The following is a 461,373-nucleotide window of genomic DNA, read 5'->3' as shown; positions in this document are numbered from 1 at the left end:
GCTGCATAAAAACCTATGTTGCGAATATCCTCAGGTCGCCTGTCGCCGGGAGAGCCAATAATCCCTATTTTTTTGCGGCATTTTACTCGTTCAACAAATTTCTTAAGTTCAAGATACGCAGCCTTGTTATGGGCATAATCGACAAGCACCTTAAATTTATTGAATTCAAATAAATTCATTCGCCCAGGAAGACTAGTAGAAGAAGCAGGAAAATATTGCAGCCAGGACACAATTTCTTCTGGGGTAAACCCACTGATAATACCTGCCAAAATAGCCGCCAAAATATTTTGCACCATACAGGTCGCCGTACCGGCATAAGTTAAGGGGATATCGCTTATTTTGACAAAAGTCGTTTTAATATCTCCCTTAACAAGAATGATGCAATCATTTTCTACAACAGCAGCAAGTCCGCCCTGCTTGCAATGCTCCGCAATCCTGGAGTTATTGGCATGCATGCTGAACAAGGCAGTGTGACAGCGTAATTCTTTTTTGAGCGCATAAACCCAGTCATCATCCGCATTTAAAATGGCATAACCATCTTTCATAGTGCTGTAAGCAACTACGCTTTTTACCCGTGCGAGCTCCTCTAAAGTATCGATGCCTTCCATGCCTAAATGATCTTCTGCAATATTTAAAATAATGCTGATATTGCATTTGTCGAATCCCAATCCTGAACGCAAAATTCCACCGCGAGCACACTCAAAAACGGCAAAGTCGATCATTGGATCGCGAAGAATGGTTTTCGCACTGATTGGCCCGCTGCAGTCGCCTTTATAGAGCAATTCATGGTTGATATAAATTCCTTCCGTGGTCGTGTGCCCTACAATATAACCTGCCTGCCTTGCTAAATGCGCCACCAAACGTACCGTCGTGGTTTTGCCATTAGTGCCGGTTACGGCAACGATTGGTATGCGGGCGCTGGATTGGTGCGGGTAGAGCATATCTACTATATGTGTGGCAACATTTCGTGCCTGACCTGCAGACGGTAATAAATGCATGCGCAGGCCGGGAGCCGCATTGACTTCAATAATAGCCCCATTGGAATTTGCCAAAGGCTCTTCCACGGTTGTAGCGATCACGTCCAAACCACAAACATCAAGGTTTAAAATACGGGCAACGCGTTCGGCAAGAAATTTGTTTTTAGGATGCACTCGATCGGTAACATCTATAGCACTTCCTCCCGAACTAAGATTCGCTGTGTATTTTAGATAAATGATTCTTCCTTGGGGTAAAACCATGTCTGGGGTTAGCTGTTGTTCTTTTAAACAAGCGAGAGCGAGATCATCGAGTTTTATTTTAGTGAGGAAATTTCCATGATCCTCACCCCGCTGCGGATCTTGATTAATTTCCTCAACCAGTTCTGCAATGGTTGAGCATCCATTCCCAATTACCCGTGGCGAAATGCGCCTGGCAACTGCAACCAGTTTAAAGTTAATCACCAGAAACCGGTAATCATCACCTTCTACATAACGTTCGACAACGACTTGCGAAGAAATATTCTGCGCCAGCTGAAACGCATGCAATGCTTTTTCTTGTGTACAGATATTTGTCGTTACCCCGCGGCCATGATTTCCGTCAATAGGTTTTATAACCAGTGGAAAACCCAATTTCTGCATGGCTGCGTTTAATTGCTCAGGATTATTGACTACTTCTCCTACGGGTACAGGCACCATCGCTGCCGCAAGCATTTGTTTGGTTAATGCTTTATCTGCAGCAATATCCACACCAATGCTGCTGGTATGAGCTGATAAAGTGGCACAGAGTAATTTTTGTTTATAGCCTTGCCCTAATAAAACCAAAGAATCGTTATCAAGACGCATGTATGGAATATCACGTTTTTGCGCCTCATTGACGATGGCTTTGGTACTGATGCCAAAGCCATCGTCTCTATGAATTTTCTTTAAAACTTCAATGTCTTCTTGCAATTGTGAATAGGAATTACAGCGGAGGAGATGGTTGACCAAATTTACCGCAGCCGTAGCAGCATAAAGTCCGGCATTTTCAATTTCATAAGAAAAAACGACATGATAAACGCCGCGGCTTCCTGTTTTTTGGCGTGTACGTCCAAAATTACATTCCATGCCGGCCAATGTCTGTAATTCAAGAGCAATGTGTTCCACAACATGCCCAAGCCAGGTTCCTTCCTTTAGCCGCTCTATAAAACCGCCCTCATGTCCATAAGAGCAATGATGCGTATGCAATGAAGGCATTAAACGGATTAAGGCATTGGTAAATCCATCAAGAGTATTAGTAGGCCGGTCTTCGTAAGCTTTTAAATCCAGTTTTATTTCAATCAAATTTTGGCGGGAATTTGACCAATAATTCGGTCCTTTCAATACTTTAACATTCAATATTTCCATATATTAAATCTTATAAAGTAATGCGGTTTAAAAACTATAGAACAATTTATGACAAATTCCAGCTGTTTTTTTGGATTTATTTTTAATTTAACTGTTTGATAAAGAATGAATTATTTTTTATCTTTTCTGAAATTTTTTAAGGCAACTTTTTTACCGGGCAAATGGAAAAATCGTGGATACGCCAGCTTAGTTTATAAATATTTTCGCGGGCTTGCTCAATGTTTTCCAATAAATGTGCAGAAGAACGCGGAACAATGAAAGCTTCACCATAATATACATGCCCGTCTTCACGGACTCTTATTTCAACTTCTCTTACCCAAGCTTCTCTTTGTAAATATTTTTTAATTTTTCTTATCAATGGATCAATACTATCACGCTCAACGTTTGTGGGGGTTTCATCCAATAACCCGAAAACCGCATGCTTGGTGTTGGTAAATCCGTCTTTTATGATATCCAAGGAAATAAGTATGGCAATCAGCGCATCGCACCACCACCATCCTAAACCAATGCCAATGACCCCCAAAATTCCTCCTGATGCAGCTACCCAGTCCGCGCGGTTCGTACGCCCGTCAACATATAAGATTTTGTCATGAAGTTGTTTGGCCAGGCGTATTTTTATAGTGCCCAAGATGTATGGAACAATGACTTTATACAACATGATAAGAATAATGAAGTAACCTAACCAAATTGCATGGCCAAATAACATAATGGTAGGGATAACGGGTTTTTCCAATTTAAGAAGCACATGCAATCCATCGAATAAAAGAAATAAACCAATGCCAGCGAGTGCTACAGAAGAAATTAAAAAAGCAATTTTTACAATGCTATGGAAACCGTATGGAAAATAAACCGAAGGTTTGCGAAAAAAGATTTTCGAAGTCATTAAGAATGAGGCGGGGCCGGTTAAGCTTAACATATCTTCCAACCAAATGGTTTTCATTGTCTGAATATTTCCCATTACCAAGTAAGTCATGATGATGACAGAAATAAGAAAACCAATGCTCAGCCATTCAATGCGTTGTGCCTTTTTATAAACAGGTTCCAAATCTTTGGGAAATTCAAAATCTTTAGATTTGTACATCGCAATTTCCTTAAAAAGATTATGGAATAATTTCTCCGCCATTTGGATGTAAGATTTGCCCAGTAATAAAAGTGCTGTCTTTGCATGCAAGAAAAATATAACAAGGAGCAATATCAGCAGGCTGCGCGGGTTTATTCATCGGTGACTGTGAGCCAAATTCAGCCACTTCTTGCGCCGAAAAGCTCGCGGGAATCAAAGGAGTCCATACAGGACCAGGCGCCACACCATTCACCCGTATCCCCTTTTCCACCAATAAGGTGGCTAACGAACGCGTCAATGACACAATGGCACCTTTGGTTGCAGAATAATCAACCAAATGCTCACTGCCACGAAAGGCTGTAACCGAAGTGGTGTTTATGATTACATCACCCTCTTTCAGGTGCGAAAGGGCTTCCTGGATCATGAAAAAATAGGAAAATACATTCGTGTAAAAAACCTTGCGTAAAGTTTGCGGGGATATTTTTTCAATTTTCTTAGTTGGATACTGCACGGCTATGTTATTAATTAAAACATTGATTTGTCCGAAGCGCTGCAAACATTCCTGTATCACTTCTTTACAAGCCGCTCGCTCCGTTAAATCTTTTTGAATGCCGATCGCTTCACCGCGCATCGTTTGAATTTGGTTTATGGTTTCGTCAGCGTCCGCAGTTTCATTTAAATACACAAATGCAACTTTTGCCCCTTCTGCAATAGCATGATAAGCCACGGCGCGACCAATCCCGCTATCACCCCCTGTGATGAGCACGACTTTGCCCTTGAGTTTATCAGCTGGGTGATAATCTTTATACATTGAAATAGGCAGCGGGCGCATCTCACTTTGCATGCCAGGTTGCACAGCCTGCGTTTGTTCAGGGTTGATGGTCTTATCCTTTTGCACTATATCGCAAATATGTTTAAGCTCTTCAATTTCAGGGTGCTCTTTCTCATCCTTACCTTTATTGTTCATGGCTGACTCCATTATCCATATTCTTTAGGTATAGCAAATCTTGCTGTTTACGGGTTAATTGCTCTTTAAGATAAAGTGCATTCTTAGGCGCACAAGCCTTTTCATCATTATCGAAGTAGCAAAATATATGCCTGTTTTGTTTGCGCCAGCTTATTAATTTTTCTGCATAGTCAGTGAGCATTGTTCTGCTGTAAGAGCCGTGATAGGGTTGCTGCTGTGGACCATGCAGGCGAATGTACACCAGATCGCTGGTGAGAATTTCTGGCGCCTGGTAGTTTTTATAATCATAAAAACATAATGAAATGTGCTGTTTTTCCAAGAGTGCATAGACTGCAGCGCAAAACCAACTTTTATTTCTAAACTCAAAAGTATAGCGGTATTCTCGTGACAAATGCTTCAGAAAATCCTGGAGGCGGGATAAATCCAGGGAAAAACTTGGAGGAAATTGAAATAAAATCGGTCCTAATTTTGCATCAAATGCGGCAAAAATTTCCAGCATCTTATCAAGACTTTCTTTACTATCATTTAAACGCTTCATATGCGTGATGTAGCGGTGAGCCTTTAAGGAAAAAATAAAATCTTGAGGGGTGGATTCACACCATGTCTTCACAGAATTTAGTTTGGGCAATTGGTAGAAACTGTTATTCAATTCAACGCTGGTAAAATATTGTGCGTAAAAAGGCAACCACTCTTTCGCTTTTAAATCTTTGGGATAAAATTGCCCTTTCCAACTGTTGAAACTCCACCCGGAAGTTCCAATTTGGAAATGATCCTCCATCTTTGTATCCTCAAAATTAATGCTGCCTGCCCCGCTCCCACTCCTCGCTATCATCAAGCGGTTGCACAGCATTTGTTTTATCCAAATGAATCATACAATCGAATTGGTACGGTAAACGGGTAAAATAATAATGGCTCGCACGTTCTGTTTCAGGACGATATACAACGCCTATTGCACGCTGCAAGCGGGGAATTTTTAAAAAATGCTCCAATTCTCGATTTGTTAAATCTAAAATAAAATTTTTATATTGCAGGGCATGAAACAAGTCTTCATAGCTGCCCTTGAGAGCTGGGATCACTTTTTTATATTCCGCGGGCGCGTCCCAATTGGAAGCAGCGGTTACAAATCCCTCATAAGTGGAAAACCCAATTAAATAGGTATGCGGATGATATTGCTCACGGACTAATTGGCCGATGTTTACTTCCCCGTCTTCGCCCATTTCAGTAGCTCTAGCATCGCCAATATGCGAATTATGTGCCCAGATAATCATCTTAGCCGGCCTGTTGAACCGGGTTTCTAAATGATCAGTCAATACATTAACCATTTCTGCCATATGCCGATCGCGGATATTCCAGGAAGATGTATGTTCTGCAAACATGGAGCGATAATAAGTTTCTGCGTTTTTTACCAATCGTGCATTCTGGGTGGCAAAAAAATAATTTTCTTCCATATCGGAGTTGTCTTTGCAAAGATAATCAAAAGCCCGGTGCTGTAGCTCCAATAATTGTTCCACGGCTTCTTTGATACAATTTTTTTTAATTCCGGCATAAGCGAGATAACCATAAGCTTGTGGATCAATATGAATGTGGTTAAAACAGGCATATCGCTGCTCGGCACGATGCGCTGCTTTTGCATCTACCTTATATAAATATTGAATAACCGCCTGCATAGATGAATGCAGGCTATATAAATCCAACCCGTAAAACCCTATCTTTGGCATGCGCAAAATTGCTTGCTGTTTGTTAAATGTATGCAACCAATTTAAGAAAGGAGGCATTGCCGTATTTCGCCACATCCAGGTAGGGAAACGTTTAAATCCTGCCAATGCATCATTGATGTCGGAATTATCTTTTTGCTGGATGAAACGGTGGATGCAATAAGCATCCGGCCAGTCGCCTTCTATAGCCACAGCCATAAAACCTTTTTTCTCGAGCAATTGTTTGGTAATTTGACTCCGTATTTGGTAAAACTCATGAGTTCCATGTGTTGCTTCGCCTATAAGCACAAAGCGGGCATCGCCAATTTTATTTAATAAATAATCGCATTTATCTTCAGTTAAGGGATGGGCAGCTTCATCAAGAATGGCAACAAGCTTTTGCTGTATGTGTACACTCACAATAATCCTTTAAGGGAGCATTTATAAAAATTATATTAGTATGGTTTTGGCTAATTTACTGAACCGATGTAATTTGTATCCCGCTGTTTAAAATAACAAAACCAAGCTTTTTTTCATAAAATCAAGGGTATTTTAGAAAAAAGTATTGAGAAATGAGTTAATTTTAGGTTATGTTGGATTAACCCAATTAAAATGGGCTATATTAACAATTGTCATTTAAGGACAAATGCAATTGCCAGCCGGAAGCTTCATGGAGTAACTGGCCGACGATTGATAAGCTTAGCAAAAGGAGGAATTATGGCTACAGGCGAAGTCAAATGGTTCAACAATGCCAAAGGATGGGGCTTTATTGTTCCTGAAGGAGGCGGCGACGATATTTTTGTTCACTTCTCAGCAATTCAAGGCACAGGTTACAAAACCTTAATTGCAGGTCAGGCAGTGAGTTTCGATCTTGAGCGTGGGGAACGCGGTTTACATGCCACCAATGTAGCAGCCCTGCACGAAGCAGTCTTAGAATAATTAGTACAAACAATCTCACTTCGGGTAAACTATGTCTCAATGACACAGCAAGCAATTGCTGTGTCGCCAGTTTTTTAATTCCGGAACATCATTGCCAAATGCAACACGGTTTATTATTACTCAACTTAGGTACGCCTGCCAGCCCGGACGTCCCGGCTGTGAGACGTTACCTGCGTCAATTTTTAGCCGATAAACGGGTGATTGCTTTACCAGCACCCCTGCGCTACCTGCTTTTATACGGGATTATCCTGCCCTTTAGGCCCAAACAAACTGCACGCGCCTATAAAGCCATTTGGACAGAGCATGGTTCGCCATTGCTTTATCATGGCAAAAAATTGGCTGATAAATTACAAGCAGAACTTGGGACAAACTGCAAAGTGGTGCTAGCCATGCGCTATGGAGAACCCTCCATAGCAAAAGCACTGCAGGAATTACATTCTTGTGACCACATTACAGTCTTGCCTTTATATCCCCAATATTCATCTGCTGCGACCGGCTCAACCCTCGAAGAAGTAATGCGCCAACTCAGCATCCGCTCTACGATACCTTTTTTAAATATAATCCGGGACTTCCACCAATTCCCCGGTTTTATCCAGGCACAGGCAGCCAAAATAAAACCTTATCTCAACGATCATGATTATATTTTACTGAGTTATCACGGTCTGCCGGAAAATCACCTTTTAAAAAACGCGTGTAAAACCCACTGCCAAACTGGCTGCAATAAAAAATCACCTGGCCATCCTAGCTGTTACCGCGCGCAATGCATAAAAACTTCGACGCTACTGGCGTTAGAGTTGCAACTCAGGCAGCATCAATTCGGCATGTCATTTCAATCCCGCCTGGGAAAAACCCCGTGGATTAAACCTTATACCGACCATATGCTAACCGAGCTCGCCAGACGCGGCATAAAACGTCTTGCAGTGGCTTGCCCCTCTTTTGTCTCTGACTGTCTGGAAACCCTGGAAGAAATTGGCATGCGCGCGCGCGAAGACTGGCAAAAATTGGGCGGTGAAAAATTTACCTTAATCCCTTGTGTGAACGACGATGATGTTTGGGTGCAAGAACTACTTAATTTGACCAATTTGAAATAAAAATGATCTTTTATCATAAAAATTGCAAAAGTATATTTTTATGCTATATCCATTGAATAACAGAAATTATTACTTTTTAATAATGTTTTTTTTAATGTGAGCGATAGTCTTCATAGGTCGGGACGCCAATTTGACTCTTACCTGGTGGAGGTAGATTATGAGCAATAAACAATTCTCAGAACGCCTGAATAAAGAATTAGATGAAATTGGCGTCCCACAACGTGCGGATGAACGCGTGGAAGTATTTGCCAAACTAATCAATATACCACGCGGCAAGGCGGAAGCGATTCTAAATGGCAATATCCATTCTGGTACCCCACTATTGCAACTCATTGCCGAAGAATTGGAAGTCAATCCGGAATGGCTACTCGGCAAAAGTGATAAACGACATAATTGATGGCCTTGCTGCATCTTATGGTTCATCCGTGAACCGCGCGCTTAACCTTGAAAACGTTTATTCACCCCAATCGGTTTGGCGTGTTTTTCGATATAACTGATGATTTCCCCGGCAATATTAATCTGGGTGGTTTTTTCAATTGCCTCCAGACCAGGTGATGAATTGATTTCGAGAACCAAAGGTCCGTGATTTGAACGTAATATATCCACGCCTGCCACTTTTAAGCCCATGGTTTTAGCGGCTGCAACCGCTATAGTACGTTCTTGCGGAGACAATTTTACTTCATGAGCTTTGCCCCCCTGATGCACATTGGCACGAAATTCTCCCTCTTTGGCCTGCCGCTTTATGGCAGCCACTATTTTATCGCCAATCACCAAACAGCGAATATCGGTTCCTCGCGATTCTTTAATGAATTCCTGCACTAAAATATTGACGTGCATTTCTTTAAACGCATTGATGATGCTGACTGCGGATTGATGCGTATCCGCTAAAATAACGCCCTTACCCTGGGTACCTTCCAGCAACTTAATCACCAATGGCGCTCCGCCCACCATGCGAATTAAATCTTCGGTATCTCCCGGCGATTGGGCAAAACTTGTTAAAGGCATGGGTATGCCCTTGCGTGCTAACAATTGCAATGCCCTGAACTTATCACGAGAACGCGAGATGGCAATGGACTCATTAAGGGTATACATTCCCATGGTTTCCATGTGACGCAAAACGGCGGTTCCATAAAATGTATTTGATGCGCCAATCCGTGGGATCACCGCATCGAAATGTGGTAAAGGCTCTCCACCACGGTAATGAACCTGGGGCTTAGAAGCCGCCACATTCATATAACAATATAAAGGATTAATGATTTTGATTTCATGACCCGCTTCTTCACCGGCCATTTTTAAGCGTTTATGAGAATACAACTCACCATTAGTCGCAAGAATCGCGATTTTCATATATCTATATTTCCTTCTTCATTTTTATTTTAAATCCACAAAGAATTTGGCTTGAGGCCAACACAAATGAAAGAGCTGATAAGAAAAGTTTAGAACACCTTCACTGTACTCGCTTGGTATCTAAATTAAAATAACTATGTAATTATCCTCTAAACTCGCAGGAAAGTGTATTTTTTTTACACTCGTTTTTAAAAAATTTTAAACCAGTTAACTGCCTTCGCCTTTGGAGTTTCGCAAAGGCAGTCGTTGATTTGCTTATGAAACAAGCAACAGATAATCTTGCGCCAACAGTTCGGCTTGGTGAGGGGTGGTGAAAAAAGCTTGCAAATGCCCTTGCCGGTCGAAAAGCATAACCGTTCCCGTATGTTCCATATCATAATCATCAGGATTTTCATCCTTTAAGGCAATCTTGGCATAAGCAACACCTAATTCTTTCGTCATGCGCTTGATGGTATCCTCGTCTCCCCTCGCTCCATAAAAGTGCGGGTTAAACCCTTTCACGTATTGCGCCAATTTTTTCAAGCTGTCGCGTTGTGGATCGATGGTGATCATGACTACTTTAGGCATGATTTTTGCGCCTTTCTCTTCCAAGATACGATACATTTTGCTAAGTTGCGCCATGGTGGTGGGGCAAAGATAACCGCAATTGGTAAAACCAAAGAACACCATAGTCCATTGCCCTTGCAAACTATCCTTGCCAAATGTTTTCTCATCAATACCAGACAAAGAAAAATCGCCGATTTCACGGGGATTTTCTAATAAAGTCCCATGAAACTCACTCATATCCACATGCTTTTTAGCATGCATGTGCTGGGAAACAAACAACCCAGCAATTAATGCGGCTACAGCAATCAAACTAATTACCGTCATTACAATCCGGTTTTTTCGAGCAGACATCTTACTTCCTCACAAATAATGATCAATTAATAAAAACAAAAATAACAACATCAGATAGATGATAGAGAAACGGAAGGTACGCATTGCAATCACTGCTTGCTTGCTGCGATATAAAACGATTCCCCAATATAAAAATCGTGCGCCCAGAGCCAATGCTCCGGCTAAATAAACCAACCCGCTCATTTTTACCGCAAATGGCAATATACTAACTGCCACGAGCAGAATAGTATAAAGCAGCACATTCAATTTGGTGTAGTCAATACCGTGGGTAACTGGCAGCATTGGAATTTCGGCATGACGATAATCTTCAAAACGGTAAATAGCCAACGCCCAGAAATGCGGCGGGGTCCAGGTAAAAATAATGAGAACCAGTAATAATGCTTGCGGGTCGAGCTGATTGGTTACCGCAGTCCAACCTAGTAAAGGCGGCGCTGCGCCAGCTAAACCGCCTATAACAATATTTTGTGGAGTAGCGCGCTTAAGATACCCAGTATAAACCCCGGCATAACCAATCAAAGAAACAAACGTTAATACGGCCGTTAACCTATTGACGAATAAAATTAGAATGACAAGCCCGCCCACACCTAACACGCATGCAAATAAAAATGCCTCTTTTACCGAGATTCTCCCGTGAGCAATAGGCCTTTTTTTGGTGCGTGCCATCATGGCATCAATGCGTTTATCCACCAAATGGTTAATGGCAGCTGCACTGCCTGCGCATAAACCTATACCCAATAGTGCACTAGTTAATGTAGCGACAGGCACCCAGCCTGGTGTGGCTAAGTACATCCCTACCACCACGGTAAGCAACATCAAAGCCACGACACGAGGCTTGCATAACTCCAGGTAATCCCGCCATGTGCTACTTACGAATTGTTCATTAATTAGCTGCATGGATTGCATTCCCTCTCGATAAATAAAGCAAGCTGCACATGGCAGCAAACAGCAATGCTGCCAGGCCATTATGTGCAACAGCCACCTTTAATGGCAATAAATAAATCACATTGAATACACCGAGTAAGAATTGCCCCAGGACTAACAGGAGCGCTGCTAAAGCTACGGCACGCAGGTGGCTGTATTGAGTTTTCTTAAGCAAGCATAATGCTAAAATAATGACATAAGACGCCGTAACGTAAGCTCCGACTCGGTGAATGAATTGGATAGTTACCCGCACATGGTTGTCCAATAAACCACCTTGATAATTAGCGCCTACCGGAGAAAACAAATTAAACCCTTGGGAAAAATATAAATCAGGCACCCACTCCCCGTTACATTGCGGAAAACCCACACAAGCTACGCCGGCATAATTGGAACTCACCCATCCACCCAAAGCAATTTGCATGAATACAAGCAGCGCGCCCAAGGCTATCCAAAAACGCCACCGCGGCAAATATTTAGGCGTAAAATCGCTCAATTGCCAGCGGAAATAACAAAGAGTTGCAAAAATCAGCATACCACCTAAAAGATGCGCCATGACTACAATGGGTAATAATTTCAAGGTGACGGTCCACATTCCCAAAAGCGCTTGGAATAGGAGCAATCCCAGCAAGATAAGTGGCAATTTTTTGGATACTTGTATTGCATTTTGCGAAAAAACTGGATTTTCACTGCGTAAAAACCGGTGGTAACGATGGACTCCTAAAAAAATGCAAAGCGTTAGCAAACCTAATGAGCCGGCAGCATAGCGATGGATCATTTCCGTCCAAGCTTTTTGTGTTTCAATGAAAGTTCCAGGATATTGCGTTTGCATATGCGTTAACTTATTTTGCGCCGTAGGTAATACCAAATGCCCGTAACAACCTGGCCAGTCAGGACAACCTAATCCTGCATCGGTAAGACGTGTAAATGCACCCAACATCACCACAAATAAGGCTAATATTAAAGCCAAAGTGGTGATACGCCTTAAAAATTTAACACTCATCAGCTATCACTCTTTCGTATTCAACAAACGTTTTACATCATGGAAAATATCAGCAGGTTTGGCGGACGTTTCATAAGACATGACCAAATACCCTGCTGGATTTTGTAGATAAATCAAGGAAGCAGGCGGTAAATTGACCTTGTCATCTGCCTTTAACCTACGTTTATAAATTTCTTCATCCTGCAAAATTTGATTTTGTGCCAAACTGATCTCAGGCGCGCTTGCTCCCAGCCATAACCAGGTTTCTACTTCATATAAACGCCGGCCTAATGCCAAGCGACTTCTTGCCAGTTTGTCCAGTTGCTGCATGCATGCTGTTTCACAAGTGCCCGGGCTCCACAAAATTAATCGCCATTTGGCGTTTTTATTTTCATGCGCCAGCAACTGCGGCGGATTTAACAATTTTCCTCTATTGATCTTCTTTCCCCCCAGCCAATCGGGATGAGTATAAAAAAAATAAGCAAATATTCCTGGAGCGAGAAATACAAGCGCTAAAAATAAGAGAATAAAATAATTACTACGAAACTTTTTCATATCGTTTCAACATATCCTGGATGTTTATGCTTACAGATTATGGAAAAACCATTGTTCTGATATTACGCACTACAAATAAGAAAAAAAGGGCTAATGCCAAGCCAAACCACTGCACAGCATAGGCATAATGGCGTTCAGGCGGCATGGAAACGACAATCCATTCACGCACATAACCATGTGCTGCATGTTTATCAAGACGAATAATAAACGGATAGACTGATTTTTGCAAAAATTGACTGATTGCTTGCGCATCGATTGCCTCAATAATGGCCAACCCTTCTTGTTTTTTTTCTATTAATTCACCTAAAACTATTTTTTTCGCAGATGGGTAATAGACTTGCCCGCTTAATTTAATTTCTTCTTTTGGCGTTACAACTTCGGGCAAGTTTTTACGGGTTAGATCGCCGGCCACCCAGCCCCGATCAATTAACACGACATGTTTATTATTCAGCACAAAGGGCGATAACACATGATAGCCAAACCGGTGTTGATGATGTTGGTTATCCAGCAGTAAAACAGCCGGTAAATACTTACCGACAACATTCACCGGCTCATAAGCCAGAGGTAACTCCTGCGCCGGATGCCAGGATCTGGGGACAGACGCGGAAAATTTTTTTTCTTGATTAATAAGCGCTGTTTTTTCATGGGCACGCTTAAGTTGCCAAAACCCCAAGCGGGTACAAAGTGCGACCGCACTGATTGCCAAGGCGACTATTAGCCAATTTGAGATGAAACGCTGCTTAAAACCAGTTAGACTTACCATTTTGATATATACAGCTCGCTGTAAGAAGTCCGGGAGTATAGCAAATGTTGGTGAAGGCGATCATCCTTATTGTCATGTTAATTATTCTAATCGCATTGGGAAGCGGACTTGTCTTTCTTGTGCGTGACGAAGGTAAAACAAAACGCACCGTCAAAGCATTAACCTGGCGCATTGGTTTATCACTTAGTTTATTTATTTTACTGTTTTTGGCTTTTGTTTTTGGCTGGATTACACCTCACTCTTTATAAGGGATTTCATTCAGCAGCGCGATGTAGTAGTTTGATTGTGTTTTACCGATGGCAAATGAGGATATGAAAATGCGGCGAGTGTTTTATATGATGTTATTGATGTCTGCCTCTGTCTGTGCCGATACAATTGATCATTATATGAATATTGCTAACAACATACCGCAAATGGAAATGAAAGCAGATCCACAGGCGCAAGCCTGGGCGAGATCAGCAAGAAACGTTCTTCTTTTAACCAGTGAAAGCATTGCCGAAACCCTGCTTTTAGCTAATGACACCGCCAAAGCGAGCGGTTCGCCTCTATTTTGTCTGCCCGCCGGCATGCAACTTAATCCAACCATGCTAAATGAATTGATTCAGCAAACTTACCGCGAAATTTCAAGCCAGCAAAGCGATAAAGATAGAATGACCGTCTCCCAAGTAGCGCTACTTGGGGTACGCAAGCAATATCCTTGTTCGCCAACCCAAAACCCTACGCCCATTGCCACGCCCAAAGAAATGATGCATGTAAGTGCCTCCGAATAAGGCACTTACATGCTTTACTTGATTTATTGAGAAAATTCTTCAAAAGCTTGTAAGGCTTCTGCGGCATACATCAAAGAAGGGCCACCGCCCATATAAACGGCCATACCCAAAGTTTCCAGCAATTCTTCACGCGTAGCGCCATATTTCACTAAAGCTTGTGAATGAAAACCAATACACCCGGGGCAATGATTGGCAACAGCCAATGCCATGGCAATGAGCTCTTTGGTTTTTTTGCTCAATACTCCATCCTTGGTGGCAGCCTGGGACAGAGCAGAGAAACCTGCCATTACTTCCGGCAATTCCTTGCGCATTTTTGCCAATTGCGTGCTGATATCTTTGGTCACATTGCTGAATTTATCTGACATGATGGCATTTCCTTTAAATGAAAAAGACCATCTTAGCACAAGAATAATTTAAAAAATAAGGAGCTTATGGATTCACGGCAATATCGAATAAGTAGCGCCCGCAATTGGGGCGCTATCATGCTGCCTAGTGGGGTGACTGTGCTCTTTCTTCACACACTTTATTTACCACTTCACCGCATGTCTTTTTATCGTGCGTTACCCGGGCTATATCCCCCAAGGAAAGGATACCTACCATTTTTTTATTTTCGCGATTATCAAGAACAATTAAGCGGCGCACTTGCAACTCACCCATGTTTTTGGCGGCACTTTCAATCGAATCGTCTTCATAGCAATAATAAACTCCTTTATGCATGGCTTCTGAAGCTTTGCTATCCGCATCCCCTCCCTCAGCAAGGCATAAGGCTATGTCTCGATCCGTAATCGTACCTAATAATTTTTCCCCATTACCAATCGGTATAATTCCGGTATCTAATGATTTCATGATTTTGGCAATTTCACTTAACGTAGAATCGGGGCTACAATAGGTAGGACTTTCAGTCATGACCTCTTTAATTTCCATATTTCTTCTCCTTCAATACCTTGTATTGACTAAAACAATACACTTGCTTGACCCATTCGTATTTTTATTGGGTATATTTAATTATAGTAGTTTTAGTTTCTAACCGATTTACTTAAATGGATTCGCATGCGCTTACAGAAAGTCAAACTCATTTTTATTATGGTTGTCACCCTGATTTTTTTGGGTTTATTCGCTTTTATAGGAAGAAACCACATAATTCCGTTATTTTTCCTGCCAACGGCTCCAAAAGCGCAAGCCGGTAAAAATCATATAAATTACGCTGAAGAATTAGTGGCTGTGAATTTAAATGCACCTTGGGAAATGGTTTTTCTACCTAATCATGACTTCTTGGTGACCGAACGCAATGGCAAATTAAGACAGTTAGGCAAGGTTGAAAAAACGCTTGTGGTACCCGACGTTTATCCAGTAGGCGAAGGCGGGCTCCTAGGAATGGCTCTTGATCCGGATTTCCCGCAAAATCACCATTTATATTTATACTTCACCACCAAAAAAAACGGAAAGCCAGTCAATCAAGTCGTGCGTTACGTCTACCCAGAAAAAGGAGAGCTTGTCGATAAGACGATTATTTTGGCGGATATCCCTGCCGCGCGATTTCACAATGGAGGACGCATTAAATTTGGGCCTGATGGTTATTTATATGTGTCCACCGGTGATGCGCAAGATCCTGAATCAGCTCAACAACGTACATCTCTTGCCGGGAAAATTTTGCGGATAACTAAAGATGGCATGCCAGCTCCAAACAATCCTTTTAATACAGCGGTTTATTCTTTTGGTCATCGCAACCCACAGGGATTGGCTTGGGATGAACAGGGGCAGCTATGGGCTACAGAGCATGGACAAAGCCATTATGATGAACTGAATTTAATTTTAGCAGGCAAAAATTACGGATGGCCGCAAAGCCAAGGTTACCAGCAGGCAAAAGGGATAAAACCTCCTGTACTTACCTCAGGCGGAAAAGAAACATGGGCGCCTTCAGGCCTTTGTTACGCTATGGGCAATTTATTTTTTACAGGATTAAGAGGACAAGCTCTGTATCAAGTGCCGCTTGACCCGCAAAAAATAAAAATAGGCAAATTAAACATGCACTTTCACAGGAAATACGGGCGCTTGCGCAATGCGGTATGCGGGAAAGACGGTTTTTTATACTTAATGACTGCCAATACAGACGGAAGAGGCTGGGCAGGTGCGGATGATGACAAAATCATTCGTGTAAAGATAAGGAATCTTTACTAGACAGCTCCGGCTCCCTCGTCCCAGGCAACGCGCTGTCAGGCTGCTAAATTAATTTTCTGCCTTAAAACCTCCATTGTTTGCTCTTTGGCTTGCGGCGGTTTAAAAAGCATACACAAGGAAAGACAAAAAAATTCTATGCTGGTGTATGTTAACGATGTTTGCAGCGACGGAGTAAGAACTTAATGGTGCAACATTTTACTGGCGGAAAATTGCCCATGGATAACCCCTGGATAAGAAGATTACACACTATAATTGCCACCGCTGCACAATCTCATATTTAGACTGGCCTTCTCTTCCAGAAGATTTTACCAAACAAAAATCCCTGACAAACCAAGTCAGAGCAGGAATAAGTGCCGCTTTTTTTATCATAAGTTTTCTGGCAATAGTCACGTGCGGCACAAAAGGCCTACACTCCGGTTTAAACCCAAGGCCAAGCAAGCGATGATTTAAAGTTTCCACCAATTCGCATAATCCCGCAGGCACTTGCTCAACTCCAAGCCATGCTATCTGGGCTCGTTCCCAGCTATCTGCCTTACAAATGTTCATTGCAAATGGTTTAAGATGTATTTTTGCTGGCAAATCCATCGCTTGCCGTAAAAATTCAGGGGGGACTTGTCCTAAATAAACTAAAGTCAAATGCAGATTTTGCAAGGAAGTCGGCTTGCTTTTATCTCTCTCTATAAGCGCTCGGGCTTGCTCATATAAAGCCTGCGCCGTTTTTTCATCAGGCCATAAAGCAAAAAAATAACGTTCTGATGTTTTAGGGTGGCTTAAGACAGCACAACGCTTCAGCAATCCTTGTAAAGCAATGACTATTGCTTGGTTGCGTATTTCGGTGCGATTTCCCTTAAATTGATAACATTGGGAATACGTGTCTTGCCAGTCGCCCGCCCAGGCAATCCAAACTGTACCCACAGGCTTTTGCTCACTGCCGCCACCAGGACCCGCAACTCCAGTAATGGCAACACTTACTTCTGCCCTACTTGCTGCGATCGCCCCCTCTGCCATTGCCCGAGCAGTTTGCTCGCTCACCGCGCCATAAGAGGCAATGAGGCGGTGAGGTACGCGCAGCATATCTTCTTTAGCCTGATTGCTATAGGTGACGAATCCGCGCTCAAACCACTGCGAACTGCCGGGGATTTCGGTGATGACAGAAGATAAGCCGCCACCGGTGCATGATTCAGCCACAGCACAGCGAATCTTTCGACGCAGCAAAAGAGAGCCGAGTTCTGCAGCCAATGCATTATGGTTTGCTTGAGCCATAAGTTTAACGTTTGAATATTTCTTGCAGAAAATTTTGCATTGCCAGCCACGCCCGATGTTCCGTTTGCGGATTATAAATAGTACCTAATTTTTCATCCTGAGCTTGTGGGTTCATAAAAGCATGCTTGGTATGGCCGTACATGTATACTTGCCAGTCAACGTTTGCTGCCGTCATTTCCTGGCAAAACTCATCCACTTGTGCGGGAGGTACCATGGGATCGTCATAGCCGTGCAAGGCTAGAATTTTTGCCTTGATTACGTTAGCAGAGAGATTCTCAGGCTTGTGCAACAACCCGTGAAAACTCACCGCCCCTGCTATATCAGCGCCGCTGCGCGCCAAATCAAGCGCACACAATCCACCAAAACAAAATCCAATCACAGCAATCCGTTGCGTCGCAACTCCCGGCATCTCTTTTACCGCATTAAATGCTGCGAGCAATCTCTCACGCAGCAAGGCACGATCCTCCACAAAAGGCTGCATCAAAGCCATTTTTTCTTCTGTGGTTTTTCCGATACGCGCTTGCCCGAATACATCAACAGCAAACCCTATATACCCTAATTTTGCCAATTCTTCTGCTTTACGGCAGGCAAATTCATTGCGGCCTGACCAATCGTGCACAATCAGCACAGCAGGCACTGTGTCGCCTTCCTGTGCAGCATTGGCCACAAAACCACGAAGCTCTTCATGATCATGACGATAAATGTAATCGGCTGTTTTCATTTATAAATCCTTTATATTTCAGTATGGCGTAAGTCTAAATCGATATGGGCAAAAGTCAAAATTGAACATGCCCATAAACGTGTTTAACAATATTCCTACTAACTCGAATTTTCTACTATTATGATAATAAAAATACCTGTTTTTGTTTACGGGTATCAGAAACTCAAGCCGTACTGGAAAGAAACACGAGCAAAGCTTAACAGGGACGGGCCAGTAGATGATTACAGACTCATTGAAAAGTTTTCGGGATTTTTTATACTCGCACATCTGTTATCAATTATTCATTACCCCAGTCTTATTTCCTTTGGAAAAGGAATATCGGGAATTTGCCAGGCGTGCTTGCGAATATTTGCAAAAAGAGCGCACTGAATCGCTGCACTGCGATCACCCACGCCATCATGTTGTTCATCATTTTGCTGCCCCAAGACCTGGGGCAAGAAAAATTTTGATTACTCATGGTTGGATGTCTCGCGCTGCCTATATGGCGCGTTTAATTCGCGCCCTGCATCAACAAGGCTTTGACGTATATGCGCTTGATTTTCCAGCGCATGGAGAAGCAAAAGGATTGCAATTACTGTGGACTGATGCCATTACCACACTGCAGCGCACCTTGAATGAACTGGGCCCTTTTTACGGGGTTATCGGGCATTCCTTCGGCGGCTCTGTGATCCTTAATACATTAAATTTAGGCCGGCAATATCCTAACTGGAAGATAAATAAAGAACCTGAACGTGTGGTGATGCTGGCCTCGCCCACTAGAATGCGCACTCCTATCATCCGTTTAGCACGGCAATTTAAATTAACAGGAAAAGGATTCTTATTATTACGTAAGGCTTTTCGAGACAAAACAAACCTTGATCCCAAAAGTCTGGATTTTCGCAACTACACAAAACATGCCCATACGCCTTTTCTTTGCATCCATGGGGAAAAAGATGAAGTAATCACACCCCGTGAATCCATTATCTTTTGCAAGCAATACTCTTTTGCATCGTTAGCCTTGTTGCCAAATGTAGATCACATCGGCGTTTTATTGGATGCACGCGTGGAAGACATGGTCAGCAACTTCCTGCACCGTTAATTCTGGCTTTCTTTGCGGCGGGCAAGCAAGGTAGCCGAATATTGATCCGTAGGCATAATAATGACTTCACTGATGTTTACATGCGCCGGACGCGACGCACAATACCAGACTGCATCAGCAACGTCATCACCACATAAAGGAGTCATTCCCTGGTAAACCGCAGCAGCCCGGGCTTTATCACCTTTGAAACGCACGACGCTGAAATTGGTTTCCACAGCCCCTGGGTCGACCGTACTGACACGCACTTTCGTGCCAAAAACATCCATTCTAATGCCTTCCGTCAAGGCTTTGACTGCGTGTTTAGTGGCACAATATACTGCGCCATTTGGATACACATAATGACCGGCAATTGAACCGATGTTGATGATATGTCCTGCATCACGTTTCACCATGCCAGGTAACACTGCTCGCGTTACATATAATAAACCTTTGATGTTGGTATCTATCATGCGCTCCCAATCTTCTATTGTGCCTTCAGAGAAAGATTCCAAGCCCAGCGCAAGACCGGCATTATTCACCAAAATATCAATCTCTTGCCAAGCTTTGGGAAGTTGGGATAGCACTTGCTGTACTTCCTGCTGACGGCAAACATCAAGCTTCACAATGTGCACATCGGCATCATATTCCTGCTGTAAGGTTTCCGCCAATTCCTGTAACTTATTAAGCCGCCGGGCGCCCAATAACAATTTGGCGCCCTCTTCTGCAAATTTTTTAGCACAGGCAGCTCCAATGCCACTGGATGCGCCAGTGATGAACACAATTTTATTAGTTAACATAAGTGTAATTTTTCCGAATAAAATTTCCGCTTACATGCAGCCACTCTAAAGGATAAGAGTTTCATCCAAAAAATAAAAATGATCAACGGGCCCATGCCCTTTCCCGATTTGTTGGTTGCTTCCAGCAACAATAGCATGGAAAAGATATTTTTTAGCCAGTTGCACCGCGGTAAGCAAATCTTTCCCTTGCGCCAGAAACGAAGCAATTGCTGCAGATAAACTGCACCCAGTTCCATGGGTATTTTTCGTATGGATACGCGGCGCGTGAAACCAATGAGACGTATTGTCTGCTGTCACCCACAAAACATCAGAAGCCTCGGGGGCATTAAGATGGCCGCCCTTTAACAGCACATTAACTTGATATTCTTCTGCGATACTGCGTGCAGCATGCATCATGTCAGCAGACGATTCTATGCACATGTCCAAAATTTTTTCGGCTTCGCTTATATTGGGTGTAATCAGGGTTGCTGCAGGAATCAATTGCTCTTTCAGATAAGAAACGGCCTCTTCCTTTAGCAATGCGCAGCCATTTTTTGCGACCATGACCGGATCCAGAATAACATACTCAGGATGATGGGTTTGTAAACTCTGTGCAACTACATGCATAACCTCGTGATCGTGCAGCATACCAATTTTAACGGCTTTGATGTGCAAATCTTGAAATACAGCATCCAATTGTTGAGCGATGAAAGCGGTGGGAACTTCCTGAATAGCCTGCACTCCCTGCGTATTTTGCGCTACCAAAGCCGTAATGACAGAAGCCGCATAACTGCCTGTTGCTGATATCGCCTTGATATCTGCCTGGATGCCTGCGCCTCCGGAAGGATCGGTTCCTGCTACGGTCAATACACAAGGCGGGTGTCTCATGATGCTTCCCCTTGAGCCACTTGATATAAGTGATCTAAAAACTGCATTTTAAAACTGCCTGGCCCTGGTGCCGTTCTTGCGGCGAGCTCACCACAACGGCCATAAAATCGAGCAGCAGCGACAGCAGCGGCAAAATAATCGCTATGCACTGCGCAAAAAGCAGCGACAACAGCAGTAAAAAGGCAGCCGCTGCCGGTGACCAAAGGCATTAAAGCTGAGCCACCTTCTATTAATTGCTGCGCGCCGGGATGAACGATGAGATCGGTTGCACCGCTAGCCACAACCACCAAATTTTTTTGTCGGGCCAACTGTTGTGCTGCTACCAATGCCGTGCGGCTATCTTCAGTACTATCTACCCCTTTTGTCAATCCTTGACGTCCTGCCAGTGCTTTAATTTCACTGGCATTACCTCGAATTACGGCAAAAGGATAAGAATCAAGTAATTGCCAACATGCTGTGGTTCGGGCAGCGGTTGCCCCGGCACCTACCGGATCTAAAACCAGGGGAATGTTTTTTTGAGTTGCAGCCTGGCATATGCTGTCGGCCAACTCCATGAAATCAGCATCTAAGGTACCAATATTAATCACGACTGCCGCAACGAAATGGGCTAGCGCGCTTGCATCCTCCAGGCTATGACTCATGACAGGCGATGCACCCATGCACAATAATCCATTGGCTACAAATTCCATGGAAACATAATTAGTAATATTTAAGATGAGCGGATTTTTATTTTGAACTTGGCTAATCAAACAATTTTCATCACTGGTCATTAATCGTCTCCAATAAATCAGCAGCAGCTTGATAACTGTCTGGCTGGTGAAGTGCACTCACCACGGCAATGCCAGCCACACCTTGTTTTATAACGTCTTGTGCATTACCAAGCCCAATTCCGCCAATGGCAATTACCGGATGTTTGGAGTTGTCTACAATGAAACGAAGTCCTTCTAAGCCCCAAGTCGTTTTACAATCTGGCTTAGTCGCGCTGGGGAATACCGCGCTCGCCGCAACATAATCAATGCAATCAAGCGTATTGGCGTATTCAAGTTGTGCGAATGTTTCAATGGATAGCCCAATTATTTTCTCAACACCCAAGCGCTCGCGGGCTATAACAGGGGAGGCATCTGCTTGTCCTAGATGCACTCCATCTGCCCCTATGGCAATCGCCAAATCAATGGAATCATTTACGATAAGAGGTACGGAAAATGGCTGCAACGCGCGTTTAATGGCCATTCCCCAATGGTAAGTCTCATGCTGACGGCTGGATTTATCGCGAAGCTGAACCATGCTGACTCCGCCTGCTACCGCTTCGCAAATTAATTTTAAATAGGATTCTTCGCTGTAACCATGAAAATTGGTTACTAAACATAACTTAAATGTGGCAATCATCACACTCCCTCCGCAGGCATTATCCAGTGCAGGTTGTGAGGGTTTTTCTCAGCTCTCGAATTGCAAAGAGCACCCCTGGTGAATTTGCTGCTATGGTAAAGAGCCTGCCTTCGCAAGTCAATATTTCTTTAAGCTATACTTGTATTATAAAAACTCACTTGGATTATGATGTCTACACCTGAAGTTGAAGTAAAAGAAGCCATGAGCAGCGAAAAGCTGCATAATAAAAATTGCCATGCTTACTTGCTAAAAATAAAGGAAGCTATTCCTTCTCAGGCAGTGCAAAATTTACCGGAAAATGTAACTTCTTTATTTGCAGAACTTGCAAAAATCGAGCCAGCCTACCATCCAGAAACCGCTTATGCAGACCTTTATTCACGTTTTTTTCGCGTTGTAGAGGATGAATTTCTCCCTTGGATTAAAGATAGCGATAATATCGAAATTGAAAGAGAGTGGGATAATTTTTTCTTTGCCATTTATCACAACGACAATAACATCCTGCCTAACACTTATGAAGCCATCCGCGAAATTCCCGCTAACCACCGCCCTGTAGCCAATGCCATTGAACATAAGGTTTCTCAATCACTGCTGGACAGCAAGAGCCAGCGAATAAATAAAGAAGCGCAAACACCGGCTGAGGCAGGCTCTGCCTACGGCCGTTTTACAGCGATGATTTCTGCAAATTTTAAACCGCAGCACACCACCAGTATTGCTACGGTTCGTACCTATCAATATAACGATGGCGCAATCAATCCTGAAAATAAGAAAGGGGTGACAGAATATCGCTTTGGCACGCAAGCACAACGCCACCATGGCGAAGTGCGGGTAAGTCCTTTATTTGAGCATTGGCTGCAGGTGCAGGAACGTCAAGCCTCGGAAAAATCGATCACGCATATTTATTTTAACAACTTGGGGAAAGATAGACCCAAGAAATTGGATTTTGAAGGGCATAAAGAAAAAGCTTTAACCACTGCCCTGCATGATTTAGAAACTGACCATGAAAACATCGCAGTGATTACTTTGCCCGCTGATAAAGGATTAATGGGAAAATCTGATTTTAAAAAAACCAATGATCACCATTCTTATCAAAAAGTACGTGAGGAATTTTTACACATTGCCCTGGAAGATGGGAAAGCCCAAGAGACGGTGCGGGATTTTCATATCAGCCCTAAAATTAGAACATTATTATTCAGCAATCAGGGAGGTATTTATTCACAACAACTTGAAAAAAATAAATTAAATGAATTACTGGATAAAAGTTTCAGACAAATGGGGATAAATCCTGAAACTGCACAAGAATTATCGAGCGCACAACGACAAGCGGTTTGGTTCCATTTCACTAAATATGAGTTACCAAATTTTATCATTGAAACAATTAATCCTGTAAGCATTAATTTTTCCTGTAAGGACGCGATCGATCGCGGCGGCGTATCTTCTGCCTATTATAACCTGATGAAATCTATAGAGAGCGGGCAGCCACTCAGTCGTAAAGAGTTCGAATGTGCTTTGCACGCCGCCCCAGCTATGGTTAAAGCCCGCGGCATGAATCATCATAGTAAGCTAATCTGGAACACAGTGGATGCTTACATCAATCAAAACTACGAACAAATTCGCGATGATCCTAAAAAAGCATGGTTAATTGAATGGAGAGATTTAAATTGTCCACACAGTCGTGTGGAAGCCCTTCTCAATTTACGCACGGCGCAAGTTCTGCAGGAATTAAGGCAAAGAGAGGCAAGCCTGCAAAATTCTAACCTTATCCCTGCCAAAGAAAACCAACTTGAATTAAAAAGCATTGCGCAAGGAATAAAAATCCTCGAAAACATTGAGCAACAGCACATTGCCGGTGTAAGCGGCAAACGGCTGCTATTGGAGGCTGTAACGCGTACTGCAGAACTCCTCCTACCTTCAGTAATCCATGTTCAAGATGCAAGAATAAATATCCAACAGGAAAAAAATCTGGCGAGCTATCTGACTTTGGCTAAAGATTTGACGGTTAAGTACCCTGCTTTGCAGACTCTGGGCGGCTTTATGAAAGCATTAGTTGGTACCATACTCTTGCTCCCGACTTTTGGGCTTACCAAGGGCTGGGTAGAAAAAGGATGGGCTACTTGCAAAGCTGGATTCGCAGGAAGGGAAAAAGGCTTACTGCATGATGAGGGAAGCAGGAGCACCCAAGTTCATGAAATGCAAGCACTTGTCGAAGAACAGAAAAAATATAAAGAGCAAATGAATGCCGTGAAGGAACAAGACCATGCCAAGGAAAATGAAGACGTCAAACCAGTTGATGGGATTACTTTAGTCTAACGTCTGGCGGTAGCGTTTGATACTGACATACATCACCACGGCTGTAAATACGATGATGGGGATAGTTTCTTTCCAAACCTCCCAGAAACCATTGCCTTTCAATAAAATCCCGCGCACAATGATTAAAAAATGTGTTAATGGCAATGCGTTGCCAACATACTGTGCCCAATCCGGCATACCGCGGAAAGGAAACATGAAGCCGGATAATAAAATCGAGGGCAAAAAGAAAAACATGGCGCTTTGCACTGCTTGCAGTTGGTTGCTGGCGAGCGTGGAAAAAGTAAGCCCCATGGCAAGGTTCGCTGCAATAAATGGCAAGCACAAGATGAGCAACAATAACACACTTCCCTGCATGGGTACGCCAAATAAAAATTTGGCCATGAGTAAAATCAATAAAACTTGTATATAACCTACAATGATATACGGCACAATCTTGCCAATCATCACTTCAATGGGTTTTAGCGGTGTAGCCAGCAAATTTTCCATGGTACCGCGTTCATATTCACGCGTAATAGCCAATGCAGTAATGATTACCATGGTCATGGTAAGAACAACGCCTAATAATCCCGGAACAATATTGAATGCCGTAATGGCCAAAGGATTATAGCGGGCATGCACTATGGGTTGATAAGGTTTTATGGTAGCAATTAACGAGGAAAGCTCGCCTTGCAATTCTTCTTTTAGTGATGAATAAGCCAAATCAGCAAACACGGCAACCGCCCTGCTGGTTGCCGCCGGATCAGTCGCATCGGCTTCCAACAATAATTCAGGTTGTAAACCCTTAATCAAATCATGGGAAAAATCCACTGGAAAATTTAACACAAATTGTATTTTTCCTCTTTTTAATAACTCATCTGCTTCGCCAGCAGAGATGGCGGGCTTGATAAAGCGAAAATACGTAGAATTCTCCATGCTTTTTAAAATCCGCCGGCTGTAAATGCTTTGTTCATCGCCAATAATGGCGGTGGGTAAATGGCGAGGATTCATGTTGATGGCATAACCAAATAAGATTAATTGAATTAACGGGATTCCTACAATCATGGCAAAAGTGGCTTTATCGCGGCGCATTTGAATAAACTCTTTCAGCATGACCGCAAGCAAACGGGAATTAGCCCATGATCTCACTTACTCTCCTTAAAATTGGTATCTGAAAATTCCAGTCATTCATTCTTAAAACACCACTGCTCACTACTTCTTAATTGTTTGCTAATCTCTCTAGGCCATCATGACAATATATAATCATTTTGGCCATTAGATTTTCATGCATCTCAGCCAAGGTCTTGGATTTAAGCACATAATTTTTTATGTAAGCAATCCGCATGCTGCTAGATTCGCATACATTTAAGGAATGACATGCCATCATCATCTCGCAACTCATTATCAAAGCAAATTTCGATATAAAAAATTACGCGGCTAACTTAAAGCTGGCCGAACAATAATGATTAGAACTGATTGCTGAACGTCCAACCATTCGTTCATTTTCTTAAGCGAAAATTAAACCGGATTAAGCAACCGCAATAAGTAAAATTCAAGGCCAGCTCTGAATTATTAGACCCTCACCATCATTTAAACAATATTTACGTCAAAGATCACACCCGTCTTTTAAATTTGCTTCCTGATTTAACGCTATTTATTTAGCCTTAAGGGAATTACGGTTCAATGCGATACGCGAAGAGCAACTATTTAGCAGAAAATATCTAACCGACGTACAATTTCTAGGCCGCGCACCTAATAAAAAATGATTCGAACCCCAGGAGCGCAAAATTATAATTCTACTGCTTATATCGCGGTGAAAACACTCCCTCGCAATTTAAAGAAGGCTTCATGCTTATGCAAGCCAGCATAAACGTCTGTCGCTGCTGTGATATTTACGGCCCTGAGACTACAGAAAGTTGGGAAGATTTAGAACGTTACCTTGATCATCGCTTGCGCCATAAAGCCGAATATTCGTTTTCATAGCCGATAACCCATACTCCTCTGCAAAAGGAAAGAAAAAAATTTGCCGCAGCAATATCGAGGCCGAATATAAAACAAGATTCTTTTTTATAAATTTTGGATTCAGCAAGATGCAGAAAGTGCAAGCTGTACAAGCGCTAAAACAAGCCTTAAATGGAAAAGATGTAGACTTGCTGCCTCATTTGGGTGCTTTCTTAACAGCGAGCTTGGAAGAATTATCCGAAATTTTTCTCAAAACTACGGATACGAGCTCTTTTGAAGAAAAATATTAACACATTATCGGACTTGATCCCCCACCTCGCTACCTCGTCCATGCATAAATTAAACTCCAGATAATTAACAATATTAATTTTGCCTTTGCGCTTGATGCACCAGGCTAATGAATGCATCCTCCAAAGTTGAAGCAATTTCTTCCCAGGAAATATCTTGAGTTTGCGCTAGCTGTTGCAAGCCATGCTCGATAAGTTTTACATCAAAACCACAGACATGAATTTGTCGGCCAAATAAAGCAGCTTGTGTGATACCTTGAATTTTTTTCACTTCCTGCAATAGCTTGGTAGTAATATCTCCTCTTAGCTCCCAGGTGCGCAAGCGGGTGCTTTTGATGACTTCATCCACAGTACCGGTAATGATTAATTTGGAATTGGCGATATAAGCCAACCGCGTACAACGTTCAGCTTCATCCATGTAATGCGTTGACATCAGTGTGGTAATGCCTTGCTCGCTCAAGCTGTGTATTCTGTCCCAAAAATCACGGCGAGCAATAGGATCAATACCTGCCGTCGGCTCATCAAGCAACAATAAGTCAGGTTTATGTAATAAGCATGCCGCCAATGCCATGCGTTGCTTCCACCCTCCCGATAACTCACCGGCCAATTGTTTACGCCTTGTGGTTAAACCAAAATCCTCCATGATTTCGGCGATGCGTCGCTTACGATCCGCAACCAAATACACATTGGCAATAAAATTTAAATTTTCTTCTATGCTAAGATCGGTATAAAAACTAAAGCGCTGGGTCATATAACCAACATGTTCTTTAATTTTGCCTGATTCTTTGACGATATCGTATCCCAAACAAGTACCTTCTCCTGAATCCGGTGTTAACAAACCACAAAGCATGCGGATCGTAGTTGTCTTGCCACTGCCATTAGGACCTAAGAAACCAAATACTTCCCCTTTTTTTACGTGCAGATTAATATCATCTACAACAACCTTGTTGTTAAAGGATTTTCTAAGGTTTGCCACATTGATGATTTCTTCACGCACCATTCGCAATTCCCGTTATTGTTACGGGTTGCCCCGGTTTAAAACGTTGCGGATTTTTGAGGGCGGCTTTGACGCGAAAGACCAAATAGTCACGGTTTTCGTAAGTGTAAACTAATGGAGGTATGTATTCTGCCTCTGGGGAAATATAATTAATCACGGCTTCATTCCTATCTGCACATCCATCACAGGTAAAATTTACCGATTGTCCTATGTGTAACGAACTTAAGGCTCTTGCAGGTACAAAGAATTCAATTCTTATATTATGCGGAGTTAATAATGAGGCGATTGGTTTTTGATTAGCGACGAATTCTCCTTGACGATAATAGGTATCGAAGATAATTCCATCCCCTGGAGCAACAACACTTTTTTGCTGCAGACGCCAGGTGGCTTGTTGTAAATTTGCTGCAAGCGCTTCTATACGTGCTTTTTGCGCGTTGATTTGTTCTTCGCGGCTACCTTGTAAGGCCAATTCAAGATTTGATTCATACTGGGCTTTTAAATTCTGCAATTCTTTATAACGCGTTTCAGCCTCGTCCAAAACATCTTTTGACGCTGCTTGTTTGGCGACTAACTGGCGATAGCGTTGCACGCGTAATTTGGCTAATTCAATTTGCTCGGTGACTTGCGCAATTTGCGCATGTAACGCGGCAAGTTCAGGCAATCGGGAGGGATTTTGCAAATCCTGTAAAATCTTACGTGCTTGCTTAAGGTCGGCCTTGCTTTGCTCAATGGCCAAAATTTCAGGATTAGGATCAAGTTCAAACAACAATTGCCCTTTTTTAACTTGTTGACCTCGTTCCACTGCTTTCTTTTGCAAGATACCGGAGTATGGCGAAGCCAAAAAGATTAATTCGCCTTCAATGTAACCATTGTAAGGTATTGGCGGCGTGTTTCCGCAACTTAATAGAAAAAGGGCAAAGAAAAGAAACAGAATCCTGTTTTTCATGAAATTTATAAATAGCATCCTTTTTAATAGTATACCTTGCCTCATGAAAATATAAGAATTCTCCGAAAAATATAGGCAATGTCCTGAAAAAGTTTCAGAAATATCCTGCTTAACAAGTATTAAGCAAAGATATTCGCTTACGATTGCTGCAAATTTTCATAAACAATTGGCAGCACGATGGGTTATAGACAATAAGGCAAATTTTAGGCGAAAAAAAAGCGGCTATTGAAGCCGCTTTTAGGTAAAAAGCCCTGAAAGACAACTACCGCTCTACTCGCAGAATAAAGGGTATGATGCGGATTACATTATCAACGCTGCCATAGACATGAAAGCTGTTGCGGTCATACCGCCAAAATCTCATCGAAAGGTGCTCAGGGAGTATGACAAAGATATTTATAAAGAACGCAACCTTATCGAACGCATGTTTAATAAACTCAAACATTTTAGAAGAGTGGCAACACGATATGATAAACTTGCTCAATCTTTTTTATCGTTCATTTATATTGCTGCAACCGCCCTTTGGTTAAGATAAATGTCGACAGAACCTAGATTCTTATCAAGAAAAGCTGCCATTTCGTCGAAATATTTTGCCATTTCAGTGCTGGAGAGTATCACCGCTTGCGAGTAAACCTGTTGCAAGCCACCTTTTTTAAGGATGGAATCAGAGGCAGCAATTGGAGAAATTTGTTCTATTTCTCCTTGCACCAAACCTTCTGTAAGCGATGGATAATTAGCAGGTTGATGGTATAGAGCAAGGCTCTCGTAGAAAGCCAGAATATCGAAAATTTCCTGTTCTTCCTGGTTTAAATCTCCTTCAGTGGGCGGTTTCTTTGAAGCTATGATCTTCTTTTTTAACGCAGCAATTTTTTCCGGAAATGCCTCGCCAAGTTGGTAATATTTTCCTACCTTTTCAATGCGTGCTGAAAATTTTTCTTCATCTTTTTCACCAGCTAAGCAAGCTTCCAGCCAGCGTACGGAAAAGCCATGGCAAACCCCGTTGGCTTTTTCTTTGAAGTAGCCAAGCCTTTTTCCAACTTCGAGCACATAAGTACGCATAAACTAAAGCCCAATATGACATTTATTTGCACATTATAGCAAATGGATAATTACTGGACAACTTGACATTAGGGAGAGCTTTTATCCAAAATGATTATGTATATTTTGGAATTATCTAGTACGACGTTCACTGAATCATGTTCTGTGAAAATGAAAGTGTATCGTTCAACCCGCAAGAATTTTGCCTGCGGTCTACTCGTTTGGTATCGGCACTGCACCTATTTCTTTACTTCTTCCTGCCGGATTTAGTTAAACCCAAGGCAGCCATAATGAACCGCGTAAATTCGCGCACAAAAGAGCGAATAATTTGCCTAAACAATGTATTTTTGGATAATGTTTCAAGAGTAGACGTTTCTTTCGCAGGCTTTGTACCAGGAAGCCTTTCATCCTTCTGGAAATTGTATTCACTTTTCCTTTTCTGCAATACTTCCATTGCTGATTCGCGCTCCATTCTGCGGTCATATTTTTTCACCAAATGCGATTTAGCAACAAGTTGTACTAATTCTCCCTCCTGCAAAGGGCCCATGCGTGATTGCGGAGCTCGTATCATGGCAGCTACCAGGGGGGTGGGTTGTCCATGCGCATCCAGGGCTGAAACCAGGGCTTGCCCAATCCCTAGGGAAGTCAGCAAATTCGCAGTATCATAAAAAACGGTGGAAGGAAAATTTTCCGCGACCAGTTTTATTGCTTTACGATCCTTGGCGGTGAAGGCGCGAAGAGCATGCTGAATCTTAAGACCCAGCTGGCTTAAAATGGCTTCAGGTATATCTTCAGGACTTTGTGTACAGAAAATCAATCCAACCCCTTTGGAACGAATTAGCTTCACGATGATTTGTAATTGCTCCAACAAAGCTTTCGATGCATGGCTGAAAATCAAGTGAGCTTCATCAATAAAAAAAACCAGCTTTGGCTTGTCCACATCGCCGATTTCCGGGAAAGCAGCATAAACCCGGTTTAGCAGTCCCAGCATGAAGGTTGAGAATAATTTTGGCTTATCTTGAAGATTCATCAACCGCAGGATGGAAATAACGCCCGCCCCCTGCAGAGTCGTCTGCAGTAGATCGTGTACTTCAAACGAAGGTTCGCCAAACAACTCGTGGCCCCCTTGAGCTTCCAGTTCAATAATTGCGCGCAGAATCGATTTGAGAGAAGCAGGCGCCAAACCGCCATAATTAGACTCAATCTTTTCTTTCCCTTCGCCCTGGGCATAACTCAGTAATTGCTTGATATCAGACAAATCCAGCAACAAGAGCTGATTATCCTCGGCATATTGAAAAAGGATGCTGATGATGCTGGTTTGCGTTTCATTTAAACCCAGCATCTTGGCAAACAATATAGGTCCGAATTCGGTGAGTGTTGCTCTAATCTTGACACCTGGCTGCTCCCCCATTGCCAGTAACTCCACGGGGTAGCCTGTTGGTTTGTAATCAAGCCCCAACAGCTTCTGCCGGTTTAAAATACTTTCACTCCTTTCGCCAGGTACAGCTAAACCACTTAAATCACCTTTGATATCCATTAAAAAAACAGGAATACCTTGAGCGGATAATTGCTCGCTAAGCATTTGGATGGTTTTTGTCTTGCCTGTCCCGGTTGCTCCAGCTATTAAACCGTGGCGGTTAAGGGATCGGAGAGCAATATTTAATTTTGGTGCATTTATCAATACATCATTATGTAAAATGCCGCCAATACAGATGGTATTAGGGGAAGCAGCATAAGATTTTATGGACTTGATAAATGGGTCGGGCATGACTTCTCCATGTCTGTTTAATTAATAATGGAGCTTATATTTAAGCTTAGTCCACTATAATGAGTAATGGATGGGCCATTACTGCATTATTCTTTTAAGCCCATGACATCGTATATAGTAATAGGCGAATCTATGCCTTTGACTTTTACCCGTAAATGACCATGCAAATCGATTTTGCCAGCTACTTCCTGATAAGTTGCTGCAGAAATCAGAATCTGTCCGCCTAGCGTTAAATCTTGAATTCTGGATGCCAGATTGACCGAAGAACCAATGGCACTATATTGCATCCGCTTTTCAGAGCCTATGGTGCCTACAATGGCATATCCAGTATTAACTCCTATTCCCATCTGCAATGCCGGAAGATTGTTTGTTTTATTGATGGAATTTACCCGAGTCATTTCTTCCTGCATGTCTAAAGCGCAAGCGATTGCACGCTTGGCATCATCTTCGCCAGAGAAAGGTGCACCAAAAAGAACCATGATGGCATCACCAATAAACGAGTCAATGGTGCCATTATATTTTTCGATAACATCTACCATATGCGCATAATAATTATTCAACATGCTGACGATTTTATCCGCAGGATAAGTTTCTGCCAGCGGGGTGAAATTGCGAAGGTCGCTGAACAATACGGTGATTTTACGCTCTTCGCCGCCTACTGTTAATTTTTGTGTGGATTCCAGCAACTTGGAAACAATTTCATCCGACATAAAACTGCTAAACGCTTTGCGGATAAAATTATTCCGTAGTGCCAGCTCTTCATTCTTTTCCCGAATCATTTTTTCTAACTTTGAAATATCCAGTAAAGTCAGTTGATCTTCAGCTAAAGTGGCCAAATCCTTGAGCAATTGAATTTGATCTGCATCTAAATCCCGCGGGATCTGGTCAGACACACACAAAGTCCCCACATTAAACCCTTGTATGGTGGCAAGCGGTATTCCTGCATAAAAACGCATATGAGGCGTATCCAGCACCAAAGGACTATTGCAAAAACGGGTGTCTTGGGTTGCGTCGGTTACAATTAAAGGAGTATTTTGCTGGATAGTATGATGGCAAAATGAAATGTTTCTTGGGGTTTGCTTCACCGATAACCCCTGACTTGATTTCAACCATTGGCGCTCCCTATCAATGAAAGCAATGTAGGCAATGGGTGTGGAAAAATATTTTGCGGTCAGTCTGATTATCCGATCAAAGCGTTCTTCCGGGGGCGTGTCGAGGATTTTTAATTCATATAACGCCGCCAGCCGATGTTCTTCGTCTAAATCCAAGGGGTTATCGTTCATGCTTGATCCATTTGGAAATACTATACTTCTTCTTTAACAGTATAGTATTTGCACAAGAACATGACAGTTGGCGCTTTCAACCGAGCTATTTGGTGCCGCCTACAGTTAAAGCATCGATTTTTAAAGTAGGTTGCCCGACACCGACCGGCACTGATTGTCCTTCTTTCCCACAAACCCCTATGCCGCTGTCCAGAGCCAGATCATTTCCAATCATGCTGATTTTTTTCATTACCTCAGGTCCGTTACCGATCAAAGTAGCACCTTTAACCGGTTTGGTAATACGCCCTTTCTCGATAAGATACGCTTCACTGGCCGAGAAAACAAATTGACCCGAGGTGATATCAACCTGCCCGCCACCGAAATTTACCGCATACAAGCCTTTGTCCACCGAGCGGATTATCTCGGCAGGATCATGCGATCCCGCTAACATATAAGTGTTGGTCATGCGCGGCATGGGCACATGCGCATAAGATTCCCGCCGGCAATTTCCTGTAGGCTGCATGTTCATTAATCTTGCATTTAACTTATCCTGCATGTAATTCACCAGCACCCCATTTTCAATTAACGTGGTGCATTGGGTCGGAGTACCTTCATCATCTACCGTTAAAGACCCACGTCTATTAGTTAGTGTGCCATTATCAACCACCGTAACTCCTGGAGCAGCAACCTGCTGGCCCAGACGGCCTGAAAATGCAGACAACCCTTTGCGGTTAAAATCGCCTTCAAGCCCATGCCCCACCGCCTCATGCAATAATACTCCAGGCCAGCCGGGCCCTAATACCACTGGCATAAGACCTGCCGGCGTTTCCTCGGCTTCCAGATTGACCAAAGCCTCACGTACTGCTTCCCTGGCATAATGCAATGCCCGCTCTTCTTCCAGGAAATAGGAATAAGCTACCCGGCCACCACCACCTGAGCGTGCAGATTCACGCCGTCCATTCTGCTCCACGATAACGCTCACATTGATACTGACTAAAGGCCTTATATCCGCGATCAGCTGCCCATAAAGCCCCGCAATCATCACCACTTCATAGCAAGCACTTAATGAAGCATTTACCTGAATCACGCGAGGGTCCAAACGCCGGGCTTCCCGATCAATGGATTCTAATAAAGCAATCTTCTCTTGTTTCGTCATACCGATAATGGGATTTATACTGGGGTAATGCATAAGCGAAGAAGAAGACACTTTTACTGGTTGTGTATTTTTCGTTTTATTAAATGCAATAGACCGGGCCGCATCCGCTGCACGTTCCATGGCAGGAAATAAAATATCATCACAGTACGCATAACCTGTTTTTTCATTGCTTACCGCACGAATTCCAACGCCGCGGTCAATCGAGTAACTGCCGCTTTTAACCTCAGAATCCTCTAAATACCAAGATTCATAACTGCAGCTTTGAAAATAGAGATCGGCATCATCGATGTGCTGATTCAACATCGAGCGCATCAGTTTTTCAATGTTTGATTCATCAATTGCAGCCGGTTTTAACAGTATATCTTTGGCAAGGGCCAATGTCGGTGCTTTCATATTGTTTACCTGTGTAAGTCATTCTGAGTCAATACGTGATGTTCATGACACGGAAACTGCTGACGCAATTGCCGTATCCGTGACAAATCAATGTCAGCCACTACTATCCCTGCTTCGCGCTTTTGCTGGGCTAGAACTTTGCCCCAAGGTTCTACAATCATGCTGTAACCATAAGTTTCCCGCCCGTTTTCATGTTGCCCGCCCTGATTGGCTGCTAATACATAACATAAATTTTCAATGGCGCGAGCGCGCAACAAAATTTCCCAATGGGCTGCTCCTGTTGTTGCTGTAAAGGCAGAAGGAACAGAAAAAATTTCAGCACCGTTTACTCGCAATTGTTGATATAACTCAGGAAAACGTAAATCATAACACACACTAAGGCCAATGCGTCCCACAGGAGTTTCTACAACCACCACGTCATCGCCTGGCTCCACAGTGAGCGACTCTCGATGCGCTTCATTGGCAGAAACCCGTACATCGAATAAATGAATCTTGTCGTAGCGAGCTTTGCATTCCCCTTGCTCATTGTAAACAAGACAACTCGACCGCACGCGCGCTTCTGCAGATTGGATTGGCATGGTACCTGCAATAATCCACATGCCATATTTTCGCGCCAAACGGCTTATGGTTTGCTGGATTTCTCCGTCTCCATAGCGTTCAGCAATGTTGAGTTTGTCAGTTTCATGCTTACCCATGAAAGCAAAATTTTCTGGCAAAATTATCAATTGCACATCTTGCGCATGCGCTTTTGCCAATAATTCAGAAACTTGACTTAAATTAGCACGGACATCAGCGCGGGAAACCATCTGCGCCACAGCTACACGACCCATAAGCAACCTTATTAATAAGCTTATCTTATAAAATATAGTTATTTTATAACCAATAACAGCCCTAAACCGCTGCAACTTTTAATTTTTTTAACAAGAGAGAGGCTTGTCAGTTAATTAGACCACAGCTAGACTTGAAAAGTCGGCAAACAATCCTCATTTATGCTAGAATTGGAATATAAATAATCTGGAGTTACTAATGAACAGAAACGACGTTTCCGTACTAAGCCGCAGAACTGAATCGGTGCTTGCGACTAACAAAGTGTTGCGAAACACTTACTTATTATTGGGTATTACCTTTGTATTTAGTGCTGTAGCTGCCTATGCTTCGTTTGCATTAAATGTAAGACATATGAATCCCTTACTCTTTCTCGTGGGAGCTTATGGTTTAATGTTCTTGACGAATGCGCTTCGCAATAGCGCTTGGGGAATATTAAGCGTATTTGCCTTCACAGGATTTATGGGTTATGCCCTAGGTCCCATCCTTAATTTTTATATAGCGAACTTTTCAAATGGCCCGCAATTGGTTGCAACCGCCTTAGGTGGCACAGGATTGATATTTTTCGGGTTATCTGGTTATGCATTAACTACGCGTAAGGATTTCAGCTATTTAAGCGGCTTTTTGTTTATCGCCGTCATGGTGGCGCTGCTGGCGATGATTGCCAACTTCTTCTTCCAAATCCCTGCCTTGTACTTGGGTATCTCCGCTGCTTTTGTCCTTATTTCTTCCGGAGTGATTTTATTGCAGACCAGTGAAATTATTCATGGCGGTGAAACCAATTACATTTCAGCAACCGTGACTTTATTTGTATCAATATACAATTTGTTCATTAGCTTGCTGAATTTGTTGAGTGCTTTTTCAGGGCGTGATAATTAACCATCTTTCCTACAATAAAGGCGGCCTTTGAGCCGCCTTTATTGTTTTTGCCCCCAACATGCACCGCAACGAAATAATTGCGCTAAATCGTGTACCGATTTGTTAAATTTTCTGTTTAAATTGAATACTTCTCGTTTCTCCTGATAATACACCCCCAATGGGACCGGATAGTCAGGGAAATGCAGACGGGCCAAACGCATCGCTGCTATAAAATCGGAAGAGTCATGAAGGTATGAATTGGGCTCCTGGCTTGGGCAACGTTCAAGGCATTCGCCTTGCAGAGTTAATGCCCACTCCTCTGCAGCGCCAAATACCAGCGGCCTGCCATCCTCGAGAAGCACCGTATTTTGCGCCCGATTGGCTTTCAGAGCAAATTCATCGAATGCCCCATGGTTAAATATATTACAATCTTGGTAAATTTCTACGAAAGAGCAACCGGAATGTGCATAGGCTTTTTTTAAGAGCTCAGCCAAATGATTCGGATCTTTATCAACAGCACGGGCAACAAAAGTAGCGCCCGATGCCAAAGCCAGGGCTAACGGGTTAACCGGTTGACTGGTTACGCCATGGGGAGAAGTTTTTGTAATTTGCCCTTTTTGTGAGGTGGGTGAAAACTGTCCTTTGGTCAAGCCATAAACCTGATTGTTTACTAACAAAATATTAAGGTTAACATTGCGCCGTAGGCAATGAATGAGGTGATTGCCGCCAATACTTAAAGCATCCCCATCGCCCGTGATAACCCAAACACATAAATCATCGCGCAGTGCTTGCAAACCCGTTGCAACCGCTGTGGCACGCCCATGGATGGTGTGTAAACCATAGGTATTCATATAGTATGGCAGTCTGCCTGCACAACCTATTCCCGAGACAAAAACATGTTGCTCCGGCGGCAGATCCAATTCAGGGAGTACGCGCTGTAAAGCAGCCAAGATGGCATAGTCACCACAACCTGGGCACCAACGTACTTCATTATCATTGGTAAAGTCTTTACGGTTGTATTTTGTTTTGTTCATAGTTGCTTCCAGTAGAGATCATTATGAAGTCTCTTTTTCCATCTCTAAAACCTGATTAATGGCTTCCAATAAATAACTCGTCGTAAATGGCTGGCCATTGCATTGACTGATTGCACGGGCGTCAACTAAATATTGTGCACGCAGCACTTCGCATAACTGCCCTGTATTTAATTCTGCAACTAACACATGCTTGAACTCTTTTATAATAACAGCCAATTCTTTAGGCAGTGGATTTAACTGGCGTAAATGAACCAGTGCCATGGGTATGCCTGCGGCTTGATAATGCTCTAGAACGGATTTAAGACTGCCATAAGTACTGCCCCAACCCATGAGCAGCACAGAAGCTTCTTCGTCTCCTTCTATGACCAGATCAGCATATTCTCCAGCAATATTGGCTACTTTTTGTGCTCGTAAAGCCACCATGTGCTGATGGTTGGCTGCATCATAACTAACCTGCCCCTGTTCTCCCTGCTTCTCCAATCCGCCGAGCTGATGAATAAAACCAGGGGTGCCGGGAATATTCCAGCTGCGGCTTAAGCGTTTATCCCGCTGATAAGGTTTTGCAAAGCGATTAAATTCCAACTTCGGTATAGGCAATGTTTCAGCATCTGGAATTTTCCAGGGTTCTGCGGCATTGATAAGATAGGCATCCAGTAATACCACCACGGGCGTCATATACGCCGTGGCTAGCGTAAACGCTTCAATGATGGTAGCGAAGCAATCAGCTGGTGATTTAGCTGCTAAAACGGGCAAAGGCGCCTCCCCATGCCGACCATACAATGCTTGCCGCAAATCGCTTTGTCCCGTTTTTGTTGGCAGCCCAGTCGATACTCCGGCGCGTTGCACATCCACGACCACTAACGGCAATTCAGCAGCCACCGCCAAACCTAAGCTTTCGCTTTTCAGATCAAATCCGGGACCTGAGGTGCATGTTAACGCCAGGCAACCGCCAAAAGCCGCACCAATGCAGGAACAAATGGCTGCGATTTCATCTTCGGCTTGCAGCAGTTGTACCCCAAATTCAGTTAATTTGGCACATTCTTGTAAAATGGCAGAAGCCGGTGTAATGGGATAGCCTGAAACTAATAAAGGAGTTTGGGTATGCGTTGCCAAAGCGGCCAATGCCAAGGAAATGGCTTCAACACCAGTAATTTGTCGGTATTCGCCGGGCAGACGCTCGATTTGACCTAACTCATAATGTTGCCGGCTAAGTTCCAACGTCATGGCGTAATTGTATCCTGCCAACAGGGTTTGGGTATTCGCTTTGGCAATTTGAGGATCTTTAAATTTTTGGGTAATGAACGATAGACAATGGTCAGTAGATAAATCAAAAAGCCAAAGCACCAACCCAAGCACATAAAAATTTTTGGCTTTTTTAGCCTGGGTGTGGCTAATATCCAGTCCTTCGATCGCTTTTAAGGTATTGCTGATGAGAGGAAGCGACAAAATTTGATAGTGCTGGGCTTTATCGTTTAAGAAATCAGGGCTTAAACCAGCTCGTTCCCAATCTTTAGGCTGCAGGCTATCCTCATTTAAAATTAATAATCCGCCATGACTTAAATACTGCAGAGAATTTTTTAACGCGGCAGGGTTTAATGCGACCAACACATCAAGCGTCTCTCCTGCTGTAAAAATAGCTCGGTCAGCCATGGCAAGCTGAAAGCCGGATACTCCGGCGACAGTTCCGGCTGGGGCACGGATTTCGGCAGGGAAATCCGGTAAGGTACGGACATCATGGCCTGCCAAGGCAGCAGTGATCGTTAACTGCTCACCGACCAGCTGCACCCCATCTCCCGAATCCCCGGTCAAGCGGATAATAATTGCATCAGTCATTTACTCATCTCTTGTAAGTTACTGAAAATGTCCTTTTAACTTAACACCTACAACATAAACAATCTTGCTTCCTGCATTAACTGACGCATTTGTTTTACGGCTTCACTTAAACCGCAAAACAGCGCACGTGCAATAATCGCATGGCCAATATTTAATTCGTTCAGTTCTTTAATACTCGCGATAGGTTTGACATTATGATAGTGCAACCCATGTCCGGCATTGACTATTAAATTCAGCTTAGCAGCATATTCCGCTGCTTGTCTAATTCGCTCAAGTTCTTCCAGCTGGGAATGCTCGGTTTTAGCATCTGCATAACAACCGGTATGCAATTCAATGGCTTCAGCACCAGTGGCAGCAGCAGCATCAATTTGTTTAAAATCAGCATCAATGAATAATGATACTTCGCTACCCAACCGTTGCAAGCGCTTCACAGCATGCTCAACTACAGCATAATTTCCGCTAACGTCCAGCCCTCCTTCCGTAGTCAACTCTTCACGCTTTTCCGGGACTAGGCAAGCATGCTCAGGGCTAATTTCTTCTGCGAAGGAAAGCATGGCTTCTGTCACAGCAAGTTCAAGGTTCATTCGAGTTTGCAATACGGCTTTAATTAAGCGTACATCTCTTGCCTGAATATGACGTAAGTCTTCACGCATGTGTAACGTAATGCCATCAGCCCCTGCTTCCTCGGCGGCAATGGCAGCCTGCACCGGTTCAGGATAACGTGTACCTCTTGCTTGCCGAAGCGTAGCAATATGATCGATGTTCACACCCAAGAGTATATCTTTTTTCATGCTTCACCCGTGATTAATTAATGAAGTAACACGCATCCGTGATTAGCTCGGTGAATTTAAGTACAATTTGCGCGTTCTAAGCGGTTTTCCATCCAGAGCGTAATCGACGGCCTGGCGCATAAACCATTTAATGGATTTTAATGTGGCGGCATCATTAAACTTATTTTGTGCAAATGCAAGTATATGTTCGCCTGAAATGCCTTCTTTTTCTGCAAAAAACCCACTTCCAGCTAAAAAGTTGTACCGTTTATCAGCAACAATGGGTCGCATTGCGTTATCATGCTCCAGCGAAACTTGATACCCCGATAGGCTTAGAAACTTCCATTCAAAACAACGCAATATTGCTTCGATTTGCAAACGCTGCGAAGCTTTTGCCAATGCATATAATGTGGATGTGTATAAAGCAAATAACTCTCGGTTTAACTCAGAAGACGGATGGAGGAGCAAACAGAGCAATTCATTCGTGTACAGGGCTGCAAACAAAGCATGTCCTTTAAGCTGCAACGAAGGAGCGGAAGCTTCCAATTGTTGCACGTAAACGTGCTCCCCACGCTTGTTTAAGGATACCCAGAGCGGCATGAATTCTTGGATTAGGGGTTTCTTTTTCAAGCTGCGTCCGCCTCGGTATAGCGCCTGGAGCAAACCCTCTTCCTCGGTAAGGAAAGTAATTTGCACGCTGGTATCGCGAACCCAGCGTTTATGCAAAATCCATGTCGGTAATGCGCTAGTGATCATAACCCAATTGTTTCAATAATCGCTCGTCGTCCGACCATCCAGTTTTTACCTTGCACCAACATTGCAAAAATACTTTTTTACCCAGTAATTTTTCCATATCGATACGCGCACTGCTGGCAATTTCTTTTAACTTACTGCCCTTATCGCCGATGATCATGCGCTTGTGATTATCCTTATCCACCAAAATCAAAGCATGAATGCGAATCAATTTATCTTCCTCTTTAAATGATTCAATATCAACCGTGGTGGAGTATGGCAATTCTTGTCCGCAAAGGCGAAAAATTTTCTCCCGCAACAGCTCGGCACAAAGAAATTTTTCCGAGCGATCGGTAAATTGCTCAGGATCAAATAAAAACGGCCCTTCCGGGAGGTAGGCTTTAAGCTGCTCTTGTAAAGCATCCACTTGTATGCCTGTTTTAGCGGATAAAGGAATGATTGCCGTGAAGGTATGAAGTTGATTTAATTTATCAATCCACGGTAGTAGGGCTGATTTATCAGTAATTTTGTCAACCTTGTTAATGACCAGGAAACAGGGTAAATTTACTTCCTTGATTTGTTTTAAAATGTATTCATCCTCTTCCTTCCACTGCAAGCCATCAATTAAAAAAACAATTATATCAACATCATGCAAAGCGCTTAGTGCAGATTTATTCATCATGCGGTTGATGGTTTTTTTCATTCCCTGATGGATTCCCGGCGTATCAACATAGATGAATTGATAATTATCGTCCGTACGCACCCCTAAAATGCTGTGTCTTGTGGTTTGCGGTTTACGCGAAGTAATACTTAATTTTTGCTGCAAAATTTGATTCAGCAACGTTGATTTCCCGACGTTAGGGCGGCCAATCAAGGCTATGTATCCACAGTAGGTGTTCATCTATCATATTTCCTGTTTGAGGAGCTTATCTAGTCTCGCTTGTCTAAATTGAATAACTTGCGCGAAAAATTCTTTATTTTTGTAATTTTATCAGCCAACTTTCCATTGTACCAGCAACTTGCCTATATTAATCCCATTACCGCCTCTAATAATATTCCCTTCATTGCAAACCTAATCTTAAAGACCTAAGATGTTGTCGTGCGCTTAAAAAGGATTGACATGGTGAAGAAAGGATTTTCACTGATTGAATTACTCGTAGTTCTGCTGATAATCGGCATTATTACTACTATTGCTTATCCCAGCTATCGGGAATACATTACCCGGGCGCGCCGCAGCGATGGCCAGGCGGCCTTATTAAATTTAGCTAGCCGCATGGAACGTCATTATTCCGAACATAATACTTATCAGACCGCAACCATAGGAACAGGCAAAAGTACGGACGTGTTAAGCAGTAATGCATCGCCAGAAGGCTGGTATGTGATTGCAATCACCAGCGCCACTGAGTCGAATTTTACGTTACGAGCCACGCCGGTAAGAGCCCAAGCTACCAGCGATACGCGTTGCCAAGCCTTGACCCTTAACAGCCTGGGAGTGAAAGGAATCACTGCAGGCCCCGGGGGGACGCCTACAGGGACAGCTGCGCAATGCTGGTAATCCCGTCAATGCAAGAACAATATGATGTTTTAATATACAATTTTATCATGTATAATGTATATGATATTGATCTATTTTTTATGAGATAAATTATGATTCCACTATCACCCCCGGCAGACAGCAAACTTAATAACAAAGAAGACATGTTGCGTCTTAAAAGAAAAAATGGGCGGGATATGGAATTTAAGCGCTCCGCTATAATCCAAATGCTGGCCAATGAAGAAAAAGAATTAGCCATTTCCCTAAAACCATTAGGCGATGAGCAAATGTTAAAAACCCCGGAAGAATATGCCCACGCCTATGTAAACCGGTTTGGTTTTAAATTTCCGAATGACATCATTGAATTTTTGGAGTCTCCTGCCGGTGAAACGGTCAAAGGAGAAATGAGCGAAAAAGTTACGGTGGAACACAATTTAGCGTTGGCTGAACAAGAACGCTTGCGCGATGAAGAACTCATGCGTCGCCGCTTACTCGCTATGTTTTTACTATATGCAGCCAGTAAAAAAGAAGCTAAGGCCCATGAATTAAATGCCTTCATCCAAGAGCAAATTGATCATCAACTTCACCGCACACAACAACGCAATGCTCCCCAACCAATAGCCAAAACAGTTGAAGAAGATTCTTTAGTGAAAGCCCATACGATCACCATTAATCACCTTGAATCTTTATTGGCTAAAGAAAATGCCTCATTGCGTGAAATTGATTATTTACAGGATAAAGGACACGAACAAGATCTTCTGCAGCAAGTCCTACAAAGTAGTGAGCAGGAACTATTTGACATGCTGGGTGAATACCATACTCAATTGGATAAACTTCCTACCGAGAAAAAAGAAGGAGTTTTGCAATGGGTTAATAAAAATCTGGCTGATCTTGCAACAGAACAAGAAAAACTAAACCGCGATATTGATGATTACATTCTAGCCAACAAAGAAGATACTCCGCAATTCGCTGAGTTACGCGATAAACTAAAAGAAGTTCAGACAAAGCATGCGAATTTGCATGATTTCAAAGAAATCCTCAGCGGCACCAAAGTGTTATACGATGCCACAGGCGAGGTCACCCAAGATTTAACGCAGGCGCAATACGCATTGAATAAAGATACGGTGCTAAAAGGTATGAAGGGTATGAGGCTTGCAAAGGATGAACATGGCAAGCTGCTCCTGTTAGCTCCTGGGCAAAATCTAGAAAATATAGTTGATCCCAACGAGAAAAAAGAATTGCAAAACAAGGCTCATCAACTTTTCCTAAAAGCGCGACCTGAATTGGAATTTCTTAATACCTTGGTTGAGCGGAATAAGGAAGTGATTCAGGAACAATTAAAACTGCAATTGGCCAAAAAACCGGAGATTGAAGCCAATGTAGCCGCCCTGCAAATGCAAATCAAGCAAGTTGAAGAATCCAAGCAACAACGAATTGACCAACTAAAACCAACAATAACGCCAACCCCTAAACCCACGAATGCAATTGATTCATTACTGAATTCTATCGAGCAGCCGCAACTTAATGCAGGCAATCAGCAAAATACCCTGAAACCTTCCCCGCAAGACGTGCGTAGCCGCTTCGTTAATTTGCTGACGATACTAAAAAACAATCCTTCCGTACGACAGGTGAGTGCATTAAATCAAGCTTTGGAAGCAATTATGCAAAGAAATCCGGAACTTAAAACCGTATTGCAAAATTTACGCGATTTCAAAGAAGGAGATAAAATTAATCAGAATACCAGCGATTTGCTCGTCAAACTGCTTAATAACAAACCGGAAATCATCTCGAAAGTAATTGCAGAGTTTAGACAAAATCTTAGCAAAGACATAGAAAAGGAAGTGACTAACCAGTTCAACCCTTCACCCTTTAACATGAAACCATATTAAATTCAAATCATACCGAACAGAATTGGGTCACTTTGTTGACCCAATTTTTTTATTCATCACAGCTCGCTTCCTAAATGAGAACTTGTTAAAAATATACTTGCTAAGTGCCGGTAACTCTTCTAACATGACAAGAATTGTAGCCCTTTAGCGAATGCAACATGATGATGGAAAAACTGATTGGCAGTCAATCAATCATAATTACTCTTGATGTTGATGCACTGTTATTTGACAAGCTTAAGCAAATTGCTCAAGCAGGTTATTCAGTGGTAGAAATTAATTGTGTCGACCCTGTTTATCTTTCTACAGTTTTAAAGGATTTTCCCATGTTGCGCATTGGGGCTGGCAACATCATCGACGTGCAACAACTGGAAAACTGTTATCAAGCCGGGGTTCACTTCGTAACAAGCCCCGGGTTTCTCCCTGCAATAGCCCAAACCGCCAATATTTATTCCATTAATTATTTACCAGGCGTGGCAACGCTTTCTGAAGCCATGCAGGCTATGGCATTAGGTTGCCATTATGTACGTCCCTACCCAGCGGATCTTACATTTTGTACCCTGCTCAATAAATGTTTGCCTTTATTGAGGTTATTTCCTGCGGAAATTGAAATGGAAGAAGCAGAGCATTTTCTTAATTTGCCTGCCGTCGCAGCCGTGAGCATTTTAAATCCCGAAAGCAAGCATTTGCGGGCTTTAGAACCCGTATAGGCAGTTAATGTTAAGCTTGGTTCGTCAATAACAACCAAGCTTAACTGTATTAACGGCTCTGGCTTTTATACAAGTCAATAAATAGTAAAAATGCACCGATGCAAATCGCACTATCTGCCAGATTGAAAATAGGCCAGTGGTATTCTTTATAAAATACATCAATAAAATCAATAACATATCCCCATGTGGCCCGATCGACGAGATTGCCTAATGCCCCGCCTAAAATTAAACTAAGCGCCAACAATTGCAGATAATCGTGTCTGGAAGAGCGAAGCATCCAAACCACTAATACAATGCTCATCAGGATACCGAATCCTGCAAAAAGCCAATGATGCCAGGCTCCAGCACTGCTCAAGAAACTGAATGCTGCACCTGTATTATATGCCAAGGTAAAATTTAAAACGGGTAATATAGACTCAGGTTGATAAGGGAATAAATTGAGTGTTGCCCAATACTTACTTCCCTGATCGAGCAACACAACCAACATGCTAATTAGAAACCACATCCATTTTTTCATGCGTAATATCTCAATTCGTCATTCTCATTAATATTGCCAATGCATCGATCGCATAATTCAGGGTGTACCGCATTTTGGCCAACATCGGCACGGCGATGCCAGCAGCGATCGCATTTTGCATATGGACTCGCCAGCACTTCGACCGCAACGCCCAAGTGCTCATTGACTGCCGCAGCAGGAGTAAGTGCAGAAAACGGCAACACTTTAGCTGCGGAAGTAATGAGTACAAAGCGCAATTCATCACCTAATCGTGATAAAAGAACTTGGATCTCATCCTGGGCATAAATAGTCACTTCAGCTGCCAGAGGTGAACCAATTACTCCATCTTTGCGTTTGCTTTCCAAAGCTTTATTGACTTCATCACGAATTTCCTGGATTTGCTGCCAGGCATTCATATCAATATCTTTTATAGCTGGCCAATCCTTATACCATTCTTCCAGAAACACTGATTCGCTTTTACTGCCTGGAATAGCTTGCCAAATTTCCTCGGCGGTAAATGATAAAACAGGTGCCAGCCAGCGTGTTAAGGCATGAATAATGTAATACATTGCAGTCTGACAAGAACGGCGGGCTATGCTGTTGACCGGCGTCGTATATTGTCTGTCTTTGATGATGTCCAAATAAAAGCTACCCATATCCACGGCACAGAAGTTATGAATTTTCTGATAAATCACATGGAAATTATATTGTTCGTACGCGGACAAAATTTCTTCCTGCAATTGCTGGGAACGTGCAATGGCCCATCGGTCCAATTCCACCAGCTTTGCAACAGGCACGCATTCCTGCTCAGGGGTGAAATCAAACAAATTCGCTAAAAGAAAACGCGCCGTATTGCGGATGCGCCGATAAGCATCCGCATTGCGTTTAATGATTTCATCAGAAATGCTGACTTCATTACGGTAATCCGTTGAAGCCACCCACAACCGTAAAATATCAGCCCCATGCTGCGCGATCAATTTATCCAAAGCAACATAATTACCCTTCGACTTGGAGAGTTTTTTTCCCTCTGCGTCTACCGTATAACCATGCGTCAACACTGTTTTGTAAGGCGGGACCCCATACATGGCAACCGCCGTGGTTAAGGATGAGTTAAACCAACCTCGATGTTGGTCCGAACCTTCAAAATAGACATCGGCTGGAAATGCAAGGTCTTTTTCTTGTTTGAGTACGCAAAAATGTGAAACGCCTGAATCAAACCATACATCCAACGTATCATTCACTTTTTCATAAAGTAGAGCCTCTTGCCCTAACACTTCTTCTATTTTTAAGTCAAACCACGCATCGATCCCCTTCTGCTCAATACGCTTGGCAATGTCTTCCAGGAGCTCGACAGTATTCGGATGTAATTCGCGCGTTGTTTTATGTACAAATAAAGGGATAGGCGTGCCCCAGGCTCTCTGCCGTGATATACACCAATCAGGTCTATTTTCAACCATCATGCGAATACGCGCTTTGCCCCAATCCGGAATCCAGGATACGTGATTGATTTGTTCTAACAATTGCGTACGCAAATTATTTTTATCCATCGCAATAAACCATTGCGGTGTGGCACGAAAAATCATCGGTGTTTTATGCCGCCAGCAATGAGGATAGCTATGCCGTAACGATTCTTCATGCAGTAAAACGTGCCGCTCACGCAGCAAATCCAAAATAGGGGCATTTGCTTTGAAAACATGAAGCCCTTTCAATAAAGGCACGTTATCCGCATAACACCCGTTCGCCATGACTGGATTAAGCAAAGGCAAATCGTATTGCAACCCTGTTTGATAATCATCCGGACCATGCGCTGGTGCCGTGTGCACGCAGCCTGTGCCTGTTTCCGTGGTCACATGCTCTCCCAAGACGATGGGAACCTGGCGCTCATAAAATGGATGATTCAGTAAACTACTTTCTAAAGCCTTGCCTTTTATTTCACCCTTTAAGCAAAACTCACTCACCCCATACCGTTTCATGACATCTTCTGCAAGATCTGCCGCCACAATAAAATAATGCTCTGCAGTTTCAATTAATGCATAAGTTAGTTCCGGATGTAAGCAAACTGCTTCATTTGCCGGCAAAGTCCATGGAGTAGTCGTCCAAATGGGCACAATGACAGGTTTTTCAGTGAGCGCATTATTTACTTTCTCGAGAAAAGCTTTGGGTTCGGTAACATAGAAAGCCACGTCTATGGAAGGAGAAGTTTTTTCCTCGTAATCCACTTCTGCCTCAGCAAGGGCTGAACCGCATTCAATGCACCAATGCACGGGCTTAAATCCTTGCTGCAAATGTCCGTTGGCAACAATTTTTGCCAAAGCGCGAACAATATTGGCTTCGTAGGAATAATCCATGGTTACGTATGGATTATTCCAGTCCCCAAAAACGCCGAGGCGTTTGAATTCTTCACGCTGGATATCGATTTGGCCGGCAGCATATTCCCGGCATTTATTGCGGAATTCATCTGCGCTTATCTTGACACCCGCCTTCCCCTCGTTTTTTTCTACGTTTAATTCAATCGGCAGCCCATGGCAATCCCAACCTGGCTTAAACGGAGCATCATAACCGCTTAAAGATTTTGATTTGATGATGATGTCTTTAAGGATTTTGTTTAAGGCATGGCCGCAATGCAAATGACCATTGGCATAAGGAGGACCATCATGCAACACAAAGCGCTTTCTGCCTGCCCTTGCTTTACGTAGTTGTGTATAAATTGCCTTTGACTCCCATTCGGCCAACATTTGCGGCTCGCGCTGCGGTAAATTGGCTTTCATTGGGAAAAGGGTATGAGGTAAATTCAACGTGTCTTTATATTCTGCCATTCATTTTTACTCTGCAAAGGTCATACATTTGAATCATAATTCCAAACTCCTGTGCCGTTAACTTTGTTACTGCAAGCTTTTATAAGCTTAGGACTTGGAAACGGAAATCACACGATTAAAATAATTTTTTGTTGCTGCGATATCTTGTTTAATTTGTGCAATTAATGCATCCAATGAAGAAAATTTACTCTCATCCCGCAGTTTGTGCAAGAAAATAACTTGTAAAATTTCTCCATAAATCATTTCATTAAAATCTAATAAATGGATTTCTAATAAATTGCGCACCCCATCTACCGTTGGTCTGCAGCCTAAATTTGCCACAGCAGGGAATAAACGTCCTTTTCTTTGTACGTAGACACAGAAAACTCCCCTAATAGGCAAAGAGCGCCTGTTTAAACATAAATTCGCGGTAGGGATCCCCCACTGCCGCCCAAGCCCATTTCCCGGCACCACTCTCCCGCACATAGCATAACGGCGCCCCAAAAATTCTGCTGCCCGCTCAAGGTGATTCTCGGCAAGCGCTTGCCTAATTTTTGTCGAACTAATGCGTTCGCCTGCCGTTGCAAAATCCGGAAACATCTCTACCGTTGAATTCCATTTTTTTGCTAATTCCTGCAATAATGCCACATCACCACCACGCTCCTTACCAAACCGGAAATCACGACCTATTAGGATATATTTTGCCTGCAATAAAGAAAATATAATTTTCTCTGCAAACTCAGCAGGCGGCATTAAAGCTAAATCTCGATTAAATTTAAGACAATAAACGTAATCAACGCCATATTTTTTTAGCTCGTTGATCTTTTCTCTTAGTGTTGCAAGGCGGGCAGGAGCTGCACTTCCTTGAAAATATTCGCCCGGTTGCGGTTCAAATAAAATCACAGTCAATGGTAGCTGTAAGCGGCGGGCCTCGCTCCTTAATTCGTTTAACAGAGCCTGGTGCCCCCTGTGCACTCCATCAAAATTGCCAATAGTTAACACTGTACCTGCACGGAGGGCAGGCATATCTTGTAAACCGCGTAATAATTTCATGCTCTTCTATAGAAGACAAAAAAGGGATTATACTGATTTTATTCTCAATTACGAACTTGGAGTTTTATAAAATTGCGGGGCAAAAGCGCTTATCAGCTTATTTTAGCCCCTTGCAAAATTAATCCTGATGAGAGCGCACAATCAATACATCGCATTGAGCGCCATGTAAAATGGCATTCGCTGTGGAACCCAACAACAAGGCAAGCCCATGTTTGCCATGGCTTCCCGTCACGATGAGGTCAATATTGTTTTCCTTAGCCACACGCAAAACTTCATTTTTTGTAGAACCAAATTCCAGAAAACGATGTTTTTCATCCACTTTTAGACGCTCAGCCAATGTGTTTAATTCTTTCTCTGCCTGCTCGCGGATAGAAACTTCTACTTCAGCAAAACCTGCAAAACCTGGATAAGCATAAGCTGGTATTGGCTCAACCACATGGACTAAAATTAATTCAGCCTTATTTTCATCGGCAATTTTTTTAGCTTTATGGGCAGCATTAATCCCAACCTCGTCAAAATCGGTGGCAAACAATACCTTTTTATACATGTTCTTCTCCTTAAAATGCATAATGCTGTAAATGACAGCCTATCAGAAAAAACTGTAATTTCCCAGCAACCCCAACTCATGTAAAATACCTGCTGTCCTTAAGTATAGGGAATTATTTTTATACAGTGTTTGACGCAACAAGCCTAATAACAAGCGTCTTATGCTACTGGTAAAGTGCAGGAATTGTTTTTATCCCATTGGCTTCATTGGACATCAGCATATGCTAATTGACTTGTTTGGGGCGATTACCGCTCTGCTTGCAACTTATTTTTTTATCCGTCGTGACATGAAGGCGTGGATGATAGGATTGGTTGCTACTTCCTGCAACGCCTGGCTTTATTGGCAAAAAGGTATTTTCGCCGATATGTGTCTGGAAATATTTTACTTTTTTAATTTTTGCTATGGCTGGTATCTTTGGTCGCAACAAAATGAATTGCGGTCAAAAATGATACCTCTTTCCCTGAAACAAGTGGTGTATGTGGCTGGTGGAGTTCTAATCTTATATTGTATTATTGCCGGCATACTAACAATTTCCACGCATTCAAATGTACCCATGCTAGATGCTGCCACCACGGCGCTTAGCATTACGGCACAATGCGCCATGTGCTACAAAATGATGATTACCTGGATTTTATGGTTTTGCGCCGATTGCATCTATGTAATCTTGTACTATGTCAAAGATTTACCGTTCCACGTCATGCTCGTTTTAATTTATATGGGTATGGCCATTATCGGCTTTAAGACTTGGAGAAAAGATTTTGCCTCTGAGAAAAACGTGGCACCACATGCAGACAAGCAAGGGGTCACGGTTTTTTAATTTGCTTTAACCAAGAAAGACAAACCCGCCCCGGATAGGCTTAATTATCCGGGGCAATGAATAATCTAAAAAACAGCATAACAAATTACTATTACCCAATATCTTGCAAATCACTTAACTGCCGAATCCACGGCTTTAATTTGGCAATTTCTTTAGATAATTGATAGGCAGCCTGGTTTGCCGATTCTTTTTGCTTGTATTCGCCTATGGTCAATACATACCATGCATTGCCTTGCCGTTGAGCGCGTCTTATTTTGGCATCCGCAAGCCGGTGAATTTTTGCAAAATCCTTTAATGCCGATATGCTGTGGCTCGCTAATAATTGTATTGTAAACTGACCAGGAGGCGTTTTATGTTGCATCATGACAGGCTTTTTAGGTTTAACATCGGCGATCTTTAATACTGGTTTCTTAATTTCAAGCTTATTTGCCTTTATTTCGCCACCCATCGGCACCGCCTGCGCTATGGAAGTACTTTCCTGCTCCAATAATTGATGCGCTTTGGCTTGCGCAACTTGCGGTATTACCACCACTTTATCCATAACAACCAAGTTATCATTTACATCTTCTTCCTCACTGTAGAAAGCCAGTTCCGCGCGGCGCAATGGTGCCGGCTGAATATATTGTACAGTGGATGCCATATCGTAGCGGGGAATATTGCTGTCCAATACTGGTTCGGCGATGGCTTTCACATTTGCAATAGTTTCTTGCGCGGGTTGAACTGCATTAAGCGCCAATGCAGTTTCAACAGGAAGCTGGTTTTGCGGTTGTAGGAAAAAAGCAACACCCAATGCAACAATGATTGCACTTCCTACCAAGGTAACGCGCTTTGCAGTCTTGTTAAAAAATACACCCTTGCTTTTAGGCATGCAACCATTATGGAAAAATCCGGCCAATTGTGTATTAATTCCGAGAATATTTCCTTCCGTTAACTGGTAAAATTGCTTTAGATATTCATCTTTCAGGAAACTGGATTGAGAAAGCAAACGATGCAACACATAAACCTTGGTTTCCTGCTCGGTTAAATGCCCGAGTTCCAAGCTATGAATCATATCCTTGCTGTCTTGCCCAAGATTATTCAGCACCTGCACCAACGAGAAATTGGAGATCAAACAAACATGGAAATAAGCTTCTTCACCTTGCGACTTAGCTACAGATAATATTTCACTTATAAAAGCTTCCGACAGATAATGCGCATCGTCAATTATCAGCAAGGTATGCTCTTTTTCAGCCTGGCTTTTGCCAACAATATTAGCCAAAGTCACTTCACCATTATGACGAAGTTGTACTGCCAGTTGCGATAGGAACAATCCTTGATTGAATAAAGGGCTGGCCGTGATAAGACAGGATGTTATTTCTTTATCAAGATTTTCGCTCAATAGTGCAGCAAAAGTCGTTTTGCCGCTCCCCTGTTCGCCTAAAACTGAAATAAGGATATTATTGCAGCCTTTAACCAAGTGATTGATGAACGTAATTTTATTAAGCCAGGATGCTGGTTTGTATAAATTGTCATGATCAATTAATTGATCAGCGTTAAATTGGATGGTTCCATCACTCATTGTCAGTCTCCTTCAACTGCATTCATTAATGCATGGTGCAAGCATTCATCTGTTATAGTGCTATCAAGATAGCAATTTCCCGGTGCCTTCATTAATACGAAACGTAATCGCTGATTTTTTATTTTTTTATCGCTAAACATTAAGCCATGCAGGACATGCAAATCAATCTCTTTCGGAATACGGCGCGGCAATTGCGCCGCAGCTAGTAAAGCATCAACTAGTTTTACACAAGAATAATCAATTATCCCATGCTCATAGGATAATTGTGCAGCGCAAAAAAGCCCTATTGCAACGGCCTCCCCATGATGCCACCGTTCATAGGATGTATATGCTTCAAGCGCATGTGCAAACGTATGGCCTAAGTTTAATAATGCTCTGCTGCCACTTTCACGCTCATCTTCCTGAACAAATTTTGCCTTAATTTGACAACATCCGGAAATAAGCTCGCTCCACTCTTGCCTGGAAGCCCCGTTAAGGCCTTCACCCAAGATATGCTGGATTTTTAATAAAAAATCCCCGCCTGCAAGCAAACCATACTTAATGATTTCAGCAAACCCTGCCCGTAGCTCACGTTCGGGTAAGGTTTTTAGCGTACTCAAATCAATAATGACTGCATGCGGTTGATAAAAAGCACCGATGAGGTTTTTACCCAGTGGATGATTGATTGCAGTTTTTCCTCCTATGGCCGCATCCACCTGCGCGAGAAGAGTAGTGGGCAACTGCACCAAATTAACGCCACGTTGATACGTAGCAGCCGCAAAGCCTGTAAGATCGCCTATAACTCCGCCGCCCAGTGCCAATAAGGTCGTATCGCGATGATGTTTAAATTGAATTAACGCATCATAAATCGCATTAAGGCTTTGTTGATTTTTATAAACTTCCCCATCAGGCAATATCACCGTATCGCACTGCCAGGAGGTAAACGCTTGCCGCACTTTATTAAGATAAAGAGGAGCCACCGTTTCATTCGTTACAATAAGCAGTTGCTTTCCCGTGACGAACTTTTGCAATAATTGCTGCTCCTCCAGGCAATTCCAGCCGATATGTATAGGATATTGGCAACTGCTGAGCTGTACCGACAATTGCTGATAAATTTCAGACCTCGCCATAGATGTATTTTATAATATTATTCGCTACGGCTTTCACTGTTAGTTTGTCTGTCTCAAAACTAATATCAGCCAATTCTTCGTAAAAAGGCTCCCGTTCATCTCGCAATGATTCCAGGCGGCTCTCGAGATCATCCGTTTGCAGCAAAGGTCTTTTAGTATCCCGCTTCGTGCGTTCAAATTGTTGTTGCAAGGAAGTTTTAAGATAAATAACCGTGCCTCTTGCTGCAAGGGCATTACGGTTTTCCGGCGTCATCACCACGCCGCCGCCCGTGGCCAAAACAATATTATTTTTTTGTGTCAATTCTTCAATTACTTTTTGTTCGCGACGGCGAAAACCTTCCTCGCCTTCAACATCGAAAATCCAGGAAATATCTGCACCTGAACGCTCTTCAATGACTTCATCAGAATCATAGAACTCAAGTTTGAGCTCTTTTGCCAAAGTACGGCCTATGGTACTTTTTCCCGCGCCCATAGGCCCTATCAAGAATATATTGCGTACTTTAACTATGCTCATTTTTAATTATTTACCTCTTATAACTAACATAATAATTAAGTAGGAGTGACCTTGCCAACTTCATCAATTTTTTCTTCCTGCATAGACGAAATCCAGCATCTACTTTAACCCAAGAATGCATTTCGTATACCTTCACATACCAACACGTTTTAATCACCTCCAGGTATCTAAACTATTTTAGAACTTAGAGATTACTCTTTCCACGGCCTTACTGGTGGCGCTATGGGTTGAGGGCGTGGAGGCATCATTGGAGCGAACCGCGGCCTCGTCCCTTCGACGGTAGTAATCGATAAATTGTTGGTTATTATCCTTGGAGTGATGAAAATGAGCAACTCCTCATTTCGAACTCGTGCGGATGTACGCCGAAATAAATTACCGACTACAGGTAATTCACCTAAAAATGGCACCCGTGTTATGGTATTATTTTTATCTTGTCTGTAAATACCTCCTAAAACAATAGTCTGACCATTATTTACCAATACATTGGTTTCGATGGATTTGGTAAGAATAATGGGTACACCTTGTACACGGCGACCAGAATCCGAGTCTTGGTTGATTTGTAAATCCATTAATAATTTACCATCCGGTGTAATTTGCGGCGTAACTTTTAAACTTAAAACTGCCTTTTTGAAAGCTACTGCAGTGGCGCCGCTTGAAGTTGACTCCTGGTACGGAATATCTTCGCCCGATTCAATGACTGCGGCTTGTTGATTCGTCGTCATGAGGCGCGGGCTGGCAATGATCTCTGCTTTTCCTTCGCTCTCCAGAGCCGATAACTCCAGATCAAGAAGAACATTATCGCCTAACTTGGCTAAGGCAATGCCGATTGAGGCTGGAGTTGCGTCAATTGGTAATGCCCCAAGGTCAACGTTCAAGCGATCCGGTATGGGCACATCAGCTGGTGGCGTACCTCTTGCCAATTCATTAGCGCCTTCCAAGGTACCACTTAAATGCGTGGGACGCGATACACCAAAACGGACGCCAAGATCCTCGGCACAATCTTTTGTCATATTCACAATGCGTGCTTCAATGACAACCTGCTTGACCGGCACATCCAATTGTTTTACCAACTCCCGGATTTCATCGATCTGCGTCGCGGTATCCTGCAGCCATATCGTATTGGTGCGCGTATCCACGCTTAGTGTACCACGCTCGGAAAGCAAGGAATTATCCTTGTCTTTAAGCATGATGGCGATATCTGCCGCTTTTGCATAGTTAATTTGCAATAGTTCTGAACGGATGGGGGCTAATTTTTTTGCAGCTTGTTGTGCTGTTAATTCAGCTTTTTCGCGCTTGTCAAAACTGTCTATAGTATCAATTAAAATTACATTTCCCACCTGGCGCTTGTCTAAGCCTTGGGTAGTCATTATGATGTCTAGTGCCTGATCCCAGGGCAAATCGTTTAAACGCAGGGTAATATTGCCTTTCACTTCATCGCTGACAACAATGTTGGTGCCGGTAAAATCAGCCAATAATTGCAATACTGCACGAATGGAAATGTCTTGAAAATTTAAAGAAATCCGTTTGCCGGTAAATACTTTTTTCCTTAATTTTTCCTGCTGGATTTCTTCTTCGCTCAATGGAAAAACATCCACGATAAATTGCTTGTTTACCTGATAGGCAAAATGGCCATAATCCCCGGAGTTTATCAGAGTGACTCGCACATTCCTTCCATCTTGCTCCGCGCTTATCATTTGGGTGGGGCTATGGAAATCGGCGACATCAAAGCGTTTCATCAGATTTTGCGGTAAACGGGTACTGATAAAATTGACCACCACATCTTTGCCCGCCTGCGTAACTTCTATAGGGATACCTGTATCAGTCACGTCAACAATCAACCGCCCTCCTTGCTTTTCTATTCCTCTAAAATCAAGATTCGTAATCCCAAAGCGTGCATTAACTGGCCGATTGGTAACAAAAACCTCTTTGCGTTGCGAGATGAGTTGCTGCCCCTTGCCCTTCAACATCAAGGAATAACGATTTCCAGCGATTTGTCCGGAATAGGTAATGGAATCAGACAAATCAAGAATAGCCCTGACCCGATTGCCTACGCCCACTATTTTATAACGGACCAGAGAGCCTATATCAATTTGCTTGTTTTTGTCATTTTCATTTAACTGGCTATTGCTATTCATAAAATCCAAAACCAGACGCGGAGGTTTTTGGGTAATAAAACTGGCTGGTAGCTGCATCAATGGCTTGGTAAAGCAAAAATCGATACGCACGCGGTTATCCGGCATGGGTCTTACTTTTACAGCCGCCAATGTATTTTCCTCTGCAAATACAACACAAGAAATGATCCATAACAAAAAGACGGTGATGATCTTATGCAATCTAGTCTCCATTGGGTATAAGCATTTCAATTCTGCTTTCTCTCATCCTAAGACATTCACTATAATTATTTTTGGTTACTGGGCAGGTTTTTCACCGCCCTCATCTGCTGGCGCAACGTGTAGCTTTAATGCTATTTTCTTTTTCTCCCATTTACCATTTACCTGCACAGTTTCTTCTATTTGCATAGTATCTTGCGAGATACTCAAGATTTGACCAAAATTTTTTCCCATATAATCACCCGGCTTCACCCGAGATATCAATCCTCCCGGCTGACTGATTAGCCCCCATATCGTACCATTTTCTTTTAAAAGTCCCACAAATTTAAGCGCATCCAAAGGAAAAGCTTCCAGGGGCTGTTTGGGACGATTTATATTGGGTGCTAATTGCTCGCTCGTTTGTTCTATTACAATAGGCTTAAATGGACTACGTCTATTCTCATTTTCAGGATAAGCAAATTTTGGCTGAGGTTTGAATTCAGGAATAGGTTCGATGGGGAGAGAAGGACGTGTTTTTATTTCATGCATATAACGCTGCAATTCCTCATCTTCTGAGGAGCTGCAACCGGAAAGAATAGTGGTTGTAAAAAACAAACCAACAATACTCCATAGCAAAAAGGATTTTGTAGCTGCATAAAGACCACAGCGAATAAACAAATGCACCACTTTGGCCATTAAGCCGCCACAGTTCGCATTGCCTGGAGAAAAACTCATTCCCACCGCTTTCAACATGAATATTCCTGCTCTATTGTGTGCGATAGCGATAAATTTTTGCCGTTATCCGCATTATTAACTGCTCCCCCGCAGCGTTTTTTTGCTTTTCGGTGGATGCTCCCTCAATTACAAAATCATGTAGCGTTACAATTCGATTGAGTTGCCCTATCCGGCTTAAAAAAATCGCGAATTGATGATAATTACCTATTACCGCAATTTTAATGGGCAATTCAATATAAAAATCATGCTGTACTTCTTGCATAGGGGCAAATAATTCAAAAGTAAGACCGCTTGCAATCCCTGTTTTCGATATGTCTTCCAACAATCCAGGCATCTCATTTTGCGTAGGCAACTGCTTGAGCATATTGCCAAAGCGTTCTTCCATGATTTGCATTTGATTACGATATTTTTGTAAATTGGAAGCCTGATGCTGCTTCAACTCAAATTTACTGCGCAAGGTATTTTCTTCTGTTTTTAACGAATCGTATTGCTCAAAATTTGGCTTAGCGATCAGCCAGTACCCTATGCCAATAACCAACAAAGCCAGGAAAGCAACCACACTGGCTTTAACCACTGTCGGCCACTGCCCCACATTGTCTAACGTCAGTTCACTCAGATTTATATTCATGTTCCAGCCAAATTGGTTATAAATTGGTTGCAGGCCGTAAAATAAAACTCAACTTGAATTCATTTTCCACATTACTGGATGGTGTCTCTTCTTTTGTCTTTTTAATTTCGGTAAGTTCCGGATTTTGTATCCACTGATTATTTTCAATATTACGCATCAGTTGCGAAATATTCGTATTGGATTCTGCGTATCCCAAAAGGGTAACCTTATCCCCACTGCGTTCCACATGAGTTAAAAAAACACCATCTGGCATGATTTTTATTAATTCATCAAATAACCTTACTGTTAAACTGCGCGTGCCTTGAAGGTTTTGTACAATCCTCATTCTTGCAATCAGTGCCTGACGCAGTTTTTTAATGTCTGCAATTTCCTTAATTTGTTTTTCAAGGCGCGTAATCTCGGTTTGCAGAATTTCATTGCGTCGGCTTTGCTGTTCCACCAATTGCTTGGCATAAAAATTAATTAAAAAAATAATCAAAACTGCACTGGTTAAACCTATAAAAACAAAAATGCCAAATTCCTTTTTTTCGCGCTCGCGTTTTAATTCGCGCCATGGGAGTAAATTGATATCCGCCATATTACGCCCTCAATGCCAAACCACACGCTACCAGCAGGCGCGGGGCATCTTGCTCGATTTTCTCTCGGCTTACATTTTTTGAAAAATTCATACGCGAAAAAGGGTTGGCAATGCTGGTCGGTATATTGATATGTTCTTGTAATAACTGGGCAATATCCGAATATTTGGCAATTCCTCCTGCCAGCAAAATATAATCCACAAAAGTGTGCCTACTGGTAGAAAAAAAGAATTGCAAGCCACGTTTTACTTGCAATAAGATTGATTCCTTAAAAGGTTGTAAAATTTCACTTTTAAATTCGGCAGGCAAAGCATCTTGTTCCATCGCCGCTCTTGCTTCTTCAATCTTCATCCCATAACGCTGGACGATGGCTTCCATTAATTGCTTACCGCCAAATTCTTCTTCCCGAGAAAAAATAATTTTCATCCCGTATAAAATAAAGAAATGAGTGTAAACCTCGCCAATATCGATGATCGCTACAATTTTATTACTACCGCCTGCAGGCAATTCTGGAACAAATAATCTTGCCGTGCGCTCAATGACATAGGATTCCACATCGACAATTTTCGCTTCAAGACCTGCTTTTGTTACTGCAGCCACACGATTATTCACGTTTTCTGCTCGGGAAGCCACAATTAAAACATCCAGCATGGCTGAGTTTTTAGTCGATGGGCCCAATATATTAAAATCCAGATTAATTTCTTCAATGGCATAAGGAATGTATTTGTCAGCTTCTATAGTCACCAACTCCTCAATTTCCTCGTCCCTTAGTCCCTCATTGACTTGAATCATTCGACTAATGGCTGTTGAATCAGGCACAGCCAATGCGGCTTGCTTGCAGTTGAAATGTTCGGTGGTAAGCAGTTTTTTGATGGAGCCTGCAACCACATCCACATTTTTTATATTGACCCCTTCCATGGCTCCTTCCGGTAATGCAATTCGTCCATAAGCTTCAACACAAAACTGATCGCCATTTGCAGAAATTTCCAATATTTTTACGGAACTCGAGCTAATGTCTATGCCGAGGATGCGATGATGTTTAGGCTTAAATAACTTGAGCACGGTCATTCTCCATGTGCTGATTTCCTTTTCTTCTTTATAAAGGGCTATAATCTACTACGCTTGTCACAAAGAAATCATACAAATACTACCTCGTTGCATATTGCTAATACTAACGCAACTATAAAAAAATTGAAATTTTTTACAACTATGCTCCTTGCTAGCTGAGCAGCAATAAAATATATTCGATAATGAAGGACTTATAAGGAGACAGCCATGGCCACTTTAAGTGAAGTATTAACGGCACTCACCCGGGCCGTCGTCAGGTATAATTTTGCCAAAAAAAATATAACGGATCATGAGCGAGTTATAGAAGAGAATAAAGTTCAAACGATTCTTAAAAAACCAATAGTTGCCATACAAATTGATATAAACGAACTCATAGAAGCAGCAGATCACAATCGAAAGCCCTTGTTTGATTACCTTGCTCATATGATTTTTTCTATAAAAAATTATATGGACGCCTGCGAAAAACAAGAAGGATCTTTACCTATTTTAAGTAATAAATTACTGAAATTTTTACTGGATATAAACACCTTATTTTCAACCTTACAATCGAAATATATCCCCATAACTTATGATGAGAAAAATCAGAAAAATTTGCTAGGTTTTAAAAAAAGCTGGGCTTTGTCATCTTATTGTGAATCAGCGCTCATCTTGGAAGATACGTTATTTCTAACTCTGGGATTACGAGCAAATGCCTCGGAACAACAAATAAATACTGCTATCTCAAACTTATTGACGATAGAGAAATCGCTATTGAAAGCGGAATATCTGGAAAGAAAAAATAAAACGTTAACACTTGAACATCAGGATATGGCACAACGCCTGCAAGCAGTGGAACAAAAGCTTCAGGCGTCTCAAGCTTACATTAAAAGGATAACCACTGCGGCTGCTTTAAATGCTGTAAAGACAATAAACTCTGAAAAAAAGCCGTCTTCAATTCTTCCCACCACTCTTCATAGCCCAGGCATACCTACCTGGACAGCAGTTTTTTATCAGCAATTCCAAAAGCTGATGACGCCAGAATCCATGACTCCTGCGAACGCAGAAGATATAAACGCAGAAAATACAAAAGATGGGGAAAAGGAAGAAGAGGAACAAAGCATTTTTAGTTTTTTTAAGTAATTACTAAACTTAAAATCAATTTTGGGGATACAACATGTTATTCTTTAAAAAAAGACAAAAACAGACACGGCAGGAACCAGCCGCCAAAGATGCAGAATTTTCCAATAAGAACGAGGCATTCATTCATCCCCTTAAAAGACAAGCACCCTTAAGTGCAGGGGCTTTAGGATTATTAACCGCAAAAGTATTCACTGAAACTGCGCAAAATAAAAAAGAGCCGGCACCTAAGCAGCGGCTTTAATTTAGGTGTAAAGGATTTGTCATGTGACTTGACATATAGATTTATTTTTGAATAATTCACATTACATCCATAAATCGCGGTATAATCGCGCGTAGTCAATTAACGTGACATCATTTCAATGAAAAAAACCACATATTTTTGGCGTAAGGGGCTTTGGGCTTTACTGAGCTTGTTTTTTTTATTTCTGGTAGGCGCGAGTTTGCTTTATCTATATTTAGAAAGCCAATTACCCAATGTGGATTCTCTCAAAACCGTCCAGCTGCAAGTACCTTTGCGCATTTACACGCAAGATGGATTATTAATTCAGGAATATGGAGAAAAAAAACGTATTCCGGTTAATTATGAAGACATACCGCCTACCTTAATCCACGCCGTCCTGGCAACTGAAGATCAACGTTTTTTTGATCATCCCGGAGTCGATGTATTTGGTTTAGCGCGCGCAACGGTACGCATGATTCAAACAGGTACCAAGTCACAAGGCGGCAGTACAATTACCATGCAAGTTGCCCGTAATTTTTTCTTAAACCGTAAAAAAACGTTTTTACGCAAATTTAATGAAATCCTGCTGGCCATCAAAATCGATCGGGAACTGAGTAAAGAAAAAATTCTTGAATTATATTTAAATAAAATTTATTTGGGAAATCGTGCCTATGGCGTCGGCGCTGCAGCCCAAGTTTATTTTGGCAAGCCTTTGAAAGAACTTAACTTATCCCAACTAGCCATGATAGCCGGTTTGCCGCAAGCCCCATCCACACAAAACCCTATTGCCAACCCAGCCGCCGCGAAGAAAAGACGCGATCACGTTTTGGAGCGCTTGCTTGAAGAAAAATACATCACTGAAGCACAGTATCATGAAGCGATCAATGAGCCTGTTACTGTGGCTTATCATGGGGCTACACTGGAAATCAATGCTCCTTATGTAGCGGAAATGATTCGCCAGTCGCTATATGATCATTTTGGGCCAGATGCCTATACAAAAGGCTATAAAGTGTACACGACCATTAAGGCACCCTTGCAGAAAACAGCAAACACAGTGATTGAAGAAAACCTGCTCGCCTATGATCGCCGCCATGGTTATCGCGGTCCTGTAACCAATGTGGGAAAAATAAATCCATCCGCAGCAACCATGCAAAATGTTTTAGCTCCCTACTCCACGGTAGGCAATTTGCAACCAGCCCTAGTAATCAGTATGGAAGGAAAAGAAGCCACGGTCCTTTTGCGCAATGGCAATCGGGTAATTCTTCCCTGGGAAGGCATGTCTTGGGCCAGACCTGCTCTTAGAAATGGCTGGATGGGTAAGGCGCCAACTCAAGCCAAACAAATCGTAACGTCAGGCGATGTAATTTATGTGCGTTTTCACAATGACAAGTGGCAACTCGCGCAAATTCCCCAAGTTGAAGGAGCCTTGGTGGCATTAAACCCCAAAAGCGGTGCGATCGAAGCTTTAGTTGGAGGCTTTGATTTTCAACGCAGCAAATTCAATCGCGCGACACAATCCACCCGTCAACCTGGCTCCAGTTTTAAGCCTTTTATCTATGCAGCTGCCCTTAATAAGGGTTATACGCTGGCTACATTAGTTAATGACGCGCCCATCGTGGTGGATGACCCAAGTCAAGCCAACTTGTGGCGTCCACATAATGATAATCGTACGTTTAATGGCCCCACGCGTTTAAAAGAAGGTTTGGTACGCTCGCGCAATCTCGTTTCCATTCGCATTCTGGATGATATAGGCATTGATTATGCAGTAACTTTCATCACTCATTTTGGATTTAATAAAAAATCACTTCCCCACGCTTTATCTTTAGCATTGGGTAGCTTGTCCGTAAGCCCGATGGAATTAACGGCAGCCTATGCGGTTTTTGCAAACGGCGGTTACAAAATTGAGCCTTATTTAATTGATCATATTACGGACAATGATGGCAAGATATTATTACAAGCCAAACCCACACTAGTTTGTGAAGCCCAGTGTGAGGATAAAAACGTCGATCCGGATAATCTGGCTCCACGGGTAATTCCAGCTGATATTGCCTTTTTAATGAATTCAGCACTTAAAGGTGTAGTACAACACGGTACAGCCAGCCAGGCACGTGTACTCAACCGGCAAGATATTGCAGGAAAAACGGGTACTACCAATGACCAAGTTGATGCCTGGTTCGCTGGATATAATGCAGATCTTGTGGTCACGACGTGGGTAGGCTATGACACGCCTCACTCTTTGCATGAATATGCAGCGAGCCTAGCATTACCCATGTGGATTGATTTTATGAAAGTTGCCCTGCAAGGCAAACCTGAGCATGAGCTTAAGCAACCGGATAATGTAGTGGCTGTACGGATTGATCCAACTACCGGATTGTTGGCGCCTTCCAACCAAGCCAATGCAATCATTGAATATTTCCGTGAAGAAGAAATCCCAGGCATTGAAGAAGGTTCGTCAACCACCACATCTTCAGAAGAAGAAGTTGCAGAAAATTTATTTTAACCTCGTCCGTTGCCTGCTTTAAACTTCATTGACCTTCCCGCAGTAGAACCGCGGCAGGTCAATGCAGATTTAATTAAATTTTTTCTAAATTCATCAAAACATATTGGTTGAGCCATTTGCTTATGCTTGGTGGCAGAGCATAATGTGATGCTCTAGAGTGCTCTTTTAGCCCATCTATACCTGATTCTTCAAATTGGCTTCACCTCCTGATAGCCGTCTTTCTACTGAGTCCATAAAACACATGGATATGTAAATTAATAAAGCTCTTTTCCATAATAATTAGATATAAACTTATTTTCTCTCACAGATACCCCATATTCCTTTTTGAGGTATGCGTAATTACCAGGTCGACCATTTTAAAGCTAATAGCGCAGAAGAAGCAGCGAAGTGAATAAAACTCTATTCTCAATTCTTGCTTAAGTACTACTTATAAAAATTAAGGACCTTTGCTAGGTTTTGGCAGGTGGATAAGAAATTTAATCGGTTGGAAACTTTGAATTTACATAAACTTAGATCAGAGACTTACTCTCGAACTGCTGCAAATACCACGGCATGCATAAGCAAGGCAAAATTACCGCTATAAATCCTGCATCCTGTGGTTTGCTCACAGAATGCAGGGCTCACAATCTTTAGACACCAAGTCAGATGCCTGAAGCCTTTACCCTAAATAAGGCGACCATGCAGGTTCCTGAACATCACCATCGCGTGATGGCAGCCGCGTGCGTGCGCGCCCATCCACAGACACCATGGCTAGCACGCCTTTATCCTGGTAACGAGTTGCATACAATATTAAACGGCCATTGGGAGCTATGGATGGAGATTCGTCCATGGGTGAAAAAGTAAGTTTGGTGACTTGCCCTGTATCCATATTCTGCACACCAATATTAAAATGTCCATCTTCACGATGCAGCATCACCATTTGCCGTTGATTGGGTGTATAAGACGCCCGGGCGTTGTAGTTACCTGTAAATGTCATTCGGCTTATTTTCCCATCCGCTAAAGAGAGACGGTACACTTGCGGGGAACCACCGCGACCAGAGGTAAATAATAAAGAACGCCCGTCAGGTGAATAGCGAGGTTCGGTGTCGATCGCTTCCCCAAAAGTCAATTGCTTCATCGCCCCCGAAGACAAATCAACTGTATATATCTTGGGCGTGCCCGCTTTCGACAATACAACTGCTAACTCCCGTCCGTCTGGCGACCAAGCTGGGGCACCATTAATACCCGGAAAATCCGTCACTAAACGTCTTTTGCCCGTTTCCACTGAAACCGTAAAAATTTGCGCGCGCTTCTTTTCAAAAGAAACATAAGCAATTTGCCGGCCGTCTGGCGACCAGCTTGGCGACATGATCGGCTCAGAAGAAACCAATAAACTTTGCGGATTGTGTCCATCTACATCAGCAACTTCCAAAAAGTAGCGGGCATTTTTGCCATTCCGTTGCACCAGTACGTAGGCAATGCGGGTTGAGAAAACTCCCCGCTCCCCAGTCAGTTTTTGATAAACTTCATCGCTGATGTGATGAGCCAAAGCACGTAAGTCCTCGCTTCTTACCTGGTAACTTTTGCTAAGAAGCAACCTGCCATGAGCCGCTGCATCTGCCAATTCATAGTTGACATCATAATAATTGGAACCAATTTGATTCATGCGCGCCGATAAGACACTATCGGCTCCTGCCTCGCGCCACATGGCAACTGGGGCCGGATTACTGGTACCTGGCGTCTGGATGATTTTAAATTGTCCTGAAAAACGCAGATCTCCCTCAATAATGTCTTGCAACTGCGCAACCTGCTGCGCGCCTGAGAATGCATTGATCCCTATTGGCAAGGCGGCATTTACACCCTGCGTCAATTCAAGATCAACGGCTGCCAATGCAATTTGCGTGCATAAAAATAAAAATAAGCCACATAGTCGTTTAATCACAATCACCCCCTAACGTTCTCGGGTCTTACCGTTAAACTAATTTCTCGGAATACATTAAATGTATCAGGATCACTAGGCACAGGTAATGGCGAAGCTTTATAGATGGCAGATTGAGCCGATCGGTCCAGAACAGGATCACCACTACTGCGGGTCAAACTGACTTCAAGTACCGCACCGTTTGGAGCCAAACGGATACGAAATTGACTGGATAAACTGCTGTCTACATTTTCCGGTAAAATCCATTGTCGGCTGATTGCATTAATTATTAAAGCCTTATATTTATCAACCTCACCAGCAATCCGCGCATTTCTTTCAGCTTCCATCGCCGCCTGTTGTTGTGCAGCAAGACGTTTCTGTTCAGCTTCGGCACGAGCTTTTTCTTCCTGTTCTTTTTTCATGCGCGCCGCTTCGGCTGCTTTTTGTTTTTGCAATTCTGCTAATTTGGCTGCTTCTTCTTTTTGCTGCTTTTCCAATTGCAGCTGCTTCTTTTTCATCTCAGCCAATCTTTTTTCTTCCTCTTCCTTTTGTTTTGCCAGTTGCTTAAGGCGTTTTTGCTCCTCAGCAAGTTGCTTTTCACGCGCCAAAGCAAGTTTAGCAGCTTCATTTTTTAAGCGCTCTAAACGCTGCTGTTCTTCTATGCGGCGTTTGCGAGCGGCTTCCGCTTGTTGCGCAAGAGCACGCTGTCTGTTTTCTTCCGCCTGTTTTTCACGCAACCGCTCTGCTTTAAGTTGATTCACTGCCTTCGTTACTTCTTGTTGGTCAACACTTACGGCTTTTATAGCCTGCTCTTCCGGCTTGCTTTCTTGTACTGCAGTCTGGGGTAATGCAACTTCATTCTTGGCAGAAAGTTCTAATGTGGGTTGGGTGTTAGAGGGTTCTGCCAACAATAAAACGACAATGAGCAGATGCAATAAAATAGCACCGATAAAAGCGCTTTTGTAGCTTTCAAAATTCATCATGCCAAATCCTCCTGCGCCATGCCGGAAGAATCGGTTATTAACCCAACTTGTTCGGCACCTGCCTGTTTCAGCAAACTCATGGCAAGCACCACTTTACCGTAGGGAACCCCCTGATCACCTTTGACTAAAACATGCAGAGCCTGTTTTGCTTCCTTGGCCAATTCAAGCTGCGCCGCTACTTGCACCATCAAAGCCTGTGGCGCAATCGGAGTATTGGGTGTTGCACTGACATTTAGAAAGTATTCTCCATCACGGTTCACCGAGACAATGATCGGTTCACGATCTGCGGATTTAATGGTGTCACTGGCAGCTTTGGGTAAATCAACGGTTACTCCTTGAGTGAGCATGGGGGCGGTAATCATAAAAATTACCAGCAATACCAACATCACATCGATGTAAGGAACCACATTAATTTCAGCCACAGGGGCTGAGCGACGCATATTTTTTTTCATCTTTTATCCTCTTGCAGGCAACACCGTTTGCTGTGCAATCAGAGCAATCAATTCCTCCTGGAATAAATCATAACGATCAAGCAACGTATTGGCCCGCGTGCTAAAACGGTTATACGCAATAACCGCAGGTATGGCGGTAAAAAGACCCAACGCTGTTGCAACCAATGCTTCCGAAATACCTGGCGCCACCATGGCTATAGTAGCTTGCTGAGCATGCCCTAAAGCCTGGAACGAAGTCATAATCCCCCAAACCGTGCCAAATAACCCCACATAAGGAGCAATGGAGCCAATCGATGCAAAGAGGGAAAGATGCTGTTCCAAACGCTCAGCCTCTTTTGCATGACTGATTTGCATGACGCGCTGAATGGGTTCCAGTAATACACTGCCGTGTTTGCGCAAACGCAGGAATTCTTTAAAACCTGAATAAAAGATTGCCGTTAAACCCTGCCGTTCTTCATTGCGATTATCCAAGTCAGAATAAAGCTTGCTTAAATCAGAAGAATCCCAAAAGCGGTTGCTGAATGCCTCGTACTGTTTTTTTATCCGTTTAAAATACCAGGCGCGCTGCAGTATTAATGTCCAGGAAATGATGGACGCTGCCAGCAAGATAAGCATCACCGTTTTGACTACTAATCCTGCTTGAAAAAAATAACCCAATACATTTGCGTTACCCACGTTTTACTCCTCCAATCCACTCTGCAGGGATGCGTTTCGGCTTTAAGGCTTCATTAACGCAAACCACTTGTACCTTTACTTCGCTTAATAAAATACCCGATTGATTGTGCATAACTTGATTAAATTGTAAAACTGCCGCACTTTTAAGTACGCAGCAAGTTTTAATTTCTAGAGAATCCTCAAGACGAGCTGGAGAAAAATATTGTATATGCACATCATGAATGGCGAAATATGTATCATGTCTTGCCATCGTAGTCAAAGATAATCCATGCTCACGCAGCATTTCCGTGCGTGCTCTGTCAAAAAACTCTAAAAAGCGGGCATGATAAACCACTCGCATGAAATCGATGTCTGCAGCATAAACCCGCAGGTTAAGTGTGTGTTCGCTATTCAAAAGCATGAGTTAACCATTTTCCATGATTAAACCAAAATGCTGGTAAGCCAGCTGCGTTGCAACCCGCCCTCTCGGGGTACGCATTAAAAAGCCTTGTTGAATAAGATAAGGCTCCAAGACATCTTCGATGGTTGTTTTTTCTTCGCCAATGGCTGCGGCAATGCTGTCAATTCCTACCGGACCGCCGCTGAAACGCTCAACGATGGCTAACAATAGCTTTCTATCCATCACGTCAAAACCATTCGCATCGACGTGCAGCATTTCCAAAGCCATCCGGGCAGTTTCCTGACTTATAACCCCATTGCCTTTTACTTCCGCATAATCGCGCACACGGCGCAGCAACCTGTTGGCTATCCGCGGGGTACCGCGTGCACGAATGGCGATTTCGCGCGCACCTGCAGGTTCAGTTTGCACGCCAAGCAGCCTGGCTGAACGAGTAACGATATACGTTAACGCGTCGACCGTATAAAACTCCAAACGTTGCACAATACCAAAACGATCGCGCAAAGGCGAAGTCAACGATCCAGCCCGGGTCGTTGCACCGATTAATGTGAAAGGCGGCAGCTCAAGTTTAATGGAACGCGCTGCCGGTCCTTCCCCGATCATAATATCCAGTTTGTAATCTTCCATGGCCGGATAAAGTATTTCTTCAATGACTGGGCTTAGACGATGGATTTCATCGATAAATAACACGTCATTTTCTTGCAGGTTGGTAAGAATAGCGGCGATATCACCAGCGCGCTCCAGCACAGGGCCTGAGGTTTGTCTAAGATTAACCCCCATCTCATGAGCGATGATATTAGCCAGGGTGGTTTTCCCTAAGCCTGGCGGCCCAAAAATGAGTACGTGATCCAACGCATCGCGCCGCTTTAGCGCGGCGTCAATGAAAATCCGCATTTGGGTACGCACTTCATCCTGACCAATGTACTCGTCAAGATTTAAAGGCCTAATCGCTCTATCGATAGCTTCCTCAGAAGCAGCGGCTTGCATGCTGATTAAACGGTCACTTTCCAGCATAAGAATATGGGATTTGAAGATGATAAGAGATTTTAACATAGCTTTTGTGGAATGGCTGCACAAAAGTAGTGAGGCAAAACGTAAGAGGTAGGCAGTAGACTGTCAGTGCGAGAAACCAGAACTTACTCATCGTTTAATCTTGCTTATAATTTTTAAAGTTTTCGCCTCAGTTTTTTGTAATTGATCGTTAAAAACAAGCACAGTTTTTCTCATGTTGGCCGCAGGCGTTGAGAAAACCAGCAACATAAAGAATTGTCCATCTACCCGCAAACTCACCTGCTCAAATTGATAGGGTTCACCAGAATAATTTTCCAAAAGCCATTGTTTGCCGCGATAAGAAATTTTGTGGATATTCGGCATGGCGGTACCAAGTTTTGCACAACACAAAAAAATCAGCACCAGCATGAGGAACACACAATAAATAAAAGGCAGCATAGACTGCCACAAGGAAATGAGTGCACCCAGATGGATAAGAAAAAAAAGCTTGTAAAAATCCTTAGAGGGGTTAAGGGTTACTGTGAAATCGGATGAGGGAAACAATTTCGCTGAACTCCTCTGCAGGCTGCATTTGTCCCATCAGGCATGCATACAATTCGGGATCAGAATAATTAAGTAATTGCTCAAATAAATCTACTTGCTCTTCAGTTAAGCGATCAAATCCGTTTGCCAGAAAGCGGGTCAATAACAAATCCAATTCCAGCATGCCACGCCGGCAATTCCAACTGATTTTAGCTTTTCTAAACGACGTTTTCATGAAACTCCAAACATCTAACTCATTTGCTCATAATGACTAACTCTCATAAAGCAGGTAATGCTACACTAACTATTTTTGAACAGCAAACGGTGGCTTTCGCTATGGTTTACATCAACAATCGTGCACTGACTGTTTTTTCCCCCCTTGCAGAGGAACTGAAGTTTTCCCCGGGTAAAAACTATCTATTTGATTTGTCTTATTTACACATCATGAAGGTCAATGGCATCCAGGCAGAGACATTCCTGCAGGGACAATTGACGTGCGATGTACGCCAAGTAACTGCCCAACAAATGCAGCCAGGGGCATCATGTGATTTGAAAGGTCGTGTTGTGGCCTTACTGGATGTAGTAAACTGGCATGGATTACATTTAATCCTGCCAGCTGATCTTTTTAAAACAGTGCAGGGGGCATTAGCTAAAGTTGCCTTGTTTTCCAAGGTTAATTTAGAAGATGCCGAGCTTATGCATGCCTTTGGTTTTTATCATCAAAACCCGGCGGATCCCATTCCTTTTAACATACAGTTGCCCGGTGAACGGCTGCATATGACACAAACAGAATCTTATTGCTGTTACTCGCTAGGGAATGGTTTATATATTTTTTTACTAAATCATAATGAAGCTGAGTTAATTTCTTCTTTATTCAAGGCACAGCACCAATGGCGAGGCTCATTAGCATGGCACTTCTTACAATTGCAGCATCGACAATTTGAAATTTATCCCGAATCGAGCGGTCTCTTCCTGCCACAACGCCTGGGCTTACAACATTCAGGACACATCAGTTTTAATAAAGGCTGTTACAAGGGACAGGAAATCATTGCACGCATGCACTACCGCAGTAAACCTAAACATGAAATGAAGCTGTTTCAAATTACTGTGGATCCCTCATTGTTACAGTCCGGAAAAAAACTATGGACAGAAGATGGTAAAAGCGAAATCGGAGAAATTGTCGATTTTTGCCCTACAGCAGATGGTAAATTCTTAGTATTAGGCAGTGTTGTCTTTGAGCACCCGGACATGGTTTTGCTTGCCGAAACACAAATCAGCATGCGCCTGCTTCCCTATGATGAAACTTAAGTTTCTTTAGATACAGATTTTTTCCAGCACCACAGCATCTTCAATGCCTTGTTCATCACAGTAATAGGCTGTTTTTGTTCCAACTTTCTCAAAGCCCATTTTTTGATATAAACTAAGGGCTGCCGTGTTGCTGGGCCTTACCTCCAGCACTACCTTACTGACTTCAATTTCATTCAGTGATTTGATGAGTTGCCCCAATAAGAAGCGCCCATAATGTTTGCCTTGCTGAGCAGGAGTTATGCATAAATTTAATACATGACATACATTGCCATGATAACGGGCGATAATGTACCCAACAATTTCTTTTCGTTCTGTAGCAAGCAACTCAAGTACACGACAATCATACCCTACCAGAACGCAGTCGCTCAGGATATTACGGCTCCAAGGAGCCCGATGTGCCATGAGCTCAATCGCATACACTTCGTCAATATCGTCAGTTTGCATGGGACGCACATGGGGTCGCATATCTTATCCTTTGACAGTGGCGCATCAAAACGCAACCGGCACCTAGTATCCTTGGATAAAGCGGGCGTGTAGCAGGCAGGCGTGATTCGTGCAGCACTAACCACGCTTACCTATTGCCACCGCCATCCAAGGCAGCACATTAATCCTTTTTCTTCTTTTTAGGCATGTACAGATCGGTAATAGAACCTTCAAATATTTCCGCTGCTTGTGCAATGGTTTCTGAAAGAGTCGGATGCGGATGGATGGTTAACGCAATATCTTCTACATCACAACCCATTTCAATAGCCAATGCAGCCTCGGAAATAAGATCGCCCGCATTAATGCCCACGATTCCAGCTCCGAGAATGCGACGGGTTTCAGGACAAAACAACAGTTTGGTTATTCCCTCTTCACGTCCCATACTTAAAGCACGGCCACTGGCCATCCATGGGAAAGATGCTTTCTCAAATGAAATGTTTTGCGCTTTAGCTTCTTTTTCAGTCAAACCTACCCAGGCAATTTCCGGATCAGTATAAGCCACGCTGGCAATGCATTTCGGATCAAAGTAATGTTTTTTGCCCGCGATGACTTCTGCAGCAACTTTTCCTTCTGGGATGGCTTTATGTGCCAGCATGGGTTGACCGACCACATCGCCAATAGCAAAAATATGCGAAACATTGGTGCGCATTTGCTTGTCAACAGGAATAAATCCGCGCTCATCGACCTTCACGCCAGCCTCTTCAGCTGCAATGGTGTGGCCATTGGGTTTACGGCCAACCGCAACTAAAACCTGCTGGAAACATAACGGTTTGCCGGTAGCATGCTCGCCTTCCATAGAAACATAAATACCATCTTGTTTGGCATCAATTTGGGTCACTTTTGTTTTGAGCAGGAATTTAACACCTTTTTTGCTCATGCGTTTTTGCAAGACATGAACGAGATCAGCATCTGCACCTGGAATAAGCTGATCCATAAACTCAACGACAGTGACTTCTACACCCAAGGCCGAGTATACGGTTGCCATTTCCAAACCGATAATACCGCCACCTAAAACGAGCATATTTCCCTTAATATCTGCCAATTCCAAAGCACCTGTTGAACTGAATATGCGCTTATCTTTCGGAATAAATGGCAGATTTACTGATTCGCTTCCCACAGCAATAATAGCGTGTTCAAAAGCGATTTTAACATTACCTTCTTTACCTTCTACGCTTAACTCATGAGTACCTGAGAATTTTGCATTTCCAGTGACTACCTGAACTTTACGTTGTTTAGCCAAAGCGTTTAAACCACCTGTTAACTTGCCAACAACCGAGTTTTTCCAAGCCACCAGCTTTTCACTATCAAACTCAGGTTTGCCCAAATTCACACCTAATTCTGCCATTTCATGCGCTTCATCCACTACTTTCGCAACATGTAATAAAGCTTTGGAGGGTATGCAACCAACATTCAAGCAAACGCCTCCCAACGTATCAAAACGCTCGACCAAAACCACACTTTTTCCCAAATCCGCAGCACGGAAGGCTGCCGTATAGCCTCCTGGACCACTTCCAATTACCACTACATCAGTTTTAATCTGTTCTGTCATGTTAAAGCCTCATAGCACTACTACAATAAAATTTTGCGGATATCGCCCAAACTGTCGCTGATGAAGCGGGTAAACCGCGCAGCCTCAGCCCCGTCAATGACCCGATGATCATAAGATAGGGATAATGGCAGCATCAATCGAGGCTTGAACTCACCATCCAGATACACCGGTTTAATGCTTGCGCGGGATAAGCCAAGAATTGCGACCTCAGGACTGTTTACAATAGGTGTAAATGCCGTGCCCCCAATACCCCCCAGGCTTGAAATCGTAAAACAACCACCACTCATATCCGCTGGCATTAATCCTTTCTCCCTGGCTTTGCTGCTTAACCGCCCCATTTCTTTGGCAATTTCAATCACAGACAAGGTATCCACTTGTTTAATCACAGGAACAACCAAGCCATTCGGCGTTTCAACCGCGACACCGATATTGAAATATTGTTTGTAAATTAAATTTTCACCACTCGCATCCAAAGAGGCATTAAATTGCGGATACATCGTTAATGCTTTGCTTACGACTTTGCATACGAAAGCCAATATCGTCAATTTAACATCAGCATGCTTGCTATTGTTTATTTCGGATTTACGGAAAGCTTCCAACTCAGTGATATCAGCTTCGTCAAATTGCGTCACATGCGGGATGGTGATCCATGAGCGATGCACGTTAGCACCGGTTAAGCGTTTAATTTTATTTAGAGGTTTAACCTCAATGCTACCGAACTTAGCAAAATCAATGCTTGCCGCGGGTGGAAGCGTAAAACCACCGGTAGATTTTTCTTGTAATTTGGTTTTGACAAATTGCTGTACATCTTCTTTAGTAATGCGAGACTTGCGTCCACTGCCTGCAACTTGCTGTAAATCCACCCCTAATTCTCGCGCCAAACGACGCACTGCAGGACCTGCCGCAATGGAGCCGCCATTTTCGGCAGCAGCTTCGCCATCTACGCCTTCACTTTGTTTTTTATCTTCAGTTTGAGGTGCTGCTGGTGAAGCTGCTTCAGTTGGGGCAGTTTCCTGCGCCTGTTCTCTGGCAGGAGCTTTCTTAGGCTCTGCTTCTTGCTCCGCTTCTTCTTTTTCAGTCGGTTCAGCTTCAGCAGAAGTTAGCGTCAAGATAACATCGCCCTCGGACACTTTATCACCCACCTTAATGCGTAATGCTTTAACCACGCCAGCTGCGGGTGAAGGGATTTCCATACTTGCCTTGTCTGACTCCAAGGTAACCAAAGAAGTATCGACGCTGATTTCATCGCCTTCTTTGACCAATACTTCAATTACATCGACATTGGCGGCACCCCCAATGTCCGGGATTTTTATTTCTTTTTCGTTCGCCATACATTTCCTCATCTCATTGCGTACCTGTAGCACGCATCAGCTTCCAGGTCTTAACCGCTGGATGACTAATGAATCATCCAGATTGAAGCCTTGTTATTTAATTTAAGGTAAATAACCCTGCAAGTTAACTGATTGCCGGATCTATTTTCTCTGCATCGATGCCATAACGTTTTTGTGCCTCTGCCACTACAGATTTGGGCAACTCGCCTTGCTCAGCCAAAGCATCCAGTGCAGCCAGGGCAATAAACTTGGCATCTACTTCAAAAAAGTGCCGTAATTTTGCACGGGTATCACTGCGCCCATAACCATCTGTTCCCAATGTAACGTAGTGATTTTGCACAAAAGGTCTGATTTGATCAGCGTATAAACGCATATAATCCGTCGCAGCAATGATTGGACCCTTGCGGCCGTCTAATAATTGATTGACATAGCTTTGCTTTGGAGCTTGTTCAGGATGCATGCGGTTATAGCGCTCAACTGCTAATCCATCACGGCGCAGCTCTGTGAAACTGGTAACGCTCCAGATGTCAGAAGAAATGGAAAAATCCTTTTCCAACATTTCGGCTGCTGCAATCACTTCACGCAAGATCGTACCGCTGCCCAAGAGTTGAATATGCTGTTTTTTAGGTGCTGAAGTTTCTTTCAAGAGGTACATGCCTTTTATGATCCCTTCTTCCACACCTTCCGGCATATCCGGGTGATGGTAATTTTCATTCATAAGGGTAATGTAATAAAATACATTTTCCTGTTTTTCATACATACGGCGTAAGCCATCCTGAATGATTACTGCCACTTCATAGGCATAAGTTGGGTCGTAAGCCACGCAGTTAGGTATCGTTGAAGCCAATAACAGGCTATGCCCGTCCTGGTGTTGCAGACCTTCCCCGGCCAACGTAGTACGGCCGGCAGTACCACCTAATAAAAAGCCGCGCGCACGCATGTCGCCAGCTGCCCAAGCCAAGTCCCCAATGCGCTGGAAACCAAACATGGAATAATAAATGTAAAAAGGGATCATTGGCAGTTTGTTTGTGCTGTAGGAAGTGGCTGCTGCTATCCAAGAACAGAAAGCACCTGCTTCATTAATCCCCTCTTCCAAAATTTGCCCATCGCGTGCTTCGCGGTAATACATCACTTGCTCGCGGTCAACAGGAGTGTATAGTTGTCCCACTGGTGAATAAATACCAATCTGCCGAAATAAACCTTCCATGCCAAAAGTACGGCATTCATCAGGAATAATGGGCACGATGCGTTGGCCAATTTCCTTATCTTTTAATAACGCCGTTAAAAGACGCACAAAAGCCATGGTGGTAGAAATTTCACGCTCCCCTGAGCTTTTGGTTATCACGGAAAAAGCAGACAAATCCGGAATTTGCAGAGATTCGCATTCCGTATTGCGTGCCGGCAAATATCCGCCTAATGCCTCGCGCTGTTTGCGTAAAAATTGCACTTCCGGGCTGTCTTCACTGGGTCGATAAAACGGGATTTGCGTGATTTCCTCATCCGAGATGGGGATGCTAAAACGATCGCGAAAAGCACGCAGTTGTTCAATGCTCATTTTCTTTTGTTGATGGGTAATGTTCATCCCTTCGCCGGCAGCCCCCATCCCATAACCTTTAATGGTTTTAGCTAAAATAACAGTGGGATTGCCTTTATGCTCAACTGCTTGGGCATAGGCAGCATAAACCTTCTGGGCATCATGGCCACCGCGATTCAAGCGCCATATTTCTTCATCAGACAGGTGTTCAACCATTTTTTTCAATTCGGGATATTGGCCAAAGAAATGCTCGCGAACATAAGCTCCATCGTTGGCTTTATAACTTTGATAATCCCCGTCCACGCATTCTTCCATGCGTTTTTGCATGATGCCATTTTTATCGCGTGCAAATAAAGGATCCCAGCGTCCGCCCCAAATAACTTTAATGACATTCCAGCCCGCACCACGGAATAAACCTTCTAATTCCTGAATAATTTTACCATTGCCACGCACAGGTCCATCCAAACGCTGGAGGTTACAGTTCACCACAAAAATAAGGTTATCTAATTTCTCCCGGGCAGCTATGGACAAAGCTCCTACGGATTCTGGCTCATCCATTTCCCCATCGCCTAAGAAAGCCCAAACTTTCCGCCCTTCTGCCTTGATTAGACCACGATTTTCCAAATACTTCAGGAAACGAGCTTGATAAATAGCTTGTAAAGGCCCTAATCCCATGGACACCGTTGGAAACTGCCAGAAATCTTTCATTAGCCAAGGATGCGGGTAAGATGACAAACCATTTACTTCCACTTCCTGCCTAAAATGATCAAGTTGTTGCTCAGATAATCTGCCTTCCAAAAAAGCACGCGCGTAAATACCAGGAGAAGAATGCCCCTGTATGTACACTAAATCGCCGCCATTTTTATGCGGGCCTTTAAAGAAGTAGTTAAAACCGACTTCATAAAGGGTGGACGCGGAAGCATAAGTGGCAATATGCCCGCCTAACTCCGGCTCATATTTGCCAGCACGAAGCACCATGGCTACTGCATTCCAACGGATTAAAGCATTAATACGTTTAACTATGCCTTCATCCGGCGGCATTTGTTTTTCTTCATAAGTTTTAATGGTGTTACGGTAAGGCGTATGGATGGTCGTACTTCCGAGTTGAACTCCCTCTGCCATTGCCTTATTTAATAATTCTTTTAATAAAAAAGTTGCGCGTTCATTGCCATCCTGAGCAAGCACATCCTGCAGGGCATCCAGCCACTCTTTTGTTTGGATAGGATCAATATCGTTTATTTTTTCATTTGCCATTGGACTTTCCCCGCCTCTACAGACTCTAACAGCAAGCCGGTGCAACTTGCAGACGTTTATGAATAACTCCAGAGCATGCTTTTAAGCATACTCGATAATCCGCACCGCATTCACAGGTCGTTTTGCGGCATTGTAGTGGATCGCGGTAGGATTTCAACTCGCGCGTGATAATGCCGCCCCGCAAACATTCTTCTTTTTTGTATTGGTTATAACTCCTTTCGGCAGCCCGATTTGCGCGTGCTGCACATTGTCGGCAACTATTATCGCATACTTGTTGACAGATACTAAGGCGCTCCAGGCAAGCGTTTTTACAAGCAACAGGAACTTGCACATGACGGGATGCATTGCATCCCGTCATGAAAATAAACATAAGACAAACAAGAAAACGGGTAATAGGCATCATAACTCTTCTCAGGGGGTTAATAATGGATTATAGCCAAGCGACCAAAGTAAAAAAGGCCAAAAAAACCAATAGCACGATAACCGCATGCTCCACCAGCATTTCGGCATGTGGCATTGGTGTCTGCTCATTCTTTTCAAAACCCACAGCCTGCAAGCCACAACCGCTTAACATGGTTTGATTTTTCTCAGGAGAAGCAAAAAATAGCTCGGAAAAACAACTAAAACCCGCTTGAAAATTGCCTACTAACAAATAAAGTAAAGAAGTTAACTTGGCTGGTGCCCAATCTAGGATGCCGGTCAGCCAAGCTGCTTGTCTTTGGACCGTTTCATCTCGCTGGCATAAAGAAATCAAGCGGTAAATCACCACACCCACTGGACCTGAAACAATGTACCAAAAAATGACTGCAAACAATTGTCCATTGACTTGCGCTAAGTAATCGCCTACTTCAATAGAAGTAATTTCTTTTTCCTTTTCCAATCGCTTTGCATAAAAAGGGTTATCTGGGCCAAGGCAATAATAAAATACGAAGATATTCAATATTAACCCAACAAAACCAAATACCTTATCCTCAACCAGATAGAATAGCGCAAAGACTGCAAGCGCGATCGGTAATATGAGACTGGCAAGGATACCCCAGGCATTTATCCCTGTTTTGGATAAATTCAGCTTCATTGCATTTGCGTAACGGCTAAACCAATAAAACCGCGAGTGGGCACTTGCGTGCATTAAATAACGCTCACTTAAAAGACAAAGTACAATAACCAAAAGTTTCATCATGAACCCCTACTAATATTTGCAGCTTCCAATCGCAATCTGTAATTTCTGCAAAAGTTTGCTTGGTTAACAATAGAAGAAATCTGTCTTCTTAATCCTTGCGCATGCCTTCGGATAAAGACATGGGCGTAGGATACTTTAATACCACCACATAGGACGAGACAATAAATGTTAAAATTGTAGTGGCTTGGATTAAATTGGATGCCACCTCGGAAATTAATTTGCTGCTCAACGCAAGACTTGCCACGAGCAGGGAGAATTCGCTTGCTTGCCCTAAGCGGATACCAACTTCCTTGGAAACCTGCTTTTTTTCCCCGGCTTTTACCAATAATAAATAAAATCCCAAAGGCTTTAGGATTAAAATAAGCGCGGCCAGGATACAGGCGGGGATGACTACTTGCGCTGCAAAACCAAAATTGAACGTAGAACCTACCGAAAAGAAAAACATCACCAGGAAAAAATCACGCAAAGGCTTCAGGCTTTCTGCAATAAAAAGTGAAATCGGACTTGCTGCCAAGGCAACTCCAGCGACAAATGCACCAATGTCTTCGGATAAACCCATTTTCTGCCCCAAAATGGACACCCCCAAACACCAACCAATGGATAGCAAGAATACATATTCTTGCGTGCGATCAAATCTTGCCAGCAATTTGACTAAGACATAGCGTTCTGCTGCAAACGAAAAAAATATCAACGCTGGAAGCGCAACTCCTACCAAAATTAAATTGTCCCAAGATAAACCATTGCCTTGCTGTGCCCCATTGATCAAAATTAAAACTACGATAGCAATTAAATCTTGCATCAACAACACACTTATCATTACTTCCCCGGTATGTTGATGATGAAGTATTGTAGTGGGCAATAATTTCAGGCCGATGATGGTACTTGAAAACATCATAGCGGCGCCAAGTATCCAGGATTCTGCCTCTGTTAAACCAAACCATCTTCCGATCAAGTAGGAAATAAAAGCAAAAAATATCGAACTTAATACAGCAACCCAAGTGACTTTTTTAAGCATGTGCAGCAAATTTTGCGGCTGCAGGTGCAAGCCTAGCAAAAATAAAAGAAATACGATTCCCATATCGCCCACTTGCTGAACGGCGCTTAAGTCTGTAATTAATTTTAAACCCCATGGACCTAATGCAGCCCCTAGCAAAATATAAGCCACCAACAAGGATTGTTTGGTGTAGAGCACAACGGTGGAGAAAATGGCAGCGCCAGCAAAAATGAGAAAAATAGTGTAAAAAACCGAACCATCATGCATATAGTCAATACCCCACAATAAATATAGCTCCCTCCATCTTAAGGAAGTCAGCTGCCGCTTAAACAATGGCCATGTATTGTAAAATACAAAAGAAGATACTCGATTCGTATTAAGGAAGAAAGGGAAAAGAGTCACACATCTAAAATAAGAATCTTAGCGCGTTCCTCTCGAATAAAAAATAAACTAATGGTATCCCTCATGTCCCGCTTTTCCCCAAAACACACGATAAGCGTACACAGTATACCCTAATAAAACTGGTAACATAATTACCACGCCAATCAAAATAAAAATAAGTGTGGAATCCGGGGCTGCAGCTTCCCAAATCGTCACTTCATGCGGAATTAAATACGGATAAACACTGATCCCTATACCGGCATAGGCACATAAGAATATAATAATACTGTAAACAAAAGGCTTATGCTCATTCCCGTTAGCAAGATTTCTCCAAACCAAAATGATCATCCAAGCCGTTAATAAAGGCAACGGCATTAAAAAAAATATATTCGGTACGCTATACCAGCGCGCGAATATTTCCGGGTTATGCAAAGGGGTCCAAATACTCACAAACAATAAAAATATACTGACAAGAATTAAAAACCCTTTTGCGAAATGCTTCATCTTTCTTTGCAGCTTCCCTTCACTTTTTATGATCATCCAGGAAGCCCCCAGTAATGCATAACCGCAAACTAAAGCAAGCCCTGTCAGCAAGCTAAATGGGGTCAACCAATCGGAAGTCGATATGCTTAGGGCAGCTTCATCAATGACGAAACCCTGTACAAATGCCCCCAGGATTACCCCTTGCAAAAAAGCAGCCGTAATCGAACTGATGGCAAAAGCCCAATTCCATAAAGGTTTGCTTCGTTCGGCCTTGAAGCGAAATTCAAAACACACCCCCCTGAAAATCAAGGCAAGAAGCATATGCATGATGGGCACGTATAAAGTAGGTAAAAGCAAACCATAAACGATTGGAAAAGCAGCATAAAGCATTGCCCCGCCAAACACTAACCAAGTTTCATTTCCATCCCAGACGGGTGCTATGGAATTCATCATTAAATCACGTTCACGCTCACTATGGGTAAATGGAAATAAAATACCGATGCCTAGATCAAAGCCATCCAAAATCACATACATGATGATGATGAATCCAAGCAGACTTGCGAAAATGAAGGGTAGCATTATGGTTTATCTCCGCGTGGCTCTATCGGGTGTTGATCCGTCATATACTGAAATGTGTGATGTTCCACTTCATCAGCATCCATGATAAGCGGGCCTAGGCGGATCGTCTTAAACAAATAATAAAGATAAAAGCCAAAAACAATGCCATAAGCCAATACCAATAATACAAAAGAAGTAAAAACTTCCTCCTCTCCTACGGCTGAAATCGCCTGTTTGGTACGCAATAAATTGTAAACCACCCAGGGTTGGCGGCCTATTTCAGCAGTTAACCAGCCAGAAATTGCAGCAATAAATCCCATGGGTGACATGATAATGCACCATTGATGAAAGCGTTGGCTAAAATATAATCGACCATCTCGACGCAATAGCAAGGCGAGTAGAGCGGTGAATAACATCAGTAAGCCTATGCCCACCATAACCCGAAAGGAAAAAAAGACTGCAGCAACGGGTGGCTGTTCACTTTTCGGTACTGATTTCAATCCGACAAGTTCTCCATTCCAATCGTGTGTGTTAATCAAACTGGCCATTTTCGGAATAGAAATACTGTATTGGTTTTTTTGCAAAGATTGAGATGGCCAAGCCAGGAGTATGAACGGGGCGCCACGCTGTGTTTCCCAAACTCCTTCGATGGCAGCAGTCTTTAATGGTTGATGATGATGGATATCCAAACCGACTTTATCACCTATTAAAATTTGGGTAGGCACTAAAATAAGCGCTCCCCACATCGCAAGAGATAATGTTTTTTTACCCATTTCCACATATTTTATTTTCAAAAGAAAGTAACTGCCAATGCCAGCAAGCACAAAACAAGTTGTAGTGTACGAAGCCATCAACATATGCAGCAAGCGTGGGATAAAGGATGGATTAAAAACAATCTGCCACCAATCCGCCACTAAATATTTTCCATCGGCCAGGGAATAACCTGTTGGCGTTTGCATCCAGGAATTCGCAGACATGATCCAAAAAGCTGAGATGGTCGTGCCAACGGCCACAAAACAAGTGGCCGTAAAATGGATGCTGCCAGGAACGCGTTGCCAACCAAACAACATAACGCCTAAAAATCCGGCCTCCAGAAAAAATGCGGTCAACGTTTCATAAGCAAACAAGGCACCCAATACATTGCCAAATTGTGCAATAAAAGGACCAAAATTAGTGCCTATCTGGTAGGCTAAAACAATCCCTGACACCACTCCCATTCCAAAGGTAAGGGCAAATATTTTCCCAAAAAATTTGCACATACTCAGATATAACGGGTTTCTGCTCGATAACCACAAGGCTTCTGTCAGCACCAAAAAAGCGGCTAAGCCCAGATTTAAAGTCGGGAATAAAATATGGAATCCGATGCTGAAACCAAACTGTGCCCTTGATAGTAATTCAACCAACGTCAGCTCCTGTGCAATGAAACTATAAACGTAGCACAAGTAAAAAAATATGTTGAAATCTTCAATTTATGCCGAAAACACCCACAATTGAAATACGTCTTAAAGCACTTATACTTTATTTAAGAATTGGAAAAGTAAGTCCACTTATCTGTCTTGAGCAGCTAAAGACAAAAGTCGGCAATGGCTAGAAAGGCTTCATTTTTATGATCAAGACATTACAGGATGCGTTAAATAAAATTTTATTGGGTAAAGATGAGGTCATTAAGCTAGCCATAACCTGTTTACTGGCTAACGGGCATCTACTCCTTGAAGACATCCCGGGGATGGGTAAAACCACCTTAAGCCATGCGCTGGCGCATTTTACTGGAATGAAATATAGAAGGATTCAATTCACCAGCGATCTTTTGCCCAGTGATGTGTTAGGGATTTCTGTATTGGATATAACTAAACAAAAATTTCATTTTCATCCTGGCCCAATTTTTTCTCAACTTATATTAGCGGATGAGATTAATCGTGCGACGCCAAAAACACAAAGTGCCTTGCTGGAAGCCATGGAAGAAAGACAAGTGACCAATGACACCGGCACGCATGCTCTCCCTATTCCTTTTTTTGTCATTGCCACGCAAAATCCAGCACACCAAACGGGTACTTATCCCTTACCTGAATCGCAATTGGATCGGTTCTTAATGCGGCTTTCTATAGGATATCCATCACCCGATGCGGAGCGACGGTTGCTTATGGACGAAGAAAAACGCCGCTTGTTGGAGCAATATGAGCCCGTAGCCGATACAACACAATTACTGGAATGGCAAAATAAAAGTCAGCAAGTCATCGTTTCCGCACCCATACTCGATTATATTCAGGCTTTTTTGCAAGCCAGCCGCATTCATGACTGGTTTAATCACGGTTTAAGCCCGCGAGCCGGACGCTCGTTGGTTAAAGCTGCACAAGCGTATGCATTCGTAAATGAACGCGACTTTGTGCGGCCAGACGATGTACAAACCATTTTGCCGGCGGTCGTCAATCATCGCTTGGTAGTCAGGAAAACAGTTGATAAGCTTTCGCCTGCAGATAGGTTATTAAATCAGGTCGAGGTGCCTGTTTAATGAAATATCCAACGCTGCGCCGCCTTTTCTTGCCATGGGCAAAAAAACGCATCTCGGCCAAAAATCCTCAACAATTGACAACCAGGACGCTTTACATACTACCTTCTGCTTTTGGCTGCGGTTATGGTTTGGTTGTATTAACAATTGCCATCGGTGCAATTAATTACCAATTAAACTTGGCTTTTCTGCTGGCTTTCTTGCTCATCGTCCTAGGCATCTTAGGGATGTGGGCAAGCCATCAGAATCTGAAAGGTTTATTAGTCCAGTGCTTGCCTATAAACGATACAGAACAAGGACAACCAGCAACGATCAATCTGCTAGTAAAAGGGGAAAATGCGGTGCATTTTAGCTTAATTTTGCAATTTCCACGGGAAGAAAGCCATTATATTGAGAACATTCCCAAAGAAGGCTTGCAAATAACTTTGCCTTTATCCACTGCAAAGCGGGGTGTTTTTTTCTTACCGCAAATAAAAATCTACAGCTATGCGCCGTTGGGGATCTTTCGCGTCTGGGGATATCTAAATTTTCAAATGGAATATTATGTTTACCCAAAGCCTATCTCTCCAGGATATTGGCCGGAAAAAAATCTCGATTTCCCGCACGGCTCGGCAGAACAGCTGGGCGATGAAGATTTATTTGAATTAAAACCAGCAGCCAATCCTTGGATGCAAGCAGGCCGCATTGCCTGGAAAATTTCAGCGCGAAGCCAGGGTTGGTATCTTAAAACCATGACAAGCACTGTTGGGGAAAACTGGATGTTTCGCATGCAGGAAGCATCCTCAACAAACGTAGAAAAAAGTTTGCAACAATTGAGTTACTGGCTGCAGACAGCTGAGGAACAGGGGCAATCTTACGGGCTGGAAATAAAAGATACCTGCACTGAAATAAGCCAGGGAGCCCACCATCTTCAGTATTGTTTACGACTATTGGCAGCTTATTGATGCATACAAAGTTTAATGAACAAGTCCCATTGCCTATTTTGCGCCACACGCTTTGGGTTATGGGGCTTTGTTTTTTAGCAAATGTAACGGTTGCCCCATGGTGGATCATCATGCTTGCCATTACAGCCATCAGTTATCGCTTGTTAACCGGTTATTTTAGCTATCCGCTGCTGCCGCAATGGGCTTTGGCCCTCCTCGTGTTAATTTTCCTTGCCGTGTTGCGGATTTATTATCAAAGTTTTTTATCTGCTGATTTTTTCATTGGCGCCCTGCTTACTTTTTTTTGGTTAAAAATCGTTGAACTGCATCGCATACGCGATGTACGCATTCTTATTTTATGCAGTTTTTATGTTATTTTGGTGGCATTGATATTGCACCAAACCTTATGGATTTTGTTATATCTGCTCGCTGCCATGCTTGCCAACCTCTCGCTGTTGTTGCGATTATACCTCCCTCAGCTAACTCTTAAAGCTTTATTCATTCGCAGCACAAAATTATTACTCATCGCTATTCCAATAAGTGTTTTGTTATTTTTTCTCTTCCCGCGCACTTCTTCGCCTCTTTGGCGCGTCAATCTCCCTGCTCAGGGTAAAGTAGCTTTTCGGGAAAGCATTAGCCCAGGCGCTTTGTCGTCATTGTTTCCTGATGACAGCACCGTCATGCGCATTACATTTAAGCGTGTGCAATCGATTAAGGATTTTTACTGGCACGGACTGATTTTAAATCATTTTGATGGTGTTAACTGGACATCCAAACCACAACCATACAATTATCTGTCTCCTTTAACCTTATTGCCTACTAAACAGGATGCAGATTATGAAGTTTTATTGGAAGCGCATAACAAAAATTGGCTATTTTATTTGAATAGACCCAAAGCGGGATGGCCCAATTTGCAATTTTCCGAAGCTGTTGGCTTAATGCGTTTGGATCATAGCAAAATTACGCAACGGTTTGCTTATGCATTAACCACACAAAAACCGGCATATAAACCATTAAGCTCGGGGGAGATCCGGCAAAATCTGCAATACCCATCCCATGTGAATCCAAAGCTTAAAACGTGGGCCTTGCAACTTAAACACCAAGTTCATGGCCATACTAAGGCCATGGTGGATCAAATCCTTCTCCACATCCATCAACAACCATTTTGGTACACTTTACATCCGAAACCCATTGGAGACAGCGCTCAGCAATTGGACTATTTTTGGTTTTCCACCCGCGAAGGTTATTGCGAGCATTATGCCAGCGCGGTCGCTTTCATTTTAAGAGCAGCCGGCATCCCGGCCCGCATTGTGGTTGGCTATTATGGAGGCGAATGGAATCCCTATGGCCATTATTTAAATGTAAGGCAAAAAGATGCTCATGCCTGGTTGGAATATTGGCTAGAGGGAGAGGGTTGGAAACGGGTCGACCCTTCTGCCTTTATTGCCAAGCAACGCATAGAAACTGATCTGTTAGGACAAAATAGTCAGGAGCTTGGGTTTTATATTCAAAACAAGCAATATTCGTTAAATCTTGCGCATTGGCAACAATTAAGGCTGACTCTTGAATCAATGCGTTTTTTTTGGGAACGATGGTTAATTTTCTATAATCAGGACCGACAACAGAGTTTGCTGCAATTACTTGGGCTAGGTGCCTGGGACTTTGAGAAATTATTACAACTTTGGCTGCTTGGCTTTTTATTTTTCTTGGCAGGAAGTTGGTGTTGCTATATTTGGTGGCATCCAAAGGATCCTATGCTGCGCGAGTACCATCGTTTGCAGCGCGAATTTAAACGCTTAAAAATCCCAGTCACTCCGTATCAATCCTTAACAAAACAATGGAATGAACTGGGTAAAAAATTTCCCGAACTTACTTCCCTGTTGCAAGATTATCTCGCCCGTTATGAAGCCTTAAGACTACGCCACGCAAACAGCGATGATCCAAAGAACCGCAAAGCTGTGCGACTATTATTGCGTGCACTTAGAAAGCAAGTGCAGAAATTATAATCCTGGTTAGCGGTTATATTCACGCGCCAAAACCACTTGCAATCCAGCCGGCGTTAACGACAGGAAATTATAATGAGGATCTGCGGTTGTTCTTTCCAGCCACTCATTGGCAATACAAATGTCTGCAAGTTTCTCAAGCTTTTCCAAAGTCATACCAACATCGATATTATCTTGCAGATAAGGGATCAACTCTTCGGTTAAGCTTAGGAAAATTTGATTATGGGGTTTTCCTTGTAACCTCATTTCCTGATAGAACAATTCTAATAAATCAATTTCATTCATAATCCGTCCCTGGTATTAATGGCTTGTCTATTGTAACCAAAAGCCCCCTCCCTAATGCAAGTACGAATCAGCCTCTATTCAATAGTGGTATTCCGTCTAAAACGAACAGAGGCATGAGTTGCACGTGCTACAGCCTCATCCAGGGCTGCTTTGGGACTTTTAAGACCTGCAAAAATCCCCTCTAAAGCTTCATCATTAATTCGCCTTATTTGCATTTGAATTCGTAATGGAGGACGCGGCACTGCAGTGAATTCCATTTGTGCCAATGCAAGAGAGGGATGCTGACTGCCTTGCGCCAGGGATTTATAAACACCGTTTACTCCTAAGGGTAAATAGCCGGTGTTATTGTGCCAGGTTTGCTGAACGTCTGGTTTTGCCAAAAACACAAAAAAAGCAGCCACGCCTTGATAAACGGCAGATGAATGCCCCGCAACAGCCCAAAGCGCCGCACCGCCTGTGACATTGTTAAATCGAACGGGACTAATTTTTTGATCAAGCGGTAATGGGGCTATGCCCATAGGAAAAGAAACCATGCTTTTTAAACTATTATAGCCACCCGATGATTGGCTAAACAACGGGCATCTTCCGCTAGTAAATAATATAGTTGGATCATCACCGCGGCCGCCGTACTCAAAATAGTGTGCCTGCTGCCACCTTAATAAGCGCTCTAAATGTTCAATCATGGGCTTTTGATTATAAACCGCCTGGGTATTATCTTCGGTTAACATGGGCAAGCCATGGATGGCTGCAAAGGATTCTATTAATACCCAAGCTGGATGCGCTGAGGTAAACGCACAGGGGTATCCCGCTTTCCGCAGGTCGGCTGCGAGAAGTTCCAATTCTTCCCAGGTTTTGGGGAATGGTTGATTAGAATACCCGGCTTTAGCCAATGCATCAGCATTGTAGAAAATTACAGGTACGGATGAATTAAACGGCATGGCTTTAAGATGACCATTTTCGCTGTAGTACGTGCGGATGGCAGGATAAAAGCTTTCCAAGGGTAAGTTCATTTTTTGCTCAGCCATTAATTCATGCAAAGGCTTAATGATGCCTCTTGGCGATAACATGGTCGGCATACCGACTTCAAAAACCTGCACTAATGCCGGAGGTTGTTTAGCCCGAAAAGCAGCTGCAAAGCTGGTGAGCGTTTCAAGGTAATCGCCTTTGTATACAGGTTTAACCTGATATTCTTCCTGGCTCTTGTTAAATCGGCTGACTAGTTGCTGGACTTCATGACCCAGCTGCCCTGCAAATGAATGCCATAGAATAATTTCTACAGGTTTTTCTTTCGCCCAAGTTACAAGTGCTGAAAAACATAACCAGCTTATAAATAGCAAACGAAAGATCATGACAACAGATCAGGATAGTCACTGAACACGGCGTCTACTCCCCAGGCAAAAAGTTTTAAAGCCTGGCGCTTATGGTTTACAGTATAAGCATAAACTTTATAACCCTGTTGCTTAATTTCAGCGACGCGTGCCTTCGTTAAAATGCATTTATTGAGATTAACGGACATGCACTGCAATTCTTTCGCATGCTGTAGCCAATTATCCTGCCATTCATGCAAAAGCAAAGCCAAAGGAATTTCCGGGGCGATGCTCCGGCATAAATACAATGCGTCGCGATCAAAACTTGATAACAAAGGTAATTCCAGATCGGATGGCCAATATTGATTTAAATGCGACAATACGGCAATGGTTACCGGTTCAAACTGACCGGGATGAGGCTTGATTTCTATATTCGCTTGAATTTTTGCCGCACTGAACCATTGCAATGTTTCTTGCAAGCTTGGAATTTTTTCGTTATGAAAGCGCCTGGAAAACCAGGTGCCGGCATCCAGCGAGCGTACCTGTTCGGAACGCATCCTCCCAAACTCGCCACGCCCATTTGTCGTGCGCTCCAGGTTATCGTCATGAAAAATAAAGGGGTCTCCGTCCTCACTTAGCATGACGTCAAACTCAATGAAACGGCTTCCCAAGGATAATGCCTTGTTAAACGCAGCCATCGTATTTTCTGGTGTATAGGCTGAAGCACCGCGATGAGCGATCACACGAGCAATTTCCAACTTTATTCCCCTTGACGATTAGAAGCAGCCTGGACAACAGCCGTCATGGTTAATTCATTACTGACCGAGACGTCCAAAGCGGCAGGCAATGCCATGGTATTAATAGCTTCGCGCGCTTGCATGGCTTTAGGTTGCAAAGGAACTGCATCACCCTCAACGAAGGTCAAGTTATATAGCGTATAATTTTGCCCGGTATATACGCGATTAATGCGTGCCAACTCGGCATAGGTTTGTTGGTATAATTGCTCACGCAGCTGCGTTTTAATTTGCTGTACTTCCTCAAGACTCGGTTTAAATTCAATCATACTGATTTCATAACTTGTACCCGGTTTACTAACCGATTTTGCGTGTTGATATACCTCGGTCAAACTGGTTTGATCCACGCGTGCCTGCGCCTGTACAGTCAATTTTTCAAGGCCTGAATTATCCTGCGAGCGCTCAAACTGGAGTAAATGCCAATCTCCTTTGGCAATTTGGGAAAGATTACCCATGATTTCTGCCCGGGCCTTAGCCAAGTCTGCATGAGTTAAGGTTGCATTCACATTTACCGTCAGCAAAGCCGTTTTGGTGTTTACCCATTGTCTTGCCGTGACTTGAAATGTAACCTTATCCAGTAATACATCCGGCGATTCATCTGCTGCATAACTGGTAGGGGTCAGGGCGAAGAGCGCAAGCAAGCCAGCTATTTTTTTCATAATCATTCTCCGGAAACAAAGCTTCCTAGTGTACGACAGGTTTATCTTTTGTGTCATCCTTGCTGCAAATAAATTGCATTTTTTATACACAAATTAGTTGCATAATATACGTTTGGGACGGTAAAAACACACAGCATTCGTATACAAAACTTTTTCAGCCAGTTCATCCCCCAGGGCCTCACGAATCAAATGAATATCCCGCTCAGCAAATGGACGCGCGGCGCGGGTGGATGGTAAGTCTGTGCCAAACAATAAGGCAGCCGGGTCTATCGCGGCTATTTCGGTCAATACATGCGGAATATGCATCGCTAAGCGTCCAAAACCTGTTGCCTTTATCTTTACTCCCTGTTTTACCAATTTCAACAAAGCAGGCAATGCTGTATCTGATAATCCTAGATGATCAATACTTAATGCAGGAAATTGTAACAAAGCCGGCATTAAGGCGTTAAGCTGTGCGGCATTAAGATAAAGTTCAATGTGCCATTGCACGAGCTCATAAATTCTGCGTGCGAATTGTGTCAATTCAGGCATATCTATCTTATGGCCACGAAATAAATTAACACGCACGGCTCTTACGCCGCTTGCATCCAATTTGATGAGGGCAGCATCGCTCACCGTAAAAGGTAATTGGGTGACACCCACAAATGCAGTACCCAATGCTTGCAGCGCTGCTAAAAGATACGTTTGATCAAACCCCTGGAAAGATGCAGATACCAGGGCCCCGCCTTTTACAGGCAAATTTTTTGTGCGCAGCATATAATCATTCAGGGTAAATTGTTGTGGCAAGTACCCTTGATTCGCAGTGAGCGGAAATCCATAATCAATAATATGAAAGTGCGCATCGAAGATGTTAAGCATGTTTCGGCTAAATAAATTTTAAACAAGTTCCTAGAAGTGTAGTCGAGCCTGTCGATGGATTTATATTTTACTTGCCTTAATTTGTCATTTACTGAAACATATTGTTTTTAAAAAACCAAAATTACACTTCCGGTTCGCAGGCAATGAGCATTGATTTAGAAATGAAATCCGTCTATAACATTACACATTATTGCATTTAGGAGTTTTACCCATGATTTCCGTCGACTCACTCAAGCCCAGTACCCCCACCCTGGATCAAAATGAAGATTTTTTGGAATATGCTTTATCACGGGGATTTGGTGAGCTCCACTTTAAAGTTGATCGCGAAACAGGAATGAAGGCGATTGTTGCCATCCACAGTACCAAACTTGGCCCCGCTCTGGGAGGATGCCGCTTCATTCACTATCCAGACACTACGGCTGCATTATATGATGCAATGCGTTTAGCGCGCGGGATGAGTTATAAAGCGGCGCTCGTTAACCTGCCATTGGGCGGAGGCAAGGCGGTTATCATTGAGCCCAGCAAGCCTTACGACAGAACCGCTTATTTGCATCGGTTTGGAGAGTTTGTCAATGATTTGGGCGGTCGTTATATCACGGCGCTGGACAGCGGTACTCAGTTAAGCGATATGGATATTATTGCAGAGCATACCCCACATGTAGCCAGTTTATCCAGCCATAACGGTGATCCTTCTCCATATACTGCGAAAGGCATCTTACGTGGAATCCAAGCTGCAGTTTTTTTTAAACTAGGCAGAGAAAATTTAAATGGCTTGCACGTTGCCCTGCAAGGTTTAGGCCATGTCGGCTATTTGTTAGCGCAGCATCTTCATGAATTGGGTGTAAACCTCACGGTAGCAGATATTAATCCCGAACGCGTTGAGCAAGCTGTAAAGGAATTTGGCGCTTCTGCAGTTGCCACTGAGAATATCCATAAAATACCTTGCGATGTCTTTTCTCCCTGTGCGCTCGGTGCTGTAATTAATGATATAACCATCAATCAATTGCAAACTGGCATTGTCGCGGGTGCCGCCAACAATCAGCTGGCCCATGCTTATCACGGTCAAAAATTGCATGACAAAGGCATTCTTTATGCTACCGACTATGTAATCAATGCAGGGGGGCTTATTTTTGCTGCCAGTAAATATCTGCATACCCAAGAGAGTCTGGTGAATCAGCAAATTGATGGAATAGGCACGACACTATTGCAAATTTTTGAGCGTTCAGCCAAAGAAAACAGACCGGTAAGCGTAATTACCGATACCCTTGCTCAAGAAAAATTGGCTTGAGGAAGATTAATGAAACATATCAACATGACGCCGGAATTGTACGAATATCTGCTGCAGACATCAGTGCAAGAACACCCGGTATTGAAGGCATTGCGGGAAGAAACGGCAAAATTACCGCTCGCCAATATGCAAATCGCCCCTGAGCAAGCGCAATTCATGCAATTTCTTTTGCGTATAATCGGTGCTAAAAACGTTCTGGAGCTTGGCACGTTTACGGGCTATAGCTCCTTGGCTATGGCATTAGCATTGCCGGAAGATGGGCATTTGCTAACATGCGATATCAACGAGGAATGGACCGAAAAAGCTTATCCATTCTGGCGCGAAGCACACCAGGATAACAAAATTGAATTACGCCTGGGCAAAGCTTTAGACACGCTGGAAAAACTTGTTGCAACTCATAAGCATGCATTTGATTTTATTTTTATCGATGCCGATAAAACCAACTATGTAAATTATTATGAGTTATCCTTGCAGTTGGTAAAACCGCATGGAATTATCGCGATCGACAATGTATTGTGGAGCGGCAAGGTAGTCGATAAACAAGAAAACAATGGCCAAACTCGGGAAATTCGTAGGTTAAATGAAATCCTCCAGCATGATACACGGGTATTCACAAGTTTATTGCCTATTGCCGACGGTTTATTTTTAATTCAACCCAAATAGCTGCTGCAACCTATTCATTCAAAGTACAAGGAGTCAGTATGAATCAACAGATGAAGGACAATCCCTGCGGTCTGAATGGCTTCGCGTTTCTGGAATTCTCAGGCCCAGATAAAGACGCTTTACACCGTCAGTTTCATGAAATGGGATTTCACCTTGCGGCAACTTTCGGGGAAGTTGCTCTTTTTAAACAGGGTGACATCCAGTTTATAGTAAATGGCGCAAGCAATTGCCAGGCAGCGCAACATGCAAAAACCCATGGCCCTGGAGCTTGCGCTATGGGTTTTCGTGTACATGATACAAACCATGCCTTTCAGTACGCTATTCAACATGGGGCAACCCCCTTTCAAGACTGTGCCCATGCCGATCACGGCTTACCCGCGATCGAAGCGATTGGCGGCAGTGTGATTTACTTTGTAGACGATTCGCATCAGCCGTTTGCAGGCAAATGGACAAACACCAGTCATGATGAAACGCCTTCAGCCGGACTCAAAGGCATTGATCATTTAACTCATAATGTATTTCGCGGCAACATGGATAAATGGGCTAAGTTTTATGAAACCATTTTTAATTTCAGTGAGATTCGTTATTTCAATATTAAAGGTAAAATGACCGGATTGATTAGCCGAGCTCTGGCCAGCCCGTGCGGAAAAATTAAGATCCCGCTAAATGAATCCAAAGATGATCATTCACAAATTGAAGAATTCCTGCATGAATATAGAGGCGAGGGCATTCAACACGTCGCGCTCAGCACTGAAAATATCTACGAAACAGTGCGCTCTTTAAGAAAACACGGTGTACGTTTCCTGGATGTACCGGATACGTATTATGAAATGATTAACAACCGCATACCATGGCACACCGAACCCATTGCAAACTTAAGACAAGAAAAAATTTTAATCGATGGTGAAGCTGAAGCTGCAGGCGGCCTGTTACTACAAATTTTTACCGAAAACTTATTTGGTCCGGTATTTTTTGAAATCATTCAGCGGCACGGCAACCAGGGTTTTGGCGAAGGTAATTTCCAAGCACTATTTGAAGCGATCGAGCGAGACCAAATAAAACGCGGGACCTTACAAGAAACCAATTAAAGATGGCCCTGTGGTTATTCATATAACCGCAGGTAAAATAATTCCGGTAGAAATAATATGAAATTAGCCACGCTAAAATCAAAACAATCACGTGATGGCACGTTATGTGTCGTCAATAAAACATTAACTTATGCTGTTTGTGTGCCGCAAATCGCTGCAACACTACAGCTTGCGATAGAAAATTGGCAACAAGTTGTAAAACCTCTACAGCAAATTTATCAACAACTTAATGAAAACCTTTTGCGTGGAGCTTTTCCTTTTGACCCAGAACAAATGGCTTCCCCTTTACCGCGTGCGTTTCAATGGGCAGACGGCAGTGCTTATGTAAATCATGTAGAGCTGGTAAGAAAAGCCCGCGGTGCAGAAATGCCTGCTGATTTTTGGGTAAATCCTCTCATGTATCAAGGCGGCTCTGATGATTTTTTAGCCCCTACGGATCCTATTTTAGTCGCTGATGAAGCCTATGGAGTTGATTTTGAGGCAGAAGTAGCCGTTATCACCGATGATGTTCCCATGGGAGTGAGCCCCGGCGACGCACAAAAACACATACGTTTGTTGATGCTGGTCAATGATGTATCTTTGCGTAACCTTATCCCTGCTGAACTTGCCAAGGGCTTCGGTTTTTTTCAATCCAAGCCAGCAAGCAGCTTTTCTCCGATTGCGGTTACCCCTGATGAATTGGGAAGCCACTGGGATGGGCAGCGTCTGCATTTGCCTTTATGCAGTTATCTCAATGATGAGCTATTTGGTGAACCCAATGCCGGAATAGACATGACGTTTTCTTTTCCAGAGTTAATTGCGCATGCTGCAAAAACAAGAAACCTCAGTGCCGGCAGCATCATTGGCTCAGGTACTGTCTCCAATATTGATCGCAGTAGAGGTTCTTCGTGTATAGCAGAAAAGCGCATGCTTGAAATTTTACAGGAAGGAAAGGCTAAAACCCCATTTATGCGTTATGGCGATTCAATCCGTATCGAGATGAGAGATACAGCAGGAAACAGCATTTTTGGCGCCATTAACCAGCAGGTACAGCCCGTGGAAACGCATTCGAAAAATTGCCAAATTGAGGGACATCGTGAAACTTTATGATTATTTTCGCTCATCTGCGAGCTACCGCGTACGCATTGCTTTAAATTATAAAAATATCAGCTATGAACGTATACCTGTACACTTGGTGAATCATGGCGGCGAACAAAACCGGCCCGAGTATCTAGCACTTAACCCGCAAGGTCTTGTTCCTACTTTGGATGAAAATGGCCATATTTTAAGCCAGTCCCTTGCCATTATTGAATACTTGGAAGAAATATCCCCAAAACCTGCCCTCCTCCCGCAAACACCATTAGGACGAGGCTTGGTAAGAAGCCTTGCATACCTGATCGCCTGCGATATACACCCTTTAAATAATTTACGGGTACTGCAAGAGTTACGCCAAAACTTTGCTGCCACAGAAGAGCAAATTCAACAATGGTATCATCTCTGGCTAAAGAAAGGATTTACTGCGTTGGAAGCACGGTTGCAAGCCCTGCCGCGTAAAAATCACGTCTGCTATGGGCAGGAAATTACCTTAGCTGATGTTTGTCTGGTGCCGCAGGTATATAATGCAAAACGCTTTCATTTTTCGATGGACGCTTATCCATTGATTACTGAAATAAATGACTATTGCTCCCACTTGCCTGCATTTGCAGAAGCAGCTCCGGAGGCAGACACCTCCAGAGTGTTAATTGAAAATTAATTACCCTTTAAAATCTTCGGGGCCAATGTAATAGTCTGGATCAACGTAAAAATAGAAGCCTTTTATTAAAAGGATGAGCCCAACTATTAAAACAATGGCAGCAATTACATAATATGTTGGCCCGGAATACATTTTTTTGGAAACACTTACCATGCGCTCGGGAAGAGCAAGCCACAATAATGATTTAATAAGAATAATCCAACCAATTATTGTTACCAAAACACGTGGTTCCAAAACCCAAATATTATGGGTTACAACGATAAACAACCCCAGAAGAAAGCCAAACGCAGCCGCTACTATCATCTGTGCGCCATCAGGCCTCATTTCTAGAACCAGTGCCTGGAAATAAGTTTTTCTGGATAGCAGAATAATCGCTATAACCGTGAAATACAATCCTAAAACTTGTGCCAACACTACGGAATGAAACATTGGTCCAAACATAGCATACTCCCTGCAGATGTCTCTTTATTAAGTAAAGACTTAAATGCTTTATTTTGCAAATGCTTAAACCTTAAAGCTGGCTGCTAAAACCATGCTTTTTTTATTTTAGCAGGATGCATCCCACCAGTAGTTTCCTGCAACATTTGCCATTCCGCTGAACAGCGCTGCACATGACCGAATAAGCGAGTTTTATTATCACACACATAACGAACCGGCAGACCATCTATTTGCCCGAACGACTGTACAGCCAGGCATTTTTCCCCACTCAAAAGTTCAAGAGCCCAGGGAAAAGCAGTAGACATATCCAGGACTTCATTTTGGCTACTATCCAAAGGTTTAGCCAAGGTAACCTGCACTCCTTTGCTTTCCCAGGGAGAAGATAGGCATACCGCCAGCGGGTTTTCAGAAGAATCCTTCGCAAAACAGGGATCATAGGTTTTATCAGCCACCGTGCATTTCCACGCATCTTCTCTTCTGATAAGGTAGGATTGCTCTTTACATTCCCCACTGCTGGCAAGCTCAATTGCAATTGGCAATTCCCTAGCAGCAAACGGCCTGTAATATTGTAATTCGGTATCCTTGGCAAAAATTAACGAAGAACACAAGCTCAAAAACAAAAACACTTCGCGCTGCATACTATTCCCACCTTTATTTTATTTGGTGTATTATTCAATTATATTGTCAGCGATAAAAGCAACCGTTATTTTCGCTAAAGTTGAATCCAGGCGTTTCATCACTCAAGCTTTTGTCATACACGATTACTTCCTGCTACTTCCAGCCAGGATAAAGCAAGGATAAAAAACCTTATTCAACGAGCTGCCTCAGCCTAATGTTTAGGCAAGCAAACGAAAGGCATTCAATTGACTGATTACTTGCCAGGCAGTGGAATATTTTGGAGTATATATGAGCAATGTCTTTACAGTAAAACAGAGTTTGAATGGCGAAATCGATGTTGATAAAACCGTTACGGTGCGTGGATGGGTAAAAACCAGACGGGATTCCAAAGCCGGGCTCTCATTCATAAGCCTCCATGACGGGTCTTGCTTTGCGCCGATACAAATTGTTGTTCCCGAAAATCTTCCTAATTATCAAACGGATGTATTAAAAATAACGACTGGATGTTCCTTGGTCGCCACTGGAAAACTTGTCGCCTCGCAAGGCAAAGGCCAATCGTTTGAAATTCAAGCTGAGCAAATTGAAGTAATAGGCTGGGTAGACAATCCGGATACCTATCCAATTCAGGCAAAGCGACACACGCTTGAATTTTTACGTGAAGTAGCGCATCTTCGTCCACGCACCAACACGATTAGCGCGGTCACGCGTGTGCGCAACTCTTTGGCGCAAGCAATACATCGATTCTTCCATGAGCAAGGTTATTTCTGGATCCATACTCCTATCATCACTGCCAGTGATTGTGAGGGTGCAGGTGAACTTTTCCGCGTCAGCACTTTGGATTTATTAAATCTGCCAAAAAATGAGCAAGGCCAGGTGGATTTTTCTAAAGATTTCTTTGGCCGTGAAGCTTTCCTCACCGTGTCTGGTCAGTTAAACGTAGAATCTTATTGTTTGGCCATGTCTAAGGTTTACACGTTTGGCCCAACCTTTAGAGCGGAAAACTCAAATACCAGTCGTCACCTTGCCGAATTTTGGATGGTTGAGCCGGAGGTAGCATTTGCTACGCTTGCGGATATTAGTCTGCTCAGTCAAAAAATGCTGCAATATGTCTGTAAAACCGTACTGGATGAACAAGCGGACGATATGAATTTCTTTAACCAATTTGTCGATCCGGGGTGTATTGCACGCGCAGAGCATATTGTCAATTCTGATTTTGAAATCATGACTTATACAGATGCCATTCATGCTCTGGAAAAAGCGCCTGTCAAATTTGCTTTTCCGGTGAGCTGGGGGCTGGATTTACAATCAGAACATGAACGCTATCTGGCAGAAGAATTGTGTAAAAAACCGGTCATTCTCACGGATTACCCGAAAGATATTAAAGGCTTTTACATGAAGCTTAATGATGACGGGCACACTGTTGCCGCGATGGATGTGTTAGCACCCGGCATCGGGGAAATTATTGGCGGCAGTGAGCGTGAATATCGCCTTGAGATGCTTGACAAACGCATGGATGAATGCGGTTTGGATAAGGAACTTTACCAATGGTATAGAGATTTACGACGCTACGGGACTGTTCCGCACGCCGGATTTGGTTTAGGTTTGGAACGGTTAGTAAGCTACATCACCGGGGTTAGCAACATTCGTGATGTAATTCCATTCCCGCGCACACCGGGCCACGCTGAATATTAATCGCCGTCCACAGGATGCCTGTGGACGCGTCATGAGTTGCCGTAGCAGCACTACTGCTTTACGTCAGAGGGGTCCCTGCATACGCTTTGACGCAAGCAAACATGAGGCAATGTCCCTGAAGTTGCCTCATGTTGCAATTCCTAATCATTTAACTGCAATAACTGGCCTTCTTGTAAGGTTAGGATTTTGTCCATACGCTTTGCCAACTCCATATCATGCGTAACTATCACCAAAGCGGTGTGTAACCGCTGATTTAAATCAAGCATTAAATCAAAAACTTTCAATGCGGTGGCATGATCCAAATTGCCGGTGGGTTCATCAGCAAACACGCACTGAGGCTTATGCACCAATGCACGTGCAATGGCAACGCGCTGTCTTTCCCCACCCGATAACTGAGAGGGTTTATGTTGTTCTCGTGCAGCCAACCCAACTTCGGCAAGAATCATCCGTGCTTGTGCACGTGCTTTTTCAGTGGGCTCTCCCGCCAGCAATAATGGCATGGCAACATTTTCAAGCGCAGTAAACTCAGGCAGCAAATGATGAAACTGGTAAATAAAACCCAAATTTTTATTTCTGGTCTGACAACGTTGCTTTTCCGATAACGATTGCCAGTCCACACCTTCAATGGATACTTGTCCCCCGCTCGGCTTATCAAGCCCTCCCAAAAGATGGAGCAGCGTGCTTTTCCCGGAGCCCGAAGGTCCTACGATTGCAATGCGGGCACCTTTTTCTACAGAAAAATTAACATCCTGCAGCACCGCTACAGACACCTGACCGTCACGATAGGTTTTACCAAGGTTAGAGGAACAAACAATCATTTTATTCATAATGCAAAGCCTCAGCAATTACCGTTCTTGAAGCGCGCCATGCGGGATATATGGTAGCTAAAAAACTCATCAACAAAGCAGCTATACACACTTGCAATAAATCTTTTAATAAAATTTTGGAAGGTAAATAATCGACAAAATAAATATTAGACGATAATAAATGCACCCCAAATAAAGTTTGTAAGAAATTGACGATTTCTGTGGCATTACTGGCTAAAATCAATCCTCCTATTAACCCAAGTACCGTGCCAACGATACCGACCATCATACCTTGCACGATGAAAATCCAGAGGATCATTCCGGGCGTAGCCCCAATGGTACGTAAAATAGCAATTTCGGCTTGCTTGTCATTCACTACCATGACCAAAGATGACACCAAATTAAATGCCGCCACTGCAATGATTAAAAGAAGAATGAGAAACATCATGGTTTTTTCCATTTTAACAGCTTGGAAAAAAGCACCGAACTGGTTTGTCCAATTACCAACCTCATATTCCTCACCCAGTTTAACGGCCAATTGTTCGGAAAGGCTGGGCGCCTGGTATACATCGGCTATTTTCATTTTAATGCCGGTCACTTCATCACTACTCAACTGCAATAGCTTTTGTGCATCCGCTATGTTGATGAAAGCAAGTTTGGTATCAAAATTAAATCCAGAGCCTGCTGAAAATACCCCTTTCACCGTAAAACGCTTGAAACGAGGAACCATACCGGCTGGGGTTACCGTTGCTTGCGGGATCATGATGGTAACCTTATCCCCTATCATGACCCCCAAATTGTCTGCCAGCCCGCGTCCAAGAATGATGCCGAAATCGTGCAAATCCTTCATGCTGCCGGTAATCATTTTTTCTTCCAAATGATTAACGCGCCCTTCATATTCCGGAGAAATGCCGGTTAAAATAATCGCCAATACCTGCCCTTCATGGGTCAATAATCCCTGCTCACCTACATAAGGAGCAATGGCAGTGACCCCGGGATAATGTTCCAATTCTTTTGCCAAGCCCTGCCAATTGCTGATTTTGCCATCCCGGCCCGTCACCGTAATCTCCGGTGCCATGCCAAAAAAACGTTTATGGATTTCCTCATCAAATCCATTCATTACGGAAAGTACGGTAATGAGCACCATGACGCCCATGCCGATACCCAGCATGGAACTTAATGAAATGAATGAAACAAAGTGATTTTTCTTTTTAGCACGCGTGTAACGCATGCCAATATACAACGCCAATGGCTTGAACATAGATGATTTAAGTGGGTTAAAACTTCTATTGTAGTGAAAATAATGCTGACATGATACCTTTAGAAGAGATTATAGGCATGCAACTGTGCTCCATTGGTATAGCAAGCTTCCTAAGCAGCGGCAGCTTTGAGAGCTACTTTCGTAACTATAAAATGGGCGTGTAAACCGGATCCTCTTCTTCATCTTTTACCATCGTCAGCGGCCTTGCAGCGGCAATAAAGCTAAAGGGCAGCAATTGGGGAGTAGGCTTATGATCTCGTTTAAGCACTCTCTTTAATTCTTCATTGTATTCTTTAAGCAATAATTCATGGCTGCCGTTTAATGCTTCATAACGAGAATTGTTTTCTTGCAATTGTTTTTTGGCAACCTCCAATTCCTGCTTAAGTAAATTATATTCCTCCGCTTTTTTAATGGATTCCTGCGTGCTCTCCTCTACAAACTTTTTTAATTGGGTAATAAAAATTTCCTGATGCTCTTTATTCTCCAAGCTTGATTCCGTTAAATTGGCTGCAATTTTAAAAAAAGAATGATTAATTTCCTTCAAATTTCCAATTTGCTTTGCAGCCTCGACTTTTAAACTCTCCAATCTCTCGTTTGTCTGCTCATATTTTACTTTTAATTGTGCGAATTCATTTTTAATTCCAAGTAACTCTTTTGTTTCCTGCGATAATAACTGCACTTGTTGGGAAAGCTCATCGATCGAACGCTGTAATTTTTCATTTTCTCCCTTGAAATGCTGGATTTCCTCGGCTAATTGGATTCTAATTTGTTGCAATTGTTCAATAATAATGCTTAAAGTTTCAACTAACCCCAATACTCCTTGTTTAAGACTCTCCTTGGACATCTCGCTGCTTTCATAATGTTCATCCAAAAGATAACTACTCAATCCATAAATACCTGCAGAAATAACAGTAACTGCTATCAGGGGCAATAAATGCCCGACAATACCCAGGATTAACAATGTTCCAAAAAAACCAATTCCTGTTAAAATTTTTTGCCAAAGCGGCACCTCACCCCAGAAGTTTGCCCATCCGTTCAAAATGCTTGAATTATGATAAATAGAATCAATTACTTCATCGAGGTGCTTTTTTATATCTTGAATCCGCCAACGGACTTCTTCCGTGTCGGTCAATGAAACAGGGGCGATAACTTCAATTTCGGGGCGAACTGTTTGTACCATGTTGCTTCCTAGTGTTCAAAGCAAATTGTCAAAATCACCAATGCGTCATGATTTCCTGGCTTGTAGAGCTTCTTGATGAACTTGTTTTATTTGTTGTTGCAACGTATCTAAAACCTGTTTTATTTGTGCTTGTGTTTTGGTGTTTACTTGCTGAATCTGCTCTTCCAGTTTTTTTTGCATCTGGCTTAATTGTTTTTGTAGCTGGTCATTCAATGCTTTAATTTGATTTTGTTGATTTTCCTGGATTTTTTGTAATTGAGCTTGGATTTGACTATTCAACAATTGAATTTGATCAGAAGTATTAGCTGCTGCAGCAAAGGTTACATTCCCCAAACTTGCTAATATGAAGGATGAAAATAATGCTAGTCCCAATTTGGTCATGATAACTCCCTTTAAGTGATAGCTTGTCCCTGTTCCTACGGTAATTATATGTGTTATCTATGCGATAGGAAAGATAATAGGCAGCATGCAATAATGCAAACCCAGCGGCTTATTCTGATGCCAAAATAGTTGCAGTAAAACTGCTGCGTAAATAAAAACCTCTGGGTAAAGTTAACACCTTATTTCCTGTTGCATCAAATCCATAGCAAAGCGAGCGACCATTGGCGGCTTTGGGCCTAACCTGCAAATAGCGCCCAATACCAGCATGAATTTCTTCCAGACGGCCCATGCCAATCATAGCGGTTAATTCCAGCCAATCTTCCGCCAAGATGCGTTCTTGTTCAACAGTTGGCGACCATAAAATTGCGCTGCCGATGCGGCGTTGCGGTAAAGGGATATCCCGTTCCCCTTCGATGGGCAGCCACAAAACTTTCTTCAATTTGGAGTAGCATTGTGAAGTAAGCCATTTTTCTTTACCCACAGTCAGCAAGGAAATGGACGTGACGAAAGTGGATTCAGCGGGCTTGCCAAGATGGTTAACGGGCAATGTTTTTAATTCAATTCCTAATGTGTGGAAATCAGGGATGGCTTTACTGCCAGCCGTAGCTCCCAAAAAAATTTCAACGGCCTGCCCCAACCAACCTTTTGCCCTGGATGCATGTATGGGAATATTTAAGCTTAATTCGCAAGCCAATTGCCCGAAACTTAAACCTGCCAGCAATTGGCAACGCTGTAACAATTCTTCTTCATTCATCAATTGTTTTTTTAATGTCACTGTCAGCCTTCTTCAATTCCACACTAAAAGGAGGTATAGGGGGTTTAATACCTGCGGCTTTAAACTGCTCCATAATTGCAAACAAGACTTTGGAGCGAATTTCAAACCGCGTATGCAGCTGTACATTGATGAAATAACGCACTTCAAATTCAATTAATGCATCATCAATTTGTTTTAGAAAAACTTGCGGGGCCGGATCATCCAAAATTTCTGGAATGACAGCAAGTACATCCAGAATTAAATGCTGCACTATCGTGGGATCATCACTGCGGCTGACTTTAATGGGTACTACTGTTCTTACTATGCTGTCCTGATGCGTCCAATTGGTGAATGGCTTATTAAAAGTTTCAGCATTGGGAATTAATACTTCCATATTATCCCAGGAAGATACACGCATGGAGCGAATACCGATGTGAGCCACGCGCCCTTCATATTCCCCTAAAGTAATTAAATCTCCTTCCCGTACCGGGCGCTCGATTAACAACATCAACCCGCCAATAATGTTGCTGGCAAAATCCCGCAGTCCAAATCCCATACCAACTGCCAATCCTCCCAAGATCATGGACATGCCACTAAAATCAAGCCCCAAAACGCGTAAGGTGATGAAACCACCAATTAAGATCACAGCATATTGTGTAAATACGGAAAGACTATTGCGTATGCCTGCATCTTTCGCATTGCTGTATAACCAGCGATAACTGAACTCACGCGTCCATTTTGCAGCCCAAATCACTACGCAGAGTAAAATTAAAAATTCAATGATGCTAACAAAGGTAATATGCACGCCGGAGAGGTTAACTAAGGGATAACGCCCCAATTCCTTTAAACTCATGACCACCCAGGAATCTTTGTGCCACCCGAATAAGTTAAAAAGAATAGCTGTACCACCTAAAAGTAAAAGTACCTGTAAAATTTTGTCTACAGGCTTTAATATCACCTCAATCCACAACCAACCATTTTTTAAATTAAAAATCATCCATTCCGACAATAATTCTAACGCATCGAATATCAAACCGCGTGCTAAAACATAACCGCTAATGACCAGTAAAACATAAATTTGATATTGGCTCATGGTCCAGGCCAAATTGATATAACCGAGTAATCCGATTACGGCAATGGTTAACAAGGTCAAGGGCAAAAGCATGACTAAAACGCCAAGCGCATTGCGTATATAACGTTTTCTGGTTTTAAGAAATGGTCTTAACAAGTGAGGGAAAACATCTTTGCTTCGCCAAATTACGACAGACATGGCGACCAAAAACAGCATGAATAAACGATTAAAAATATCTTGCAACAAAGAAGATAGCGGTAGCTGCGTACTAAATACCATTAAGGCAGTCGACCACTCTCCCATTAGAAATATCCATTTCAGGCGATGATATAAACGAACATCCTTTCCGGATGCGTCACTTATCCTTTCCAGTAAAGTCAGGCGAGCAATCAGGATTAAATTTCGAAATGTAAGCCATACCAAAAATAAGTTCACTAACAATTGATAATTGGCATGCGGAACCTGGTTTTTAACAAATGTTAAAATTAATGCAGCCAGAATTGCCAGATGCGGTATATTTCGCTGCAACAATACTAATAAACCATCATATAAATGGGCCGTTAAGCGGGAGCGTTTCTTATTTTGAGTGACTTTTTTTAACAAATGGTTTAAGCCGATGGCTATACAGAAAATAGAGCAAAGCTCCAGGAGAAAAATACTTTTTGGCCAAGTATCTTGCCAACGATAATTATCTTTGACTTTGAGCACCAGCACTTTCCCATAATTATAAAAACGGCTGGGCATATCCAACAATTGTTTAAAGATGGCAGGCCAGCTGCCAAGGTTATATTCTGCCAAACTTTGTCGCAAAGAAATTTGCTGTTTTAAATATTGCTGTTTTTTTTCCAAATCTTGATATAACGTTTTTTGCTGCAGCGTTATTTCCAGCAAACGCGTATGGACTGTTTTTTGTAAATTTAAAAATTGTTGTTTTAACCCATGATCCGCTAATAAAACCTGTTCATTTTTAAGCAAATCCGTCATTTTACGCAGAGAATGTTCCATCGTTGATAATTCATCGATGGCCATCTGGTAGGAATCGATAACAAATTGGATGGTTTTCGTATCGCGGTTTCTTAACAATAAATAATCGGCTTTTATCAGCTTTTTGCGAATTTTAAGTTCAGTAATCCTATGCTGGATAAGAATTATAATTTGGTTATTCAACAATAAGCGGGCTTCATGAGAAATATTGGCATTAAACGTGAGGTCGTGTTTTTTTTCCTGTAATTCTATATTTTTTTGATACAAGTCATCGCGTGTTTTATTAAGAATCAAAATTCTCTGGTTTAATTGTTCCAACCGCTCGCGCTCATCAAATTTAGCCTGCCATATTTCCAGATCATGTTTTTGCGCCTGGAGTGTTTTTTCGTAACTGCGTGACAATTCAATATTGCTTAGGATTAATTCGATTATTTTTTGATTCACCTCATTCAGCGTATTAATTTTACTGATGCGCTCCTGTGCCAACATTTCCTCTGATTTATGCAAAGGAGATTGCTGAACTTTTTTTAAACGTTGCGCCAGCTGTTCTTTTTGAATGGTCTGATTAGCCAAAAATCCTTGTAAATACTCCAATTTGGCCCGCGTTAAGGCAAGCATCGCTTCGTTTTCTTTTTTAATTTGATTTAACTGGGCTTGGCTTTGAGGGGGAGTTAATTGTCTGGCTTCATTAATGGTAATAGTAAGGTTATTTTTCTCCTGCAAGAGATATTCTAACAATTTACTGGAACCTTCATTTTTTATTGAAGTTTCGGCATATCCTGTTACAACAAATAAACTAAGGAAAATACTAAACCAGGCAAGCAAGCAGCTGCGACGCCAATGCATCGAGCTGTTGCCGGTGATGGATTTATCGTGCTTGTAAATTGGGAGCAAGACGGATTCCTAATTCATTAAGCTGCGTTTGCCCTACTGCTGCAGGTGCATTGGTCAGTAGGCAAGAAGCCGATTGTGTCTTTGGAAATGCAATAACGTCACGAATGGAGGTTGAATCAGTTAAAAGCATGGCCAATCGATCAATTCCCAAAGCAATGCCTCCATGCGGAGGACAGCCGAATTGTAATGCATCCAGCAAAAAGCCAAATTTTTCTTTAGCTTCTTCCAAGCCGATTCCAAGCAAATCAAAAACCGCTTGTTGCAACTCCGGTTGATGGATACGAATCGAGCCCCCACCAATCTCGTAACCGTTGATGACGATGTCATATGCTTTTGCCAGCATGCCTAATGGATTTTCTTGCAAACGCTCAACAGACAAATGACATGGCGAAGTAAACGGATGATGCATGGCCTGTAATTTATGCGTTTGGGTATCCAGCTCAAACATGGGCCAATCGACGACCCACAAGAGTTGCCAACCTGGTTGAATCAAATTACGATCCTGACCTAATTTGCTACGCAAAGCTCCCATGGCATCGTTTACAACTTTTTCCTTATCCGCACCGAAGAAAATGACATCCCCGGTTTGTGCCTGCACGCGATCTAAAATGGCGTGTACAGTTGAATCGGACAGGAATTTCAGAATAGGCGATTGTAACCCTGCAATCCCCTGACTTTTATCATTGATCTTGATATAAGCCAAACCCTTGGCTCCGTAATTGCCTACGAATAACCCATAATCATCCAATTCCTTACGGCTTAGCTCACAACCATTAGGTAATTTTAAAGCCGCAACCCGCCCTTCGGGATCAGCCGCAGCACCAGCAAACACCTTAAATTCCGATTCCAGAACCAAATCCGCAATGTCCACGAGTTCCAGCGGATTACGTAAATCAGGCTTGTCGCTACCAAAGCGGCGCATGGCTTCCGCATAACTCATACGCGGCAAAGTGTCTGGCAATTGCACACCCAGCAAGGTGGAAAATACATTTTTCAATAAGCCTTCGATGAGCTTTAGTACGTTTTCTGCATCAATAAACGACATTTCAATATCAAGCTGGGTGAATTCTGGCTGTCGATCTGCTCTTAAGTCCTCATCACGGAAACAGCGCACAATTTGATAATATTTTTCAAATCCGGACATCATTAACAATTGTTTAAACAATTGCGGTGATTGCGGTAAGGCATAAAATTGCCCAGGATGCACCCGTGAAGGCACCAGATAATCACGCGCGCCCTCTGGAGTCGCCTTGGTGAGCATTGGCGTTTCAATATCAAGAAATTCTTGTGCATTTAAATATTCGCGTATGCACCGGATTAAGTTATGACGCATAATCAGATTTTGCTGCATTTCAGGACGCCGTAAATCCAAATAACGATATCGATAACGTAAATCCTCATTGACGTTCTGATGTTCATCCGGCAAGAAAGGCGGGGTTTGTGCCTGATTTAAAATATCGAGCTGCATACCAACGATTTCAATGCGGCCTGTAGGCATTTTTTCATTCACCATCCCGCTGGGGCGTGGCCGCACTTGCCCTGAAATTCGCACTACGTATTCATGGCGCAATTTCTCGGCAATCGCAAACACATCTGCCCTTTCTGGTTCATAAACAGCTTGTACAAGGCCGGAACGATCACGGATATCAAGAAAAATAACCCCGCCATGATCGCGGCGATTATGAACCCAGCCGCAAATCGTAACCTGATTACCTATCATTGTTTCATTAATGGCGGCGCAATTGTGTGATCTCATAAGGAAAACTGCCTATTGTGATAATTGTTCTTTTACTGCAAATGCACCCATAGCTACAGGCTGCATAACACCCAGAGAAATTATAAATTTCAATGCTTCATCGATGCTCATAGTGAGTTCAATGACTTCGGTTTTGGGAACCATCATTAAAAAGCCCGATGTAGGGTTAGGTGTGGTGGGGATAAAAATGGAAACCATTTCTGCACCCGTATGGACCTCAAAATTGGAAACTCCAGTTTGGAAGGCTAAACTCCACATGCCTTTGCGCGGATACTCAACCAAAAGCACCTTTCGAAACGATTGCCCGTTAGCACCGAAGATAGCGTGAATCACTTGTTTGGCAGCATTGTAAATGGAGCGTACCAAAGGGATACGCTCCAGGACAGATTCACTCCACCATACTAATCTTTGCCCTAAAAAATTCGTGGCCACAATCCCGGTAACCATTAACAAAATTAGGGAAAGCAAGACACCCAAACCCGGCAAATGAAAGCCAAACAACTGCTCAGGTTGATATGCCTTAGGTAAAAGAGCCATGGTTTGATCGAGTAAATCTACAATAAAACGCAAAATCACAAAGGTGACCAAAATAGGCAACCAAACAACGAGACCCGCTAGCAAGTAACTGCGAATTGATTTGCTTTTCAATCAGTTTCACCCTTTTTTGTGCTGGAGGAATCGCTGCTGGATTTACTTCCGGCATCCGATTTTTCAGAAGGTGCTGCTGTGCTTTTAGCCGTACCTTTATTTTTAAAATCAGTGACGTACCATCCGGTGCCTTTTAATTGAAAACCGGCGGGCGATACTAACCTTAGCAACTTATCCTCAAAGCACTGAGGACACTTTTTTGCAGGCTCATCTGTAATTTTTTGCATTAAATCAAATTTATGATGACAACCCGCGCATTGATATTCATAAATTGGCATCAATAAATCTCCCTAGACATTACAACTTGTACGAAAATTTCCATTTTGATTATTAACTATATTTTAGCAAAATGGTTAAAGTAAAAACACTAAACTGAGCTGAAATTATAAACGAACAAGCCGGTGATAAACAAGTAACAATCCATGATGCTGCAAGACTTGAGTATGAAAATTATCCCCTAGTCAAGACTGTTTTTTTTATTTTTATTTAGCTAACATGTACACTGCTTTTAGAAAAATCACTTTTCTTCCTGTGGATATCTTTTTTTAATCTCAGCTGAAATCACCACGACTTTCTTGCTGCAAAACCCTATCTTCCAGTAAATACAAAGCCCCTGGCTTTACTATGGATTTTTTTATTCATAAAAGTTATCCCCAAAAACTGTGTATAACTCTGTGCATAGACGCTTAAATACCTTGAAAATGAGTATCTTTTTTTGCTGCACAAGAATTTATCTGAATTCTCGTTACCGGAATTTGCTTCTTGCCTATTTTTAACTAATTATCCCGCCTCATGGGCAAGGCAGTGGCTGCATCGCAAGCTCGAACCATGCCTTGCGTATACACTGTAATTATTCCTTGCTACCAATAGGTGTATAATGGCAGGTAAACGCGAATGGTCGTGGCTCGTTTTGCCTTGTCAGGTGGATATAATATCCATCAGCCTGTAATCGTGTATTCAAATCCAAGCACTGTTCCATCTCGTACAAGTAATCGCGATGCGGGGATTGCCAGGCGGCGATTTGCTGCACTGCTTTCCGTTTTGCCTCGCTTTCATCAGCAGCCACGACAAAAACATTTTGATGCAATTCAGTAAATTGTTTTGCATCGTATCCGCCCAAGTTAACGAAATATAATTTGTTTACATCATCTTCCGGCTTATTTTTTGCGATTTGAATTTGATACCCGTCTGCATAATTTAAAACCCCCCACGCATCTAAATGCAAACTGGCAGGAATACCCCACCAGCTTTTGCGCAAAAAATCATAGGTATCTTCAATGCAATTCGCTACCACAAAACGCATGTCGTGGAGCTCGATTAGTGAATTGGCATGTGTGCCGCCAATATAAATTACAAATAGGTTCATTGTTAATATAAGTTTTACGACTCCCGCCGATTCTTCCATAAAAAAGGGTTGGCGGGAAGTTAAATCCAGAATAAGTTAACCCAAATATATAAAAGGGTCATGCCAATAACGGGAACAATTACAAAGCCCAGAAAGAGATGGATTTGCACCCGGTTTTCTTTAGAAGCTCTGTAAAACTTTTTAAATTTTTTAAAAATCGACAAAGGCGCATCCTCTTGGTTTGTCTTTTGCAATCGATTTGTACAGTTTATTGAAATTCCTGATACCGACCGTTTTAGATACGATATACCTTCCCATTTTAAAAATCCACAAAGGACATTTTGTGGATAACTTTTTGCCTAGTTCACTATCTTTTCTTTTCCCCTACTCACTATATGAAAAATCATTATATTATAAGAACTTAATGTTTTTTCATTTAAGTCTTACCATCTACTTATCCACAAAATCTGTTTATAACTCTGTGAGTAGAATGCTAAGAATATGAAAATATAGTCTTTTTTATAATGCATAATATTCTCCCACCCCAACATCTACTTAATAAATGGCTGGCAAAAGTTGTTCCGCCTTCTATGCTTATAAAAAGCAAACTTTGGTCATCATAAAGCCTTAATGCGGGGATAAATGGAGAATATAGGCATTGTCATTAACAGCCAATCAAAAAATGCAGCCTCACTTTCTGGCTATCTAACTGCATTCACCGAACGTAACATCAGCTATACAATATACAAACCATCTCCTGACGAATTGAATGATTCCATTAAAAAAGCACGCAATCGTCATTCCATATTACTCGTGGGAGGGGGGGATGGCACTATTCGTGCAGCAGCACAAGAATGCATATGCTCGCCGGTAATTTTAGGCGTGTTGCCGCTCGGTACGATGAATCATTTTGCAAAAGAATTAAATTTACCTCAAACCCCAGATGAAATAATCAAGGCGATAGAAAATAAAAAAACCGTGCAAATTGATACGGCAGAAGTTAATGGTTCGGTTTTTGTAAATAATTCTTCTATTGGATTTTATCCAAGTTTTGCAAAAAAATTGGATTATTATAAAAAATTTTATAATAAATGGTTATGCTACATCCCCAGCCTGTGGCATGCTCTAAAAAAACACAAAGCGTTTTCTTTAACCTTGCAAAACCGGAAATTAAGCCGATCAATCGATACGTCTTTTTTAATGATAAGTAACAATTTGTATACCTATGAATTCCCGTTTTCTGTCAAAAGAATAAATTTTAGCAACGCTCAACTCGGTATTTATTATTACAAATATGGCAAGATGCAATTGTTGCAATTCATTCATTATTTTTTTAATAAAAAAGAAAGTTTCGAAATACTGTCCTCCAAGCTGCCGATGGAAATTCATATCCATAACCACTCTCAAATTACCTTGTCTCTGGATGGAGAAACCATGGTGAAAAATACGCCTTTGTTATACAAGTCAATCCCGAATTCTTTGACTTTAATTACCAACAACCCATGAAAATACTGCACATTTCAGATTTGCATTTCGGGATGCATAAACCAGACATCCTTGATTTTTTTCTCAAAGATGTAGATGGCATAAAACCGGATATAATTTTAGTTTCCGGCGATTGCACACAACGGGCGCTAAAAGAACAATATCAGGAGCTCCTCGCTTTCTTAAGAAATATAAAAACTGAAATCTTGATCGTTCCAGGAAATCATGATGTCCCGCTTTATGATGTATTCGAGCGCTTTTTTTCGCCTTTCAAACCCTTTAACACTCATGTTTCATGCCAGTATGGAACAGAATTTAAAAACGATAAAATAAGAATACTCGGGGTAAACAGCGTAAATCCATATCGGGTGAAGAATGGTAAAATTTCCCAGAAGACGCTACAAAAAATTAAATATTATTTTAAGCAACCGTTTTCTGGATTAAGCATCTTGTTTTTCCATCATAATTTTGATCATTTATATGACTTGCACAAGCCGCTTAAAAATTACCAGCAGTTAGTAAACTATCTGCCAGAAAGTCACATTGATCTGATCTGTACCGGCCACTTGCATTATGCAAATTTAAGCCTCATAAAAAAAAACAATAATCGCTCCGCCCTGATTTTACATGCAGGCTCCCTTTCATGCGCACGTAAAAAAGACGCACATAACAGTTATTTCTTGATAGAAACCACAAAAAACGGTTGTCGTATTGAGTTGCGTATTTTTGATGAGAGGGGTTTTTTAACACTTCAAGAGTATGATATTGATTTTTATAAACGTTTCTCCCAGTTAAATCATTTACTTTTACCGCCTGTACCACATTCCTGATAAATAGAAGGTTGGTTAACTGAATCCTTTTTTCAATACATACACCATCTGCCTGCTGCCTAGGCTCCAAATTCTTTTTTCACGGGCTCGACGATTTTTTCCCCTGTTGTGGTGGGCCTTGAGGCTGAGAAGAAGCGGCTGTAGAGGAGGATACCTGGGACGATGCCAAGGACGAGCCCAACGAAGACTAAGAGGCCTTTGCCGATATCTTTGCGGATGCTGCTGTGCGGTTTGACCAGTTTTTCCTGATGAGTTGCTGTAGTATAAAATTGCTCTATCTGTAAACAACAACTTGTGTAAAGCCTATGCAAAATCTAGCCTAATTGCATAGCAGCTGTCAGTGCCTTATAAAGAGAATTTGGTTATACTGCCATGAGGCTCGACTGTTGCAAGATGCGGGGCATGAAGCTTATCAAGCAGCGTTCCTATATTTGCCGCGCGCTCTGCCATGGTTTCATCCAGACAATTGGCAATCCATCCTGCACAGGAAATATGTTGTGCTTCTAAAACTGCTGCAGTTAACAATGCATGGTTTAAACACCCAAGCCGCATGCCCACGACCAAAATGACGGGGATTTTACTGATGCGTAAAAAATCAAGCCAGGTTTCGCTGCTGTTTAATGGGACCATTAACCCTCCCGCCCCTTCTATCAGCAAGTAATCCAAATCATTAACATTTTTTTCCAAACAATAGGCAGCGATTTCTTGCGCAGATAATTTTTTCCCATCATGCAATGCCGCCAAATGCGGTGATAAGGGTAAACTTAAAGGCCAAGGACAAATAGTTTCTGTATCACCATTAAACTGCTGCAGGGAATCAATGTCTTCATTTACCAGACAACCGTTTTTTTCCGTATAGCCGCTCGCCACAGGTTTAATGGCCCGTGCGCGTTTACCGCCCTGTTTTAAATGATGCAACAATTGACAGGTTACGTATGTCTTGCCGCATTCCGTGTCTGTGCCGGTGATAAAAAATCGCTTTAACATATGAATTCTTCCAACGCGCTTATAAAAAGCTTCGGGTGAGACAAGAAAGGAGCATGCGCTGCTTTGGGAAATAAAATATAGGAAAATTGGGGGTAGCGTTCCTGCATGTGATCCATGGTTTTATATGAAGTAATTGCATCAAGACGTCCAAATAAATAGCCAACCGGCATCTTTAATTGCTGGAGCTCGGCGCGCAAATCGCAGTGAATTAATAACTCCAATCCTGCCCGTAAAGCTTTTGCTGCAGGCAGTTTTCCAATCTGCACGGATGGGCAATGTTGCCCTTGCAGCTGTAGCCGGATGAATTGTTTAAGAACTACTTGCGGTGCATTGAGCAAATTCTCGTAAAAAGTTGCAAAAACTTCACGGGTAATACCGGGCCATCCAGCTTCTTTTACAAACCTGGGTGAACTTGCAATATTGAGCAGATGGGTAACACGCTCCGGTTTCTCAACAGCCAAACGTGTAGCATACAAGCCGCCCATGGACCATCCGGCTATGGCAAAAGAAGAAGGCAGTTTTGCCAGCAAATTGGCTTTAAATGCCGGCCACTCCATGTCTGCGCTGCCTCCAAATCCAGGTAAATCAATTAAAAATAATTGATATTGCCTCTCCAGCATGGGTATTAAAGAATGCCATATTGAATTGTCAAAACCCCAGCCGTGAAACAAAACAAGCGGGTATCCTTTACCGTGGATGGACAAACTAAGACTCATGATCGATGTAAACACTCCAATAAAAAATCAATATGTTCAGGCTCATGGGCATAATTAAGAATAACACGCAAGCCGGTTTGTTGTTTACATACTGTGGGTTCACGCATCGGCAAGCAAACGATACCATGCTTGCGCAGCATCTCAGCACACCGTAGAGCCTGATGTGGACATCCCAGGCGCAATTGCTGGATGGGTGAGTACGAGATTTGCCAATTTAATGGCGAATGGTTTATGGCTTGCCTGAAATAGGCAATCAACCCACTTAGCTTTTGCCGACGTGCATCCGCTTTCCGCACAATATCCACAGTTTCCAGCAATCCATAGGCAAATGCGGGGCTCATGCCAGTCGAATAAATGTATGGGCGGGCGTATTGCAGCAGAGCTTCTATCCATAATTTTTGTCCTGCCACAACAGCACCTGCTGCTGCACAAGCTTTCCCGAATGGAATCACCCGCAATGGAACCTGGCCTTGCGACAAATGTTGTTCATGCACGCCGCCTAACCCCTCTTTTCCCAGAATTCCAAACCCGTGTGCTTCATCCACTAACAGCACAGGCGCGCTATTTTGTAGTTCCCGAGCCATCGCGGCAAGCGGTGTAATTTGCCCGCTCATGCTGAAAATGCTTTCGGTAATAACCACCGCACTTTCCGACAATGCACTGGTTTTTGCACGCAAATCACTTAAATTATTATGTAAGTAACGTTGATATGGAGCGCCAGCCAACTTTAAACCATCATAAATGGATGCATGCACACTCTTGTCAATCACAATGGGTATCTTTAGGTTGGCTAATAAAAAAGCCATGCTTAAATTTGCTGCATAGCCCGAAGCGAATAACAGGCAATCATCAACCTCCAATGCCGAGGCAAGCGTTTGCTCAAGCTCCTTGTGGATAGCATGATAACCGCACACGACCATGGAACCAGCACTCCCTGTGGGATAATGCCTGGCTCCTTTTTCATAAGCTTTCTTTATTTTCGGATGCGAACGCAAAGACAAATAGTCATTACTGCTGAAATTTAGTAACGATTCGTCAGAAACTTGCCGCCTGCGCAGCAACCCTTGCCCTTTAAGGGCATTCGTCACTTGCTGTAATTTATCGAGCAACATGGTTTTAACTGCAGTTAGGGCAGCACTGTTGTTCCAAGTGCCGCTTCCAAGCCAAGTTTTGCAAATAATGCGCTATCGCGCTCAAGCTCAGGATTTCCTTCCGTTAAAAGTTTATCGCCGATAAAAACAGAGCTCGCACCAGCAAAAAAACATAAGGCTTGCAAGGTATCACTCATTTCTGAGCGACCTGCCGTTAACCGAATCACGCTTTTAGGCATTAAGATTCGAGCCGTGGCAATGGTGCGGATCAATTCAAAGTCATCAACGCGTGGTTCGCATCCTAATGGAGTACCTGCAACCGGAATTAAACTATTTATAGGCAAACTCTCTGGATGTGCCTCAAGGTTCGCCAATGTAAATAAAAACTCAATTCTATCGGCACGAGTTTCACCCAAGCCCAAAATGCCGCCGCAGCAAACTTTAATTCCGGCGTTGCGGACATGCTGCAGCGTTTGCAAACGCTCGTTAAAATGGCGGGTAGTCACCACTTTATCGTAATAACTGGGCGATGTATCAATATTATGATTGTAATAATCCAAACCCGCTTCCTTTAACGTTTGTGCCTGTTCGGGTGTTAACATGCCAACGCACATGCAGGTTTCCAAGCCTAATTCCTTAATGGCCCGAATCATAGCCGTTAATTCAGGCATGGCCTTGGCAGGTGGCGAACGCCAAGCACCCCCCATACAAAAACGGGTGGCACCTTTTGCCTTGGACTTAAGCGCGCTTTGCACGACTTGCTCTAATGGCATAAGCTTTTCTTTTTCAACGTGAGTCTGGTAATGCCCACTTTGTGAACAATAACCACAATCCTCCGGGCAAGCGCCTGTTTTAACGCTCAAAATTTTTGCCAATTGCATTTTATTAACCGCATGATGTTGGCGATGAACCGTATGCGCAGCAAATAGCAAATCATGAAAAGATTGTGCATATATTCCAGCGACTTCTTCAACACTCCAAACTTTATTTGCTTCGGACATAAACTTATCCTGTGTTTTTATTTGCCCGATATGATAAATTGGCGGCACTTAATGTCAACCTAAAACTTTAAAAATGGTTAACACAACACAAAAGTTAATTGAACGCGATTTAAACCACATTTGGCATCCATGTACGCAAATGAAAGATTTTGAACATTACCCACCGTTCGTCGTGTATGAGGCGAAAGGCTGTTATTTACACACAGACAAAGGTCCGGTCATCGATGCAATTTCAAGCTGGTGGTGTAAATCTTTAGGGCATGGATATCCATCCGTATTGCAAGCCATTCAAGAGCAATTAAACCGCTTTGAGCATGTCATTGGCGCTAATACCACGCATGGGCAAATTGTGGAATTAGCGGAGGAACTCACTGCAATAAGCAATAAGCAACACGTTTTCTTTGCCAGCGATGGCTCTTCTGCGGTTGAAATTGCCATGAAATTGGCTATTCATGCTGCTGCACTGAAAGGGTACACGAAACGCAACCGATTTGCGGCATTAAAAAATGGCTACCACGGGGAAACCTTGGCGACCCTTTGCATTAGTGATTTGGGGATTTACAAGGAACCATTCAAAAATATGCAACTTCCTTGTCATTTCATCCAGTCGATTCCTTATGTGCCCAACGCCGAGGATCCCTTGTGGCAGGATTGTGGCGAAGCTTGGGAAAAAACCTTGCAAGAACTGGAGCCTATGAAAGATTCATTATGTGCCATTGTTGTGGAACCGATTGTGCAGGGAGCGGGTGGAATGCATTGTTACAGTGCTGATTTTTTAAGACGTCTGGCTTCATTTGCAAAAGAACATGATATTTTTTTAATTGCTGATGAAATCATGACTGGTCTTGGGCGAACTGGGGAATGGTTGGCGAGTGATCATGCAAATATTGAACCGGATTTGATTTGCCTCTCCAAAGGATTGACCTCTGGGGCTCTGCCGCTTAGCTGCGTATTAATCGATCATGCAATTTACGAATTATTTTATGCCGATTATTCAACAGGAAAATCCTTTCTACACTCCCATACCTACAGTGGGAATGCATTGGCAGTCAGTGCGGCACTGGCTACCATAAAAGCCATGAAGGATCTTAATATCCCAGAAAAGGCCCGCGCAATTGGTGCGCTGATGACAGAAGAATTTAATAAAATAGCTCAACAAACCGGAAAATTAGCTAACGTACGCTCCCTGGGAGGATGGGTAGCAGGTGATCTGCTCGCACACCAGAAACCACGCATGGGTTTTCAACTCGCTCAGGAAGCTTGTCGCCGCGGAGCCTTATTAAGGCCATTGGGAAATACCGTATACTGGCTACCGCCGCTTAATGCCGATGTGGCCACGATTCGTAAATTGGCTGAGATCACACTAAACTCAATAGAAGCTGTATATAAAAATCGCGACCCTGGATATCCATGAAAATCAGGAATAAAAAAGAAATAAGAACTTACTTATTTTTAAATTTAATCTGGGGCTCGCTAACGGTTTTACTTCTCTTGTTTATTTTTTATTTCTCCTGGCAAAAAGAACAATTGCAAACCCAAGATATTCTCTACCGCAGCGCAGACGATGTCGCAGATCAGTTGGATCATTTTATCAGTGAGATGGTGCAAATAGCAGTAACCCTGCCCCCTTATCCAGATGCTTCCACATGTCCCTCAGGCTTATTAAGCCAATTGCAAACGATTGTCGCAGGCAATCCCAGAATCAGCGGATTGATTGTGGAAAATAAAAAAAAACGATGGGCATGCAGTACGTTTAAGCCTCCCCAAGCTCTCCCCATGGCCAAAGCACAAACATCCATTTTATCAGGCCCTATGAGTTTGCCTAAAAAAAAGAAATCTTTTTTTATTTTGCATCAACCGTTAGGTGACTACTTGATCCATATTTATTTTCCACAAGATTTAATTAAAAATAATTTAAAAATATCATCTCCTTTTGTTCAAGAAATTGCTTTGTATGATGGAATCCGGCATAAAATTATATTTAAACTGCTGCAGCAAAATGGCAATTGGGAGTGGAGCCATACAGCGGAAAAAGAGAAAGAAACAGAATTTTCTTTAGCAAATTATCCCATACAAATTTATTTGAACAACTTGGAAAAATACCGAATTTTATTAACGACTAATCCCGGCAGCGTCCGGCATTTCACCTGGCATCATGAAATCATCCTGGCACTGCTGCTTCTTACCCTTACTGCCTTGATTTGGTATTCCCTTTACAATTTAAAGCAACAACGATTTTCCCTGCACCGGGCATTGCAAAATGCGTTAAAAAGCAATCAATTCTTTCCAGTTTATCAACCTATTTTCAACAACGAATTTTCTATTTGTGCAGGAGCAGAAGTTTTATTACGGTGGTCGAGCACTGACTCAGAAATTATTATGCCGGACTATTTTATTGAAGATGCTGAGCAATCCGGTTTGATCGTGCCCATTACCTTGCAACTTATCGAGAAAGCTTTTCTGGATTGCCAAATTGTTCTCATGGGCAACCCCCAGTTTTATTTAAGTTTCAATGTGTCCGCCGTGCATTTCCGCGATAAATATTTTTTTGCATCTTTTCTTAATTTATGTGAAAAATACCATGTGCCGTCCCGGCAAGTGATGCTGGAAGTAACCGAGCGTAGTTTATTGAACCGGCATGATCTTGCATTAACCAGGCAAATGCTGGATTTACGCCAAAGGGGTTTCTCCCTGGCTGTAGATGATTTTGGTACAGGATATGCTAGCATCTCTTACTTACGGCATCTTCCCTTTAATTACTTGAAAATTGATCAATTGTTTGTAAGAGCAATTGGCACTGGCGCTATCACGGAAACACTCAGCCAATCTATTTTACAGATGGCAAAAAATTTAAATCTGCAAATTATTGCGGAAGGAGTAGAATCTTTGACTCAATTCGAATTCCTAAAAGCACAAGGCGTTGCCTTGATGCAAGGATGGTACTTTGCCAAGGCGATGTCTTGTGAACAATTCATAGCATTTATAAAAGGAGTTCGTTATGCATAACCGGCTGTTGTCTCTTGTTATTACCTTGATTGCGGTTCCAGCATGGGGCGCTACCATCCTTGTGCCGGAAGCGGAAGGCAACTTATGGCAATGTAGTGCTTTCGATCGTGAGGACAAACAATGGGTGGCGAAAGCCCCTTATGAACAAATGGCTTTAAATAAAGCTTTTGAAGCTTGTAAAAAACACAGCCGCGAACCGAGAACTTGTAAAACAGCAAAAGAATATTGTGAGGCAAATATAAAAGGTTTGAACAGCCGCCCCATGTGGCAATGTACGGCTGTGGACAGAATGGCAAAAGCCTGGCTTGGAGACTTTTTTCCGCGAGGCATTGACGCGGCAATGGGAGCAAAAACATTTTGTATACAACACAGTGCAGTCCCTGACACGTGTTACGTGAATTTGGTCACATGTAAAAATACAAACGTTAAATAGCATCATTTAAGGGAAAAAATTGTACTGCATCGGTCTTAGCGGCGGCATCGCCAGCGGCAAATCAACGGTGGCGCGTTATTTTTCAGAACTGGGGGTTCAAGTAATCAGCGCCGATGAAATAGCCAGACAAATTACTGCCCCCAACCAAGCAGCTTACCACAAAATCGTGCAGCATTTCGGCAAGCATATCCTGGATGCCTCTGGCGCATTAAACCGTCGTCAATTGCGCCAGATTATTTTTAATCAAGCATCTCAGCGGCAATGGTTAGAAAATCTTTTGCACCCACTGATTCGGCAGCAAATTGAAAAAGACGTTGCCTCTTGCCGAAGCGCTTATTGCATCATTGAAATTCCATTATTAATCAACAGAGAAGCTTACTCTTATCTTGATCGAATTTTATTAGTCGAAACAGACAGAAGAGTGCAGATTGCAAGAATTACACAGCGCGACTTGTGCACCCAGGAAGAAGCCCTGGCCATACTGGCGGCGCAAAGCACGCCTGCTCAATATCGAAGCCTTGCTGATGACATACTCGTTAACCATGGCTCGCTGGAGGAGCTAAAACAGCAAATAACAAAGCTGCACAAAGACTATGTACAGTATGCCATGAAAAAAAGCGCTCGCTGATATAATTTTAAAAATGGTTATGAATAATATCATGTTTATAAAAGCAGCAAGCACAAAATGTCTTTACGTTACTATAGCGGGATGGTAATCCCCTTTCTAAACGCCTGCATGAACTTAATAGTTATCCCTCATCATTTCGAAATTTGCGGGGGATAACTATTAAAACACCTCAATTCTTGCCATGAAAATCGGATTTACTGCAAACCTTCTTCTTGTAAAGACTTCTGCACAGATGCTCTTTTTGACAAATTTTTAAAATAATCAGACAAATTAGGACAATTGTCCAAATCTATTTTAAAATGCCGCGCCCAAGAGAGCATGACAAACAAATAAGCATCGGGTAAGGTAAACTCATCTCCTAATAAATAAGACTTGTTCTGCAATTGTTTGTCTACGAAAGCAAATTTGTTTTTAATCATTGGAATAAAAATGCTTTCTTGTAAGTCTTTGGAAATATTAGGGTTAAACAAAGCACCAAAGGATTTATGCAATTCAGTAGTAATATAATTTTCCCACTCGAGCACGCGATAACGCTTAAATTCCTCAATAGGGGGTAATAAGTTATAAGCTTTTTTCTTATCAGCCAAATACTGGTGGATCACCGCATTTTCAGTGAGGATTTCACCGTCATTGGTTTCCAGGGTCGGGACCGCACCCTTGGGATTTATGGTTAAAAAATCGCTGCCCTGTTCCGTTTTTTTGGTTTTCAGATCCACTGCTTCATATTCACACGGTAAGCTCAATTCATTGATTAGGATATGTGCAGCTAATGAACAAGCTCCTTTTGTATAGTATAGTTTCATGGTTTTTTATCAAATTAATGGAGGAGTTATCATCTTAGTCAAATAGTAAAATCCCTGCAAATAGCAAATGTCATGTAAGCTGCAAGAATTCATGAATTATCTTATTTATTTACCAAAGCCGTTTTTAACTCTTGCGCAAAATCATGCTCTAAGGCAGAGCGTATTTTATTGCAAAGCGCATCTTTACAACTTTGGAATTTGCAAGGCGAAAGTGCATTTAACTTATGCAAAAGCTCATTCTTCCAGGGACGCAATAAAAATAAGGAACCGCTCTCGTTTTTTGCAATACTTTCCTGAATTAAGGCAAAGCTGTTGCGAATGATTTGAGCTGCTTTTTGTTTTTGCTGGTACTCCACGGTTTTTAACTGTTTTTGCAAAAATGAAGGCTCACATTGTTTTAACAGCTCTTGCTCCAGTTTGCGCATTTTATGCGCCAGAGCATGGGTTTCATCAATCACCTTAAACAGATTTTCCTCTTGGGAAAAGAACAAGTTCGTTGCGTCCATTTGCCGGTTTAAAACTTTCTTATTATGTAAATCAATACATTCCTCTACGGTAGAAATGTAGCGAGCAGCCGGTCTTTCCGCCAATACCTCAACGATGCAATCAGAGCCAAAAGGAGGTTCTACAATCAAATACCCCAGCTTGTGTTTTCTTATCTCCATATGATTAAAATCTTCCGGAATCAGCTGGTATCTTACCGTTTCAGCTAATACTCCTTTCCCTAACTTCGCATGATAAGAATGATGCATGGAAATCAAGGGGTCAACATGTAATACATAGCTTGCCAAAATATATTCATATTGCAAATCAATTGAATTGGCCGTAACGCAATATTCAATCTGTTTCGGCAAAATTTCATTGGGCATCATCTCTGTGTTGATGCGTTCTTCTAAAAAACTTTTACTGTGTTCCAATTCATGATCCAAACAAATATCAATTGCTTGGGTAAAGCAAGCGCCTCCTTTTGTAGTCACTTCAAAAACACTTCCAGTCGTCACCGTATAACCTTCCTTTGTAGTGATGTGGTGCGCATGAAAATCTGGATTGTCTCGTTGTTGGGAAAACAGAGGTTCTCTTTTATTGTAAGTCACATCAATGTCGGAAGGCGTACTTTTGCAAAAGGCGTGAATAATGGAAGGGCATCCTCCTTCAACATACAGGCACATATTTAAAAGATCGCCATGTTTATTGCGTATGGCAAAAGAACTTAATAACACGTGCACATTAGGTTCAAGCTTATCAGCCATATTTCCTATTTTAAGGTATAAATTCTGAAATTCTTCTTCCGTTAGAGGTTGATCAGGAGTATATAAGGAAAATTCAGGTAAAGATAAACGCGTAATATAGTTTTCTTTTTCTTTTTTTATATGAAAATTTCCTTTTACATCTTGCTCGCAATAATTTGCCCGGTGTTCCTCATTCGCCAAATTAAACAAAAAGGAAATATGGACTCCCAGCCTTTCCACGGCAGGCTGTAGATAGGGATTGGTATCATTAACCGCTTCGCCATACCGTGCAGGCGGTGTCCTCACCACTAAATCACGAATATAAATATCTTGATTCATCCGGCTGATGGCTTGCCGATGGCGGGAAGATAAAAAATTTCCTTTTTTAATTTTCTTGCGGTAGCTTAAGTAAGCCGGCAGTAAATCATCGATAAACATACAAGGGTGCGCTGAAAGAACAATATTATGCAGATGGATTTATATGTTCAGTATAGACGATTATGAAAGATAAGCCCGGCATACAAAAACCACGATGAAAGCATTAAGGTATCCAATTTGAAGCGCCATGGATACCTAATGCCATCCAGCTAGCACTACCCTATATTACATTCCTGTATTCACTCGGAAATTTTCCTGCTCCACAGATGCAGGAGCCTCAGGGACGGCTGTGGATTTAAATAAACCAAAATATTGCTGAAAAGATTGTTTATCTCCTTTGCTCACGCATTGTTGATATTTTTTCTTTTCCTCATCGACGGAGATGTGGGTCCTTTGATACCGATGGCGATATTTTAGATAATCCTGATGGATGGTTAGGGCGATGGAAGAAAGCTCCTTGATAGCTGCAGGATGTTTGCCAGTTGCATGCGGTGGCACCTCTTCCTCCATTGCAATCGTTTCTTCCATAGTCTGTTCATGGGATGCCTTGGCTGCAATCTTCTCCTGAGGGTCTTTGCGCACGGTTAACCTCGATTCTCCTTCTTTAACCAACTCTTTAATTTTTCTATTATTTTCAATGAGAATAGGCTCTTCCCCAAAAGCGGCAACTGCCGTACTGATAATCCGTGCAAATAATTTCAAGGGTAAAAATACAGTAGAAACGGCTAAATTTATTCCGAGAATAATGCGAGACACTCCTTCCGCTATACGAGCAAAAAAAGAAAAGATGCTGGTAACAGCATTACTAATGCGCGTTTCATTACCGGCTGGAAAAATAATCCCATATAGGCCATTGAAAATTTCGACGGGCAAAGCCGTAACGATTTGCAAAGCCCCTAACAGCAAATTGTAAATGGCGCGGAAGGGCAACATTACATCGCGTAATGCATAAAACCATGACTTGTAAGGTTTTACGCTTTCCCGTATATTTTTCCCAATTTCGCGTAAAATAATTACACTGTTTTGGGGTCTAAACGTTAACACGCTTTCTAAAGCACGGCCATCATATTCGTAAGCATGCGTCCATTCCGGCAGGGATGGAGTGGTATAAGCCGGGCTTTCCCCATCAAACCATTCATCGCTGTCTGATGAACGTGAAGTCAATTCAAGTGTGGGGAGTAGAGCTATATCTTTAACGTTTCGATCAATTTGCCGGATGACATTCACAAAATGAGGTTTTGCAATGGGTCTTCGTTTAATACCTGCTTCCTGCGCGTCACGAATGGCTTTAAGATGCCCCAGATATAAGTCCACCGTTTTTTCAGCTGTCTCCCCGCGCATTAACAAATCGCTGCGGAAAATAAATTGCAAAGTTTTAAACAAGCCAACCAAAGCGCCAATCCTGTAAACGCTATAATTGTGTACTTCCCTTACTTTTTGTGGTGCATAAACCTCTTGAAACCAGGTTTGATGCTGCTCCAACCCCTCGTGCCTTTGCCCAAACGGTTTGACCAGACTTGGGAATGCTGCTGCCGAAGCTTCAACTCCTGCATTAATGCCTTTAAAGTACGAAAGGCCTAATTTGGCATCACCTGCTAATAAAACATCACAAGGGTGTTCCCCATTCAATTTTTTATAAGTCAAATTTGCAAAAGTCGCTGGGGCTTCATTGACGCTGATGGTTGCTTTATCCAGGCTTACAATGTCATATTCATGAGTAAAGTGACGCAATCTTAAGCCCAAATAACCTTTAAGCTGCTGCATTAAAATTTCGGGAACTTTCTCCATCCGCTCATCATCTTCTCCGGAAAAAGGCATAATGGGATTTCCCGACTTAGCAAATTTTTCCAGGATTTGATAATGTTCTTTGCTAATCATCATTTGGAAAGTAACCGGGGTCTTGCCGTGCGCATCCTTCTTGCCTACGTATTCATCACAAGTAAGACCATAATTTTGCATGAAACGCACTTGGGTGGCTAAAGGCATAGGGGTTACGTCCCCCTCTACCTCAAAACGGAATTGCAAAACAAAATCAAATTCTTTTTTAATGGTATTACCGGCATGATAATTTCGGGCAGCAGCAGTCCTTAATTCCAATTTAAGCTTATGATCAAGATCATCAGGGTGATGGTAAGATTCAGGAGCTTTTATCTCAGTAACTATGTTTCGTACTTCGCTGCCATCTAGGGCTTTCATGGAGTAGGTAAATTTGCGATCTTCGCTGAGGCTTAAATAAATTTTATTTTCCTCAAGACTTGTATTTTCCGCAGCCATTGCAAATTCATACTTATCGATTTCACCCATAATTTGTTGGGAAATCACACTGCGCGTACCATCGGCGCCAAGAATTAAATTGGCATTTTTATATTTATCCAAAATTTCTGACTTCACATCTGTAATACCCCGTCCTGTAATAAGATGTGCTCCCAATTCTACGGCACGGTTTTTCAGCAAATGTTCTACTTCGGAAATTCGTATATAGGGATTTTTTTTGACGCGATCGCGAAATTCCTTTATGGCTGGATCCTCGCCCAGCTGAGGATGGGCGCTAGCCTGCAAAAATTTGTCAATCTGCGTGTAATCCATGTGTAAGGTATGATTCCGCTTATATTCATCAAACTTTTCCAGGATGACAAGCTTCATGCCTTTATGGTGGGATAACAAACCGATGGTATTTAATAAACCTATTGGACCCGCCCCCACAACTACTGTTTCCACTTCCTCATCGGCTGGAGCTTGGCATACCGTTAAAGCCCCGAAAATTCCTTTTGCATTTTTATATTTTTTATAAAGATCCGTTTCGACATTACTGACGTTTAACAAGGGATCAAAATCTGCTCCGTGGTAACGTGCTACATTATGTAAATAGTGAAGCAATTCCTCCCACGTTTTCCCTTGTCGCCGAGTCTTGACTTCCTTGATGACATCCTCGTCTTTACAATCTTTTAAAATATGATCGATGAATGACTCATATTGAAGTAATGCAGTTAAATCTTCTTTGCTCAGGCCTTCTCTGCCTTTTTGCGTTTGATTTTTTTGCTTGAAATTCTTTATGCTGGAAAGTACGAATTCATCTTCATAACCGCTTAATAATTTATCAATAAAAGATAGCGGGAAAATTTCTTCCTTATTCTTTAAATACGTTTCAATAAGAACCGTTTTAGGTTTCAGGGGCAATGCCCCAATGCCGAGATTAATGGCTTGTATGGCTGCAAAAAAGTCATTCCCGACAATGACATAATCTACTTCTGCCGGTTTATAAACGTAAATTCTTTCAGCAGGCATAAACATCTCGAATTACAAAGTGATTCATAATTATAGCAAAAAACAAAAGTTAATGTAGATTTAAAGATCAAAAAGAACATTGTATTACCAAATTAAAAGCAGATAATACAATATATTATAAGATATTGATGCCAAGACAGCCGCAAAGTGGAGATTACTATTCTTGCGGCCGTAGTTGAAATAAATTAATTGCCGACCCGCCACCCAGAAGAGCGCGACGTTGATGTACTGGTGCATTGGCTGCCATTTGCCGTGCAATTTTGGCTGGAAGTGGTTATGGTTTTGCTTTTTCCACGCTCGTGATGCGGTACGGAACTTCCCAATGCGCCAATCAAATTATTCAATGGTGCATTCTGCTCGGCAATTATTGCCCTGTCATTTTCAGCACGCTGCCTTTCTGCCTCCCGCTCATTGTATGAGCGGATTACTTGCGCTTGCTGCCCAGGGGTCAAACTTTGCCACTGTTCTTTGGATAAACCAAAATAAGTAGGTGCGCACGCAGACACGGCGAATGCCAACACCAAACCGATCATGCAACGTTTCATAATTACCTCAGTGGCAGGAAATACTACGGATTATACCAATATTCATGCAAACAGATCATGTTTTTTTTGAACCCTTTGCTTCATTGAAAATCACAAAACTCCTCAAAGAAAATTAAATAAACAGGTTTGCACCTAGGCAGTAGCTTAGAATACAAACAAGCTAATAGCTTAACTCTGTGTTTGTATATATTGTCCTTATTGAGCAAATCCATTACAGTATTAGGTATTTTTACAAAGTATTTGCAGCAGACATCGTCTAGATTTTTATGTTCATTTAATTTTATGTTAGGCTTGTTCAAACAAGCAAAGGACCGCATTTCGTTATGCATGATGAAACCATTACATTTCAACTGGCAACCCATTATCTGCCCAAGGTTGCGCTACGCCTTGAATGCTTGTTTCTTACCGTTGAGCAAGCTTGTGAAGAAATCCACCCAGTCATTCATCATTATGCGCTGAAAAACGTGATTGAAATTATAAAATTGATTGAAAAACCAGAGCTTAAAAGCCGTTTTTTAAAAGAGTTAATGCGCATTGAACATACGATAAACAAGTCACAAATTACCATATCCAACACGCTCTATGCTAATTTGTTCGTCCAAGTCCAGTTTTTAAATCATGTGGCGGGGCGTTTTGGTGAATCCATCCACATCAATCCTTTCTTGCAATCCATTCGTTTTGCCCAAACCGGAGATTACAGCGATTGCGAAATTTATTCGCCGCAATTACTGCTCTGGCTAGAGAGTGAACCGGAAAAGAGGCAAGCTGATTTAAATAAGTGGCTGCAGCAATTAAAATCCTTAAAAGATACGGTTTTTATCTATCTGGCTTTGCTACGCAATACCGCCGAATTTGACAAAATTGATATCTACAATGGGTTTTACCAACGCTCACTACCGCCTAAAACTTCCTGCCACCTGATATTGCTTAGAATGAATAAGAGTTGCGGGATTGTTCCAAAAATGCAGCTTGGACAGCATGGGTTAAGCATCACCTTGTGCGACAATTCAATGAATAAGTTACGCCATACAGAAGCCCCAATCTATCTAGGCATATGTAATTTTAATTAGCTGGCAAGCTTTTATAGTTTTGCATTAACCATTCAGAAACAGGCGTTGTTTTTAAGGTCAAAAATTGTGATCTTAAATTATAAATATTATTTACCTAATCCTTTCCAGGGCTCCCCAGGCAGACGGTGCACTACTTCATCATCGAATAAATATTGTTATATTCATGCAACATCATAGTCATAACTCATATTCTCAGCGCAAGTGCCAATAATAGCCACATTATCTGGCATAATGATAGCGTCATAGCCAATGACATCATTACCAATCACGGTGCTTTCTTACGATCTCTATAAAAGACGCTTCAGGCCAAAAGATTGGAAAACAATGACTGGCACCATACAAAACAAATTTGACGTTGGTGGCTATTTGGCAAAATTTATCAATGATGAGTCATCGCCAATAAAATCGAAATGGTAGAGCACGTTTTTTTCAAAATTATGGGCATCAACCGGATCATCATAATAAATATAATCTCCAACAATGTTTAATGATATTCTTAAAACGGTACGCTCAAATCCTTGCATTGGATACAATTCGTTGGATCAGAGTACATTATTAAATTTCTTAATTAAAAAATATAAAGTTGAATGATGTTCATACCCATCACGTTGAAACTCAACTTCATACCCTAATTTTTGATAAAAACCTAAAGCTTCCCAATCCATGGTGTTAATGGTAGAAAAACGACATTTTTTTTGTTTTCCCAAACACTCACTCGCTTCAATCAATTGCTTTCCAATTCCTTGTTTTCTGTAACGCTCATCCACCCATAATTGATCAATATAGAGACAGCCATAATACATACTGCCATTACAGCCACCAATAATAAGTTCATCTGCATCACGGAAAAAAAAAAGCAAAGGACTCTATAGGCTGTTGCCTTTTCTTTAAATAAGCATACTCAGAAATACCTTGACTTAAAATATCAATATCTTCTTGTCTTGGCTCAGATTCATAGGTTAACTTCATCTTATCCCTTATAAGTCACTTGAGTTAAATCATCATTTATTAACGTTCGGCATAAACCGTGAGCTGACGCGCTTTTTAAAGCATAGTGTCCTCAACATACCAACAAACACATAAAATGGCTCGAATAATACACCAGCTTAAGACTCGTTCACCATTAAATACAGTCAAGTCAATTTCTTAAAACGCACCTATTTCAAACTCCCTTTCATCAACCCATCATGTTCCTGGTAACAGGCGCTCAATGAGCATGCCGCCTTCTTCAGGATTTGCAGCAATTAATCGAGTCGAACCCCTCCCATTAAAATGTCTTAATGCATGAATTCTCTTGAAAATTCATTATGAGGAACGTTGATTTTTAATACCCATTCTTCGCTTTTTGAACCTAAAACTGGAAGCACACAGTTAAAACTTAAATGCTCAAACCGGGTCAATAAAGTAAGTCTATGCGCAAGGTGTTCAAGAATTGAGGTAACACTGCCACCATTGTTTTCCCATATCACCATGCACTAACGATATGGTGTTTTTAAGAGTGTTGAGGTGGTTAGTGGGCATGAGGTACTTCCTTTTTTGCGATTAACCATAGCTCGTTGGTTTCTTCTTTTGTTATGCAAGGAATAAATCCTGCCTTTTGATAACAGGCGATTGCACGGTGGTTCTTAATATCTGGTGTGACTAGTGCTGTATCAAATTGTTGAAAAACAGTGTGCTGAACAAATTGCATCAGTGCCGCACTGCCAATCCCCTGTCCCAAAACTGATTCCTCACCAAGATAGAAATCAACAGCCGCAATTTTTTGGAAATCAAAAGTCTTATTAGCAGGTAGAGTAAGAAAATCGTACATATCATAATACTGAATGTATCCTATGGGTTGTTCAACCAGCAGAATAATAAAAGCAAAAATGGATTTTTTCTTTCCGTTCTCTAACTTATATTGGCTTACATAACTACGGTATTTATGAGTGATTTTATCTAGTGTCCAAATCACCTCATCATTCCACCAGGTTTTGACATGGGGCGTTTCTAACCATTTTAATAGAAGCGGTAAGTCTTGCTCTGATAAGTTGCGAAAAGAAATATATTTATTTTTCATTTTTAGACAAATTTTCCAATAATATTTTTCCCTTATGGGACAAGCGATATTTTTGTAGTCTGCTCTTGGGCTTCTCTGGGATGGTACGCTCCATCAATTCCTCGTTGAGTAGCTCATCAAGATAATTGCGTTGAAAGTCTCACGATGCCTGATCCCAGCAACCTCTTGCAGTTCTATACTTTTCAGCTCGCCTTTTAGTTCGGCATGCTCTGGGTACCCGCTCAATCCATGGATCGACTTGTTCGGTAGCTTGTCCGGTCGCCGCTAATGATTTACGCCAAATAGTTGTCCTGAATCCGTCTGAGATAGAAATTCATGCTCTGGCAGTCCAACCTCACGGCAACGACGAATCACAGCCCTACCTGTAAATGATATGTTGTTTTTTTAAAAGCTTAATTATTTCAAGATTGGCTGCAGGGAAGGCAAACTGCTGCAAGCTATTAGCATCTACCCAACGCAAATCCATTTGCCCTTCCCGTGGATAAGCTTCTCCTGAAAACTTATCCACATGGTAAATTAATAAAGATACACAGTGCTGGCTATAGGTATGATTAACCTCGCCCAGAAAAGTGTAGTGCAGTACTTCAAGCCCTACTTCTTCTTCGATCTCTCGAATTAAAGCAAGAGTCGCTTCCTCGCCGGCTTCAAGCTTGCCTCCAGGAAATTCCCAATAACCGGCGTGCGTGGTTTTCTGCGAACGCTGCGTGATTAAAATACGCTGCCTTGCATCCGTAATAACCGCCACGGCTACTTTCATGCAATGCTTCCATGGCAGCTTTTATATTTTTTACCAGAACCGCAAGGACAAGGGTCGTTGCGACCCACTTTTTTACCGCTGCGCTTGAATGTGGTCACTGCATTTTCTTCAGCTTCTTGCTCTTCCGTTTCGTGAATAAATTGCATTTTATGAATTTGTTCAGCGCGGCGTTGCTCCTCAACTGCTTCCACATCCTCTTCCGTTTGTATCTCTACAGAAGACAGCAGGCGGATAATATCGTATTTCATATTGTCCAGCATGGTAGAAAATAAAGTGAATGCCTCGCGTTTATATTCTTGTTTCGGATCTTTTTGGGCATAACCACGCAAATGAATTCCCTGGCGCAGATAATCCATGGCAGCCAGATGTTCGCGCCAATGATTATCCAAAGTCTGTAAAATGACCGACTTTTCAAACTGGGCAAGCACTTCACGCCCAATTCTATCTTCTTTTTCTTGATATTGTTTTTCGCTCAATTCGATAATTTTTTCTTTTATCTGTTCAGGTTGAATGGAGTGATCCTCATTAATCCATTGACGGATTGGTGCTTTCAGTTTGAAATCATCAGCAAGCACTTGCTCCAAGGTTTTTACTTCCCACTGATCTTCCAAACTTTGCGGGGGAATATAACTATCCACCAAACTGCTTAAAACATCGATGCGGATGGAATGCACAGCTTCTAGTGGGTCAGGCATCGCCATGATTTCCGCGCGCTGCGTATAGATCACTTTACGCTGATCATTAGCGACGTTGTCATAATCCAACAACTGTTTTCTTACATCAAAGTGATATCCTTCCAGCTTGCGTTGTGCATTTTCAATAGCCCGCGTTACCAAATTATGTTCAATGGGTTCGCCTGGTTTCATTCCCAAACGCCGCATCATATTGGCGACACGCTCGGAAGCAAAAATCCGCATGAGATGATCTTCAAGCGACAAATAAAAGCGGCTGCCACCCGGATCGCCTTGCCGGCCGGCTCGACCGCGTAATTGGTTGTCTATACGCCGCGATTCATGGCGTTCAGAGCCGATGATGCGCAAGCCACCGGCAGCAAGTACCATTTCATGGCGTTTCTGCCAGTCTTCACGGACCGCCTCACGGGCTTCCTCATTTGCATCAGCAGATAGTTCAGCAAGCTCCGTGGCCAGACTCCCACCCAAAACAATATCAGTCCCACGGCCTGCCATGTTGGTGGCAATGGTAACAGCGCCCGGCCGCCCGGCTTCAGCAATAATATGAGCTTCTTTTTCATGGAACTTTGCGTTTAAAACCTGATGCTTTAAACCCGCTTTTTTCAACAAGCCGCTCAGCAGCTCAGATGCTTCAATGGATGCAGTGCCCACCAACACGGGTTGTTTACGCTCTACACATTCGCGTATGTCTTGAATGATAGCTTGATATTTATCCTCTTGAGTTAAATAAACCAAATCAGGCTGATCGACGCGGCGCATGGGTTTATTCGTAGGAATAACCACAACTTCCAAATTATAAATTTGCTGAAACTCATAAGCTTCTGTATCAGCCGTACCCGTCATCCCGGATAATTTATTGTATAAACGGAAAAAATTCTGAAAGGTAATAGAAGCCAGCGTCTGATTTTCATTTTGAATGGAAACATGCTCTTTGGCTTCGACTGCTTGATGCAAGCCTTCAGACCAGCGCCTGCCAGGCATGGTTCTTCCTGTGTGCTCATCAACAATAACCACCTGATCGTTTTGTACAATGTAATCCACATCGCGATGAAACAACGCATGTGCTTTTAATGCGGCACTCACATGATGCATCAACATGATATTACTGGCATGATAAAGACTTTCACCAGGGTCCAGTAGATTTGCTTTTACCAAAAGCTCTTCGATGTGCTGATGCCCCGCCTCCGTCAAATGAGCCTGTTTTTGTTTTTCATCAATCGTATAATCCCCGCTATCCCCTTCTTCCTGCTGCATTTTTAAATTGGGGATGAGCTGATTGACTTTAATGTACAATTCTGAACTGCCCTCGGAGGCGCCGGAAATGATTAAAGGAGTTCGTGCTTCGTCGATGAGAATGGAGTCCACTTCATCCACGATGGCAAAATTTAGCTCGCGCTGGACCTTATCTTCAAGGCTAAATGCCATATTATCGCGTAGATAGTCAAAACCAAATTCATTATTTGTACCGTATAAAATATCGGCACGATAAGCAGCTTGCTTTTCTTCATGAGGCATGTCTGGATAAATAACACCTACATTTAAGCCTAAAAACTCATAAACGGGCTTCATCCATTGGCTATCGCGTTTGGCCAGGTAATCGTTCACGGTAACCACATGTACCCCGCGCCCGCTCAGAGCATTCAAATAGGCAGGCAGAGTGGCCACTAATGTTTTACCTTCACCGGTGCGCATCTCGGCAATATTGCCCTCATGCAACACGATGCCGCCAATTAACTGCACATCAAAATGGCGCAAACCCAAAGTACGAACCGCCGCTTCCCGTACCACAGCAAAAGCTTCGGCCAGCAATTCATCCAACGTTTCACCTTCTGCCAGGCGCGATTTAAATTCGGCAGTTTTAGCAGCTAATTGTTCATTCGTTAAAGCTTGCATCTGTTCTTCAAAAGCATTAATGGCCAGCACCGTTTTTTCCATGCGCCGCAACGTCCGCTCATTGCGGCTACCAAACATTTTCTTAATCAACGTATTCAGCATGGCCCTAATAGTCCTCTTTAACAGTTCAAATCTTAAAACTGCTTAATTTACTAGAATTCACGTGTAAAAGCCATGCATGCTCTAACGGCAAGCATGGCTAACTCCAGGCAATTTCCTTTAAATTTTTTATAACGAGATAACAGATGGGATCTTTTCCTTCTATCTCCAGCAACCCATTGGGTGGAATAACGAGGCGACTGCTACCTTTAACTATGGTAAAGCGCTGGCTTCCAGCCTTAATATAGGAATGCTCGCAATAGCCCCCTATATTTTCGATGTGCAGTAAAGCCTGAAGAGCCGCAGGATTTTGAAATTTTATTTTAAGAGAGCGCCCATTTTCTGATTTACCGAAGTAGTTAGGCAAGTGGTTAAAATCAGCTTCCCCGTTTTTAAAGCGGATTCGCAATATCCCTGATTTATTTCTTAAAATTTGTAAATCTTTACCGTGCAGATAAGAAAAAACATCGGGATAGTGTTTAACCCGATTTAAATGATTCTTGGCAATATACCAACTGTTGCTTCCTGCAATTAATGTCCCTTTTCTTTTTAATATGGCTTCCAGGCTTAACGGGGTAAACAAATCATGTTGTACCCAGAAACCTCCCCAGGTTATATCGAAAAAAGCCCAGTGACCATTGACATAAATTTCGGCGGCCGCATGATTGTGATTTTCATGATTGAATGAATAATAAAAATCCACCGGGCGCACGCTTAAGCCTAAATGTTTTAATATTTCTACAAAAAGGTATTGATGGTTGCCGCAAATGCCAAAACTGTTTTGCAAACACACATTCTGCTCATGCATCAAGGGAGATTTAAATTCCCTTTGTGTATGTTTGAGGTAAGCATACCGACCTGCGCTGGCAATATTTTGTATTAAATTCATGGCTTCAATGGCTTGCAGAATCCTGGTTTCATCATCGGTAAGCTTGATGCCTGAAGATTCATAAACCCATTTTATCCCCTGCACCGCATGTTCAGTGAGGCAAGCATATTTTTGGATGCTGTCTGCATAATCATTGCAATATAAGCTTTTTGAGAAATCGCTTTTTGCAGCCGACGCGATGCTTACCAAAAGAATAAGCATCGCAAAGAAAATTTTAAAAACCAGCATGCATCCTTTCCAGTTGATTTTTTAATAGGCTTATTTCCTGCCTGGATGAGATTCTTTCAAAAAAAGAACAGCAACGAGCAAACTGATTAAATAGCAAAGAGGCATGATGAATAAAGCTTTTTGATAGCTGCCAAGAGCATATACATGGATGCCGTTGACAAGCTGCCACCCTTCGCTGCGATGTAGTATCACGCCCACCAAAGGCTGGAATACAGCGCCGCCAATCAGCACGGATAAATTATTAAAGCCCGAAGCAGTCCCCACCAAATGCGCTGGGTTATTGTCTTTCACGACGGCAAAGCTTACGGTTTGCCCACCCGCACCAAGGCCTAAAACAAAAAGCACCGCATACATCCACTGCATCGGCACACCCGGCACATACAGCAAAATCAAGGTGGCAGCCAATCCTAAAACGGAGCTGATTGCCAAGGCCAGGCGTCTATTATAAAACCGATCGCTAACCCAGCCTAACAACGGACTGCCGACACCAATTCCCAGCCAAATCATACTGCACAACCCGGAAGCAACGACTACGTTAACCTGGTATTTTTCTTCAAGATAAGGAACGCCCCACAAGGCTGCAAAGACGGCAATGGGAGTCCAGATGGCAAACGCATATGCCCCGGTTAACCAGGTATATGAATGCTTGCAAACCTCCAGCAAACGGCGCCATTCATCGCGGAAACGTTGCGTAGGCAATGCTTGTGTCGGTTGATGCGGATAATCACGAATTACCGCCCAAAGCAGCATAGCCAACAAAACGCCAACGCCCGCCAGAATAAAACTCGCTTGCCGCCAACCCACATGCTCGATAAGCGATGCAAGCGGCATCTCGCCAAACATTGCACCCACAGAACTCATTAATTGAGCTATACCTGCCAAAATGGCAAAGTGTTGCGGCGGGAACCAGCGGGATAATAAAACCAATACGCCAATAAAGGAAAAAGCAGAACCAATACCGATTAAAAATCGTCCCAATGACGCAGTAACGACACTGTCGGTCGATGCAAAAAAGAATGAACCTGCGGCACAAAGTAACAGGGCACCCGTCATGAGCTTGCGCGGCCCATAGCGATCAAATAACACGCCTGCCGGCAATTGCATCGGCGCATAAGCATAGAAATAAAACGCTGAAATCACACCAAAGCCTTCCGCACTGACCCGGAAAGTTTTCATCATGGGATCAGCCATGACACTGGGAGCTACCTGCAAAATAAATTCATACAAATAAAACGAAGCTGCCAGAAAAAAAATTACATAAGCCTGAACCCGGCTATGCTCTTGTGGGGGTAAATGATACGTGCTCAAGGGTATGTCATAGTTAATGAAATTAGAACACATTACACCGAAGCGGATTTCATTTGTCAATGCCTTGAATTCAAAGCTTAATCAAGCCGCAAGTTTATTGAAATAATTTAAAAAAATTGATACTCCCAAGCGTTTATATTTGATTTTCTAAAGATGCGCAAAATAGCATAAATTCGCTACAACTGGATAATCTTTTATTAAGGGCTGGGGCAACAGCGGCAGGTGTCGGTTTGTTTGCCTACAAGCATTCACAAGCAAAAAATCACCCCATAGAGCCAGGACCAGACTGGGAACTCGCTCTAGGTTCTGCGCACTTTGTTTCATGCATAAAATAAGTATAAAAAAAGAAACCAGCAAAAGAAGATGCTTTTTTAGCAAATCTGGCAAATATTCTTCTAACATGCTTTATTTTGTTAAAGAAACATTCGATTAAATGGCGTTCTTTATATAAAGGCTTATCAAAATCACGCTGATTTTTCCTGCGTGCACGGAGAAATGAATGATCGGAATAGAACGTTGCAATTCTAATGCTCGTTGTAATAGATACCAGCTTAGATACTGGCCAATGAACAAGACTGTCAAACGAAAGCCCCACCTTTGTGCCGGACAAAAACCGATTATAAATGGTATGGGGTCGAAATAACTCGCTGATTTTAAATGTATTTCATATAATCATTTTGTCTTAAAAAAGGATGTAAATATGAAATATATCAGCGAGTTGAGAGGCATTTTAAGTCAGCAATTAAATTGGCACAAGTCTCGAATAGACTGTTTTGCACAAATGTTGTTAGCGCTATTTATGGTGAGAAGTATCAATTTAAGCGAAATAGCTGTTGCAATGGATGTTAATAAAGCAAGCATTGAATCACGCTACAAAAGAATCTATCGTTTTTTTTCAAAGTTTGAATTAGATTTTATCTGGATTGCTCGTTGGATTTATTCGTTATTTTTTACTTCACACCAGAAAGTTTATATAGCTATTGACAGGACAAATTGGTATTGGGGGAAGGCAAAAATCAACGTATTTATGTTGTCGATTTGTTATGAAGGGATTGCCATTCCTATATTTTGGCGCTTGCTTAACAAAGCAGGAAGTACAACAGCTAAAGAACAAATCGAATTGTTATCTCGATTTATTAATACGTTTGGTAAAGAATCGATACAAGGCGTACTCGGTGACCGAGAATTTCCTAACAAAGCACTTATCGCTTGGCTTGTAGCAGAGAATATCCCCTTTTATTTACGGATTAAAGGGAACATAGACATTTGTATTGGTAGAAAGAAATTTAAGACCTCAGCCCAATTATTTAATCATCTGGCCCCCTATCAGCAACAAGTATTTGGTATGAAAGTTCACGTTTTTGGTCAATCTCTTTATTTAGCAGGGAGCAAAAATTCTCGTGAAGACTTGCTAGTTGTACTGACAAATCAGAATCCAAAAAATGCTATCGCTTGCTATTTGCGCCGTTGGGAAATAGAAACGCTTTTTGCCGCGTTAAAAACAAAGGGTTGGCGGTTTGAAGATACACGTGTTATTGAGCCTAAGCGCATCGAAAAACTTTTGGTTTTACTCGCTTTAGGTTTTGTTTGGGCTCATCGAATCGGTGAATGGAAGGCATCTATCAAGCCTATTCCTTTTAAAAAATTACGAAATCAAAAAAGACCTAAACACAGCTTTTTTCGATTTGGATTGGATCATCTTAGGGACTTGCTTACCAATTCCAGGATCAAGACAAAACTGTTTAACAAATTAGCCAATCAGATCCTGGTGGAATCAACAGAGCTTGTCTTGTAAAAAATTGTCCGGCACAAAGAAGCCCCACTCCTGTCATCCTAGATATTAATATTATCTTAATATTAATATGCTAAAATGCTGCCCAGCTTTATTTATGGAGAATCACGTGCCTATTTTATTATTCAATGAAAGCCAGATTACAGCGGAAAACTACCAGGAATTTTGTAAGCAAAACGGTAAAGACCCCAAACAATGTGTTTTTGTTTTCCCGGGCAATCCCAGCCACCATACCCCAGAACACACTTTATTTTCGGTAAAGGAAGGGAAATCTAATCTTAATGCGGTAGCACAGCGATTCGGTGAAGCCGGATTTCCTACCCTTAGCTTGCCTACTGTGCTCAATCAAGATATTAGCCTTCCCGAACGAGCCATGGCAGATTTATGGCGGGCGGCCGGAGCTGGTTATACCATCATTTTACCGGTGCGACCTTTTGGGGAAAAAGGACAATATTTTAATTCTCCTTTGAGTAAAAGTAATAACTATGCCGTTGAACTTAATTTCTGGGGCGGAAATGAAGGAGAGCCCAACCCAGGCTTAGGTCATTTTTACAATACCTATATAGTGAATCTGCATACATTTTTACACATGCGGGAGACGGGAGAACCGAATAGGGCTCAACATTTACAAAACTTTTCACGTCAAATGCAGGGTTTCAATTTACATCAAAATTTAGCTAATAGCTATACTACGGGGGAGCTTTACCCGCAAGATGCCTGGCTGCAACCACCACAACCAAAGCCATCTTCCACCTTTAGTCCTTACCTGCTTTTAGCCATTGGCAGCGGGGTTTTAGGGGCTGCCGGAGCAGCAACGATAGTAGTCGGAGCCTTGGCGCTGGCACAAGTTATTGCTATTTTATGCCCTCCAGTTGCCTTATTGGCTGCAGGGGCTGTGGCAGCAGCGGCAGGCATGGCAGGTGTCGGTTTGTTTGCCTACAAGCATTCGCAGAGCAAAAACCATCCCATAGAGCCAGAGCCACACTTGGGCTTCATCCAGTAGCATTCCAATAAATAAAGAGCAGCCAGCTGGCTGCTCTTTATTTTTAATCCTTATAAACATTCCTTTAGTTGCATCCAATTTAAAACGCTGGCTAATAAGCTTGCTTACTCTGGTTTATGGCGAATAATTTAAAGCTGTTACGCAGCGTTAAGATTAATTTAATGTTATCATGGTAAAATTATCTCCAGCTTTTTTATGGAGATATAAATGCCTGTATTTTTATTCCCCGAAGAAAATATTACCGTAGAAAATTATACAAAATTTTGTTTGGAGAAAAAACAAAACCCTAAACGATGCGTGTTTGTTTTTCTTGACGATAGCAATCAAAATCCTGCAAAACACACATTATTTTCGATAAAAAAAGGAAATGATGACTTGGGTAAGATAGCCCAAACGCTGGGAGAAGCGGGATTTGCCACTTTAGGCCTTCCCGCTTCCCCAGGCGGCGAAGATGAAGACGACTATTCAGAAGTGGCCATGGCTGCTGTATGGCGGGCAGCAGGAGCTGGTTATACCATCATTTTTCCAGCCCGGATTCACTGCTCAAAAGGAGATATTTTTGCGGAACATTTAGGCAGGCTCGACAATACTTCGGGCACGGAGTACGAACTCAATTTCTGGGACAAGAAAGAAAGTTCTAACGAGATACTGGCTGATTATTACCTCTCGTTAGTACCGAAGCTGGTTAGCTTCACCACAATGCGTGATAAGCAAGACAGAAATCTTGAACAGAAATTGGGCGAATTCGCCACAGAAGATAAAGAATTAGATGCGGAATCGGAAGATGAATATTATCAGAACGCAATATTAAAAGATGCCTTCCTGCATGGAAAAAATTCCCCACAAGATAAATGGCTGCAACCACCGGCTGCTTGGTTTAGCCCTTCACTCCTGTTAGCGATTGGCAGCGGGATTTTTGGTGCTGCGGGCGCGGCAACTGTCGTGATAGGAGCTTTAGCCCTGGCTAAAGTTATCACCATTTTGTGCCCACCTTTAATTTTAGTGGCAGCAGGGGCAGCGGCTTTAACCATAGGTATAGCTGGAATTGGCTTTTTTGCTCATAAGCATACGCAAGCGCAAAATCAGCCACTGCAATTCGAACAAGCATCAGCACCCGCCATGTAAATTCAGGTTAGAATTAGGAAGAGCAGCATGTAAGCTGCCCTTATATTTTGTTAAAAGCTTGGAGTATCATGCCCATTTTATTTATTAAGCAATCCACAATCACACTGAAAAGCTATGAAGAATTTTGCAAACACCAAAACCATGAAGAAATTTTCAAACATCGCAAGTATGTTTTCATTTTCCCTGGCAATGAAACTCACCACGGTGGAGCTCATAACTTATATTCAGTAAAAGGGGGAGCGGGATTAGCCGCCCTGGCACGTGTTTTGGGACATGCTGGCTGGCCAGTCTTGAGTTTGCCTACCACCACGATGGAAAACTGGGCAACCAATAGAGGCCAACAAAAAACCGTGACCCAGGCTCTATGTGATCTTTGGCGCGCCGCAGGTGCGGGATATACTCTGGTACTGCCGGTGAGATCTCACCAGAATGTCGATTATTTTCATCAACCGCTTGCCAACAGCCAGGATGAACCAAATTTTTGGGGCGGCGTTCAACTTGCTGCAAATAAACCTTTGGCGAATTATTACACTGAGCAATTGAACTTATTGACTCAATTTTTAAATGAGTGTGAAGAAAACCCCAGCTTAAAAGTACATCGTCTTCAGGAAATTGAAAAACAATATCCTCATTTGGTACAAAGCTATTGGGATGGGCAGGGCAAACATCCTGAAGATCCCTGGTTTGCAAAACCTGGACAACACAAAATGGCTGATAGAGGCTCAAGACAAGCTAATCAATCCCCTTTCGTAAAAAAAGAGGAGCAAGCACAGCAACGGCTTTCATCCCAGGCAGCAACTGCTGGCAAATCCAATGCGTGGCTTTATCTTACTCTGGGTTGTGGCGTCTTGGCTACGGCAAGTGCAACCGCACTAATCACCGGATTCCTGGCCTCCCTGGCAGTCATTTCAATAGCAATGTCTCCGGTTGCCTTAATGATTACAGCGGCAGCCACCTTAGCAGGTAGCCTTGCTGGCGCTGGATTCTTTGCTTACAAGCATTATCAAGCACAAAATAATGTTGCAGAAGCTTCCTTACGCTTTGATAATTGATTATCTAAGTGCCTCTATGATAAAGCGCTCCCAAAACAACAGGTTTTGCGGAGCCGGTAATTTTGCTTAAATCAAGCGGGGTTTGTGTGAGCGTTTTTTCCGCAAGCCAGGCAAACATCATGGCTTCAAGAAAATCAGAACTGACTTCGAATTGCTCTGCACAAACCACTTCCTTGTTGTGCAGACGACCTTGTAAGGCGTGCAGCAACACCAGATTATGCGCCCCCCCACCACAAATGATGATTTGTTCAGATTGCCGCTTTTCTATCGCAGCAGCTACTGAAGCTGCAGTTAGGGCTAATAGTGTGGCTTGTACGTCTTCGGGGGCAAACTCATGCACACCATATTTTTCCAGCCAGGCAAGGGAGAAATATTCTTTGCCTATGCTTTTCGGTGCAGGCAATTTAAAGAAAGCATCTTGCAGCAGCTTTTCCAGCAGGGGGAAAATAATCTGTCCTCTTGCTGCCCATCGGCCTTCTTCATCATAATCTTTACCCAAGTGTTTTTTGATCCAGGCATCCATCAAACAATTTCCAGGCCCCGTATCGAAACCACTGCCTCCCTCATCGTTTAAAAAAGAAACATTGGCAATCCCTCCAATATTGACGACGGCCGCATGCTTTAAATGTCCAAATAACTCATGATGATAAAGGGGAGCAAACGGGGCGCCCTGACCGCCGACCACTAAATCGCGGCTGCGAAAATCGGCAGCTACAGTAATTTTGGTCAATTCGGCTATGGTATGGGCGCAACCCAGCTGCACCGTACAAGGTATGTCGCTAAAAGGCTCATGCAAAATTGTTTGCCCGTGGCTGCCAATGGCGATGACGTCTGCAGAAGTGACTCGCGCTGCCGATAGCAATTCCTGCGCTGCAGCAGCAAAATCCCGGCCTATCAAGGTGTTTAACTGCGCCAGTACAGCAATCATTATTTTTTCAGCAGCAAGAACATCTTCCAAGAGTGTTCTAGTTTTTTTACTGTAGGGGTAAGTGATGCCAGCCAATAACCGGTTTGTGTCTACATCCACCAGTGCAGCATCAATTCCATCCATGCTGGTTCCTGACATCAATCCAATAAAAAGCTTCATGATACAATCCAAATTACAAACTAATTATTATTACCTGGCATTTTCAAATGTAAACGCTCTTCCAATAGGAACATGCGTGGATAGCTTGCTGCAACTTTCTGGTCTTGAGGCTAACAATTTCGCACCGCCAAGCTTATAAGCATTTTTTATTTTAACAATTCATTGCTCAAACTGCCTGTAACTTAAAACAATTATAAAAATTTTGGGTAGTTTGTGCGGCAACGGTTTCATACTCCACCCTCAGTAAATCACTAAGTGCCAAAGCGACGTATTTTACCAAAGCTGGATGATTCTGCTTACCACGAAAAGGTACAGGAGCAAGATAAGGCGAATCGGTTTCAATGAGGATGCGGTCTAGGGGAACTTTTTTAGCTACTTCTTGCAAGCTCGTTGCATTTTTAAACGTTACAATTCCGGAAAAAGAAATATAAAAATTTAAATCCAATGCCTGGCGCGCAACCTCCCAACTCTCTGCAAAACAATGCATAACCCCGCCGATTTCATCGGCTTTTTCCGCGCGTAAAGTCAGAATGGTATCTTCAGCTGCTTCGCGCGTGTGCACAATCAGTGGCTTGCCAGAAATGCGGGCTGCCTGGATGTGTTCACGAAAGCGCTGGCGTTGCGACTCGCGTGCTTCTTCCGTCGCAGTACGGTAGTAATCGAGGCCAGTCTCGCCAATGGCTATACAACGTGGATGGGTAGCCAGGGAAAGAAGCTTTGTGGCAGTAATTTCTTGGTGCATTAATACATTTGGGTGTATACCCGCCGAAATATAAATGTTTGGGTAATGATTGGCCAAATCATACAAAGCAGGTAAATCCTCAAGCTCAATGCACACGCATAAAAACTCTTTTACGCCATTTGCTTCTGCTTGGTTGATAACCAGGCACAAATCATCATTAAATTCCTTTAAATCAAGAGTATGCAAGTGGCAATGAGAATCGATTAGGGAAGAGGTTTTCTGGTTCATAAGATATGCATCATATAGTGTCTGTCATCTGGCTGGATTTTAACATGCCCGCTAAATAGGTTTCTATCTTGTTGGCGAGATAGCGCCCCTGCTCGCCGATGAACTGCACGCCAATACCAACCGGCTTATTCCCTTGCGCACCTTTCGGTGTGAGCCAGACTACCTTCCCTTCTACGGCATCACTTTCCGGCTCATCAAGTAACCTTACAGATAGGTTTACTGCACTGCCTAGCTGGTAATTCTGGGTGGTGCGAATAAAAAGCCCGCCACCTTTTATAAAAGGCATGTATGCATGATAAAGTGCGTCTTCGTCACGGAAAGAGCAAATCAATAATTGCGCATCTTCAGCCATCGATCACTCGCAAATATCCTAATAACAATTGTTCCAATGTTAAAATCGGATTGATGTTTATATTATGGTTGATCTTTCTTAACACTGCATTGATTGCATCCAATTGCATAAATTGATAATAAGGTTCTAAAAGAGAGCAAAAATGCTCGAATTTACTGGTTTCTTTCTGCCCATTACTGTCCTGATTCAGTTGCCGATAAATGGTTTGTGCCGTTAAAAGATGCAAAAACCATAACAAATCCCGCAAAGGATATACAGCCCATTGCGCCGCTACTGTACAGGGAGAAATTTTTTTTTCAATCAAGTCGCACAAAGTGGAGAGTATGACTTCTTTCTGCCGTCCTAATTCTGCACGCACAGAATCCTCAGGATAAAATTCAGTCAATCTTAAATAATTTCTCACTTCTGAAAATTGAAAAACTTCGGGAAACACGAATTTTTGACAACGGCTTAAAATAGTTGGTAATAAATTATTGATGTGTTCTGCTATAAGGATAAATAAGGTATGCTTGGGCGGTTCCTCAAGCACTTTTAACAGCGCATTCGCTGCAGCTGTGTTCATTTTATCAGCTGACTCAATGACAATAAGCCTGTACCTGCCTCGTTGCGGTGTTTGATACACATCTTGCTGCAGGGAGCGGATAGGCTCGATCTTAATTACACTATCTTCGTCTTCCGGCTTGATGATATAAACATCCGCATGGGTTCCCTTTAAAAGAAGTGTGCATTCACTGCAATGGCCACAATATTTACCTTCTTTGCAGAGAAGATGCCCTAGCAGATGCTGAATAAATAGCTTAATTCCTATATGCCTTGGGCCTGTTAATAGAATCGACTGCGGAAAACGCTGTTTTTCAAGCAAAGGTTGAAAGCGCTCCCACAGGGTGGCATGGATTTGTTCCAAACCGGCAGAATGTTGTACTTGCATAAGATTTCAGCATCCTCTTAACTCATTGCATTACATTCGTAAGTTAGAACTTTCTAACATTGCGTATGAGTAACCCAATCGGCTATGTATTTTTCCAATCCCGTGTAAATTAAATGTTGCACGGTCCCAAGAGGTTGAGTAGCGTCAATCATAATGACATGCTGTAGGTTTTTAAGATGGTCATGATAAGCAGCATAGACATCATCAAAGAAAGCAAGCGATTCTTGTTCAATTCGATCTGCTTTGCTGCGTTTGCGGGCACGCTGCAAACCTTTCTGTGGCGATACATCCAAAAAAATAGTTAAATCAGGTTGCAAGCCTGCCAGACAAAAATCAGATAACCGCTTGATCATACTGGAATCCAATTTCCGACCACCGCCTTGATAGGCAAATGTAGATAATTCAAAGCGATCCGATAAAACCCAACCTCCCCTCTGCAACGATGGGCGTATCACTTGTTCGATTAATTGAGTCCTGGCCGCATAAAGTAAAAGCAGCTCGGCACGCGGATCCAATGGCTCATCAGGCGCTATTTCCTTGATTAAATTGCGTATCATTTCCCCAACGCGGGTGCCACCGGGTTCACGCGTAAGAGTTAACTCAATTCGCTGATTGGATAAAAAGCGCTTGATGAAATTAATCACCGTGGATTTGCCCGCCCCCTCCAATCCTTCAACTACAATAAACCGCCCTTTATTCTGCATGTAAAATCCTTCAACCGCCTGCTCAGCGGCGGCTGTACTTGTTAATGGCTGCTTTTTGTTGTTCATAAGTTACTGAAAAATGATGGCTGCCATCGCCTTTGGCAACAAAATATAAATAATTCGTGTGTTCAGGGTGCGCGGCGGCATCAATTGCATCCTTACCTACCATAGCAATTGGTGTAGGTGGCAAGCCTCTATAAAGGTACGTATTATAGGGGGAATCAAAGCTCATGTCTTTATGGGTTAGTTTTCCTTTATACTCATCCCCCAATCCGTAAATCACGGTGGGATCCATTTGTAAGGGCATATTTTTACGCAAACGGTTTATGATTACCCCCGCTATCAATCGCTTCTCATGAGCGAGGGATGTTTCTTTCTCCAGAATGGAGGCAGTAATTAATAACTCATAAGGCGATTTGTAGGGTAAGTTGGGGGAACGTTTTTCCCAGCTCGCGGCTAGATAGTCCTGCAATTGTTGATGTGCATGCGCCAATAATTGTTTGCTCGTACTGCCCGCATCATAATGGTAAGTATCTGCCAACAATAACCCTTCCGCATTAGGGTATTTCCCAGTAATGGCAAGCCAGTCTACAGGATCATAGTTTAGATAAGCAGCGCGTTTAAGATTTATGGCAATTTGCGCCTGCGTTGTGCCTTCAATGATTGCAAACGTTTCCTGCAACACATCGCCTAAAGCAACTCGCCGCAGGAATTGTTGAGCTGATTCTTCCGGCTGAATCTCATAAATACCTGCCTTAAGTTGTTGCGACAAATCCTGCATGCGGATCAGGATTAGAAATAAACGTTTGGATTTGATTAAACCTCGTTCTTTTAAGATACGCGCAAAAGAATAAGCAGACGTGTTCTTATCAAGGCGAACGATTTCATGGCTGCCCATCGGTCGATAAAGCAGTTGATATACATTAAATCCTACGATTGCGGAACCAAAAAACATTACTATTGCACAGGCAATAAGAATAAATCTTATCCAAAAACGCTGCATGAGGACCTCATGGTACGGAATGTGCTGATTGAGTTTACCTCAAACCATAAAAATCTGAATTTTGAAGCTGCGCCCATATGCACAACTGGAAAGTTTGCCTCAAAGCAGCTTGGAGCCACTCTGTCCTATCAATGGGAACGTATGACTATTAAACAGGATGGAATATCCACCCTGTTTAACTGCAGGTTAATCTATTTTTTTGAACAGCAAACTGCCATTCGTACCTCCGAACCCTAAGGAATTACTCAGTACATAATTAATTTGTCTTTCCTGTGGCCTATGGGGAACGTAATTCAAATCGCAGCCTTCATCCGGATTATCCAGGTTAATCGTTGGCGGAGCTATCTGATCGCGAATAGCCAATACACTAAAAATAGCTTCCACAGCGCCAGCCGCGCCTAACAAATGGCCCGTCATGGACTTGGTAGAGCTTACTGCCAAATTATAAGCATGTTCTTTAAATACGCGTTTAATTGCTTTGGTTTCGTTTAAATCGTTTAAGTAGGTGGAAGTGCCATGCGCATTAATATAATCCACCAGGTCAGGAGAAATTCCTGCATCACGTACAGCATTTTCCATAGAACGGGATGCACCATCGGCATCTTCATCAGGAGCGGTGATGTGGAATGCATCACCCGACATGCCGAATCCTACGAGTTCTGCATACATTTTAGCACCACGGGCTTTAGCGCGTTCATACTCTTCCAGTACTAAAATTCCGGCTCCCTCACCCATGACAAAACCATCGCGATCTTTGTCCCATGGGCGTGAAGCTTTTGCAGGCTCCTCATTGCGTTTGGATAGGGAGCGAACTGCAGAAAACCCTGCCAGACACAGTGGGGTTGTTGTCATTTCTGCACCACCGCACACCATGACATCCGCATCGCCATAAGCAATCATTCTTCCGGCAAGTCCAATATTGTGCGTCCCTGTGGTGCAAGCCGTGACTACAGAAATATTGGGGCCTTTCAATTGATGTTTGATGGAAATTTGCCCGGCAACCATGTTAATGATACCTGCCGGGATAAAAAAGGGAGATACTTTTCTAGGGCCGCCAGCAAGCAATTTTTCCTGGTTATTGGTAATCGTTTGGATACCACCGATCCCTGCCCCTACGGCAACGCCTGCACGATAAGACAAAGCTTCATCTATGGATAGATTTGCATCGGCTAACGCTTCGTCTGCAGCAATCATGCCATATTGAGTAAACACGTCCATCTTGCGTGCTTCTTTAAGCGGCATGTAATTTTCAACGTTAAAGTTTTTTACCTTGGCCCAAATTTTGGTCGGGTATTCACTGGTATCAAAATCTTCTACCGGGCCAATACCGCATACACCCGCCAGAATATTACGCCAGGATTCTTCTACATTTAAACCGACTGGAGTTAACATCCCCATGCCGGTTACTACAACACGCCGCTTATTCAATGAATAACTCCTCAATATCAGGATTAGGCTTCTTCTTTGTTCAGATTAGCCTCAATATAATCAATCGCTTCTTGGATGGTGGTAATTTTTTCAGCTTTTTCATCTGGAATTTCTGTTTCAAATTCTTCTTCCAGTGCCATAACCAATTCCACGGTATCTAAAGAATCAGCGCCTAAATCATCGACAAATGAGGCATCATTTTTTAATTCATCTTCTTTAACGCCCAATTGCTCAACAACAATCTTACGAACGCGTTCTTCTACTGTACTCATAAAATGTGTTTCCTCTTCAGTTATAAAAAAATTTTTGCGGGTAGTTTATTCTATTCTTCAGATAACGCAAGTTTCTTCAGAATCTATAGCAAAAATCGAGCTTCAAAATACTCATTTTCGCACATACTAATCAAAACACCTGCATGTATGCGTTATAGCCATTTACTCCATGTACATGCCACCGTTGACATGAATTGTCGCACCGGTAATATAATTTGCATGATCCGAAGCAAGAAAAGCAACGGCTTCGGCAATATCCTCTGCCTTTCCTAACCGTCTTAATGGAATACGTTTTAACATTTCCTCTTTTACCATATCCGGTAAAGCTGCAGTCATATCGGTATCAATAAATCCTGGAGCGACTACATTTACCGTAATACCGCGACTGCCGATTTCTTGTGCCAATGATTTTGAAAAACCAACAACACCGGCTTTAGCAGCCGTATAATTGGTTTGGCCTGAATTGCCGCTGGCTCCCACAACTGAGCCAATGCTGATAATCCGTCCCCAACGTGCTTTAAACATAGGCTTAATACAAGCTTTGCTCAGACGGTATACAGAGTTTAAATTGGTTTCGATAACACGCAACCATTCATCATCTTCCATCCGTAATAATAAATTATCACAAGTGATCCCTGCATTGTTGACCAAAACAGAAGGTAATTTATTTTGATCTGACAAAATGGTCAGCAAATTTTCAATACTGTCTTTGCACGTTACATCCAAAACCATACCGATGCCGGTTAAATTTTCTTGCAAAAACGCATCGCTGATTGCTTTTGCTCCTTCTTCCTTGGTTGCAGTGCCCACCACGTAAGCCCCTTTTTGAGCCAACGTTAAAGCAATTGCACGCCCAATCCCGCGGCTTGCACCGGTTACCAAAGCAATTTTCCCCTGTAAATTACTCATGAAATTGCATCCTCTTTTAATAGCATGTCCAAACTGGACTGATCATTTACGCTAAGTGTTTGCAGTGATTTGTCAATACGCTTCACCAAACCGCTTAACACTCGGCCCGGACCACATTCAATTACCCAGTCGATGCCATTTTCTTTCATTAACTGGATCGTCCGCACCCATTGTACCGGCCGGTAAAGCTGTTCTTTCAATAACATCCGTATTTGCTCGGCAGATTCATAAATACTTAAATCAACGTTGCTGATGACTGGAACCTGCGGGATTTTGAATTCAGCTTGTGCCAAATATTCGGCAAATAAATCAGCTGCTTCTTTTAACAAGGGACAATGGCAGGGAACGCTTACTGGAATAACCCTAGCCATGCGGGCATCTTGTGCTTCCGCTAAAAGAATTGCCTTCTCTACTGCAGCAGCATGTCCCGCTATCACCACTTGCCCTATTGCATTAAAATTTGCCGGAATAACTTGTTCATCCGCCGTGCTGGCTTCAGCGCAAACCAAAGTAACTTGCTCATCGCTTAGCCCCACAATGGCGGCCATAGCACCGCTGCCTAAGGGCACGGTACTTTGCATGAGCTGGCCTCGCTTCGCTACCAGCAATGCAGCGCCTGGCAAACTTATGGCACCGGCGCACACCAATGCAGCATATTCTCCCAAACTATGGCCTGCCATCATGGCGGCAGGGATAGCAGCCGATTGCTGCAAAACACGATAAACAGCTACATCAGCAGTCAACATCGCTACCTGAGTAAATTCTGTTTGATTTAGTTTGCCTTCCGGATCTTGTTGCACCATGCGCCAAACATCATAGCCAAGAGCATCCGAAACTTCTGCAAATAAAGCAGTAACCAAAGGAAAACGGGTGGCCAAATCATTTAACATACCGACCGTTTGCGAACCTTGTCCAGGAAACACAAATGCAAAATTCGTCATAATTTATCCTCTAATTCTGATGGTCATCAGGCGGGAATAGATTTGAATTAATAGCGGATTACCATAGCGCCCCAGGTCATTCCACCACCAAACGATTCCAGCAACAAAAGATCTCCACGATTAATGCGCTGCTCGCGGATGGATACATCTAATGCCAAAGGAATGGATGCTGCAGAAGTATTGCCTTGATGCTCAATGGTCACAATGACTTGCGACATGGGAAGCGATAATTTTTTTGCTATTCCCTGAATAATACGGATATTGGCCTGATGCGGAACCAGCCATTTGATATCTGATTTCTGTAAATTACTGGCAGCAAGGATTTCATCCACAATATCACCCATGATATTGACTGCAATTTTGAATACTTCATTGCCGCGCATGCCAATCAATGGCCTTGGACCCTCGCTAGTATGAGTTGCATACGTTAACAATTTGCTCTCATCATAAGAGGCATGCAAAACGCTGCCCAGAATTCCTGGTTCGTCGCTGGCGCTTAAAACCACTGCCCCGGCACCGTCTCCGAATAAGACGCAAGTGGAACGATCCGTCCAGTCAACAGCCCGTGACATACTTTCACTGCCAACCACCAACACATGCTGGGCAGTTCCGGAACTAATGTATTGCTTGGCAATATCCAGCGCATAGACAAAACCGCTGCACGCAGCACTCACATCAAATGCTGGAATAGGACGGGAAACTTGCAATGCGTGTTGCACATGACATGCCATGCTTGGGAAAAAATGATCCGGTGTACAGGTAGCAACAACAATTAAATCAATTTGTTCAGCGCTCAGTCCTGATGCTTCAACGGCCTTTAGGGCAGCCTGACTGGCCATAAATGATGTGGTTTCATGAGCTGCAGCAATGTGGCGGCTGCTGATTCCGGTGCGGGTAACAATCCATTCATCACTGGTATCAAGCGTTTTTTCCAATTCTTTATTGGTAAGTTGACGCTCAGGCAAATAACTGCCTGTACCGCTAATAACCGCATTTTTCATAACATTAAACCTTGATTAATAAAGTCCGTAATTTGATTGCGAACTAAATCCACCACGTTATTTTTAACTTGCAAAACAGCTTCTTCAATTGCAAATTGAAAAGCCATTTCACTGGCACCGCCGTGGCTTTTAATAACAATACCGTTTAGACCCAACATACTCGCTCCATTATAGCGGGCTGGATCCATGTGTTTTTTAAGGTGAGACAAGGCAGGACGAGCAATTAAGCCAGCCAGTTTAGTCAGCCAATTCCGCGTGAATGATTCCTTGAGTACAGCAAGCATTAACTTGGCTAAACCTTCGCTAGCCTTAAGCGTTGCATTCCCTACAAAACCATCGCAAACCACCAAATCGACTTCGCCCGAGTAAAATTGATCACCCTCAACATACCCGACGTAATTCATCACCTTGCATTCAGCAAGCATATGTGCCGTGCGCTTGACTTGATCGTTGCCTTTAATTTCTTCAACACCGATATTAAGCAAGCCGATTTTAGGTTTGGGAATATTGTCCACTGCCTGAATCAGGGCAGAACCCATTATGGCAAATTGAAATAAATGTTCTGCACAAGAATCGACGTTGGCGCCCAAGTCAATCACGCGTGTCTTGCCCTTTCGCGTAGGCAATTCCGCAATGATTGCAGGCCGGTCAATGCCTGGCAGGGTTTTTAAAACAAAACGTGCAGTAGCCATCAAAGCGCCCGTATTGCCGGCGCTGACGCAAGCTTGCGCCCGTCCTTCCTTCACCAAATTAATGGCAACGCGCATGGACGAATCTTTCTTGTTACGCAATGCATGAGACGGCAATTCATCCATAGCCACGACTTCCGACGCGTGAACAACAGAAAATTGCTTATTGCCGAACATTCCCTGCTTCTTCAAATGCTTATTAACCTGATCTTCGTCACCCACCAGCAATAACTTCAAACCAGGATTATTGCGAACTGCACGCGCACAAGCCGGGATCACTACATCCAAACCATGATCCCCGCCCATCGCATCAATGGCAATGGTTATCGTATTCAAGGACATTACTCTTATTCGTCGTCTTGTTCGTATGCGCTTCCAGTGTCAAGAACTTTACGTCCACGGTAATAGCCGTCGGGGGTAATGTGATGGCGCAAATGTGTTTCGCCAGTGGTTTTATCTACAGATAAAGTGGGCTTGGTTAATGCGTCATGAGAGCGCCGCATATCACGTCGGGAACGTGATTTCCGGTTTTGTTGAACAGCCATTGTATTACTCCTAAACAATTTGTTTTTTCATAAGGTCGGAATATTACCGATTTTTTATTTGCAATCCAAGTATTGTTGCTAGAAATTGTATGCTTCGTGCAGCAACACAGCATGTTTTAAGAAAAAAATGATTAATATTAAAACCAATAGAGCGCATTATATACTTTTAAGTGAATAATTACGAATGCATTTCGTTTTCCTCGTGGATAAAGGAGCGAGTTTCCACATCGCAATCTTCTAGATTTTCATGCTTTTCCGGTGTAAATAAATACAAATCATCAATCAGTATTTCCGTCAAATCAACCTGGCTACCCGGCAATACGATGCATTCATATTGCTCCATTAAGCGCTCGGCAATTTCATCTTGAGAACATATGGCTATTTGCGTTTGATTCTCATAAAGGAAAGGGAAAGCCGTCAAACAACGTTGGCAAATGATGCGCACATCCCCTCGTGCTTGTAAGCTTAACAAATAGTAATCGTTTCTTTGTTCTACCTGGATGTCGCAAACGAGCTGGCAAACCCCATCAACATGAGGTGGTAAACGATGATCCAAACGGATCGCAAAAGATTGGGCATTGGCTTCTTTCGCCAAAGTTTTTAAACAAATTTTCATAGCGTCATGAATGCTTATAATTAGATTAGTATTAAAGTGAAGACCTGCAGGAAATGGGCAGATTACCGCAAATTGTCACTTCATGTAGTATAGCGTAAAATATACAATTTTTACACACACTGAACTTGCTATGGGACTTACAAGAGCCAAGGTTATTGTTGGGATGTCAGGCGGCGTTGATTCTTCCGTCGCGGCATGGTTATTGCGTGAACAAGGCTATCAGGTGGAAGGCTTGTTCATGAAAAACTGGGAACAGGATGATAAGGATGATTATTGCGCAGCGGCGAAAGATTTGGCCGATGCGCGTGCCGTTTGCGAACAATTGGGCATTCCGCTGCACAGCGTCAATTTCGCCGAAGAATATTTGCAACGGGTTTTTAATCATTTTCTGCATGAATATGAAAATGGACGTACCCCAAATCCAGACGTGCTGTGCAATAAAGAAATTAAATTTAAAGCATTCCTTCAGCATGCCCTGACATTAGGCGCAGATTTTATTGCCACGGGGCATTATGCCAAGGTGCATGTGACGGATGGCAAAGGAGTATTATGCAAAGCCAAAGATCGGGAAAAAGATCAAACGTATTTTTTGCATGCAGTCAATCCACAAGCCCTGGCTAAAACCCTGTTTCCAGTTGGCGATTATTTAAAATCGCAAGTTAGGGAATTTGCCCGAGATTTAGGCTTCATCACTCATGATAAAAAAGATTCCACCGGGATTTGTTTTATTGGAGAAAAGCGTTTTAAAGCTTTTCTCAATGAATTTATGCTGGCAAAACCGGGCGATATCAAAACGCCTTTTGGTGACATCATAGGCCGACATGATGGCTTAATGTTTTACACCCTGGGTCAGCGGCAGGGATTAGGCATAGGCGGGACACGGTTGGGAGGCGATGCACCCTGGTACGTGGTCGATAAAGACATGGCCAGCAATACGTTGATTGTGGCCCAGGGCAGCCATCATCCGATGCTCTACGCACAGGGATTGATTTGTGGTCCAATTCATTGGCTATGCGAGGCACCTGAATTCCCGCTGACTTGTCATGCAAAAACGCGCTATCGTCAACCTGAACAAGCATGCGTGATTTCACCACCGGATAAGAACCAACATTATGTCATGTTTTCAGAGCCCCAACGTGCCGTAACCCCTGGACAGTATATTGTGTTTTATGACAAAAACCGCTGTTTGGGCGGTGCTACTATAGAACATATTATCCGCTGACTATAATATAATTATTTATTGTACAAAATTACCTTATCCTGGAGAAATTATGGCTGCAACTCATGCTTTACCCGAAATGGAAGAGACCATTCATTTTACAGTCAGTGCGGCTGACAAGGTGGCTTCTTTGATTGCCGAGGAAGAAAATCCAAACCTTAACCTGAGAGTCTATATAACGGGAGGCGGATGCTCCGGCTTTCAATATGGCTTCACCTTTGATGAAACCATTAATGAGGATGATACGGTTATCGAACAAATTTGCTCAAATGGTGCAAGTTCAGTGAAACTACTGGTTGATTCAATGAGCTATCAATATTTGCAAAAAGCTGAAATTGACTATATACAAAATATTCAAGGTGAGCAATTTGTCATCCGCAATCCAAATGCCAAGACCACCTGCGGGTGCGGCTCATCTTTCAGTATTGAAGAGGAGAACTAGAAGCATAAAGCAGGCGATCAGCGATAGCCCGCCTCAATAGGGTTTTATTACCACTTTTGAGCCAATATGCAGAAAATTTTGATTCAGCCAACGCGCATCATGCGGCTTGACGCGGACACAACCATGGCTTGCATTGTAATTAGGTACATCCGGCGAGCCATGAACTGCATAATATTTGCTGAAAAACATGCAATAAGGCATCGGGGCACCTCCTTTTCCTACAGGGTACCGGGAAGAACGGCAACTGGAACCGCCCTTGCTGATCACGCTGTAAGTACCGCTCGGGGTTTTGCAAGATCGTTTTACATCAGGGCAATATCCCCTTCCTCCCGAACCTTTGCCTGAACGCACCACCTTGCCATTTTTAATAGCCTGCCAGCGCAACGTGCGCGGATTATAGACAAATGTATTAACTGCTAATTGTTGATTTAAAATTGAAAAGGAGGGTTGGACTGCATCATTAAGCACTTCGGCCAATGCCTTGGGAGAAGCTGTGAGGAAACTGAAACCCAACATCCCTAAGAAATACCATTTAAGATTAAATTTTTGTATATCTTCCATGAGAAAGTCCAATATTTATACAATTTATTATAAATATAGTATAATAACTGCCCACATCAAGTAAATAATTATCAAACTTTCTGGCTCGCAACCAGCCTATGAGAAAGTTATCCTTAAGCTCCATGGACAATTGGCACAACCGACTTTGGCGAGCAACACAAATTTATGAACTTTATTTATTCATTGGCATTGCGATCTGCATCGCTGCCAAACATGGAGCGCTTGGACTCACAAAGGCCGCCGCACTAGACCATACGTCTTTTAATGTGCGTATCAATGCAATCTATACCGCGATGATGGATCGCTTCGTTGGCAATTTCGCACAAGGCCGTCAGGCAGTAATCGACAGGAACCCACCGGAAGAATGGGAAAACCGGAAGAAATTGCCGCAACCGTTCTGTGGATTTGTGCGGATGCAGCAGCATTTATGATTGGGCATGCAATAGTTGTCGATGGCGGACAAACGGTTTAACGCATCCTGCTTAGGCAGGATGCTGCATACACACCCTAATGTAAATTATATTTTTTATCATCTGTTTCATAAAATAAGGAATGCGTTTTGAAATCTTCACAATCAGCCAGCAGCAAGGGTTGTTTGGGTGTGTGTTTTTTTGTTAATGCAGCCATGGATACATTTGGGCTTCTTTCTTTTTTATCAAAAAGAATATCAGCTCTTATGCCATCATGGCTTTCCCGCTGTCGCACCCCATATGCTGCTGAGAATTGCACTTCACTCATGATGCCCATTATGGTGAGATAATCCTCATATGCGCTCCATACCGGACCTTCAATTGCGTCTAGGTGAATATTTCGCGCAGGACTGCCTGGTAATTTGCGCACCACATGAAGAAATTCATGACACAATCGCACATGAAACGGCACAAAACATGCGCCTTTCTCGTCAAAAACAAAGCTGCCCTTAAGCAAATCACTCAAAATATGCAGCGGTTTTTCCCGCATGGCTATGTATGCGGGAGCTTGCTGCAGATCCTGATATTCAACAGGTAAGGCAATTGGGATCATGAACAAGGAAGCTGTTTTCTTATTTTTTTGTTGGGCCAAATGTTGTTCAAGTGGCGATGAAGCCTCTATCAATTGCCTCTCGACTTGAAGAAAAGCAGGCAAATTAAGCGAAGCAACCCCTATATCTGCTTTTCTTGGAAAAGAAAATACTGCGCTCAATTGCAAGGGGTAATTTTTAAAACCAGCCTCCAGAGCTTCAATTAGAAATTGCCCATGCCGAGTATGTGCCTCTTTGGCCAGAGTAAACAAAATTAAAGACTGGGCAGTATGGTATAAATGCTTCATGTTCACCAATGCAGCAGGATTTTGCTGGAATGCTGCCGGCGTTTTTGCTATATCGTATTGAATGTGATTGGCTATGGATTGCAAGCGCTGCCAAACTCCATTCGAACTGGATTGAGCCGCCTCCTGAATTGCCCCCGGCACCAAGGGCGCTAGTCGTAAAGTTAAATTAATCATGCTTTCGTTCATGTGCTGCAACACGTCAAGCTTGTTCCCTACTTTTTTCAACGGAGCTTTAACAGATAATCCTTCGAGAACTTGATTCAATAACGAGTAAATTTTTTGCTCTATCTCTGCGGCTGCCCTAAAAAGCCGTGCAGGTTTATCTCCAAAGCGCAGTCTCTCGGTGTATTCAGAAATGATTTTTTTAATTGCCTGATTCCAATTTGCGGGGTTTGCATCTAATGAAGACACTGCAAATTCAATCTTGCGCAATTGCCCCAATTCCCTAAGCAAAATATCACGCAGCAAAGCATGGGTTAGTGCAATTTTAGTAGTAGTCATATCAACAACGGCTTATTTGCTTTTTTGGATTACATAAAGAATTATAGTATCCGTTTAAACAGTTTACTAAGAATACGCCCGCCCTATCTTTTATTGATTAAATCAACGGGGATTGGGCTTTTACCTAATTTTCCATATAATCAATGGCCTTTAAGGGCAGCTAACAGATACAGGGAGGAAACATGAATCCTTATAAAGAATTATTTGAATGTTTATATGAATTAATTAATGTACAAATTGATAAATATGTTGCCCTTGCAACCAGAGGCGTTGGGCCAGATGCTCGTTTAAATAGCAAACTGGTCGCAAATGAGGTAGATGAGTTGCTTACTTTTGCCCATCAATTATGCGTTTTGATGCACAATAAGGCTTGGGATATGCAAGGACACCGTGTATACGAAACCATTTTTAACCAGATTAGATTTTATATTGTACAAGAACAAACTCGCGCGCATGCAGGCTGGCTGCTTGATGAAAATAATTTTCACCTGGGAGTAAAACAAAGAACCGATGCGCAACTGGATAAGCTCAATAAAATTGCAGAAACCACAAAAGTTAACATTTTGGCAGCAAAACCCTTAACAGCCACGCAAAAGCAATGCGAGCATGACAGCATCGAAATTGCTTTCTACATTCTAGACTTGGCAAAGCAAATTAAAGCAAACCCGACTATGCAATTCGATCCGCAATATAAAATACCGAAACATGCCCAAGAAATAATGAGAAAAAATGCTACAACGCGGTACGGGCAATTTGCCAATGAAATTGATCAACTACACGAAAAATATAAGCTTTTCCTGGAGACATCCGACCTCGAAAAAGAAACGGGTAAGCTGCAGGCCAAAGAAGCAAAAACTTATGCAGAAAAACATAAAAAGAATTGTCAGACTTTGTTAGAAAAATATAAGAAAATAGAACCGAATTCCAAATTATTCGCAGAAGATTATCAACTTCCGTCCATAGAAACCGGGGTAAGCTCATCTCACTCACAAAAAATATTATTTTTTAGCGGCATTGCCCTAGTCACGGGTTTGGTAGTATTCATGTTATGCGCTTACTTCAAGAAACTTCAGGAAGAACCTTCGACTAGTCCAAACGTCAAGTTTCAATAAATCACCGCAGCAATTCCGGATAAACTGGCTTTGTCCGGATGCTCTTTCAGTAATTGCTAGCATTATAACAGTGTCTACTATATAATCACATTGATTTTATAATATCCAGATAAAATGCGAACTTATCAGATGCGGCCTAATACGAGCACGCGATTACTTTCCCTCGATGTATTTCGTGGATTAACCATTGCCATCATGATTCTGGTGAACAGCCCCGGCAACCGGGTTGCTTACCACTGCTTGGAACATTCGAGCTGGGATGGCTGTACTTTGGCCGATCTGGTTTTTCCTTTTTTTATTGTTATCGTCGGTATTTCATCCGTACTCGCTTTAACCCATTTAAAAACAAAAGGTTTATCGAACTGGCAATTATTGATAAAGCTAGGCAAACGAAGTTTGTATATCTTTTTTTTAGGAATATTGCTTAATGTGCTGCCTAACCATTTTGATCCCTCCCATCTCCGTGTGATGGGGGTATTGCAGCGAATCGCCCTTTGTTATTTGTCATCCTCAGTATTGTTTTTGACTACCACCATGAAGACTCAAGTTTTCATCATTGGGATTTTGCTGGTTGGATATTGGCTTTTACTCATAAATTTTCCTGCAACCGATCCACTCTCTTTGCAAACCAATATAGTGGGGTATTGGGATAAGCTCTTTTTTTCTTCACAGCATTTGTATACGCCAATGTTTGATCCGGAAGGCCTTCTTAGTACCCTGCCTGCCATCGCATCAGCCTTATTTGGGAATATAGCTGGCTATTGTCTGATTTCTTCGCGCACAAAAGCACAAAAACTGCAGTGGATGGTATGTACCGGTCTTCTCCTCATGGTTCTCGGTTGGTTGTGGGGTATTGTGTTTCCATTCAACAAATCCCTTTGGACAAGCTCTTATGTCTTATGGACAAGCGGTTTGAGTTTTATAGCATTATCGCTTTGTTTTATGCTGATTGAAATTAAACCGCCTGGCAAGTGGGCAAAGCCTTTCTTGCTATTTGGTAAAAATTCACTTTTGGTATATGTCTTGCATGTTATTTTTTTAAAATTGCAAGCGGTTGTCCTCTTGCATAATGCAACGGGTGAAGTTATCAACCTGCGCTTGTATATTACGGAATTTTTATTCAGCCATTTTTCGCCCAAAAATGCTTCATTCAGTTATGCAATTTTGTATACGCTATTTTGGTTAGCGGTGCTAGCATATTTAACCAGGCGCAGAATACGAAAGCAAAATCAATATGCAATTAAGGCATAATAACCAGCAGCTAAAATTCACGCAACGTTCTCAAGTTTTTTTTACGGTATTCTCAAGGGGAATCTGAGCACTTCTAGCTCAGATGACTTCGATTTCTTCAGACCAAAGCTCAATACCTGATTTTTTCTTCAGGAATTGAATGAATTCGTTATGAGCACTTAACTCTTCCGCAGTTGCATAAAGCACCGGCGAACTATTGGTTAACGGATTACTGGTCTGAGTGATTGTTTCTGTTGCCCGTCCCACTGCTGCATGCTCGTCATCAAATAACGTGGTCTGGCCACCGGTCATGGCTAAATAAACCCAAGCCAAAATTTCAGCATCAAGCAAAGCGCCGTGCAACTGACGGTTGGAATTATCTATTTCATAACGTTTACAAAGCGCATCTAAACTGTTGCGCTGGCCAGGATGTTTTTTCCTGGCAAAGTCAAGGGTATCGAAGATACGGCAGTGATGTTCTAAAGAAGTCGGCCAATTGGCCATTTTCAATTCGGCATTTAAGAATCCGACATCAAACGGCGCATTATGGATGATTAATTCAGTATCACCAATAAACTGCAGCAAGTCATGGAGTATATCTTTAAACAAGGGTTTGTCTTGCAGAAATTCAGTACTTATTCCATGAACTTTAAACGCTCCTTCTTCTACTTCGCGTTCTGGGTTTAAATAAATATGAAAGTGCTTACCGGTTAATTTTCTATCAATGAGTTCAATGCACCCTATTTCAATGATGCGATGACCATTTTCATGCCCTATACCCGTAGTTTCAGTATCCAGTACGATTTGCCGCATATTAATTACTAGTAAAAATAAAAGCACAACATTATTTCATGTTCCTAGAAAATATACAAAAGAGTAAGTGACGGCAAAAAATGGATAAAGAAAGGCGGTCAATCCTATGGAATTTCTGCGGGAGCTTGGATTCGCATCAGGAGGTGAAGTCCACTTAGCTTAAAAATCAAGACATTAAGGGCTTTGCCTAGCAAATTTTAAGCAATTGCTCGATAGCTTCATTGGCCAAGCGATCCACTTGTTCATTTTCAGGATGACCGGAGTGTCCTTTGACCCAATGCCATCTAATTTGATGAATCTGCGCCAAATTATCGAGTTGCTGCCAAAGATCCGCATTTTTAACATCTTCTTTTTTTGAATTGCGCCATCCTTTTTCTTTCCAGCCTGAAATCCAGCTGGTCATGCCCTGGCGTAAATATTGCGAATCAGTATATAAATCAACCTGACACGGTCGCTTTAATGCAGCCAATGCCTGGATGGCTGCGGTAAGTTCCATACGGTTGTTGGTGGTATGGCTTTCAGCTCCGCTCAAGGTTTTTTCATTACCGTTATAGCGCAGCAACGCTCCCCAGCCGCCAGGGCCAGGGTTGCCTTTACAAGCGCCATCTGTATAAATTTCAACACTCATTGCAGTCGTATCATTCACTAAAATTAGCCAATGCAAATCCGCCATTTAAGATTTGCTGCTTGATGATAGCAATATCCGGTGCAAAATAGCGATCGTTTTCATATGGGTCAACATGATTCCTGACTTTTTGATATACTTTTTGCAATTTTGGAGACGTGGTTAAAGGAGTGTGAAACTCCAAACCTTGGCAAGCAGCTAACAATTCTATGGCAAGAATGGTGGCGGTGTTATCAACCATGTGTTGCAGACGGAGTGCTGCACTGGTCGCCATCGATACGATGTCTTCCTGATTTGCTGAAGTAGGCAAGCTGTCCACGGAGTGTGGGTGTGCCAATGCTTTATTATCGCTGGCGCATGCCGCCGCGGTCACATGCGCAATCATAAATCCTGAATTTAAACCACTTTCCTTCACTAAAAAAGCTGGTAAGCCGCTGAAATTTTTATCAATGAGCAAAGCGATGCGCCGCTCCGAATTTGCGCCCATTTCTGCAATAGCCAGAGCCAAATTATCAGCAGCCATCGCAATGATTTCACCGTGAAAATTCCCTCCAGACAAGACTTCCCCCTCCTCGGCAAATACCAGAGGATTATCGGAGACAGCATTGACTTCTGCCTGTAATGTCTGCCCAACAAACTGCATTTGGTGCAACACAGCACCCATAATTTGCGGCTGACAACGCAAAGAATAAGGGTCTTGCACGCGTGAACAGTGGCGATGTGATTCGCGGATCTCGCTTTTGCTCAATAATTCGCGATACATTGCCGCCACATCGCATTGTGCCTGATGGCCGCGCACAACCTGGATACGAGCATCAAAAGGGACATCGCTCCCGCTTGCAGCATCAACAGACAAAGATCCGGCCAATACAGCCGCTTCAAATAACCACTCGCTCTTGAAAAAAGCATGCATGCATATAGCTGCCGAAACCTGCAAACCGTTAATCAAAGCCAACCCTTCTTTAGGGGCCAACTCCAATGGCTGCAACCCTGCAATTTGCAAACCCTTCAATGCGCTGATTTGCTCCCCTTGATGCCGCACTTCGCCTTCTCCCAACAAAGGTAACGACAAATGCGCTAAAGGAGCCAGATCGCCCGAAGCGCCAACTGAGCCTTTACTGGGAATACATGGATATACTTCTGCATTGTAGAGCGTACATAAGGCAGCGATCAGCGTCTTGCGAACCCCTGAATAACCTTGCGCAAGGCTATTTATTTTTAGTAATAAAATCAGGGCGACAATTTCGTCTGATAATAATTCACCACTACCGCATGCATGTGAAAGGATTAAATTACGCTGCAGCTTTTGCAATTTATCGGCAGAAATGGCTGTCGTTGCTAACGAGCCAAAACCCGTATTGATACCGTAAACGGTTTTTTTCTCATTAACAATTTCGCGTATGGCCATCTCCGCTGCAGCTATATTCACCCAACAAGCTTCATCTAAAATGCAAAGTTTATGCGCGGCAACTGCTTGTTTTAACTCTTGCAAACTCAAAGCCCCTGGCGTTAATATCCATTCATTTGTCATGATTGGCTCCGCTTAATTCTTCCATGGGAAGCCACAAATGATGTTCGGCTGCACAGTGTTTGGCTAATGCATACCCTGCATCGGCATGGCGCATAACCCCTGTAGCCGGATCATTATGCAATACACGGGCTAATCTTGCCGCCGCTTTTTCTGTACCATCCGCAACTATAACGACGCCTGCATGTTGAGAAAATCCCATTCCTACACCACCACCGTGATGGATACTTACCCAGGTGGCACCGCTGGCACAATTTAACAAGGCATTTAAAAATGGCCAATCCGACACCGCATCACTGCCATCCAACATGCCTTCTGTTTCACGATTGGGGCTAGCCACTGAACCCGAATCCAAATGATCCCTGCCGATTACAAGCGGAGCTTTTACTTGACCCGATTTCACCAGATCGTTAAATGCCAAGGCTAACCTGGCTCTGTCTTGTAAACCTACCCAACAAATTCTTGCCGGTAAACCCTGAAAAGCTATCTTACTTTGCGCCATATCCAACCAACGATGTAGATGCTCATCATCTGGAATTAATTCTTTGACCATCCGGTCGGTAATATGGATATCTTCTGGATCGCCCGATAAGGCAACCCAACGGAACGGGCCTATCCCCTCGCAGAAAAGCGGCCGGATGTACGCTGACACGAAGCCAGGGAAAGAAAAAGCGTCTTTGACACCGGTTTCAAAAGCCATTTGGCGAATATTGTTGCCATAATCAAACACAGGAATGTTGCGTTGCTGAAAACCAAGCATAGCTTGAACTTGCATGGCCATGGATTCCTTCGCCGCACGCACCACTTCTTCGGGATTGCTTTTTCTTAATGCAGCCGCTTTTTCCAGCGTCCACCCACGCGGCAGATAACCATTTAGCGGATCATGCGCACTGGTTTGATCAGTGACCATATCAGGCCATATGCCGCGTCTTAGCAATTCTGGATAAATGTCTGCAGCATTGCCCAATAACCCTACCGACAAGGGCTGCTTGTTTTGGCAAGATTCCTGAATCCAGCTCAATGCTTCTTGCAAATTATCGGTGCTCTTATCCAGATAACGCGTATGCAGACGTTTTTCGAGGCGGGCGGGATCACATTCCACTGCCAGCATACTCGCACCGGCTATCGTGGCGGCCAGCGGTTGCGCACCGCCCATGCCGCCCAAGCCAGCCGTCAAAATCCAACGCCCGCTTAGATCACCCTGGTAATGTGTTTTTCCAGCCGCTACAAAAGTTTCATACGTACCTTGGACAATGCCTTGCGAGCCTATGTAAATCCAGCTGCCTGCAGTCATTTGCCCATACATCATCAAACCTTTTTTATCCAGTTCATTAAAGTGTTCCCAGGTAGCCCAATGGGGAACCAGGTTTGAATTGGCAATCAACACACGGGGCGCATCTTCATGCGTTTGAAAAACCCCCACTGGCTTACCGGATTGTATTAATAAAGTCTCATCCGCTTGCAAAGCTTTAAGCACATCGACAATCTTGTCGAAACATTCCCAGTTGCGCGCCGCGCGGCCTATTCCACCGTAAACGACCAGTGAGGCAGGAGCTTCTGCGACCTCAGGGTCCAAATTGTTACACAACATGCGCAATGGCGCTTCGGTCAGCCAGGTTTTAGCTTGTAATTGAGGACCGCGGTTGGCACGGATATGCCGCTTGGTATCGATGCGTGTGGTCATTCGTTCTCCTTGTACACACGGGCAAAATAAATCCATCTATAACAATCCGGGATATACTAGAGAAAAAAATTATTGCAGGGAAGTGAACCTGTGTTTATTTCTTAAAAAGAACATTGGGCACGATGTCTGTTAGATCATTTTTATCCCCGCAAATTGCTGCAGAACGGCAGCCATCTGTAAAAATAATTCTCATTATGGTATACTGGGCGCATTTCACATTCATGTAGTATTGTTGTGCGAAACGGACAAGTAAGTCATCCTTCTTCCTTAAAAATTTTCTTTGCAACTGAAATGTGGGAACGCTACGGTTTTTATATTGTGCAAACCTTGCTTGCCCTTTATCTCGTTATGTACTTTGGTTGGGAAGATGATCGGGTATATCCACTGGTGGGATCTTTTACTGCCCTGACCTATCTTTCGCCTGTCATAGGCGGCTGGATTGCTGATCACCTTTTGGGACAAAAACGCAGCATCATGCTGGGGGCTGGTATTTTATTTTGCAGCTACCTTTCATTGAGCTTCCTAACCTCCGCTTCCGGGCTGACTTTATCCCTGGCAGGTATTGCCGTGGGTACGGGATTGTTAAAACCCAATATTTCCTCTCTACTCGGAAATGAATATCCGGTGGGCTCACCAAACCGTGAACGAGGTTTTACTATTTTTTACATGGGCATCACCACTGGCATCATTTTAGGCTCAACCCTGCCCAGCTATATTCAATCTTATTTCGGCTGGTCAGCTTCGTTCTTGAGTTCCACCATCGGCATGTTGATTGCCGCTTATACTTTCGCCTATGGCGTCCGCCATTACGGCATAAAAGATTACTCGGATTATCCTTTAACGTTTAAAAATGTGTTGTATGCAAGCCTGTTAATTTTATTCATGTGGCAAGGCGCTTTTTATATTCTCAAAAACCCTAAATTAGCTGACGCCTTATTTACTATTATTGGCTTGCTGTCACTAGGGTATTTAATCCTAACCATCTCGCAAGAATCAAAATTACAAGCCAGACAAACTCTTATCATCGGGCTACTCTGTTTGATTTCAGTTATGTTCTGGGCATTTTATTTTCAAATGTTCTTGTCATTAACACTGTTTTTAAAACGCGTGGTACAACCCACATTGTTTGGCATGCCTTTTCCTCCACCTTATTTTGTAGCAGTGCAAAGTTTGGGAATGATTGTCTTTGGACTCTTTTTGGCCCGTAGTCAAAAACAAACGACACTATCTCAATACAGCATTCGCGTTGGAAATAAATTCCTGCTAGCCATGTTGTTTATGGTGGCAGCTTACCTGCTAATCACAATGGTTTGCCGGTTTAATATTGGCATTGCTCTGCTTTCTCCTTTATTCTTCATTCCTGCCTATTTGTTAATATCCATGGCAGAGTTATTATTATCGCCGGTCGGCTTATCAGCCATCACCATATTGTCTTGCCACAAGAAAGTAAGCACCATGATGGGTATTTTCTTTGTTTCCCTAGGTTTGGGTGGATTTTTATCTGGCAAACTGGCTGCCATCACAGCCATATCCAAAGGTGAGTTGGATCGATTATCCAATCTGGAGTTAAAAGTTCATTACGCGGCAACATTTAGTGAATTGTTATATATTTTATTAGGCGCGACAATAATCTGTTTTGCCTTAAACCGGATTATAAAATTTTTACTGACAGCACCCACCTATTCTTGTGCTACCGGGCAAGAGACGATTATTCCTAGTTAACAAGCTTGTTACTTATTCATAATGGAGCGGGCAGATAGGAGAGGTTTTGTGTCATGAACAAATTACTGTTATTATCCACCCCCTTTATTACATGATTTATAAGATTTATATTTATGTCTGATACACATCCGCTTTTAAATACACTGAAAAACTTATTGGATGATATCCAAGCCAGCGATATTACCGTGATAGACGTCAGAGAACAAACCACAATCACCGACTATATGGTTGTCTGTTCGGGCCGGTCTTCACGGCATGTGAAATCAATAGCTGAACGCATTATGGAAGGCATGAAAGAGGCAGGGTTGCCGGCGTTAAGCAATAATGGCTTGGAGAGTGGTGATTGGGTTTTGGTTGATTTTGGTGATTTTGTGGTGCACGTCATGCAGCCTGAATCCAGGGCCTTTTATAATTTAGAAGGGTTGTGGCAAGAAAACTCTTAATCATGTTCAAAATTACCCTGGTTACTCTTGGCAATAAAATGCCTCTCTGGGTTCAGCAAGGCATGCAGGAATATGCCAAACGTCTGCAAGATGGCATACAATTAAGCCTCATAGAAATTCCGTTAATCCGTCGCGGCAAATCTGCAGATTTATCCCGGATTTTAGAAAAAGAAATGGCATTGATGAGTGCAGCCATCCCTGCCGGCGCCCGGCTCATTGCCCTGGACATGAAAGGCGAAATGTTCAGCAGTGAAGGGTTGGCAGCAAAATTAGCCCGGTTACAACAAGTCAACAGCCATGTATGTGTCTTAATCGGCGGCCCGGAAGGACTTTCGTCGCAGCTAATCAAACGCAGCCACGAACAATGGTCTTTATCCAAACTCACCCTGCCGCATCCATTGGCACGTATTGTCTTCATTGAAGCCATTTATCGAGCCTGGTGCATATTGCACCATCACCCTTATCATAAATAAGATTTTTTAACCCCCAGGCAGCGCACGTTTGCGAAGCCTGGGAGAAAGGCGCTTAAAGCGGCGATCCATATTGCTGCGAATGCTGATATTCATTATCAGATGATGTAGTAAAATTGGCTACTAAATCCACTCCTGTTTTGAAGCCCCTGGTTAAAATGGAGATCGCGCCCAGTAATGGTGAAACTGCGGCGACAAGCAACGAAATAGTGCATAGCAATAAATTCAACGGAATTTCCAGTATTTTGCTGCCAGCTTCCATAACTTCTTGTTTGGCGTCATATAAATCGCCCTCAGAATAAGCCATTGTTGTGCATCTGATACTATCTATTAAGTGGCCTAAAATTTCCGGGATTAATGTTAACGTTTCCAGGAAAAGTTTAACTGCTTCAAGACTTATCCTAATTGGATAATATACGGGGGCGGCCAAGTAAAAAAACGCTTCTCTCGGTCCTTTGTAAGGTGTCCAAAAAAAATTTCTCATATCATTGGAAAAACTCATAATGTATCCTCTCTTGTGTATAATTAAATTACTAAATGTCGCGACTCCTTGTCTTTCCCGGCAGCACGATCCACCATGTGGATTAATCAAAAGATCGATAAATTTGTAGGTATCAAAAGAACCTTGCATACTCAACTTGCTTATATTTCATTCTCTTTAAATTTGCAGCAAACGAGTGTACCAACTGTACAAATTAAAGTCAATCAGTTAAAAGAAGAAAAAGGTAAACCGCAGCCTGGGAAATTCAGCAATTTCAAATGCTCTTATGTTTGCCAATTTCTTTAATCAATCGGCAGATGCTTACCGCACTGTGGGATTAGCGGTCGAATATTCTTCGCATTTAAGCTAAACTATGCCGGCCTTTTTCCCCTGCCCATTTATAGTGTGAAGATGCATTTTAATACATCCATGAAAATTGATCGTTCTGCCGAATTGCAACGTTTCCGACTAAGCTTGCTGGTCGCCTTGCTTATCATTTTCTCCCTGGGGCTCATATTGCGTCTTGCCTATTTACAATTTTCACAGTTCAAACGCTATGCCACATTGTCTTTGAAAAATCAAATGAGCATCATCCCCATTGCTCCTCCTCGCGGCATTATATTGGATAAAAACGGAATTATTCTCGCGGATAATATTCCCGTTTATGCCTTAGAAATTATCCCGGAACACGTAAAAGACCTGGAAAAAACCCTGCATAAATTAAAAAAGCTGCTGCCATCCATAACGGATGAGGAAATTGAAGATTTTCACCGTGCCAGACGTCAAAATCGCTCGTATGTTCCGATTCCTTTTAAAATGCGCTTAACGCAGGAAGAAGTGGCAACTTTCGCCAGCAATCAATACCGTTTTCCCGGAGTGAGCATCAAGGCGCGACTGATGCGCTATTACCCCTTCAAAGAAGCCATGGCGCATGTGCTTGGATATGTCAGCCGTATCAATATTCAGGAACTGCAGCAAGTCGACAGTACCAACTATCGAGCCACCAATTTTATCGGTAAAACCGGAATTGAAAAATATTACGAGGATACGCTGCATGGACGCGTTGGTTACCAGCAAGTCGAAACAGACGTAAGCGGGCGGGTTTTACGGGTGCTTAGCAAACAACCTCCTGTTTCAGGCGAGAAAATTTACCTGACCATTGACTCACGTTTACAACTTGCTGCCTTTAATGCCCTGGAAGGCAAACGCGGGGCGGTGGTAGCCATGAGCGTGAAAAATGGCGATATCCTCGCCATGGTAAGCTCCCCCAGCTATGATCCCAATCTTTTCGTAAAGGGTATTAGCGATAAAGAATACCATCACCTGGTGCATGCGCCGAATAAACCTCTTTATAACCGTGCGGTACGCGGTCTTTATCCACCTGCCTCCACGGTCAAACCTTTTGTAGCCATTGCAGGATTGGAAAAGGGTATCATTACTCCTCATACAAAAATTTATGATCCAGGTTGGTACAGACTCCCTGGGGTCAGCCATAAATATCGCGACTGGAAACGTACGGGACATGGCGTAATCAACTTAAAGCGGGCGATTACTGTATCTTGTGATACTTACTTTTACCAATTAGGCAATAAAATCGGCATAACGGCGATTGAAGATATGCTGGTGCAGTTTGGTTTTGGGCAATCAACCCATGTTGATTTGCATGAAGAAGCTCCGGGAATTGTACCAAGCCCCAGCTGGAAACGCAGCAGTAAAGGCCATGCCTGGTATCCGGGCGATACTTTAATCACCTCAATTGGGCAAGGATTTATGCTGGCCTCTCCCCTGCAAATGGCGAATGCTACCGCAGCACTCAGCCAACATGGCCGCCGCTTCAGACCTCATTTGCTCAGCAAATCCGTGCAGGATCGCGGTACAGTTCATGAGTATAAAGCTCTTGAAGAATACCCGGTGCAATTGAAAGACGATACATATTGGACAATAGTGGCCGAAGCCATGCAAAACGTCATTAAAAGCAATGAAGGCACAGGCTATCGTTTCGGACGTGACACCCCCTATACTGTTGCTGCCAAAACAGGAACAGCGCAAGTTTTTAGTGGCAGCCAGTATGAGAAAAAAGCATACGCTGAGATTCCCGAGACCTTGCGCGATCATTCCCTGTTCATCGCTTTTGCACCGGTGGAAAAACCAGAAATCGCCATCGCCGTGCTGGTGGAAAATGATTTTGTCGCTTCCTTTGTGGCGCGCAAGGTGATCGATACCTATTTTGATTTAAATAAAATGAACTTAACACCATGAAAATCAGTCAAACCAGACCTATTTACCGGTTTACACCCAAATCCTTACACATTGATTTCCCTTTGCTGGGTTTGTTGGGATTATTGATCGTGCTGGGGCTTTTGATCCTTTACAGTGCATCCAATCAAAATATGAGCATGGTTTTGCGCCAAATCCTGCGGCTAGTTTTAGCCTCAGGAGTCATGCTGGTTTTTGCCTTCATACCCCCCCACAAATACAAATTGTGGGCGCCGTGGATTTATGGCATAGGCTTGACATTACTCATCGCGGTCATGGTCATAGGAAAAATCGGCAAGGGCGCACAGCGCTGGCTGGATTTGGGATTTTTCCGCTTTCAACCCTCTGAAATCATGAAACTGGCAGTGCCCATGATGGCAGCCTGGTATTTTGACCGCAAATCTTTTCCTTTGGATTTAAAATCTTTACTGGTAGCGGCACTCATTATTTTCTTCCCGGCCCTGTTGATAGCAAAACAACCAGACTTAGGCACGGCACTCATGGTGGTTGCCGCAGGATTGTGTGTGATATTCCTGGCCGGTATTTCCATGCGTCTTATTTTATTCATCTTGCTAGGATTAACCGCAGTGCTGCCATTGCTATGGCATGTTTTGCACGATTACCAGAAACAACGCATCATTACCTTCCTAAACCCGGAAAATGATCCATTAGGAACTGGCTATCACATCATTCAATCGAAAATCGCTATTGGCTCCGGCGGCGCCTTTGGCAAGGGCTGGCTAGCAGGCAGTCAGTCTCATTTAAATTTTTTACCCGAGCACGCTACGGATTTCATCTTTGCTGTAAGCGGTGAAGAATTTGGCTTCATTGGCAGCGTGGTGCTAATCATTTTCGTGGTATTAATTTCTTTGCGCGGTTTGCATATCGCCAGGGAAGCGCAAACCAACTTTACTCGTCTGCTCGCGGCAAGCCTGGCCATGACTTTTTTTATCTCTGCTTTTGTAAATATGGGTATGGTCATGGGCATTTTACCCGTTGTTGGAATTCCTTTGCCTTTGGTGAGCTATGGCGGGACTGCTATGGTTACCTTTTTAGCTGCCTTCGGTATACTGATGTCGATTAGCTCGCACCGGATTCTCTTCAATAGCATGAAAATTCATTAGCTTAAGGCCAGTGCCGCCGCAACACGAGTGAAATTCTTGCGGTGAATCTGACAAGGGCCAAGCTCTTGCAAGGCTTTATGGTGCAATGCTGTTGCATATCCTTTATGAGCCGCAAAGCCATAACCTGGGTACAGCTCATCCATTTTTTCCATTTCCTCGTCGCGGTAAACTTTAGCCAAAATAGACGCCGCCCCAATATCTGGAACCAGTAAGTCACCTTTCACAATGGCATAACAAGGTATCGCTACCGCCGGTCTGTGCAGACCATCAATTAAAATCTTGTCGGGCGAAATAGATAACGCGTCAATGGCTCTTTTCATGGCCAGCAAAGACGCATAATGAATATTCAGCGCATCGATTTCCTCCACTTCGGCACGCCCATAGGCAAAAGCAATAGCATGCTCTTTGATGAGTGCCGCTAATTTCTTGCGCTTTACAGGAGTTAACAACTTTGAGTCGGTAACACCTTCTATTTTTGACTCCAAAATGACTGCAGCAGCAACCACAGGACCTGCTAAAGGGCCCCTCCCTACTTCATCAACGCCCGCTACATGCATGCTAACTCCAAATAACCCGGTCGATAACGGCCCTCGATCATACGGGTTTTTGCACAATTTTCCAGAGCATGCTTTTTATTTTATGCTCTATCTATATAAGCATTGCCGAAAATGACAACAAACGCACTCAATTTGTCCAATAAATCAGCAATGCCAGATATTTACTGAGCTATTTGCAAAATATTGTCTGAAATAAATATTCAGAAGCGAACTAAACAGCATCAGTTAAGATTTAGAATTATGCTGGTGACACAATTAAGGTGACCGTGTCTGTATAGATGCCTGCAGGAGCCCCAACGATTTGGGCATTAGTAAAACGAATAGAAAAATTAGCATTTGGGGTCCCGCTGCAGGTTAATGAGGAACCATTGCCTCCTGTTTGTTGCGTCGTTTTTACCCCCGAATTAAGGGAAAGCGTTTGCGTTGGCGCCGAAGTTGGGCTCCAAAAAGCATCGTAGCTGATAAAATTAGAACCATTAGCCACGCGGAATACCCCGGAGGCAGCATTGGTACTTATCGCGGTAATATAATAACTGCCCAAGGGATTGATTGTATTGGTATAAATACAAGCAGTCGTCGCGCCAGTAACGGGATTGCTAAAATCAGCAGGAGCCAAGACGATATCGCTAAGGCCGCTGATTTGCACTAAGCCCGGAATGATTACCGACACCGTCGTGGTTGATGGATTCGCTGCATACAGTAAACTTGGCAGAATAAAATATCCATAAGCCGCAATGCAAAAAAGAAAGCGTTGGTTTGCCCTTATCATGTTTATGTTGGAGTAATTAAAAGGGTCACCACATCCGTATAAGTAGCTGCCGGCGCACCTTGCACTTGAGATGAGCTAAAACTGATATTGAAATTGGCATTGGCACTGCCGCCACAAGTTAATGACACGGCACTACCCCCTGTTTGCTGGGCTGTCTTTGTTCCTGAGGTAAGTGCTGTGGTTTGGGAGGCAGCCGAAGAATTATTCCAGTAAGCAGAATAAACAATATAATCCGTACCGCTGTCCTTCACTCTAAAATCAGTTCCAGAAGTATTTTGGCTGGTGGCGGTGACATAATAACTACCCAAAGGCGATGCTACATTACTGTAGATGCAAGCGGTCGTACTGCCTGTTGCCGGGAACGCCGTGGTGGAGCCCAGAGTGATATCACTTAACCCGGTAATTTGTACCAATGCAGGGATGGTTATGGAAACATTGACTGTTCCTGTTGAAGTTGTTCCCAAGGTGCCTTGAGTTGCTGCAAAAATCCATGAGGGAAAAACAAATACGATGACCTTTAAAAGTGGGCGCATAATATTCTCCATGTGAAACACCATCTTAATTTATCAACAATAGCTTATATTATGTAGTAGAGATTATCTTTTTTGCATGTTATTCTTTCCAATTTAGCATAGGATTTTCTGTAACCTATATGATACATAAGCGTTTTTTATTAACATTGCTGTGGTGGCTATCCTTTGGCGTACATGCAGATATCGGTGTGAGCCCTATTGTTGTTGACTTGATGGGCAAGGATGCCGATGCGGAAATAGCTGTAAAAAATTTTGACACAAAACATAATGCCTATGTTGAAATAACTCCATACCACTTACCCAATCCTGCCCATCATTCTGCACCCAAAAAGCGGGCGCACCATCCCGGGCAAGACGGATTACTCGTGTTCCCGGCCAAATTAGTCCTCCTGCCAGGCCAAACTCAATTTGTCCGGGTGGTTAAAACAGCGGACACATTAACATCGGATAAAGTCTATGAAATAGATTTTATCCCCAAGGTTGCCACTCATCTTATCAATAAAACACCCTAACGGTTTTGCCCTTGGGATCCGCGTGATTGTTGGCTACGGGGCTCGTGTAATTTTACGCCCTGACTCCCCTGCCCCATCTATTTCCATAAAACGAATTCATAATGAACTGATTATTAAAAACACAGGCAACACGGCTGTAAATATAACATCCTGCACCCAGCAAATTTCCAATAAAAAGATGGAAATTCCATTACCAGCGTACACTCTTTTTGCAGGACAAACCATAAAAAGGGAATTGCCGCGTTTAACGCAAGTTACTTTACACGCTGCATTGATGGGTAAGCCACTTGGCCCGTTTTATACTGATTAATGAGCTCGTTTTTTAAAATAAAGTTACTTATCTTCTTTTTCTGTTTAGCAAGTTTCTGCTCGGCTGTCCTAGGCAAAACAACGTTTATCGATTCTCCTCCTCCTGGCTTTGAAATGGTTCGCATGAGCCAGCACTTGCGCGTATCGATATTATTTATGCATCAACATATCGGATTTTTTTACATCAACATCCATAATGGGCAGCTGAAATTTCATTCGCCTGAGCAATTGCTGGCGCAACTGACAGGCATCAAAAATAAAAAAGAAGTATTACGGTTATTAAAGCAATCCTTCCCGTTAAATATAGAATGCTATCCAAATGATATGGCCAGTTTGCCCTTTTCTTGTGAGGTTTTAAAAAAAGAACCTGCCTACATTATTTACAATCCAAAAGAGGAAGCGGTCTATTTGTACCTGGCAGCTTCGTATTTTAAAAAACCTAAAAGAAATGACACCATCGAGTTCCTACCTCCCTCGACTGCAAACTGGTCTTATTTGAATAAACTGGGAGCAGCAGGTTCTTTCAGTAATGATAATCCACTTTTTGCCTCACAAATTTATCCGTCAACGCCCAATTATTATAATCTTTACTCGAATAACGTATGGGCTTACAAAAATAGCAGCATCATAGGTAATATTTCCCAGAATAATGGCATTAATAATGGCCAACGTTTTCAAATTCAAAACTTTTATGCCCAACACTTTGCACGCGATAAAATTTATATGGGTGGCTACATCACCAACCCTACTTCCCCTTTTTTTCAAACGCAGATTATTGCAGGCGCTGCCATCAAAACCACTTTGGAAACAGTGAGGAATGCCGAAGACATTATGGTAACACCTTTGGTAATTTTTGTGCCACAAGCTTCACAAGTGGATATTTTCAAAAATGAACAATTAATTTTTTCTCAATATCTTGAGGCGGGGTATCAACACATTAACACAGGAAATTTTCCAGAGGGAGGTTATGAATTAACAATAAAAATAGGTCCAAGCAACATCATACGCCGTTTTTTTAGCAAAGGATCTTCTTTACCCCCTGCTTATGCTCCCCAATTTTATGTCATTGGTGGATATTTAACCAATGGAATGATTTTAAATCATAATGCTTATGATTTCCTGCCCGGAATACTGGATATTCCAGTGCTCCAGGCAGGCATAAATAAAAGAATCGGTGAGCGAGTAGCCTTTCTAAGTGATATTTTATTAAATTCTCATCAAGGTTTAATGGATTTTGGGCCGACTTTTTTTGGGGAGATTCATTCATTAAAACAGCAGGGCTTATTACCACAAAGAACAACTATGGTATGTACACCATGCTAAATACTCAGAAGAATCGCTTTAATATCAATTTGATTGCGACAAAAATTTTCTATCAAAAAAAGAATCCTTATTATTTCTTTCTCAATAATTTAATTGATAATGACTCTATTTCAATCAGTTATAGATTGTCCGAACATGACTTGTTAGGTATACAGGCGAATTATAATAAAAGCCTTGATCAACCTGATACTTACAATTCCGGAGCTTTTTATCAACGCCAAATAGGACATTATAAAGGCATGGGATTTTTCTTTAATGCAGCCTACAATAAAGCTGTTTACATGGGTGATGCCTATAGCCTGAGCTTAAGCATGAATTTTAGTGAAGGACGGTTTGCTGGAACCGAGTCACTGCTATGGCAAGGTCAAAAGAAGGATTCATTATCCAATAACCAACTCGCTTTGCCAGTTGCAGTCCAGGGAAATACCGTGTATTCGCAGCAAAATGAACAGGGACTTGGCTATTCTTTCAATGAAATCCATACCGTTTCACCTACTGTATCTTCGTTAGCAGGTACTTATAATTATACTGCCCGGCAAGGTTTTGCAGCAACGTATGTTAATTATAATCAAATTAAGGGCGAAGGACGCTTTGTAGGATATGGAGGGAATCTGGAGACGGAAATTGCAGCAACGCAGGATAGCCTTCATCTCAATGGTGTGGACAGAGGAAATACAGCAGGGATTATTGTAGAAGTTAAGACGAGCAACGTTTCTGATAAATTGTCTAAATTTGCTTTACTGGATGCCAATAATCGAAAAATTGCCCAGCTTTCTCTAAATGAAAAAGTTTTTGTTTCGCTCCCAGGTTTTACCGATCAAAATTACACCCTAACCAATATCTCACAAACAGCTTACTTTATCGAAGAGCCAACGCGCCATATCACTCTATATCCGGGAAACGTAGATCATTATGTATGGAGAGTCGAAAAACGCGTGATTGTGATTGGACGGATCATTAGCAAAGACGGAGAGTATCCATTGGCGAATACATGGATTTATGAAGGAAAGAATGGCATTTTTAGCGACGATGAAGGTAATTTTCAATTGGAATTGACGCAAGACACCAAAACTCTAATGGCCGGGGAATCATGCCGGATTAATTTACCTGCGCTCGCTGTAGATAAAGCTTACCTATATCTTGGAGAAATACGGTGTTCCTAGCCAAGCTTCGAAATTTATGCGGTTTGTTTTTTTTAATTTTATTTTTTCATCATGCCAAAGCTTATGATTTAACGGGTGTTAACGCGACCTTTAATTTTGGTACAGTAGCTCCTCCCTTTCCAGATTTAACCCTAACGGACAGCAGTATTTGCGTGGGGTATATTCTGCTGCTTGAACCAAGCAATTATTATGTCAGAGCCACGAGCAGCGGCAGTTCATCCACTGCATTCCAACTAACGAATACAAGCAATAGCACTTATAAATTGAATTACACAGTTGCCTGGGCTGGCTCTTCCGGAGGCTCCCCTACGTTTGTTTCCCTCGCTTCGGGGCAGAATTCACCGTCCACCTTCCCTGCTCAACTTCTTGGCTCCCTCACTTGCCTCCTTCTCCCTAACAATGCCACTTTGCAGCTTAAACTTCCTGGAGCAAGCCAAGTTTTGGCGAAACAAGGAACTTATACGGATACCTTGACGATTTTAATTGTTGCATCTTAATTATATGTAGAAACCACATCCCCCGATGCAAATATCCCACTCATTTATTGACCTATAATTAAATAAGATGGAATTACAGGGAGATAGTCATGAGGTATGCAAAGTTAAGTCCGCTGGCCTTTGGTCTGGCTTTGGGTATTTTATGGGGTTTATCCATGCTCATCATGGGACTAATCGCCTATTTTTTTAATTACGGTGATTTATTTGTTACTTCAATGGGCACGTTATACCTTGGATATAACGCGACCATAATGGGCAGCATAATAGGAGGTGTGATTGGTTTTATCGATGCGTTTATTGGTGGCTTGATAGTGGCTTGGCTATATAACTTATTTGTTCGCTAACTGCTCCTGTAACCTGGGTGCTTTTAAGAAAAATGCACCCATTAGGAAAATAAGGTATACGGCTCCGCTGCTTGCACAAAAGAAGCCAAAAATCAGATTGCTATGGCCAAGATAGAAATAATTCGCCACTTCAATCCCCAATCCTTGAATGCACATGGCAATCATGGTCATCAAAGCCGAAGTTGTGCCTTTGGCAATAGGAGTGGAAAAAAGAATCAAGCGATCCAAAGGCGCCGTACTTACGCCTAAGCCAAAAAAGTAAAAGATGAGGCCAGGCATCAGCCAGACAAAATAATCGGAAGTAAGCGTGGGGATGAATAGCACTAATCCTAAGCTTACGCTTGTAATAGCAGAGCCTATCAATAGAATTTTCCGCACAGAGTAACGATGGGTTAAATAGCGCAGAAACCAATTGCCTAAAATGGATGCACTAAATAGGGGGATCTGCCATACTCCGTATTGAATGACCGAAAGCTTGGCATCTACTACCAATATGACAGGAGCTAAGGCAATCCATGCGATGCAAGGTAAGCCTAAGAGGCCTAAGCTTAGCGAACCTAATAAAAAGCTGCGATTTAACAGTAAATTTTTATAATTAGCCATAATAATACGGGGTGATAAAGGCACCCTCTTAATTTCTTGCCCGTCACGTTTTACTTGCCCGACTGGTTCAGGCATGAAGCGATACAATCCCCACAAGGCGATGAGTGCAAATCCTGCAATAGTCACAAAGATAAAGCGCCAATTGAAGTAATGTATGAATACAGCCCCCAAAAGAGGACCTATCAAAGGAGCCAGGATGGATACATTGGCCATGATAGCAATCAGTCTGATTGCATCCATTTCTGCAAAAATTTCCTGCAGGGTGGCATAACCAATAACCCCGATGAAACAAAGCCCCATCCCTTGGAAAAAGCGGGCAGCCAAAAATTGATCCAATGATTGGGAGGAAGCAATAAATATGCTACAGCATAAAAACCACACTGCCCCAAAAATCATAACCGGCCTGCGGCCAAACCGATCGGAAAGAGGGCCTAACAACAATTGCAAACTTGCTCCGCCCAGAACATACGCAGTAAGCGATGTAGCGACTGCCGACTCTGGGCCGTGAAACGATTGCACCACCTTAATCATGCCCGGCATGATCATATCGTTGGCGATGTAGGTGAGGAATTCATAGAGAACTAAAAAGCACGCAAAAACCAAAGCTTGTTTACGTGTGATGTGGATTAAAGGCTTGCTCATAAATTTATAAATAATCAAAAAGTTTTATTTTCATGCACTATTGTATGGATAAACTACTGCAATTGAAAGCCTGGCCAGACCAGTTGACTTGATACATGGATATAAATGTTGAAAAATATTTCGCTTTTGCACGCGGCATTCGTTTATTCCAGCCTGTAAGTCCGCTTAAACTGAGGACTAAGCAGAAGAAAATAGAATTAAGATAAGATTGGTAACTTACTCAGTCTTCATTGGCTGATAAATTTAAGGTGCGCAATTCTACCCGATAAGCAGATTGCTTTCCATAAAACAAATCGCTGACTGCATAGCCAACTACAGCCGCCAGCACATTGTTAATGTAAAGGAGTGGGATTTGCGCCCGTTGCCATGCCGGCACTCGCCATTGTTGCCACAATTTTTTCAGTTGCTTCGTTTGCCCATGCCAGCGGATTTCTTCCCCACCTCTGCGAAAGCGGATCTCAACCAAGCTTCCTGCAGGAACTTGCAAGCCATCAGCAACAGGGATAGCAGCAAGATAACGGGTTTGGTCAGACAAAAAGAGCGTCTCCGGGAAATTATTCCATTCCATTTCTACCAGTTCCGCTAAAACTGCTTTTTGCAAAAAGAGCGTGTGCCGGTATCGTCCTATTTTTATCTCTCCCCAATGAAGACAGGGTTTAGCATCTCCCTTGGCGCGGATCACTTCGTGCAGCAAGCGCTGAAACATATGGGTTGATGGCAAGCGAACCCGGTTATTTTTAAGCCAGACACGCAGCACGTTAATCAGTCGCGCGTCACTCAATGCTTGCAAGGAAGTCAGGGAAAGACTATTGCTATTTTCTTGTAGTTCAGGGCAGTCGAGATAAGCCAAGGCTTGCAAATTTTTTCCAGCTTGTTGGCAGTGGTAAGCACTGCGTGCAAGATTACTTACTGCATTCGGCCATCGCGCTTGAATAAGCGGCATGACTTTATGACGTAAATAATTCCGAGAAAACATTGGATTTTCATTGCTTTCATCTTCAATCCACACCAATTGCTGAGCAGCCGCATAAACTTCCAGTGCTGCACGCGCATCATTTAAAAAAGGGCGCAACAGTACACCTTTGCCAAAAGAAGTTATGGATTGCATGGCGGCCAAACCGTCAACTCCTGCACCGCGCAGCAATTGCAGCAATAATGTTTCAGCTTGATCATTTTGATGATGGCCAAGCAGCAATGCTTCTTCATCATTTATCAGCGTGGAGAAAAATTTATAACGCGCAACCCTGGCCAATTCCTCGACATTGCTCGAGGCTTTTAAATTTACGCGATGCACCGTAAGCGGGATATTAAAAGAATTGCATATTTTCCGGCAATGATTTTCCCAATCATCTGCATAAACACTAAGGCCATGGTGAACATGGACGGCACAGACTTTTTGGTGGAGTAAAGGCTGCGTTGCCACGTGGTGGAGTAAAACGGTGGAATCCAAACCGCCGCTAAAGCCGACAAACAACCGCCGATATTCGGCAAGCCGGGCAAGCCATGCATCCGTCAATAAAGTATTAGTCACAAGCTCCCATCGCCATAAATTTTTTATAGCGCTGCTCCAGCAATTCATCCAGAGACAAATTTTTCAGCATACGCAATTCTTTCGCAAGAACGCCTTTTAAATCGGTCATCATTTTCACTACATCACGGTGTGCACCACCCAAAGGCTCCGCAATTACGCCATCCACTAATTTATTGTCATAAATTTTCTCAGCGGTGATGCCCATTGCCCGCGCCGCTTCACTGGCTTTAGCCGGATCTTTCCACAAAATAGAGGCACAGCCTTCCGGGGAAATAACCGAATAGATGGCATATTGCAACATCAAGACCCGATCGCCAACGCCAATCGCCAACGCACCGCCAGAACCTGCCTCACCGGTCACAACACAAAGAATTTGTGTTCTGAGTTTGGACATTTCTAAAAGATTGCGCGCAATGGCTTCGGATTGATTCCGTTCCTCGGCTCCTATCCCTGGATAAGCACCTGCGGTATCAATAAAAGTAAATACAGGCAATTTGAACTTCTCAGCCATTTTCATTAGCCGCAATGCCTTACGGTATTCTTCAGGCCGGGCCATGCCGAAATTACGATAAACTTTTTCTTTAGTACGCTTTCCCTTTTGATGCCCTAAAACCATGACAGGTTCACCTTGAAAACGCGCTAATCCACCAATAATTGCGGGCGCAGCAGAATAATGGCGATCGCCGTGCAATTCTTGGAAATCTGTAAAAAGGTGTTCGACGTAATCCGTAGTTTGCGGCCGCATGGGGTGGCGCGCCATTTGCGCGACCTGCCAAGGCTCAAGGTGGGCAAATATATGAGCCGTTAATTCCTCACATTTGGCTTCGAGGCGTGCAATTTCTTCAGTCAAATTAAGTTCGGTATCATCGCCAACCATGCGCAATGCCTGAATCTTTTGATTCAACTCTTCAATAGGTTGTTCAAAATCAAGAAATTGTCGACTCATTCGGTACCTATAAAAAAATATATTATCTTGTAATGCATAATCTGATTGCAGATTATGCACTTCCCGCAACTTAATCCGCTTACGAAAAATTTATTTGGGACCGCAATATGTGGGACGCATACTGCCCGCACATCGTTTACCCATTATTTCGCGGCTTTCTAATTGCAGCACGCGACTGGTTTGCGCGCTTTCAGATTTAATGGCTGATTTGCAAACACAGTCTTATACGTTAAAATACTGCCCGCAAAGTATAACCATAACCGTTGCTTGATGCTAGATAATTACTCACCTTCGCGAGACAATCTTGTCCTTATCCTTATTTAAATCATTTAAGCCTTCTACTTCCCATGAGTTGATCCTTGGCGAAAACCGCGTGGATATTTGGCAATACTCCCTGCAAGATGAACTCCCTCATGGCGAAGCACTGCTCAGTGCAAGCGAGCAAGAGCGGGCGCAACGTTTTATTTTTTCCCACCATCGCCGCCGTTTTATTACTGCCCATGCCCTGTTAAGGCTCATTCTGGCGCGCTATTTAGATTTAAGCCCCCAAGAAATCGAATTTTCTTCAGGCTCTTATGGTAAACCGCATTTACCAAATTCTCCTTTGCAATTTAACTTAAGCCATTCGCAAGACATGGCTCTATTGGCGGTTGGAAAAAACTATCCTGTGGGCATTGATTTGGAATTTTTTTCCCCCCGCTCCTATCATGGCATTGGCCAACAACTTTTTTCCGATAGGGAAAATTATGCTTTGCAGCAGCTGCCGACCCTATTAAAACCATTGGGCTTTTTCAATATTTGGGCCCAGAAGGAATCTTTAATCAAAGCCTGCGGGCGCGGCCTTGGGTATCCTACCAAAACCATTGATTTACCTATTCTGCCTGCCGGCAAACAAATCATTCACGACCCTTTATACCAGCAAACCTGGCAGTTGATTGCCTTTATGCCGCACATCATCTGCTGTGCAGCGCTGTGCTGCGATCCCGGCATTGAAGAAATCCGCTATATAAAACTTACTGATGCCAAATTTTAGCTTAAAGTTAAGCTTTGTTATAATCAGCCACTCGTATCGGTTGAACTTGCTGTGAGCAGTACATGAAACAATTGAGTGCCACCCAAATCAAATTATTGGAACTTATGCACGATGGAAGCTGCCACAGCGGTAATAATTTGGGGGCAGAGCTTGGCCTCTCGCGCACAGCTATTTGGAAACAAATCAAAGGATTAATAGAACTTGGCGCCCCCATGCAAACACTCCCCCAGCAAGGATATCGTTTAACGATGCCTGTCCTATTGTTAAACGAAGAGGAAATTCGCCAAGAATTGCTTAATAATCAATGTAGTTTACCATTTAATTTTAATTTATTTGCCACACTCGATTCCACTAACCGTTTCTTGAAAGAATTACCGGGAAGCGCTTGCATAGAAATTTGCTGCGCAGAAAAACAAACTGCGGGGAGAGGCCGCTTCGGACGTTCATGGCATTCTCCCTTTGCACAAAACATTTATTGCTCCCTGCGTTGGCACTTTGACTGCGATATTTCCCAACTCTCCGGTTTGAGTTTGGTAGTCAGCCTGGCTGTACTTGAAACTTTACAAAAACTTGACATTGGCGGGGTGCAAATCAAATGGCCGAATGACTTATTATGGGACGGTAAAAAATTATGCGGATGTTTAATCGAAATCAATGCGGAGAGCAATGGTGGAGCGGAAGTTGTGATTGGCATTGGCTTAAATAGCAACTCAACCGCAGAGGAAGCAATCGACATTCCCTGGTGTTCACTCCATGATATGACAAAACAATACTTTAATCGCAACCAAATCATTGGGCAAATGATTGTAACTCTGACGCGTTATTTGCAGGAATTTACCCGCCAAGGATTTGCAGCTTTCAGGGAAAGCTGGGAGCAAGCGGATTATTTACAAAATAAAATGATTCGCGTTCTGCACCCGCTAGGACCTATGTATGGACAGGCACAAGGAGTGAATGAAAGCGGGCAGTTGATTTTATGGTCTGAAGGGGAAATCCATTATTTATCATCAGGAGATACATCATTGCACGTTGAGTGAGGAGGGAAGCCCCGGACACGGTCCGGAGCTAAATGCACAGAGTGGAATTAAACATTGCCATCAGCATCGCCTGATTCACTGCCCTGTTCACCACCTTGCTTTTCTTGTTGAATTCGTAAATAAATCTCTTCACGATGCACAGAAACATCCTTGGGTGCATTAATGCCTAAACGCACTTGGTTTCCTTTTACTCCCAACACAGTAATATTTACATCATCACCAATAATTAACGTTTCACCAATACGGCGAGTCAAAATCAACATAAAATAAATCTCCCTAACAAGCCGCCACCTTATCTTCCATAGAACTTCCATGGTGCGTTCGGTAGCATCATATTGCACAAATAACAATCAGAAAGTAAATTGCTGACTGATATTTTACAGCAGGATTCTTAACATAATATTAAGAGTTAAAAAATTACCATATTCTTGTGTCAGCTATCACGCCTCACGTGAATATAACCCTTGTATGTAAACTCATACTTACTCGTTCAGGCTATTTATTAAGCTGACTTATTTTTGCCCGAATAGAGCATATTTAGCTAGCTTTGCCAGCATTAAACTTTACAGCTAATACGGTTATTGGTAAGTAAGAAATTATCATTCCAATGAATCCATCGAGATGACCCAGACCTACTAATATCGCAATAGGCAACAACCACAATATATTAATCACCAAAACCGCTAAAGTGACCAATAAATGGCTGTGATATCGACGAGAGGCATGTTGGTAGGCATGACTACGATGTGCTTGATAAAGCTTATCACCTTGCATGAAGCGACGCAATAAAGTTATGGTTGCATCAACAATAAAAATTCCTAATAAAATTAACCAGCTCCAAAAAAAATCAGGTCTTATCATCGCTCCTTGTAAAGACAAAATACCCAAGGTGATGCCTAAAAATCCGCTGCCTGCATCCCCCATGAAGATACGTGCAGGCGGAAAATTCCAACATAAAAATCCAGCCACAGCGGCACTTAACAATAAAGGCAAGATTATGTGGCCAGCTTCACCAGCAAGCCAATATACGAGTGATATGCCTACACAAACCGAACAAACCTCGATGCTGGCCAAGCCATCTATTCCATCCATGAAGTTGTACAAATTAATAAGCCAAACCAGATACAAAAGCGCTACAACATTCAACACAGCTCCCACGGGCACTCCAAATCCTAAAATGTAAATAGGGGGAAACCCGCCAAGATAATACAAAACAAACCCAGCGGCTGCCAAATGACCTAATAAACGCCATGTGGCAGGCAGTGATGCCTTGTCATCCAAGAAACCCAACAGGGCAATCAATAAACCTGCACCCAGTAAAGGGGCGGCTAAAAAAATAGAAGTCAATTTTAAATAGATTAAAACAGGTAAAATCAGAGTGAAGCCAAGAACGAATGCCACCCCTCCTCCCCGCGGTGTCGGATGAGCATGGGAACTGCGATGATTCGGGATATCCATAATATTTTTAGCCAGGGCATAACGGCGTAAAAATCCGGTGAGAGACAGCGACGAGATAAAAACCGCAAGATACAGGAAAATCATTCCTTATTTTCCACTTTCATTCTGGGTAATAAATACGCTAAATACCGCTTGCCGCCTTCGACCAAGGTTTTAACTTTTGCGCTCAATGGGTGTTTGCGATCAAACAGCAATTTTAAAAAATTGCAGCCAACAAATGTCATTTCGGTAAGCAAACAGCGGAAACGGTTTAAGTGTTTGTAGCGCCTCATGGTTTGTGTGATTTGTTCCGAGATGCCATCGATTGAACGAGTTTTTCTTCTGGAATTAATCAAGGACAAAAGCTCAGTGCCGACTAACTGGCTAAATTGATGCTGGGAAAATAAATCAGACTCAATCAAATCGGCGTAAGTGTTATCCGCCAATTGCTGCAAAAAATCAAAGTCTTTTAATTTTTTCAAGACGTCCGCCAAATTGGAAAAATCTTTCTCCAGAACAATATAGTGAATATCCGGTTGGCATACCTGGCTGTATTCCCCAGGAAACATAATCATCGGGGTTTTCGTAGCGGCAGCTTCAAATACCCGCGGCGAAACCGCATTATACATAATTTTGCCATCATAAGGCTGTAAGACTCGCGCATAGACTTCGTGAAAATCCGCTTGTTTATGACGTCTTAGGTAGTGATTCGTCTTGTTACGAATTGCATCGTCGAAATCCCAAATGCTGGCGCCGCTCTCAGTGCCTAACACAGCTTTGGATGACATCAAAAGCTTAAGCCAGTCTTGGCCATACACCCGGGCTGATTCTTTGGTGCTGATATCAAGTTTAAGCTTATGATTTGTATTTTCTACGCGCTTTAAAAATTCTGCGGCAATCATTTCTTTTTCATGCGCCAAAGAACCTAACCAATATTCGCATCGCCTGCCGCGGTAAGATACATCAATAAGCCGCCGGTGAATGGGAGGCGATGTCATGGTTTTCATAGCATCCGAAACATACCCGGTCAAAACCGTCACTTTTTTCAGCGCCGACAAACGGGGATCGGGATACGCCAGCTGCACCATGTCTTGCTTGACTAAAGTAAACAATATATGAAAACCAAGTTTGAACATAAATTCCTGAACTTGATTAACCTTCTGGTATTCATCTTGTAAAAAAAGGAATTTTATGCCGGTATATGCCGCCAGGCATTTTTTTAAGCCCATGGATAAATAATAATGGTTGTAAGGCTTTATCGAATAATGCACCCCAATGGCATCAAAAGAAGACAAGTCTAATTTATCGATGGTCTTGCAAGTTAATGGATTAACAAGGTGCCAATTGATGCGCGCATCGCTGGTAATGGCTTGAATATGATCCCGTACAGCCTGGGTATGATGAGTGATATCAGCCAGAAACAAAATATCAGGTTTTTCCATTATTCGGCACCTTTTCTTGGCAAAGGACGCACCACGCGGTAAAAAGAGCGCACTACATAACGAATAGCTGCTTTAGGCCGTAAAACACCCTTGATCAATAAACGGATCCCCTCGGGCATTTTTTGATAAATACGCAGCCCAGTTTTATAAAATCTGCTTTTTAGTGAAATATAACGCATAGCAGCCTGATATTGCCCCTCCTCGTAAGCTTCCACTATTTTTTTATGGCGAAGCTTAAATTCCTGCCGAATAATTTCATCAACCTTATTAATAAACGTGCGGTAGCTATAAGCTGGATTTAGGGCAATTTCCTGAAAAGCGGTATCGGCCATGGTTTGTAAATAATCGTCGTTACGAATGCAGGCCAAAACAGCTTCGATGTTACTGAAATCTTTTTTAAGTGAAATATAATGCCGGCCCGGCACAAGAATATTAGAATATTCTCCTTCATACAGCACTAAAACGGTTTTCAAGGCGATTGCTTCAAAACACCGCGGCGAAATTTGATTTAATTTATATTGGCCTTCATGCCTGCGTAAAAATTTTTCCTGCACGACGTGAAAAGGCTCATTGGGATGAGTCAATTGGTGAAAATCGATATTTTTTTCCAGCTCACCGGTAAAATCCATGACACTGGCACCACTTTCAACGCCCAGAGTAGTCTTGCATGCAGATAAAAATTTAATCCAATCTTTACCGTAAATCCGCTCGCGTTCATTAAACGAAACATCGGCAGTCAAATCAGCACGATTTGCATGGGTCAGCCATTTTTCGACAATATTCCATTTTTCATATGCCAACTCGCCATACCAAAAAGGTAACTTTCTGCCGCGGTAACCTACGTGAATAGGCCGCTCCTTTATAGGGATTTGCTCTGCTAAAGTCGTTAATCGTTCAGGTATGTATCCGGTTAAATTATTGTATTTCGCTACATTGGGTAATTGCTCCGGGCTGTAGATGCGACCCATTTCTTCCTCAGGAAAGCAAGTAAATAGCACATCTATTTTTAAAAAAGCCAATTCAGCGACCATCTTGTTAATTTGGCGGTATTCATCTTGTACAAAAACGATTTTTAACCCTTGATAATCCCTCAATCTTTTCTTTGCAGACAGGGAAAGATAATAATCGTTAAGAAGGCAAATTGAATAATGAATAATAACCGCATCAAACCGGTTTAAATCCAATTTTGGGGATAACTCACCCAAGTTTGAGCATAACCAAATACGATGCGCTGAGTAATGTTCAATAGCCTCAATGTGATCAACAATAGTGTTGGCATCTTGGCCTACAGGAGGCTTATTACATAATAAAAGAATATTTAACATAATTTCACAACAATAATAAAACGTTTAGTATGTCGGTATTTAAAGCTGAATTTTATTTTTTACCAAACGCAGCAATGGATTGAATAAGCGTATTTTACGGGTTATAAGAAATTTAATAAATTGAAAAAAACGATTGTTATTAATGATCAAAGTATTATAAAGAGTCGTTTTAACTTCCCTCACGAGCTTTGCATTAAACACCAGTATTTCTTCATTAAATTCTTTTTCTGTATAAGCAGCAGCGACTTTCTTTTTATCCTTTACCGCAAATGCAGAAGAAATAATCTCATCGACGCGATGGATAAAGGTTTTATAACTGTATTTTGGATTTTGCGCTATTTCTGCAAATGCAGTATCTGCCATATTTTGTAAATAATCGATGTTTTTGATTTTAGCAATTACTGCAGAAATATTACTGAAATCTTTTTTCAAGGGAATATAGTGGCGCTCGGGAATTAAAATTCCTGAATATTCACCCTCATACAATACAAGAACGGTTTTAAGTGCGATGGCTTCAAAACAACGCGGCGAAATTTGGTTTAATTTGTATTTCCCTTCATGCTCCTTAAGATACATTTGCTGGATTTCCTGGAAAGAATCTTCAGGGTAATTTTGTTGATGAAAATCAATAATTTTTTCAAGCTTACCCGTAAAATCCATCACACTGGCGCCGCTTTCAACGCCTAAGGTGGTTTTGCATGAAGATAAAAAATTAATCCAGTCGATGCCGTATATTCTTTCTTCTTCTTTATAGGAAATATCTACCCTTAAATCAGTATCTGCTGCATATTGCCGCCATTTTTCTACGATAGACCACTTTTCATATGCCAACTCCCCCAACCAATACGGGATCTTTCTGCCGCGATAACCGACATCAATTTCCCTTTCTGCCATGTGCTTATGCTCTGCAAGCTTTGCTAATTTTTCTGGAATGTAACCAGTCAAGTTATTGTATTTTAAGAGATTAGGGAGTACAGCACGACTGTAAATTTTCTCAATTTCTGCCTCGGGGAAACAAGTGAATAACACATCAAATTCAATGAACTCGATTTGTTCCATCAACTTATTGATTTGCCTGTACTCATCCTGCACAAATAAAACTTTTAAACCGCTAAACTCGCGCAATTGTCGCTTCGCTGCAGGCGAAATAAAATGGTCATAGAGCAACGAGAGTGAGTAGTGGACGATGATGGCATCAAATCTATCGAGCTGCAACTTGGGGGAAAAATCCCCCAAGTTGGAATAAGTCCAAATGGTGTGGTTTGAATAAGTTTCAAATGCAGAAATATGATCAAGAATTGTATTGGCGTTCCCTGTGGGTTTATCGCATAAAAAAAGGATATTTAATTTCATCGCTACATCCTGTTGCCATGCACTTTACTTGCTAGCCTGAATATACAAATCCAACCCCAGATTACGCACCCATTTACTTTCCAGGCAATGCAAACGCGGGTCAAACCGATAAATGGTAAATCGGCCTACATTGAAACAAACCCCTTCATCGAAATTCTCACGCGTTACGCAAAGAAAATCATAATCGTTAAAAATACGCTTAATTTCTTTAACAGAAAAAAAATCAGTTGCGGGGGCACCTTCATCGGCAGCGGAAGCATCATAGGCTTTGCGTTGCTGTTCGGTTGAAGAATGGTATTCCTTGCCCATGAATTGTAATAATAAATTTCTTGAAGTTAATTTAGGCCAGTTCATCCATTGCCTTAAAGAAAATTTATTGTATACCATGATGGATGCTTTGCCGCCTTTTTTCAAAATACGATGGGTTTGCCTGATGCAAGCGCGCAGGTCGCCTGTATGATGGAAGCAGCCAATGGAGATGACATAATCGAAATAATTATCAGGGAAAGGGCAATCTAACATGCTGCCCACACGCACATCGCCCGCAAGTTGATGTTGTTTCAGGCGATGCCTTGCCATCGCGGCGGCATTTTCTGCAATGTCCAAACCATGATAATTTGCTCCATGCAAAGCCAACAATTGGCTTACCGTCCCATATCCTAAGCCTACCTCTAAAACATTTTTGCCTTTTATCTCATCCAAAAAGAGATATTTTGCCAAATAAGGATAATAATCCAGATAAAACCGGTCAAACTTTGCCAGACTTTCCTTACTGGAATCAACCACCCCTAATTCCTTTGCCAGTTGTGTACCACAAAGTTCATTCCAGAACGAACTGTTTTTCTCGTCAATTTCTTCCTGGCTCATAGCTGCTGCAGTCATTGTATCTCCCTATCAAACAAATGCTTATCCGCTGTTTAAAATTATGTACTGACAACCCCGATGGTTCTGCTGCTTTTAAGGTTAAAATCATCATAGTGTGCAATTAAAAGATGCAATATCGATAACCCACTTTCCTCATCGCTGATCTGCTCCACAAAATGTTGCGCAGGGTTCGTTTGTTGATATTGAACATCAATTCCTGCTTGCTTAAACAATGCATCCTCCTGATAGCCACTACTGCCATTGCCGCAGAGATAACGATCTGCACCCACTTGCTGCACTAATTCAATTAACAATTCTGTGGAATTTTTTTGATGTTGCAATTCAGATTGCCTGATAAATCGAGTCTTTAAACCCAGCCACTTCGACAAGCTCATGATGGCATGTATGTTATATTCAACCAGGCTGTCGGAAGGATAATTTAACAAAGACTCAATTAATGGCCAGGCATTGCGGTAGCGTGGATATTTTTTATAATTTAATTCCAGTGTCTTATTTAATTTTTTCAGATGATAATCCTTATCGGCAAAACGCACGCTTTTAATAAGCTGTACGCCAGACTGACGTTGGACAGGTAAACCAAACCAAAAAGGTTCCATACCTTGCAGCAATCGAACGCGGTTACACCATGAACCGGAGCCGCTGCCGCTTTTTGGATAAGCCACTTCATCTAAAAAAATAAAGACGTCCGCTTGCCGTATTTTATCGAAATAGCCCGCCCAGGGAAAAAAATTAGGTTGATGAATAGCACAGGTAATCATAAATGCCTTAAATAACAGAAGTAAAATAACCTTTTATTTTTCTGAAACGGTGTAAACCGGTAAAATACAAAACTGCCGCAAGCAATATTACATAAGACAGTCCCAGTAATAAATTAAGCGAAATCTGATGATAAACCAACGGCTGCCTAAATCCTTCTGTCAAAATATAAAACGGATTAGCCACAGATGCCATTTGGATAGGCTTCGGCATGGAATCAATTGTATAGAATATAGGAGAAACGAAAAGTACCATCATCAACAAATTGGGCAGCACGATCGCCAAATCCCTTAAAAAAACGGTAATAGCAGCAAGAAAAAAACCTAAGCCAATCATAAAAAAATACATGATGGCTACAACCGGAAAAATCATCAGCGCATGCCAAGTGGGAATATTACCATCGCAAAACATAATCAAGCTTAAAAAACCTAAACTTACTGCCAAAGGTACAATCGAAACCAAAATGGATGCCACCGGCAAAATTTCGGTTTTAAATGCCATGTTTTTTACCACGCCAGAATTGGAAACTACCGAATTGGCAGAGTTTAACAACCCTTCGCTTATGGCTAACCAGGGGCCATAGCCGCTAATCAACCAAATGACGTAAGACAGCGTCGTTGTCGCGCCAGGTAGCTTGGCCCGATATACAAATCCAAAAATGAAAGTAAAAATACCTAACATGATAATGGGATTTAAGACTGCCCAAATTCCTCCAAGTGCCGATGCCATGTAGCGATCTTTAAGGTTAATCTTAAAAAAATTGTAAATCATTCGGTAATCAGTTCTATCGAATCCGAACATACGGAAACTTCCTCATTTAGTAAGATAATTTGTGCAGGATATTGCAGTAAAGGCATGCCCCCTTTTGGCGGTCGCTCATTTTTCACTTCAAAAAAACGGGTGAAATGATTGCTGACAAGGTTATCTTCATGAATTTCTACCTTAAGCTGATAATATCCCTTATTAAGCACTAAAGCAGGTAAAGAAAGTTCAAGCAGGAATTTGCTGCCCTCGCTGTCTTTGCAATCATAGCGTTCATGAGCCACAACCAGCCCATCAATCCGCTCGATTATAATGTGCGCGTGAGCCATTCCGGCATGAGTTTGGGCCACAGCAATTTCAATGGCGAATGGGTCTTTTGTATAAAAAATACTTTGTTGGTAATCACTACCGGCTAGTTTTAAAGCAATGCTTTGAATTTGATAATGGGCTTTCTCATCAATTTGGGATATCTCGGCCTGCATGTGCTCCAATTCACGGCTTTGATCTTCTTCTCTCACCTTCTTAAGGTATGCCTGCGTTACCACAGCCGGGGTGTCATCCAAAAGCACCTTGCCTTTCTCAAGCCATATGCAACGATCGCACATGGCTTCGATGGTAGCCATGGAATGAGAAACCAGGATGACAATCTTCCCTTTGCGACAAATTTCCTTAATTTTCTTTGAAGCTTTTTCAGCAAAAAAAGCATCCCCTGCCGATAAGGCTTCATCGATAATTAATATTTCAGGCTCAATGCCGACCAGCATGGAAAATGCGAGCCTTGATTTCATGCCAGTGGAATAAATCTTGACAGGTTTATCGATAAAATCACTTAATTCCGCAAACTCAATGATGTCTGCAATCATAACGTCCATTTCGGCGCGGGATTTACCTTGTATTTGCCCATCCAGATAAATATTTTCCCGCCCGGTCAAGTCCTCGCGCAAACCTATGCCTAAAGTCATCACCGCGGTTACTTTTCCCGAAATGATGACCTCACCTTGCGTTTGTTCGGACACCCCTGCAATGATGGATAAAAGCGTGGATTTTCCCGCCCCATTGCGGCCAATAATACCCACTGTCTCACCGGATTCGATGGTAAAATTAATGTCGCTTAATACTACTTTATCTTGCAAAGATAACGGTTTTTTTGCCGAGGTGTCGCTGCGGAAGGCATCCGACACATGGTGGTAAAAAATTTTGGATAAATGCTTTATTTCGATCCTACACTGCATGATTTTTCTCAAGCTTTAAGCGCCAAGATGGCGTGGCGCCAACATGATGTTTGGCATCAGTTATATGCAGGTTGATAAAGTGCCTACAGACCGAATAACACGCAGCCATTTTTTTATCCCTCTTCGCATGCAAATGCCTGACCTTAGGTATCAGTAATCTCCTTTTCACAAGCATCGGAAAATTTCCTCATCCTTGCGCAAATTACGAAAAATACCTGAGGCTAGACTATCATTGCCAAGGTGAAACCCGCTTGGTAATTTTTTGCAGTAACCTGCGTGATCCTGTGCAGTGGTGTTCATTGCCAATTCAATTGAAAAGCAGTTCCATTTATTTGCGGCCGATGTTAGCACAAGATAACCATGGCTACTATTATTTGCCACGAATATTTGCCACGAACAATTTATCTTTGCCGCTAACAATTTACCCAACGATAAGGCTATTTGTTTTAAGTTAGCGACACCTGTAGCCAGATTATACTCATTATTGCTTCATGGTTATCAAGCTGCTGCATGCACTAACTCGATACACTAGACCGTCTAAAAGCGGCGTGTGCCGCTGGTTGTTTATTGCAATTGCGATTGAGCAGCATCCTACTCTAATTGCTAAAATCCAGGCAAATTATTGCAAATTTAAAAAACAAAGTGATAATATATTGAGCTAATTTCGGTATTGAAATGTAAAACATATGGGCTTCTTTTCCCCCTTGCATGGCATTGTCGAGAATTCTCATTCGTCTCCACATTCAGCAACTATTAAAAGCACGTTAACAAGAAAATTTGCCGACGCATTTGGTTTCTGGGCAGGCGGAATTAACAATCGTTATTATTATGATGATTCTGCAGAACGAAAATACTCTGAGACAGGCGTACACGTAGGGATTTTTGATTATTTGACTTTGGGTATCCCACTGCTTGGGATAGGATGTCTTTTAGCCTCCACTGCACTGGCTCTATCACATTGGTTAGGCACAATTCCCCTCGCTGTTTCCCTGGCCCTGAATGCCCCCTTCTTAGTAGCCCGCTTAATTTTTGGTGCAGTTTTAACCATAATTTCCTCTCCGGTTATTCTTGCAGTACATGCCATCGCAACCCATGCCGCCCGTCAAGATGTAGAGAAAATGTTGGCCTTGCAAGGAAGAGAATTGGACTTGGAGAAGTTCCTAACTGCTCGTCACTTCATTTCTCATCCAGAAGAAATTGACGAGAACAACTTACCACCAGGCTATAATCGGGAAACCTTTTTAGCCTTATTACAAGAAGTTGGTAATACTTCGCTGACCTTGGCAGAATTTTTAAAAAATAATAACCTGCAAATGGAGGATTGCGATACTGCTTATACGGAAATTGAAGGTGAATCCTCCCTCCAGCTAGGCATACAACACGGTCTTAAATTCTTCAATGTAACTATTCCTGCTTCTGCTGTAGAACAAAAAGAGAGGCTCACTTCCTTCTTAAAATTTAATTTTTTTGCCACTACCGAAATTTTGGAAAACAGGGCGGCAGCTCACCCCCATATTGCTGAATTTTTACCCAAGTAATAGTTAAGCTTTTGTCTGACTTAGGTAGTGTGCAAAACACATACCAGAGTCAGACTTTCTTGGGTAGTAATTTACATCATATGGCTTTTCTCTATTTTAACTGCCCAGGGCAGTCTAGTCATAGCATGAGCATCATCTTTAGCCCCAGTTACTTGCAGTTTAATGCCATTTCCATACGTCCAACTGCGCGTATCAATTTTTAAATTATCAACCGTTGCATCCAATGACTTTAAAAAAAGATTCAAATAATAATCGCCAGCAATTAATGGCAGCTTTTTAATTTTTATACGACAAGAATTCATCCCCGGCTTAGGATGAATTTTAACAAAATCTTCGTTTAATAAAATTAATTCCCACCCATATCCTGCACGAAAAAGATCCACAGAATAACTTACTGCAAGGGAAACAGGTTTCTTGACTAAAATATCAAATGCAATTTCGCAATCGCGGCCACTTGCAAATAAGTAAGAATCTTGAGGAATTATTTCTGCATATTCTCTTGTTGGTACCGGCAGTTGCAAATATTGCTGCACCATGTTTTCGGAACTACCGTGCGCCACGATTTGTCCTTTTGCAAGAATATAGGATTGTTCGCAAAGCTTAAGAACAGCTGCCCAATCATGCGTTACCAATATACCAGAAGCACCATTTGAAAAACGCTCGCGCAAACGTTTCCAACATTTCGCCTGAAAATGCTCATCGCCGACCGATAGTAACTCATCGACTAAATAAATTTCATGCTGCAATTCGGTGGCCGTGGCAAAGAAAAGGCGTGCTGACATGCCGGAAGAATAAGTATAAACCGGCTTGTTAAAATCTTCACCCAGTTCGGAAAATTCCTGGATATTCGTGATTAATTTCTGACGTTCGGATTTTCCTATGCCGAAAATCTCAAGATAGCGATCGGCATAGGCGCGACCGGTTAACCGGTTGTTGCCCATACCCCCCATTTCGAAAAGACCGCTAATTGCACCATTGGCTTTTACTATCCCGGTCGTCGGTGGATAAACACCCCCGAGGATTCTTAAAAGAGTACTTTTGCCGGCACCATTTCGCCCTAAAATTCCTACGAATTTTCCCTTTGGTACCAACAAATCAATATCAGCCAGTGCATGAAAAGCTTGCAAGTTTTTATGGGGATCGCAAAAAACAATTCGCCAGTTTAAATTATCGTCGATGATGTAGAAATCTTTTGACAATTTTTTGCAATAAAGAGCGTAGTCCTGTGCAGTGTCGTTCATTGCTAACTTCAGCTAAAATAGGTTCCATTTTAATTTTCGGGTGATGGTAACACAAGATAATGTTAGCTACTATGATTTGCCTTGCAGAAAATGATAGTGAAAAAGTTTGCCCCCAATGGCCTGACTTTTATAAAGAAATTTGCCAGTGATCTTATGATGCCGGGGCAAGCACCGGCATCATAGCGACTGGTGATGGTTAACAGACCCTAACAGGACAGCAGAACAAGAGGAATGCACATGCGTGGAGAAAGAGTAACACTAAGACCTTTATTAAAAGAAGATTCGCCCCATTATTTTAAATGGATTAACCATAAGGAATTAGTCCTTTGCAACGCAGCTTTTAAGCCTGTATCCGAGCAAGAACACGAAGCTTGGTTTTCTAAGGTTACATCTGATCCAAACGCCGTACTTTTTTCAATTGTGGCGAACCAAGACAATCGGTTAATCGGTAGCTGCTCGCTTAGGCGCATTAATATGCTGCATAAGAACGCAGAATTGCAAATCCGCATCGGTGAAATCGATTACCATAACCGCGGCTTTGGCAGTGAAGCGGTGCATTTATTAGTGCAATATGGATTTGCAAATTTAAATTTAGAGAGAATCTACCTTCATGTTTTTGCAAATAATAAGAAAGCAATCAAAGCTTATGAAAAATGTAAATTTCAGCAGGAAGGCATTTTGCGAAAAGCCGCATACGTTAATGGCAGCTACATCAATGTCCACATTATGGCAATTTTAAAAGACGAAACTTATTGAATGCTGTTATTCAAGGTAATTCCCGCCCTGTTAGCCCATGTTGTAATTATTAAACCAGAGTGATATGATATTGACCATATTTTTTGCATGGTTTTACTAATGGGCTTTTTTTTTCCTCTCAATAGCATAATTGAAAATTCGCATTCGTCGCCGCACTCTGCAACCATTAAAAGCTCTTTGCAAACTAAATTTAATGATGCATTCAATTTCTGGGCCGGCTCGTTCGTAGAAACTCCTCACTATTATTGTAATAGCTCTTATAACCCTGAAAGCTACCCTCAAGATTCTTTCCGTCCCCGCAAGGCATCACACGTAGGGATTTTTGATTATTTGACGTTAGGCCTTTCATCACTGGGAATATTATTTCTTCACCATGCCTGGGATCTCGCGACCAGGCATTGGCTGGGTACAATTCCACTTGCTATTGTTGCCATGCTGAATACTCCTCGGTTTCTTTTCGGCATGATCATGACTATAATTTCAAGCCCAATCATTCTCGCGGTTCATGCTGTTGCTACCATTTGTGCTTACAAAGATTTTCAAAATATGTTGGCTCTCGAAGGAAAACAAAACGGCTCCACTGGTAAAACGATGGCCGATTTTTTAAAACTTGCAGGCAACCCTTGTGTTGAAGATTTGCACCCTGAAATTAACGTGGAAAATGATACAATTCACCTGTCCATTAAAAGCGGGATGAATTGCTTTTCTGCAGAAGTAAATGCTGCCGATACAGAACAAAAAACAAGAATTACTTCATTCTTAAAATTTAATATTTTTGCTACTACCGAGAAAATAGAGCGTGACGTGCAAGATAATCCTAAGGCTGCACAGTTTTTACCACAATGACTGTTAACCCATTGAACATTGTTTCTATCAGGCTGTGTAGAGCAAACAACGCTGCAAAGACGTAAGCCAGCATTGATTTCTTGCCCTTTTTTGTTCAATATGATACCATATTGTCTTTTATTTGACGGAGTCTTACTGACATGGGTTTTTTTTCTCCTCTTAACAGCATGATTGAGAATTCAGAGTCATCACCGCATGCAGCAACTATTAAAAGTTCTGTGCGAACCAAATTTAATGACACATTCAATTTTTGGGCTGGCTCCATCGTAGAAACACCACACTATTCCTATAATCCAACCCCCAGCTTTTTTGAGCAGCCGGTAACCAGGAAAAATGTAGGGGTCTTTGACTATTTAACCTTTGGCACAGCACTTCTAGGATTACGTTTCTTCGAATATTCTTATGAACTGGCCAGCAAACACTGGTTGGGCAGTATCCCGCTTGCTGCCGCCATCATCATCAATGCCCCTCTCATTTTGGCCCGTTTTATTTTTGGGATTGCCATGACTATCCTTTCAAGCCCGGTTGTCCTAACAGTGCATGCCATTGCTTCCGTCTATGCTTACAAGGATTTCCAGAATATGTTGGCCCTTCAAGGACAGGTAATAGAGAATACAACCAACAGGCAAATTAACCCCAGCATCACTTTAGACGATTTTTTAAAAGGCATAAACAATCCCCATATAGAAGATTTAACAGCTCATTCTTTTGTTAATAACCAAAATAGGTTTTGTCTGAAGATTAGTCAGGAAGGAGCTCCTTATACTTTCTACACAGAAGTTTCCCCTTCTGATGCAGAGCAAGTAGCAAGACTAGAATCATTTCTAAAGTTTAATATTTATGCAAATACCGACAAGCTGGAATACCAGCCTGAGATGGTGGAAAAATTTATTCCAGCTGCCACAAGCATAGCCCCGGGTGGATCGCAGCAATTTTCACTCCGATAATTACCTGCTTCCTGGCTGCCGGCCGACTTTTCTGCACTGGTTTCTAGCACCTCAAGAGAAGTCACACGTCTTTGTAGCCAGCTCGAAAGCAATGCTCACAAAGTAAGATTGTCTTTATTTCTGCAATTGCTTGCCAGTATTTCTTGAGGCGCTGAAGCTTCCACATCGATTTCCGGAATATCGGTTGAGCGCATACTGGCAGGATCAGGAGCCGCAACAGGTTTAAAAAATATATTTTTATTTTTTTGAGTCAGGATTTCAGGGTGCAAAATCTCTTTACTTACATTTTTTTTAGCCTGTTTTTTCCAGAAATTTTCCCAATCCTTACGTAGATCAACAGGATTGCGAGCGCCTGCTCGTCCTGGACCCTCGCTGTGGGGAGTATCTGCATGATAAACAATGTTTACATCATACGTCTCATCTCCAATGATTAAACTTGCAGGAATGTAACTCAAAAGCTCCTCACTGCTTTCTCTATACATATCGGTACGGGAGCCTCTTAAATTAAAATCAATGTTTGTAAGATCATGCCCTAACATTTGCTTTACTCCACTTAATGTTAAAGCAGAGCGGCATTCACCGCTAAATATTTGATTTTCTTCTTGCGGAGAAAACTCAAGGTTTACAAAATTATGAGACCAGCTGGGTTTCTTCCTCGCCAGGTTAAATATTAAGCCAAAACCACCATGACTGCTGCCTTGTTTGGTGAATGCCTTTAAAAAAATGATTTGGGCATCTAAAATTTCCTTAAACCTGCAGGGATAAACTACATACGCATGCGTAAAACCCGCTTCATTGGGTTCAACGGTTGTAGAAGGAAGCAAAGCGGCGGCAGGATCATCATGAGCATTGTGGCCTACTTGCAACAATTTGCCTTGCTGATCAGCAACCAGGTAATTAAATGGAATATCTTTTACTGAAACTATTTCGGGAGTAAACATATTATTTGCCCTAACAAGACTAAGCGATCAATATTGCATAATTCGCTACCACGAACATGCGTACACTTTACCTTGGAAAAAGTGTGCATAACGTTAAAAGGGTGATCAGCTAAATAATTGATCATAAATTCGTTCATAGCGCTCGGCACAAGCATCGGCAGCATGCCATTTGAGTGCGTACTGCCGGCTTTGCGCACCGATGGTTTTTCTAAGTGCCGCATTTACGACTAAATTTTTTAGCTCATCATAAATTGTTTTTTCACTGGCTGAAACCAGTGGGCATTCAGCAAGACATGCCAGTTTGTCTTCTTCTCTAAATTCGTATTTATTTAAATAACAAATGACCGGTTTGCCGAGCATCATCCCTTCACGTGCATTGGCACCATAGCGCCCATAATTCAACTGATCCACGATGATATCGGATTGAGCTTGGTAATAACGCACGACCTGATTGGGCTGATCCGTAATAAAAATTAAACGGACTGGGTACCCTTCCTCCTGCAAACGCTCTACGGCTGCAAAAACAAACGGTGTCCCTTTGATGTTTTTAGTTTGGGTATTGCGAAAATTATAGTTACCCACTGCATGATAGATTAATACTTCACCTGTTTCTTTTTTTACACGGTGTTCATCCGGGATGTGCAAATCAGGCGACCAAAAATCAGGATCAAGGCACATGGTGGTGGGTTCACGGATCACTTTATTACCAGGTTTCATATAATCCAAAGCAGGCAGCGTTTCTGAAAAAATTAAATCACAATACTTATGTACTTTCGCGCCCCAATCCAAATTTTTTTCATTCGCACAGACTTCTGTATGATCTTGCCATACACAGCGATCACAGACATTTAAACCATTGTCGGCAATAGACCATTGGCTCACCATGGTTTGCGACGTGCCACTGTTGCAGCCGCTTATCGAATAAGCTATTTTCTTATGCAATTTTTTCCAGGCAAGAATATCAGGTGGCTCCTCAATAAATGCATATTCCGGATAAAAAGACAGATAACCGTCTCCTGCAAAATGCATCAGTTGAAACCTTGCTTGCGCATATTGAAAAAAGTGGTTGATATTTTGCTGGAAAATAACCGGATTACTGTCGTATAGATTTATATCTTCTCCGTGATAAAAATTGGCATTGGCTCCATCCACCGGCTCCAGATTAACTACCACAGCATCCCAACCGCGCTTGCGCAGCGCTTGCGCTAAATAGTAAAAATGATAATAACTCTGTCTGTAAAATACTACGCTGCGTCGCTTTGGAAATAATTTTTTAAGAAATTTCATAATGTGTTAACTGATATTGACCCGTCCGGCCGCTTTTAAAATTCTGTCGTAATTGACGATGGCGCGCTTACCGCTTTGCTCGGCGTATCGTACTGCTTTTTCTCTAGGCATTAAGGCGTCTTCGGTCCACCATTCCGGGTGGGTCAGCACTTGTAAACGGCTTATTGTTTTATCATTCAATACATCCAGTAATTTTTCATAACGCCAATATCCATTGGAATCAGAACAGTAGGATACGTTGTCTCTAAAAAAACCTGAATAAGTATTTATCATCCCGGCATAATGATCATGGCGAAAGCTTAACGTGAATTCATCCGGATTGTGGAATGAAAATACGTCCAGTTTCTGTTCAAACAAATTTTCCAAAATATGTTTTTCAAAATTCAACCAATAAACCAGTTGTTGCGCACTGCTTATGTGGTAATAAGCTGCATCAAAATGTAAGCCGATACGATGGCCGGCAGCAATGATTTCCCTGATTAACTGTTGTGCGGCAAAATCCAGGGCATTATAAAAATCATTATGCAAGTGAATGAAATAAGTCGCTTGCACTTGCTGCCTGGCTTCAATTCTGGCTAAAGTTACTGCTTGCTGCAACGACATGTCCACGTCATGCCGCCAGACAACAAAGCGGTTGTGCGTGTTCAATTCGGTGTAGGTTTTAAATGGAAAATTCTTCACTGCAAGCTGCAGCAATTTCTCATACTCAACCAGCGTAAACTCATGCGGCAAATAGGAATGCATACTTCTTCCTCAGTACAAGCATGGGCGAATGCTGATAAGCATAGGCCCTCATTAAGATTTTTTTCTGGCAACGACCGTGATCCCCGCAGGTTCAATGACATGGCGCACCACCTCCATGGACATGTCCTGACACCATTCCTGCACTTCTGCAAAAGTGTGACGATGCGCATTGCTTGGCGCATACCAATCGTAATTAATATGGTTCATTTCTTCCAAAGAAAGAGAAGGATGATAATACGCCTTAAAAATATGCCAGTAAAATAAGCGTTGCAAGTTGATTTCACCTGCGGGAATATCAAGAAGTTCAATGCCTTCCGGCACCCGGATGGTTATGTCCAACTCACCCAAAATCTTTCCTAATTTGGTCAAAGGCTTAACGGCTTCCCAAGCTTCTTCTGGCGGCATCTGCTGCAGCTTCGCGCGTATATAATCATCAACAAACTCACGAATCGGGCCTTTTTTGTTGTAAATATAAAACATAAAAAAACCGTTGGGCTTTAATAAGCTGGCCAGTGAAACAAATGTTTTGCGGGTATCATCGGTATGGTGCATGACCCCTTCGGAAAAAATGATATCAACCGAACGCGCTGGCAAAGGCAGTTTGGTGATATCGGCTTGCATAAAAGCAGCATTTGCAAACTGCCTGGCAAGCATCCTTTCCCGACACACATCCACTGCGGTGGAAACATCGATTCCCAAATAATTGACGTGGTTAAAGTGCTCGCCCCACAATTCAATGGCAGACATGCCCGCACCGCAACCAGCATCCAGCAGTACTGGTCTATCCGGGAAGCAAGACAAAATCTCATGGACATCGCCGTAACGGCTAATTAACCAAGCACGCATACGCGCTAGCATGGTATCGGATTCAAAAGTTTCCTTTTTCGACCATTTGAATCCAAACGATTCTTTTGTCTGCTCTTGCTCAACCGAACAATTATCATGGATACGCAAGATCCCATCGCTGAACACACAAGGCGAGCCATTAATCTCCCGGCATGCCAGCAATGGTTCACTCACTCCCAGCAAATTTAAAAACCATTGCGGCACGTCGTCTGCAACGGCGCCGATCATGTGATCGTGCAAAACATTCGCTTCAATTTTCATAATAACAATCCTGTGTTTAATTTGCTCACGCAAGCATTACTGGCATCTGGACATAAAGCAGAGCAATGCTTAACTCAAGGGAGTGATGGTGACTGGAGTACCAAATGCTTTGCTATGGCTAGGTATGTCTTTATTAACCAATGTATTTGCGCCGATCAAAACGCCATCCCCAATCTTGATGCCTTTTTGTATGATGGCATTAGGACCAATGTAACAATTATCACCAATGCTGGTTTCTGCATAACTGTACCTTTCTTTACCACCGCTTAATGCCCAGCGAATACTATCATGAGAATAAATTTGTACTCCAGCCGAAATCGAACAATTGCTGCCAATTTTAAGACCGCCGGATGCGTCAAGAATCACCGCAGGGCCTATCCACGTGTTATTGCCGACCATGGGTTTCCCCAACACGATGGCGCTGTCGTAAATGCTTGTGCCTTCACCAAAACCGAGCAGTTTTGCTTTTTCCCAGCGATCGATAAAATAGTCCCCCATGGAAACTACCCGGTCAAATTGTTGCTGCTTTTCATGAATAAGCTTGGCTAGCAAATGTTTTATGCGCGTATTTAGCCAGGTCAAAGAATTAAACATCATAGACTCTCAAAAAATACTCAAAATTAATTAAAGACCATAATAATAAGCGGCAATTTTTATTGCCGCTTAAATGCTCATTGATGTGCTGTTCAATCAAGCCTTTTTCCAGATATTGCTGCAATTTTGCTTCTTTACCCAACAGGGTACGACGCACGAAATCATTACTGTCTTTTTTAAACCACGTGTTATCGGGCGCTGAAAATCCTTGTTTCACCGCACTGGTATAAGCTTCAGGCATGTATTTACGCAAGGCTTTGCGAAGAATCAATTTGCCATCATTCGTTTTCTGATAATATTCTTTTCGTTTGTTCCCTACAGTGTTTTCATCCATGCGCAGCAATTCATCGAGTTTGTTTAATTTTAAATGCACAGGAATTTTTTGCGCGAAATCCACCAAGTCATTGTCCAAAAAGGGTACGCGGGTTTCCAGAGAATGCGCCATCGATAATTTATCTTCAACGACTAATAAACCATGCAAAAAAGTTTTGGCTTCGAAATAGAGCGAATGGTTAATGTAATCTTGCGGCGTATATAATTGCTCGGAATGATGCTTAAAGACCGATTCAAAAATATCCCGGGTACAAATATGGGAAACCTGGTCCCAGATAGGTGAAAATAATTGTTTGATTTGCGTATCCGGCAATAGCCTTTGCCAAAACTGATAGTATTTATCAATATAATCACTGAAATTATCGTTTTTTATTGCACGGTAATAACGCCATGGGTAGCCACCGAATAATTCATCGCCGCCAGCTCCGGATAAAACTACTTTTACAAATTTGCTGGCTAATTTGGAAGCATAATAATTAGGATAGCTTTGACCGACGCGCGGTTCTTCCAAATGCCGGGTAAAGCGCGGCATGCAACGCTCCATATCCCCGGATTTTAATACCATTTCATACTGCTCAGTTTTGTATAGATAAGACAGTAATTCCGATTTGGCGCGTTCATCATAACCAAGCTCAAGGCCCGAAGCATTATTCAAATCAAAACCAACGGTAAACGTTTTAATATAAGGCAATTGTTTTGCCGCCACCGCTGTAATAGAACCACTGTCCATGCCGCCGCTTAAGTAAGAGCCAATTTCTACATCGCTGATCAATTGCCGATTTACTGCTTGCTCGAATAAATAACTTAATTCGGCAAGATAATCTTCTTCTTTTTTTACCAGTAAAGGTTCTCTGAAATCAAAATCCCAATACTCTTTTTGCACCATCGATTGCGTTTGCAAATCAACTTCCAGATAACTGCCTGCCGGCAAGAGGTTTATGCCTTTAAAAAAAGTCTTATCGGTAAAAAAATTCTGAAATGTGAAATATTCAACCAATCCTTCCTGCTCTAAAGAAGGTTTTTCTTGCTCGTATGCTAAAATTGCCTTGATTTCACTGGCAAAAATAATTTGGCGGGCTGAATTTATTGTGTAGTAAAGCGGTTTGATGCCATACCGGTCGCGAACGAGAAAAACCTTTTGGCGAAGCTTATCCCATAGAGCAAAAGAAAACATGCCATTAAACTGCAATATGGCTTCAATACCCCACTCGCTGTAGGCATTTACCAAAACTTCGGAATCGGTGTCGGAGAAAAACTCATAATCACGGGCAATGAGCTGCTGCCTGATTTCTTTATAATTATAGATTTCACCATTGTATGTAGCCCATACGGTTTGCGCTGCATTACTGATCGGTTGGAAACCTGAGGCGGATAAATCAAGGATCGCCAAGCGTCTGTGCCCGAAAAATAAATCCCAGGATTGTTGTTGTACATGGCGTACCGCCTCAACTTCATCAATGCAAGGAAAATAGTCAAACGCATGGACAAACTTTTTTTCAGTCAACACACGCGTCAATTGGGCTTCTTGATTCACGGCACGGGTTTGCCCAAGCAAATAACCAGCACCATCAGGGCCGCGATGGGCTATGGCATCACACATCAGTTTGATGTTATCCGCGCTTATCCTCTTGGCAGATAGAGAAATAACGCCCGCTATTCCACACACTGCATCGCCTCGTGAATATGATGAAGCACATAGGTAAATTCATCTTGCGTCATTTGCGCGTACAAAGGCAAAGCCATGCTCAGTCTATCCGCTGCATAAGCTTGAATAAAATCCTGCTTGTGCAAATTATAACGGGCTGCATAATAACCCAACGTATGGACAGCATGAGTGCCCTGCCGTGTGGCTATTCCTTGTTCTTCAAGCCGCTGCATCACTTGATTGCGTTTTAAATTAATTTCATCTATTAATTCAATGGTTAAATTGTCAAGGTTATGACCTAAAGTAAATAAACAGACATAAGACTGATAACCATGGATGTATCCGGCAGGGGTTATTGGTGTTTTAAGTGCGGTGATTTCTGCCAACGCTTCATCGTATTGGCGAGCAATATTTCGCCTGCCATCCATAATGTCTCTGCTTTTTTGCATCTGGCAAACCCCTAGGGCACCTTGGAAATCCGTCATGCGATAGTTATAACCGCGCATGGTGAAATCCGGTAATAAAGAGCCGCCTTTTTCCTGGTGTCTTTGCAAATCAGACTTGGATGCACCATGATCACAAAGCTGTGCTACGGTTTTGTAGATTGCTTCATCATCGGTAATGAGCATGCCACCTTCACCCGTAGTGATGGATTTGCGTGGATGAAAGGAAAAGCAACCCACATGTCCGATCGTACCTGAATGATGCCCTCCTACCCAGGCATCGAACCCACAGGCTGAATCTTCTACTACTTTAACGCCATAAGCTGCAGCAAGCCGCATGATTTCCTGCAAGTCAGCGCACAAACCAAATAAATTTACCGGCATGATGGCTTTAATGCTGCAATCTGCTGCCAATAATCCGGCTAACTGCACGGTATCGATGTTAAATGTATGTAAATCAATATCGCAAAAAACGACTTCGGCACCCGTGTATTCTACTGCATTTGCCGAAGCCACGTAGGTGAATGAGGGTACAACCACTTTGTCGCCCTTACCAATTCCTAAAGCTAACAAAGCTAAATGCAATGCCGTAGTGCAATTGCTCACGGCTTTTGCATAGTTACTTTTTGTAAAATCTGCAAACAATTGTTCGAATTGTTTTACATAAGGTCCTTGCACTACCCAGCCACTTTGCAGTGGTTTTATAATTTCGGTGTATTCGCGCTCATCAAAAACTGCTTTGGTAATTGGTATATGCTTCATTCTGTTCCCTATCCAATTTTGGCATGCTTTAAGCAAACTCTGTGGCTTGTTCTTCTTTTTTAAATTCAAATTGTCCGGTTTGGCGCCAATAAATTAATTTTCTCAATCCCTCTTCCAGGGAAAACCGGTATTGGAAATTAAGTTCATTTCTTGCCTTGTCCACCGCCCCAATTCTGTTTTTTACCAATTGACGCGCATCATCAGCACTATAAGGCTTATAAATTACCTGCCAATGTGCATGCTTTAACGATAAAATGAGATTGCATAATTCTCTTATTGAAGTTTGCACGCCGGTGCCTACATTATAAAAACCGTGGGTAACATCAGCGGTCAGCGCATTGAGGTTAGCGCGAGCTACGTCTTCTACGTAAATGAAATCATAAGCCTGGCTGCCATCACCATTTACAACAGGCGCTTCATTGGCATCAATTTTATTGAGCATGACCGGGATAACCCCGGAGTATACAGCGTGCTGATCCTGTCCTGGGCCATATACATTCATATAGCGAAGGCCAATGACTTCAAGACCGTAGCGATCATAAAAGGCCGTACACATTGCCTCGCCTGATATTTTGGTGGCACCATAAAAATTTTTATTATTAAAAGGGTGTGATTCCTGCATGGGAACTTCAACAGCATCCCCATAAACTGATGCACTTGAAGAGTAAATGAGTTTTTTAACTTTATGCTTCACGCAAGCTTCCAGTACATTAAACGTCCCGGCAATATTGACGTCAAATGCAGTGCGCGGAAAATCTTTACAGTGTAAAAGCCACATGGCGGCTAAATGAAAAACATAATCCATTCCTGCCACGGCTTTGTCTAAAACATCAAGTTCACGGATATCACCGCCATAAGGAAAGACGGAACAACGTGGATCATTCAGACAATCTGCTATATTCGATTGCTTGCCACGCGCAAAATTATCATAAATCACCACTTCAGCGGCATTGGTTTTTAAAAGCTCGCGCACTACAAACCCGCCTATAAAACCTGCCCCGCCGATAACCAGGATTCTTTTGCCACTTAAATTCACCTTAACTCCTTACTAGCAAACCAAGTCAGTAACTGGCTTTGTATGCAATGCTTCTTTGACAATAAACCTTGAAAAACTGAACGCGCTTGTAAATGCTGGGGAAACTGCATTTAAAACATGCGTTTCATTTTCAGTGTTCCTAACCATAAAGTCCATGACTAATTCTTTATTTACATGATCAAATAATTGGGCACGTATACCGACTTTCTCGCTTCTGATAAAGTCATGTGCTTGCAACCGTGGTACCAAAGTGCGTGCTGATTTAACAAAAGACGATTTAATAAAACGAAAAATTTCCGCATGCGTGTAAGTGCGAAACCCCTGCCTATTGTGCCAGTATTGCCCTGCCAAAGTACTCAATGTATTTGCCGCTTCCATAAGCTTAATCCCCCGCAAGCCTTGGTAATGCTCTCTGCCCAAGGCAGGAATGGCGGTAGGTCCTACATAAATTTTACCTGTAATGCTCTTGGTAAAATGTATGCCTAAAAAAGGTATATTCATCTCCGGCAAAGGATACAACAAATGATTGATACGGATACTGGAATTGGGCTTTAACTCATAATAAAGCCCTTTAAAGGGAATCATGGAATAGCGCTCATCCACTCCGCATGCTTTAGCTATGATGTCTGCATGCAATCCGGCTGTATTGAATAAATGTCCATAAGAAATAAGCTGCTTACCTGCGCGCAACTGCTTGTCTTTAACATGGATGTCGGAACAACCGGCATTGAAAAGGAAACGCACACCCGCTTGCGACAAATGCTGATGAAGATGCGATAAAATAGCCGTAGGATCCACTACTGCCGTTTGCGGCGAAAATATGGCGGATGCAATATTGCCATCCACTTCTGGCTCCAGCTTTCTAAGCTCACCAGCATCAAGCAAATGCACGCTCGCACCATTAACAACAGCACGCTGATAAAGCGCTTGCAATGCAGGATCATCTGCCTTTTTTCCTGGAAGGATGAGTTTCCCTGTGCGGGCAATGGGGAGATGGTATTCGTCACAATAAGCAGCCAGCAAGCGTGAGCCTTGCAAACAAAACTTAGCTTTTAGACTGTCATTTTTATAATAAATACCCGCATGCAACACACCACTGTTGCGACCGCTTGCATGCAACCCTACTTGTTTTTCTTTTTCAACAATTACAATGTTCGCATGAGGATGAACCTGCACGAGTTCACGCGCCACACTCAAGCCCAAAATCCCGGCACCTATGATAACGTAATCCGCGCAGATGGAATGACTTAACATAAAATTTTAACGATTTGCTCCGCTGCATCGCCATTGCCATATAATTTATCCAATGGTAACGAAGCATTTGTGGATGTTTTTAATAATTCCAATAAAGAAAAGGGTTTATCGGGCGAGCATAAACGATTCCAGCCAGCATCCACCAACTCTACCCATTCCGTCTCGTCACGCAAGGTAATGCAAGGCACACGGTTAAAATAAGCTTCTTTCTGCACGCCCCCAGAATCCGTGACGATCCAATACGCATCCTTTTCCAAAGCCAGCATATCCAAATAACCAACAGGATCAATCAAAGTAAGGTTATCCTGTAAACTCTTTAAAAGCTGCAATTTGTCAAGCGCATTGCGTGTACGCGGATGCAATGGCAGGATGACTTTTATCAGCGTGCTAAGCTCCAATAATGCTTTACAAATATTGCGCAGGCGCTCAGGACAATCAGTATTTTCCGCACGATGGATTGTCACCAGACAATAGGATTTAGGTGTAAGATGAAGCTTTTCCACCATGGTTCTGCGCTGGGAATTGTATTCATTATAATAAAGCGTTGCATCGTACATCACATCGCCCACATTGAATATTTGTTCCGCGGCAATGCCTTCTCTTAACAATTGTTGTACACCATTATCGGTGGGTGCAAATAAAATGCTGCTTAAATGATCGGCCGTGATGCGGTTGATTTCTTCCGGCATTTTGCGGTTAAATGAGCGCAATCCTGCTTCCACATGAGCCACAGGAATATGCAGTTTAACCGCAGCCAAGGCACCGGCCAAGGTGGAATTGGTATCGCCATAGACTAATACCCATTTAGGCTTTTCGTGCTGTAAAACATCTTCAATAGCCGCTAACATTTGCCCAGTCTGTTTCCCATGGGAATTGGAACCTATATTTAAATGATACCCGGGCTTGGGGATACTGAGTTCATCAAAAAATTGCTCCGACATATTGGCATCATAATGCTGGCCTGTATGAATGATAATCTCCTGCATATCTTGCCTTTGCGCAATGACTCTGGATACAGCGGCCGCTTTTATAAATTGTGGACGCGCACCGACGATGGTACATAACTTCATGATTGTCCTTATTCCTATGCTTGCGATACGAGCTCGACTTGGCCGGCCCGGTTTAGATACAGTTCCCCTGTCTTTTCACAACGCGCAGCTAGGCTGCCATCGCTTTGCTCTGCAAATTTAAGCTGCTCACCAAACCGGCTCATCCAGCCGATTTGCCGCGCCGGCACTCCCACCATGAGAGCATAAGCTGGAACATCACGGTTAATCACCGCCCCGGCTCCCACAAATGCATACTCGCCAATCGTAACACCGCAAACGATCGTGCAATTAGCACCCAGCGTAGCGCCCCGCTTTATCAACGTGTTACGGTATTCATCTTTGCGTGGAACGGCTGAGCGCGGGTTATAAACATTGGTAAACACCATGCTTGGTCCGCAAAAAACATCATCCTCAAGCGTCACATTATCGTAAACGGATACGTTATTTTGAATTTTTACGTTATTGCCGATAGCGACATGATTACCTATATAGACATTTTGACCGAGGCTGCAATTCTCTCCAATGCACGCGCCTTTACTGACGTGCACCCAATGCCAAATGCGGGTACCTGTGCCAATTTGCGCACCTTTATCAATAATTGCCGTCTCATGGGCTTGATAAGACATGGCTACAACTCCAAAGGCAAGTGTACAGTTTGGCCATCACGTGCAGAACGATAAGCAGCAATGAGCACTTCCAGCGAAGTTAAACCCTCGCGCCCGTCTACTAAAGGTGTGGCAAGGCCCTGTAATGACTGGATGACATTTTCATAATAAAGTGGATGACCAAAACCATACACCGATGTGGTTTGGTAACTGGCTTGTCTTATTTCTTCGTCATCCGGCGAAGAATCTGCAAACTCCCAGTGTTGGATTTCATTCACTGCAATGCCGCCGATGCGTACACTCCCTTTTTCCCCCAGGATGGTAATAGACCCTTCGTAATTTCTCGGATAAGTGAGCATGGTCACACTGACTGACCCCATGGCACCGCTTCGCCAGCGAATGTTCATTACGCCCGTATCTTCAGCTTCAATTTTTCTTGCCAAAGTAGCTGTCATGGCTTGGACAGACTGCACAGGGCCTAATAACCAGTGAATTAAATCGATGTAATGGCTTGCCTGGTTCATAAAGGCACCGCCATCCATTTCCCACGAACCCCGCCAGCCGCCTTGATCATAGTAATCTTGCGGTCTGGTCCAAAACACATTGATGTTGGCCAAATAAATTTTGCCAAAACGGCCGCCATCGATGGCTTTCTTCAATAACTGTAGCGTCGCATTCAAACGATTTTGCTTGACGACAAAAAGCCTCACACCTGCTTCAGCACAAGCATTTACCATTTGTAATCCATCCTGCCAGCGGGTAGCCATCGGTTTTTCAGTTATTACATGACGTCCAGACTGCGCTATCTTAACAGTCTGTAAAGGGTGCAAACCGCTGGGAGTGCACAAGGTGATGACATCCGCATCAGTGAAGCGTAACAAATCATCCAAATGCCGATAGCCTTCGACCCCATACTGTTTACTGGTTTCCTGCAAGGCGGATTCATCTACATCACAAACTGCAGTGAGGCTTAAAGTATCTTTATGTTGTTCAATAGCTTGCAAGTGATTTTTTGCAATCCGCCCACATCCTACCAATGCAATGTTTATTTTTCTGTCAGAAATAATCCACGGAGCTTTACTCATATTACGCACTCACAATATTATTCTGTTTGAATTGTTTAAATGCACCACGTGTATCTACGATTAATCTTGCATGTCGAGCAATCAATTCATAATCAAAAGCCCGGTGCGCGGTAGCCAGAAGAACACAATCATGATGCGCTAGCATTTCGGCATTGATTTCAACGCTGTGCAAATCAAAATGATGTGCGCGCATGGCAGGGAAAACAGGCACATGCGGATCAGAATAAGAAACTTCCGCTCCTTTGGCCTGCAATAACTCCATAATTTCAATGGATGGAGATTCGCGCATGTCGTCCACATCACGCTTATAAGCGATACCAAGAACCAAAATTTTGCTGTTTTTAATGGCGCGTTCACGTGCATTTAACGCATCCGAAACTTTATTCACTACCCAGTGCGGCATGCTGCTGTTAATTTCACCAGCCAATTCAATGAAGCGGGTATGCAAGCCATATTCCCTTGCTTTCCAGGTGAGATAAAAAGGATCAATGGGGATACAATGCCCGCCGATCCCAGGACCTGGATAATAGGGAACAAAACCGAACGGCTTGGTGGCAGCGGCATCGATTACTTCATAAATATCAATATCCATTTTATCGGCCAGGATTTTCATTTCATTGACCAAACCAATGTTTACTGAGCGATGGATGTTTTCAAGCAGCTTGGTCATTTCAGCCACTTTTGTGGATGAAGCAGGTACGACTTTATCGATTACTGCAGAGTAAAGCGCAACTCCTGCCTGGAGACAATGGGCAGTTTGCCCGCCACAAACTTTAGGGATGCTGGCTGTGGTGTAATGAGCATTGCCCGGGTCTTCCCGCTCAGGGGAATACACGAGAAAAACATCCTGGCCAACAATCAACCCCGTACTTTCAATACGCGGCTTTAATTCTTCTTCTGTCGTGCCAGGGTAAGTGGTACTCTCCAATGAAATCAATTGCCCTGCGCGGATGTGCGGTAACAAAGCGTCTGTCGTTTGCAGCACATAGCTTAAATCAGGCTCCCGGTATTTATCCAGCGGGGTCGGTACGCATAAAATGAGTGCATCGGCTTCTTTGCTTTCCGCAAAATCCGACGTGGCATGGATTCTATTTTTTACCTTAGCTACATCGGCAGATGGGATGTGCTGAATGTAGGACTTACCCTGATTCAGCAATGCATTTTTTTTCTCGTCGATATCAATTCCAATTACGCGATAACCCACTTCCGCAAAACGGAGCATTAGCGGTAATCCGACATATCCTAAACCCACAATACCAATAATTGCTTCTTTGTTGTTAATTTTTTTTACGAAGCTATCTAACATAATGTTACCTCATCCGTTTCTATCAGGCTTCTTCTTACCGCTTTATTGCTTATACCCCAACTTTTTCGCGCAATACTTCCTTTAAAGCACCGCAAATTTTTTGCTGGTCATCTATCGTTAAATAGGGATGCATGGGGATGCTCATCACCCGGCGCGCAGCATTTTCCGTGTGCGGATAGCTTTGTCTGCCCGGAAAAAGTTCTTTAAAGATTGGTTGCTCATGTAAACCCGCCGGATAGTGCACAGCCGTAGGAATACCTAGTTTTTGCAAAGCTTGCTGTACGGCATCCCGATTGGATACTTCGATGGTGTATTGAGCAAACACGCTGGTATTATGAGTTTTAACGACCGGCTTTCGGATTTCTGCGGGCAGCAATTGTTGATAACGATCTGCAACCTCTTGCCGTAACACGACTTCTTCGGGGAAAATAGCTAATTTTTCTAATAAAATCGCCGCCTGAATGGTATCCAAACGTCCATTGATACCTAAGCGGGTATGATGATAGCGCCTGGATTGTCCATGCGTGCGGATTTCATTCATCCGTTGTGCCAGCTCGGCATCATTGGTGAAACAAGCGCCCCCATCCCCATAACATCCCAATGGTTTGGATGGGAAGAAACTGGTGCAGCCGATGGTGGTTAAACCACAGGATTGCTTACCTTGATAAGTAGCACCAAAGCTTTGCGCTGCATCTTCGATAACCGGTAAATTGTATTTTTTTGCTATTGCATTGATTTCGTCATAATCAGCGCACTGGCCATACAAGCTAACTGGAATAATAGCTTTGGTTTTAGCAGTAATCGCTGCTTCGATTAAGCTTGCATCGATGTTGTAGGTATCGGGATGAATATCTACGAACACAGGCTTTGCACCCAGGAGTGCAATGACTTCCGCCGTGGCAAAAAAGCTAAACGGGGTGGTAATCACTTCATCGCCCGCACCCACACCCAAAGCCATCAAGGCAATGAGTAAGGCATCTGTCCCGCTTGCTACAGCTAATGCATGGCTTACGCCCACATAATTTGCCAAAGCTGTTTCAAGCTCAGTGATTTCAGGCCCCATGATGTAAGCGCCGTGATTTAATACGTCTTTAAAACGCGCAATCAGGCGATCTTCAATCCGGTTGGATTGTGTCTTTAAGTCGATGAATTGCATAATGTATCCTTAATTCTTGGATTTGCTTACAGACTTGCCCTCTTAAAGATATTTCTTTATTTCAGGGGCATAACGTTGATGGGTTTGCATGCAACGCTTGATGGTTTCCATATTTTGTTGAGTCCATTCGATGGTTCTTTTTAACCCTTCGGGTAAAGAAACTTCCGCTTTAAATCCGAGTTGCTGTTGGGATTTTTCAGTATTGCCGTGCCGCTTGCCGGAGCGATCCCAATTTCTCGCAGGCAAATTATCAATCTGAGCCTGATTCCCGGTTATCTCATTAATCATCACGGCGAGATCCCGGATTGATGTTTCTACGCCTGAAGCGATGTTGTAAACGCCGCCAGCCTCGCCTTTTAACGCACAGGCAATAAGCCCCGCTACAATATCATCTACATAAATAAAATCCCGGGTTGCAATGCCATTATTCTCCAGTGGCAGCGCTTCCTGATGCAAGGCTTTGAAAATAAAGGTTGGTGTTACATTTCGCCAAATAGTATTCGCATTGCCGCGCCATAAGCCTGCACCCAGGATTTCACCAGGTCCATAAACATTTTGGAAACGTGCTTTAACGAACGGCATGCCGTAACGCATAAAATAATAATTGCCATAAAATTCGCCGAATATTTTCGACATTTGATATGGGCTATCCAGGTACAGCGAAACATCTTCTTGTTCAACAGTGGCTTCGGCATGTTCAAACGTTTTTTTTGCAACGGTACAACCTGCAGAAGAATAAACCACTTTTTTTAATGACTTGAATTTGCTTATGCGCTCAAACAGTTTTAAGCTCGTTAATGTATTGTTTTCATGATCTTTCAGTGGATCTTCAATAGAACTTTGGTTACCGTGATAGGTTGCCAGGTGAAAGACATAATCCAAATCTTCTGGCAAGTGATATAAAACGTTATCTTTCGTAATTGAGGCATGAATAAATTGTACATGAGGATGCTCAGGGACACGGGTGATATCAGCGGACAATAAATTATCAACAACAATAATTTCTTGTGCATTACATGCAAGCAATTTCTGAGTCAAATTGCTGCCAACGAAACCAGCACCGCCCACTACCAATATTTTTTTACCTGAAAAATCTGCCATGGTATTTTTACTTCCTATCATTTACGTATAACCTGGTGAATATGCACCCGGCGAAAACCCGGATACCTTCCGGCATCCAGGCTACATTCTATTGCGCTGACCCAACCTTGCTATGCTGGCTCGGTTTCCACTGCACGCAAATGGGTAAACGTTTGTTCAATGCCATATTGTTTATAATATTCAATGGCGGCTTTCACCCCTTCTACCAGCGGAGTTTTAACATCCCAGGAAAAATCGTGATTGGTACGGGATGGGTCCAGTAAGATGGTATATGCATCATCCGGATGACGCTCGCGCACTTCGACTTCTTTCTCCAAAGTCATGTTTAAAGCGGCAAGGGTCGCATCGAACAATTCTTTAATGGAGAAATCGCTGCCAGAAGAAATATGGTAATAGCCATGTCCTTTGCCATCAACGGCCCGCTCAACGCAATCAACCAAATCCTGGATATAAACAAAATCACGACGTGTGTCCATCACAAAACAAGGTTTGCCTGAAGTCAGACGATGGTAAAAAGTCGGCAAAGGGCCGCTGATATTGCGGGGGCCGTAGGCATTGGCTAATCTGAATGAAACAAAATCCAAGCCGGACAATTCAATATAATGTTCACCGGCAGTTTTGCTAATGGCATAACTGCTGCCGCGCGCATCAAAATGGTGGGTTAAGGAAATCGGTTGTTCTTTAGGGTTTAAACCGTAGCAAAGTGCGGTTTGGAAATAAACAAGGCGCTTGCACCCTGCATTTTTAGTGGCAGAAACTACATTAACGGTTCCCAAGACATTCGTTTGGCAATCTTCTACCCAGTTGTCCGGATCTTTATAAGAAGCTGCAGCATGAATGACGACATCGGGCTTGAATTGAGCAAAAATTTGGTGCATTGCGGCCGTATTAGCAATGCTTTCTTCTATAATTTCCAGGTTTTTATGAGGTTTTAAATTATCACGGCGACCTGTGCTGAAATTGTCAATCACCAAAACCTGATCATTGCGCGCTAATAATCTATCCGCCAAGTGTGATCCAACAAAACCAGAACCGCCTGTGATTAAGACTTTCATACGTTACACTCCTCATGAACAAAATTGTTATTGTAATTTAACATGGCGCGAAATGTTTGAGCTTGGTCATGAAACTGTTGCTGCCAAATCTCATAACATAAAAATCCCCATATTTTTCGGCTAAATTTCCCAGTGCTACCGAAATTCTTTATGATTTTTTCATAATCAATAAAATTATTTTGCCGGGCTAACCCTGAATGCAAAATATCTTGTACATAATCCTTCAATTCGCCCTGCATCCATTCGCTCAGAGGTACAGGAAAGCCCATCTTATCTTTGCGGTTGCTGATTTTCGCAGGCAAAATATGGGAAAAAGTTTGCTTCAGCAAATGCTTCATACGACCATCAGCAAACTTTATATTGGCAGGGATGGTGGCCATAAACTCAATTAAAGGAGTATAGAGAAACGGTACTCTGGCTTCTAAACCATGCGCCATGCTCACCCGGTCTTCCACATGCAGCAAACTCGGCAGCAAGCATTTAAAATCAAAATGGGTCATGCTGTCGAAATAAGATTCCGCTTTTTCAAACTTGGCTGCATTAAATACATCCAAAAACTGCTGATAAACGTGCTCACGCTCACCCGCTGTCAAGTGCACTTCACCATCCAAGTCAAGGCCGCGATCGACTAATGAAAAATAACGCTTCTCCAGCGGCTCAAACAAGCCATGGCTCCAAAACCGTTTTAATAATGGTTTATAAGCATTTAAAACTTCGAGGTTTGGAATAATGGATTCTGCCGTGACGACGAAGTTACCTTTTTTATAACTGCCTTCAATTGCGGCTTTCATGCATTGTTCGAAATAAGCCATTACATAGCGCGCATAACCACCAAATATTTCATCCCCGCCCTGGCCACCAAGCACTACTTTGACGTGTTTTGCAGCCAGCTCAGAAACCATATATTGCGGGAATACTCCGGGACCTGCCACCGGAAAATCCATATGATAAATAATCTTGCTAAAATGCGCTGCGAATTCTTGTGCAGTGATATCGCGCACATGCAAAGAAGTGCCACATTGTTGGGCAGCATGTTGTGCATACTCGCTTTCATCATAGGCTTTATCTTCCAGAAAACGGCCGTGAAAAAATGGCAATGCTTGATTTTTCTCATGAGTTGCCAAAATACCTATGAGGCTTGAATCCACTCCCCCGCTGACGTAAGCACCGATATTGACGTCGGCACGCAAGTGCAGTCGAATGGATTCATTAAGAATTTCTTCCAAACGATTCGCAAAATAACGCGCTGTGTGGTCGTAATCGATGTGATAATGAACATCCCAATACCGCCAGATTTTTTCACCATTTGCAGTAATCAACATGGCATGCGCCGGCTCCAATTGGAAGACGTCATGAAACAAGGTTTGCTTACCCATTGGGTATTGAAATGTGATGTATTCGGCAAATGCCTGACGTTCTGTTTTTATTGAGCCTAAGAAAGGCAGTAAGGCTTTACTCTCCGAGGCAAAAACAAACGAGTCATCCTGTTTTGTATAATAAAAAGGCTTGATGCCGAATTGATCGCGGGCACAGAATAACTGTTCACCATCCCAGATTGCGAAAGCAAACATGCCCCTGAAATGCTGGACGCAATCAACGCCGTAAACCTTGTATGCCGCCAGAATGACTTCTGTATCTGAGTTAGACGTAAATGTCCAATGGGCTGATAAGGCTTGCCTGAGTTCAACGTGATTGTAAATTTCCCCGTTATAAACAATGACATCGCCAGTAGGGGCAATCATCGGTTGGTGTGCATGCTGAGATAAATCAATGATGCTAAGACGGCGGTGGGCTAATCCTATCGAGTTTTCTTTATTTGTCCATATTCCCTGGTCATCTGGACCACGGTGTGCGATGAGTTTATTCATCACTGCAAGTTTATGTTTTAAATTTTCAATTTTTATTTTTTTTGTGTTTAAGATACCTGCTATCCCACACATATAAAATCATTCCTTTAAATTTGTCTCATGTGCGCATGAAAACGGATGGTATAAGTTTGGGCGATACTATCAATCCTATATTCTTTAGTCAAATTTGAGCCATTAATTTGGCTAAAACGGAAGAGCGACTGCTCTTGGCATGTTAAGGCGCAAATCAAGTCATGATCTTCTAAAGTTGGGAACAATACGGATTTTCCAGCCAACACATTTTAAAAAAGGATATCGCAAAAACCTGTCATTTAGCGATATACTGATTGAATGAGTAAAAACAGGAAAACTGCATGACCTTAAAGGCCATGTATGACAATATTGCCGGCCATTACGCTATAGCCAATCGATTTGGTTCCATAACTAAATCTCACCAATGCGCCATTGCCCAGATAAAACATGCTCACCTGGGAGATAAATCATACCTTAAAGTATTGGATTTGGGAGTAGGGAATGGGGCATTTCTGAAACAACTCGCTGCAGTCATGCCGCATGCCGAGTTTACGGGTATTGATGTTTCCTCGGAAATGTTAAAACGTGCGCAGCAAACCCTGGATTTGGTGACCATCGAAGGCAGTGCTACGGAAGCAAGTCACTTCTTGCCTCATCACAGTCAAGATGTGGTCCTGGCGCATTTTGTCAATGCTTATATCCCTATCAAAACTTTATTTAATCAAGCTCGGCTTTTAACGCGTGCTAACGGTCATTTTTCTTTAATTACAACGACTTATGATTCTTTCCCACTTGCCCAGCAACAATTGGCCAATTTCATTTCCAATGGCTCTATTCTAAGCCGGATCGTTGGCCATTATTATAAAGCAATTGTGAAAAATACTACCGTAGCAGCAGGCGAAGAAGAATTACTACAAGCATTCGTTGATCATGAATTTCAAGTAGTTGAACATCAGCGCCTTTATATTCCAATCGTTTTAAATAATATTGACGAATTGGCTTTATTTGGCATTGAGGGCACGTGGTTTCTAAACAGTTTGACTATTCGTATGCTGCCACGCAATTTTTTATTGCAGCGTTTAAAGCGTTTATTCAGCAAGATTTTTACATTTCCTTATCAAGACACGCATGTAATAGATGTGATTCTGGCTAAAAAATAAGCTATCTAACCAAAATAATTACATAAGAATTTCAATTCATAAATTGCTTTTCTTGGAATTAAACATCTGCATGCTTAGGTTTGCGCAAGCATTTGGTTCTTCTTTGGCAGTGAGCAGACGAGGATCATAGCGGGAAAATTTTGCGCTGCGAGGGCGATGGACGGCTATTTGAAATTCCTTTTCAAACTCGAGGAATTCCTTTGCAGTAAAAAGCTCGGAAAGCGGTTTAACGGGAATTTTATCTTCTGCATAGAATAATACTTTTTTTTCTATTTTTTCCAATTTATCCAAGTACTGTAAATTATTAAGGGAAAAATCATGCCGCAATTCGGCGTGACATTGCGTCGTTTCTTCCAACAATTGCTGCAATTTATCTTCTACCCGAAAAAGGGGAATGGATGAAGGTTCGGCTATTGTGCTTAGTTTTTTCTTAGACAATCCAATTTCATTGAGCTGATTCTCGGGAATTTCTGCAGAAGCTTTCCAAAAAACCGATTTTAATGAAGCCAATAAATTCAGCATCGTGTGGCCCTTTGCAAATGATCAGCAAATAATGCAATTCTTTTAATAACCATGTGGCTTTAAATGAAACTGCTATCTAATTAAGATAGCACATGTTAACGCGTACTGATTGCATTATGCGGTATTCGGGGCCTTCCTGATGGGTTGCTCAAAAGCCGTTACAAACCTAAATTATCGCGTTTGAAGATGCGATCAGCCCGATAACTTGAGCGCACGAAAGGACCGGAGGCCACTTCAAAAAAACCTTTTTGCAAACCTATTTCACGAAGTTTTGCGAATGTTTCAGGCGTTACATAGCGGGCAACGGCTAAATGATTGCGCGTCGGTTGCAAATATTGGCCTAAGGTTAAAATATCGATGTGATGGGCGCGTAAATCATCCATGGTCTGCATTATTTCCTCATCGGTTTCCCCTAAACCAAGCATCAAACTTGTCTTGGTTAACACATCAGGGCGATACTGTTTGGCGAAAGCCAATACCTGGATGGTTTGCCAATAACCCGCACGATTATCTCTTACCGGATGAGTAAGGCGTTCTACTGTTTCCACGTTTTGTGCAAACACATCAACTCCGCTGTCTAACAATACAGCCACATCTTGTTGCTTACCTTGGAAGTCCGGAGTCAATGCTTCTATTTTGGTTTTAGGGCAACGGAGCTTGATGGCACGAATGGCAGCTGCATAATGACTGGCACCGCCGTCTGGCAAATCGTCGCGATTTACCGACGTCAATACCACATAATCCAAATTCATCAACTCGACTGTTCTGGCTGTATTTTCTGGTTCTTGCGCATCCAGCCATCCATGCGGGTTACCTGTATCAACGGAGCAGAAACGGCATGCTCTTGTGCATACGTCCCCCATCAACATGATGGTTGCTGTGCCATGTGACCAGCATTCGGCAATATTCGGACATTTGGCTTCTTCGCAGACCGTAGCCAACCGATGTTCTCTAACTTGCTCTTTAACCTGCGTATAAGCCGGGGTTATCTGATTTACGATACGTAACCAGCTTGGTTTGGGCAAACGTTCCTGGGCCAGGCTTCCTGTTTTCACACCATCCTTAATTGCAGTGAAGCCTTGTTTAGTCGTATATTTCTGCCCACTTTCAACAACAACCGGAATATCCGTTAATTTACCCATAATCACACCTACCTGCCGTAATGAAGTGATGATCCCAAATCAAGAGGCCCAGATCAAGCTCTTGGCCCACCACTCTTGTCTATCATGCAACAAAAACATCATGTTTGCTGCTTTATACATTCCAGCAAGGCCGCAGCATGAGAACCATCGCATAAAGGCGGTTCCTGGGTTTGCTTGCAGCCGCAAAAAAAGACAGTTTCTGTAACAATTGCATGGTATATTACCTGCTGCTGTTTACATTCTTCGCGATCATAATCGCATAATGGCTGCGTTTCGCTTTTCCCGCATCCGCACCAAGCATAAATTTTTCCCTGTTCTACCTCATAAGCTATCGGTAGAAATTTTTTATACATTTCCTTGTCTGTCATGTTTTCCCACGTATAAACGGCCAAAAAGAAAAGCTGCAATGATCACACCCACAGAAAGTGTAAAACTGGCGAGCAACTTAGGATAAATGATTAAAATCGCACCTATGGTTGCCAATATAAAACAGGCGGAAATTTGCAATATTTTTTCGTAGCGGGTGAAGCGACGATAGCGACCCAGTAATAAATAAAATAATAGAAAAACAAGCAATGGCAATGTGTAAATAATTTGATAAAGTACGTGATAGGCAAAAAATTTTGCAGGTGTCAGCACTTGTTTTGCTAACCATTGTTCAAAAATCAAGGCGATATTCAATGCACAGGTTTGTTGGAAAACTTGTACGGATAAAGCAGTCAAAATCACTAATCCATAAATGCCGACATTGGGTTTTACTTCCTTTAACTTATGTCGCCACCAGTAACGCAGGATAAAGATCCACAGCAAAATTCCTGCCAAGAATACTGGCAATCTCAACCAAGATAAAAACGGGTAAAAATAAGCAAAATGAGCTTGGGAGAAATAATGGATACTGCCTAGCGATAAGATAAAAACAAGCCCAATGCCCAAGCGCCTGATGCTTGATTTTGGGCATAGCCAGAGAAAAGCCCAAAAAGCAGCAAAGCTGAATAGGGAACAGGGACTAAACGCGTCCATTAATGCCGAAGTGATAATAAATTGAATGGGAGTTTTGCTTACATTCACATCAATTTCAAACTGGTTAGCCGCCCCCCATTGCCTTAAGAGATTGATGGTTCCCTGGCTTAGCTCGCCTCTTTGACTAATTTGCTGGCGGCAATAATTTAACGCACGCAGTAAAACCTGGCCCGTACTCTTCATGTCTGCAAATCCGGCCCAGCGCGAGTCGCAAAAAAATACTGCCGGAACTGAAAAATTAGTTGAATTTTGTTGTTGCAAGTGTTTGTAGAAGTTTTGTAATGCAGATTTATCTTGATTAATGAAATAGCGGTTCACTACTATCCATGGCCGCTCTTTTTCCAATTTCTTAAAAAATTCGTCTGCCTTATGGCAATGGGGGCAGGTGGAAGAAAGAAAGACGTCTACATGGATTTTGACTTGTTTGGGCGCGTTACTGTACCAGACAAATTGCGGGGCGGCATGAGGCAGGGAAGCAGAAATAAAAAGGAAGCAAAACAAAATAATTTTGTTTAAAACACGCATCCGTGTTTCCAGAAAAAATTAAAGTAAAAAATATAGCATGATTTGCATGATAATACACACCTTGCAGGATGATTCTGCAAGGTGTGGCGTATTAAATCTGCCGCAGTTTTTCACTGCGCGCAACGCGCTCACGCTGGATCAGCAATAAATTCCTAGTATAAATGAACACACCGGTGGACTGACCTAAAATGAACACAGGGTCGCGTTTGTAGATGGAATACAGCAACAAAGTGATCCCGCCCAACAAGCTTAAATACCAGAAAGCTACGGGGATAACGCTGCGTTTTTCTTTTTCACTTACCAGCCATTGTACGATGAAACGGGCTGAGAAAATAGCTTGCCCTAATAAGCCTACAGCCAGCCAAATGTATTCAGCACTCATTACTTACCTCCGGAGCACATGGGCGTTTGAGCAGCCAGCGCATACCTATCAAATCATGTATCCCGACAAATAAACGGTTCATAACCCCATATTTTGAAACTCCATGCCGGCGCGGCCGGTGATTGACTTGGATATTCACCAATCTAAATCCTGCACGCTTAAACAAAGCCGGTAAAAACCGATGCATATGATTAAAGTGCGGTAAAGCCAAAAAAGCTTCGCGCGGAAACAATTTCAAACTGCAACCTGTATCCGGGCATTCATCATTTAACAGCCACCGCCGAATGCCATTCCCTATCCGCGAGGAAAGCCTTCTCAAGCTATTATCATCTCTTTTTTTACGATTACCCAAGACAATGGTATGCGCATCAGTGAGTTTTGCGAGCATGTTTGGAATATCAGCAGGATCATTCTGGCCATCGCCATCCATGGTAATTAACCAGGCATTACGCGCAGCCTTCGCACCTGTCAATAAGGCGGCACTTTGCCCATAATTTTTCTTATGGCATACCAAGCGCAAATGCTCATGCTGCCTGGCCAAAGTTTGCAATTTTTCTTGCGTACCGTCAGTGCTTCCATCGTCTACAAAAATTACTTCAAAACCATGAGGCGTCTTTGCTAATACACTTGCAATTTCTTGATAAAGTTCAGCTACATTATCTATTTCATTGTAAGTTGGAATGATTATTGACAGATCAAATTGATACGCGAAAGACATCCTTTAGATACCCAATCGTTAAAAAGTTAGCCATTATATAGCATATGAGCACATGCGTTCCAGCTAATCCTGACCATATCATTAATTTGCTGTATTGGCATTGTCTTGCAGTGATGCAGCCCAATTTTTCTGCCGTACCCAGCACCATAACAATCCTACTTCCAAAAGCGCCAGGTAAGCCGCTATCAGTACATCGCTTAGATAATGATGCGTAAGCAAGATACGCGAAATGGCTACAAAAAGACCAGCCGCTATCCATGCATAACCGTAGCGTGGAAATAAAATGCTTAAACCAAAAACCAAACCCATAATCGTGGTGCTATGGCCTGAAGGAAATGACCAGAAAGTCGACTGCGTTTGCAGCCCGTAAAATCCATAAAGCTGCTCTTCAAATAATAACGATGGACGCGCCCGCCCTAAAGCAATTTTGAGGCCCAAGCAAATCAAGCTTGGGAATGCCACACACAACCATAAAAACCAGACGCGCACTTCCCATTTGTAATTCCGTGCCACAAACCTAAAATATAAAGCCAGTAAAACCAAAGAAACGAGGTAAAAACCTCCTAAACCCACTTTGGTGATCCAGTTCAAAATCGCTAAATTGGACCTGAGATCAACTTCATGGAAGTATAATGCAATAGGCTTATCCAAATATAAAAATGCCAGCGACACAAATCCTAAATAAAAAACGGCCATCCATGGTTTCATCATAATCATTAATAAACGGTTAAACGGTGCCATACTAACCTCTTAATTTATTTTTTGTTCTGGGCAAACGGATGGGGTCCAGCGGAATAACAAAAGTTTAACCCATTTACCCTTGTTATAGTTATACCCAGTACTTTGCTTAAGCAAGCAGAAATTCTGATCCTTGGTCATTTCTGCCCTATGCCCTTCTTCAACCAAGAATAATTGCCCTTCTTTTTTATACTGCTCTATCTCGGCCGCCTCGATAAAAATAACTTGCTTTGTATTCAGATAAAAAACCAGGCTGGGTTCAGCAAAGCCCACCACAAGGACGGGGTATTGCTCTGCTAATGCATAAGGCTTTAGCATCTCGCTCGCATTGCGCGCAACCCATATGGGTTTTAGTTGCGGCAACAACAGCGCAAAAATTAATGGATAGCACACCAATGCCGTGCACAGCACTGCAACAGCAGCTTGTTTGAAATGCCCCTTAAAGGCCAGGCGAACACAAAGTAAACTCATCGTTGCTACGGCACTGCACGTGGCAATGCTTATCCAGGTAAATTCCTGCAGCAACAGGTAGGTTATCATCAATAGACTTGCTGCAAACCCAAATGAGGCGATTTGCCATAGTACTTGCAGAATGCGTAAAAAACGACTGGGTATAGTTTTTACACAGGCAAGAATAGCCAGTGCGCATAGTAATGCAATAGCCGGAAAAGTGGGCAGCACATATTGCGGCAACTTAGTCGGCATGAGTTCAAAGAAAATCCAGGTAGGAAGAAGCCACGCCAGTAAAAAACGGATGGCAGGCTGGCTTTTATGCTGAAAGGCATGAACCGCTCCCTGCCATAAAAATAAGGAAGCAGGCCAAAAGGTAATGGGCAGAATAGCCAGGTGGAATAAAGGAGGTTTCCCATGCGACTCATGCCCCCCTTGTAATTTCGGCAATAAATCCTTGCGAAACATTTGCAGCAAATAATTGCTGTTTTCTGCTGCATTAACTTGCAAAAGCCAGGCAAGATTTAAAAGCAGGAATAACGGCAACCCCCAGGAAATGCGTAAACCGCGCAACCAAGACCTCTTTCTCTCGGAAATACAAAGTGCGGCAATAGTCAAAATACCAACTAACGGCGTGACTCCTTTCAATACAAAACCATACGTCATCGCCAGCCAAAATAATAATGCCCACCCCCAAGGTGCTTTTTGGCCTTGACTTCCTGCCGTATAGATAATCCATAAAGCCCCCTGCATTAACACCACGGAAGACAATAAAGAAGCATCAATCACCGCCATATGCGTTTCAATGGCCAGCAAGAAAGTCGAACCCAACAAAGCGGCGCCTAAAAAAGCAGCTTTCTCCCCGATAAAGCGCCGGGCAAAAAAGAAGGTGAGCAGGATGGAGAATAAAGCCCCTAACAGCGAAGGAATTCTGTAAGGCCAAATTTTGGAAGCGTTACTATCGCTTCCAAAATATACGCTTGCTGCCTGCAGCCAGTTAATTCCAGGCGGCTTTTGAAAACGTGTTTTTTCCTGAAACCGGATCTGAAAGTATTGATTGGTCTGCACCATTTGTCGCGTAGCCTGCGCAAAATGCGCTTCATCCCGATCGATAACCGGTAATTTGAACATACCGGGCAAAAATATAAGAAGCGAAAACAGACACAATAAAAGGTAAGGATATTTTCTTGTCAATGCCATCTCAATGTAAAAAGCAGGCATCATAGTAGAGCTGTGTATTAAATTCTAGTATAAAGCCAAAGCTTGTTCTAAAATAAAAAAATTTGACGTAGAAAACCACACAACAGCGGAATTTGTTATCGTTAACAAATAATATTTTTAGCGGTTTCCCAGACAAACCAGGATTATATGCCTACTTTAACACTCATCCAACACATTGCAGTTTGGGCAATCCCAGTCTTGCTTGCCATTACCTTGCATGAAGCAGCCCACGCCTTTATTGCAAACCGTTGCGGGGACACAACTGCAAAAATGTTGGGTCGCTTGAGTATAAACCCTATTCGCCATATTGACTTGATAGGTACCATCCTCGTTCCTTTGCTCATGGGCGTGCTAACCCAATTTAAATTTGTATTCGGGTGGGCAAAGCCTGTCCCCATCAACTGGAATTTATTGCGCTCTCCACGGCGGGATATGGCCTTGGTAGCTGCCGCGGGGCCTTTAACTAATATACTGATGGCAGTTATTTGGGCTGGGGTTTTTAAAACTGCAGCATTATTCAACCCGCAAACTTCGGCAGCAGTATTATTTTTTTTACTCACCGCACATGCTGGCATCATCATTAATTTGCTCCTTGCATTGCTAAATTTACTTCCTATCCCGCCTCTTGATGGCAGCCGGGTAGTGGCAAGCTTGCTGCCTCCTGCTGCTGCCAGCACTTATTTGCGGGTAGAACCCTTTGGTTTTTTAATCCTCATCACCTTGTTATTGACTGGTGTGCTGGGTTGGATATTAAGCCCGCTCCTTTTTTGGTCTTTATCTTTAATCAAGCTTTTATTTAATTTATGAAAATTATTGCTGATGCCACCTTACCCAATCTTCCTGCATTGTTTTCTAAAAATTTCCAATTAGACACCTACGAAAATCAAAGCGAATTATCAGACAAACTCGCCTCTTATGATGTTTTAATCTGCCGCTCTACCTTACGCATAAATGAGCAATTACTTAAAAACAGCCATTTAAAATGCATCGCCACAGCCAGCAGCGGCATTGATCATATTGACGAAGCTCTGGTTAAACAAAAAGGGATAACCTTATTTGATGCAAAAGGCTGTAATGCCCGGGCCGTTGCTGATTATGTCGTAACGGTTTTAGCTCTTGTGCACGAAAAATTACCCGGGAATCGTGCCGGAATAATTGGAGTGGGTGAAGTCGGCCACCAGGTAGCCCGTCGTTTGCAGGCACTTGGCTTTGAAGTCTTATATTATGACCCGTTAAAAGCGTCGCAAGACAGTATGTACTCCTATTGTTCCTTATCCGATTTAACTTCCTGTGATTTATTATGCATACACGCCAACTTGCATGAATCGCTGCCCCATCCCAGTAAAAACTTACTCAATGAGGCGTTACTGGCTCAATTAAAACCTGGGGTTATCCTTGTTAATGCCGCGCGTGGGGGCATTGTCGATGAGGAAGCGTTGCTAAATACTGCAACCCCTCTGCTGTATTGCACTGATGTCTATTCGAATGAACCTGCAATTGATCCACGCATTGTGGCAAGGGCAACCGTGTGTACGCCGCACATAGCTGGCCATAGTATTGAAGCCAAACTGGCGGCAGTAAGTGCCATCAGTGAAAAAATACATATTCACTACGGTTATAGTGTGCCGTCGATATCCAGGTTACATAAAAAAATAACAACAATTCCCGTATACAAAAACTGGCCAGACTGTGTTCTTTCTTTGTATAATCCACTTCTTGACACTTGTATTTTGAAAAAAGCACGCGATAAGCAAGTGGCTTTTTTACAGCAACGAAAAGCCCATCAATACCGGCATGATTTTATTTCCTATGATATGACTAATCTAGATTCGCAAATAAAGTCAATCCTGGGGAGTGAGATTTAATATTTACTTAATGTAGGTGATGTACATTAAGGACCGGGAATCGGAGAAGTTTATGGCTGACGATAACATGACGCAAACGCCTGCAGAAGATGCATCCAATTTGTCTGCTACTCCCAATGGTTTATTTATCAATGTTTTTTTAAATATTCTTTGCAAGGAGGATGCATTCGCAAATAAAGTTGCCGCCGTACAAAATAAAATTACCACGGTAAATGACCTTGTCACTCGTTTAACGCATGCCCGAGCTCGAAGGCAGAAGTTAATTAATGAACTGGTGCACCCACAGCGAATCCTGGATGGATTGCAGCGGAATGAAGAGCAGCTGATAGGCCGCAAGTATGCACTCGACCTCATCAATGAATTTAGGACAAATTTTAACTATTTATTCGAGCATGCCCCCCCTATCATACAAGAACAATGGCAAACGCGCTTAGAGGAACTGGAAAACCCGAATGTTTATAGAAACATCATCGATAAAACCCAATACACATTGAGTTGGATCTCTGCGCTACCAGCCGCTTTATATCGCGCCATTGTACCTGAGGAAACCCAAAAAAATTACTCCGTTGAAACCTTTGACAGTGAGTGTAAGAAGGAATTAAAAGCTTTAGCTGAACAACATCTGCAAAGGATGGATCTTTGCATCACTGCAGCCGAAGAAGATATCAAGCAGCTCGAAACGGAACTTTATAATGCAGCCCAATTGATTATTCCTGAACCATTGCAAGCCACAACTTCCATAGAGCCGGAATCACTCAAGGCAGAGGGAGCAATAATCCTGCCACCTGCAACAATTTTGCCTGAAATTGAAGAAGGAGCCATTAACTCTGCGCAAGAGTCATCTCGTGCTGAGGCAATACCCGAGACAGTTCTTGCAGGAAACCCCGAAATCCTGAGAGAAGAAACCACATCTGCTGCACAAAAACCCAAAAGTCCGCAAGTTTCATTTAAAGAAGAAACCCAGATAGAACCACCGTTAAATTTTTGTGAAGAAGCATACGAAAAAACCATCATTATACAGGCTACAGTAGAAGAACTAAGCGACTTGAAAAATTCCACGCATTCTATCCTTGGTTTATTAAAGAAATTTGAAGGTACGTATAATGAGATTTTAAATAATAAAGAAAAAATAGAAGCATTAAGTGATTTAAAGACACACGTTACTGCCTTTATTGAACTTCATGATAATTTTCTGTTACAGTTATTAAATTTTTTAGCAAAATTCATATCATTTTTTAGAACCAACCTGGGTGACAAGATCATCGAAGCTGCAGCGATGGAACAGCAGTTGGAAACTTTACGACAAGATTATACGGAAAAAGTTGAAACAGCTGTAAACAATATCAGCGTGGATGCCAGTATTCCCCCCGGCTTTAAAGAAATTTTTCGCAAAGAAATAGCGGCACAGGAAGCTACAACGTCTTCCACCAAACTTGAAGCACAACCCGGTAGATTGCTATTTAATGACTTGAAACAGCGATTTTTACTTTTCGCCCCCCCCATAAGTCTTTCCGCAGAAAGCACTGGCAGTGCCGATGAAATTGCTGCTGAAGAATCTGAAGCAGTGCAGGGAAATGGAATCGCTTAAGAAACAATTATTGGTGCAATAAATACCTAGACTGTGTAAACTTTAGATTTTAACTTTAATTGACTTATAACTCAGGTGGCCAATGAAGCGATATGTCATAGCATCTTTTTATAAATTTATTACTCTTTCCGATTTTCAGGGCATGAAAGAACCTTTGTTAGCTGTAATGCATTCACATAATTTGTTAGGAAGCATCATTTTGGCTGAGGAAGGGATCAACGGCAGTATTTCCGGTAAGCCAGAAGATATTGTGTTTTTTTATGCCCATTTACAGCAAGATCCACGCCTGCAAGATTTAAAGTTCAAAGAAACTTATAATGAATTCATCCCGTTTGCCAAAGCAAAAGTAAAATTTCGCAAGGAAATTGTCACACTGGGAGTGGAAGGCATCGATCCGCGTAAAGATACAGGCACCCACGTTTCCCCTATGGAATGGAATCAGTTAATTTCTGATCCGGAAGTACTCGTGATTGATACCCGTAATGATTACGAGGTAAATTTAGGTACATTTAAAAATTCAATTAATCCGCACACGGATAATTTCCGGGATTTCCCTCAATTTGTAGAAAAACACTTGCTCGATAAAAAAGATAAAAAAATTGCCATGTGTTGTACAGGCGGCATCCGCTGTGAAAAATCGACCGCTTATCTTAAGTCTTTAGGCTTTTCAGAAGTTTACCAGTTAGATGGGGGCATTCTAAATTATTTGGATGCCATTCCTGCTGAACAATCCTTGTGGGAAGGCACCTGCTTCGTATTTGACGATCGGATCGCTATTGCTGAGTAAACTTTCGGCTCATTCATTCGCTCATGGAACTCCCACCATGCGGGGTTCCATGTTACCGTATCTTAAATCAAAGAGAAGTTAGATTTAATGCAGATGCTACTGCAGATGATGGATCTTTGCTGGGCGACTCTTTTAATGTAAATAAGGAAAATTGTTGCACTGCATTGTGAATGGTTCCCGCAGAAATTTCTTCAACTGTAGCACCATTAAATTTTTTTTTATCTTGCGATTCATCGTAAAGAATTTCTACCTCTTCTTCTGAATCAATGTCCTGATAAAAACTTGCTGCATCCTCTAACTTTCTCTCATCAGACACAAGGATAGTATACTCGCCATAAAAATTAGAATTATAAATTTTTCGTGTCGCTGCATTGTAACCATAAGAAATTGAAGTCTTACCCAATGTATTATCCAAATTCCAGTAAGAACATTCATCCGTCACGCCGGTTGCATCATGTCCATGTACATAATGAATATTGTAACCCTTATGTTTTGTAGCCCGTTGAATTTGTTCATAATCGCGATTCCAGGTAAGCATTTCAAAAGGATTTTGTGCATTTGGCTTTGCGTAAGGGTCACACCCTATTGACTCGCGATCATATAGTATATGGATGAAATTAAGCTCAGCATGCATCGTATATTCTTTATTGATGCATTCTATTGTTCCAGCAAGTTCTTCAATGCTTTCATCCTGATAGGTAATGCCAAGACGCAAATCTTTTTGATATTTTTCATTAAATTTTTCAGTTAAAAACTTAATGATAGTTAAATCAACAGGGGCATGGCTGTATAGGGTAATGGTATTATTTGCATGATCAAGCGAATACGATAAAGCCTTGAGAGCCGGCTTATAGGCATAATTGATTAAATTTACAACCTGGTTTCGGGTAATTAAATTATAATCGATCAACTTTTGTAAATTATATAAAGAACGTGCCTGATCCATCCCTAAACTAGGGTATTCAAAACGTTGTGCCAGTTCATAAGCTTCTATAAGGCCTAAGGCATGATTTGAAATTAAAATTTCATAGGGAACAGAAGCTTTACGTAATTTTTCCAGAATTTTTAAAATAAAATAGTCATTAGCGCCCCGATCCCCTACTTCATCTCCTAGCAAGCGCAGCAAAACACCTTGGTTAGTGACTTTAATGTTTGCTAAAAGTTCATCAAACTCAGCGAGTAGCGCCTGTGCCGGTTTAAAAATGTCATTTTGGGGCTTAATTTCTGCGATGTTTGGTGGGAGAAATTGCTGAGCTTTGAGTTTTTTATCTTCAACAAGGCAGGCATCCACAGTGTCCATGAATGTTTCATAAATTTCCACTATCCTTTCATAATGGGCAGAAGAAATTTCAAAAAAACCTGCACGCACTAAACAATAGAGCAGCTTAACCGCATTGGCATGTAAATCACCGAGCGTCAATTCGGTCATCGATGCAAGCACTTCCGCTTTCGGACATTCGTCAATGCTTACGTATTCCAGGATAAGATTTTTGCTCATACAAGCTCTCCTTTGCAATCGAGCTTCCCTATCCATTAATGTCAGGATAGGCAGGCGAACTTCTCATTAAACTCTCCTTAAAACAAGTTAGAAGAGAATGGAAGAATTTTCCAATGTCCTACCTCTGCAAAAGTTCACGCACCACCTTTTGATCGGAGAAATTAACACGTTTCGTGCCAATTTGTTGATAATCTTCATGCCCTTTCCCGGCAATCAAAACGATGTCATCATGACTTGCGTTGTTTAAAGCTTCTGCAATAGCCTGCTTTCTCTCGACAATTTTATGCACTTTAACGGTAGGTAATACCCCCTGATTAATTTCCTCAATAATTTGTATAGGATCTTCAGTGCGCGGATTATCGCTGGTAATAATTAACGAATCAGCATATTGGCTGGCAATTTTTCCCATCATCGGTCGTTTTGCTTTATCCCGATCCCCGCCACAGCCAAACACAGTAATTAAACGTCCTTGTTTCAATTTCGAAAGTGCAGCCAATACATTTTCCAACGCATCCGGCGTATGGGCGTAATCCACTATCACACAGGGCTCTTTTGCAATCACTTCCATGCGCCCTGGTGCAGCTTGCAGCTTACTCATCATTTCCGCTGTTTCTGCTGCAGGAAAACCAGCACTCAGTAAACTGGCAAACACGGCAAGGTTATTATAAATATTAAATAAGCCCAGCGTATTGATTTGCAGATGATGAATACCCCAGGGGGAGTGGACTTCCATCACACTGCCTGATCTGTTTATCTGCCAGTTTACTGCTCGCACATCACAGGGCGTATTTATTCCATAAGTAATTTTCCTACAATTCGTTGCAAGTCTTGCAGTCATAAGAGCTGCATAGCGATCATCGGCATTGACAATGGCATATTGCAACGTGCTTTTGGCAAATAATTGCGCCTTGGCAGCAGCATAAGCTTCCATGGTTTGGTGATAATCCAGATGTTCATGACTTAAATTGGTATAAATTGCTTGAGAGAAATTAACTCCGTCCACCCTTCCCTGGCACAAAGCATGTGATGATACTTCCATGCAAATTTGTCTTATCCCAGCTTGCTTATAATCAAAAAATAAAGATTGTAGACGCAAGGCATCCGGGGTGGTATTACCCAAGGCTTTGATGTTTGTGGTCGGGCCTTCTCCCAATGTGCCGATATAAGCCGCCGACTTTCCAAACAACTCATAAGCTTGTGTCAAGAGATAAGCCACCGTGGTTTTACCATTGGTACCGGTCACACCGGTCACTGCCAATGCATTAGCCGGATAATCATAAAAACGCCCTGCAATGTCAGGCAATTTGCAACTTAGCTTTGCCATGGCTAGGCATGGGATGGCATCAGCAAGAGGTAAAGCCGAAGCAGGCAGCAGCTCAGGATCATAAATCACTGCAGCAGCACCAGCTTGCACGGCTTGAGGAATAAACAAGCGGCCATCGGTAACAGCACCAGGGTAAGCCAAAAATAAATCGCCCGCTTTTACCTTACGGCTGTCATTTTGTAAGCCTGAAATTACACAATCCGCGGTAATATGAGGAACCCAGGGAGCTAATAATTCATTTAATTTTTTCATAATAGTTTTACAAGAGATCGGAATCATTCATTATGCGGCAATTGGCTAAAAATGCATTAGCCGCGACAATATTTTCTGCAGAAATTTATCAATGCCACAGCTATTTACATAGTTTTTTTCTTAAAACTATTGTTAATATTAGCTGTTTTCTTTTTTAATTCAAAAAGTAACTCTTATATAAAGTGACTCTTATATATTGAGAAGAATTGGGCGCTTCTTTTAATAATGAAAGACGATGGTAACGGGGGCTGTAAAGTTGGTATAGCAGGTATAAAAAAGCTCTTAAAAATCTATAAACCATTTTATTCCTGCGAATTGCCAAAGTTTAAACTTAAGGATTTACCATGTCATCAAAGCAAAGCACCATTGATTTTATCATGGAACAAATTGCAAAAGCAGGAACTGTTTACGCAAAAAAAATGTTTGGAGAATATGCGGTTTATTGTGACGGAAAAGTGGTGGCTTTAGTGTGTGACGAGCAATTATTTGTAAAACCAACCGCCGCTGGCAAAGCATTTGTGCAAAATTGTACTGAAGGATTTCCCTATCCAGGTGCAAAAGCTTATTTATTAATTTCTGGAGAAATGTGGGAGGACAGTGAATGGCTGACTGAACTGATTAAAATCACTGCATCCGAGTTGCCCTTACCAAAAAAGAAAAATCCACGACGGACAAAAAGTTAGCCAATAGATTGTCTCACGGCTAGATAGCAAGGGCTTGTAAATATTATTTCAGGCTCAAGCAACTAGAAAACTTGCCAATTGAAACGCGGGAAAAAAAGAAATAAGTGAGGAATGTTGTAATAACAAAAAAATAAATTGCCACTATCCATAGACCCAACTTCGGGTCCAGCAAAAAGCCTATAAATATTAACCCTGCAATTAGCGCTTGAAATAGTATTGTTATGAACAATACAAAAAATCTATCCATAAAACCCCTGTAGATCATGCAATAAATTCTAAGATTAAAAAACTTCGCTGCACTAGCCTTAACCCATAGGCGACAAGGTCGACTCATCAGGCTGAATATCCAGAATACGAAGCGCAGTACCCATAACTTTTGAGAATAATGGCGCAGCAACAACGCCACCGTAATAGTTAATTAAAGTAGGTTCATGAATAACCACGGCTACAATCAACCTTGGATTGGATACAGGGGCAATGCCGACGAAACTTGCAATATGCCGGTGCGCTTCATACCCTTGCTTGCCTGCAATGCGGGCAGTACCTGTTTTCCCAGCTACGCGATACCCAGGGACTGCAGCTTGTTTGCCTGTTCCACCCACACCAAGAACCGCTTCCATCATTTTCAGTACCTGATTAGCTGTTTGCACGGAAATGACTTGCGTGGTATCAACTGGCCGATCGTAGTGCAATAAAGTAACCGGCATGGTGCGCCCCTGATTGGCAAAAATTAAATAACTCTTTGCCAGTTGCAAAGCCGATAGAGACATTCCATATCCAAATCCCAGCGTGGCTAAAACAAATGGATTTGCATCGGCAACCCTAACCAAAGTACCCTCACTCTCGCCGGGATAACCACTTTCTGTCCGCTGGCCAATGCCAGAGCGCATCAGCAAACCAATTAATTGTTCCGGCGGGCTGGTCAAAACCATTTTGGTGACGCCTACGTTACTTGAGCGCTGCAAAACCCCCGTGACGTCCAAAACACCATAGTTATGAATATCTCGAATAACACGCCCATGCACCATCATGCGGCTTGGACGGGTGTCAATGATGGTTTCAGGAGTAAAATTTCCGCTTTCCAAAGCACTCGCTATAGCAAAAGGCTTCATGACAGACCCAGGTTCGAATACATCTGTAATCGCTTTGTTACGATAAAAATCCGGGGTATAATTTTTGCGCGCATTGGGATTAAAAGAAGGTGCATTTGCCACGGCCAGCACTTCTCCAGTTTGTGTGTCAAGTACCACCACAGAGCCAGATTTAGCCCCAAACTTAAGCAAGGTATCTTGCAATTCGTGGTAAGCAAAATATTGGATGCGGCTGTCTATACTGAGCCGTAATTCATTTCCTGCGCGTGGTTCTTTAACCATGTCAAGCTCTTCGATAATACGTCCCATTCGATCCTTGACAACGCGTTTTTTGCCTACCACCCCCATTAACCAGTGCTGATAAGCCAACTCTAAACCTTCAATGCCATTGTCATCCACATTGGTAAAACCAACGAGCTGCGCTGTGCTGTCTGCTTGTGGATAATAACGTTTGAATTCTTCCTGGAAATTAATGCCGGATATATTTAATGATTCGATTTTCTTTGCCAGCATAGGCGTCAATTGCCGCTTCAAATAAATAAAACCACGTCCTTGTCCATCTTTCACGCGTTTTTGTATTTGCTTTGTGGAAATGCTCAATAAATTAGATAATCCATTTAATTGTTCTTTGCTGGGAGCGAATTCTTTTGGGTTGACCCAAACTGACTTTAATGGGGTGCTGACTGCCAAGGGGATTCCCTGCCTGTCTGTAATCATCCCCCGGTAAGCAGGGATATCAATCAAACGGATACTGCGGGCGTGACCCTGCCCCTGCAGGAATTGGCGGTTCATGATGGTAAGATCATACATCCGCCAAACCAGCGTCAATAACAGCAATACGAAAAACGAAGAAACTACCCACAACCGGGCTTGATGACGCCAAATCTTCATTTAGCACGCAAAATAAAAACTTGTTTATTGGCAGGCAAAGTCATATCCAGTTTGTCAATGGCCAATTGTTCTACACGCGCCGGAGTAGCCAGGCTTGCCTGTTCCAATAAAAGTTGCCCCCATTGCAATTGCAATTGATGCGTTTTCTGTTCAGCAGCTTCCACCTGACTAAATGTCATGCGGTATAGATTTGTGGTATAAACCACTGCCAAAGCGCTGCATAATACGGATAACAGCAAAAATATAGGCAAATAAAGCTGCTTGGATAAACGAATATCAGCAATTTGCCCACTGAAAAAATTACTTTGATGAATTAGTTTGGCTGCGGCATTCATGCTATTTTTTCTCCTATCCTAAGTACAGCGCTTCGCGCACGAACATTTTGCTTAATTTCATCGTGATGCGGTTTAATGGCTTTACCTATGCGTTTAAAACAGGTTTTCATATCGACAGCTTTTAACGGGATGCCAGGCGGCGGTGTAGCCCCTTGCTCTTCTGCCTTCATAAATTGCTTCACAATACGATCTTCTAAAGAATGAAAACTAATAACAACCAACTTGCCCCCTATTGCCAAAGCACCTATGCACTGCTGTAAACATTTTTTTAAATCCGTCAATTCTTGATTAATATAAATTCGAATAGCTTGGAATACCCGCGTCGCGGGATGCTTGTGTTTTTCCCATTTTGGGTTAGCTTGTTTTACTATTTCAGCTAAAGCTTCCGTTGTTAGAATCGGAGCTTCTTCGCGCGATTGCACAATAGCACGTGCAATGCGTCCAGCAAAACGCTCTTCACCATATTCCCGAAAAATTTCAGCCATTTCACTGGCTTTGGCTTGATTGACAAACTCAGCCGCGCTTAAAGCTTGTTGCTGATCCATGCGCATATCCAAAGGACCAGCCTGCATAAAACTAAAGCCGCGCAGAGGATCATCCAATTGCGGAGAAGAAACACCTAAATCCAATAAAATTCCATCAATATTGCCATATACACCGCATGCAAGTGCGATGTCTTTAAGATTGGCGAACGATCCTTGAAAAATTTGAAAGCGGGAATCTTGAGCAAACTGTTGTTGTGCATGCTGGATAGCTTCAGCGTCTTTATCGATAGCAATCAGGCGCCCAGCTTCATTTAAGCGATCGAGAATGGCGCGGCTATGACCGCCCCGTCCGAAGGTACAATCTACATAAATGCCTTCAGCTTTTATGGCTAAGCCTTCTATTGATTCTTGCAGTAAGACCGGTTGATGTTTGGCCATTTTCTTTCCATTACAGAGAAAAAGTTTTCATTTCATCGGGAAGAGCAGCCTTCCCTGATGATTCTTCTGCCAACCACTGTTCGCGTTTGGTTTGCCACAATTCGTCATCCCAAACTTCAAATTTATTACCTTGCCCGATCAAAACCACGCGTTTGCTAAGCCGCGCATATTCACGTAATAAAGGAGGTAATAACACCCGTCCATTGCCGTCCAATTCCACATCTGTCGCATGACCAATAAGCAAGCGTTGAATACGGCGAGCGGCTGCATTAAAACTCGGCAACCGCTGCAAATTTCCTTCTATCACTTGCCACTCTCTAGCTGGGTACAGCAGCAAACATGTTTCTTCAGGATCAATTGTCACCACCAATGCCGCGTGATCTTGCCCCAGCGCCTCGCGATAGCGGGTTGGTACTGCAAGACGGCCTTTTCCGTCAATGTTGATGACATTAATCCCGCGAAACATGATTTTCTTTTTGTGGGCAAATACCCACAATTCTCCACTTTTTCACTATTTTAAACCACTTTACTACACTATAGAAACACCTTTTCCCAAGCGTCAAGGTAAAAAATGGTTTTTTTGTTAAAAAAAAGACGCATGCATTCCTCTCATGAGTGAAAATGCATGTATTTCATTCCATGTGATAAAAAATAAAACAGGCAACAAAAAAGCGGAAAATTTATATATCAATCTTTGCCATTCATTTCGGCGGCGATGCGAATTCCATGTAACACAAGATCCGGTATTAACAAATCATAGATTGCTTGTTTATCAAACAAGGAAGCAAATCCACCAGTAGCTAATACAAGAACTTCATCACCCGGAAAAACTTCTGCTTTGATACGCTGGATCAATTCCCGACATGCTCCAACAGCGCCATGAAATACGCCCGATTGAATGCTTTCTATGGTGGAGCGCCCCACAGCTTGCTCTACTTTAACAATTTCAACGGAAGGTAATTTTGCAGTGTTGATCGATAATGCATCGGCAGCCAAACGCACCCCAGGCAGAATAGCACCGCCCAAATACATTTTTTGCGTGTTGATCACACAGAATGTGGTGGCCGTGCCAAAATCGATGATGATAATATTTTTACCACTAAAACGCTGCGTTGCTGCAATTGCATTGGCAATTCTATCAGCGCCCACATCTTGTGGATTGCGGTATTTTATATTCAAACCTGTTTTAACACCCGCCTGCAGAAAAAATGGTTCTACCGAGAAATATTTGAGGCATGCAGAGCGCAAGGAATAATCCAGTTGTGGCACAACTGAACAAACGCCTATTTCCTTAATCGAATCAGGGGAACATTCATTTTCGCGCAGCACACTTTTTAAAAAAATACCCAATTCATCTGAGGTACTGCCTTTAGACGTTTTTCGAAATCGTAAACGTATTTCTTCACCGGCGAATACACCCCCATATACATGAGAATTACCCACATCAATACAAAGCATCATGAGGAAATTTATCCATTATTACAAAATGGCGTAATCGTAAGAGGTGTAAAGACGAGAATCAAGAAAATTTAATAAAAGTCGGTCGATAAGCCGGGTTCTGTCGAGGACAACCATTCATCTGGGACAAACGTCACCGTTTGCCTCAAGCGACCTACCCGAATCCCGCATGGGCCATGCGTTATGATTTAAAAATCATATGGATTCCTATTTGGTCTTGCTCCAAGTGGGGTTTTCCCTGCCACAACTGTTGCCAGTTGCGCGGTGCGCTCTTACCGCACCATTTCACCCTTACCTTTGCTGCCAAAGGCGGTATATTTTCTGTGGCACTTTCCGTAGGCTCGCGCCCCCCAGGCGTTACCTGGCACTCTGCCCTATGGAGCCCGGACTTTCCTCCCTTTGCGCGGCAAAGAGCGATTGTCTGACCAACTTTGCGAGTAATAGTAGCAGAGTGTCTAGCAAAAAACCAGAAAATTAAATATCGCGCGTACCAATAAATTCGTCGTCAAAATAACGCTTAAGTTTTGTACGCAAAGTGCCTCGGCTTACACCCAAAACGCGAGCAGCTTTAGATTGATTGTAGCGGGTCAACTCCATTACCGTGCGGAAAAGAGGAGCTTCTACTTCTTCTACAATAAGCTGATATAAATTCAAATTGGCATCTTTGCTGTTTACTGCATTTAGATAACCTTTAACTGCATTAATTACTTGTTGTGATAATGCTTCACTGTGTTGCATTTCCTGCATTACTGCACTCATTGTTCTCTCTCCAAAACTATAAAAAACTGGTCTAAATTTATAAATTATGCATTTAGATCACGTATTTATGACCTATATAATAACAAATGCCTCAAAGACTGTAAATATTGTTTTAATGATATTCATTTATTAACGGAAGCTTAAGACTTTTTTGAGTTAAAATCCAGCATTTTTTGATTATTTTTTATATTAGAATGCCTTAATTAGATTCGTTTGTTTTATATTAAAGCAAAATAGGGCGGTAACGAGGCTTGCTGCGAAGACCCATTTAATAAAATTAAATAAAAAAAAATTAATCTTAGAATTATGAATCATAGTTTAATGTAAAGACATTGTGAGGCAAAACAATACATAAAAATAAATTTTTATTGCATTCATGCTTCCACCATGAGCAAATATTTCTGCGGCTAATGCTTGCGGCAGGAGCTTTGCTTTTCACGAGCAAATCACTGGGAAGGATTACCTGCATGCCATTACAAAACTAATTTCTGAAGCTTAAGACGGGTTTGCAAAGGTGCAATAGATATAAAAAGATAGGATCCTGTTCACCATACCACACGCCACAACATTGGCATTGATAGACAGCGAATTGCTTCAGCAACCACTATGAGATGCAGTAAATGCCATGTTGAATGCATGCTTACCAGCATTCCCTGCAGCAAGGTAAGCCAGCAACCGTAACATCAATCTACTGTAAAACTTTCCCCACAACCACATTGCCCGGTTTGATTTGGATTATTAAAAACGAATTTATAATTTAATCCTTGTTTTACATAGTCTATTTCCATCCCTTTCAAATAAGGATAACTGGTTTTCTCAATGCAAAGAATGTAATGCTCGTTTAAAGGCATAATCACATCACCCGCAGCCGCTTTCTCTACATAATCCACGACATAAGATAATCCTGAACAACCTGTTTTTTTTACTGACAAACGTATGCCATGGCTCCCCTGCTTTTGCAAATAAGCCAGCACATGCTTGCAAGCTGCATCGGTTAGTTTAACTTGGGTTTCACTCTTACTCACTTGCATCACGCTCATTCAATAAACCTCATACTGATAAAATTGTTACTAGGATAATTATACCGTAAATCCCTGGGGATTGATGAAAGAACTTAAAGCCAGGACTTAAGTTCAGCAAGCTTCTATTAAGTTGAAAACCAACGAGGCCCTAAAAGCTTTGGAATGGTTTCACAAATGATACGAATGGTGCGCTGAACCTCTTTTGTTGTGGTAAATCGCCCGATGGATAACCGGATGGAACTGCGTGCTAAATTATCACTTAGTCCGATGGCACGCAAGACGTAAGAAGGTTGCGAACTGGCCGAAGTACAAGCCGATGCAGTAGATACTGCCAATTGATGAAGAGCGGTCAGCAATTGCTCACCGTCAATACCGTTGAATGTCATATTCAAATTTCCCGCAATACGCTGTTCCTGATGTCCATTCAACCGAATCCCAGGTAAATGCTTGATGCCTGCCCATAACTGGGTGCGAAGCTCAAGAATTCGTGCTTGCTCTGTGGCACGCGCCATTTCACTTAAATAAAATGCCTCACCCATGCCAACGATTTGGTGGGTTGCCAATGTCCCCGAACGCATTCCCCCTTCATGCCCCCCGCCAAAGCTCAGTGGGTGTAGGCGAATTCGGGGTTTATGAGAAACATACAAAGCACCAACACCCTTTGGACCATAATTTTTATGGGCTGAAAACGACATTAAACTGACATGCAAATCGCGTACATTGATAGGAAGCTTACCTGCGCTTTGCGCTGCATCGACGTGGAAAATAATGCCTTTATCACGCAATAATTGCCCCATACTGGCGATGTCTTGAATCACACCGATTTCATTATTAACCTGCATGATGGATACTAAAATCGTATCATTGCGCAATGCTTGCTCAAGATTGACAAGATTTAATAATCCATCGGGCTCGGGCTGCAGGTAAGTGACTGCAAATCCCTCGCGCTCGAGCTGTTTAAAACTATCTAAAACCGCTTTGTGCTCGGTCATCATAGTGATCAGATGACGGCCCTTGCGCTGATAGAAGCGCGCGGCTCCAATAATCCCCAAATTGTTTGCCTCAGTAGCACCCGAGGTAAACACGATTTCTTCCGGGGCAGCCTGAATCGTTTCAGCGAGCATACCCCTGGCGTGCTCCACAGCGCGGGCTGCGGTTTGTCCATAAACATGAGTCTTAGACGCAGGGTTACCGAAATGCCCATCCGGCCCCATATACTTCAACATTTCTTCCACAACGCGCGGGTCAATCGGCGTTGTTGCCATGTAATCTAAATAAATGGGCTTGCTATCCACCTAAACTTACTCCAGTTATCAAATCTCAGGAGCATCCCTTGCCTCGGCATTCGCAGGGAGACGCGCTTTACTGAGTGCATATTGCACATGAGTGAGGATGCCACGCAAAATATTCACTTCCGTATGTTCAAGTTTAATACGGTTAAACAATCTTCGCAGCCGCTGCAATAAACGTTTTGGATTGGATAATTTTAAAAAATCAATTTGCACCAAAACGTCTTGCAAATGATTATAAAAGCGTTCCATCTCATCATGTGTGGCCGGTTTGTCAGTTTCTTTCTCTGCAAGCGGTGTCGTTTGCAGCCATTTCATCCGTAACTCATAGGCGATAATCTGCACTGCCTGTGCAAGGTTTAATGAACTGTATTCAGGATTGCTGGGTATATTAATATGGTAGTGGCAGTGTAAAAGTTCTTCATTGGTTAACCCGGCATGTTCGCGGCCGAAAAGAATGGCAACTTCTGCATCTGCAGCATGCCTGCAAACCAAATCGGCTTGCGTTGATGGCGTTAAGCCAGGTAAGGAAATACCGCGCGGTCTGGCGCTTGTTCCCAATATCAAATGACAATCTTTTATTGCATCCGCCAGAGAATCCGTCACAATGGCTTGCTGCAATACGTCATCGGCTCCGGCTGCCATTTCATGAGCCCGAAAGTCAGGGAATATTTTTGGCGATACCAAATAAAGCTTGCTAAGCCCCATGGTTTTCATGGCGCGTGCAGCAGCACCAATGTTACCAGGATGAGTCGTGCCAATCAGGACGATGCGAATTGAATCCAAATTCATGAGAAAACCAATTTGTAAATAAGAAAAGCACTATAGCACATCAATCAAACGCATTAAGCTTGCTTTACTGCAAATTTTATCGCAATGCCGTTTTATATCAAACCGCGAACTATGCTAGAATTCAAAGTTTTGTACACATGAGCCAATTATGCAGCCACTTTTAAATATTGCAATCAGCGCCGCCCGTCAGGCAGGCGATATTATTGTTCGCCACATGGAGCAACTTGACCGCATCAAAATTACTGCAAAAAGCGCCGAGGAATACTTTTCAGAAGTGGATATCAAAGCGGAGCAAGCGATCATCAATGCAATCCATAAAGCTTATCCTGACCATGGGATAATCGCTGAAGAAAGCGGCGTTTATAAAGAAGATGCCGAAACAGTCTGGATCATTGATCCATTGGATGGTACAAGCAATTACTTGCACGGCTTTCCCTTTTTCGCTGTATCCATTGCGGTTAAAATAAAAAACCGCATTGAACATGGCGTAGTTTATGATCCATTACGGCATGAGTGCTTTGCCGCAAGCCGCGGCCGCGGGGCACGCTTAAACGATCACCGTATTCGCGTATCCAAACAAACCCAATTAAATTCATCTTTATTAGGCACCGGGCTTTCTTTTCGTAATGAAGCACGCGCCAAACGCTATCTTCCCACTCTTGAAGCCTTGTTTGGTAAATGTGCCGGGGTCCGGCGCACTGGTGCGGCAGCTTTGGATTTGGCTTATGTAGCCAGTGGCCGCCTGGATGGTTTTTGGGAATTTGATTTACGTCCCTGGGACATTGCCGCCGGTGCTTTACTGGTGCAAGAAGCCGGTGGGTTAATAGGCGACTTGCGGGGCCGCGAAGATTTTTTAAAATACGGAGACATCGTAGCTGGCACGCCTAAAGTGTTTAAATCCTTAATTCAAACCTTAAGCCCTGCCATTATTTAATGGATTTGTGTTTGATATTTTCCAATTAAAATTCATTCATGACCTGATTAGCGCATGGCTAATCAGGGCGCGAGAGGCAATCCATCCACAAAGATTCAATTTTTTCTTGCTTATGGCAGCCCCTCAGGCTCTCCATGCTTAAATCCGAGTTAGCGACACAATTTATGCATGATTTGAAAAAAGTTGGCAAACAAGGAAAAAGCAGTAAGTCCCTAAACTCTTGTTGCGCATTGCAGGAACCTTTACATCTGAAAACATGTTTGATGACATTCTTTGAGGCGAGTTGCGTTTATTGGAATCAACGCCATATCAAAATTGGCTATAATTTACGTACAAGCTGATTAAATGAGAAACAACATGCCTGAAAATGACGAGGATACACAAGAGCAACAAAACCTTTTTAATCAAATTGAAAATAAAGTTGTTGCCAAAATTTTATATTATTTTAAGTCAATCATAACTTTAAACGAACAGAAAGTTAATGAGATTAATCGAGCTGCCTATGAGAGTGACAACACACCTAAAGATATTTCATGGCCGGGAAACTATAAAAAATATATTGATGCAATAATACAATTATTTAGTTTAACGAAATCAGATGAATCGAAACTTCAGCAAAAGTTTGGAGTGCCCACCTCAAATGAGCCTACTGGATCATATCAAATATATCACCAGGTAAGCTCAGGAGCTCCTAAGCATCCAGAATTATTTGATCAAATTGAAAATAAACCCCTTGCCAAAATTTTATCTAACGTTAACCCCCCTATTACATTAAACCAGAAACAAGTTGAAGCGATTAATCAAGCAGGGTATAACAATGACAAGACGCCCAGGGATATTTCCTCGCAAGAAAATTATAAATCTTATGTTACAGATATAATAAAAGTAATTTATCCGAATCAGAATACAGCGAATATTCAGAAAATTATGCTCTCTCAAGAGCTTCAGTCATTTAAGGCATCTTTCCCTATAATGCAAGCCGCTTCCCAACCCAAACAAGCATCCGATAAAATGAATGTGGAGCCCAGTCCAGGGGGGTTATTCAATCAAATTGAAAATAAACCCCTCGCCAAAATTTTATCTAACTTTAACCCCCCTATTACATTAAACCAGAAACAAGTTGAAGCGATTAATCAAGCAGGGTATAACAATGACAAGACACCTAGGGATATTTCCTCGCAAGAAAATTATAAATCTTATGTTACAGATATAATAAAAGTAATTTATCCGAATCAGAATACAGCGAATATTCAGAAAATTATGCTCTCTCAAGAGCTTCAGTCATTTAAGGCATCTTTCCCTATAATGCAAGCCGCTTCCCAGCCCAAATCAAGCAGGGTATAACAATGACAAGACACCTAGGGATATTTCCTCGCAAGAAAATTATAAATCTTATGTTACAGATATAATAAAAGTAATTTATCCGAATCAGAATACAGCGAATATTCAGAAAATTATGCTCTCTCAAGAGCTTCAGTCATTTAAGGCATCTTTCCCTATAATGCAAGCCGCTTCCCAGCCCAAACAAGCATCCGATAAAACGAATGTGGAGCCCAGTCCAGGGGGGTTATTCAATCAAATTGAAAATAAACCCCTCGCCAAAATTTTGTCAAGTTTGAATCCACCTGTTACCTTAAACGAACAACAAGTCAACAATATTAATATGATCACTAAGGATTCTAAAAACATTACAACTACCGATGGATTTAGAAAATATTTAGATCAAGTTAGAAAAGAAGGCTTTATGAGCAAAACAGTGGATGAGTTTCATAAGGAATTCGGATTGGATAGTGGCGAGCCAGGAATGTCTCGACAACAAACTGCTATTATATTCGAAAATTTCAGGATTCAAAAAGAACAAAACAGCTCTGGTGTGGGTAATCAACCGTTAACATTAGCTAATAAAAAAATAGATCCAGAAGAACCAACTTCTGATTCAGATAACAGACCTACTACAAGAATGTAATAATTAACTTCGCTGCAAAAGGAAAATTTAATTTGCCAATAAACTAACCATCATTTTTAATGATGGTTAGTGATTATAAAGTCCAATGACCGCAATATGTATGTAGTTCAAATTTATTTTGAAGCCAGTTGCTATTTTAGAAGTATCTGTCAGGCAATTCAGCTAATATTTTCCCATCCAGATTTTTTCGCATCTGTCAGAGCTTGCACTGGAGTTCCCGCAACCGATTCAGCCACGGGCGCGCTCTTTTCATCCAGAGCTTTTTTCAGGGTAACACATCTAATTTTGAGTCCTTGCTTCCTATGCTTTATGCACAAATGTAACAATCCGCGTGCAAAGCACTTACAGCAGGCATTTTGCCTTTAATTTGCTCTCCTGGATGCATTTACCCTGGATCTTTTGCAGTTCATTCACAGCGTAATCATATCTTTTTACGGAAAAGATTAATTATTTAGCAAAAAATTGTACATAACAAGCAAAAAATACTCTATCTTTATTAGATAGGGCTTGGAAATTCAAGATGGACGCAATAAAACAGCAAAACGGCTTCAGCTTGCTTGAGGTTTTGGTCAGTGTCCTGGTATTGGCCATAGGACTGCTCGGCATTGCGGCATTGCAATTAAACATGATCCGCCACAATCATTCGGCACAATTACGTGCTGTTGCTGTAGCCCAGGCAGGAAACATGCTCGATCGCATGCGTGCCAATTATGAAGGTGTGCAAGCTGGCTTTTATAATAATATTTCCGGAATACCAAACGCACCTAACTGTACAAGTTGCACCAACTCGCAAATTGCCGCACGAGATGCAAATGAGTGGAATCATGCCAATGCTGTATTGTTGCCATCCGGGCAAGGAAGCGTCGCAAGCCATGGCAACCGTTTTCTTATCACGGTGCGTTGGGATAACAACAGAACAGGCGTCACAGGAACGAATTGCAGCGGGGATCCCGAGGTGGACCTAACCTGTTTAACCATGGAGGTGCAACTATGAAGGTAGTTAATCTTCAGCCGGCACCAGGTTTTTCCATCATCGAATTTTTAGTTGCCATTACTTTGGGCACTTTAATTGTTGCCACGGCCGGTTCCATTTACGTCAGTAACAAAGCCACTTATCGCGTGCAGGAAGGATTAGCCCGCCTGCAGGAAAATGCACGTTATGCCAATTATCTTTTAAATCATGAGATACGCATGGCAGGCTTTCAAGGATGCAGCAGCAGCAATTTTGTCAAAATAACCAACCGCGTTAAAAACCCATCTAAAGTATTGGCTTACGACACGCCGGTGATGGGTTTTGATGGTTTAAGTTCTACATTCAGTCCAAACTTGCCCGCCAATTTATCCGGCAAAGTTGCAACCGGTACGGATGCCGTTGAAATTAGGATGGCTGAAAACACCGATGTTCAGCTGCGCGATGATATGAATCAACCGAATAATCCTGTCCTGGTATATGACCGGCTCGGCATTCGAGCAGGCGAGGCGCTGATGATCAGCAATTGCGTTGTAGGGGATATCTTTATCGCCGGTGGCAACACAAATGCCACCGCAATTACGCATACCGTCACCAATAACACCAGCAATGAGCTAAGCACTCCGTATACGGCAGGATCGCACGTCATGCGTTATGTTTATTACGCCTTTTATATTACAGATACCGGCCGCAGAAACGCAGACAATCAACCCATCTACGCTTTGGTACGCCAAGATTTAAATGGCAATGAAATGGAAATCGCCGATGGCGTTGAGCAAATGCGCGTGCGTTATGGGGTAGATACTAATAAGGATAATACAGCGGACGTGTACCAAACCGCTACAGAAGTTACCAACAGCAATAACTGGGATAATGTGATAAGCCTTAAAATTAATTTGTTATTTTCCACCATAGAAAATGTAAAAAATACGGTGCAACCCTACCAATTCAATGGCGCTAACTACACCCCTACGGATAGAAAGCTTCGTCGCGAATGGCAAACTTTTATTACGCTTAGAAACAGGGGATTGCCGTCATGAAAAAACAATCAGGTGCCACCCTGGCCATTACGCTTATTTTGTTATTTTTAGTGACTTTGCTTGGCATTACGGCCATGCAAGTGACTCATATGCAGGAAAAAATGTCTGCAAACCTGCAAGATAAAGAACTTTCCTTTAATGCTGCAGAATCAGCTCTAGCCGCTGGCGAAGCTTGGATCCTTGGCTTGACCAGGCAACCCTCTGTACAAACCACCTGCTCACCGTTTCCCTGCGTACAGGAAAATTATCAAGATATTATTTTTAAAGATCAATCTGTATCCTGGTGGCAAGAAAATTCTGCTGCCTATGCTTCACCCTTGGATAATATCGCCACGCCCCCGCGTTATTTCATTGAGTTTTTGCAATTCGTGCCTGACTCCCCAACGGTGGGAAGCTCATCTGCTAAAAGCACCGGAACATTTTATTATCAAATTACTACGCGTGGAACCGGTGCTTCTGATAATTCAGTCAGCATATTGCAAAGCACCGTTGGCAGGAGGTTTTGATGCAACGTATTTTCTGCAAGACCCTATGTAGCTGTATTATGATCTTGCTATTATTGCCCTCCTTTCCGATATTTAGTGCCTCTCTTAATCTGGCACAAACGCCATTGTTCTTAACCGATAGCGTGGCTCCTTTAACCATGCTGGTGGTTAGCCGCGATCATAAACTTTATTTTGAAGCTTATAACGATGCAACCGATGTAGATGGCGACGGTGCTATTGATCTTAAATTCAAACCAAGCGTCGATTACTACGGTTATTTTGATAGCTATAAATGTTACAACTACAGCAGTGCTGAACAATATTTCTATCCAATTTCCAAAACCACCACGAAAAAGTGCTCTGGCAGTTGGAGCGGTAATTTCTTGAATTACCTTACTACCGCACGCCTGGATGCATTGCGTAAAGTTCTTTATGGGGGGTTGCGTTCGATTGATAACGCCAATTTAACGGTGTTACAGCGCACTTATATCCCGCAAGACGGCCACAGCTGGGGTAAAGAATACCGTAGCCTTGGGGTAGACGGTTACAGCATTAGCGATTACACCCCATTTTCCCAACCTTTATTTGGTACATATCATTTATTCGCAAACACCACCTTGCGCAATAGCAGCACAGGCCAACCCTTACTTCGCGTGGCGCTCAATCAACCCTACCGCATCTGGGAATGGGTAAGTATTGAGCGTCCCGTGGCAGGAAGCCGTGCCATAAATGGAGGCTCTGGTCCTTTCATTTCAGGAATTATTGATTATGCAGTACGCGTGAAAGTATGTGATTCTGCCATTGGCTTGGAGAGTAATTGCCGTTCTTATGCTACGGGTAGTGCGAAACCTGCGGGATTGCTGCAGGAATTTGGGGAAAATAATTCCATGCTGTTTGGCTTAATTACCGGCTCGTACAATAATAATTTGGCAGGAGGTGTGCTGCGCAAAAATATTTCTTCCATCACCGATGAAATTAACATGCGGACTGGGCAGTTCACCAGTGTAAACGGTATCATTTCCACATTAAACCGCCTGACAGTTACTGGATTTCAAACCGATTATACTTATAGTTGCGGCTGGATCACCACGCGAAATCTGGTCAACGGTGAATGTCAAATGTGGGGCAATCCACTCGCTGAAATGATGTATGAAGCCATACGTTATTTTGCAGGTAAATCCACCCCCACGAGTGCATTCAATTACTCAGGCGGCACGGATGATACCTTAAATTTAGCGAAACCTTCCTGGAAAAATCCTTACAGCGAGTATCCCCGCTGCTCCAAAGCCAACATGCTCATCATCAGTGATGTGTATCCTTCCTACGATAGCGACCAAGTACCAGGCAGTTATTTTAATAGCACGAGCGGCGACTTATCGCCTTCCTTAAGTGGAGCAAGCTTGGGGCAAACCATCTTTACAGGTGAGGGGTTATCAAGCTTGCTCGCTTTCATAGGCCAATCCGCAGGCGTTAGCGATGGTGCACCTACTCCTAAGACGGTAACCAGTTTCGGCAATATACGTGGCTTGGCACCACATGAAGCAAATTCGGAAGGCAGTTATTACGTGGGCAGTGTTGCCTACTATGGCTGGTTGAATGATGTGAATAGCGCATCCGGTAAACAAAACGTTAAATCATTCATGGTGGGCTTATCCTCGCCATCGCCTGAAATTACCTTTAATGTAGGCGGCAATCCCATTACCATTATTCCTTTCGGTAAATCGGTGAAAGGTTCGGATATTAACGCCACCCAGGGGCGATATCAGCCCACCAATAATATCGTCGACTATTACATTGAATCCCTGACGGAAACCGGTGCCGTGCTTCGTGTTAATTTTGAAGACGTACAACAAGGGGCAGATTTTGACATGGATGCCATCGTCAAATACACCATTACAGTTAATCCTAACAATACGCTCACCATTCATTCGGAAACCATATACAGCGCAGGTTCAATCACTCAACACATGGGGTTTGTCATTTCCGGCACAACAGCGGATGGCGTTTATCTGGAAGTTCGCGACAGTGATACGGCAACATCGGCAGATATTGATTATTTTCTGGATACACCTCCGGGGCAATTGCCCGGCAAGGGGTGGCAAGATAACAAGCCTCTACCCACTGTTACCAGCCGCACCTTTACTCCCAGCAGTAAACCGGATGCCAGCTTTTTAAATTCACCCCTTTGGTATGGGGCAAAATGGGGTGGGTTTAATGATTTGAACAATAGTAAAACACCGGATCAAAGCAAAGAATTTTCAACCAGTGGCAGCGGCGATCCGGATAATTATTTCCTGGTAACCAGTGCCGGTAATTTACAAACACAGTTAGCCAAGGCTTTGGAGTTAATTATTGACCGTACCGGCTCTTTCTCATCTGCAGCATTAAGCAGTGGATTTCTGGCGGCGGAAACCAGAGTCTATCAAGCCATTTTCCGCACCCTGGATTGGAGCGGTCAATTGTTAGCTTTTGCGATTGACGAAAATACAGGCGATATTTTATTCACTGGCAGCGGTCCAAATGGCTCGATTTGGGATGCTGCGGAAAAATTGGATACGCAAAATTACAATACCGGCAGACGAATCATTACCTATAAACCTTCAGCAAATCGCGGCATACCCTTTCGGTGGCCAAATAATCCAGCCTCACCTACCAGTAATGAACTGGATACGTCACAAACAACTGCCTTGAATGCCAATCCTTCTACTGGATTGAATGACTCACAAGGCAGCAACCGTTTAAATTACATCCGCGGCAATCGCGCCCAGGAAACACAAAGAGGAGGGATTTTCCGTGAACGCACAAGCTTGCTTGGTGACATCATCAATTCAAATCCCATTGCCGTAGGCATTCCTGAGCAACAATACCCGGTAGTATGGTCTGGCAATGCAGCTGAGAATAATTCCTCATATAATACGTTCCGGCAGAATAACTTAAATCGGCAAGCCATTCTTTATGTGGGCGCCAACGATGGGACGCTGCATGCCTTCGATGCGACTACAGGCAGTGAAGTATTTGCCTATGTGCCTTCAAAAGTGTTTAGTAAACTATCTTCTTTAACTTCTCCCGATTATACCCACCAATATTTTGTAGATGGCTCGCCCACGGTTATTGATGTATTTATAAACAACCAGTGGCGAACAATACTGGCTGCTGGTTTGAATGGTGGCGGCCAAGGCGTGTATGCACTGGATATCACTAACCCGGCGCAATTCAATGAAGGAAATGCAGCCAATATGGTGAAATGGGAATTCACCGACCTCAATGATGCAGACCTAGGCTTTAGCTATAGCCAACCCTCCATCGTCCGGCTTGCCAATGGCCAATGGGCTGCTATTTTCGGCAACGGCTATAACAATACTGCCGCGGACGGGCGCGCCAGTACCACCGGCAATGCCGTCCTTTACATTGTGGACATCAACACCGGGGCACTCATTAAAAAACTGGACACCAGGGTGGGAATGAGCGCCGATCCATTGGGTTTGGCACGTCCTAACGGCTTATCAACGCCCACCGTCGTGGACGCGGATGGCAATAGCATAGCCGATCTTATATATGTGGGTGATTTGTTTGGCAATGTTTGGAAAATCGATATTTCTTCCAGCAATGTCAGCCAATGGGATTTTAGCTTTAAATCAGGTGCAACGCCGCTGCCCTTTTTCGTGGCACAAGACAGCAATGGAAACCGCCAACCGATTACCAACCGCCCTACCATTTCCCGCCTCGATGCGAATGCATCAGGGTTTCAAATCTATATTGGCACCGGTAAATATCTGGAAACCAGCGATAAAACTGACACACGTGTGCAAACGGTGTACGGTTTACGCGATGATGGCACCGGCGCCATCACAGGGCGCAGCCAATTGCGCGAGCAAACCATTTTATCCGAGCAGGGCAATGTCCGCATTACCAGCAACAACCAATTAGCCAATAACGATAGGGGTTGGTATCTTGATTTGCTGGTGAATACTGAGCGTGGTGAACGCGTCATTGCCGATATGATTTTTTTAAATAGAAAAATTATTTTCTCAACCACTATCCCTACTTCCGATCCTTGTGATTTTGGTGGTGAAAGTTGGTTAATGGAACTTAATGCGTTTACGGGGACCCGCCTTGATTACCATGTGTTCGATATCAATGGCGATGGCTTATTTGACAGTAATGATGGAGTCACCCGCAGTGAAGGAGGGCAAACTATTGAAGTCCCTGTGAGTGGACTTAAGCCTGACGTAGGTTTGGTAGCCACTCCAGCTGTGCTTAATGCCGGCAGCATCGAATATAAATATTTGCCCGGAACCAGCGGCGACATTCAAAAAGTGACTGAAAACCCCGGCCTAAACCGCGCAGGCAGGCAATCCTGGCGGCAATTACAATAAGTACATGCTTTAATCATACCGACATTAAATTACCTTTTTGTTCTATACTTGATCTAAGTGAGCAAAAAGGTAATTTATTATGCCTAGCATTCAAGAACAATTGCAAACATTCGATTATTCCAAGAACGCTGACATGTCGCAATTAATCAGGGATTGGTATAGAAATCAAAATACCATTTATATAGACAGGGAGCCTTTAACAAAAATATTTGCAGATAACGACTTCCAGCTTGATGCTGAAACGGCGATGAATGCGGACGAGAAAACCCAGCAAGAATTCGCAGAGCGCATCTTATCGAAACTGGTTCCTGAAAAATACCGTGTTACGGAGGAAGATTTGCAAAGACTGCAATCGTTAAACAATGAACTGGGTTCATCAACACCTATCAGTGGCCAGGAACATTTGCAAGAAGAACAAAAACAACTCTTGGATAAAGTAACTCAGCAAAAAGCCATACTCGCAGAACTCCCGAAACATTTACACCAGGGAGGCTTACCCTATGCTTTGGAAACAAAAATGGTAAACACCCTGGCTTCCGAGGATCTGGCCCTTAACATTGACAAATCAGCAAAAGTTCCGCAGATGAGCCGCAGCACCCACATCGTAACCAATCAGGAAGGGTTCGACTTGAAGGAACAATTTATTTATGCCGGTGATATCGTTTCGAAATGGGATAGGGATGAAGTATTGTTTGAGTATGACAAACGATCCGAACAAATAAAGCAACAAGATGTAAACCATACGCGCCAACCTAAACCCATGCTGGCTGGGAATTCCCTGTATGCCGTCAAGATTACCCCGGAAGCATTTACTCCCAAATTGGAGCAAATGAAACTTATGGTTAGGGAAGAAAAACTAGAAAGAAAAATCCAACCCGAACATTTTAAGCAAGAAACAAATAAAACCGAACAAAAAGAAACAAATGCAGTTCACGTTCAACCCGTGAACCTTAAACCAAACAAAACGAATCTTACTTCTTTTCTCAAGGAAAAAATGATTGAATTTAAGAACTTATTTACTACTGCAAAAGTACAGGCAAAAAAAGAAGAGCAAGAGGAGCATAGCCCCCCTTCCATGAAAAAATAAATGCCGGGTTATTGTAAACCTGGCCGTATACCCAGTGCCGAAGGTAATTGCTCAGCCATGGCTGTACCAATGTTTTTGGCCACCCGCTCAAGCACTGATTCTTTGTATGTGTAATCGACGATGTTATCGATTTTAATGATTTCGCGCGCCAACTGGCCACTGCTGGCAAACCCGTCAATTAAGCCACGCTCTTTCGCCTGCATTCCCGTCCAATATAATCCTGAGAAAGTATCCTCATCAATTTTCAAACGCGTACCGCGTCCCTGTTTTACTTTGTTAATAAATTCCTGGTGAATCAGATCCAGCATGGTTTGCAACATTTTTTCCTGGGAAGAATCCATGGGAGAAAATTGATCAAGAAACCCCTTATTGCGACCAGCGGTTACCAAACGTCGGCTAACCCCCAATTTTTGCATGGCGTCAACGAATCCAAACCCGTTATACAAAACACCTATAGATCCCACAAGGCTTGCGGGATTTGCATAAATTTCATCCGCAGCAGCAGCGACGTAATAAGCAGCAGAAGCACAAGCGTCGACGCAGACTGCATAAGTTTTAATTTTGGGATATTTTTTACGGTAATGTTGCAAGGCATTATACATATAATCGGCTTGCACAGGGCTGCCGCCAGGACTGTCAATGCGGATAATTAAAGCTTTCATGCTTTTATTTTCATAAGCTTTATCAAGTCCCTTCACGAAATTGTCACCATTCGCAGCCTGGCTAGCAAAAATAGTTCCATTAACATCAATAAGACCAACATGCTCCTTGGCGCGGGAACCGGCTTCCTCGCTACGGGAAAATAAGAATTGATAGGCAAGCCAAAGAACCAGTACTAAAACGACAGCACGCATTACCCAGCGCCAGAAACGCTTGCGTTTTTGTTCGCGCATGTATTCAAGCACAATTTTATTTAATAAAAGTTGCGAGTCATTACTGTCCAGAGGATTATTATTCATACCAGCTACTTGATTTTGCAAAAATAATCCCACATTTTACGGTAGATGCAGCTAAATTTAAATAATTGGACTTGCATCGCCGTATAAAAATAAATCGTTAGGGGTCTCTCATGCGCATGGATAAATTGACATCCAAATTTCAAATGGCTTTGGCTGAAGCACAATCTCTGGCTTTAGGCCGCGACAATGGTTTTATTGAACCGGAACATTTAATGAAAGCCCTGTTAGACCAGCAAGGCGGGACGTGCAGACCACTGCTGTCCAAAGCTGGCGTCAACATACCTCAATTGCGAACCTTACTGGATCAAGCACTCGATCGCTTGCCAAAAGTTTCTGGCACTGGCGGAGAAATCCATATCTCCAATGCTTTAGGGCGCCTGCTCAATCTAACGGATAAATTATCACAACAACGTAAAGACAATTATATTTCCAGTGAATTGTTTATCTTGGCTGTCATGCAGGAAAACGGTGCCTTGGCACGCTTGCTCTCGCAAGCTGGAGCTGACTTGAAAGCCATTGAAAAAGCCATTGATGAAATCCGCGGTGGTGAAAACGTTAATGATCCGAACGCAGAAGAACAACGGCAAGCTTTGGAAAAATATACGATTGATTTAACCGAACGTGCTGAACAGGGAAAACTTGATCCCGTCATTGGCCGCGACGACGAAATTCGCCGCACCATTCAGGTATTGCAACGCCGCACTAAAAATAACCCGGTACTCATTGGCGAACCGGGTGTAGGTAAAACCGCCATCGTTGAAGGCTTGGCACAACGTATCGTCAATGGGGAAGTGCCCGAGGGCTTAAAAAATAAACGCTTACTGTCTCTGGATATGGGTGCTTTAATCGCCGGCGCCAAATTCCGCGGTGAATTTGAGGAGCGACTAAAAGGCGTGTTGAACGATCTTGCCAAACAGGAAGGACAAATCATTTTATTTATTGATGAATTGCATACCATGGTGGGTGCGGGCAAGGCTGAAGGAGCCATGGATGCTGGCAATATGTTAAAACCAGCGCTAGCTCGCGGGGAATTACACTGCATCGGCGCCACCACCCTGGATGAATACCGGCAATACATCGAGAAAGATGCCGCTTTAGAGCGTCGCTTTCAAAAAATACTGGTGGATGAGCCTACGGTTGAAGACACGATTGCCATCCTGCGCGGTCTTAAGGAACGTTACGAGGTTCATCACGGCGTGGATATTACCGATCCGGCCATCGTGGCCGCTGCCACCCTGTCGCACCGCTACATCACCGATCGGCAATTGCCCGATAAAGCCATTGATTTGATCGATGAAGCAGGCAGCCAAATCCGTATGGAAATTGATTCCAAACCGGAAAGCCTCGATAAGCTCGACCGCCGGCTCATCCAATTAAAAATAGAGCGGGAAGCTTTAAAGAAGGAAAACGATGAAGCTTCGAAAAAACGTTTGGAAGATCTGGAACAGCATATTGATGAATTGGAAAAACAATATTCGGATCTGGCGGAAATATGGAAGGCTGAAAAAGCTACCTTGCAAGGTGCGACTCACATTAAAGAAGCATTAGAACAAGCAAGAATTGAACTTGAAACCGCCAAACGTGCCGGCGATTTGGCCCGCATGTCGGAATTGCAATATGGCCGTATCCCTGAACTTGAAAAACAATTGACACATGTTTCGCAACAAGAAGCGCAAGAAACTCCTAAACTGGTGCGCAATAAAGTCACGGAAGAAGAAATAGCAGAAGTTGTTTCCAAGTGGACAGGGATTCCTGTAGCGAAAATGCTTGAAGGCGAACGTGAAAAATTACTGCATATGGAAGAAGCTTTGCACAAACGCGTCATTGGTCAAAACGAAGCGGTAGACGCGGTAGCCAATGCCATCCGCCGCGCACGTGCAGGCCTTTCCGACCCTAACCGGCCTATCGGTTCATTTTTATTTTTAGGCCCGACCGGGGTCGGTAAAACTGAGCTTTGCAAAGCTTTAGCCGCTTTTCTATTCGATACAGTAGAAGCCATGATTCGCATCGATATGTCCGAATTTATGGAAAAACACTCGGTAGCCAGGCTAATTGGCGCCCCCCCAGGTTATGTAGGTTACGAGGAAGGTGGCTATTTGACTGAAGCTGTGCGCCGCCGCCCCTACTCCGTTATCCTGCTCGATGAAATTGAAAAAGCGCACAGCGATGTATTTAATATTCTTTTGCAGGTATTGGATGATGGCCGGTTAACGGACGGGCAAGGCCGTACGGTGGATTTCCGCAACACAGTGATTGTCATGACGTCAAATTTAGGTTCCCACCTCATTCAAGATATGGGTAGCAAGCTTAATTACGAGCAGCTGAAAGAAGCCGTCATGCAACTGGTGGCGCAACATTTCCGTCCCGAATTCATCAATCGCATCGATGACACCGTCGTCTTTCATTCTTTGAGCAAAGAACAAATTGCAAATATTGCCACCATTCAAATCAATCAGCTAAAACAGCGTTTGCAACAACAGGAAATTGCATTGACTGTAGAACCGGCTGCTTTGAACTACCTGGCAGAAGCAGGCTTTGACCCCGTCTATGGGGCCAGGCCTTTAAAACGCATCATCCAGCAAAAATTGGAAAATCCTTTGGCGCAAGCTCTTCTAACTGGGCAATTTGTGCCTGATGATACGATTCTAGTTGCTTTTAAAGAAGGGCAATTGCAGTTTGCTAAAAAATAAATAGCACTGGCTGGCTTCTAAAGCTTATCTGCGATGCCCATGCTGCAAATACCTGGCCCAATCAAACCGTGAGGGCCAGGAGTACCATAAGAAGCTTGCAAAACGTCTACGTTCGCGGTTATTCCTCGTCTTGAGGATGGGTATTAATTCCAAGGTCTAAGCACAGCATCATGAAAATTAAAGACATACAAACCATCGAATACCGTTATGGTGAAGAAACAGCAATAAAAAAGTTTTTATATCGGTGCAAAGCACCCGTTTTAATCAAAATAAAAGATTTTCCTGATGCGTTTAATTTGGATTATTTTTACAAGAATATAAGTGGCAGAACCACATACAGTACATTTGCAGCTCACGATTGCATAGCACATCAAATAGGAGATTTTAAAAACGTCATCGCCGAGATCAAACAAAATAAACCTTACCGTATTTTTGGAAAAATAATGAGTCGTGCTCAATCGGCAGAGATTGAAAAATATGTCCCTCTGTGGCAATGCCTTCCCTTAAGACCAAGGTATTTTGAACCCCTTCTGAAAGTAGCTTATTTTTTCGGCGGAAAGGGTTCGCACACCGGAATTCATTTTGATCGGGAACACTGCTGCATCTTACATTTGTGCCTAAGCGGTAAAAAACAATTTTTACTATTTACGCAAGACCAAAATGATTATATTTATAAAACCCCGTTTATTGGCGATTCGTTGCTCGATTTTAGCCAACCCTTGCCTGTATTGTATGAGCAATTTCCAAAATTGCGCCAAGCAACAGGCTATGAAGTGACTCTGGAAAAAGGGGACATGCTATTTATGCCCAGAAATTGCTGGCATTTTACACGTTATTTGGATGCATCGGCAGCAGCCAGTTATGTTTTTTATCCGAAAAAATTCTTCCAATATTATGGCTTTTTTACCGGACATTTTTTTTGGGGCTATGAAGGCGAAACAGGTTTTCGTCTTTGCGAGTGGCATCCATTTAAAAAATTTACGCAAAAATACGCCCATGCAGCCGGGAAAACAAGGGTGTTTTATAAAATATTGGAAAAAATGTTGTATGTAATCCTGCTGCCAATCGTCAGCATCTTAAGCCTTCTTTCCTATACGATAAAACCACGGCGGTTATATTGAAGGATTAAGCTTGCCACATGATCTTGCCGGTCTGGTCAACGGTTAATTTTCGTTCATCCGTTGGGTAAACCATTTCAAGAAAAACATCGCTGCCAGGCTCTTGCATTCCTTTAAGGCAACGTTCGAGTGCTAACAAATTCTTCCCGCACACAGCTCCTGCCTTTCGCAATGATAATAAAGAAGGAATATTGGGGATAGGGAGACTGCGCACAAATGTCATAAACACGTCGACTTTCGCTTCTCTTGCAATGTGTTTCATCCGGCGGCGCATGGATGCGGCAAACCCGAGCCGTTGGAAATGCGGCTCAACCACCAACATATCGGAATATCCTACTTGCCCTAAATGCTCGTAAGCGGCTAACCGAGATTGTAAGGACAAGGGATTATCCTTACAGTAAAAAATCATATAACTGATGAGCATCCCATGTTGCCAACCTAGTAATACCTCAGTTGTACCGGTTTCAATGGCTTTATTTATGGCATTATCGCAAGTAGATTTAAGGCAACCGCCATTAAATAAATCTTGATCAAACAAAGATCGCGGGGTGATTTTTTGGTTTAACAACCGAATGTGTTCCCATTCGCTTTGACTAAGAGCAGCCGCTTTTTTATGCAGGATATCCATATAAGAAAAATGCATTGAATCAAGGCGGATTTTATATTTTCTTTCTTACCAGATCCAGTATCTTTCGCAAACCATCAAGAGCAAATACAAACCAAATAGATTTTATATTGAAAATGTACGACATTATTTATACAATCAATCTTTTCAATTGAGCTTTCCTATGAAGCACGAAAATTTTTACAAATTTCTTGAAAATGAGTGTGAGGAAACTCTGGATTTTTTAAATACTTTGCAAGCTGCAGATTGGCAAGAACTCACCCCTTTTATTGAACAAATTCTTAAACATAAACCTGCCCATGCAGCAGCACTTGCTTTGCAGGCCCGCATCCTTGAAGTGAATGGACAAAAAAATGCAGCCATAGAACAATACCAACAAGCAGCTTCATTAAATTCCCGCTATGCACACCATCAACTTGGAGAATTTTACTTAAAACAACAAAATAATATGCTGGCTATTTCCCATTTGCAAAAAAGCCTGGAATTGGGCTTGGATAAATCCAGATCACGCCTGGTTCATGTACTTTTTTGTGAAGCAAACAAGGAAAATAACCTGGTAAAAAAACATGCTTTGCGGAAACAAGCTATCGGATATCTAAGCGGCGCTCAGTTTACTGAATATAAAGAGAAATATCTGCAAGACATAAGCTCCGTGCGCGATATATCCAAATTGGATAGTTTATTTTTGCTAAGCCAGCAAGACATGACTGCTTTCTCCATTTACCTCACCCGCTCCAGAGCGCACCGCCATGAACAATATTTTTTTAATGAAAGTTTATTTTCACCGCCTGCATTTAACCTCAGTTATTCGGAATCCGAGATTTTTCAATATACTGAGCAATATTATCAGGACTTGCAGGAAACAGACGAGGAATCTCAGCGTGAATTTTTATCCTTTCTTGAGTTTATGGAAAAAGAATTTAAGCTGGATTTCCAATACAAGCGCTTCCAGTTATATTTGCTCTTAAATGACAAAACCAAAGCTACTGAGCTTTATGAAACCAGACAGTTTAAGGAAATAACCCCAGCTGAACTATTCGAGTTGGGTAATTTGCAACTTAGCGATATCGACTTAAATATAAGCCATGAGAAACTGGAGCAATGTGATTTTGATAAAGCCTGTCAATATTGGTATCAAAGTTATAAAACAGGTTTAAAGGATGCCGGAACAGCACTTGTAAATTCTTTACGGGAAAATGCTAAAAATAATGGAGAAACTATTCATGCCAAGGCCTTTCAATGCGCATCGGAAAATTCTGAGGAAGATAATAAACTCATTGATGATTTTGTGGCACGCCTAATCATTCAATTCTCCTTAGGCGATAATGCCTTATCGCAAATCCTTACCCATCATCCCGATACAGTCAAAACACTCATCAATAACAACCAATTCCCTACTGAATTTAAAAATAAACCACATGCTCTTGCCATTTTTTTAAAAAATTATTTTGAGGAAATGGATGCAGAAAAAAGAATGATTTTTTACAACCATAACTTGCAACAAATTCTCTTGTACCTTACGAATAATTCATTCTCCCAGCCTGAGGAAGTTAGCCATTTTTTATGTAAACTCATGCCAGCAGAACAGGAGCTTTTACTAACTCATCTTAAACGACGGATCGAGGAAGTTGAAATTTTAGAACGTTACCATGCTATAAATATCCAGGAAACGCTTGCCATATTTGCGGTTTTGGGAATTATAGGGGGTACTTTTATGGGAATAATGGGGGCGGGAATTGCCCTTATTACTTGCTTTACTTTTATTTTAGCGGTGATCACCGGCTATGTTTTAGTAGGCCTAGGCGTCATCGGGACGATGACGATGCTTGCTTTGGCTGCAGCTGCTTTTGTTCTTTTCTTAAAAGACTTAATTCCTGGTAAAAATTTAAGCCCTGAAGTTCATGCTTTTAAAGACCAGCTAAGTCAATTAAATTGTGTGCAAGAAAATCTCACTACAGCAATCCGGATAAATAAAAATTTTGGATTTTTCCCCCCTGCTGCAGAAGAGAATGCCGCGGACATAGAAGCAGCTTGCCCAGGGGAGAATTTAGCCGCCCATTTGCCTGCTTAAACGGGCGGCACTCGTTTAATTAATTAAGCGGCTGCGAAACGTGCATCGATGCGGCTGACTAATTGCTGGTGAATATTATCAAACCCACGATTACTCATGATAAGCACGGCATCGCCAGTGCGTACAGCTCGGGCCACCGTATCAATGATAGCATCTGTGGTGGGTAATATTTGATATGCACAGTTCCAATTTTTAGTCGTGTCTGCCAGAGAAAATTCCTGTGGATTTAAAATGAAAGCTTCGTCTACTGCATGCAAAGCATTCCCCATTGCCTGCGCATGCACGCCGGTTCGCATGGTGTAGGATGCGAATTCCATTACTGCTAAAATTCGCTGGTGGCGCCCGCTCTGCTTTAAAGCTTGTACCGTTTTTTCAATGGCCGTCGGGTGATGTGCGAAGTCATCATAAACGGTAATACCATGGCGGCTGGATTTTACTTCCAGGCGCCTTTTTACGGGAGAAAACAAAGCTAATGCTTCGGCCGCGGCAAGAGGATCTACGCCTGCATGCATACTGGCAGCAAAAGCGGCCAAACCATTTTCCACATTAAAGCGGCCAATTAAAGGCCATTGTATTTCTGCAAGCCGTTTCCCTTCATGGATAATGCAAAAAGCTTGTCCGCTTTCTTCCAATAACTCTGCGCGCCAATTGGCTTGGCCCGACAAAGCGAGTGTTTCCATGTGACTATAATAACCATGCGCCAGTACTTCCTTAAGAGCTGCATCATCGCGTGGTGTTAATATGACTCCATTGCGTGGTATGGTCTTTAAGAAATAATGGAATTGTTGTTGAATAGCGGCAAGGTTTTCATAAATATCCGCGTGATCAAATTCCAAATTGTTAAGGATAGCCAGCTTGGGACGGTAATGCATAAACTTAGGTCGTTTATCGAAAAAAGCACTGTCGTATTCGTCTGCTTCAATGACGAAATAGTTACCTTTGCCTAAGCAGGCGCTGGTATTAAAATTTTGTGCCACGCCGCCAATTAGAAATCCGGGTTGTAGGCCTGCATGGTGTAAAATATGCGCCAGCATGGAAGTCGTAGTCGTCTTGCCGTGTGTGCCTGCAATGGCCATCACTTGATAACGAGGCAGAATGTTTTCAGCCAACCACTGCGGCCCTGAAATATAAGGTTTTCTGGCATTTAACACTTCTTCCATCACCGGCATGCCACGCTTGATAGCATTGCCAACGATTACGCAATCGGCTTTTAAAGCTTGTGTGCTATCATCATATCCTTCCGTCCAGCGAATCCCCTGAGCCTCCAGCAAATCACTGATGGGGGGATAACAGTTAGCATCGCTGCCGGTTACCGTATACCCGGCAGCGCGTGCTAATAATGCCAACGCGCTCATGAAAGTGCCGCTTATCCCCAAAATGTGTATGTGCATATGCAAAACCTTTAATTAATCATCCTTACAGGATATAGAATCACGGGATGCCCTGTTGTGTTAGTCCAAATCTAAAAATTTAACCGGATCAGCGCCAAAATGACATCACTAAAATATTCACAGCAAGTAAACCAATGCTGGCTAATACAGCCGGAAAATAATCCACCATTAACGCGTGTTTGTAAACATAGGCTGAAATGCTAAATTGCCAAAAAGTTAATAACAACGTAGATAATAAATAAACAATTCCCATAAGCAAAATCAGAGGCTGCGGCAGTGCCTGGTTCACGAGTATGGGACCTAATAGCAAAAGCGGAAAAGCAAACAAGTGTACGATGGTGTGGCCAGCGAACAAACTTGTTAACGTCTGCACAGTGCGGCTGCCAAGGCGGAACAAGGCTAATAAAATAGAAGTAAAAAAGATATAGGAGAATATGAGCGATGTTCCTGCCAGGAAAGCCATGGATAAGGTAAGTTTTTTTTCAACAATGATAAGCCGCCATTGCACGATTAAAATAAGAAGAAAAAATATCATCATGATGCCGAGCAACAAAGGTGAATAGGGAGTATCAGCGGGACTTCTTTTAAACGTACTCACCTGCCAGTATTCCTGAATCAGTGCAGCCCACATGCTTTTATCCTCAACGTCATCAAAGAATTATTTGTTATTCAATACTTACTTGCTGTACGACAGGGTCTAACCATGCTCCGGTTACTTTATAAGTATAACTGTTAATTTTCTGCATCCCCTGGTTGATTATCTTGCTAGCCACCCACGTCGCAATACCAGCAAGCGGGCCACCTGCAATGGTTGCTACCACCGGCAAACTGGCAGTGATGTGGGGGGAAACTTGTAAATCCAAATCATACAATTGCCTATCAAGATCCAAATCTCCTTTCATAGCAGCATACGCAACCGGACCATCAATGTAGCTGTCTGCCGTACGCATGACTCCATGCTTTAAGACAAAGCTGCCCTTGAATACGTCAAAACTATACCCCTCATGGGTCAAATCACTAAAATCAAGTTTTAGCCGGCGTGGAATGGTTTGCAAGCTTAATATACTCAATAATTTACCTAAGCCGAGCTTTTCCTCCGTTTCCGGTCCTAAATTGGTAATGCGGCCATTTTTTAAAATAATGTAGAGATCACCCGTTAACTTTGCCAGGGAAAAATCAAACAATGAGCCTTGCCATCCCCCGGTAAATTGTACATTGCCCGAGTGGGCTTCAACGACCGGAGGAATATTCCATTGACGCAAGCTTTTTGCTAAATTGCTAATCTGCAAGTTAGCCTGCATGGACGTGACATTTTGTGACTTGTCTTTTTTCCAGTTTCCTTTAAGGATTAATTTGTATGCAGGGGAATTGATTTTGCAGTCCTCAAGCTGCCAAACATTATTCTTTGTTGTACTTTTGAACATAACCTGCCCTAAATTCCTGCCACCGACTCTCAAGTCATCAATTAATACATTTAAATTGGGAATATCTTTAGGGTTAATGGCTTTGCCCCATGAACTGCTTTTTTTACCAGCGAATAAAGATTTATCCAAATATAGATGCTGAAAATGGCCGGTTAGCAGATTTTCTTGCGGTTTGTAGTCCAGTGTGGCGATAAGATCTTGCTGATTAAGATGAATTGCCCATTCTTGCGGAGCAGTCTTTCGAGCATTAATGGCCAGATTGCGATATTCATGATCCAGCAATTTTAATGAGCCTATATTTAATTGCACGAGCCGTATCTTGCCGCGCATGGACAAAGAACCATCTTCTGCGGGCAATTTTCTTAATACGTCTTGCCAAGGCGCTAATTTAAATGATGGCAAGGCCCCGGTTACAGCAACCCCTTTTTCTTTAGCCTCGGCTGCTTTCCCACGACCGAGGTGGATAGCGCCTTTATCCAGAACAAAACTATTCTTAGCTTTGGAAAACCATAAGTCAGCGCTTAGACGATTATCGTAATTAACGCACACCCTCAACGCTTTGGCTGGATTAAAATCCACATCAATAAGCAGCGGAGCAACATCCGCTGAAGTTTTTCCGAGAGGTTCCGGCAAGTCAATCGCGACGCCCTGCAAAGGCGTTTTAATTTGAACATGATCCAAATCATTGGGATCATCCGTTATGGTCAAAGCACTTTCAATTTCAAGATTACCGTGCAGTAAGGAAAATATCGGTAGATTTAATTTATTTTTCAGCAAATCAATGGTGGTTTTTCCCGCCATCCGTACTTCCGTATATGGCTTAAGGCCGCGCACGGATTGAATGTGCATGGTGATGGGGTCGCCTAGCAAAACTGCCTGCAACGCACTGTTGCTGACCCCATGCTCGTCAAACATTAAATTGCCAGTGATGTTGTTAAATTCTATGTCGCGCAAAGCATGATGGAGGATGGCAGCATTATCCGCAAACGTAAGCATTCCTTTCGCCAATACTTCATCATTTTCCGGGTAAAGAGGTATCTCCAGGCGTAAATCCACCCCTAATATCCCGGTGATGCTGAGCATTTTTAACTTAGCCAATCGCTCCCGCAGCGGCGAAATCAATACGTAAGACATCACTTGCTCGCCTTCAGCCTTAGTATTGCCATGGATGAGCAACGTTTCGTGATCAGAACCTAATTCATCGATGCGCAGATTAACATTATCAACTGCTACACCATGCAAGTTCGCCTGCAATACATCGGCTGCCAACGTTCTTTTCTCGAAACGTAAATAAGCATCGACTTCGGTAGTTAATGGCCATTTGTCGGTAAATAATAGCTGCATTCCCGTCAAATGATTATTGATAAAAAACTCCCCGGGCTGTTTATCGTAAGGAAAATCCTTAACCCGCCCATCCAGCCTCAATCGACCGCTGGCTTTATCAATGTATTTTATATTTTCCTTAAGCCAGGCATGCAATTTCGGCTTTAAACCGCGTCGGGGGAGATAGAGCAGCCATTTTTGTGCCTGCTCAGCAGAATACTCTGCAGATAAGGCCAAATATCCATCTGGAGATAAGGGATTATCCCAAATGCCGCGGGCGCTTAAAATCAAATCAGGGCGTGTGATCACCAGGCGGTCCACACTAAGGCGTAAGCCATGGCTCAATTCTTTCCAATCGATGGCGCCATTTATTTCTTTGAAGGAAACAGGCGGGAGATTGTAGGGCTTAACGATGGTGTCTTCAGCATCCAACTCCAAGTGTCCTTCTTCAGGCTGCCATTGCATGACGCCAGATAAGCGGTTGACGGCTGGGATGTCTTCATTACCATGCCAACCTAAATTAAAAAATCGGGTAATAAGGTAATTGGGTTGCCCATCTTTCAAAAGCAACTGCGTGTTATACAATTCACCATAGGGATGCAGGGCTATGACAGGTGATAAAACTTCTGGCCAATCGAAGTCTGCAGCCAAAAGAGGTGCCAGCAATAAATTCTTTACATACAGCAAATGAGCATTCTGCGTTGCATCGTATTCTACTAAGATTTTGTTTTCCGGCCACCTGATTCCTGCCATTTTCAGTCTGATTTGATCGCCGCTTAGCTGCCACCCTGCTTTGGTAGGATTCCAAGCCAAATTTGCCTTAAGGTAAGGAATAAAATAGCTTTTTGCCCGGCCATATTGGCTCCAGGCGATATGATCGAGCTGGGTGAGGGCTTGTAAGTTACTGATGCGACTCTGCGCAATATCCAGCCACAATTCTATGTTACCCTGCCCGCTTTGCAAGACATAACTCGATGCTGGTAAAAACTCTTGCCACTGCGCAGGCAGAATATCCATTAAAGCAACGTAGGCTTCACCTCGTGTTTTCTCCAAATTAAATGGATCAATGTAAAGATCGGCTAAAAGAGCAAGACGGGTTGGTATGGCTTGCGCCAACTTAAGCGCGCCTTTAAAACGATAACGCCCTGAATGATTTGCAACCGTTAAGTTTAGAGAATCAAGAGGAATGGTCGTGCCATTAGCCAAATGCAAGGTAGCGGAAATATTTCTTAAAATAATTTTTTGCTGTGCCAATAGCCAATTCAGGATTGGCCTGTAGGTTGCGAGATCAAACGTCAATTCTTGATCATTACTTAATCCATCTATCTGCCAGCGCGTATCCACTTGGCGCAAGGATAAATGCACATCGTCAATATAAAGTATGCCGGGCTGAATTTGCCGATGCCACAAGGAACCAAAAAGATTAATCCCCACCAATAGCTTGTTTAATTTAAGCACGTGATCTTGTGCGTCTGAAACGCTGACTTCATTGAGTTTAAGTACAGGCTTAAACCAGTACCAACTGGTTTCCACGCTCTGTATTTTAACCGGTTGGCCAACCAGGGTGGAAAGATGGGTTTCAATTTCACTTTTATATTGAGTCGCCCAAGGGGTAAGCGCACGAAATACACTGAATAAAATAGCCAAGGCAATTACTAGGATAGCCAGTACTATCCAGCCTTTTTTTAAAAAATGGGTTAATTTCTTATTGAGCCTGCTCATCAAGTTTCCGTAAAAAATCCAGTTTTTCAGCAATCTTGCTCTCAAGCCCCCTATCCACCGGCTGGTACCAATCCGGTTTATCCATGCCCTCAGGGAAATAATTAACGCCGGCCGCATAACCATGCGGCTCATCATGAGCATAACGATAAGTTTTACCGTGCCCTAATTTTTTCATTAAATAAGTGGGAGCATTACGTAAATGAGCAGGAACTTCTCTTGATTTATCAGTTTTTACAAAAGCAGAAGCTTCCTGAAACGCCTTGTAGCCAGCGTTGCTTTTAGCTGCAACTGCTAGATAAATGACAGCTTGCGCCAGGGCAAGCTCCCCTTCCGGGGAGCCCAGACGCTCATAAGTAGCCGCTGCATCATTAGCCAATTGCATTGCCCTTGGGTCAGCAAGCCCAATATCTTCCCAAGCCATGCGAATGATCCGGCGCGCTAAATATCTGGCATCCACACCCCCATCCAACATCCTGCATAGCCAGTATAAGGCTGCATCCGGATCTGAGCCGCGCACGGATTTGTGCAACGCTGAGATTTGATCGTAAAAATTATCTCCGCCTTTATCGAAGCGCCGCCCACTTAGCATTAAAGAATTTTGTATAAATTCTTTATCAATGTCTGTGACAGCCAATGTAACTGCTGCCGTGTTGATTTGTTCCAACAAATTTAATAAGCGGCGTGCATCACCATCTGCATAGGCAATTAAAGTTTCTTGCGCTTGTTGGTCAAAATTCAGGTGAGAAAGCGCCTTTTGATGCGCTCGTACAAATAACTCGCCCAATTCTTCATCCGTCAATGATTTCAGCACGTAGACTTGGGCACGTGATAACAAAGCAGAATTTACTTCAAACGATGGATTTTCCGTTGTCGCCCCAATAAAAGTAAATAAACCTGCTTCCGTATAGGGTAGCAACGCATCTTGTTGGGCTTTATTGAACCGATGAATTTCATCAATAAACAAAATGGTGTGACGGTTTTTTGCCTGATAATTCTTGGCAGCCTCGACTGCAGCACGAATGTCCTTCACTCCCGAAAACACAGCCGATAAAGCAATCCATTCGCAGTCAAAATGCGTAGCCATTAAACGCGCCAAAGTGGTTTTTCCAACCCCGGGCGGCCCCCACAATATCATTGAGTGAAGTTTTCCTGACTCAAAAGCCAGGCGCAAAGGCTTCCCTGCCCCTAACAAATGAGTTTGCCCTACAACCTCATCAATGGCTGCAGGACGCAGCGTTTCGGCAAGCGGTGAAGTTTTGGAGTGGGTCATTGTTCTACCACATCCACACCTTTGGGTATTTTAAATTTAAACACGGTGCTTCCAAGTGAAGGGTTAATTTTAATATTACTTAACTGCACATGGGTATGTTGTCCCAATTGATCAAATAATTCCATGGCACTTAACGTAGCGCCTTCAAAAACTAATTTTACTCTTTGGAAATTTGCTTTACCGGATTTAGCCTGCAAATCAAAATATTCTTTTTTCCCTTTTGTGCTTTGCGTGACGGTAAAATCACGGCTCACGGTGTCATCATAGCCGCTTAAGAATAAAGCGGCTGTACCACCTAACCCCTTGTCCTGCTTTTTCACCGTGACTTGTTCCAAATCTTCATCATATATCCATAAACGCTTACCATCTGCAACCACCAATTGCGGCATGGGATCTTTGGTTTGCCAGCGAAAACGGCCTGGGCGGGCCAAAGCCATGGTACCTGAAGAATGGGAAAGCTGTCTTTTTTTTGCTTTAATGACTTGCTTGAAGGAAGCACTCATTGTACGAATGGCATTTAATTTGGTTTGTAAAATAGCGGCTGCATCTTCACAAAATCCCAGTTGCGACCAGAAAAATAATACCAACACTGTGATTTTTTTCATTTTTGTTCCTTCTGGAAAATTAGCTTAATCTTCACTGACTCCGGCTACCAATACATCACGAAAACCACCGTCCAATGGTCCCACGATTCCTGTGCGCTCCATTTCTTCAACTAAACGTGCCGCGCGGTTATATCCAATTTTAAAACGGCGCTGTACGGCCGAGATACTTGCCTTACGGGTTTGGATCACAAATTCAACTGCCTGATCATAAAGGGGATCGGCTTCCTCAGTCGCCTGCCCTTCTTCACCAAAGCCACCATCAAATCCATCGCCGGTGTTTTGCGTGATTTCTTCAATATAGCTTGGTGTACCTCGTGCCCGCCAATCGTCAGCCACGCGGTGCACCTCGGTATCATCCACAAAAGCACCATGCACTCGCAGCGGTGCACCGGTACCTGGAGCTAAGAATAGCATATCTCCATAGCCAAGGAGTTGTTCTGCGCCCTGTTGATCAAGAATGGTGCGCGAATCAATTTTTGAAGAAACCTGGAATGAAATCCGGGTAGGGATATTGGATTTTATCAAGCCAGTTAAGACGTCCACCGAGGGTCGTTGCGTTGCCAGAATTAAATGAATTCCGGCAGCACGCGCTTTCTGGGCAATGCGTGCAATCAATTGCTCTACCTTTTTGCCAACGACCATCATCATGTCGGCCAGCTCATCAATAATAACCACTACATAGGGTAGAGATTCCAGAGTGGGAGCTTGCTCATCCATGGAATCAACCGGTTTCCACAAGGGATCTGTCAAAGGTTCACCGCGTGCAGCCGCTTCTGCCAGTTTACTGTTAAAACCCGCGAGATTGCGCACTCCAAACGCAGCCATTAAACGGTAGCGCCTCTCCATTTCAGCCACACACCAACGCAAGGCACTGGCCGCTTCTTTCATGTCGGTGACCACAGGAGTCAACAAATGAGGAATGCCATCGTATACGGACAATTCCAGCATTTTGGGATCCACCATGATCAGGCGTACCTGCTCCGGAGTCGCTTTAAATAATAAACTTAGAATCATGGCGTTGATGCCTACAGATTTACCAGACCCTGTGGTTCCTGCAACTAATAGGTGCGGCATCTTAGCCAGATCGACCACCATGGGATGGCCTGCTATGTCCACCCCCAAAGCCAGGGTAAGTGGAGAATGTGCCTTCTGATAGACTTCAGCCGAAAGAACCTCTGACAGACCTACGGTCGCCCGGTTTAGATTTGGCAATTCAATACCGACAACGGTTTTACCCGGAATAATTTCAACCACGCGCACACTGGTTACAGACAAAGAACGCGCCAAATCTTTAGACAAAGCCGTCAGTTTGCTGACTTTTACTCCTGCAGCTAATTGCAATTCAAAACGGGTAATGACGGGGCCTGGATGTACCGCCACCACATCCGCCTGGATGCCGAAATCCAGTAAATGCTGTTCCACATCCCGCGATAGGGTTTCAAGCTCTTGATGCGTGTAGCCTCGCATCGGCTCACCTACTTCTCCTTTATTCAACAATTCCAAGGAAGGTAAGCTGCCTGTGACTTCTATTTTGGTGAAAGCCGGTGTTTCCCTCATTGGTTTGGGTGGCTGAGGTTTTTCGGCAAACAAACTGATTTTTGGGGATGTTTTTTCTGCTTTTTCTTTTTCCTTTTCTTTTTTGACTTTAAGGGTGGTGGGTTGAGTTGCTTCTTTTGCTCGCAGCATTTCCTTAAACGCATGCGCCTTTAAGCGAGCCATCAGGATTTGCGCGAAACGGATACCATGCTTTAGTGCAAATTTTAGCCAATGCAAGGCAATTAGGGTATAATAACCGATAATTTCGGTTACATGCAGCCAGGAAAGTCCAGTAAGCCAGGTGACCCCTACCAATAACATGGCAAACAGCAGTAAGGTGGCACCTTGCACATTGAGGGTATGGCTTAAAGCAAACGCAATCACATGCCCTACAAAACCGCCAGGCCTGTGCAGCATTTGCTTTTCCGGCGACAATTCCAACGCCAGCAAACCGCACGCACTGCCAAGCAGGAAGAACAAACCCGCCAGACGCAGTACAAGGACTGGCTTGCTGATTGTTTGTAAAACCCGGTGATCTTTTAATATCATCCAAGCTATGTAAACAAAGCAACCAGGCAATAAATAAGCAACATAGCCTAAACTTGCATAAAGTGCGTCGGCAAAATATGCACCGACGGTTCCGCCCGCATTCGCTATATTGATTGAATCGGAAGCAGGATGAAACCAGCCGGGATCATAAGAACTGTAGGTGACTAAGGATAATAAAATAAATAAGGCGGCAGTAAGCATTAAGATAAAGCCGCCTTCACAAACGCGTTTTGTAAAAAATTGAGGCAAAGCTGTTTTAGGGCCGCTTACCAATTCGCCCTTGCGCTGTTTTGTCATAGGTATTTTAAAGCATCAGGTTTTATCATACTATCCACATCTTAACATTAAATTTATAAAAGGCAGAGAAGATGAGCGCAACAAATCACCATCGCCTAATCATCCTGGGCTCAGGCCCTGCAGGCTATACGGCTGCGGTATATGCTGCACGAGCTAATTTACAGCCGGTCTTACTTACAGGAATGCAACCCGGCGGACAATTGACCACCACAACTGATGTGGATAACTGGCCTGGCGATGTCGAAGGTTTACAAGGGCCTGCACTAATGGAACGGATGCAGCAGCATGCAGAACGTTTTCAAACTGAAATTATTTTTGACCACATCACCCGTGCTGATTTGCTTTCTCGTCCATTTACTCTGGAAGGAGATACGCAAACCTACACATGCGATGCCCTAATCATCGCAACCGGTGCATCAGCACGATATATTGGCCTTGAATCTGAAAAAGCTTATCAAGGCCGCGGCGTTTCTGCCTGTGCTACCTGCGATGGTTTTTTCTACCGCAACAAGCACGTATGTGTAGTAGGTGGAGGCAATACCGCCGTTGAAGAAGCGCTTTACCTGTCAAATCTGGCAGCTTCTGTGACTTTAATCCATCGTCGCGATAGCTTGCGTGCGGAAAAAATTTTACAGGATAAGCTTTTTGAAAAAGCACGTACCGGGAACATAAAATTATTGTGGAATCATACGTTGCAGGAAGTATTGGGCGATGGCATGAAAGTAACCGGGGCGCGTGTTTGTAATGTGTTTACCGATGCCTGTACAGATTTACCCGTGGATGGCATTTTTATTGCCATTGGGCATACACCGAACACAAGTCTTTTTACGGACCAATTGGATATGAAAGACGGTTATCTCATCATTCGCTCGGGATTGGAAGGAATGGCAACTGCCACCAATATCCCCGGTGTATTTGCCTGTGGCGATGTGGCTGACCATGTTTATCGTCAAGCCATTACATCCGCTGGATTTGGATGCATGGCGGCTCTTGATGCGGAAAAATACCTAGACACAGTGAGATAAAGCGATAAAACCCACCATTTTAACCGCAGACGATTACAGTTTCCCAAATCCGGAAACCGCTGATGCCGAAGGATTAGTCGCCATCGGTGGTGATTTATCCCCCAAACGTATCCTTGAAGCTTATCGTCATGGAATATTTCCCTGGTTTAATCCGGGTGACCCGATTTTATGGTGGTCACCCGATCCGCGTTTAATCTTAAAACCGCACGCATTTAAATTAACACGCAGCCTAAAGAAAACCTTAAATAAACCTTTTCGTTTTACGATTGATACAGCATTTTCAGATGTTATTCGGGCCTGCGCCAGCACGGGTAAACGCTTAAATCGCAGCTGGATAACCGCAGAAATGATCGCGGCTTATACCAAGCTCTATGAAATGGGATTTGCCCATTCTTTTGAGGTATGGCTAGACGGGAAGCTGGTTGGAGGCTTATACGGGATTAGCCTTGGCCGGATTTTTTTCGGCGAATCCATGTTTCATGACATTCGCGATGCCTCGAAGCTGGCTTTGTATTTTTTATGTCAAACTCTGCAAGAATTAAAGTTTGAAATCATCGACTGTCAATTACCCACCGCACATTTGCAAAGCCTTGGCGCTGAAACAATATGCCGCCATGAGTTTCTGCAATGGTTACAGAAAATTTTGTATTCATAATATATCTTATGTTGATAAAAAAACCAATAAGAGTTATTATAAAACATTATTTTCCCCTGATACTCCTAAATGCATTATTCAGATTGCTATAAGCTACTTAAAACTCTTCGTAATCGCGAACTGGCGGCTCAATTAAAAATTGCCTTGGAAAACCTGGAAAAAGAAGCCAACAGTCCAACTTTCGTGCAATTCCTGCAAGATAATACCCAGTCCATGCAATCAATTTTTGCACTACGGCAAGAATACGATGTATTGCAACTGAAAAAAGTCGAAAAAGGCATTATTAACCTCATCAATACATTAGAAGAGCAGCAACAAGACGATCCTACCCTGACGCAAATTTTAAATATATTGAAAGACATACAAACAACTGCCTACCGGCAGTCGCTTGCTTGTTCTTTCCAACATTCACACTTTAGTGCATCGGCAGAAAAATATGCCACTCACTTTATTCCATTCAGCCAAGGGAGCGATCCTTTTAAAGGTTCTGATTTTATGGGCTATTGTTGGGGACACTCCCACCGCTATGGAAAACTTGCTTCACAAGGATTATTAAATCAGCTATCTGTAGCTTCTGACGAAACACTTTACGATACATTTAAAACCAACTGGACTTTTGCCGATATTCTTTTCAGACGAGTAGGCTGGTATTTTTGGGTGGCAAAAGAAATGCAATTGCGTCAAGCAATCTGGAATGCATTAAAAGGGTTGGATGATAAGCATACGTTAAATTTTAATTTTCTAATCAATTCCGTTGGTTTCCATTCCACCGCGCTAAGAATGGTAGGTAATGGCATTGAATATTATGATAATAATTATGGTTTGGTCAAATTTATAAACCGCGAAAATGCAGTTAATTTTTTAGCCTCTCATTTACTCCAGGAAGCACGGAAAAATGCCGGGGAAATAAGTTTTATTACCGTTTATAGATTGCCATATACCAATCAGGCCGACCATGATATTTTTGCCGCAGTGCCACAAAGTGCCCTGACAGAAACAGCAAGTGCCCCGGCAGAAGCCGTATCTCAGCCCACAGCCTTGACCCAAGCAATCAACGCTTTGGAACGCTATGCCCCCCAACTTGAAAAAAGTAATGTAAAAGGGAAAATTAAGGCCAATGAGATCCAATACTTAGTGCAGGAATTAAAAGGTTTATCCGCGCAGGAAATTGCGCCGCGTATTCATGAGATCCTGGAAAATAAAGAACATAGCTTAATTATAAACCGGGGTACCGGGTTTTATTTTTTTCAAAGCGGTTTTAAAAGCCGCAGCACGACTGAAACCTTGCTGCAGGCAATTTATCAAGCCGCAAGCGGAAATATACCCGCTTTGCAAAATAAAATTATTTAATCGCACCTAAGCTCGTGAAACTTACTGGCTCTCATTGCCATTTTTATTATTTTAGGGCACTATTTGTACTTTCATTTTCCCCTGCTTGGGTTTTTAATTCCAGAGAGATTTATGGCAAAAGAAGATCATATAGAAATGCAAGGCACAGTAGTCGATACTTTGCCCAACACCATGTTTCGCGTTGAACTGGATAATGGCCACGTGATAACTGCTCATATCTCCGGTCGCATGCGCAAAAATTATATCCGCATCCTAACCGGCGATAAGGTAAAAGTTGAGTTAACACCCTACGACCTCACCAAAGGCCGTATCATTTTTCGCGATAAAAATTAATGTTAGCGGGGCTTTCGCCCCCTACCTAGTTACCGGCTACTGTCATTTGCTCAATCAAAACTGAACCGCAACGTGTCGCACTATTTGGGTTCAGATCATCGCCTACCGCCACCATGTTACGGAACATATTCTTTAAATTGCCTGCGATGGTAATTTCTTCCACCGGGTATTGAATCTCGCCATTTTCCACCCAAAAACCCGCAGCCCCGCGCGAATAATCTCCAGTCAAGATATTAATGCCGTGTCCCATCAACTCCGTCACCAAAAGCCCCGTGCCAAGCAATTGTAAAAGTTCCTGGAAGCCGCCATGGGTTGGATCAATCGTTAAATTAAATACCCCACCGCTATTGGCGGTTGTCTTTAATCCTAACTTACGCGCTGAATAACTTCCTAAAACATACTGGCAAAGCTTCCCGTCTTTTACAAAAACATTATTGCGAGTGGGCACGCCTTCTCCATCAAAGGGAGCACTCCCCAAAGCCCTTAACAGATGAGGTTGTTCATAAATTTGCACGTATTCCGGGAAAATTTGTTCTCCCAGGCTATCCAGCAAGAAAGAATTTTTTCGATAAAGATTGGAACCGCTTATCGCACTCACAAATGCGGAAAATAATCCTCCGGACAAACGGGAGGAAAACAAAACAGGAACTTTTTGTGTGTTGATTTTTCTTGCGTTTAAGCGGCTAATGGTACGCTCTGCCGCTCTTTCTGCAAGCAGATCCAAAGCTAATAAATCTTTAAAATGGCGTGCTGTGGTATAATCATAATCCCGTTGCATGGCATCGCCTTCTTGTGCAATCAGGGAACAACTCATGCTATGCCTGGTTCCGTAGAGCACCCCACCCGCATCATGCGTGTCTGCATAACCATGGGTAAAATTATAGCTGGAAAGGCTAACACCGTCGGTATTAACGATCCTTTTGTCTTGCGCCAGGGCGTGGCGTTCACATGCAAGCGCCATTTCAATGGCTTTAGGAGGAGTAATATCCCAAGGGTGACAAAGGTCAAGCTCGGGATAACAGTTGTTAATCAAATCGGCATCTGCCAAACCAAAACAAGGATCGGCCGCACTTACCCGTGCGATATCGCAAGCTGCAGCCACCATGGCTCTGATTGCTGCAGAAGATGTATCCGTACTGCTGGCATGTCCTTTGCGCTTATCAAAATACACCGTGACGCTCATCTCTTTATCTTCGCTAAACTCGACTGTTTCCACTTCTCCCATGCGAACATTGACTGAAAAACCTTGATCGCGATTCACGGTGACGGAAGCATCGCTAGCCCCTTGCTCATGGGCACATGCCAAAACTTCCTGCATGATTTTTCTTAATTCCTCGGTTGACTTAACCTGCTGAATGTTGATATTTTGCGGAGATGTTTGCATAGCAATTCCAATGAATTCAGATTAGACAAGGATACAAGATTAATATATCAACGCCTATAAACTTCGTGCAAATAAGCAAATTGCTTTTAGGCTTCACTTTATTATTGTTCGTGAGTGTTAACAGTTTAGCAAGCAATTGGGAGCCTGTTGCGCCAGGGATTGAATATCAGGATTTGGGCACGAATTTATTAAAAACCTGGTCGCATATCCATGTTTTTCGTATTGATCTCAAAAAAAACGAACTTGATTTAATTTTGGCAAAAAATTTGTCCCTTGCCCATGCTTCCATCAGCGAATTTGCTGAAAAGAGCCGTGCATTGATCGTATTGAATGGAGGATTTTTCGATCACAACTACCACCCGCTTGGTCTTCGCATCAGTAAAAAACAAGTGCTAAATCCCTTGAAGCGCATCAGTTGGTGGGGTGTGTTTTACATCAAAAATCAAAAAGCATATTTATCCGGCCAACAACAATATTTGCATAATCCGCGAACACAATTTGCCGTGCAAAGCGGGCCACGCTTGCTCATCAATGGGGTAATCCCTGCCCTGAAACCCGGTCTTGCCGAGCGCTCTGCTCTTGGCATTACCACCCAAGGGAAAGTCATTATTTTAGTGACGGAAAACAGCCCCATGACCACAACCGCGCTAGCCAATCTAATGAAATCGGCTCCACTGCATTGTAAAGATGCACTTAATTTGGATGGTGGCAGTTCCAGCCAGTTAATCACCAACACCGATAACTTAAGGATTAACACCGGATTTGCGCACGTGAGTGATGCCATTGTAGTTAAACCGCGGCAGACAGCATGAATAAAAACCCCGGCAATCGGCCAACAAAACCAGGTGCCTTGATTATCCATTTATTTTCTCGCCTATCTACAACTTATCCTTTATTTATCCACAACATATACCCAGACTTATTCTATTGAAATCAACCGAAAAACACATTATCTTGTTAGGTTTCCTAGCAGACACACCTATATGTTGTGTTTTGGTTTATAATTAACGTATAGGTTGAATTTGTCATACTTGGCAATCTCACCTTCCGTGGAGGAACTATGTCAGAGATTCTTGATTCCGTAAAAGATGTATCCAGAACCAGTCAACTGGAATTATCGACGAATGCGCCGGGTTTATTAAAAACCATTAAGCGCAATGGCAAAGTCGTACATTATGACGAAAGCAAGATTAAAGTTGCTATCACCAAGGCATTCATTGCCGTAGAGGGAGGCAGTGCGGCCGCCTCAAACCGCATTTATCAGCAAATCGATGACCTCACCAAGCAAATTACACAAGCATTTAAGCGCCGTATGCCAAGTGGTGGCACCATTCACATCGAAGATATTCAAGATCAAGTTGAACTGGCTTTAATGCGTAATGAACAACATAAAATTGCCCGCGCCTATGTGCTCTACCGCGAGGAGCGCCGCAAAGCCCGCGCGGCACAAGTAAAGCAGCAAGCAAATGATGACAAGATCCCGTTAATCACCATGCCTAATGGTGAACTTGCTCCCCTAGATATAGCACGCGTCAATACCATTGTGGCTGAAGCATGTCGGGAATTGGAAAATGTGCATGCCGAGCCGGTGATTAAAGATGCTCTTCGCAATCTTTATAACCAAGCCAGCTTGGCTGATGTGCATAAAGCATTGATTATGGCAGCCCGCGCTTTAGTGGAAACCGAGCCTAATTATACCTACGTAAGCGCACGCCTGCTTCTAGACAGCTTACGGGCGGAAGCATTAAATAAACTGCAATTGCAAGAGGAAGCCACCTTCGATGAAATGGCGGCGCTTTATCCTGTATATTTTAAAGCGTATATTGCCCGCGGTATTGAGCACGGCATATTGGATCCCAAATTAAGCGATTTTCATTTGGAAACCTTGGGCAAAGCTTTATTGCCGGAACGGGATATGCAATTTACCTATTTAAGCTTGCAGACACTTTATGATCGTTATTTTATTCACGAGCACGGTATTCGCTATGAATTGCCCCAGGCATTTTTTATGCGCGTCGCCATGGGGCTTGCAATACGGGAAACAGATAAAGAAGAAAGAGCCATTGAATTTTACAGACTGCTCTCTTCATTTGACTATATGTCTTCCACACCTACCCTGTTTAATTCAGGCACAGTAAGACCTCAGCTTTCCAGCTGTTATTTAACAACCGTACCCGACGACCTGGAAGGTATTTACAGTGCCATTAAAGACAATGCCCTGCTTTCCAAATTCGCAGGCGGCTTAGGCAATGACTGGACCCCCGTACGTGCCATGGGCTCTTACATAAAAGGCACCAATGGCAAGTCGCAAGGCGTTGTGCCATTCCTAAACGTAGCGGACGCAACCGCTATTGCCGTGAACCAGGGTGGAAAACGCAAAGGGGCCGTGTGCGCTTATCTGGAATGCTGGCACCGCGATGTGGAAGAATTTCTTGAGTTACGTAAAAATACCGGTGACGATCGTCGCCGTACGCATGACATGAATACCGCGCTGTGGATTCCGGATTTATTCATGAAACGGGTACATGAAGAAGGTGAATGGACATTATTCTCCCCGGATGAAGTTCCTGAACTTCATGAACAATATGGTAAAACTTTCGAAAGTACTTACATGGCTTACGAAGCAAAAGCACGCGAGGGTAAGCTTAGGAATGTAAAAACGGTTTCCGCCGTTAAATTATGGCGTAAAATGTTGTCCATGTTGTTTGAAACAGGGCATCCGTGGTTAACGTTTAAAGATGCATGTAATTTGCGTTCTCCTCAACAACATGCCGGTGTAATCCACAGTTCCAACTTATGCACTGAAATTACACTGAACACATCTAGAGAAGAAATTGCAGTGTGCAACTTAGGCAGCATTAATTTGCCAGCGCACATTAAAAACGGCAAACTGGATAAAACCAAATTGCAGCAAACCATCCGCACTGCCGTACGCATGTTGGATAATGTAATCGATATTAACTATTATTCAGTTCCGCAAGCTCGTAACTCCAATTTGAAACATCGTCCCGTCGGTTTAGGGCTGATGGGATTTCAAGATGCCTTGTATAAACTTAAGTTAAATTATGCATCCAACGAAGCAGTAGCTTTTGCCGATACCTCCATGGAATTGATAAGCTATTATGCCATCGAAGCTTCCTGTGAATTGGCGAAAGAACGCGGCCGCTACCCAAGCTATGAAAATTCCTTATGGAGCAAAGGCATTCTGCCTATTGATTCCATCAACTTGCTGCAACAGGCACGTGGCCAGTATCTGGAACAAGACCGTTCACAACATTTGGATTGGGAATTATTGCGGGTGAAAGTTCGTACCGAAGGCATGCGTAATTCAAATGTGATGGCTATTGCGCCAACCGCAACCATTTCTAACATTTGCGGAGTTTCTCAATCAATTGAACCTACGTATCAGAATTTGTATGTAAAATCGAATTTATCCGGCGAATTTACTGTGGTTAACCCTTATCTGGTAGATGATCTCAAAGCCTTAAATTTATGGGATGAAGTCATGGTTAATGACTTAAAATATTTCAATGGCAGCGTGCAACCCATAAGCCGCATTCCAGAACATTTAAAAGCCCGCTATGCTACTGCTTTTGAAATTGAACCCATTTGGTTAGTTGAAGCGGCTTCGCGTCGACAAAAATGGCTGGATCAGGCGCAATCATTGAACGTATACATGGCGAAACCCTCGGGTAAAAAACTGGATGAGCTCTATCGCCAGGCATGGATACGCGGATTGAAAACCACCTATTATTTACGAAGTTTAGGTGCAAGCAACGCCGAGAAATCAACGGTTACAGACGGAGCCTTGAACGCGGTGAAAATCGATGAACCACAACTGTGCTCAATTCTTGACCCGAATTGTGAAGCTTGCCAATAGGAGAAAACACAATGTCTAGCGCAATCTTAGAACCCATGAATGCTCAAACAGGAGCCACCGGCCTCGAATTACTGGATATGGGCGCAGGACGCATCCATGTGGATGATAAAAAAATCATTAACTGCCGAGCTGATTTAAATCAATTGGTTCCCTTTAAATATAAATGGGCTTGGGACAAATACTTAACCGCTTGTGCAAACCATTGGATGCCCAATGAAATCAGCATGAGCGCTGATCTGGCATTATGGAATGACCCATATGGTTTGAGCCAGGATGAGCGCCTCATTGTACTGCGCAATTTGGGTTTTTTCTCAACTGCTGATTCCCTGGTGGCCAATAATTTAGTTCTGGCAGTCTACCGGCACATCACTAATCCTGAATGCCGTCAGTATTTGCTGCGGCAAGCATTTGAAGAAGCCTTGCATACCCATGCCTATCAATACATCATTGAAAGTTTGGCGCTGGATGAAGCAGCCGTGTTTAACATGTATCGGGAAATTCCTTCAGTAGCTACCAAAGCAGCCTGGGCTTTACCGTATACGCAAAGCTTAAGTGATCCGAATTTCCGTACCGGTACTCCTGAAAATGACCAGCGTTTACTGCGCGATTTGATTGCATTTTATGTCGTTTTCGAAGGCATTTTCTTTTACGTCGGTTTCACGCAAATTTTATCCATGGGCCGTCGCAACAAGATGGTGGGCACCTCCGAACAATTCCAGTACATCTTGCGCGATGAATCCATGCACATGAATTTTGGTATTGATGTCATTAACCAGATTAAAATTGAAAACCCGCACTTATGGACGCCACAATTCAAGGAAGAAATGATTGAATTGATTAAGCAAGGGGTTGCCTTGGAATACCAATATGCTCAAGACACCATGCCGCATGGTATCCTGGGAATGAATGCCAACATGTTTGAAGAATACCTGCATTTCATCGCCAATCGCCGTCTTACCCAGATAGGTTTGCCTGAACAATACCCCGGGGCTGAAAATCCCTTCCCCTGGATGAGCGAAATGCTGGATTTGAAAAAAGAGAAAAACTTCTTCGAAACCCGTGTCATTGAATATCAGGCTGGCGGTACATTAAGCTGGGATGATGACAATTAAGGTAAAACAACCCGGATACGCTGGTATTCGGGTTGAACTTCCCAACCCGCACCGGCTACGAGAATATTAAGCCAAAATCAATAAATTACATTCGCTTGCTTGTTCCTAGTACAATCACATTTTCTCCCTCGGCTTGCGGGAAATTTGCCTTCATTTTGTTAATTTCTTCCTTAAAAACGGCTGATTGGTTGGCAACAACTTTTTGTACTGTCCCGCCTGTACTGAGCGTACCTAAGCCCGTGAGTTCTTTTACCACATCGCTTATCCAATCTTTGAGCTTCTGCCATCCTCCTTTTTCATTCTCATATTCTTTAAGCGGAGCTACCAATTTGTTATTGATTAACTCATCAAATTGAGTACTAAGGGCGTTGATCTCTAAAGCGGTGATGGCTTCTTTTGACTTGGTTAAATACTCAAGCTGGGCAGTTAAGCCATTAAATGAAGGGATATCATTTTTATACCAGGGAGGTTCAGCATTACCAATTGCCTCCTGCAACATGGTTATTTTTCCCGCAGTATTTTGGCCTTGCCTGCCTTGAAGCTCAGTTAATTTTTCCTCGAGAATTTCTTTACCCTGAGCAATCTTTTCTTTCAGTCTTAGCAAGGAAGAATGCATTTCCTCTTGGCGCTTTTGCTGCTCTATAACAATATGTAACAGCAATCCTTGCATCATTCCAATTTTTTCCGTCTCCTCAGGAGAAGATAATTCAGGATCCCACTTATATAGTGAATCTTTAATTGCACCCACCTTTTCTGCATTGAAAGATGGGAAGCCATATTCCTTAAACTCGTTATTCATTTTTTCTTCAATCCGAGAAATAATTGCTTCCCTGGGAATGACTCTGCTCACCCCCCTTACTTTATTTGCTTCCTGGAGCTCTATACAAGCCTCCTCATATAAAGCCAGGCAAATTGTCTTTAATGCATCGGGCGAGGTGTTGATTTTTTCAATTGCCGCACCAAATTTATTCATAATTAATCTCGTATTTTAATGCCATTATGTAAATAATAGACGCAAAATGGCACTAAAATATCACTTGCAAGAAATTAATAATCACCCTTAGTTAAAGTATGGGCATACGCTATTCTTCCATGTAACTAGGCAACGTCCCTAAAGTTTTTTAGCCAAGATTTCATCTTAAATTGAGCACAAATTTTTCTATTTCACTTCGATCTACCCCCTCTCCCACGATAGGAGCTTTGATAGTATGATGATGCCCTTCGCGGGAGAGGGTTGGGGAGAGGGAATGTCACGGATGGTCATTGATGACGAGATGTGGTCTCGTTTAGAAAAATTACTTCCAAAGCCTAAAGGCCGACATGGTGAAGATGATCGGCTATTTATGGAAGCAATATGTTGGATGCTTCGTACTGGGGCTGCATGGCGTGATTTGCCACCGGACTATGGCAACTGGAAAAGTGTTTATAATCGTTATAACAACTGGTCGAAAAAAGGTTATATCACCGCAATATTGGCGGAATTAAAAAAAAGATGGCGATCACGAATGGCACATGCTTGAAATCTTGTCTAAAAAACTTTAGGGACGTTGCCTAAAGTCTTGCATTCTAATCCTTGCTTTTTGCCTGCAAGTTATGGTCAACTCGCTACATGTCGATTTTTATCGCTGATCGTACGGTGATTACCCACTTAAACTTAGGTTCATTGCACTTCCCAGTCAACATCATTCAAGGTCCGTTAGCTGGTGTAAGTTGCGCACCATTCCGGCTCCTCACCTGGGAACTTGGGCAACCTGCCTTTTCCTATACTGAAATGATTTCGTGTAAAACCTTATTGCATGCCAAGGCAAAAACTCGTTTTGTATATAAGCATGAAAAGGAAGGCCCGGTTTGTTTTCAATTATCGGGAAGTAATGAGAAAGAGTTGGGTGAAGCTACAAAAATTGCTACGGATTATGGCGCGGATTTAATCGATTTAAACTGTGGCTGTCCGGTTAACAAAATACGTTCGCGCGGGGCTGGCTCCAGTTTGCTGCAAAAACCCAAAGAACTTTTTAAGCTGATGCGCGCGATGAAAGCAAGCACGAATGTCCCCGTTTCGGTAAAAATACGCGTGGATGGCAATAGCAATGATCATTATAACCGCGAAATTGCCCGCATTGTGCAAGATGCAGGCATCGATTTTATAACGGTGCATGGTCGCAACTGGAGAGAAGGCTATGATACCCCCTGTCATTATTCTCAAATCGAATTTTTTGTTAATGAACTTAATATTCCTGTTATTGGTAATGGCGATGTATCATGCCTTGCATCCCTACAAAAAATGTTTGCAACCGGCTGTGCGGGGGTGATGATTGGCCGCGCCGGGGTCGGCCAGCCTTGGTTAATTGCAAAATTAATCGCAGAAAGTAAAGGCGAGCAATTTAATCTGCCAACTCCGGGTGAGCGCGGCTTGTTGTTTTTAAGACATGTCCGCGCTTTGGAAGAATTATTGCAAAGCGAGAAATTTGCAGTGATTCAGGCACGTAAATTTGCCAAGTATTATGCAAGAAATTTGGCAGGCCAAACTGAATTTATAAAAGCTGTTAACCATTGCGAGAATTTGGATGAATTAACGCTTGTCTGTAAACGATATTTTAACCAGCACGCTTAATAAATAAGCGTTGCCATGAGACTTTGCAGCAAAACCCGGTTCTGTGATTATCGAATGAAACAATGTTACATAGCGTAGAGGAAAAAATCTTAAGAGCTAAGAAGAAAAGAAATTCAACTGTTTATAAAAGTCCTGGTTTCTGCGGCTGCATAGCCTGGATTATACTCACACATCCAGACTTGCAAATGGGCTTCCTTTCCCAGGCTGTTTGATTTTATCGCGAAACACCACTAGCCATTGTGACGTAAGTGCGGAAATAAAATGACATCGCGGATTGAAGGGGAATTGGTAAATAACATGGCCAGTCTATCAATGCCAATCCCTTCTCCTGCAGTGGGCGGCATACCATATTCCAACGCCTCAATGTAATCGCTATCATAATGCATGGCTTCCAGATCGCCCGCATCTTTTTCTTCTACTTGTTTCAAGAAACGTGCGGCTTGATCTTCCGGATCATTTAACTCGGAAAACCCGTTTGCCATTTCGCGGCCTGCAATAAAGAATTCAAAACGATCGGTAACTTCAGGATTTTCTTCATTACGGCGTGCCAAAGGCGATACTTCTGTCGGATATTCAGTGATAAAAGTAGGCTGAAGCAATTGATGTTCGATGGTTTCTTCAAACAAAATCATTTGCAATTTACCAATGCCATCCGATTTTTTATAAGGGAATTTCATCCTGTCTAATAAACTGCGGCAAAAATCAATGTCTTCTATTTGGGCAACACTCAGTTCAGGATGGTAATGCAAAATAGCATCCTTAATGCTCATGCGGGCAAAAGGCTTGGAAAAATCTATGCATTGGCCTTGATATTCAATTTGCCGTGTCCCTAATACTTCATCGCACAAAAAGTGCAATAATTCTTCAGTAAAATCCATGAGATCCTGATACGTTGCATACGCTTCATAAAATTCAATCATAGTGAATTCAGGATTATGACGCGTAGAAATGCCTTCATTGCGGAAGTTACGATTGATTTCATAGACACGCTCAAAACCCCCGACCACCAGCCGCTTTAAATAAAGCTCAGGGGCAATACGCAAAAACATTTGCATATCCAGCGTGTTGTGGTGTGTGATAAAAGGGCGCGCCAGAGCGCCTCCCGGGATAGGATGCATCATCGGGGTTTCCACTTCCATAAAGCCATGGCTGTCCATAAACTTACGGCATGCAGAAATCAGGCGAGAACGGATGATAAATGTTTTACGGCTTTCTTCATTGGCAATCAAATCGACATAACGCTTACGGTAACGCAACTCCTGATCCGCCAGCCCATGAAATTTATCCGGTAAAGGCCGCAAGGATTTAGTCAGCAATTGCAATTGCTCGGCATTGACCGTCAATTCACCCGTATTGGTTTTAAATAATTCGCCATGTACACCCACGATGTCGCCCAAATCCCAATGCTTGAACTGCTCATATACTTCTGCCAAGTCATTCTGGCGTACATAAATCTGCAAACGGCCGGATGAATCCTGAATGTGGAAAAAGCTCGCTTTTCCCATAATACGTCGTAAAACGATACGTCCTGCTACAACCACTTTTATTTTTTGTTCAGCCAATTCTTCCTTGCCAGTTTCTGCATATTGGCTCAAAAGTTCGGCAGCAAATTGCTCACGATAAAATTCATTTGGAAAATTAAACCCTGTCGAACGTAATTCAGCTAATTTTTGTTTGCGAATCTGATAGACTTCACTCTCATCTAAAAATTCTTCAGTCATACTTCACCTACTCCTGATTTCAAACTCGCTTCGATAAACTGATCTAAATCCCCATCGAGAACGGCTTGAGTATTGCTAGTTTCTACGCCAGTGCGTAAATCTTTAATGCGTGATTGATCCAATACATAAGAACGAATTTGCGAGCCCCAACCGATATCAGACTTGCTGGCTTCCAATGCTTGCTGTTCTGCATTTTTTTTCTGCATTTCAAGCTCATAAAGTTTAGCGCGCAGCTGCTTCATGGCTTGGTCTTTATTTTTATGCTGGCTGCGATCCGTCTGGCATTGTACAACAATCCCGGTCGGTTCATGCGTAATGCGCACAGCAGAATCGGTGCGGTTTACGTGTTGCCCCCCGGCTCCCGACGCACGATACGTATCGATACGCAAATCCGCTGGATTAATGGCAATATCGATGTCGTCATCCACTTCCGGCGATAAAAATACCGCTGCAAAAGAAGTGTGACGCCGGTTGCCTGAATCAAATGGAGATTTGCGCACCAAACGATGTACACCAGTTTCCGTACGCAGCCAGCCATAGGCATATTCCCCAACGAAATGGATGGTAGCACTTTTAATTCCTGCTACTTCACCTGGCGAGCATTCTATTAGTTCGGTTGTAAATCCATGATGCTCGCCCCAGCGCAGATACATACGCAGCAACATTTCAGCCCAGTCCTGAGCTTCTGTGCCGCCTGAGCCTGCTTGAATATCCATAAAAGCGCTTGCTTTATCCATTTTGCCGGAAAACATGCGGCGAAATTCGAGCGTTTCTACCTGTTTTTCAACGGCATGGGTTTCTGACGCAACATCTTCTATAGCCTGGGTATCTTCTTCCTCACGAGCCATATTAAAAATCTCAATCAAATCATCAATGCTTTGCAACAGATTCTCGAGTTGAAAGACAACTGCTTCCAACTGGGCCCGCTCCCGACCCAAGGCTTGTGCCTGCTCAGGATTGTCCCAAATTCCGGGTGACTCTAATTCGCGGACGACTTCTTCAAGACGCTCCCGTTTGGTATCGAAGTCAAAGATACCCCCGAAGAGCATGCACGCGCGTTTTTAAATCGGTCAAAGTATGATGAATTTGATTTACTTCTAACATGATATCCCTTAATTTAAAAATGTGTCTATTTTACAGCGAAAGATAAAAAGTCTGCAAACAGACAAGCCTTGAGAAATGCTCTGCTGCACTTCTCAGCTGTCTTTTGATGTGAAGCGCCTTAAATTCATGGCGCCGATTAGAATTCAGGCAGTCTGGATTTGATTCGATGGGTGGCTTGCGAATGAATTTGCGAAACACGCGATTCGCTAACCCCTAACACTTCGCCTATTTCTTTTAAATTTAAATCTTGCTCATAGTAAAGCGACAATACCAATTGTTCCTTCTTTGGCAAACTGTCAATAATTTGTGATAATTGTGCCGTCATATCATCATGAAGCGCCTGGACATGCGGTTCTGTTGAATTACTCAATGTTTCTTCTTTTATGATTTCATCCGTTGCACTTAAATCTTCAAATGGATATAAATGACCGCCTGCCGAATCGCTTAGCATATCATGATACTCTTCAAGGCTAATGCCCAATTCCGCGGCGACTTCCTGATCTTTGGCGTCACGGCCAAGGCGGTTCTCCACCTCCCGTACGGCGGCAGAAATCATGCGAGCATTGCGATAAACTGAACGCGGCACCCAATCGTTGCGGCGGACTTCATCCAGCATATGCCCACGGATACGGATCCCGGCATAAGTTTCAAAAGAAGCACCTTTTGTATCGTCATAATGCCTGACCGCTTCCAGCAAACCCAGCATGCCGGCTTGCAGCAAGTCATCCAGTTGTACGGATGGCGGCAATCTGCCCAATAAATGATGTGCGATGCGCTTGACCATTTGCGCGTGCTTTTTAATTAATTCTTCCTGGGTTTGTTGATTCACTTTGCTTTTTAAAGCCAAAGTATCATCCACGATGAGTCTCCTTTTTATTATTATTTGCACTGCAAAGTGGCAATAAACAGCAAAGCCCGCCGGTCTAATTCGCTGTATATTCAATGTATATCGCTATTGCATTGCCGTCAAATGAACATTTAAAAATCATCATGCCTGCTTGCTTAACCAACCAGCCGCTCAAAGAAGAAGCTCGTATTTCCACTTACGGTTAATTTAACAGGCCATTCTTCTATCGTTTCCGCTAATTTTATTATTGCCTTCGTAGCCAAGGCAGTGGGAAAAGCAGTAATAAACGGTTTTTGCCTTTTAACGGCACGATACACATGCTCATCAAAAGGAATGGCGCCTAAATAGTCAAGATGCACATCAAACCATGGATCCATCATCTCATATAATTTATTAAATAAGCGCTGCCCTTCTTCTATGCTTCGCATCATATTAGTCAAGATATGAAAGTGATGTAATTTGCAGCGCTTATTGAGAATTTTCATGAGCGTATACGCGCTGGTAAGCGATGCGGGCTCATCGCCTACCACGGTAATAATTTCCTGGGCTGAACGCGTGAAGTTTAATACCGCATCGGATATCCCAGCACCGGTGTCAATAATCATATAGTTCCATTCCATGGCCAAATGATTAAATGCATTAATAATGCCAGCATGCTCTGCAGAGGTAAGATTGGTCATAAACTCAGCATCTGCTGCTCCAGGGATTATAAAAACATTCGCAGGACCTGCTAAAATAATGTCGTTGAGAGAACATACCCCCTGAATGACATGCGCCAGGTTATGCTTGCTGCGTAACCCCAACATGACATCCAGGCTCGGTAATCCTAAATCGGCATCAAGCAATAAGACTTTTTTATTTTTTTGAGCAAGCGCTATTGCTAAATTTAAGGAAATATTACTTTTCCCAACCCCTCCCTTACCTGATGTTACTGCAATGACTTTCACAGGAAGCGTGCGCATCAGCTTATGAAGCCCCAGTGCATGGCTCATGCCATGAGTGTTTTTTTCTGTCATGACGTCACCTTTAAAGAAAAGATCTGAAAAAGCTCATGCAAACATCATGCCAATTCCGGATTGGAGAAAAGGAATAAACTGGAAAAGAAAAGATGGATATTATTCGTCTGCCTGTACATTACATTTAGCTTGGGCGTCTGCCTGGCACTGCTCGATGCAATCTCTTTCCTCGGAATTAAGACAGACGGTATTGACGCAATCATTCGCAGTATTATCCACGCACATTTTCGCGTCAAGATTTTCGGCATCTGCAATATTCGGTGGATCATCAGCAGCATTTACCGTGAGAGAAAAGCAAGTAAAGAAAGAAAGCAGTAAAATTCGCTTCATGGCATTCTTAGGTAATAAACCAGTAAATTAATTATAGTTTATTTTAAGCCAGGCATTTTCGTGGCTAGGAGAATATGCCACACTTAAAAGATGATTTGTCAGTTATCAGGAACATGCGCTCTAAAATCCAAACTGTATCCAATTTCAGCCGAGCAATAACTGTTACCACTCCCTGCTTTCGTCCCGATGAAGAAAAGCACTTGCGGGAAATTTTTGTCGAAAATATCGATAAAAATATACTGGCGCGCGGGAATGGCTTAAGTTACAGCGACTGCTGTATTCTTAGCCATGGTATTATGATTGATGCCCGTCGCTTAAATCATTTGCTGGAATTTGATGAAGATTCCGGTATAGCTGTTTGTCAAGGAGCAGCAACATTTGCCGATCTTTTCTTGTTGAGTCCTGATTTCATTCCACCTGTTTTACCTGGAACTTTATATGCAACGCTCGCTGGTGGAGTTGCTCATGACGTGCATGGCAAAAATAATCATATTCATGGTAGTTTAGGTAGGCATATCGCTTGGTTGGAATTGCAGACAGGAAAGGAGACATTCCATTGCAGTGCTGACAAAAATCCGGATCTTTTTACTGCTACCATTGCGGGTTTAGGATTAACCGGCGTCATTAAACGCATCGGCATCCGCTTACAAAAAAATACCCGCTACGTTACCCAATACACTGAAAAACATATGAATTGGCCTGGTTTGCTGCAACGTATGCAGGAAGAAGGCATTCAACATCAATACCAGGTAGCTTGGCTGGACCTAATGAATGAACCCCGTGCTGTATTATCCTTTGCCGATCATGTGGATTGTGACGCTCATGCTGAAAATATTCTGCAAGAGACTTGGGCTGTACCGAAATTCCCTGTCCGCTTGATTACCTCTTGGGGGATGAAACAATTTAACCGTGCTTATTTTTACTGGTCAAAAAGCGGCTCTAAAGTTTTGCCTTTATGGAAATTTAATAATCCCCTGGATTGCATTAAAAACTGGAATTATTTATATGGAAAAAAAGGATTGTTGCAGTTTCAAGCAGTCTTTCCGGGCGAACAAGCAATAGGCGCATTGGAAAGGTTGACTCAAATTATTCGCCAATATAAAGCATTACCCACATTGGCCGTACTTAAATATTTTACTCGCCCGGGAAGTGGTCTTTTATCTTTCGTGAAGCCTGGGTTTACTTTGGCGGTTGATTTCGTACACAATCAACAAGCGCGTCAAGCAATTGACGCTATGAATCAAGCTATCGTAGCCTTGGGCGGAAGCATTTATCTGGCTAAAGACTTATTTTTAACCCGGCAACAATTTGCAGAAATGTACCCGTGGCATCAGGAATTTATTGAAATTTTAAACCGCTACCAAAGCCCCATGGCTTCTGATCTCAGCCAGCGCTTGGGCTTAACACCATGAATCGTACCTGGGTCGTTTTGGGAGCAACCTCAATCATCGCCGAAAAGTTGGCTCATTGTGCTGCACGAGAAGGCCATGCGATTATTCTTATTGGCCGCAACGTAAAAGAATTAACGATCAAGGCAGCGGATATTAGCTTACGTTACCGGGTTTCATGCGAAGTTATCGCTACGGATTTTTCTAAACCCATTATAAATTTACTTTCAGAATTATATGAAAGGGAAACTGAACTGGATTTAATTATTGCCCACAGCTTGATGTTGCATAATTACTCATTGGATGATGTAAAAATTGCAGATCTTATCCAGGTTAATATCCTCAGTACGGCGCAATTGATCCATACTTATTTCCAAAAAAAACAAAGCGAACATCATTTGCTTTTTTTAAGCTCAGTAGCAGCCAGCCGCGGGCGAGCCAAAAATAGTTTGTACGGGGGCAGCAAAGCCGCCATTGAAGTGTATTTACAAGGTTTGCAACAAGCAGCAACATCAGCGCAAACCATCACAATAGCCCGCTTGGGCTTTATTGACAGCAAAACCACTTATGGTGAGCCGGGAATTTTTTATGCATCAGCCCCCGAGCGCTGTGCGGCTGCTTGCTGGCGGGCAATAAAATTAAAAAAGCGACAAATTTATCATCCATTTTTTTGGCGCTTTATCCTATTTATGATTCGCAACCTGCCCTTTTTTATCTATCGTAAATTACGTGTTTGATCGTGGCATTAATGCTGTGGATAGCACCCGGTAAAAAAATACATCGCATCCACATTCTTAACTATAACCTAACGTTTCAGTTGCATCCTCATCTTTTTGCTCTTCTGACTGGGAAGCTTGAAATAAACCCTGACGATTCTCGCCCAACTTCATTCTTTTAGGCGAAGACGATTCTACTTGCATGCTTGGAGTCTGATTTTTATCTTGTTCAGCCTTATCTTGCTCGGCTTTACCTTGCAGGCAGGCAAATTCTCTCTTTTTCCCAGTGGTTTTTGCCTGCTGCCTTGGTTCATGCGTAGCAAAGACAGGCAAGCTATTCGCTTGTTGGAAAGCATGTGACAGACTAGTGGCTTCTTCGCTTGATAAAACATGATACTTAAGTAACACGCTTAAAATGTCTGCCAATTTTTTTTGATCAATGGGGGCTTTAAATTGCAAATGATAATGTGGATCAGAAAGTGGAAACGAATCTTGGTGATAATCAGCATGGTTAGGATCGGCTCGTTCCACGTAACGAATGACGCCAAGCTCATTTTCTTCTTCTTCATCATTAGCAAGCGCCACATCATCAAATTCTGAATGTAGGCAGTCAACTTCATTCCAAACTTTTTCCCCTGTATCCAGCTCAAATAATTCCAGACTCGTGTTGCCATTTTTTGTTGGATATACCGTAAGGGTATCGTTGAAAATGCTGAGGTTGACTTTTTTACAAAGGTGAGTAAAAGCTTTCATCATTTCGCCATATATTTTATAAAGTAGCCATAATAAACAGCAAAGATTAAGGCTTTATTAACTGTGGGTGGGATTGAATCCGTAGTGGTAACCCGACTAACGCTGCCATGCGAGCGGGTTACCGGCAAACTTACCGGATTAATCGAAACATGGGAATAATGACCGGGATAATGCCAAAAGATTGCAGTATGTACAAAATAATAACGATGATGACTACAATGTTTAATAAGCTTTTTATCGCACCTGCCATGGGAACAAACACATTAATCAACCATAGCACCAATCCAAACACAATAATATTGGCCAACAGGTTCAAAAGTTCATTCATGCTCATAAAAAATCCCTATTTTAGTTAATAGCCTGCACCTATAACCAAAAGCCAAAGTCTTCTGGTTAATCCTTCATCCTAGAGAATTGGCTACATACGCCAGCCGGCTCTCCTTAGATTCATCCAGTACATTTTCTTCCAGACGAAACGCACGGTGCAGCGCCCGCACTCCTTCATCCAGAGACGTCTCATCGATCACCACGGAAATTTTAATTTCAGAAGTTGCAATTAATTGCACATTAATGCCATGCGCGGCCAACGTTTTAAACATAATGGGAGCAACTTCCGGGTGACTCTTAAGACCCGCGCCCACTAAGGATAGCTTAGCCAGCTGTTCTAATCCCACCACATCTTTTGCTGCCATTTCCTTGGCGATTTTTTGCAATAACTGGAGCGTTTGTTTATATTCATCCCGATGCACCGTGAAGGTGAAATCGGTCTTGCCATTCGAGGAATGTTGCAAAATCATGTCTACGTTTACGCCTATGGTGCTGATTTCGCCTAAAATTGCGGAAGCAAGGCCTTGCGTATCCGGCACACCCAACACGGAAATTTTTGCTTCATTACGACTAAACGCAATGCCGGTGACGGAAAAGGATTCCATGTGTTGATCCTGACGATACGTGATCAAAGTTCCCGGGCCTTCTTTTGCTGACGATAAAACCCGCAATGGAATGTTATATTTCCCGGCAAATTCTACGGAGCGGATTTGTAATACTTTAGCGCCTAGACTGGATAGTTCCAACATTTCTTCAAACGTAATTTGATCCAGGCGTTTAGCTTCTGGAACCACACGTGGATCCGTTGTGTATACACCATCCACATCCGTGTAGATTTGGCATTCGTCCGCTTTTAAGGCAGCAGCGATTGCCACCGCTGTAGTATCGGAGCCGCCACGACCAAGCGTGGTTATATTCCCATGTTTATCAACTCCCTGGAAACCGGCGATTACCACCACTCGCCCTTGTTTTAAATCTTCTACAATGGGGCGAGTATCAATACCCTGAATCCGGGCTTTTTTAAATTGACTGCAAGTTTGTATGCGCGCTTGTCCACCGGTATAAGAGCGCGCCGCTATGCCACGGTTAATAAGCGCCATAGCCATCAAAGTCATGGAAACTTGCTCGCCGGTAGCCACCAAAGCGGCATATTCTCTGGGATCAGGACTTTCACTCATCTGATGCGCGAGCCCGATTAATTTATCAGTTTCACCGCTCATGGCAGAGACAACAACCACTACGTCATGCCCTGCATGCTTTGCTTTGGCAACAATATCTGCGGCATGGTTGATATGAGCCAAGGTAGCAACCGATGTGCCTCCAAATTTCTGCACTAATAGTGCCATTTTAGCCGCCTCATTAAACAGGGTTTATCTTTTGTATCGGCATATTGGCCGATAAGTTGAGACTTATCCATAAAAAATTAATTAACTGTATTTTCCGCAATCAAATCAGGAATGCGTGCAAGCTTAGCATCAAGATCAGCCGGGAGAGACCCGCCGCCTTGTGCCATATCTTCACGCCCTCCCCCCTTACCGCATAAATGCCGTACGAAAGCTGTGGCAGGCGGGACTTGCCCCAAAATATCTTTGCTTATACCTGCAATGACATTTAACTTGCCTTGCTCTGCAGTAAATAACACAATCACTGCCTGGTTAAGCCTGGACTTTAGCTGATCGAGTGTCGTTCTCAAAGTTTGGTTGTCGGCATTATCCAATTTTTTGACCAACAAATTAATGTGACCTATGGTCTTAACTTCGGCAAGCAAAGCCTCGCTGGATTGGGTAACCAATTTTGCCTGCAAACGCTCCAATTCTTTTTCTTTTTGCCTTATTTCCTGCAAGAATTGCGCTAGTTTTTCGGAAATCGTTGCAGGTGTTGCTTTTAATTTATCTGCAACGTCGTTCAAGACGTCCAATTGCTCATTAATCCAGGCCAATGCATGCGCACCGGTGACCAGTTCAATGCGGCGCACGCCGCTGGCAATTCCATACTCGCTGGTAATTTTAAATAACCCGATATCACCGGTTTGTCGAGCGTGGGTACCGCCACAAAGCTCTTTAGAAAAACCACCCATGGTTAATACGCGTACTACATCCGTGTATTTTTCACCAAATAAAGCGATTGCACCGGCTTCTTTGGCAGCCTCAATATCCATCAACTCGGTAACCACGGGTAAATTGGCACGTATTTTGTCATTAACCAATGCTTCCAGTTGCCGCAATTCCACTTGCGTCAACGCCTCGAAATGGGAAAAATCAAAACGTGCCCTTTCTGCATCCACCAGAGAACCTTTTTGTTGCACGTGCGTACCGACAATAATTTTTAATGCGGCATGCAACAAATGAGTTGCCGTATGGTTTAAGCGTATGGCTTCACGCCGCGCTATATCAATTTGCGCTGTCACATGCTGATTGACTGCTAATTCACCGGACGCCACTTCGCCATAATGAACAATGGCTTGGCCGATACGCTGCGTATCATCTACGCGAAATACTGACTGGTTACCCAGTAATTGCCCGCGATCACCCACCTGCCCACCGCTTTCGGCGTAAAAAGGTGTTTTATTCAAAATGACAGCCGCCTTCATCCCTGTGGTCAATTTCTCGACTTTGGCGCCATCCACCAATAATGCAAGCACTTCACTTTGCAGACTGTTTTCTTCATAGCCATGAAAGGTGGACGCTTCTTGTAACTGCACGGTGCCTGAATAATCAGCCTGAAATTGACTTGCAGATTGAGATTGTTCACGCTGTTGCTGCATGCATTGCTCGAAACTCTGCAGGTCTACTTGCAAACCTTGCTCCCGAGCAATATCTGCTGTTAAATCGACGGGAAAACCATAGGTATCGTAGAGCTTAAATGCCGCATCCCCTGGTATTAACCCCCCTTTCAGGTTTTTGATTTGTTCTTGTAAAAGGTTTAACCCTTGTTGCAACGTGCGGGCAAACTGATTTTCTTCTTGTTCCAAAATTCGCGTAATCAATTGTTTTTGCGCGCCTAATTCAGGATAAGCATCCCCCATAATTTCGATGAGCGGCGTAATTAATTTACAGAAGAAAGGCGTTGGTAACCCTAATTTATTACCATGGCGGACAGCACGCCGGATAATTCGGCGCAATACATACCCGCGACCTTCATTACTGGGCAGCACGCCGTCTGCAATTAGAAAAGAACAGGCACGGATGTGATCGGCAATCACTTTCAAGGAAGGGTGTTCAAGATTTATCTCATATTGAGCATAAGAGGCAATTGCTTTAATCAAATATTGAAAACTGTCTATTTCATAATTGCTATGCACACCTTGCACCACTGCTGCAATACGTTCCAGCCCCATACCCGTGTCTACAGAAGGTTTGGGTAAAGGGTGCAGCTTCCCGGCTTTATCACGATTAAACTGCATAAACACCAGATTCCAGATTTCAATGTAGCGATCGCCGTCAGCTTCTGCGCTTCCCGGCGGGCCGCCAGCAATTTCCGGGCCATGATCATAGAAAATTTCCGTACAAGGCCCGCACGGCCCTGTATCACCCATCGACCAAAAATTATCTTTTTCCCCGCAACGGGAAAAACGCGCTGGGGAAACACCTATTTCTTTAAGCCAAATATCCGCAGCTTCATCATCTTCTTCGAAAACCGTAACCCACAGGCGTTCAACAGGCAATTTCAATATTTGGGTTAGAAACTCCCAGGCATACTTAATGGCATCGCGTTTAAAGTAATCGCCAAAGCTAAAATTTCCAAGCATTTCAAAAAATGTATGGTGACGCGCTGTATAACCCACGTTTTCCAGATCATTATGCTTGCCCCCGGCACGCACACAGCGCTGCACGCTGGCTGCCCTTTTGTACGACCGTGCTTCCATCCCGAGAAAAGTATCTTTAAATTGCACCATCCCCGCATTGGTGAATAATAAAGTGGGATCGTTTGCAGGCACCAGCGAGCTTGAACTCACTATCTGATGGTTGTGTTTTGCAAAATAGTTAAGGAATGCTTCTCTAATTTCAGAACTTTTCATGTTTAATACTTCAGTGAAAGGTTATTAAATTCTCAATTATCATCCGCAAATCATGCAAATGCATCAAATTATTGCTCATGCTGTGCAAATTCATCATTAAATACTTTAGCGATGATATGGGAGGGAAAGCCACGATAAAATAAAAACTGTTTTTGTTTCTGCAATTGTGCAAAAGATAATTCCGACTTCTCTTTGTATTTTTTCTGATGCACTGCCAAGGCGTAGGAAAGCCAATTCTCATCCTCTTGCTGCAAGGTTTCCTCTATCAAGTCAGCATTAACTTGCTGACTCAGTAATTCTTGCCTGATCCGCAAAGGCCCATATCCCTGGGCAATGCGGGTACGGCACACACTTGCAGCATAACGTTCGTCGCTTTGCAAGCCAAGGTGTTGGCACTTGACCAGCGTAGCTTCAATTTGAGCTGCATCATAGCCTTTTTGTGCCAACTTAAATTCGAGCTCGTGTGCGCCATATTCGCGTTTCGCAAGCAGGCGAATAGCGTGAGAAAACGGTTTATTCATCCGCTAATTCAACGGGCTCAACAACCGGTGCAGACTTTTTAGCTAAAAAAGCGGCGCGGATTTGTTGCTCCAACGGCGCAGCAACTTGTGGATTATCTTTCAGATACTGGCGTACGTTTTCTTTACCTTGGCCGATTTTTTCTTGTTTGTAGCTATACCAGGCACCAGCTTTTTCAATCAAGCCTAATTCCGTTGCCAAATTGATGATTTCACTCTCGCGCGAAATTCCTTCGTTATACAAAATGTCAAATTCAGCCTTCTTAAACGGCGGCGCCACTTTGTTTTTAACTACTTTCACTTGAGTTTCGTTACCTAAAATTTCCTCACCCTTCTTAATAGCCCCGGTGCGCCGGATATCCAATCGTACGGACGCATAAAATTTAAGTGCGTTACCGCCGGTTGTTGTTTCAGGATTGCCAAACATTACCCCGATTTTCATACGAATTTGGTTAATGAAAATGACCAGTGTGTTTGAGCGTTTGATATTGGCTGTCAATTTGCGTAAAGCTTGCGACATCAGACGCGCTTGCAAGCCGACATGCGCATCACCCATCTCCCCTTCGATCTCGGCTTTTGGCGTTAGTGCCGCTACCGAGTCAATAATAATAACATCCACCGCAGCAGAGCGTACCAGCATATCGGTAATTTCAAGCGCTTGCTCGCCTGTATCGGGCTGCGAAATTAATAATTCATCCACTTTGACGCCGAGTTTTTCAGCATAACTTGGGTCCAGTGCATGCTCTGCATCGATGAATGCGGCTGTGCCGCCATTTTTTTGACATTCTGCAATAACTTGCAGGGTAAGCGTGGTTTTTCCGGAAGATTCAGGCCCGTAAATTTCAACAATACGCCCTTTTGGCAAACCGCCGATTCCTAAAGCGATGTCTAAACCCAATGAGCCGGTTGAGATGGCTTCGATATCGCGCATGTCAGTGCCTTCGCCCATACGCATGACAGAGCCTTTACCAAATTGACGTTCAATTTGTGCGAGCGCGGCATTAAGTGCTTTTTGTTTATTTTCTTCCATAACTCACCCTAGAAAATGCAAAGGAAAAATTATCCCATAGATATGTGCGGGCAGCAAATTGTTGTTCAGGCAAAACAAGGCAATGTAGTATCACAACCAAGAACACTGCCTATGATTCTTTATGAAAGCAAGCTCTTGGCCCCAATTAATTGTTCGCTGTTTTTTTCCTTTAATGTTTTCTGGGCAAACATACTCATCGACGGCAGTAAACCCATGGCTTCTTCACCAATTGATGGCGTCTCAAGCGTAACTTGCCTCGTGGCTTTTTCTCTGTTGCGCAAATACAAAGCCACCGCAGTATGCTCTTTGCTAACCGCTCTCTTATACGCAGAACGCAGCGCAGCCTGGCTTGGCTGCAAATCAAGATTACAAAGGTAATCCACGACCATGAGCACCCCATGCCTTGCCGCCACTTGCAAAGCAATATCCAATGTTTTTTGCGTAAGATATTCTTTGCCCTTTGCGAGTTTAACCGTACACAAATACTCAACAACGTGCAAATGGCCAAGTTTTATGGCGGATTCCAGCCCTGCGTCCAGTATGCTGACTGGTAAAGCAGTTGGCAAATTACAAAGTTGCCGCACGCTGTCCGTAAAACCCAAGTTAACAGCTTTTAAGAATGCTTTCTGCAAACAGTTTTTAGAAAGAGTCTCCGTCGCACCATACAAGAATTGGATAATGTTGGGTTTGTTTTTTGCAACCGCAGCCTGCAATAGCATCTCGATGGAATGCTGGAAAAAGTTATTCTTGGGGATGCTCTCCATAATGTAGGCAGCAATTGCAAAATTTTCCTTTGTCAATGCTTGTCCTACTCCTTCCAGCATTAACGTCGGTGAGATGAGTGACTGATTTAAGCCGCAGAAAAAATTGATTAAAGGAATATTTGCTTGCTCTACAGCCAAGCGGAAAGCACGTTCGATCATGCGTCCCAATTTTTTATCTTGATGCTGAATGCCTAATTTACAAAATAATTCAATACTGGCTGGGCGGTTTTGCTGTATAGCCAAATCGAGGAACTGCCTGATTACATCACAATCAAATTGTTCCGCATTGGTTGTGACCAGATAATGGATGACATTCCAAGGCGTTATTTCCCATGGGATAAAATGCACCGCTTCCCGGCAAATTTCTTTTATGAGTGCGCGTGTGATTTGCAAAGGCTGCTTTTCTGCCAGAAAAATGAATAATCCTGCATTATCATTCCTAAGGACGCGGGCCAATATACCCTCTTGGCCATATTTGCGGTGCAGCCAATTATAATTTTTATATTTTTCTGCAAGCATCCCAATTATTTTATTGCGACAATTTTCCTCATCAATAGCACATAAACTCTCAATTAAAGCATACTCATATTCATTGACTTCAGTAGGATTTAAAATGCAATCAACTCCCAAAGATACCATGAAATCTTCTATGTTAAATTGCTCACCTTGCTGCTTAAATAAAAGCTTGCCAATATAACCCTGCAAATTATATTTATCGTGTGGAAAACCGGAATCAAAATAAACGATTTCTTTTAATGCATTTAACTTTCTACTTGCATGCAACCATGCGTCTTCAATCGCATAATAATGACTTATTGTAAATGGGAAACAGGCAATTTGCTTAAGCACTTCAAAATGAAAAGATGCCTCATATTGCCCACATTTTTTTACCAAAATCCTTTCTTTATGTTTAAATTTCCTTAAATTTTTAAGCAAATAAGAATCTTCTGAAAACTGCGGGTTATCAGCAATCTTATCTATAATATTTTCATAAATAGAAATTGCAACCTCCTTCTTCTTATCACGAAAAGCTAAAAATAAAGACATCAGTTGCGGGATTTTATCAAACAGGCTTGCTTCTTGCTGATCCAGATAATTTAACACTCCTTCAATCTTTATAGAGCTTATTTTTTCATATAAATCACCCTTATAAGGCAGTAAATGCAACACCGACCAATGCTTGTCATCGAGCAAGCCATTCAAAGTACCTACACTAATAAGCGCAGATAATTTTTCAATAAGCTTTGGATTTTTTTCAGCAGCTGTCATATCAATAAATCGGGATAAATCTTTAAGCGGCAGGCTATTTAAAGCAGCTGCCAGTTGCTCGAACCAAGCTTCTTGCGCCGTGAATTTCAAGGCGGCACTCAAGAATGGCTGAGCAAATACCGTGTATAGATCCTTAAAATTATCTGCATCACTAGTAAAATCATAACTATCTTCACGGTCGATTTCGCATGATTCCTCTGCTTCTTGCAAGACTCCAGTAAGTGTATATGCTTCCAAGCCGCGTGCAGAGCAGGATATTCTAGCCGCTTTTTCACAAAGCGCATGCGCCTGTGGAAATTGTGCCATGAGAGCATAGAGTTCGATGATTGGACTTTCTGGCGCATGCAGGGAAAATAAATGATAACCAATAAAATCATGCAATAAACCAGCCTTTAATATCCTTTCAACTGCAACGCCTTGCTGTAAAAGCCACAGTAAAAGAGCAGCAAATTCCTCAGGGGTCCCCAAAAACTGTCTGCATAACGGAATGATACCTAAAGGATTTTTTTGATGTGTAAATTGTACGGTGAAGTAGGATAAATTATGCTCAACAATGGCCGTTGAAATGGCTGATCTAACATCAGAGTTCAAATGTTCTTTTTCGCTAAGATAATAAGATAACGTTTCTTCTCTATTTTCTTGCATAGCAAGAGAAATCAATTGTTTCATTTTTTCAATATCGTATGCCCTCTTTACTTGCTGCTGAGAAGCAATGGCATATTGGAAAGCCAGCAAAGCTGCGGAGCAACCATCTTTAACCGCTAATTTATTTTCACAGAAATTTAAGAAATCCAAAAACTCCTTCTGCATAGACAATTTTTTTTGAGCTTCAGCATTTACATTATCATTGCTGGAGTATTTTGAAGACCAAAAGCTGGCAAGTAATTTTCTGTTTTTTAATGAAAAGCCGTCTAACTCATTTTTTAGTGTAGAAAGATACACGATTTGACTGCTTATTGGGTGGTGATTAGCATCATCATTTAGCCAGGAAAATAGTTCGTTAAGCATGGTGTAGCTCACTGTTTAATCCCTGATGTTTCATTATGGGAGTACGCGGGGAAAAACGTCAATAAAATTTGGTATCGTTATTAAAATTTATTTTTTATTTAACAATTTTTTGCACAAAATAAATATGATTTTTAGTTAAAATTATTGAAAAATAATAAATTATATTTTTTAAGAGAAAAATTATAGGCATGACAGGACAAAGTGTTAATAAAACTCAATTTGTAATTTTTTTTTACTTTATTGCGCAGCATTTAGAAATGGCTTTGCCTGCAAATAGCAAAAATTTGCTTTTAGAATGATTGGAAAAATTTTCAATCTTGACTTTACCACCCCCCACGCTTAGCATTCTTTCATTATTTTTTTGAGGGTACACCATGGGGATGCACCATTTGCGAATGCTGGTGGGCGATGATCTGGATGCAGTCAATACGCTGATTTTTGAAAAAATTCAATCTGAGATTAGTTTAATTGATGATTTGGCCAATCATATTGTGAAAAGCGGCGGTAAACGCCTGCGCCCCTTGTTGGTTCTTTTAGCCAGCCGCGCCTGCGACTACTCAGGCGAACACCATATCCGCCTGGCTGCGATGATTGAATTCTTCCATACCGCAACCCTTCTTCACGATGACGTAATCGACGAATCCACTCTGCGGCGTGGACAGGAAACAGCGAATGAAATATGGGGAAGCAAGGCAAGTATTTTGGTGGGTGACTATTTACTTACCCAATATATGGAATTAATGCTGGATGTAGGGGATTTAACCATTATGCGCCTGCTCACTGACATTGCGCATCAAATTGGTTGCGGTGAGATAAAGCAATTGCTGAATCGCAATAATCCCGCTTTAACCGAAGAAGAATATTTTGACGTCATCCGCTCGAAAACTTCCCTGTTGTTTGCAGCATCTGCAAGCCTTGGAGCCTTGGTGAGCAAGGCAAATGCCACAGTGAATGACGGGCTTTATCAGTATGGTTTGCATTTGGGTAATGCTTTTCAGTTGATTGACGACGCTCTGGATTATTGCTCAGATGCCAAAACGTTGGGTAAGAATATCGGTGATGACCTAGCCGATGGCAAAGCGACCCTGCCCTTGCTGCATGTACTCAAACATGGCAATCAAGAGCAACAAGAGCAAGTGAAAAAAAGCTTAAAGGAAGGTACCCTGGAATATTTGCCTGAAATTCAAAAAGCCATTACCGCCACCAAAGCGATTGATTATACTCGGCAGGTAGCGGCGTCCGAAGTAGATAAAGCCATTTCAGCCTTGCAAATCCTACCGGATTCAGTGTATAAAGACGCGCTTGTTGATTTGGCAAAATATGCCACTGAACGGGATCATTAGTTTTAAAACGGAGTGTAGCTCAGACTGGTAGAGCACTGCCTTCGGGAGGCAGGGGTCGCAGGTTCAATTCCTGTCACTCCGACCATATAAATAAAGGGTTATAAACATTTTTACAAAACCAAAATTCAATTATAGGGTGCACACAGGGTGCAAATTGAATGTGTTTTATTGAAAAAAAATATATCTGGAATCATGTGTAAGATATTAAAATCAATCTACATTAGCTTAATGTTGATAGTTTCCCCTCAGATAAAAGCAACCTCAGATACATGCCATCCCAAAATAAACCCAAGATTACCTCAATATATAACTGGTTATGGAAGTTTGATTGATGAGCAATCTAAAAAGACTACAGACTCAAAAGCTTATGAAAACATCCCTGTTTTAATTAAAGGCTTTAAAAGGAGTTGGTGTGCACACGGTAATTTGCCAGGATTCAATGCAACTTTTTTGTCTTTAAATGAAAACAAAAAAGGGACATTTAATGGCGTAATTTATAGAGTCAGTGATCCCAAAGAAATAGAGCTCTATGACACTAGAGAAACTGTTTATTGTAGGAAAGAGTTAAGTGCCAAACAAATTAAAATATACACAAAAAATATACCTGAAAAAAAACAAGTATGGATTTACTATCCAAAATCAACACAGAGTGATCACCCTAGCCGCGAATACCCTATTGTGCAATCATATGTCGATATTTTTATTAGAGGTTGTATTAAAGTTGAAGAAAAATTCAATATAAAAGATTTTGCTAAAGAATGCATTTTAACTACGGATAACTGGCCTGAACAACACTGGGTCAATGATAGAATTTATCCTAGACGCCCTTCTACGTATGAGCCTTATGCTCGTAAGATAGATGGTTTATTAAAAGAACTTTTGCCCAAACAATTTAAAAATATAAGAATCGAATAAATTATATGAGTTAGCGCAGAAGTGTTATTGCGCTAACTCAATGAGCAGATACTTTAACGGCACTAACCACACTTCCTGTGTTGTTCCAACCATGCATCAAGGTCATCCTTCAAATAGCGTATTGATCGTCCGATTTTAATATATTTAGGGCCTGGAGTTCTATTAGCTAAAGTTCCATTTACCCTGTCTTGAGAAAGAAAAGAACGGCTCATGCATATATAGTTAGCAGCTTCAGCTTCTTTAAAGACTCTCTTCTCCACAATAAATACCTCCGTATATTTTGGTGTAACATCATAAAACAACACCAATATATACCAATTATAAGTATTTATCAATTAATTTATACATGATTTACGTATTCATTAACGGCAGTGATAACAGCTTCAACTTCAAAAGTTCGGCGAGTGGCTGTAAATCTCCCCTTAAATCGATTCATCCCATCCCCTCTCATTTTTGGCGCGTGTTCCTCAAAATAATTTTGCAAATCCTCGGCACTTTCAAGTTGATATTGAACAGTTAAATGTTTTTGATTATCAGAGCTATCACCATCCATTGATTGGTGCATCACTGTAGCATTCAAAAAACCGGGAAATTTAAGCATTTCAAGAATATGCTCGTCTAACCAATCCTTATAATCTTTATATATTTCATTATCAATAGATAGATTCACTTCATATACAACCATGTTTACTCCCTCACAAAACGTAATACAACCAATGTTAATATCGCACAAATACTAGGCAACGTCCCTAAAGTTTTTTAGACAAGATTTCATCTTAAATTGAGCACAAATTTTTCTATTTCACTTCGATCTACCCCCTCTCCCACGATAGGAGCTTTGATAGTATGATGATGCCCTTCGCGGGAGAGGGTTGGGGAGAGGGAATGTCACGGATGGTCATTGATGACGGGCTCGTTGTCTTAGCGCAGATTTGTCCATTTCCCTCTCCCCAACCCTCTCCCGCGAAGGGCATCATCATACTATCAAAGCTCCTATCGCGGGAGAGGGGGTAGATCGAAGTGAATAGAAAAATTTGTGCTCAATTTAAGATGAAATCTTGTCTAAAAAACTTTAGGGACGTTGCCTAATAACAATTCCCGGATTCATAAAACTTTTATGGCTTAATATAACATAGGGCATTAAACCACCAAAAATTGATAAGCTGGTATTATAAGATATTGCTAAAGCCTTACCTCGATGAATGGCGGGGAACAAAGAAACCATAAATGCAGGCAAAGCCGAATTATATAATGATTGAATCAAAGCCAGTAATATCAAACTGATCCCTCCTCGATTAGCCGTACACCTTGTTTAAGAGATATAATCTCATCAACAAGGAGTAGCAATGGTCAGAAGTATCTACACAAAAGAGTTCAAAGTTAAAGCAATTGAATTTCTAGAGCAAAGTAATAAGCCATTAAGACAAGTAGCGTTTATCATACTTTGAAAGTGGAGACCATTTATGGGATGACTTATAAAACCAGAAAGGAGGCTCAATTAGCTCTATTCGATTATATTGAGGTGTTTTACAATCGCAAACGCATCCATTCAACTTTAGGGTTTCAGACCCCTAGCAAATTTGGCATGGTTGCATAAAGTGGGTGTCCGGTTTTTCGAGGTAGGATCAAACTACAAAATATAACGACATAGTTAAAATGGCTAATATAGTCAAAACAGACATAGGAAAATAAAAGGTACAATGCTGAAGCAGCAGTAATTTGCTTAGTAATACCTACCCGATCGGCCAAAGAACCAAACAGGGGCAAACAGATGAAATAAACTGACAAAGCAATCAACGTCACCCATACAGATTTATGGTGAGTCTGATTTTGAATCACTGAAGATAAAAGAGTTGGCATATAAACAAAGGTCATATAGAAAGCAGAAGCAGATAAACTTGCAGCTACAAAACAAATAACCAGCTCCTTTCTATATATTTTTACCAAAGATGAAAAATGTTTAGTATCATTCATCTTCTGCGCAAATGGCTCATTAATAAACCTTCTAATCTGGTAGAGTGCCAACCAAATAATAGCACTAATTAAAAATGGTATACGCCAGCCATATTGAATCATCTGCTCATAAGGTAAAAGGTTTAGTAATATAAAAACCGATAAATTTGCCAGCAACAATCCAAGAATTCCGCCCATAAAAGCCATACTGCCAGAAAATGCCGGGCGATCTTTGCCTTGTTCAACAGCAAATATTAAACCATTAGAAAACTCCCCTGAGATTGATAGCCCCTGAATAATCCGACAACTAAATAATGCTATCCATAAATCAATGCCAGGTAGGCTGGTGGGCAATAAACCGATAACCGCTGTGGAAACAGTCATCATCAAAGTAGTAACTGACAGTACCTGCTTTCGACCATAACTATCAGAAAGATACCCAAAAACCATGCCAGAAAAGGGTTTCACTACATAGCTTACTACATAAGCCAAAATGGTAAAATTAATCGCTGAACTTTGTGAATGGGATGAGAAAAATACGGAAGACAGCACAGGAATAAGAAAAGCAAAGATACTTAAATCAAAAACCTCAATAGCAGTACTAATAAAAACGGATATCCTAGCCAGATTTGTCATTTACATTCACTTCATTGTGTCGTACATTATTTTAGCATTAAATAGATTTAAGCTGTACCTATAAGGATTTGTTATGATACATGATGTACCCAAAAGGATTTTCCTTCCCTTCGATGAAAAACAAGAACTTCTTTTAAACAAACAATTACGACCCCTAAATGCCTTGGGGTGTGGTTATTTCTATTATCTAGTCTCAGATCAAACTTCAAAAAGCAAATCCTACCGATTCTGCACCCATGAAAATTGGATGGCTTTCTATTATGAAGAAAAATTAATCGAAAATGATCCATTAAAAAGAATTGTAGAAAAGTCAAACATTTCAGTACTCCCATGGAATCAAGCCAGTTTTATGAATAAGCATGAAAAACAAACCATGTCTGGCCGATCCGCTTTGGGGCTTTATAATGGTGTCTCGATTGTTAGTAAATTCAATAACAAAAAATACATATTTGTATTGGCAACTGAACATAGAGATCATGACTTAGCAAGGTATTTGCTATTGGAAAAAAATTATGAATTAAAGAAATTAATGCATGGGTGTATAACCTCTTTCGAGGGATGACGTGGTTAGGGCTTATGATTCTGATTGATTTACAAGAGCATTGAATAAATTAACCAACTTGAGCTGTTCAACCCTATTTACTGTAACAGCACAAAGCTCGGGATTGCCAACTACTATTGCTAAACTTTGAGCTCTTGAAATGGCAACGTTAATTCGATGCTTATCGAAGAGAAAATCTATCCCTCTAGGTGATTCATTCGCATCGCTGGTACACATACTCAAAAATACAATGGGCGCCTCTTGCCCTTGGAATTTATCAACGCTGCCAACACGTGCCTGCTCATCAAGAGCTTGCTTGAGTTTATTAACTTGATAATTATATGGAGCAACAAACAATATATCATTCCAACTAATTTTACGAGTTTCTCCCAGCTTTTCTATAAATGTCCTGCCAATTAATTCTTGAGCTAATAGATTTATTTCACTGACTTCCTCATCTGAAGCATAGGTATTACCTTCATGCTCCACAGGAACAAAGATTATGCCAGCCTCTTTGTTTAATTTTCCTTGGTAACCATCAGGTACTTTAACAACACGCACATCATTATCAGGATGTGGCTCAAGGTTACTATCATATATAAATTTACTGATAAAGTGATTGACTGCTGAATGCATTCGATAAGTGGTACCTAAAAATACTCCCATATCATCGGCAATCGTAGGTGTTTCATGTAATAAATAATCTAAAATAGAAAGACCGCTTTCACCAGGATGTGTGCCTTGTGATGGCTGTCCTAATTGCATTTGATCACCCATAATCACTAAATTCTTAGCAGAGCGGCTCATAGCAACCAAATTAGCCACTGAAACCTGCCCTGCTTCATCTATAAATAAATAATCAAGTTGACCCACCATATCATCCCTGGCAAATCCCCATGCAGTAGTGCCTATAACGCAGGATGCCACTATATTATTAACAAGGTCACTATTTTTTAAAATAGATATATTTATTGCCTGCAAGTTAGAATCCGTATCTCTGGTACAAGCAAAAATCCCTTTAATGCTTTGCTCAAAACAATATTCTTTTGTTTTTAACAATAAATGGTTGATGGCTTTGTGACTATTACTTGCTATACCAATCTTCGCGCCAGTTTTAATAAGTTCTGCTATGATATGTTTGATCCTACCTCGAAAAACCGGACACCCACTTTATGCAACCACTCAATACCTGACAAAGCTTTTTTACTCGGTGGAAAGCCGATTGCTCTTTAATTAACGCGTATTTCGCTGGCCTTCCTTGGCGAAAAACGCTGCAGCTTTTTTTAATATTTCTCGTTCTTCTTCAAGTTCAGCAACACGGGATTTTAACCGTCGCAACTCCAAATCTTGTTCTGTCAGCTGGGGTTGGTTTGGGAAGGCTTTCTCCGGATTATTTCTATAAATCCTTCGCCAGTTATACAGATTATTTTCTGCCACTCCTAGCTCTCTCGCTACTTGTCTTAATGGCTTATTACTTTGCTCTAGAAATTCAATTGCTTTAACTTTGAACTCTTTTGTGTAGATACTTCTGACCATTGCTACTCCTTGTTGATGAGATTATATCTCTTAAACAAGGTGTACGGCTAATCGAGGAGGGATCAGTTTTGCGGTATGCGTTTTACCCGCCCCTGGTGGTCCTTGAATAGTTAAATAACTATTATCTAAATTTTTTACAGCTTGAATTATCTGTTGTAGCTTTATATTTGGTTCATGACTCGGAGCTATAGCACCACCACAATGGTTTTTAATACGTGGTTTTGATCGTCTTAAAAAATCTAAAATAGCGCACTTGCCCACTCGATCGCTGTCATAATCCGACACTAATTGATAAATGGCTTGTGGAATAGGATCTGGATTAATATATTCATCGGGAATTAAAGTAATTAAACTTGGTGGCTCTTCTCTAGCTTGTAATACAATCACCCCGTTTTCTAAATCGCTCTCTTCACTACAAAATTTCACTTTTACATTTTTGTCATTTTCGTCTTTTAATCCTAATAAATAAAAATAATCAGCTGCCCCTTTAAATTCTTGCATGGGATCAAATTGATATTCATAAGCTAAATTTTTTACTCTTGGTGTTGGCTTAAATGGCGCTCTCTCCGTTCTCTTGCAAAATGCCAAGCAGTCTAAATCATCAAATAATTCTTCCTCGCTCAAACCTAATCTATCAAATAAACGCCAGAAAAGTGGCTTTAACTCTCGGCGGTGAAATTCCAACATCCAAGCTAAATTTTCTGTTAATGCTGCATACTCTGGATCATCAGATAATCTCTGCCTTGCCTTGGTTAACAAGCGATCTCGTAATTCAATGCATTGGGTTATTTCTTCTTTTGGTTCAGGTTCTACTATTTTTGTTTTACCTAGATAAAGAATACAATTAGTTTTCTGCTGTTCTCTCAGCCAAACAACCAACTCCTGAGTGGAATTACAATCATCAATGTTATAATCACGAATATTCTTTAATATGTTAGAGGTTTCCCAAGTCTCACCTTGCTCATCACGCAAGTGCAGGTCTCGCCACTGTTCATAAAATACAACTGAATCACCACCAGTCCCAACTTCGGTTTCACGTTTATCACGGTAAAGATGCTCGACATTTTTTATAGAATACCTTGGTTCGCCCAGCAAAAGGCTGCCCTTCACGATTTTATATAGATCAACAAAAACTTCATTTCGCAATAGCTGATCAAGCTCATACTCACATATACCATAGCGCCCCATTAATTTACGACACGCAGCTATTTCATAATTGGCATAATGATAAATATGCATCATTGGATCACGTTGCCATCTTGCATAAACCCATTCAATAAACTGTTTAAAAGCCTCTTTTTCTTGCACCTCATTATGCGCCCAATAATCTTTAAAGCATCGATTACCCTTCTCATCAAAATAGGTACAACCCCACAAATATTCCAAACCACCCTCTTCTAAAGGGTATCCCTCAATATCAAAAAAAACATCGAGTGGCGAATGTGGTGGCAACAAGGCAAGTCCTGATTTTTCATTGGGTGCCGGTGCAATAATTTTATATTGCGGCCTTTCTTTTCCTATACTTTCTTTTTGTATAGTAGCCTGCGCTTTGAGACGCTCTAAAACATCAGAATTAATACCAGGTATACGATTTAGCTTTATATCAATTAGTTGCTGCATTGTTTGAATACCAGCTTTATTTAATTTTTTAATCTGGCTTTTTGTAATATTAGCAATCTGAAATAAATGATCCCTTTCAATCAAAAGCTTTTCTGCATAACTCGACCAGCAGCCCCATTCCTTTGAATCTGCGGCATCTGGTATATTTCGATAATCAAATTGTTCTTGGCTCAACAAAAAACTTTCTTTTAATGAGAGGTAATAATAGAAATAATCATCAACTTTAAATGCTTCATTTTTACCATTTCCGAGGACAATAATAATATTATCTGGTCGCCTACCTTGAATGGCTTCTAGCATTTCAGCATAACAACATAGCTGAATAATAAATTCAGGTTTTGCTGTGTGTGATAGTTTTGCATCCCAGACTTCGTAATGATAATCACCAAATTTACTTTCGCCAGGTGCCTTAACTAGAAAGTCTGCATATCCAAAGAACTGTTGATTTGCTAAATAAGCCTGGACTATAACATCTGTGCCATTCTTCATGGCTTCTAAAGTTAATTGTTGCTTTAACTCGATTGTGTTTGCCTCAATTTTTTTAATAATTAATCCTTGAGATTTGAATAACTCCTCTTGTAATTTTTCATGTTGAAAGCCTTTATTTTGAAGAACCCTCATTAACTCATCATCAGGATCTTTTTTTGGTGCTTTATCAGGAAACTCTAAAGAGAAACGATTCATCCAAGATGCAAAAGGGCTAAGCATAAACAGAGTGAGATCTGTTGGTGAGTAGCAAAATGCTTTATTTATATAATGCATATATCAATTCTTAATTTAATTTATAAGTTTTTATTACACTCATCAAAACTCGAATAAATATGCTTAGAATGCTTTAAAAATGTTATTTCACCTTTTGTTTCTCGGCTAGTCCAATAACACCCATCCATTCCAATCGTGCCTTTATTAACCATAATTTTACAAAACAGAGCGCCATAATGCATAGGGCTATCCTTAACTTGAAGAAGTTTTGGCTCATTTAGATAAACACCAGTGATGTAAAATTTACCGTTATTTTTATCTTTTATTAATTCACCGCCAATAAGATCTGAGCTAGATTCTTTTGTTAATAGGGTGACTTTAATATTGCTAAGCGTTTGTTGTATAATGAAGTAAGCCTCAATATTAGTTAGTCTCTCCCCTGTTTTTTTGTCAATCCAGCTTGATTTGAGCTTTGCTTTCCAAGTACCCGAAAGGTTTGGTATGGAAACAAACCAAGGTGTAAACCTCCCCTTATTAGTGCCAACCTAAACTAGAGTTTTCCGACTTATTTTTAATCAACTTGTAATCAAATGGTGACAAGTCTCCCAGTGATTCATGCGGTCTTTCTTCGTTATATTCCTTCATCCATTTCCCGGTTATTTCCCGAACTTCGTTGAGATCTCTGAATAGATAAAAATCCAAAATTTCATTGCGATAAGTTCGGTTAAACCGTTCAATAAATGAATTTTGAGTAGGTTTTCCGGGTTGAATAAACTCAAGAGTAACTCCGTGTTTTTCAGCCCAGTCAGCCAATACCAGAGAGATAAACTCAGGCCCGTTATCAAGCCGAAGTTTTGCCGGATATCCTCGATTGGCAGCAATGCTGTCAAGCACCCGGGTAACCCGTTGGGCAGGCAGGCTCAGCTCCACTTCAATGGCCAGTGCTTCCCGGTTGAAATCATCAACCACATTAAATGTCCTGAATCGTCTGCCGCAGGTCAATGCATCGCTCATAAAATCAGCAGACCAGGTATGGTTAACTGTAACGGGAATCGCAAGAGGCGCTGGATTGCGTGTAGGCAATCTCCGCTTTCCTTTACGGCGGATATTCAACTGCAATTCGCAGTAAACACGGTAAACCCTTTTGTGATTCCATGTAAACCCCGCCTGCCTCAGTTTGACAAACACTTTTCTGAAGCCATAGCGCGGATAGCGTTCGGTAACTTCCATCAGCTCTTTAATCACCGTCTCATCCTTATTTACTGCCGGCTGATAATAGTAACCTGTGCGACTCAGGCTTAAGGCGGCACAGCTCTGTCTAAGACTCATGCCGTATTCATTTACCAGATAATCAGCCATTTCCCTTTTCTCTGCCGGCTTTAAAGCTTTTTTTCTATCACATCCTTCAAGGCACGGTTTTCCAGCGACAAATCAGCGAACATCCGTTTCAGCTTTGCATTCTCTTCCTCAAGTTGCTTCATACGTTTAATATCTGAGGCCTCCATCCCACCATATTTAGCTTTCCAGTTGTAATAGGTGGCATCTGATATTCCATGCTCACGACAGACATCCTTTACCAGACGGCCATTCTCTACATGTTTTAAAATATTTAATATCTGATGCTCTGTAAATCGGCTGCGTTTCATCGTTTCTCCTCCTCTTGCCTATTATGCCGGAGAAACTCTAGTTTTAAATGGTGCTATTTTACGGGAGGGTTACAAAGGGTGTAGCATTTTCCATTTCCATATCCACTTATCAAAAGCACCAACAAAAAAAATCGCTAACGCAGTAACTAATGACGCCGGTTTAAAAAACGCAAAGGTGACAGGAATTACACCATCAATAAATAATAAGATTGCCCAAATTGGTGCAAGTATCCAAACTAGCGCTTGTATATGTTTTTTTTCCATAGTAATGCCTTAATTTTTCTGTATATAACTCCAAGCTGTTAGTAAAAATTCTTTCACTTGGGTTTTGTTCCACATTTGGTGCGAACCAAACAAGTATTTAATTTCGTTAATTTCAGTCCAGTCGCTTGAGTCTATTTGGTTATATAAATAGTTAATGCAATTCTCAACGTTAGTTTTATAAGAATCACCCGTGAAATATTGATCTGGAACGATGTACACCAAACATTCCATAAGGTATGATGGTATTGGTTTTGCGGTATTGTAACCCTTTTCTGCCAAGTGGTTTCTTAATCTTTTTATGGCACGTACTATGAGCTTAAATCTGTTTCCTGTACTCTTATTTTTGTTTACGCCATTACTATAATTCTGCTCAGGCCAATTATAGATAGTGCCACCGGAGTCAGGTTTTATACATGTGCCTCGTATAAAGGCATTATGGTTTTTATCATAATATAGTCGTCCTTGAATGGCAGGAACAACATCTGCATCAACCCGATAGGAATTTGCATGCACATCAAATGCCTTATCTCCCCGACTAACGCCTAACGTGCCAAATTTATTTTTTAATGCTGTTTCAAGATCGCTTTTGAATTGTTTATACGTGTAAGATGCTGTACGTAATCCAGCTAACTTATCATTCATGCCAGGAACAAGTGAATAATCAGAGAGCACTAAGGTATTAAGGCATACACAAATATCAACATCACTATCTTCTCTAACATTTGTATTATTTCTGTATGAACCCTGAGGAAAGACACTAATATCTTTAGTTGATAAAATTTGGCTACTATTAATAGCAGCCTTTATCATATGTTCCGCATTCTCCGCTTTTGTAGACTCAGTTTCGCTAGACGGCTTTGACCATTTGCGAAAAGTTTGTTCCCAATCAATGCTCATTGATTTACCTGCTTTTAAAACACCAGTAATTTTTAATTCCCATTTTTTACTTCTTTTAAGGCTCGTCCAAAGAAATGTTTAATCGCCTGATTCCGTGCCTCAGCATCTGTCATGATTATATTTTGCAATTGATTATCGCGCTGGAATAATTGGAGCGCGCTTTCAAAAAAGGCCTGAGAAAAAGCACCAAAAACCACATCTGGCGGGTTATTTTTCAGCATATCTTTCAAATTATCATCTCTTAGTATTTCTTGATTAACTTTCTCAAAACGCAAAAAGTCTTCTTTAGTAAATTCAGTGCCATGACGCTGATTGAAAGACTCAATAATTTCAGATAATGAACGCTCCTCATCTTCCGTGTAAGCATTAGCACCAAACTCTTTGATAGCAGATAGGGGTGAAGTTGTGCCAGGAGATAACGAAGCTGAACCCTGTTCTTTTTTCTCTATTCTGAATGCCTGTAAACGAATCATATCGTCTGTAATCTCAATTTCCGGCGGCACTTCTCGGTTAGGCAGTAATCTATTAAGCCATGATACATAGGAAAAAAGTTTTTCCAGCCAAGTGTCTTGCAAACTCATCACCTGCGCGACAAATGAATAAAAACGCATGTAGCTCTTCAGCAATTGTCGAAATTCTTCACGCTTTCCTTCGTCTTCTTCATATTCAAAACGTTGGACAGCGTTCTTAACCAACTTTTCTAGCGCGATTCTATCGTGGGGATCAAGCGCTCCTTTATAGAAAACTTCTGAGAAACGGTTAACTTCATCTTCGTCGATAATAGAAAAAGACTTAATGCGACCCTCCAACTCATAAACTTGATTAGGGTCAGATATCTCCTCCAGCGACGTGACTTCATAAAATGGTCGAAATGCATTTTGAATGTCTTCAATCGTATTCTGGAAATCGAGCACATATGTATTAATTTTACCTGGGGTAGTGCGATTTAGCCTTGATAGGGTTTGTACCGCTTGTAAACCATCCAGTTTTCTATCAATATACATGGCACATAACTTTGGCTGATCAAACCCGGTTTGATATTTCTCTGCCACAATCAATAATTGAAAATCTTTATCAAATTTTTCTGGCAATTGGGTTTCAGCGAAGCCATTTAATTCTGCTTCAGTGTAGGTTTCACCATCGATTTCTAGCTCACCTGAAAAAGCCACCAAGGCTTTCACACCTACATACTGCTTCTCTTCAATATACTTTTTTATACCAAAATAATATTTAAGTGCATGTTCACGACTTTGAGTGACAACCATTGCTTTAGCTTTGCCATTTATCTCTTGCATCACATGGCGACGGAAATGCTCAACAATAACCTCCACTTTCTGAGCAATTGCAGTTGGATGTAATATCGCAAATCTGGCAACACGGCGATGCGCTCTTCGTCCTTGCAATTCAGGATCATCTTCAATGGCTTTTTCCAGCTTATAGTACTGTTTGTAGGTCATGTAATTCTGCAACACATCAAGAATAAAGCCCTCTTCAATAGCTTGACGCATAGAATAAAGATGGAATGGATATGGCAAACCGTCTGATCCTTTTGTACCAAAACGCTCCAATGTGACATTACGTGGTGTAGCTGTGAAAGCGAAATAACTGATATTAGCCTGTGGCCCACGCTGGCGCTGATAATCAGCAATCATATCTTCTATATCAGACGGACTATTATTGCTTTCTTCACGTGTCAAAGTTTTTGAGAGGTTATCAGCGTGCTTACCCGACTGAGAACCATGGGCTTCATCTATCAGTACAGCAAATCGGCGCTTGCTTTGACCAGAGATTTCCTTTAGGTGCTCAGTCGAAAATTTATGGATGGTGGTAATGATAATACGCGCACCTTGCTTAATGGCTTCTTTCAACTGTCGCGAGGTGCCATCAATCTTTTTCACCACGCCCTTAGTTTGCTCAAACTGAGCCACAGTATTTTGTAGTTGGCGATCTAACACAATACGATCAGTCACAATAATGGCTGTGTTAAAAATTGGTTGGTCTTTTTCATCATGTAGAGTAATCATACGGTGAGCTGTCCAACCAATGGTATTAGATTTACCTGAACCTGCTGAATGCTGAATTAAATAGCTATGACCTGGGCCATGTTGTTTTGCATGTCTTAATAACTTCAATACAGCATCTAACTGCTGAAAGCGCGGAAATATCATGACCTCTTTACCATCTTTTACTTCCAGGTGCATAAATCGTCCAACGATATCAAGCAGAATATCTCGCGAGAGAATGGCTTTTCCTTCTGGTTGGTCAGCATAAAGATAACCAACACGAAATTGATCGGCGATATCAGGGTTTCCTGCACCACCATTATGGCCTCGGTTAAATGGCAAAAATCGAGTTTTACCGTTTGCTAATCGTGTCGTCATGGAAACATTGTCTTCGTCCATTGCGAAATGTACCAATGCGCCTTGTTTAAAGGTTAGTAATGGCTCACCTGCTGGGGAACGATCGGTACGGTATTGTTTTTCAGCATGACGGAACGTCGTACCTGTTGATTGATTTTTGCATTCGATAGTCGCCAATGGAATGCCATTAACAAACACGCCAATATCAATGCGGTTATCATGTTTACTGCTATATTTCAGCTCGTCAATCACCGAAAGAATATTGGCCTCGAAGAGCTGTAATAGTTCTTTATTAATGCCTGAAGCCGGTTTGAAGAAGCAAAGAGAGAATTTAATGCCAGGAATAAGTTTGATACCCTGGCGCAGCACATCCAGCGTTCCGCGAGATTTCAACGCTTTTTCCAATTGTTTGAAAAATTCAGTTTCGGCGCTAGCAGAATATTGCTCTTGCAACCGTTTCCATTGATCAAGCTGTGTGGATTTAATGAATTGCATCACTAAATTTTTGTCGAGTGCTGAAGCACGATCATAATCATCTGTGCTGCGATGGACATAACTTAATTTTTTAACTAGCTGATCGATCACATGATATTGCAACACATTTTCCCGAAAGATAGTGTCCTGAGAGTAAATTCGCTTACTTGTATCCGTCATACCGCATTGCCTCCTCGATATTATCGAGGTGCTTGTCGGTGCTACCTCTCTTTTTCCATGATTTGATGTCTAGCTGGCCCGTTACAGATTCGGTAATAATAGATGTTCGATAATTTATTAATTGCCCAATGCTATCCTTAATTTTTTGTATTAAGGTATCAATTTTTTGTGTTTTTATTGTCCAAATGGAAGCAAGTTTATTTTGTGTAGTCAACGGTGGAATAAGTAGTTTAAAGCCTCCTAGAGTCTCTCTATTAATTTTTGGCATCGCAACTCTCATAGACTCTATTGACGCCCAATCAGTAAATGTTCGTGAGAGAATTTGCATCAGCAGATATTCAGGTATTAGATTTTTAGCTGGAATAAGAGGATACATATCTGCACTACAAAGCCCTGAGCGTGGGGCAATACATGCCTTAGCTAAGGCTGGTCGAATTTTGCTATATAACACAGTTCCTTTAGGAAAAGTATATTTACCACTAATTGCATATTGCTCTTTGGCGGTTTCAATATGCGTTATTCTTCCGGTATTGCTTTCAATATGATTCGGCGCAATAAGAGGCATTTCTAACCAAGGCTGCTCACGGGGATCTACTTGTCCATTTGGAATTCTACATACCCATCGAAATGGTATTCTCTTCCATTCATTTTTACTTGGATTGCTAAATGTAAGATGATCTAATTCAGCTCCTTGCTTTTCTTGAAGAACCACAATTAATTTTTGCTTCTTCTCTATCAACTGATCAATGCGATCAGTTTCACGATCCAAGAAATCTGCAATTTCTTTTTGAGTTTGTTCACTTGGTAGAGCTACCGTTATACCTTTGAGCTCAGAATAGCGGGTAGTCCATAAATCAGCGACAATTCCATGACCAACACGATAAAACTCTTCCTGAAAGGCATAACTACGCATCAAATAATGCAGAAATCGTGGATATCCATGTCGAGGGGTTAAAACTATATTTATCAGAGAAACAGAGCCATTCAGATTAGATAATCCACTAGAACCGCGCCTATCTGAGCGACTGTTAATTACGAAATCCCCTTCTGCTACACGTTTCCTATTGTCGCTATCATCTGATTTAGCGACATGCTCCATCTGAGGGACAACTCCTTGTTTTGTAACAGAGAGTGGAGCAAAATCTTTATCACTAACCTTCTCTTTACGCTCTTCGAAAAGCTGACCTAATTTTTCAAGCTTCCAGGTTTCTGGGACATGGCTAATCATTATGCTCATGCCACTACCTCTTTCAACAGATTAGCAATTTCTGCTTCCAATTGTTTAAGCTCTTCATCAATCTCAGTCACAGGGCGCGGTGGGACATATTTATAGAAATAACGATTAAAATTAATTTCATACCCTACACGGCCAATCTTGCCATCGGTGGTATCCTTGTGGTTTTCATCTACCCAAGCATCTGCAACAAAAGGCTTTACTTCTCGTTCAACATATTCATGCCAATCTTCTGTAAGTGGCACTAATTCATGATCACGTAAATCAGTATCAGGTTCAGGATTACCTTTAGCGTCACAGCAAACGTCAGCAGTTTCATCTTTCTCAGAGAGCGCTGTAAGGATCGCTTTTTTCAATGGTGCAGTTAATTTGAAACTTAAATTTTTTAATGCTGTTTTAAGTGCTTTCTCAAATGCATCACGATTTTTAAATTGCTGTTTTAATATGTTGTGATTAAGTGCGGTTAATAATTCTTGTTGCTCTATTTCAGAAAGTTTTAGAAACGTATTTTCTTGTTGAAGCAATTCCAAGCGCTCTTTGCTTCCTTCAAAATTTAGCCTCAAAGGCCGCTCGATGCGTATTTCTCGATAACCAAACTCTTGCCTATCAAAAATTTTAGAAAATTCGCTCCAATCACCACCACCATTGAGCATTTCATAATAAATTTTAACAATTTCTCTACGAGCATGATCTGGAATCTCTCGACGTTTGCTACCAAGACTTTTTCGCATGGATTGCCAAAATCGTTCACTGCTTGCATCAATGAGCTGCACCTTTCCTCGACGGTTCTTATCCTTCTTATTGGTAAGCATCCAAACATAGGTTTGAATGCCGGTGTTGTAAAACAAGTCTGTAGGTAATGCGATAATCGCCTCTACCCAATCATTTTCAAGCATCCAGCGACGGATTTCACTTTCCCCAGAGCCTGCCCCACCTGTAAAAAGAGGTGAACCATTCATCACTATACCGATACGTGAGCCTACTTCATCATCTCGCATTTTTGATATCATGTGCTGCAGGAAAAGCAACTGTCCATCAGATATACGCGGTAGTCCAGCACCAAAACGACCATCCATCCCTTTTTCTTGCGCTTCCTGCTTAATAGGGTCTTGGTACTTTTTCCAATCTACTCCGTACGGAGGATTGGAAAGCATATAGTGAAATTTTTTATCCTTGTGAGCATCCTCTGTTAACGTATTACCGAAAGCAATTTGCTCTGGGTTATGACCTGTCACCAGCATGTCAGACGTGCAAATACCAAAGGATTCTGGGTTTAGTTCCTGCCCGTAGAGCTCAACACGAATTTTAGAGTTATATTCCTTCATTGCCTCTTCCATAAGTGCAAGCATACCGCCGGTTCCACAGGCAGGATCATAAACTGTACGAATGATTCCTGAACCCGCCAATGCTTCGGCATCATTAATCAATAAAAGATCCACAATCAAACGAATGACTTCACGAGGTGTGAAATGTTCCCCTGCTGTCTCATTCGAAATTTCAGAGAAACGGCGAATCAAATCTTCAAAGAGGTACCCCATCTCCATGTTGGAAACATTGTCAGGATGTAAATCTATCTGGCAGAAAAGATCGAATACTTGCCATAAAATTCCACCATCTTTTAGGCGCTTAAGCTGATCAGTAAAGAGAAATTTTTCAAGAAAAATATCGCGAACGCTGCTATTAAAACTGGTAATATAGTCTAATAAATTCTTATGTACATCGCCTGGATCTTGATTTCGTATTTTACTAAAAGTGAGATTATTGTAGTTATATACTTTCAGACCGCCACCAACAGCACCAAATAGCATCATGTCTTTAGTATGATCATCAATTCCTTCAGGTAAATTTTCGTACGCACGCACTACGGCATCTTTTGAGGGTTCTAAAATACAATCCAATCGACGCAAAACAACGAATGGCAAAATAACCTTACCATATTCTGACTGCTTGAAATCACCTCGCAGTATTTCAGCTATTGACCATGAAAATGTACTCAGATTTTGTATCTTTTTATTATTTTCATTCTTCATCTTTGATTCCAATTGAATGCATGAGTTACCTCAAAAAATTAATAAGTAAGAACAACATAAATGCGCAAGAAACAGTCAGTATTGTTACCGATGTTAACAATGTAAATCGATTTGCTTTACGCGTCTGTTGAGTCAAATCCTTTGCTTCCGTCAGTGAATTTGATATCACGTTTTTCATGACTTGAACGAATTCATTGGTGGCCTCTCTCAATATTTTGTTCATAGCTTCTTTACTACTAGCCAATGTAGCATTAAGTACTTTCTCAGCTTTGTCTTTAGCATCAACCTTCCATTGAGAGGAAATGCTCTCCATTTCCTCTTTGAATTGAGTCAGCATTTCCTGTTGTGCTTTTCGATTTTCCTCAAGCAGCCTGTCATTCATGGTTTGGAAGATAAGAACTGGATCATCTCTACCCAGAACAACACCATGCTTGCCTGCAATGTCTTGAATTGCCTCATTAATTTTCTCTGACATTAGATCACCATAGCGTTGTCAATCTGGCTGAATAGTTGATCCCGTATCAACTTTAATCGCTGCCTGGTCATAATATTTCGCTCAGGGGAATCGATTGCCTCATTAAATGTAATTTTTTGTTGAAGCATATTTGAGAGATCATGGCCGAAAGTTTCTTCCTTTAAATCAGGAATGTTGATTATTGCTGCGATTCGATCTTTGGTCTCTTTGTATACCTTCATTTGCTCAAAAGGTTTTCCTTCACTCTCAACCTTTCCCCAATAGGGATTTAGCCACACAACATAGCGAACATCTCCTGGAAATTGATTTACCAGCTGAGCAAAACCATTTATTGTGTCCAGTAACGCTTGACCACCAGTGATAACAGTATGGATGATAAGTTCATGCCCCATGTCTTTTAACAAGGTGGGTACTTGGTTGGTGATGAGATAATGCGATAAAGGCACAAAAGAACTGGCGCCATTATCAATAATCACGTCATTTTGTGTATTTGCAATTTTTTCAATTAAGGTATCAAAATGGCGCGGATTGATTTCATCGCCTTCCATAATATTCAGGCGTTCGACATTAAGTGACTTAAAGCCATGAAAGGTAGCGTTAATGGGATCGGTATCGATACAAAGTGGGGATTGTGCTTTATTAAGTTTGTACTGAGCGGTAGTTGCCGAAACAAAGGATTTACCGACACCGCCTTTGCCCTGCATCGTGATATGTATTTTTGCCATTACAAGAGTTCCTCCGGGTTGGGTATTGGATTAAAAGTAAAACCTTTGATTTCATTGGTAGTTTTACTTTTGCTTTGTTTATCATCCCTGATGTTTTCCTGCTCTGACTTAATTAACTTAAGTACGTAATGCCTAAATGCCTTGTAGCCGAATGAAATTTGTCCTTCATCAGATAAAGTTTCCCAAACAGCTTTCATCGAACAGCCCTTATCAAGGGCTTCTCGAATATCTTCTTTCAGTGCGATAAATTGAATCTTGGCATTGGTTCGCCCGTTCTTTTTTTCTGACTGATTCTGGATTACCCGTTCGGAAAGTGGCTTTTTCATTCTTCTTTGGTGTCAATTTTTATTATTGAAAAAGTCTAAATCATAATTAGGATTGGAACAAGAAAAAAGGAATATTTTAGAACTATTAAGAATTTACTAGAATATAAAAATGAGCATTTGAGCATTATAAAAGAACTTTTAGGAATAATTTGGATTATTTTAGTTCTATAGGCAAAAAAGTTCTTTAAAAATCGTTGCAAGTTCCAAAAAGTTCCTGATATGATTCTTTAAAGTGATCTGGAAAAGCAGGGCAAGATAGGTGAAGTTAGCTAACCAGTAAGCTGGCTATCAATCTTCACGAACATTATTCGCACCTTCGGTGCTCAACGGGTATCTTGCTTTTTGAGATCAAAAAGAAAACAATTAATCAGCACCTAAAGGATTGCAAACCACTTGTTAAGAGGTCAGCATCCTTATGGACGATAAAAATAAATCACCTTCCAGAAAACACGGTCGTCATCTTCGTGTTCCCGTCCTTCCCGATGAAGAAATTTCTATTAAATCCCATGCTGCCCAAGCGGGACTTTCTGTTGCGGAATATTTGCGCCGGATTGGGTTGGGCTATCAAATCCAAAGTGCCATTGATAAGGATTATATTCTCCAGTTATCCAAAATAAATGCAGACATGGGAAGGCTTGGCGGGCTGTTTAAGCTATGGCTTACCCAGGATAGACGTGTCGCACATTTTGATCACCGAAAAGTAAAAGCCTTATTGGATCGCATTCAGACAATGCAGGCTGCAATGTTTGAAGTGGTGAAAAAGTTATGATTATTCGCCATATCCCAATGAAGTCGGCAAGACTGAGCAGCTATTCAGATCTGGTAAAATACATTACTGATGAACAAAATAAACAGGAACGAGTAGGTAAAGTCAGGATATCAAACTGTAACAGTGTTGATCCTACCTGGGCTATTCATGAAGTATTGGCAACTCAGGCGAGAAACCAAAGAGCTAAAAGCGATAAAACTTACCACATGCTCATATCTTTTGCCCCAGGGGAAAATCCCTCCAACGAGGTATTGAAAGCTATAGAGGAAAGTGTCGCATCATCTATTGGATTCAAAGATCATCAAAGGATTAGCGCTATTCATCACGACACAGACAACCTTCACATTCATATTGCTATCAATAAAATTCATCCAAAAACCTTTAACATGATTGAGCCGTATAGAGCTTATAGAGCTTTTGCAGATGTGGCATCGAAACTGGAAATTGAGTATGGTCTTGAAATAACCAATCATCGAACCCGAAAAAGTCGTTCAGAGAATCTTGCCGATGATATGGAACAACATTCTGGCATTGAAAGCTTGATTAACTGGATAAAGAGAAATTGTCTGGAACAGATTAACCAGGCCAACCATTGGAATGAGGTTCATAAAATCCTATCCCTTCATGGCTTGGAAATTCATATTAAAGCTAATGGTCTGGTCTTTTGTAATGAGGCAGGACTTATAGTTAAGGCAAGCTCTGTTTCACGATGCTTTTCCAAAAAGAACCTGGAATCCAGGCTGGGTGAATTTAAGCCCTCACCATTTAGTACTGAAAGATCCAGGCAAAATATTTATCGTTATGAACCACTAAATAGGAAAGTGATCGGTTCAGAAATTTATGCGCGTTACCTACATGAAAAAGAACATGGCAAAACTCTGCTTGCCGAGAAACTCAAACATCTGCGTGAAGCTAAAGCCAGACTGATTACGAAAGCCAAGAAACGTGGTCGAACCGAACGAGCAGTTTTGAAGTTAATGAAAGCCCCGAGGACTCAAAAAAAATATCTTTACCAGCAAACCAGCAAAACCCTTTTGAAAGAAATTGAAAAAGTTCGCCAAAATTATGCCAAAGAACGAAAGCATCTTCTTGAATTACATAAAAACAAAACCTGGGCTGATTGGTTGCAGCAAAAAGCTCGGGAAGGAGACAAAGAAGCCTTAACAGCTATGCGTTATCACAATCGAAAAAATCAAAGTAATTATTCCTTATCAGCCGCGTCATCTAATTTTTCCTTAGCGGATATTAAGCAAGTTGATTCCATTACTAAAGAGGGAACAGAGATATATAAAATGGATAAGGCGGTCATCAGAAACACCGGCAAGGAAATTAAAATTTCTAAGGGCGGCTCTATTGCTACACTGAAAAAAGCCATTGAGATGGCACAGCAGAGATACGGCAACTGTATCCAGGTAAATGGCTCGCCACTTTTTAAACAGATCATTCTTCAAATAACCATCCAGCATAATATCCCGATCACCTTTGCTAATTCAGAAATGGAAGCACAGCGCCAAAAAATGGTCTTAGAACAGGAGAGACGCTATGAGCAATCAAGACGATACAGATTTAATGATGGAGGAAGAACTCCAAGAAGCAATGAAGCTGCTAGAGCAGCCATTGGAAAAAGAGGAACACTTTCCAGTACGAAGCCCAACGCTGACAGCATTAGACAAGGCCCGCCAGCCAAAAGTCAAAACAGCTTGCGAGACTTGTCCCAACTCGATATGGTTCAGCTCGCCAGAAGAAGTAAAGTGTTATTGCCGGATAATGCACATGATCAGCTGGAGCGGCAAAGACTCAAATCTGATAACTATGTGCGACGGAAAGTTTCTGGATTAAGCAGAAAGGTAGAGCACAAATAATAAATGAATTGGGATAATTCACCCCTGTAACCCTATAATTATAATTAAAGGGAATAATTAGGAAGTGCACTGATTTTTGGATTAATAATTGGTAATTTAGGAAAAATTATGGATGATAAAAAATTAATTTTGGATGCAGCTAACAGATATGGTTTTAACTTAGAATTCAGAACAAAAAAGGTACTAGAAGAGAAAAATTTTTCTGTTTTGATGAACCAGTTAATGAAAAGTGGGGATGAGTTTGTTGAAATCGATATTAGGGCAGCGCAATATACAGGTAGGGAATGGTTAATTGAGTGTAAAGGATCATCTGATTCATCACATCTAATTTTGATAAAAGAAGATAGTAGCAATGACCCAAAGAGCTACAACACAAAACGACACGCTATTCAAGATTCCAATTATCGGATTGCTCAATTCAAGCCGGATGAAAATCAATATTTCTTCACCTTTACCGGTGATTTTTTTAACAAAACAGGCCAGCAATTAAAAAAAATATCTAAGAACGACTCTGAAAATAATTTTTTCAAAGCCCAATATCAAATTTTGTCAGCAATAAAAGCCATATCATTAACGGATACAGATAAAGATAAATCAAAAGATTTTCCGATTATAATTCCTATGATTGTCACAAATGCAAAAATATGGGTAATTGATTACAATAAATCTTCAGAACCTGGAGTTAGCCAACATAAATGGGTTTTACATAAAGTAAAAATAAAAAATAATTTATTCATTGTTCCGAAATATGAAATAGAATATGACTCGATTTCGATACTGGTTCTAAACATCGATTATCTAGACGAATTCTTGGGTTGTTTTTCTTATAATATTAATGGTGAAATAACAATAGGTAATAGTGAGTTGGCCAAGTAACCTTTATACTATGACTGTTCAATTAATAAAAAATTTCAATATCAATATAGACCGCTACCCAAATCAATATGTAGGCTGCCTTGTTTTAACCAAAGATAATAAAATTCTATTACAACATCGCCCTCATGACTGGCCAACATACCCTGATTATCTTTGCGAATTTGGCGGCAGAATAGAACATAATGAGTCGCCAGAACAAGCTGTAATCCGTGAGCTTAAGGAAGAGTTAGGCGGTAATGTAAAGCTCAAAGAACTCGTATCATTTGGTGCAATCACTGAATCCATGTCAAAGCATAAAGAATTGATACATACTTTTTTCTGGCATGATAAGGAAGGAACTATAACGGGTTGTTATGAAGGCTTGCCACGATTCTTTAATGAAAGCGCCCACATTTTATTACAAACCAAGGTTACTGATGGCCTTCGCTGGTTAATTGATGAAAGTAAGAAACTTCACCTTATCAAATAACCTAAGCAATATGAATCACATTACTTTTTGCAATAAGCGCAGACGATTGCATCGTTTGGCAACTTTTTCAATTTTTGGTTTGAGTTGACGCTTAACCCCATCCAAGCCCAGCATACTGTGATTTGCCAAATCATTAAAATCGCTGAATTTTTTAGGGTCTAAAGATTGTTCATGGGGTGCGAAAGTCGGCATAACAATAAAGCCATTAACTGCACTCGCAGCCTCCAAAGCTTTTTCTTTCCCTGGATTGATGCCTTGCGTTAACTCCAAGTGCTTATCATCGTCAGATGCGATCATAACGGGAGTATGCGGATATTTTTCATGCAATGCTTTCGCTACCGATTTAAGGTTACCTGAATCAAAGGCAGAAACGACAGCAGGCAGCCCGCATGCTTCTTTTATCGTTGCAGCGGTTGCATATCCTTCCGCAATGACAATAACCGGCGCATCAGAAAGTTTGTTCATGCCGCCCAGAACATGAAAGCAGCCTTCCTTTTTTGAATCTTTAGCGAAGCGCTTGGTGCCATCTTCTGCAATATATTGAACCGTCCAAATTGTACCTTCAATATCGGTTGCAGGAATAAACGTTAATTTTTTGTCATCATCAGTATAAACATCTGGATGAACCTGAATGCCTTTTGATTTCATATAGGGTGTTGGCTCGGTAATCTCACTCATTTTGGAAAGCCTTTGCTTGAGCCTTAATGCGGTGCTTTTGTGCCTTTCCACCAATTCAAGCTCGCGATTTTTTTGATTTTCGAGTACCTGAGCCTTAAGTGCTGCTTTTTGTTCATCGGTTAAAACATAACCTTTACTTTTCCATTTTAGCTCAGCACCTGTGCGGTTATTTTTGATATAGCCTGCGGGAATACCATCTAAATGGGCCACGTAAAATCCTGCCTTTTCACCAGCTTTATCATCCTCCATTTGTATACGATGAGTCTTGCTGTCCATGATAGGATGCTCACCTGTCAATACTGCACCCAAACTGATTAACGCTTCCTTGAATTCATCGGCTGGTGAAAGTGCTTTGTCTTCTGGTGAGTTTTGATTTTCTGGAAGCCAGGCTTTGATTTTTTCAATGGAAACACCTGGTTTTGCATACCAGCATTTCTGTGTTTTATCCCAGGCAATGCCAGATGTTCCATCGGGCAACTTCCCTACCACGGATTTGGCTAACTCTTTTTGTTTGAATGGGATGCTAAGCCAGACTTTTTCAGGGATATTCTTTTCGGATTCCATTAGAGTTTCCTCATTATTTTTTTCATTCCTGTTTACAATAGATTGCTCATGCTGGATGTCTTGTGCTTGTTCCAATGAGCAAATGTGATTGACAATTTTTTCAGCATCCGCTGACGCTCTGAATATTTCCAGCGGATCACCTTCTAAAACGCGAATCCATGATTTGATGTAAGGCGTGTGTTGGGAGGGGTCATGTCCAATACCAAGCTCCGAACCCAACAGCATACTGGCGATTTCAGCCCTTAGTTCTTCTTTGGCGTAAGCTTCACTGCCAAAGGGATGGCGTAGGTCTCGATCAAGCCTTGAAGGATGCCCGCTCCAATGACCAAGCTCATGAAGGGCTGTGGCGTAATAATGGGCGGCTGATTTAAATTGCTCTTTGGGAGGGAGGTGAATGCTGTCGGTTGATACCCTGTAAAATGCTCTATCAGCCTCCGAATGAAAAATGGCAGCACCAGAATTAAGTAGCAGGTTTTCTGCTCTTTCAATTAAAGACCAGTCCTGCTCTTTTTGGACAAGTTCCGGCATATTATCAATTTGTGAGGCATGAAATACCGTTGCGTAAAACACCTTGGGTCTTTCAAGGTTAACCTGCACTTTGACAGGATTTCCCTGCTCATCGAGGACTGGGTTTCCCGCATCATCGTTTTTGATTTTTTCATCAGTAAATTTCCAGTATTGAACAGTCGTGCCTTTTTCTCCTTTTCTAACCTGCGCGTCAATGCTTTGCGCCTGTTTGTAGGTGAGCCAGCGGTTATCCCCGCTTTGATTCAACATCAAATACAAGGCATTGATGCCTCGATACCGCTTTCCTGTGACTGGATTAAACGGGATTTGGCCGCCGCCCGTGCCTGGTTCCCATGGTTTTACCCAGGGCGCGGTTCCTTGTTTGAGGCTTTCAATGATTTGGTTGGCCACAACCTGATGGTGAGACAATTTAGTCATAGGCTGCCTCCTTAGCGTCATCTTCACTAAGCGCATCCTCAGAAAAGGCACCCATGATTTCTGCTTCGATGGGAGTGACTTCGGCGATAAAACCAGGAACCATCAAATCATCTAATTTTTCTGAAATTACATCCATTAATTCAGCTTTATTCATGCTATTTCTCCACTTGTTGCATTTACCCATATGGGTTTAATCACTCCCTTCACTTGCCATATACGAATAGGGCCATAATAACGACTATCAAAAGACCATTCGCTTTGGCTAGTCATGGTTATGAGTTCATCTTCTTTGATCTGATAATCTATGGTGCGCCATTGAGGCAAAGGTCGTTTCCTTCCATCTATTAATATCGGTTTTGAAAAGGGAATAAGTTGGCGATTAACAAAAATGCCGTCGGAGGTGATAGATATTTGATCACCATTTGTTGCCACCACTTTTTTCATTAAATACCCATAACCGCCAGGGCAAAGGCCACTTCCGATATAGCCTCTATCTAATCCCTGTTTAAAAGCCGGTCGATCGTCAGGGCAAAAAATCACATAGGAATTTTTGATGTTTTTTATATTTGTAATACGATAAAGACCAAAAGGAATGGAATCTGTGGTGTTCAGGCGAAAGCCCATCAGCATGAAAAGAAATGCCATGCCGATGATGCTTAGCATAAGAACAGCAATCCAGGAAGTGAACTTTTTCATAGTCTGATTTCCTCATCTTCACGAAGGCGGACGCGTAAGATATCTGATTGCTCTGGCGCTTCAACAGAAGCTCTGGCGATAAACACAGGGTCTTTAAAATAAAGCGGCTGTTTGCCATAAATGGCAGGAAATCCTGCCACATACACCACCATATCGCCTGCTTCCTTGATTAAACCGTTTTCATCTTTTTTTGGTCCAGGCATACGTTGACATTCATCAACCGTTAAAAGCGGTCGCGAGACTTCTTGTTTTGTTTTGGAAATCTGGTTTAAAAAGGTTGAAAATCGTTTGCCACTGGTCGTGATATGCTCTTTCACAATAGTGGTTTGGCCGGTAAGTTTTGATAGATGCTCGGCGGTTTCAATCCGGTTGGGCGGATAAGCATTTTGGATATGGCAGTTCGAGGTGATGGTTTCATCTGGGCCATAGCCGCGCTCACGACTTTTAAGCTGATTAATGTCCTGGCAGATTAAATAAAACTTCAAACCATAACCGGCAACAAACGCCAATGACTCTTGTAAAATATCAAGCTTCCCAAGACTTGGGAATTCATCAATCATGCACAACAGGCGATGTTTATAGGTTTTCTTCGTTCTTACGAAATAATTCCCTCGCCCATCATCGACTCGTTCGAATTCCATTTTATCCGCCAAAAGGCGGACAACCATATTCAGCATAACCCGAACTAAAGGCTGTAATCGTGCTTTATCATTGGGTTGGGTCACGATATAAAGACTGACAGGGCTTGCATGATGCATCAAATCTTTAATACAGAAATCTGATGCAGAGACATTGTAAGCAACTATCGGATCACGGTATAAAGCCAGGTACGATTTTAAGGTGGACAAGACAGAACCTGCTTCTTCCTCCGGCCTATCAATCATATCGCGAGCCGATGCGCTGATAACAAAATGTGTTTTGCCATCAACATGCGGGTATTGAGTCATTTCAATCAATAAATCGGCGATGTTGGTATTTGGATCGACCAACATGCGATCAATATTTGGAAAAGTAGCCGGTTCTCCTTGATTTTTCAGCTTATAAATTGCATGTAGAATAAACCCAACCAAAAGTGCTTGGGATGTTTTCTGCCAGTGGGTTTCAAGTCCTTTACCATCAGGATCAATTACAAGCGTTGCAAGATTTTGTACATCACCAACTTCATATTCCGTACCTACTCTAATTTCATCTAATGGATTCCATCGGGCTGAACCCTTTAATGTTGCCGGCTCAAAGCGAATGACTTTATTGTTGGCATGCTTTTGACGCCAACCAGCTGTTAATGCCCAAAGCTCTCCTTTTAAATCCGTAATCACACAAGACTGTTTCCAGGATAAAAGGGTAGGAATAACAAGACCAACCCCTTTGCCAGAACGCGTTGGGGCATAAGTTAAAATATGCTCTGGGCCATTATGGCGTAAATAATGAATATCCCCTTTTTCATCTTCAATAGCACCGACATAAACGCCTTCCTCATTGCCAAACAGTCCAGCATTTTTTAAATCATCTCTGTTGGCCCATCTGGCTGAACCATACAGGTATTCACTGATGTTTTCTTTTTTTAAATGCTTAGCAACAAAAACAATCAACATTAAAAAAAGACAGCCACTCATCGCCATCAAACCAAAGGCTGCATTAAAATAATCAGGATAATAATGATGGTATTTCAAGCTCCACCAAAGGGACTGCCATGGAAAGTAGACATGATTCAGAGAAAACCCTAATTCATCACTAAAATGCAACTTATAAGCCACAAATTGTGTGCCAACCTGCATACTGATGAAAAGCGAGAGAGCAACTAAAATAACAAGTTGTTTATTCGTTTTTTCATTATGCTTTTGTCTCACCTGTGGGCCAATGGCTTTGTTGGGTTTGTTCAAGCTCATTGACCGTCTCCAGATGCTTTTTGATTGACAAATTGACTGACTTCATCATCACTGTTTATGTTCCCTGAACTAAAACTACCTTCTGGAGCACCCATAGAAGTGACATTTTGAGACTCGGATACCTGTTGATTAATAGTTGGCGATTCAGCATTGGAAGATATGCGCTGATGAATGGCATCAGCAATTTTACCGCCTGTGGTATCAGCCGCTTTTGCAGAAAAAGCATCTTTCATACTTGCTGCTTTTTCACGGGCGACATCAAACGCCCCAGAAGCTAAATGTGAACCAAAGGAACCAGCAAATTTAGAAGCTTGTCCCATAGCCTGAGCCAAACTACCTTGTTTTGAGCCTGGGCTATCTCCTGACACGGAGCCAGCGCCACTTGCGCCGATACTATGAGAAGCAGCCTTGAATGCAGCCTGTAAAGCGGATAATCCCCCAGCACTCTGCAGAGCTGCAGCACCCGCAGCGCCTGCTAAGGCTGTTCCTGCAATTCCCGCAGCCCCTAACGCGCCTCCAAGACCAAGACCACCACCGCCACCTGATCCTCCACCTGAAACGATGCCGGATAAAACAGGGGGAATTTTATTGATAAGTACCAACAAAAGTACGGCAACAACCATCATGACAAACATTTCTTTTAGCATGATGTTTTCTGACATTGCCGCGTAATATTGATCTACAAAAGACTTTCCTATGCCGATAATCAAAATCATGGCAAAGGCTTGTAATGCGATCCCTAGTACTGTTTTGTAATAGTTAATCGCAATATCCTGTGTCCAGCGTCCGCCGCCAAAACCTAATAAAATGATGCCACTATAAATCAAGATCCAGGCTGTAATCAGGATAATGAGCATATTAATACTGACCAACGCCAATATAATCAGAATAAGCCCAGCAACAATTAATCCTACCGTCGTTGCAGCCGGTGACCAGATTGATGAGCTGTCGATTGCTTTTGATACAATATCAAACCCCACATCCACAATGTCAGAAGGCGACACATGTTCGTTAATTCCAGAAGCTTTTGCAGCGAGCTGTCGCATAGAATCCATAATTGCAGTTGCAATCGCAGGCCCATTATCTAAAATCCAATAGAAAAAACCGACAACCACTAAAAATTTTACGGTTTCTGCCAAAAACTCTTGAATGTCTGCTTTTCGCAAAGCCATGAGACCATAAGTCCATACCATGCTGATGGTGGCCAAAGACCAAAAAAGGTAACGAGCATAACTTAAAATAGTTTGGCTCCACATCGAGGCAGTGCTGGAAAAACGATATAAGATATTGTCTAGCAAATCTCTGCTGTCTATACCATGGCCCTGGGCATGACAGCATACAGAAAAGCCTAGCAAACAGAGTATGAGTAAAGAGGTGGTTGTCTTTTTATTCATAGTATTACCACTTTTTCCCTGAACTTTTTGAATAGCTTCCCCCTCTGAAACAAGCCTCGCCAATGGCCTGGAGTTCTTCTTTTGTGTGGCCTTCTCTTGGGCTGTCACAGGTTAACGAGGCCAAGTGCTCTGACTTTTTCCTTGCTTTGGTTTCTGTACTTTCACAGCCTGAAAGCAAACAAGCGAACACCATGATGGATAAACTTAAGCGTTTCATTTCTTCTCCTTGTCGTTATGACTGAATTACCATTTTTTACCTGAACTTTTATGATACGTACCCGCTCGAAATTGCTCATCACCCGCGGCCTGTATGGCCTCTTTATTGGCGTTTGCCGCATCTTTTACCGCCTGCGCGTTTTGTTGTGCTAATAAAAGCCCTCTGATTTGAAGTAATTGATGTGATTGATTGCTGGCTAATTGTGAAGCAGCCTGTAGTGCTTGCTTTTGCCCAACGGCACTTTGCGCCTGAGATTGCAAGACCCGTAGTTTTTCTGAGTCATCTTTCAAGCTCTGTTGTTGCTTATCAATCCCTTTGAGCATGGCATCATTAGCACGCTTTTCGGCAACAGAAGTTGAGAGTCTACTTTGTTTGATTTTCCTGAGTTCTTCGGGTGAGCAATGACCATTACCATTAAAACAAGGAGTTTTCTGATAGTATTCCTGGCTCTGAAATCGGTCCAGATAACCTTGAAGGCTGCCTGCTTCCTGCTTGTAATAATCAATTGTATTAGTCGATTCAAGCAGATTATTAATGACAGAGTTGGCATTATCCCACTGGAAGGAAGTGAGCGACTTAGTGTTCTCTAACATATTTTGGTATTGCTGCAGCTGATTGTTGTATTGATCGATCTGAGTTTTATACTGACTCACCTGATTCAGTATGATTTTTCCATTTTCAATCCAATTGGCAAAATCAAATACGGGCGCACCGCTGGCGAAAACATGTAGTGTCCATAAATAAATAAGCATGATTCTAAATTTCATTGCACTCCTCCTGTATCAATAAGCAAACTGTCTATAAGGTTGTTTAAAAGTTAAATCTTTCACTACAATGATGTTGAAACGGTAACCCGGACGGACATTAATGGTCGGGGATACGTTCAAATTTTTTGAAACCAGTTGTGATGTCACCTCACCTAACTGTTGTCCTAATGCCTGACTCAAGACAGAACCCGCTGTGGGTTGGCTGTAACCGAACTGGTTAGGCTGATTACTATTCTGGCTGTAGGTAATACCTGCAACAATGCCAGACATTAAAAGCGCTGAGCCATAAATTCTTGCATAATGATGATCCACTTGATCACGAAATCCGGCGAATCCCGCACTATCAGCGCCTGGCATGGAGCCAATATCCAATGCCTTGCCATCAGGAAATACCAGTCTCTGCCAAGCCACTAATACGGAATTCTGGCCAAAGCTCACATCACTGGAATAAATGCCAAATACTTTGGTTCCTTGAGGAATGAGAAGGTATTTACCCGTTGCGGTGTCATAGACGTTTTGTGATACCTGACCGATGATTTGCCCTGGTAATTCAGAGGAGATGCCACTGACCATTACTCCTGGAATCACCCCACCCGCTCTGAGTTCATATCGGCTGTTTGGACTTTCAAGTCTTGAGTTTAAATGCCAACGCATTTCATTTTCTTCACCACCTAAGGTTTGCGGCATGGGTTTGTTGTGCATCCCTTGTACTAACATGAGTTGCTCTTTAAAGGCCGTAGATGGGTCAACATTGAATGTCACGTCATTCCCGCTCATGGATGTCCTTACACTTGCTCTGTTATTCAGCCGTACGTTATCCACCATAATGGATGTTTTTGCTTTGACCGCCTCTTCAAATTCTTGTGTTTTTTCCTGGCGAATGCGTTCTATTTCAGCATCAGTCACATTTTGATCCAACGTCTCTTGTTTTTGAGGCAAGTCTTGTTGCTCAAGTATGGGTAGGGAAGCCTCCTGCTTGATTGTGATCGTTTCAGTTTGCGGAGCTACGACTGGTACTTTGTGGTTTCCTACCACTTCATAAGCCAGACTCATGGTGTTTTTTTTCTGACTTTTAATCTTTACTATTTCGGGAGATTGGTTCTGTGCATTTGCCCGTTTATTGGCAACAAAAGCTATCAACACCACAAACACAGTTAAAATACCAATGACAATGATTAATGGTACGTTATTCACCCGCTTCACACCGGCTGTCTGGAGTTTTTGCGGTGAGTAGTCTTTTGATAAAAAATCGTTGTTTTGATTCATCAGTCTCACTCCTTATGAGTCCATGCGCTAACTGGGGGAATTTTTCCACCGGTTTTGGCATAAATTCTGCTGAGGGTCTGTGAGCCAATAAAAAGGCTGACTCGGTAAAGGTTGGTTGCTTTAATCTCATCGACAACATAGAAAAAATTGGCCTTTTGTTTGGGGCAATTGTTTTCAATCACGCCATAACCTTTTTTTCGCATTTCATGAATCAGGCTGATGCCAAAAGCATCCCTTACCTTTTGACTGATGTAAAACGTATTTTGAGCAGGTGGATAGACACGTGTTAATTGGGATGCCGCGTCTTGTGCCAAATAAACGTCTCGGCCTTGAGATACTTGAGTAAAATTCCCATAACGCTGACTTGCACAGCTTGATAACAATAGAGCGAGCAATAAAACGCTTAGTTTCTTCATCTTTAGCACCTCGTAATGGTAATTTTTTCTTGAGAGCTTCCACTTCCGATAACCAATATTGCCCTATCAAAAACGCTATCGACGATGTAACGACAACCTTGCAGACGATAATTCACCATGACGGACTCTGATTTTTGGAACAACCCACGGCTTCTTAAAACCAATAAAGCAGGGGCTTCACTTTGTGCCATCGTTTTCGGCATCTCAATAATGGTTTTAACGCCATTGTTGTAAACCCGAACTGGCTTAAATCGTGCATTCCCCTGAATTCGATAGTTAAAATTAAGATTGCCAAGATATTCATTGGTTTCTGGAAGGGTATCCGCTTTCCGTCTTTCTGCTTGAATTTGCTGAATTAACTGCCATTTCGCTTTTGCTTCATCGGGATAAATGAAAGATACATAGGGCATAAACTCAAAGCGGTCTGACTTTAATCTGAAATGATAAGTTCTTCTGTCTGTGGTTACGACCAAAGAGGAGTCAAGTCCAACATCTTTAGGTTTGATTAACAGGTGGATTTGTTGCGCGCTACCCGCACCCGTAATGGATGGCTCAACAATGAAGCGTGGATCACCAACATTCATATCATTAAACTGCTCACCTGCCTGCAAAGCAATATCACAAACCTGCAAGGGCGCGCATACTACCCTTATTTGCCCTGAGCCATAGACAAAACTGACTGATCCATCCGAGGATGGAAATGGTTTGCTGGTTTTGTCTCCCTTTTGCCAACGCTCTGCAATATCTAAAGCCTGCTTTTCCTGATTTGACAGTTTTGGATCGTTTTCGGAAAAATAACGAGTGGCCAGCTCATTATTATCCAGGGCAAAACCTGTCAATGGCATCAATAAACAAAAAATGAGCATTATTTTTTTCATCGCTGTTCTCCATGCTTTAATTCATAGGACCAGTTAAAATCACGGATAAAAATTAAGTGTGGGTTTTTCAAAATAGACTCACTGGAGACATCATTAAGTTCGTTGTCCTGATACATCGTGATCATGGCTTTCATCATATAGGGCTTTTCTTTAAGCGTTCCGTCACGATTTCTCACCGTCTCAACCCAATCAACCTGCCAGGTCTCATCAGACTCTTGTAGAACTGATCGAATCTCAATGCTGACGATTTCATGCGTCGCTCTTTCAAAGGGATTAGACTGCTGTTTATTACTGTAAAATTCCTGAACTTTGGCTAGAGCCGCATCATTCTGATTTAAATAGGAATAAACTTGAAACACAGCCTTCTTTTGTAGTTCAACATCGCTACTTACCATGCGGATATTTTCAATAAAATGTGCAGCAGCCGCCCGATAATCATCAATATTGGCTTGTCCAACCCTATCCGCACGGGTGACTGACAAGGTATTGCCATTAGCGTCCTGCTGAAATACCAAAGGGATAAATTTGGACTGGGTGCCAATGGATATAAGCCCACCAACAGCGGCCAGTGCCACTAAGAGGCTGCTTAAGCCCACCAGTTGCCAAACCTGTACCGATTTCATAAGACCTGCGGTATGAACATTCCAGGAGCGTCTGGCGTTAAGAAAGGGATTATCCGTTAACGCTTCATTTTTCTTTTCAAGTCTTGGGGTATTAAGCCATTGTTTTATTTTTTTCATGCTGCTTCTCCGTACCGTTCCAATTGGATTCCTTTTTCCGTAAGCCACTTAGATACCCACCCATCACCGTACTTCAACTCAAGCTGTTTCATCCGCGCGATAGAATCGGGATCAGTAGCCCCTACAAAAGCCAAAGCCATAGAGCCTAATGCTAATTGATAAAGACGTTGTCCTTTTTCGCTGACATAGTAGTAATCACGCTTGGGTTGGGCTTGAGCTATGATGTCAATCTGACGTGGATTTAAGCCCATGCGTTCATAAATCACGCAGGTTTCAGGATCTCTTGCATATAGATTGGGTAAAAAGATTTTGATGGCTGTGGATTCAACAATGATGTCTAAAATGCCGGATTTTGCTGCATGGGAAAGATGTTGAGTTGCCATAAATACAGCGCAGTTTTTCTTGGCCATGGAATCAAGCCATTCAGCAATCTTGTTTTTAAAGACAGGATGCGCGAGCATCAACCACGCTTCATCCAGTAAGATGAGCGTTGGGCGGCCATCCAGTGAGGTTTCAATGCGTCGAAACAGATAGAGCAACACAGGTAGTGCAAATTTTTCGCCTAATCCCATTAAGTGCTCAATTTCAAAGGTCATAAACGAGGACAGACCTAAACCATCACATTCAGCATCCAATAAATGCCCCATCAATCCATCGATGGTGTATTGCTTTAGGGTTTCACGAATGTGTTCGTCCTGAATGGTCATGACAAATTCAGATAAGGTTTTAGAGCCACTTTGGTGCATGCTGATAATGGCATAGCCGATTTCATTACGCTGTGCTGGGGTTGTATCCAAACCATTTAATGCCAATATTGTATCAATCCACTCCATAGCCCAAGCCCTGTCTGCCTTGGACTCTAAAAACTGCAAGGGCGCAAAGGCAAGCTTTGAGTCTTTATCGGCAATGGTGTAATGCTCACCACCTGTCGCCTTGCAGGTTGGGTACATGGATAGTCCTTTGTCAAATGAATAAATACGGGCATCTTTATACCGACGCCAAGACAATGCGAGTAAACCAAGGTGAGTTGATTTACCAGAACGCGTTGGACCAAACATAATGCCATGGCCTAAGTCTCTGACATGAAGATTCAGGCGAAACGGTGCATTACCACTGGTGACGCAATGCATCAGAGGTGGTGACAAGGGTGGGAACAGTGGGCACGGTGCTTTATTCTCACCTGTCCAGATGCTGGATGTTGGCAATAAGTCCGCTAGATTCATGGTATTAATCAATGGTCGTCTGATGTTTTCAACACCATGGCCTGGCAAACTTCCCATAAAAGCATCCATGGTATTAATGGTTTCTACTCTGGCCGCAAAACCCAACGCATTGATGTTCTTTTCAATGAACAGCGCTGCTTTTTCAACTTGTGCGCGATCTTCATCCATTAAAACAACAACCGAAGTGTAATAACCTTGCCCTACCATGCCAGAATTGGTTTCAGCAATGGCTGATTGCGCATCATTGACCATGCTAAGCGCATCTTCGTCGACAATGCCTGAATTGGTATTAAAAATCTGATCAAAAAATCCTCTGACTTTTTGCTTCCATTTTTTACGGAATTTAGTGAAATGTGCGACAGCTTCATGCGCATCCATGAATATGAAGCGGGAGTTCCAGCGATATTCAATGGGTAGTTGCGATAGCGCGGTTAAAATTCCAGGGTAAGATTCCATGGGAAAACCTTCAATCGCGACGCACTGAACAAACTTCCGACCAATTTTGGGAGTAATGCCTGGCGTTAATTCCTGACCGCCTATCAAGGCATCAAGATAAATTGGGTTTTTAGGCAGATTGACGGGATGGTTAAGTCCTGTGACACAATACTGTAAGTGCCTTAGAAAGTTATCCTGCATTACTGTATCGTCTTTATCATCTGAGCCAAGCCTTTCCAGATGAACTGCCGAACTCATGCGTGATTCAAAATTGCGGCAAGATTGCTTGAAGGTCTCAATCAATTGATGCGTTTTTGCTTTCTGGCTTAAGCGCTCCCCTGAATCATCAAACATCAATTCAACAAAACGTTTTTGTACCAATACAGGCGGATACCAGGTTAACGTGATAACAAAATATCCTTCATATAAGGTTCCCAACTGTTCAAATAGCTTCCTTCTTTCTTCATCAACTGCCATTGATATGGGATCAGGAAAGTGAGAATAACCCCGCGCACTGTAACCAGGTGCAGCACGCCTCATGGCATCTACATGAATCATCCAACCGCTACCCATAGCGGATAAGGCTTGATTGATCCGAAATGACACCATCTCACGCGCCTCATCGGTAGTATTGGCATTGTCTTCGCCATGATAAAGCCAGGCCGCCATAAAAGAGCCGTTTTTTCCGACAATTACGCCATCATCTACAACCGCCGCATAATTAAGTAAATCAACTAGTCCAGGTGTATGACTTCGATGCTTTTTGACATGGTGCCCACAGCTTTTACTTCGAATTTCCCAAAACAAAGTACCCAAAATGACAAGCCCTGTAGTACTAATCAAAAAGGCGATTAATTCAATCATTGATAACCTCTTTTGTTTTCCCTGAAAGGGGTTGAACGAGCCGGATAATAAGCCTGATAACGTCTTTGCCTCAGATAAACCGCTCTCATATAGGGATCAGATTTCGCCATTAAGCGAAGTCCTTTCAGAGATAAAAACCACATGACGATACCAGCAATCGCCGCCAGCCAATCCTGAGCGGCAAATACCAAAATGGCTGATAGCAATCCTGAAAACATGACAAGCTCACGGTCTCCGCCCATAAAGAGACTGGGACGATTTCCACATCTACGAATGGAGATAGTGCGAAGGCTCATGGCTGAGACTCGATTGCTGTCATCTCAACAGATGGCTTGGAAATTTCCGCCCCTTTACCAGTAATCGCTGTCATAGTATTTTGTGCCGCTACCAGGAATGAAAGCACCAATACAAAAAAGACAAGGGTTCGCATAAAACCATTTAATTCACCACCAAAAATAAGTGTGGCACCGGCAGCAACCAGACCAATAATCGCCGCACTAAAGGCAAATGGACCTGTAATGGACTTCTGGATTTTGGTCAACCATGAGTCGAATGGAAGTCCTCCACCTGCTGTGGAGGCGCTAGCCGGATGAGTCATTAAAAATAGAAATAATATGACTGCCCCCAGCATCCAAATTTTCTTGTGATTAAAACTGCTTAACTGATTCATTCATATTCTCCTTAAACAAGTTTCTTGATGTTGTATTGACCATTTTTAAAACCCTCGACAGATATGATTTCTTTGACAAAGCGACCATCTGGCGTTCTTGCAATATGCACCACACAATGAACCGCCTCGCCAATTAAAGGTTCAATTTCAGCGGGTGCAGCCGGATTTCTGGTAATCAATGATTTCAAACGATGAAGCCCTGCAAGACAGTTATTCGCATGTAAGGTGGCCGCTCCTCCTTCGTGGCCGGTATTCCAGGCATCCAATAAATCTAAAGCTTCACTGCCTCGAACCTCACCGACAAGGATTCGGTCAGGGCGCATTCTGAGTGTGGTTTTTAGAAGTTGGGTCATGTTGACATCCATGGTGGTATGGTATTGAACGCAGTTTTCAGCTGAACACTGGATTTCGCCGGTATCCTCTATGATAAAAATGCGCTCATGTGGTGCGCTTTTTACCATTTCATGAATAATGGCGTTCACTAATGTTGTTTTGCCTGAACCTGTGCCGCCAATCACTAAAATGTTCCGGTGGTTCGAAACCGCTTGTTGAATTATCTCGTTTTGCTCATCCGTCATAATTCCTGCTCGAACATATTCATCCAGTGTAAAAACGGATAGGGCTTTTTTACGAATAGCGAATGTAGGGCGTGATACAACCGGTGGCAGTTGTCCTGCAAAACGGGAACCATCCAGTGGTAATTCCCCTTCAAGCATCGGCTTAAATCGGGTCACTTCTTTACCATGAAAGCCTGCAACAGTTTTGATGATGCTTTCGGCACGCACCTCATTGATACTTCCAATGCAACGCATTGTTTCCCCAAGACGTTCCTGCCAAAGCCTGCCATCCGCATTGAGCATGATTTCAACGGTTTTTGGATCGTTTAAAGCCCGTTCAATCAATCCACCCAGATCACGCCTTAACTTTTCTTTGGCTCGATCTTTAACCGTAATCAGCTGTTCTTCATCGATAGTCATGACTCAATTCTCAGGAATTTGTTGAAGAAGCACTGCTTTTGAACTTATTAATAAGCCTGTCGACAATGCTCTCGTTGTTAGCTGCTTTATCTACAAACTTGTTATCTTTAATCTGATCGCGGTAAATGCGGCGTTGAATTTCATCACGATGGATTGGGATGGACTTAGGCGCATCAAAAGCAAGGCGGACCTCATCGTTTTGATACCCCACAATCGTGCAGTAAATATCCTCACTGATCACAACAGACTCCCCAACTCTTCTTGTTAATACCAACATGTCTTCTCTCCTATCAGGTTTTAAAATAAAAATGCTTTACATTGCTTAATATTCGCTTCCGCCACTTCGGCACTCGCAGGAGCAACTTCTTCAGGTGTGACATAAATGTTATTTCGTTTTTTTATGTCACGACAAATGCGAATCAGTTGAGGCAAGCTTGGCGGCATTTCACAAAAATCACGACACTCAACGATGGCTTGATTCAAAACGTCATCACTAAACTTGCTTAACCCCTCCATCCATTCCTTTTTGGCAAACTCCAAAAACCCATCGCTTTTGAACTGACTGCGCCACAAATGCCCATAAAAAACTGCAAAGCGCGTAAACAAACTCTCAATCCGCTTTTTATTGCTGTCGGTAGCATCCCAGGTTGATGACATTGCTTTGTTCGTACTCGTCTTCACTGGTGCTTGCTGTGTCTTCTCCTTCTGGGTTCCAGAATGGATCAACGGTTGTGAGTTCAGTATTTGGGCGGCGCTTTGCATTCCTTTTCTCCTGCGTTACTTCGATTTTGACTTCATCTTCCCAGCATTTTTGAACCAACCAGTTGCTTGGGTATTTCCAGGGTGGCACCCATTCGCCGTGGGCTATTTTTACATTTCGTGCTTTGATTTGGTTTTCCAGTGCTTGCAACATCATTCGCAATAGATGCTCGTCAGGGCTGATTTTTCTGAAGGCTTCAAAAGCACGCTCGTGGGATTTTTTCTCGGGGTATAAATTCCAAAATTGTTCGAAGCGGCTTAATAAATAAATATAATTATTATCTTTAAGAGGTGTGGCGGCTTTTTGGGGTTCAGCTATGTCGGCTTTTACGGCCTCACCTTCAGAAAACTCATTGTTTACAAGGGTTTCCACGTGCGGCTTTATGGTGGCTTTCTGTGGCGGGTTTATGGCGGCTTTATTTTGGGCAGAATAATGCCTTGAAGCTAAGGGACATTTTAAAATGAGCTGCATGCCGTCAGATTGAACTTCAATCATTCCCGCACGTACCAAACCTGAAACTGCACGACGTACTTGATCACGAGAAAAGCTTTGCCTTTTAATCCCCTGATGTGGCTCGATATATAATTGTTCAGATATCGATTGATAGCTGATTCGTCGCTTGATACCTGTTATTCCTGTTTTAACATCCATATACGGTCTGATTCCTCTTAGATAAGCCAATTGCTGGATATGAGGTAAGCCACTCATTGCTGCCAGTTCATCCTGGTTTATTAACATGTCCATTGACTACTTACATTCCTATCTGAAATTGACCTTCAAAACTGAATCCTCTTTAAAGTGTTGAAAATAATTAATTTTAGAGGCATCCTTACACTCATAACGCGTATAAATCCACACTTCATATACGTGAATCGCGTATAATAATTTATTATATACATATAAAACGTATAAATGTAAAGACATATTTATGAAAAATGCTACTAAAGTAAAAAAAGATAGTTCTGCAATGGGACAACGCATCAAAAGAGCACGCATGCTTGCTGGCTTATCTCGAAAAGATTTGGAAGAAAAGCATGGAATCAGTATCCATACACTCCAATCATGGGAGCTTGGAAGAAACCCATTAAATAAAGCCAAAGCTGCTTCTTTAGTAGAAATACTTAATCAATATGATGTGAGTTGTTCAATTGATTGGTTATTAGAAGGCATAGGAAAAGGCCCATCAGTAATCGAAAATGAATTTCAAAATTATCCATTTCTTGCAGATACAGTTGGTAACCTTCTCGCCTCAGAACAAGCTATACAAAAAGAGATAGACTTCTTTAAAACGAATAACCCAAATGCTGTTGTGATAACGGTCTCAGATGATGCGATGGAGCCGGAGTATAAGGTTGGAGACATTGTTGGCGGGATTAAATTTATAAATCAAAATAAAAAAAATCAATGCGTAGGGCATAATTGTATAGTGGAAACCACGGAAGGCACCTTTTTTCGACGATTGATAAAAAGTGAAGATAAGTATTTATTGGTTTGTAATAACAATAGAACTTCAGTCAGTGATCCCGTTATTTCAGCAGATTCAATTTTATCTATTGCCCCAGTTATTTGGCATCGATGGAAATTTGATGCCTTATCAAACTAGGGCATACGACCACTCATGATACTGATTCTTGCATCGTCCAATCTATTTTTCTAACAGCATTAATTTTATGTTCTGGCGCCAAATGTGCATACCTTAGTGTCATGGCAATATCAGAGTGCCCTAATAACTCCCGAACGGTATTTAGATCTACCCCAGCCATCACCAGCTTACTCGCGAAATGATGTCGTAAATCATGCCATCGAAACTGCGTAATATTCGCTTTTTTCAATAACGATCCCCATGAGCGTTTCACATGGCTAAATGGTTGATTATTTTTACTTGGAAAAACCAAACCTTCTTTTTTCGCTGTTTTTTTATGCAGATGATCCAAAATTTTATAAGCTTCATCATTGAGCGGAATATAACGCGAATGTTTATTTTTTGTAATTTCACCAGATAAAATCAATGAGCCTTCTGACAAATTCACCATATCCCAGGTCAAATGAAATAATTCGCCTCGTCTTAATCCTGTATTAATCGATAATAGCACCATCGGCATTAAGTAATCACAAGCATCGTCTTCTGAAAGCTCGGGTAATAAATCATAACCTCGCTTTTCTCGCCAGAGGTTTCCATTTTTTCGCATCAGCCGGAGTTGATTGTCTCGTTCGATTAACGCTTCGCGTAAACGTGTCTCTTCTTCAAATGACAGGTATCGAATTTTAGGTGAACGATCGATTTTATAAGGTTTTAACTTACCAAGTGCATTTTCTTTTAAAAAGCCCCATTCAACTGCCTTGGTCATCAGTGATTTCAGCATGGTTATATTACGATTTAAGGTTGCCTGAGAAGTGCCTTCATTAAGACGTTTAACGCGCCATTGTTCTACAAGAGCAGGCGTAATTTCACCCAACGGCTTTGAAAAAAAAGCCTTATAACATCTAATAAGCCCTGCTAGCGTTTCTTGACCTCGTTTATGCGTTGATAAAACCCATGGCTTATAATCACTCTCAATAAATTCTTGCAGAGTCTTAGGCTTATTTATCCCTTTTTGTGCAGTTGGCTCAATCCCCTTATTGGCATTACTTAGTACTTCAATAGCCTTTTCACGAGCTTGAGCTGCTGTCATAACGCCGACTGTTCCAAGATTAATTTTTTTGCCTCTTTTGTACTGGCATACGTAACGCATGGTTCCTGATGGAAAAACTCTTATCATGAATCCTTTTAGATCAAGATCATGAACTTCGTATTCTTTATCTCTAGGAAGCAGTTTTTTGATAAGCGTGTTATTGATTTTTGCTTTCATAATTAATCTGCTAATTGTTGTAATATTTCAGCACCCTTCACTTTATAGCTTTCCAAGATCTCAAGAGTGCAATTGTTTTTAAACGATTCAACAAAACCAAATTCTCTTAAACAATTTCGTTTGTATTTTGATATCCAGCCAATCGCTTTAAATGTGTCATTGAACTTACAACGCAATTCAGCGATACATTCTTGCGGTGTTTGGGCATTTTTAAATTTCCAGATAGGCTCGTGATGAAACAAGCGATTTCTAATCAGTCTTATTTCTTCAAATCGCTTGGAAATATTTTTTCTATCATCATGCCCTCTTGCATAATGGGGGAAAACCGAAGGAATTAAGTCAGGCCATAGTCGATTTGGATTAAATTGATCAGTGTATGTTTTTTGTTTTATTAAATTTGTCCAAAATCCAAATGTTAATCCTGCAACAATGTCTGACGCTGTTACTTGCCCAAATCTACGATGTAAATCATTTTTGGTATCTTCAAGAATTGATCTTGACTTACCATCAGTTACAACGATATCGAACCAAAATTCATTTTCAAATTTCTTGGAGGCTGCGTGGTGAATTGAATTACGTAATGCAACTTCTACTGAATGTATGAAGGGATAAAATGCTTGGCTTATCAATAAATTCCAATGATAAGCTCCTATAATATCCGTATCCACTTTACTTGGACATAATATTTCATAGCTTGTAAGCCTATCTATTGATAATGCACTAATATATTCTTTCATACCCTATCCTGTTGCATCAAATTAGAATAGTTATCCAAAAAATAACCAGAAAAATTTGACATATCCATGTAAAATGACTCATAATTACAACGTAAGCTTTTAGGGATCCGCGAAAGCGCCCCTTTTAGCAGTTGACCAAGAACCACCTTTTCGGTGGTTTTTTGGTTTATAGCGCCCACGAAACTCTTCTACTGCTTAATCCTTGCTTTTATAATACCCTGGACTTTATCATAGTTAATATCACATTCATGTAATAAAAATCCTATTTTTGAATTACAGGGTGCATATAGGGTGCATTTTCATTGTGGAATGTAACATAACAATATATCACTGTACATCATAAAAATGCCATTAACCCTCGTATTACAAGGAGTTATTGTTCATGGAGATGTATAGAAATACATTAAGAAACAATCGGGATCGCCTTCGGGAGGCAGGGGTCGCAGGTTCAATTCCTGTCACTCCGACCAATAAGATTTTTTTATATTGCACAGCACTAATCCCGTTTTCAACAGTTTTATTCCCATCACCGACATCAGATTAATGATTTTATTTGTTGCTTGAGAAGGTCACTTTCTTTAAATTCCCTGCTTTAAGCGTGTCCTACGCCAAATTGTATGATTTGCTCTTGCCAATGAAATTTTGGCCAATCTACCAATTACCAAATCCATTTGTTTAAAATTTTAAAAAGCTTCAGCTATCCATTGCTTTCTAGCTTTAGCTTAAGAATTGCAGCCACAAGCATTCATAACAAAAAAGCTTATTATCACTGTATCGCTCTTACTTATAGCTTCCACTCCAATCATGATTTAACTATAATCCCCTGCCTCCAGCAAATAGGAATAAAAGTGACTACATCTACCTCTAACATACTGTATGTATTAAAGAATGGCACAATAACCAGCGATATCAACCAAGTTAATAAGTACAAGGACAATCTAGAACGTTTAAAGGCTACCGATCAGGCAAGATATGAAAGAGTCATTGAAAGAGCTCAGAAAGATCCTGCTTATGGAAGTACATTATATGCTAATGTGGCAATTTCAAGTCAAAGCAGGAGCGAGCAATTAGAAAACCCTGTTGAAGGGACATATCCAAGATCCCGAATGTAATATTAACTGCAGCGCGCGCTTTAGTTACTTTTCTTTCAACGAAACCCAAGGCTTGGCGCCAACTCTGGCCTTACAATAATTTCCGCCAACAGGGGTTAGTATGGAGGTGTTGTCACGCCCACACCATTGGTCTTGCATGATTGTATCTTGGCCATTTCAACTGGATTGTGATTGTTCCAAGCCTTACCTTGAGAATGACTATCAATCCATTTTGTAACTGCTAATTCCAAGCCAGTATTCCTAAGTTCAGCGAATGTGTATAATGCTCAGCTTATTTTCTTAAGCATATAGACATGTTACGGATATTGATATTATTTAGTTTGATTCTAAATACAGGATTAAATTTTGCTGCTCAGAAATCTTCGCTTTATCAGGTGGATTTGATTATCTTTGCTCAGCCTGCTTCCAGCCAAGGCGAAGAAAGCCTGTCCTCCTTGGTTGCCCCAAGCACCAGGCAGGCAATCTTGCTGCAAAAAAATGCGGAAAGAGGAAATCCCCCGTTTCGCTTGCTGCCTCCTTCACGTTCCCAGTTACGCGGTGAATTTTGGACTTTGCGAAATAAATCCGCTTATCAGGTACTCGCTCATTATTCCTGGCTACAACCCAGCAATAATAAGCGCCCGGTAGCTGTTGCGATTGTTGATCAGAATGGCTGGAATGTTGAAGGTACCTTGGCTATCCAGCAAAGCAGTTATTATTCACTGGATGCCAATCTTCTTTTTTCAGCTGCAAATAGTAATCGCGGCTCTTTTCTTATTTCGCAAAAGCAACGCCTGAAAGGTGGGGTGGTATATTATCTTGATCATCCTCAAGCCGGGATGTTAATTAAAATTCATAAAGTTTCATAAATGATAGCAGTTAGTTTATTTAAAGCCCGTGCACCCTTGGGTATATGGTGGGTGGGTGTTTCTTTTGTTTTATTTCAATTCTTTATGCAATTGTCCTCTGGTGTGGTGATTGGGGCCATCATGCATGATATGCAACTTTCCGCCCTTACCGCAGGCTGGTTGGGAAGCGCTTTTTATATTGTTTACACAGGCTTGCAAATACCAGTCGGCATTATGTTTGATCGAGGAAATACTCGCCTTCTGCTTGCCGTAAATGCCTTTATCTGCAGTCTGGGATGCCTGCTTTTTGCTGCAAGCCATACCTTGCCTGGCCTTTTGCTGGGACGAGTTTTAATCGGCATGGGCTCAGCCTTTGCATTTGTTGGTTTTTCCCACCTGTTGCGACAACATTTCCCCTTACGTAAATTTGCCTTCATGATTGGACTCTCCGAGACATTGGCTTTTCTGGTTACCGTAATGGGTATGATCAGCATGGGCACTTTATTGCAACAATGGGGCTGGCGCGGCTTTATCAATGGCGCCGGAATCATAGGCTTGCTCATTTCTTTTTTATGCTGGAAATATCTCCCTGATTCTGCGAAAACTGCAAAAATAGAGCGAAATTATACGCAACAATTATTAAAAATATTGAAAAACGGTAAAGCTTGGGTAAATGGCTGTTTTGTGGGCTTAAGTTTCGCTCTGGTGACCGTATTTGGCGCTTTGTGGGCAATCCCTTTTTTACAGGTAAAATTAAATTGTACGTTGCCTGAAGCAAGCATTCTAGGTGCCGTTTTTTTCCTGGGAGCGGGGGTCAGTTGTCCCTTGTTTGGAATTCTATCCAGCCAAATGCCACGCCGCAAACCCTTGATTTTAAGTTCGTGCATCTCCACCAATCTACTGCTTCTGATTACTTTATACTGCCCGATTCAAAATCCATTGCTCATAGGCATGTTAATGTTTTTCATGGGTTGCTGCTGCGGAGCTTATATGTTGGCATTTACCATTGCCAATGAACTTGCTCCGGAAAACTCCCTATCTACCTGCACCGGTTTTACAAACACGCTGGCCGTGATTTCAGCGCCTTTATTGCAACCCCTTGTCGGATATTTATTGGATACGTTTGGACACAAGGGAGCCTATACCCTGCACGATTACCATCTAGCGCTCGCCGTGGTACCGATGTGTTTGCTGATTGCTACCGTCCTGGCTTGGCATCTGCCGGAAAGTTACGAAAAATAAAGGCAAGCCTTAAAACATTAAGCGGCAGGATTAACTTCATTCTCTGCTGGCGCTTGGGGCTTAAGCAGCGCTTCTTTACCCAGTTCATTTTGGCTTAACACGCAAAATCCGGGTTGCTTATCTTCAGTAATAAAACCGGCAATAACCGTTTTATTATTAATTTCTTCCGGGACGCTTAAATGATGCTTCGGGGAAGAAATTTTTATATGCCAAAGACCATCCTCCCCCCGTTTTACATCGATAAATTGTGACATGGAAAGGCTTTTTCCCTGCGCATTGCAAAGTCCGGTGACCGCTCCTTGCTGGGCATCCTCTTCTTCTATATTTACGGAGTAAAAGCCACTATTATCATTAAACTGGCATAATACCCCTGAAAAAAGATGGTTTTTGTCTTCTTCTTCATTAAGCCATACTTGCCGGAACCAAGCATTCTTAGCCGTCACAAACTGTTCCCCGGTGTTCTTGCCCTCGCCAGTTTCTACTTGCAGATGACCATTTAACCGGCTGGTCTGGCTAATGAGCAAACGCATGCCAGGCCTTAAATTTTGTACAATTGGTTTATGCTCTAACGCGTCCAGCATGTCCACCTTAAAATTAAAACCTTTTTTATCCTTAGTTTTAAAGCCGAAGATCCAACTGTCATTGATTGGATTAAAGCTCATGAATTCATTCCCGACTTGCCAATTATTTGCTTTTGGCTCGGGGATAATGGCCTCGCTTTCATCAAATAAAATTACTTTTTTACTTTGTGCATCCAGCAATGCAGCCATGGCATGAAATTTATCGTTTTCACGTTGCATTTGAAAAATATAGCCGTATTGCTCATCGCGTTCATTGGTGACAATTCCCGAAAAAACCCAATTTACATGCTTTGCAGCACTGGGCAAAAAGATATTTGCCTCCGTTGCTTCTTCTGCAAAAAGCGACCCTGCAAAAAATAAAGCAAGGCACAGCAATAACCTACCTAATTGAATCCGATGCATGTTAAACATAACCCTGTAATTGTTCATGTGACCATAATGCATCCCAGAATGCATTATTAACCTGAGCTTCCACCGGTAGGAAATACATTTCATCCGTGGCAAATGCTTGGCATTTTACCGCATCTTTTTCTGTCATCACCAATGTTTTTTCAGCAAAACATAATTCTTCCTGTGTGTAAGGATGATGATCCGGAAAAGAATACGGGGTAAACGCCACTCCCAATTTGGATAAGGTATTGTAAAAACGCTGCGGGTGACCGATGCCGGCAATGGCTGCAACGGCCCCGGTTAAACGCCCTAACGGTAAAGGCTTACCGCTGGTCAGCTGCGTTAACTGGCCTGGCATTAACTCCATCGTAAATGCTCCGGGCCATTGCCCCCCATTTGCAATCAAAAAATGCGCTTGTTGCAAGCGACTCACATCCTCACGCAACGGCCCTGCTGGCAAACACATGCCGTTCCCCAATCCACGTACCCCATCAATCACCATGATTTCCAGCGCCCGTCCCAGCGCATAATGCTGCAAACCATCATCGCTGAGAATGATCTGGCTTTGGTACGTGTCCATTAAATATTGCACAGCCCGTACGCGTTTCGGATCGATGACGACTGGACACTGCGTTCTCCTCGCCAGCAACAAAGGCTCATCGCCAGCCAATCGTGCATTTGCATCTGGCTTGACTTCGTGGGGAAACTGCTTAACTGACGCGCCATAACCACGGCTTACAATGCCAACCCGCAAACCGCGTTCACGTAATTTTTGCGCCAGAGCAATCACCAATGGAGTTTTTCCTGCGCCACCAACGGTTAAATTACCCACCACGATAATGGGTATTGGGAAAATTTTGGTGCAAAAGCGTTTTAAGTAAAAACGCCGCACCCATACCACTTGTTTATAAATTAAAGAAAATGGTAATAAGAACCAGCGCAAAGGATGCCGCCCGTACCATATTTTTTCGATCAACTCATTCATCAGACAACTGCTTCCTCTTTCTAGGCGACTGCTTCTTCCTCTTCGTACAGTTCCGCCCCCAGCTTTTGAATACGATAAAGCTGCGCATAATGGCCATCCAATGCGATGAGTTCCTGATGCGTTCCCTGCTCAACTACTTTTCCATGCTGCACCACAATAATTTTATCAGCCCGCTTAATCGTGGATAATCGATGGGCAATCACCAATGTGGTGCGGTTTTGCATCACTTTTTCTAATGCTGCCTGAATGTAGCGCTCTGATTCACTATCCAATGCGGAGGTCGCTTCATCCAGAATCAAAATAGGGGCATCCTTTAAAATCGCACGTGCGATCGCCAAGCGTTGACGCTGACCACCTGATAACAGTACGCCGTTTTCACCAATGCGCGTATCATAACCCTGTGGCAAGTCGCGGATAAACTCATCTGCATAGGCTAATTTGGCAGCTTGAATGATTTTTTCGCGGCTTACCGCAAACGAACCATAGGCAATATTGTTGGCTAATGTGTCATTAAACAATGTCACGTGCTGGCTCACTAAGGAAATTTGTGAGCGCAAACTGCTTAAGGCTAATTCATGCACTGGCATATTATCCAACAAAATTTTACCTTGCGTTACTTCGTAAAAACGCGGCAATAAACTGGCTATGGTTGTTTTGCCACTGCCTGAATGCCCAACCAGCGCAATGGTTTCTCCAGCCTGCATGCTGAAGCTTATATTATGCAATACTTCAGGACCTTGGCGATAAGCAAAACTAACTTGCTCAAAACGAAGGTTTCCCTGCGCCTTCTGCGCTAAAATCTTGCCGCTTTCAGGCTCAATGGGTTTGTCCAGCAGGGCAAATACGCTTTCAGCCCCTGCCAATCCACGCTGAATTGTTGCATTCAAAGTCGTTAGGGTTTTCATGGGTTTTATCAATTGCAACATGGCAGCAATGATGGCAAGGAATGAACCCGCTGTAATCGTTATCACGGTTGCAAGTTGAATGGCAGCGAAAATAATCGCAGCAATGCCTACAGCAATAATGAACTGCACGCCAAATACGTTAATGGCTTTGCTGACTGCTACTTTCATGTCGTTTTGCCGGGATATTTCAATGGCTTTATTAAATTTATCGACTTCGTAGCGTTCGCCGCCAAAAATACGCACCACACGATAGCCTTCAATGGCTTCGCCGGCAATTTCAGTGACTTCCCCCATGGATCTTTGTACTTTATGGCTGACGCGGCGTACGCGTTTGTTTGTAAAGTTAACCAAAAGTCCGACAAACGGAATCGTGAGTAAAAACATCAATGAGAGCTGCCAACAAATCACCATCATGACGGTTAACAAGCCAAGAACCAGGCAGGTATTTTGTACAAAATCAGTCAATGCATCTGCACTGACTTGTGCTACTTGCTCAACGTCATAAAGAATTTTAGATAACAATTGCCCTGATGTGGCTTCATCATAATAATTTGCAGGTAAGCGAATGATGTGAGCAAATACTTGTTGACGCAGCACCTTGACTACAGAGCGCGCCACCCAAGTCATGCAGTAACTGCCAAGTGAACTGACAAGTCCCCGTACTGTAATCCCGATTAATACAATCGCGGGAATTTTTTTGACAAACGCCATGTCAACATCGATAAAACCTTTATCGAGAAAAGGCCGCATCATGTAGGTAAAACCCGCATCAATCGCGGAGTACAAAATGTTGGCAAATACTCCCAGCAAAAGGATAGGCCAAAACGGCTTAATGTAGGCAAGCAGGCGGCAGTATAAAGGCCAAGCCTTCCCGTGTAGATTTTTTTTCATAAGAAAACGTAATCGAATTGATTTTAAAAATGTCAAATTGTACTCCTTATTGAAGCCTTGCACCAACAAAAGGAGATTTTTTCGCAAATCTTTTATGATAAAACTGAATCCGATGCAGAAGCGATAACCGATAACGTGAACGTTTATCCTATGGGCTTTCGCCTTGCTGTATTTGTAAAATGGCAAGAATTTTTTTATCTTCTGTGCTAAGCAGCGCATCGGAATAATTCGGATTTATTTCATACCACCATTGTTTATTAAAAAAAGATTGCAGCTTTTGCGATTTAAACGGCCGTCCATACTGCGCATACACCGTATTTTTTAAAAGATTGACTTCAGCCCGCGACAGTTTTTTAAGCGAAATCGCATTTTCTTCCTGCAGTAAAGGATAAAGTAATTGGTAGCGCACATAGTTTTTCCCTGTTTGCAGGCATAACCTTAAGTCTTCCTGCGGACGGAAGTTTTTTAAATTCCAACGATAAATTCGATTTTTACCCTCAGCAATAATTTTTATACCAGGAGGAAGTGGTTTAAGGTAGGCAGATTTTAAGTCCAACTCACTGCACAAGCGCGTTGGAGTATTGGGGATGACTTCTATGTCAGTATGGCCAATACTGCCATCTTTCCATAATCCTCCAGTTTTTAAAACGTAAGTTATCCAATGAAAACCAAGCGCATCAAACGTAGCACCGGTTTTATAGCGATGGGTAATTTCAACTGTTTGCCGTGGCAAAAATGACATATTCCAAAGATAAGCATCCGTATAATACAACCCCTTTTCTTCATTTGCGGCAATTTTTTGTTTTTCCGCAGGAATCAAACGGTCATTAACATGGACAATAAAACCGTAAATCAACGGATCTCCTTTGCGGAGCGTTTGTTTTTCAGGAATAGCCACTTCACTCAATTCATCATAAATTGGAAAAGGAAAACCCATCTTAATCTGCATGGGCTTATCCAGCATATTTTGAAAGGTAAAATGACAGGTATAATTCCACTCGCCCTTCCAACCTTCCTGATTTAAATGGTGGCCAACAATTGTAATTTTCTCGCTTAACATACGAATGCCGGTTTCACTAACCGGAAAAGGCAATGCTCCTTGTCCACCAAAAGCGGTGTCATTCGCATGCAGCGGGAATGAAGCTAAAAGGAATAGGACAATATTGGCTAATATGCGCATGGCTGCTCCCTGCTTTGCAGTATGTACAAAGTAAGTTATCTTTTTCTGATTTACAAGAACTGCGCCGGAATTCAAAACATTTCTATACAAAACATGCTCAGGTGAGTATAATTTTGATAATTGTACATTTTTCAAGTTTTTATGATGAGTAAACGCGGCGGGGCAAGGCCGGGAGCCGGGCGGCCTAAAGGTTTGGGTAAATATGGGGAAGCGACGACAGCAATGCGGCTTCCTTTATCGCGCGTGGAAGAAATTCGCACACTCCTTTTGCAGGATAATCCTTACCAATTACCGTTGTACGGGTGCAAAGTACAGGCAGGCTTTCCCTCCCCAGCCGATGATTATATTGAAAGAAAACTGGATTTAAACTCACATCTCATCCAACACCCCGCAGCTACTTTTCTGGTGCGCGCCACCGGTGACTCCATGATGCATGCAGGAATTCAACCCGGCGATATTCTCGTGGTGGACAAGAGTTTGGAGGCAACACACGGGAAAATTATCATCGCTGCTGTCCATGGCGAACTCACCGTAAAGCGCCTGTCACGGCGGGATGGGCGCGTGCAGCTGCTTGCGGCGAATCCAGATTATCCCGCGCTTGATATCACGCACGAACAAGACGTGATCATTTGGGGTGTAGTCACTTTTGTCATCCATGAGATGAAATAATGTTCGCTTTGCTCGACTGCAATAATTTCTATGCTTCTTGCGAGCGATTGTTTCGCCCAGATTTAAGAAACCACCCGATTGTGGTGTTATCGAGTAATGATGGTTGTGTCATTGCGCGCTCCAATGAAGCCAAAGACTTGGGCATTGGCATGGGAATACCTTTTTTCAAAGTTAAAACTTTATGCAAACAACATAATGTACAAATATTTTCTTCAAATTTTACGCTCTATGGCGATATATCACAGCGGGTAATGAGCGTAATCGAAGCTCATTGGCCGCATGTTGAAATCTACTCCATTGACGAAGCTTTTTTGGATTTAAGCAGTTTACCCGAAAACGAGCTGGAAATTTTTTGCTCCACTTTACAAAAAACTATTTTGCGCTGCACTGGCATTCCTACATCCATCGGCATAGGGGCCAGCAAAACACTAGCAAAAACAGCCAACTACATTGCCAAAAGTAAACTTAAAATCCCGGTGTTTAATATCAATCAACAAAGACAATGGCTGCAAAAAATCTCCGTCGGTGACATCTGGGGAGTAGGCCGCAAACTTCATAAGAAACTGACTGAGCAAGGAATTTATACAGCCATGGATTTGGCAGAAGCTAATCCGCATCATATGAAAAATTTATTTACGGTCATGTTGCAACGCACGGTTATGGAATTAAATGGCACCCGTTGTGCGAATCTCACAGTGAAAGAGTCCCAGCATAGCATTATTTCGTCACGCTCTTTTGGGGTTATGCAAGCAGAGTATGAAGTAATAGCGCAGGCAGTTAGTTTCCATTGCAGAAGAAGCTGTGAGAAATTACGTGAACACCGCTTATTGGCACAGCATGTGACTGTTTTTGTTTATTCCAATCGCTTCCGTAACGATTTAGAACAATATGATAATTGGATAGAGATGAAGCTGGCCGCCCCTACCGACGATTTGCGGCAAATCACCCATTATGCGAAACTGGCTTTGCAAAAAATACACCGCAATGGGATTCAATACAAAAAAGTAGGGATCCGTTTGGGCGATTTGGTGGCTAGAGAAACCTCGCAGTTGGATTTATTTTTATCAGCCTCTGCAAAAGAAAGAGAAAAAACAGAACAATTTATGGGTTTGATGGATAAGATTAATGCCAAATTTGGGCGGCAAACCATCCGTCTCGCTGCCGAGGGCTGTCAGCAACCTTGGGCAGCATTAAAGCAATTAAAGTCTCCAAACTATACGACGCAATGGTCTGAACTGCCTCTGGTGCGTTGCTGAATACCTAAGTTTTGCAGCAACAAACCGAATTATTTTTTTGACACGCATTGCGTATTAAACCGCTGCGTGAATTGGGCAAGGGCTTGCGGATTCAATCGAGAATTATTTTTCTTCACATATTCGTTAAACAAGCTGTCAAAACAAGCCTGATATTTTATGTCGGATGAAGCTTCCTCTGCATTGGCAGCATACGAAGACAAATCAACGTATAACAACTTTTCCTTGGCAAAATTCTCATCCAAACTGCGCTGCATGATGGCACTTGCTTTGCAGCAAGCCGCGCAAGCATCCAAATCCGCATAAGCTTCTAGGTGATGTGGATTATCGTTGGCCAAATCCAAGAAATCAAATGCTGTTAAATTAACCCCGTATACTAAATATGAGTTACCTTGTGCGTCCTGCTCAAGCTTCATATCGGTAATGCCATTGTTACAGCGATCTCCGCCAGCAAAAGCAGTAATTTTAAGCCGATCTGCATTCCGCGCTACCAAAATTAACGATGAAAACTGGCCGGTACCGCCACTGTTGTTTCTGGTTAAAACAACGGCGGCATTCCCAGTCATAGCAAAAGGCTTGTAATAGCTATACCCTTGCGTATCTGCATCTTCTACTTCCCACGTATAATCATAGCCAGCATATCCTTGCTGAATAAGATCCGGATTTTCTCCAGTTTTTTTCCGCGCAGCTTCTGCATGAAGTCCGCATTTCGCTAAACTCACTTCCCCTTCTGCTTCCTCGTTTCCTTCAAAAAGGCATAAGGAATCAACCGGCTTATCCTTGTACAAAAGTATTTCCGGCCATTTTTCTGCAGCATAAAGATTGCAGGCATAAGACAGTGAAAGACAAATAATTCCTATTTTAAGTGTATTCATAACGGCCCATAGTAGGGTTAGCAAGCGCACGAACTAATCAATCGATGGTGTCGACTATGCTCTTAATCAAACGCGGCCCTTGATAGATTAATCCTGTATAAATTTGCAATAATGACGCCCCGGCTGCAAGTTTTTCTTGCGCCACTTCGGCTGAATCAATACCCCCTGCGGCAATTAAGGTGACTTCATCCCCTACGATTTGTTTTAACACGCGCAGACATTCAGTAGAGCGCTTAGCCAGCGGACATCCGCTCAAACCGCCGCTTTCTTCAGCATGCGGTAAATGTTTAACCGCTTCACGTGTGCAGGTCGTATTCGTGGCGATGATACCGTCTATCCCACAGGAAACAATCGCATCAGCCATTGTTTTTAATTCTTCATCTGTTTCATCAGGCGACAATTTAATCAGCAAAGGGACATAACGCTGATGCAAATCCGCTAAATACAATTGTTCCTCTCGAAGAGCACTTATCAGCTGATTGAAATAAATGCCTTGCTGCAACTGGCGTAAATCCGGAGTATTGGGCGATGAAATATTGACGGTCACATAAGAAGCATGCGCATAAACTTTACGTAAACCGTATAAATAATCATCTGCTGCCTGCGCAAGCGGCGTATCTTTATTTTTGCCAAGGTTAATGCCCAAAATTCCCTGATAACTGGTTTTTTTTATATTCTCTACCAGCGCATCAACTCCACCATTATTAAAACCCATGCGGTTAATCAATGCTTGCGCTTTAGGCAAACGAAACAAGCGGGGTTTAGGATTTCCCGGCTGCGGTTTGGGCGTCACAGTACCCACTTCGATGAACGAAAAGCCTAATTTAGCTAATGCAGCCAAATGCTCCCCATTTTTGTCAAAACCTGCAGCTAAACCAAGCGGGTGGGGAAACGACAAACCCAATACTTCAACCGGTTTTTGCAAAGGCTTTGGAAAGAAAGCCGCAGGAGAATAATGCAATAGAGAAAGCGCAACGCGGTGTGCCCTCTCAGGTTCCAGGCAAAATAACAAATGCTTAAGTAATGAATACATAAAAACCTTAAACAGTGAGGGAGAATATTGGCAAACCCAAAGATTGCTTGCTATGATTCAACCGGGCATTGTTGTGCCCAAACGCGCAACATGGCATTACCTTGCCGTTGCAACCGGTAAGGCACTTCACAAACTTCCACACCATAATTGTCTTTCTGCAACCCCAAAAGAACCGGACCAAGGAAAGAAGAAGGTTGTCCCTGCCTGTCGATCAAGGGAAAGACCCGTACTTCTTTGGCAACTCTTGCCAATTCACGCAAAATACGCAGATGAAATTCGACGTCTTGTTCTTCCAAATCAGCAAATAAATAGTTGGAACTCAATGCAAAATCAAAAGAGAAATCGGCAAAAGGCAAATGGTAGTCATGAACGGGTAAATAACGTTTTTCTGTACGACCACGCTCATAATCCCTAAAAAATTCTTGCATACCTTGCCTGCGTTTACGGATCAAGCCTTGCAAATCTCCATATCGGCTAAAATCAAATTTCTCTTTTTCCATACTTATTTTAGAAATTACGTCTTCAAAAATAAGGGAAGCTTTGGTTGAGAGAGTGGCTTTGTCCAACGTAAACAAAGGATCACAGCTGATTATATGGTGTGTCACTTCATGCAATTCTGCATTGATTGCGCTAGGACCACAACCATATTCCAGTATGCGGGAATTAAAATCTGCCGCAGTTAAATTAAACATCTCCCGATATTCATCCACATGGTGTCCCCATAAAACCAGTTCACGCATCAGGTATTCTCCATATCTTCACAACTGCAACTATGAGAGGTATAGTCTAACGTATTTGTCTGAGCAACAGGAAGTCGTCTATGCATCTCGGTCTACAACATTGTCTTGGTGAAACGTATGACTTATTGCGTGACAGTGTAAAGCAATTTGCACGTCATGAAATAGCCCCCTTGGCTGCCCAAATTGATGTAGATAATGCTTTTCCAAATCATTTATGGAAAAAATTAGGTGACATGGGCTTGCTGGGCATCACGGTTAGCGAAGCATACGGTGGCGCAAACATGGGATATCTTGCGCATGTCATTGCAATGGAAGAAATTTCGCGTGCTTCCGCTTCCGTAGGCTTGAGCTATGGCGCACATTCCAACTTGTGCGTGAACCAGATTTATCTCAATGGCAATGACTGGCAGAAACGCCGTTATTTACCTAAACTCATTAGTGGGGAACACATTGGCGCACTTGCCATGAGCGAATCTAATGCAGGCTCCGATGTGGTTAGCATGCAGTTAAACGCGCAAAAGCGCGGTGATTTTTTCATCCTCAATGGCACAAAAATGTGGATCACCAATGGTCCAGACGCTGATGTTCTCGTGGTATACGCCAAAACCGACAAGCAAGCAGGCAGCAAAGGGATAAGCGCTTTTATTATTGAAAAAGGGTTTGCAGGTTTTCGTACTGCCCAGAAACTTGACAAACTCGGTATGCGTGGTTCAAATACTTGTGAATTGGTCTTTGAGGATTGTGAAGTACCTGCGGAAAATTTACTTGGCGAGTTGAACCAAGGTGTAAAAGTATTAATGAGTGGCCTGGATTATGAGCGTACTATTCTGGCAGCAGGTCCGGTAGGCATTATGCAAGCATGCTTAGACGTAGTACTTCCCTATGTGCATGAACGTCGCCAATTTAATCAAGCCATAGGAGAGTTTCAATTCATCCAGGGCAAACTGGCTGATATGTATACGGATTTAAATGCTTCCCGCGCTTATCTTTATGCTGTTGCCCGCGCTTGCGATCAAGGCAAGGTAAGCCGGAAAGATGCGGCAAGCATCATCTTATATACTGCAGAAAATGCAACGCAAATGGCTCTGCAAGCGATTCAGATCCTGGGTGGAAACGGTTACATCAATGAATACCCGACCGGACGATTGTTGCGTGATGCAAAATTATATGAAATCGGTGCCGGCACTTCGGAAATCAGGCGCATGTTAATTGGGCGTGAATTATTTAACGACACAAAAAATTAATAGGATTCTCACATGAAACAGGATGATATTGTTATTGTTGCAGCCAAACGCACCCCTATGGGCAATATGTTAGGCAGTTTATCTTCACTTTCTGCTCCTGAATTGGCTGCAACAGCCCATCGCGCCGTATTGCAAGAAGCTGGCGTCCAGCCCTCTGAAATTGACGAAGTATTAAGCGGTTGTGTTTTACAAGCCGGCATCGGCCAGGCACCTGCACGCCAAGCAGCAAAACTTGCCGGCATCCCTGACTCCAAGGGTGCGACAACCATCAATAAAATGTGCGGCTCAGGCATGAAAGCGGTGATGATGGCTCACGATGCCATTAAGGCGGGCTCCGCTAATGTCATCTTGGCAGGCGGCATGGAAAGCATGAGTAATGCACCTTATTTGCTTACTAAAGCACGTGCCGGTTACCGCCTGGGCCATGGCGAATTAAAAGATCACATGTTCTTGGACGGGCTTGAGGATGCTTATGATCGCGGCAAGCTTATGGGGTATTTTGCCGAAGCCACAGCTAAAAAATATAATTTTTCGCGCGAAGAGCAAGATGCTTATGCTATCCGCTCCATGACGCTTGCTTTACAGGCAGAAGAAGACGGCAGCTTTCGCGAGGAAATAACTCCCGTTACCATCAGCGGCCGGAAAGAAACATTGACCGTAAACCGCGATGAAGGGCCTGATGCGCAAAAAATTGCAAAAATCCCTAATTTACGCCCGGCATTTCAAGCAGACGGTACCGTGACGGCCGCCAACTCCAGTTCCATTTCAGACGGAGCAGCCAGCTTAATTTTAACAAGCACTGCATGGGCCGAGCAACGAGGCATAAACCCCATGGCAAGGATCATAGGCCATACGACGCATGCACAAGAACCTGCCTGGTTTACTACCGCACCCGTTATCGCTATACGGAATTTATTAAATAAAATAAATTGGCAGGCACACGAAGTGGATTTGTATGAAATCAATGAAGCGTTTGCTGTAGTTGCCATGGCTGCCATTAAAGATTTGGAATTGGATGCTGCAAAAGTAAACATTCATGGCGGCGCCTGTGCTTTAGGGCATCCTATTGGCGCTTCCGGCGCACGCATTCTGGTTACCTTAATCCATGCCTTAAAACAACAACAAAAACGTCGGGGTGTGGCAGCTCTTTGCATTGGCGGCGGCGAAGCAACTGCCATAGCCATTGAATTAATATGATAAAATTGCGGCATGGCTCGCCAGGCAGCAATTAAAAGCCCGGATACGCTTCGCGTTATCCGGGCATAACACCCAGCTTGTCAAGGAAGTTTATGTTACTTAAACAAAGCGCTCTTTATCTTTTGTTTAGCATCTTGCTCGTTGCTTGTGCTAAATATGCCCACTTGTTAATCGTCTATGTGGATATGTTTTACACTTATGTGAATTTAAAACTAATGCCTGTCTTTAGCTCAAGCAAGCTTGGCGTGATGATCCGTGAAATCATTACGCTGGTATTCATACCCGTTTGCATCGTAGCTGTGCCCGCATTTATTTACCGGCTGGTTAAAGGAAAATCCCTCCCCTATTTTATTTTGGCTACATGGCTTTTATGGCTGATTATCGTACTCAGTAACATTCTTATTTGAGAAGTCCAATGAAAATCACGAGCAAAATTAACACGGCAAGCAGCGAGTTTAAAGCCAATCAGGATGCAATGCAGGCATTGGTCCGACAGCTGCAAACCACAGTAGAAAAAATTGCATTTGGCGGCGATGAAAAAGCACGCACACGTCACTTACAGCATGGGAAATTACTCCCAAGAGAACGTTTGCAACAGCTGCTTGATCCAGGCAGCCCGTTTCTTGAATTGTCTCAGCTCGCGGCTTATCAAGTTTATGAAGACAACGTGCCTGCTGCGGGTCTGATTACAGGAATTGGGCGCATTGAAAATCAAGAGTGCATGATTGTCATAAATGATGCCACAGTTAAAGGCGGCACTTATTATCCTCTTACGGTTAAAAAGCATTTACGTGCCCAAGAAATTGCGCAAATCAACCATTTACCTTGCATTTATCTAGTAGATTCCGGAGGCGCTTTTTTACCTCGACAAGATGAAGTATTTCCCGATAGGGATCATTTCGGACGCATATTTTATAATCAAGCCACCATGTCTTCGCAAAATATCCCGCAAATTGCCGTGGTCATGGGGTCTTGTACAGCTGGCGGCGCTTATGTGCCTGCCATGGCGGACGAATCCATTATGGTAAAAAATCAAGCGACTATTTTTTTAGGCGGCCCACCTTTAGTGAGAGCCGCTACTGGCGAAGTAATCAGCGCCGAAGAATTAGGCGGAGCCGATGTACACTGCCGGCAATCCGGGGTCGCTGATTATTATGCCGAAAATGACGAGCATGCTTTGCATTTGGCAAGAGGCATAGTAAGACAGCTTAACCGCCGCAAGCCTGAAGCACTGGTGACGATTGCCAGCCGTGAACCCCTCTACGATGTGGCTGAATTAAATGGCATTATTCCAACCGATTCACGCAAGCCTTTCGACATGCGGGAAATCATTGCAAGGATTGTTGATGCATCGGAATTTGAGGAATTCAAGGCTTTGTATGGAACCAGTCTGGTGTGCGGCTTCGCCAATTTGTATGGTTTCCCCATCGGCATCCTTGCCAATAACGGCATTTTATTCGGTGAAAGCGCATTAAAAGGCGCGCATTTTATTGAACTTTGTTGCCTTAGGAAAATTCCATTACTGTTCTTGCAAAATATTACCGGTTTCATGGTAGGCAGCAAATACGAAGCAGCGGGTATTGCAAAGCATGGGGCAAAAATGGTTACTGCTGTTGCAAACGCGCAAGTGCCCAAATTCACCGTGATTGTAGGGGGAAGCTTTGGCGCAGGAAATTACGCCATGTGCGGACGCGCCTACAATCCACGCTTTTTATGGTCTTGGCCAAATGCACGCATCTCCGTGATGGGAGGCGAACAAGCGGCCCATGTCCTTGCTCAAGTCAATCGTGATAAATATGCAAAACAAGGAATTGCATGGCCGGCTGCTGAAGAAGAACAATTCAAAGCAGCCCTTCGCGAACAATATGAAACTCAAGGAAATCCTTATTACGCCAGTGCCAGACTGTGGGATGATGGGGTTATTGCACCGGTCGATACCCGTAAAATTTTGGGATTGAGCTTGTCAGCCGCTCTTAATGCTCCTATTGAGAAAACTCATTTTGGCGTATTTAGAATGTAATTAAGAAAGGAATTTACATGAGTGATGTTTTAAGTGAACTGCAAGGGCGTGTGTTCTTCATAACTTTAAATCGAATTGATAAATACAATGCATTCGATGAATTGCTGTTGGAAGAATTGCAAAAGCTCCTGGATGAGGCAAAGCATAACCACGAAGTCCGCGTCATTGTGTTAAAAGCAAACGGCAAACATTTTTCTGCAGGAGCGGATCTTAATTGGATGCAGCGCATGGCAGGTTTCAGTGAGGCTGAAAATTTGGCCGATGCGACTATTTTGGCGCGGTTGATGTTTACTTTAAATCAAAGCCCTAAACCCACTATAGCCATGGTGCAAGGTTCTGCTTTTGGCGGCGGCGCAGGCTTGATTGCTGCCTGTGACATCGGCATAGCAGCAGATACTGCCCGGTTTTGCTTTTCTGAAGTCAAGCTTGGATTAATTCCTGCGGTCATAAGCCCTTATGTCATCAACGCCATTGGAGCACGCGCTGCCGCCTGGTTATTTATGAGCGCGGAAATGTTTGATGCCAAGCAAGCACTGCGGCTTAATTTGATACAACATTGCGTTCCAGAAAGCGAGCTTTATGCTTATACGCTAGATTATGCTCAAAAGCTTGCGGAATTGGCTCCGCTTGCAGTTCAGGCAGCGAAGGCATTGGTTGCCGAGGTGGCTGATGAATCCATCAATGAACAATTGCTGCACAAAACAGCAGCCCTCATTGCTAAAAAGCGCGTTTCTGCAGAAGGACAACGCGGCTTGCAAGCTTTTCTTAATAAAGAGACGCCCGTTTGGGATTAGTCAAAAGGTTCATTATAAACAGGAAAAGAATTTCATGTTTAAAAAAATTCTAATAGCCAACCGTGGCGAAATAGCCTGCCGCATCATTAAAACTGCGCGGAATATGGGAATTGAAACGGTAGCCGTTTACTCTACTGCAGACAAAAACAGCCTGCATGTTACTTTGGCTGATGAAGCCTTTTGTATAGGAGAACCCGCAGCCATTGCGAGTTACCTGAATATCGAGGCAATCATTGCGGTGGCCACACAGGCAAAAGTAGAAGCTATCCATCCTGGATATGGCTTTCTGTCGGAAAATTCCGATTTTGTACGAGCCTGTAATAAAGCCGGGATCATTTTCATAGGTCCTGGTGAACAAGCGATGGAAGCTATGGGCTCAAAACAGCTTGCCAAACAAATGCTCGAGAATACCGCAGTTCCCCTAACACCCGGCTATCATGGGACGAGGCAAGACGACGAATATTTATTAGCTGAAGCCAAACGTCTGGGGTTTCCTGTGTTGCTTAAAGCCGCTGCAGGTGGTGGCGGCAAAGGCATGCGCGCTGTGTTTGATGAAACAAATTTTTTTGATGCCCTAGCAGGGGCGCGCCGGGAAGCAACAGCCGGTTTTGCAGACGATACCATGCTCATTGAAAAATTAATCCGCAATCCACGGCATGTAGAAATACAAATTATGGCGGACAATCATGGGAACATTGTGCATCTTTTTGAACGCGACTGTTCAATGCAGCGCCGCCATCAGAAAATCATTGAGGAAGCCCCTGCCCCGAATTTGTCAGAAGCTCTGCGCCAAGGTTTGGCCAATGCTGCCATTACGGTTGCCCGTACCATCGATTATCGCGGTGCCGGTACCGTGGAATTTTTGGTAGAAAATAATGAATGTTTTTATTTCATGGAAATGAATACCCGCCTGCAGGTAGAGCATCCTGTTACCGAACTTATAACCGGACTTGACCTGGTGGAATGGCAGCTACGCATCGCTGCCAATGAGCCTTTACCTTGCCGCCAGGAAGAAATCAACTTGCAGGGTCACGCCATTGAATGCCGTATTTATGCCGAAGATCCTGCACATGGTTTTTTACCCTCCATTGGGCAAATACGTTTGTTGAAAGAGCCTTCTTCGCCAGGGATACGCATCGATAGCGGGGTCATTGCCGGCTCTATGATTACGCGTTATTACGATCCAATGATTGCCAAGCTGATTGCCTGTGGAGATAACCGCCATGAAGCTTTACAACGTTTACAACAAGCTCTGCAGCATTATCACATCGGTGGTGTAAAAACCAATATTGCCTTTTTACAAGCAATTACCAAGCATCGGCAATTTACCGAAGCCATGCTAAGCACTGATTTTCTGGAGCGGGAAACGATTGAACTTCCTCTAGGCGATAACAGGTTGGCAATATATCTGGCAGCCAGTGTCGATTATTTGCGCATTGTCCCTACGGACAAAACTGGCTTACAAGCAGACACCTTTGCCTGGCAAATGCATTTACCAAGCGAGTGGCGCTGGCGCTATCGGATCCAGGACGAGCTTTATGAAGTAACCATTTCCCCCAAAAGTCTGGAACAATTTGTGCTTAAGTTAAATAATAAAACCACCCGTGAGCTCCAGGCAAGCTGGTGCAATGGGCAATTGCGCTTAAGCGATGGCAAGGAAACCTGGATGGTGTGGCTGGAAGAGCTAGCCCCGCAAATGATTTTTTATTTGGAAACCGGGCCCATTACGGTGGATCGCTTTAACTGGGACACAGCCAGCGCTGATACAAGCCACAGCAAAGCCCAGTTGACTGCTCCCATGCCCGGCACCATAGTAGCGATTTTAAAAAATAAAGGTGATAAAATTAAGGCTGGGGAGCGTTTAATTGTGCTGGAAGCCATGAAGATGGAACATACCATTCAAGCTCCTGCAGACGGGCGAGTGGTTGAAATATTTTATGACATTGGTGCTCAAGTTAACGAAGGGGCAGAATTGGTGGCGATGGAAGCCTTGGATTAAAGCAAAACCGCATGCCTTGGCTAACCGGCAGTTAACTGTCAAATTCGCTTTACATAAGGGATTGCCATGAATTACCCACAGCAAGTGACGATTATTGAAGTTGGACCACGCGATGGCCTGCAAAATGAAACGGTATTCGTTCCTACCCCCATTAAAATCGAGTTGATCAATGCATTAAGCCAAAGCGGTTTGCAGCACATTGAAATCACCAGTTTCGTTTCCGCAAAAGCCATCCCCCAACTTGCCGATCACGAAGCGGTAGCCTTGGGCATTGAGAAAAAACCCGGGGTGCATTTTTCAGCTTTGGTACCGAATGAACAGGGAATGCAGAAAGCCTTGGAAGCAGGAGTGCAAGAGATAGCTATTTTTACTGCCGCCAGTGAAACCTTTAATCAACGCAACATCAATTGCTCCATTTCAGAAAGTATCGAACGGTTTACTCCTGTCATGGCATTAGCAAGACACCATCATATCCGCGTGAGAGCTTATATCTCGTGTGTTTTAGGTTGTCCCTATGAGGGAGAAATTACTCCACGGCAGGTATTGGCGGTTACCGAACAATTATTATTGCTGGGCGTGGATGAAATTAGCTTCGGCGATACCATAGGTGTCGGCACGCCAAGGCAAACCAAAAATCTTATTGATGCGCTTGAAAGCAATATGCCATTTTCAAAAATAGCCATGCATTTTCATGACACCTACGGGCAAGCCATAGCAAATGTTTATACTGCCCTGCAGTGTGGTATTCACCGCTTCGACAGCTCAGTTGCAGGCCTTGGCGGCTGCCCTTATGCGCGCGGGGCAACAGGCAACGTCGCCACGGAAGATGTGCTTTATCTCATGCACGGATTAGGGATTGAAACTGGGGTGGATATTTTTAAAATCGCAGTCATCGGCGATATGATTTGTAAAAAAATGGGCAAGAAAAATCAATCTAAAGTGGCGAATGCTTTACTTGCAAACCCCGGATAATTCAAGTAAATTTCGCAATTCGGATGATTTGATCTGAAAAATACCAATTCTGCAAAACCATCACACAGGTAGTACCTCTATGTCGCACATAAGTGTTAATGTTATTGGCATAATGATTGACGCAGATGAAAAAAATTTCAGACTATGTGAAATAGAAAAAAGATTTAAAAATACTAAACTCAATCATGCCTCCGGTGACTTGGACGTGAATAGCTCTGATGGCTTTAGCATGGTTCAGGGCCTTGACAATATCATTAAATTTCTCTCATCCATCGAACCAGCAAATCCGAGTGTCACCACTACCAAACTCATCTTAATTTATGATCCATTATGCCCTAATAGGGAAGAGCTTCTTAAGAAAATGCTTTCAGAAATTAAGAAGTATAGAGCCTTTGCTTCCTGGACTTTAATGACTATAGGGGAGGAACAATCCCCATTAAAAGCAGCAGAGGAAGCTGATGAAATCAGGAAGATTTCCGTTGCAGGCTATCCGGAATCCTGGTTACAGGGACTCTTAAAAAAAGAAGCGCATGCAATGGAGTTCTCACTGAAACTGGAAGAAAAAAAAGCCGACTTCCTTATGCAATTAGACATCATTAGGGCAAAAGCTGCTGATTTACGCAAAAATAATTACCTACCTGCGGCCGAAGCAGCTCAGCGTCTCCATACTAACTTAACCGAGATTTCGAAAATTTATTTCGCCAATCCTACTGAGCATGGCTATGTCAAATTTAAAGAAAATGCAGAGCAAGAAATCGACAAGGCACATCAAGAGCTCGATAAACACCGGCAAGTATGGAAGCCGATATTAGCCAATATTGCACTCGCAATCCTAGGATTTGGTGTCCTATATTTTGTTGCCGTTTTAATCAACAGAAATTTCTTTTTCAATAAAACAGATTCTTCTAAAAAATTAGATGGTTTAAGCGCAGTGCTTGACACCAATATCTATCAAATGGGTTAAGCCATCACCGTACGGTTTGTCTAAAGCGCAAACAATTTAACTGATAATTTTGGAAAATTAGCTTCGCAACTGCATGGAGGAATTATGGATCAATTCTTCCCAGTGTTTAAACAATGTTTTTAACGGCAAGACTTTAGTTTGTTTATAAGCTTCCATCAAGGCTGGTTCTTTTTTGTTTGCAACAACTTCCTGGTGCGCTACCATGGCTTCCAGCATATAGGAAGCCGACTTCATGGTCGCTGGGTCAATTTTTTGTCGAGTAAATGGGTCTTTGAACTTCCCTTCTTCTATCATGTGTTCGACAGATTGGCGATTATAGACGCGATGATTGATTTCCACCGGATCATGCAATAATTCTGCAGTTATTGGGTCGAGAAATTCTTCCGGCAAATCTTCGCCCAATTCTTTGGCAACTTCCTGCGCTTTTGCAACAAGGCTTGGCTCTTGAGTTGGAATATGCGAAAACGGCTTAACTGCATGGATAGGCTGATATACATTCTCGATACGCTCTCTTTGAATATAAGTCTCCAAGCCACCACAATGGAAGGTGGCACTTACCAAAGAACGCGTGAAGTGTAGTGGACGATTGCTGATTTCAAAACGATTATTCAAGACCATTTCCAGCACCAAGTACCGAGATAAACGTCTCGACAATTCATCCGTATGCTCTGCGGCATGATGATAATTAGTGAAATAAGACGTCAGTGGCATCCGTTTTTGCGCTTCGTAATGCTTGATTTGTTTGTAAAAAGCAAATAAGTCATCGTGCAGCGAACAAAACGGATTAAAACTGATGCGAAGCGGCAATTCAATTACAACAAACAACATGGCTGCCTTCTTGGTTAAATAAATTAATTCTTTTTCTCCTGAAAGTGTAGCAAAAATCACCTTAAGAATTGATTAAGAATTCAACAAAAAATTAATTTTTTTTACCATAAAATTATGTGGATTATGGGTGTGAAAATTAATTTAAGAAATATATACTTAAGTAATTTTTTCCTAAGGATAAGAAACGATGTCTGCACTGCAGTTAAAAGTAGGTTTAGTGCAAGAACGCTGGCATGAAAATCCTCAAGTGCACCGTGACAAGCTGGCTACGGGAATTTTTTCAGCAGCCAAACAAGGAGCAAAACTCGTTTGCCTGCAGGAATTAACCCTATCCCCCTATTTTTGCACGCGCCCTGATGTTGACAGCACCCCTTATTGCGAGGAGCTGCATTCAGGTCCAACCGCTCAATTTGTAAGCCAGTGCGCAAGAGAAGCCAAAGTTTGGATCACCGCTTCATTATTTGAAAAAGCTGGTTATAACACTGCAGTCGCATTCGATGATTGCGGACAACTGGTTGCCTATACCCGTAAACAACACATCCCAAGCGGCGAAAAATACCACGAAAATTATTATTTCAAGCCAGGTGATTCAAATTATCCTGTGCATACTCTTGCTCAACACAAGGTGGCCCTGCCCACTTGCTATGATCAGTGGTTTCCCGAACTTTCAAGGATCTATGGCTTAAAAGGGGCAGAAATTTTAATATACCCAACAGCTATTGGGGCTGAGCCAACTGCTCCAGGCTTTGACAGTCAACCCATGTGGCAAAAAGTCATGGTTGCCCAGGGCATTATGGCCAATGCATTTATCATCGCTGTAAATCGCATTGGCTGTGAAGATGGCTTGGAATTTTATGGCAGCAGTTTTATCAGCACCCCTATGGGAGAAATTTTAGCCCAAGCGCCGCGCCATGAAGCCGCAGTACTGGTAGCCGAATTAGATTTTTCCAAGCGAGATTTATGGGGGCGTTTATTTCCTTTCCCACTGCAGCGCCAGCCCGCGACATACCATCACTTGGTTATCCCTTCACCCTGACGCCAATGGAGCGTGTCATGAATCACAATGCTGTTTCCGATGAAAATTTATATAACATCAATACTTGGGGTGAAGGCTATTTTAATATTAATGCAAAAGGTAATATTGAAATATGTAAACATTCTTCCCAGGCGGGCGTAGAGTTACTTTCAATTGTTCACGCCGCTAAACGCGCAGGTTTGCACCTTCCTTTATTGATCCGCTTTACCGATATTCTGCATGATCGGGTGAAAAAGTTATACGAGGCATTTAACTTGGCTATCCGGGAAACTAATTACCAGGGAACTTACCAATTGGTTTATCCCATTAAAGTGAACCAAGAATATTGTGTAGTGCGTGAATTATTAAAAGCCCCACAATACCCTGTAGGACTTGAAGCTGGCAGCAAACCTGAATTAATGGCTGTCCTGGGCTTGCTGGGCGAGCAACCCTCTACCATCGTTTGTAATGGCTATAAGGATAGATGTTATATTCGTGCAGCCTTGATTGCCCAGCAAATGGGGCATCAAGTATTCATCGTGATCGAAAAGCCTTCTGAAATTGAGATTATTTTGCAGGAAGCAAAGCAATTGCAAATAAAACCAAACATTGGGGTACGTATTCGCTTGCTTACCCAAGGAGCTGGCAAGTGGGAAAATACCGGCGGTTTAAAATCGAAATTTGGCTTGCATGCTGAGCAAGTACTTGCCTTAATAAACTACTTGGAATCTCGTGGTGTGTTGGATTGTTTACAACTCATGCACTGCCATCTGGGTTCACAAATCGCCAATATTCATGATATCCGCAATTGTATGCAGGAAGTGGCACGTTATTATATTGAATTGCGCCGTCTTAACACGCCCATAAATACCATTGATGTGGGGGGTGGGCTTAGTGTAGATTATGAAGGCACGCGCTCTAATGCGGGTTGTTCCATGAATTACAGCCTGGAGGAATATGCAACCAATATCCTTTTGGCTGTACGCGATTTATGTCAAGAAGCTGGTATGCCCGAACCCAATATCATTTCCGAATCGGGCCGCGCTTTGACCGCTCACCATGCCGTTCTGATTACCAATATAACCGGTATTGAAACCGTTGGGGCAATTTCTATTTTACCAACGGTTAAACCCCATGAGTCACGTGTGCTCCACGGCATTTGGGATGCTTACCATCGAATTAATAAAAACTCACCCACGGAAACATACCATTATGCGGAGCATGCGTTTAAAGAAGCAAATTCCTTATTCAAGCATGGGGTCATCAGTCTTACGGAGAAAGCAAAAGTTGAGCAATTGTATCATGCAATTTGCGTAGAAATTCGGCAGGAATTAGATGAAAATAACCCAGGGGACAAAGAGCTGTTGGAAATAATAAATCAGCGTTTGGCAACCAAGGTATTTTGCAATCTTTCTTTTTTTCAATCTTTACCCGATGCTTGGGCGATAGGGCAAATATTCCCGGTGGCGCCTATTTCCCATTTGAGGCAAGAACTAACAATGCACAGCATCTTACAAGATTTGACTTGTGATTCTGATGGCACATTGAAACAATATACCGGGCAAAGTTGCATTAATTCTACCCTAATGCTGCCAGCCTATGATGCACAAAACCCTTATGCCTTGGGATTTTTCCTGGTAGGTGCCTATCAGGAAATTCTGGGAAATTTACATAACCTCTTCGGAGATACCAATTCTTTGGATGTAAAATTATTAGAAGATGGCCGTTTTGAAATTAATGATTTGGTTAGCGGCGACACAGTCGCGAATGTATTGACTTATGCACATTTCGACACTAAAAAATTGCTACAATCCTATGAAAAACAATTGGTTAATAATGAATTACCCGAAGAAAAAATCCAGCAATACTTAAATGAACTTCGCAGTATATTCCCACAGCTGACTTATTTAAATGGAAATTCATATATCGAGAATCAGCACCCAGCCTAATTCTCATGGTAAGTGTTTTTAAGAAAGGGTTATTTATGACACCAAGACAAGCAGGCTTTTTTATGCCTCCCGAATGGTACCCGCATGAGGCATGCTGGATGGCATGGCCTTGCCATCAGGAAACATGGGCAAACATAGGGATGGAAGCAGCACGCATGGCTTATGCGAAAGTAGCCAAAGCAATTGCGCAATTTGAACCAGTCAATATGCTGGTTAATCCAACAGACATGGATTCTGCGCGCCGTTTATGTGGCCATGAATCCATTCGGTTGCTGGCACTGCCCATCAATGATTCCTGGACCAGAGATACAGGCCCAACCTTTTTGCTAAATGCACAAGGCGAATTGGCCGGCATCGATTGGATACACAATGCTTGGGGAGGCAATTACTCCGAATACGAACTTGACAATAAAATTGCTGAACACGTGATTCATCAGGTACAAGCGCGATACTTCCATGCGCCTTTGGTTATGGAAGGTGGTTCTTTTCACGTAGATGGAGAGGGAACTGTACTCACCAGCCGCGAGTGTTTGCTGAATTTAAACCGTAATCCCCATTTATCCCAAAGCCAAATCGAGCATTATTTATACGAATATGTGGGGGCAGATAAAATAATCTGGTTAAATAAAGGCCTTTTAGGGGATGAAACTGATGGCCACATCGATGAAATAGCTTGCTTTGTCGCTCCGGGAAAAGCGCTGGCTTTAATTACCCACGATAAGGATGATCCTAATTTTACAACCTTGCAGGAAAATCTTGAAATTTTAAATACCACAACGGATGCAAAAGGCCGTCCCCTGCAAGTCTTTACCATTGAACAACCGCCAGCCACTTACCTTGATGGTGAGCGTTTGACCTTGTCCTACATAAACTTTTACTTGGCGAATAAAGGCATCATTATGCCCGCTTTTGGATATGATGCTTATGATAAAGCAGCTTACACATTGTTTACCGAACTCTTCCCACAGCATAAAATCATGCAATTGGCAGCGCGGGATGTATTCGCAGGCGGCGGCGGCATTCATTGCATTACACAACAACAGCCGCACCGGATGGCTAATCCAGATGAATAAGGATAAAGGATGGAAAGCAAAGTATGGGGACCCAGGAACCCAGAAAACAGCAGGATGTGGCAATTCATGCAATTTGCCGGCAAAAAATATCAAAAAGAATTCCGCAGTTACGAAGCCCTATATGCTTGGTCGGTAGAAAACTGCGAGCAATTCTGGCCCACTTTGCAAGAATTTTTTGGTATACAATTTGCTACGCCTGCCGCGCGAATTCTTAATGATTATCAGCACATGATTGACGCACGCTGGTTTAGCGGCGCAAGCCTTAATTTTACCCGGCAATTATTGTCCCGCAACGATGAACACCCTGCTATCATCAGCATCGATGAACAGGGCAGCCGCCAATGCCTTAGTTATGCAGAATTAAAGCAGCAAGTAGCTTTTTGTGCGGCCGGCTTGCAGGCATTAGGGATCGGTCAAGGCGATCGCGTCGCTGCGGTTCTACCCAATGTTGCCTATACAATCATTGCCTTTTTAGCCACAGCTTCCCTTGGAGCCATCTGGTCATCTTGTTCGCCTGATTTTGGTACTAATGCCATCCTTGACCGCTTAGGACAAATAGAACCTAAAGTTTTATTTATCAGCAACGGCCATCAATACCATGGAAAAACCCACAGCGATCTGGATAAGATTAAGCTAAAAGATACTATTCCAAGCATTGAACATGTGGTTGTTTGTCCGGTATTAAATGCAGTGGAGTCCATACCCTCTTCCACTAAGACCATGGTTTGGGAAGAATTTTTACAGCCTGCAAATCATCTTGAGTTTGTATCCGTTCCTTTTGACCACCCTTTATACATTCTTTTCTCTTCCGGCACCACCGGCAAACCAAAATGCATTGTACATGGCACCGGCGGCGTGCTTTTACAACATGTTAAAGAATTAGGATTACATACCGACATCAACACCCATGATAATTTATTTTTTTATACTACCTGCGGCTGGATGATGTGGAACTGGATGGTGTCCGTACTTGCTTTAGGTGCTACCTTAACGCTCTATGAAGGCTCACCCACCTTTCCCACAGCCAATCGTTTATTTCAATTAATTGATGATGAACACATCACGGTATTTGGCACCAGTGCCAAATTTATTTCCAGCATCGAAAAAGCAGAAGTTAAACCCCGTCTTGCGTGTTCACTGGCAAGCTTGCGCTGTATTCTTTCGACAGGATCGCCCTTGCTGCCTAAAAATTATGATTTCGTCTCCATGCATGTAAAGCCTGGCGTGCAGTTGAGTTCGATTTCAGGCGGGACTGATATTGTTTCTTGCTTTGCCCTGGGAAATCCCCTGCTGCCGGTTTATCGTGGCGAGTTGCAGTGCATTGGTTTAGGTATGAGTGTGAATGTATTCGATGAGGCAGGGCAACCGGTGCGCGAAGCGCGCGGCGAACTGGTTTGTACGAAACCATTTCCCTCCATGCCTGTTTGCTTTTGGAACGATGCAGATAAAAAGATGTATCGTCGCGCTTATTTCGAACGCTTCCCCGGTATTTGGGCGCATGGTGATTTTGCCGAAATCACAAAACACCACGGACTTATCATTTATGGGCGTTCCGATACGGTATTAAATCCTGGCGGCGTACGCATAGGGACTGCAGAAATTTACCGACAAGTGGAAAAAATTCCTGAAGTATTGGATAGTCTCGTCATAGGCCAGGATTGGCAAGATGACGTTCGCATCATCCTTTTCGTGAAATTAAAGGCGGGCATGACTTTGGATGAACATCTTAAGCAAACCATTGGTCAAACCATCCGTAATAATGCATCGCCAAGACATGTCCCAGCCAAAATTCTGCAAGTTACAGACATCCCGCGGACCATTAATGGCAAAATTGTAGAACTGGCGGTACGTCAAATCATCCATGGGCAAGCAATTAATAATTTGCAATCGATTGCAAATCCCGAAGCTTTGGATGATTTTAAAGACAGGGAAGAATTATTGTTCTGACATTAGATATGCTGCATCCTGCTCCCATGCATGGTGTTGATAACTTAACCTGCAGGAAAAAACAAGGATGCAAGCGCTCAGGACCTATCATTATTACTTTTGTTTATGAAATTTTGCGGTATAATCTCAATGCGCCGATTTGAACTCTCAGCTTGCGGGCGCTCAACGAACTGTTGAAAATCGGCTAAAGCGGGCATCCAGCATTTACCCCCTTCAGTCTCCCGCCTGCTGCATTAGCTTGGAATAAAATGATAGAATTATCTGCTTTATCAAAATCCTACGCAGGCCATAAGGTCTTGCATGACATTGATTTATTCATTCAGGAAAATGAAATTTTTGGCATCATCGGCAAAAGCGGTGCCGGAAAATCAACGTTATTGCGCTGCCTTAACTTGCTGGAGCGTCCTGATTGCGGGCAAGTCATTATCGATGGAGAAAATTTAATTGAGTTAAATAGCGACGGACTCCGGCGCGCGCGCCATAAAATGGCGATGATTTTTCAACAATTCAATTTGCTCAATTCGAAAACCGTATACGACAATATTGCTTTACCCATGCGCATTCAAGGCTTATCGGAAGACAAGATAAAAATAAAAATCGATGAACTTCTACCTTTGGTGGAATTAACCAACAAAGTACAAGCCTATCCAAGCCAGTTGAGCGGAGGGCAAAAACAACGCGTAGCAATCGCTCGGGCTCTTAGCTGTTCCCCTAAGATTCTCCTTTGCGACGAAGCAACCTCGGCGCTTGATCCTGAAACAACCGATGCCATCTTGGCCCTCTTGAAAAAAATTAACCGCCTTTATGGGATTACCATCGTTCTCATTACACATGAAATGGATGTGGTGAAACGCATTTGTCATCGCCTGGCGGTAATGGAAGCGGGTAAAATCATTGAAACCACAGCCATTGCCGATGTTTTTAAACAAAAAAACAGCATCGCACGCACCATGCTTTATAAGGAATTGAGCCCGGAATTACCGATCTGCCTTAGCAGTCACTTAACCGAGGTAGCCAATCATAAGCCTTTGGTGCGTTTATTTTTTGAAGGCGAAGGAGCAACCGTTCCTTTCATCAGCCAAACCAGCCGCGAATTGCATCTGGATATTAATATTTTACTCGCGAATATTGACCGCTATGATACAGTCACTTGCGGTGTACTCATCGCAGAATTATCAGCGGATGCAACATTGCTGCAAACATTCAGCAAACGTTGTGAACAATTTGGCCTAACTGTGGAGGTTTTAGGGTATGTCGCCGACCATGCTTTATGATTTTTTAACTGCCACAGGCGAAACGATTTACATGGTTGCACTCAGCACTCTGTTGGCTGTGCTATTGGGTTTACCATTAGGTACTTTGTTGTTTACTGCGGAAAAAATAAAACCTAATCCCTGGATTAGCCGTTTAATTGCAGGAGTTATTAACATTAGCCGCTCCATCCCCTTCATCATTTTGCTGGTGGCGCTCATTCCTTTTACCCGTTTACTTGTAGGGACTTCCATAGGCTTACACGCTGCCATAGTTCCTCTAACTTTGGGCGCCACGCCTTTTTTTGCGCGGTTGGTGGATAATATATATCAAAGTTTGCCTGCAGGTTTAATTGAGACCGGCCATGCCATGGGTGCCAGTACCCTGCAAATGATTCGCTTCATCTTGTTGCCCGAAGCAATTCCTGCCTTGATTCATGCAACGACAGTAACGGCGATTACCTTGGTCAATTATTCAGCCATGGCGGGCACAGTAGGTGGCGGTGGTCTAGGGGATTTAGCCATCCGCTATGGTTATCAACGCTTTGATGTGATGGTCATGCTGGCAACCGTTGCGATTTTAGTTGTCTTGGTGCAACTGTTGCAAATGGGAGGCGATCGTTTGGCTCGCCGTTTCTCTCATCATTAAGAGGCTGCAATTACTTACTAGGAGATGTACATGCGCATTGTTTGTGTTTTTTCTTTGTTGCTGGCATTGGTTGCCTGCAGTAAACCCTCACCCAATACGTTAACCATCGGAACGATTTCCGGACCTGAGACTGAGCTGGTCGAAGTAGCACAAGAAGTAGGCAAAAACCGCTACGATTTAAATATAAAAATCATTGAATTTAATGATTATAATTTGCCAAACGAAGCCTTACAGGATGGCAGTTTAGATGCCAATGTCTATCAACATCTCCCCTACCTGCAAGCAGCCAGTAAAGCGCACGGCTATCATCTTAAAGTGATTGGAAAAACGTTTATTTACCCCACGGGGATTTATTCTAAAAAGTTCAAATCATTGGCAGAATTGCCAGAGCACGCCTTAATCGCCTTGCCCAATGATCCTAGCAATGAAGCGCGCGCCCTTTTGCTATTGCAAAAAGCAGGATTGATTACTTTACATGAAAAACAAAATGCTACCATCCAGGATATTGCTGCGAACCCCAAAAGATTGCGTTTTAAAGAATTAGATGCCGCGCAGCTTCCCCGCGTCTTACCTGATGTGGACGCAGCCATCATTAACACAACATTTGCCATTCCGGCAGGGCTTAGTCCAAAACAGGACGCCCTTTTTATTGAAAATAAAGATTCACCCTACGCAAACCTCATTGTAGTCCGCAGTAACAGCACGAAAAACCCGCAATTGGAATTATTTGTTAAAGCCTTAAATTCCCCGGAAGTGGAGAAAAAAGCGCAGGAATTGTTCGGCGACGCTGCTATACCAGCCTGGAAATAGCATAAAGCCTGCGGACTTTGCCGTTCCTAAGGCTGCCCCTCGCGGGGCAGCTTTGAGGAATTGTTTGCAAATGAAGCTGATGCTTTTGCATGCTTCAAGTCCGACTAAAAAGATACGTTGTAAGATGTAGTAACGGGTTTTTAAAAGCTCCAATGCAAGCATTGTAAAAAATTTACTCGATATGTTTTAAACACAATCCCTTAATTATTGCTTAATGATTTTAATGTTATACTTTAGTTAGTCGTAATCATTAGGTACGTATTATGCTTCCAATCATTCTTGGCGCTGGTGCCTTTGTTCTTGGGTATGCTGGTAAAGAAGCCGCTACACGTTTGTTTAATTCCGGTGTGGCATCTTTGAAAGAAAAAATAGCAGGCCCCCCTCCAGGATTAACCCCTGAAGATGAGAAAAAATACCTTAAAGAATACGCCGACAGCATGGATATAGGCGAAAATCCAATTAACAAGGAAGCCTTCAATAATTACGCACAAAACCGCATCAAGGATTTTTCAGGTTTTTCAATGCTTAAAACTGAAGACGGCAAAACCTTCGAGGAAAGACTGAAACAAGCTCCTAATGCAGAAGCAGAGGCCGAAGAAGATTCTGCTGAAGCTATAGCAGGATTTAAACAGTCTTTGCAGGAAGCATTAAAATTTGATGAAAAAACCACACAAGCCCAGGAAAAGTTTAATCAAGAATTGGAATCCATTAATCAATTTATTATGGATCCTGACAGTGCCTATAATCCCGATGGCCTGGTTTCTTATCTGCATACAGTTAAAAACGATGCACGCAGGGCTATTGAAAATGAAATGCAAGCCCAGGTCGATAAACTAAGCAAACAATTTGATTCAGAGGAATTTCGCACGCAATTAACTACGAGTTTGAAAATAAACGAGAGCGAGATTCCGCAAATTAAGGAACAAATGCTCAGTGCTTTGCAAGATTCCAATAAAAAACAATTGGAAAAATTCGATGAGGAAATGAAAAAACCAATTGATGACTTGCACATTGCAGCGCAAAAAAGACGCGATGAAATTACTTTTATAGCTGCCCTTTACGATAAAAATAAGATTATGCAAAAAGAAATTGATCGCATAATTGAAGAGAAAAGGAAAAAAGGTACGCCAGAAGAAGAACAAGGCATCACCATTGCAGTAGACGGCGATAAAAAATCTGCCTTGCTAAAAGGTATTAAACTAACTGATCTTAAAACTTTCCAGACAGTAACAGGACTACCCATCCAAAAACAAGATGATGGCTTTGCCATACAATTGCCAAACCGCATCATAAGCCCGTTTTACTATGGTGGTTGGAATAGCAAATCCCAAGCCGATATGGTATCGCTTGTGCAAGCCGCCAAAATTTCCGGGTATAATGTAAAATGGGTCATTTCTCATAAAGAAGAAAAACATGCCATTGAATTGGCACAACGTATGTATGCTGCGTGCCGTGAAGCGGGCACCGACCCAAAGCAAATGAAAGTAAACGGAAAGGATATGAGCATCGATGAAATTTTCAAGAATTCACCCTCTAAGCTGCAAGCCATCCAATCCAAAGCTGAAACTTATGCCAAGGCCCGGCATGAAATCAGCGAAAGCGTGGATCCTAAACTTAAATGTCAGGAATTTAAAAAATCGTTCGAAGAATATAAGACAAAACAAGCGGCACAACAAATTTCCGAGGAGCAACCTCCCGCTCCGACTATCTAATAAAGAGCAAGGACGCTTTAGGCTCTGTTTCTCAAGCATGAATTCTGGTATGTTATCGATGGGTGGAAACCCGTACCAGGATAATAGGCTGCACAAGGAGAACAAGCCATGTCTGCTCCCTCTTTTGATGAATATGAAACAAGCTTTGATAAACTCATTGATTCTGATGAAAACCCTACCAGCTTAACAACAAAAGGACAAAGGCGAAGACGCATCGAAGAACTTGAAGACCATAAACGTTTGCTTAAAGAAATAGAAGAAGATTTTTAATCCTATTATTAGTTGAATTAGTAGCAAGCCCGCTCCCTTGGAGCGGCATCATGAAGTTTTCTTCCCTGCCGCTTTTTTATTCGTTAAATAAACATCAAAACGTACCGTTTTTCCATCAAAACTGAGATCTGGCGGCATTAGCGGTTCCAAACGGTGCGGCCATTTCACTACGACACGCTCGCGTGCACGCGGTAATGCTGTTTGCAGCAATGCCAACGCATCTTCGTCTGCCCCAAGTATTTGCTGTAAAGCTTGCATTTCTTTTTTTACCAAAGCAGATTTTTCCCGTACTGGATGCATGGGATCAATATAAATTACATCCGGATAGACATTGGGTGATAATTCCTGCAAATAGCATTTGGCATCCAAAGATTGCAATGATAATGAATGGCGCAATCGAGATTCAGGCGGGATCCGTTGCAAGGCATCGGCAAGCAGTGCTGCCATGACGGGGTTGCGCTCTATCAGCAATACCTGAGCGCCAAAACTTGCAAGTATGGCAGCATCTCGACCCCACCCGCCTGTAGCGTCGAGAATACGTTTACCTGGAAAAGGCTTGCATGCTTTTACCAATCCTTGTTTCTTTCCAGCATCTCGCCTCCTCTGCAAGGTTTTAACAGAAAAATCAGCAAACAACGGCGAGAAACCAGTAAGCAGTAATACAAGCTTGTCTTCAGTTAGACATAATTGCGGAAATAATGCATTGTCCAACGCAAGTTGTAATTTATCCGCCAAAATTCCAGCTTCTTCTTTTAAAGAAGCATTTGCATAACCTACTGCAACGGCATTCCTCATGCTTGCGGCAGCAAGGAAATATCAGCCACGCCCTGCAATAATAATCTTAGTCTACCAAGCAGTGCCAGGCGATTCTTTTTTATTGCCTCATTGTCTACCATCACCATGACTTGATCAAAAAAAGCGTCTACAGGTTCACGCAAACTGGCCAATTGGTTCAAAATAGCCTTGTAATCCCCCTCTGTGTAAAGGGAAAACACAAGATTTTCCATCTTTTGTAAAGAATTAAACAAATTTTGCTCTGCACTTTCCGTAAATAGATTCGGGTCCAAGGTTATCTCTGCGTTGGGTGAAGATTGTTGCAAAATATTATTCACCCGTTTACAAGCTGCCGACAGGCTAGCTGCTTCTGGCAAGAGGATAAAATCCAACAGGGCTTTTATCCTCTTGTCGGCATCATAAAGCCAATCGTCCTGCTCTGCCCGTACTGCTTGCACCAATTCTGCCGGTATTCCTTGCCCTTGATAAAAAGACTGCATACGTTCCAAAATAAACAAACGTAGCTCTGCTAATATGTCATGCGCCTTTACTGACTCCTCATACCCATTGGCTGCTTCTTCTAAAAGCGTGGATAAATTTAATGCAGCAGGGGTTGCCACTAACAAACGCACTACAGCCAATGCATGGCGGCGCAATTTGAAGGGATCTTTCATGCCTGTGGGCTTTTGCCCAATTGCAAAAATACCAACCAATGTATCGATGCGATCCGCCAAGGATAAAGCGAGGCCTAAAGTTGATGCCGGCAATATATCGCCTGCAAAACGCGGCATATATTGCTCATTAATGGCTTGCGCAACTGCTTCATCTTCCCCGTCATGGTGCGCGTAGTAATAACCCATTAGCCCCTGCAGCTCAGGAAATTCTCCCACCATCCCGGACATCAAGTCGCATTTGCTAAGTTCTGCTGCGCGCAAAGCCTGGGTATGCTTAAGCTGTAATGGCTGTACGAGATAATCCATCAATCTTTGTATTCGCTGGGCTTTATCCTGTAAACTGCCTAAACGTGCTTGAAAAATAACATGTGCGGTTCTTTCCTGATAAGTATGTAGCGCTTGCTTCTTATCTTGCCGGTAAAAGAAGGCAGCATCGCTAAGCCGCGCGCGCATCACTTTTTCATTGCCCAAAATGACTTGTGCGGGCTGCTGACTTTCAATATTACTGATGGTAATAAAGTGCGGTAATAATTTACCTTGAAGGTCGCGCAATGCGAAACATTTTTGATGGGATTGCATGGAGGCAATCAGCACTTCGGGCGGTACTTCCAAAAACTCTTCTGCAAAATTGGCTAATAAGGCTCGCGGCCATTCCACAATGGAAGTCACTTCATCAAGTAATGCATCTGGCATGACAGGCTGGGCACCAATGCTTTGTGCTAAATTTTCTACCTGATGCTTAATCATATTGCGTCTTTTCGCAAAATCTGCAATCACATATGCATCTTGCAGCAAGGCTTCATATAGGTCCGGCGAAGAAATAGTGATTGCCTGAGGATGGTGGAAACGATGTCCGAAACTTTGAGCGCCGGTTGTGATGCCAAGCAATCCGGTGGTAATCGCTTTATTTCCGAATAATAAAACCGCCCAATGCACAGGGCGTGCAAATTCAGCATCACCTGCTCCCCAACGCATTAATTTGGCAATAGGCAATGCCGCTACCGCCTGCCGGATCATATCCGGCAGCAAATCAGCAGTGTGCGCCCCTTCCTTTAATGTCTCATAAGCCCACCATTCTCCTTTATCGGTTTGCAGGCGGGTCAATTCTGCCACGCTGACGCCGCAAGATTTGGCAAAGCCTTGCAAAGCGGCACTGGGCTCACCTTTTTCATTGAGTGAATTTTGATAAGCCGGGCCCTTGCGGGAAATTTTTTGTGTCTGCTGCAAGGTTTCCACATCTTGAATGAAAACTGCCAAACGCCGCGGAGTAGCATATCGGGATACTTTGCCATGTTTAAGCTCGGCTTGTGCCAAACCAGTAATCAAATTATTAGCCAACGCATCTGCCAAAGGCCATACGGATGCAGACGGTAATTCTTCTGTTCCTAATTCAAATAATAAATTATTGGACATCTTATACACCTGTACCTTCGCAATCCAAGCTTGGGATCGCAACCAATATTATTTAGCGAGCATGGGGAAACCAAGCGCTTCCCGTGCTTGATAATAGGCAAGAGCCACAGCTCTGGACAATTGCCGTACCCGTAAAATGTAGCGTTGCCGCTCAGTTACTGAAATAGCATGTCGTGCGTCTAACAAATTAAACGTATGCGAAGCTTTCATTACCATTTCGTAAGCCGGCAATGGCAGCTGCAAGGCGATTAATTTTTGCGCTTCTTCTTCATAATAATCAAATTGCTTGAATAAAGCAGGGACATTGGCATGTTCGAAATTATAGGCCGACATTTCCACTTCATTTTGATGAAATACATCCCCATACGTGACCATGCCCATGGCTGTTTCACTCCAAGGCATATCAAACATATTATCCACACCTAAAATAAACATGGCTAAACGTTCCAGGCCGTATGTCAATTCCCCGGTTACAGGCTTGCAAGTCAAACCGCCCACTTGCTGGAAATAGGTAAATTGTGACACTTCCATGCCATTTTGCCATACTTCCCAACCCAACCCCCAAGCACCAAGCGTAGGGGACTCCCAGTTATCTTCGACGAAACGGATATCATCGACTAAAGGATCAACCCCTAAAGTATGCAAGGAATCCAAATATTTTTCCTGGATGTCCAGGGGGGAAGGTTTTAGTACTACCTGAAATTGATAATAATGCTGTACTCGATTCGGATTTTCCCCGTAGCGACCGTCTGTAGGCCGGCGTGAAGGCTGCACATATGCTGCAAACCAAGGCTCAGGACCAATGGCTCGCAAGAAGGTTGCAGGATGAAATGTGCCTGCCCCTACTTCCATATCCAAAGGTTGCAAAATTACACAACCTTGAGCCGCCCAAAATTCTTGCAGAGTTAAAATAATATCCTGAAAAGTGCTCGGTTTTGTCATTTGTATCTCGGATTACAACAGAATTGGTTTAATAGTTGATGCGAACTATCACGAGGATTAGCGCCTGGGTCGCTCTACCGTCAGGCGCGCTATATATCTATTAACCTTCAGCTTTTTTAATTAAGTCTTGTAACGTTTCTTCGCTGGCAGCCCCTGGAATGAAAGCAGGTTCGCTGTCCTTTTTGAATTGACCACCCGGGGTAGCCGCAATGATGAATGCAGGCGTTCCCATCAAGTGCATTTTTTCCGCCAATTCACGATTGGCATTCAAGGCATCCATCACCTGCTTGCTTTCCATGTCTTTTTTCAATTTTTCTAAGTCAAGCCCAACCGATTTGGCAGCATCCATAATGATGGTTTCATCCAAACGTTTGTTCAAATCTAACAGGGCATCATGCATTTGTTGGTATTTACCCTGCATGGCAGCCGCTAATGCAACTTGCGAAGCTAATTCAGAACTTTTACCAAAGATAGGAAATTCTTTGTAAATCACCCGTAAATTAGCATCTTTCTTAATGAGTGCACTGATAATAGGCTTCATTTTCTTGCAGTGGATGCATTGATAATCAAAAAACTCGACCAAGGTCACATTCCCTTTGGGATTGCCAGCAATAGCCAACTTTTCGTTGAACAATTGCTCGGCATTTTCAATAATGGCGCCTTTTGCTTGTTCTTGCATGCTTTGCTGTTGCTTTTGCTGCAAAGCTTGTGAAGCTTCTACCAATACTTCCGGATTATTGACTAAATAATCATGAATAATTTGCTCAATTTCTTTTTTTTGTTCGGCTGACATGGTTTCTGCAGCACTAACCGGTGATGCTATAACCGCGGCCAACGCTCCTGCTGTTAAAATGCTTGTTAATTTCACACCTTTCCCCTTTATCATATTTTTCATCACGAACCCTAGCACCAGCTTAAATGAAATTCAAGGTGCAATTTAGATTACTGCGCCGACAAGATGACGACGGCTTTAACGATTCCTGGTGTATCATTCTGCTCCGCATTGAATTGCTTTATGGTCAATGCGTATTTTTGATTCAATAACCATAACCAGTGAATAAAAACCGCGTACGGTACTCGTTCAAAACTCAATTGCACATCTCCATTAGCGGTTTGTTGCAATTGATGCGTATAAGATTTGACATCCGATGTGTTTAATTGATTGGCCACAGCAGTTAATAATTGCGTATTATTCAACCTTTCTGCCGGACGTCCTCCTGCCTTATGCTGCTGCCGCACTTGCTGCATCCAATTAAGGGTTTCCCGCTTTTCGGCTAGCTGTTGTTTTTTACTTTGTATGGCATTGACCAGCGGTGAGTACAATAATAAATAAAATAAATAAAAAATACATACCAAAAATCCAACGCCTAACAACCAGCGTTCACGCTCATTTAAGTTATTCCAGTATGCCTTCACAAGTTTAACTCCAGGGTGGCTAATACTTCCTGCTCAGACGATGCGGCTTGGGTTTGTTTCACCGTTACCCCAGCTTGCTGCAATTTTTGCTGTAATTGCTCCAGCGCCGCAAAATTCTTGCTGGCCAAAGTGACCGTCAACGCTTGATTCTGGAAACGGAATTGCTGGATTTTAAATTCGTCCGGGTTAAATGCTTGCGTCAATTTGGCTAGTAACGGCCATAATGGGTTGTCATCCCCCGTTTTGGAATTCAGCAATTGGGTAATGCGAAATTTTGGACTAATCACTTGCCGTGCTTCCGGAAAAAATTGCTTGTAAATTACTGCAATTTGTTCGTCCAATTTGCGATTTTCCTTACTCAAAAAATACAAATTGAAAATATTCATTACTAACCAGACCACTAACCAAGTTCCTGCCAAACCGGCGCCAACCGCATACCAATAACGGTTATTATATTGTGCGGAGCGCAGTTGAAATTCTCCCTGACAAAAATTTAAAAATGGGACTTCATACAAGCGCTTGGCAATCCACAGTTGGGAGGAGCTATCCAGCTTATTTGCGGATGAATAGCCCAAATCGGGGCTATCGGAAAAAGAAAAGAGGTTTAACGACGCGGGTTTGTTCATTAGGTAGCGGCTTGCCAATGCAAAACTTAATGCCCCTTTAAAATGCTCCTCACGGATGAGCAAGCTGGTTTCGGAAATGCAAGCCTCATCGTCTTTCAATGCAAACCAGTCCAAGGTGATTGCATCGAAAGCTAGCCCAGCTTGCGCAAGCTTCGCCAATAGATTGTGTAAATAGTCTTTATCAATAACGCCGACCAGGTATCGGCCATTCTGATAGTGACGTCTGTCATAGGCAAAATGCAACGACACTACGTTTTGGGCCAATTGTTCTTCCAAGGCATAAGGAATGGCAGCCCGTGCCTTGCGCTCTAAAAGCCAGGGCAATTCCACCTCATACAAGCTGCTCACTTCAGTCGGCAAAATGACAAACGTCCTGGCATCTTTTTGCAGGCTTTTTATTTCAGAAAATGAACGGGTCTTAAGGGGGACATCCACATCCCCATCTTCTCCAAGCCGGAGGCTCAAGCAATTCTCGTCATCCATCCCCTGGATGAATAAAAAACAAGTGGCCACATTAATCCCTTATACTGCCTTGTTTGTTAAGTTAAATTCGTGGCAGAGCTGGCTTTGATAGCTGCCCACTGCCGCTGTAGCTGCTGCGATAACAAATAAACCACCAATGCATATTGCGGACTCGTATTGTAGCGCGTAATGACATAAAAATTGGGATAAGCCAGCCAAAATTCTTGCCCCTCCGGCGTTGTTAACTCAATGAGACCTACTTTGTGCGGATGATTTGCCGCTTGCACCACAGGTGTTATTCCCGCCGCAACAATACGTGAATAATCATACTCCGCCTTTCTGGCATTGCTCTGGATTTGCTTGTAGGAACTGCCGTTCACGATGGCAGGCTCAGCAACGCCCTCATTCATTTTCCAACCATGCTTATGGAAATAATTGGCAACGCTGCCTATGACATCTCGATCGTCATTCACTAAATCGCGCTTACCATTTCCGGTAAAATCCACAGCATAAAACCGATAGCTGCTCGGCATAAATTGCGGTTTACCGATAGCGCCTGCATAAGATCCTTTGTACTCTGTGACAGAAACTCTTTGTTCGCGACAAAGCAATAAGTATTCTTTCAACTCTTTGGTAAAAAATTCCGCACGTTTCGGGTAATAAAATGCCAAGGTGGACAAGGCATCCAGGACGCGATAATTCCCTTGCCGTTCACCATAAAGGGTTTCGACGCCGATAATGGCCACAATGATATGCGCAGGGACTCCAAATCGTTTCTGCGCTTTTTCTAGGGCAGCCTGGTTCATCCGCCAAAATTCAATTCCTTTTTGCACGCGCTCTTCTGTCAAAAACAAGGCTTTATATACATCCCAAGTCTTTTTCTCAAAGGGCTTATTCATCGATTCAATGATTTGGGGCTGATATTGCGCTTCCCTTAAAATAGCTAAAAGTTGCCGTTTATCGAAGCCGTGATGACGTACCATGTCGCTTACAAATCGTTGCACGTCTTTACGTTTGAGCAAAGATTCATCTGCATGAGCAATAGAGCAGCACATTAGAAAAAACATTAAAACAAGTTTACCCATATTTCGCATGAATTATCCTCTCAAAAAACCTGGACTTGATCATCCATGGATTCGCCATATTTTGCAATCTTCACCTGTCTTAAATTCAGCACAAACCGCTGCCTTGCTCACTCGGGCCGTGCCATCCACATAGTGGCGTAGAACCTGGGCACTTTCTTTGTCACTGGCAATAATTGCAGCAAAGCCTCGGCAAATATCCTTATCCTCTTTCTGGATACCAATAATTACGTTAAAATAGCCCAATTTACCAGCAGGTTTTTCAGTTGAGCGACTTAACGCGTATTCGTAACTTTTCTATTATTGCCCATATCGATCATGGCAAATCGACTCTGGCTGACCGGTTTATCCAATTATGCGGCGGCTTGTCCGATCGGGAAATGGCCGACCAAGTCTTGGATTCTATGGATATCGAGCGTGAACGCGGCATTACCATCAAAGCCCAAAGCGTTTCGTTAAATTATAAATCCCGTGACGGCAAAACTTATCTTCTCAATTTTATTGACACCCCAGGACACGTGGATTTCAGTTATGAAGTATCGCGCTCCCTGGCTGCTTGTGAAGGGGCTATACTGGTTGTGGATGCGGCACAGGGCGTAGAAGCACAAACCGTTGCCGTGTGTTACACCGCCATTGACCAGGGCCTTGAAGTTCTTCCCGTGCTGAACAAAATTGATTTGCCGCAAGCAGAGCCTGAGCGCGTAATCACGGAAATTGAAGACATCATCGGTCTTGAAGCTCATGATGCCATTCGCGTGAGCGCCAAAAGCGGTTTGGGTGTCGAGGACGTACTGGAAGCACTAGTCAACCGCATACCAGCACCCCAAGGCGAAATTGCAGCTCCCTTACAAGCGTTAATCATAGATTCCTGGTTCGACAGTTATTTAGGCGTCATCTCTTTGGTACGCATCGTAAACGGCTCGTTGCGCAAAGGCGATAAATTGCGGGTTATGTCTACCGGCCGGGCATATGAAGTGGATCAAGTGGGTATATTTACACCTAAGCGCACAGCGACAGACGCATTGCAAGCCGGGGAAGTCGGCTATGTCGTTGCTGGCATTAAAGACATTCATGGTGCGCCTGTAGGCGATACGCTGACTTTGGAAAAAAATCAAGCGGAAAAACCATTACCCGGTTTCCAGAAAGTAAAGCCGCAAGTGTATGCCGGTCTTTTCCCCATCAGTTCAGACGATTTTGAAGCCTTCCGTGAAGCCTTGGCGAAATTAAGCCTAAACGATGCTTCTCTTTTTTATGAGCCTGAATCTTCCGACGCACTTGGCTTTGGCTTCCGCTGCGGTTTTCTTGGCATGCTGCATATGGAAATCATCCAGGAGCGTTTAGAGCGTGAGTATAATTTGGAGTTGATTTCAACGGCTCCTACCGTTATTTATCAAGTTATCACCACCAAAGGTGAAACCTTGATGATGGACAACCCATCACGGCTGCCACCTTCCCCGCAAATTAAGCAAATGCTTGAACCCATTGTGCGCGCCAATATATTAGTACCACAAGATTATCTTGGGCAAATCATTTCCTTATGCGTTGAAAGACGCGGCGTACAAGTGAATATGACATACAGCGGCCGGCAGGTTTCGGTAACTTACGATTTACCGATGAGTGAAGTGGTTTCAGATTTCTTTGACCGCTTAAAATCCGTAAGCCGAGGTTATGCTTCCTTGGATTATAACTTCTTACGCTTCCAGGAAGCGGATTTGGTAAAAATGGATATTCTTATCAACAGCGAAAAAGTGGATGCGCTTGCGGTAATCGTGCATCGTGCCACCGCCCACAGCCGTGGAAAAGCGCTGGTCGATAAAATGCGCGAATTAATCCCCCGGCAAATGTTTGATGTGGCCATCCAAGCAGCCTTGGGCAGCCATATCATTGCCCGCCAAACAGTAAAAGCATTACGTAAAAACGTAACCGCAAAATGCTACGGCGGCGACATAACGCGCAAACGAAAATTATTAGAAAAACAAAAAGCTGGTAAAAAACGTATGAAACAAGTGGGGCATGTAGAAATTCCCCAAGAAGCATTCATGGCTGTTTTTCAAACCGATAGGAAAAAATAACTTTAGAGGTAATTCTGCATGAATTTTGCTTTAATGTTGGTCATCTTAACCCTGCTAAGCGGGGTTATTTATTTACTGGATGTGTTATTTTGGGCAAAAAAACGCAAGCCTGGCAAACAAGCCTCACGCATTGTAGAGTATTCGCGCTCGTTTTTCCCAGTATTTTTAATTGTTTTACTGTTGCGTTCTTTTTTGGTGGAACCTTTCCGCATCCCATCCGGCTCCCTGGAACCTACTTTACTGGTTGGCGATTTCGTAGCCGTAAATAAATTTGCCTACGGGTTGCGCTTGCCCGTTTGGGAAAAGAAAGCCATTTCCATAGCAAACCCCAAACGTGGTGAAATAGCCGTGTTCCGTTGGCCGCCTGATCCATCCTATGATTACATTAAACGAGTCATTGGCGTGCCCGGTGATAAGATTGAATATCGCAACAAAGTACTGACCATCAATGGCCAGGAAGTCAAACAAACATTTGTTGAATACACAACGGATGAAAGCTCAGGAAAAGCCGTAGCAAAATATAGAGAAAACCTAAACGGCATCGAACACGATATTTTTATCCGACCGGACATAAAAGCTACCGATTTTGCCGTGGAAGTGCCTGCTGGTCACTACTTTATGATGGGTGATAACCGTGATGACAGCGCGGATAGCCGTTTTTGGGGATTCGTTGCTGATGAATATTTGCGCGGGAAAGCATTCATTGTGTGGATGAGCTGGAATGGTAAGAAAGACACCGTCCGCTGGTCGAAAATAGGAAACCTGATTCATTAATATTAAGTTTAAACCTTACACATCACCAGGAAGGTATTATGCATACGCAAAAAGGAATGACTGTAATCGGCATGTTATTGACCGCAGCGGTAATCGTTATTTTGGGGATACTCGTTATGCGGGTTATTCCAGTATACATAGAAAATTATACGATAACCCGTTCCATCGATGCGCTAAAAAAAATACCAGCCGAGGATTTCTCAGCAGATCCATCAGCTAATGCGCAACTTTTAAAAAGTAAACTTATGAACCAATTGTATGTAAATGGGGTAGAAATACCGGAAAACCAAATTCAGGTTATTCCAGGGAATGGTGGAAATTTTACGGTTAAAATTAAATATCAAGTGATAAAACCCGTGGTGAGTAACGCCAGCCTTCTATTTAATTTTGATGTATCTAAAGAGGTGAACATTGGCAAATAATAATTTACCGCGTTTCATGAGGCGCCTGAACTATACCTTTAACAACCAGGCCTATCTAATTCAAGCCTTGACTCATTGCAGCGCCGGCATGATCAATAATGAACGTTTGGAATTTCTGGGTGATTCAATATTGAGTTTTGTTATTGCCAATTCCTTATTTGAAAAATTTCCGGACCAAAGTGAAGGCCAACTCAGCCGTTTGCGCGCCCATTTGGTAAAAGGAGAAATGCTGGCACAAATCGCTCTGGAACTACAGCTTGGAGATTATTTGTACCTAGGACAAGGCGAATTAAAAAGTGGTGGTTTTCGGCGTGCTTCCATTTTAGCCGATGCTCTGGAAGCTGTATTTGCAGCTGTTTTTCTTGATGGCGGCCTTGACGCTTGCCAGCAAGTGATTTTAAAGCTGTATGAATCACGGCTTAACGACAAAAATCTGGATAATAATTTGAAAGATGCCAAAACTCAGCTGCAGGAATTTTTGCAAGCGGAAAAGTATCCCCTCCCCGAATACACACTGACAAAAATTGATGGCGAAGAACACGATCAAATATTTTATGTAACGTGTGAAGTTGCAAAGCTTAAGCTAAAAACCCAAGGACATGGAGCCAACAGACGCAAAGCAGAGCAGCAGGCGGCAAAACAATTATTGCAGCAATTAAAACCCACCAGGCAACGTCCCTGAAGTTTTCTCATAGCTTTCCCAGGCTGAATCTGAGCAGGGATTTTTCAAATTACTCGCTCTTCGCTCTCCCGAGAAACCACCATTACTTTCAAAGCTAATAGCGGGAAGAGGTAGAACGAGGCGAGATTAAAAATCTGTGCCCAATCCTTGATTAAATACTGCTTAAAAAATTTCAGGACGTTGCCTAATTTATAAGTTAATTGTATGCCAGTGATGGATGCATGCAGTTATTTTAGGTTTGGCTTTTTCGCGAATTATCCCCATACAATCGCGCAAGGTAGCTTATGGGATAACTCCCTGAAATGATGAATACGCTCAATATTCCATAGATAAAACTGTGGGCAAATATATTTTCACCCAAATTAAAACTTAAAAAAACAAATAAGCTTAACAATGCCAGTGACAACCAACGTAAATGCCAGCCTAGGATGAATAATAAGCCGAATATAATTTCAACAACCAGCATTAAAAACACGAACTCAGGATAAGGAATGCCAAAGGTAAAGGCATTTTTATAAGACAAGATGGCAATATCCAAATTAGGATTCAATAATTTGACACTGACTGCTGCATAAATAAAATTCAAGCCGGTAAGCGTTTGTAAAAGGATGTAGGATTTGCCGTAAGCTGTATTTTTTTGCTGCTGCAATCCGTACGAAAATTTTCCGCCCCCGTTGATTAGCAAAAATAAAGCAAGGCCTGAGTAAAACCCTGCATATTGCAACATACTGGTTCCATAGAGATATAAAGCCGAAAAGACTAATGCCAAGAGTAACACCCCTAGCAAGCGGACATAAAATCCTAGTATCAATAATATGCCCAGAGCCAATTCATACCATTGCAAAAATAGCCATGGGGGAACTAGCGCTAAATCAGAGGCAAATAAAGTTGGCTCTGTAAAATAGGCAACGCCAGTTTTTGGCAAAAACCCCAGACTGCATGCAATTAACATCATTCCAGTCCAGATACGCAAGGCAAGCAAGCCCCACTCCAGGCGGTTTATAGGAATTGGTATTTTTATTGTCTGCCTGTAGTTAAATACAATCCATGCAAGCAAAAATCCTAAAGCCAGCAGTGACACTGTGGAATTAAACAAGCCCCATGCTCTGAAAAGGCTGGGCTTTGCCAGGTTTGCAAGTCTTTCCATCTCGTTTGCAGGTAACAACCATTGTTCATGGGCGTAAACCGCTGCGCACATCGAGAAAAACAAGAAAGTAAAAACAAATGTTCTCTTCATGAATGTCCTCGTGAATTCGCTTTTGGCAAGGAGCCACGCACTTGCCAGAGCGAATCGATAAAGTAATGTTTCGCATCGGTAAAATTTTCTAAAATTGCAAACTGGTTTTCTTGCGCTAAAGCTGTAATTTGCTCTGGCAGATATTTAAAAGAATATTCAATATGGATGGGTTCGTAAGAATGAAAGTGGATTGTTTCTTGCAACCGCTCAATGCGCACGTCCTGCCTGCAGCGGCTTAATAAATAACTCTCCATCGCACCAGAATATACGTTATAGACATTATAATTTTCAAATAAAGTTAAATTAAATTCTCCCCCTAGTTCCGTATTAATGCGATGCAGCAAATTCAAGTTAAATTGATGCGTAATACCGTCCTCATCATTATAAGCGCGGGTAAGTACCCCGGTGTCTTTTCTTAAGTCAAATCCAATTAAAACAAAATCTCCTGGATTGAGCGCTTCTCGTAAATTACAAAGAAAGGTCCTGGCTTCCGGAAAATCAAAATTACCAATGCTTGACCCTAGAAAAAGCACAAAATTGGTACGCCTGGAGCTACTGGCCAATTCTTTGATGCCTGCAAAATAATCAGCATGCATACCCTGAATTTCTAGTTTCGGCCATTGCAAGGCAAATTTTTTTTCCAATTCTTGCAGGTAAGATTTGGAAATATCAATCGGGTAATATTTGAAGTCATGAGAGCATTTAAAAAACTCATTTATTAAAATATTGGTTTTCGTGCCCTCGCCTGGGCCTAATTCTATCAAATTGCATGGCTGTTCTTTCAAGAAATTAACGATTAATGCTTTACACTTGTGTAAGATTTCTAATTCGCAGCGGGTTAAATAATAATCAGGATGACGGGTAATTTGATTAAATAAATGCGACCCTGCGGCATCATAGAAATATTTAGAAGGGATTTTTTTATTTTTTTTGGTTAATCCCTCTCTAACATCTGCAATAAATGTTGCCAGATGCTCATCCGATTGGGCTTCCCAATCTTCATACAAGGAAAGTTTTGCGCTCATAGCATTTATCCTTCCATAGTTTTTGCCAAACGGATCCCAGTGAATGGCCAGCGCTTGTCAGGTTGAAAAAAATTGCGGTAACTGGCTCGGATATGGGCATGCGGCGTGACGCAGCTTCCGCCGCGCAACACCATTTGGTTATTCATGAATTTCCCATTATATTCACCAAGACTGCCGGCCAAGGGCTTGAATCCTGGATAAGGCAAGTAAGCGCTGGACGTCCATTCCCATAAAGTGCCCATGAATTGCTGTGGCCTGTCCTGATTGAACGCCGCTTCAGGATGCAGACAATCCGACTCTAAAAAATTGCCCGGTTGATGGGTTAAATCATGCACCGAAACAAAATGCTCCCATTCTTCTTCAGTCGGCAAACGTTTCCCCTTCCAGCGAGCATAGGCATCCGCTTCAAAATAACTCACATGACTTACCGGCTCTTCGCGATAAATTTCCTGTAAACCTTGCAAGGTAAAAATATGCCATTTTTGCTCTTTTTTTAGCCAGTAAAGTGGTGCCTCCCACTTATTTCTTTGCAAAATGTCCCAACCATCTGCCAGCCACCATTGCGGATTTTGATACCCGCCATCTTCTATAAACGCAATGTATTCAGCATTGGTCACCAATTTGTTTGCTAAAGCATAAGATTGCAGTATTTTTCTATGCCGAGGTTGTTCATTATCGAAATAAAATCCAGTGCCTGTGTGCCCAATTTCTACAATGCCCCCTTCCACCGTGAGCCAAACAGTTTCTTTTTTGCAAGGTGAAGCATTGTTATGAGGCGAATGGATTTTATAAGCCGGAAAATCAGGCTGGATGGATAAATTGTGTTTTATATCCATCAAAAGTAATTCCTGATGCTGCTGCTCATGGTTTAAACCCAATAAAATGACCGCGAGGATCTCATGGCTTACCGTTGCATCCGTTTGCTGCAATAAATCAAGCATGGCTTCATTGACGCAGTGGCGATACTCCAGCACCTTGGCCGTAGAGGGATGCGACAACAAACCTCGCTTGGGTCTAGGATACGGTGCGCCAACCGTTTGATAATAAGAATTAAATAAAAAATTAAACTGCGGGTTAAATGGGCGATAGTTCGGCAAATATCGCAACAATAAAAATGTTTCAAAAAACCAGGTGGTATGGGCTAAATGCCATTTAGGAGGGCTAACATCCTCGCAACTTTGGATGACATAATCCTCCAAAATTAAAGGCTTGCAGAGATTTTCCGTAACGCCTCTTACTTTTATAAACTGCTGACTTACTGCATTCCTGTCTATCAAGATAGTCCCTTTTTAAAGTCAGTATTTATGAGCAAACGAGTAGAGCTTACATGCATTATAGACTATGCATGAAAATTAAATTAAGAAGCAATTTGTACATATTGGCTACAGATAATGGCGTACTCTATGCTTATAGAAAAGAAAGTTAATCCAGTATATGAATAATATTGCCGCTATCCGTTGGCTGCCCAGAGGAAAATATAAGCCTCCCATCATTCAGTATATGCTGCTTGATCCTGAGCTTGAGTACTTAATTTATCCTAAAGAAATTGAAGTAACTCATTTAAAAACCAATTTAAAAGAAATTTTCAACTCCATTGCAAAAGCTGCTGATAATGGCATGCCTTTAATAATCCACTATAAATCCGTTTCTCTTGGCTATAGAAAACATAGGAGAGATTCCGCACAATTTCATCATGATATAAATAAAATTTTAAAGAAAAGAAAATTACTAAAACCCAATGCACGTACGGCTGTTCTTTTACAACAGGAGAATCTTAAATTATTTAAAAATGCACTTTATCTTCTGGATGTGGATTGCAAAGCAAGAGGGTGTGCTTTTATTGCCCATCTTTGGGCCATTGCTCTCAAAGCCACAGCCAAACGGGTTCCTGATGTCATCAAACGGATCTGGAAGGTACGCTGTCATATCAAACGCATGAATACCGAAGCCAATAAAAATTTTTTGGAGTTTTACAGACATTTAATTTAAGACTCAGTATTTACAAGTTAATAAATTAAGACTAACTTCAAAAAACTCCCAGGAAAGGATATGCATGAAGCTTAACATGGCGGTAAACCTTCTTAAAGAAACCATCCAGAGCTGGAAAGACGATAGGGTTTCTTCCCTGGCGGCGGCACTTGCTTATTACACCATTTTTTCCATGGCACCTTTATTAATTGTCTGCACGGCCATCGCCGGTTTCTTTTTTGGAAAAGACGCGGTGCAAGCGCAAATTTTAGACCAGGTAGCCCATATCTTTGGCAGCGATGGTGCAAAGCAAATTGAAAGCATGATGATAAGCGCTACCAATCCTGCCCGCGGCATGTTCGCTCAAATCACCGGTATTGTCGTTTTATTGTTTGGGGCTTCGGGAGCTTTTGGCGAGTTGCAAACCGGTTTAAATAGCATTTGGCGAGTCAAACCTAAACCCGGGCGTGGCATTATGGGAATAATTAAAGATAGATTTTTATCTTTTACCATGGTTTTAGGCATAGGATTTTTACTGCTTGTCTCGCTTGTTTTAACGGTTATTTTGGCAGCTATCAGTGATTACCTGAGCCGTTACCTGCCGGGTGGAACTTTAATCGCACTGGGTTTAAATTTCTTCATTTCTTTAAGCGTAATTACTGCCTTGTTTGCCATGATTTTCAAGATCTTACCTGATGTACAAATTAAATGGAGGCAAGTGTGGCCAGGAGCTTTTGCAACTACGCTATTGTTTATTTTAGGAAAATTTTTATTGGGGATTTATTTGGGTAATAGCAAAGTTGCCAATGGCTTTGGACCAGCTGCTTCACTGATCATTATCTTAATTTGGGTTTATTATTCCGCGCAAATTCTTTTTTTAGGGGCAGAATTTACCAAAGCTTATGCAAATAAAGGCGACAAAAAAGTGCCGCCTAACGCAGATGCAGTAGCAATTCAATGCAAGTGAACAATAGGGTAACTGCATCTTAGTTCCTGCATCACACAAAGCACTCTTCATATAGAAGCCAACGTGATGCAGGCATCCATAATAACGTCACCGCAGTATTATGGATTCATATTTTCAAAAGAAATATCGGAATTAAGACCATTGTTATCGTCATTAACCCGCAATTCCAGCCACATTGCGTTCAATATCGCAAAGGTACAAGCTAAGCCAGTCCCTAATATCCATGAAAAATACCACATAAATATTTCCTCCTAGTAAGCCGTATGTTGATTCTTGGAAATTGCTTCGGTAGTCACCTTCCCTCGCAATACCCTGTAAACCCACGCGGTATAGATTAAAATAATGGGCATGAAGATGACCGTTGCCGTCAGCATGATAAATAACGTCAACTGGCTGGATGAACTATCCCAAACAATCAAGCTGTGTGCCGGATTGGATGAAGAAGGCAAAATAAACGGGAACATGCTGACACCCACCGTGGCAATGATGCTGGCCACGGAAATGGAACTGAGAATAAAAGCAAATCCCGCAAACCGCAGTAATAAAGCGGCAAAAATGGCCGCGAAAATGCCGGCAGCCGGTACAATCATTGCCAAAGGAAAGGCTTGGTAATTGGCAAACCAACTCCCTGCTTCACGAATAACGGTTTTGTGCAAAGGATTGGATGGGCTGTCATGAAGTACGAGGCTGGTTAGCCGATACCCGTCAAATCCAGAGTAAATCCATACCCCTCCTGCAATAAATAGCACGACGGTTAATACAGCGCAGATACCAGCCGCCCTACGAGCACGCAGCTGAATATGCCCTTCTGTTTTTAAGTTAAGAAAAACAGCACCGTGCATGGCTAGCATACAAACAGATAATAATCCGCATAACAAGGCAAATGGATTTAATAACGCCAGGAAAGTTCCTGTGTAGAAAGGACGCAGCGAATCATCAAAATGAAAAGGCACGCCTTGCAACACATTCCCAATTGCCACGCCAAATATCAAAGCCGGCACAAACCCGCCAATGAATAAAGCGATATCCCAAAAATTGCGCCATCTTGCATCGGGCAGCTTGGAGCGGTATTTAAAGCCCACAGGCCGTAAGATCAAAGCAAGAAGCACAACCAGCATGGCGAGATAAAATCCCGAAAACGACAAGGCATAAAGAATTGGCCAAGCGGCAAAAATTGCACCGCCTCCCAGGATAAACCAAACCTGATTGCCTTCCCATGTAGGGCCCACGCTGTTAATAAGCACCCGCCGTTCAGCGTCCGTGCGTGTTAACCAAGGCAGCCAAATACCTACCCCTAAGTCAAACCCGTCCATTACGGCAAAGCCAATTAATAAAACGCCTAACAATACCCACCAAATAACGCGTAATGTTTCATAATCTAAAGGCATAATCTTCTCCTAATGGGCATAATTATCAGGACCAAGGCGAATGTATTTAACCATCAAATACACTTCCACGATTGCCAGAACGGTATAGAAAATAATAAAGCCTGCCAAGGACGTCATGACTTGGGAAAAACTTACGGAAGATACCCCCATCATCGTGGGGAGGATACCCTGCACCACCCACGGCTGGCGTCCATATTCCGCCACGATCCATCCTAATTCTGCGGCAAGCCACGGTAAGGGTAAGGCCCAAAAAGCCAAGTGCAGAAACCAGCGGGTCGTATGAAGCTTGCGCTTTACCGACAAATAAAAACCTACTGCAAACAAGAAAATGAAAAAGAACCCGCAAGCGACCATGACTCTGAAAGACCAGAATAAAGGCGTAACACGCGGCTTCAAATCTTGCGCAGCTTGAGCTATTTGTTCAGGAGTAGCATCAACGACTTTATCGGTATACTTTTTCAGTAATAACCCATAGCCAAGCTCTTGTTGATTTGCTTCAAAATCAGCTTTGGCTTGCGCGTCGTTAGGGTTATTGCGCAAACGACTAAGCGCTTCATAAGCCAGCATACCTTTTTGAATATGCTGCTTGCCTTGCTCAATCAGTTCGTTAATCCCTTCCAGCGGCTCATTTAAAGACCGGGTCGCTATCAACCCCAATACAAAGGGAATTTCAAACGCGTAATCGGTTTTCATGGTTTTTTCATTCGGTATGCCGAATAAAGTTAAACCGGCAGGTGCTTTCTCCGTATGCCACATCGCCTCCATGGCCGCTAATTTCATTTTTTGGTTGCTATTCGCCACATAGCCGCTTTCATCCCCCAACACCACAACTGATAAAGCAGATGCCAGGCCAAAAGAAACCGCAACCGTCATCGATCGCTTGGCAAAATCCTTATTACGCCCGCGCAAAAGAAAATAAGCACTGACCGCCAATACAAAAATTGCACCCGTCACATACCCTGCGCTAATAGTGTGCACGAACTTGGCCTGTGCCACAGGATTAAACATAACATCGGTAAAGCTACTGACTTCCATCCGCATCGTTTGGTAATCAAACCGTGCTCCTACCGGATTTTGCATCCAGCCATTCGCGATTAAAATCCATAAAGCAGACAGGTTCGTGCCTAATGCCAATAACCAAGTGCACACCATGTGTTGCAGTTTGCTTAATCTATCCCAGCCAAAGAAAAACAGGCCAACAAAAGTAGCTTCCAAAAAGAACGCCATTAGCCCTTCAATAGCAAGCGGGGCGCCAAACACATCGCCGACATAATGCGAGTAATAGGCCCAATTAGTACCAAATTGAAACTCCATGGTTAAGCCCGTGGCTACGCCAAGAACAAAATTGATACCAAACAGCACTCCCCAATACTTCACCATTTGCCGCCAGATTTCACGTCCCGTCATGACGTAAACCGTTTCCATTATGGCCAATAGCAAAGAAAGCCCCAACGTTAATGGGACGAAAAGAAAGTGATACAGCGCCGTTAAGGCGAATTGCAGGCGAGATAAGTCAACAACAGAAATATCAGGCATCATAAATTACCTTTAATGATAAGAAGTACGAAACATACTCCGAGTTAGAAATGTTTAACTTTTATAAGTTAATGCCAAATAGATGTGTTAATGAATGTCTTGAGTCGTATCTTGCGACAGACTCGAGCCCAGTAACCACCTGTGCATTTCCTGGGCAGGCTTCTCCGCGCCTTTAAAACAAACAAACCATAAACCTATCAACAATGAAAGCTTTAAGGTTAAGGTTAAAAGAATGTCGCGGGTTAGTGGTTTCATGATATCCCCCGATTAAGTCTCAGAATTTTCCAGTGCAGTTAACACGTCCATCCATTCCTCTTCTGCCAGAGCCAGTTGCTGCTGCACTTTTGTTCGCTGTTTTAAAAGCTCATGCAACTCGTTTTCCCCTCCTTCCTGGTACAAGGAAGTTTCAGCAAGCGCCGCTTCAAATTTAGCTAATTCCTGCTGATATTGTTCAGTCATCAGCTCCAGCTTCTTAAGACGGTTTTGTAAAGAACGCTTTTCCCGATAAGAGCTGGATACGGTGGTGGTTTCTTTCGTATCCTTTGCGCTTTCTTTTTCTTGCAGCCAGCGATGGTAATCATCCAAATCGCCTTTAAAAGGCTGAACTTGCTTTTGAAATACCAAATAAAAATCATCCGCGCTGGCGCGCAATAAATGCCTGTCGTGAGAAATCAATACTAAGCAGCCCTCATAACTTTGTAAAGCAATCTCAACCGCGGCGCGCATCTCCAAATCCAAATGGTTAGTAGGCTCATCCAGCAGCAATAAATTGGGTTTTTGCCAAACTAATTTTGCCAAAGCCAAGCGCGCTTTTTCACCTCCCGAAAAATGACGGATGGGATTGACCGCTGCATCGCCTATAAAATTAAAACCACCCAAAAAATCGCGGATGGTCTGTTCCCGAACCTCTGGAGAAAGCTCCTGGATGGTCTGTAGCGGACTTAAATCAATGTTCAATTGTTCAAGTTGATGCTGAGCATAATAACCTATTTTCAAATGCGGCGCATACTCTATATGACCGCTTAATGGTGGTAAAATTCCGATTAATGTTTTAATTAATGTAGATTTCCCCTCACCGTTAGGCCCAAGCAATGCGATGCGATCGCCAGGATTTAATATAAAATCAAGTTTCTTAATAACAGGGGCATTGCATTCATATCCTGCTGTCACTTGCTGGCATGCTAATAAAGGCTTTCCTGCACGAGGACATGGAAAAAATTCGAATGAGAAAGGAGAATCAAATTGGGCTTGCGCTACAATTTCCATTTTTTCAATGGTTCTAAGACGGCTTTGTGCCTGTTTGGCTTTGGAAGCTTTGGCACGAAAACGCTGCACATAAGCCATCAAATGGTTTATTTTTTGTTGTTGCTTTGTAAACATGGCTTGTTGCAAAACCAATTTTTGTGCACGTGCTTGCTCAAATCGGCTGTAATTGCCTGAATATAAATTCAGGGTTTGCTGCTCTATATGCAGAATATGGGTGACGCAAGCATCTAAAAATTCCCGATCATGGGAAATTAAAATAACGGTGCTTGGGCATTGCTTAAGCCATTTTTCCAACCAAAAAATAGCTTCCATATCCAGATGGTTTGTAGGTTCATCCAATAACAGTAATTCCGCAGGATTCATAAGACAACGAGCCAAGCTTAAACGCATCCGCCAGCCGCCGGAAAAACTGTTCACACTGGCATTCTGCTCGCTTGGTTTAAAACCCAAGCCTGATAATATTGCCGCCGCTTTTGCGGGTTTACTGTAACCGCCGGTCTGATTTAAGATTTCATGGCAAGCGAGTACATCCGCATCATTCCCTGCCTGCTCAGCCGCGAGTAAACGATTTTGCAGAAGCTGGTATTCTTTATCGCCAGCGAGGACAAAATTGAGGGCGGCTTCCTCGCTGTCCGGAAGCTGTTGCGAGAGATGGCTAATTTTATTCTGGGAATTTAAGAGACAATCCCCCGTGTCAGGGGTTAGTTCACCTAAAATCAGACTGAATAAACTTGATTTCCCACAGCCATTATGCCCCACCAAACCTATTTTTTGTTTTTCATAAACCGTAACGCTTACTTGCTCAAGCAGTTTCTTATTGCCGCGGGAAAGTGTGATTTGACGCAAAGTAAGCATAAGCTTAAGGAACCATGGATAAATGCTGGCATTTTAACATACTAAATGACGATTCAACAGACAGTTATACAAATTTGAAATGGAGAATTATTTCCACATCACATTGCATTTGGCTGCAGCAGCATCCTTTAATAAATCAAGCAAAGGAAGTGCCCGCTGCACAAGGCCTATGGCCGGCTCATCCTCTTCTTCATCTTGGCGTAAGCGCGCGCCCGGCTGGCTTTTTTTCTTTTCTTTATCCACAGCTTGTTGCAGACGTGAAAGTGCTTCAGGAACTTCGTCCGCCAACATAGCACTGGGTACTGTACCGCTATGCCCCATGATTTTTAATAAGTGAATGGCGACGTCTCCAAACATTGTAATATTTTCATGCGCAGGACAACTAAATGTTACCAACATGATTCATCTCCAGATGATTCTATTGCAGTGGCAATTGCATAAAAAATCATATCATGTTATTACACTATAATATCAAAAACAGTAAGAGTATTATGCAATTATTACTGAACATAGTAAGCGTAGCCTCCACCTTCTCAGCAGGCTACGCTTTTGCATTACCTCTAACCTAGCGAAGAACCTAAAGCAGACAGCTTTTACATCTGCTAAGAAAAACGATGCTCTAATAATGTCACCCATACGTTTCTTACCAAATATACCCGTTATGGGTATATTTGCTGCATCATCAGCCGCCCTTCCTGCCATCTCTACTGCGGCGATAAATTCAATGCACTTGCAGCTCTCTTTTAAAGCAATTCCAATGGGTTAACAACTATCGCGATGCATTAAACCCTTTTTCCGATGCGCTTATAACTCGTAACTAGAAGCGTTTATAAGCCATTTTAACCCAAATACTTTGCGCTATTGCGCGGTTCCTGCTGCAGGTTGCGGCTGCATAGTTGTTGAAGTGCTTGGGGTGCTGCCGGATCCCGTAGAGCTTGAATCGGTGGCCCCACTCTCACTTCCCGTACCAGAATACAAATGGTTTACAGCAAAATCACCGCCGATACATTCTCCAATGGTGCGTCCCCATTTAGATGCACTTTCCTGATTAATCATTGCAGGTAAACTGTCGTAATATTTGTTGATGCATTTGTCAGCAATGGAAGGAATTAAAGACACGCAGTTTTGATAACTGATGTTACGTTCTTTTAAACGAGCAGATATAGATGCATCTTCCATGAAACCTTTGCAAATTGGATCAGGAATGACTTTTTTAACCTTATCCAGCCATTCATCCTTCGGCATTTCAGTTGGGCTTGCGGAACTTGAATCAGCAGCCCAAGACCACATCGGCAGTAACAGCACTCCTAATCCTATGATTCTGTGAATCTTTTTATTTGACATGATTATCACTCCTTTAATGATCACAATTTAAATAATAGACTATTTTTGTTGGCTTAGTTTTCTGATAGTGTCCTCCAAACGTTCAACTTCACCCGAATAATGGTAATAAATTCGGCTATGTGCACAATCGATAATGCAAAGTGCTTCTTGCGGCTTGCCATCCAATTGCTTAAAAATCCAATAAATTCCTTTGAATTGCGATTGCGCTATTTCTTTCAGCAAATCCAGCATTTTATCTTCTGCAAATTCATGATGCGTGCACACCAAATCCGAACTCTCGCGCGTAATTTTGTAAGCAAAATGTTTTTCTTTCATGTACGCCCCTTCAATTCTCCTTTGTTGAAGTTATCGGCTTTATAAAAAAAAAGTTAAATGAATTTTCCAAGGAGGGAATTTGCCATGGTTATGTAAGCTTAAAGAAAGCTTGCTATATCAGACTAGAAAGTACCGGTTAACGCAAAGCGGTAACCGGTTTTGCATCAATTTTCACTGGCGCTGGCGCGAGCTTCAATTAATTGTAAAGCGTGTTGCAGCCGACTCAGTACGCGGTGCTTGCCCAATAATTTTAAGGTCATATCAATGGAAGGAGACATGCTACTGCCCGTTACAGCCACGCGCAAAGGCTGGGCGATTTTTCCCATATTCAGGTTGAATTCAGCACTCACATCATTAATGCATTGCTGCAATGCATCGCGCTCCCACTCATTAATATGTGCGAAACGTTCATATAAAGCGGACAAAGGTTCAAGGATCACAGGCCGCAAGTGTTTTTTCACGGCGTCCGCATCGTACTCGATGGAATCTTCATAAAAATAACGACTCTTTTCACAAATTTCTGCCAAAGACTTGCAGCGCTCAGCCTGAATGGAAACCAAGTCTTCAAGCGCAGGGCCTTTGGTAATATCGATATGATTGCGAGAAAAATGCCATTCCAGTGCTTTGGCTACACTCTCTGGGGCGTCAAATTTTTGATAATGCTGGTTTAACCAATATAATTTTTCATAATTAAAACTGGATGCTCCACGGCTGACATTATTTAAATTAAACAATTCAATCATTTCATTCAGGCTAAAGATTTCTTTATCGCCGTAAGACCAACCCAGCCGAACCAAATAATTAAGAAGGGCATGAGGAAGAATGCCCAGTTCCTTAAATTGCAGCACGCTCACCGCCCCATGCCGTTTTGATAAACGCTTGCCATCCTCTCCCAAAATCATTGGCAAATGAGCAAAGGTAGGCACAGGTGCACCGAGTGCATTAAACAAATTAATTTGTCGAGGCGTGTTGTTGATGTGATCATCGCCACGAATAACGTGCGTAATACCCATATCCCAATCATCAATTACCACTGCAAAATTATAAGTAGGATGTCCATCCGAGCGCAGCAAAACCAAATCATCCAATTCGCTATTGCCTACATGAATATCACCGTATACTTGATCGCTAAAAGATACCATGCCGCTTTGCGGATTTTTAAACCGGATGACATGGGGCTCATCTGTTTTCCCACGCTGCAAATCTCGGCAAAAGCCATCGTACCGGGGTTTTTCCTTGGCATTCAACTGAGCTTCCCGCAAAGTTTCCAAGCGTTCTTTTGTGCAATAGCAGCGATAAGCTTTCCCCTCATCGAGCAATTGCTCAATAATTTGAAGATAACGAGGATAGCGTTCGGTTTGATAGTAGGGGCCCTTATCATGCTCAAGCCCCAGCCACGCCATGCCTTCCAGAATGGCTTGTACTGATTCTTGCGTGGAACGTTCTTGATCTGTGTCTTCGATGCGTAAAATAAATTCACCCTGGTGATGCCGCGCAAACAGCCAGGAAAATAAAGCGGTGCGTACACCGCCTACGTGTAAAAATCCAGTAGGACTTGGGGCAAAACGAGTTCGCACAACCATTTAAGGCTCCGTTGTAAGCTAAGAAATAAACACGGTATAATTTGTGTGGTTCTTAAATTTGTATTTGCAAATCTAGTTAACCTGAAGATAATGATGCAAAAATCTGTAACATCTTGCGGCATCTAAGCCCCCGCAGTATAACCTGACTTTGGTTACCACGCAAAATAATGAGGGTAAGGAATCACAATATTGAAAAGCATTGGAATTAAATACCGGCTTAGATTAATCACCTTAATCCCCGTATTATTGGTGGCACTGCTTTTTGCCTTATTTTACAATGGGCAATATAACAAGGATTTAAATCAGCTCAGTTTGCGCCTGGGGGAAACTTACATTCGTCAATTGTTGCCTGTCGCGCAATTGGCCTTATTACGTGACGATAAAAGAACCCTGCAAGGATTAATTGACGCGTCTACTCATTCTGAAATTCAAGCGTTGGCTTTTTATAATGCAAAAGGGCAATTACTAGCCTATCGCGGCGGTAAACATTCGCTTAAAAACTCCCTTACCCCTGCTTTTACCGGGGATTATGTCGAGAATAAACAATTGTCTCCGTATAGCATTAATTTTACCGCCCCCATTATTTTGCCCAAATTTAATTTGTATTCTACTCCGCCTTTTAAAACGCCTAGCAGTCCCATTGATTTTCAAGCCGATGACATCCTGGGCTGGTTATCCTTAGACATTGATACCCGCTCTACCCTGATTAAACGCTACCAAATGTACATCATCACCATTTTTATTACCTTATTGGGGTTATTGATCGGGTTGACCATCCACTACTTCTTGTCCAAACAAATTTATTTGCCTATCGCCCGCTTACGCCGCAGCATGAAGCAAATTTTAAGCAATGAATTTGAAACAGAAATCAAACTATCGAGTTCCGGAGAGTTAGGGACAATTGAGCGCGGATGCCTCCACTTGCAAAAACAATATCTCAATACCGTTCATGATTTAAATCAATACATTGAAACGGCGACAGCAGACTTGCAAAAAAATCTCGAACTCCTTGAAGAAAAAAATATTGAATTATCTTTGGATAAGAAAAAAGCTGAAGAAAAAAGCCGGCAAAAATCGGAATTTATTGCCAACATGAGCCATGAAATCCGTACGCCGATGAATGGCGTTATCGGCTTTACAAATGTACTTCTGGAAAGCGGTCTTGACCCCTTGCAACTGGATTATGTAAAAACGATCCGCTCTTCCGCGCAGGATTTATTATCCATCATCAATGACATATTGGATTATTCTAAAATGGATGCAGGAAAACTGCATCTGGATTGCATACCGCTTGATATTCGTACCTGTATTGATGATGTCCTGGCGCTAGCCGCCCCCAATGCCCATAAAAAAGGGATAGACCTGATACCTGCTACAGCCATCAATGTGCCCAAGCGGGTATTAGGAGACCCTTTGCGCTTAAAACAAATCATCAGTAATCTAATCAGCAACGCCATCAAATTTACCGATCATGGTTATATCTTAATTCGTACCGACATTGAGCAGGAAACCGATAAAGATTACACCATTAATTTATCTGTCAGCGATACCGGAATGGGCATTTCACCGGAAGATCAAACCACCTTATTTAATGCATTCAATCAAGCCGATACCACCATTACCCGCCGCTTTGGTGGTACCGGCCTGGGTTTGGTTATTTGCAAGAAGCTCGCCGAACACATGCAGGGACGCATCTCATTAACCAGCGAACTGCATAAAGGCTCTACTTTTTCTGTCCATCTTAAACTCGCTAAACTTGCCGGGTATGAAATTGAGAAACATCAAACCCATCGTTTCGGCCATTTAAAAGTGCTTTGTTTCGACGATAACCCCTTGCATTTGGAAGCCCTCTGCAATGGACTTGGCCATTGGGGGATCGAATGCATCCGCATCAATTCTTTCAATCTTTTGCAGGAAGCATTGAGCACCCATCAAGATTGTGATTTGGCGTTTATTAATGTAAACCAGGGTTGCGAGAACCAGGTAGGACAAATTCTTGCCCATACGAGCGTGCCATGCGCTCTTGTGTCTAAATGGCCTATACAAGATTTTGAATCCTTGGGTGCGCAAGCTTTTTTATTTAAGCCTCCAAATATACAAAAACTTCACGATACCATAGAATCATTACTCAATGATGCGAAATTCAAGAAAACTGCCGGCAGTGAACTGAATGAATTGCGCACGCAATTGCGGGTGATTCAGCCTAGCCTGCTCATTGCCGAAGATAATCCAGTCAATCGCATGCTTCTAAATTCCCTGCTGGGGGAAAATGCACGTATCAATGCAGTAGAAGATGGCGAGCAAGCTGTAACGTTTTGCAACGAACAGCGTTTTGATGTCATCCTTTTGGATTTACAAATGCCAAAACTCAATGGGTTACAAGCCGCACGTTTGATCCGCCAATCCATGTTAAACCGCTCGTCAGCCCTTATTCTCATAAGCGCCAACAGCCTGGACAGGGAGGATGATTTTCTCCAAAAAAACCTGGTGGATGTTTATTTGCAAAAGCCGATTGACGAAGAAAATTTATTGCGCCATTTATTGAGCCTTCTTAAAAAAACACAAGGCAATGCCATAAATTGGTCTTTATGCGTACAAAAAGTGTCGGGAAACCAGGTTTTGGCTGCTGAATTTCTGGCACAATTCATCGCAGAACTTAAAAAAAATCGCGAAGAATTTCTACAATTGTTTGCTAAAAAGAATCTCAAAGGAATTGAACGTGCAGCGCATAAATTGCATGGGGCTTGCTGTTTTTGTGGTGTGCCGCAACTGCAAAGCCAAGTTGCGCAGACAGAAACACTGGCCCGCCAGGTACGGCGTATTGATGAATTACAACCTGATTTTATCCGTCTTATCGAGTGCATCGATATGGTTTTATACGAATATCATCATGCCTATGCAATGCCTTGTGCGGAGGCGATTGAATAACCCTTGCTGTAGCCAAACTAATACAAAATATGGAGTAATAACATGCTAGTTAAAAATGCAATTTATGCCCAGTCCGGCGGGGTAACTGCCGTAATCAACGCTTCCGCCTGCGGCGTCATTCAAACCGCACGCCAATATCCGGAAAAAATAGGCCGGATGTATGCCGCTAAAGATGGCATTATAGGTGCCTTGTATGAAAACCTCATCGATACCTCCTTGGAAAGCGAAGAAAACATTGCCAAATTGTTGCATACCCCGGCGGGTGCTTTCGGCTCTTGCCGCTTCAAGCTAAAAGATAATGGCGAGGAAGTAAAACGCTTGCTTGAAGTTTTTAAAGCACACAATATTGGCTATTTCTTTTATAATGGCGGCGGTGACTCCCAAGATACGGCTAATAAAGTCGCGCAAATGAGCATGGCGATGAATTATCCAGTAACTTGCATCGGCATCCCAAAAACCGTCGACAATGATCTGCCATTTACCGATTCTTGTCCAGGTTTTGGTTCGGTTGCCAAGTATACTGCCATCTCTACCCTGGAAGCAGGCTTGGATGTCGCATCCATGGCAGCTTCTTCAACGAAAGTCTTTATTCTGGAAGTCATGGGCCGACATGCAGGGTGGATAGCTGCGGCCAGCGGATTGGCCAGTGCAAATGAGCAAGAACCGCCGCATATTATTCTGTTTCCTGAAGTACCTTTCCAACAAACGCAATTTTTACAAAGGGTGGACTATTGCGTAAAACACTATGGCTATTGCGTGGTGGTGGTTTCTGAAGGCATTCGCAATACCAAAGGACAATTTTTGAATGAAGCAGGCTTGCATGACGCATTTGGCCATGCCCAACTGGGTGGCGTTGCACCGATCATTGCCCAATTAATCAAAAGTGAATTGAATTTGAAATATCATTGGGCTGTAGCCGATTATTTACAACGTTCAGCCCGCCACATTGCTTCGGCCATTGATGTGGAACAAGCTTATGCCCTGGGCAAAGAAGCCGTGCTGTTGGCATTAAACGGTCACAATGCGATTATGCCTATTATCGTGCGGGAACAAGACTCGCCCTATCGTTGGTCCATCGGCCATGTCCCCTTGTCGGACGTAGCTAATCAGGAAAGAAAAATGCCACCTGAATTTATCCGTGAAGACGGTTATGGCATTACTGAAGCATGCCGCCGTTATCTGTTACCGTTGATTCAGGGAGAAGCTTATCCGCCTTATGTAAATGGGTTACCGGATTACGTGCATTTAACCAACCCGCTCGTTGCTAGAAAGCTGTAAAAAAGCCGCCCTGACGGGCGGCTAAATCCGCTTTGTTTCCTATCGGCAATTGGCCGGACGATAACGGTCAGGTAAGGTGCCGCCTGTGCAAGCCCAAGTCACTTCGCCATTTGCCTGCCTAGTAGGCTCCAGGATGATAGTACCGCCACCCGCAGTTGCTGTGTAGGTAATGGTAATATCACCGCTGCCATCGCCGGCAATAGCAATGGAAGAAACATTGGGTGTGGCAGCAGGAGGGACATAACCTGTGGCATTCTGATCGGCAGGCAGCGCATTAGTAGCCATTGTTGTTTCAGAAACGGCCAGTTTGGCTGCAGAAGCGAGATTTAATCCCTCCGTCACCCGCGCACGGATGGTGTAATCTTGATAAGCAGGAATCGCAACAGCCGCCAGTATGCCAATAATAGCCACTACGATCATCAACTCGATTAAAGTAAAGCCTGATTGTTTCATGTTCATCCCCTTACAGCAAAAAAATAATTATTAACATTCATTATCGTTAAGTCAGTAACCTTTATGCAAATTTAATGCCAACAATAAGATACGCATTTTTAAGAATTTTTTATATTAATTTTTAATTCATATGTTCAAATTGGTCACTTTTTGACAATTTAAGGCGCGGTGATGATCTCAACGGCAATTGACTGGGCGGAATTTTGCTGCCAATGTACCCCCGGTGCACGTCCAGGTCACTACCCCACCAGCATCTCGATTTAACGTCGGGACTAAAAAGATGGTACCGTTGCCGGCCCGACTGGTAAAAGTAATGGTTATGGTGGCGGTACCATCATCGGCGATCGCAATGGAATCCACATTATCCGTGGCAGCCGGACTTAAGTACCCTGTTTCTTCCTGGGTAGCGGGTAAGGCATTGTTGGCAATGGCAGTTTCACTTACGGCAAGTTTGGCAACACTGGCAGCATTTAATCCTTCGAGCACTCGCGATCGCACCGTGTAATCTTGGTAAAAAGGCACAGCTATTGCCACCAAAATGCCGACAATAACAACCACTATCATCACCTCGATTAAGGTGAATCCCTGTTGCCTCATCCTTGCTCCCTGTTGCACCAGTCACATTCCATATGACAAATAAGCAATTGCTGCGTATACTTTCCAATCTAACCAATTTTTATGCTGTTGTCATTATGTCGCGCAAACAACGTATTCATGATGCATTAGTTGCAACCTTAAAGCCAGTTATTCTTAAGATTGACGATGAATCAAAACGCCACCACGTACCTTCAGGGGCGGAGACGCATTTTAAAGTGATCGCCGTTTCTCCTGCATTCAACAATCTTCCTCGGCTGGCCCGTCATCGCCTTGTTAACTCCCTACTGAGTGAAGAATTTGACGGGGGAATGCATGCGTTGAGCTTGTTTTTATATGCGCCGGATGAATGGGCGGAGCAAAGCAATGTCCCTGCATCCCCAGCCTGCCGCGATGGCATGCGGCATGGATAAACCTGAACTGCACATGGTTTATTGGCAGCAAGAATGCGTGTTGCCGCCCAAAACACGCGGCTTTCATTTAATTAACAAAGAAATTGAAACCATCCTTAAAGCCCAATCACCTATAGATATAGGCATGGCGCATTTATTCTTGCAGCATACATCCGCTTCCTTGACTATTAGCGAAAATGCCTGCCGGGACGTACGTCTCGATCTGGAAACCTACTTTAATACTGCAGTGCCTGAACATAGACACTATCGACACTCAGTTGAGGGAGATGATGATATGCCGGCCCACATAAAAAATGTTTTATTGGGCGTGAATTTGAGCATTCCAATACACAAGAATCGCCTGCAACTGGGACAATGGCAGGGAATTTATCTTTGCGAGCATCGCGATCATGCGCTGTCGCGCCGCATTCTTATCACCGCACACGGGCAAACTCATAATGCTCGCTAAAGCAAATAACCCTTGCATGATTTAATTTATCTCATTTTATAGCTTTGTTATCAACGATTAGGATTAGCCCCTAAAATTAATCGATGAAAGAAAGAAATTATAATAAAAATAGTTTCTTAATATCTTCTTAAGTAATTTTATTTATAATAAGCGGCTTACGCGGAAATTAGCAGTTTATAAAAAAGCATTTCCTGTCATGCAGGGTTCATTTATAATGGTTATCTTTTTGCCAAGGATTTTTTATTCATGAAAGCGTGGTCTTCAGAAAAAATTTCGGTGCTCGCATTGGTTCTGTTAATTACCGGGGCCATCGACAGTATCCGTAATTTACCTGCCACTGCTTTATTCGGCTCTTCTTTGATTTTTTTCTTTATTTTTTCAGCTATTGTATTCCTTATCCCTGTAGCTTTGGTTTCGGCAGAGCTTTCTTCTACCTGGTCTGAAGAAGAAGGGGGTGTCTACAGCTGGGTACGCCATGCTTTTGGCGATAATTGGGCCTTTTTTACGATTTGGCTGCAGTGGATTAATACCATGGTCTGGTACCCCACTATCCTGTCTTTTATTGCAGGAACCTTGGCTTATTTAATCAATCCTGAATTAGCTCAGAATAAATACTATTTGATTGCGGTTATCCTAATCACATTCTGGTCCCTTACCCTGCTGGGGTTGCTTGGTCTGCGCGCTTCCGCAACTTTTGCCAGTTTTTGTGCCATTATCGGCATGATTATTCCTATGGGTTTTATCATTTTTCTAGCGTTGATTTGGTTGCTAAAAGGCAATCCGATCGCCATTGATTTAAGCTTTTCCAATCTAATCCCACACTGGAAAGATACCCACTCCTGGATATCGCTTACTGCCATCATGACATCTTTTTTGGGAATGGAATTAGCTGCAGTGCACGTACGCAATGTCCACAATCCACAGCGTAATTTTCCACGTGCCATGTTTTTTTCAGTTGTTTTAATATTGACTACCATGATTTTTGGTTCGCTGGCGATTGCTTTTGTATTACCGCAGGAAAAAATTGGGTTGGTCAATGGCGTAATGCAAGCTTTCACCAATTTCTTTGACGCTTATCATTTGAGTTTTTTAATGCCTGTCATGGTGATTTTACTGTTGTTGGGTAGCTTGGGCAGTATGGTTAACTGGATCATTTCCCCTGCCAAAGGCTTGTTGCTGGCAGCTGATGATGGTTTTTTACCGCATTGGCTCTACCGCCTGAATAAACATGGCATTGCCTCCAGGATATTGATTTTGCAAGCCGTTTTAGTGACCTTGCTCTGTGGCGGATTTCTATTATTCCCCACGGTCAATGCCATTTACTGGCTATTCACAGCATTAAGCACTGAACTTTATATTTTAATGTATGTACTGATGTTCATCGCCGCCATTCGCCTAAAACGAAAATTTGCCGGTTTACCGCGCCCCTTTGCCATACCAGGCGGCCGTTTTGGGTATTATTTCACCTGTTTATTAGGAATAGCTGGGTGTGCCATTACGCTGTTCGTTGGGTTTTTCCCCCCAGAAAACAGCATGGATGTAGGCGGCGCAAATCATTTCCGTTTCGTATTTTCAAGCGGCATTTTACTGATGCTGTTTCCGGCATTGTTGTTATACTTGCGCAGACTTTCGCTAACAGCTAAAACAAAAAAAAAGGAATATGAAATGAGCTTGGCAAATTGACAGTTGCGCCTAAAGCGGATAATGTGTTCAAGATGAACTTTTTTTATCATTTTATTCATATATTGTTGTAATAATGACTTTGTTCTCTAAAAGCGCTAATTCAATACTAATCATAAATTTTGCGGGTGGATTATTTAATTCACTCGTTTTCTCTGTTTTGCGCCGAGTCAGCGTGGTTGTGGTGGCCCTTGCGGCCCATTAATCCTTCCCTTCATCTAGTTGTTACTTCCTTAAATACTCTAAACGAGAAATAAAATTATGTCTCAAACTAAATCAATTTTAATGTATGGTTTTGCCATTTTCGCCATGTTTTTCGGTTCAGGAAATTTGGTATTTCCATTGCAAATCGGCTATGCGGATGGTGCCCACTGGTTGTTAGGATTTGCGGGCTTACTAATTACAGGCATCTTGCTGCCTTTTTTAGGCTTGTTTGTTATTAAACTGTATCACGGTGATTATCAGCAATTTTTTGCCGGTGCCGGAAAAACTGCCAGTGTTTTTCTACCCTTTGCAATGCTGTCTCTTTTAGGGGCATTCGGCGTGGTGCCGCGCTGTATTACCGTAGCCTATGGAAGCATGCGCTGCATGATGCCGGAAATGTCCCTCACCTTGTTCAGTCTACTTTTTTGCCTGCTTACCTATGCCATTTGCTTAAACGACAAATTGATGATTAAAATTTTAGGTAAGTGGATAAGCCCGGTACTGTTAGCCGCCCTACTCATTCTCACCTTAGTCGCGGTATTTTGCTCACCGGCTGCGGTCACTCCACAGCCAGCGCAAACAGCTTTCCTCACCGGCTTTTATACGGGTTACCAAACCATGGATTTGTTCGCAGCGTTTTTCTTTTCCGCCTTAACATTCGCACAAATACAGAAACACATGCCTGATGCGACTAATCGTGAAGTTTTGCGTTTTGCTATCAAACCCAACATAGTGGCTGCCATATTACTCGCTTTAGTTTATCTGGGTTTTGTTTATATGGGAGCACATTATTCTTTCTTAATGCAGGATGTGGCTGCCGAGTCCATGCTGCCGACCATTGCGCAATACACCATGGGCAATCGTGCCACCCAACTCATAGGCATAACGGTATTGTTTTCCTGTCTGTCAACCGCAGTGGCTCTTAATAACTTGTATGCCAGGTACTTGTGCAACACTTTAAAATTTAAAGAAAACAAATTTCATTACGTCCTTGTAGGCACCACTCTTATTTCATTCGCAATTTCCCTACTGGATTTCCGTGGCATTGCCGCTTTTTTACAACCGGCTTTAGAAATTTTTTATCCTGGTGTGATTGCATTGACGATCATAAGCATTGCCTGCAAGCAACGGCAACGGCTTAAAAAATTTCTTTTCTACGGGATTACCCTGTTTACAATTGGGTACGGTTTTTTTTAACTGATAGCTGCCGCGTTTAAGCTGGATGTTGCGAGTAATGTCCAGCTTAGTTTGGCAATGGTGCAAGGTTCATGCGCGCACGCTGCAAATCTTCAGCCGTGTTGATATCCTGCAAAGGTAAAACACAAGCTTCTTCAACTTTAATTTGATGTCCCGCCCACAACACCCGCAATTGCTCCAGTGCTTCCATTGCTTCCAGGTCGCATACAGGCCATTTACTCATTTCAAGCAGAAAAGCAACGCGATAGGCGTATAACCCAATATGCCTGAACACGTGTTTACATGCCAAAGGTTCATCACGGTTCGCTGGAATCAAGCTGCGGGAGAAATAAAGCGCATGCTGGTTTTTGTCACGAACCACCTTGACTACATTGGGATCTGCCGCCAGGGTGTAATCATGCACGGGCCAACATAATGTCGCGACGGATGCTGCAGTGGTTTTTAAGCTTTGCGCTACCTGCCGGATTAATTCGGGGGCAATTAAAGGCTCATCCCCCTGCACGTTTACAACAATATCATCTGGACGGAAATTTTTTTTCACCACGGCTTCAGCAATGCGATCCGTACCGGACTGATGCGTTGACGCGGTCATGATGACATCTGCACCAAAATGCTGCGCTGCTGTGTAAATCATTTCATGATCGGTAGCAATGGTAATGCTTTTGGGTTGCGCTTTTAAAGCTTGCCGATACACCCGTTCAATGACACTCATGCCATGCAAATCCATCAACAACTTCCCTGGTAAACGGGTAGATTGATAACGGGCCGGGATGATTACATGAAAATCGGTGCTCATAATTGATCTTTTTCCTCCAGGGTCAACAAGCGCGCCTCCGTCTCGAGCATCACCGGTATACCATCGCGAATTGGATAAGCCAGCCTGTCAAAACGGCAGATCAATTCTTCATTTTTGAGTAGCAATTTTCCCTTACATAACGGACAAACCAGAATATCAAATAATTTTTTATCCACGCGGCTCCCCTTGCGTCACTTGATTACGTATATAAACCGGCAAAGCTTCCTCCGCTGTGACCGATTTTATGCTGCCGGATTGTACCAAATTAAGCATCGCTTGAGCACTTGGGAAAACAACGGCTTGCTTAACGATACGAGCTCGGATTAAAGACGGCAGCTCTGCAATATAATTGTCCCAACCCACGCCTGCCAGTAACAAAGGAACATCGGGAAATATTGGCAGCTGTGCAGCCGCTGCCACCCCTTCCTCTCCCTTTATTTCCTGGCTGAAATAACCATAATAAACTTGCTGCATGCGAGCATCCAGCAAAGCCAGAACCTGCGTATTTAAAGGCAGCTCCTTCTCTTGCTGGAAAGCTTTGTGTGCGATTGCCGCAAGACTACTGACTGGAAATACAGGAAGATCGTGCGCATAAGCCAATGCTTTTGCCACGCTACAGGCAATCCGCAAGCCCGTAAAGCTTCCTGGGCCACGGCCAAAAACAATGCCATCCAATTGCTTAAAACTTAAGTTGGCTTCCGCCAATAAAGTAGAAATCATAGGCAATAACAATTGTGCATGCTGGCTTAATGCCTTTTGTTCCTTGCCAAAAACCTGTTCGCCTAGGGCTACAGCAACTGTAGCGGTTTCTGTGGATGTATCTAATGCTAATAAATTCATAATAACTCAGTATCATTATCCAAAATTTTTAAACCTAACTGATTTATAAACGATAAAACCTTATGTTCTTCACGCGTTTTTCTCATGGGTGGCAAGCTTGCAAAAATTTGCCTGCTATAATCTCTGGCAGTTAAACGTGGGTCGGCAATCATAAGAATACCTCGGTCTGCTGCGTCTCGAATCAAGCGCCCTACACCTTGTTTTAATGCTAAAATGGCATTAGGCAGGGAAAGCTCATCAAAACCAGACAAGCCACGCGCTTTCAAATAATCCATTTTACCACGCATTACCGGATCCGTAGGGCTGGCAAAAGGAATTTTATCGATAATAACGCAAGACAATGCCTCACCTTTCACATCCACACCCTCCCAGAAAGTTGCAGTGCCTAACAACACAGCATTGCCTAATTCGCGAAAGCGTGCCAAAAGAATGGGCTTTGCTTCCTCCCCTTGGATAAGTAGGGGAAAATTAAGATGCGTGGACAATAAATCTGCCATCCTTTGCAAAGCACGATGGCTGGTAAATAAAAAGAAACACCGCCCGCCGCAAGCATTAATAACGGGCAATGCTTTGGCAAGCAATGCTTCATGGTAATGATCATCTTTAGGATCAGGCAATGCGCGCGGTAAATAAAGCAAAGCCTGCGTCTTAAAATCAAAACTGCTGGGAAGCAGTTGCGTTTGCACATCGGTTAAGCCCAAGGGCTTAGTAAAACAGTCAAATGAAGAAGCCATCGTCAACGTGGCAGATGTAAATACATAGGTGCATGTTTGCTGGCGTAACAAGGTTTGGAAAGAATCAGCTACCATAAAAGGGGTGGTATGAAAGACCAAACTATGCTTAAAGCGCTCTACCCAACGAATTTGCTCCAATTTTTGCCCTTGGAATAATGTTAAGAGCCTGCAAAGTTCATCCAGGCGCTCCTTGCAACGCTGTAAGCCAGGATGTTCCTGAACCGCCATGCCGCTAATATAGTCTGACCATTCTTGCATGAATAAAAGCAACGCTTCCCAGGATTTTAGGAATGACGGATATCGTTTAAGATCCGTCCAACTGCTGCGCTCTCTAAATGATGGGTAAGCTTCAAGCAAGTCATGAATGATTGTGCCCAGAGTTTGGCTTGATTGTTGCAAGAATTGGTAAGGCTCTTCCAGCACAGACCATACCCGCAGCATATCATCCAGTAAATCGTGCAACTGGCGAGTGCTGATGCGCTCGCCATAAAAATTGGACGCAATTTCAGCCAACTGGTGGGCTTCATCAAAGACCACCACATCAACTCCCGGCAATAATTCGCCAAACCCTTCGGTTTTCAAGCGCGAATCAGCAAAGTACAAATGATGGTTTAGGATAACCACATCCGCATCAAGCGCACGTTTCCGGGCTTTTACTAAAAAACACTCGGCATGATACGAACATTCGACACCGAGGCAATTTTCGCTGGTCGAAGTCACAAAAGGCCAAACTGCCGACTCTTCCTGAATTTCAGGTAATTCATTGCGTTCACCGGCAATTAACCGAGGAAGTTTTTCATGAATATAAAGTACTTCATGGGCGATTTGTTGCGCGCTAAATTGCCCTTCGTTGACATGAAGGTCAAGACGATAACGACAAATATAATTAGCACGTCCCTTAAGATTTTGTACGCGCACTGATAATCCTAATGCACGGATAAGCACAGGCAAATCTTTTTGGAAAAGCTGATCTTGCAGGGTTTTGGTAGCTGTGGAAATGAGTGCTTTTTTACCGCTTAACAAACAGGGAACTAAATAGGCAAAGGTTTTGCCTATTCCTGTTCCTGCCTCAGCAACCAGGGTAGCACGTGCTTCGATGGCTTTGGCGATGGCGATCGCCAAATCAATTTGCTGCGTGCGTGCAACAAACCCTGGAATTGCTGTAAACAACCGACCTTGCTCGCTGAGTACGCGCCGGCAATTTGTTACAAAATCCTCCAGGATGGGAGTTATTCCCACTCTTTTTGCAGATATTGCAGTTTATTTTCCACGCCTTCCCATTCCTTCGCATCTTCAGGCGGCTCTTTTTTTGCGGTAATGTTTGGCCAGGTTTGCGCCAATTCAGCATTAATGGCAAGAAATTGCCGTTGGTCTTCAGTCAAGTCATCTTCTGAAACAATGGCTTGCACAGGACACTCCGGCTCGCATAATGCACAATCGATGCATTCTTCCGGATGAATCACTAAAAAATTTGGCCCTTCATAAAAGCAATCCACGGGACAAACTTCGACGCAATCCATATATTTACATCTGATGCAGTTTTCAGTCACAACAAATGTCATATTAAACCCTTAAACAGCGAAAATTGTCATATTAAAGCATATATTCTTGCCTTTCCGCTAGGCGTTCTTCATGCTTCCTGCCGCGCCAGGCGTGATTATCTTTTATTTTGTGCAATTTTTAAAATGAGCTTGAGTAAGAAACGCATTATTTTAAACCGGGTGAAAATGCATTGCTCTTAAATTGGCATTGTTGTAAAAAATATTCCGCAGGAAGATCGCGGGAATTTTTAGAAATGACTTGCCGGAATAAACTTGAAGCTTCGAGATAGCGTTTTTGCTGGTAATAAATAAGCGCTTCAGCAAAAATGGCTTGGTATGCGAGTTTTGCTTGCACTTCAAGTTCAGGATTATGATTAAAAACTTCATATATATTAATCGGCTCTACTTTTCCTTTTACTTGCACACTGCCTAACGACCGCAAATGGAAACGCTCGGGATGGTGCAATTGCTTAAACGTTTCTTCCGTAATTAAAACATCCACGCCTAAAACTTTAGTTTGTGATTCTATCCTGGAAGCCACGTTCACCGTATCGCTGATGACCGTACAATCCATCCTGTCTTCATATCCTACCGTTCCCAATACCAGCATACCTGTGTTGATACCAATACCAATTCGCACCGGCTGCAAACCTTTATGAGTCCGCGTTTCATTGTATTTTTTTAAAAAGCCGTGCATATCCACAGATGCTTGTAAGGCATCATCCGGCCTTCTATTGAATAACGCCATAATCGCATCACCAATATACTTATCTATAAATCCATTATTTTTAACGATAGCTGGCTCTAAATAACTCATTAATTCATTTAGAAAGGAAAATATCTCAACGGGACTTGCATGATCAGCTAACTCTGTAAACGAGCGGATATCAAGAAACAGCACCGACATGTTTTTTTCAACATTGTCACCCAAATTAATATGAACGATGCTTTCTTTATTTAATAATCTTAAAAAATCCTGGGGGACAAAACGGGCTTGAGCTTCTGCAATTTGTTGAATTTCTAAAATTTTCTTCTCCAGTTCTGTATTGAGCTCACGTACTTTTAATTCCACTGCTTGTAAATCACGAAAATAAGCACTGGTGCGCACCATATAGCGGACACGATGCCCCAGCAGGGCGGCATTAATCGGCTTAGTGGTAAAATCCGTGGCACCTGCTAGAAATGCCTTATTAATCGATTCATAATCCTCAAGGCCGGTTACCATCATGATGGGCGTATAACGGAAATGGACCATCTTACGGATTTCGGCACATACCGCAAACCCGTTTAATCCAGGCATTTCTACATCTAATAAAATGGCATCAGGCTGAGTAGTTTTTAATACCTCTAAAGCTTCTTCACCGTTCTCGACGACTAAAGATTCAAACCCGGCATCAGACATGGCTTCTGCAAGCAATAATCGCATCGTGGCACTGTCATCCACAATAAGAACCAATGTTTTCTGTTGGGCTTGCAATAATTCGCTTGCTTCATGAACCATTATGTATTCCCACAATCTTGGTGGCTAAATAAAGAGTTAATTCATTCAATTCTAATACGATATCCACTGCATCTAAGGATTGCGCCACACTGCCCATGCCAAATACGATCGAACTTTCCGGCCCTTGAATCATGGTAAGGCAATTTGTTTTCTTCATTTCGAGCATACCTTCAGCGCCGTCGTAACTCATGCCGGTTAATAAAACTCCAACTGCATGAGGCCCACACACTTTGGCAACCGATTTAAATAAAATGCTAATTGATGGAATAAAACCATAAGCTGGCCGTCCTGCATATAAATCAGCAACCAGCCCCCGATTTGTACGCTTCACTTCCAAATGGTGCCCCTCGGGGGCAATGTATACTGTACCTTTGCTGAATACTTCGTCTTGCTCTGGGCTTTTCACTTGCAGTTGTACATGGTTTTTTAGCCAGTTGACAAAGCCTTCGGTAAAACCATAACTCATGTGTTGTACAAGAATAATTGGCAAAGGATAATTAGCCGGTAAGGCTGATAAAATAGTTTTTACAGCCATAGGACCACCGACTGAAGCACCAATTGCGATTACTTCATAACCTTTACCCGATGCATTGGTTATTGATGAGACAGGCTCCTTTGCCGGAACTCCCTTACACATTTTTTTCATAACCTTAATCTCAGCCATCGCGCGTAAGGTAGCGGCGATGCGTTTTCGCGTGTCTTCAAAATTGGGCGCTAAAACATTCGTAGGTTTAGCGAGTGCGGTGAGCGCACCTGCTTCAAGGATGTGGAAAACGGATTTGACTGACTCATCATCCACCGTCGAACTAATCACCACGATGGGAGTGGGCTGTTGCATCATAATAAGGCGGGTAGCATCCAATCCATCCATAATGGGCATTTGAATGTCCATGGTGATTAAATCCGGCTTAAGATAAAGTGCAGCTTCGACAGCTTCTTTGCCATTCCTGGCAATCCCTACGATAACCATATCCGATTCAGGCTCTAATATCTTTTTGATGAGTGCGACTTCCGTTTCTGAGTCATCCACAATGAGTACCCGAATCATGAATTCATCTCCGTGAAGTCTTTTATGGAGGGAATGGTTGGTGCCTGCAGTGATTTTTCTATCAGCTCGATAGAATTTAATACAAAAATAATTTGCCCATTCCCCGACAAGGTAGCACCGGCAATACAAGGGGTATTGGTTAGAGGCGCCTGCAGAGGCTTTATAACAATTTCACTTTCGCCCAGGACTTCATCCATTACCAAAGCCACTGTATGCAGGTTTTTCTTTACCAAAACAATTTGCAGCAAGTCACTCTGAGGAACCCAGGTTTTTTCCGGGTTTAAAATGGCGGTTAAGGCATATAAATTAATAGGAAATTTGTCATCAAGTAAAATGGCACGGCTATTTTCTATCTCATGGATGTCGCCTTGTCGAATCAATAACACTCTTAAAACGCAATCAACCGTTATCGCAAAAAATTGATTATCGCTACGCACAATAAGCCCTCGTTCCGTAGCAAGTGTCAAGGGCACATGTAAATAAAAAGTCGTACCCTGCCCTTGTTTGGAGGTAACGGTTACGTTTCCTTTTAGCGCGGCCAAATTCGTTCTAACCACATCTAAGCCCACGCCGCGGCCTGAAATGTCTGTAATAGTCTCGGCGGTAGAAAATCCGGGATGAAAAATCAGTTCAAGTATAGTTTGCTCCGTCATATTTTCTAATTCTGCCTGAGTGATTAGATTTTCCTGCAGAGCAATTCTCGCTATTTTATCCAGATCGATTCCTGCGCCATCATCTTTTATTACAAAAACGATTTGGCTGCCTTCCTGGTGAACGTCAATAGCAATAGAAGCAATTTCAGGCTTGCCTTTTTGTACCCGTTTTTCTACGGGCTCAATTCCATGATCAATTGCGTTTCTTAAAATATGATGCAATGGATCTTTTAAACCTTCTAAAACAAGTTTATCAATTTTAACTTCATTATCGGCTATCGTCAGGTTGACTTCTTTATTTAAAGAAAGCGCTAAATCACGCACTACCCGCGGCAGCGTTCTAAGTAAAATAGACACAGGAACAAGGCGGAGCATGCCCACTTCATCCTGTAAATTATTAAACGTTACTGCAAGTTCATTCATACGAGCGCGCATATCCTTCTGCAATTCCTGCAGAGAATGAGTAAACTCCATTAGTTCATCAGACATTTCCAGCAGCGATACGGCTTGCGAAGAAGCAGGATTAATAAGGCTTGTGGAAACTAGATTCGTTAACTCTTTTTTCCAGGATTTCATGAATTGTCGCATGCGGACATTGATACGACTCAACTGTGCATAATGATCATCAAACGCAATTTTATTAACAAGCATGTCTTCCATATAGGCTGAGACATGCTCAAGATTTTTCAGTGAAACCCGTATCGATTCTTCTACTTCTTCATGTTTAGCAGAACTCACCTTGGCAGGGCTTATTGCAGGTTTACGAATAACGGGCGCTTCTTGCGGCAATTTACTATCCCCGGAAGCATATTGCTCAAGACTCGCCAAAAGTTCTGGTAACTCAAAAGAAAGTGGTTGGGATTTCAAAAAACACCCCATGGCTACCTGCATTGCATCTACGGCAGCAAGACAAAGCGTGATGATGGGTTTGGAAACTCGCACCACGTGTTTTTGCAGAGAAGAAAATAAAGTCTCCAGGCGGTGTGCAATGTCTCCTACAGGTAAAATACCAACTCCCCTTGCAGAGCCTTTAATATTATGTGCAGCCCTGAACATGTCATGAATGGTTGCTTCATATTCACTGCTATCCTGCTCTATTCTTTCAAGTTTAAGTAAGCCATCCGTGATGACCTGGCATTTTTCATCGAGTTCTATTTTAAATGTATTAACAATTTGTTTGGCAAAATCCTGACCGACTTTGGTTGTCGTATGAACAGGTGTCTTTGCTTGACCCATGCCAGCAACCGGTTCTTTAAGAGAAGATTCTTTCTTGTTATCAAGCCATTGTTTTAATTTCAGCATGAATGTTTGGTAACCGTCAGGAAGCGATTCACCTTGACTACAAGCTTCCATAGCTTCCTTGAGATAAGCAATAATTTCCTGGCTTCCAACAATAATTTCAGCACTTAAAAGCGATAGATCCTGCTGAATACCGCTAAATAATTGCTCAAGCCGGTGCGCCATTTCAACAATATAATCAAATTCCACAGCTTGAGCAGAAACTTTGATATTACGAGACTCACTGGCAATGCTTTGTACCAGCTGTTCCGTGTTAGCAGTGGGGTTTTGGGTTTTAAGATTATCCAGATTTTCTTGGATAAGGGTAATCCGTTGCTTAAACTCGCCTTTGAAGATTTCAATCAGTTTATTATAGCGTTCGTCTGCAGATGCCATATTCACCCTTATATTCGATAAATATCCACATCTTTTTTAAGCCCCTCTGCCATCTCAGCCAATCTATTGATTACTTCCGTAGTTTGTTTAATACCCACTACAAAAGAAGAAGTGGCTTGGTTGATTTCATTCATACTCGCTGTGATTTGCTCAATTCCAATCCCTTCTTGTCTTATGGCAGCTTCCATCTGCTGGCTTAAAATGGAAGCCGTATTAATCAACTCGCTGAGACTGTTAATTACTTCTGCGGTGTTAGCAATCAATACGCTACCCGCATCCACTGTTTTAGTACCTTCTCCGGTGACAATCACTGCCTTATCAGCCGAATTTCTTATTTCTTCGAGAATTTTTTGTACTTGCGTGGTGGCTTGTTCCGATTGCTCAGCCAAATTTTTAACTTCATTGGCTACTACAGCAAAACCCTTTCCAGCTTCGCCAGCCTTAGCGGCTTCAATGGAGGCATTTAGTGCCAACATTTTTGATTGTTGTGCCAAAGTAGTAACAGCCGAGGTAATCTCGCTAATTTGTTGGGTATGATTATTTAAATCCACGATGGTTTTTTCAATGATTTTTACTTTTTCACGTAATGTATTCATACCTTCGATGACTTGTTGGACTGATTCTTTCCCCTTTTTACCTTGTTCATACGTACTTTTTGCGGCATCGCGTAAACTTTGTGCTTTTTCAATTGTTTTCTTTGAGCTTTTATCAATTTCTTCTAAAGAAGCACTGATTTCACTGATCGCCGAAGCTTGCTCGGTTATGCTGGTTGATTGTTCATTTGCCGAGGATTTAATGGTATCCACCATGCCAATCACACGTTGACTTGTATCCATGATTTTTTTTGCCATCCCAGCCAGGTTATCGGTCATGGTATTCAAGTCTTTCCCTAATTTTTCCATCAAATCACCCTGCCGTACTTCAATTCGCTCGCGCAAATCACCTGCAGAAACTTTACTCGTGTGTTCACTAAATTGTTGGGCAGTTTGCACGGTCGTTTCAAATAACTGCCGTGTTTTTTCTTCATTCGCAATCAGCGCCTTTTCTTTCTCTACGATGGCATCGTGCATGCTTTTTAACGCCTGCAGAAGTTTCCCCACCTCATCGCTACCCCCAGGAGGGATTTCAATATGGCGCTTTCCAGAAGCAATGGCTTGAGCAACATCGATGGCTTGATTAAGTGGGCGCACGATAGAGCGGGCAGTAAGAAAAGGAACAACAGCCGTTAAAACAATGGCTAACATCAGCAGCCCATAAGATAACCATTTCAAGGTGACTAAATTGTTAGTAAGCCTTATCGAATCTTTGATGAATATCTCAGAGACAGCATTGAATATGCCACCACGAAAATGGGCAGGATCATTCACATCACGAACACCTTGAATAATAAGCAGCATCTTATCAAGTATTTTCACGGCAGCACTTAAATGTGCCAGTGCTTGCTCTGATAACAAATCTTCTCGATTTATAGAAAATGAGAACAATGCTTTTTGCTCATTAAACAAAGGGGAATAGTGAGTTTTTAATTCATTCCAAAGTTTTTCAAAATCATTTGGATAATCATAAGCGTCTGTTAACTCATCGATTTCTTCAATGCGCGCGAGCATCTCCTGACGATTTGTCTCAAAATTCGTTTTGGCCCGTTCATTCCCTGTGATTAACCATTGGTACACATACCGTTGTGAAGTTAGTATTTTGCCATCCAAATCAATGACAGCATTTAACGTAGGCGTGTCAACTTCCTGAATAATGCTATTGATTTGGTTACTGGACTCTACCTTAACGAGCGTAATCAACATCACAATAAACAAAGGCATGCTGAGTAATAAAAAACCAGCTATTAAACGGCCACGAATGGATAAACCACGGTGTGATTTCCTTGCGTGTGCATCCATCACCTTTCTCCTTCCCGTTTAAGTTGTATGGCAACCGCTGCAATAATTGCTTCTACATTAATAATAGCGCTTAAACCTTGATACAAACCAATTACATAGTCCGGTTGGATGGCCTCGAACGAGGCCAAGGGTGCTTCCAGTGCGGATTGTTCGTAAAAATTACTGCCATAAACCGTATCGGCGAGAAATCCTAAGGTTATTCCTGCGGCTGAAACAATAATAATGTAACGAGTTTCAGGATAAGTCACAGAAGTAAGCTTAAAGAATTGCTTCAAATCCAAAATAGTGAGCAGCGAACCACGCCGATTGATAATTCCGGCAACAAAATCAGGGGTGAAAGGAGGTTTTGCTAAAGGCATATTGCCCATGATTTCCTGGACATAGCTCATCGGCACCCCATAAGTCTCATGGCCTAAAGCAAAGGGTACGTAAGTGAGTGCCACCTCACCTTCATCGTCTTTAAGAGTTTCTCGCGCCAGCAGAGCAGCGCGTTTTTCCAATAATTGCAATGTCTGTACGTCTTTGGGCAAGCATTGCAGGGCATGCTGTATCTTAGATTGAATCATGCCCATACTCCTCACCCAGGCAAGCCTTTCTGGTAAAATAGGCACTTTTGTCAAAATGGCTAATGAGGCAGGTAGACGCATAATTAATTGGATCGGACGCTCCGAACATTAAAATTCCATCGTCATCCAGACACCCGGCTAGCCTTTTCACCACAAAATCAATGTGTTTTGTGTCAAAATAAATCAACACATTTCTACACAAAATTAAATCCAAAGACGAAGTGCCATTTAACAGTTCAGGATAATGGGGCTCAACCAAATTTAAATAGCGTAATGTTACCAAACGCAAGATTTCACTGCATAACTGGTATCCATCTTTTTCTTTTATAAAATATTTTTCTAAAAAATACTTAGGAATAGTACGCATCGACCAGGGCCGGTAAAAGCCAACACTGGCCTTTTTTAGAGCTTGTGTATCAATATCCGTGCCTAACAAATGAAGTTTCCAGTCAGCAAGGGATGGTAACATCTCGTAAATTATTAACGCTAAGGTATAAATTTCCTCCCCCCCTGCTGTACCGGCACTCCAAATCCGTAAATTTAAATTGTCTTGCTGTTGTTTACGCTTGATAATTTGCGGTAATAATGTCTCCTGCAGCAATTTCATTTGTTGCTGATCGCGAAAAAAATAACTTTCTCCGATTACGATTTGACTAATAATCCTTTCAAATAAAGAAGAATTTACAGGCGTATTGGCCAGCCGGGCCAAATAAGCGTCGAGCTCTAAGCTTAAGCGCTGACAGTCTTGTTGAATGAAAGCATATAGGGTTTTTAACAGCGTAAAAGGCACTACGATTCCCGTGCGCTGTAAAATAATTTGCAGTAATTTTGACTCCAATCCTTTAAGAGTATTAGAAAAACCCTCCGACAAACCCATGGTATCTATGTGATGCATCATGCTCACCTATTGTTAAGCGCTGGGATTTTGCTTTCAGTTAACTGTATTTTTAAAAGTTGGTGGATATCGATTAGCAGCGATATATTTGCATCAATGGTAACCGCTGCAGCAAACGGCGCTTTCTCTTCCCTAAACGCATCATTTAATTGTAGTTGAGTTTTTTCTACTTCAATCAACCCCAGAATTTTATCGACTATCACCCCAGCGAATTGCTTACCATCCGTACAAAGCAATACTGGCGTATCGGGAGAATAAGGCTCCTCTCGCGTAGAACCCATGCAAAAAGCCCAATCCACTAACGGAATGCTATGCCCTCCCCAATTAATAAGCCCCGCTAAATAGGGTGGAGAATTTGGAATTATCTTAAACAAAGGGATTAAAAAAGCCTTTATCACATATTGCAGTTCAATGCATACATCAATATGCGATAGTCGGCACAGTAAAATTTTAAGTTTGGATGGCTCAGTCATAGGACTGCCTGATTTAAAATTTCATAGGGATTTTACAAAGCATTAGCATAAAATGGCTTTATTGTAAAGAATTTATCCATATCATGCACTTTTCTGCGCATAGGGCATTCAAGGACTTATTTACAATAAATTTAGGAAATACTACCTATTTATAATATTTGGAAAAAAAAAGCTAAAGATATTCTGATTATTATTTGATAATTACGACAATTTACATTCGAGTTATTGTACGTAATTGGTGCCCAGGGCCGGAGTCGAACCGGCACGGGATTTAACTCCCGAGGGATTTTAAGTCCCTTGCGTCTACCTGTTTCGCCACCTGGGCAGGTATCTTGGAGGCTGAGGCCGGAATCGAACCGGCGTACACGGCTTTGCAGGCCGCTGCATAACCACTCTGCCACACAGCCTTGTTCCTGATTGCTTGCAAATTCTACTACATTCTTGCAAGAAATTGCATGCAATTTATTTGATGCAAATAAACCTGGTAAAAAAAAAGCGACCCTCTGTCGCTTTAATTGGAGCGGGAAACGAGATTCGAACTCGCGACCCCAACCTTGGCAAGGTTGTGCTCTACCACTGAGCTATTCCCGCGCCTCTACGGGGTGCAATTCTACCGGAAATAAACACCCTGTCAATAACGAAAATTAATTTTTTTTTGTTAATAACGGCCAAGCTATCATGAGATAAATGACCATTGACCAAATCGTTAAAATTGCTGACAAATAAAGCAAAATGAAACCGAGGATGCCCCACCAAGAATAGGCAGGATGAAAGGCAAGCAGCAACACCAATGCAATCATCTGCAATACTGTTTTCACTTTGCCAATATAACTTACGGCCACACTTGCCCGGCTTCCTATCTCAGCCATCCATTCACGCAGTGCGGAAATCACAATTTCCCTTCCCACAATGATGATGGCAGGAATAGTGATGTAATTGATATCTTTGGCACCTACCAGCAACAATAAACTCGTAGCCACCGACAATTTGTCGGCAACCGGGTCAAGAAATGCGCCGAATAAAGACATTTGCTTTAATTTGCGCGCCAAATAACCATCCAGCCAATCGGTAAAGCTTGCTGTAGCAAAAATAATTGCCGCAGCCGCATGTGCCCAATGGAAGGGCAGATAAAACACAATAATGAAAACAGGAATGAGCAAAATACGCATCAATGTCAGCAAATTAGGTAAACTCGTCAAGGTACCCACTCCGAACCCCTTTTCCTCAAAATAATTACAGTTGCATGTAATCTAACAGTTGCTGGTAATCATCAAATACATACAAAGCACCGGCTGCCAAAAGTTCCCGTGCCTGTTCTTTTTGATTATAAAAATTCACGCCAATTGCATCCACTCCAATGGCTGCGGCCATCTCGATATCACTTACCGAATCGCCAACCATCAGCGTTTCAACAGCCGAAACCCCGTATTCATCCATAATTTCTTCAAGCATTTGTGGACATGGCTTGGCTGGCACTTGATCAGCTGCACGCGTTACCGGAAAAAAACTGTCCATGTGCGCCGCCTGCAAATTTCGCCGCAATGAATTATGCCCTTTATTCGTGGCAATGGCCAAATGAATACCCGCAATTTTCATTTTTTCCACGACGGCTTGTGCACCCGGAATCAAATAGACATCAGCCCCCGGGGACGCCATAGCCAAACGTACCGAATGCGTTAACTCGTCTTGCTGATGCGCAGTTAACTTCGGGAATATCTTTTTAATGGCTACAGCCAATCCATAGGTTAAGTAATGCCGGGCAAGGTGTTCATCAAATTGCCCAAGATGCATGCGCCTGGCTTCCAAGGTGAGGATATTTAGAACATTTCCTAATGTATCTCCCAGTGTCCCCTCCCAGTCGAACACCACCAAATGATACGGTTTATTCATGAAGTGATTTACTCCCTGAACGCAGCTTGGCTATTGCTTGTGTAAATTCTTGATCCAAGTCCGCCTGAAAGAAATAATTTTTTCCATTGAGATTAAATTGAATCGCCCGAGCATGCAAATATAAGCGTTGCTTTAAGCCCTGGAGATGGGTACCACCGTATTTTTCATCACCAATAATCGGATGCTTTAAGTAAGCACTATGTACGCGAATTTGATGCGTTCTTCCGGTTTTAGGGTTAGCTTCTACCCAGCACGATTCCCCATAGTTTTCCAAAAGCTTGAAACGAGTTTGCGCCGGTTTCCCATCAGGATCCACGGCAACCAGCCGCTCTCCTGATTTTAGAATATTTTTTTTAAGAGGCACATCAACCAGGCAGTCTTTCTTATCATGCCAGGAGTGCAAAAGTAGCGCCCAATAAACTTTATCAATTTCCCTGGCTTCTAAAAGAGCCTGAATGGCACGCAACATACTGCGTTTTTTAGCCAAAAGTAAGCAGCCAGAAGTTTCTTTATCCAGCCTATGCACCAATTCAAGATAAGCCAAATCCGTACGCGTTTTGCGCAATGCTTCAATTACGCCTAAGCTTAAGCCGCTCCCTCCATGCACTGCCAATCCGGCCGGCTTATTAACTACCAATAATTGCTGATCTTCAAAAATAATGCTTTTTTGTAAACGTTCGGTAAGGCGGGAGCCCACATAGACGTCAGATTTACCTTGAGAACTGCGCACTGGTGGTATTCGGATGCTATCCCCTTCCTCTAATCGGGAAGAAGGCTGGGCGCGTTTTTTATTAACGCGTACCTCGCCGTTGCGAATGAGACGGTAAATATGGCTCTTGGGAACCCCTTTCAAAATGCGCAGCAAATAATTATCCAAACGCTGGCCTTCCTCTTCCTGACTAATTTCTGTGTAGCGGACATCACTCATTAAACAAAACCTTTTTCAATGCTAAACTGCGTTCGTCCAATCGCGTCCCTATTTCCTGAACACCATTTTTTTGTTATGATTAACAATGAGCAGAATTATATTCTGCGCCAGAATTATAACGCATAAACAATTAAAAAGTTTACCGGCTGGCAAAAACCAGCTAAAAAATGAGAATGCGCTTCCCTTAAGCAAGGAAAGGAAGCAGCCCAATACCAGAGGCAAATTGAACACAAACTCACCAGATACCCACGCATATTCGACATACTTCTGGATAAAGTATGCACCTTTCTACCTAAAGGCAACATGCGTGCGGTCTGTTATGAAGAGTCTGTCTGCAAATTGTTTATTGAAGCGAAAACAAGGAGAATCGCAACTAAAACAGCACCCATTTGCGGCGAATAATTTATTTTTTTTAATGAAAACAAACGCTATTTTAGAACAATTCGCCATTTTTGCAGCAGTTAAACAGTTTGTAACTAAGGTCTTACAACCTGTTTATAAATTTTTCACACTTAGAGGAAAAAATATTATTTTCAACAAATTTTCTGGCTTGAACAAAGCAGAATGCACTGCCTGTGCTGCAGGCAGCAAAAATAATATCTCTATCCTCTTGGCTGAATTTATAAACACTCTCTCCAGGTTTAGGGTGATGCTCGTCAGCTGTCTCTCATATAAACGTTTTAACAATGCAAATACTTCATTTCTGCTTGGAACAACAGCAGACTGTCCATGCAAATTTAAATGGGCATGAGTATTTTAATTGTTTAACGCCATAGAGAAGTCAGCTTCCTTCTTGTCCTCGCTTTTGTGCCAGCGCCCTTTTAATGGGGTTTAAGATGGAAAGAATGCTAATTAATGCAACACAAGCCGAAGAAATTCGTGTTGCTTTGGTTAAAGATAATATTTTATTTGATTTGGACATTGAATGTCCGTCAGAAATAAAAAAGAAAGGCAATATCTATAAGGCAGTAGTAACGCGCCGCGAACCTAGCCTGGATGCTGTTTTTGTAGAATTCGGGGCAAAACGCCAAGGTTTTCTGCCGTTAAAAGAGATTGCAGCAGAATACTTAAGCAAACATCCCGACCAATTCGGTGATGAAAAACCTTCAATCACATCCTTAATTCGCGAAGGTCAGGAATTATTGGTACAAGTGGATAAAGAAGAGCGCGGTAACAAAGGGGCTGCTTTAACAACCTACATCACCCTAGCCGGCTGCTACCTTGTATTAATGCCGAACAGCCCGCGCTCTGGCGGCATTTCCCGCCGCATAGAAGGAGATGAGCGGGATGAATTAAAGGAAACATTAAATTCCTTACAATTAACCGAAGACATGGGCTTGATTATCCGTACGGCCGGCGTTGGCAAAAGCCAGGAAGAATTACAAGCTGATTTGGATATGCTTTGCAATCAGTGGCAAGCCATCAAGAATGCCTATAACAACCAGCCTGCGCCTTGTTTAATTCACCAGGAAGGCGATGTCATCATCCGCTCAATACGCGATAACTTGCGTAAATCCATCCGCGAAATCATCATTGATGATCATGCATCTTACGTGAAAGCGAAACAATATATTGAACAAGTTAAACCGGATTTCTTGCCTAACTTGAAATTGTATAAGAGCACGATCCCCTTGTTTAACTTTTATCAGATTGAGAGCCAGATTGAGACAGCTTACCAGCGTGAAGTTTTACTGCCGTCTGGAGGCGCTTTGGTTATCGATCGCACCGAAGCTCTGGTTTCCATCGATATTAACTCCGCAAAAGCTACCAGCGGCGCAGACATCGAAGCTACGGCACTGAATACCAACCTTGAAGCAGCTGATGAAATTGCACGGCAATTGCGTTTACGCGACTTAGGTGGTCTTGTCGTAATCGATTTCATTGATATGAGCTCAAGCAAAAATCAGCGCGATGTTGAAAATCGCTTGAAAGAAGCTTTAAAAGCCGACAGGGCACGCATTCAGGTTGGACGGATTTCCCGTTTTGGCTTACTTGAAATGTCGCGTCAGCGCTTGCGTTTATCGCTTGGGGAATCTGCGCAGGAAGTATGTCCACGCTGCGAAGGTCGCGGTACGGTACGCAATATTCAATCGCATGGATTGTCTATTATCCGTTTGATTGAAGAAGAAGCCCTAAAGGAAAAAACCGCTGAAGTCCAAGTTCAGCTAGCTCCCGAAATGGCCACTTTCATCATGAATGAAAAACGCGATTTCATCCTTGATATTGAAAAACGTCATGGAGTGAATGTCTTACTCATTGCCAATCCATACCTGCAATCGCCGCATTACACCATCACCCGTTTAAAAGAAGATAATGTGGGTAAACACAAAAAACCCAGTTATTCTTTGATTCAGCAACCTGAAGTGAACGTCCCCCAAGGTGAGAAAGACGGTTTAAAACTCGATGAACCTGTTGTTAAGCCATATACCGGGCAGCAAGCCAGCAAACAAAAGGAAATAGGCTTTTTTCAACGTTTATGGAGCAATTTATTTTCCAAAACACTGGAAGCTCATGCTTCTGAGAAAAGTGTCAAAGATGATGCTGGGGAGAAAAAGCAAGCTCATGGAGGTCAATCCTCCGGCAAGCGTTATGCCCAATCCAATCGCAAACGTCGCCAGGGAGGAAGCCATACCAACCGCCATACTTCCGGCAATTCCTCAGGGCGCAATAAACAACGCAGCAATGCTGGCAGCCATGAACAACAGCATAAACAAGGCGGGCGCGTTATTCCCATCAATGCTGAATTATCAAAAAAAAAAGCATCAACCAATAAAGAATCCAGTGAAAACTGAAGCATAAAATCTATTAAACTTCCCTGCCCAGGCGCCTGCCTGGGTAGCTCAATCCAGAGTTAAGATTTAGATAAAGAAATTGAGTGCAATGTACGCCTACCGTTCTTCGCGAGTCTGTAATCCTGTAGCGATCGGTGTGACACCAATATTCGGGTTTACCCCACAATCATCCAAGAGTTTCAAGAGATTGTTTCCTTTACGGGTTAAACGCCGGACGCAGTAAACTTCCAGATAACTTTGCAAGATATATTTGTATTCAGGCAAGGTAAGGATTGTTAAAATCTTTTCTGCACGCTCGATATCATGCGTCTTGGCGTGATCACAAGCCTGAAATAAAACTGCAGCCACCATGGAGGCATAACTGGCTTTCCTGGCTGGATTAGCCAGATAAAACCGTTGTATGCTTTCATGCAGGGCTCGATCTTTATCCCACTCAATCCAACCTTCATACAAATTTTTAATTTCTTCATAATTGAAGGTTCCTGTTGCTTGCAATTCTTGCATCGCATAGGCAACCGGAATGATGCCTTGCATATTCGCCCAGGAGCAATTGCCGGAAATTTGTGAACTCATGGGAAATTGAGCAGCGGGTATTAAGCCCAACTGCTGATTAATTTCCTTGTGAAAATAATTACGACTTTGTTTTTTAAACAGGAAATTCTGTAAAAAATTAAAATTGAATGCTTCGGGTCTTGTAATTTGATAAATGTTGACACTTCCTTCCTGCAAGCTATTTTCGCCGCGATCAATCTTTGCCCACCAGCGGCCAAAGCGCACAAAACCTAAAGCATGTCCCCTGCTCGCTGCAGGCAGAATGACCATTGGAGATTTGAGCAATTGTGTTAAGTAACGTTTATCTTCTTCTGAACGGTTTTTTATGTGTTGAAAGCGCAATAATTCATCAGCGACCGCGAGTCCATCCATTATTGTGTATAAAAAAGGAAAATATTGACGCAAATGTTTTGTCGCATAGCTGCTGGTAAAGCGGCGCAAAGAATCCCGGATCACCGCCACTGTAAACTCAAGAATAAATCCCTCATAATCCACTTCTATGAATTCCCCGCCGGCATTAACAATGTCTACATCCCCTGTCAATTCAAAACGATGTCCTAACAGTTTGGCGTAAATAAAGTCCAGAGCAAAATCCAATTTGGCATTATATCGATAAAGCAGATGCTTGATAGAATCCTGTTCGCGTAAAAGGGGATACACCAAAACTGCCAACCCCGAACGGGTATAGGCATTCGCATCAGCACCATGCTCTAGCAATAATTGCGCGAATTCCAAATCATTGTTATCGACAGCCCAGTGCAAGGCAGTGCGTCCGCTTATATCCGCTTTGTTGATATCTACGCCGCGGGCTAATAATAATTCCGCAATATGCGGCTGCCGGGTGATGATGCACTCAATCAGGGGGGTAAACCCGTATTCGTCAATATCATCCAAGAAATCGCCTGCGCGAATGTAGGCGTCAAAATCAGGGACGCGGCAATTGATGATATCATTTGCAATGGACATGCTTACATACCTGCCGGCCTAGGCTTAGGACTGTTAGAAAATTTTGGCGCATTGTTTAACTGCAGTTCATTCCTAAGTTTCTTTTCCTCCTGCGCCTTCTTATATTCCTCATAAGCTTGCCAGTTACGTGCGGAGGGCACAAAATCATCAGGAAGGCCATCCAAATATTGCAGATTTTCCAATTCCGGATGCTCTAATAAAGCGTTCTGCATTCCTTCTTCAGGAGCAGTTTGCAAGCGCTGTGAATGGTCGCGCGCATTTACAGGCGCATACGGACGATGGCCTTGCTGTTCAATTATTCGCCTGGTTCTTTCCATTTCCTTGCTTTCATCAGGCAAGAAAGAAACTTTTTGCTCACCTTCCGGTAGGCGCACAGGCAATTCTATGTCGGAGTTACGTACTGTCATATCTCCTATTATAAATCATAAATAATCTTGTTGCAGAATTTCTGCAATCTGTACAGCATTTGTAGCAGCACCTTTGCGCACATTATCCGCCACCACCCACAGATTCAAGCCCATGGGATGAGAAATATCCTGGCGAATGCGCCCTACAAATACTTCATCATGCCCTGCAGCATTCATCATCGCAGTAGGATATTTTAATCGGGATGGATCGTCGATTACTTTAACGCCAGGTGCTTTTTGCAGTAATGCGCGTGCTTTTTCGGCACTAAGTGGTGCTTTTAATTCCAAATGAATGGCTTCTGAATGACCGTAGAGTACTGGTACCCGTACTGTGGTCGGATTAACCAAGATCCCATCATCTTCCATAATCTTATGCGTTTCCCATACCATTTTCATTTCTTCTCGTGTATAGCCATTTTCTTGAAAGTCATCGATATGTGGAAGTACATTAAATGCAATTTGCTGCGGGTAGACAGAAGGTTTAATGGGCCGGCCGTTTAAAAGTTCTCCTAATTGGGTAATTAATTCATTAATTGCTTTTTTTCCTGTTCCTGAAACAGCCTGGTAAGTAGCGACGTTGATGCGGGCAATTCCCACAGCATCCTGTAAAGGTTTAAGGGCTACTACCATTTGAATGGTCGAGCAATTCGGATTGGCAATGATGCCGCGGTTTTTATATTCAGCGATGCGATGAGCATTCACTTCCGGCACCACTAAAGGAATGTCAGCGTCGTAACGAAAGCAAGAAGTGTTATCCACTACAATGCAGCCGGCTGCAGCTGCAATGGGCGCATATTCCTTGGAAACCGCACCGCCAGCCGAAAATAGAGCGATATCGGCTTGAGAAAAATCAAATTGCGCCAAATCCTCCACATCATGAGGCTTATCATGAAATTCGACGATCTTGCCTACAGAACGCGAGCTAGCAAGAGGATACAATTCAGCAACAGGAAAATTGCGTTCTTCCAGCACTTTAATAATTGTTTCCCCTACGGCGCCTGTGGCACCTACGACTGCAATATTTAATTTTCTGCCCATCATCTAGCCTTAAAAAGTAATCGTGTAAACACATGGTAGCCCAGCGGCGCATGCGCGTCACTTTTCCAATAAAATTTTAGTTATTTTGTGCTTTATGCCTTAACCAGTGATCCATGATGACCAGGGCCATCATTGCCTCTGCAATTGGCACGGCACGAATTCCGACGCATGGATCATGACGTCCTTTGGTAATGACTGCAACCTCTTCACCGGCTGTATTGAGGCTTCTTCCTGGTTTAGTAATGCTTGACGTTGGCTTGAGCGCCATACTGACAAAAATGGACTGCCCTGTAGAAATACCGCCGAGTATGCCGCCTGCATGGTTACTGAGAAAGCCGGCTTTAGACATTTCGTCGCGATGTTCACTGCCCAGTTCAGTAACTGCTTTGAAACCCGAACCAATTTCCACCCCTTTGACTGCATTTATCGACATCATGGCATGAGCTAACGCCGCGTCCAATTTATCAAATACTGGTTCACCCAAACCTGCCGGCACGCCACGGGCTTCCACGGCAATCCTCGCCCCTATTGAATCGCCAGCTCGGCGTAATTCATCAATATAAAAAGCCAAATCGTTTATTTGCGAGTTATTGGGGCAAAAAAAAGGATTATTATGGATCGCTGCCTCATCTTCAAAAGAAACAGAAATCATACCCATTTGCTGTAAATAGCCGATAATATCGATGTTTAAATGTTCTTTTAGATACAGGCGAGCAATGGCGCCAGCTGCCACCCGTGCTGCAGTTTCACGTGCTGAAGCCCGCCCGCCGCCGCGGTAGTCGCGATGGCCGTATTTTTGTTGATAGGTAAAATCTGCATGGCCAGGACGAAATAAATCCTTAATGTTTTCGTAATCCCGGCTGCGTTGGTCTTCATTATGAATAATTAAAGCAATGGGTGTGCCGGTCGTTTTTTCCGCAAAAATTCCGGATAGAATTTCAACTTTATCCTCTTCACGCCTTTGGCTGGTATATTTGGATTGTCCGGGCTTGCGCTTATCCAGGTATGGCTGAATCAATTCTGCAGTTAACCTTAAGCCCGGAGGGCAACCATCGACGATACAACCAATAGCAGGCCCATGACTCTCGCCAAAAGTTGTCACTGTAAACAATGTGCCAAACGTGTTTCCGCTCATTCGAAATAATCTTTCAATTGTTGTTTAGTCAATAAAAATACACCTTGGCCGCCACGCTCAAATTCAAGCCAGGTAAATGGCAAATCGGGATAAGCTTCCGTTAATGCTTCCTCGCTATTGCCTACTTCAACGACTAAAATGCCGCGGTCATTTAAGTGATGATGAGCCTCTCTAAGGATTTTTTCCACAATAGCCAACCCATTGCCGGCTGCTTCCAATGCAAGCTTCGGTTCATGTAGATATTCTTTAGGTAAAGTTTGCATTTCTGCAAGGCTTACGTATGGAGGGTTGCTGACAATGAGGTCGTATTGCTCGCCGGGTAAAGCCTGGTAACAATCCGACTGGATTAAATTTACCGTATCTTGCATAGCATGCATATCACAGTTCATGGCAGCCACTTGCAAGGCTTCTGCGGAAATATCCACTGCATCCACTGTTGCATGCGGAAATGCATAGGCGCAAGCGATGGCAATACAGCCACTGCCTGTACACAAATCCAGAATTTTATTTACGCGGGCTTCTTCAATCCAGGGAGAGAATTGCTGGGAAATTAATTCTCCAATAGGCGAGCGCGGTATAAGCACCCGCTCATCCACATAAAAGCTCAAGCCGCAAAAATAAGCTTGGTTGGTTAGATAAGGAACAGGAACCCTATCCTTGATACGTCTTTCGATCTGACTGCATAAATATTTTTTTTCATTTTCTGTTAGGCGAGAAGCGAGTAGCATTGAATCCACATCCAGCGGCAATGCCAAACTGCCAAGGATTAATGCCCAGGCATCATCCCAGGCATTGTCTGTTCCATGGCCATAATAGAGATGTTCAAGATTGGCGCGGGAAAGCGTATAACGCAAAAAATCAATAATCGTGTGTAATTCATTGGCAATATTTGCATAAGATTGGGTCATGTATACTCCTGCTGCGTTCGCCGGAAATTGTATAGGAATCCGCATTGATTGTCGTTATTTAAATCAAAGTAAACCGGCAGTTAATCCTTGTGGTGCTTTTGTCGGCAATGACTCAATATATGATATTCTTCACGGCATGCTTTTGCCCTGCATTCATCATTTATAATATAGGTAAGCAGTTTATATGATAAAGAATTATGGCTAAAGAGATTGCGGATGAGGATAAGGCGTTATTTCGTACCATGATGCGGGATGTAAAGCCTTTGCAGAACGCTGCAAAAAAAATAAAGTGTTGCAAAACACCGGCTGTATTACCTAAAGCTTCAGCATCTGTCCCATCATCATCAAAAGAAACCGCATCCTTTTATCTTTCTGATTATTATGAAGATGAAAATCCCGTGTTGTCTGACTCCATTCTTTCCTATTGTGCAGCAGACATACCTGGAAAACGTTTTCGTCAATTAAAAACGGCACAGATAAAATGGGAAGTCAAACTTGATTTGCATGGCATGCGGGCAGAAGTTGCCAAACAAGCGCTATGCAGCTTCGTTATACAACACACTGCAAGCAATGTCCGATGTCTGCTTATTATTCACGGCAAAGGGGGACATAAAGGCGAGGCTCCCAGGCTTAAAAATTTAATTAATCAATGGCTGCGGCAAATTCCACAAGTATTGGCATTTCATAGCGCCCAACCGCGCGATGGAGGTACAGGGGCTTTATATGTATTATTAAAGCGGCAAATCAGCAAGTAAAAATCAGTGATAGGCGTTATTACACATTGAATTTATTTTCATAAACCCTTACTATCTGCACTAAATTTTGAATCCTATAACTATGAGTAAGAAAGCTATTATTATTGGGATTTCCGGCCCATCTGCTTCCGGAAAAAGTTTACTGGCCAACACCATTGTCAATGAACTTGGCTCTGATCAAGTGGTTGTTATTTCGGAAGACTCATACTATAAGGACAATAGCCATTTACCTTTCGCAGAACGTGAAAAAATAAACTACGATCATCCTGATTCGTTTGATCATGCACTGCTTTGCGAACATTTGCGACGACTGCAACGCGGCGAATCCGTTGAGATCCCAATCTACTCTCATTCCAAGCATATCCGTTTGCCGGAAACCCGTTTTATCGGTCGGCATGCCATCATTGTTCTTGAGGGTATTTTATTATTTAGCGATAAGGCATTACGTGAAATTATGGATATAAGAATTTTTATGTCCGCTCCTCTGGACGTTTGCCTAAGCCGCCGGCTTAAACGTGATGTAGTTGAACGGCACCGTTCATTTGAATCCGTACTGCATCAATATGAGACCACTGTTCGCCCTATGTATTTACAATTCATCGAGCCATCCAGTCGGTACGCAGATTTAATCGTACCCCGAGGCGGGGAAAACCGCATTGCCATTGATATGATTCAGGCAAAAATGCGCGAGCTGTTGGCTTCCCATACATAAGACTGTAAATTGTCTTGCCACCGATTAAAAAGCAGGCATATTACTTAAGACAAGTATAAAGACGATTAAAGGAGATAAATGTGGGATTTTTAAGCGGAAAAAAAGCATTGATTGTGGGCCTTGCCAGCAATCGCTCCATTGCCTATGGAATTGCCAAATCATTCCATGAGCAAGGAGCCGAGCTTGCATTTACATATCAGAATGAAAAATTGCAAGAACGCGTTGAAAATATGGCTGCCGAATTTAATTCCAAGCTTACTTTTCCTTGCGATGTTGCAAGCGATGTGGAAATCCAGGCCGTATTCGAACAATTGGGCAGCACATGGGATAAACTGGACATTGTTATCCATTCAGTGGCATTTGCTCCTGCCGATCAAATCAGCGGAGATTATGTTGAACACGCTAACCGCGAAGGATTCCGCATTGCACATGATATCAGTGTGTATAGTTTGGTGGCTTTAGCCAAAGCAGCTCAACCATTGATGAAAGATACACAAGGTTCAATTCTTACACTAAGTTATTTTGGTGCAGAAAAAGCGGTGCCAAATTACAATGTCATGGGCATAGCCAAAGCAAGTCTTGAGGCAGCCGTGCGTTATTTGGCACAAAGCCTGGGGCCCAAAGGCCACCGCGTGAATGCTATTTCTGCAGGCCCAATTAAAACTTTAGCTGCTGCTGGAATTAAAGATTTCCGCAAAATTCAAAGCGCCTATGCCAACATTACCCCTTTGCGACGTAATGTTACTACTGAAGAAGTAGGAAATACCGCCGCTTTCTTGTGTTCTGATTTAGCATCAGGCATTACCGGCGAAGTGGTGCATGTGGATGCGGGCTATCATGCAGTTTCGATGATGGATCTCGGCGAATAATCATATGGGCTGCTTACCAGCCCATACTCTCTCATTTCTCTAAGAGCCTAATAGTTCATATTAAAAGAAAACTGAGTTTGTGGCATAAACGACATTGATGGGTTGTCTTGTGGATAATTCAGCTGATCACTGTATTGCGGCACATACTCAGGATTAAATGGCGGGGCTGTTGGCACAAACATGGGCAAATCCTTTCTGCAGTCAAAACTCATGTCTCCAACTATTACCTCCGTTAACTCACCACGGCGTAATTTTCTAACTTTTTCCAAGACTTCGTTAATAATCTCTTTTTTCTCACTAAACAATCGGTTCATATAGGAAGGCACACCACCCTCTCCCAATTGCATGCGTAAAGCAACTATCGCACATTTGACTTTTAAGGGATCCACTCCCATCTCGTCCAATTTCAAGCACTCCCTCTCAGTTAAATTGAACCGATATGGATCTTTAGGCTCCAAGGCATTGGCATTTGATTTTTCTATGATTGCTTGTTGTATAGCATTGGCAATTAAAGTACCAAAAGCAGTACCTATTAAAGTGATTGCAATAACACCCAAAGCCACCAGAAAAACTGGATTGCCAATGCCGGCAGATACAACAAGGCTTGTCAAAGCAGGTACTAATAAAGCGCCAAGAAGAGCGCTTGCCGTAGCACTTACTGCCATATACAAGAGCGATAATCCTGCCTGCAGCCATCCTTCATGATAATAAAAGCGCTCACCACTACTTAACAGTTGATTTAACAAGTAATACATTGCTATAAAAGCCAAGCCGGCAGCCAATGTTCCCAAAATAATTAGAGCAATAGCTGCCAAAACACTCCCTTGCTTCTTCTTATCTTCTTCACTGGGATGCTGATGAGTATGAGAATGGGCAGAGCCATGTTCATGCATGTGGATAACAGGAAAAGACTGTGGGGCAAATGCCATAAAAAATAAATGATCATCACACACGCGGTTATAGTTATATGGGGTAAGAATTACTACAGGACGGCGTTCCCCTGTTAGTTCATCATTTTTTTGCAGCTGGGATGCCATTAAATGGGCTGAAGAAGCGTCAAGAAAAATATGTAATATCTTATAAACATAGTGATGATCTTCCTCTGCCAGCGCACCCCAAGGGAACGTGTGATAAATCTGGCTATCAAGCTCATAACATAATTCAGAATCAGAAAGATTACGTTTTTTGCAATCTAGATAATGGTGATGTAATTGGGTATATAAGTTAGCAATTAATCTGTTATTGAACCTTTGCGGATACATGACGAATTTCCCGGTTAGTTGCATAGGTATGCATGTGCATACCTATAGGATTCATGAAAATTCTGAGGATCTGGATAAAATTAGTGTTTAACTATTTTAGCCTCTTTTAAGAGGCCATTGACGTAGAGATCATAATCCATAACGCCGTAGCTCGCCTCCAATTGCTGGGTGATGCTGGCTACTTGCTCTTTATCAAGAGCCTCGACTTTCCCGTCATTAATTCTTTTCAACTGAACAATAACATAATCTCCATTTGCCATTTTTCGGCCTGCGTGAGCACCTGCACGAGCTAGATTAAATGCCAATTCATTTACAGCCTCTGGCGCTTTGTCTGTTTCCCGCGTCGCCTCGGCAACACTTTGCCATTGCAAGTGGTTTTCCTCAATTAATTTTTCCTGTTGCAGTACGTCCTTGCCACTAAGCAATATCTTGCCAAGCTTTGTAGCTTGCGCTTCAGCTTTTTCTTTTGCCAATTTATCTGCAATCATGCCATGGACCTCAGCCAACGTTTTTTCGGCAGCCGGTATATGCTTATTCAGACGCAGAACAATGACACTGTCATTATCAATCTGGATAGGCTCGCTGTTATTGCCAAGCTCCAACACATCGTGGCTAAAAGCAGCATTAATGACTTGTTTATTCTGGGTAATTGCATGATTGCCACCTTGACGCGAAAACGGTTCCGCTTGCTCTATTTGCAATTTCAAAGCATCCGCTACAGGCGCCAAAGAATCCGGAGTTTGATAACTTAAATCAGATAGCTGCTCTAAAGCCTGTGTATACTTCGTTTGCACTTGTTCGGTCAGCATTTGCTCTTTTATCTCTTGCTTAACCTCAGAAAAAGGTTTGATAGCAGATGGCTTATATCCCACCAATTTAAAAATTTCATACCCATGCCGTGATTTTGTGGGAGCAGAAATTTGGCCTGGTTTATCCATCGTTATCAAAACTTTATCAAATTCCGACTGTCCGGCAATAATCCAAGGCAAAATACCTTTGTTCATTACAGATATTTTATCACTGGAATGAAGCTTTACCTGCTCTTCAAATAACTCGGGCTTTTGTTGCAAAAGTTGATAAACTTGTTCAGCCTTTTGCTGTGTTTGTTGTTGCTCGTCCTCGGAAGCATCAGTCGGGACAGCAAACAAAATATGCGCCACTTGCCATTGAGTCGGCGTGAGATAGTTATTTTGATTTTCATCGTAATAACTTTTTATTTCTTCATCAGAAACCTGAATTTTTTCTTTAATATCCCGCATGGAAAGACGCACGAATTCGATACTAACTTTTTCGGGAGCCATAAATTGTTTTTTATGCTGTTGGTAATAATTTTTAATTTCTTCTTCCGAAACAGTAACTTGTTTCATAAAGGGGAACGCAGGTATGGGGAGATAACTGTAATCCCGGGTTTGCATGTATAAACGCACGAAGCGTGTCACTTCAGAAGGCAGAGCAAATGCTGTACCAATGAAAGCAAACCGCTGTTGATTTAACAACATGCCCTGGCGTACTTCACGTTGGAAAGTTTCCGGAGTGAACAAAGCGCCTGTTAACGCTTGTTGGTATCTATCTTGTGAGAAATGCCCGTCTTCTTGAAATTGTGGAATATTTAAAATCGCAGAATTTGCTTGATCAGAGCTCACTTCAAAGCCACTTTTTTGTGCAGATTGAACGCTTACCGTATTCAGCATCATATCATTTAAGACTTGTTTTTTAAGCTCACTTTCTGAAGTAGCTGTAATTTGTGCAGGCTCACTGAACTGGCGGGTGCGCTGATAGCTTAATTCGAATGCTTGTTTAGTGATGGGTTGTCCGTTTACTTCGACCTGGATGCTTGTATCTTGGTGTGACTGCATGTAGTAATCAATACCGAAAAGGGTAAATGTTACTGCGATGAGAATAATGACTACCCAAGCTATAATCCCCTGGATGCGTTCATTTAGCTTCTGCAACATGTAAGAAATTCCATAATTGATTAACTCGCAAGAAGATAGCAAATTCAAGTCTTATAGACAATCAAGCTTCTACAAGGAGTAATTCACCTCAATTAACTCGATGCCCGTCTTCCCGTTGTTGAATTTTCTATATTTTTGGGCTGACGTCACCACCCAAGCAACTAGGATGTCCCTGTTAGGGAGTTTTCGCGCAACCGCAATCACAAGCTGATTACACAAAATCCTGATAAAAAAAACGCGCCTTTCGGCGCGCGTGATGCTGGCGGAGTGGACGGGACTCGAACCCGCGACCCCCGGCGTGACAGGCCGGTATTCTAACCAACTGAACTACCACTCCATTTCATGGTGGGTGCTGCAGGGATCGAACCTGCGACCCTCGCCTTGTAAGGGCGATGCTCTCCCAGCTGAGCTAAGCACCCAAGAATTCTAAGCTTCTTGTACAGCTTCTTTTAATTTCTTACCTGCTTTGAATTTCGCAACTCGAGAAGCCGGAATATTTATAGTCTTACCTGTCTGCGGATTACGTCCAGTACGCGCAGAACGGCTGCCGGTTGAAAAAGACCCGAATCCTGGTAAAACGATTTGGTCGCCGTTTTTCAGAACATCACTAACTGTTGCCATAAAGGTATCTAAAACTCTTCCGGCAACTGCTTTTGTTACGCCTGAACCATTAGCGATTGCTTCAACCAATTCACTTTTATTCATCTTTTCCCCTTTGCTGTTATTCATCCTTTAGCGGAGCTGATTAAACCAGATTCAATTACTCTCGTCAAGCTGTTTTACATCCTTGAAAGCCCGCCAGTAGCGGGCAACGGGAGAAATATACTCTTTATTGAGGAGAGTGTAAATCCTTATTTTCAATTTTTTTTACACTTTGTTCTACATGAAGCGCGGGAGAAGCTGCTTGATGGACTAAGGGGCTGTTTTTCAAAGCAATCTGCAATACTTGTTCCACGTTCTTTACCGTATGAATTGTTAATTTTTTCAATACGTTATCGGGAATATCGACCAGATCTTTTTTATTCTCCTCGGGTATAATGACATGTTTAATACCTCCCCGATGAGCGGCCAGCAGTTTTTCTTTTAATCCACCAATAGGTAAAACCTGCCCACGTAAGGTGATTTCCCCAGTCATGGCCACATCCGCTCGAACCGGGATTTGTGTAATGATGGATACCAAAGCAGTACACATGCCAATACCCGCACTGGGTCCATCTTTAGGTGTTGCTCCCTCTGGTACATGAACATGAAAATCATGTTTATCATAAAAATCAGGAGCAAGACCAAACAATTCAGCGCGACTGCGTACTACAGTCATAGCTGCATGGATGGATTCCTGCATCACCTCGCCCAACTGGCCGGTATGTATGGTTTTTCCCTTACCAGGCATCATAGACGCTTCTATGGTAAGTAATTCGCCTCCTACACTGGTCCAAGCTAAACCAGTAACTTGACCGACTTGATCAAACTGTTCAGCAAGACCATAGCGAAATTTTTTCACTCCCAGATACTTTTCAACATTGTTACGTGTGACCGTAATTTTTTTAACGCGTTTATGCGTAAGGATATCTTTAACCACTTTACGGCAAATGCTGGCAATATCACGTTCCAAATTACGCACGCCGGCTTCACGGGTATAATGGCGAATGATTTCATGAATAGCGTCTTCCTTTATCTGAATTTCAGAAGGTTTCAAACCATTCAGTTCGATTTGCTTTGGAACCAGGTAATTTTTAGCGATGTTAACTTTTTCGTCTTCGGTATACCCTGCCAACCGGATGACTTCCATCCTGTCCAGTAAAGGAGCCGGAATTTCAAGCGAGTTCGCTGTTGCAATAAACATTACATCGCTTAAATCGTAGTTAACTTCCAAGTAATGATCGTTAAACGTATGGTTTTGCTCCGGATCCAGCACTTCAAGCAATGCAGAAGCAGGATCACCGCGGAAATCCATTGCCATTTTATCCACTTCATCCAGCATAATAAGCGGGTTTTTAACGCCTGCCTTACATAATTTCTGGATAATTTTTCCAGGCATGGAACCAATGTAGGTACGGCGATGCCCACGGATCTCTGCTTCATCACGAACGCCGCCTAAAGCTATGCGGATAAATTTGCGGCCAGTTGCATTGGCAATGGATTGTCCCAATGAAGTTTTTCCTACACCTGGCGGTCCAACCAAGCAAAGAATAGGTCCTTTCAGGCGCTTTACACGCTGTTGTACGGCCAAATATTCCAGAATGCGTTCTTTTACTTTTTCTAAGCCATAATGATCTTTATCAAGTAATTTTTCCGCTTTGATAAGATCAAACTGAATTTTGTTTCTTTTTTTCCACGGTACGCTAAGCATCCAGTCCAAATAATTACGAATCACTGTAGCTTCAGCAGACATGGGCGACATTAATTTTAGTTTATGCAATTCGGATAAAGCCTTGTCTCTGGCTTCTTTTGGCATACCAGCCTTGTCTATGGCTTTTTCAAGCTGCTCAATTTCGCTACCTTCTTCGGTAATTTCACCCAGTTCTTTCTGGATTGCCTTGATTTGTTCGTTGAGATAATATTCACGCTGGCTTTTTTCCATTTGCCGTTTAACGCGGCCACGCACCCGCTTTTCTACCTGTAGCAAATCAATCTCGGATTCGATAGCGCCCATTAACCGTTCCAGACGCGTGCCAATATCCAACGTCTCAAGAAGCTCTTCTTTATCTTCAACTTTCAAAGTGAGATGAGCCGCTATGGTATCTGCTAACCTACCTGCCTCTTCAATTCCGGCAATTGAGCTTAAAACCTCAGGAGGAATTTTTTTATTAAGCTTGATATATTGTTCAAATTGCGACATGAGGGAGCGCATTAATATCTCAATTTCCTGCTCCTTCAGCGCTTCACTCACTTCCTCCACCATTTCCAGGGAAGCTGACAAATATCCTTCCGTTAAAGAATATTCAGTCACCCGCGCGCGCTGCTCTCCTTCCACCAGAACTTTAACCGTCCCATCAGGTAATTTCAGCAACTGCAAAACACTGGAAACAGTTCCAAAATCAAATAAGTCTTTGGGATTTGGATCGTCATTGGCCGACTTGCGTTGTGCTACCAGAAAAATTTGCTTATTGTTCAACATTGCGGCTTCTAGGGCCTTAATGGACTTTTCGCGACCAACAAATAAAGGGATAACCATATGCGGGTATACAACTACATCGCGGAGGGGTAAAACAGGTAAACTCGACAATGTTTCATTGTCATTGGGCACCAATTCATTTTCATTCGACATGATGTTCCCTTATTCAAATGATAATTAAATTTAGAATACGATATATTTAAAGCTCTGCACTAATCAGTAAGACCAGTGCAGCCTTAATACTTTAAGAAACATGCATCCTTGTTAAATGCAATTATTCAGCACCACCGGCAGCGGATTGTTTGAGTTCCTCAGTGGCGTAAATCAAAATAGGCTTGCCGGAATTATTAACAACATTCTCATCAACGACTACTTTATTTACCTCTGCCAACGAAGGTAATTCATACATGGTATCTAGAAGAATATTTTCGAGAATAGACCGCAAACCGCGAGCGCCAATTTTTCTTTCCAATGCTTTTTTAGCAATTAAATGCAATGCTTCTTCACGAAACTCCAATTCCACACCTTCCATTTTAAATAACGCATGGAACTGTTTGGTTAATGCATTTTTAGGGCGAACAAGAATGTCTATCAAAGCTTCTTCATTTAATTCATGTAGATTAGCTACGACAGGCAACCGTCCTACGAATTCAGGAATAAGGCCATACTTCACTAAGTCTTCAGACTCAAGAGAGCTTAATACTTTCTCCAAATCGCTTCCATCTTTTTTATTTTTTAGCTGCGCCGAAAAGCCGATGCCGGATTTATCGCTGCGTTCGCGAATAATCTTGTCAAGGCCTGCGAAAGCACCGCCACAAATAAATAAGATATTGGACGTGTCAACTTGGAGGAATTCTTGTTGTGGGTGCTTACGGCCCCCTTGTGGAGGAACAGAAGCTACTGTGCCTTCGATTAATTTCAACAAGGCTTGCTGTACGCCTTCACCGGAAACATCCCGGGTGATGGATGGATTATCAGACTTACGTGAAATTTTATCGATTTCATCAATATAAACGATACCTTTCTGTGCCTTATCAACATCATAATCACACTTCTGCAGTAATTTCTGAATGATGTTTTCAACGTCCTCGCCTACATACCCCGCTTCCGTAAGAGTTGTGGCATCAGCGATGGCAAAAGGTACATTCAATAATCTCGCCAGAGTTTGTGCAAGCAATGTTTTACCACTACCCGTAGGCCCAATCAGCAAAATATTACTTTTGCCAAGCTCTACGCCATCCTCCGATTTGTGCTGCATGCGTTTGTAATGGTTATATACTGCTACAGCCAAAACTTTCTTAGCATGCACTTGCCCAATTACATATTCATCCAGAAACGTAGAAATTTCCTTAGGTGTAGGTAAATGTGACTCTGTCTCTTCATGGGCCTCTTGGGTTTCTTCACGAATGATGTCATTACATAATTCAACGCACTCATCACACACGAACACAGATGGGCCCGCAATCAATTTCTTTACTTCATGCTGGCTTTTGCCACAAAAGGAACAATATAAAACTTTGTCCCCATCGCCGTTACTGCTTTTACTCATCTATAAAACCCCTTTTTTACTAATGATTAACAAATTATCTCTTAGTAAAATTTTAGCCAATTAGAAATTTATCGCCAGTCAGAGACTGACGATAAAGGGAAACAAAGTATTCATCCTTGCTTATACTTCTGTATTCGCTGCTGTTTTCTGTATGGAATTACGGTCATATAACACTTGATCAATCAATCCATATTCGGCGGCTCGTTCGGCATTCATGAAGTTATCCCGTTCGGTGTCGAGCATGATTTGATCAGGTGTTTTTTTCGTGTGTTTTGCCATAATGCTGTTTAAACGCTCACGTACGGCTAATGTTTCGCGGGCATGAATTTCGATATCTGTTGCTTGTCCACGATATCCGCCTAGAGGTTGATGGATCATGACCCTGGCATTAGGTAGACAATAGCGCTTGCCTTCCGCGCCAGCACAAAGTAATAAAGCCGCAGCACTCGCAGCCTGCCCGATGCATAGAGTACTAACATCCGGCTTAATAAATTGCATGGTATCGTAAATTGCAAGCCCGGCTGTAACAACGCCGCCGGGCGAATTGATATAAATAGAAATATCCTTATCTGGGTTTTCAGATTCCAAGAACAATAACTGGGCTACTACCAGGTTAGCCATATGATCTTCTACTTCACCCAAAAGAAAAATGATTCGTTCTTTCAGCAGACGTGAATAAATATCATAAGAGCGTTCGCCTCGCGAGGTTTGCTCAATCACCATAGGCACAAGTCCGCTGGCATTTCTTATTATGTTGTCTGAATATCCCTGCATGCTATGCTCCTTTCTCATTGTCCTCTTCGCTATTTTTTTCGCTATCTTTCTTCGGATTCATGATTTCATCGTAAGTAGATTGCTTCTCAGTAACTTTAGCATCTGCAACTATTTTCTCAGAAACTATTTCTTCCATCACTAATGCTTCAATTTCTGCCAGACGCTCTTTATTGCCACGATACCATGTACGCAATTCGTCAGGGCTTTCGTAAGCGCTTGCCAATTTTTCAATCATTGCGTCCACGCGATCTTTGTCTGCGGAGATTGCATGCTTTTTAACATATTCAGAGAAAAGCAATCCCAAGTGCACACGCCGAGTAGCTTGCTCTTCGAACAAGGAGCGTGGAAAATCAGGAATTTGCTCACCCTCTTTATGTTCCGGACCAAAAATGCGGTGGAACATTTCATGTTTCAAATGCTCAATTTCCTGATTAATCAAGGACATAGGCAAATCAAATTTATTTTTTTCCAAAAGCTTGTTAAAGATAGTTTCACGATTCAGGGAACTAATGCGACGCTCAAGTTCCCTTTCCATGTTTTCTTTAATATCTTTCTTGAGCGCTTCCATACCGCCTTCTTTGATGTTGAATTTCTCGGCGAATGCGTCGTTGAATTCAGGTAATTTTCCTGCCAAAACCTGCTTAACTTTAATTTTAAATTTGGCTTCTTTACCAGCTAAATCTTTATGGCCATAATCTTCAGGGAAGTTGACCTTGATATCAAATTCTTTGCCTGGCTCTGCACCTAACAACCCTTCCTCAAAACCAGGAATCATAGAGCCTGAACCAATGATGACTTCAAAATCCTTGGCGCTTCCACCTTCAAAAGCCGTATCAGCGAGGAAACCTTCAAAATCGATGATTGCTTTATCGCCATCAGCGATCGGACGAGAAACTTCTTCCCACTCCTTATTTTGCTCGCGCAGCTTCTCAAGCATTGCATCAACATCGCTGTCTTTGACTTCTGCACGCATTAATTCAACAGAATCTTGATTTAATTCAGTAACTTCAATAACTGGAAATATTTCAAAAGTTGCGCTGTAACGGAAATCTTTACCCGCTTCAAGCTGCTCTGGTTGCACAGAAGGATATCCGGCAGGAACTAATTCTTTCTCTTTCAATGCTTCATACAGGGTAGATTGAACCATATCACGAGCCACTTCCTCGCGTACAGAATCCGCATAGCGTTTTTTTACAACGTCAAAAGGCACCTTGCCTGGACGGAAACCAGACACCTTTACTTTTCGAGCAAGATTCTTGAGGCGTAGACTCACTTCCTCCTCTACTTTTTCGGTAGGTACCGAAATCGTAACTTTACGTTCTAAACCTTTCAGGGTTTCAACAGAAACTTGCTTGGACATCTAGTCACCTCGTGAAAATTATTTAATAGAATGGTGCGAAAGGAGAGACTCGAACTCTCACGGGTTGCCCCACTGGAACCTAAATCCAGCGCGTCTACCAGTTTCGCCACTTTCGCAAACAGGTGGGAATTATTAAACAGTGCCACTATCTTGTAAAGTCTCAAAATTAAATAGGGAATATGCCAAAAAGAATTTTGGGGTGAACGATGGGACTCGAACCCACGACAACCGGGATCACAACCCGGGGCTCTACCAACTGAGCTACGCCCACCATGGATATACCAATTATATCAAAGAATACTGCTTGACGTGGCACGCCCGGCAGGATTCGAACCTGCTACCCTCGGCTTAGAAGGCCGATGCTCTATCCAGATGAGCTACGGGCGCAATACATACCCTCGGAATTGAGGGTGAATATTGGTCGGGGTGGAGAGATTCGAACTCCCGACATCCTGCTCCCAAAGCAGGCGCGCTACCAGACTGCGCTACACCCCGTGAACCCATCCCAAGGACAGAGCGCAAATAATACCTGTAGCTTATCGTCAGGTCAATAAGTTCATGATATTTTTTGTGCTCTTGCTAACATCTCCCAAGCAGTGTAACTTAACTATCAAACTTATGTGGTTTTGCAGTTAAATGCTCAAAAATAATAGAAAATTAATTATATTTTTACTTATGCTGGGTTTTAAACACGTGACTGCACAAACCTTGGTGGAAGCAGTACAACAAACCCTGCGCCATCATCCCGAAATTATGCAAAATCGTGCAGAAACCTTTGCCGCACGTGAAGGAATTGCCGAAGCCAAAGGCGCCTTCTTTCCTTCAATTGATATTGATGGTGGCTATGGCCGGGAAGAAACTGAAAGCCCGCTAACGGTAGATCTAGAAGGTTCAGATAAAACCACACTCAACCGCCAGGAATTCAACGTTGCTTTGACGCAAAATATCTTTGCCGGTGGCGGCATTGTCGGGGAAGTAGAGCGTAACATTTTTGCATTTCAATCACTGAATTATAAAACCGGGGGGGTCGCAAACGATTTAGCCCTCAATACAACAGAAGCTTACTTAAATATTCTGCTGCAAATGAAGCTGGTAAGACTAGCTAGAAGTAATTTATTTGAGCACAGACGGTTATTAAAATTAATTGAAGAAAGAAGTGTCGCTGGCATTACGCGCATGGCTGAACTTGATCAAGCCAAATCACGTGTAGCGCTGGCTAAAGCCAATTTAATCAGTGCGCAAAGCAATTATGAAGAAGCCCGCATCCGCTTTAAAAAATTCGTAGGTACCTGGCCTGAGCATTTAGTAGAACCTGCTCCGCCCGACACGACTGTTTTTCCTAAAACGGTGGAAGAAGGAATTCAAAAGGGATTGGATAATCATCCTTTAATGAAAGCGGCTACTGCTGATATTCGTGAGGCAAGGGCACAGAATAAAGTAGCTAATGCCAATTTTTATCCCAGAATCGATGCTGTCATAAGCGCTGGCAGAAACAGAAACCTTGACGGTCTTGAGGGCCGAAATAACGACAACTTGGCAATGATAAGGGCTCGCTACAATGCCTTTCGCGGCGGCAGCGACCTTGCCAATGCCAGAAAAACAGCCTATCAAGTTCAACAGGCTTTGGAAATACGAAATAACACCATGGTGGATTTAAAAGAGACGGTACGGTTAGCTTATAATGCATGGCACGCTAGTGCTGAGCGTGCCGTGACTTTGGCATCTTACGTAATTAATGCCAAGAAAACCAAACAAGCTTATTTCGAACAATTCCAGATTGGCCAGCGTTCTTTTCTGGATTTGCTCAATGCTCAAAACGAGCAAAACCGGGCAGAAATTGATTACCTGCAAGCACGCAATGATGAAGTCTTCGCACGATATCGAATTTTAAACAGTATAGGGTGTTTAATCCCTTTTTTGAGCGGACATAGCAACCCATTTAAAGCTTTGCGGTTTGTGCGCTAATTTATGACTACGTTTGCCAAAAGCACGAAGTTTTTAAAAAAAACAATACTTTTTTTGCTCATAACATGCACAGGATACCTAGGATACACCGTTTATACGATTAAATACGCTATTAAAATTTCCGGCGACTATGCTTATGCCAACCAGCATAGTTCTCCCCAGGAAGCAACAGCAAACCAACGTATAGCAGCCTGGAAAAAATTAATGAGAGAAAACCGTTCACTTAACGTAAAAATATTACTGGAAAAAGTTAATAATTTTTTTAATCAGTTAACTTATATACCTGATACTCCCCTGCAAGGAAGTGCTGATGTATGGCTAACCCCGCAGGAATTTTTAGAGGCAGGAGGCGGGGACTGTGAGGATTTTGCTATAGCAAAATATTTTACATTAGTAGCATTAGGGATCCCGGAAGAAAAATTAAGGATTACTTATGTAACAATCCGGCCTGATAATAGACCCCATATGGTGTTAACTTATTATTCAAAACCGGAAGAACAGCCATTAATTCTTGATAATTTGGTAGCTAAAATTTTACCAGCCCCAGAAAGAATGGATTTAATACCTGTCTATAGTTTTAATGCAGAAGAAGTGTGGCTGTATGAACGGATAGACAAGGCAAGGCCTTACGGAAAGGCGAGTAGTTTAAGTAAATGGCAAGCGCTTATCGAGCGCATCAAACTACAAGGCGAATATAAGTGACATTATCCAAGCAAACTATCATAATTCTAATAGCAGCATTATCCACGCTGTTTCTAGGGACTTTTTTAATTACGGTATACCAAGCCAAAACATATTTTGAAGAGCAATTGGAACGCAACGCGCAAGATACAGCGACCGCCCTTGGTTTATCGCTATCCAATCAGTTTGGGAATGTAATAGACAAAGGTACGATGATTGCTAAAGTAAATGCAGTTTTTGATCGCGGCTACTTTTGTGTAATCACCGTACGCGACATCAAAAAAAACACCTTAGTATCACGTTATCTTAAAAACGAACATCAAAGGGTGCCCTATTGGTTTATCCGTATTCTGAATTTTAAAAATCAGCCAAAATCTGCACTGATTGTGCATGGATGGCAGCAAGTTGGTGAAGTCATCGTACGCAGTGACATGAGTCTGGCTTACGAAGCATTATGGCAAACAGTTAAAAAATTATTTGCCCTATTTTTATTACTTACCTTATTCATCACCATTATTTCTGTGATTTTGATTAAGGTTATGTTCAAACCGTTAAAACTTATTATCCAGCAGGCCCAAGATATTGGCAGGAAGAACTTTTATATACTTGAAACCAAACCCAAGCTGAAAGAATTGAACCAACTTTCTACTGCAATCAACGTCATGGTAAGAAAAATAAAACACTTCTTTTCCATGCAAATTGAAGAAACTGAGCGCCTTCGAGCGAAAGCTTATAAAGATAATTTAACTGGTCGTGGGAATAAAAATTATTTCCTGCAGCAACTGAAACAATATTTATCTAGTGAAGATGATTTTTCACCTGGTTTTTTAGTGATAATCGAAATTGCAGGGCTGGCTGAATTTAATGCACATTATAGCTATTCCGAAGGCGATGAAGTTATAAAAACCGTAAGCAATAAGCTTGGCGATATTCTTTTTGATAAAAATTTATTCCTCACCGTACGTCTCGACAGGCCAAGTTTCGCCACGATTATCATTGAACGTCATCGTGAAAATATTGAAGCGGTCATTAACGAAATCTATATCCAAATCGAAAAGCTCGTTAAACGGTTCGATAAATCCCTCTCCTGTATTATTGCAGCGGTGAAATGTGACTTTAATGAAGATGCCAGCGCACTGTTATTGCGCGCAGACAAAGCAATCAATCAGGCAAAGCGTACACGAAGAACACATTATTACATAGAACCTGAGATAGAAGCCGAAGAAATCATTTCTAAAGAGCACTGGCATGAGAAAATTATTTCCGCTATTCAGGAAGAAAAATTCAATTTATATTCACAACCCGTCCAATCCCCTAATGGCATTTATCATAAGGAATGCTTTATTAAACTTGCTGATTCCCCACGTGAAATTTCTGCACGCGAATTTTTTCCAATTGCAGAACAATATAATTTAGGTCTGGAAATCGATGAATATGTTTTAAATCAAATCGCTCACCTTAAGAAACCCGAGACATTTGCTCTTAATTTGTCTATTTCCACCATCAATACTGAAAAAAAACAGCAACATTTCTTATCGCTGGTGGAAAAAATTGCTAAAACAGGCAAAACAAAACTGCATTTTGAAATCAGCGAAGTATTGCTGGACCAATCGATGAATACCGCAGTCCCTTTCATTAATCATTTGGTCCAATTAGGATATACCGTAGGACTTGATCGCGTAGGAGCAACCATTGCATCTTTAGAACACTTGAAAAAATTAAATATCGCCTATTTGAAATTAGACGGTAGCCTGTCTAAAGATGTGGAAGAAAATAAATTTATTCAAGATTTCATTATTAAATTAGTGACTACATGTCATAGCTTGGACATTATTCCGATCGCTACGGCCGTCGAGAATGAAAGCCAGTTTAATTATCTTAAAAAATTAGGGATTGCCTATTTCCAAGGGAATTATATAGAACCTCCTACTTTACTATTAAGCGTTAAAAAATAGTCTTTCCATCTATATTTTGTAAATTTTATTTTGTTATTCAAAATTCCTAAAAATGGTCTAATATTAAACAAATAAGCTAGGTTTTACATGGCTTAATGAGCTAAGAATGCGTAAAGAGCAATTAATTTAAGCAATTTATTTCACACTATTACTATACTTATAGTGTGGGGTGAGCTTATGACGAATGGTGATGGAATATGACTATAAATATAGCTATGGGAGGTTTTTTTACACTTGCCAAGGATATGACTAAACATGGCCTAAATCATGATAACCCAATTAATACAGAGCAACCGGTCCGGTTCGCTGTGCAATCATGGGTTTTTCCTTCCACCTTGACTGAAAATATCTATTATCATTTATTTTTTACCGATTTTGACATCGCCAAAGCTCCTTATGGAAAAAAGCTTGATAAAGGCGTTGTTGAAATAAGAGAATCCGATATTGACTTAAGCGTGGTCCTACCACCTACAGCAGCCGGCGAGATAAGCGCTAATATTCTAGCAGCGAACCCAATGGCTCTAGGAAGCAGCACCAGCGCTATAGTATTTGTCGAATTTATTAATTCCCGCGGTCATGTGGAAGCAGGTTTTGATACTACCTCTCGTTTTGGCGAATTCTCAAGACCCTTTGAAGTGATTTCCCAAGAAATTACCCTATTACCAAGAACCATCCCAGTTGTCGAATTGGCTTCTGAAACCTCCGGGCCAATCGAACCCCCAACTCATCCTCCTATTATTGAAAATACATTAAATTTAAGTGCAACACCTTCTATTCTGGAAAGTGGCGGAAAAATCACATACACCGCTACCTTGAGTAATGCAGTTGCAAATGATACCACCATTACCTTAAGTAATAATCTTATCATTATTATACCTGCGGGTCAGACCAGTGGTTATGTTACCCAAGAAATTCTGAATCATGAAGACGTGTATCTAGATGCTGAAACCATAAGCGTAAATATTAAAGAGGTATCCGGCAATTCCGAAAATCTACAGATAAATAAAGATCAGATTGTTACTGAAATTACTGATACTATCGATACCACCACCGTCAATCTCGGAAATGTCACCGTTAACGAAGGTGGTATGGTGACTTTGACGGCTAATGTCAACAATGCACCGCAAACCGATTTAACCTTAACCCTGTCTAATGGACAAGTGATCACCATTCTTGCTGGACAAACGAGCGGCAGCGTTACCTTCCCAGCCCCAACCGATGATGCTTATATTGATGCCGATAGCCAAACCATCAGCATCAGCAATGCAACCGGTGGCAATTACGAACAATTGGATACCAGCGATACGGCAACGATCACGGTTCAAGATACCATCAACACCACCACCGTCACCTTGGGCGATGTCACCGTCAATGAAGGCGGTATGGTGACCTTAACCGCCAACGTCAACAATGCACCGCAAACCGATTTAACCTTAACCTTGTCCAATGGGGAAGTGATCACCATACTTGCTGGACAAACGAGCGGCAGCGTTACTTTCCCAGCCCCCGCAGATGATGCCTACTTCGATGCCGGCAGCCAAACCATCAGCATCAGCAATGCAACCGGTGGCAATTACGAAAGCTTGAATACCAGCGATACAGCCACGATCACCATCAACGACACCATCAACACCACCGCCGTCACCTTCCTTGACATCACCGTCAATGAAGGCGGCACCATCACCTTGACCGCCAATGTCGACAACGCACCGCAAACCGATTTAACCTTAACGCTGTCCAATGGAGAAGTCATTACCATCCTCGCTGGACAAACCAGCGGCAGCGTCACCTTCCCGGCCCCAACGGACGATGCCTACGTCGATGCCGGCAGCCAAACCATCAGCATCAGCAGTGCAACCGGTGGCAATTACGAACAATTGAACACCAGCGACACCGCGACCATTACGGTGCAAGATACCATTGATACCACCACCGTCACCCTGGGCGATGTCACCGTCAATGAAGGCGGCACCATCACCTTAACCGCCAACGTCAACAATGCACCGCAAACCGATTTAACGTTGACGTTGTCCAATGGAGAAATCATTACGATCCTCGCTGGACAAACCAGTGGCAGCGTCACCTTCCCTGCCCCAACGGATGATGCCTACGTCGATGCCGGCAGCCAAACCATCAGCATCAGCAATGCATTGGGCGGTAATTATGAAAATTTGAACACCAGCGATACAGCAACGATTACGGTTCAAGATACCATTGACACCACCACCGTCACCCTGGGCGATGTCACCGTCAATGAAGGCGGCACCATCACCTTAACCGCCAATGTCAACAATGCACCGCAAACAGACTTGACGTTAACGCTGTCCAATGGAGAAGTCATTACGATTCTCGCTGGACAAACCAGCGGCAGCGTCACCTTCCCAGCGCCAACCGATGATGCCTACATCGAGCAATGCAACCGGTGGCAATTACGAACAATTGGATACCAGCGACACCGCAACCATCACGGTTCAAGATACCATCAACACCACCACCGTTACCCTGGGCGATGTTACCGTTAACGAAGGTGGTATGGTGACTTTGACCGCCAATGTCAACAATGCACCGCAAACCAATTTAACCTTAACCCTGTCCAATGGCCAAGTGATCACCATCCCCGCTGGACAAACAAGCGGCAGCGTTACCTTCGCAGCTCCCGCAGATGATCCTTACATCGATGCCGGCACGCAAACCATCAGCATCAGCAATGCAACTGGTGGCAATTACGAAAGCTTGAACACCAGCGATACGGCAACGATCACGGTGCAAGATACCATCAACACCACCACCGTTACCCTGGGCGATGTTACCGTCAATGAAGGTGGTATGGTGACTTTGACGGCTAATGTCAACAACGCACCGCAAACCGATTTAACGTTAACGCTGTCTAACGGACAGGTGATCACCATTCTTGCTGGACAAACGAGCGGCAGCGTCACCTTCCCAGCCCCAACCGATGATGCCTACGTCGATGCCGGTACGCAAACCATCAGCATCAGCAATGCAACCGGTGGCAATTACGAAAGCTTGAATACCAGCGATACGGCAACGATTACGGTTCAAGATACCATTGATACCACCACCGTTACCCTGGGCGATGTCATCGTCAATGAAGGCGGTATGGTGACTTTGACCGCCAATGTCAACAATGCACCGCAAACCAATTTAACCTTAACCTTGTCCAATGGCCAAGTGATCACCATCCCCGCTGGACAAACGAGCGGCAGCGTCACCTTCCCTGCCCCTGCGGACGATGCTTATATCGATGCCGGCACGCAAACCATCAGCATCAGCAATGCAACCGGTGGCAATTACGAAAGCTTGAACACTAGCGATACGGCAACGATCACGGTTCAGGATACCATCAATACCACCACCGTCACCCTGGGCGATGTCACCGTTAACGAAGGTGGTATGGTGACTTTGACCGCCAATGTCAACAACGCACCGCAAACCGATTTAACCTTAACCCTGTCCAATGGCCAAGCGATCACCATTCTTGCTGGACAAACAAGCGGCAGCGTCACCTTCCCTGCCCCAACGGATGATGCCTACATCGATGCCGGTACGCAAACCATCAGCATCAGCAGTGCAACCGGTGGAAATTATGAAAACTTAAATACCAGCGATACGGCTATCGTAACAATATTGGATACAATTAATACCACTACCCTTAACTTAAGCGGACCTTCTGTAGTAAGCGAAGGAGGGTCTGGTATCTATACTCTTACCGTAACCAATCCCCCGGCTACTGCGTTAACCGTTACCATAGTTGTAAACCACGTTACAACCAATAATGCTGATCTCACGGCCACCACGTTTAACGTAATAATCCCCGCTCATCAAAGTTCGGTTACCTTTAACGTAAATACATTTAGCGATCAACTTGCTGAAAGTAATGAATCATTTACTGTCGCTATCCAAGGAACCAGTGGCGGCAATTATGAAAATTTAGTGGTTGGCACAGGCATAGTAACCACTACTATTCCCAATGATGATTTTGCGCCTGTCGCACAACCAGACTCCGGCAGTGTAATCGAGGGTAGTATTATGTCAGGGACAAGTGTGCTTACTAATGACACTGACGCTAACTTTGACGCATTGAACGTGAGCCAATTTGCAGCCAATGGCAGCGGCACAGGAGCTGTTTCAGCCAACGGCACCAATACGATCATTACAGCTTTAGGTGGTACGGTAAAAATGAATGCCAACGGCACTTATACCTACACTGCCCCAGCTACTGTAAATAATCCCGGTGGTGCGGATGTAGTGGATAGTTTTTACTATAAAGCCAGTGATGGAACAAATACCTCCTCCTGGACCCAAGTTTCCATAAATGTGCAAGATACAGCTCCACTCGCCAACCCGGATGTTAACTCTGTGGCTTTCCAAGGAGCCGTTTCAGGCAATGTTATTACTGCAAACGATGTGCTGGGGCAAGATGCAACCCAACTTCATTCAGTAACTTACAATAATACGACTTACACTAACTTTGTTAACGGCACTTTAACTATTAATACGGCAAACGGAGTGCTGGCTATTAACCAAAATGGTAGTTATACCTACACATCCACTGCTAGCTTGCCGACTACTTCCACAAGTTATGGTGGAGGAAATTCTTCATCACTTTGGTCTGGCGTAGGTGTGTATGGTTATAGTGCCGGCACTAATCCGCTCACTTCTTCCCCGAATGCAACAGTATCCATTAGAAACAATTATGGACTTTATATCAGTGGCGGTGGCGATGCGGATGAAATTGATTCCCGCATTGTATCCGGAAATGTAAGAACAGAAACGGTAGCCATTGATCTTCTTACCCCTGCTTCCTCGCTGCAAGTAGAAGCAAGGGAGGTAGACAGCGGAGATAATGTGGGCTGGGCAGTTTATAACCTGGATGGCTCAAATAACCTGGTTTTAGTAGGCAGTGGTGTTACCAATGCAACTGGTTCAGGCAGCAATGGATCCCTGACGTTTAATATTACAGCCAACGTACCCTTCCGTTATGTCGCCTTCTACGGAGTTGATGGCAACGACGATTTTAACATTTGGAAGATTACTGCAAACAGAACTGACTATAATTATGACGTTCCAAATGATGTATTTACTTATGTCATCCGCGATGCGGATGGAAGCCAATCTTCCTCTACGTTAACTATTGATCATGGCACGCCAAATCCTGCCGCCACAGCGGATATAGCGTCTGTTAGTGAAGCGGGTTTATCTGGCGGCACACAAGCCGGGGTAGTAAGTGTAGTGGCCGAAGGTAATTTGCTTACCAATGATGCAAATACCGGCGATGCGTCTATCTCTTCAGTGACTTTCAATGGCGTTACGGCCACCCCGGTTGGAGGAGTCATTACCATTGATACCCCCTTAGGGTTATTAAAAGTCTATACACAAAACGGCGGCGGACATAGCAAAGGGGATTATGAGTACACACTGCAAACTTCAAGTACGCAAGGCGATAACGTGAATGAATCATTCACTTATCGTTTGAGTCATAATGTCACCGGCATGACCAGCGATGGCAACCTTACCATTAATATCGCTGACGATGCACCCATTGGACAGAATGTTTCAGCCTCTTTTGTAGGTCAAAGCGAAAATATAGGCGTAAACTTAATTTTAGTCCTTGATGTATCTACCAGTATGGCGACCATAGAATCCAACGGCATGACTCGCCTGGCCATGGCAAAACAAGCCTTGCAAGAATTGATCCAAGCAGGTGAGGATTTGGGTAATGTCAACGTTAAAATTATCACTTTTTCCACAAAAGCTACCAATTCTGGATGGTTTGTTAATGATGTGGATGGTGCTTTAAATTATTTAAATAACATCAGCTCCGATGGATATACTTATTATGATGCAGCCTTACAAGAAGTAATTCGAACTCATAATATTGCGCCAGTACCAATAGCTGCCAACAACTTGTTATATTTCCTCTCTGACGGCGAACCTACCTCGGGCCATGGAGTAAATGATGGCTCATTATCTTATGGCAGTTACCAGGATGTGGCCGCATGGGAAAAATTTATTGATGACACCAACATTGACAAGGCGTATGGGGTAGGCTTCGGCGAGGCGACTCTTGGTCCACTGGAAATGGTGGCTTACCCAACGCCTGCTGGACAAGGCGGTGCCTTTATCCTGCAAACCATCAGTGATCTTGCCAATGGATTTATTGACCAATACGGTAACAATATTAGCAGCTCGGTGATCTCAGGGGGAAGCGTTGTTGAAGGCTTTGTCTTAGGTGCTGATGGAGGTTATATAAAATCGATTGTCGTCGATGGCATAACCCACACGTATAACCCAAGTACGAGTCCGGCAGGATCTGAAGTCCTGGTTATTGAAACTGATTTAGGCGGTGTATTAACTTTTAATTTCTTGACCGGGCAATACAGTTACAACATCAATACCAATCATTCCATTGATGGTCAAGAAGTTATTCCTGTGACCGTCATTGATGCGGATGGTGATCAGATCACTAAGGATCTGACTTTGGACATTGATTATACGGCGGCTGGAATTGATGCAAACCGCGATACAGTGATTACCAATATCGCGCAAGGAAACGTTATCAGTTTCGATGCCAGTGCTCTTTTGAAAAATGATATGGCGATTAATGGCACCACGGTCAGTGCTGTAACCAATGGAACCGGCAGTACGGTTACTTTAAATAATGGGATTATTAATTTGACCCCCACCGCACTTACTTTCAGTGGAGCCAATTTCAGCACCAATAGTACTACCACTTTAATTAATGAAGGCTCAAGCAATAATACCAGTGCAACTGCCGATGTCATTAACCGCTCTGCGTTTTCTTCGGGCTTCACCAATGCTGGGTTAAATCATAGCGGCTACAGTACAGGCTACCGCGGCAGCATCTCCAGCTCGGATCAGGACTGGTTTAGAATCAGTTTGGCTGCTGGTGAGTTATTGTGGATAGATGTGGATCCACGCAGCAGCAGCAACATTTCAAATGTGGATATCTTTGTTTACGATAAGGCAGCTTCGGGAAACAGTGCCGGTAATATGATAACGCAAGTATTTGATTACACGCTTTCCAATCAGGGCACAGAAGGTGCATTCGTAGCACAATACTCTGGAGACTATTATTTCCAAATTAACAGCACGACTTCTGCCAATTATGATGTGTTTCTAACCATTGATAACAGCCAGGCTGATTACCGTAATTTTAATTACACCATTACCCATCAAAACCCCAACAGCACTGTAAGCGATAGCAGTATCGTGGACGTGGTTACGCAAACAGGCAATACGTTAACCGGTACTGAGAAATCAGAAGTGCTGGTCGGCGGCAATACCAATGACATCATTAATGCCAATGGCGGGGATGACTCCCTGTTTGGCGGCTTGGGTAACGATACGCTAAACGGCGGCAGTGGTAAAGATATGCTGGTGGGCGGCCGCGGCAATGACACCATGACGGGAGGAACTGGCAAGGACACTTTCGTATGGAAAGCAGGAGATGATACCGGTAACGCGATTGATACTATTACTGATTTTACGCCAGGACAAAATGGCGATGTATTGGATCTGTCCAACTTGCTAACAGGCGAGCATCAAAACGCCCAAAGCCTGGATAGTTATTTACAAGTCAGTTATAACAATACTACGCAAAACACCACCATTGCAGTGGATACAGATGGCGGTGCAACCTTCAGCGCCACCCAAACCATCATTCTGGCAGGGGTTGACTTAACCGCTGGGGGTACCTTGCAGAATACGCAAATCCTGACGGAGCTCATTAATAATGGCAATATAGTTACCGACGCTTAACGCTCTCTTAAAGCTGTTTGTTTTGCTTTCAGCAAGGGTTTTAACAAATAATCCAGCACGGATTTTCTTCCCGTCAGAATATCCACTGTAGCCTGCATGCCAGGAATGATATAGAGCGGATTATTTTTTGTGCCTAAATAATTTTTCTGGGTACGTACCCGAATCAGATAATAGCTTTTTCTTTCTTTATCTTCTTCATCTACAATGGTATCAGCACTGATTTGTTCAACTTCCCCTTCCAATCCACCATAGATTGAAAAATCATAAGCACTTAATTTCACCATGGCTTTTTGCCCAAGCCGAATAAAGCCAATGTCAGCAGGGCGAATTTTGGCTTCAATTAGCAAAGTATCGTCTAATGGTACGATTTCCAGAATGTCCATGCCGGGTTTAATCACACCACCGACGGTATTTACTTTTAGCTGATTTACTATTCCCTTGACCGGTGAACGGATGGTGGTTCTTGACACCCTGTCTTTGTCACCTTGCATTTCTTCCTGTAAGCGGGACACTTCGCCTTTTGCTTCATTATACCGCTCTAAGGTTTTGCTATTAAATGCATGCAATTTACCCTGAAGCTCGCTTACGGTGCGTTCAAGGCGCAATACTTCCACCGGTGATGCGGCGCCTTTTTTGATCAGGGGTTTAGTCATTTCTAATTCTTTGGTCGCCAATTCTATATCGCGCAACATTTGTTTTTTTTCATCCTGGCGCGCCTTGTAAAAGGCAATTTCAGACATCACCAAATCAGGATTTGCTGCCTCAATTTTTTTATCAAATACCAGGGGTTTGTTTTCTATTTCTGCTTGCAAACGAATCAATTCTATTTGCACGTCTTCCAATTTTCGCTCCAACTCCTTAAATTTGGATGCAAATAAAACATCTTCCAGGCGCATCAATATCTGTCCCCGCTGCACCAAATCGCCTTGTTTTACCAAAATTTCCCGTACTATTCCGCCTTCGAGATTTTGGACTACCTGTACTTGCCTGGAAGGAATGACTTTTCCTTCCCCTACGGTCACTTCATCCAGTACGGCATATTTTGCCCATAGAAAAAAGATGAGAAGACAAATGATGATAGCCCATACAATCAAATGGGAAAAAACATGAGTATCTTTTACTGTTTCTGGACTGCTATCGGTAAGTAAACCTAAATTTTTTTTTGTTTTTGGCATTTATTTCACCACTTATTTTTCATCAATGGAGCAAGAACTTCTCAATTATGCTTTAGCATCGGCTTGTTTTTTTCCTGAATCGAATTTCACCCCGCTTCGTAGCGCATTTAGTACCGTTTCTTTAGGGCCATCGGCCACCACGCGGTTATTATCTATTACAATCAACCGGTCGACCAATTCGAGCATGGCTGCTTTATGGGTGACTAGAATGAATGTTACATCATCGCTCAGATATTTTTTCAAATTTTGGCGCAACTGCGTTTCACTTCCATCGTCCATGGAGGCTGTTGGTTCGTCAAAAATTAAAATTTTTGGTGACAGAAGCAACGCTCTGGCAACAGCAATGGCTTGCCTTTGTCCAGCTGATAAACGCGATCCACGCTCGCCTACTTGCCTATCCAATCCTTCCGGATGATTTTGGGTGAAGTTGGTTACCCCGGCAATAGCCGCTGCTTTTAAAATTCTGTCATCATCAATATATGGAGCGCCTAAGCGAATGTTGTCTTTTACAGTGCCATAAAACAGCACCACATCTTGTGGGACATAACCAATTTGTCTTCTTAAATCCGCCGGATTTATCTGCAGATAATCCGTCCCATCCATATAAATACCACCTTTGTCAGGACGATAAAGCCCCATTAACAATTTCGCAATCGTGGACTTTCCAGAACCAATCCTGCCGATGATGGCGACGCGTTCGCCCTTTTTAATTGAAAAGGAAACGTGATTTAGAATAGGGTTTGTCTGGCCAGGATAATGAAAGTCTACTTGCCTTAACTCAATATTACCCTCTATATGCGGGCGGTGCAGGTAACTGGAAGCATCCTGCACATCAGTAGGTAACTTCATGACTTGGCCAATGGATTCCAAGGCTTGCATGGATTGATAATAGCGGGAAAAAATAGCTGCAACCTGGCCCATAGGAGCTAGTGCCCTGCTTCCCAAAATAGTACATGCGATTAATGCGCCAACTGTGAGTTCGCCTGCGATGATTTTATATACACCGAAAATGACTAACAAAACATTCGCCAGCTGCTGCGCCAATACGGTGAGATTGATGCTTGAGTTTACCAAGAAACGAAGTTTGGCACCCAATCTTGCCGCATAAATTACTGCCTGCTCAAATCGGCGCTGCATGGTACCTTCAGCACCACTGCTCTTTATCGCCTCAATCCCCGCTAACGATTCAATCAACGTGGCATTTTTTTCTTGCGCCAGTTGATAAGATGTTTTAGTAATTTTGGTCAGCGGATACTGCAATAAAAATCCGATGAGAAACACAATCGGTACGACAACTAAGGGAATGATTACCAGGTTGCCGCCTAAATAGAAAAGCACAATCAAATAAAGGATGACAAACGGTAAATCCACCAAAACGGTGATGGTAGTAGACGTAATGAAATCACGAAATGCTTCAAATGATTGGATAGTGTTAGCAAATGCACCAACGGATGAAGGCCTGGCATTCATTTGAATGCCTAATATATGTTCAAAAATGATGGCGGATAATTGCACATCAGTCTTTTTGCCCGCCACATCAATAAAATAAGCGCGCAGGGATTTTAAAAACAAATCAAAAAGAAAAACCAACCCAATCCCTGTAGCCAAGACCCACATGGTTTCGATTGCATGGTTTGGGACCACACGATCGTACACGTTCATAGCAAATAATGGCACGGCCAAGGCAAATAAGTTAATTAAAACAGAAGCCGTCAAAACTTCCACATAAATCGGCCAGGATTTCATCAATACTGTCCAAAACCAATCTTTAGGTTTCTTTTTTACATAACTCTCTTTACTGGGGCGGGTGAATTGATAAGCAGGCTTTACGAAAATGGCATATCCACCATATTTTTCAGCCAAAGTGGTATTGGGCACCGTCACCCGTCCTTGTCCGGTTTTATGCGTTAAAATTACGCTCTCATCTTCTCGTATTTCCAGTAATAAGCAAGCTTCGCCATCTTGTAAAAGCAATACGGCAGGCAGCACTAAATCCGTAACGTCTTTAAATGCAATCTTATTGATTTCTGCGCTCAGCTTAGCCCGCTCAGCAGCTCTGACGAACAAGGTTGGAGTGAGTTTATTGTCCACTAAAGGCAGACGCTCCGTTAAAGAAATGGCAGAGCATGGCGTTTGATAATATTTGGTTAGGAAAAGCAAACAAGCCAAAAGCGGATCATGCGTGGCCAAATCACTTTCCGGAATATCCCAATTAGCTGTTTCTTGCTTGCTCATAAGCGCTCCAGTCAAAAGCAGTTTGCAACATCAGTCTTCTTGAATAATTTGGGCAACGTTTTCAAATTGGCTGCGAATTTTTTGACGCGCCATCAATTTTTCAATTGCGGGCGCTGGGAAGTCAGTGATTGCAATGATGTTTTTTTCCATCAAAATTTGAATTAAATCCTCAATAACCCGAATTAAATCCAAGTCGGATTTTAAAAAATAAAGTTTTTTGTCCAAAGCACAACGCGTTAGAAAAGCGGTAAGTTCCGGATCATTACTTGTTACTTCTTCAAGCCCTTCCTCACTTTGATCTTCAAAAATAGCGCAGATTTGATTCTGGGAATCGCGCTTGACAAAAACCATAATCCTTCCTTGCTTACTTTTTATTGTTAAAAGATAGTTTAATATTAGGAAGTTAGCAAATAAAACCATGCAGTTGGCTAGTTATACGCGTATATTATTGTGACAAAAAAAGCAAGTTACGATGCGCAGAAGCTATCCTGCTTTTAAAATTTGCGTTACGCTTTGTTTTTAACAAAGAGTCTTAAATGAAAATACAATTATTGCCTTTATTCGATAGCATCCATCACCTGCATAAAAATTGCGAAAATATTGTCTTGCCGGAAGAATATCGTTTGGATTTTAATCATGCTCTTAATTTTTTAAAAAATTACCAGGGCAGCCTGGGCACTTTTAACAGCTACCGGCGCGAAACCGAACGTTTGTTACAATGGTGTTGGCAAATAAGAGGAACCACTTTAAAACAATTGAAACGTGATGACATAGAGCAATTCGTACGTTTTTGTCAAAATCCCCCAAAAAACTGGATAGGCGTAAAAAAAGTTCCGCGGTTTATTGAAAAGGAAGGAAAACGTATTCCCAATGGCGAATGGCGTCCCTTCGTGGCAACCATTTCGAAATCCTCAAGAAAACGGGGCGAAGACGTTGATGCCTCTTTATTTGCTTTATCGCAAGGAGCCATTCAAGAGATTTTTGCCATTCTCAGTACGTTGTTTAATTTTCTAATTGCCGAAGAGTATTTGTTATCAAACCCAGTTGCCTTGATACGCCAAAAAAGCAAGTTCATACGTAAACGTCAGCAAAACCTGCCGGTGAGAAGACTTAGCCTTCAACAATGGGATGCAGTATTGCAAGCGGCAGAACATTTAGCACAGGAAAATCCTGAAAAACATGAGCGTACCCGATTTATTCTTAGTGCATTATATGGCATGTATCTTAGGATTTCCGAATTGGCGGCGAGCGAGCGCTGGATTCCTACAATGAATGATTTTGCAAAAGATAATAATGGTTCCTGGTGGTTTACCACCGTAGGAAAGGGGAATAAAGAAAGGCAAATTGCCGTAAGCGAAGCCATGCTGGCTAGCCTTTCCCGTTGGCGCACTTTTTTAGGCTTATCCCCTCTACCCTCACCTGCAGACAATTCACCGCTACTGCCTAAATTGCGCGGTACAGGCCCCATGAGTGATACGGCACCCATACGCCGCTTGGTGCAATTATGTTTTGATCGGGCCACCGATCAGTTGCGGCGCCAAAATCAAAATGAAGAAGCGGATAATTTAATGGCTGCAACGGTGCATTGGCTGCGGCACACAGGGATTTCCGAGGATGTGAAAACAAGACCGCGCGAGCATGTTCGCGACGATGCTGGCCATAGCTCCAGTGCAACAACAGACCGTTATATCGATATCGAATTGCAAGCGCGGTATCAATCAGCCCGCCGGAAATCAATTATTCCACAGGCTGCTGAGAAGCGGAAAGAACGTATAGAAGAAAAGTAACCAGACAATCTCTCTGAAATTTTTTGAACGTCATTTAAAGCCGTTGCCTATCGATAAACCAAGCTTGCCTTAAGCTCATAAAATAGGAGCTATGCTTCTCTTTTTTAGCTTATCTTAAGGGTTGATAAACCAACAAAAGTATCGCTGCAACCACCCACATGCTCACGCCTAAAACATGGGCATATGGCCAGGGTTTGTAGCGCCGTTTGCTTTTTACCAGTGCATGGGAAATCCACATAGGCAAACAAATTAACAAGAATAAAATGAGTATTTCGGCGACATAGATAGACCAGGCAGCAAACGGAAAATAGCGAGTAAACTGGTTGATTACTTCATGCAGAGAATAATTTGACCATACTAAAAACCAGGAGATCCAGTATTTATAATGAACGACCAGCCATGACGCCAGTATTAAGGGTACAAAAAAAGCAACACCGGGTAAGGAAAAAATTTTTTTAAAAAAAAGATAAATTTCCTGTGCGAAAAAAACGATAAATGCGGAACTTAAAATGACGAATGCAAGTGTAATTAACATAATGATGACTACTGGCTCTTTATTGTATGTTTAACTGCTCGTTAAGAGCTTGCATACGCTCACGATATCATTCATGCCATCTGGTTATTACTTTCACTGACCAGATGATGCGCGCAACAGCCTTACCTATTTATTTCTTACTTTCCAAAAATTCCCAACGCCCATACAGCTGGCTTAGCTCGGTTTCGAACGCAGCCAATTGCTGATTGCTTTGACTGATTGCATCGCCATCCTGTTGATAAAAGGCAGGTGCAGCCATATTTTCCTGTAACGCCGCTATTTTCGCCTCCAAGGTTTCTATTTTTTGGGGTAATTGGCTCAATTCGCGCTGTTCATTATAGGAAAGTTTATCCGCATTCCGCCGCTGGGCTGAAGGTGCAACAGCAGGCGGCGAGGCACGCTTTTCTTTCCTTTGCTGTTGATAATCATCATACCCACCCATGTATTCTTTGAAGTGTCCATTGCCTTCAAAAACCAATAAACTGGTTACTACATTATTCAGGAAAGCGCGATCGTGGCTTATTAGTAATAAAGTGCCCGGGTAGTCAATTAGCATGGATTCAAGCAGTTCCAGTGTTTCCATGTCCAAATCATTGGTGGGCTCATCCATAACCAATAAATTTACCGGTTTGGCAAATAGCTTGGCCAATAATAAACGATTACGTTCACCACCCGACAAAGTGGAGACGAGTTGGTTAAAGCTCTCCGGGGGAAACAAAAATTCACGCAGGTAAGTGGCTACATGCTTTTGTTTGCCATTGATGGTGACATAATCTGCCCCGTCGCCAACATTGGCGAGCACTGTTTTTTCCTCATCCAAATGCCGGCGTAACTGATCAAAGTACGCCACGGCCAATGAAGTCCCATAACGAAGCTCGCCGGAATCTGCCTTTAATTCACCTAACAACAGACGCACCAATGTGGTTTTACCGCACCCATTGGGCCCGACAATACCGATTTTGTCACCTCTTGTCAGTAACAAGGAAAAATCCTTAAGCAATGCCTTCCCTTGTAAAGAGTAATTCAAGTTTTGCGCTTCCAGGACTAAATTTCCTGAACGCACGACTTCAAGAGGAATGGACTTGATTTTACCTACTTGCAAACGCCGTTGTTTAAATTCTTCCCGTAAAGCTTTTAATGCACGGACGCGTCCTTCATTGCGTGTGCGCCGTGCTTTAATCCCTGTGCGGATCCATGCTTCCTCTTGTGCCAGATTTTTATCAAACAATGCATTTTTTTTATCTTCACTTAACAGCCTGGCTTCACGCCTCTCAAGATACGTTTCATAATCACATTCATATCGATATATTTGGCCACGATCAATTTCCACGATTTGATTGGCTACCTGCGCCAGAAACTCACGATCATGCGTGACCACCAGTAAACTGCCTGAATAATTTTTTAGGTAAGATTCAAGCCATTCTATGGTCGGGATATCCAAATGATTAGTAGGCTCATCGAGAAGCAGTAAATCGGGGGCTGCAATGAGTGATGCTGCCAAAAGAGCGCGGCGTTTCATACCACCAGATAAATGGTTCATGCTGGCATTCATATCCAGTCCCAAGCGGCTTGCCATATTTTCAACCTGTGGCAAGCGCTCCCATGCTTGCTGCTCGTCAATGCGTTGCTGGAAAAAGGAAATCCGCTTTAAATCCCCTTCCAGGGAAGCCATATGATAACCTGCCAACAACTCCCCTATCTCGCCTAAATCTTTGACCAGGAAATGATATACTGATTCGTTTTGCTCAATAGGGACTTCTTGCGTTAATCCGGATATGCGTAAACCACCTAACTTTTGCACGACTCCCTGGTCTGGGAGAATTTTTCCTTCCAGCAATTTTATTAAAGTGGATTTTCCAGCCCCGTTTCGACCCACTAAAGCGATGCGATCACGTGGCTGAATTTGCCAACTTGCATGATCTAAAATTTGCTTTCCTGCGAGATTTAAACTCACATCGTGAAGCGACAAAATGCTCATAACATAAAACCTAAAAGAGCTTCATATAAATCAATGGCAAAGTATAAGTTCACCTACTCGGGCAACACCATCACAGCGTCCATTTCCACCTGTGCACCGCGAGGTAATGCTGCCACACCAATAGCAGCCCTTGCGGGATAAGGCTCGGGAAAATAACGGGTCATGGCTTCATTGACTAAAGGAAAATGGCTTAAATCGAGCAAATAAACATTTAATTTGACAATATTAGCCAAACTGCCGCCAGCCGCTTCGCACACAGCGGCTAAATTTTCTATTACCCGATTGATTTGCAGGCGGATCTCATCGCTGCATAGTTGCATGGTTTTGGTATCCAGCGGAATTTGACCGGACAGATAAACGGTATTACCGCATTTCACGGCTTGACTATACGTTCCGATTGCAGCAGGTGCTAATTGACTGGTAATGGGTTCCATCATTATTCCCCTTGTTTTTTTCGATACAGACGCAAAACCATTTTATTGGCTCTTAAGCGGCGCATGACGCGAGCCAGATGCGTTCGGTCCGAGACGCTTAAAGAAAAAGTAACTGCAT

At 42.6% G+C, this 461,373-nt stretch carries 430 protein-coding genes, 10 tRNA genes, 1 other RNA gene, 3 pseudogenes and 1 riboswitch (2 of these 445 only partly in view); of the genes and pseudogenes, 146 read left to right on the top strand and 298 right to left on the bottom strand.

The features are described 5' to 3' along the window. The 5 genes from cphA to NKV53_RS09310 all read right to left on the bottom strand — a co-directional run. Positions 1-2,360, bottom strand: partial view of a cyanophycin synthetase gene (cphA, locus tag NKV53_RS09330; RefSeq protein WP_126953979.1) — the 5' portion only. It extends 280 nt beyond the left edge of the window; the window shows 2,360 of its 2,640 coding nt (coding positions 1-2,360); its start codon is at positions 2,358-2,360; its stop codon lies off the left edge, out of view. Positions 2,361-2,496: 136 nt separating this feature from the next. Then, positions 2,497-3,441, bottom strand: coding sequence for a cation transporter (locus tag NKV53_RS09325; protein WP_126953978.1), 945 nt, complete (start codon positions 3,439-3,441; stop codon positions 2,497-2,499). A 19-nt stretch (positions 3,442-3,460) separates the two neighbouring features. Continuing rightward, positions 3,461-4,387 carry an SDR family oxidoreductase gene (locus NKV53_RS09320; protein WP_199737594.1) on the bottom strand — a complete coding sequence of 309 codons (927 nt, stop codon included), beginning with the start codon at positions 4,385-4,387 and terminating at the stop codon, positions 3,461-3,463. Further along, positions 4,377-5,165: a DUF72 domain-containing protein gene (locus NKV53_RS09315; protein ID WP_199737592.1), complete on the bottom strand. Its 789-nt coding sequence runs from the start codon at positions 5,163-5,165 to the stop codon at positions 4,377-4,379. The genes NKV53_RS09320 and NKV53_RS09315 overlap by 11 nt, the downstream gene beginning before the upstream one ends. 16 nt (positions 5,166-5,181) lie before the next feature. Further along, the gene (locus NKV53_RS09310) at positions 5,182-6,501 is read right to left on the bottom strand and encodes an erythromycin esterase family protein (protein ID WP_127032351.1); all 1,320 of its coding nucleotides are present in this window, start codon (positions 6,499-6,501) and stop codon (positions 5,182-5,184) included. Between the two features lie 297 nt (positions 6,502-6,798). Between NKV53_RS09310 and NKV53_RS09305 the strand changes: the two genes are divergently transcribed. The 3 genes from NKV53_RS09305 to NKV53_RS09295 all read left to right on the top strand — a co-directional run bounded on the left by NKV53_RS09305 (position 6,799) and on the right by NKV53_RS09295 (position 8,508). After that, a complete protein-coding gene (locus tag NKV53_RS09305; RefSeq protein ID WP_126953975.1) occupies positions 6,799-7,020 on the top strand; it encodes a cold-shock protein in 222 nt (73 codons plus the stop codon). A gap of 98 nt (positions 7,021-7,118) precedes the next feature. Beyond that, positions 7,119-8,111, top strand: a complete 993-nt coding sequence (hemH, locus tag NKV53_RS09300) for a ferrochelatase (protein WP_127032350.1) — start codon at positions 7,119-7,121, stop codon at positions 8,109-8,111. A 157-nt stretch (positions 8,112-8,268) separates the two neighbouring features. After that, positions 8,269-8,508, top strand: a complete 240-nt coding sequence (locus tag NKV53_RS09295) for a hypothetical protein (RefSeq protein ID WP_126953973.1) — start codon at positions 8,269-8,271, stop codon at positions 8,506-8,508. A 41-nt stretch (positions 8,509-8,549) separates the two neighbouring features. On the opposite strand, the gene rimK is transcribed toward NKV53_RS09295, so the two are convergent. From rimK to NKV53_RS09265, 6 genes are all read right to left on the bottom strand, one after another. Next, on the bottom strand, positions 8,550-9,458 hold the full coding sequence (rimK, locus tag NKV53_RS09290; protein WP_126953972.1) for a 30S ribosomal protein S6--L-glutamate ligase: 909 nt from the start codon (positions 9,456-9,458) through the stop codon (positions 8,550-8,552). 255 nt (positions 9,459-9,713) lie between these two features. Further along, positions 9,714-10,355 carry an SCO family protein gene (locus NKV53_RS09285; RefSeq protein WP_127032349.1) on the bottom strand — a complete coding sequence of 214 codons (642 nt, stop codon included), beginning with the start codon at positions 10,353-10,355 and terminating at the stop codon, positions 9,714-9,716. Positions 10,356-10,364: 9 nt separating this feature from the next. After that, positions 10,365-11,249: a heme o synthase gene (gene cyoE, locus NKV53_RS09280; RefSeq protein ID WP_127032348.1), complete on the bottom strand. Its 885-nt coding sequence runs from the start codon at positions 11,247-11,249 to the stop codon at positions 10,365-10,367. Continuing rightward, on the bottom strand, positions 11,236-12,276 hold the full coding sequence (locus NKV53_RS09275; protein ID WP_126953969.1) for a heme A synthase: 1,041 nt from the start codon (positions 12,274-12,276) through the stop codon (positions 11,236-11,238). Before NKV53_RS09275 ends, cyoE begins: the two co-directional genes overlap by 14 nt. A 6-nt stretch (positions 12,277-12,282) precedes the next feature. Then, positions 12,283-12,810 carry a hypothetical protein gene (locus NKV53_RS09270; RefSeq protein WP_127111380.1) on the bottom strand — a complete coding sequence of 176 codons (528 nt, stop codon included), beginning with the start codon at positions 12,808-12,810 and terminating at the stop codon, positions 12,283-12,285. A gap of 37 nt (positions 12,811-12,847) precedes the next feature. After that, on the bottom strand, positions 12,848-13,573 hold the full coding sequence (locus NKV53_RS09265; protein WP_127111381.1) for an SURF1 family protein: 726 nt from the start codon (positions 13,571-13,573) through the stop codon (positions 12,848-12,850). Positions 13,574-13,617: 44 nt separating this feature from the next. Here NKV53_RS09265 and NKV53_RS09260 point away from each other — a divergent pair, with 44 nt between their 5' ends. Together NKV53_RS09260 and NKV53_RS09255 are read left to right on the top strand one after the other, a co-directional pair. Next, entirely contained in the window at positions 13,618-13,821 is a 204-nt protein-coding gene (locus NKV53_RS09260; protein WP_126953966.1) for a twin transmembrane helix small protein, read from the top strand. 69 nt (positions 13,822-13,890) lie between these two features. Next, positions 13,891-14,343 (top strand): phosphatase, encoded by a 453-nt coding sequence (locus NKV53_RS09255; protein WP_126953965.1) that lies wholly within the window; start codon positions 13,891-13,893, stop codon positions 14,341-14,343. A 23-nt stretch (positions 14,344-14,366) separates the two neighbouring features. Here NKV53_RS09255 and NKV53_RS09250 read toward each other — a convergent pair whose 3' ends face one another. Together NKV53_RS09250 and NKV53_RS09245 are read right to left on the bottom strand one after the other, a co-directional pair. Continuing rightward, entirely contained in the window at positions 14,367-14,708 is a 342-nt protein-coding gene (locus NKV53_RS09250; protein ID WP_126953964.1) for a carboxymuconolactone decarboxylase family protein, read from the bottom strand. A 124-nt stretch (positions 14,709-14,832) separates the two neighbouring features. Beyond that, the gene (locus NKV53_RS09245) at positions 14,833-15,267 is read right to left on the bottom strand and encodes a CBS domain-containing protein (RefSeq protein ID WP_126953963.1); all 435 of its coding nucleotides are present in this window, start codon (positions 15,265-15,267) and stop codon (positions 14,833-14,835) included. Between the two features lie 126 nt (positions 15,268-15,393). On the opposite strand from NKV53_RS09245, the gene NKV53_RS09240 reads away from it, so the two are divergent. Then, on the top strand, positions 15,394-16,521 hold the full coding sequence (locus NKV53_RS09240; RefSeq protein WP_253351013.1) for a PQQ-dependent sugar dehydrogenase: 1,128 nt from the start codon (positions 15,394-15,396) through the stop codon (positions 16,519-16,521). Positions 16,522-16,767: 246 nt separating this feature from the next. On the opposite strand, the gene thpR is transcribed toward NKV53_RS09240, so the two are convergent. Together thpR and NKV53_RS09230 are read right to left on the bottom strand one after the other, a co-directional pair. Next, a complete protein-coding gene (gene thpR / locus NKV53_RS09235) occupies positions 16,768-17,784 on the bottom strand; it encodes an RNA 2',3'-cyclic phosphodiesterase (protein WP_127111383.1) in 1,017 nt (338 codons plus the stop codon). A 4-nt stretch (positions 17,785-17,788) separates the two neighbouring features. Further along, entirely contained in the window at positions 17,789-18,505 is a 717-nt protein-coding gene (locus tag NKV53_RS09230) for a dienelactone hydrolase family protein (protein ID WP_126953961.1), read from the bottom strand. 217 nt (positions 18,506-18,722) lie between these two features. Here NKV53_RS09230 and NKV53_RS09225 point away from each other — a divergent pair, with 217 nt between their 5' ends. Continuing rightward, a complete protein-coding gene (locus tag NKV53_RS09225; protein ID WP_126953960.1) occupies positions 18,723-19,583 on the top strand; it encodes an alpha/beta hydrolase in 861 nt (286 codons plus the stop codon). Here NKV53_RS09225 and NKV53_RS09220 read toward each other — a convergent pair. The 4 genes from NKV53_RS09220 to thiE all read right to left on the bottom strand — a co-directional run bounded on the left by NKV53_RS09220 (position 19,580) and on the right by thiE (position 22,612). Continuing rightward, on the bottom strand, positions 19,580-20,359 hold the full coding sequence (locus tag NKV53_RS09220; RefSeq protein WP_126953959.1) for an SDR family oxidoreductase: 780 nt from the start codon (positions 20,357-20,359) through the stop codon (positions 19,580-19,582). The two genes, NKV53_RS09225 and NKV53_RS09220, sit on opposite strands and share 4 nt — an antisense overlap. Positions 20,360-20,404: 45 nt before the next feature. Further along, entirely contained in the window at positions 20,405-21,226 is an 822-nt protein-coding gene (gene thiD / locus NKV53_RS09215; RefSeq protein WP_253351011.1) for a bifunctional hydroxymethylpyrimidine kinase/phosphomethylpyrimidine kinase, read from the bottom strand. Beyond that, positions 21,223-21,996 carry a hydroxyethylthiazole kinase gene (thiM, locus tag NKV53_RS09210; RefSeq protein ID WP_127032344.1) on the bottom strand — a complete coding sequence of 258 codons (774 nt, stop codon included), beginning with the start codon at positions 21,994-21,996 and terminating at the stop codon, positions 21,223-21,225. The genes thiD and thiM overlap by 4 nt, the downstream gene beginning before the upstream one ends. Further along, entirely contained in the window at positions 21,986-22,612 is a 627-nt protein-coding gene (thiE, locus tag NKV53_RS09205) for a thiamine phosphate synthase (RefSeq protein ID WP_127032343.1), read from the bottom strand. The genes thiM and thiE overlap by 11 nt, the downstream gene beginning before the upstream one ends. Beyond that, positions 22,600-22,699: riboswitch (TPP riboswitch) on the bottom strand. Its footprint overlaps the gene before it by 13 nt. An 81-nt stretch (positions 22,700-22,780) precedes the next feature. Here thiE and NKV53_RS09200 point away from each other — a divergent pair. Further along, positions 22,781-24,919 carry a hypothetical protein gene (locus tag NKV53_RS09200; protein ID WP_253351010.1) on the top strand — a complete coding sequence of 713 codons (2,139 nt, stop codon included), beginning with the start codon at positions 22,781-22,783 and terminating at the stop codon, positions 24,917-24,919. On the opposite strand, the gene NKV53_RS09195 is transcribed toward NKV53_RS09200, so the two are convergent. Next, complete coding sequence (locus NKV53_RS09195) at positions 24,911-26,044, bottom strand: ABC transporter permease (protein WP_233579557.1); 1,134 nt, start codon at positions 26,042-26,044, stop codon at positions 24,911-24,913. The genes NKV53_RS09200 and NKV53_RS09195 overlap by 9 nt on opposite strands. A gap of 941 nt (positions 26,045-26,985) precedes the next feature. Here NKV53_RS09195 and NKV53_RS09190 point away from each other — a divergent pair. After that, the gene (locus NKV53_RS09190) at positions 26,986-27,147 is read left to right on the top strand and encodes a hypothetical protein (RefSeq protein WP_158614977.1); all 162 of its coding nucleotides are present in this window, start codon (positions 26,986-26,988) and stop codon (positions 27,145-27,147) included. 73 nt (positions 27,148-27,220) lie between these two features. Here the strand turns inward: NKV53_RS09190 and NKV53_RS09185 are convergent, their stop codons facing one another. Both NKV53_RS09185 and NKV53_RS09180 read right to left on the bottom strand, forming a co-directional pair. Beyond that, the gene (locus NKV53_RS09185) at positions 27,221-28,144 is read right to left on the bottom strand and encodes an ABC transporter ATP-binding protein (protein ID WP_126953954.1); all 924 of its coding nucleotides are present in this window, start codon (positions 28,142-28,144) and stop codon (positions 27,221-27,223) included. Continuing rightward, positions 28,134-29,087: an HlyD family secretion protein gene (locus NKV53_RS09180; protein WP_158614976.1), complete on the bottom strand. Its 954-nt coding sequence runs from the start codon at positions 29,085-29,087 to the stop codon at positions 28,134-28,136. The genes NKV53_RS09185 and NKV53_RS09180 overlap by 11 nt, the downstream gene beginning before the upstream one ends. A gap of 382 nt (positions 29,088-29,469) precedes the next feature. Between NKV53_RS09180 and NKV53_RS09175 the strand changes: the two are divergent. After that, positions 29,470-29,619 (top strand): annotated as a pseudogene (locus NKV53_RS09175) (transposase); the annotation flags it as partial. Here the strand turns inward: NKV53_RS09175 and NKV53_RS09170 are convergent. The 5 genes from NKV53_RS09170 to NKV53_RS09150 form a co-directional block, all read right to left on the bottom strand. After that, on the bottom strand, positions 29,586-30,143 hold the full coding sequence (locus NKV53_RS09170) for a hypothetical protein (RefSeq protein ID WP_253351009.1): 558 nt from the start codon (positions 30,141-30,143) through the stop codon (positions 29,586-29,588). The pseudogene NKV53_RS09175 and the gene NKV53_RS09170 sit on opposite strands and share 34 nt — an antisense overlap. 226 nt (positions 30,144-30,369) lie before the next feature. Then, on the bottom strand, positions 30,370-31,890 hold the full coding sequence (locus tag NKV53_RS09165; protein ID WP_253351008.1) for a helicase HerA-like domain-containing protein: 1,521 nt from the start codon (positions 31,888-31,890) through the stop codon (positions 30,370-30,372). A gap of 86 nt (positions 31,891-31,976) precedes the next feature. Then, positions 31,977-33,173 (bottom strand): adenylate/guanylate cyclase domain-containing protein, encoded by a 1,197-nt coding sequence (locus tag NKV53_RS09160; protein ID WP_127111128.1) that lies wholly within the window; start codon positions 33,171-33,173, stop codon positions 31,977-31,979. 85 nt (positions 33,174-33,258) lie between these two features. After that, on the bottom strand, positions 33,259-34,701 hold the full coding sequence (gene tldD, locus NKV53_RS09155) for a metalloprotease TldD (protein WP_126953866.1): 1,443 nt from the start codon (positions 34,699-34,701) through the stop codon (positions 33,259-33,261). 5 nt (positions 34,702-34,706) lie between these two features. After that, on the bottom strand, positions 34,707-35,531 hold the full coding sequence (locus NKV53_RS09150) for a carbon-nitrogen hydrolase family protein (RefSeq protein ID WP_126953867.1): 825 nt from the start codon (positions 35,529-35,531) through the stop codon (positions 34,707-34,709). A 196-nt stretch (positions 35,532-35,727) separates the two neighbouring features. On the opposite strand from NKV53_RS09150, the gene NKV53_RS09145 reads away from it, so the two are divergent. After that, a complete protein-coding gene (locus NKV53_RS09145; RefSeq protein ID WP_126953868.1) occupies positions 35,728-36,405 on the top strand; it encodes a Bax inhibitor-1/YccA family protein in 678 nt (225 codons plus the stop codon). A 38-nt stretch (positions 36,406-36,443) separates the two neighbouring features. On the opposite strand, the gene NKV53_RS09140 is transcribed toward NKV53_RS09145, so the two are convergent. Genes NKV53_RS09140 through era form a run of 5 tightly spaced genes read right to left on the bottom strand, consistent with a single transcriptional unit; the run spans position 36,444 to position 41,654 of the window. Next, positions 36,444-37,418, bottom strand: coding sequence for a 2-oxoacid:ferredoxin oxidoreductase subunit beta (locus tag NKV53_RS09140; protein WP_126953869.1), 975 nt, complete (start codon positions 37,416-37,418; stop codon positions 36,444-36,446). A 21-nt stretch (positions 37,419-37,439) separates the two neighbouring features. Beyond that, positions 37,440-39,251, bottom strand: a complete 1,812-nt coding sequence (locus tag NKV53_RS09135; protein WP_126953870.1) for a 2-oxoacid:acceptor oxidoreductase subunit alpha — start codon at positions 39,249-39,251, stop codon at positions 37,440-37,442. Between the two features lie 47 nt (positions 39,252-39,298). Next, a complete protein-coding gene (gene pdxJ, locus NKV53_RS09130; RefSeq protein ID WP_126953871.1) occupies positions 39,299-40,042 on the bottom strand; it encodes a pyridoxine 5'-phosphate synthase in 744 nt (247 codons plus the stop codon). 42 nt (positions 40,043-40,084) lie between these two features. Continuing rightward, positions 40,085-40,777, bottom strand: coding sequence for a DNA repair protein RecO (gene recO, locus NKV53_RS09125; protein WP_126953872.1), 693 nt, complete (start codon positions 40,775-40,777; stop codon positions 40,085-40,087). Continuing rightward, on the bottom strand, positions 40,767-41,654 hold the full coding sequence (gene era, locus NKV53_RS09120) for a GTPase Era (protein ID WP_126953873.1): 888 nt from the start codon (positions 41,652-41,654) through the stop codon (positions 40,767-40,769). Before era ends, recO begins: the two co-directional genes overlap by 11 nt. Before the next feature lie 219 nt (positions 41,655-41,873). Here era and NKV53_RS09115 point away from each other — a divergent pair, with 219 nt between their 5' ends. From NKV53_RS09115 to NKV53_RS09105, 3 genes are all read left to right on the top strand, one after another. Next, entirely contained in the window at positions 41,874-42,308 is a 435-nt protein-coding gene (locus tag NKV53_RS09115; RefSeq protein ID WP_126953874.1) for a type IV pilin protein, read from the top strand. Between the two features lie 92 nt (positions 42,309-42,400). Continuing rightward, complete coding sequence (locus NKV53_RS09110) at positions 42,401-44,176, top strand: hypothetical protein (protein WP_253351007.1); 1,776 nt, start codon at positions 42,401-42,403, stop codon at positions 44,174-44,176. A 158-nt stretch (positions 44,177-44,334) separates the two neighbouring features. Beyond that, the gene (locus NKV53_RS09105; RefSeq protein ID WP_126953876.1) at positions 44,335-44,883 is read left to right on the top strand and encodes a multidrug DMT transporter permease; all 549 of its coding nucleotides are present in this window, start codon (positions 44,335-44,337) and stop codon (positions 44,881-44,883) included. 49 nt (positions 44,884-44,932) lie between these two features. On the opposite strand, the gene lspA is transcribed toward NKV53_RS09105, so the two are convergent. From lspA to NKV53_RS09085, 4 genes are all read right to left on the bottom strand, one after another. Beyond that, positions 44,933-45,400, bottom strand: a complete 468-nt coding sequence (gene lspA, locus NKV53_RS09100; RefSeq protein WP_126953877.1) for a signal peptidase II — start codon at positions 45,398-45,400, stop codon at positions 44,933-44,935. After that, complete coding sequence (gene ileS / locus NKV53_RS09095) at positions 45,397-48,195, bottom strand: isoleucine--tRNA ligase (RefSeq protein WP_126953878.1); 2,799 nt, start codon at positions 48,193-48,195, stop codon at positions 45,397-45,399. The genes lspA and ileS overlap by 4 nt, the downstream gene beginning before the upstream one ends. 87 nt (positions 48,196-48,282) lie before the next feature. Beyond that, positions 48,283-49,227 carry a bifunctional riboflavin kinase/FAD synthetase gene (ribF, locus tag NKV53_RS09090; protein WP_127033203.1) on the bottom strand — a complete coding sequence of 315 codons (945 nt, stop codon included), beginning with the start codon at positions 49,225-49,227 and terminating at the stop codon, positions 48,283-48,285. A gap of 118 nt (positions 49,228-49,345) precedes the next feature. Then, positions 49,346-49,774, bottom strand: a complete 429-nt coding sequence (locus tag NKV53_RS09085) for a universal stress protein (RefSeq protein ID WP_126953880.1) — start codon at positions 49,772-49,774, stop codon at positions 49,346-49,348. A gap of 220 nt (positions 49,775-49,994) precedes the next feature. Here NKV53_RS09085 and pnuC point away from each other — a divergent pair, with 220 nt between their 5' ends. Further along, positions 49,995-50,591, top strand: coding sequence for a nicotinamide riboside transporter PnuC (pnuC, locus tag NKV53_RS09080; protein ID WP_158614974.1), 597 nt, complete (start codon positions 49,995-49,997; stop codon positions 50,589-50,591). 91 nt (positions 50,592-50,682) lie between these two features. On the opposite strand, the gene NKV53_RS09075 is transcribed toward pnuC, so the two are convergent. The 8 genes from NKV53_RS09075 to pilM all read right to left on the bottom strand — a co-directional run bounded on the left by NKV53_RS09075 (position 50,683) and on the right by pilM (position 59,081). Further along, positions 50,683-52,149, bottom strand: coding sequence for an SPOR domain-containing protein (locus tag NKV53_RS09075; RefSeq protein WP_126953882.1), 1,467 nt, complete (start codon positions 52,147-52,149; stop codon positions 50,683-50,685). A gap of 2 nt (positions 52,150-52,151) precedes the next feature. Continuing rightward, positions 52,152-53,258, bottom strand: coding sequence for a 3-dehydroquinate synthase (gene aroB, locus NKV53_RS09070; protein WP_127057175.1), 1,107 nt, complete (start codon positions 53,256-53,258; stop codon positions 52,152-52,154). Beyond that, positions 53,245-53,772 carry a shikimate kinase AroK gene (aroK, locus tag NKV53_RS09065; RefSeq protein ID WP_126953884.1) on the bottom strand — a complete coding sequence of 176 codons (528 nt, stop codon included), beginning with the start codon at positions 53,770-53,772 and terminating at the stop codon, positions 53,245-53,247. The genes aroB and aroK overlap by 14 nt, the downstream gene beginning before the upstream one ends. Before the next feature lie 191 nt (positions 53,773-53,963). Next, complete coding sequence (locus NKV53_RS09060; RefSeq protein WP_126953885.1) at positions 53,964-56,105, bottom strand: type IV pilus secretin PilQ; 2,142 nt, start codon at positions 56,103-56,105, stop codon at positions 53,964-53,966. A 75-nt stretch (positions 56,106-56,180) separates the two neighbouring features. Beyond that, positions 56,181-56,834 (bottom strand): pilus assembly protein PilP, encoded by a 654-nt coding sequence (locus tag NKV53_RS09055; protein ID WP_233579787.1) that lies wholly within the window; start codon positions 56,832-56,834, stop codon positions 56,181-56,183. 13 nt (positions 56,835-56,847) lie between these two features. Further along, entirely contained in the window at positions 56,848-57,444 is a 597-nt protein-coding gene (locus NKV53_RS09050) for a type 4a pilus biogenesis protein PilO (RefSeq protein ID WP_127057176.1), read from the bottom strand. Between the two features lie 16 nt (positions 57,445-57,460). Next, entirely contained in the window at positions 57,461-58,021 is a 561-nt protein-coding gene (locus tag NKV53_RS09045; RefSeq protein WP_126953887.1) for a PilN domain-containing protein, read from the bottom strand. A 1-nt stretch (position 58,022) separates the two neighbouring features. Then, positions 58,023-59,081, bottom strand: a complete 1,059-nt coding sequence (gene pilM / locus NKV53_RS09040) for a type IV pilus assembly protein PilM (RefSeq protein ID WP_253351006.1) — start codon at positions 59,079-59,081, stop codon at positions 58,023-58,025. 213 nt (positions 59,082-59,294) lie between these two features. Here pilM and NKV53_RS09035 point away from each other — a divergent pair, with 213 nt between their 5' ends. The 3 genes from NKV53_RS09035 to NKV53_RS09025 all read left to right on the top strand — a co-directional run bounded on the left by NKV53_RS09035 (position 59,295) and on the right by NKV53_RS09025 (position 62,926). After that, positions 59,295-60,206, top strand: coding sequence for a hypothetical protein (locus NKV53_RS09035; protein WP_126953889.1), 912 nt, complete (start codon positions 59,295-59,297; stop codon positions 60,204-60,206). Between the two features lie 34 nt (positions 60,207-60,240). Then, positions 60,241-60,447 (top strand): hypothetical protein, encoded by a 207-nt coding sequence (locus tag NKV53_RS09030; protein ID WP_126953890.1) that lies wholly within the window; start codon positions 60,241-60,243, stop codon positions 60,445-60,447. A 118-nt stretch (positions 60,448-60,565) separates the two neighbouring features. Then, positions 60,566-62,926 carry a penicillin-binding protein 1A gene (locus NKV53_RS09025; RefSeq protein ID WP_126953891.1) on the top strand — a complete coding sequence of 787 codons (2,361 nt, stop codon included), beginning with the start codon at positions 60,566-60,568 and terminating at the stop codon, positions 62,924-62,926. A gap of 658 nt (positions 62,927-63,584) precedes the next feature. On the opposite strand, the gene tolB is transcribed toward NKV53_RS09025, so the two are convergent. The 8 genes from tolB to NKV53_RS08985 all read right to left on the bottom strand — a co-directional run bounded on the left by tolB (position 63,585) and on the right by NKV53_RS08985 (position 69,098). Continuing rightward, positions 63,585-64,847 carry a Tol-Pal system beta propeller repeat protein TolB gene (tolB, locus tag NKV53_RS09020; protein ID WP_126953892.1) on the bottom strand — a complete coding sequence of 421 codons (1,263 nt, stop codon included), beginning with the start codon at positions 64,845-64,847 and terminating at the stop codon, positions 63,585-63,587. Between the two features lie 2 nt (positions 64,848-64,849). Continuing rightward, positions 64,850-65,806 (bottom strand): cell envelope integrity protein TolA, encoded by a 957-nt coding sequence (tolA, locus tag NKV53_RS09015; protein WP_126953893.1) that lies wholly within the window; start codon positions 65,804-65,806, stop codon positions 64,850-64,852. Next, positions 65,803-66,258, bottom strand: a complete 456-nt coding sequence (gene tolR / locus NKV53_RS09010; protein ID WP_253351005.1) for a protein TolR — start codon at positions 66,256-66,258, stop codon at positions 65,803-65,805. Before tolR ends, tolA begins: the two co-directional genes overlap by 4 nt. Positions 66,259-66,261: 3 nt before the next feature. Beyond that, positions 66,262-66,933, bottom strand: coding sequence for a protein TolQ (tolQ, locus tag NKV53_RS09005; protein WP_126953895.1), 672 nt, complete (start codon positions 66,931-66,933; stop codon positions 66,262-66,264). Continuing rightward, a complete protein-coding gene (locus NKV53_RS09000; RefSeq protein WP_126953896.1) occupies positions 66,926-67,333 on the bottom strand; it encodes a YbgC/FadM family acyl-CoA thioesterase in 408 nt (135 codons plus the stop codon). Before NKV53_RS09000 ends, tolQ begins: the two co-directional genes overlap by 8 nt. A 3-nt stretch (positions 67,334-67,336) precedes the next feature. Then, positions 67,337-68,344, bottom strand: a complete 1,008-nt coding sequence (gene ruvB / locus NKV53_RS08995) for a Holliday junction branch migration DNA helicase RuvB (RefSeq protein ID WP_126953948.1) — start codon at positions 68,342-68,344, stop codon at positions 67,337-67,339. Between the two features lie 126 nt (positions 68,345-68,470). After that, positions 68,471-68,779: a hypothetical protein gene (locus NKV53_RS08990; protein WP_126953897.1), complete on the bottom strand. Its 309-nt coding sequence runs from the start codon at positions 68,777-68,779 to the stop codon at positions 68,471-68,473. Between the two features lie 70 nt (positions 68,780-68,849). Further along, entirely contained in the window at positions 68,850-69,098 is a 249-nt protein-coding gene (locus tag NKV53_RS08985) for a succinate dehydrogenase assembly factor 2 (RefSeq protein ID WP_126953898.1), read from the bottom strand. A gap of 32 nt (positions 69,099-69,130) precedes the next feature. Between NKV53_RS08985 and NKV53_RS08980 the strand changes: the two genes are divergently transcribed. After that, on the top strand, positions 69,131-70,171 hold the full coding sequence (locus tag NKV53_RS08980) for a folate-binding protein YgfZ (protein WP_127032729.1): 1,041 nt from the start codon (positions 69,131-69,133) through the stop codon (positions 70,169-70,171). Between the two features lie 6 nt (positions 70,172-70,177). Here the strand turns inward: NKV53_RS08980 and rimI are convergent, their stop codons facing one another. The 9 genes from rimI to NKV53_RS08935 form a co-directional block, all read right to left on the bottom strand. Further along, positions 70,178-70,636 (bottom strand): ribosomal protein S18-alanine N-acetyltransferase, encoded by a 459-nt coding sequence (rimI, locus tag NKV53_RS08975; RefSeq protein ID WP_126953900.1) that lies wholly within the window; start codon positions 70,634-70,636, stop codon positions 70,178-70,180. Positions 70,637-70,775: 139 nt separating this feature from the next. Continuing rightward, complete coding sequence (gene lpdA / locus NKV53_RS08970; protein WP_126953901.1) at positions 70,776-72,203, bottom strand: dihydrolipoyl dehydrogenase; 1,428 nt, start codon at positions 72,201-72,203, stop codon at positions 70,776-70,778. Positions 72,204-72,223: 20 nt separating this feature from the next. Continuing rightward, the gene (gene aceF / locus NKV53_RS08965; RefSeq protein WP_126953902.1) at positions 72,224-73,534 is read right to left on the bottom strand and encodes a dihydrolipoyllysine-residue acetyltransferase; all 1,311 of its coding nucleotides are present in this window, start codon (positions 73,532-73,534) and stop codon (positions 72,224-72,226) included. Between the two features lie 124 nt (positions 73,535-73,658). After that, positions 73,659-76,322, bottom strand: a complete 2,664-nt coding sequence (gene aceE / locus NKV53_RS08960) for a pyruvate dehydrogenase (acetyl-transferring), homodimeric type (protein WP_126953903.1) — start codon at positions 76,320-76,322, stop codon at positions 73,659-73,661. Positions 76,323-76,347: 25 nt separating this feature from the next. Continuing rightward, entirely contained in the window at positions 76,348-76,725 is a 378-nt protein-coding gene (locus tag NKV53_RS08955; protein WP_126953904.1) for an acyltransferase, read from the bottom strand. Between the two features lie 27 nt (positions 76,726-76,752). Further along, positions 76,753-77,502 carry a hypothetical protein gene (locus NKV53_RS08950; RefSeq protein WP_325049357.1) on the bottom strand — a complete coding sequence of 250 codons (750 nt, stop codon included), beginning with the start codon at positions 77,500-77,502 and terminating at the stop codon, positions 76,753-76,755. A gap of 88 nt (positions 77,503-77,590) precedes the next feature. Next, the gene (locus tag NKV53_RS08945; RefSeq protein ID WP_126953905.1) at positions 77,591-78,763 is read right to left on the bottom strand and encodes a cation:proton antiporter; all 1,173 of its coding nucleotides are present in this window, start codon (positions 78,761-78,763) and stop codon (positions 77,591-77,593) included. Between the two features lie 183 nt (positions 78,764-78,946). Beyond that, the gene (gene cydB / locus NKV53_RS08940; RefSeq protein WP_127032731.1) at positions 78,947-79,939 is read right to left on the bottom strand and encodes a cytochrome d ubiquinol oxidase subunit II; all 993 of its coding nucleotides are present in this window, start codon (positions 79,937-79,939) and stop codon (positions 78,947-78,949) included. Then, a complete protein-coding gene (locus NKV53_RS08935) occupies positions 79,939-81,327 on the bottom strand; it encodes a cytochrome ubiquinol oxidase subunit I (protein WP_127032750.1) in 1,389 nt (462 codons plus the stop codon). Before NKV53_RS08935 ends, cydB (NKV53_RS08940) begins: the two co-directional genes overlap by 1 nt. A 197-nt stretch (positions 81,328-81,524) precedes the next feature. On the opposite strand from NKV53_RS08935, the gene NKV53_RS08930 reads away from it, so the two are divergent. From NKV53_RS08930 to NKV53_RS08920, 3 genes are read left to right on the top strand one after another with little or no spacing between them, the layout of a single operon-like run. Then, positions 81,525-82,427, top strand: a complete 903-nt coding sequence (locus NKV53_RS08930) for a MoxR family ATPase (RefSeq protein WP_127032732.1) — start codon at positions 81,525-81,527, stop codon at positions 82,425-82,427. After that, positions 82,427-83,368, top strand: coding sequence for a hypothetical protein (locus NKV53_RS08925; protein ID WP_126953908.1), 942 nt, complete (start codon positions 82,427-82,429; stop codon positions 83,366-83,368). Before NKV53_RS08930 ends, NKV53_RS08925 begins: the two co-directional genes overlap by 1 nt. Beyond that, positions 83,368-85,353, top strand: a complete 1,986-nt coding sequence (locus NKV53_RS08920) for a DUF3488 and transglutaminase-like domain-containing protein (RefSeq protein ID WP_127111145.1) — start codon at positions 83,368-83,370, stop codon at positions 85,351-85,353. The genes NKV53_RS08925 and NKV53_RS08920 overlap by 1 nt, the downstream gene beginning before the upstream one ends. A gap of 6 nt (positions 85,354-85,359) precedes the next feature. Here NKV53_RS08920 and NKV53_RS08915 read toward each other — a convergent pair whose 3' ends face one another. The 5 genes from NKV53_RS08915 to NKV53_RS08895 all read right to left on the bottom strand — a co-directional run bounded on the left by NKV53_RS08915 (position 85,360) and on the right by NKV53_RS08895 (position 89,253). After that, positions 85,360-85,635, bottom strand: a complete 276-nt coding sequence (locus NKV53_RS08915; RefSeq protein ID WP_126953910.1) for a hypothetical protein — start codon at positions 85,633-85,635, stop codon at positions 85,360-85,362. A 74-nt stretch (positions 85,636-85,709) separates the two neighbouring features. Further along, positions 85,710-86,984: an extracellular solute-binding protein gene (locus NKV53_RS08910; RefSeq protein ID WP_127057180.1), complete on the bottom strand. Its 1,275-nt coding sequence runs from the start codon at positions 86,982-86,984 to the stop codon at positions 85,710-85,712. Beyond that, a complete protein-coding gene (ugpQ, locus tag NKV53_RS08905; protein WP_126953912.1) occupies positions 86,981-87,700 on the bottom strand; it encodes a glycerophosphodiester phosphodiesterase in 720 nt (239 codons plus the stop codon). Before ugpQ ends, NKV53_RS08910 begins: the two co-directional genes overlap by 4 nt. A 2-nt stretch (positions 87,701-87,702) precedes the next feature. After that, the gene (locus NKV53_RS08900) at positions 87,703-88,395 is read right to left on the bottom strand and encodes a hypothetical protein (protein ID WP_126953913.1); all 693 of its coding nucleotides are present in this window, start codon (positions 88,393-88,395) and stop codon (positions 87,703-87,705) included. Positions 88,396-88,488: 93 nt separating this feature from the next. Continuing rightward, a complete protein-coding gene (locus tag NKV53_RS08895) occupies positions 88,489-89,253 on the bottom strand; it encodes an amidohydrolase (protein WP_126953914.1) in 765 nt (254 codons plus the stop codon). Between the two features lie 211 nt (positions 89,254-89,464). Here NKV53_RS08895 and NKV53_RS08890 point away from each other — a divergent pair, with 211 nt between their 5' ends. The 5 genes from NKV53_RS08890 to maiA are packed head-to-tail and all read left to right on the top strand — an operon-like array spanning position 89,465 to position 94,024. Continuing rightward, a complete protein-coding gene (locus tag NKV53_RS08890; RefSeq protein ID WP_126953915.1) occupies positions 89,465-90,541 on the top strand; it encodes an amino acid dehydrogenase in 1,077 nt (358 codons plus the stop codon). 9 nt (positions 90,542-90,550) lie between these two features. Continuing rightward, entirely contained in the window at positions 90,551-91,204 is a 654-nt protein-coding gene (locus NKV53_RS08885) for a class I SAM-dependent methyltransferase (protein WP_253351003.1), read from the top strand. A 38-nt stretch (positions 91,205-91,242) separates the two neighbouring features. Continuing rightward, the gene (gene hppD, locus NKV53_RS08880; RefSeq protein ID WP_253351001.1) at positions 91,243-92,292 is read left to right on the top strand and encodes a 4-hydroxyphenylpyruvate dioxygenase; all 1,050 of its coding nucleotides are present in this window, start codon (positions 91,243-91,245) and stop codon (positions 92,290-92,292) included. A gap of 57 nt (positions 92,293-92,349) precedes the next feature. Next, positions 92,350-93,381, top strand: a complete 1,032-nt coding sequence (locus NKV53_RS08875) for a fumarylacetoacetate hydrolase family protein (protein ID WP_127057181.1) — start codon at positions 92,350-92,352, stop codon at positions 93,379-93,381. Further along, positions 93,368-94,024 (top strand): maleylacetoacetate isomerase, encoded by a 657-nt coding sequence (maiA, locus tag NKV53_RS08870; RefSeq protein ID WP_126953919.1) that lies wholly within the window; start codon positions 93,368-93,370, stop codon positions 94,022-94,024. The genes NKV53_RS08875 and maiA overlap by 14 nt, the downstream gene beginning before the upstream one ends. Here maiA and NKV53_RS08865 read toward each other — a convergent pair whose 3' ends face one another. Further along, the gene (locus NKV53_RS08865; RefSeq protein WP_126953920.1) at positions 94,025-94,465 is read right to left on the bottom strand and encodes a hypothetical protein; all 441 of its coding nucleotides are present in this window, start codon (positions 94,463-94,465) and stop codon (positions 94,025-94,027) included. Positions 94,466-94,548: 83 nt separating this feature from the next. Then, complete coding sequence (locus NKV53_RS08860; protein WP_253350999.1) at positions 94,549-95,100, bottom strand: hypothetical protein; 552 nt, start codon at positions 95,098-95,100, stop codon at positions 94,549-94,551. A gap of 268 nt (positions 95,101-95,368) precedes the next feature. Between NKV53_RS08860 and asnS the strand changes: the two genes are divergently transcribed. Beyond that, complete coding sequence (asnS, locus tag NKV53_RS08855) at positions 95,369-96,772, top strand: asparagine--tRNA ligase (RefSeq protein ID WP_253350998.1); 1,404 nt, start codon at positions 95,369-95,371, stop codon at positions 96,770-96,772. A 140-nt stretch (positions 96,773-96,912) separates the two neighbouring features. On the opposite strand, the gene lolD is transcribed toward asnS, so the two are convergent. The 10 genes from lolD to NKV53_RS08805 form a co-directional block, all read right to left on the bottom strand. Beyond that, complete coding sequence (gene lolD / locus NKV53_RS08850; protein ID WP_126953923.1) at positions 96,913-97,599, bottom strand: lipoprotein-releasing ABC transporter ATP-binding protein LolD; 687 nt, start codon at positions 97,597-97,599, stop codon at positions 96,913-96,915. After that, positions 97,592-98,839 (bottom strand): lipoprotein-releasing ABC transporter permease subunit, encoded by a 1,248-nt coding sequence (locus NKV53_RS08845; protein ID WP_126953924.1) that lies wholly within the window; start codon positions 98,837-98,839, stop codon positions 97,592-97,594. The genes lolD and NKV53_RS08845 overlap by 8 nt, the downstream gene beginning before the upstream one ends. 145 nt (positions 98,840-98,984) lie before the next feature. Beyond that, positions 98,985-100,019, bottom strand: coding sequence for a hypothetical protein (locus NKV53_RS08840; RefSeq protein ID WP_126953925.1), 1,035 nt, complete (start codon positions 100,017-100,019; stop codon positions 98,985-98,987). Between the two features lie 45 nt (positions 100,020-100,064). After that, positions 100,065-100,400: a hypothetical protein gene (locus NKV53_RS08835; protein WP_126953926.1), complete on the bottom strand. Its 336-nt coding sequence runs from the start codon at positions 100,398-100,400 to the stop codon at positions 100,065-100,067. A gap of 109 nt (positions 100,401-100,509) precedes the next feature. Then, entirely contained in the window at positions 100,510-101,181 is a 672-nt protein-coding gene (mutH, locus tag NKV53_RS08830) for a DNA mismatch repair endonuclease MutH (protein ID WP_371923210.1), read from the bottom strand. Beyond that, complete coding sequence (locus tag NKV53_RS08825) at positions 101,147-104,056, bottom strand: mechanosensitive ion channel domain-containing protein (protein WP_126953952.1); 2,910 nt, start codon at positions 104,054-104,056, stop codon at positions 101,147-101,149. Before NKV53_RS08825 ends, mutH begins: the two co-directional genes overlap by 35 nt. A gap of 22 nt (positions 104,057-104,078) precedes the next feature. Further along, complete coding sequence (aspS, locus tag NKV53_RS08820; protein WP_126953927.1) at positions 104,079-105,860, bottom strand: aspartate--tRNA ligase; 1,782 nt, start codon at positions 105,858-105,860, stop codon at positions 104,079-104,081. 12 nt (positions 105,861-105,872) lie between these two features. After that, on the bottom strand, positions 105,873-106,508 hold the full coding sequence (locus tag NKV53_RS08815) for a DUF502 domain-containing protein (RefSeq protein ID WP_126953928.1): 636 nt from the start codon (positions 106,506-106,508) through the stop codon (positions 105,873-105,875). Beyond that, positions 106,505-106,786, bottom strand: coding sequence for an FmdB family zinc ribbon protein (locus NKV53_RS08810; protein ID WP_126953929.1), 282 nt, complete (start codon positions 106,784-106,786; stop codon positions 106,505-106,507). The genes NKV53_RS08815 and NKV53_RS08810 overlap by 4 nt, the downstream gene beginning before the upstream one ends. Before the next feature lie 572 nt (positions 106,787-107,358). Continuing rightward, positions 107,359-107,874, bottom strand: a complete 516-nt coding sequence (locus tag NKV53_RS08805; protein ID WP_126953930.1) for a DUF1543 domain-containing protein — start codon at positions 107,872-107,874, stop codon at positions 107,359-107,361. Between the two features lie 621 nt (positions 107,875-108,495). Between NKV53_RS08805 and NKV53_RS08800 the strand changes: the two genes are divergently transcribed. Further along, on the top strand, positions 108,496-109,359 hold the full coding sequence (locus NKV53_RS08800; RefSeq protein WP_126953931.1) for a diacylglycerol kinase family protein: 864 nt from the start codon (positions 108,496-108,498) through the stop codon (positions 109,357-109,359). Beyond that, positions 109,356-110,168, top strand: a complete 813-nt coding sequence (locus NKV53_RS08795) for a metallophosphoesterase (protein WP_253350997.1) — start codon at positions 109,356-109,358, stop codon at positions 110,166-110,168. The genes NKV53_RS08800 and NKV53_RS08795 overlap by 4 nt, the downstream gene beginning before the upstream one ends. A gap of 59 nt (positions 110,169-110,227) precedes the next feature. Here NKV53_RS08795 and NKV53_RS08790 read toward each other — a convergent pair whose 3' ends face one another. The 5 genes from NKV53_RS08790 to bioB are packed head-to-tail and all read right to left on the bottom strand — an operon-like array spanning position 110,228 to position 113,963. Next, positions 110,228-110,479: a hypothetical protein gene (locus NKV53_RS08790; protein ID WP_253350996.1), complete on the bottom strand. Its 252-nt coding sequence runs from the start codon at positions 110,477-110,479 to the stop codon at positions 110,228-110,230. A gap of 34 nt (positions 110,480-110,513) precedes the next feature. After that, positions 110,514-111,155, bottom strand: coding sequence for a dethiobiotin synthase (gene bioD / locus NKV53_RS08785; protein WP_126953934.1), 642 nt, complete (start codon positions 111,153-111,155; stop codon positions 110,514-110,516). Continuing rightward, complete coding sequence (locus tag NKV53_RS08780) at positions 111,149-111,871, bottom strand: alpha/beta fold hydrolase (protein WP_126953935.1); 723 nt, start codon at positions 111,869-111,871, stop codon at positions 111,149-111,151. The genes bioD and NKV53_RS08780 overlap by 7 nt, the downstream gene beginning before the upstream one ends. Continuing rightward, entirely contained in the window at positions 111,868-112,983 is a 1,116-nt protein-coding gene (locus tag NKV53_RS08775) for an aminotransferase class I/II-fold pyridoxal phosphate-dependent enzyme (RefSeq protein WP_126953936.1), read from the bottom strand. The genes NKV53_RS08780 and NKV53_RS08775 overlap by 4 nt, the downstream gene beginning before the upstream one ends. Before the next feature lie 14 nt (positions 112,984-112,997). Next, positions 112,998-113,963 carry a biotin synthase BioB gene (bioB, locus tag NKV53_RS08770; RefSeq protein WP_253350995.1) on the bottom strand — a complete coding sequence of 322 codons (966 nt, stop codon included), beginning with the start codon at positions 113,961-113,963 and terminating at the stop codon, positions 112,998-113,000. Between the two features lie 73 nt (positions 113,964-114,036). On the opposite strand from bioB, the gene bioA reads away from it, so the two are divergent. From bioA to coaE, 4 genes are read left to right on the top strand one after another with little or no spacing between them, the layout of a single operon-like run. After that, positions 114,037-115,377: an adenosylmethionine--8-amino-7-oxononanoate transaminase gene (gene bioA / locus NKV53_RS08765; RefSeq protein ID WP_126953938.1), complete on the top strand. Its 1,341-nt coding sequence runs from the start codon at positions 114,037-114,039 to the stop codon at positions 115,375-115,377. After that, complete coding sequence (locus tag NKV53_RS08760) at positions 115,374-116,969, top strand: EAL domain-containing protein (protein ID WP_126953939.1); 1,596 nt, start codon at positions 115,374-115,376, stop codon at positions 116,967-116,969. Before bioA ends, NKV53_RS08760 begins: the two co-directional genes overlap by 4 nt. Further along, positions 116,962-117,402 carry a hypothetical protein gene (locus NKV53_RS08755; protein ID WP_126953940.1) on the top strand — a complete coding sequence of 147 codons (441 nt, stop codon included), beginning with the start codon at positions 116,962-116,964 and terminating at the stop codon, positions 117,400-117,402. The genes NKV53_RS08760 and NKV53_RS08755 overlap by 8 nt, the downstream gene beginning before the upstream one ends. A 19-nt stretch (positions 117,403-117,421) precedes the next feature. Further along, complete coding sequence (gene coaE / locus NKV53_RS08750; RefSeq protein WP_126953941.1) at positions 117,422-118,030, top strand: dephospho-CoA kinase; 609 nt, start codon at positions 117,422-117,424, stop codon at positions 118,028-118,030. A gap of 194 nt (positions 118,031-118,224) precedes the next feature. On the opposite strand, the gene gstA is transcribed toward coaE, so the two are convergent. The 4 genes from gstA to NKV53_RS08730 form a co-directional block, all read right to left on the bottom strand. Next, positions 118,225-118,833, bottom strand: a complete 609-nt coding sequence (gene gstA / locus NKV53_RS08745) for a glutathione transferase GstA (RefSeq protein WP_126953942.1) — start codon at positions 118,831-118,833, stop codon at positions 118,225-118,227. Between the two features lie 101 nt (positions 118,834-118,934). Further along, a complete protein-coding gene (locus NKV53_RS08740; protein WP_126953943.1) occupies positions 118,935-120,500 on the bottom strand; it encodes a hypothetical protein in 1,566 nt (521 codons plus the stop codon). 165 nt (positions 120,501-120,665) lie between these two features. After that, on the bottom strand, positions 120,666-123,725 hold the full coding sequence (locus NKV53_RS08735; protein ID WP_126953944.1) for a hypothetical protein: 3,060 nt from the start codon (positions 123,723-123,725) through the stop codon (positions 120,666-120,668). Between the two features lie 185 nt (positions 123,726-123,910). Further along, positions 123,911-124,270 carry a hypothetical protein gene (locus NKV53_RS08730; RefSeq protein WP_126953945.1) on the bottom strand — a complete coding sequence of 120 codons (360 nt, stop codon included), beginning with the start codon at positions 124,268-124,270 and terminating at the stop codon, positions 123,911-123,913. A 323-nt stretch (positions 124,271-124,593) separates the two neighbouring features. Between NKV53_RS08730 and zapD the strand changes: the two genes are divergently transcribed. Together zapD and NKV53_RS08720 are read left to right on the top strand one after the other, a co-directional pair. Beyond that, positions 124,594-125,340 carry a cell division protein ZapD gene (gene zapD, locus NKV53_RS08725; RefSeq protein ID WP_126953946.1) on the top strand — a complete coding sequence of 249 codons (747 nt, stop codon included), beginning with the start codon at positions 124,594-124,596 and terminating at the stop codon, positions 125,338-125,340. Between the two features lie 249 nt (positions 125,341-125,589). Further along, positions 125,590-125,757, top strand: coding sequence for a hypothetical protein (locus NKV53_RS08720; protein WP_158616403.1), 168 nt, complete (start codon positions 125,590-125,592; stop codon positions 125,755-125,757). 125 nt (positions 125,758-125,882) lie between these two features. Here NKV53_RS08720 and NKV53_RS08715 read toward each other — a convergent pair whose 3' ends face one another. The 8 genes from NKV53_RS08715 to NKV53_RS08690 form a co-directional block, all read right to left on the bottom strand. Next, on the bottom strand, positions 125,883-126,200 hold the full coding sequence (locus tag NKV53_RS08715) for an N-acetyltransferase (RefSeq protein WP_253350994.1): 318 nt from the start codon (positions 126,198-126,200) through the stop codon (positions 125,883-125,885). Continuing rightward, complete coding sequence (locus tag NKV53_RS11910; protein WP_256478843.1) at positions 126,181-126,309, bottom strand: hypothetical protein; 129 nt, start codon at positions 126,307-126,309, stop codon at positions 126,181-126,183. The genes NKV53_RS08715 and NKV53_RS11910 overlap by 20 nt, the downstream gene beginning before the upstream one ends. Positions 126,310-126,850: 541 nt before the next feature. Then, positions 126,851-127,399: a GNAT family N-acetyltransferase gene (locus NKV53_RS08710; protein WP_127057194.1), complete on the bottom strand. Its 549-nt coding sequence runs from the start codon at positions 127,397-127,399 to the stop codon at positions 126,851-126,853. Then, a complete protein-coding gene (locus NKV53_RS12045) occupies positions 127,389-127,493 on the bottom strand; it encodes a Fic family protein (RefSeq protein ID WP_371923187.1) in 105 nt (34 codons plus the stop codon). The genes NKV53_RS08710 and NKV53_RS12045 overlap by 11 nt, the downstream gene beginning before the upstream one ends. A gap of 264 nt (positions 127,494-127,757) precedes the next feature. Next, complete coding sequence (gene mutT, locus NKV53_RS08705) at positions 127,758-128,156, bottom strand: 8-oxo-dGTP diphosphatase MutT (RefSeq protein WP_253350992.1); 399 nt, start codon at positions 128,154-128,156, stop codon at positions 127,758-127,760. Beyond that, positions 128,153-130,843, bottom strand: coding sequence for a preprotein translocase subunit SecA (secA, locus tag NKV53_RS08700; RefSeq protein WP_126954605.1), 2,691 nt, complete (start codon positions 130,841-130,843; stop codon positions 128,153-128,155). Before secA ends, mutT begins: the two co-directional genes overlap by 4 nt. 97 nt (positions 130,844-130,940) lie before the next feature. Continuing rightward, positions 130,941-131,957, bottom strand: a complete 1,017-nt coding sequence (locus NKV53_RS08695; RefSeq protein WP_253350990.1) for a transglutaminase domain-containing protein — start codon at positions 131,955-131,957, stop codon at positions 130,941-130,943. 30 nt (positions 131,958-131,987) lie between these two features. Beyond that, positions 131,988-133,325 carry an MFS transporter gene (locus NKV53_RS08690; protein ID WP_253350989.1) on the bottom strand — a complete coding sequence of 446 codons (1,338 nt, stop codon included), beginning with the start codon at positions 133,323-133,325 and terminating at the stop codon, positions 131,988-131,990. 640 nt (positions 133,326-133,965) lie between these two features. Between NKV53_RS08690 and NKV53_RS08680 the strand changes: the two genes are divergently transcribed. The 4 genes from NKV53_RS08680 (at position 133,966) to NKV53_RS08665 (ending at position 138,237) form a co-directional block, all read left to right on the top strand. Next, positions 133,966-135,060: an IS4 family transposase gene (locus NKV53_RS08680; protein ID WP_253350988.1), complete on the top strand. Its 1,095-nt coding sequence runs from the start codon at positions 133,966-133,968 to the stop codon at positions 135,058-135,060. A 106-nt stretch (positions 135,061-135,166) separates the two neighbouring features. Next, positions 135,167-136,060, top strand: coding sequence for a hypothetical protein (locus tag NKV53_RS08675; protein WP_253350987.1), 894 nt, complete (start codon positions 135,167-135,169; stop codon positions 136,058-136,060). Positions 136,061-136,267: 207 nt separating this feature from the next. Continuing rightward, positions 136,268-137,185, top strand: coding sequence for a hypothetical protein (locus NKV53_RS08670; protein ID WP_253350986.1), 918 nt, complete (start codon positions 136,268-136,270; stop codon positions 137,183-137,185). 68 nt (positions 137,186-137,253) lie between these two features. Continuing rightward, on the top strand, positions 137,254-138,237 hold the full coding sequence (locus NKV53_RS08665; protein ID WP_253350985.1) for a hypothetical protein: 984 nt from the start codon (positions 137,254-137,256) through the stop codon (positions 138,235-138,237). 4 nt (positions 138,238-138,241) lie between these two features. Here NKV53_RS08665 and NKV53_RS08660 read toward each other — a convergent pair whose 3' ends face one another. From NKV53_RS08660 to NKV53_RS08595, 14 genes are all read right to left on the bottom strand, one after another. Then, on the bottom strand, positions 138,242-139,324 hold the full coding sequence (locus tag NKV53_RS08660; protein ID WP_126954599.1) for an anhydro-N-acetylmuramic acid kinase: 1,083 nt from the start codon (positions 139,322-139,324) through the stop codon (positions 138,242-138,244). Between the two features lie 166 nt (positions 139,325-139,490). Next, positions 139,491-140,294, bottom strand: a complete 804-nt coding sequence (locus NKV53_RS08655) for a TatD family hydrolase (RefSeq protein ID WP_127111450.1) — start codon at positions 140,292-140,294, stop codon at positions 139,491-139,493. 10 nt (positions 140,295-140,304) lie between these two features. Further along, on the bottom strand, positions 140,305-140,646 hold the full coding sequence (locus NKV53_RS08650) for a PilZ domain-containing protein (RefSeq protein ID WP_126954597.1): 342 nt from the start codon (positions 140,644-140,646) through the stop codon (positions 140,305-140,307). Further along, entirely contained in the window at positions 140,639-141,574 is a 936-nt protein-coding gene (locus tag NKV53_RS08645; protein ID WP_126954596.1) for a DNA polymerase III subunit, read from the bottom strand. Before NKV53_RS08645 ends, NKV53_RS08650 begins: the two co-directional genes overlap by 8 nt. A 53-nt stretch (positions 141,575-141,627) precedes the next feature. Next, entirely contained in the window at positions 141,628-142,278 is a 651-nt protein-coding gene (tmk, locus tag NKV53_RS08640) for a dTMP kinase (RefSeq protein ID WP_253350984.1), read from the bottom strand. Between the two features lie 22 nt (positions 142,279-142,300). Beyond that, a complete protein-coding gene (mltG, locus tag NKV53_RS08635; RefSeq protein WP_127032468.1) occupies positions 142,301-143,281 on the bottom strand; it encodes an endolytic transglycosylase MltG in 981 nt (326 codons plus the stop codon). Between the two features lie 186 nt (positions 143,282-143,467). Further along, the gene (gene fabF / locus NKV53_RS08630) at positions 143,468-144,709 is read right to left on the bottom strand and encodes a beta-ketoacyl-ACP synthase II (RefSeq protein ID WP_126954593.1); all 1,242 of its coding nucleotides are present in this window, start codon (positions 144,707-144,709) and stop codon (positions 143,468-143,470) included. Between the two features lie 23 nt (positions 144,710-144,732). Continuing rightward, complete coding sequence (gene acpP / locus NKV53_RS08625) at positions 144,733-144,981, bottom strand: acyl carrier protein (protein ID WP_025385412.1); 249 nt, start codon at positions 144,979-144,981, stop codon at positions 144,733-144,735. A 162-nt stretch (positions 144,982-145,143) separates the two neighbouring features. Beyond that, on the bottom strand, positions 145,144-145,890 hold the full coding sequence (fabG, locus tag NKV53_RS08620; protein WP_127032469.1) for a 3-oxoacyl-ACP reductase FabG: 747 nt from the start codon (positions 145,888-145,890) through the stop codon (positions 145,144-145,146). Beyond that, positions 145,887-146,831 carry an ACP S-malonyltransferase gene (fabD, locus tag NKV53_RS08615; protein ID WP_126954591.1) on the bottom strand — a complete coding sequence of 315 codons (945 nt, stop codon included), beginning with the start codon at positions 146,829-146,831 and terminating at the stop codon, positions 145,887-145,889. The genes fabG and fabD overlap by 4 nt, the downstream gene beginning before the upstream one ends. Before the next feature lie 47 nt (positions 146,832-146,878). Beyond that, positions 146,879-147,832, bottom strand: a complete 954-nt coding sequence (locus NKV53_RS08610; protein WP_126954590.1) for a beta-ketoacyl-ACP synthase III — start codon at positions 147,830-147,832, stop codon at positions 146,879-146,881. Beyond that, positions 147,829-148,857: a phosphate acyltransferase PlsX gene (plsX, locus tag NKV53_RS08605; RefSeq protein ID WP_126954589.1), complete on the bottom strand. Its 1,029-nt coding sequence runs from the start codon at positions 148,855-148,857 to the stop codon at positions 147,829-147,831. Before plsX ends, NKV53_RS08610 begins: the two co-directional genes overlap by 4 nt. Before the next feature lie 11 nt (positions 148,858-148,868). After that, positions 148,869-149,066: a 50S ribosomal protein L32 gene (gene rpmF / locus NKV53_RS08600; RefSeq protein ID WP_126954610.1), complete on the bottom strand. Its 198-nt coding sequence runs from the start codon at positions 149,064-149,066 to the stop codon at positions 148,869-148,871. A gap of 178 nt (positions 149,067-149,244) precedes the next feature. Continuing rightward, on the bottom strand, positions 149,245-149,682 hold the full coding sequence (locus NKV53_RS08595) for a DUF177 domain-containing protein (RefSeq protein ID WP_126954588.1): 438 nt from the start codon (positions 149,680-149,682) through the stop codon (positions 149,245-149,247). Between the two features lie 130 nt (positions 149,683-149,812). Here NKV53_RS08595 and mnmA point away from each other — a divergent pair, with 130 nt between their 5' ends. Together mnmA and erpA are read left to right on the top strand one after the other, a co-directional pair. Beyond that, positions 149,813-150,904, top strand: a complete 1,092-nt coding sequence (mnmA, locus tag NKV53_RS08590; RefSeq protein ID WP_126954587.1) for a tRNA 2-thiouridine(34) synthase MnmA — start codon at positions 149,813-149,815, stop codon at positions 150,902-150,904. 49 nt (positions 150,905-150,953) lie between these two features. Then, positions 150,954-151,343, top strand: a complete 390-nt coding sequence (erpA, locus tag NKV53_RS08585; protein WP_199737578.1) for an iron-sulfur cluster insertion protein ErpA — start codon at positions 150,954-150,956, stop codon at positions 151,341-151,343. 33 nt (positions 151,344-151,376) lie between these two features. Here the strand turns inward: erpA and NKV53_RS08580 are convergent, their stop codons facing one another. Beyond that, positions 151,377-151,904 (bottom strand): L,D-transpeptidase, encoded by a 528-nt coding sequence (locus tag NKV53_RS08580; protein WP_233579588.1) that lies wholly within the window; start codon positions 151,902-151,904, stop codon positions 151,377-151,379. 364 nt (positions 151,905-152,268) lie between these two features. Between NKV53_RS08580 and NKV53_RS12040 the strand changes: the two genes are divergently transcribed. Beyond that, on the top strand, positions 152,269-152,376 hold the full coding sequence (locus NKV53_RS12040) for an SDR family oxidoreductase (RefSeq protein ID WP_199741507.1): 108 nt from the start codon (positions 152,269-152,271) through the stop codon (positions 152,374-152,376). 35 nt (positions 152,377-152,411) lie between these two features. On the opposite strand, the gene NKV53_RS08570 is transcribed toward NKV53_RS12040, so the two are convergent. Continuing rightward, the gene (locus tag NKV53_RS08570) at positions 152,412-153,713 is read right to left on the bottom strand and encodes a hypothetical protein (protein ID WP_126954586.1); all 1,302 of its coding nucleotides are present in this window, start codon (positions 153,711-153,713) and stop codon (positions 152,412-152,414) included. 182 nt (positions 153,714-153,895) lie between these two features. Here NKV53_RS08570 and NKV53_RS08565 point away from each other — a divergent pair, with 182 nt between their 5' ends. Together NKV53_RS08565 and NKV53_RS08560 are read left to right on the top strand one after the other, a co-directional pair. Next, positions 153,896-154,825 (top strand): hypothetical protein, encoded by a 930-nt coding sequence (locus NKV53_RS08565; RefSeq protein ID WP_253350982.1) that lies wholly within the window; start codon positions 153,896-153,898, stop codon positions 154,823-154,825. 114 nt (positions 154,826-154,939) lie between these two features. Continuing rightward, positions 154,940-156,076: an acyltransferase family protein gene (locus NKV53_RS08560; RefSeq protein ID WP_127057016.1), complete on the top strand. Its 1,137-nt coding sequence runs from the start codon at positions 154,940-154,942 to the stop codon at positions 156,074-156,076. A 78-nt stretch (positions 156,077-156,154) separates the two neighbouring features. Here the strand turns inward: NKV53_RS08560 and dnaQ are convergent, their stop codons facing one another. The 4 genes from dnaQ to hutU form a co-directional block, all read right to left on the bottom strand. Next, positions 156,155-156,868, bottom strand: a complete 714-nt coding sequence (gene dnaQ, locus NKV53_RS08555; protein WP_253350981.1) for a DNA polymerase III subunit epsilon — start codon at positions 156,866-156,868, stop codon at positions 156,155-156,157. A 187-nt stretch (positions 156,869-157,055) separates the two neighbouring features. Continuing rightward, entirely contained in the window at positions 157,056-157,496 is a 441-nt protein-coding gene (gene rnhA / locus NKV53_RS08550; RefSeq protein WP_253350979.1) for a ribonuclease HI, read from the bottom strand. Between the two features lie 10 nt (positions 157,497-157,506). Beyond that, a complete protein-coding gene (gene hutH / locus NKV53_RS08545) occupies positions 157,507-159,024 on the bottom strand; it encodes a histidine ammonia-lyase (RefSeq protein ID WP_127032474.1) in 1,518 nt (505 codons plus the stop codon). Further along, positions 159,014-160,705: a urocanate hydratase gene (gene hutU / locus NKV53_RS08540; RefSeq protein WP_253350977.1), complete on the bottom strand. Its 1,692-nt coding sequence runs from the start codon at positions 160,703-160,705 to the stop codon at positions 159,014-159,016. The genes hutH and hutU overlap by 11 nt, the downstream gene beginning before the upstream one ends. 234 nt (positions 160,706-160,939) lie before the next feature. Here hutU and NKV53_RS08535 point away from each other — a divergent pair, with 234 nt between their 5' ends. From NKV53_RS08535 to rlmH, 3 genes are all read left to right on the top strand, one after another. Next, positions 160,940-162,427, top strand: coding sequence for a peptide MFS transporter (locus tag NKV53_RS08535; RefSeq protein ID WP_371923186.1), 1,488 nt, complete (start codon positions 160,940-160,942; stop codon positions 162,425-162,427). Between the two features lie 113 nt (positions 162,428-162,540). Next, positions 162,541-162,870 (top strand): ribosome silencing factor, encoded by a 330-nt coding sequence (gene rsfS, locus NKV53_RS08530; RefSeq protein WP_126954579.1) that lies wholly within the window; start codon positions 162,541-162,543, stop codon positions 162,868-162,870. 2 nt (positions 162,871-162,872) lie between these two features. Next, entirely contained in the window at positions 162,873-163,343 is a 471-nt protein-coding gene (gene rlmH / locus NKV53_RS08525; RefSeq protein ID WP_253350973.1) for a 23S rRNA (pseudouridine(1915)-N(3))-methyltransferase RlmH, read from the top strand. Positions 163,344-163,395: 52 nt separating this feature from the next. Here rlmH and NKV53_RS08520 read toward each other — a convergent pair whose 3' ends face one another. Then, positions 163,396-163,842, bottom strand: a complete 447-nt coding sequence (locus tag NKV53_RS08520; RefSeq protein ID WP_253350971.1) for a hypothetical protein — start codon at positions 163,840-163,842, stop codon at positions 163,396-163,398. Positions 163,843-164,232: 390 nt separating this feature from the next. Between NKV53_RS08520 and mrdA the strand changes: the two genes are divergently transcribed. Further along, positions 164,233-166,080, top strand: a complete 1,848-nt coding sequence (mrdA, locus tag NKV53_RS08515; RefSeq protein WP_126954576.1) for a penicillin-binding protein 2 — start codon at positions 164,233-164,235, stop codon at positions 166,078-166,080. Then, positions 166,077-167,201 carry a rod shape-determining protein RodA gene (rodA, locus tag NKV53_RS08510; protein ID WP_127032479.1) on the top strand — a complete coding sequence of 375 codons (1,125 nt, stop codon included), beginning with the start codon at positions 166,077-166,079 and terminating at the stop codon, positions 167,199-167,201. Before mrdA ends, rodA begins: the two co-directional genes overlap by 4 nt. On the opposite strand, the gene rnhB is transcribed toward rodA, so the two are convergent. The 3 genes from rnhB to NKV53_RS08495 all read right to left on the bottom strand — a co-directional run bounded on the left by rnhB (position 167,198) and on the right by NKV53_RS08495 (position 169,072). After that, positions 167,198-167,758 (bottom strand): ribonuclease HII, encoded by a 561-nt coding sequence (gene rnhB, locus NKV53_RS08505; RefSeq protein ID WP_126954574.1) that lies wholly within the window; start codon positions 167,756-167,758, stop codon positions 167,198-167,200. The two genes, rodA and rnhB, sit on opposite strands and share 4 nt — an antisense overlap. A gap of 238 nt (positions 167,759-167,996) precedes the next feature. Further along, on the bottom strand, positions 167,997-168,527 hold the full coding sequence (locus NKV53_RS08500; RefSeq protein ID WP_127032480.1) for a hypothetical protein: 531 nt from the start codon (positions 168,525-168,527) through the stop codon (positions 167,997-167,999). 2 nt (positions 168,528-168,529) lie between these two features. Then, positions 168,530-169,072, bottom strand: coding sequence for a hypothetical protein (locus NKV53_RS08495; protein ID WP_126953116.1), 543 nt, complete (start codon positions 169,070-169,072; stop codon positions 168,530-168,532). Between the two features lie 107 nt (positions 169,073-169,179). On the opposite strand from NKV53_RS08495, the gene NKV53_RS08490 reads away from it, so the two are divergent. The 6 genes from NKV53_RS08490 to NKV53_RS08465 all read left to right on the top strand — a co-directional run bounded on the left by NKV53_RS08490 (position 169,180) and on the right by NKV53_RS08465 (position 173,208). Further along, entirely contained in the window at positions 169,180-169,572 is a 393-nt protein-coding gene (locus NKV53_RS08490; RefSeq protein ID WP_127057012.1) for a hypothetical protein, read from the top strand. A 22-nt stretch (positions 169,573-169,594) separates the two neighbouring features. Next, entirely contained in the window at positions 169,595-169,882 is a 288-nt protein-coding gene (locus NKV53_RS08485; protein WP_127032481.1) for a hypothetical protein, read from the top strand. Between the two features lie 113 nt (positions 169,883-169,995). Then, positions 169,996-171,204 (top strand): TcfC E-set like domain-containing protein, encoded by a 1,209-nt coding sequence (locus tag NKV53_RS08480; protein WP_253350969.1) that lies wholly within the window; start codon positions 169,996-169,998, stop codon positions 171,202-171,204. Continuing rightward, the gene (locus NKV53_RS08475; RefSeq protein ID WP_158616387.1) at positions 171,198-172,367 is read left to right on the top strand and encodes a CS1-pili formation C-terminal domain-containing protein; all 1,170 of its coding nucleotides are present in this window, start codon (positions 171,198-171,200) and stop codon (positions 172,365-172,367) included. The genes NKV53_RS08480 and NKV53_RS08475 overlap by 7 nt, the downstream gene beginning before the upstream one ends. Continuing rightward, positions 172,358-172,864: a hypothetical protein gene (locus NKV53_RS08470; protein ID WP_127032483.1), complete on the top strand. Its 507-nt coding sequence runs from the start codon at positions 172,358-172,360 to the stop codon at positions 172,862-172,864. Before NKV53_RS08475 ends, NKV53_RS08470 begins: the two co-directional genes overlap by 10 nt. An 89-nt stretch (positions 172,865-172,953) precedes the next feature. Beyond that, positions 172,954-173,208, top strand: coding sequence for a bacteriophage holin (locus NKV53_RS08465; RefSeq protein ID WP_127032484.1), 255 nt, complete (start codon positions 172,954-172,956; stop codon positions 173,206-173,208). Here the strand turns inward: NKV53_RS08465 and NKV53_RS08460 are convergent. From NKV53_RS08460 to NKV53_RS08450, 3 genes are all read right to left on the bottom strand, one after another. Beyond that, complete coding sequence (locus NKV53_RS08460; RefSeq protein ID WP_127057009.1) at positions 173,194-174,453, bottom strand: MFS transporter; 1,260 nt, start codon at positions 174,451-174,453, stop codon at positions 173,194-173,196. The two genes, NKV53_RS08465 and NKV53_RS08460, sit on opposite strands and share 15 nt — an antisense overlap. A 220-nt stretch (positions 174,454-174,673) precedes the next feature. Then, positions 174,674-175,984 carry a tRNA lysidine(34) synthetase TilS gene (gene tilS, locus NKV53_RS08455; RefSeq protein ID WP_253350968.1) on the bottom strand — a complete coding sequence of 437 codons (1,311 nt, stop codon included), beginning with the start codon at positions 175,982-175,984 and terminating at the stop codon, positions 174,674-174,676. Continuing rightward, on the bottom strand, positions 175,977-176,930 hold the full coding sequence (locus NKV53_RS08450; RefSeq protein WP_126953107.1) for an acetyl-CoA carboxylase carboxyltransferase subunit alpha: 954 nt from the start codon (positions 176,928-176,930) through the stop codon (positions 175,977-175,979). Before NKV53_RS08450 ends, tilS begins: the two co-directional genes overlap by 8 nt. 304 nt (positions 176,931-177,234) lie before the next feature. On the opposite strand from NKV53_RS08450, the gene NKV53_RS08445 reads away from it, so the two are divergent. Continuing rightward, complete coding sequence (locus NKV53_RS08445) at positions 177,235-177,963, top strand: 4'-phosphopantetheinyl transferase superfamily protein (protein WP_233579594.1); 729 nt, start codon at positions 177,235-177,237, stop codon at positions 177,961-177,963. A 62-nt stretch (positions 177,964-178,025) separates the two neighbouring features. Continuing rightward, on the top strand, positions 178,026-179,000 hold the full coding sequence (locus NKV53_RS08440) for a biotin--[acetyl-CoA-carboxylase] ligase (protein WP_126953106.1): 975 nt from the start codon (positions 178,026-178,028) through the stop codon (positions 178,998-179,000). Between the two features lie 47 nt (positions 179,001-179,047). Here the strand turns inward: NKV53_RS08440 and csrA (NKV53_RS08435) are convergent, their stop codons facing one another. The 9 genes from csrA (NKV53_RS08435) to NKV53_RS08395 form a co-directional block, all read right to left on the bottom strand. Beyond that, the gene (gene csrA / locus NKV53_RS08435) at positions 179,048-179,263 is read right to left on the bottom strand and encodes a carbon storage regulator CsrA (protein ID WP_126953105.1); all 216 of its coding nucleotides are present in this window, start codon (positions 179,261-179,263) and stop codon (positions 179,048-179,050) included. Positions 179,264-179,537: 274 nt separating this feature from the next. Further along, the gene (locus NKV53_RS08430; protein WP_253350967.1) at positions 179,538-180,542 is read right to left on the bottom strand and encodes a glycosyltransferase family 4 protein; all 1,005 of its coding nucleotides are present in this window, start codon (positions 180,540-180,542) and stop codon (positions 179,538-179,540) included. After that, a complete protein-coding gene (locus tag NKV53_RS08425; RefSeq protein ID WP_253350966.1) occupies positions 180,539-181,879 on the bottom strand; it encodes a hypothetical protein in 1,341 nt (446 codons plus the stop codon). The genes NKV53_RS08430 and NKV53_RS08425 overlap by 4 nt, the downstream gene beginning before the upstream one ends. Continuing rightward, on the bottom strand, positions 181,879-183,204 hold the full coding sequence (locus NKV53_RS08420; protein WP_126953102.1) for a hypothetical protein: 1,326 nt from the start codon (positions 183,202-183,204) through the stop codon (positions 181,879-181,881). The genes NKV53_RS08425 and NKV53_RS08420 overlap by 1 nt, the downstream gene beginning before the upstream one ends. A gap of 39 nt (positions 183,205-183,243) precedes the next feature. Continuing rightward, on the bottom strand, positions 183,244-184,557 hold the full coding sequence (locus NKV53_RS08415) for a hypothetical protein (protein WP_127057005.1): 1,314 nt from the start codon (positions 184,555-184,557) through the stop codon (positions 183,244-183,246). Between the two features lie 24 nt (positions 184,558-184,581). Further along, positions 184,582-185,439: a class I SAM-dependent methyltransferase gene (locus NKV53_RS08410; RefSeq protein WP_126953100.1), complete on the bottom strand. Its 858-nt coding sequence runs from the start codon at positions 185,437-185,439 to the stop codon at positions 184,582-184,584. A 41-nt stretch (positions 185,440-185,480) separates the two neighbouring features. Then, the gene (locus NKV53_RS08405) at positions 185,481-186,200 is read right to left on the bottom strand and encodes a WbqC family protein (RefSeq protein ID WP_126953099.1); all 720 of its coding nucleotides are present in this window, start codon (positions 186,198-186,200) and stop codon (positions 185,481-185,483) included. Positions 186,201-186,207: 7 nt separating this feature from the next. Next, positions 186,208-186,999 (bottom strand): ABC transporter permease, encoded by a 792-nt coding sequence (locus NKV53_RS08400; protein ID WP_126953098.1) that lies wholly within the window; start codon positions 186,997-186,999, stop codon positions 186,208-186,210. After that, positions 186,966-188,192, bottom strand: coding sequence for an ABC transporter ATP-binding protein (locus NKV53_RS08395; RefSeq protein ID WP_126953097.1), 1,227 nt, complete (start codon positions 188,190-188,192; stop codon positions 186,966-186,968). Before NKV53_RS08395 ends, NKV53_RS08400 begins: the two co-directional genes overlap by 34 nt. Positions 188,193-188,878: 686 nt before the next feature. On the opposite strand from NKV53_RS08395, the gene NKV53_RS08390 reads away from it, so the two are divergent. Continuing rightward, entirely contained in the window at positions 188,879-189,730 is an 852-nt protein-coding gene (locus NKV53_RS08390) for a hypothetical protein (RefSeq protein ID WP_126953096.1), read from the top strand. 71 nt (positions 189,731-189,801) lie between these two features. Here NKV53_RS08390 and NKV53_RS08385 read toward each other — a convergent pair whose 3' ends face one another. Continuing rightward, positions 189,802-190,971 carry an ABC transporter ATP-binding protein gene (locus tag NKV53_RS08385; RefSeq protein WP_126953095.1) on the bottom strand — a complete coding sequence of 390 codons (1,170 nt, stop codon included), beginning with the start codon at positions 190,969-190,971 and terminating at the stop codon, positions 189,802-189,804. A gap of 237 nt (positions 190,972-191,208) precedes the next feature. Between NKV53_RS08385 and NKV53_RS08380 the strand changes: the two genes are divergently transcribed. The 3 genes from NKV53_RS08380 (at position 191,209) to NKV53_RS08370 (ending at position 193,520) form a co-directional block, all read left to right on the top strand. After that, on the top strand, positions 191,209-191,727 hold the full coding sequence (locus tag NKV53_RS08380; protein WP_158614949.1) for a GNAT family N-acetyltransferase: 519 nt from the start codon (positions 191,209-191,211) through the stop codon (positions 191,725-191,727). Positions 191,728-191,826: 99 nt separating this feature from the next. Then, positions 191,827-192,573, top strand: a complete 747-nt coding sequence (locus NKV53_RS08375) for a hypothetical protein (protein WP_127057003.1) — start codon at positions 191,827-191,829, stop codon at positions 192,571-192,573. A gap of 167 nt (positions 192,574-192,740) precedes the next feature. Continuing rightward, positions 192,741-193,520 carry a hypothetical protein gene (locus NKV53_RS08370; RefSeq protein ID WP_158616386.1) on the top strand — a complete coding sequence of 260 codons (780 nt, stop codon included), beginning with the start codon at positions 192,741-192,743 and terminating at the stop codon, positions 193,518-193,520. Positions 193,521-193,615: 95 nt separating this feature from the next. Here the strand turns inward: NKV53_RS08370 and NKV53_RS08365 are convergent, their stop codons facing one another. From NKV53_RS08365 to asnB (NKV53_RS08285), 17 genes are all read right to left on the bottom strand, one after another. Continuing rightward, a complete protein-coding gene (locus NKV53_RS08365) occupies positions 193,616-194,461 on the bottom strand; it encodes a hypothetical protein (protein ID WP_126953091.1) in 846 nt (281 codons plus the stop codon). 105 nt (positions 194,462-194,566) lie between these two features. Beyond that, complete coding sequence (locus tag NKV53_RS08360; protein ID WP_127032491.1) at positions 194,567-195,748, bottom strand: hypothetical protein; 1,182 nt, start codon at positions 195,746-195,748, stop codon at positions 194,567-194,569. Positions 195,749-195,754: 6 nt separating this feature from the next. Continuing rightward, positions 195,755-196,492, bottom strand: coding sequence for a hypothetical protein (locus tag NKV53_RS08355; protein WP_126953089.1), 738 nt, complete (start codon positions 196,490-196,492; stop codon positions 195,755-195,757). Positions 196,493-196,543: 51 nt separating this feature from the next. Next, positions 196,544-197,599, bottom strand: coding sequence for a class I SAM-dependent methyltransferase (locus NKV53_RS08350; protein ID WP_233581836.1), 1,056 nt, complete (start codon positions 197,597-197,599; stop codon positions 196,544-196,546). A 69-nt stretch (positions 197,600-197,668) separates the two neighbouring features. Beyond that, complete coding sequence (locus NKV53_RS08345) at positions 197,669-198,196, bottom strand: DapH/DapD/GlmU-related protein (RefSeq protein WP_126953088.1); 528 nt, start codon at positions 198,194-198,196, stop codon at positions 197,669-197,671. Continuing rightward, positions 198,186-200,192, bottom strand: coding sequence for an asparagine synthase (glutamine-hydrolyzing) (gene asnB, locus NKV53_RS08340; protein ID WP_253350965.1), 2,007 nt, complete (start codon positions 200,190-200,192; stop codon positions 198,186-198,188). Before asnB (NKV53_RS08340) ends, NKV53_RS08345 begins: the two co-directional genes overlap by 11 nt. Then, complete coding sequence (locus tag NKV53_RS08335) at positions 200,180-201,376, bottom strand: DegT/DnrJ/EryC1/StrS aminotransferase family protein (protein ID WP_126953086.1); 1,197 nt, start codon at positions 201,374-201,376, stop codon at positions 200,180-200,182. Before NKV53_RS08335 ends, asnB (NKV53_RS08340) begins: the two co-directional genes overlap by 13 nt. A gap of 28 nt (positions 201,377-201,404) precedes the next feature. After that, positions 201,405-202,412: an NAD-dependent epimerase/dehydratase family protein gene (locus tag NKV53_RS08330; protein ID WP_126953085.1), complete on the bottom strand. Its 1,008-nt coding sequence runs from the start codon at positions 202,410-202,412 to the stop codon at positions 201,405-201,407. 12 nt (positions 202,413-202,424) lie between these two features. Further along, the gene (gene lhgO / locus NKV53_RS08325) at positions 202,425-203,666 is read right to left on the bottom strand and encodes an L-2-hydroxyglutarate oxidase (protein ID WP_126953084.1); all 1,242 of its coding nucleotides are present in this window, start codon (positions 203,664-203,666) and stop codon (positions 202,425-202,427) included. After that, positions 203,660-204,736 carry a non-hydrolyzing UDP-N-acetylglucosamine 2-epimerase gene (gene wecB, locus NKV53_RS08320; RefSeq protein WP_126953083.1) on the bottom strand — a complete coding sequence of 359 codons (1,077 nt, stop codon included), beginning with the start codon at positions 204,734-204,736 and terminating at the stop codon, positions 203,660-203,662. The genes lhgO and wecB overlap by 7 nt, the downstream gene beginning before the upstream one ends. A gap of 14 nt (positions 204,737-204,750) precedes the next feature. Next, positions 204,751-205,341, bottom strand: a complete 591-nt coding sequence (locus NKV53_RS08315; RefSeq protein WP_126953082.1) for an acyltransferase — start codon at positions 205,339-205,341, stop codon at positions 204,751-204,753. Between the two features lie 2 nt (positions 205,342-205,343). Further along, on the bottom strand, positions 205,344-206,405 hold the full coding sequence (locus tag NKV53_RS08310; protein WP_126953081.1) for a Gfo/Idh/MocA family protein: 1,062 nt from the start codon (positions 206,403-206,405) through the stop codon (positions 205,344-205,346). A gap of 1 nt (position 206,406) precedes the next feature. Then, positions 206,407-207,711, bottom strand: a complete 1,305-nt coding sequence (locus NKV53_RS08305) for a nucleotide sugar dehydrogenase (RefSeq protein WP_126953080.1) — start codon at positions 207,709-207,711, stop codon at positions 206,407-206,409. Positions 207,712-207,760: 49 nt separating this feature from the next. Beyond that, positions 207,761-208,867, bottom strand: coding sequence for a DegT/DnrJ/EryC1/StrS aminotransferase family protein (locus tag NKV53_RS08300; RefSeq protein ID WP_126953079.1), 1,107 nt, complete (start codon positions 208,865-208,867; stop codon positions 207,761-207,763). Between the two features lie 42 nt (positions 208,868-208,909). Continuing rightward, a complete protein-coding gene (locus tag NKV53_RS08295) occupies positions 208,910-209,989 on the bottom strand; it encodes an NAD-dependent epimerase/dehydratase family protein (RefSeq protein WP_253350964.1) in 1,080 nt (359 codons plus the stop codon). Between the two features lie 89 nt (positions 209,990-210,078). Further along, the gene (locus NKV53_RS08290) at positions 210,079-211,023 is read right to left on the bottom strand and encodes an NAD-dependent epimerase/dehydratase family protein (protein WP_127032494.1); all 945 of its coding nucleotides are present in this window, start codon (positions 211,021-211,023) and stop codon (positions 210,079-210,081) included. Next, positions 211,020-212,963 (bottom strand): asparagine synthase (glutamine-hydrolyzing), encoded by a 1,944-nt coding sequence (gene asnB / locus NKV53_RS08285; protein WP_126953077.1) that lies wholly within the window; start codon positions 212,961-212,963, stop codon positions 211,020-211,022. Before asnB (NKV53_RS08285) ends, NKV53_RS08290 begins: the two co-directional genes overlap by 4 nt. Before the next feature lie 281 nt (positions 212,964-213,244). Between asnB (NKV53_RS08285) and NKV53_RS08280 the strand changes: the two genes are divergently transcribed. After that, complete coding sequence (locus NKV53_RS08280; RefSeq protein ID WP_126953076.1) at positions 213,245-214,063, top strand: trans-aconitate 2-methyltransferase; 819 nt, start codon at positions 213,245-213,247, stop codon at positions 214,061-214,063. Between the two features lie 36 nt (positions 214,064-214,099). On the opposite strand, the gene NKV53_RS08275 is transcribed toward NKV53_RS08280, so the two are convergent. From NKV53_RS08275 to NKV53_RS08240, 8 genes are all read right to left on the bottom strand, one after another. Next, positions 214,100-214,585: a hypothetical protein gene (locus tag NKV53_RS08275; protein WP_126953075.1), complete on the bottom strand. Its 486-nt coding sequence runs from the start codon at positions 214,583-214,585 to the stop codon at positions 214,100-214,102. Between the two features lie 158 nt (positions 214,586-214,743). Then, positions 214,744-215,727: a lipoyl synthase gene (lipA, locus tag NKV53_RS08270; protein ID WP_126953074.1), complete on the bottom strand. Its 984-nt coding sequence runs from the start codon at positions 215,725-215,727 to the stop codon at positions 214,744-214,746. 98 nt (positions 215,728-215,825) lie between these two features. Beyond that, on the bottom strand, positions 215,826-216,095 hold the full coding sequence (locus NKV53_RS08265; RefSeq protein WP_126953073.1) for a CDGSH iron-sulfur domain-containing protein: 270 nt from the start codon (positions 216,093-216,095) through the stop codon (positions 215,826-215,828). Then, the gene (locus NKV53_RS08260) at positions 216,073-217,272 is read right to left on the bottom strand and encodes a hypothetical protein (RefSeq protein ID WP_126953072.1); all 1,200 of its coding nucleotides are present in this window, start codon (positions 217,270-217,272) and stop codon (positions 216,073-216,075) included. The genes NKV53_RS08265 and NKV53_RS08260 overlap by 23 nt, the downstream gene beginning before the upstream one ends. A gap of 91 nt (positions 217,273-217,363) precedes the next feature. Then, positions 217,364-217,654, bottom strand: a complete 291-nt coding sequence (locus NKV53_RS08255; RefSeq protein WP_126953071.1) for a lipid-A-disaccharide synthase N-terminal domain-containing protein — start codon at positions 217,652-217,654, stop codon at positions 217,364-217,366. After that, the gene (locus NKV53_RS08250) at positions 217,644-218,372 is read right to left on the bottom strand and encodes a glycosyltransferase family 2 protein (protein ID WP_126953070.1); all 729 of its coding nucleotides are present in this window, start codon (positions 218,370-218,372) and stop codon (positions 217,644-217,646) included. Before NKV53_RS08250 ends, NKV53_RS08255 begins: the two co-directional genes overlap by 11 nt. Before the next feature lie 81 nt (positions 218,373-218,453). After that, positions 218,454-219,083, bottom strand: coding sequence for a phosphatase PAP2 family protein (locus NKV53_RS08245; RefSeq protein ID WP_253350963.1), 630 nt, complete (start codon positions 219,081-219,083; stop codon positions 218,454-218,456). Between the two features lie 39 nt (positions 219,084-219,122). Further along, positions 219,123-220,691 carry a glycosyltransferase family 39 protein gene (locus tag NKV53_RS08240; protein WP_253350962.1) on the bottom strand — a complete coding sequence of 523 codons (1,569 nt, stop codon included), beginning with the start codon at positions 220,689-220,691 and terminating at the stop codon, positions 219,123-219,125. Between the two features lie 237 nt (positions 220,692-220,928). Here NKV53_RS08240 and NKV53_RS08235 point away from each other — a divergent pair, with 237 nt between their 5' ends. From NKV53_RS08235 to NKV53_RS08220, 4 genes are all read left to right on the top strand, one after another. Next, positions 220,929-221,588, top strand: a complete 660-nt coding sequence (locus tag NKV53_RS08235; protein WP_126953067.1) for a site-2 protease family protein — start codon at positions 220,929-220,931, stop codon at positions 221,586-221,588. Beyond that, the gene (locus tag NKV53_RS08230) at positions 221,585-222,646 is read left to right on the top strand and encodes a 4-phosphoerythronate dehydrogenase (RefSeq protein ID WP_126953066.1); all 1,062 of its coding nucleotides are present in this window, start codon (positions 221,585-221,587) and stop codon (positions 222,644-222,646) included. The genes NKV53_RS08235 and NKV53_RS08230 overlap by 4 nt, the downstream gene beginning before the upstream one ends. A 52-nt stretch (positions 222,647-222,698) precedes the next feature. Then, positions 222,699-224,234 carry a hypothetical protein gene (locus tag NKV53_RS08225; RefSeq protein ID WP_126953065.1) on the top strand — a complete coding sequence of 512 codons (1,536 nt, stop codon included), beginning with the start codon at positions 222,699-222,701 and terminating at the stop codon, positions 224,232-224,234. A gap of 82 nt (positions 224,235-224,316) precedes the next feature. Beyond that, positions 224,317-225,021: a rhodanese-related sulfurtransferase gene (locus NKV53_RS08220; protein ID WP_126953064.1), complete on the top strand. Its 705-nt coding sequence runs from the start codon at positions 224,317-224,319 to the stop codon at positions 225,019-225,021. Between the two features lie 67 nt (positions 225,022-225,088). Here the strand turns inward: NKV53_RS08220 and wip are convergent, their stop codons facing one another. Both wip and NKV53_RS08210 read right to left on the bottom strand, forming a co-directional pair. Further along, positions 225,089-226,519: a Dot/Icm T4SS effector Wip gene (gene wip, locus NKV53_RS08215; RefSeq protein WP_126953063.1), complete on the bottom strand. Its 1,431-nt coding sequence runs from the start codon at positions 226,517-226,519 to the stop codon at positions 225,089-225,091. 118 nt (positions 226,520-226,637) lie between these two features. Further along, positions 226,638-228,095: a UDP-N-acetylmuramoyl-L-alanyl-D-glutamate--2,6-diaminopimelate ligase gene (locus tag NKV53_RS08210; protein ID WP_126953062.1), complete on the bottom strand. Its 1,458-nt coding sequence runs from the start codon at positions 228,093-228,095 to the stop codon at positions 226,638-226,640. A gap of 377 nt (positions 228,096-228,472) precedes the next feature. On the opposite strand from NKV53_RS08210, the gene NKV53_RS08205 reads away from it, so the two are divergent. Next, positions 228,473-228,778 carry a TfoX/Sxy family protein gene (locus NKV53_RS08205; RefSeq protein ID WP_233579598.1) on the top strand — a complete coding sequence of 102 codons (306 nt, stop codon included), beginning with the start codon at positions 228,473-228,475 and terminating at the stop codon, positions 228,776-228,778. A gap of 305 nt (positions 228,779-229,083) precedes the next feature. Here NKV53_RS08205 and NKV53_RS08200 read toward each other — a convergent pair whose 3' ends face one another. From NKV53_RS08200 to NKV53_RS08155, 10 genes are all read right to left on the bottom strand, one after another. After that, on the bottom strand, positions 229,084-230,760 hold the full coding sequence (locus tag NKV53_RS08200) for a penicillin-binding protein 2 (protein ID WP_126953059.1): 1,677 nt from the start codon (positions 230,758-230,760) through the stop codon (positions 229,084-229,086). Beyond that, positions 230,757-231,095 carry a cell division protein FtsL gene (gene ftsL / locus NKV53_RS08195; RefSeq protein WP_126953058.1) on the bottom strand — a complete coding sequence of 113 codons (339 nt, stop codon included), beginning with the start codon at positions 231,093-231,095 and terminating at the stop codon, positions 230,757-230,759. The genes NKV53_RS08200 and ftsL overlap by 4 nt, the downstream gene beginning before the upstream one ends. Further along, positions 231,092-232,018: a 16S rRNA (cytosine(1402)-N(4))-methyltransferase RsmH gene (gene rsmH / locus NKV53_RS08190; protein WP_126953057.1), complete on the bottom strand. Its 927-nt coding sequence runs from the start codon at positions 232,016-232,018 to the stop codon at positions 231,092-231,094. The genes ftsL and rsmH overlap by 4 nt, the downstream gene beginning before the upstream one ends. Before the next feature lie 10 nt (positions 232,019-232,028). Continuing rightward, on the bottom strand, positions 232,029-232,484 hold the full coding sequence (gene mraZ, locus NKV53_RS08185; protein WP_126953056.1) for a division/cell wall cluster transcriptional repressor MraZ: 456 nt from the start codon (positions 232,482-232,484) through the stop codon (positions 232,029-232,031). Positions 232,485-232,705: 221 nt separating this feature from the next. Further along, on the bottom strand, positions 232,706-233,479 hold the full coding sequence (locus tag NKV53_RS08180; protein ID WP_126953055.1) for a type III pantothenate kinase: 774 nt from the start codon (positions 233,477-233,479) through the stop codon (positions 232,706-232,708). A 70-nt stretch (positions 233,480-233,549) separates the two neighbouring features. After that, positions 233,550-233,909: RNase P RNA component class A (gene rnpB / locus NKV53_RS08175), an RNA gene on the bottom strand. Between the two features lie 41 nt (positions 233,910-233,950). Further along, the gene (locus tag NKV53_RS08170; protein WP_126953054.1) at positions 233,951-234,235 is read right to left on the bottom strand and encodes a helix-turn-helix domain-containing protein; all 285 of its coding nucleotides are present in this window, start codon (positions 234,233-234,235) and stop codon (positions 233,951-233,953) included. A gap of 683 nt (positions 234,236-234,918) precedes the next feature. Continuing rightward, positions 234,919-235,275, bottom strand: a complete 357-nt coding sequence (locus NKV53_RS08165; RefSeq protein WP_126953053.1) for an iron-sulfur cluster assembly accessory protein — start codon at positions 235,273-235,275, stop codon at positions 234,919-234,921. Positions 235,276-235,382: 107 nt separating this feature from the next. Further along, entirely contained in the window at positions 235,383-236,552 is a 1,170-nt protein-coding gene (locus tag NKV53_RS08160) for an IscS subfamily cysteine desulfurase (RefSeq protein WP_127056991.1), read from the bottom strand. An 18-nt stretch (positions 236,553-236,570) separates the two neighbouring features. Then, a complete protein-coding gene (locus NKV53_RS08155) occupies positions 236,571-237,338 on the bottom strand; it encodes an RNA methyltransferase (protein WP_126953051.1) in 768 nt (255 codons plus the stop codon). 148 nt (positions 237,339-237,486) lie between these two features. Between NKV53_RS08155 and NKV53_RS08150 the strand changes: the two genes are divergently transcribed. From NKV53_RS08150 to NKV53_RS08115, 8 genes are all read left to right on the top strand, one after another. Next, on the top strand, positions 237,487-238,272 hold the full coding sequence (locus NKV53_RS08150; protein ID WP_126953050.1) for an inositol monophosphatase family protein: 786 nt from the start codon (positions 237,487-237,489) through the stop codon (positions 238,270-238,272). A 357-nt stretch (positions 238,273-238,629) separates the two neighbouring features. Next, on the top strand, positions 238,630-239,616 hold the full coding sequence (locus NKV53_RS08145; RefSeq protein WP_253350959.1) for a hypothetical protein: 987 nt from the start codon (positions 238,630-238,632) through the stop codon (positions 239,614-239,616). Between the two features lie 157 nt (positions 239,617-239,773). Continuing rightward, on the top strand, positions 239,774-240,238 hold the full coding sequence (locus NKV53_RS08140; RefSeq protein ID WP_253350957.1) for a hypothetical protein: 465 nt from the start codon (positions 239,774-239,776) through the stop codon (positions 240,236-240,238). A 520-nt stretch (positions 240,239-240,758) separates the two neighbouring features. Continuing rightward, positions 240,759-241,232 carry a type IV pilus modification protein PilV gene (pilV, locus tag NKV53_RS08135; protein WP_127032461.1) on the top strand — a complete coding sequence of 158 codons (474 nt, stop codon included), beginning with the start codon at positions 240,759-240,761 and terminating at the stop codon, positions 241,230-241,232. Continuing rightward, entirely contained in the window at positions 241,229-242,248 is a 1,020-nt protein-coding gene (locus NKV53_RS08130) for a PilW family protein (protein ID WP_126953047.1), read from the top strand. Before pilV ends, NKV53_RS08130 begins: the two co-directional genes overlap by 4 nt. After that, the gene (locus tag NKV53_RS08125; RefSeq protein ID WP_126953046.1) at positions 242,245-242,754 is read left to right on the top strand and encodes a PilX N-terminal domain-containing pilus assembly protein; all 510 of its coding nucleotides are present in this window, start codon (positions 242,245-242,247) and stop codon (positions 242,752-242,754) included. Before NKV53_RS08130 ends, NKV53_RS08125 begins: the two co-directional genes overlap by 4 nt. Positions 242,755-242,792: 38 nt before the next feature. Further along, a complete protein-coding gene (locus NKV53_RS08120; RefSeq protein ID WP_158616384.1) occupies positions 242,793-247,109 on the top strand; it encodes a pilus assembly protein in 4,317 nt (1,438 codons plus the stop codon). 79 nt (positions 247,110-247,188) lie between these two features. Further along, positions 247,189-248,196: a hypothetical protein gene (locus NKV53_RS08115; protein WP_127056989.1), complete on the top strand. Its 1,008-nt coding sequence runs from the start codon at positions 247,189-247,191 to the stop codon at positions 248,194-248,196. Positions 248,197-248,204: 8 nt separating this feature from the next. On the opposite strand, the gene NKV53_RS08110 is transcribed toward NKV53_RS08115, so the two are convergent. After that, positions 248,205-249,155, bottom strand: coding sequence for a S49 family peptidase (locus NKV53_RS08110; RefSeq protein WP_126953043.1), 951 nt, complete (start codon positions 249,153-249,155; stop codon positions 248,205-248,207). 110 nt (positions 249,156-249,265) lie between these two features. Between NKV53_RS08110 and clpB the strand changes: the two genes are divergently transcribed. Continuing rightward, positions 249,266-251,845, top strand: a complete 2,580-nt coding sequence (clpB, locus tag NKV53_RS08105) for an ATP-dependent chaperone ClpB (RefSeq protein ID WP_127056988.1) — start codon at positions 249,266-249,268, stop codon at positions 251,843-251,845. Positions 251,846-252,015: 170 nt separating this feature from the next. Next, complete coding sequence (locus NKV53_RS08100; protein ID WP_126953041.1) at positions 252,016-252,966, top strand: cupin-like domain-containing protein; 951 nt, start codon at positions 252,016-252,018, stop codon at positions 252,964-252,966. A gap of 4 nt (positions 252,967-252,970) precedes the next feature. On the opposite strand, the gene NKV53_RS08095 is transcribed toward NKV53_RS08100, so the two are convergent. Continuing rightward, positions 252,971-253,606 carry a hypothetical protein gene (locus tag NKV53_RS08095; protein ID WP_126953040.1) on the bottom strand — a complete coding sequence of 212 codons (636 nt, stop codon included), beginning with the start codon at positions 253,604-253,606 and terminating at the stop codon, positions 252,971-252,973. 145 nt (positions 253,607-253,751) lie between these two features. On the opposite strand from NKV53_RS08095, the gene NKV53_RS08090 reads away from it, so the two are divergent. Next, a complete protein-coding gene (locus NKV53_RS08090) occupies positions 253,752-255,659 on the top strand; it encodes a hypothetical protein (protein ID WP_126953039.1) in 1,908 nt (635 codons plus the stop codon). A 23-nt stretch (positions 255,660-255,682) separates the two neighbouring features. Here NKV53_RS08090 and mpl read toward each other — a convergent pair whose 3' ends face one another. The 6 genes from mpl to NKV53_RS08060 form a co-directional block, all read right to left on the bottom strand. Next, a complete protein-coding gene (gene mpl / locus NKV53_RS08085; RefSeq protein ID WP_199737571.1) occupies positions 255,683-257,056 on the bottom strand; it encodes a UDP-N-acetylmuramate:L-alanyl-gamma-D-glutamyl-meso-diaminopimelate ligase in 1,374 nt (457 codons plus the stop codon). Between the two features lie 82 nt (positions 257,057-257,138). Continuing rightward, positions 257,139-257,681 carry a hypothetical protein gene (locus NKV53_RS08080; RefSeq protein WP_126953037.1) on the bottom strand — a complete coding sequence of 181 codons (543 nt, stop codon included), beginning with the start codon at positions 257,679-257,681 and terminating at the stop codon, positions 257,139-257,141. Between the two features lie 34 nt (positions 257,682-257,715). Further along, positions 257,716-261,519, bottom strand: coding sequence for a YhdP family protein (locus NKV53_RS08075; RefSeq protein ID WP_127032453.1), 3,804 nt, complete (start codon positions 261,517-261,519; stop codon positions 257,716-257,718). After that, entirely contained in the window at positions 261,503-262,789 is a 1,287-nt protein-coding gene (locus NKV53_RS08070) for a replication-associated recombination protein A (protein ID WP_127032452.1), read from the bottom strand. Before NKV53_RS08070 ends, NKV53_RS08075 begins: the two co-directional genes overlap by 17 nt. After that, on the bottom strand, positions 262,786-263,394 hold the full coding sequence (gene lolA / locus NKV53_RS08065; protein WP_126953034.1) for an outer membrane lipoprotein chaperone LolA: 609 nt from the start codon (positions 263,392-263,394) through the stop codon (positions 262,786-262,788). Before lolA ends, NKV53_RS08070 begins: the two co-directional genes overlap by 4 nt. A gap of 24 nt (positions 263,395-263,418) precedes the next feature. Continuing rightward, a complete protein-coding gene (locus NKV53_RS08060; RefSeq protein WP_126953033.1) occupies positions 263,419-265,776 on the bottom strand; it encodes a DNA translocase FtsK in 2,358 nt (785 codons plus the stop codon). A gap of 71 nt (positions 265,777-265,847) precedes the next feature. Here NKV53_RS08060 and trxB point away from each other — a divergent pair, with 71 nt between their 5' ends. The 4 genes from trxB (at position 265,848) to infA (ending at position 269,139) form a co-directional block, all read left to right on the top strand. After that, on the top strand, positions 265,848-266,801 hold the full coding sequence (gene trxB, locus NKV53_RS08055) for a thioredoxin-disulfide reductase (RefSeq protein ID WP_127032451.1): 954 nt from the start codon (positions 265,848-265,850) through the stop codon (positions 266,799-266,801). 16 nt (positions 266,802-266,817) lie between these two features. Then, positions 266,818-267,456: a leucyl/phenylalanyl-tRNA--protein transferase gene (gene aat, locus NKV53_RS08050; protein ID WP_127056986.1), complete on the top strand. Its 639-nt coding sequence runs from the start codon at positions 266,818-266,820 to the stop codon at positions 267,454-267,456. A 69-nt stretch (positions 267,457-267,525) separates the two neighbouring features. Further along, positions 267,526-268,806, top strand: a complete 1,281-nt coding sequence (locus NKV53_RS08045) for a hypothetical protein (RefSeq protein ID WP_127056985.1) — start codon at positions 267,526-267,528, stop codon at positions 268,804-268,806. A 111-nt stretch (positions 268,807-268,917) separates the two neighbouring features. Further along, the gene (infA, locus tag NKV53_RS08040; protein ID WP_126953029.1) at positions 268,918-269,139 is read left to right on the top strand and encodes a translation initiation factor IF-1; all 222 of its coding nucleotides are present in this window, start codon (positions 268,918-268,920) and stop codon (positions 269,137-269,139) included. A gap of 25 nt (positions 269,140-269,164) precedes the next feature. Here infA and pmbA read toward each other — a convergent pair whose 3' ends face one another. Beyond that, positions 269,165-270,523, bottom strand: a complete 1,359-nt coding sequence (gene pmbA / locus NKV53_RS08035; protein WP_126953028.1) for a metalloprotease PmbA — start codon at positions 270,521-270,523, stop codon at positions 269,165-269,167. A gap of 104 nt (positions 270,524-270,627) precedes the next feature. Here pmbA and NKV53_RS08030 point away from each other — a divergent pair, with 104 nt between their 5' ends. The 3 genes from NKV53_RS08030 (at position 270,628) to NKV53_RS08020 (ending at position 275,515) form a co-directional block, all read left to right on the top strand. After that, positions 270,628-271,335, top strand: a complete 708-nt coding sequence (locus tag NKV53_RS08030) for a phosphodiester glycosidase family protein (protein ID WP_256478888.1) — start codon at positions 270,628-270,630, stop codon at positions 271,333-271,335. A gap of 248 nt (positions 271,336-271,583) precedes the next feature. Next, positions 271,584-274,403 (top strand): ribonucleoside-diphosphate reductase subunit alpha, encoded by a 2,820-nt coding sequence (locus NKV53_RS08025; protein WP_127056984.1) that lies wholly within the window; start codon positions 271,584-271,586, stop codon positions 274,401-274,403. A gap of 11 nt (positions 274,404-274,414) precedes the next feature. Beyond that, on the top strand, positions 274,415-275,515 hold the full coding sequence (locus tag NKV53_RS08020; protein WP_126953025.1) for a ribonucleotide-diphosphate reductase subunit beta: 1,101 nt from the start codon (positions 274,415-274,417) through the stop codon (positions 275,513-275,515). Positions 275,516-275,600: 85 nt separating this feature from the next. Here NKV53_RS08020 and NKV53_RS08015 read toward each other — a convergent pair whose 3' ends face one another. Continuing rightward, positions 275,601-276,488: a hypothetical protein gene (locus NKV53_RS08015; protein WP_127032447.1), complete on the bottom strand. Its 888-nt coding sequence runs from the start codon at positions 276,486-276,488 to the stop codon at positions 275,601-275,603. Between the two features lie 235 nt (positions 276,489-276,723). Between NKV53_RS08015 and NKV53_RS08010 the strand changes: the two genes are divergently transcribed. Continuing rightward, positions 276,724-277,035: a transposase gene (locus NKV53_RS08010; RefSeq protein ID WP_148110576.1), complete on the top strand. Its 312-nt coding sequence runs from the start codon at positions 276,724-276,726 to the stop codon at positions 277,033-277,035. Positions 277,036-277,124: 89 nt separating this feature from the next. Further along, positions 277,125-278,126, top strand: coding sequence for a tRNA-dihydrouridine synthase (locus tag NKV53_RS08005; RefSeq protein WP_126953023.1), 1,002 nt, complete (start codon positions 277,125-277,127; stop codon positions 278,124-278,126). 230 nt (positions 278,127-278,356) lie between these two features. Here NKV53_RS08005 and lysS read toward each other — a convergent pair whose 3' ends face one another. The 5 genes from lysS to NKV53_RS07980 form a co-directional block, all read right to left on the bottom strand. Then, positions 278,357-279,847, bottom strand: coding sequence for a lysine--tRNA ligase (lysS, locus tag NKV53_RS08000; RefSeq protein WP_126953022.1), 1,491 nt, complete (start codon positions 279,845-279,847; stop codon positions 278,357-278,359). Then, a protein-coding gene (prfB, locus tag NKV53_RS07995; RefSeq protein ID WP_126953021.1) for a peptide chain release factor 2 occupies positions 279,844-280,951 on the bottom strand; the annotation gives its coding sequence in 2 pieces (ribosomal slippage) (positions 279,844-280,875 and positions 280,877-280,951; 1,107 coding nt in all). The genes lysS and prfB overlap by 4 nt, the downstream gene beginning before the upstream one ends. A gap of 136 nt (positions 280,952-281,087) precedes the next feature. Beyond that, positions 281,088-281,810 carry an RNA polymerase sigma factor FliA gene (locus tag NKV53_RS07990; protein ID WP_325049368.1) on the bottom strand — a complete coding sequence of 241 codons (723 nt, stop codon included), beginning with the start codon at positions 281,808-281,810 and terminating at the stop codon, positions 281,088-281,090. Between the two features lie 143 nt (positions 281,811-281,953). Beyond that, a complete protein-coding gene (locus tag NKV53_RS07985; protein WP_126953020.1) occupies positions 281,954-282,814 on the bottom strand; it encodes a MinD/ParA family protein in 861 nt (286 codons plus the stop codon). Positions 282,815-282,913: 99 nt separating this feature from the next. Next, positions 282,914-283,144, bottom strand: a complete 231-nt coding sequence (locus NKV53_RS07980; RefSeq protein ID WP_126953019.1) for a hypothetical protein — start codon at positions 283,142-283,144, stop codon at positions 282,914-282,916. Between the two features lie 74 nt (positions 283,145-283,218). Here NKV53_RS07980 and NKV53_RS07975 point away from each other — a divergent pair, with 74 nt between their 5' ends. Beyond that, entirely contained in the window at positions 283,219-284,556 is a 1,338-nt protein-coding gene (locus NKV53_RS07975; RefSeq protein WP_325049562.1) for an FAD-binding oxidoreductase, read from the top strand. After that, on the top strand, positions 284,553-285,269 hold the full coding sequence (locus NKV53_RS07970) for an SDR family NAD(P)-dependent oxidoreductase (protein ID WP_127032443.1): 717 nt from the start codon (positions 284,553-284,555) through the stop codon (positions 285,267-285,269). The genes NKV53_RS07975 and NKV53_RS07970 overlap by 4 nt, the downstream gene beginning before the upstream one ends. Positions 285,270-285,326: 57 nt before the next feature. Here NKV53_RS07970 and NKV53_RS07965 read toward each other — a convergent pair whose 3' ends face one another. The 7 genes from NKV53_RS07965 to NKV53_RS07935 all read right to left on the bottom strand — a co-directional run bounded on the left by NKV53_RS07965 (position 285,327) and on the right by NKV53_RS07935 (position 294,947). Further along, positions 285,327-286,004: a hypothetical protein gene (locus NKV53_RS07965; RefSeq protein ID WP_126953017.1), complete on the bottom strand. Its 678-nt coding sequence runs from the start codon at positions 286,002-286,004 to the stop codon at positions 285,327-285,329. Between the two features lie 127 nt (positions 286,005-286,131). Further along, positions 286,132-286,329, bottom strand: coding sequence for a Thivi_2564 family membrane protein (locus tag NKV53_RS07960; protein ID WP_126953126.1), 198 nt, complete (start codon positions 286,327-286,329; stop codon positions 286,132-286,134). Positions 286,330-286,402: 73 nt separating this feature from the next. Continuing rightward, the gene (locus NKV53_RS07955; RefSeq protein ID WP_126953016.1) at positions 286,403-287,674 is read right to left on the bottom strand and encodes an aspartate kinase; all 1,272 of its coding nucleotides are present in this window, start codon (positions 287,672-287,674) and stop codon (positions 286,403-286,405) included. A 77-nt stretch (positions 287,675-287,751) separates the two neighbouring features. Then, positions 287,752-290,346 (bottom strand): alanine--tRNA ligase, encoded by a 2,595-nt coding sequence (gene alaS, locus NKV53_RS07950; protein ID WP_126953015.1) that lies wholly within the window; start codon positions 290,344-290,346, stop codon positions 287,752-287,754. Between the two features lie 68 nt (positions 290,347-290,414). Further along, positions 290,415-290,867: a recombination regulator RecX gene (recX, locus tag NKV53_RS07945; RefSeq protein ID WP_126953014.1), complete on the bottom strand. Its 453-nt coding sequence runs from the start codon at positions 290,865-290,867 to the stop codon at positions 290,415-290,417. After that, positions 290,860-291,894 (bottom strand): recombinase RecA, encoded by a 1,035-nt coding sequence (recA, locus tag NKV53_RS07940; RefSeq protein ID WP_126953013.1) that lies wholly within the window; start codon positions 291,892-291,894, stop codon positions 290,860-290,862. The genes recX and recA overlap by 8 nt, the downstream gene beginning before the upstream one ends. Before the next feature lie 119 nt (positions 291,895-292,013). Then, positions 292,014-294,947: an ankyrin repeat domain-containing protein gene (locus tag NKV53_RS07935; protein ID WP_253350955.1), complete on the bottom strand. Its 2,934-nt coding sequence runs from the start codon at positions 294,945-294,947 to the stop codon at positions 292,014-292,016. A gap of 362 nt (positions 294,948-295,309) precedes the next feature. On the opposite strand from NKV53_RS07935, the gene NKV53_RS07930 reads away from it, so the two are divergent. From NKV53_RS07930 to NKV53_RS07920, 3 genes are all read left to right on the top strand, one after another. Then, positions 295,310-296,278, top strand: coding sequence for a polyprenyl synthetase family protein (locus NKV53_RS07930; protein ID WP_126953011.1), 969 nt, complete (start codon positions 295,310-295,312; stop codon positions 296,276-296,278). A gap of 8 nt (positions 296,279-296,286) precedes the next feature. After that, positions 296,287-296,363 (top strand) — tRNA-Pro (locus NKV53_RS07925). 62 nt (positions 296,364-296,425) lie between these two features. After that, entirely contained in the window at positions 296,426-297,193 is a 768-nt protein-coding gene (locus NKV53_RS07920; protein WP_011945716.1) for a gamma-glutamylcyclotransferase, read from the top strand. Between the two features lie 340 nt (positions 297,194-297,533). Here NKV53_RS07920 and NKV53_RS07915 read toward each other — a convergent pair whose 3' ends face one another. Further along, a complete protein-coding gene (locus NKV53_RS07915; RefSeq protein ID WP_253350953.1) occupies positions 297,534-297,878 on the bottom strand; it encodes a DUF4286 family protein in 345 nt (114 codons plus the stop codon). A 783-nt stretch (positions 297,879-298,661) separates the two neighbouring features. Between NKV53_RS07915 and NKV53_RS12035 the strand changes: the two genes are divergently transcribed. After that, positions 298,662-298,790 (top strand): IS3 family transposase, encoded by a 129-nt coding sequence (locus NKV53_RS12035; protein WP_371923184.1) that lies wholly within the window; start codon positions 298,662-298,664, stop codon positions 298,788-298,790. Here NKV53_RS12035 and NKV53_RS07910 read toward each other — a convergent pair. Beyond that, positions 298,757-299,782, bottom strand: a complete 1,026-nt coding sequence (locus tag NKV53_RS07910; RefSeq protein ID WP_253350951.1) for an MFS transporter — start codon at positions 299,780-299,782, stop codon at positions 298,757-298,759. The genes NKV53_RS12035 and NKV53_RS07910 overlap by 34 nt on opposite strands. A gap of 73 nt (positions 299,783-299,855) precedes the next feature. Here NKV53_RS07910 and NKV53_RS07905 point away from each other — a divergent pair, with 73 nt between their 5' ends. Further along, complete coding sequence (locus tag NKV53_RS07905; RefSeq protein ID WP_253350950.1) at positions 299,856-300,344, top strand: autoinducer binding domain-containing protein; 489 nt, start codon at positions 299,856-299,858, stop codon at positions 300,342-300,344. A 12-nt stretch (positions 300,345-300,356) separates the two neighbouring features. Here the strand turns inward: NKV53_RS07905 and NKV53_RS07900 are convergent, their stop codons facing one another. The 13 genes and pseudogenes from NKV53_RS07900 to NKV53_RS07845 all read right to left on the bottom strand — a co-directional run bounded on the left by NKV53_RS07900 (position 300,357) and on the right by NKV53_RS07845 (position 314,792). Then, complete coding sequence (locus NKV53_RS07900) at positions 300,357-301,382, bottom strand: DEAD/DEAH box helicase (protein WP_371923183.1); 1,026 nt, start codon at positions 301,380-301,382, stop codon at positions 300,357-300,359. 174 nt (positions 301,383-301,556) lie between these two features. Continuing rightward, on the bottom strand, positions 301,557-301,859 hold the full coding sequence (locus tag NKV53_RS07895) for a transposase (RefSeq protein WP_253350948.1): 303 nt from the start codon (positions 301,857-301,859) through the stop codon (positions 301,557-301,559). A gap of 30 nt (positions 301,860-301,889) precedes the next feature. After that, positions 301,890-304,241: a TM0106 family RecB-like putative nuclease gene (locus NKV53_RS07890; protein ID WP_253350946.1), complete on the bottom strand. Its 2,352-nt coding sequence runs from the start codon at positions 304,239-304,241 to the stop codon at positions 301,890-301,892. Between the two features lie 20 nt (positions 304,242-304,261). Further along, positions 304,262-304,690 (bottom strand): annotated as a pseudogene (locus NKV53_RS12030) (hypothetical protein); the annotation flags it as partial. Positions 304,691-304,715: 25 nt separating this feature from the next. Continuing rightward, positions 304,716-305,827, bottom strand: a protein-coding gene (locus tag NKV53_RS07885; protein WP_253350944.1) for an IS3 family transposase whose coding sequence is annotated in 2 segments (ribosomal slippage) — positions 304,716-305,575 and positions 305,575-305,827 — 1,113 coding nt in all. Because the reading frame shifts where the segments join, the coding sequence is not laid out codon by codon here. Between the two features lie 69 nt (positions 305,828-305,896). Beyond that, positions 305,897-306,091: a hypothetical protein gene (locus NKV53_RS07880; protein ID WP_253350942.1), complete on the bottom strand. Its 195-nt coding sequence runs from the start codon at positions 306,089-306,091 to the stop codon at positions 305,897-305,899. A 9-nt stretch (positions 306,092-306,100) separates the two neighbouring features. After that, complete coding sequence (locus NKV53_RS07875) at positions 306,101-306,988, bottom strand: nucleotidyltransferase (RefSeq protein ID WP_253350940.1); 888 nt, start codon at positions 306,986-306,988, stop codon at positions 306,101-306,103. A 32-nt stretch (positions 306,989-307,020) separates the two neighbouring features. Then, positions 307,021-310,002, bottom strand: a complete 2,982-nt coding sequence (locus tag NKV53_RS07870; protein ID WP_253350937.1) for a type I restriction endonuclease subunit R — start codon at positions 310,000-310,002, stop codon at positions 307,021-307,023. After that, on the bottom strand, positions 309,986-311,239 hold the full coding sequence (locus NKV53_RS07865) for a restriction endonuclease subunit S (protein ID WP_127032431.1): 1,254 nt from the start codon (positions 311,237-311,239) through the stop codon (positions 309,986-309,988). The genes NKV53_RS07870 and NKV53_RS07865 overlap by 17 nt, the downstream gene beginning before the upstream one ends. Next, on the bottom strand, positions 311,236-313,266 hold the full coding sequence (locus NKV53_RS07860; RefSeq protein ID WP_127032430.1) for a class I SAM-dependent DNA methyltransferase: 2,031 nt from the start codon (positions 313,264-313,266) through the stop codon (positions 311,236-311,238). Before NKV53_RS07860 ends, NKV53_RS07865 begins: the two co-directional genes overlap by 4 nt. 25 nt (positions 313,267-313,291) lie before the next feature. Next, positions 313,292-313,741 carry a conjugal transfer protein TraM gene (locus NKV53_RS07855; RefSeq protein ID WP_127032429.1) on the bottom strand — a complete coding sequence of 150 codons (450 nt, stop codon included), beginning with the start codon at positions 313,739-313,741 and terminating at the stop codon, positions 313,292-313,294. Then, positions 313,741-314,466 (bottom strand): ArsA-related P-loop ATPase, encoded by a 726-nt coding sequence (locus NKV53_RS07850; RefSeq protein ID WP_058470667.1) that lies wholly within the window; start codon positions 314,464-314,466, stop codon positions 313,741-313,743. The genes NKV53_RS07855 and NKV53_RS07850 overlap by 1 nt, the downstream gene beginning before the upstream one ends. After that, positions 314,466-314,792, bottom strand: a complete 327-nt coding sequence (locus NKV53_RS07845) for a TraK family protein (RefSeq protein WP_011945703.1) — start codon at positions 314,790-314,792, stop codon at positions 314,466-314,468. The genes NKV53_RS07850 and NKV53_RS07845 overlap by 1 nt, the downstream gene beginning before the upstream one ends. A gap of 415 nt (positions 314,793-315,207) precedes the next feature. On the opposite strand from NKV53_RS07845, the gene traJ reads away from it, so the two are divergent. The 4 genes from traJ to NKV53_RS07825 all read left to right on the top strand — a co-directional run bounded on the left by traJ (position 315,208) and on the right by NKV53_RS07825 (position 318,768). Then, positions 315,208-315,561 (top strand): conjugal transfer transcriptional regulator TraJ, encoded by a 354-nt coding sequence (gene traJ / locus NKV53_RS07840; RefSeq protein ID WP_127032428.1) that lies wholly within the window; start codon positions 315,208-315,210, stop codon positions 315,559-315,561. Then, positions 315,558-317,423, top strand: a complete 1,866-nt coding sequence (gene traI, locus NKV53_RS07835) for a TraI/MobA(P) family conjugative relaxase (protein WP_127032427.1) — start codon at positions 315,558-315,560, stop codon at positions 317,421-317,423. Before traJ ends, traI begins: the two co-directional genes overlap by 4 nt. A 108-nt stretch (positions 317,424-317,531) precedes the next feature. After that, positions 317,532-318,299 carry a hypothetical protein gene (locus NKV53_RS07830; protein WP_059427872.1) on the top strand — a complete coding sequence of 256 codons (768 nt, stop codon included), beginning with the start codon at positions 317,532-317,534 and terminating at the stop codon, positions 318,297-318,299. 10 nt (positions 318,300-318,309) lie between these two features. Then, positions 318,310-318,768, top strand: coding sequence for an NUDIX domain-containing protein (locus tag NKV53_RS07825; protein ID WP_061721638.1), 459 nt, complete (start codon positions 318,310-318,312; stop codon positions 318,766-318,768). Position 318,769: 1 nt separating this feature from the next. Here NKV53_RS07825 and NKV53_RS07820 read toward each other — a convergent pair. From NKV53_RS07820 to NKV53_RS07735, 18 genes and pseudogenes are all read right to left on the bottom strand, one after another. Beyond that, positions 318,770-320,955 (bottom strand): annotated as a pseudogene (locus tag NKV53_RS07820) (zincin-like metallopeptidase domain-containing protein). Continuing rightward, positions 320,948-321,109 carry a hypothetical protein gene (locus NKV53_RS07815; RefSeq protein ID WP_027226379.1) on the bottom strand — a complete coding sequence of 54 codons (162 nt, stop codon included), beginning with the start codon at positions 321,107-321,109 and terminating at the stop codon, positions 320,948-320,950. The pseudogene NKV53_RS07820 and the gene NKV53_RS07815 overlap by 8 nt, the downstream one beginning before the upstream one ends. After that, a complete protein-coding gene (traF, locus tag NKV53_RS07810) occupies positions 321,106-321,651 on the bottom strand; it encodes a conjugative transfer signal peptidase TraF (protein ID WP_061721639.1) in 546 nt (181 codons plus the stop codon). The genes NKV53_RS07815 and traF overlap by 4 nt, the downstream gene beginning before the upstream one ends. Beyond that, complete coding sequence (locus NKV53_RS07805; RefSeq protein WP_127032426.1) at positions 321,648-323,537, bottom strand: type IV secretory system conjugative DNA transfer family protein; 1,890 nt, start codon at positions 323,535-323,537, stop codon at positions 321,648-321,650. The genes traF and NKV53_RS07805 overlap by 4 nt, the downstream gene beginning before the upstream one ends. After that, positions 323,534-324,931 (bottom strand): P-type conjugative transfer protein TrbL, encoded by a 1,398-nt coding sequence (gene trbL, locus NKV53_RS07800; RefSeq protein ID WP_127032425.1) that lies wholly within the window; start codon positions 324,929-324,931, stop codon positions 323,534-323,536. The genes NKV53_RS07805 and trbL overlap by 4 nt, the downstream gene beginning before the upstream one ends. A 4-nt stretch (positions 324,932-324,935) precedes the next feature. Then, the gene (locus tag NKV53_RS07795; RefSeq protein ID WP_027226383.1) at positions 324,936-325,148 is read right to left on the bottom strand and encodes a hypothetical protein; all 213 of its coding nucleotides are present in this window, start codon (positions 325,146-325,148) and stop codon (positions 324,936-324,938) included. Positions 325,149-325,174: 26 nt separating this feature from the next. Then, on the bottom strand, positions 325,175-325,915 hold the full coding sequence (gene trbJ / locus NKV53_RS07790) for a P-type conjugative transfer protein TrbJ (RefSeq protein ID WP_011945692.1): 741 nt from the start codon (positions 325,913-325,915) through the stop codon (positions 325,175-325,177). Positions 325,916-325,930: 15 nt separating this feature from the next. Then, positions 325,931-327,181 carry a TrbI/VirB10 family protein gene (locus NKV53_RS07785; protein ID WP_027226384.1) on the bottom strand — a complete coding sequence of 417 codons (1,251 nt, stop codon included), beginning with the start codon at positions 327,179-327,181 and terminating at the stop codon, positions 325,931-325,933. A gap of 5 nt (positions 327,182-327,186) precedes the next feature. Next, positions 327,187-327,597, bottom strand: coding sequence for a conjugal transfer protein TrbH (locus NKV53_RS07780; protein WP_027226385.1), 411 nt, complete (start codon positions 327,595-327,597; stop codon positions 327,187-327,189). A gap of 2 nt (positions 327,598-327,599) precedes the next feature. After that, positions 327,600-328,475 carry a P-type conjugative transfer protein TrbG gene (gene trbG, locus NKV53_RS07775; protein ID WP_027226386.1) on the bottom strand — a complete coding sequence of 292 codons (876 nt, stop codon included), beginning with the start codon at positions 328,473-328,475 and terminating at the stop codon, positions 327,600-327,602. Further along, entirely contained in the window at positions 328,472-329,215 is a 744-nt protein-coding gene (locus NKV53_RS07770) for a conjugal transfer protein TrbF (RefSeq protein ID WP_027226387.1), read from the bottom strand. Before NKV53_RS07770 ends, trbG begins: the two co-directional genes overlap by 4 nt. After that, on the bottom strand, positions 329,212-331,737 hold the full coding sequence (locus tag NKV53_RS07765; RefSeq protein WP_061721642.1) for a conjugal transfer protein TrbE: 2,526 nt from the start codon (positions 331,735-331,737) through the stop codon (positions 329,212-329,214). The genes NKV53_RS07770 and NKV53_RS07765 overlap by 4 nt, the downstream gene beginning before the upstream one ends. Next, complete coding sequence (locus NKV53_RS07760; protein WP_027226389.1) at positions 331,734-332,033, bottom strand: conjugal transfer protein TrbD; 300 nt, start codon at positions 332,031-332,033, stop codon at positions 331,734-331,736. Before NKV53_RS07760 ends, NKV53_RS07765 begins: the two co-directional genes overlap by 4 nt. Next, complete coding sequence (locus tag NKV53_RS07755) at positions 332,030-332,407, bottom strand: TrbC/VirB2 family protein (RefSeq protein WP_127032424.1); 378 nt, start codon at positions 332,405-332,407, stop codon at positions 332,030-332,032. Before NKV53_RS07755 ends, NKV53_RS07760 begins: the two co-directional genes overlap by 4 nt. Before the next feature lie 11 nt (positions 332,408-332,418). Beyond that, positions 332,419-333,384, bottom strand: coding sequence for a P-type conjugative transfer ATPase TrbB (gene trbB / locus NKV53_RS07750; RefSeq protein WP_027226390.1), 966 nt, complete (start codon positions 333,382-333,384; stop codon positions 332,419-332,421). A gap of 10 nt (positions 333,385-333,394) precedes the next feature. Further along, the gene (gene csrA / locus NKV53_RS07745) at positions 333,395-333,661 is read right to left on the bottom strand and encodes a carbon storage regulator CsrA (RefSeq protein ID WP_027226391.1); all 267 of its coding nucleotides are present in this window, start codon (positions 333,659-333,661) and stop codon (positions 333,395-333,397) included. A gap of 20 nt (positions 333,662-333,681) precedes the next feature. Further along, a complete protein-coding gene (locus NKV53_RS07740; RefSeq protein ID WP_042646538.1) occupies positions 333,682-333,990 on the bottom strand; it encodes a hypothetical protein in 309 nt (102 codons plus the stop codon). 16 nt (positions 333,991-334,006) lie between these two features. After that, positions 334,007-334,888: a hypothetical protein gene (locus NKV53_RS07735; RefSeq protein ID WP_253350935.1), complete on the bottom strand. Its 882-nt coding sequence runs from the start codon at positions 334,886-334,888 to the stop codon at positions 334,007-334,009. Between the two features lie 184 nt (positions 334,889-335,072). Here NKV53_RS07735 and NKV53_RS07730 point away from each other — a divergent pair, with 184 nt between their 5' ends. After that, on the top strand, positions 335,073-335,747 hold the full coding sequence (locus NKV53_RS07730) for an XRE family transcriptional regulator (protein WP_061721645.1): 675 nt from the start codon (positions 335,073-335,075) through the stop codon (positions 335,745-335,747). Between the two features lie 13 nt (positions 335,748-335,760). Here NKV53_RS07730 and NKV53_RS07725 read toward each other — a convergent pair whose 3' ends face one another. Next, complete coding sequence (locus tag NKV53_RS07725; protein ID WP_253350933.1) at positions 335,761-336,993, bottom strand: site-specific integrase; 1,233 nt, start codon at positions 336,991-336,993, stop codon at positions 335,761-335,763. 2 nt (positions 336,994-336,995) lie between these two features. Beyond that, complete coding sequence (locus NKV53_RS07720; RefSeq protein ID WP_253350931.1) at positions 336,996-337,730, bottom strand: hypothetical protein; 735 nt, start codon at positions 337,728-337,730, stop codon at positions 336,996-336,998. A 671-nt stretch (positions 337,731-338,401) separates the two neighbouring features. Here NKV53_RS07720 and NKV53_RS07715 point away from each other — a divergent pair. The 3 genes from NKV53_RS07715 (at position 338,402) to NKV53_RS07705 (ending at position 340,911) form a co-directional block, all read left to right on the top strand. Then, positions 338,402-338,842, top strand: a complete 441-nt coding sequence (locus tag NKV53_RS07715; RefSeq protein WP_253350929.1) for a hypothetical protein — start codon at positions 338,402-338,404, stop codon at positions 338,840-338,842. Positions 338,843-339,135: 293 nt separating this feature from the next. Then, positions 339,136-339,690: a CsiV family protein gene (locus tag NKV53_RS07710; RefSeq protein WP_127056978.1), complete on the top strand. Its 555-nt coding sequence runs from the start codon at positions 339,136-339,138 to the stop codon at positions 339,688-339,690. Then, a complete protein-coding gene (locus tag NKV53_RS07705) occupies positions 339,691-340,911 on the top strand; it encodes an MFS transporter (RefSeq protein WP_126953008.1) in 1,221 nt (406 codons plus the stop codon). Between the two features lie 17 nt (positions 340,912-340,928). Here NKV53_RS07705 and NKV53_RS07700 read toward each other — a convergent pair whose 3' ends face one another. The 4 genes from NKV53_RS07700 to NKV53_RS07685 form a co-directional block, all read right to left on the bottom strand. Then, positions 340,929-341,894, bottom strand: coding sequence for a hypothetical protein (locus NKV53_RS07700; protein WP_126953007.1), 966 nt, complete (start codon positions 341,892-341,894; stop codon positions 340,929-340,931). Between the two features lies 1 nt (position 341,895). Continuing rightward, positions 341,896-342,867, bottom strand: a complete 972-nt coding sequence (gene lpxK / locus NKV53_RS07695) for a tetraacyldisaccharide 4'-kinase (protein WP_126953006.1) — start codon at positions 342,865-342,867, stop codon at positions 341,896-341,898. A 20-nt stretch (positions 342,868-342,887) separates the two neighbouring features. Continuing rightward, a complete protein-coding gene (msbA, locus tag NKV53_RS07690; RefSeq protein WP_126953005.1) occupies positions 342,888-344,663 on the bottom strand; it encodes a lipid A export permease/ATP-binding protein MsbA in 1,776 nt (591 codons plus the stop codon). 148 nt (positions 344,664-344,811) lie between these two features. After that, a complete protein-coding gene (locus NKV53_RS07685; RefSeq protein ID WP_126953004.1) occupies positions 344,812-345,843 on the bottom strand; it encodes a YARHG domain-containing protein in 1,032 nt (343 codons plus the stop codon). 144 nt (positions 345,844-345,987) lie between these two features. On the opposite strand from NKV53_RS07685, the gene NKV53_RS07680 reads away from it, so the two are divergent. Beyond that, complete coding sequence (locus tag NKV53_RS07680) at positions 345,988-346,512, top strand: LexA family transcriptional regulator (protein ID WP_126953125.1); 525 nt, start codon at positions 345,988-345,990, stop codon at positions 346,510-346,512. Further along, positions 346,512-347,768 (top strand): Y-family DNA polymerase, encoded by a 1,257-nt coding sequence (locus NKV53_RS07675; protein ID WP_127056975.1) that lies wholly within the window; start codon positions 346,512-346,514, stop codon positions 347,766-347,768. The genes NKV53_RS07680 and NKV53_RS07675 overlap by 1 nt, the downstream gene beginning before the upstream one ends. Positions 347,769-347,797: 29 nt before the next feature. Here the strand turns inward: NKV53_RS07675 and NKV53_RS07670 are convergent, their stop codons facing one another. Genes NKV53_RS07670 through NKV53_RS07660 form a run of 3 tightly spaced genes read right to left on the bottom strand, consistent with a single transcriptional unit; the run spans position 347,798 to position 350,413 of the window. Next, positions 347,798-348,640, bottom strand: a complete 843-nt coding sequence (locus NKV53_RS07670; protein ID WP_126953002.1) for a hypothetical protein — start codon at positions 348,638-348,640, stop codon at positions 347,798-347,800. A gap of 37 nt (positions 348,641-348,677) precedes the next feature. After that, the gene (locus NKV53_RS07665; RefSeq protein ID WP_126953001.1) at positions 348,678-349,673 is read right to left on the bottom strand and encodes a quinone-dependent dihydroorotate dehydrogenase; all 996 of its coding nucleotides are present in this window, start codon (positions 349,671-349,673) and stop codon (positions 348,678-348,680) included. Between the two features lie 50 nt (positions 349,674-349,723). Continuing rightward, positions 349,724-350,413: a hypothetical protein gene (locus NKV53_RS07660; RefSeq protein ID WP_126953000.1), complete on the bottom strand. Its 690-nt coding sequence runs from the start codon at positions 350,411-350,413 to the stop codon at positions 349,724-349,726. An 80-nt stretch (positions 350,414-350,493) separates the two neighbouring features. Here NKV53_RS07660 and NKV53_RS07655 point away from each other — a divergent pair, with 80 nt between their 5' ends. From NKV53_RS07655 to NKV53_RS07620, 8 genes are all read left to right on the top strand, one after another. Beyond that, entirely contained in the window at positions 350,494-351,657 is a 1,164-nt protein-coding gene (locus tag NKV53_RS07655; protein ID WP_126952999.1) for an isovaleryl-CoA dehydrogenase, read from the top strand. Positions 351,658-351,669: 12 nt separating this feature from the next. Further along, complete coding sequence (locus NKV53_RS07650; protein ID WP_126952998.1) at positions 351,670-352,854, top strand: acetyl-CoA C-acyltransferase; 1,185 nt, start codon at positions 351,670-351,672, stop codon at positions 352,852-352,854. 92 nt (positions 352,855-352,946) lie between these two features. Next, positions 352,947-353,261 carry a hypothetical protein gene (locus NKV53_RS07645; protein WP_126952997.1) on the top strand — a complete coding sequence of 105 codons (315 nt, stop codon included), beginning with the start codon at positions 352,947-352,949 and terminating at the stop codon, positions 353,259-353,261. Positions 353,262-353,269: 8 nt separating this feature from the next. Continuing rightward, entirely contained in the window at positions 353,270-354,874 is a 1,605-nt protein-coding gene (locus NKV53_RS07640) for a carboxyl transferase domain-containing protein (RefSeq protein WP_126952996.1), read from the top strand. 17 nt (positions 354,875-354,891) lie between these two features. Then, positions 354,892-355,668 (top strand): enoyl-CoA hydratase-related protein, encoded by a 777-nt coding sequence (locus tag NKV53_RS07635; protein ID WP_126952995.1) that lies wholly within the window; start codon positions 354,892-354,894, stop codon positions 355,666-355,668. 34 nt (positions 355,669-355,702) lie between these two features. Further along, on the top strand, positions 355,703-357,667 hold the full coding sequence (locus tag NKV53_RS07630; protein WP_127032416.1) for an acetyl-CoA carboxylase biotin carboxylase subunit: 1,965 nt from the start codon (positions 355,703-355,705) through the stop codon (positions 357,665-357,667). Between the two features lie 66 nt (positions 357,668-357,733). Continuing rightward, positions 357,734-358,639 carry a hydroxymethylglutaryl-CoA lyase gene (locus NKV53_RS07625; RefSeq protein WP_126952993.1) on the top strand — a complete coding sequence of 302 codons (906 nt, stop codon included), beginning with the start codon at positions 357,734-357,736 and terminating at the stop codon, positions 358,637-358,639. Positions 358,640-358,751: 112 nt separating this feature from the next. Then, the gene (locus NKV53_RS07620) at positions 358,752-359,603 is read left to right on the top strand and encodes a hypothetical protein (protein WP_148110499.1); all 852 of its coding nucleotides are present in this window, start codon (positions 358,752-358,754) and stop codon (positions 359,601-359,603) included. Positions 359,604-359,660: 57 nt separating this feature from the next. Here the strand turns inward: NKV53_RS07620 and NKV53_RS07615 are convergent, their stop codons facing one another. After that, positions 359,661-360,491: a U-box domain-containing protein gene (locus tag NKV53_RS07615; protein ID WP_148110498.1), complete on the bottom strand. Its 831-nt coding sequence runs from the start codon at positions 360,489-360,491 to the stop codon at positions 359,661-359,663. Between the two features lie 127 nt (positions 360,492-360,618). Between NKV53_RS07615 and NKV53_RS07610 the strand changes: the two genes are divergently transcribed. The 9 genes from NKV53_RS07610 (at position 360,619) to NKV53_RS07570 (ending at position 371,106) form a co-directional block, all read left to right on the top strand. Further along, a complete protein-coding gene (locus NKV53_RS07610) occupies positions 360,619-361,467 on the top strand; it encodes a nitrilase-related carbon-nitrogen hydrolase (RefSeq protein WP_126952990.1) in 849 nt (282 codons plus the stop codon). 17 nt (positions 361,468-361,484) lie between these two features. Further along, on the top strand, positions 361,485-363,395 hold the full coding sequence (gene speA / locus NKV53_RS07605; protein ID WP_126952989.1) for a biosynthetic arginine decarboxylase: 1,911 nt from the start codon (positions 361,485-361,487) through the stop codon (positions 363,393-363,395). Between the two features lie 35 nt (positions 363,396-363,430). Then, positions 363,431-364,468, top strand: a complete 1,038-nt coding sequence (locus NKV53_RS07600) for an agmatine/peptidylarginine deiminase (RefSeq protein WP_126952988.1) — start codon at positions 363,431-363,433, stop codon at positions 364,466-364,468. 9 nt (positions 364,469-364,477) lie between these two features. Beyond that, positions 364,478-366,415 carry an acetoacetate--CoA ligase gene (locus NKV53_RS07595; protein WP_126952987.1) on the top strand — a complete coding sequence of 646 codons (1,938 nt, stop codon included), beginning with the start codon at positions 364,478-364,480 and terminating at the stop codon, positions 366,413-366,415. A 248-nt stretch (positions 366,416-366,663) separates the two neighbouring features. Next, the gene (locus tag NKV53_RS07590) at positions 366,664-367,689 is read left to right on the top strand and encodes an ATP-binding cassette domain-containing protein (protein WP_126952986.1); all 1,026 of its coding nucleotides are present in this window, start codon (positions 366,664-366,666) and stop codon (positions 367,687-367,689) included. Next, positions 367,667-368,314 carry a methionine ABC transporter permease gene (locus tag NKV53_RS07585; protein WP_126952985.1) on the top strand — a complete coding sequence of 216 codons (648 nt, stop codon included), beginning with the start codon at positions 367,667-367,669 and terminating at the stop codon, positions 368,312-368,314. The genes NKV53_RS07590 and NKV53_RS07585 overlap by 23 nt, the downstream gene beginning before the upstream one ends. Before the next feature lie 30 nt (positions 368,315-368,344). Continuing rightward, on the top strand, positions 368,345-369,124 hold the full coding sequence (locus tag NKV53_RS07580; RefSeq protein WP_126952984.1) for a MetQ/NlpA family ABC transporter substrate-binding protein: 780 nt from the start codon (positions 368,345-368,347) through the stop codon (positions 369,122-369,124). Positions 369,125-369,387: 263 nt separating this feature from the next. Next, the gene (locus tag NKV53_RS07575; protein ID WP_126952983.1) at positions 369,388-370,836 is read left to right on the top strand and encodes a hypothetical protein; all 1,449 of its coding nucleotides are present in this window, start codon (positions 369,388-369,390) and stop codon (positions 370,834-370,836) included. Positions 370,837-370,944: 108 nt separating this feature from the next. Then, positions 370,945-371,106, top strand: coding sequence for a PA3496 family putative envelope integrity protein (locus tag NKV53_RS07570; RefSeq protein ID WP_158614947.1), 162 nt, complete (start codon positions 370,945-370,947; stop codon positions 371,104-371,106). Between the two features lie 48 nt (positions 371,107-371,154). On the opposite strand, the gene NKV53_RS07565 is transcribed toward NKV53_RS07570, so the two are convergent. The 7 genes from NKV53_RS07565 to mltB all read right to left on the bottom strand — a co-directional run bounded on the left by NKV53_RS07565 (position 371,155) and on the right by mltB (position 378,507). Next, positions 371,155-371,901: a class I SAM-dependent methyltransferase gene (locus NKV53_RS07565; RefSeq protein WP_126952982.1), complete on the bottom strand. Its 747-nt coding sequence runs from the start codon at positions 371,899-371,901 to the stop codon at positions 371,155-371,157. Then, positions 371,898-373,967 carry a glycine--tRNA ligase subunit beta gene (gene glyS, locus NKV53_RS07560; protein ID WP_127032411.1) on the bottom strand — a complete coding sequence of 690 codons (2,070 nt, stop codon included), beginning with the start codon at positions 373,965-373,967 and terminating at the stop codon, positions 371,898-371,900. Before glyS ends, NKV53_RS07565 begins: the two co-directional genes overlap by 4 nt. A gap of 48 nt (positions 373,968-374,015) precedes the next feature. Then, positions 374,016-374,909: a glycine--tRNA ligase subunit alpha gene (gene glyQ / locus NKV53_RS07555; RefSeq protein ID WP_256478825.1), complete on the bottom strand. Its 894-nt coding sequence runs from the start codon at positions 374,907-374,909 to the stop codon at positions 374,016-374,018. A gap of 100 nt (positions 374,910-375,009) precedes the next feature. Next, entirely contained in the window at positions 375,010-375,777 is a 768-nt protein-coding gene (locus NKV53_RS07550) for a DsbA family protein (protein ID WP_126952979.1), read from the bottom strand. Positions 375,778-375,851: 74 nt separating this feature from the next. Further along, complete coding sequence (gene gspM / locus NKV53_RS07545; RefSeq protein WP_158614946.1) at positions 375,852-376,325, bottom strand: type II secretion system protein GspM; 474 nt, start codon at positions 376,323-376,325, stop codon at positions 375,852-375,854. After that, positions 376,322-377,464 (bottom strand): type II secretion system protein GspL, encoded by a 1,143-nt coding sequence (gene gspL / locus NKV53_RS07540; protein ID WP_253350926.1) that lies wholly within the window; start codon positions 377,462-377,464, stop codon positions 376,322-376,324. The genes gspM and gspL overlap by 4 nt, the downstream gene beginning before the upstream one ends. 26 nt (positions 377,465-377,490) lie before the next feature. Beyond that, a complete protein-coding gene (gene mltB / locus NKV53_RS07535) occupies positions 377,491-378,507 on the bottom strand; it encodes a lytic murein transglycosylase B (RefSeq protein WP_127032409.1) in 1,017 nt (338 codons plus the stop codon). Between mltB and NKV53_RS11905 the strand changes: the two genes are divergently transcribed. From NKV53_RS11905 to rnc, 5 genes are all read left to right on the top strand, one after another. Next, positions 378,506-378,631: a hypothetical protein gene (locus NKV53_RS11905; protein ID WP_256478824.1), complete on the top strand. Its 126-nt coding sequence runs from the start codon at positions 378,506-378,508 to the stop codon at positions 378,629-378,631. The genes mltB and NKV53_RS11905 overlap by 2 nt on opposite strands. Before the next feature lie 109 nt (positions 378,632-378,740). Continuing rightward, a complete protein-coding gene (gene lepA, locus NKV53_RS07530; protein ID WP_371923209.1) occupies positions 378,741-380,567 on the top strand; it encodes a translation elongation factor 4 in 1,827 nt (608 codons plus the stop codon). A gap of 18 nt (positions 380,568-380,585) precedes the next feature. Continuing rightward, positions 380,586-381,341 (top strand): signal peptidase I, encoded by a 756-nt coding sequence (lepB, locus tag NKV53_RS07525; RefSeq protein ID WP_126952973.1) that lies wholly within the window; start codon positions 380,586-380,588, stop codon positions 381,339-381,341. Positions 381,342-381,379: 38 nt separating this feature from the next. Next, positions 381,380-381,763: a DUF4845 domain-containing protein gene (locus NKV53_RS07520; protein WP_126952972.1), complete on the top strand. Its 384-nt coding sequence runs from the start codon at positions 381,380-381,382 to the stop codon at positions 381,761-381,763. A 16-nt stretch (positions 381,764-381,779) separates the two neighbouring features. Next, complete coding sequence (gene rnc, locus NKV53_RS07515) at positions 381,780-382,445, top strand: ribonuclease III (RefSeq protein ID WP_126953124.1); 666 nt, start codon at positions 381,780-381,782, stop codon at positions 382,443-382,445. A 232-nt stretch (positions 382,446-382,677) separates the two neighbouring features. On the opposite strand, the gene NKV53_RS07510 is transcribed toward rnc, so the two are convergent. From NKV53_RS07510 to egtB, 3 genes are read right to left on the bottom strand one after another with little or no spacing between them, the layout of a single operon-like run. Continuing rightward, a complete protein-coding gene (locus NKV53_RS07510; RefSeq protein ID WP_253350924.1) occupies positions 382,678-383,682 on the bottom strand; it encodes a hypothetical protein in 1,005 nt (334 codons plus the stop codon). Beyond that, positions 383,679-384,707, bottom strand: coding sequence for an L-histidine N(alpha)-methyltransferase (gene egtD / locus NKV53_RS07505; protein ID WP_126952970.1), 1,029 nt, complete (start codon positions 384,705-384,707; stop codon positions 383,679-383,681). The genes NKV53_RS07510 and egtD overlap by 4 nt, the downstream gene beginning before the upstream one ends. A gap of 5 nt (positions 384,708-384,712) precedes the next feature. Then, positions 384,713-385,984 (bottom strand): ergothioneine biosynthesis protein EgtB, encoded by a 1,272-nt coding sequence (gene egtB, locus NKV53_RS07500; protein WP_199737570.1) that lies wholly within the window; start codon positions 385,982-385,984, stop codon positions 384,713-384,715. A 157-nt stretch (positions 385,985-386,141) separates the two neighbouring features. Here egtB and NKV53_RS07495 point away from each other — a divergent pair, with 157 nt between their 5' ends. Both NKV53_RS07495 and NKV53_RS07490 read left to right on the top strand, forming a co-directional pair. Continuing rightward, entirely contained in the window at positions 386,142-386,696 is a 555-nt protein-coding gene (locus tag NKV53_RS07495; RefSeq protein ID WP_233579841.1) for a hypothetical protein, read from the top strand. A gap of 64 nt (positions 386,697-386,760) precedes the next feature. Further along, positions 386,761-387,642, top strand: a complete 882-nt coding sequence (locus tag NKV53_RS07490; RefSeq protein ID WP_126952968.1) for a YihY/virulence factor BrkB family protein — start codon at positions 386,761-386,763, stop codon at positions 387,640-387,642. A gap of 98 nt (positions 387,643-387,740) precedes the next feature. Here the strand turns inward: NKV53_RS07490 and cydX are convergent, their stop codons facing one another. The 9 genes from cydX to gltX form a co-directional block, all read right to left on the bottom strand. Next, a complete protein-coding gene (cydX, locus tag NKV53_RS07485; RefSeq protein WP_126952967.1) occupies positions 387,741-387,881 on the bottom strand; it encodes a cytochrome bd-I oxidase subunit CydX in 141 nt (46 codons plus the stop codon). A 12-nt stretch (positions 387,882-387,893) separates the two neighbouring features. After that, a complete protein-coding gene (gene cydB / locus NKV53_RS07480) occupies positions 387,894-389,030 on the bottom strand; it encodes a cytochrome d ubiquinol oxidase subunit II (RefSeq protein ID WP_126952966.1) in 1,137 nt (378 codons plus the stop codon). Positions 389,031-389,039: 9 nt separating this feature from the next. After that, complete coding sequence (locus NKV53_RS07475; protein ID WP_126952965.1) at positions 389,040-390,569, bottom strand: cytochrome ubiquinol oxidase subunit I; 1,530 nt, start codon at positions 390,567-390,569, stop codon at positions 389,040-389,042. Between the two features lie 84 nt (positions 390,570-390,653). Continuing rightward, entirely contained in the window at positions 390,654-390,821 is a 168-nt protein-coding gene (gene cydP, locus NKV53_RS07470) for a cytochrome oxidase putative small subunit CydP (RefSeq protein ID WP_158614945.1), read from the bottom strand. A gap of 12 nt (positions 390,822-390,833) precedes the next feature. Beyond that, the gene (locus NKV53_RS07465) at positions 390,834-392,687 is read right to left on the bottom strand and encodes an ABC-F family ATP-binding cassette domain-containing protein (RefSeq protein WP_126952964.1); all 1,854 of its coding nucleotides are present in this window, start codon (positions 392,685-392,687) and stop codon (positions 390,834-390,836) included. An 87-nt stretch (positions 392,688-392,774) separates the two neighbouring features. Then, the gene (locus NKV53_RS07460) at positions 392,775-393,086 is read right to left on the bottom strand and encodes a DUF1840 domain-containing protein (protein ID WP_126952963.1); all 312 of its coding nucleotides are present in this window, start codon (positions 393,084-393,086) and stop codon (positions 392,775-392,777) included. Between the two features lie 459 nt (positions 393,087-393,545). Beyond that, positions 393,546-394,031 carry a hypothetical protein gene (locus tag NKV53_RS07455; protein ID WP_127111165.1) on the bottom strand — a complete coding sequence of 162 codons (486 nt, stop codon included), beginning with the start codon at positions 394,029-394,031 and terminating at the stop codon, positions 393,546-393,548. A 39-nt stretch (positions 394,032-394,070) separates the two neighbouring features. Further along, entirely contained in the window at positions 394,071-394,346 is a 276-nt protein-coding gene (locus NKV53_RS07450; RefSeq protein ID WP_126952961.1) for a hypothetical protein, read from the bottom strand. Positions 394,347-394,510: 164 nt separating this feature from the next. Further along, the gene (gene gltX / locus NKV53_RS07445; protein ID WP_126952960.1) at positions 394,511-395,929 is read right to left on the bottom strand and encodes a glutamate--tRNA ligase; all 1,419 of its coding nucleotides are present in this window, start codon (positions 395,927-395,929) and stop codon (positions 394,511-394,513) included. A gap of 186 nt (positions 395,930-396,115) precedes the next feature. Here gltX and letS point away from each other — a divergent pair, with 186 nt between their 5' ends. After that, entirely contained in the window at positions 396,116-398,857 is a 2,742-nt protein-coding gene (gene letS / locus NKV53_RS07440; protein ID WP_199737583.1) for a two-component system sensor histidine kinase LetS, read from the top strand. A gap of 42 nt (positions 398,858-398,899) precedes the next feature. Then, on the top strand, positions 398,900-400,135 hold the full coding sequence (locus NKV53_RS07435) for a 6-phosphofructokinase (RefSeq protein ID WP_253350922.1): 1,236 nt from the start codon (positions 398,900-398,902) through the stop codon (positions 400,133-400,135). A gap of 39 nt (positions 400,136-400,174) precedes the next feature. On the opposite strand, the gene NKV53_RS07430 is transcribed toward NKV53_RS07435, so the two are convergent. Together NKV53_RS07430 and NKV53_RS07425 are read right to left on the bottom strand one after the other, a co-directional pair. Then, positions 400,175-400,588: a pilin gene (locus NKV53_RS07430; RefSeq protein WP_305884784.1), complete on the bottom strand. Its 414-nt coding sequence runs from the start codon at positions 400,586-400,588 to the stop codon at positions 400,175-400,177. A 177-nt stretch (positions 400,589-400,765) separates the two neighbouring features. After that, entirely contained in the window at positions 400,766-401,185 is a 420-nt protein-coding gene (locus NKV53_RS07425; RefSeq protein ID WP_126952956.1) for a pilin, read from the bottom strand. A gap of 95 nt (positions 401,186-401,280) precedes the next feature. On the opposite strand from NKV53_RS07425, the gene NKV53_RS07420 reads away from it, so the two are divergent. The 4 genes from NKV53_RS07420 (at position 401,281) to NKV53_RS07405 (ending at position 405,124) form a co-directional block, all read left to right on the top strand. Then, on the top strand, positions 401,281-401,595 hold the full coding sequence (locus NKV53_RS07420) for a BolA family transcriptional regulator (RefSeq protein ID WP_126953122.1): 315 nt from the start codon (positions 401,281-401,283) through the stop codon (positions 401,593-401,595). Next, a complete protein-coding gene (locus NKV53_RS07415) occupies positions 401,549-402,043 on the top strand; it encodes a secondary thiamine-phosphate synthase enzyme YjbQ (RefSeq protein WP_233581833.1) in 495 nt (164 codons plus the stop codon). Before NKV53_RS07420 ends, NKV53_RS07415 begins: the two co-directional genes overlap by 47 nt. Before the next feature lie 246 nt (positions 402,044-402,289). Then, positions 402,290-403,726: an APC family permease gene (locus NKV53_RS07410; protein WP_126952954.1), complete on the top strand. Its 1,437-nt coding sequence runs from the start codon at positions 402,290-402,292 to the stop codon at positions 403,724-403,726. A gap of 258 nt (positions 403,727-403,984) precedes the next feature. Beyond that, the gene (locus NKV53_RS07405; RefSeq protein ID WP_127033531.1) at positions 403,985-405,124 is read left to right on the top strand and encodes a branched-chain amino acid transport system II carrier protein; all 1,140 of its coding nucleotides are present in this window, start codon (positions 403,985-403,987) and stop codon (positions 405,122-405,124) included. Between the two features lie 46 nt (positions 405,125-405,170). Here the strand turns inward: NKV53_RS07405 and kdsB are convergent, their stop codons facing one another. The 18 genes from kdsB to NKV53_RS07315 form a co-directional block, all read right to left on the bottom strand. Continuing rightward, a complete protein-coding gene (kdsB, locus tag NKV53_RS07400; RefSeq protein WP_126952952.1) occupies positions 405,171-405,920 on the bottom strand; it encodes a 3-deoxy-manno-octulosonate cytidylyltransferase in 750 nt (249 codons plus the stop codon). After that, positions 405,917-406,096, bottom strand: a complete 180-nt coding sequence (locus NKV53_RS07395) for a Trm112 family protein (protein ID WP_126952951.1) — start codon at positions 406,094-406,096, stop codon at positions 405,917-405,919. The genes kdsB and NKV53_RS07395 overlap by 4 nt, the downstream gene beginning before the upstream one ends. After that, positions 406,089-406,760: a tRNA (adenosine(37)-N6)-threonylcarbamoyltransferase complex dimerization subunit type 1 TsaB gene (tsaB, locus tag NKV53_RS07390; protein WP_126952950.1), complete on the bottom strand. Its 672-nt coding sequence runs from the start codon at positions 406,758-406,760 to the stop codon at positions 406,089-406,091. Before tsaB ends, NKV53_RS07395 begins: the two co-directional genes overlap by 8 nt. Then, the gene (locus NKV53_RS07385; protein ID WP_233581832.1) at positions 406,757-408,733 is read right to left on the bottom strand and encodes an ATP-dependent DNA helicase; all 1,977 of its coding nucleotides are present in this window, start codon (positions 408,731-408,733) and stop codon (positions 406,757-406,759) included. The genes tsaB and NKV53_RS07385 overlap by 4 nt, the downstream gene beginning before the upstream one ends. Next, entirely contained in the window at positions 408,724-409,056 is a 333-nt protein-coding gene (gene fdxA, locus NKV53_RS07380) for a ferredoxin FdxA (protein ID WP_126952949.1), read from the bottom strand. The genes NKV53_RS07385 and fdxA overlap by 10 nt, the downstream gene beginning before the upstream one ends. Positions 409,057-409,201: 145 nt before the next feature. Beyond that, complete coding sequence (locus tag NKV53_RS07375) at positions 409,202-410,536, bottom strand: adenylate/guanylate cyclase domain-containing protein (protein WP_253350919.1); 1,335 nt, start codon at positions 410,534-410,536, stop codon at positions 409,202-409,204. Further along, positions 410,526-411,584 carry a chemotaxis-specific protein-glutamate methyltransferase CheB gene (gene cheB, locus NKV53_RS07370; protein ID WP_126952947.1) on the bottom strand — a complete coding sequence of 353 codons (1,059 nt, stop codon included), beginning with the start codon at positions 411,582-411,584 and terminating at the stop codon, positions 410,526-410,528. Before cheB ends, NKV53_RS07375 begins: the two co-directional genes overlap by 11 nt. Then, positions 411,581-413,911, bottom strand: coding sequence for a chemotaxis protein CheA (locus tag NKV53_RS07365; RefSeq protein WP_127033537.1), 2,331 nt, complete (start codon positions 413,909-413,911; stop codon positions 411,581-411,583). Before NKV53_RS07365 ends, cheB begins: the two co-directional genes overlap by 4 nt. Positions 413,912-413,919: 8 nt before the next feature. Beyond that, positions 413,920-415,806 carry a methyl-accepting chemotaxis protein gene (locus NKV53_RS07360; protein ID WP_253350918.1) on the bottom strand — a complete coding sequence of 629 codons (1,887 nt, stop codon included), beginning with the start codon at positions 415,804-415,806 and terminating at the stop codon, positions 413,920-413,922. Continuing rightward, positions 415,806-416,372, bottom strand: a complete 567-nt coding sequence (locus NKV53_RS07355) for a chemotaxis protein CheW (RefSeq protein ID WP_158615199.1) — start codon at positions 416,370-416,372, stop codon at positions 415,806-415,808. The genes NKV53_RS07360 and NKV53_RS07355 overlap by 1 nt, the downstream gene beginning before the upstream one ends. Next, on the bottom strand, positions 416,359-417,270 hold the full coding sequence (locus NKV53_RS07350; protein WP_127033543.1) for a protein-glutamate O-methyltransferase CheR: 912 nt from the start codon (positions 417,268-417,270) through the stop codon (positions 416,359-416,361). The genes NKV53_RS07355 and NKV53_RS07350 overlap by 14 nt, the downstream gene beginning before the upstream one ends. A 2-nt stretch (positions 417,271-417,272) precedes the next feature. Further along, a complete protein-coding gene (locus NKV53_RS07345; RefSeq protein WP_253350917.1) occupies positions 417,273-417,740 on the bottom strand; it encodes a chemotaxis protein CheW in 468 nt (155 codons plus the stop codon). A gap of 236 nt (positions 417,741-417,976) precedes the next feature. After that, positions 417,977-418,065 (bottom strand) — tRNA-Leu (locus NKV53_RS07340). An 8-nt stretch (positions 418,066-418,073) separates the two neighbouring features. Next, positions 418,074-418,147 (bottom strand) — tRNA-Cys (locus NKV53_RS07335). 109 nt (positions 418,148-418,256) lie between these two features. Next, a tRNA-Gly gene (locus NKV53_RS07330) sits at positions 418,257-418,331 on the bottom strand. 53 nt (positions 418,332-418,384) lie between these two features. Beyond that, positions 418,385-418,948: a CDP-diacylglycerol--glycerol-3-phosphate 3-phosphatidyltransferase gene (gene pgsA / locus NKV53_RS07325; protein WP_126952942.1), complete on the bottom strand. Its 564-nt coding sequence runs from the start codon at positions 418,946-418,948 to the stop codon at positions 418,385-418,387. Between the two features lie 25 nt (positions 418,949-418,973). Beyond that, on the bottom strand, positions 418,974-419,630 hold the full coding sequence (locus tag NKV53_RS07320) for an HAD family hydrolase (protein WP_126952941.1): 657 nt from the start codon (positions 419,628-419,630) through the stop codon (positions 418,974-418,976). Next, the gene (locus NKV53_RS07315) at positions 419,623-420,558 is read right to left on the bottom strand and encodes an RluA family pseudouridine synthase (RefSeq protein WP_127032951.1); all 936 of its coding nucleotides are present in this window, start codon (positions 420,556-420,558) and stop codon (positions 419,623-419,625) included. The genes NKV53_RS07320 and NKV53_RS07315 overlap by 8 nt, the downstream gene beginning before the upstream one ends. 319 nt (positions 420,559-420,877) lie before the next feature. Here NKV53_RS07315 and NKV53_RS07310 point away from each other — a divergent pair, with 319 nt between their 5' ends. Both NKV53_RS07310 and NKV53_RS07305 read left to right on the top strand, forming a co-directional pair. Next, complete coding sequence (locus NKV53_RS07310; protein ID WP_127032949.1) at positions 420,878-421,309, top strand: hypothetical protein; 432 nt, start codon at positions 420,878-420,880, stop codon at positions 421,307-421,309. An 85-nt stretch (positions 421,310-421,394) separates the two neighbouring features. Further along, positions 421,395-423,350 carry an Rne/Rng family ribonuclease gene (locus NKV53_RS07305; RefSeq protein ID WP_199739148.1) on the top strand — a complete coding sequence of 652 codons (1,956 nt, stop codon included), beginning with the start codon at positions 421,395-421,397 and terminating at the stop codon, positions 423,348-423,350. Positions 423,351-423,446: 96 nt separating this feature from the next. Here the strand turns inward: NKV53_RS07305 and ankH are convergent, their stop codons facing one another. The 5 genes from ankH to prmB all read right to left on the bottom strand — a co-directional run bounded on the left by ankH (position 423,447) and on the right by prmB (position 428,356). Beyond that, a complete protein-coding gene (ankH, locus tag NKV53_RS07300; RefSeq protein WP_126952937.1) occupies positions 423,447-424,868 on the bottom strand; it encodes a Dot/Icm T4SS effector AnkH/LegA3 in 1,422 nt (473 codons plus the stop codon). A gap of 2 nt (positions 424,869-424,870) precedes the next feature. Beyond that, positions 424,871-425,275: a hypothetical protein gene (locus tag NKV53_RS07295; RefSeq protein ID WP_126952936.1), complete on the bottom strand. Its 405-nt coding sequence runs from the start codon at positions 425,273-425,275 to the stop codon at positions 424,871-424,873. Between the two features lie 15 nt (positions 425,276-425,290). Then, complete coding sequence (locus NKV53_RS07290; protein WP_126953119.1) at positions 425,291-426,313, bottom strand: aspartate-semialdehyde dehydrogenase; 1,023 nt, start codon at positions 426,311-426,313, stop codon at positions 425,291-425,293. Positions 426,314-426,389: 76 nt separating this feature from the next. After that, positions 426,390-427,448, bottom strand: coding sequence for a chorismate synthase (aroC, locus tag NKV53_RS07285; RefSeq protein WP_126952935.1), 1,059 nt, complete (start codon positions 427,446-427,448; stop codon positions 426,390-426,392). After that, the gene (gene prmB, locus NKV53_RS07280) at positions 427,445-428,356 is read right to left on the bottom strand and encodes a 50S ribosomal protein L3 N(5)-glutamine methyltransferase (RefSeq protein ID WP_127032947.1); all 912 of its coding nucleotides are present in this window, start codon (positions 428,354-428,356) and stop codon (positions 427,445-427,447) included. Before prmB ends, aroC begins: the two co-directional genes overlap by 4 nt. A 197-nt stretch (positions 428,357-428,553) precedes the next feature. Between prmB and NKV53_RS07275 the strand changes: the two genes are divergently transcribed. The 3 genes from NKV53_RS07275 (at position 428,554) to NKV53_RS07265 (ending at position 430,692) form a co-directional block, all read left to right on the top strand. Beyond that, positions 428,554-429,111 (top strand): Smr/MutS family protein, encoded by a 558-nt coding sequence (locus NKV53_RS07275; protein WP_127032945.1) that lies wholly within the window; start codon positions 428,554-428,556, stop codon positions 429,109-429,111. An 82-nt stretch (positions 429,112-429,193) separates the two neighbouring features. Then, the gene (udk, locus tag NKV53_RS07270) at positions 429,194-429,823 is read left to right on the top strand and encodes a uridine kinase (protein ID WP_126952932.1); all 630 of its coding nucleotides are present in this window, start codon (positions 429,194-429,196) and stop codon (positions 429,821-429,823) included. A gap of 80 nt (positions 429,824-429,903) precedes the next feature. Then, positions 429,904-430,692: an enoyl-ACP reductase gene (locus NKV53_RS07265; protein WP_127056952.1), complete on the top strand. Its 789-nt coding sequence runs from the start codon at positions 429,904-429,906 to the stop codon at positions 430,690-430,692. Between the two features lie 47 nt (positions 430,693-430,739). Here NKV53_RS07265 and NKV53_RS07260 read toward each other — a convergent pair whose 3' ends face one another. From NKV53_RS07260 to NKV53_RS07200, 13 genes are all read right to left on the bottom strand, one after another. Continuing rightward, positions 430,740-431,954: a hypothetical protein gene (locus tag NKV53_RS07260; RefSeq protein ID WP_127111453.1), complete on the bottom strand. Its 1,215-nt coding sequence runs from the start codon at positions 431,952-431,954 to the stop codon at positions 430,740-430,742. Positions 431,955-432,034: 80 nt separating this feature from the next. Then, complete coding sequence (locus NKV53_RS07255) at positions 432,035-433,909, bottom strand: SurA N-terminal domain-containing protein (protein WP_127032941.1); 1,875 nt, start codon at positions 433,907-433,909, stop codon at positions 432,035-432,037. Positions 433,910-434,169: 260 nt separating this feature from the next. Then, a tRNA-Asp gene (locus NKV53_RS07250) sits at positions 434,170-434,246 on the bottom strand. A gap of 6 nt (positions 434,247-434,252) precedes the next feature. Further along, positions 434,253-434,328 (bottom strand) — tRNA-Val (locus NKV53_RS07245). A gap of 7 nt (positions 434,329-434,335) precedes the next feature. Then, a complete protein-coding gene (locus NKV53_RS07240; RefSeq protein WP_199737579.1) occupies positions 434,336-434,614 on the bottom strand; it encodes an HU family DNA-binding protein in 279 nt (92 codons plus the stop codon). Between the two features lie 124 nt (positions 434,615-434,738). Beyond that, on the bottom strand, positions 434,739-437,177 hold the full coding sequence (gene lon / locus NKV53_RS07235; protein ID WP_126952927.1) for an endopeptidase La: 2,439 nt from the start codon (positions 437,175-437,177) through the stop codon (positions 434,739-434,741). Positions 437,178-437,298: 121 nt separating this feature from the next. Then, positions 437,299-438,573 (bottom strand): ATP-dependent Clp protease ATP-binding subunit ClpX, encoded by a 1,275-nt coding sequence (clpX, locus tag NKV53_RS07230; RefSeq protein WP_126952926.1) that lies wholly within the window; start codon positions 438,571-438,573, stop codon positions 437,299-437,301. A 120-nt stretch (positions 438,574-438,693) separates the two neighbouring features. Further along, positions 438,694-439,347, bottom strand: a complete 654-nt coding sequence (clpP, locus tag NKV53_RS07225; RefSeq protein WP_126952925.1) for an ATP-dependent Clp endopeptidase proteolytic subunit ClpP — start codon at positions 439,345-439,347, stop codon at positions 438,694-438,696. Position 439,348: 1 nt separating this feature from the next. After that, positions 439,349-440,707: a trigger factor gene (gene tig / locus NKV53_RS07220; RefSeq protein ID WP_253350916.1), complete on the bottom strand. Its 1,359-nt coding sequence runs from the start codon at positions 440,705-440,707 to the stop codon at positions 439,349-439,351. 31 nt (positions 440,708-440,738) lie between these two features. Continuing rightward, a tRNA-Leu gene (locus NKV53_RS07215) sits at positions 440,739-440,823 on the bottom strand. 79 nt (positions 440,824-440,902) lie between these two features. Next, positions 440,903-440,978, bottom strand: a tRNA-His gene (locus tag NKV53_RS07210). Positions 440,979-441,017: 39 nt separating this feature from the next. Continuing rightward, positions 441,018-441,094: transfer RNA gene (locus tag NKV53_RS07205), tRNA-Arg, on the bottom strand. Between the two features lie 31 nt (positions 441,095-441,125). After that, positions 441,126-441,202 (bottom strand) — tRNA-Pro (locus tag NKV53_RS07200). Between the two features lie 180 nt (positions 441,203-441,382). On the opposite strand from NKV53_RS07200, the gene NKV53_RS07195 reads away from it, so the two are divergent. The 5 genes from NKV53_RS07195 to NKV53_RS07175 all read left to right on the top strand — a co-directional run bounded on the left by NKV53_RS07195 (position 441,383) and on the right by NKV53_RS07175 (position 453,111). Continuing rightward, on the top strand, positions 441,383-442,672 hold the full coding sequence (locus NKV53_RS07195; RefSeq protein WP_158616380.1) for a TolC family outer membrane protein: 1,290 nt from the start codon (positions 441,383-441,385) through the stop codon (positions 442,670-442,672). 54 nt (positions 442,673-442,726) lie between these two features. Further along, a complete protein-coding gene (locus NKV53_RS07190; protein ID WP_253350915.1) occupies positions 442,727-443,374 on the top strand; it encodes a transglutaminase-like cysteine peptidase in 648 nt (215 codons plus the stop codon). Further along, positions 443,371-445,308, top strand: a complete 1,938-nt coding sequence (locus NKV53_RS07185) for an EAL domain-containing protein (protein WP_253350914.1) — start codon at positions 443,371-443,373, stop codon at positions 445,306-445,308. Before NKV53_RS07190 ends, NKV53_RS07185 begins: the two co-directional genes overlap by 4 nt. Positions 445,309-445,505: 197 nt before the next feature. Next, positions 445,506-447,830 (top strand): immunoglobulin-like domain-containing protein, encoded by a 2,325-nt coding sequence (locus NKV53_RS07180; RefSeq protein WP_253350913.1) that lies wholly within the window; start codon positions 445,506-445,508, stop codon positions 447,828-447,830. Between the two features lie 10 nt (positions 447,831-447,840). Beyond that, positions 447,841-453,111, top strand: a complete 5,271-nt coding sequence (locus tag NKV53_RS07175) for a beta strand repeat-containing protein (RefSeq protein WP_371923208.1) — start codon at positions 447,841-447,843, stop codon at positions 453,109-453,111. On the opposite strand, the gene NKV53_RS07170 is transcribed toward NKV53_RS07175, so the two are convergent. The 3 genes from NKV53_RS07170 to NKV53_RS07160 are packed head-to-tail and all read right to left on the bottom strand — an operon-like array spanning position 453,108 to position 456,872. Next, the gene (locus NKV53_RS07170; RefSeq protein WP_126954045.1) at positions 453,108-454,286 is read right to left on the bottom strand and encodes an HlyD family type I secretion periplasmic adaptor subunit; all 1,179 of its coding nucleotides are present in this window, start codon (positions 454,284-454,286) and stop codon (positions 453,108-453,110) included. The genes NKV53_RS07175 and NKV53_RS07170 overlap by 4 nt on opposite strands. Before the next feature lie 45 nt (positions 454,287-454,331). Next, positions 454,332-456,521 (bottom strand): type I secretion system permease/ATPase, encoded by a 2,190-nt coding sequence (locus NKV53_RS07165; RefSeq protein WP_253350912.1) that lies wholly within the window; start codon positions 456,519-456,521, stop codon positions 454,332-454,334. 30 nt (positions 456,522-456,551) lie between these two features. Continuing rightward, positions 456,552-456,872, bottom strand: a complete 321-nt coding sequence (locus NKV53_RS07160; protein WP_126954047.1) for a hypothetical protein — start codon at positions 456,870-456,872, stop codon at positions 456,552-456,554. 185 nt (positions 456,873-457,057) lie between these two features. On the opposite strand from NKV53_RS07160, the gene NKV53_RS07155 reads away from it, so the two are divergent. Beyond that, complete coding sequence (locus tag NKV53_RS07155; protein ID WP_126954048.1) at positions 457,058-458,308, top strand: tyrosine-type recombinase/integrase; 1,251 nt, start codon at positions 457,058-457,060, stop codon at positions 458,306-458,308. A 109-nt stretch (positions 458,309-458,417) separates the two neighbouring features. Here the strand turns inward: NKV53_RS07155 and NKV53_RS07150 are convergent, their stop codons facing one another. The 4 genes from NKV53_RS07150 to spoT form a co-directional block, all read right to left on the bottom strand. Continuing rightward, positions 458,418-458,843 (bottom strand): hypothetical protein, encoded by a 426-nt coding sequence (locus NKV53_RS07150; protein ID WP_126954049.1) that lies wholly within the window; start codon positions 458,841-458,843, stop codon positions 458,418-458,420. Positions 458,844-458,973: 130 nt separating this feature from the next. Next, complete coding sequence (locus NKV53_RS07145) at positions 458,974-460,821, bottom strand: ATP-binding cassette domain-containing protein (protein ID WP_126954050.1); 1,848 nt, start codon at positions 460,819-460,821, stop codon at positions 458,974-458,976. 53 nt (positions 460,822-460,874) lie between these two features. Continuing rightward, positions 460,875-461,255, bottom strand: coding sequence for a RidA family protein (locus NKV53_RS07140; RefSeq protein ID WP_126954101.1), 381 nt, complete (start codon positions 461,253-461,255; stop codon positions 460,875-460,877). A gap of 2 nt (positions 461,256-461,257) precedes the next feature. Next, positions 461,258-461,373 carry the final stretch of a bifunctional GTP diphosphokinase/guanosine-3',5'-bis pyrophosphate 3'-pyrophosphohydrolase gene (gene spoT, locus NKV53_RS07135; protein WP_371923207.1) on the bottom strand. 2,023 nt of this gene lie beyond the right edge of the window, so 116 of the gene's 2,139 nt are visible here — the last part of the coding sequence; its start codon lies off the right edge, out of view; it ends in the stop codon at positions 461,258-461,260.

This window comes from Legionella sp. 27cVA30, assembly GCF_024160945.1.
Taxonomy (GTDB): domain Bacteria; phylum Pseudomonadota; class Gammaproteobacteria; order Legionellales; family Legionellaceae; genus Legionella_A; species Legionella_A septentrionalis.
Note: the sequence above shows the minus strand (reverse complement) of the source record. Positions and strands in the feature narration are given on the sequence as shown.

What these genes read in the sequence shown, in the direction of transcription:
- NKV53_RS09325 (WP_126953978.1), bottom strand. Translation starts at nt 3,441, where the DNA reads ATGTACAAATCTAAAGATTTTGAATTTCCCAAAGATTTGGAACCTGTT.
- NKV53_RS09320 (WP_199737594.1), bottom strand. Translation starts at nt 4,387, where the DNA reads ATGAACAATAAAGGTAAGGATGAGAAAGAGCACCCTGAAATTGAAGAG.
- NKV53_RS09315 (WP_199737592.1), bottom strand. Translation starts at nt 5,165, where the DNA reads ATGGAGGATCATTTCCAAATTGGAACTTCCGGGTGGAGTTTCAACAGT.
- NKV53_RS09305 (WP_126953975.1), top strand. Translation starts at nt 6,799, where the DNA reads ATGGCTACAGGCGAAGTCAAATGGTTCAACAATGCCAAAGGATGGGGC.
- hemH (WP_127032350.1), top strand. Translation starts at nt 7,119, where the DNA reads ATGCAACACGGTTTATTATTACTCAACTTAGGTACGCCTGCCAGCCCG.
- NKV53_RS09295 (WP_126953973.1), top strand. Translation starts at nt 8,269, where the DNA reads ATGAGCAATAAACAATTCTCAGAACGCCTGAATAAAGAATTAGATGAA.
- rimK (WP_126953972.1), bottom strand. Translation starts at nt 9,458, where the DNA reads ATGAAAATCGCGATTCTTGCGACTAATGGTGAGTTGTATTCTCATAAA.
- NKV53_RS09285 (WP_127032349.1), bottom strand. Translation starts at nt 10,355, where the DNA reads ATGTCTGCTCGAAAAAACCGGATTGTAATGACGGTAATTAGTTTGATT.
- cyoE (WP_127032348.1), bottom strand. Translation starts at nt 11,249, where the DNA reads ATGCAGCTAATTAATGAACAATTCGTAAGTAGCACATGGCGGGATTAC.
- NKV53_RS09275 (WP_126953969.1), bottom strand. Translation starts at nt 12,276, where the DNA reads ATGAGTGTTAAATTTTTAAGGCGTATCACCACTTTGGCTTTAATATTA.
- NKV53_RS09270 (WP_127111380.1), bottom strand. Translation starts at nt 12,810, where the DNA reads ATGAAAAAGTTTCGTAGTAATTATTTTATTCTCTTATTTTTAGCGCTT.
- NKV53_RS09265 (WP_127111381.1), bottom strand. Translation starts at nt 13,573, where the DNA reads ATGGTAAGTCTAACTGGTTTTAAGCAGCGTTTCATCTCAAATTGGCTA.
- NKV53_RS09260 (WP_126953966.1), top strand. Translation starts at nt 13,618, where the DNA reads ATGTTGGTGAAGGCGATCATCCTTATTGTCATGTTAATTATTCTAATC.
- NKV53_RS09255 (WP_126953965.1), top strand. Translation starts at nt 13,891, where the DNA reads ATGCGGCGAGTGTTTTATATGATGTTATTGATGTCTGCCTCTGTCTGT.
- NKV53_RS09250 (WP_126953964.1), bottom strand. Translation starts at nt 14,708, where the DNA reads ATGTCAGATAAATTCAGCAATGTGACCAAAGATATCAGCACGCAATTG.
- NKV53_RS09245 (WP_126953963.1), bottom strand. Translation starts at nt 15,267, where the DNA reads ATGGAAATTAAAGAGGTCATGACTGAAAGTCCTACCTATTGTAGCCCC.
- NKV53_RS09240 (WP_253351013.1), top strand. Translation starts at nt 15,394, where the DNA reads ATGCGCTTACAGAAAGTCAAACTCATTTTTATTATGGTTGTCACCCTG.
- thpR (WP_127111383.1), bottom strand. Translation starts at nt 17,784, where the DNA reads ATGGCTCAAGCAAACCATAATGCATTGGCTGCAGAACTCGGCTCTCTT.
- NKV53_RS09230 (WP_126953961.1), bottom strand. Translation starts at nt 18,505, where the DNA reads ATGAAAACAGCCGATTACATTTATCGTCATGATCATGAAGAGCTTCGT.
- NKV53_RS09225 (WP_126953960.1), top strand. Translation starts at nt 18,723, where the DNA reads ATGATTACAGACTCATTGAAAAGTTTTCGGGATTTTTTATACTCGCAC.
- NKV53_RS09220 (WP_126953959.1), bottom strand. Translation starts at nt 20,359, where the DNA reads ATGTTAACTAATAAAATTGTGTTCATCACTGGCGCATCCAGTGGCATT.
- thiD (WP_253351011.1), bottom strand. Translation starts at nt 21,226, where the DNA reads ATGAGACACCCGCCTTGTGTATTGACCGTAGCAGGAACCGATCCTTCC.
- thiM (WP_127032344.1), bottom strand. Translation starts at nt 21,996, where the DNA reads ATGACCAGTGATGAAAATTGTTTGATTAGCCAAGTTCAAAATAAAAAT.
- thiE (WP_127032343.1), bottom strand. Translation starts at nt 22,612, where the DNA reads ATGATTGCCACATTTAAGTTATGTTTAGTAACCAATTTTCATGGTTAC.
- NKV53_RS09200 (WP_253351010.1), top strand. Translation starts at nt 22,781, where the DNA reads ATGTCTACACCTGAAGTTGAAGTAAAAGAAGCCATGAGCAGCGAAAAG.
- NKV53_RS09190 (WP_158614977.1), top strand. Translation starts at nt 26,986, where the DNA reads ATGCAGAAAGTGCAAGCTGTACAAGCGCTAAAACAAGCCTTAAATGGA.
- NKV53_RS09185 (WP_126953954.1), bottom strand. Translation starts at nt 28,144, where the DNA reads ATGGTGCGTGAAGAAATCATCAATGTGGCAAACCTTAGAAAATCCTTT.
- NKV53_RS09180 (WP_158614976.1), bottom strand. Translation starts at nt 29,087, where the DNA reads ATGAAAAACAGGATTCTGTTTCTTTTCTTTGCCCTTTTTCTATTAAGT.
- NKV53_RS09170 (WP_253351009.1), bottom strand. Translation starts at nt 30,143, where the DNA reads ATGCGTACTTATGTGCTCGAAGTTGGAAAAAGGCTTGGCTACTTCAAA.
- NKV53_RS09165 (WP_253351008.1), bottom strand. Translation starts at nt 31,890, where the DNA reads ATGCCCGACCCATTTATCAAGTCCATAAAATCTTATGCTGCTTCCCCT.
- NKV53_RS09160 (WP_127111128.1), bottom strand. Translation starts at nt 33,173, where the DNA reads ATGAACGATAACCCCTTGGATTTAGACGAAGAACATCGGCTGGCGGCG.
- tldD (WP_126953866.1), bottom strand. Translation starts at nt 34,701, where the DNA reads ATGAAAGCACCGACATTGGCCCTTGCCAAAGATATACTGTTAAAACCG.
- NKV53_RS09150 (WP_126953867.1), bottom strand. Translation starts at nt 35,531, where the DNA reads ATGGGTCGTGTAGCTGTGGCGCAGATGGTTTCCCGCGCTGATGTCCGT.
- NKV53_RS09145 (WP_126953868.1), top strand. Translation starts at nt 35,728, where the DNA reads ATGAACAGAAACGACGTTTCCGTACTAAGCCGCAGAACTGAATCGGTG.
- NKV53_RS09140 (WP_126953869.1), bottom strand. Translation starts at nt 37,418, where the DNA reads ATGAACAAAACAAAATACAACCGTAAAGACTTTACCAATGATAATGAA.
- NKV53_RS09135 (WP_126953870.1), bottom strand. Translation starts at nt 39,251, where the DNA reads ATGACTGATGCAATTATTATCCGCTTGACCGGGGATTCGGGAGATGGG.
- pdxJ (WP_126953871.1), bottom strand. Translation starts at nt 40,042, where the DNA reads ATGAAAAAAGATATACTCTTGGGTGTGAACATCGATCATATTGCTACG.
- recO (WP_126953872.1), bottom strand. Translation starts at nt 40,777, where the DNA reads ATGATCACTAGCGCATTACCGACATGGATTTTGCATAAACGCTGGGTT.
- era (WP_126953873.1), bottom strand. Translation starts at nt 41,654, where the DNA reads ATGAACACCTACTGTGGATACATAGCCTTGATTGGCCGCCCTAACGTC.
- NKV53_RS09115 (WP_126953874.1), top strand. Translation starts at nt 41,874, where the DNA reads ATGGTGAAGAAAGGATTTTCACTGATTGAATTACTCGTAGTTCTGCTG.
- NKV53_RS09110 (WP_253351007.1), top strand. Translation starts at nt 42,401, where the DNA reads ATGATTCCACTATCACCCCCGGCAGACAGCAAACTTAATAACAAAGAA.
- NKV53_RS09105 (WP_126953876.1), top strand. Translation starts at nt 44,335, where the DNA reads ATGATGATGGAAAAACTGATTGGCAGTCAATCAATCATAATTACTCTT.
- lspA (WP_126953877.1), bottom strand. Translation starts at nt 45,400, where the DNA reads ATGAAAAAATGGATGTGGTTTCTAATTAGCATGTTGGTTGTGTTGCTC.
- ileS (WP_126953878.1), bottom strand. Translation starts at nt 48,195, where the DNA reads ATGGCAGAATATAAAGACACGTTGAATTTACCTCATACCCTTTTCCCA.
- ribF (WP_127033203.1), bottom strand. Translation starts at nt 49,227, where the DNA reads ATGAAATTATTACGCGGTTTACAAGATATGCCTGCCCTCCGTGCAGGT.
- NKV53_RS09085 (WP_126953880.1), bottom strand. Translation starts at nt 49,774, where the DNA reads ATGTATAAAAAGGTATTGTTTGCCACCGATTTTGACGAGGTTGGGATT.
- pnuC (WP_158614974.1), top strand. Translation starts at nt 49,995, where the DNA reads ATGCTAATTGACTTGTTTGGGGCGATTACCGCTCTGCTTGCAACTTAT.
- NKV53_RS09075 (WP_126953882.1), bottom strand. Translation starts at nt 52,149, where the DNA reads ATGAGTGATGGAACCATCCAATTTAACGCTGATCAATTAATTGATCAT.
- aroB (WP_127057175.1), bottom strand. Translation starts at nt 53,258, where the DNA reads ATGGCGAGGTCTGAAATTTATCAGCAATTGTCGGTACAGCTCAGCAGT.
- aroK (WP_126953884.1), bottom strand. Translation starts at nt 53,772, where the DNA reads ATGAGCATAGTTAAAGTACGCAATATATTCTTGATAGGGCCTATGGGC.
- NKV53_RS09055 (WP_233579787.1), bottom strand. Translation starts at nt 56,834, where the DNA reads ATGTTGAAAGCGGTGGGAATGAGTTTTTCTCCAGGCAATGCGAACTGT.
- NKV53_RS09050 (WP_127057176.1), bottom strand. Translation starts at nt 57,444, where the DNA reads ATGAATATAAATCTGAGTGAACTGACGTTAGACAATGTGGGGCAGTGG.
- NKV53_RS09045 (WP_126953887.1), bottom strand. Translation starts at nt 58,021, where the DNA reads ATGGCGGATATCAATTTACTCCCATGGCGCGAATTAAAACGCGAGCGC.
- NKV53_RS09035 (WP_126953889.1), top strand. Translation starts at nt 59,295, where the DNA reads ATGGCCACTTTAAGTGAAGTATTAACGGCACTCACCCGGGCCGTCGTC.
- NKV53_RS09030 (WP_126953890.1), top strand. Translation starts at nt 60,241, where the DNA reads ATGTTATTCTTTAAAAAAAGACAAAAACAGACACGGCAGGAACCAGCC.
- NKV53_RS09025 (WP_126953891.1), top strand. Translation starts at nt 60,566, where the DNA reads ATGAAAAAAACCACATATTTTTGGCGTAAGGGGCTTTGGGCTTTACTG.
- tolA (WP_126953893.1), bottom strand. Translation starts at nt 65,806, where the DNA reads ATGATGAATTTTGAAAGCTACAAAAGCGCTTTTATCGGTGCTATTTTA.
- tolR (WP_253351005.1), bottom strand. Translation starts at nt 66,258, where the DNA reads ATGAAAAAAAATATGCGTCGCTCAGCCCCTGTGGCTGAAATTAATGTG.
- NKV53_RS09000 (WP_126953896.1), bottom strand. Translation starts at nt 67,333, where the DNA reads ATGCTTTTGAATAGCGAACACACACTTAACCTGCGGGTTTATGCTGCA.
- ruvB (WP_126953948.1), bottom strand. Translation starts at nt 68,344, where the DNA reads ATGCTGGAAAGTGACCGTTTAATCAGCATGCAAGCCGCTGCTTCTGAG.
- NKV53_RS08990 (WP_126953897.1), bottom strand. Translation starts at nt 68,779, where the DNA reads ATGCTGCCTTTTATTTATTGTGTGTTCCTCATGCTGGTGCTGATTTTT.
- NKV53_RS08985 (WP_126953898.1), bottom strand. Translation starts at nt 69,098, where the DNA reads ATGAAAACGTCGTTTAGAAAAGCTAAAATCAGTTGGAATTGCCGGCGT.
- NKV53_RS08980 (WP_127032729.1), top strand. Translation starts at nt 69,131, where the DNA reads ATGACTAACTCTCATAAAGCAGGTAATGCTACACTAACTATTTTTGAA.
- rimI (WP_126953900.1), bottom strand. Translation starts at nt 70,636, where the DNA reads ATGCGACCCCATGTGCGTCCCATGCAAACTGACGATATTGACGAAGTG.
- lpdA (WP_126953901.1), bottom strand. Translation starts at nt 72,203, where the DNA reads ATGACAGAACAGATTAAAACTGATGTAGTGGTAATTGGAAGTGGTCCA.
- aceF (WP_126953902.1), bottom strand. Translation starts at nt 73,534, where the DNA reads ATGGCGAACGAAAAAGAAATAAAAATCCCGGACATTGGGGGTGCCGCC.
- aceE (WP_126953903.1), bottom strand. Translation starts at nt 76,322, where the DNA reads ATGGCAAATGAAAAAATAAACGATATTGATCCTATCCAAACAAAAGAG.
- NKV53_RS08955 (WP_126953904.1), bottom strand. Translation starts at nt 76,725, where the DNA reads ATGATGCCTATTACCCGTTTTCTTGTTTGTCTTATGTTTATTTTCATG.
- NKV53_RS08950 (WP_325049357.1), bottom strand. Translation starts at nt 77,502, where the DNA reads ATGATGAAACTTTTGGTTATTGTACTTTGTCTTTTAAGTGAGCGTTAT.
- NKV53_RS08945 (WP_126953905.1), bottom strand. Translation starts at nt 78,763, where the DNA reads ATGCATGATGGTTCGGTTTTTTACACTATTTTTCTCATTTTTGCTGGC.
- cydB (WP_127032731.1), bottom strand. Translation starts at nt 79,939, where the DNA reads ATGCTACCCTTCATTTTCGCAAGTCTGCTTGGATTCATCATCATCATG.
- NKV53_RS08930 (WP_127032732.1), top strand. Translation starts at nt 81,525, where the DNA reads ATGATCAAGACATTACAGGATGCGTTAAATAAAATTTTATTGGGTAAA.
- NKV53_RS08925 (WP_126953908.1), top strand. Translation starts at nt 82,427, where the DNA reads ATGAAATATCCAACGCTGCGCCGCCTTTTCTTGCCATGGGCAAAAAAA.
- NKV53_RS08920 (WP_127111145.1), top strand. Translation starts at nt 83,368, where the DNA reads ATGCATACAAAGTTTAATGAACAAGTCCCATTGCCTATTTTGCGCCAC.
- NKV53_RS08915 (WP_126953910.1), bottom strand. Translation starts at nt 85,635, where the DNA reads ATGAATGAAATTGATTTATTAGAATTGTTCTATCAGGAAATGAGGTTA.
- NKV53_RS08910 (WP_127057180.1), bottom strand. Translation starts at nt 86,984, where the DNA reads ATGATCTTTCGTTTGCTATTTATAAGCTGGTTATGTTTTTCAGCACTT.
- NKV53_RS08900 (WP_126953913.1), bottom strand. Translation starts at nt 88,395, where the DNA reads ATGAAAAAAATAGCTGGCTTGCTTGCGCTCTTCGCCCTGACCCCTACC.
- NKV53_RS08895 (WP_126953914.1), bottom strand. Translation starts at nt 89,253, where the DNA reads ATGCTTAACATCTTCGATGCGCACTTTCATATTATTGATTATGGATTT.
- NKV53_RS08890 (WP_126953915.1), top strand. Translation starts at nt 89,465, where the DNA reads ATGATTTCCGTCGACTCACTCAAGCCCAGTACCCCCACCCTGGATCAA.
- NKV53_RS08885 (WP_253351003.1), top strand. Translation starts at nt 90,551, where the DNA reads ATGAAACATATCAACATGACGCCGGAATTGTACGAATATCTGCTGCAG.
- hppD (WP_253351001.1), top strand. Translation starts at nt 91,243, where the DNA reads ATGAATCAACAGATGAAGGACAATCCCTGCGGTCTGAATGGCTTCGCG.
- NKV53_RS08875 (WP_127057181.1), top strand. Translation starts at nt 92,350, where the DNA reads ATGAAATTAGCCACGCTAAAATCAAAACAATCACGTGATGGCACGTTA.
- NKV53_RS08865 (WP_126953920.1), bottom strand. Translation starts at nt 94,465, where the DNA reads ATGTTTGGACCAATGTTTCATTCCGTAGTGTTGGCACAAGTTTTAGGA.
- NKV53_RS08860 (WP_253350999.1), bottom strand. Translation starts at nt 95,100, where the DNA reads ATGCAGCGCGAAGTGTTTTTGTTTTTGAGCTTGTGTTCTTCGTTAATT.
- asnS (WP_253350998.1), top strand. Translation starts at nt 95,369, where the DNA reads ATGAGCAATGTCTTTACAGTAAAACAGAGTTTGAATGGCGAAATCGAT.
- lolD (WP_126953923.1), bottom strand. Translation starts at nt 97,599, where the DNA reads ATGAATAAAATGATTGTTTGTTCCTCTAACCTTGGTAAAACCTATCGT.
- NKV53_RS08845 (WP_126953924.1), bottom strand. Translation starts at nt 98,839, where the DNA reads ATGTTCAAGCCATTGGCGTTGTATATTGGCATGCGTTACACGCGTGCT.
- NKV53_RS08840 (WP_126953925.1), bottom strand. Translation starts at nt 100,019, where the DNA reads ATGGTACAAACAGTTCGCCCCGAAATTGAAGTTATCGCCCCTGTTTCA.
- NKV53_RS08835 (WP_126953926.1), bottom strand. Translation starts at nt 100,400, where the DNA reads ATGACCAAATTGGGACTAGCATTATTTTCATCCTTCATATTAGCAAGT.
- NKV53_RS08825 (WP_126953952.1), bottom strand. Translation starts at nt 104,056, where the DNA reads ATGCATTGGCGTCGCAGCTGCTTGCTTGCCTGGTTTAGTATTTTCCTT.
- aspS (WP_126953927.1), bottom strand. Translation starts at nt 105,860, where the DNA reads ATGAGATCACACAATTGCGCCGCCATTAATGAAACAATGATAGGTAAT.
- NKV53_RS08810 (WP_126953929.1), bottom strand. Translation starts at nt 106,786, where the DNA reads ATGCCAATTTATGAATATCAATGCGCGGGTTGTCATCATAAATTTGAT.
- NKV53_RS08805 (WP_126953930.1), bottom strand. Translation starts at nt 107,874, where the DNA reads ATGAACCTATTTGTAATTTATATTGGCGGCACACATGCCAATTCACTA.
- NKV53_RS08800 (WP_126953931.1), top strand. Translation starts at nt 108,496, where the DNA reads ATGGAGAATATAGGCATTGTCATTAACAGCCAATCAAAAAATGCAGCC.
- NKV53_RS08795 (WP_253350997.1), top strand. Translation starts at nt 109,356, where the DNA reads ATGAAAATACTGCACATTTCAGATTTGCATTTCGGGATGCATAAACCA.
- bioD (WP_126953934.1), bottom strand. Translation starts at nt 111,155, where the DNA reads ATGTTAAAGCGATTTTTTATCACCGGCACAGACACGGAATGCGGCAAG.
- NKV53_RS08780 (WP_126953935.1), bottom strand. Translation starts at nt 111,871, where the DNA reads ATGAGTCTTAGTTTGTCCATCCACGGTAAAGGATACCCGCTTGTTTTG.
- NKV53_RS08775 (WP_126953936.1), bottom strand. Translation starts at nt 112,983, where the DNA reads ATGTTGCTCGATAAATTACAGCAAGTGACGAATGCCCTTAAAGGGCAA.
- bioB (WP_253350995.1), bottom strand. Translation starts at nt 113,963, where the DNA reads ATGTCCGAAGCAAATAAAGTTTGGAGTGTTGAAGAAGTCGCTGGAATA.
- bioA (WP_126953938.1), top strand. Translation starts at nt 114,037, where the DNA reads ATGGTTAACACAACACAAAAGTTAATTGAACGCGATTTAAACCACATT.
- NKV53_RS08760 (WP_126953939.1), top strand. Translation starts at nt 115,374, where the DNA reads ATGAAAATCAGGAATAAAAAAGAAATAAGAACTTACTTATTTTTAAAT.
- NKV53_RS08755 (WP_126953940.1), top strand. Translation starts at nt 116,962, where the DNA reads ATGCATAACCGGCTGTTGTCTCTTGTTATTACCTTGATTGCGGTTCCA.
- gstA (WP_126953942.1), bottom strand. Translation starts at nt 118,833, where the DNA reads ATGAAACTATACTATACAAAAGGAGCTTGTTCATTAGCTGCACATATC.
- NKV53_RS08740 (WP_126953943.1), bottom strand. Translation starts at nt 120,500, where the DNA reads ATGTTTATCGATGATTTACTGCCGGCTTACTTAAGCTACCGCAAGAAA.
- NKV53_RS08735 (WP_126953944.1), bottom strand. Translation starts at nt 123,725, where the DNA reads ATGCCTGCTGAAAGAATTTACGTTTATAAACCGGCAGAAGTAGATTAT.
- NKV53_RS08730 (WP_126953945.1), bottom strand. Translation starts at nt 124,270, where the DNA reads ATGAAACGTTGCATGATCGGTTTGGTGTTGGCATTCGCCGTGTCTGCG.
- zapD (WP_126953946.1), top strand. Translation starts at nt 124,594, where the DNA reads ATGCATGATGAAACCATTACATTTCAACTGGCAACCCATTATCTGCCC.
- NKV53_RS08720 (WP_158616403.1), top strand. Translation starts at nt 125,590, where the DNA reads ATGACATCATTACCAATCACGGTGCTTTCTTACGATCTCTATAAAAGA.
- NKV53_RS11910 (WP_256478843.1), bottom strand. Translation starts at nt 126,309, where the DNA reads ATGAAGTTAACCTATGAATCTGAGCCAAGACAAGAAGATATTGATATT.
- NKV53_RS08710 (WP_127057194.1), bottom strand. Translation starts at nt 127,399, where the DNA reads ATGAAAAATAAATATATTTCTTTTCGCAACTTATCAGAGCAAGACTTA.
- NKV53_RS12045 (WP_371923187.1), bottom strand. Translation starts at nt 127,493, where the DNA reads ATGGAGCGTACCATCCCAGAGAAGCCCAAGAGCAGACTACAAAAATAT.
- mutT (WP_253350992.1), bottom strand. Translation starts at nt 128,156, where the DNA reads ATGAAAGTAGCCGTGGCGGTTATTACGGATGCAAGGCAGCGTATTTTA.
- secA (WP_126954605.1), bottom strand. Translation starts at nt 130,843, where the DNA reads ATGCTGAATACGTTGATTAAGAAAATGTTTGGTAGCCGCAATGAGCGG.
- NKV53_RS08695 (WP_253350990.1), bottom strand. Translation starts at nt 131,957, where the DNA reads ATGCTGGTTTTTAAAATTTTCTTTGCGATGCTTATTCTTTTGGTAAGC.
- NKV53_RS08680 (WP_253350988.1), top strand. Translation starts at nt 133,966, where the DNA reads ATGAAATATATCAGCGAGTTGAGAGGCATTTTAAGTCAGCAATTAAAT.
- NKV53_RS08670 (WP_253350986.1), top strand. Translation starts at nt 136,268, where the DNA reads ATGCCTGTATTTTTATTCCCCGAAGAAAATATTACCGTAGAAAATTAT.
- NKV53_RS08665 (WP_253350985.1), top strand. Translation starts at nt 137,254, where the DNA reads ATGCCCATTTTATTTATTAAGCAATCCACAATCACACTGAAAAGCTAT.
- NKV53_RS08660 (WP_126954599.1), bottom strand. Translation starts at nt 139,324, where the DNA reads ATGAAGCTTTTTATTGGATTGATGTCAGGAACCAGCATGGATGGAATT.
- NKV53_RS08655 (WP_127111450.1), bottom strand. Translation starts at nt 140,294, where the DNA reads ATGAACCAGAAAACCTCTTCCCTAATCGATTCTCATTGCCACTTGCAT.
- NKV53_RS08650 (WP_126954597.1), bottom strand. Translation starts at nt 140,646, where the DNA reads ATGGCTGAAGATGCGCAATTATTGATTTGCTCTTTCCGTGACGAAGAC.
- NKV53_RS08645 (WP_126954596.1), bottom strand. Translation starts at nt 141,574, where the DNA reads ATGCAAGTACAACATTCTGCCGGTTTGGAACAAATCCATGCCACCCTG.
- tmk (WP_253350984.1), bottom strand. Translation starts at nt 142,278, where the DNA reads ATGCAGAATAAAGGGCGGTTTATTGTAGTTGAAGGATTGGAGGGGGCG.
- mltG (WP_127032468.1), bottom strand. Translation starts at nt 143,281, where the DNA reads ATGCAGCGTTTTTGGATAAGATTTATTCTTATTGCCTGTGCAATAGTA.
- acpP (WP_025385412.1), bottom strand. Translation starts at nt 144,981, where the DNA reads ATGAGTACAGTAGAAGAACGCGTTCGTAAGATTGTTGTTGAGCAATTG.
- fabG (WP_127032469.1), bottom strand. Translation starts at nt 145,890, where the DNA reads ATGAGTAATTTACAGGGGAAAATTGCTTTGGTAACCGGTGCAAGCCGC.
- fabD (WP_126954591.1), bottom strand. Translation starts at nt 146,831, where the DNA reads ATGACGAATTTTGCATTTGTGTTTCCTGGACAAGGTTCGCAAACGGTC.
- NKV53_RS08610 (WP_126954590.1), bottom strand. Translation starts at nt 147,832, where the DNA reads ATGAAAAATGCGGTTATTAGCGGTACAGGCAGTTATTTGCCTGAGCGT.
- rpmF (WP_126954610.1), bottom strand. Translation starts at nt 149,066, where the DNA reads ATGGCTGTTCAACAAAACCGGAAATCACGTTCCCGACGTGATATGCGG.
- NKV53_RS08595 (WP_126954588.1), bottom strand. Translation starts at nt 149,682, where the DNA reads ATGAAAATTTGTTTAAAAACTTTGGCGAAAGAAGCCAATGCCCAATCT.
- mnmA (WP_126954587.1), top strand. Translation starts at nt 149,813, where the DNA reads ATGGGACTTACAAGAGCCAAGGTTATTGTTGGGATGTCAGGCGGCGTT.
- erpA (WP_199737578.1), top strand. Translation starts at nt 150,954, where the DNA reads ATGGCTGCAACTCATGCTTTACCCGAAATGGAAGAGACCATTCATTTT.
- NKV53_RS08580 (WP_233579588.1), bottom strand. Translation starts at nt 151,904, where the DNA reads ATGGAAGATATACAAAAATTTAATCTTAAATGGTATTTCTTAGGGATG.
- NKV53_RS12040 (WP_199741507.1), top strand. Translation starts at nt 152,269, where the DNA reads ATGGGAAAACCGGAAGAAATTGCCGCAACCGTTCTGTGGATTTGTGCG.
- NKV53_RS08570 (WP_126954586.1), bottom strand. Translation starts at nt 153,713, where the DNA reads ATGACTACTACTAAAATTGCACTAACCCATGCTTTGCTGCGTGATATT.
- NKV53_RS08565 (WP_253350982.1), top strand. Translation starts at nt 153,896, where the DNA reads ATGAATCCTTATAAAGAATTATTTGAATGTTTATATGAATTAATTAAT.
- NKV53_RS08560 (WP_127057016.1), top strand. Translation starts at nt 154,940, where the DNA reads ATGCGAACTTATCAGATGCGGCCTAATACGAGCACGCGATTACTTTCC.
- dnaQ (WP_253350981.1), bottom strand. Translation starts at nt 156,868, where the DNA reads ATGCGGCAAATCGTACTGGATACTGAAACTACGGGTATAGGGCATGAA.
- rnhA (WP_253350979.1), bottom strand. Translation starts at nt 157,496, where the DNA reads ATGAGTGTTGAAATTTATACAGATGGCGCTTGTAAAGGCAACCCTGGC.
- hutH (WP_127032474.1), bottom strand. Translation starts at nt 159,024, where the DNA reads ATGACAAATGAATGGATATTAACGCCAGGGGCTTTGAGTTTGCAAGAG.
- hutU (WP_253350977.1), bottom strand. Translation starts at nt 160,705, where the DNA reads ATGACCACACGCATCGATACCAAGCGGCATATCCGTGCCAACCGCGGT.
- rsfS (WP_126954579.1), top strand. Translation starts at nt 162,541, where the DNA reads ATGTCTGATACACATCCGCTTTTAAATACACTGAAAAACTTATTGGAT.
- rlmH (WP_253350973.1), top strand. Translation starts at nt 162,873, where the DNA reads ATGTTCAAAATTACCCTGGTTACTCTTGGCAATAAAATGCCTCTCTGG.
- NKV53_RS08520 (WP_253350971.1), bottom strand. Translation starts at nt 163,842, where the DNA reads ATGAGTTTTTCCAATGATATGAGAAATTTTTTTTGGACACCTTACAAA.
- mrdA (WP_126954576.1), top strand. Translation starts at nt 164,233, where the DNA reads ATGCATTTTAATACATCCATGAAAATTGATCGTTCTGCCGAATTGCAA.
- rodA (WP_127032479.1), top strand. Translation starts at nt 166,077, where the DNA reads ATGAAAATCAGTCAAACCAGACCTATTTACCGGTTTACACCCAAATCC.
- rnhB (WP_126954574.1), bottom strand. Translation starts at nt 167,758, where the DNA reads ATGCATGTAGCGGGCGTTGATGAAGTAGGGAGGGGCCCTTTAGCAGGT.
- NKV53_RS08500 (WP_127032480.1), bottom strand. Translation starts at nt 168,527, where the DNA reads ATGATAAGGGCAAACCAACGCTTTCTTTTTTGCATTGCGGCTTATGGA.
- NKV53_RS08495 (WP_126953116.1), bottom strand. Translation starts at nt 169,072, where the DNA reads ATGGAGAATATTATGCGCCCACTTTTAAAGGTCATCGTATTTGTTTTT.
- NKV53_RS08490 (WP_127057012.1), top strand. Translation starts at nt 169,180, where the DNA reads ATGATACATAAGCGTTTTTTATTAACATTGCTGTGGTGGCTATCCTTT.
- NKV53_RS08480 (WP_253350969.1), top strand. Translation starts at nt 169,996, where the DNA reads ATGGTTCGCATGAGCCAGCACTTGCGCGTATCGATATTATTTATGCAT.
- NKV53_RS08475 (WP_158616387.1), top strand. Translation starts at nt 171,198, where the DNA reads ATGCTAAATACTCAGAAGAATCGCTTTAATATCAATTTGATTGCGACA.
- NKV53_RS08465 (WP_127032484.1), top strand. Translation starts at nt 172,954, where the DNA reads ATGAGGTATGCAAAGTTAAGTCCGCTGGCCTTTGGTCTGGCTTTGGGT.
- NKV53_RS08460 (WP_127057009.1), bottom strand. Translation starts at nt 174,453, where the DNA reads ATGAGCAAGCCTTTAATCCACATCACACGTAAACAAGCTTTGGTTTTT.
- NKV53_RS08450 (WP_126953107.1), bottom strand. Translation starts at nt 176,930, where the DNA reads ATGAGTCGACAATTTCTTGATTTTGAACAACCTATTGAAGAGTTGAAT.
- NKV53_RS08440 (WP_126953106.1), top strand. Translation starts at nt 178,026, where the DNA reads ATGAAACAATTGAGTGCCACCCAAATCAAATTATTGGAACTTATGCAC.
- csrA (WP_126953105.1), bottom strand. Translation starts at nt 179,263, where the DNA reads ATGTTGATTTTGACTCGCCGTATTGGTGAAACGTTAATTATTGGTGAT.
- NKV53_RS08430 (WP_253350967.1), bottom strand. Translation starts at nt 180,542, where the DNA reads ATGATTTTCCTGTATCTTGCGGTTTTTATCTCGTCGCTGTCTCTCACC.
- NKV53_RS08425 (WP_253350966.1), bottom strand. Translation starts at nt 181,879, where the DNA reads ATGGAAAAACCTGATATTTTGTTTCTGGCTGATATCACTCATCATACC.
- NKV53_RS08420 (WP_126953102.1), bottom strand. Translation starts at nt 183,204, where the DNA reads ATGTTAAATATTCTTTTATTATGTAATAAGCCTCCTGTAGGCCAAGAT.
- NKV53_RS08415 (WP_127057005.1), bottom strand. Translation starts at nt 184,557, where the DNA reads ATGAAATTAAATATCCTTTTTTTATGCGATAAACCCACAGGGAACGCC.
- NKV53_RS08410 (WP_126953100.1), bottom strand. Translation starts at nt 185,439, where the DNA reads ATGACTGCAGCAGCTATGAGCCAGGAAGAAATTGACGAGAAAAACAGT.
- NKV53_RS08405 (WP_126953099.1), bottom strand. Translation starts at nt 186,200, where the DNA reads ATGATTACCTGTGCTATTCATCAACCTAATTTTTTTCCCTGGGCGGGC.
- NKV53_RS08400 (WP_126953098.1), bottom strand. Translation starts at nt 186,999, where the DNA reads ATGTTCGGATTCGATAGAACTGATTACCGAATGATTTACAATTTTTTT.
- NKV53_RS08395 (WP_126953097.1), bottom strand. Translation starts at nt 188,192, where the DNA reads ATGCAGTGTAGGATCGAAATAAAGCATTTATCCAAAATTTTTTACCAC.
- NKV53_RS08390 (WP_126953096.1), top strand. Translation starts at nt 188,879, where the DNA reads ATGGGCTTCTTTTCCCCCTTGCATGGCATTGTCGAGAATTCTCATTCG.
- NKV53_RS08385 (WP_126953095.1), bottom strand. Translation starts at nt 190,971, where the DNA reads ATGAACGACACTGCACAGGACTACGCTCTTTATTGCAAAAAATTGTCA.
- NKV53_RS08380 (WP_158614949.1), top strand. Translation starts at nt 191,209, where the DNA reads ATGCGTGGAGAAAGAGTAACACTAAGACCTTTATTAAAAGAAGATTCG.
- NKV53_RS08375 (WP_127057003.1), top strand. Translation starts at nt 191,827, where the DNA reads ATGGGCTTTTTTTTTCCTCTCAATAGCATAATTGAAAATTCGCATTCG.
- NKV53_RS08370 (WP_158616386.1), top strand. Translation starts at nt 192,741, where the DNA reads ATGATTGAGAATTCAGAGTCATCACCGCATGCAGCAACTATTAAAAGT.
- NKV53_RS08365 (WP_126953091.1), bottom strand. Translation starts at nt 194,461, where the DNA reads ATGTTTACTCCCGAAATAGTTTCAGTAAAAGATATTCCATTTAATTAC.
- NKV53_RS08360 (WP_127032491.1), bottom strand. Translation starts at nt 195,748, where the DNA reads ATGAAATTTCTTAAAAAATTATTTCCAAAGCGACGCAGCGTAGTATTT.
- NKV53_RS08355 (WP_126953089.1), bottom strand. Translation starts at nt 196,492, where the DNA reads ATGCATTCCTATTTGCCGCATGAGTTTACGCTGGTTGAGTATGAGAAA.
- NKV53_RS08350 (WP_233581836.1), bottom strand. Translation starts at nt 197,599, where the DNA reads ATGAAAATTGAAGCGAATGTTTTGCACGATCACATGATCGGCGCCGTT.
- NKV53_RS08345 (WP_126953088.1), bottom strand. Translation starts at nt 198,196, where the DNA reads ATGATGTTTAATTCTTTGACCTGGCTAAATACGCGCATAAAACATTTG.
- NKV53_RS08335 (WP_126953086.1), bottom strand. Translation starts at nt 201,376, where the DNA reads ATGAAGCATATACCAATTACCAAAGCAGTTTTTGATGAGCGCGAATAC.
- lhgO (WP_126953084.1), bottom strand. Translation starts at nt 203,666, where the DNA reads ATGTTAAGTCATTCCATCTGCGCGGATTACGTTATCATAGGTGCCGGG.
- wecB (WP_126953083.1), bottom strand. Translation starts at nt 204,736, where the DNA reads ATGAAGTTATGTACCATCGTCGGTGCGCGTCCACAATTTATAAAAGCG.
- NKV53_RS08315 (WP_126953082.1), bottom strand. Translation starts at nt 205,341, where the DNA reads ATGTCTTATCAAGCCCATGAGACGGCAATTATTGATAAAGGTGCGCAA.
- NKV53_RS08310 (WP_126953081.1), bottom strand. Translation starts at nt 206,405, where the DNA reads ATGAGTAAAGCTCCGTGGATTATTTCTGACAGAAAAATAAACATTGCA.
- NKV53_RS08305 (WP_126953080.1), bottom strand. Translation starts at nt 207,711, where the DNA reads ATGTTAGATAGCTTCGTAAAAAAAATTAACAACAAAGAAGCAATTATT.
- NKV53_RS08300 (WP_126953079.1), bottom strand. Translation starts at nt 208,867, where the DNA reads ATGCAATTCATCGACTTAAAGACACAATCCAACCGGATTGAAGATCGC.
- NKV53_RS08295 (WP_253350964.1), bottom strand. Translation starts at nt 209,989, where the DNA reads ATGATAGGAAGTAAAAATACCATGGCAGATTTTTCAGGTAAAAAAATA.
- NKV53_RS08290 (WP_127032494.1), bottom strand. Translation starts at nt 211,023, where the DNA reads ATGAAAGTCTTAATCACAGGCGGTTCTGGTTTTGTTGGATCACACTTG.
- asnB (WP_126953077.1), bottom strand. Translation starts at nt 212,963, where the DNA reads ATGTGTGGGATAGCAGGTATCTTAAACACAAAAAAAATAAAAATTGAA.
- NKV53_RS08280 (WP_126953076.1), top strand. Translation starts at nt 213,245, where the DNA reads ATGACCTTAAAGGCCATGTATGACAATATTGCCGGCCATTACGCTATA.
- NKV53_RS08275 (WP_126953075.1), bottom strand. Translation starts at nt 214,585, where the DNA reads ATGCTGAATTTATTGGCTTCATTAAAATCGGTTTTTTGGAAAGCTTCT.
- lipA (WP_126953074.1), bottom strand. Translation starts at nt 215,727, where the DNA reads ATGGGTAAATTAACGGATATTCCGGTTGTTGTTGAAAGTGGGCAGAAA.
- NKV53_RS08265 (WP_126953073.1), bottom strand. Translation starts at nt 216,095, where the DNA reads ATGACAGACAAGGAAATGTATAAAAAATTTCTACCGATAGCTTATGAG.
- NKV53_RS08260 (WP_126953072.1), bottom strand. Translation starts at nt 217,272, where the DNA reads ATGCGTGTTTTAAACAAAATTATTTTGTTTTGCTTCCTTTTTATTTCT.
- NKV53_RS08255 (WP_126953071.1), bottom strand. Translation starts at nt 217,654, where the DNA reads ATGAGTGCTGAATACATTTGGCTGGCTGTAGGCTTATTAGGGCAAGCT.
- NKV53_RS08250 (WP_126953070.1), bottom strand. Translation starts at nt 218,372, where the DNA reads ATGTCTTTCGCGTATCAATTTGATCTGTCAATAATCATTCCAACTTAC.
- NKV53_RS08245 (WP_253350963.1), bottom strand. Translation starts at nt 219,083, where the DNA reads ATGATGAAACCATGGATGGCCGTTTTTTATTTAGGATTTGTGTCGCTG.
- NKV53_RS08240 (WP_253350962.1), bottom strand. Translation starts at nt 220,691, where the DNA reads ATGTTCAAATTACCGGTTATCGATCGGGATGAAGCGCATTTTGCGCAG.
- NKV53_RS08235 (WP_126953067.1), top strand. Translation starts at nt 220,929, where the DNA reads ATGCCTACTTTAACACTCATCCAACACATTGCAGTTTGGGCAATCCCA.
- NKV53_RS08230 (WP_126953066.1), top strand. Translation starts at nt 221,585, where the DNA reads ATGAAAATTATTGCTGATGCCACCTTACCCAATCTTCCTGCATTGTTT.
- NKV53_RS08225 (WP_126953065.1), top strand. Translation starts at nt 222,699, where the DNA reads ATGGCTGACGATAACATGACGCAAACGCCTGCAGAAGATGCATCCAAT.
- NKV53_RS08220 (WP_126953064.1), top strand. Translation starts at nt 224,317, where the DNA reads ATGAAGCGATATGTCATAGCATCTTTTTATAAATTTATTACTCTTTCC.
- wip (WP_126953063.1), bottom strand. Translation starts at nt 226,519, where the DNA reads ATGAGCAAAAATCTTATCCTGGAATACGTAAGCATTGACGAATGTCCG.
- NKV53_RS08210 (WP_126953062.1), bottom strand. Translation starts at nt 228,095, where the DNA reads ATGAAAAAATTAAATGAATTATTAGCTCCCTGGGTTCCTCATATTACC.
- NKV53_RS08205 (WP_233579598.1), top strand. Translation starts at nt 228,473, where the DNA reads ATGGAACAAATTGCAAAAGCAGGAACTGTTTACGCAAAAAAAATGTTT.
- NKV53_RS08200 (WP_126953059.1), bottom strand. Translation starts at nt 230,760, where the DNA reads ATGAAGATTTGGCGTCATCAAGCCCGGTTGTGGGTAGTTTCTTCGTTT.
- ftsL (WP_126953058.1), bottom strand. Translation starts at nt 231,095, where the DNA reads ATGAATGCCGCAGCCAAACTAATTCATCAAAGTAATTTTTTCAGTGGG.
- rsmH (WP_126953057.1), bottom strand. Translation starts at nt 232,018, where the DNA reads ATGGCCAAACATCAACCGGTCTTACTGCAAGAATCAATAGAAGGCTTA.
- mraZ (WP_126953056.1), bottom strand. Translation starts at nt 232,484, where the DNA reads ATGTTTCGCGGGATTAATGTCATCAACATTGACGGAAAAGGCCGTCTT.
- NKV53_RS08180 (WP_126953055.1), bottom strand. Translation starts at nt 233,479, where the DNA reads ATGATGCTTTGTATTGATGTGGGTAATTCTCATGTATATGGGGGTGTA.
- NKV53_RS08170 (WP_126953054.1), bottom strand. Translation starts at nt 234,235, where the DNA reads ATGAGTGCAGTAATGCAGGAAATGCAACACAGTGAAGCATTATCACAA.
- NKV53_RS08165 (WP_126953053.1), bottom strand. Translation starts at nt 235,275, where the DNA reads ATGAGCGTGATGCAAGTGAGTAAGAGTGAAACCCAAGTTAAACTAACC.
- NKV53_RS08155 (WP_126953051.1), bottom strand. Translation starts at nt 237,338, where the DNA reads ATGAATTTGGATTCAATTCGCATCGTCCTGATTGGCACGACTCATCCT.
- NKV53_RS08150 (WP_126953050.1), top strand. Translation starts at nt 237,487, where the DNA reads ATGCAGCCACTTTTAAATATTGCAATCAGCGCCGCCCGTCAGGCAGGC.
- NKV53_RS08145 (WP_253350959.1), top strand. Translation starts at nt 238,630, where the DNA reads ATGCCTGAAAATGACGAGGATACACAAGAGCAACAAAACCTTTTTAAT.
- NKV53_RS08140 (WP_253350957.1), top strand. Translation starts at nt 239,774, where the DNA reads ATGCAAGCCGCTTCCCAGCCCAAACAAGCATCCGATAAAACGAATGTG.
- pilV (WP_127032461.1), top strand. Translation starts at nt 240,759, where the DNA reads ATGGACGCAATAAAACAGCAAAACGGCTTCAGCTTGCTTGAGGTTTTG.
- NKV53_RS08130 (WP_126953047.1), top strand. Translation starts at nt 241,229, where the DNA reads ATGAAGGTAGTTAATCTTCAGCCGGCACCAGGTTTTTCCATCATCGAA.
- NKV53_RS08125 (WP_126953046.1), top strand. Translation starts at nt 242,245, where the DNA reads ATGAAAAAACAATCAGGTGCCACCCTGGCCATTACGCTTATTTTGTTA.
- NKV53_RS08120 (WP_158616384.1), top strand. Translation starts at nt 242,793, where the DNA reads ATGATCTTGCTATTATTGCCCTCCTTTCCGATATTTAGTGCCTCTCTT.
- NKV53_RS08115 (WP_127056989.1), top strand. Translation starts at nt 247,189, where the DNA reads ATGCCTAGCATTCAAGAACAATTGCAAACATTCGATTATTCCAAGAAC.
- NKV53_RS08110 (WP_126953043.1), bottom strand. Translation starts at nt 249,155, where the DNA reads ATGAATAATAATCCTCTGGACAGTAATGACTCGCAACTTTTATTAAAT.
- clpB (WP_127056988.1), top strand. Translation starts at nt 249,266, where the DNA reads ATGCGCATGGATAAATTGACATCCAAATTTCAAATGGCTTTGGCTGAA.
- NKV53_RS08100 (WP_126953041.1), top strand. Translation starts at nt 252,016, where the DNA reads ATGAAAATTAAAGACATACAAACCATCGAATACCGTTATGGTGAAGAA.
- NKV53_RS08095 (WP_126953040.1), bottom strand. Translation starts at nt 253,606, where the DNA reads ATGCATTTTTCTTATATGGATATCCTGCATAAAAAAGCGGCTGCTCTT.
- NKV53_RS08090 (WP_126953039.1), top strand. Translation starts at nt 253,752, where the DNA reads ATGAAGCACGAAAATTTTTACAAATTTCTTGAAAATGAGTGTGAGGAA.
- NKV53_RS08080 (WP_126953037.1), bottom strand. Translation starts at nt 257,681, where the DNA reads ATGTGGGCTGCACTGATTCAGGAATACTGGCAGGTGAGTACGTTTAAA.
- NKV53_RS08075 (WP_127032453.1), bottom strand. Translation starts at nt 261,519, where the DNA reads ATGAGCAGGCTCAATAAGAAATTAACCCATTTTTTAAAAAAAGGCTGG.
- NKV53_RS08070 (WP_127032452.1), bottom strand. Translation starts at nt 262,789, where the DNA reads ATGACCCACTCCAAAACTTCACCGCTTGCCGAAACGCTGCGTCCTGCA.
- lolA (WP_126953034.1), bottom strand. Translation starts at nt 263,394, where the DNA reads ATGAAAAAAATCACAGTGTTGGTATTATTTTTCTGGTCGCAACTGGGA.
- NKV53_RS08060 (WP_126953033.1), bottom strand. Translation starts at nt 265,776, where the DNA reads ATGACAAAACAGCGCAAGGGCGAATTGGTAAGCGGCCCTAAAACAGCT.
- trxB (WP_127032451.1), top strand. Translation starts at nt 265,848, where the DNA reads ATGAGCGCAACAAATCACCATCGCCTAATCATCCTGGGCTCAGGCCCT.
- NKV53_RS08045 (WP_127056985.1), top strand. Translation starts at nt 267,526, where the DNA reads ATGCATTATTCAGATTGCTATAAGCTACTTAAAACTCTTCGTAATCGC.
- infA (WP_126953029.1), top strand. Translation starts at nt 268,918, where the DNA reads ATGGCAAAAGAAGATCATATAGAAATGCAAGGCACAGTAGTCGATACT.
- pmbA (WP_126953028.1), bottom strand. Translation starts at nt 270,523, where the DNA reads ATGCAAACATCTCCGCAAAATATCAACATTCAGCAGGTTAAGTCAACC.
- NKV53_RS08025 (WP_127056984.1), top strand. Translation starts at nt 271,584, where the DNA reads ATGTCAGAGATTCTTGATTCCGTAAAAGATGTATCCAGAACCAGTCAA.
- NKV53_RS08020 (WP_126953025.1), top strand. Translation starts at nt 274,415, where the DNA reads ATGTCTAGCGCAATCTTAGAACCCATGAATGCTCAAACAGGAGCCACC.
- NKV53_RS08015 (WP_127032447.1), bottom strand. Translation starts at nt 276,488, where the DNA reads ATGAATAAATTTGGTGCGGCAATTGAAAAAATCAACACCTCGCCCGAT.
- NKV53_RS08010 (WP_148110576.1), top strand. Translation starts at nt 276,724, where the DNA reads ATGATGATGCCCTTCGCGGGAGAGGGTTGGGGAGAGGGAATGTCACGG.
- NKV53_RS08005 (WP_126953023.1), top strand. Translation starts at nt 277,125, where the DNA reads ATGTCGATTTTTATCGCTGATCGTACGGTGATTACCCACTTAAACTTA.
- lysS (WP_126953022.1), bottom strand. Translation starts at nt 279,847, where the DNA reads ATGACTGAAGAATTTTTAGATGAGAGTGAAGTCTATCAGATTCGCAAA.
- NKV53_RS07985 (WP_126953020.1), bottom strand. Translation starts at nt 282,814, where the DNA reads ATGACAGAAAAAAACACTCATGGCATGAGCCATGCACTGGGGCTTCAT.
- NKV53_RS07980 (WP_126953019.1), bottom strand. Translation starts at nt 283,144, where the DNA reads ATGAAGCGAATTTTACTGCTTTCTTTCTTTACTTGCTTTTCTCTCACG.
- NKV53_RS07975 (WP_325049562.1), top strand. Translation starts at nt 283,219, where the DNA reads ATGCCACACTTAAAAGATGATTTGTCAGTTATCAGGAACATGCGCTCT.
- NKV53_RS07970 (WP_127032443.1), top strand. Translation starts at nt 284,553, where the DNA reads ATGAATCGTACCTGGGTCGTTTTGGGAGCAACCTCAATCATCGCCGAA.
- NKV53_RS07965 (WP_126953017.1), bottom strand. Translation starts at nt 286,004, where the DNA reads ATGATGAAAGCTTTTACTCACCTTTGTAAAAAAGTCAACCTCAGCATT.
- NKV53_RS07960 (WP_126953126.1), bottom strand. Translation starts at nt 286,329, where the DNA reads ATGAATGAACTTTTGAACCTGTTGGCCAATATTATTGTGTTTGGATTG.
- NKV53_RS07955 (WP_126953016.1), bottom strand. Translation starts at nt 287,674, where the DNA reads ATGGCACTATTAGTGCAGAAATTTGGAGGCACATCGGTTGCTACCTTG.
- alaS (WP_126953015.1), bottom strand. Translation starts at nt 290,346, where the DNA reads ATGAAAAGTTCTGAAATTAGAGAAGCATTCCTTAACTATTTTGCAAAA.
- recX (WP_126953014.1), bottom strand. Translation starts at nt 290,867, where the DNA reads ATGAATAAACCGTTTTCTCACGCTATTCGCCTGCTTGCGAAACGCGAA.
- recA (WP_126953013.1), bottom strand. Translation starts at nt 291,894, where the DNA reads ATGGAAGAAAATAAACAAAAAGCACTTAATGCCGCGCTCGCACAAATT.
- NKV53_RS07930 (WP_126953011.1), top strand. Translation starts at nt 295,310, where the DNA reads ATGGGGATGCACCATTTGCGAATGCTGGTGGGCGATGATCTGGATGCA.
- NKV53_RS07915 (WP_253350953.1), bottom strand. Translation starts at nt 297,878, where the DNA reads ATGGTTGTATATGAAGTGAATCTATCTATTGATAATGAAATATATAAA.
- NKV53_RS12035 (WP_371923184.1), top strand. Translation starts at nt 298,662, where the DNA reads ATGACTTATAAAACCAGAAAGGAGGCTCAATTAGCTCTATTCGATTAT.
- NKV53_RS07910 (WP_253350951.1), bottom strand. Translation starts at nt 299,782, where the DNA reads ATGACAAATCTGGCTAGGATATCCGTTTTTATTAGTACTGCTATTGAG.
- NKV53_RS07905 (WP_253350950.1), top strand. Translation starts at nt 299,856, where the DNA reads ATGATACATGATGTACCCAAAAGGATTTTCCTTCCCTTCGATGAAAAA.
- NKV53_RS07895 (WP_253350948.1), bottom strand. Translation starts at nt 301,859, where the DNA reads ATGGTCAGAAGTATCTACACAAAAGAGTTCAAAGTTAAAGCAATTGAA.
- NKV53_RS07890 (WP_253350946.1), bottom strand. Translation starts at nt 304,241, where the DNA reads ATGCATTATATAAATAAAGCATTTTGCTACTCACCAACAGATCTCACT.
- NKV53_RS07880 (WP_253350942.1), bottom strand. Translation starts at nt 306,091, where the DNA reads ATGGAAAAAAAACATATACAAGCGCTAGTTTGGATACTTGCACCAATT.
- NKV53_RS07875 (WP_253350940.1), bottom strand. Translation starts at nt 306,988, where the DNA reads ATGAGCATTGATTGGGAACAAACTTTTCGCAAATGGTCAAAGCCGTCT.
- NKV53_RS07870 (WP_253350937.1), bottom strand. Translation starts at nt 310,002, where the DNA reads ATGACGGATACAAGTAAGCGAATTTACTCTCAGGACACTATCTTTCGG.
- NKV53_RS07865 (WP_127032431.1), bottom strand. Translation starts at nt 311,239, where the DNA reads ATGAGCATAATGATTAGCCATGTCCCAGAAACCTGGAAGCTTGAAAAA.
- NKV53_RS07860 (WP_127032430.1), bottom strand. Translation starts at nt 313,266, where the DNA reads ATGAAGAATGAAAATAATAAAAAGATACAAAATCTGAGTACATTTTCA.
- NKV53_RS07855 (WP_127032429.1), bottom strand. Translation starts at nt 313,741, where the DNA reads ATGTCAGAGAAAATTAATGAGGCAATTCAAGACATTGCAGGCAAGCAT.
- NKV53_RS07850 (WP_058470667.1), bottom strand. Translation starts at nt 314,466, where the DNA reads ATGGCAAAAATACATATCACGATGCAGGGCAAAGGCGGTGTCGGTAAA.
- NKV53_RS07845 (WP_011945703.1), bottom strand. Translation starts at nt 314,792, where the DNA reads ATGAAAAAGCCACTTTCCGAACGGGTAATCCAGAATCAGTCAGAAAAA.
- traJ (WP_127032428.1), top strand. Translation starts at nt 315,208, where the DNA reads ATGGACGATAAAAATAAATCACCTTCCAGAAAACACGGTCGTCATCTT.
- traI (WP_127032427.1), top strand. Translation starts at nt 315,558, where the DNA reads ATGATTATTCGCCATATCCCAATGAAGTCGGCAAGACTGAGCAGCTAT.
- NKV53_RS07830 (WP_059427872.1), top strand. Translation starts at nt 317,532, where the DNA reads ATGGATGATAAAAAATTAATTTTGGATGCAGCTAACAGATATGGTTTT.
- NKV53_RS07825 (WP_061721638.1), top strand. Translation starts at nt 318,310, where the DNA reads ATGACTGTTCAATTAATAAAAAATTTCAATATCAATATAGACCGCTAC.
- NKV53_RS07815 (WP_027226379.1), bottom strand. Translation starts at nt 321,109, where the DNA reads ATGAATAAAGCTGAATTAATGGATGTAATTTCAGAAAAATTAGATGAT.
- traF (WP_061721639.1), bottom strand. Translation starts at nt 321,651, where the DNA reads ATGAAAAAGTTCACTTCCTGGATTGCTGTTCTTATGCTAAGCATCATC.
- NKV53_RS07805 (WP_127032426.1), bottom strand. Translation starts at nt 323,537, where the DNA reads ATGAGCTTGAACAAACCCAACAAAGCCATTGGCCCACAGGTGAGACAA.
- trbL (WP_127032425.1), bottom strand. Translation starts at nt 324,931, where the DNA reads ATGAATAAAAAGACAACCACCTCTTTACTCATACTCTGTTTGCTAGGC.
- NKV53_RS07795 (WP_027226383.1), bottom strand. Translation starts at nt 325,148, where the DNA reads ATGAAACGCTTAAGTTTATCCATCATGGTGTTCGCTTGTTTGCTTTCA.
- trbJ (WP_011945692.1), bottom strand. Translation starts at nt 325,915, where the DNA reads ATGAAATTTAGAATCATGCTTATTTATTTATGGACACTACATGTTTTC.
- NKV53_RS07785 (WP_027226384.1), bottom strand. Translation starts at nt 327,181, where the DNA reads ATGAATCAAAACAACGATTTTTTATCAAAAGACTACTCACCGCAAAAA.
- NKV53_RS07780 (WP_027226385.1), bottom strand. Translation starts at nt 327,597, where the DNA reads ATGAAGAAACTAAGCGTTTTATTGCTCGCTCTATTGTTATCAAGCTGT.
- trbG (WP_027226386.1), bottom strand. Translation starts at nt 328,475, where the DNA reads ATGAAAAAAATAATGCTCATTTTTTGTTTATTGATGCCATTGACAGGT.
- NKV53_RS07770 (WP_027226387.1), bottom strand. Translation starts at nt 329,215, where the DNA reads ATGAAAAAAATAAAACAATGGCTTAATACCCCAAGACTTGAAAAGAAA.
- NKV53_RS07765 (WP_061721642.1), bottom strand. Translation starts at nt 331,737, where the DNA reads ATGATTGAATTAATCGCCTTTTTGATTAGTACTACAGGGCTTGTCATT.
- NKV53_RS07760 (WP_027226389.1), bottom strand. Translation starts at nt 332,033, where the DNA reads ATGAGCCTTCGCACTATCTCCATTCGTAGATGTGGAAATCGTCCCAGT.
- NKV53_RS07755 (WP_127032424.1), bottom strand. Translation starts at nt 332,407, where the DNA reads ATGAATCAGTTAAGCAGTTTTAATCACAAGAAAATTTGGATGCTGGGG.
- trbB (WP_027226390.1), bottom strand. Translation starts at nt 333,384, where the DNA reads ATGACTATCGATGAAGAACAGCTGATTACGGTTAAAGATCGAGCCAAA.
- csrA (WP_027226391.1), bottom strand. Translation starts at nt 333,661, where the DNA reads ATGTTGGTATTAACAAGAAGAGTTGGGGAGTCTGTTGTGATCAGTGAG.
- NKV53_RS07735 (WP_253350935.1), bottom strand. Translation starts at nt 334,888, where the DNA reads ATGGACATGTTAATAAACCAGGATGAACTGGCAGCAATGAGTGGCTTA.
- NKV53_RS07730 (WP_061721645.1), top strand. Translation starts at nt 335,073, where the DNA reads ATGAAAAATGCTACTAAAGTAAAAAAAGATAGTTCTGCAATGGGACAA.
- NKV53_RS07725 (WP_253350933.1), bottom strand. Translation starts at nt 336,993, where the DNA reads ATGAAAGCAAAAATCAATAACACGCTTATCAAAAAACTGCTTCCTAGA.
- NKV53_RS07720 (WP_253350931.1), bottom strand. Translation starts at nt 337,730, where the DNA reads ATGAAAGAATATATTAGTGCATTATCAATAGATAGGCTTACAAGCTAT.
- NKV53_RS07710 (WP_127056978.1), top strand. Translation starts at nt 339,136, where the DNA reads ATGTTACGGATATTGATATTATTTAGTTTGATTCTAAATACAGGATTA.
- NKV53_RS07705 (WP_126953008.1), top strand. Translation starts at nt 339,691, where the DNA reads ATGATAGCAGTTAGTTTATTTAAAGCCCGTGCACCCTTGGGTATATGG.
- NKV53_RS07700 (WP_126953007.1), bottom strand. Translation starts at nt 341,894, where the DNA reads ATGCATCGGATTCAATTAGGTAGGTTATTGCTGTGCCTTGCTTTATTT.
- lpxK (WP_126953006.1), bottom strand. Translation starts at nt 342,867, where the DNA reads ATGAATGAGTTGATCGAAAAAATATGGTACGGGCGGCATCCTTTGCGC.
- msbA (WP_126953005.1), bottom strand. Translation starts at nt 344,663, where the DNA reads ATGAAAAAAAATCTACACGGGAAGGCTTGGCCTTTATACTGCCGCCTG.
- NKV53_RS07685 (WP_126953004.1), bottom strand. Translation starts at nt 345,843, where the DNA reads ATGCGCATATTAGCCAATATTGTCCTATTCCTTTTAGCTTCATTCCCG.
- NKV53_RS07680 (WP_126953125.1), top strand. Translation starts at nt 345,988, where the DNA reads ATGAGTAAACGCGGCGGGGCAAGGCCGGGAGCCGGGCGGCCTAAAGGT.
- NKV53_RS07675 (WP_127056975.1), top strand. Translation starts at nt 346,512, where the DNA reads ATGTTCGCTTTGCTCGACTGCAATAATTTCTATGCTTCTTGCGAGCGA.
- NKV53_RS07670 (WP_126953002.1), bottom strand. Translation starts at nt 348,640, where the DNA reads ATGAATACACTTAAAATAGGAATTATTTGTCTTTCACTGTCTTATGCC.
- NKV53_RS07665 (WP_126953001.1), bottom strand. Translation starts at nt 349,673, where the DNA reads ATGTATTCATTACTTAAGCATTTGTTATTTTGCCTGGAACCTGAGAGG.
- NKV53_RS07660 (WP_126953000.1), bottom strand. Translation starts at nt 350,413, where the DNA reads ATGCGTGAACTGGTTTTATGGGGACACCATGTGGATGAATATCGGGAG.
- NKV53_RS07655 (WP_126952999.1), top strand. Translation starts at nt 350,494, where the DNA reads ATGCATCTCGGTCTACAACATTGTCTTGGTGAAACGTATGACTTATTG.
- NKV53_RS07650 (WP_126952998.1), top strand. Translation starts at nt 351,670, where the DNA reads ATGAAACAGGATGATATTGTTATTGTTGCAGCCAAACGCACCCCTATG.
- NKV53_RS07645 (WP_126952997.1), top strand. Translation starts at nt 352,947, where the DNA reads ATGTTACTTAAACAAAGCGCTCTTTATCTTTTGTTTAGCATCTTGCTC.
- NKV53_RS07640 (WP_126952996.1), top strand. Translation starts at nt 353,270, where the DNA reads ATGAAAATCACGAGCAAAATTAACACGGCAAGCAGCGAGTTTAAAGCC.
- NKV53_RS07635 (WP_126952995.1), top strand. Translation starts at nt 354,892, where the DNA reads ATGAGTGATGTTTTAAGTGAACTGCAAGGGCGTGTGTTCTTCATAACT.
- NKV53_RS07630 (WP_127032416.1), top strand. Translation starts at nt 355,703, where the DNA reads ATGTTTAAAAAAATTCTAATAGCCAACCGTGGCGAAATAGCCTGCCGC.
- NKV53_RS07625 (WP_126952993.1), top strand. Translation starts at nt 357,734, where the DNA reads ATGAATTACCCACAGCAAGTGACGATTATTGAAGTTGGACCACGCGAT.
- NKV53_RS07620 (WP_148110499.1), top strand. Translation starts at nt 358,752, where the DNA reads ATGATTGACGCAGATGAAAAAAATTTCAGACTATGTGAAATAGAAAAA.
- NKV53_RS07610 (WP_126952990.1), top strand. Translation starts at nt 360,619, where the DNA reads ATGTCTGCACTGCAGTTAAAAGTAGGTTTAGTGCAAGAACGCTGGCAT.
- speA (WP_126952989.1), top strand. Translation starts at nt 361,485, where the DNA reads ATGAATCACAATGCTGTTTCCGATGAAAATTTATATAACATCAATACT.
- NKV53_RS07600 (WP_126952988.1), top strand. Translation starts at nt 363,431, where the DNA reads ATGACACCAAGACAAGCAGGCTTTTTTATGCCTCCCGAATGGTACCCG.
- NKV53_RS07595 (WP_126952987.1), top strand. Translation starts at nt 364,478, where the DNA reads ATGGAAAGCAAAGTATGGGGACCCAGGAACCCAGAAAACAGCAGGATG.
- NKV53_RS07590 (WP_126952986.1), top strand. Translation starts at nt 366,664, where the DNA reads ATGATAGAATTATCTGCTTTATCAAAATCCTACGCAGGCCATAAGGTC.
- NKV53_RS07585 (WP_126952985.1), top strand. Translation starts at nt 367,667, where the DNA reads ATGTCGCCGACCATGCTTTATGATTTTTTAACTGCCACAGGCGAAACG.
- NKV53_RS07580 (WP_126952984.1), top strand. Translation starts at nt 368,345, where the DNA reads ATGCGCATTGTTTGTGTTTTTTCTTTGTTGCTGGCATTGGTTGCCTGC.
- NKV53_RS07575 (WP_126952983.1), top strand. Translation starts at nt 369,388, where the DNA reads ATGCTTCCAATCATTCTTGGCGCTGGTGCCTTTGTTCTTGGGTATGCT.
- NKV53_RS07570 (WP_158614947.1), top strand. Translation starts at nt 370,945, where the DNA reads ATGTCTGCTCCCTCTTTTGATGAATATGAAACAAGCTTTGATAAACTC.
- NKV53_RS07565 (WP_126952982.1), bottom strand. Translation starts at nt 371,901, where the DNA reads ATGAGGAATGCCGTTGCAGTAGGTTATGCAAATGCTTCTTTAAAAGAA.
- glyS (WP_127032411.1), bottom strand. Translation starts at nt 373,967, where the DNA reads ATGTCCAATAATTTATTATTTGAATTAGGAACAGAAGAATTACCGTCT.
- glyQ (WP_256478825.1), bottom strand. Translation starts at nt 374,909, where the DNA reads ATGACAAAACCGAGCACTTTTCAGGATATTATTTTAACTCTGCAAGAA.
- NKV53_RS11905 (WP_256478824.1), top strand. Translation starts at nt 378,506, where the DNA reads ATGAATTATCCTCTCAAAAAACCTGGACTTGATCATCCATGGATTCGC.
- mltB (WP_127032409.1), bottom strand. Translation starts at nt 378,507, where the DNA reads ATGCGAAATATGGGTAAACTTGTTTTAATGTTTTTTCTAATGTGCTGC.
- lepB (WP_126952973.1), top strand. Translation starts at nt 380,586, where the DNA reads ATGAATTTTGCTTTAATGTTGGTCATCTTAACCCTGCTAAGCGGGGTT.
- NKV53_RS07520 (WP_126952972.1), top strand. Translation starts at nt 381,380, where the DNA reads ATGCATACGCAAAAAGGAATGACTGTAATCGGCATGTTATTGACCGCA.
- rnc (WP_126953124.1), top strand. Translation starts at nt 381,780, where the DNA reads ATGAGGCGCCTGAACTATACCTTTAACAACCAGGCCTATCTAATTCAA.
- NKV53_RS07510 (WP_253350924.1), bottom strand. Translation starts at nt 383,682, where the DNA reads ATGAAGAGAACATTTGTTTTTACTTTCTTGTTTTTCTCGATGTGCGCA.
- egtD (WP_126952970.1), bottom strand. Translation starts at nt 384,707, where the DNA reads ATGAGCGCAAAACTTTCCTTGTATGAAGATTGGGAAGCCCAATCGGAT.
- NKV53_RS07495 (WP_233579841.1), top strand. Translation starts at nt 386,142, where the DNA reads ATGAATAATATTGCCGCTATCCGTTGGCTGCCCAGAGGAAAATATAAG.
- NKV53_RS07490 (WP_126952968.1), top strand. Translation starts at nt 386,761, where the DNA reads ATGAAGCTTAACATGGCGGTAAACCTTCTTAAAGAAACCATCCAGAGC.
- cydX (WP_126952967.1), bottom strand. Translation starts at nt 387,881, where the DNA reads ATGTGGTATTTTTCATGGATATTAGGGACTGGCTTAGCTTGTACCTTT.
- cydB (WP_126952966.1), bottom strand. Translation starts at nt 389,030, where the DNA reads ATGCCTTTAGATTATGAAACATTACGCGTTATTTGGTGGGTATTGTTA.
- NKV53_RS07475 (WP_126952965.1), bottom strand. Translation starts at nt 390,569, where the DNA reads ATGATGCCTGATATTTCTGTTGTTGACTTATCTCGCCTGCAATTCGCC.
- cydP (WP_158614945.1), bottom strand. Translation starts at nt 390,821, where the DNA reads ATGAAACCACTAACCCGCGACATTCTTTTAACCTTAACCTTAAAGCTT.
- NKV53_RS07465 (WP_126952964.1), bottom strand. Translation starts at nt 392,687, where the DNA reads ATGCTTACTTTGCGTCAAATCACACTTTCCCGCGGCAATAAGAAACTG.
- NKV53_RS07460 (WP_126952963.1), bottom strand. Translation starts at nt 393,086, where the DNA reads ATGTTGGTAACATTTAGTTGTCCTGCGCATGAAAATATTACAATGTTT.
- NKV53_RS07455 (WP_127111165.1), bottom strand. Translation starts at nt 394,031, where the DNA reads ATGTCAAATAAAAAGATTCACAGAATCATAGGATTAGGAGTGCTGTTA.
- NKV53_RS07450 (WP_126952961.1), bottom strand. Translation starts at nt 394,346, where the DNA reads ATGAAAGAAAAACATTTTGCTTACAAAATTACGCGCGAGAGTTCGGAT.
- gltX (WP_126952960.1), bottom strand. Translation starts at nt 395,929, where the DNA reads ATGGTTGTGCGAACTCGTTTTGCCCCAAGTCCTACTGGATTTTTACAC.
- NKV53_RS07435 (WP_253350922.1), top strand. Translation starts at nt 398,900, where the DNA reads ATGCTAGTTAAAAATGCAATTTATGCCCAGTCCGGCGGGGTAACTGCC.
- NKV53_RS07430 (WP_305884784.1), bottom strand. Translation starts at nt 400,588, where the DNA reads ATGAAACAATCAGGCTTTACTTTAATCGAGTTGATGATCGTAGTGGCT.
- NKV53_RS07425 (WP_126952956.1), bottom strand. Translation starts at nt 401,185, where the DNA reads ATGAGGCAACAGGGATTCACCTTAATCGAGGTGATGATAGTGGTTGTT.
- NKV53_RS07420 (WP_126953122.1), top strand. Translation starts at nt 401,281, where the DNA reads ATGTCGCGCAAACAACGTATTCATGATGCATTAGTTGCAACCTTAAAG.
- NKV53_RS07415 (WP_233581833.1), top strand. Translation starts at nt 401,549, where the DNA reads ATGTCCCTGCATCCCCAGCCTGCCGCGATGGCATGCGGCATGGATAAA.
- NKV53_RS07410 (WP_126952954.1), top strand. Translation starts at nt 402,290, where the DNA reads ATGAAAGCGTGGTCTTCAGAAAAAATTTCGGTGCTCGCATTGGTTCTG.
- NKV53_RS07405 (WP_127033531.1), top strand. Translation starts at nt 403,985, where the DNA reads ATGTCTCAAACTAAATCAATTTTAATGTATGGTTTTGCCATTTTCGCC.
- kdsB (WP_126952952.1), bottom strand. Translation starts at nt 405,920, where the DNA reads ATGAGCACCGATTTTCATGTAATCATCCCGGCCCGTTATCAATCTACC.
- tsaB (WP_126952950.1), bottom strand. Translation starts at nt 406,760, where the DNA reads ATGAATTTATTAGCATTAGATACATCCACAGAAACCGCTACAGTTGCT.
- fdxA (WP_126952949.1), bottom strand. Translation starts at nt 409,056, where the DNA reads ATGACATTTGTTGTGACTGAAAACTGCATCAGATGTAAATATATGGAT.
- NKV53_RS07375 (WP_253350919.1), bottom strand. Translation starts at nt 410,536, where the DNA reads ATGGTTCATGAAGCAAGCGAATTATTGCAAGCCCAACAGAAAACATTG.
- cheB (WP_126952947.1), bottom strand. Translation starts at nt 411,584, where the DNA reads ATGATTCGGGTACTCATTGTGGATGACTCAGAAACGGAAGTCGCACTC.
- NKV53_RS07365 (WP_127033537.1), bottom strand. Translation starts at nt 413,911, where the DNA reads ATGGCATCTGCAGACGAACGCTATAATAAACTGATTGAAATCTTCAAA.
- NKV53_RS07360 (WP_253350918.1), bottom strand. Translation starts at nt 415,806, where the DNA reads ATGGATGCACACGCAAGGAAATCACACCGTGGTTTATCCATTCGTGGC.
- NKV53_RS07355 (WP_158615199.1), bottom strand. Translation starts at nt 416,372, where the DNA reads ATGATTCAATCTAAGATACAGCATGCCCTGCAATGCTTGCCCAAAGAC.
- NKV53_RS07350 (WP_127033543.1), bottom strand. Translation starts at nt 417,270, where the DNA reads ATGATGCATCACATAGATACCATGGGTTTGTCGGAGGGTTTTTCTAAT.
- NKV53_RS07345 (WP_253350917.1), bottom strand. Translation starts at nt 417,740, where the DNA reads ATGACTGAGCCATCCAAACTTAAAATTTTACTGTGCCGACTATCGCAT.
- NKV53_RS07320 (WP_126952941.1), bottom strand. Translation starts at nt 419,630, where the DNA reads ATGAATAAACCGTATCATTTGGTGGTGTTCGACTGGGAGGGGACACTG.
- NKV53_RS07315 (WP_127032951.1), bottom strand. Translation starts at nt 420,558, where the DNA reads ATGAGTGATGTCCGCTACACAGAAATTAGTCAGGAAGAGGAAGGCCAG.
- NKV53_RS07310 (WP_127032949.1), top strand. Translation starts at nt 420,878, where the DNA reads ATGAAGAGTCTGTCTGCAAATTGTTTATTGAAGCGAAAACAAGGAGAA.
- NKV53_RS07305 (WP_199739148.1), top strand. Translation starts at nt 421,395, where the DNA reads ATGGAAAGAATGCTAATTAATGCAACACAAGCCGAAGAAATTCGTGTT.
- ankH (WP_126952937.1), bottom strand. Translation starts at nt 424,868, where the DNA reads ATGTCCATTGCAAATGATATCATCAATTGCCGCGTCCCTGATTTTGAC.
- NKV53_RS07295 (WP_126952936.1), bottom strand. Translation starts at nt 425,275, where the DNA reads ATGACAGTACGTAACTCCGACATAGAATTGCCTGTGCGCCTACCGGAA.
- NKV53_RS07290 (WP_126953119.1), bottom strand. Translation starts at nt 426,313, where the DNA reads ATGGGCAGAAAATTAAATATTGCAGTCGTAGGTGCCACAGGCGCCGTA.
- aroC (WP_126952935.1), bottom strand. Translation starts at nt 427,448, where the DNA reads ATGAGCGGAAACACGTTTGGCACATTGTTTACAGTGACAACTTTTGGC.
- prmB (WP_127032947.1), bottom strand. Translation starts at nt 428,356, where the DNA reads ATGACCCAATCTTATGCAAATATTGCCAATGAATTACACACGATTATT.
- NKV53_RS07275 (WP_127032945.1), top strand. Translation starts at nt 428,554, where the DNA reads ATGGCTAAAGAGATTGCGGATGAGGATAAGGCGTTATTTCGTACCATG.
- udk (WP_126952932.1), top strand. Translation starts at nt 429,194, where the DNA reads ATGAGTAAGAAAGCTATTATTATTGGGATTTCCGGCCCATCTGCTTCC.
- NKV53_RS07260 (WP_127111453.1), bottom strand. Translation starts at nt 431,954, where the DNA reads ATGTATCCGCAAAGGTTCAATAACAGATTAATTGCTAACTTATATACC.
- NKV53_RS07255 (WP_127032941.1), bottom strand. Translation starts at nt 433,909, where the DNA reads ATGTTGCAGAAGCTAAATGAACGCATCCAGGGGATTATAGCTTGGGTA.
- NKV53_RS07240 (WP_199737579.1), bottom strand. Translation starts at nt 434,614, where the DNA reads ATGAATAAAAGTGAATTGGTTGAAGCAATCGCTAATGGTTCAGGCGTA.
- lon (WP_126952927.1), bottom strand. Translation starts at nt 437,177, where the DNA reads ATGTCGAATGAAAATGAATTGGTGCCCAATGACAATGAAACATTGTCG.
- clpX (WP_126952926.1), bottom strand. Translation starts at nt 438,573, where the DNA reads ATGAGTAAAAGCAGTAACGGCGATGGGGACAAAGTTTTATATTGTTCC.
- clpP (WP_126952925.1), bottom strand. Translation starts at nt 439,347, where the DNA reads ATGCAGGGATATTCAGACAACATAATAAGAAATGCCAGCGGACTTGTG.
- tig (WP_253350916.1), bottom strand. Translation starts at nt 440,707, where the DNA reads ATGTCCAAGCAAGTTTCTGTTGAAACCCTGAAAGGTTTAGAACGTAAA.
- NKV53_RS07195 (WP_158616380.1), top strand. Translation starts at nt 441,383, where the DNA reads ATGCTGGGTTTTAAACACGTGACTGCACAAACCTTGGTGGAAGCAGTA.
- NKV53_RS07180 (WP_253350913.1), top strand. Translation starts at nt 445,506, where the DNA reads ATGACTATAAATATAGCTATGGGAGGTTTTTTTACACTTGCCAAGGAT.
- NKV53_RS07175 (WP_371923208.1), top strand. Translation starts at nt 447,841, where the DNA reads ATGGTGACTTTGACCGCCAATGTCAACAATGCACCGCAAACCAATTTA.
- NKV53_RS07170 (WP_126954045.1), bottom strand. Translation starts at nt 454,286, where the DNA reads ATGCCAAAAACAAAAAAAAATTTAGGTTTACTTACCGATAGCAGTCCA.
- NKV53_RS07165 (WP_253350912.1), bottom strand. Translation starts at nt 456,521, where the DNA reads ATGAGCAAGCAAGAAACAGCTAATTGGGATATTCCGGAAAGTGATTTG.
- NKV53_RS07160 (WP_126954047.1), bottom strand. Translation starts at nt 456,872, where the DNA reads ATGGTTTTTGTCAAGCGCGATTCCCAGAATCAAATCTGCGCTATTTTT.
- NKV53_RS07155 (WP_126954048.1), top strand. Translation starts at nt 457,058, where the DNA reads ATGAAAATACAATTATTGCCTTTATTCGATAGCATCCATCACCTGCAT.
- NKV53_RS07150 (WP_126954049.1), bottom strand. Translation starts at nt 458,843, where the DNA reads ATGTTAATTACACTTGCATTCGTCATTTTAAGTTCCGCATTTATCGTT.
- NKV53_RS07145 (WP_126954050.1), bottom strand. Translation starts at nt 460,821, where the DNA reads ATGAGCATTTTGTCGCTTCACGATGTGAGTTTAAATCTCGCAGGAAAG.
- NKV53_RS07140 (WP_126954101.1), bottom strand. Translation starts at nt 461,255, where the DNA reads ATGGAACCCATTACCAGTCAATTAGCACCTGCTGCAATCGGAACGTAT.